Raw genomic sequence first — 457,078 nt, forward strand, 5'->3', positions numbered from 1 at the left:
GGCGCTGGGCGGGCTGGTTCATGTCGTCGCGGGCAGCCTCGGCATCTCCGCGATCATCCTTGCCAGCGCGGAGCTGTTTGCCGCTGTAAAATTCATCGGCGCGCTCTATCTGGTCTGGCTCGGCATCAAGACTTTCCGCAGCGCCGGCCGCGCGCTCTCGCTGGAGAGCGAGCCCATCGGCGACAGGCGCGCATTCCGCGACGGCGTGCTGGTCGAGGCGCTGAACCCGAAGACCGCCGCATTCTTCCTCGCCTTCATTCCGCAGTTCCTCGATCCCGCGGGATCGAGCCCCACGCTGCAATTCATCTTGCTCGGCGCGATCTCGGTGATCCTGAACACGCTCGCCGATGTCGTCGTCGTGCTGATGGCAACTGCAACGCGCACGCAGCTGATTGGCAGGCCGCATCTGATGCGGCGTCTCACGCAGGGCTCGGGCGTCTTCATCGCCGGCCTTGGCCTCTCGCTCGCGCTGGCGCGGCGGCCGGCGCAGAGCTAGCTCGCGTCATTCCCGACGGGCATCCACCGAAAAAAGAAAGGGGCCGAAGCCCCTTTCTCAGATTTCACCAGTGGTGCCAATGATGCCAGCGGTGCCAGCGAGCCCAATGATGCCAGCGCCAGCCGTCACCCCAATGATGGTGCCAGCCGTAACCACCCCAGTAGTGCGGATGGTAGTAGCCTCCATGGTAGTGGCGTTGCCAGCAATGGCCCCATTCATTGCAGACATAGCCGGTCGGCACCTCGATCGGTGCTGCTGACGCAGCCCCGCTCGACAGCGTGACCCCGCCAAGCGCGGCAAGGCCGACAAACGCAGATACAAGTTTCATGATGTTCACCTCCTAACATCCGTTGGAGGCGACGAGTGCGTCCTGCGTTCGGCGCCTTACGCAGGTTTAATACCGATGAACGATTTCGATGAGGCCGATCCGCTCGCGATGACGGCGTGCGCGCAACATTGTCGCCATCGACCCGAAACACTTTCCGACCCGTAATGACCAAGATGTAACGCGTGGAATTCGAACGACCCATCGCTCGCGGCTCACCCATGGTTGTTGCGATGGAGAGTTCGATGAGGATGATGTCCTGGTCGCGTTATCGCCTCCTGACAAGATCGTTGTCGCGCACCGCGCGTCGCTGTCACGACGCGAAGATGCGCAAGACCCGGCAGCGCCGACGCGCCATGCGCCGCCTAGCCGGCACGAGCTCGCCGCCGAAGCGCCCGTGACCTGCGGCTTGCTTGTGGAATGGCCGGCAGCAGGCTACTCCAGTCGTGCTGTTATCTCGTCCGGCATTTCGAAGGATCGGCGCCCGATGCTTGCCCCGCAAAGTCGCACTTACGAGTCACACGGCCTGCGGCTGCACTATGCCGATTGGGGCAATCACGGCGCGCCTGTCGCCATCCTGGTCCATGGCGGCCGCGATCATTGTCGGAGCTGGGACGCCATCGCCCGCTCGCTTCAGCCGCATTTTCACGTGCTCGCGCCCGATCTGCGCGGTCATGGCGATTCCGACTGGACCAAGGGCGGCAGCTACGCGCTGACCGAGTATGTCTACGATCTCGCCCAGCTCATTCGCAGCATCGCAGCGCCTCAAGTGACTCTCATCGGTCATTCCATGGGCGGCATGGTGAGCCTGATCTTTTCAGGGTCGTTTCCCGAGCTGGTCACGAAGCTCGTCGTCCTCGACGGCGTCACCATGTTGCCGGACACCCCCAAAGCGCCGACGCATGAGCGCATCAGCAAATGGGTCAGCCAGCTCGACAGACTGCACGACCGCACGCCGCGCCGCTATTCGACCCTCGAAGACGCGGCCGCGCAGATGGTGCTTCACAACAAGCGCCTCGCCCGCGACCTCGCGCTGCATCTTGCAACGCACGGCTCGCGGCGGAATGAGGACGGCACCTATAGCTGGAAGTTCGATCCCTACCAGCGCGCCTCTGCGCCGCACCGGCTCTGGCCAGACGATCACGTCGCGCTGTGGTCGCGCATCACCAGTCCGACGCTGCTGCTGAATGCCGGAGAAAGCTTTCTCGCGGGCGCCAGGGCCGCCGGCCTGGAGCGCTATTTCCCGCAGGCGCGTGTCGAGACCATCGCCGGCGCGGGGCACTGGCTGCAGCATGACAAGCCGCAAGAGGTACTGGGTGAGATCCGGCGGTTTCTCGGGCTGGCCGAAGACGGCGGCTAGCTCCACTGCCGTAGCGTGGGCAAAGGCGCAAAGCGCCGTGCCCACCACGCAGCCAGATTGCGAGAATAAGTTTGGTGGGCACGCTTCGCTTTGCCCACCCTACGGCAGAATCGTAGCCCGGAAAAACCTAGCTCAACGTCCCCGCATGCACCCACCAGCCGGGGTGGTCGCGCCGGATCTTTTCCGCGGCGGCATGCGCCTCGTTCGCTGCGCCGTAGATCGCAAAGCACGTCGCGCCGGAGCCGGACATGCGGGCAAGCTTGACGCCGGCGGAGTCACGCAAAGCTTCCAGCACCTCGCCGATCACAGGCTCGATCCGCAACGCAGGGGCTTCGAGATCGTTGGCCACGGTTTCGAGAACGTCGACCCAATCGGCAATGGAGGCGCCCTCGTCCGGCCAGGCCGGCGCGTCGAGGACGGAAGTGGCGCCCACCAGCAATTCGCCGTTGCGCAGGCCCAGCGCCTGGAACACGTCCTTGGTGGCGACCGGCACGCGCGGATTGACCATCACGCAGGGCATGCTCGGCAGCGCGAGCGGCAGCAGCTGCTCGCCGACGCCGGTCATGTCGCAGGCGCGCGAGACCAGGCACACCGGCACGTCGGCGCCGGTCGCGAGCGCGACTTTCTGCAAGCGCGGATCATCGAGCGGCAGATTGTTGAGACGCGCTAGCAGCCGCAGCGCCGCCGCGGCATCGGCCGAGCCGCCGCCGATGCCGGCCGCGACGGGAAGCACCTTGTCGAGCGCGAAGGCGCCCAGCTTCAGGTTCGGCACGGCCTCGGCCAGGAGCCTGGCCGCCTTGACCACGAGATTGTCCGCGGTATCGCCGCAGGCCGCGGCCAGCGGCCCGGTGGTGACGAGCTTCAGCTCGCCGCCCGGCTCCAGCGTCAGCTGGTCCGCGCAGTCGGCAAACGCGACCACGCTTTCGAGATCATGATAGCCGTCGGCACGACGGCCGACGACGCGAAGGCTCAGATTGACCTTCGCGCGCCCTTCTTCAATCAACGCCGACATTGGCGATCAGCCCCCAAACGCACTCTTAGCCGCCCTTGCCGTCGTCCTTCTTCTTGTCCGCCCGCGCGGCCGAAGAGTTCGAATCGTCGGTCATACCGTTGGCGATCTTGGCCTCGATCTTCGGAAGCTCCTCCGGCTCGGGCTTGAGATCGCGGGCATGGGCCCACTGGAATTTTGCTTCCAGCGTACGGCCGACGCGCCAATAGGCATCGCCGAGGTGATCGTTGATGGTGGGATCCTCGGGCTTGAGGTCGATGGCGCGCTCGAGGTTCTTCACCGCCTCTTCGTAATTGCCGATGCGGTAATAGGCCCAGCCGAGGGAGTCGACGATGTAGCCATCGTCGGGACGCTGCTCGACGGCGCGCTTGATCATCTTCATGCCTTCGTCGAGATTCACGCCCTGGTCGATCCAGGAATAGCCGAGATAGTTGAGGACATGCGGCTGGTCGGGCTGGAGCTCGAGCGCCTTCTTCATGTCGGCTTCGGCCTTGCTCCACTCCTTGGAGCGCTCCTCGCAAATGCCGCGATAATAATACCAGACGCTGTTGGCCTTGTCGTTGCCGGCCGGCAGCACGTCGATGCCCCGCGAATAGGTCGCGCCGCAATCGCCGAACTTCTTGCGACCGCGCTCGATGTTGCCGAGCGCCATGATGGCTTCGAGATCCTTGGAATCGTCCGATGTGACGCCCTTGAGGATCTTGATCGCCTCGTCGGTGCGGTCGGCGGAATCCAGATCGATCGCGAGCTGGATCTGCGCGTTGCGCTTCAACGGCGAGGTCGCGGGCACCCGCTCATAAACCTTGATCGCCATCTGCGGCCGCTTCACCGATTCATAGAGATCGGCGAGCGAGAGCAGCGCCAGCGGATGGGTCGGCTGGAGATAGAGCGAGAGCTGGAGATAAACCAGCGCCAGATCCTCGCCGCCGCGGCGGGTCAGCGTGGCGCCGATGCCGTAGAGCGCTTCGGCGGCACCAGCTTGCGCGGAGTCGGCCAGCGGCGGCATCTTCTTGCCGGCCTTGGTGTCGCGCAGGCCTTCCACGATCAGCGGATGGCGGGCGAGCTTCTTGTCGAAAGCCAGGTAGACGGTGGTCGCGGCCGCGGAATCCTTGTTGCGCGACAGCCAGCGCGCATAGGCCTCGGTGACGCGCAGCATGGAATCATCGAGCTTGTAGGCGCGCTCGAAGCGGACGCCGGCGTCCTTCTCCTTGCCGGAGAGCTCGAGGATCATGCCGGCATGGAGGTCCTTGAACAGCGGATACCATTCCGGACCGGCGAGCTTGTCGATGGTGGCGACGCCGCCCTTGGCATCGCCCGCGCCATAGGCGGCCCAGCCCGACAGCAGCGTGGCGACGAGATCGGTGATCGGACCGCGGATCGACTGGTTGATGTTGGTTTGCGCGGTCGCATATTTCTTCATCTTGAGATCGTGCACCCCGACGACGAGACGCGCGACGCGGTTGGTCTTGTCGATGGTCAGGACGCGCTCGGCGAGCTTGACCGCCTCGTCGATGTCACCGTCGGCAACCGACGAGATGAAGGCGCGATCGAGCAGCTCATTGTTTTTGGGATCGGTGCGGAGCGCCGAGCGGTAGAAGGCGGCGGCCGAGGCCGCATCGCGCTCGACGCTGGCGTGGCGGGCAGCGAGATAGCTGCCGGAGGTCGTCAGCGACTTCAGATCGTTCCGGGTCGGAAATTGCGCCGCCGTGTCGGACGGATGGTCCGGCGTCTGCGCCAGGACCGCGCCGGGGACCGTCGCAATCGCGGTGCCCATGAGGGCGATGGCGGCAACAGTCCAGCGGTTGAAACGATTTGAGAACATCAGGGGCTCGCCTTGAGTTGTAGTGCCTGGGTTTGCAGCAGTAGGCCGTATCGCATGCGAACGCGGCCGGTGGCATGGGGACCCGGAACCGTCGGGCCGACAATGCCGCTTTTGGCGCTTCACCGCAAGGATTCGGGCATGCGATCCCCTCCGCACGCCCCAAATCGGCCGACTACGCCCCAAGACGCTGCCAGTATGGCCTTATCGTGGCCGCGGACCGCTACCCCGGGCCGGTTCTCACGCGAACGTGCGTCACAATGCCGGGGGCACGTCACATTGGCCCCGGCCTGATCGCTTTGGTCCAATGATCCCGGCTTACATGGCCTAGCTTACATGGCCTAGCTTACATGGCCTCGTAGTTCGGACCGCCGCCGCCCTCCGGGGGAACCCAGGTGATGTTGCCGTTGGGGTCCTTCACGTCGCAGGTTTTGCAGTGGACGCAGTTCTGGGCATTGATCTGGAAGCGCGGGCTCGCGCCTTCCTCGACCCACTCATAGACCCCGGCCGGGCAATAGCGATTCGAGGGACCGGCGAAGACGTCGTGCTCCGAGGTCTTCTGCAGGTTCATGTCGGCGACCTTGAGATGGACCGGCTGGTCCTCCTCATGATTGGTGTTGGACAGGAACACCGACGAGAGCTTGTCGAACGAGATCTTGCCGTCCGGCTTCGGGTAGTTCTTCGGCGCGTGGCTCTTCGCCGGATCAAGCGTGGCGCGATCGGGCTTCGCATGCGACTGCGTGCCGAACAGCGAGCCACCGAACAGCGTGTTGCACCACATGTCGAAGCCGCCGAGCGCGACGCCGAGCACGGTGCCGAACTTCGACCATAGCGGCTTGACGTTGCGGACCAGGAACAGATCCTTGCCGACCGCCGAGGACCGCCAGGCGTTCTCGTAGTCGACGATCTCGTCATTGGCGCGATCGGCAGCGAGCGCCGCCGCGACATGCTCTGCGGCGAGCATGCCGGTGCCCATCGCATTGTGCACGCCCTTGATGCGGGGCACGTTGACGAAGCCCGCCGCACAGCCGACCAGCGCGCCGCCGGGGAAGCTCAGCTTCGGCACCGACTGATAGCCGCCTTCGGTGATGGCGCGCGCACCATAGGCGAGCCGCTTGGCGCCTTCGAAGGTACCGCGGATCGAGGGATGGGTCTTGAAGCGCTGGAACTCGTCGAACGGCGACAGATACGGATCGTCGTAGTTGAGATGCACGACGAAGCCGACGGCGACGAGATTGTCGTCGTAATGATAGAGGAACGAGCCGCCGCCGGTCTTCAGGTCGAGCGGCCAGCCGAACGAATGCTGGATCATGCCCTTCTGGTGCTTGGCGGGATCGATCTGCCAGACTTCCTTGAGGCCGATGCCGAACTTCGGCGGCTCGCTCTTCGAATCGAGTGCGAACTTCGCGATCAGCTGCTTGGTCAGGCTGCCGCGGGCGCCTTCCGCAAACAGCGTGTACTTGCCGAGCAATTCCATGCCACGGGTAAAGGAGTCCTTCGGCTTGCCATCGCGGCCGATGCCCATGTCGCCGGTGGCGATGCCCTTCACCGCGCCCTGCTCGTCATAGAGCACTTCGGCTGCGGCAAAGCCCGGATAGATCTCGACGCCAAGCGCCTCGGCCTTGCGCGCCAGCCAGCGGCAGACATTGCCGAGCGAGCCGATATAGCAGTGATGATTGTCCATCAGCGGCGGCATGATGAAGTTCGGCAGCTTGATCGCGCCGCCTCCCGTCATCCAGTAGAAGCGGTCGTCCTTCACCTGCGTCTTCAGCGGACAGTCGGAATCCCCGCGCCAGTCCGGGATCAGCTTGTCGAGCCCGGCCGGATCGATCACGGCGCCGGAGAGAATGTGCGCACCGACCTCGGAGCCCTTCTCCACCACGACGACGTTGAGATCAGCGTTGAGCTGCTTCAGCCGGATCGCAGCCGCCAGGCCAGAGGGGCCGGCGCCGACGATGACGACGTCGAATTCCATGGATTCGCGCGGGGGAAGTTCTTCGGTGCTCATCTGATCTCAGCCCTTGAGACGGTTCCTCGTCATTTGCGCCCCCTTGTTTCCGATTTTTCCGGGTAGGACAACCACGGAAATGCGTTCCACTGGGATGCAAGGCACCCCAAACTGATATAGTAAAAGTCTGACTTTCCAAATGATCCCCGAACCCGCACCCACCGTCCGAGAGCTTCTCGCCTTCTATCTGGAGGCCGGGGTCGATTGCGCGCTCGCGGAGGAACCTGTCGACCGCCTGGCGGAATTGGATGCTCCGCCGCCGGCCCCGCGCGCCGCACCTCCGGTCGAGGCACCACGGCCTGTTGCCGCGCCCGCGGTGATGCGCGGCGAGGCCGCACCCGCGCCGGACATTGCGATCGCCTCCGCGCGCGAGGCCGCGCGTACCGCGCCGACGCTCGAGGCACTGCGCGAGCTGATGCAGAATTTTGAAGGCTGCGCGCTGAAGCACACCGCGACGCGGCTGGTGTTCGCCGACGGCAATCCGCAGGCGCGCATCATGTTCGTCGGCGAGGCGCCGGGCCGCGACGAGGACATCGAGGGGCTGCCCTTCGTCGGGCGCAGCGGCAAGCTGCTCGACCTCATGATCGGCGCGATCGGGCTCAACCGCACCACCGCCTACATCGCCAACGTGATTCCCTGGCGGCCGCCCGGCAACCGCACGCCGACGCCGCAGGAAACGCAGATCTGCCTGCCGTTCATCCAACGCCAGATCGAGCTGGTGAATCCCGACGTGCTGGTGACGCTCGGCAATCCCTCGACGCAGACGCTGCTGTCGACGCGCGAAGGCATCATGCGCACCCGCGGCCGCTGGTTCGACTACGAGACGGGTGGGCGCACCATCCGCGCGCTGCCGACGTTCCACCCGGCGTATCTGCTTCGCTCGCCGTCGTACAAGCGGCTGGCCTGGCAGGATCTGCGCACGATCGCGAAGGTGCTGGCGGGATAGCGAGCTCTCGTAGGGTGGGCAAAGCGAAGCGTGCCCACCATCTCTAGGTCGACGACGGATAGACTTGACGGTGGGCACGGCGCTTTGCGCCTTTGCCCACCCTACGATTTCAGCGTTTGTCGCTACGTCCCCTTCGGCCGCACGATGGCCCAGCCGATGCGCAAGAGCTGCTGGCGGCCGGTCACCAGCCATTCGAAGGCGCGCGGCACTTCCGGAACGATGCCGGGAAAGCGCGCGAGGATTTCCGGCGGCGGGGTGCCGGCGGTGTCGGAGGCGCGCCAGACCACGACGCCGCCGGTCTCGCTGAACTTGGCCTGATTGATCCACGGCGTACGCGCGGGCTGGGCATCGATGAAGAGATGCGGCCGGCCGGAATGCAGCGTGATCAGGCTCGCGAGCTGGGTCTCGCCGGCGACCGCGCGCAGGCGATGATTGGTGCGGCGGGCAAAGCTCTCGTCGAAGAAATCCGAGATCGCGCGCGCCGGCATCGAGGTCGCAATCTCGTTGGCGCCGGTCAAGGGCAGGAACAGCACGGCGAGCACGACGCCGGCTGCGGGCGCCACGACGGCGGCAGCCCACACCGTCCGCAGCACGCGCGCGCGGCGCATCGCGATGAGGTCGCCGGCCGTCACGACCACGGCAAGTCCCGACATGACCAGCACGACGCCGGCGCCGCCGACGACGGCATCGAGCCCGAGCAGGCCGGAGATCAGGACCGCGCCGAGCGCAGGCGCCAGCGCGAAGAAATAGACGAAGTTGTGCGCGAGCGGCTCGACCGGCGGCCGGTAGATGATCGGCGCTTCCTCGCCCTTGGCGACGAACAGGCCGCTATTGAGAAAGGTCAGCGCCGGGATCGCCGCCGCGCCGAGCACGAGCCCGCCGAGCAGCCAGGCCGCGTGCAGCGCGCGGGCGTTCAGCGCGGCGACTTCAGGCAGGGTCGGCATGACAAGCGTCTCGGCGCGCATCAGCCAGACCGCATAGGGCAGCGCCAGCACGGCGACGACGATCAGCGCGAACAGCGGATCGAGCGCGCGTAGCGTCCGGCGTCCGCCGGCGGTCGAGATCGCGAACACGACGAGCAGGAGGAGAAGGAAGATCGCCGCGGGCGTCGTCAGCAGCAAGAGGCCCGCCTCGATCGACCAGGCGAACCAGGCATTGCCGCGGCGCTGGCCGATGATCTGCCAGGAATGCAGCAGCAGCAGCGCCCAGAGCGGCCGCGCCAGCACCAGCGGGCCAAAGTCGAGCGCCGGCGAGGAGAAGGCCAGTACCGTCATGGTCAGCAGCACGGCGAGCACCGCCTGCTGTGAGCCGACCACGGCGCGGGAGAGATGATAGAGCGCGATGAAGGTCGCGACCTCGCAGAGCTGGGCGAGGACATAGACGCCGAACACGTGGCCGCCGGCGGCGCGATAGGCGATGTCGGCAAGCCAGACCGGCAAGGGCGGGCCCAGATCGGTACCGACCTGGTACTCGCGCCCGAACGCGAGCAGGGTCGCGAGCGTGCCGGGCGGGCTGCGGTAAAACACCAGCGCCACGAACAGCCACATCGCGGCCTGGAGCAGCACGGCGATCCACACGATCAGCCGCGGCCGGGCGCGAATGAGCTCGATGACCAGGGAGGTAAACCGCATGCAACGTCCGAAAGATGCAGCCAACCCGAACAGCCGGCCCTATTCGCTCACATCTGTTTTGATAAAGGGCGCTGCGCGTTGTGGCAACGACCGTCTGCCCTAGAGGCCCGCTGACGCATCAATTTCAACGCTCGCTTCCACCTGCACCTCGAGCTCAGTCACCGCGAACAAGTCCCGCACCGGCTCGACGGTCCAGGGCATGTGCTTGGCGCGGGCGGCGGCGACGGGGGCGAAGAAGCTACGGTGGTGGATGGTGGGACCGAGGCGGTCGAGCGCGTCGAGGTGCTCCGGGACGGCGTAGCCCTTGTGCTGCTCGAAGCCATAGCCGGGGCAGTCCTGCGCCAGCGCGCACATCAGCCGGTCGCGCGTCACCTTGGCGATGATCGAGGCTGCGGCGATCGACAGGACGATGCCGTCGCCGCCGATCACGGCCTCGCAGTCGCAGGCGGTGTCGAGCCGATCGCGGCCGTCGACAAACACATGACGCGGCGCGTCGGGCAACGCCACCACGGCGCGCTTCAGCGCCCACAGCGAGGCACGCAGGATGTTGTCGCGGTCGATCCGGGAGCGCGAGGCGACGGCGACCGAGACCTGCGCGGTGGCGCAGATCTTTTCGAAAAGCTTCTCGCGTTCCTCGGCCGTCAGGCGCTTGGAATCGTCGATGCCGCGGGGAATGCGGTCGGGATCGAGAATCACGGCGGCCGCGACCACGGGTCCGGCCAGCGGCCCGCGACCGGCCTCGTCGCAACCCGCGATCGGCCAGACACCGCGCTTGATCAGCGCGCGCTCGCGGCGGAAGCTCGCCTTGGCGGGCGCGGCCCTCTTTGGCGTTTCTTTGACTGTCTTCCTGGCGGACTTATCTCGAATCATGGCCGGGATCGTGCGCAAGCGGCTCGGCCCGCGCAACCGGGAACCCCGGACAATTCCCGTTATTCAGACCAGCCGCCTACTCGGCCAGATGCACCCGCCGGTCCTCTCCGACCTCGATGCCCGGCGCGACCACGACTTCCCAGGGATGGCCGTCGGGGTCGGCGAAATAGCCGGAATAACCGCCGTAGTCGGTCTCATGCGCCGCTTTCAGCAGCGCGGCGCCCTTGCCGACAGCGAAGGCCAGAACCGCATCGACCTCGTCGCGCGTGGCGCAGTTCCATGCGAGCGTGATACCGCGGAAGGTCGCTGGCCTCGGATTGTCCGGCAACTTGGCGTCGGCCGCGAGTTTGTCCCAGTGAAACAGGGCCAGCACCGGACCACCGGTATCATAGAAGGCGACGGCCTCGCCGGTCGCCTTCAGCCGACGCGCGAAGCCGAGCGCGTCATAGAAGGCGATGCTGAGACGAATGTCGTTCACACCCAGTGTGATGACGGTGAGCCGCGGCACCGGCGCGGTAAGTTCCTGGCTCATGCTACGCCTCTTCCGTTTCCCGATCAGAACAGGCTGAGCTGATCGCCGTTCCGCTTCGGCCTCGCAAAGTGATCCGTCGTCAGCTTGGAGCGCCGCTTGTTCAGCCCAAGCCTGTCGCAGGCGATCTCGAAGCGGCGGCCGATGGTCCAGGCCATCGGTCCGGTGCCCTTCATCCGCTCGCCCCATTTCGCATCGTAGTCGCGGCCGCCGCGCATGTCGCGGATCAGGGTGAAGACGTGGCGGTAGCGGTCCGGATAATTGGCCATCAGCCATTCGCGGAAGAGATCACGCACCTCCAGCGGCAGCCGCAGCAGCACATAGGAGGCTTCCTTGACGCCGGCATGGGCGGCGGCATCGAGAATGCGCTCGATCTCGGAATCGTTCAGCGCGGGGATCACGGGCGCGACCATCACGGTGGTCGGAATACCGGCCTCGGAGAGCTGCTTCAGCGCCTCCAGCCGCTTCGGCGGCGTCGCCGCGCGCGGCTCCATGGTGCGCGCGAGTTTTGGATCGAGCGAGGTGACCGAGATCGCGACCTTGGCGAGGTTGCGCTTGGCCATCCGCGCGAGAATGTCGATGTCGCGCACCACCAGCGCCGACTTGGTGACGATGCCGACGGGATGGCTGGCGCGCTCCAGCACTTCGAGAATGCCGCGCATGATTTTGCGCTCGCGCTCGATCGGCTGATACGGATCGGTGTTGGTCCCGATCGCGATCATCCGCGGCTCGTAGCCGGTCGCGGCCAGCTCCTTCTCGAGCAGCGCCGGCGCATCTGGCTTGGCGAACAGCTTTGACTCGAAGTCGAGCCCCGGCGACAGGCCGAGATAGGCGTGCGTCGGCCGCGCGAAACAATAGACGCAGCCGTGCTCGCAGCCGCGATAAGGATTGATCGAGCGGTCGAAGCCGATATCGGGGGATTCGTTGCGGGTGATCACCTTGCGCGAGGTGTCGACGCCAACGGTGGTCTTGAACGGCGGCAGCTCCTCCAGGCTCTGCCAGCCATCGTCGAAGGCGACGCGGGCCTCGGCCTCGAAGCGGCCGCTGGCATTGGACTGGGCGCCCCGCCCTCGCCGGCGCTGTTTGTCGATGGCGACCGCCAGTTCGGGAAAATCAGAGTCCGCACCCGCCGGCTCGGAGGGCGCCGTGACCGGCGGGTGCTTGAGAGCATGAGAGGATGCTGGACTCATGAAGCCAAGATAGCACGCCAAAGGAACAAATCAAGAACAAAAACAAAAAACTCGAAAACAACCCCATGCACAGTAGCCGCCCAAATTTCGGGCGCGGTCCTTTGACCTCACGCAACACATCCGGCGCGGCGATCCGGTTCGATGCCGGACAGGGATCAATCGCACCGGAACAAAGTTGGTGACGATCGCTAGGTGAAGGTCAGCAGGAACATGACAAATCAACGACAATCGGCCTCAGGGAGCAGCGAGCTCGATCTGCTCGATCGCTATTGGCGCGCCGCGAACTACCTCTCCGTCGGGCAAATCTATCTGCTCGACAATCCGCTGCTGCGCGAGCCGTTGCGGCCGGAGCACATCAAGCCGCGCTTGCTCGGCCATTGGGGCACGACGCCCGGTTTGAACTTCATCTACGCCCATCTCAACCGCGTCATCCGCGCGCTCGATGTCAGCGTGCTCTATATCTGCGGTCCCGGCCATGGCGGCCCGGGCATGGTGGCCAACACCTATCTCGAGGGCAGCTACAGCGAGATCTATCCTGACGTCGCGCGCGATACGGACGGATTGCGAAAACTTTTCAGGCAGTTCTCCTTCCCCGGCGGCATTCCGAGCCACGCGGCGCCGGAAACGCCGGGCTCGATCCACGAAGGCGGCGAGCTCGGCTACGCGCTGGTGCACGCCTATGGCGCCGCATTCGACAATCCCGACCTGATCGTCGCCTGCGTCGTCGGCGATGGCGAGGCCGAAACCGGCCCGCTCGCGGCGTCCTGGCACTCGAACAAGTTCCTCAATCCCGCCCATGACGGCGCTGTGCTGCCGATCCTGCACCTCAACGGCTACAAGATCGCGAACCCGACCGTGCTCGGACGGACGCGCGACGCGGAGATCCGCGACCTGTTCCGCGGGTTCGGCCACGAGCCGCTGTTCGTCGAGGGCGACGATCCCGAATTGATGCACCAGGCCATGGCGGACGCGCTCGACGTCGCGCTCGCCAGCATCCGCTCGATCCAGCAGCATGCCCGCGACGGCCGTAACAGCGTCGAGCGGCCGCGCTGGCCGATGATCGTGCTGCGCAGCCCGAAGGGCTGGACCGGCCCGAAGGAGGTCGACGGCAAGAAGGTCGAGGGCTTTTGGCGCGCGCATCAGGTTCCCGTTGCGAGCTGTCGCGAGAACCCGGCGCACTTGAAAATCCTCGAAGACTGGATGCGCAGCTACGAGCCCGAGAAGCTGTTCGACGGCAGCGGCGCGCTCATTCCCGAGCTCCAGGCTCTGGCGCCCGAAGGTAACAGGCGCATGGGCGCCAATCCGCACGCCAATGGCGGCCTGCTGAAGAAGGAGCTGAAGCTGCCGGACTTCCGCAATTTTGCGATCGACGTGCCGCAGCCCGGCGGCGTCACCGGCGAAGCAACGCGCGAGCTCGGCAAATTTTTGCGCGACGTCATCCGGCTCAACGCAGAAGCGCGCAACTTCCGCATCATGGGCCCGGACGAGACCGCGTCAAACCGGCTCGACGCCGTGTTCGAGGCGACCGAACGGGTCTGGATGGAGCCGACTGAGCCTTACGACGTGCATCTCGCCCAGGACGGCCGGGTGATGGAGGTTTTGAGCGAGCATCTCTGCCAGGGCTGGCTCGAGGGCTATCTGCTCACCGGACGGCACGGCTTGTTCTCCTGCTACGAGGCCTTCATCCACATCGTCGATTCCATGTTCAACCAGCACGCCAAATGGCTGAAGGTGACGCGGCATCTGCCCTGGCGGCGACCGATCGCCTCGCTGAACTATCTCCTGACTTCGCATGTCTGGCGGCAGGACCATAACGGCTTCAGCCATCAGGATCCCGGCTTCGTCGATCTCGTCGCCAACAAGAAGGCCGACATAGTCCGCATCTACTTCCCGCCCGACGCCAACACGCTGTTGTGGATCGCCGATCACTGCCTGCGCACCTATGACCGCATCAACGTCATCGTCGCCGGCAAGCAGCCGGCGCCGCAATGGCTGTCGATGCAGGACGCCGCCACGCATTGTGATGCCGGCATCGGCATCTGGACCTGGGTCGGCACGGAGGATGCGGATGGCGAGCCCGACGTCGTGATGGCCTGCGCCGGCGACGTGCCGACATTGGAGACGCTCGCCGCCGTCGATCTGCTGCGCAAGGCGCTGCCCGATCTGAAGATCCGCGTCGTCAACGTCGTCGACCTCATGACGCTGCAGCCGAAAGACCAGCACCCACACGGCCTATCCGACCGTGACTTCGACAGCCTGTTCACACCAGACAAGCCGGTGATCTTCGCCTATCACGGCTATCCCTATCTCATCCACCGTCTCACCTATAACCGCACCAACCATGCCGGAATGCATGTGCGCGGCTTTGCCGAGGAAGGCACCACGACGACGCCGTTCGACATGGTCGTGCTCAACGGGCTCGACCGCTATCACCTCGCGATCGAGGCGATCGCGCGCGTGCCGGGTCTGGCGACCAAGGCCGCGCAGGTGCAACAGCAGTTCCGCGACAGACTGATCGAACATTCGCACTATGTGCGCGAACACGGCGAGGACATGCCTGAAATTCGCGACTGGGTCTGGCCGGGCAAAGCGGGTTGACGTCATGACGGCGTCGGCCCTCGTGCTCAACTCGGGCTCGTCGAGCATCAAGTTCGGCCTGTTCGACATCGCGGCGGCCGAGCCTGCCCTGCTCTGCAAGGGCCTGCTCGACGAGCAAGAGGCGAAGCCGCGGCTCGTGGTGAAAAGCCCCGCGGGCGGAGACCTTTTCGAGACGCAGAGGGAAGCATCCGATGCGGACAGCGGCCATCTGTTCGCGGACGTGCTCGGCTTCATCGAGGAGCGTTTTGCCGACCACCGCCTGCGCGCCCTCGGTCACCGCATCGTTCATGGCGGGCCGGATTATTCGGGCCCGGTTGAGCTGACGGATGAGGTCGATGCGAAGCTGGAAGCGCGCGCCGCTTGCGCCGCTGCACCAGCCGCGGTGTCTGGCGCCGGTCCGTACTATCAGGGCAATGAAGCCCGACCTGACGCAAATCGCCTGCTTCGACACCGCCTTCCATCACAGCATGGCTCCGCCCGCGAGCCGCTTCGCCATTCCGCGGCGCCTCGAGGAACGCGGCATTCGGCGCTACGGCTTTCACGGACTCTCCTTTGAATCAGTCGCCGGCCGTCTCGTTGCGATCGCGCCGGAGCTTGCGGCGAAGCGCACCGTCATCGCGCATCTCGGCAATGGCGCCAGCCTGTGCGCCTTGCGCGATGGCCGCAGCGTCGACACCACGATGGGGCTGACGCCGCTCGATGGCCTCGTGATGGGCACCCGGAGCGGCACGATCGATCCCGGCGTGCTGCTCTATCTGCAACAGCACGAGAGGATGTCGGTCGAGGATGTGCAGCACCTGCTCTATCACGAGTCAGGCCTGCTCGGCGTCTCCGGCATCTCTGCCGACATGCGCACGCTTCTGGCAAGCGGCGAGGCTGCGGCGCGGGAAGCGGTCGACCTGTTCGTCTTCCGTGCGGCGCAGCAGGTCGCGGTGATGGCGACCACACTGGGCGGACTGGACTGTCTGGTCTTCACCGGCGGCATCGGCGAGCATGCGAAGGAAATCCGCGCCGCGATTGGTGAGCGGCTTGGGTGGCTCGGCGTGCATATTGACGCGGGTGCGAATGACGCGGCACGCGAGCGGATCAGCAGCAGTGGCAGCACCGTCAATGTGTTCGTCATTCCGACGAATGAGGAGCTGACGATCGCTCGGCATTGCGCGGCTGTGCTGCGAGCGAAATGAAAGCCCGGTCGACCGCTGCATCTTTCCCTTCTCCCCCGTGGGAGAATTTCAGCGGGCCATGAGTTGTCGGGCCATGACTTGTTGCAGCGCTGCTGCGCCACTGTCGAAATGACCATGGTGCGCAAAGCAAACGATTTCGCCAGCGCTTCGAGCACCATGGGCCAACTACGTCGCTCCGCTCAGTACGGAGAGTACCCGCCCGGGCAAACATAGTTTCCGTAAGCGTCATAGCCGCAGCCGCTGCGGTAGTAGGCCCCCGTCGCAGCTGCGCCGATCGCCGCGGCCCCCACTGCCGCCGCACCGACGCCGTAACGATATCCGCGATACCCTGCATAAGCGCCCCGATAGCCGTAACGCCCGCCGCGCACGGCGACAGCACCGCCCCGATATCCACGCGCCGCGACCGCGCCCCCGCGATAGCCTCCTGCCCGCACGGCACCGCCGTGGAAACCTCCTGCGCGCATGGCGCCGCCGCGACCGCCGCGGGCAGATGCGTCATCGGGAGTGAAGGCGACAAGCAGCATAGCTGCGGCTGCCGAAGCGATGAGAGCTTGACGCAACATCAGCGTACTCCTTCTTCGAGGGAGGAAGCCGCGGACAGCTGCACATCGCGTCGACCGCGGGTCCGATCGAAGTCTCGTGCGCTGGAGCTTCGTGCCTTTGATTTGGATCAACGTTCATCTACATGAACGACGGTTCCCCGCCCGCACAGTGGCGTGCAGGCCGATCTAATGCGTGCCCGACAGGATCTGGATGCACCCGATCACGACCTCGATCACGATCAGCACCACGACTGCGATTTCCAGACGTAGCGAGCGCTGGGTGTCGATGATGTCGGTCAGCGCGTTGGCGGTTTCCGAGACCGCGGTGAGCTTGCGCTCGAGCGTGTCGAGGCGCTCCTTCAATTCGTACTCGTCTTCGAGACGGGCATAGAGGCGATCGAGCTCGGGCTTCTCCCAGAGCACGTCCGGTTTCTCGGCCACCGCGACACGGCCGGCGACGCGCTGCTGGACCAGAAGCGCATTGCCGATCAGTTGCAGGATGTTCTTGCGCCGGGGCGGGGTGCGGCCCTGCTCGGCGAGCGCCCGCGCAAAGGGCTCGATCACGTCGAAAACCGCGGCGACGCGGCGCTCGTCGCGGGCGAGCGAGGTGCTCTTGGCGAGCGCGTCCGCAACGATCAGCAGCCGATCGTCGGAGAATTTGGCGAGGCAGATCGGCCCGCCGGGCTGAATCGCCTCGGCGTTCTCATCCTTGCAGAGCTGCGCCTGTGCGATCTCCTCTTCAAAAGGGCTGAATTCGCCGGTCACCCGCGGTTTCAGGCTGTCGATCAGCACCTTCTCCTCCGAAGGGAGGAGGCCGATCAGCACCACGACGCCGTAGCGGAAGATGACCACGAGCCCGGCATGGACGCGGAAGGCAGCAGGCGTCGAGGAGACAGGTGCGCCAAGCTCGAGCCCGGACGGATTGATGCGTTCGCCCAGCATCACGGCGCGGATCCGCAGGGTCGGCGCGGCCTCCGGCTTCGGCGATGTTGGCGTGGTGCCAACGGGAAGTTGATCGGCGTTCACTGGACTATCTCACTTTGCGCGGCGAGCGTTGCACGTTTTTCCCGTCACAAGGTTTGTGTCAGACTGCCGGTGCAGCCTTGCGGAACGTGCCGTCCTCGCCCCGATCATATCGGCAGAGAAAGCCCCCGTTTGAAGCTCACGGAAACGACATTCGCGGAAACATTCGGCAACAGGGCCACCCCGCGCACGACATATTCGGCTGCGATAGACCGGCGGCGATCTACCATCGCATGCCGGAACACCGGCGAAAAGTTGCACTCGGCGACGCCGCGTGTTTATGACACATTCATAACAAGCTACGCTTCTCCCGAAGTGCAGACATCGAAGCCTCAATCATGCTGAGCGTCATCATACCGACCGAAGGCGTCGAGCAGACGGCGGTCGCAACTCTGGCCGCGCTGGTACCCGGTGCCGCTGCGGGCATCATCCGCGAAGTGCTGCTGGTCGACGGCACCCGCAACGGCGTCATCGAGCGCGTGGCGGACGTTGCAGGCTGCCGTTTCATCGGCTTCGAGGGTTCTTCGCAGGGCGCGGCGCTTGCCGCCGGTGCGCTCCAGGCCCGTTCGCCCTGGCTGATGTTCCTCCCGGCCGGCGCGGTGCTGGAAACCGGCTGGATCGAGGAGACCACCCAGTTCATCCAAGCCGTCGCGACCAGCGGCCGGGATCGCGCGGCGGTGTTCCGCTACGCGCGCTCGCCCTACGCCGATACCGGATTCCGCGACATGCTCCGCGCGGTGGCGCGCAAGCTCGTCGGCCCCCTCGGCGATCAGGGACTTTTGATCGCGCGCGATCATTACGACCGGATCGGCGGTTACCCGCCCCAGGCCCGCCGTTCCGAGGCGCGGCTGCTCCGGCGGCTCGGCCGCTCGTCCCGGACCATGCTGCGCAGCCGGATCGTCATGGTCGGCTGAGGTCACTGATCTTATACTTGCCAAAGTCAAATAATTGTTTGACAGTGGCAAATATCGAGGTAACCCATGCCATCAGCCCTTTCGTCATCCAGCCCTTCGCCATCCGGCCCCGCTTCGACCGAACAGGTCGCTGACGACCAGGTCCAGGCGGTTCGCGCCTTCAACCGCTTCTACACCCAGAAGCTCGGCGTGCTCGACCAGCAGCTCCTGAAGAGCCCGTTCTCGCTGAGCGAGGCGCGCGTGCTCTACGAGCTGGCCCATGGTGGCGAGCAGTCGGCGAAGGAGATCGGCATCGCGCTCGGGCTCGACGCCGGCTATCTCAGCCGCATCGTGCAGAATTTCGACGAGAGCGGCCTGATCGCGCGCAAGCCGCTTCCGAGCGACCGCCGGCAGGTTCAGTTGAGCCTGACCGCGAAGGGCCGCCAGGCGTTCGCCAAGCTCGAACGCTCGTCCCAGGACGACGTCGCCGCGATGCTGCGGCCGCTGCCGGATGAGGAGCGCAGCAAGCTCACCGGTGCGATGGAGACGATCGAGCGGCTGCTCGCCATGCCGCGCAGGCCATCCCCGCGCGCGACCCTGCGCGAGCCCCTCCCGGGCGACATGGGCTGGGTGGTGCAGAGCCACGGCGCACTCTACGCCAGCGAATACGGTTTCGACTCCGGCTTCGAGGCGCTGGTCGCCGAGATCGTCGCCAAATACATGACCTCCTACGATGCCTCGCGCGAGCGCTGCTGGATCGCCGACATCGAGGGCCGGCCGGTCGGCTCGGTATTTCTGGTCAAGGCCAGCGACGACGTCGCCAAGCTGCGCCTGTTGCTGCTCGATCCGGCCGCACGCGGACAGGGGCTAGGCCAACGGCTGGTCGCCGAATGCGTCTCTTTCGCGCGCGCCTGCGGCTATCGGCGGATGACGCTGTGGACGCAGAGCAATTTGGTCGCCGCGCGAAAAATCTATCAGGATGCCGGCTTCAAGCTGACCGCCACCGAGCCGCATCGCAGTTTTGGCCAGAACCTCACCGGCGAAACCTGGGAGCGCGATCTCTGATGCGGGGGCACGCGCTCATCACGGGAGAGCTCGTCGATCTCTACAAGCGCCGCGCACGACGGCTGCACGCGGAGGCGTGCCGGACTATGTGGCGCATGGTGTGGAGCTCGCTGCGACGGAAGAGCTAGAGCGTTTTCCGATCACGTTGCGTCGTAACCAGCCGCGACGAGATAATTTTGACATTCCTCGGGTGAGAAGCGTTTGAGAGCGTTGGCGATTGCTTGCCAGAGATCGGGCATGGTGCGGGCTGCGGCGGTCCGCAACAGCGCTTTCAGTTTGGAGAAGGCCATTTCAATCGGGTTGAAGTCTGGACTGTAGGGCGGAAGATAGAGCAGGCTAGCTCCGACCGCCTGGATGGCCTCTCGAACGCCATGGACCTTGTGAGCGGGCAAGTTGTCCATGATAACGGTATCGCCCGGCCGCAGCGATGGGGCGAGCAATTGCTCGACGTAGGCCAGGAAAGCGTCGCCATCCATTGGACCGTCCAGAACAAGCGGCGCGATCAGACCGTCGGAGCGCAATCCAGCGGTGAACGTCGTCGTCTTCCAATGTCCGTGTGGGATAGCTGCACGACATCGCTCGCCGCGTGGCGAGCGCCCGTAACGCCGCGCCATTTTGGTGTTGGCGCTGGTTTCGTCGATGAAGACGAGACGCTCAGGGTCAAGGTCGATTTGCCCTTCGAACCACTCCTCACGTGCGGCATTTATATCGCCGCGCCGTTGCTCGGCGGCGTGCGCTGTCTTTTTTTAAGTGTGATCTTTCTGCGCTGGAAAAAACGCCAGAGCGACGCGATGCCAGTCGATATTCCACGACGTTTCAACAGTTCTCGCAACTCGGCAAGCGTGATATCCGGCCTCGCTGTCACCGCCTCCAGAATCAATTGCGAATGCGCTTCGATGCGCTGCGATTTGCGGTCACCGCCCTGGCGTTTAGGAACGATGTCGCCAACTTTCTTGAGGCGACCGCGCCAGCGGATTGCACTGGCCGCGCTGACACCAAAGCGCTCAGCAGCCTGTCGACAGGACATGCCACCGTCAATCGCGGCTACCACCCTTTGGCGAAGATCAACCGAAAGCGCCCTGGCCATACATGCTGGCCTCCCTCGCCAGCATGCAGCTTGAATCTGACTCGCGCCGTTTTGGGAATCTGGAGGGTTCTGTGAGGTCGCGCTCACGCGAGGGCGCGGCAGGCGCTTATGACGCGACCTCATTGAAGCCGGATTGAACGAAGGCGCGGGAGGCTATTCGCGGTTTTGCAGCTATGGGGATTGTTCGAGATCGCCATGCCCGATCTGCTGGCTCGGCGCGTGAGGCAGAGACACAGGAGTGCGCATCCTGGAAGAGTTGAGATCAGACGCGCTTCGCCTGAGATCGCGATAGGCCTTTTGCTGCATCGGACGGTTGTTGTCGCGCAGTGTGACAGCACGGATTCGACATCGTCCGCGATGATCGAGACGCTGGGAGCGAAATGACGAATGATGATCGTCGTGCACGACATGACTTGGCTCACGATGTGTCGCATCGGAACGGTGATGTTCGAGGGCTGGGGCGTCTGAAGCTATGTCGAAAGCGCTCAATGATGCGCATGACGCCACCACAATCGGGACAGGCAGGAACCTCGGCCCAGGTTTGAGCCTCCGAATCCACAGGCGACGGCTGGCCATCGTTTGGGGCTGTTCGCTCATGATCGAGAAGTTCGCGGCAAAGGGCGAGCTTGGCAGCGCGATGGCGGTTGGCCATGAAGCCGAAGTGGCGGATGCGGTGGAAGCCGTCAGGCGGCGTATGAAGCAGGAAACGGCGAATGAACTCATCGGGCTTGAGATTCATGATCTTTGTCGCGCTGTTTTGGCGATAGTCCTTCCATGAGAAGGCGACATGATCGTCGTCGAGTGCGACGAGCCGGCTGTTGGCGATCGCGACGCGATGGGTGTAGCGGCCGAGATAGGCCAGGACCTGTGCGGGTCCGCCGAAGGGCCGCTTGGCGTAAACAACCCAGTTGATGCGTCGCATGGCGTCGAGGTGGGCCGCAAAGGCAGCCGGCTCGGCCAGAGCTCCGAGATCGCCGAAGAAACGCAAGGCACCGGAGTTGAAGGCTGCCGACAGACGTTTGAGAAAAAGTGTGCGAAATAGTCTGGACAACGGTTTGACGGCCAGGAAGAAGTTCGGTCGGCAAGCGGTCCAGCGCGCGCCATCGGGCGAGAGGCCGCCACCCGGAACGACGCAATGGACGTGGGGATGATGCATCAGCGTCTGTCCCCAGGTGTGGAGGACGGCGACGCCGCCGATCGCACCGCCGAGCCGGCGTGGATTGGCGGCGAGCGTCGTCATCGCCTCGGCGGCAGCCTTGAACAGGATGGCATAGACGACGGCCTTGTTCTGGAAAGCGATCGCGGCGATCGGTGCGGGAAGTGTAAAGACGACGTGGAAATAGGGAACCGGAAGCAGGTCGGCTTGACGCGCGGCGAGCCACGCGGCTCGGGCTCTCCCCTGACACTTCGGACAGTGCCGATTGCGGCAGGAATTATAGGCAACGCGTGTCGTGCCGCAGTCGTCGCAAGCCTGCATGTGGCCGCCGAGCGCCTCGGTCCGGCACGCAACGATCGCGCTCATCACGCGCCGCTCGACCCGCCCCAGATGACCGGCATGTACACGGCGATAGGCGTCGCCATGCCGGCGCAGAATATCGGCAATCTCGATGGCGGGCCTGTTGGAGCGGATGTCGGAGCGGGTCATGACCCGCATCCCGCTGCGGGTCATCCAGGTGGCGTCACCTCCAGCGACAGGCGATCGAGCGGGCTCTGCGTCGCTCGGATCGTATCGGTGGCGACCTGCGTGTAGCGCGCTGTCGACGACAAATTATTGTGCCCGAGCAAGACCTGGATGATCCGGATATCGGTTCCGTTCTCGAGAAGATGTGTCGCGAAGCTGTGGCGCAGCGTGTGCAGCGTGACGCGCTTGGTCAGGCCCGCAGCCTTCACCGCCGACCGGCAGGCGGCATGCAGCACGGTCTGATCGATCGGATGATCTTCGTCACGACCAGGGAACAGATAAAGCCGCGGCCGGGCGAGCCGCCAGTAGGTGCGCAGGATGCCCAGCAGCTGGGGCGACAGCATCACGTTGCGATCCTTCGCGCCCTTGCCGTGGCGCACCTGGATGACGCCGCGGGCGCTGTCGATGTCTTCGATCCGCAGTCCCGCAACCTCCGAGGCCCTGAGCCCGGCCGCATAGGCGGTGGTGAGCGCGGCGCGGCTCTTCAGGCTCGATACCGCTTCAAGAAACTGAACCACTTCGTCGGCGCTGAGAACGACCGGCAGCTTGCGCGGTTCTCGCGCATAGGGAATGCGCTCTGGGATGAGCGCCTCGCCGAGCGTGACGCCGTAGAAAAACCGTAGCGCACAGACGATCTGGTTCAGCGCCGGCCATGAGATGCCGGTCGAGACCAAATGCACCTGGAAGGCGCGGACGTCTTCCAGCTCTAACCGGTCAGGCGATCGGCCAAAATAGCGGCTGAACTTCGAAACCGCGCTGATGTAGGATCTTTGCGTCGCCGGCGACAGATTGCGGACGGTCATGTCTTCGATCATGCGGCGGCGAAGAGGGCTCAAATCGGCCATCTCGATACTCCTGTCTGAGGGGGTGGGCTCCAACACCCACATCCTCTCAGCCAGGAGGCGATCTATGCCACCTTGCCCCCTACGCCGCGGCAGCGGCTTCGTTCAATCCCCACCCGATTCTTTCCGGTCGGAAAATGCTCTAGTCGCTATCACTGGCGCAGCGGGCGCGATGCGCATGATTGTGCCCTCGCCCCTTGCGGGAGAGGGCAGCGACGCCAGTAGATACGAACTCACTTGGGTGAGGGGTATGTCTCCGAGCGGTCCGTGCGGATGGATACCCCTCATCCGGCGCTTCGCGCCACCTTCCCCCACATCCGCCTTCGCCAAGGCTTCGGCGGACGTGAGGGGGGAAGGGAAGAAAAATCATCAGCGTCCGCACTTACACCGTCGCGCCCTGCGCCTTTGCCCTTCGCAGATGCTCGTCCAGGCGCGGCATGATCTCGACGAAATTGCAGGGACGCGTGCGGTAGTCGAGCTGGGCCGCGAGGATGCCGTCCCAGCCGTCGCGACAGGCGCCGGGCGAGCCCGGCAGGCAGAAGATGTAGGTGGCGCCGGCGACGCCGGCGGTGGCGCGGCTCTGGATCGTCGACGTGCCGATCTTGGCGTGGCTGAGCATGTGGAAGGCGATCGAGAAGCCGTCCATGCGCTTCTCGAACAGCGGCTCGATCGCCTCCGGCGTGACGTCGCGCCCCGTAAAACCGGTGCCGCCGGTGGTGATGACGACGTCGACGCCGGTATCCGCAATCCAGCGGCGGACGACGGCGCGGATCGCCTCGACATCGTCGGTGACGATCTCGCGCGCGGCGAGATGATGGCCCGCCGCGGTGAGGCGATCGGCCAGCGTCTGGCCGGACTTGTCGTCGGCGAGCGCGCGCGTGTCGGACACGGTGAGCACCGCGATGTTGAGCGGGATGAACTGTTTCGTTTCGTCGATGGAGGCCATTGGTCCTTCCTCTCGTGTCCCGGACGCGATGCAACGCGTCAGCGGTGCGTCGCAGAGCCGGGACCCAGAGCTGAGAGACCGGCATTGTGGGCCCCGGCTCTGCAGCGCACCGCTGAAGAAGCGCTGCGCTGCGTCCGGGGCACGAAGTCCTGGCGACTACGACCCGCTGCCGAACGTGTTGCAGGCCTGGACGGTGCCTTGCTGGTAGCCGGTCATGAACCACTGCTTGCGTTGCGCCGCCGAGCCGTGCGTGAAGGAATCGGGCACGACGCGTCCCGTGGCCTGGCGTTGCAGCGTGTCGTCACCGATCGCGCTCGCCGTGGTCAACGCGGCGTCGATGTCGCCGGGCTCGAGGAAGTTCGGACGCTTCTTCGACTCGCGATTGACCCAGACGCCGGACAGGCAATCGGCTTGCAATTCGACCTTCACCTGGAGCGCATTGGCCTCGGCCTTGCTGCCGGCCTGCTGCTGCAGCCGCGTCACGCGCGGAATGATGCCGAGCAGGTTCTGGATGTGATGGCCGGCCTCATGCGCGATGATGTAGGCGGTGGTGAAGTTGCAGGCGGACTTGCCGGAGCAGCCGCGGAAGCGCGTCTCGACCTCGCGGAAGAAACTGGTGTCGAGGAAGATGGTACGATCCGGCGGACAGTAGAACGGCCCCATCGCCGACTCTGCCCGGCCGCAGCGGCCGCCATTGGTGACGTTGCGGAACAGCACGACCTTCGGACCGGTGTAGGACTGGCCGCTGGCCTGGAAGATTTCGCTCCAGCGGTCGTCGATCTCGCCGAGGATGCCGGAGATCATGCTGCCCATCTCGTCGGTCGGCGCGCCGCGCTTGGCGGAGGTCGACTGACGATCGGTCTGGTAGGAAGGCGCCTGTCCGCCGCCGGTGAGGATCTCGGCGCCGCCGATCAGGATGCGCGGATCGATGCCGAAGGCATAACCGACCAGGCCGAGCACGATGATGGTGCCGATGCCTAGACCGCCGCCGCCCATCGGCAGGCCGAACCCGCCTCCGCCTCCGCCGCCGCCCATGCCGCCACCGCCGTCGCGGCGATCCTCAATGTCGTCGCTGCGGCGGAAATCATCATAACGCATGGCGGGTTTCCCTCAGTCCTCAATTGGCGTCATTTGGGCGCAAAAGCGCGAAAGCTCAACGCGCCACACACGTAAAATTTCCAATGCGTTAATCAATATCCCGCTCGGCAATTATTGCCTAGTGCGACAGCATGCCGATGCCAGCAATTTTTTCCGGGGTCGTGCAATTTTTTCCGAGAGAAATTTGGCGACCTGACTGCTCCCGCAGCGCGAAGAAATACGAAATACACTGGAAAACACGACGAATGCGCAGAGCGAAACGCGCGCCATGCGCGATGCGAGGGATGCTCACGAAAGCGGCGGGTTAAGTCGATTTTTACTTTGCCGCTCCATTGTAACGGTCAGTCGGTTGTTTGGTCCCGCGTCGCCGACAGCGTCGCCTGAGTCAGAGTTCTTGAGTCATGGTAGTGTCGCGTCGCGGGGCGTCTGCAAGGGCGCCCCGCACAAATTTTGAGTCCGCTTCGCACAGCATCATCCTCGGTGATTGCGTCGCCGAGATGTCGAAGCTTCAGGCCGGTTCGGTCGACCTCGTGTTCGCCGATCCGCCCTACAATCTCCAGCTCAAGGGCGATCTGAAGCGCCCCGACGAATCCCATGTCGATGCCGTCAACGACGACTGGGACAAGTTCGATTCGTTCTCCGCCTATGACGATTTCACCCGTGCCTGGCTGCTTGCCGCCCGCCGCGCGATGAAGCCGTCGGCGACGATCTGGGTGATCGGCTCCTATCACAACATTTTCCGCGTCGGCGCGATCATGCAGGATCTCGGCTTCTGGCTTCTAAACGACATCGTCTGGCGCAAGTCGAACCCGATGCCGAACTTCCGCGGCCGCCGCTTCACCAACGCGCACGAAACGATGATCTGGGCCGCGCGTGACGAAAAAGCCAAGGGCTACACGTTCAACTACGAGGCGCTGAAGGCGGCGAACGAGGACGTGCAGGCACGGTCCGACTGGCTGATCCCGCTCTGCACCGGCGAGGAGCGCCTCAAGGGCGCCGACGGCAAGAAAGTGCATCCGACGCAGAAGCCGGAAGGCCTGCTCGCGCGCGTGCTGCTGTCGTCGTCGAAACCCGGCGATCTCGTGATCGATCCCTTCAACGGCACCGGCACCACCGGCGCGGTCGCAAAACGTCTTGGCCGCTCCTATATCGGCTTCGAGCGCGACAAGACCTACGCGAAGGCCGCCGAAGCTCGCATCGCCGCGGTCGAGCCGCTGCCGGAAGAAAGCCTCGCTCCGTTCATGACCGCGCGCGAAGCGCCTCGGGTCGCGTTCTCCGAGCTGATCGAGCGCGGCATGATCATGCCCGGCACAAAGCTGTTCGACGCCAAGAAGAAGCTCGGAGCACTGGTGCGCGCCGACGGCGCCATCATGCTGGGCGACAAGGTCGGCTCGATCCACCGCATCGGCGCCGTGGCGCAAGGGGCGCAAGCCTGCAACGGCTGGACCTTCTGGCATGTCGAGACCAAGAAGGGTCTCAAGCTGATCGACGAGTTCCGCGCCGAGATCCGTGCGGGGATCGGGGCGGAGTAGTCACTTCCCGCGATCTCGTAGGGTGGGCAAAGGCGCCCTTGCGCCGTGCCCACCATCTCTCTCCCCGGGACGCAGATTTGGTGGGCACGCTTCGCTTTGCCCACCCTACGGCTCCTTGAATGCCGCCACAGCCAGGACTAGATTCGCCCGATCAGCCCCGTCCTGACCGGTCCGGCTCCCATGCGACGACAGTCCGAGACATTGCTGCTGGTGCCGCTGCTGCCGATCTTCCTGCTCGGCATGTTTCCTATGTTCCTGATCGCCCTGCTCGGCTTTTTCGGCCTCGCGATCTTCGGCGTGCTGATGGTCTGCGTCGGGCTCGCCAGCAGCAACGAGGCGCATGACAATTTCAATCACGACGTCATCGTACACGGCTACGCGCGCGGATCGGAGCGCAAGACGCGGGCCTCCAGCATGCACGCCGCAACGCGGCTCGCGATGCGGCTGGACGCTGTCGGCGCCGGGATGATCGTCATCGCCGTCGTCGGCCTGCTCTATTCCAGTTGAGCGTCGAGGCGCGGCCTCACGGCGCCAGACGAGCGATCAATCGATCGGAGGCATCCATGAGCGCCGCCGCGTAGGATCGCTCCGCAGACGAAGGGCTCGGCAGGATCGCCTCAGCCTTGTTGTTGAACATGACACCGCTGCGGCCGTTGAGATCAGGCGACACCAGGAGCGGCACCAGTCGCTCGGCATAGGCGTCCGGCTCGACCATCATGAAGCTGGTCAGCCAGTTGATCAGCGAGACGAGCGCACGCGACCCGAGCAGATTGGCGCGAATATCGGTCTTCACGAAGCCGGGATTGAGGCCGAACACATCGACATCGGCAAAGCGCCTGGCGGCCTCGAGGACGAGCACTTCGTTGCCCGCCACGGTGTTCGAGTGGGCCGCGAACCGCTTGTAGCTCCGTTCCGAATTCAGATCGGCGACATCGGCTCTCTGCTCCGTCCCGGGAAATCCCATGACGAATATCCGAGGCTTGAATGTGGCCGTGGCCCTGTCCCTTCCAAGACGAGAGGCGATCGCGTTCAGGATGACGAAGCGGCTCAGATAGCTGACAGCAAGATCGCGTTCGATGCCTTCCGCCGTCACCTCACGCCTGGGCCCCGCCATGATGCCGGTCGTGAAGACGACGATATCGAGCGTCTCGGCGGGAAGCTCACGGCCGATCCGCCTGGCTTCCCGCATCAGGCTCAGATCGGCCTGCATGAATGCGATGCCCGGCACGTTCTGATCGCGGAATGTCTGGCCGACGACGAGGACACGCGCCCCCTTGGCCGCCAATTGGCGGCTGAACGCCCGGCCAATGCCGCCGGTGCCGCCGATCACCGCCACATTCAATCCAGCGAGCCTGAGGCCTTCGAGCGCCGGCGGATTCACCTTCAGGTTCTTGTCGAGTTCTACGCGTTTCATGGATGGCTCGCCCTGCAATGTCAGCAAAGGGCAGATGGACCTTCCACTCAATGGAATAAATGCCGTAAATTGGAACTGATTGATCCATTGATGGAATAATGAAATGGCGTTGCTGAACGATATGGCGCTGTTCGTGGAGGTCGCGAAGGCCCGTAGCTTCCGTCGCGCCGCCAAGACCCTCGACATGCCCAATTCGACGCTGTCGCGCCGGATCGATCTGTTGGAGAAGGAGATCGGGCTTCGCCTGTTGAACCGGACGACCCGCAAGATCGAATTGACCGAAGCCGGCCAGATCTACTTCGAGCGCTGCAAGCGCATTGTGGACGAGGCGCGCCTGGCGCACGAGCAACTGGACGGGATGCTGGCGCAGCCGAGCGGCATGCTCCGCGTCTCGCTGCCGGTGGATTACGCGAACACCTACCTCGCACCGTTGATCTCCGAATTCGCGCAGCAATATCCCGACATCGATTTCGAATTCGACCTGACGCCGCGACGTGTCGATCTCGTATCGGAGCCGTTCGATCTGGCGATCCGCGTCGGAGAGTCAGAGCCGTCCCACATGATCGCGCGGCCGCTCGCCCGCATGCCGGGATATCTCTACGCCTCGCCGCGCTATCTCGGCATCAACGGCGAGCCGCATGAACCTGCGGACCTCACCCATCATCAATGCCTGTGCATGACGAAGGTGAGTGCGTGGACGTTACACAGGGGCACGCAGATGGAGCAGACCGACGTCGGCGGCCGTTTTCGGCTCAACAACGTGGGACTGATCCGCCGCCTCGCAACGCTCGACATGGGCATCGCCTTTCTGCCGCAAGAGATCGTGGCCGACGAAGTGGCGGATGGCCGGCTGCGTCGCATCATGCCGCAATGGCAGGGCTCGCCCGTCACCGTCTACGCAGTCACCGAGACGCGCCTGCTGCCAGCCAAGACGCAGCGCTTCATCGAATTCCTGCGGGAACGGCTCAGCCGGACTTGAACCGCCATTACGGCGGCGATCGGCCTTTGTTACGCTGGCTGATCTGCGTACCGCGCAGACACCGCCCGGCAAACTCGCCGGTTGCTCTCCCCGGCCATGTTCAGGCACAGAAGGCCGCGACGCCGCAATCATTCTCTAAAAAGGGAATTGGGGAGACAAACATGCTCAAGTTCTATTTCAACGGATCGCCGAACCCGACCAAGGTCGCGCTTTATCTCGAAGAGTCCGGCCTGGCCTTCGAGCCGGTCAAGATCGACACCCGCACGGGCGAACAGTTCGCGCCGGACTATCTGAAGATCAATCCGAACGGCAAGGTGCCGGCGATCGACGACAACGGCACCATCGTGTTCGACTCGAACGCCATCCTGCTCTACCTCGCCGAGAAGACGGGCAAATTCCTCCCCGCCGCCAACGTCCGCGGCGAGACGCTGTCATGGCTGATGTTCATTGCCACTGGCGTCGGGCCGTATTCGGGCCAGGCCGTGCACTTCAAGCATTTTGCGCCGAAGGACCAGAACCACGACTACGCCCATAACCGCTACCAGTACGAGACCGATCGTCACTACAAGATTCTCGACGGTCACCTCAAAGGCCGCAGCTATATGGTCGGCGACAGCTATTCGATCGTCGACATGGCGCTGTGGGGCTGGGCGCGGATGGTGCCGTTCAAGCTCGGCGACGATGCCTTTGCGCGCTACCCGAACGTGAAGCGGCTGGTCGACGAGATCTCGGCGCGGCCGGCGGCGGCGAGTGCGATCGCCCTGAAGGACAAGTTCACCTTCAAGGCCGAGATGGACGACGAGGCGCGCGCCAACATGTTCAAGCACATGACGACGAAGGTCGCCTGATCGCGCTTCGCAGCTTCTGGAGGCCACGCGCATGCGCGTGGCCTTTTGCGTTTGCTGCTCAGGCGGCGTGGACCGAGCTCAGGAATTTTGCGACTTCCTGCTTCAGCCGGTTGCTGTCTGAAAGACAGCGAGCGCGCCGCCGAGAGCACCTGCGAGGAGGCCGAGCCGGTCTCGGAGGCGCCGCGCTGCACGTCGCCGATATTGGTCGAGACGCGCTGCGTGCCGTGAGCGGCCTGCTGGACGTTGCGGGAGATTTCCTGTGTGGCAGCGCCCTGCTCTTCCACGGCCGCGGCGACCGTCGACGAGATCTCCGACAGCCGCTCGATGGTGCCGCTGATCTCCCGGATCGAGCCGACCGACTCCTCCGTCGCGGCCTGGATGCCGGAGACCTGCTGGGCGATCTCGCCGGTCGCCTTCGCCGTCTGCTCGGCCAGTGCCTTGACCTCGGAGGCGACCACGGCAAAGCCGCGACCGGCCTCGCCCGCACGCGCCGCCTCGATCGTCGCGTTCAGTGCCAGCAGATTGGTCTGGCCGGCAATCGTGCTGATCAGCTCGACCACGTCGCCGATGCGGGCGGCGGCCTTGGACAGCTCACCGACCCGTTCGTTGGTCCGCGTTGCCTGACCCACAGCCTCGCTGGCGATGCGGGCGGATTCCTGCACCTGACGGGCGATCTCCGAGACCGAGGAGGACAGCTCCTCGGTCGCCGAGGCAACGGCCTGCACATTGGCCGAGGCCTCCTGGGAGGCGCTGGCGACTTCCGTCGACAGATCCTGGGCGCGGCTGGCTGTCGTGGTCAGGGTGCCCGCGGAAGCCTCGAGCTCGTTCGATGCCGACGACACGGTGTCGACGATCTCGCCGACGGCTCGTTCGAACTGATTGGCCAGGTTTCGCATATCGGCCTTGCGGCTCTCCGCCTGCCGCGCCTCGACCTCGACCTGCTCGTGGCGCAGACGGTCGGTCTCGACCATGCTCTCCTTGAACACCTGGATCGCCTTGGCCATCTCGCCGATCTCGTCGCGATTTCCGCGGCCGGGGATCTCGACCTTGAGATCGCCACCGGCGAGGGCTCCCATCGCCCGGGTCATCGTGGTCAGCGGTCCGACGATGCTGCGCGCGATCAGGAAGGCGACGAGGCCGCCGAACAGGATCGCAAGGCCGCCGGCGACTTCCTGAATCCAGGTCGTGTTGGCAATGACGCCATCGGCGGCCGCGCGCGATTTCTGGTAGTCGGCCTTCAATCCGGTCTCCGCCACCTTGAGCTTGTCGACGCTATCGCTGATCAGAGGGGCGATCTCGTTGCGGTAGATTTCATCGGCCTGGAGGATTGCGGCGGATGTCGTCTCGAAAGCCCCCTTGTAGGTCGAAAGTGAACTCTTGATCGGCCCGAACGCGGCCTTGACCTCGTCCGGCAGACCGGCCCCCTCAAGTGACTTGAGTGCTTGCTGCGCCCGATCGACATTGGTCCTGAAGGTCGCCGGCCCCTTCGCGTCCCGGACGGCGAGGAAGCGCCAGTTTGAGACACGAACAAGGAGGATCTTGGATTCGAGATCGGCGACGGGGGCGGTCACGCTGGTGTCGCCGGTTGCACCCGCGGCCTCGACCAGCTTGCCGGTGTTAGCGGTGAGCTCGTCGCCGCCGGCGAGCAAAGTGGCCTTGCCTTTCGTCGTCTCGTTGACGGCAGCGCCCATGCGCTCGCGCAGGGACTTCATCTTGTCGACGTCGCCGACGAGGCCATTGTAGATCTTGAGCCGCTCCTCGGAGACCGTCGACTTGGCCGCGGCCCTCAACAGCTCCGCCGTCGCCGCCTCCCGCTCCGCTGCCTCCTTGAAGGCCGGCTCGTTGGCGTCATAGATGTAACGCAGATTGGCACGCCGCAGCGCCTGAAGGTTGATCGAGATTTCCTGAACGCGGGCGGTGTTGTCCGAGAGCGCGGAGAGCCGCGCCATCTGGCCCTGGACGGCCCACAAATTCCAGACCGCAACCGCGGCCATGATCAAACCAACGACCACGAGAACCGAAAATCCGGCGTAGAGACGCCCCCGAATTCTCAAACGCAAGCTCGGCATCACTGTCCACCCATTGCAGCAGAAAAGCAGAAGCAGCCGACGACCTTGGCGCGATTGCAACGACTGATCATTGCAGCCACGCCTGCGAGAATCGCGCTGCGCTGCCGTACAATGCGGAACAATTGTTAATTGCGGCTGTATTTTACCGGTGTCGAATACGGAGAAGCCGACGAAGACACCACCGTATTCCGGACATCAAGCGGTGGCGCGCGCGAGCGATGTCCTCATCCCACCACGCCGCCATGGCAGGTCCACGCGCATGCGCGTGGACCTTTGCTTTTGCGGGTCCGCGCCGGTCAGGCGGCGTGGACCGAGTTCAGGAACTTCGCGACTTCCTGCTTCAACCGGTTGCTGTCTGAAGACAGCGAGCGCGCCGCCGAGAGCACCTGCGAGGAGGCCGAGCCGGTCTCGGACGCGCCGCGCTGGACGTCGCCGATATTGATCGAGACGCGCTGCGTACCATGGGCGGCCTGCTGGACGTTGCGGGAGATGTCCTGCGTCGCAGCGCCCTGCTCTTCCACGGCGGCGGCAACCGCCGACGAGATTTCCGACAGCCGCTCGATCGTGCCGCTGATCTCCCGGATGGAGCCAACCGACTGCTCGGTCGCGGCCTGGATGCTCGAAATCTGCTGGCCGATCTCGCCGGTCGCCTTCGCGGTCTGCTCGGCCAGCGCCTTGACCTCGGAGGCGACCACCGCAAAGCCGCGGCCGGCCTCGCCGGCGCGCGCGGCCTCGATGGTGGCGTTCAGCGCCAGGAGGTTGGTCTGGCCGGCAATCGTGCTGATCAGCTCGACCACGTCGCCGATGCGGGCGGCCGCCTTGGACAGCTCGCCGACGCGCTCATTGGTCCTGCTTGCCTGCCCGACCGCCTCGTTGGCGATCCGGGCGGATTCCTGCACCTGGCGGGCGATCTCGGTGACCGAGGAGGACAGCTGCTCGGTCGCGGACGCCACCGCCTGCACATTGGCCGTGGCCTCCTGTGACGCCGAGGCCACCTCGGTCGACAGATTCTGCGCGCGCGTCGCGGTCGTCGTCAGCGTGCCAGCGGAAGCCTCCAACTCGTTCGATGCCGACGACACGGTGTCGACGATCTCGCCGACCGCCTGCTCGAACTGGTCGGCGAGCCGGACCATGTCGGCCTTGCGGCTCTCCGCCTGGCGCGCCTCGGTTTCGGTCTGCTCCGTGCGCAGCCGTTCGGTGTCAATCATGTTGGTCTTGAACACCTCGATCGCCTTGGCCATGTCGCCGATCTCGTCGGCCTTGCCGCGCCCGGGAATCTCGACCTCGAGATTGCCGCCGGCCAGCAGCCCCATCGCTCGCGTCATCGACGTCAGGGGACCGACGATGCTGCGGGCGATCAGGAAGGCGACGATCAATCCGAACAGGGTGGCGAGTCCGCCCGCGATCCCCTGTACCGTAGTCGTGCCGTCAATCACGGCTTCGGCCTGGCTGCGCGACTCCTTGTAGTCCTTCTTCAAGGCGGCTTCCGCGACCTTGAGCTTGGCGATGCTGTCGACGATGAGGGGCGCGAGGCTCTTGTGGTAGATCTCGTCGGCCTGGAGCATCGCGGCCGACGTCGTCTCGAACGCGGATTTGTAGATTCCGAGCGAGGTCTTCACCGGCGCGAGCGTCGTGCGCAGTTCGGTCGCCTGCGGGCTCTTTTCGAGCGCCGAGAGGCGCTGCGACGCCCTGCCCACATTGGTTCTGAAGTTGGCGGGCCCCTTGCTGTCGCGCAGGGCCAGGAAACGCCAGTTCGCGATCTGGACGAGAAGGAGCCTGGATTCGAGATCCGCAACGAGGGCCCCGGTGTCTTCGTCGACGGCTGCGCGCGCCACATCGACCAGCTTGCCCATCTTGACAGTCAGTTCGTCACCGCTCGGCAGCAGCGTCGCCTTGCCGGTCCGCGCCTCATTGACGGCGTCGCCGAGATTGTCACGCAGGCTTCGCATTTTCGCGATGTCGGCGATCAGATCGTTGTAGAGCTTCCGCCGCTCCTCGGAGAGCGTCCCCTGCGCCCCGACCTTCAACAGCTCGGTCGCCGCGGTCTCCCGCTCTGCGGCCTCCTTCATTGCGGGCTCGCTGGCGTCGTAGATGTAGCGCAGATTGGCGCGCTGGATCGCCTGAAGATGGGTCGAGACCTCCAGGACCCGCGCCGTGCTGTCCGAAAACGCCGAAGCCTTTGCGACCTGGTCCTGCACGGACCGCAAATTCCAGATGGCGACCACCGCCATCACGAGACCAACCGCCACCAAGGCCATGAAGCCTGCGTACAGGCGCCCCCTGATCCGCAAACGAAAGTTCGGCATTCCCACTGTCCACCCAAGTGCATGTGAATTCGGGCGGACGAACGACCCCGGCAATCGTCACGGCCACCCCCGGCAGCCGCGAGTCGCTTTTCGGCACCCACGCTGCACCGCGGTACAATGAGGGACACTCGTTAATTGAACCTTCCGATTTTTCGCGCATGTGTGCGCCGGCCGGCCCAAGATCTGCTGATTTTATCGGCAGTTGCGCAGGTTTCGGCGCAAAGCCCGCAGCCGCTTGCAGAGCGCTGCACGCGTCGCCGGGATGGATGTCTATTGAGCGACCGTCCCCTGCAACTTGCCGAGCGCGTTCTCGACGACTTCCAGCGTGTAGGGCTTCTGGACCACCGGCGCGGACGCTAGCTCTTCCGGGATCGGCGCACGCTCGCCATAGCCGGTCGCGAACATGAAGGGCACGCCGATCTCCTTCAGCTTCTCGGCCACCTTGATGCTGCTCTCGTTGCCGAGGTTGAGATCGAGCAGCGCAAAACCCGGACGCGTGCGCTCGATCGCGCGCAACGCCTGGTCGACGCTCGCCGCAGTATCGACATGGCGGGCACCGAGATCGAGCAGGATGACTTCCGCCGCCATGGCGATGATCAGATTGTCCTCGACGATCAGTGCCGTCTCGGAAATTCGCGGACGGGCGGGTTGCTGCTCCTCGACGCGCATGGCGGCTCCTGCGATTGATGCGACCAGTTCGACGAAATTGGGCGGGATGACGAATTTGGCCTGGACGCCCAGCAGGTCGAAGCGGATCTCGGCTTCGCCCTTGAGGTCGAACGGCACCGAGCGCTCGATGATGGTGGTGCCGAAGCCGCGGCGCGACGGCGGCTGCACCGGCGGCCCGCCGCTCTCCTTCCACTCGATCTCGAGGCTCGAATTCGGATCGAGCCGCCAGACCACCTCGACCTGGCCGGTGGAATCCGCGAGCGCGCCGTATTTGGCGGAATTGGTCATCATCTCGTGCACGACCAGCGCCAGCGTCGCGAACGCCTTGGGATCGAGCGCGACGTCGGGCCCGCCCATCTTCACGCGGCCGGCGCGCGCGCCGAGATAGGCGCCGGCCTCGGACTCGACCAGCGAGCGCAGCGCAACCGGCGCCCAGTTCAAATTGGTGATCTGGTCGTGGGCGCGGGCCAAGGCCTGGATGCGGCCACCGAGCACGCCGGCGAATTCCTCGACCGACGTGGCGGTGTCCTTGCTCTGCGCCACCAGCGCGCGGACAAGGCTCAAAATGTTGCGGACGCGGTGATTGAGCTCGGCGATCATCAGCTCCTGCCGCTCCTGCGCGCCGCGACGCTCGCGGGCCGCAAGGTCAGACAGTTGCAAGATCACTTCAAGCAGCGTGACGCGCAGGCTCTCGGCGATGCGGATGTCGGCCGTCGACCACGGTTTCGACTGGCCCGCCACCGTTTCCTGCCAGAGCTCAAAGCTCTTGCGCGGCGTCAGCCGCGGTCCGTTCGGACCCTCGTCATAGACCTTGTCGGGCGCGCCGGCCCAGTTCACCGAGCGCACGACCTCGCGCCGGAAGAAGATCAGGCGATCGCGCGGGGTCCGCGAGATCGGAATGGCAAGAAATCCCGCCGCTCGGTCGCGAAAGGACTGGCCGGCAGCATAGACCTTGGCGATCTCGGCACTGGCGAAAATCCGTCCCGGCGAGGTCCGGTTGATGAAGGCGACCAGCTCCTTCACCTCGTCCTCGGTCGGCGTCTGGCCCTGAAGCGTGATCTTGTTGTCGGACCATACCGCCACGCCGTCGCAATCGATCATCCCGCGATAGTCGCCGAGGAAGTCGACGATCGCGCGCCGGCTGTGCTCGTGCGAGGCCGCGGTCTCGATCAACCGCTCCTGCACCTGGTGAGCGCGCATCTCATAGGCGACATTGCCCTCACGCTCGCGCCCCTCCACGATCCAGGAGAACATCTGCCCGAACAGCTCGGACGCGGTGCGCTTCTCGAACGAGATGTAGCGCGGCGAATAATGATGGCAGGCGAACAGGCCCCACAGCTTGCCGTCACGCAGGATCGACACCGACATCGAGGCCCCGACGCCCATGTTGCGCAGATATTCGATGTGGATCGGCGAGACCGAGCGCAGCACGCTCATGGAGAGATTGAGCAGCCCCGCATTGTGCGTGGCCGTCGAAAACAACGCGGCTGGTTTCGAATTGATATCGGCGATGATGCGCAGCCAGTTGCGCTGATAAAGGATGCGCGCCTGCTTGGGGATGTCGGAGGCCGGATAGTGCAGTCCGAGGAACCGTTCGAGGCCGGATTCCGCAGCTTCAGCGATCACCTCGCCCGATCCGTCCGGATGAAACTGATAGACCATGACGCGGTCGAACCCGGTCAGGACCTTGAGCTGGCGCGCCGCCTCGCGGGCGAGCTCGGTCATGCCGCGCGTCTTGCGGATTCGCTCCAGCATCAGGCGGACGAGCTCGCCGGAATTGACGCCGGGCTCGCTGACGCTGGGCTCCGCCTCGATGACCAGATAGGCGCCGGAGAAGTGGATGGAGAGATCGTAAGGCGGTTTGCCGGGCTGGAGCTCGACACCGAACATGCGCTCGGTCGTATCGGGGCCGCTGAGATGATCGACGCGGCTGCGAATGGTCTCGACGGCGGCTTCCGAGATGACGCGCGACAACGGCTGCTGGAGCAGGTCGGCGACGTCAGTCCCGAGAAAGCTGTCGACATTGTCGGAGGCCATGCAGATCGTGAAATCCGACAGCACCGTGAGCAGGAAGCCGAACGGCTGGACACTGCCGGGGATGTGGATCGGCTCGCGATCGCAATTGGTGAGATTGACCGCCTCGTTCATGCGCGGTCCGCCGCCTGCTCGAAGGCCGCGAAGGCGAGACGTGCCGATTCGATCGTCTCGTCCGCGTCGCAATCCTCTTCGTTTTGAAGTTTCGCCAGAAAGCTCTGCCAGAGCCGTTTGCCTGCGCCATGGCTGAGATAGGCGGTGGCCTCGCCGATGCGCGGATCGCCCGCATCCGCGACCGCCTTCAGCAGAAACTTTGCGCCGAGCCGGGAGCCCTCCAGAACGTACAACGTGCCGAGCATGCCGCTGCGCGTCAGCGGCGGTACGGACACGGTGGATTGTGCGGCGCTGCCGAGCTGCGCGAGATCGGCCGCGATCGCGGCGCTACGCGCCCGCTCCAGCCAATCCGGAAACATCCTGGCGACGCCGGCCTGCACAAGCGCAGCTTCGAGCGGAAGAAGTGCACCGGCGCTGGCTTGCAGGAAGCGGCGGTAACCGGACAGGACTGTGAGGTCGAACGACGAAAGCTGCGCATCGAGCTCCCGGTGCGCATTCGCAGTCGCATCTCTCAATCGTTCGCGGAGTCCGGAAAAGCTGCGGCCCACCTGTGTTGAAACGTCCGAAACCCCAGCCAGCATGAAATTTCCCAAACGCGTGCAATGCCGGGGGCGCGATTGCCCCCGAACCGAGCAAACGCCCGGCGGAACCCGAAGGTTCCGCCGGCTACGATAAAATGGGAGGCAGGCGGCGCCTGGATCTCGTCCGTTCGTCTAACTCCGTCGCACCGGTCTCCTCAGTTCGTACGCGATCTCCGCCCGGGTCATGCCGCAGTCCTGAAGCTCCCGGTCGCTCATGGCGGCGAGCTGGTACCGGGCCCGGGACCGTTCGCGCCTGATACGAACGATCGCTGCAAGCCCGCGCCAGATCGACACGACCATCGCCGACCCGGGCCGACGACACTGGTCGGCGGACGAGATGGTCATCAATCCGGTCAGCTCGCGGCCCTCACGAGCGTCTGCGGAAACGGACCAAGCGCCCTCTCGGTCAGGGTCGAGTCGCAATATTCCCGGATCTCCTTGATCTTCCCGTCCTCGAGACGAAACACCAGGCAGTAGTCGTTGTCATAACGAACGCCCTCGGGCGTGACGTTGTCGCCCTTCGCTTCCACCACGACCACGTCGCCATCAGCGATGAAACGGTGAGCTACGGTGCGGGTCCGGTCGCGCAAGCGGGTGCGCACGTAACCGTGCAGATCGTTGAGGATCGCCTCCTTGCCGGTGAAGGTGCGCGACCAGGAATACTGGCCGGTCACGACCCATCTGGCATCGTCGGCAAGGCTTGCGACGAACAGGGCCCGGTCGCGCGCGGCCGGATCGGGATTGGCGGCGGCGGCAAAGATATCCTGCATCAGTTTCTTGTTGGCGCTCGCGCTCATGGCGGCATCTCCGTTTGGTGGCAACACGGAGATCATCCCGGCCGGAGAAGAATTCTTCAAATCGATAGTGGATATGATATCTATTCGCCTCATGAATTTGAATTCGCTTGACCTCAATCTCCTGACCGCGCTCGACGCGCTGCTGCGCGAGGCCAATGTCAGCCGGGCCGCGCTACGGATCGGGCTGTCGCAGCCGGCCGCGAGCCACGCGTTGCAACGCCTGCGCGACATCTTCGGCGATCCGCTGCTGGTGCGCACCGGCGCGCGCATGGAGCTGACGCCACGGGCGCAAGCGCTCCGTGCACCGCTGGCCCAGGCGCTCGACCAGGTGCGCGGGCTGTTCATACCCGACGACTTCGACGCCGCGCGCAGCGAGCGGCAATTCCGCCTGATGATGCCGGATCTCGCGGTCGAGCTGCTGATGCCGCCCTTGATGGAGAAGGTGACGCGGGCCGCACCCAACGTCCGCATCGACGTCGTACCGTGGCGGGGCCCTGCGATCTTTCACGCCGAGTTCGCCCGCACCATCGACCTCGTGATCTCGATCGGCAACGCCTTCAAGGGCTTTCACCGCCAGCTGCTCTACACCGACAGCGATGCGCTGGCGGTGCGGCGCGGCCATCCCATGGCTGCGAAGCTGAAGCGGCGCGAGACGTTCCTGGCGGCACGCCATGTCGGCGTGATCATCCGCGGCCAAGCGGAGGATCTCATCGACACCTGGCTGCGGACCAAGGGCATCGAGCGGCACATTTCGCTGGTGGTGTCAGGCTATCTCGAAGCGCTGCACGTCGCCGCCCGCACCGACCTCGTCGCCTTCGTGCCGCGCCGGCTGATCGCGGCGCTGTCGAAGCAGCTCGGCCTCGTCACGGTGACGCCGCCGCTCGATCCCGGGATCGACGAGCAGTTCATGTTCCATCCGACGCGGGCGCAGATGGACCCCGGCTCGATCTGGCTGCGGCGGCTGATGCTGGCGACGGGACGGGAATTGGAGAAGGAACGGCGTGCTGGGTAGGACGCAGCTTCAAAACAAATGGTGTCGTCCCGGACAAGCGCAGCGAAGCGGAGCGCCGATCCGGGATCCATAACCACAGGGCGCGGTTTGGCGAAGACTCGTGGTTGTCAGCTCGTGTCACAACTTCTCCCTGTGGTTATGGGTCCCGGGTCTGCGCTGACGCTTGCCCGGGACGCCAGGGGAATATGTAGCCGCCGTTCCTTACGCCTTCTGCGCGTCCATCACCTTGCGCACGGCGGGGCGGTCTGACATGCGCTTGAAGTGATCGGCGATCTTCGGCGTGGCATTGATGTCGACGCTGTCACCCTCGAGCCAGAGCGAGAGCGTGTGGAGGTAGGGATCGCAGATCGTGAACTGGTCGCCCATCACCCAGGGACCTTTGAACATCTTCTGCTCGATCAAGGAGAAGCAGGCGCCCATGCTCTTCGGCACCATCGCCTTCATGTCGGCGAACGAGCTCTCCTGCGTCGCCCAGCGCGCGCCGCGCATCTTGTGGGCATGGTTGATGTGCGCGGTCGAGCAGAGATAGGAATTGAACGACTGCACCTGGGCGAAGTCGAAGGGATCGTCGAGCGGGGCGAGCTTCGCCTTGGGGAAGGTCTGCGCGATGTAGGCCAGCATCGCAGGCGTCTCGGTCAGCACGCCGCGATCCGTCACCAGCGCCGGCACGCGGCCCTTCGGATTGATCGCGAGATAGTCCGGGCTGTTCTGCTGGTTATCCTTGAAGCTCAGCCGTTCAGCCGTGTAGTCGGCGCCGGCCTCCTCCAGGGTCATGTAGGTGGCGAGCGCGCAGGTGCCGGTGGCGTAGTAGAGCTTGAGCATGTCGGACCTCATGGGAAAATTGGAAACTAACGGCTGCGGGCCGCCAGGTCCATAGCACGACGTTCTCCGTGCTTTTGCTCTTCGCAGTTGCCCACCGCCGCCCGCCTGTGCCAAGACGCCTGCAATCGGAGGGGTTTTGTCATGACCGTACTCATCGCCGGTGGCGGCATCGGCGGGCTGGCGCTTGCGCTCAGCCTGCACGGAATCGGCGTTCCCGCAAAAGTGTTCGAGAGCGTCGCGGAACTGAAGCCGCTCGGGGTCGGCATCAACGTGCTGCCGCATGCGGTGCGCGAGCTGATCGAGCTCGGGCTGATGGACCGGCTGGACGAAAGCGGCGTGCGCACCCGCGAGCTCGCCTATTTCTCCAAGCACGGCAAGCCGATCTGGAGCGAGCCGCGCGGGCTGGAAGCCGGCTACAAATGGCCGCAATTCTCGATCCATCGCGGCACCCTCCAGCAGCTCCTGCTCGACACTGCGGTCGAGCGGCTCGGCCGCGACAACATTTTGACCAGCCATCATCTGACCGGCTGGACCGAGACGGCGGGCGGCGTCCGCGCCGACTTCATCGACAGGGCGAGCGGCAAGGCCGCCGGCACTTACGAGGGTGCGATCCTGATCGCCGCCGACGGCATCCATTCCGCCGTGCGAGAAAAGCTCTATCCGCAGGAGGGACCGCCGATCTGGAACGGCCGCATCCTCTGGCGCGGCGTCACGCCGTCAAAGGCCTTCCTCACCGGCCGCACCATGATCATGGCCGGGCACGAGATCCTGAAATTCGTCTGCTATCCGATTTCGAAGGCGCCGGATGCGGCGGGCAACCATCTGATCAACTGGGTTGCCGAGCGCCACATGCCGCCGACCTATCAGTGGCGGCGCGAGGACTATAACCGCACCGCGCGGCTCGAGGAGTTTCTGCCCTGGTTCGAGAGCTGGCAGTTCGACTGGCTCGACGTCCCCGGCCTGATCAAGAACTGCCCGCACGCCTACGAATATCCGCTGGTCGACCGCGATCCGGTGTCGCAATGGACCTTCGGCCGCGTCACGCTGATGGGCGACGCGGCGCATCCGATGTACCCGATCGGCTCGAACGGCGCCTCGCAGGCGATCCTCGATGCCCGCACCATCACGCGCGAGATCCTGGCGCATGGCCCAACGACCGCGGCGCTGCTCGCCTATGAGGCCGAGCGCAGGCCCGCGACCACCGACCTCGTCCTGCTCAACCGCAAGAACGGCCCCGAGCAGGTGATGCAGCTCGTCGAGGAGCGCGCGCCGGATGGCTTCAAGGTTGTCACAGACGTGCTGTCGCAAAAGGAGCTGGAAGACATCGCCGCCAACTACAAGCGCGTCGCCGGCTTCCAGGTCGAGGCGTTGAATGCGAAGCCGCCGATCGTGAGCGCTGGTGCGCGCGCGTGAGGGAGTGATGCTCTCGCTCAAAGCGAGATGCGCATAAATGCGCCCTCGCCCCTTGTGGGAGAGGGCAGCGACGCTGGCAGATGCGGGCTCACTTGGGTGAGGGGTCTGTCTCCACGAGTCCAATCCGCATTTGAATTCGCTGAGACATACCCCTCATCCGGCGCTTCGCGCCACCTTCTCCCGCAAGGGGAGAAGGGAAGAGGAATGCGCGGCTCGACTATTTCCCCACCACCCTCGCCGCCTCCAGCAGCCGCTCGCTGGCGCTCGCCGTCGCCAGCACCGTGCCGTCTTCCGCCATCAGCTTCGCCTCGACGAACGCAATCGTCTTGCCGAGCTGCGTCATCGTCGCCTCACCGATGATCGGGCCGGGCCTTGCGGGGCTGAGGAAATTCACGGTCATGCTGATCGTGGTGGTGTAGAGCCTGCCCTCGCTCATCACCAGCACGGCCGGTCCCATCGTGTCATCGAGCATGGCAGAGAGCATGCCGCCCTGGATGAAGCCCGCCGGATTGCAGAACTCGGGCTTGCCCTCGAAGGCGAGCCTGATCCAACCCTCCTCCGGACGGGCATCGAGCAGGCGCCATCCGAGCAGCTCGGCGCAGGGCGGCCTCTTGAAGTTGTCGAGTGCGGTCTTGACCATAGGCAGCCTCCGTATCGGGCGCTGATAGCGTAGCGCTGCTGCCAGCGTGCTGTCAGGAAGGTGGGGCCGTTGAAGGGGCCAGCGCGTGTGCGATGACCTTGCGCATGACGTTGGGCAGCGCCTCACCGGCAAGGGTCGCGATCGGCACCCAGCGCATGCCCTCGGGCGCACGCGTGCGCGCGTCGGCCTTCGCCGTGTAGACCACCAGCTCCAGCGGAAAATGCGTGAAGACGTGGGTGACGACGCCCACCTTGCGCTGCCAGCGCGACAGTCCCTTCAGGTCCGGCGCCTGCTGCTTCGCCGTGGCGTCTTCCTGGCCGGCCAGCCAGTCCGAGCCCGGCACCTCGGTCATGCCGCCAAGGAGGCCTTTTTCGGGCCTTGAGCGGACGAGCAGCTCGCCGCCGCGCGTCACGACGAAGGCAGCACCGCGCCGCAACGTTCCGCTCTTCTTCGGCGCCTTGCGCGGAAACGTTTCCTGCGTCGCCAGCGCACGCGCGGTGCAATCCTCATTGAGCGGACAGAGCGAGCAGGCCGGCTTCTTCGGCGTGCAGATCGAGGCGCCCAGATCCATCAGCGCCTGCGCGCTGTCGCCAGCGCGAGACGTCTCGTCGCCGGCGCGAGCGTCCGCGAGCAGCGTCGCCGCCAGTTGCTGGATCAGCGGCTTGGCCTGCGGCAGCTCCTCCTCGATGGCGAACAGGCGCGACACCACGCGCTCGATGTTGCCGTCAACAGGCATGGTGCGGCGGTCGAACGCGATCGCGGCGATCGCGGCTGCCGTATAGGGTCCGATCCCCGGCAGCGCGCGCAGCCCCTCTTCCGTGTCCGGAAACACACCGCCGTGCTCGCGCGTCACGGCCACCGCGCAGGCATGGAGATTGCGCGCGCGGGAGTAATAGCCGAGCCCGGCCCACATCCGCAGCACGTCATCCTGCGAGGCCCGGCCCAGCGCCGTGACATCAGGCCAGCGCGCGACGAATTTCTCGAAGTAAGGGCCGACCGCCTTCACCGTGGTCTGCTGGAGCATGATCTCCGACAGCCAGACCCGGTAAGGGTCCGAGGTCTCGCCGGGCATCGCGCGCCATGGCAGACGGCGGCGATGGCGGTCGTACCAGGCGAGCAACAGCGTTGGGCGAGCCGATGCCTCCGACTGAATTGGTTCCGACTTGGCCATTAGTGCCGATTTGGGGCTCATGCCCTCACTGTAGCGGCAACGCGCCGGCCTCTCCACGTCATGCCCGCGCTCGTCGCGGGCATCCACGTCTTTCTTCGCGGAACGCTCCCCAATGGTGAGGCCTGCCCTCCGAAGTGCTATAAGGGTCCATGTCCAAATTCCCTCCCCGACCCGGTCCCATCAGCGCCAAGCCGCTTTCGCTGCTGCTCAACGACGTCTTTGCCGAGGCCTATGCCAAGCAGGGTTTTGCCGCGCGCGAGCTGGTGACGCGGTGGGCGCAGATTGCCGGGCCGGAGATTGCGGCCCATGCCGAGCCTTTGAAGATGCAATGGCCGCGACCGGTCGAGGGCCAGCCGCAGGAGCCGGCGACCCTGGTGCTGCGGGTCGAGGGGCCGATGGCGCTGGAGATCCAGCACTCCGCCGACGTGATCCTGGAGCGGGTCAATCGCTTCTTCGGCTGGAGCGCGGTCGGCAAGCTCGCCTTCCGCCAGGCCCCCCTGTCGCGCGCCCGGCCGCCGGTCCGGCCCGGTCCGCCGGATGCCAAATCGGTGGCCAAGGTGGCGGAGAGCCTGGGGGACATCGAAGATGAAGAATTGAAGACAGCGCTGGCGCGGCTCGGGGCGGCCATCAAGCGAAATTGAGCCTCATTCCGCCGGTAATCTGGACCCGTCCCTGTCGCTCGCCATTGCCTCAAACTACGTTTCAAGCTAGCGACAGGCCGCCTGAACGGGAACTTCGGGCGAGACCACGCCAATTCGGGAGCCGACCTTGATCATCACCCGCCGCGCCTTCAACACGATGCTGTCGCTGACCGGTCTTGCCGCGCTCGCTGGGCTGTCGCCGCTGCGGTTCATCTCCGAGGCCATGGCGCAGTCGGCCGCCGATGTGGCCAAGCCCGTGTCGCTGCCCGACATGGCACTCGGCCCCAAGGACGCCCCGGTCACCATCACCGAATATGCCTCGATGACCTGCCCGCATTGCGCGGCGTTCAACGAGCAGGTGTTCCCCAAGATCAAGTCGGAATACATCGACACCGGCAAGGTGCGTTACGTCTTCCGCGAGTTCCCGCTCGACATCAAGGCCGCCGCCGGCTCGATGCTGTCGCGCTGCATCGCCAAGGACGACGCGTCGAAATATTTCGCGGTCACCGACATGCTGTTCCGCCAGCAGAACGACTGGGTGCTGAAGAACACCACCGAGACCCTGACGCGGATCGGCAAGCAGGCCGGCCTCACCCAGCAGCAGGTCGAGGCCTGCCTGAAGGACCAGGCGCTGCTCGACAAGATCGCCGCCGACCAGAAGTACGCCAGCGACGTTCTGAAGGTGGATTCGACGCCGACCTTCTTCATCAACGGCGAGAAGATCAAGGGCGAAGCCTCGTTCGATGAATTCGCCAAGAAGATCAATCCGCTGCTGAAGAGCTGATTTTCCCCGCTCAACGCCTGATTCGCATCTCGAAAGCCGTATCTTTCCCGGCATAAATCCCTTGGGAAAAGCGGTTTTCGCCGGTTGCCCTCGCGGCGCACCGCGGCCATTGTCCGACCGCATGAGGCGCCTCGCGCGACTCACCCAGAGAGTGACATTGCCTTCCATGGTATTGTCCCGGCAGGGGGATTCGCGCCTGCCAACAGAGATGCGTGCTTATGAAAATCACCCGCCTGCGCCTTCACGGCTTCAAGTCCTTCGTTGAGGCCACCGACTTCGTCATCGAGCCCGGCCTGACCGGCGTGGTCGGACCCAACGGCTGCGGCAAGTCGAATCTCGTCGAGGCGCTGCGCTGGGCGATGGGCGAAACCTCGTACAAGTCGCTGCGCGCGGCCGACATGGACGCGGTGATCTTCGCCGGCTCCGGCAACCGTCCTGCGCGCAACCACGCCGAAGTGACGATGACGATCGACAACACCGATCGCACCGCGCCGGCGGCGATGAACGACAGCCAGCTGCTCGAAATCTCCCGCCGCATCGAGCGCGAGGCCGGCTCGGTCTATCGCATCAACGGCCGCGACGTGCGTGCGCGCGACGTGCAGATCCTGTTCGCGGACGCCGCCACCGGCGCGCGTTCGCCCGCCCTCGTCCACCAGGGCAAGATCGGCGAGATCATCCAGGCCAAGCCCGAGCAGCGCCGCCGCGTGCTGGAAGATGCCGCCGGCGTCGCCGGCCTGCACGCCCGCCGCCACGAGGCCGAATTGCGGCTGAAGGCGGCCGAAACCAACCTTACCCGCGTCGAGGACGTGATCGGCCAGCTCGCCGGCCAGATGGAAGGCCTAAAGAAGCAGGCCCGTCAGGCCGTGCGCTATCGCGAAGTCGCGGCCAAGGTCCGCAAGGCCGAAGCCACGCTGTTCCACCTGCGCTGGATCGGCGCGCATGCCGATGTCAACGAATCCGGCCAGACCCATGATCTCGCGGTTCGCGAGATGGCCGAACGCACCCAGCACCAGGCCGAAGCCGCCCGCATCCAGGCGATCCGCGCCACCGAAATGCCGGCGCTGCGCGATGCCGAAGCGCGCGCCGCGGCCGGGCTGCAGCGCCTGACCAATGCCCGCGAGCTGCTCGACCGCGAGGAAGAGCGCGCCAAGGAGCGTGTCGCCGAGCTCGAGCGGCGCCTCGCCCAGTTCGAGGGCGACATCTCGCGCGCCCAGCAGCAGACCATGGACGCCGACGTCGCGCTCCAGCGGCTCGACACCGAAGACGCCGAGCTGAAGGAAGAGATCAAGTCGCGGGTCGAGAAGCGCTCAGGTGTCGACGAGCGCGTCGGCGAAGCCGAGGCGGTGCTGACCGAAACCGAGCACCAGTTCGCCGAGCTCACCACGGCGCTTGCCGACCTCACCGCCAAGCGCAACCAGCTCGAAGCCAATGTCCGCACCCATCGCGACAAGCTCGCCCGCCTCGACCAGGAGATTTCGAACGTCGCGGCCGAGGAGCAGAAGCTTGCCGACGAGACTGGCGGCTTCGGCGATCTCGACGAGCTGACCGCAACGGTCGAGAACGCGGAGCAGACCCTTGCTGCTTCGGAAGCTGCGGCCCAGGCCAGCGAAGCTGCGCATGTTGCCGCGCGCCAGACGCTGGAATCCTCACGCTCGCCGCTCGTCGAAGCCGACAAGCGCGTGCAGCGCCTCGATACCGAGGCGCGCACGATCTCCAAGATCGTCAATGGCGAGACCAAGAATCTGTGGCCGCCGATCATCGACGGCATCACCGTCGACAAGGGCTTTGAGAAGGCGATCGGTGCCGCGCTTGGCGACGATCTCGATGCGCCGGTCGATCCGTCCGCGCCGATGCGCTGGACCAATGCCGGCGTCACCGACGGCGATCCGGAGCTGCCCGAGGGCGTCGTGCCGCTCGCGAGCCACGTTCAGGCGCCCGCCGAGCTGGCGCGCCGCCTGGCGCAGATCGGCGTGGTGCCGCGCGAGCGCGGCGCCGAACTGGTCTCGCAGCTCAAGACCGGCCAGCGGCTGGTCTCGCCCGAAGGCGACGTCTGGCGCTGGGACGGCTTTGTCGCCGCGGCCCACGCTCCGACCGGTGCGGCACGGCGCCTCGCCGAGCGCGCCCGCCTCGTCGACATCGAGAACGAGCTGGAGCAGGCCCGCATCGACGCGCAGATCAAGCGTCAGGCGCTGGAGAACGCCGAGTCCGAGCTGCAGATGGCCGCCAGCACCGAAGGTGCGAGCCGCGAGGCCTGGCGCGCCGCCCAGCGCGAGGTGAACGTCGCGCGCGAGCGCCATGCCACCGCCGAGCGCGAGATCAGCCGCCGCGCCGCGCGCAAGGCGACGCTGTCGGAAGCCCATAGCCGTCTCGCCGCCGACCGCGCCGAGGCCGAGGCCGCGTACGAATATGCCGAGGCCGGCATCACCGAGCTGCCGTCGAGCGAGGACACCGAGACCCGTCTCGCCGCCGTCCGCAGCGACATCGAAGGCCATCGCCGCATGGCCGCCCAGGTCCGCGCCGAGGCGCAGGCGCTGGCGCGCGAAGCGGAGCTCGCCGACCGCCGCGTGCAGGCGATCCTCGCCGAGCGCACCGAGTGGCAGAACCGCAAGGAGAGCGCGGCCTCTCACATCGACACCATCCAGACCCGCATCACCGAGGTCTCGATCGAGCGCAGCGATCTCGAAAACGCGCCCGCCGTGTTCGCCGAGAAGCGCAGCGCGCTGATCACCGAGATCGAATACGCGGAAAACGACCGCCGCATGGCCGCCGACGCGCTCGCCTCGGCCGAGACCGCGATGGCCGAAACCGATCGCGTCGCCAAGCTGACACTCGAAGCGCTGTCGAGCTCCCGCGAGGCCACCGCGCGCGCCGAGGAACGCATGGAAGGCGCACGGCGCCGGCTCGAGGACATCGAGCGCGAGATCCGCGACATGCTGGAGGTCGAGCCGCAGGCCGTTGCCGGCCTCGCCGAGATCGAGCCCGGCGCCGAGCTGCCGCCGCTGCACGACATCGAGGAAGACCTCGAAAAGATGCGCCGCGACCGCGAGCGCCTCGGTGCTGTCAACCTGCGCGCCGAGGAAGAGCTGCGCGAGGTCGAGACCCAGCACACCGGCCTCGTCACCGAGCGCGATGACCTCGTCGAAGCCATCAAGCGGCTGCGCCAGGGCATCCAGAGCCTCAACAAGGAAGCGCGCGAGCGGCTCCTGACCTCGTTCGAGGTCGTCAACAACCACTTCAAGCGCCTGTTCGTCGAGCTGTTCGGCGGCGGCGAGGCCGCGCTGCACCTGATCGAGAGCGACGACCCGCTCGAAGCCGGTCTCGAGATCATCGCAAAGCCGCCGGGCAAGAAGCCGCAGACGCTGTCGCTGCTTTCGGGCGGCGAGCAGGCGCTGACCGCGATGGCGCTGATCTTCGCGGTGTTCCTCACCAACCCCTCGCCGATCTGCGTGCTGGACGAAGTCGACGCACCGCTCGACGACCACAACGTCGAGCGCTACTGCAACCTGCTGCACGAGATGACCGGCTCGACCGACACCCGCTTCATCATCATCACGCACAACCCGATCACGATGGCGCGGATGAACCGGCTGTTCGGCGTCACCATGGCCGAGCGCGGCGTCTCGCAACTGGTGTCGGTGAGCCTGTCAGAGGCGGTGGACATTCTCGACCAGAACGTGGCGTGAGCCTCCGGTCGTTCCACACCCATTGACGTCATCATCCGCCTTGTGCGCAAATTGCGCACTGGAGCGGATGATCCAGTACGCCGCGGCCTCTCGGTTCACGGCGCCGTCTCGGAATACTGGATGCCCCGCCTACGCGGGGCATGACGATGAGAAAATGATCTCACCCACCCTCCCCGCTGAGCTAAAAGCAGCCCTCGACGGCAAGCTCCAGGGCTTCTCCCGCACCGACGCCGCACAGCGCTCGCAAAAAATCTCGACCGCCTATCGCGCAGGCGGCACCTCCGGCACCATCAAGTCGGAGGCCGACGCGCTCGCCTATGCGCTGGCGCGGATGCCGGCAACCTATGCGGCCGTGGCGGCCAGCCTGAATGCGCTGACCGAGATGGCGCCGGATCTCGCCCCGGAAACCCTGCTCGACGTCGGCGCAGGCCCGGGCACCGCGAGCTGGGCCGCTGCTGAAGCCTTTCCGTCGCTGCAAGATTTCACCCTGCTCGACGCCAACGCCACCCTCAGCCGTCTCGCGCTCGAACTCGCGCATGACAGCACGCGGCTCGCTGATTGCCGCTATCTGCCGGGCGACGCCGGCACCAACCTCGCGGAAGCCTCGCAAGCCGATCTCGTCGTCGCGAGCTACGTCATCGGTGAGCTCAGTGAGACCGATCAGCGCAAGCTGGCGGAAACGATGTGGGCCAAGGCCCGCCACGCGCTGGTCGTGATCGAGCCCGGCACACCGGCCGGCTACGCGCGCATCCTCGCGCTGCGCCAGCAGCTGATCGCGCTAGGTGCCTACGTCGCCGCGCCCTGCCCGCACGAAAAGCCCTGCCCGCTCACGGCACCTGACTGGTGCCATTTCAGCCAGCGCCTCCCGCGCTCGCAAGCGCACCGGCAGATCAAGGGCGCCGACGTGCCGTTCGAGGACGAGCGCTTCATCTACATCGCCCTGACCCGGACAGCGCCCGCAACACGTGCCGCGCGCGTGCTGGCGCCGCCGGATGTCGGCAAAGCCGAGATCACCGCAAAGCTCTGCACGGACGGCGGCCTCGCCATCACCAAGGTCCCGCGGCGCGACAAGGCCGGCTATGCAAGCGCCCGGCGCTGGCGCTGGGGCGACGCGGTCATTGCCGAAAGTTAACTTCGTCGGACGCTTTTGCCTTGAACTCGGATGGTTCCCCATTCGACCAAGTCTTACCTTCCTCTGCGCCGGGCTCTCGTCCTGTGCCAATTTGGTCTAGGCTGCGCCCGCCTTCTTCCCCCTTCAGGAGTTCTCCATGTCGACCGGCTGGATCGTTCTCGGCGTCATCGTCGTCCTCGTGTTCCTGGCGTTCAGCGCCTACAACCGGCTGGTGGCGCTGGGCCAGCGCGTCGGCCAAGCGTTTGCCGATATCGACGTGCAGCTCAAGCAGCGCCACGATCTGATCCCGAACCTGGTCGAGACGGTGAAGGGCTATGCCTCGCATGAGCGTGGCACGCTCGACGACGTCATCAAGGCGCGCAACTCGGCGATGTCGGCGCAGGGGCCGGCACAGGTATCCGCCGCCGAGAACCAGCTCTCCGGCGCGCTCGGCCGGCTGATCGCGCTGTCCGAGGCCTATCCGGACCTCAAGGCCAACGCCAACTTCCAGCAGCTCGCCAGCGAGCTCTCCGACCTCGAGAACAAGATCGCGGCCAGCCGCCGCTTCTTCAACAACGCGGTCCAGGAATACAACACCGGCATCCAGCAAATGCCCGCCGCCCTGTTCGCCGGCATGTTCGGCTTCACCAAGAAGGACTTCTTCGATCTCGGCGCCAGCCGCACCGAAGTCGAAGCCACTCCGCAGGTGAAGTTCTGAGTTGAGCCGATAGGCCGGCAGGGCATCGCGTCATGGCCGCGTATGGTCTCTACACGCACATCGCCTCGAACAAGTTTCGTTCGATGCTGCTGCTCGCCGGCCTGTTCATGCTGGTCTACGTGCTGGTCTATGCCGGCGCGCTGGTCGCGGAAGTCGTCATCAACAGCAATGGCACTGTCGCCTACTATCTGAGCCGCGCTTTCCACGACCTCATCGTCGCCGCGCCGTTCGCCACGATCGCGGCGGCGGCCTGGATCGTCATCGCCTATTTCTTCCACCAGTCGATGATCGATGCCGTGACCGGCGGCCACGACGTCACCCGGCAGGAAGAGCCGCGGCTCTACAATCTGCTCGAGAACCTCTGCATCTCGCGCGGCATCACGATGCCGAAGCTGAAGATCATGGAGAGCCCGGCGCTGAACGCGTTCGCGACCGGCCTCAATCCGCGGCAATATTCGATCACCCTGACCACGGGTCTCCTCAATGCGCTTGATGACAAGGAGATCGAGGCGGTGCTGGGCCACGAGCTGACCCACATCAAGAACGGCGACGTCCAGCTGATGGTCGTCGCCGTCATCATCGCCGGCGTGGTCGGCTTCTTCGGCGAGTTGTTCTTCCGCCTGTTCACGAGCTTCAACTGGAGCTCCGGCTCCGGCGGCTCGTGGTCGTCGGGCTCGTCCTCATCGTCGCGATCATCCTCGTCATCGAGCGACAGCAAGAGCTCTGGCGGCGGCGCGGTGATCGTGATCATCATCGCGGTCGTGTTGATCGTGGTGGCGTGGCTGTTGTCGCAGGTGGTGAAGCTCGCGCTGTCGCGTTCGCGCGAATATCTCGCCGACGCAGGCTCCGTCGAGCTGACGAAAGATCCGGACGCCATGATCTCGGCGCTGCGCAAGATCGAGAACCGCGGCGAGCTGCCGGGCGCGACCTCGGCGGTGATGGAGCTCTGCGTCGACAATCCGCGCGAGGGCTTTGCCGATTTGTTCGCGACCCATCCCTCGGTGCAGTCCCGGGTCGACGCGCTGGTCAAGTTCGCCGGCGGCCATGATCCCGGCCCGCTGCCGCCGCCCGACGAGGCGGACGAGCCTGAGGCACAGGTTGAGCGGCAGGACGGCCCGCCGCCGTTGCGCCAGGGGCCTTGGGACGATGCAGGCGGCTCGGCCAGTCCGCCGCCCGTGCCCGCACCCTCCGGAACTGCAGCCGGCAATCCGATGGGTCCATGGGGCCGTCGTTAAGGGCGGGATTTTAAGCGACTTGCGAAGAGTTGCGTTGCGATTGGGAAAAACCTCGGAAATTGCCACAACCATAGGCCGAGGATTTGAATTCTCCCTTGTTTCTGCCATGTTCGCGCCCAACAGCAGACTTGGGACATCGATTTGGGGCCCGACCGATTGCAAGGCGCAATCGGAGGGCGCGTTAGGGGACAGCAATGGCAAAGCCGGCAGTGGTTGTGGTGGGCGCGGACAAGGGCGGGGTGGGCAAGACCACGGTGTCGCGCACCTTGCTCGATTATTTTTCCGCCAACAACGTACCGACGCGCGCCTTCGACACGGAGTCGCCGCGCGGAACCCTGAAGCGCTTTCACCCCGAGATCACCGAGATCGTCGACATGATGACGACCTCGGACCAGATGAAGATCTTCGACACGCTCAACGCGGCGAGCCCGTCGGTGACCGTGATCGACGTCCGCGCCGGCCTGCTCTCGCCGGCACTGGCCTCGCTGCGCGACATCGGCTTCCTCGACGCCGCCAAGGCCGGCCAGATCACCTTCGCGGTGTTCCACATCCTGGGCCCCTCGATCGCGTCGCTCGACGAAATCGCCGAGACCGCGGGCTTCATGGGGGGCGCAAAATATTTCCTGGTGAAGAACTTCATCAACGACACCCAGTTCTTCCAGTGGGACCAGGCGACCTACAATTCCTACTTCCACCGCATCAAGGACGCGACCGAGCTGACCATCCCCAAGCTCAACGAAATGGCCTATGAGCAGGTCGAAGTGTCCTCCGTCCCGTTCCTGAAATTCGTCGCCAACAAGGGCATCAACGACGAGGCGGCGAACTATTCCTTCGTGCTGCGCGGCTATGTCCGCCACTGGCTGGCGAATGTCTGGAGCGAATTCGACCGGATCCGGCTGACCGACATCGTCGGTTCGAAGCCCGCCACCCGCCACAGCGAAAAATAGTTGCAGAGCCCGGGCGGATACGGCTGGATTGGGCGGTGAGTTCGCCTGATATAGCTGTCGATGCCCGCGACGCCCCTTTACATCATCTGCTCGCCCCGCCCGCAGGTCGGCAAGACGCTGCTGGCGCGGCTTTTGAGCGAATTTTTGTTGCTCAAGAACGGCGACGTCGCGGCCTTGGACGTCAACCTGAAGGAGCCGTCGCTGCTCGACTATCTGCCGAAGGTCACCGAAACGGCTGATGTGATCGACACCTACGGCAAGATGCAGCTGATGGACCGCGTCATCGTCGATGACGGCATGGCCAAGGTGATCGACCTCGGCTTCCACGCCTTCGACGAGTTCTTCAAGATGAGCGACGAGATCGGCCTGTTGAAGGAGGCCGCGCGCCGCCACGTCGCGCCGATGATCCTGTTCGTGGCCGATACCGATCGCGTCTCGGCCCGCGCCCACGAGATGCTGCGCGGGCAGATCCCGCCGATAAACCTGATCACGGTGGACAATGAGCACATCGTGCGCGGCGAGCTGCCGGCCGCGATGGCGACCGGGCGGCTGTTCCGCCTGCCCGCGCTACCCGGCTTCCTCAAGACCTATATCGATCGGCTGAACTTCTCCTTCACCGGCTATCTGCGCCAGGAGAAGGACGCCTCCACCGAACTGCACCAGTGGACCCGGCGGAACTACCTCGCCTTCCGCGAGCTCGAGCTCAGCCTGATCCTGCAACGGTCCTGAGGCGATAATTTTACCCGGATAATATTGACTGCGTGCCCGACCAGGCCTATTGAGAGGCGGACATCGGTATCCCTCTCAGCAAGGTCCCACCCCCGTGAGCATCAACCGGAAGGCAGCCATCGCCGCCTACAAGGAGCGCAAGACCATTGCGGGCATCTACGTCGTCCGCTGTGCGGCATCGGGCGAGGCCTGGGTCGGCCAGGCGCCGAACCTACAGACCATCCAGAACCGCATCTGGTTCTCGCTCCGCCAGGGCAGCCACACCTGCCGTACCCTCCAGGCTGCCTGGAACACGCATGGCGAGGCGGGCCTGACGTTCGGCGAATGCGAGCGTCTGGAAGATGAGGAGACGGACTACGTCAGGAACGCGCTCCTGAAGGAGCGCATGCTGCATTGGCGGTCGGCATTGAAGGCCGAGGCGATCTGACGATCGCCGGGGGCGCCGACGGGGCTCAATGCCCTTCGAACGTCATTAGCGTGCGCACCGGCACGTCCATCGCGCGCAGCTTGGCGGCACCGCCGAGATCCGGGAGGTCGACGATGAAGCAGGCGGCGACGACATTGGCGCCGATTTGGCGGAGGAGCTTCACCGCGCCTTCCGCGGTGCCGCCGGTGGCGATGAGATCGTCGACCAGGATGACGCGCTCGCCGGGCTGGATCGCGTCGACATGCATCTCCATCTCGTCGATGCCGTATTCGAGCGAGTAGGCAATGCGCACGGTGGTGTGCGGCAGCTTGCCTTTTTTCCGGATCGGCACGAAGCCGGCCGAGAGCTGATGCGCCACCGCGCCGCCGATGATGAAGCCGCGCGCCTCCATGCCGGCGACCTTGTCGATCTTGTTGCCGGCCCAGGGATTGACCAGCTCGTCGACCGCGCGGCGGAACGCGCGCGCATCCGCGAGCAGCGTGGTGATGTCGCGGAACATGATCCCCGGCTTGGGATAGTCGACGATGGTGCGGACGCTTGCCTTCAGATCGTGGTCAAAGGTCATTGGTGCCTCTCAATCAACGCGCGCATCCAGCCGGAACGCATTCTCGACAATCCTCAGGCCCACCTCGCCGCTGAGCGACATCAGCGATTCCGGATGGAACTGCACGCCGGCAACCGGCAGCGTCTTGTGCTCGAGCGCCATCGCGACGCCGTCCTCGGTGCTGGCGGTGACATCAAGCACCTCGGGCATGCTGTCGCGCTCGACATAGAGCGAGTGATAGCGGCCGATGACGATCTCGTTCGGCAAATTGCGCATCAGGCGCCCGCCGCGCACCTGCACCCGCGAGGGCCGGCCGTGCGCGGGATGCGTGAGCTGACCGAGCGCGCCGCCGAAATATTCGCCGATCGCCTGCACGCCGAGGCAGACGCCGAACACCGGCAGCTTCTTCTCCAGCGCCGCATCGATGGTCCTCTTGATCCCGAAATCTTCGGGCCTGCCTGGTCCGGGCGACAGCACCAGCAAATCCCACCTCTTCCGCTTGAGCATGTCGAGCGCATGCACATGGCGGACCACGGTGACGTCGGCGCCGACCTGGCGGAAATAATCGGCCAGCATGTGCACGAAGCTGTCGTCGTGATCGATCAGCAGCACCTGCTTGCCCGAACCGGTCGCATCGGGCGCGAAGGCCGACAGCGGCTTTGGCGGATCGCCGCGCAGCGCCTGGAACAGGGCTGCGGCCTTGACCTGGCACTCGCGATCTTCGGCCGCGGGATCGGAATCGAACAGGCAGGTGGCACCGACGCGCACCTCGGCCAGACCATCCTTCATGCGGATGGTGCGGATGGTGAGGCCGGTGTTGATGCTGCCGTCGAAATTCACCGCGCCGATCGCGCCGGCATACCAGCGCCGCGGCGAACGCTCGTGATCCTCGACGAACTGCATCGCCCAGAGTTTTGGCGCGCCCGTCACCGTCACCGCCCAGGCATGGGTAAGGAAGGCATCGAGCGCGTCGAAGCCGGGACGCAGCATGCCTTCGACGTGATCGACGGTGTGGAACAGTTTTGAGTAGGTCTCGATCTGGCGGCGCGCCAAGACCTTGATCGTGCCGGGCACGCAGACGCGCGCCTTGTCGTTGCGGTCGACGTCGGTGCACATGTTGAGCTCGAACTCGTCCTTCTCCGAGTTCAGCAGCTGGCGGATCTGCTCGGCATCGCCGATCGCATCGGTGCCGCGCGCGATCGTGCCCGAGATCGGGCAGGTCTCGACGCGGCGCCCGTCGGAGCGCACGAACATTTCCGGCGAGGCGGAGACGAGAAACTCGCCCTCGCCGAGATTCATCAGCGCGCCGTAGGGCGACGGGTTGATGACGCAGAGGCGCTGGAACACTTCCGCCGGCGAGCGATCGCAGGGCTCGGCGAAGAGTTGTCCGGGCACCGCCTCGAACAGATCGCCGCGGGCAAACGCCGCGCGCGCGGTTTCGACGGTGGCCTGATATTCGCCGGGCGCGTGATCGGCAAAGCCCTGGCGCGGCGTCTTGAGGTACGGGCTCTCGACGGTCTCGCGCGGCAGGCCTTCGGTGGACTTGCCCTTCCACGCAAAATCGTAACTCAGCACAACGCCGCGGCCGGTGGCGCGGTCGTAGGCGAGCAGGCGATCGGGGACGTAGAGCACGATGTCGCGCTGGTCCTGCTCGCGTGCGCGCTTCTGCACGAGGTCCTCGATCTGGAACACGAGGTCGTAGGCGAAGGCGCCGAACAGGCCGAGCAGCCCGTCATCGTTGGCGGAGAAGGCGGCGACGAGATCACGCACCAGCGACATCACGCTGGCGCGCCGCGTGCGCTGGTCTTCCTCGACCGGCGCATCACCGCGGATGATGTGGCCGGCAAGCCGCGTGGCGGTCTTCTCGGAGATCACGACGCACGGCTCGCGCAGCACGTCTGCGAGGAAGGCGATCAGCACCTGGCCGCGTTCATTGAGCGCTTCCAGCTTGAAATTGACGCCAGTGGTCTCGAGCTTGAGCGGCGGATCGGAGAAGCCGAGGTCAAAGCTCTCGTAGCGGCCGGGCACGGTCGTGCCCGAGGACAGCACTACGCCGCGGCGGCGGTCGAGCAGGTTGATGAGATCGTCGAGCCTGTTGGCGCCGCCGGTGAACTGCTCCGCGACACGCGTGATCGCGAGACCGCCGCGGGTCACGTAGTCACTTCGGGCCGGGAGGGCAAAGACTGTCCTGTTCATGTCGTCCTCTTACGAAACTTGCCGAGGAAACGCCACACAGGACAAACGATCAGGCCGCCGCACTGCGTGGCGACCTTCGACGATTTTGAGAAATGAAATCGCACCGGCCACCTCTTTAGGAGGTGCGCCACCAAAGACGGGCTGGGCGGACGGCGGTGCTCATGGGGCGGATACTCACCATGGCTCGGGGACGGCGTCAAGGGCGGGCCCGATGCCGTCCGAGCTCCAGGCGATCAGCCGAGATGCTTCCTGAAAAACTCCGTCGCCCTGCCCCAGGCGAGCTCGGCGGCTTCGCGGTCGTGCACGGCCTGGCGCTGCTCGTTGACGAAAGCGTGCTCGGCATCATAGCGGAACAGCTCAAGCGACTTGCCGGCGGCCTTCATGCTGTTTTCAAAGGCATCGACCAGTTGCGGCGTGCACCAGTCGTCCTTGTTGGCGAAATGGGCCTGGAGCGGGATCTTGACGTCGGCGGGCTTGGCCGCCTGCTCGGGCGGGATGCCATAGAACACGACGCCGGCCGCGAGCTCCGGAATCTTGGTCGCCCCGATGATGGTGACGGCGCCGCCGAGGCAGAAGCCTGTTAGCCCGACCTTGGCGCCGTTGCGCGACAAATATTGCGTGGCGCCGCGCACGGTCTGCGTGGTGGCGTCCATGAAATCGAGCGAGTTCATCTCTTTGCCGGCGGCGTCCGCGTCGTGATACGGCACCACCTTGCCCTTGTAGAGATCGGGCGCCAGCGCATCAAAGCCGGCGAGCGCAAAGCGGTCGCACAGGCCCTTGATCTGGTCCGACAGGCCCCACCATTCCTGGATCACGACCACGCCCGGCGCGTTGCCGCGCGCGGCGTTGGCGAGATAGCCCGAGGCGTCCTTGCCGTCAGGGCGCTTGAAGGTGATGGCGGTTCCCATGGTGTCCTCCGATGAGTTTCTGGGGGAGCGGTTGAAGGTATTTTGGCCGCTGGGAGCGCGATAGGCAATCGCGCCAAACAACACACTCTCGTGCCCAACAAAAAAGCCCCCTTGCGGGGGCCTCTTCATTTTCGTCTCGATCCGCTCAGTGGGAGTCGGCCCAGACCTTTTTCTTCGTGAAGTACATCAGGCCCGCGAAGATGATCAGGAACACGAACACCTGGAAGCCGAGGCGCTTGCGCGCTTCCATGTGGGGTTCGGCGGTCCACATCAGGAACGTGGTGACGTCCTTGGAATATTGCGCGACCGTGGTCGGCGAGCCGTCGCCATAGGTTACCTGGCCGTCGCTGAGCGGCTTCGGCATCTTGATCGCGTGGCCCGGGAAGTACTTGTTGTAGTAGGAGCTTTCGGGGATGGTGACGCCTTCAGGCACCTTGTCCTCAAAGCCCTGGAGCACCGCCGCGACATAGTCCGGGCCCTGCTCCTGGTACTGGGTGAAGAAGTCGAAGATGAACCAGGGGAAGCCGCGGCCGTAGGAGCGCGCCTTGGTGATCAGCGACAAATCGGGCGGTGCCGCACCGCCGTTCGCCGCGCGGGCCGCCTGCTCGTTCGGGAATGGCGAGGGGAAATAGTCCGCCGGCCGGCCCGGGCGCTCGAACATGTCACCCGCATCGTTCGGGCCATCCTTGACCTTGTAGTCGGACGCAAACGCCGCTGCCTGCGCCACCGAATAGCCGGGGCCGCCGGCTTCCGCGAGGTTGCGGAAGGCGATGTAGGACAGGCCATGGCAGCTCGAGCAGACCTCCTTGTAGACCTGCAGGCCGCGCTGGAGCGCGCCGCGGTCGTACTTACCGAAAGGGCCGGAGAACGACCATTTGTTGCCCGGCGGCCTGTCGCTGCCTTCGGAGGCGCGAGCGTCCTGAAGGCTGCCGAGGAACAGCGCGCCGGCGGCAACGAGCGCGATGGCGACCGAGGCCACCGCCTTGCCGCCCTTGGCCAGGATCGCCTCCGAGATCGAGTTCGGCACCGGCCGCGGCGTCTCGATGCGCGAGAGCAGCGGCAGCACGATCAGGAAGTAGGCGAAGTAGCAGACCGTCAGGACCCGGCCGGCGATCACGTAGATGCCTTCCGGCGGCTGCGCGCCGAGATAGCCGAGCAGGATGCAGACCGCGACGAAGATCCAGAAGAACTGCTTGGCCAGCGGCCGGTACTTCGACGACCTGGTCTTGGCGGCATCGAGCCAGGGCAGGAAGCACAGGATGATGATCGCCGAGAACATCCCGATCACGCCCGCGAGCTTGTTCGGGATCGAACGCAGGATCGCGTAGAACGGCAGGTAATACCATTCCGGCACGATGTGCGGCGGCGTCACGCCCGGGTTCGCCGGGATGTAGTTGTCGGCGTCGCCGAGATAGTTCGGCATGTAGAAGATGAACCAGGCGTAGAGCAGCAGGAAGCAGGCGACACCGAACCCGTCCTTGATGGTCGCGTGCGGCGTGAACGGCACCGTGTCCTTTTCCGTCTTCGGCTCGACGCCGTCAGGATTGTTCTGGCCTGCGACGTGCAGCGCCCAGACGTGGAGCACGACGACGCCAGCGATCAGGAACGGCAGCAGATAGTGCAGCGAGAAGAAGCGGTTCAGCGTCGGGTTGCCGACCGAATAGCCGCCCCACAACAGCGTCACGATGCTCTCGCCAACATAGGGAATGGCGGAGAACAGATTGGTGATGACGGTGGCGCCCCAGAAGCTCATCTGGCCCCACGGCAGCACGTAGCCCATGAAGCCCGTCGCCATCATCAGGAGGTAGATGATGACGCCGAGGATCCACAACACCTCGCGCGGCTCCTTGTAGGAGCCGTAATAGAGGCCGCGCAGCATATGGACGTAGACCGCGAAGAAGAACATCGACGCGCCGCAGGCATGCATGTTGCGCAGCAGCCAGCCGTAATTGACGTCACGGACGATCAGCTCGACCGACTTGAAGGCGAGATCGGCGTGCGGCGTGTAGTGCATCGCCAGGACCACGCCCGTCAGGATCTGCATCCCCAGCATGAAGGAGAGGATGGCGCCGAAGGTCCACCAGTAGTTCAGGTTGCGCGGGGTGGGATAGACGACGAAGGAGGAATGGACGAGACCGATGATCGGCAGACGTCGCTCGATCCATTGCAGGGCCGGATTGCTCGGCTGGTAGTCGGATGGTCCGCTCATGATGCGATCCTGAGGAAATATAACGACGAGACGGCGCGAAGCTTCGGGCGAAGGCCCGAAGCTCAGCCGATCTGGATTTTGGTGTCGGAAACGAACTGGTACGGCGGCACCGGCAGGTTCGCGGGCGCGGGCCCCTGGCGGATGCGGCCGGACGAATCGTACTGCGAACCATGGCAGGGGCAGAAGAACCCGTCGTAATTGCCCTCATGAGCGATCGGGATGCAGCCGAGATGGGTGCAGATGCCGATCACGACCAGCCACTGCTCGTGGCCCGGCTTGACCCGGGCCTCGTCGGACTGCGGATCGGGCAGGCTCGCCACGTTGACGGCGCGCGCCTCGTCGATCTGCTTCTTGGTGCGGTGGCTGACGTAGATCGGCTTGCCGCGCCAGAACACCTTGATGTCCTGCCCCTCGGCGACCGGGCTGAGATCGACCTCGATCGGCGCACCGGCGGCGATGGTCGACGCATCAGGATTCATTTGAGAGATGAAGGGCCAGAGCGCAGCTGCGCCCCCTACTGCTGCAGCTGCCCCCGTTGCAACGAATAAGAAATCACGGCGTGTCGGATGGTCCGCCGAAGACGCTGTCGTCACGATTCCAACCCTTTCTTCTTATGCTGCCGACGGAACCGTTCCGGGAGCCCCCAAGGTCCCCAAAACAGTGTGCCGGCGCCCGCGGCCCCCCGCGGCGGCAGAACTTCACTTGTCCCCACCGAAACAAGGCGAAAACAGCAGTCCAGAATCGTTCTATTGGCACCCTTGCCGGGCGAGCGCAAGCCCGCTAACGGCGTGGGGGCGTGCAATGCACGAATTCCGCAGCCAGCGATGTTTTATTGAGACATTTCCGGCCCGCACCGACCCCGATACAGCCCATGCAGATCGCGCTTTTCCAACCCGACATCGCCCAGAACACCGGCACGATTCTCAGGCTCTGTGCCTGCCTGGGCATGGCCGCCCACATCATCGAGCCGGCGGGCTTCCCGTTCTCCGACCGCTTGTTCCGCCGGGCGGGAATGGACTACCTCGATCATGTCAGCGTGACCCGCCACGACTCCTGGTCGAAATTCGAGGACTGGCGTGCGACACAGGGCTACCGCCTGCTGCTGTTCACCACCAAGGCCGCCACCGATTACCGCGATTTTCATTACCAGACGGCGGACATCCTGCTATTCGGGCGCGAGAGCGCCGGCGTCACCGACGCGGTGGTCGAGGCTGCGGATGCGCGGCTGGTGATCCCGATCACGGTGGGGCTGCGGTCGCTCAATGTCGCCATGACCGCGGCGATGGCCGCAGGCGAGGCGCTGCGGCAGCTCCGGAACCCGCAAGTTTGAGATGTTGAGGAGAGACCATTGAGTTACGCGGTCAAGGAAATCTTCCTGACCCTGCAAGGCGAAGGCGCCCATGCCGGGCGCGCGTCGGTGTTCTGCCGTTTTGCCGGCTGCAACCTCTGGAGCGGCCGCGAGGCCGACCGTCAGGAAGCCACATGCAAATTCTGCGACACCGACTTCGTCGGCACCGACGGCACGCTCGGCGGCCGCTATGCCTCGGCCGCGGAACTCGCCGACACCATCGCCGCGCAATGGACGGCTACCGCCGACAGCAACCGTTACGTGGTGCTCACCGGCGGTGAGCCGCTGCTCCAGGTCGATGCCGCCCTGATCGACGCCCTCCACGCCCGCGGCTTCGAGATCGGCGTCGAGACCAACGGCACGATTGCGGCGCCTGAGGGGCTCGACTGGATCTGCGTCAGCCCCAAGGGCGGCAGCGAGCTCGTCCAGCGCCGCGGCCACGAGCTGAAGCTGGTCTATCCGCAGGTCCTCGCCGCGCCCGAGACCTTCGAGGGCCTCGCCTTCGAGCGCTTCTCGCTGCAGCCGATGGACGGACCCGAGGTTGCCCAAAACACCGTGCGTGCGATCGACTATTGCCTGCGCCATCCGCAATGGCGGCTGAGCGTGCAGACGCATAAATCGCTCGGCATCAGATAGGATTGGTTTTCGAACAGATGTGGGAATTGACGAAATCGTTCCGCTTCGAGGCGGCGCACTCATTGTCGGGAACGACCTTTGGCGCCGCGAGCGAGGAGATCCACGGCCACTCCTTCCGCGCCGAGGTGACGTTGCGCGGCACTCCGGACCCTGCGACCGGCATGGTGGTCGATCTCGGCCTCGTCCAGCGCGCGATCGAGGACGTACGGCTCACGCTGGACCACAAATACCTCAACAAGATCGAGGCGCTGGGCACACCGACGCTGGAAAACCTCTCGCGCTTCGTCTGGGAGCGGCTCCAGCATATTGGCAAGCTCACCCGCGTCAGCATTCACCGCGACAGTTGCAACGAGAGCTGCACCTATTACGGTCCGCAGGGGTGAAATTCGTAAGGTGGGCAAAGCGCAGCGTGCCCACCAATCAGGACGACAATGAAGATGGTGGGCACGGCGCAAGAGCGCCTTTGCCCACCCTACGAGACCGGTTTTGGAATTGGATATGGACATCTCGACAATCGAAGACCGCAAGACGCGCGCCCGCGCCTGGTTCGAAGCTTTGCGCGACGACATCTGCACGAGCTTCGAGCGGCTGGAGGATGACGCCCCCCAAAGCCTTTATCCGGGCGAGGCCGGGCGCTTCAAACGCACGCCCTGGCAGCGCACCGATCATACCGGCGCGCCCGGCGGTGGCGGCGTGATGTCGATGATGTCCGGCCGCCTGTTCGAGAAGGTCGGCGTGCACTGCTCGACGGTGCACGGCGAATTCGCGCCCGAGTTTCGCGCCCAGATCCCGGGCGCGGCAGACGACCCCAAATTCTGGGCCTCCGGCATCTCGCTGATCGCGCATCTGCGCAATCCGCACGTGCCCGCCGTGCACATGAACACCCGCTTCGTCGTCACCACAAAAGCCTGGTTCGGCGGCGGCGCCGATCTCACGCCGGTGCTCGACCGCCGGCGCACCCAGGACGATCCCGACACGCTCGCCTTCCACGCCGCGATGAAGGAGGCCTGCACGGGCCCGAACGGCGTTGCCGACTACGACAAGTACAAGAAATGGTGCGACGAGTATTTCTACCTGCCGCACCGCAAAGAGGCGCGCGGCATCGGCGGCATCTTCTACGACTGGCACGACAGCGGCGACTGGGACGCCGACCTCGCTTTCACGCAGGATGTCGGCCGCGCCTTCCAGAAAATCTACCCTGACATCGTCAGGCGCAATTTCGCGAGCGCCTGGACCGCGGAGGATCGCGAGGAGCAATTGATCCGGCGCGGACGCTATGTCGAGTTCAACCTGCTCTACGACCGCGGCACCATCTTCGGACTCAAGACCGGCGGCAACGTGGACTCCATCCTGTCGTCGCTGCCGCCGGAGGTGAAATGGCCATGAGCACCGCGATGCCTCCGCTGCCGCGCGCCATGCTGATCGACATGGACGACACCATCCTGTCGGCCTACGGCCGGCCCGAGATCGCCTGGAATACGATCGCAGAAGAATTTGCCGACGAGCTCGCGCCGCTGCCGCCGCAGCAGGTCGCGACCGCAGTTTTGGCCTTCGCACGAAACTTCTGGGCGAATGCGGAAGCCGCGTGGCGGATGAAGCTTGGCGAGGCGCGGCGGCTCACGGTGCGGGGCGGCTTCGCCGCGCTCGCCGCCGACGGCCACCGCGCCCTCTCCGACGATCTCGCCGATCGCCTCGCCAACCGCTTCACGACCTATCGCGAAGAAGCGATCTTCGTGTTCCCCGGTGCGCATGATGCGATCGACGCGTTCAAGGCACGCGGCGTCAAACTCGCGCTGGTCACCAACGGCGCCGCCGACATGCAGCGCGCCAAGGTCGAGCGCTTCGAGCTCACGCATCGCTTCGATCACATCCAGATCGAGGGCGAGCACGGTTTCGGCAAGCCGAGGAGCGCGCCTATCTGCACGCGATGGAGGCGCTCGGCGTCACCGCGAAAGACACCTGGATGATCGGCGACAATCTGGAATGGGAAGTCGTGACGCCGCAGCGCCTCGGCATCTACTCGATCTGGATCGACGTGCATGGCGACGGCCTGCCCGAAGGCTCGGCCGTCAAGCCCGACCGCATCATCCGCTCGCTGACCGAACTCGTGCCGGACCAGCCGTAACCCAGGCGAAAACAAAACATCGAAAACAACCCCATGCACAGTAGCCGGCTGCTGCAATTTCAACAGCTTGCCGCAAACGCAATCCATTGCTGATTTTACGAAATCATTTGACGCGTCGGGCAAAACAGGCGCATGATGCCATCATCGCCGCGCCTGGGACGGAATAGCCCCTGGTGACTCGAGCGATCCCCCACTCGAACCTCTGCCATCGACGTTTCGGCAGTCTGTGCAAGCCGGAGCAAATTCACGGGTCCCATAGCCCGTGATCGGCCTGTCATGACGGCTTGCTAGCCTCCCCTCTCGTCGATCAACCCCGAAAGGACCATCCATGGAACTGAAAACCGGCGACGTCGTGATGCTGAAATCCGGCGGCCAGCCGCTGACCGTCGCAGAGGTGAAAGGCGACGACATCCTCTGTCTCTGGATGGGCTCGGAAGGCGATCTGTTCCGCGAGACGCTGCCGCTGGCCGCGCTCGACCGCCTGGAAGTGGAAGACCACGACGAGGATGAGGACGACGAAGAAGAGGACGACGAGTAGGCAGCCTAGGCGACCTGCGATTGCGAGAAAGGGAGACCTGAAGCCTCCCTTTCTTCACGTCTTCAGATCCGCTGATCAGAAGCGATAGTTCACACCAACGCGGGCGATGTCGAAGCTCGGCTTGATATCGACGTGAGTCGCGATGACGCCCGTCAACCCGGCCGGCGATTGAAGCGAGCCGGTCAAGTTGTAGCCTTTCGTGCCGAAACCCATGTGCAGATACTCGCCCTTGACCGACCACCCTGCCCCCAGAGCATATTCGAATCCGCCGCCAACCGTGTAGCCGATCAGGACGGCGCTGTCAGAAGCGTTCATGGAGCCCAGCGGTCCCAGGGCTAATGGGAAGAGGCTGGTGACGATACTGCCCGTTGCACTCGCACCCAGCTTGGTTTCAGCCAACGCAATACCGCCGGTCGCGTAGAGCAACGCCGGCCCAAACGCATAACCCACTCGGCCACGGAAGGTCGCGTACCAATCGGTGCTGACGGACGTGCTGCCGCTGAAATTGCCGCCGATGGAGACGGGAACAGCAATAGCCGAGTTGCCGGTGCTGGCCTTTGAATTGAGATACTTCCAATCAGCCTCAATGCCGAGCACCGTCTGTTCAATCTGCCAGTTGTAGCCGGCCTGGATACCGGCGGTGACCCCATTGCCGTTGCCGGATACGGGGTTGAAGCCATAGATGCCCGAACCGCCATTCGAGTTCACGATTGTCCCGGTGGCGTTTGACGCACCGTAGCTGCCCCAGCCATAACCAACGTTGCCGCCGATATAGAATCCCGTCCAGTTGCCCACCTGAGCGGGAGCCTTCGACGACATACGGACCGGCGTCAGATCCGCAGCCTGGGCCGTGATCGGGCCGAGAGCAACTGTCGACAGCAATGCAAGTGTAAACTTCCTCATTTCAAACCCCCCTTATTGAGCCGCCCTTGCGGCCTGCCAATCATATGAAGCAAAACCAAAGCAGCATCAAAGCGCGATTGAATGCGCGAATCAGATCGCCCAATCGTTGCGCTCGGAGCCGGCGACGCCCTTCGCTGCTCGGGGCGGACAATGCGACGCCGTGTCTGCTCTGTTTGGTGAAGCGGACCTCGAGGGACTGCCTCTCGCTGGTCGGCTATGGGCCAAAAGCAGACATCGCCTCGACAGCCGCTTGTCTATCAGACAGTCCCAACACGGGAAGATATGTTAGAATTGCCCATCATCAGAATTGGGTCGATCTTTTGCGAGCACGACACGAGTGAGGATGTTGCAGGCTATGGCTGTGTCAGAAGACAGATTACCGACTGGCGGTTTTGCTCACTTGGTCCCTGAAATGGATGTGTTCGACCTCAAACAGAGCACGACCTTTTGGTGCGACCTCCTTGGTTTCCGTATCGCCTATCAGCGGCCTGAAAGTCGATTTGTGTACCTGGCGTTTCAGGGTGCGCAGGTCATGCTCAGACAGCACAGCGGCCATTGGCAAACTGGTGCTTTAGAACGACCACTGGGGCGCGGTATCAACTTCCAAATTTTTGTCGGCTCCGTCGCGCCACTTCTCGATGCTTTGGAAAAGGCACAATGGCCGCTCTTCAGGGAATGTCACGATGCTTGGTATCGGATCGCCGGTGAGGAGCGAGGCAACAGGCAGTTTTTGGTGCAGGACCCCGACGGCTACCTTCTGCGTTTCGCGCAAGACCTGGGAAAAAGATAGCTTTTCGACCCAGCAATCCCACTTGGAGATTGTCCGCTAAGGGTCACAAGCCGGCATCGGCCCAGAGCGCTGGAACGTCTGCTAACGGGCTAAAAGGCGACATGCGGCCTGTGGAGTCGGCACCGCTCCACGCCGGGTAGCGGCCAGCTCAAAGCTCGGAGACCAATTCCACCAAGATCTGACGCAGCCACGCATGAGATGGATCGTGATCGTAGGAAGCGTGCCAGAGCAGTGAAACAGCTACGTCCTGCAAATCCACCGGAGGCTGGCTCAGGCTAAGCTTGAGTTCTGTGGCGAACAACCGAGCCAGCCGCGCGTGCATTGTCACGACGACAGGTGCGCGTGCCACCAAGGCAGGGACAGTGAGGAAGCGAGGCGTCGTCAAGACAACCGTCCGCCGCAATCCCAGTTTCTCAAGGGCGTCGTCCACCACGCCGCGCACAGTCCGGCCCGGCCGCAGGCTCGTGAGAACATGAGGTAACCGCACATAATCTTCGAGCGAGATTTGGGCGTCGGTGATGCCCGTTATCTCCGCGTTGAACATGCACAGATAGCTCTCGTTGAACAGCAGACGCCGCTTGTGGTGAATCTGGCCCTGAGGAAAGACGTCATAGCCAATAGCGAGGTCCAGTTCGTCGGCATCGAGATCATCCAGAAGTCTCGACGAGTCGATGTTGTAGAGGCGCAGATGGACGCCAGGCGCAACCTTGCGCAGGCGTGCGAGGAGAGCGGGAAGGACCAGGATTTCCATGCTGTCTGGGAGTCCGAACCTGAAGGTCCGCTCTGCCGTCGCTGGATCGAATGCGTCGTCGCGTGAGACAATCGTTTGGATTTGAGACAGCGTAGCCCGCACCGGCTCTACCAGCATCACTGCACGAGGAGTGAGGCGCAAGCCGTCGGGCCCGCGCGTCAGAAGCTCGTCGCCGAACAGGTCACGCAGGCGGGCGAGATTGTGGCTCATCGCCGACTGACCAATGCCCACGCGGCCCGCAGCTCGCGTGACGCTACGTTCGCGAAGCAAGGCATCGAGGTGAACCAGTAGGTTTAGGTCGAGATGGCTTAGATTGACGGCATCGATACCCATCATCGATCCAATCTGTTTGATCAATGAGCATAGGCCGCCCATCTTATGTGGCAAGGGAACGGAGGGCGTGGCCCACCGCCCAGCTAAAGGAGATCAACATGTCAATCCGCAGTAGCCTTTTAGCCGCGACACTAGCCTTAGCCGCTTTTGGAACCGCTCATGCAGACAGCCTTAGGCCAATTCAGACAAAGAGCATCGATCTCGGCGAGGTGTCCGGCGTCGCCTACTACACCGTTGAGCGCGATGGGTTCCATGTCGTGACGACCCTTGCTCAGGGCAAGATGGGGACGCCGATCCGCATAGTCTCTGTTCTTGCGCCAGGCCAAAGCGTTGTTCTCTCAACGTCCCAGCAGCCACGTGCGCTTGAAATCAGCCGGGCAGGCAACGAAGTGTTGGTCCGCAAGGCGGCGCCCGTCACGAACTAAGGTTCGTGCCTGGCGGGCGCGGTAATTTTCGGCGCCCGCTCTAAACCCGGAAGGCGTCAGGCGGCCCTCACGCCGGCGATGGTGAAGCGCACCAGCAGGTGATAGCTCGCCAGCATCGGCGTCGGACCTGGTGGTGAGATCAGCCGAGAGTCTTGCGACGTTCCGCGTCGACTTGAGCCCGCCATTGCTTGACGAGATCGCGCCGGCGACGGGGATAGCGTTCCGTCCTGAGCTTGATCTTTTCTATCCGATCCGCCCGGAATGAGCGGAAGTCCTTTCTCATTTCGCACCAGCCGGCAATGATGCGTCGGGAATCGAAAAAGCCGACGCCAATTGGCCAGATGATCCGCGTGGTCTTCGCGCCTTGCGGGTCGCGATACACAATGGAAAGCTTGTGTTGGTCGCGCATGGCTTGCCGCACGACGCGAAGGTCGACGGCTTCGGGCTGCTTCGACCTGCGCCCCACGTGAAAGGCACTGTCGTCCAGCTGTGTTGCAGCTCCGAGGGAAGGACCGCGCCAATTTTAGCGAGCGCGTCACGCGCCGCCAGCGCGAACTCGTCATCGGTCTGGCGAGATACCCATTGGGCGCCCAGCGCCAAGGCTTGGATTTCCTGTTCCGAGAACATCAGGGGAGGAAGGAGGAAGCCGGGTTGCAAGACATAGCCAAAGCCAGGCTCACCGTCGATTTGTGCGCCCAAGCCCTGCAAGTCGGCGATGTCGCGATAAATCGTTCGCAACGACACACCCGCCTCAGCCGCAAGGTCGTTGCCCGACACCGGGGTGCGGTGCCGCCGCAAGATCTGCATGAGGTCGAATAATCGTTGGCTCTTCGACATAGACCAAGTCTAGCACGAATCCTGCCAAAAAATGGCAGTAGGCATCGCGGGCGACGGGCGGCGGGGCTTTACTGGCCCAGACGGCATTTACATCGCCACCAGAGCCTTTCCGGCGAGCTTGTGCCCGGCTTCAAGCGCCGCGATGAGCGGGATCGCATCGTTCAGACGCACGGTCTCAGCAACTGGCAAGCGCAGCTTTCCATTCGCCGAAGCGACGGCAAGGCCGTCAAGGATATCAGCCCGCGCGGTGCAGACGATCGGCTTGAGTTTCCGGTTGAAGATCGCACGGATGAACTTGATTGGCGCTGGATTGATATCGAGATACACGCCGCCTTCGCGAAGCAGGCCAACCCCGGCGCCAACTGCCATCGTCCCGCCGAGTCATACACTACGTCGAAGCGTTCACGGATCTTCGACAGATCGGTGGCCCGATAATCGAAGAGAGGCGGACGTCCAAGTCACGGGCTCGCTGCATCGCCTGCGCACTGCATGTCCCCGCGACGGTCGCCCCGAACATCTTTGCGAGCTGCACCGTGGCCTCGCCGACAGCGCCGGTGCAGCCGTTGATGAACACCTGGCTGCCGGATTTCAGGGCAGCCTTGTCCACGAGGCCGTTCCATGCGGTGACCCCCGGCGTAGCCAGGCAAGCCGCGTCCTCGAACGAGACTGAATCCGGCCTCCTGGCGACGAAGGTTTGGGGAGCGATGACGGCTTCGCCAAGCGCGCCGCCATGCTTTATCTGCGCCATGCCGAATACGGGATCGCCAATTTTGAAGCGCGTGACACCAGCACCGACAGCGGTCACGACGCCGGAAAAATCGCTGCCCATGGCGCGCGGAAATTTCTTCCCCGTCACCATTTTGAGATAGCCATTGCGCACCTTCCAATCGATGGGATTGATGGCGGCGAACTTGACCTTGACCGCGACTTCGCCGGTCCCCGGAGCCTTCAGCTCGAAGGCTTCGAGCTCCATCGTTTCAGGGCCGCCGTAGCTGTCATATTGAATCCGTTTCATGGTCGATCGTGCCTTAGTGCGGTTGGACGGTCGCCGTGTAGGCGGCGAACGGAGTCGCGTCGTAGATCACTTCGGTCGACGCGATCTTGCCGTTCTTCACCTTGAGGAGTTCCGCGACGACGGCGTTGGCAACCGGATGGGTGTCCGCGCTGTAAACGACGACAGCCTGATCATCGTCGCCGTAGACGGCGAGAACCGTGACCTTCTTGATCATGCGGGCGAAACCCTCGTGGAATTCGCGAAACTTCTGCATGCCGGCGATCCGCCCGCGTGGCGACGTGCAAACAACGTCGTCCGCCGACACGGAAGTAATCGTATCCACGCTCCTGCTGGCGATGGCCTCGATGTAGGTCTTGGCGATCTGCAGCGCCTGGCCGTTGCTCTGGGTTTTCATCGTCTTCCTTTCAGTAAAAAATGCCCTGAAAGAAGACCTAGCGCAGGCCAGTGACAGATTCTGGCAGTAGGAAATCGGCGCAGCCGAAGGCGCCTTCGCGCCGCGAGCGGCCTGCCTCCCCTGTCCTGTCCACTGCCCCGGACCTCGCGCTCCGCCAACCTTCATTTGAATGATGACGAGACAATTGGTCGCAACCACTTTCCACCGAAAGACCTGAATGAGGTCAGGAGAGATGAGTACCTGTCCAGCATGCGGCAGTGGATCAACTGCCAAACTGTTTGAAGTGACCGCAGATCAGGCCTCTCGATCCTTCGTCAGTCCGCGCCAGTATCCGGATCGCTCTCGAAAGTTAATAAGCCACCTGTCGCTGCTCTGGGGCCGCGACACCTGCGATATCCGCAAATGCGCGGATTGCGGATTTGGATTTGCGGATCCGTTCGTCGCGGGCGGCGCCGAGTTCTATAACCTGGCCGCGCCCCACCCTTCCTATCCAACCATGAAATGGGAGTATGAGAGGACGATCGAGGAGCTGAGCGGCCTCGGCACTGCCGGAAAAACGGCGATCGATGTCGGGGCCGGGTTTGGCTATTTTCTCGATCACATCAAGGACAAACTCTTTCGCGCGTCCGATATTTACGCGGTCGATTACAACGAAGCAGCGCAACGGGCCTTGCGATCGAAAGGCTACAAGACCTTTTCGGTCGACCTTCGGGAGGATGGCTTCACTCCGATGAAGGAGGCCTTCGACATCATCTTCATGTTTCAGGTGTTCGAGCACATGGACCGGGTGGATGACGTCTTCGCGCGATTGAAATACCTTCTCAAGGCGCAAGGCTCTGTCTTCATCGCCGTGCCGAATGATATCCGAACGCACTACATGGAGGGCCACGGATCGCTCATCGACATGCCGCCGAACCACATTGGCCGCTGGACGAAGGACGCGTTTGACGCGGTATGTCGACGACACGGCCTGCAATTGAGCATTTGCGAGCGGGAACCATTCAATCTCCTGAAGTTCCTCAGGGAAGACATCGTGGACAGCTTTTTGCGCGGGGCCGAGAAGCCGGGCAGCGTCAGTGAGTTCGTGCGCGGCCTGCCGCGAAGCCAAGCGCAGCGGATTGGGCAGGCTGCGATCGCACTTGCGCTTGCACCGTCACGCTTGCCTGCATGGGCCTACGCGGCCAGGAACTCATCGACGCTGGGCAGTGCGCTCTGGGTGAAGATCGACAAAGGCGCGTGACGAGCGGCCACGGTCGAACGGGCCGCTCGCCGCCGCAGCGCCTGCTGGCTCATCACCTGCTCTTCGGTCTGATGGCGTCAACAGTTCCCTGTATGAAGGCCTGGAGTTTGCCGACGCCCCCTTCCGTCAACTTGCCGCTGAAATCCGGCATGCCCTGGTCGCGGAATGGACCGTGGAAGAGGATATGCCTCAGATTGGTGATCTCTTCGGCGCTGGCGTAGCCGAGATTGATGATGTTGCCGCCGCGGCCGACGCCAGGCACGCCGTGGCAGGCGACGCAGGCTGCCGCGACATAGATCTCGCCGCCTTCCCTGATGTCCTTCGGATCGTACTTCACGCCCTGCAGCAGACCTTCGGTCTGATATTTGACGAACGCTGGCAGCTGCGCCGTGCCGCCGAGTGCGTAGGTGTAGATCGTTCCCGGGTTCTGGTACTCGGTCGCGCGGTGCGTCAGGCCGTAGGAGCCGCCCCAGCCGACCGCAATCGAGATGTATTGCCTGTCGTCGACCATGTAGGTCGCGGCGGCCGCCACCGCGCCGGTGCCGGTCGGCATTTCCCACAGCTTGGTTCCGTTTGCCGCATCATAAGCGACGAAGCGGCCATCCGCCGTCCCCTGGAAAACCAGGTTGCCGGCGGTGGTCAGCGTCCCGCCGTTCCACGGCGACACGTGCTCGACGCGCCAGACCTCCTTTTGATGCACCGGATCCCAGGCGAGCAGACGTCCGAATGGGGCCGACTTCGGAGGGTTGAAAACGAAACCGATATTCCCGCCCAGCAAGCCGCCGAGCTTGCCCGGCGCAGCAGCATTCTGCACGAACGACTTTTCCGGCGACAGATTGACCGGGATGTGCTGCGCCGGAAGGTAGACGAGGCCGGTCAGCGGATTGAACGACATCGGCTGCCAATTGTGAGCCCCGTCCGGTCCCGGAATCGACTCGTATTGATCTGCGTCGCGCGCCGCCGGAAGCTCGATCGGCCGGCCGTTGGCCGTCGTATCCCGTCGCCCAATTCACATCGACAAAATTCTTCGCCGAGATGAACTTGCCGTTGGTGCGATCGATGACGAAGAAGAAGCCGTTTTTCGGCGCGTGCAGGATCACCTTGCGCGGCACATCGTCGATCTTGATGTCGGCCAGGATCATCGGCTGGGTCGATGTATAGTCCCAATTGTCGCCGGGCGTCTCCTGATAGTGCCAGACATACCGGCCCGTGTCGGCGTTGAGCGCGACGATCGAGCCCAGATAGAGATTGTCGCCACCCGACGGACTGCGAAGCTTGCGATTCCAGGGACCGCCGTTTCCCGTGCCGACATAGACCATGTTCAGATCGGGATCGAACGTGATCGAGTCCCATGGCGCGCCACCGCCGCCGTTGATCCAATACTTCCCGGCTGGATCCCAGGTCTTCGCCGCGGCTTCCATCGAAGCGTCTTCAAATGGCTTCGATGGATCGCCGGGCACGGTGAACCAGCGCCAGAGTTGCTTGCCCGTCTCGCTGTCGTACGCCGTGACATAGCCGCGCACACCATACTCGGCACCGCTCTGGCCGATCACGACCTTGCCGTTGAAGACGCGCGGCGCGCCGGTGATCGTGTAGGAATGCTCGTGATCGATCAGCGTGTCCGTTTCCCAGAGCTTGGCTCCGGTCGCGGCATCGAGCGCGATCAGGCGTGCGTCGTAGGCGGCTTCGAAGACCTTGCCCTTGTAGAGCGCGAGGCCACGGCTGACGGCATCGCAGCAGCCGCGATAGGTCTTCGACCGGTCAACACCCGGATCGAACGACCAGATTTTTGTCCCGGTCCGCGCGTCAATGGCATGGACCACGTTCCAGGGTGCCGACTGATACATGATGCCGTCGACGACGAGGGGCGTTGCCTCGATGCCGCGCGATGATTCCAGATTGTAACTCCAGACGAGCCCGATATCCCTGACGTTGTCAGTGTTGATCTGATTGAGCTTGCTGAACCGCGTTTCGGCGTAGTCGAGGCCGACGGTCGGCCAATCCCTGGATCTCTTCGTATTGGCTTCAATGAAGGCACTGTCGACTCTCGAGATATTCGCCTTGATGCGGTCCGGCTTCGCGTCGGTCCCGGTCTGCGCCCATGCACTGGAAGGGAGGGAAAGACCCAGGAGAGCAGGAAAGAGAACAAGAACGGCACTGATTTCACGGAAGGCAATCTGAATCCTGGACCGATTGCGCGACTTTTTTTCAGGCCATTGGCACTCTGTGTTGGATCGTCCCATGCCTCACCTTCCTCCGTGCATGTCGAGACCACGATGCGTGCGCATGCCTGCGCCCGCTTCCGTTGATATGAAGTCTCAAACCTGCCTCGACGGTGCTACTGAAGCATTTCAGTCCTGACACGCCCGATTGCAGTTGTAAGAAAGCGTCTCCTGCTTGGCCCACCGGCCCACGGCCGTCATCGGCGGAAATCTTTCAACCCTCGGCAGTCGGGATCGGGCGTTTCGACTAGCATTTGGCGGCGTGCAAGCATCGGGACGGAATGTCCGTCCTTGAAAGGACATCGCGAACGCCAATCGGACCGGAGTCATCTATGCGATCAGCGACCTTGCCGCAGCCGAGATCATCACCAGCCCGCCGGTGATCACGGCGACGTCGAGGATCGCCGTGTGGATATGCACCGGCATGCGTTCGACGAAAGCTTTCGCGAGGAATGCGCCGGGGATGGCAATCGCGCCGATCAGCAGCGCGAAGGCGAGCACTTGCGCGGTGACGGCGCCGGCGAGGCCGAACACCGAGATCTTGATGAGGCCGGTGCCGAGCGAGATCATCGCATCGGTCGCGATCACGGCGGCGCCTTCGAGGCCCGCGGCCATCAAGAGCGAGAGCAGGATCACGCCGGAGCCGGAGGTGCCGCCGACCAGCACGCCGTAACCAACGGAGCCGGCGGCAAGGCCGGTGTCGCCGATCCTGACCTGGCGGCGGCGGAGCACGCGGCGCAGCGGCACGCTGAGGATCAGCATGGAGCCGATCACGAGCGCGGCGCCCGCATTGGTCAGCCGCGTGTAGCCGTAGGCGCCGAGCGCGGTCGTCAGCGCCGCACAGGCGAGCACGATCAGCGCGCGGCGGCGATCGGCATAGCGCAGATAGGCGAGCGCGCGGCTTGAATTGGTGAAGATCGCGGAGATCGCGATGATCGGCACCACGGGCTCGGCGCCGACCAGCGGCACCAGCACGAGCGGCATCAGCGCGCCGGTGCCGTAGCCGGCGAGACCACCGATGATCGAAGCAAACAACGCCATCAACGCGACCAGCAGGAGCTGAAGGATCGAGATGTCGGCGAAGCCTGAGACGATGGTCACGTTCTCTCATCGCGGCTGACGCGTGCCGCTGCTTGGTCGGCGATGGAAGCGAGCGCGGCTTCCTCTAGGGGAAAATCCGCCGCAAGCCAAGCGTCCTCGGCAAGCGTCAGCACATGCCCGAGCGCGGGTCCCTCCGCCATGCCGCGGGCGATGAAGTCGGCGGCGCGAAGCGGAAATTTCGGCGCAATCCAGCGCTGCGGCAGCTCGGCGAGCGCGCGCCAGCGCGACGATCCGACGTCGCCGCCGGCCCGCGCCCAGCCGAGCAACACGCGATCGTGATAGCGCTCCGCGCCGAGCCGGTAGAGCAACCGCCGCGCATTGGCCTCGTCCTTGGTGGCGAAGCGCCACCAGCGGTGCCCCATCGAATCCAGCGCCTTGCTTTCTACATTGGAGAGCCGCAAGCGCGTGGCGACGCGCTTGGCATCTTCGGTCACGGCGACCGTCAGCGCGGCGAGCCGCCGCGTCTTGCTTGCCGGCAAGCCAAGCGCGCCCTCGATCGCGATCATGGCCGACAGCGGCCCGGTATAGACGACGCCTCCGCTCAGCGCTTGCAGCAACCCGCCATCCGCCATCGCGACCGCAGCGTCAGAGGCACCGTGAGCGACCAGCAGCTTCAGCATCTCCATGCGCACCCGCTCGGCCGACAGGCTCGCAAGACCCGCGCGGCCGCGGATGCAGGCGAGATAGCCGTCGCGGTCGGGCTCGCCGGCCCCGAAGGCGGCGTGGATGCGGAAGAAGCGCAGGATGCGCAGGAAATCCTCGGCGATGCGCTGGTCGGGATCGCCGATGAAGCGCACGCGCCGCGCGGCCGCATCCGCGATCCCGCCGACATAGTCGTAGACGACGCCCATCGCATCGGCCGAAAGTCCATTCATGGTGAAGTCGCGGCGCTCGGCGTCCTTCACCCAGTCGCGGCCGAACGCGACCTTGGCCTTGCGGCCGAAGGTCTCGGTGTCCTCGCGCAGCGTCGTGACTTCGTAGGGTTGGCTGTCGATGACCAGCGTGATGGTGCCGTGGTCGATGCCGGTCGGCACGCTCTTGATGCCGGCAGCCTTGGCGCGCCGCATCACCTCGTCGGGCCGCGCCGTGGTCGCGATGTCGATGTCGCCGGGCACGAGACCGAGCAACGCATTGCGCACGGCGCCGCCGACCACGCGCGCTTCCTCGCCGTTGCCGTTGAGCAGCGTCAGGACGCGCGCCGTCCCGCCGGAGGTCAGCCAGGGCGCATTGGCGAGTAACGGCTCTGCGCTCATGGTCCAGCCCCTATTTTTCCACGCCCGGCACGAGCCTGCCGTTCTCGATATGGGCGGGAACGTAGGTCGAATCCGGTGCGGCGCCGGAGAAATGCGCGAAGCCGATCAGCCCCGCGATGACAAGCACGAGCGCGGCCAGGACCAGGCGCGCGACGACGGTGACCGGCCAGGACGATCGCGCGAACAGGCCGGAGCGGGTGGCGGCCAGGATCAGCGCATAGACGGCAAAGGGGATGAGGAAAATTCCGATCTCGGTCAGAACCGGCCGGATCATGATGAGTAGATCCGCTCATACAGCACACGCAACATTCCGGCCGTCGCACCCCAGATGTAGCGTTCCGCGAACGGCATCGCGTAGTAGAACCGCTCCATGCCGCGGAATTCCTTGCTGTGCACCTGATGGTTCACCGGGTTCATCAGGAAGGATAGCGGTACCTCGAAGGCATCATCAACCTCCGAATGGTTGATGATGAGCTCGAAGCCGGGCCGCACCTTGGCTACCGTCGGCAGGATGCGGAAGCCGAAAGCGGTGCCGTAAAGATCGAGATAGCCGATCGGCTCGACGAAGTCTCTGGACAGGCCGACCTCCTCCTCGGCCTCGCGCAAAGCCGCATCGAGCGGCGAGGCGTCGATCGCGTCGATCTTGCCGCCGGGGAAGGCGATCTGGCAGGCGTGGTCGTTGAGATGCGCCGAGCGCTGCGTCAGCAGGATGGTCGGCTCGGGACGGTCGACCACGGCGATCAGGACCGCAGCCGGCCGCACCGGCTGCTCGCGCGCGACGATCTCGAGCATCTTGTCGGTGCCGGGATCGCCCGAGGCGGGGATGACGTTCGGATCGTAGAGGCCGGGCGGCACGTCGAAGCCGAGCCTCGCCCGGGATCGGGTGAAGAAATCGGCCGCGCCGATCACGACCGGACCGCTCTTCAGGATAGGCTTGTTCAAAGTGCGGCCCTCACCTGCTCCGCGTCGGCCATGGCGAAGAATTCGCCGGCCGACTCGACGCCGAACATCGGCTGGCCATCGACCATCCGCTCCTCACCCATGTCAACCAGATCGTAGTAGAGCGCGCGGGTAACCTTGGCCCAGAGATCGGCGCGGACATGCAGGTATGGCGTCAGCCCGCCCTCCCTGGCCTGCTCGAAGCGCAGCCGGTGCGCGGCATCGCAGGTGACCCAGTCGTCGACATTGGTGCGGAAGCGGAGCACGCGATGGTTGTCCTCGCCGTCCTTCTGCATCTCGACCGCCATGAACGGCGCGTCGTCGACGCGGATGCCGACCTTCTCCACAGGCGTGACGAGGAAATGCTTGTCGCCCTCGCGCTTCAGGACGGTCGAGAACAGGCGGACCAGGGCGTGTCGTCCGATTGGCGTGCCCATGTAGAACCAAGTACCGTCGGACGCGATTCGGATGTCGAGATCGCCGCAAAACGGCGGATTCCACAGATGCACCGGCGGCAGGCCCTTCTTGGCGCCTTCGGCATTGGCGGCACTTTTGGCGGCGGCAGTCAGCCCCTCAAGACCTCGATCGGCGCTCTGCCCTTGGTTCGCCATGGTTTGCCCTGACTTTGTCTGTTGGCACGATTGGTGCAGGTTTTACGTTGTACCCGGGTGCGCGGTTCCACACCGGATTAACCCGGCGTGGAGGTCGCCACTTCGTGATGCCCTACATATCCCTAAGCCGATAAGGTGGGGATAGGTTAATTCAACGAATACATGGCCTTCCTGCAAGTCTAGCATAGGGCCCATGTGCGACTTGTGATGACTTGGCGACGCAAGCGGGCCGCGTGGCGGACTTAAGGAGCTGACGGATGGCGGAAAGTGTCGAGAAACTGGAAGACGGAATCGTCCGTTCGGCCGAGCAGGTGTCGAGCCAGATCCGCGCGGCGAAAGACGCAATCGCGTCCGTCATCTTCGGCCAGGATCGGGTGATCGAGAACACGCTCGTCACCATCCTCTCCGGCGGCCATGCATTGCTGATCGGCGTGCCCGGCCTCGCCAAGACCAAGCTGGTCGAGACGCTCGGCATCACGCTGGGTCTCGATGCCAAGCGCATCCAGTTCACGCCCGATTTGATGCCGTCGGACATTCTCGGCGCCGAAGTGCTCGACGAGAGCACTGCCGGCAAGCGCTCCTTCCGCTTCATCTCCGGTCCCGTGTTCGCGCAGCTGCTGATGGCCGACGAGATCAACCGCGCCAGCCCGCGCACGCAGTCGGCGCTGCTCCAGGCGATGCAGGAGCAGCACATCACCGTCGCCGGCGCACGTCACGACCTGCCGAAGCCGTTCCACGTGCTCGCCACGCAAAACCCGCTCGAGCAGGAAGGCACCTATCCGCTGCCGGAAGCCCAGCTCGACCGCTTCCTGATGGAGATCGACGTCGACTATCCCGATCGCGACGCCGAGCGCCGCATCCTGTTCGAGACCACGGGTGCCGAGGAGACGCTGGCGAAGGGATCGATGAACGCAGATGCGCTGATCACCGCGCAGCGGCTGATCCGCCGTCTGCCGGTCGGCGATTCCGTGGTGGAGGCGATCCTGTCGCTGGTCCGCTCGGCCCGTCCGGGCGAGGAGAGCGGCGAGACCGGCAAGTTCATCGCCTGGGGTCCCGGCCCGCGCGCCAGCCAATCCTTGATGCTCGCCGTGCGCGCACGCGCGCTGATCGACGGACGCCTGGCGCCCTCGATCGACGACGTGCTCGACCTTGCCGAGCCCATATTGAAGCACCGCATGGCGCTGACGTTCCAGGCGCGCGCCGAAGGCCGCACGATTCCGGACGTGATCAAACAATTGAAGGCTCGGATCGGTTGATGGCCGCAGACAACGGGCACACAGCGAAGGAGATCATCGCGATCCGACGTGCCGATGGCGAAAGCCGTACGCTCGCCGCTTCGCTGCCGCGCCTGGTGCTCGAAGCCCGCCGTATCGCCGCCAACGTCATCCACGGCCTGCACGGAAGGCGCCGCGCCGGTTCCGGTGAAAATTTCTGGCAATACCGCCGCTTCGTCTCCGGCGAGCCGGCGCAGAACGTCGACTGGCGCCGCTCGGCGCGTGACGACCATCTCTATGTGCGCGAGCTCGAATGGGAAGCCTCGCACACGGTCTGGATCTGGCCCGATCGCTCGCCCTCGATGGCGTTCGCCTCCAAGACCGCGCGCGAATCCAAGCTCGAGCGGACGCTGATCGTCGCCTTCGCGCTGGCCGAGCTGCTGGTCTCGGGCGGCGAACGCGTCGGCATTCCCGGACTGATGGCGCCGACCGCGAGCCGCAGCGTCATCGACAAGATGGCGCAGGCGATGCTGCATGACGATGCCGACCGGCTGAGCCTGCCGCCGTCCTTCGTGCCTTCCGCGCTCGCCGAGATCATCGTGCTGTCGGATTTCTGGTCGCCGATCGCGGAGATCAAATCCACGCTCGCGGGCCTGTCCGGCTCCGGCGCGCATGGCACGATGGTGCAGGTGGTCGATCCCGCCGAAGAGTCGTTCCCTTATTCCGGCCGCGTCGAGTTCGTCGAGCCCGAGGGCTTCGGCGTGATCACGGCGGGCCGCGCCGAGAGCTGGGCGCAGGACTACACCGCGCGGCTCGCGCTGCACCGCGACCAGATCCGCGCCGAGACCAGCAGACTCAACTGGCTGTTCACGACCCATGCGACCGACCGCTCCGCCGCCGAACTCTTGCTGTTCCTGCATGCCGGCATGCAGGTGAGCAAATCGGGCACCCGCACCACGACGATCAAGGTGGGGCCGGCCGCATGATGGGATTGCCGCTCGCCTTCACCGAACCGCTGCTCCTGATCGGCCTCGTCAGCCTGCCGGTGCTGTGGTGGCTGCTGCGCGTGATGCCGCCGCGGCCGCGCCGCATCGAGTTTCCGCCGACGCGCCTGCTGTTCGACATCGCGCCAAGGGAAGAGACGCCCTCGCGGACGCCGTGGTGGCTGACCGCGCTGCGGCTCCTGGCTGCGGCCCTCGTCATTTTCGCCGCCGCCGGCCCGATCTGGAATCCGCAAACGGGCGCCGCCGGCAGCAAGGCGCCGCTCATGATCATGTTCGATGACGGCTGGAGCGCCGCATCGCACTGGGATGTCAGGGTCAGGGCCGCCGACGAGCTGATCGCCAATGCCGACAACGACCGCCGAGCCATCGCGCTGGTGCCGCTGTCCGAGCCGAACCGCGACATCACTCTGATGCCGGCGGGTGCGGCGCGCGTCGCATTGCGCCAGCTCGCGCCAAAGCCCTACTCGATCGATCGCGTTGAAACCCTGACCGCCATCGACCGTTTCCTGAAGGCCACCGGCGACTGCGAGATCGCCTGGCTCTCGGATGGCGTCGATACCGGCCGTGGCGAGGATTTCGTGCAGGGCCTTGGCAAGACCATCGGAGATCGCAGCCTGACAGTGTTCGAAGGCGGCACGTCCTCCCCGCTGGCGCTCGTCGCCGCCGAGAACGCCGCCGCCAAGATGACGGTGAAGGTGCTGCGCACCGACAGCGGCATCGCCGTCGGCACCGTGCGCGCGCTGGACCAGAAGTCCTCGCCGATCGGCGAAGCGCGTTATTCGTTCGGCCCGCAGGACAAGGAGACCGAAGCCTCGTTCGACCTGCCGGTCGAGCTGCGCAACGACATCACGCGGCTCGAGATATCGGGCGAGCGTTCGGCCGGCGCGGTGCAACTGCTCGACAAGCGGTGGCGCCGCCGCGCCATCGGCATCGTCACCGGCACGACCAGCGAGACCGCGCAGCCGTTGCTGGCGCCGACCTTCTACCTGACCCGTGCGCTGGCGCCGTTCGCCGACGTGCGGCTCGCCGACCGGGGCTCGCCGCAGCAGGGCATCACCCAATTCCTCGACCAGAAGCTGCCGATGATCATCCTTGCCGATGTCGGCACCGTCGCTCCTGAAATCCGCGAGCGCCTCAACGCCTGGATCGACCAGGGCGGCGTGCTGGTGCGCTTCGCCGGTCCAAGGCTCGCGCAGGCCGAGGACGATCTCGTGCCGGTCAAGCTGCGCAAGGGCGGCCGCACGCTCGGCGGCAGCCTGACCTGGGAGAAGCCGCAGCATCTCGCCGCCTTCGCGGCGAACGGCCCGTTTGCCGGCGTCGCAGTCCCCAAGGACGTCACCGTGAACCGCCAGGTGCTGGCCGAGCCCGACGCGGTGCTCGCCACCAAGAGCTGGGCCTCGCTGGAAGACGGCACGCCGCTCGTCACCGGCGAGCATCGCGGCAAGGGCCTGGTCAGCCTGTTCCACGTCAGCGCCGACATGCGCTGGTCTGACCTGCCGATGTCGGGCACCTTCGTCGAAATGCTGCGCCGGGTCGTCGACATGTCCGGCTACACCGCCAAGCCCGGGCCCGGGGTCGCGGCCGAGGCGAGCACCGAGACGGTGGCGCCGCTGCACATCCTCGACGGCTTCGGCGCGTTCGGTCCGCCGCCGGCCACCGCAAAGCCGCTGCCCGCGGATTATCGCGACCGCGCTACGCCTGATCATCCGCCCGGCTTCTATGGTCCGGCAGAAGGACCGCTCGCCGTGAACACGCTCGCCGCTTCCGACCGCATCGCCGCGCTGAACACCGCAGGCCTGCGCGCCCGGCACGCGACCTACACCAATGCCGAGCCGCGCGACCTGCGCGGCTGGCTGCTGTCGACGGCGCTCGCACTGTTCCTGATCGACGCCATCATCGTCGCGGTGCTCGGCGGCGGGATCGCCGCGCTGCTGCGCCGGCGCGCCGCGACAGCCATGATCGTCGTCGGGCTGGCGCTTGCAGGCCTGGTGTCGCTTGCGCCCGCGCCGTCGCGCGCCGATGGCGCGTCCGACGAGTTCGCCATGAAGGCGGTGTCGCAAACCCGCCTCGCCTATGTCGTCACCGGCAATGCCGACGTCGATTCCATCGTCAAGGCCGGCATGTCCGGTCTGACGCAGTTCCTGGCGCAGCGCACCGCGCTGGAGGCCGGCGATCCCGTCGGCATCGATCCCGGACGCGACGAGCTCGCCTTCTTCCCGCTGATCTACTGGCCGATCGTGCCAGGCGCGCCCAAGCCGCCGCAGGATGCCATCAACAAGATCGACGCCTACATGAAGCAGGGTGGCACCGTGCTGTTCGACACCCGCGACGCGATCGAAGCGCCGCCCGGCGAGAACGGCGCCGCACAGACCCCGGGCATGCAGACGCTGCGCGAGATCCTGTCGTCGCTCGACGTGCCCGAGCTCGAACCGGTGCCGCGCGAGCACGTGCTGACCAAGACTTTTTATCTGTTGCGCGACTTCCCGGGCCGTTTCAGCACCGGCCAGACCTGGGTCGAGGCCTTGCCGCGCGATGAGGACGACGACAGCGCGCAGCGGCCGGCCCGCGGCGGCGACGGCGTCTCGCCCATCATCATCACCTCGAACGATCTGGCCGGCGCCTGGGCGCAGCGGCTCGACGGTCAGTTCATGCTGCCGATGTCCGGCGGCGACGCCCGCCAGCGCGAATTCGCCTACCGCGCCGGCGCTAACATCGTGATGTACACCCTGACCGGCAACTACAAGGCCGACCAGGTGCACGCGCCGGCCCTGATCGAACGGCTGGGGCAATAGGATCGACATGAATTACGGCATTGCGTTCACGCCGCTTGTTCCCACGATCGTCCTGTGGCTCGCGCTCGCCGCGATCGTCGTCGTTGCGCTCGTGCTGCTGGTGGCGCGTGCGCGCGGTGCAGCCGTGCGCGTCGCCGCGCTGGCGCTGTTCCTGCTGGCGCTCGCCAATCCCTCCTTCACCCGCGAGGACCGCGATCCCCTCACCTCGGTCGCCGCCGTCGTCGTCGACAAGAGCCCGAGCCAGAATTTCGGCAACCGCAATCGCGAGGCCGCGCAGGCGCAGGAAGCGCTGGTCGACAGCCTGAAGAAGATCAAGGGCCTCGAGGTCCGCGTCGTCGACGCCGGACAGGCCGATGGCGAGACCGACGGCACGAAACTGTTCGGGGCGCTGGCCACCGCGCTGTCGGACGTGCCGGTCGACCGTGTCGCCGGCGCGTTCCTGATCACCGACGGCCGGGTCCACGACATCCCGGCCAACACCGCCGGGCTCGGCTTCCAGGCGCCGGTGCACGCGCTGATCACCGGGCAGAAGGACGAGCGCGACCGCCGCATCGCGATCACGGCGGCGCCGCGCTTCGGCATCGTCGGACAGACCCAGACCATCACCTACCGCCTCGACGACCAGGGCGTCACCGGCGAGCGCGCCAAGGTCACGATCCGCAGGGACGGCGAGGTCCTGGGCGAGCGCACGCTATCGAGCGGCCAGAGCGCGAGTGTCGACGTCGACATCAAGCATGCCGGCCCCAACATCGTCGAGATCGAGGCCTCGCCGCTCGAGAAAGAGCTGACGCCGGTGAACAACCGCGCCGTCGTCGCCATCGACGGCGTGCGCGACAAGCTGCGCGTGCTGCTGGTCTCGGGCGAGCCGCATTCCGGCGAGCGCACCTGGCGCAACCTGCTGAAGTCCGACGCCAGCGTCGACCTCGTGCACTTCACCATTCTGCGTCCGCCGGAGAAGCAGGACGGCACGCCGATCAACGAGCTGTCGCTGATCGCGTTTCCGACCCGCGAGCTGTTCCAGCAGAAGATCAACGAATTCCAGCTGATCATCTTCGACCGCTATGCCCGCCAGGGCGTGCTGCCGATCGCCTATTTCGACAACATCGCGCGCTATGTCCGCGCGGGCGGCGCGGTGCTGGTCTCGGCCGGCCCCGACTATGCCTCCAACACCAGCATCTGGCGCACGCCGCTGGATTCGGTGCTGCCGGCTGAGCCGGTCGGCGTGACGGAAAAGCCGTTCTATGCGCATCTGTCGGAGATCGGAAAACGCCATCCGGTCACGCGCGGCCTCGAAGGCTCCGCGAGCGAACCGCCGCGCTGGAGCCGGTTCTTCCGCACCGTCGACACCCGCAATGCGGTCAACCCGCCGGTGATGACGGGCGTCGACGGCAAGCCGCTCCTGTTCCTCTCGCGCTTCGGCGAGGGCCGCGTCGCGCTCTTGCTCTCCGACCACATCTGGCTGTGGGCGCGCGGCTATGAAGGCGGCGGTCCGCATCTCGACCTGCTGCGGCGGATGTCGCACTGGCTGATGAAGCAGCCGGACCTCGATGAAGAGGCGCTACGCCTCCAGGTGCAGGGCAAGGACCTCGTCGTGGTGCGCCAGACCATGTCGGACAGTGTCCAGCCGGTCAGCGTGACCTCGCCGTCGGGCGTGTCGCAGGACCTGACGCTCGCGCCTGCCGATCCCGGCGAGTGGCGCGCCAGCCTGCCGGCCAGCGAGCTCGGCCTGTGGCAGGCGACCGACGGCACGCTGAAGGCGCTGATCAATGTCGGCCCGACCAATCCGAAGGAGTTCTCGGAAGTCACATCGACGACTGAAACCCTGAAGCCGCTGACGCAGGCGACCGGCGGCAATGCCGTGCGCGTGGTCGACGGCACCAGCGTCGAGCTGCCGCGCATCGTGCCGGTGCGTTCGGCGAGCGTCTTTGCCGGCGATGGCTGGATGGGCGTGCGGATGCGCGACGCCAGCGTCGTGAAGGGCGTCGGCGTGCTGCCGATCTTCGCCGGCCTGATCGGCCTGCTGCTGCTGCTCGGCGCGTTTGCCGCGACCTGGGTCCGCGAAGGGCGCTAGTTGCCTGAACGACACATCGCGCGGCCACCCGCGCGAGATCGTCTGACTTCCGTTGACATAAGCTGACCGTTCCTGCGATGTTACATTATAACATCGCAGGAAGCCGAGGGGATCGGCGCCTCGCGATGTGGGGTGGCTTTTCCAGATGAAGTGGTTCCGGTCGAATATCAGGCACGGCGCTCGGCTCGCGTTGTTCGCGATGCTGGTGCAGTTCGCGTTGACGTTCGGCCACAGCCATTGGTTCGCCCAAGCCGCTCCCCTCGCACAGTCCTCGCTCCAGCAGACCGACAGCGGCAAGAGCATCGCTTCGAATGACCGCGCCGCGGTCCAGAAGCAATCGCCCGCCGGCCCCGACCGGGAGCAGCCGGGCGAGGACAATTGCGCGATCTGCGCCGTGGTCGCGATGGCGGGTACCGTCGTATCCGCGACGCCGCCTGTGCTCCTGCTGCCGCAGGCGATCGAGCTGCTTCAGCTCACCACCGATGCCGAATTCGTCCATCTGAAATCGGCCGGCACGGCGTTCCAGCCCCGCGCCCCTCCCGCGTCCTGACTCCAGACATCACTTGATCACGCCCGGCTCGCCGCTTTCAGGCGAACGCACGGGAGAAGTTGAAGTCGAATTCCGTCGCGCTGCGACGGCAGGCCGCCTCCGATCAGCACCAAATCTTGCGGACGGCGCCTGACTGGAATCAGGACTATGTCATTTGAATTGCGACGCGCGCAGCGTCTGGGTGGAGCAAGCCTGCTCCTGCTCGGCGCCGCCGCCACATCGGCGCTCGCCCAAGAGCCGGTACAACAGCCTGCGCAAGATAAATCATCGACCGAGATCCCCGCCGTCACCGTGACGGCGCCGAGCCCGATCGTGCGCAGGGTGGTGCCGACCCGCAGCCCGGTCCATGTCGCGCGCACCGGACGGTCGCGCGGCCAGCAACGCACGGCGGAAGCTGCGCCGGCGGCGCCAGCGACGGGCGCCACGCCCCAGCAGGGCGTGCTGCCGATCGTCACCAACCAGTTCGCCACCGTCACCGTGGTGCCGAACGAGGAGATCCGCCGCGAGGGCGGCGGCCAGCTCGGCGATCTCCTGTTCTCCAAGCCCGGCATCACCGGCTCGAGCTTCGCACCCGGCGCCTCCAGCCGGCCGATCATCCGGGGTCTCGACGTCAACCGCGTCGGCATCGTCGAGAACGGCACCAATGCGAACGGCGCATCCGATCTCGGCGAGGATCACTTCGTCCCGATCGATACGCTCGCGACCAACCAGGTCGAGGTGGTGCGCGGGCCGGCCGCCTTGCGCTACGGCTCGACCTCGATCGGCGGCGTCGTCAGCGCGACCAACAACCGGATTCCGGACGCGCTGCCAACCTGCGGTGCCCAGCCGTTCCAGAGTTATGGCATGCCGGTGAAGGCGCCACTCGCAACCGCCGGGACATCGCCCTGCGTCACGGCCGAGACACGTTCCGCGTTCAGCTCGGTCGATCGCGGTGTCGAGAGCGGCGTGCTGCTCGACACCGGCGCCGGCAATTTCGCGTTCCATGCCGACGTCTACGGCCGCAACACGACGGATTACGGCATCCCGAGCTACCCCTATTTGACCGACCAGACCCGGACCATCACAAACGGGCGCCAGCCCAATTCGGCGTCGCGCACGGACGGCGCCTCGATCGGCGGCTCCTACTTCTTCCAGGGCGGCTATATCGGCGCGTCGATCACGCAGAACGACTCGCTCTACCATATCCCCGGCATCGACGGCGCCGACCACAACACGCGGATCGACGGTCACCAGACCAAGATCAACGTCAAGGGCGAGTACCGGCCCGATGCCGCCGCGATCGACACCATCCGCTTCTGGGCTGGCGCCACGGATTATCGACACAACGAGATCGGCCTTGCCGATCCCGCCGATCCCAACACCGACGGTGTGCGGCAGACCTTCACCAACAAGGAGCAGGAGATCCGCACCGAGGTGCAGTTGATGCCGTTCAACGCGCGCTTCGCCGAGGTGACGACGGCGCTGGGCTTTCAGGTCGGCCATCAGGAATTGACCGCGCCGAGCCCTGACAATCCCGGTACGCTGTTCAACGGCCTGTGGGACCCCAACAACAACACCCGCGTTGCCGCTTACGCCTTCAACGAGTTCAAGTTCACGGACGCGACGCGGGCCCAGATCGCCGGCCGCATCGAGCATGTCGAGCTGCACGGCACGACGCCGAACTTCCCGCCGGATTATCTACCCGACGGCACGCCGCAGGTGGGCATCGCACGCAATCCGTCCTTCACGCCGAAGAGCGGCAGCATCGGCCTGTTGCAGGACCTGCCGGGCGGCATGGTCGGCAGCATCACCGCACAATATGTCGAGCGCGCGCCGAAGCCGGCCGAACTGTTCTCGCGCGGTGCGCATGATGCGACCGCGACGTTCGACATCGGCAATCCGAACCTCACGATCGAGACCGCTGAGTCGGTCGAGGTTGGACTGCGCAAGGCGACGGGGCCGTTCCGGTTCGAGGCGACCGTCTACTACACGCATTTCGACAATTTCATCTTTCGCCGCCTCACCGGCGTGATGTGCGACGACAGTTTTGCGTCCTGCGGCACGCCGGGCGCCGAGTTGAACCAGGCCGTCTATTCGCAACGCAATGCCAATTTCCGCGGCGGCGAATTCCAGTCGCAGCTCGACGTCGGCGCATTCCAGGGCGGCATCTGGGGCATCGAGAACCAGTTCGACGTGGTGCGCGCCACCTTCACCGACGGCACCAACGTGCCGCGCATTCCGCCGCTGCGGATAGGCGGCGGCGTGTTCTGGCGCGACGACAACTGGCTGATGCGCGTCAACCTGTTGCACGCTTTCGCGCAGAACAACGTCGCCGTGATCGCGGAGACGCCGACGCCGGGCTACAATCTGCTGAAGGCCGAGGTCAGCTACAAGACCAAGCTCGATCCGCGTCTGTTCGGCGCGCGCGAGATGACGGCCGGCATCGTCGGCAACAATCTCCTCAACGAAAACATCCGCAACTCGGTGTCCTACACCAAGGACGAGGTTCTGATGCCCGGCATCGGCGTGCGGGCGTTCGCCAACTTCAAGTTCTAGCCGCGATTCAGTCGGGGCCTGCGGGCCCCGGCACACGCGCGTTGAGTGAGCCGTAGCCCGGATGGAGCGGAGCGAAATCCGGGCTACCGGCTGCGCGTCAGCCGCTTCTCGAAGCGCCATTGATCGACGGGGAACGGCCCGTTCGAGGTGTCCGTCATCATCACGAAGGTGCCGGCGTTGCGCCAACCGCTCTTCTCGTAGAACCGCGCAGCGCGCGCGTTGCCGACGGCGCAGGCGAGCCACGCCAGCTCCACGCCGCGCGCGGCAAGGCGGGCCTCTGCGTCGGAGATCAGCGCCGCGGCCACGCCCGCGCCGTGCGCCTTCGGCGATACGAAGAGCTGATACAATTCGTCAGCCCTGACGGCGCAGAAGCCGAGCGGCGCGCCGGCCGGGCCGACGACGCGGATGTCGGGAAGCATGACCGCCAGCCGATCGCGAAAATTCGGGAGCGTGCGGAGGCGGACCAGTTCTGGCGGCGCAAGCGAGGCATGCGACCCATGCCAGGCATCGTGCCATAGCTGAGCGAGATGATCGACTTCACCGGCATCAACGGGCCGCACCTGCATCATGGATACTCCGCAAGAGGTATCGTAGCCCGGATGGAACTCCCCTACCCCGCTCGCGCCTTGCTCCAGTCGGGCGTTACCTGCCCCGACACGCCCTCGAAAGCGCCGTCGACGAGCTCGAACACCAGCACGCGCGCGGCGTCGACCGGGCCCGGCATGGTGACGCGGCCCTTCGGCACCGGCTTGAAGCCGACGCGGCTGTAATAGGGCTCGTCGCCGACCAGCAGCACCAGACGGTGCCCCTTCTCCTTGGCGTCCTTCAGCGCGCGCTCCATCAGAAGACGGCCGATGCCGCGGTCGCGGAACGGCGGCTCGACGGTGAGCGGCCCGAGCAGCAGGGCCTGCGTCTCGCCGACCAGCACCGGCAATTGCCTGACCGAGCCGACCAGCAGCGTACCGATGCGGGCCGTGAAGGAAAGGTCGAGCAGATGGTCGACGTGCTCGCGAATGCGGTAAGCGCTGAGCACGAAACGGCCGGGGCCGAAGGTGCGCTCGTGCAGCCGTTCGATCAGCTGAGCGTCGCCGGCGGCTTCCGGAAGGATGGTGAGCGAGAGATCGGTCATGTCGGCATGCGTCTTCGAGCGAAGTGGTTTCAGGTTCGCGTCAGGAAAACGCGTCAATGCGAGATGCGGGATAACATCTCAGACGGCCGCGGTCCATCGGCCTCGTGGGCGATAAAACCCTGTGCCGGGCCGCGGCTGAGGACGGCCGCGAACAGCAGCGTCCAGAGCGACAGCATCAGGATCGGGATGACGTAGTACTGCGTGAAGACCGGATGCGTGGCAAAGAACGCCAGATTCAGCGCGAGATTGCCCGCCACCAGCAACGCGAGTTTTCTGACGCCGCCAGGGCCGGCGAAGCGCCACAACAGCGCGGTCCCGACGCAGGCGATCACGATCAACGGGAACTGCGTGTCGCGGAGATAGGCCAACAGCACGGCCGGGTCGAGGCTCCGCGGGGCCGTATCCTGGCCGCCATAGGCCGAGACCAGCGGATTGCCTGAGTTGACCAGGTTCGCCGCGAACACCGGCAACAGCCCGACGAGGAACGAAAGGCCGAGCGCGAGTCCTGAAACGAACGTCTCGCGGGTACGCCAGATCAGGAACGACAATCCGAAGAACAGGAAATAGCCGGCCGACAGAACCACGTTCGCGATCCGAAAGCTCGCGGACAGGCCGAGCAGCACGCCGACGGCAGCGACCATCAGCAGGCGGCGCCGGCCTTCATCGACGAACAGTCTTGCGGTGAACAGACCCGCCAGCGCGCAGACGACCATGGTCGGCGCCATCGAATAGCTCGCCTTGGTCGGATTGATCATGAAGTAGATCGAGAGCGCGCCGAGCAATGCGGCGAGCGTCAAGCCGACCTTCTCCTGCGCCCGCCACAACCCGAACAGCGCAAGGCCGGCGACGATCGCGTTGGCCAGCATATAGAGCGCAACGACCTGGACCCCCTCCGGGAACAGCGCCAGCACGAAGCCCGTGCCCGGCGGCGGCGTCATCACCCATTTGCTGCCGTCGGCAGTCTGGGTGTGGCAGGGTGCCCGCGTCGGTTCGTTCCAGTTCGGAAAATCGATACTGCGCAACTTGGCCGCGAGATAGCCGTCGGTTTCACGGGCGAGACTGGTGTCGAGCCCTTGCCAGCCGAAGCGCTGGAACAGGTGCGCCTGCCTGAGATAGCAGATGTCGTCATAGACGCCGCGGCTCTCGCTCCAATGCGAGATGAGCCTGATGTTGCTGGCCAGAATTGCCAGAAACACAATTGAAAAAAATACTTTAACAGCTCTCATCGGCATTCGCCGGGCGGCCCCACACAGCTTGAAATGGCCCGCCGCCTGTACATGAAAAGCACCGGCAAGTATAGCAAAGTGGGGATTCTGGAGGTGAGGCAGACGTGGCCGATATGGGACTGGGCTTGGGTTCAACTGACACGTGCCACAACGGTGCTGCCGCACCGCAGCAGGGCACGTCGCGAGTCCTCATCATCATTCCCTGCTTCAACGAGGAGGCCTCGGTCGGCGGCCTGCTGAGCGAGATCGCGGCGACCGGCCGCGGCTACCACACCCTGGTCGTCGACGACGGCTCGTCGGACGCGACGTCCGCGGTGGCAAGCTGCCGCTCGCCGGTCGCCCGCCTCGCGCAGAATCTCGGCATCGGCGGCGCCGTGCAGACCGGCATCAAATACGCGGCGCGTCAGGATTTTGATTTCTGCATCCAGATCGACGGCGACGGGCAGCATGATCCGCGCGCCATCGAGACGCTTCTGGAGGCCTATCGCAACGACCCGACCAACATCACCATCGGAAGCCGCTTCATCGACCATGCCGGTTTCTGCTCCACGCGCATGCGGCGCGCCGGCATCAGGCTGATCGTGCTCGCGCTCAACGGCCTGTTCAGCGGCGGCCGCATCACCGATCCGACCAGCGGCATGCGTTTGCTCGACCGTTCCGCCATCGCCTTCTTCGCAAAAGCCTATCCGACGGATTTTCCGGAGCCGATCTCGCTGGCCTGGGCCATGCGCGCAGGCCTCACGGTCAGCGAAGTTCCGGTCGAGATGCGGGCGCGCGAGACCGGCGTCAGCTCGATCGACGGATTGAAGTCGGCGAGTTACATGATCCGCGTGCTCGGTTATATCCTGCTCGCGCGCCTCGTGAGGGCGTCATGACGCCAAGCGTCCCCGTTCCGATTCGTGGTCTCATCATCTCGTCGAACATTCTGAGGAGGCAGCCGTGACAGATGCCCTTCCAAGTCCGGAGACGGTCGTCGTCGTCCCGCCTTTGCGCTGATCTACATGCTGGTGCTGCTGCGCAAGACGATGCAGGGCAAGTTCGATCTCTATGACTTCCTGATGCTGTCCATGGTGGCGATCATCCCCGCGGGCTTCACGCTGTTTCCAACACTGGCTTATCTCGTCAGCCATCTGACCGGCGTCGTGTTTCCGTTCGTCGTGATGTTCGGCGCCCTGTTCCTGGTGGTGTTCGCGTTCATGCACAACATGACCGCGCGACTGCACAGGCTGGAGCGGCAGAACTGCGCGCTGATCCAGGAACAGAGCCTGCTGGTGCTGGAGCTGCACGCGAAGCAGGGCCGTCAGGGCGTCGAGTCATGACCGCGTAGCCGAAGAAATCCAGCGTCGTCGCGAGGCAAAGACAGGGAGAGCGGGCATGCTGAAGAACGCGAAAGTGGCAACCCGGCTTCCAGCCAAAGACCTCGACCGCGCGCGGGCGTTCTATTCGGAAAAGCTCGGGCTCGAGCCGGTCGAACAGCGCGAGGGTGGGCTCCGTTACGTCTGTGCGGCCGGCGAGTTTGCGATATTCGTCTCGGCCGGCACGCAATCCGGCACGCACACGCAGATGGGGTGGGAAGTCGAGGATATCGAGGCAACCGTTCGCGAACTTCGCACACGCGGCGTCGCGTTCGAGGACTATGATTTGCCCGGCTTGAAGACCGTCGATGGAATTGCGGAGATCGCGGGAAACTATCCGAGCAAGGGTACTGGCGAGCGGGGCGCCTGGTTCCGCGACAGCGAAGGTAACTTGCTGGGGATCGGGCAGCCGGTTCGGGCTTGAGGATTCGCCAGGCCGCTTCGACGTCACATCGTTTCAACGTCACATCGCTAAAGTGGCAAATTCCTTTAACGCCACGTCGCGGTCGGCGTCTTGCCATCCAGCACTTCCGCGAGCCTTTGCCGCGTGCCGTGTGTGGTGCCCTCGGGCAGCGCATTGATCGCGAAGAATCCGCATTCGATGATCTCGTGGTTGGGCTCAGGGACGCGATCCTGCTTGAACTGCCTGACCACATAGACCGCGACGTGGTCGCGGCGGGAGACATGGCTGTTGAGGAAGATGCCGTGCAGCACCGCGTCACCGGTGAGATCGATGTCCCCCTCCTCCTTGAGCTCGCGCCGCATCGCCTGCTCCATGGTCTCGCCGAGATCGACGCCGCCGCCGGGCAGATACCAGCCGGTGATGTAGCTGTGCCTGACCAGGAACACCCGGTTCTCGGAATCCAGGACCACGGCGCGGACGCCGAGCGTCATGCCGCGGACAAGCAGGAAATAGGCGTGGAAGATTCGCCGCAGCAGCGGTTCGAATGTCCGTCGGACGCTGTTCAGACGATCCCCCATCAGGCTCCCAAAGAAACTCCCAAGAAAACTCCCAAGAAAACTGCCATGAGGCCCCGGTCCGGGCCCCGCTTGCACAGTCCTCGCGACCTTGCCATTACAGCGGACGAATAGCGAGGCAATCGCGCGCCATGGCCCCCTTCACGCTCGCCCATCTGTCCGACCCGCATCTGCCGCCGTTGCCGAAGCCGCGGCTGATCGAGCTCGCGGGCAAGCGCGCGCTCGGCTACGTCAACTGGACGCGCAACCGGCACAAGTACCAGCGCCGCGAGGTGCTCGACGCGCTCGTCGCCGACGTCCAGGCGCAGACGCCCGACCACATCGCGGTCACAGGCGATCTCGTCAATCTGGCACTGGAGGCGGAGTTCGCGCCGGCGCGCGCCTGGCTCGACGGCGTCGGTCCGCCCGACCGCGTCACCACCATTCCCGGCAATCACGATGCCTATGTCCGCGCCACCTCTCACCGCTTCGGCGAGACGTTTGCGCCTTATCTCACTGGCGATGACGGCAGCGTCGGCTTTCCGGGCGTACGCCGGCGCGGGCCGCTCGCGCTGATCAGCCTGTCCACGGCCGTGCCGACCCTGCCGCTGATGGCGACGGGCACGCTCGGCCGCGATCAGCTCGCGTCCCTCGAAGCGGTCCTCGACCGCCTCGCCGCCGAGGACGCTTTCCGCGTGCTGCTGGTACATCATCCCCTGAAGTCCGGCGCGCGCCAGAAACGGATGACCGATGCGGGTGCGCTGCTGGCACTGATCAAGCGTCACGGCGTCGAGTTGATCCTGCACGGGCACGACCACATTCATTCGACGATGTGGTTCGAGGGCCCCAACGGCAAGATCCCCGCGGTCGGCGTGCCGTCGGCCTCCGCGCTCGCCCACGGGCGCTACCCGGCGGCAGCGTATAACCTGTTCACGATCGAGAAAGACAATGCCGGCTGGCGCTGCGAGCAGACCGTGCGGGGCCTCGGATCCGGATTTCAGATCCGGCAGATCAAGCAGGCAAGGCTGATCTAGTTCGCCGTCATTGCGAGCCAACGGGTCCGCGCGAAGCGCGGCCCGATGACAGGCTCCGCGAAGCAATCCAGAGTCTCTCCGCGGAAAGATTCCTGGATTGCTTCGTTGCGCTCGCAATGACGGCGGAGGGCGTCTCACCAGCTCCGCAGGGCCGCCAGCACGGCGAGGCCGAACAAGGCCGCCGCGCCGAAAATGAATCCGAACACGAACGGCCAGAGGCGCGAGCGGCGCGGCGGCTCGGCGGCCGCGGGCTTCGGCTCTGATGGCACCACCATGGCGTGCTCGCGCTCGATCATGCGGCGGGCGACGTAGTCGGTCACGGCTTCGACGATCATTGCGGTGTCGTGCGATTCGGCGAGCACGATGCGGCCGAAGCGGGTGTCCTGGACAAAGCGGTACATCCGCTTGTCGCGCCCCATCATGATGTGTGCGACGACATCGATCCAGAGTCTGGGCGTATCGCCCTGGCTGATGCCGCGATCGAACAGGTCGATCTGGTCGGGCACCTGCGCGAACAGGGGATCGAGCGCATCGTTGAGGATCTCCAGCCGCGCCACCTCGGCATCGCGCAAATCGACGACCACACCGGTCCGGTCGGCGGCCTCGATCCGTGCGCGCAGCAGCGCGTCGCGCAGCCGCACCGGGCGCGGCTGGCTGGGATGGGTCCCGCTGGTCTCAGGCTCTGACATTGTCGGCCTCGTGCTCGACTTTACGCCATTAACCTATCAGCAACCAAACGGTCCGCAAAGGGCCCACAATTCCAGAGACTTACGGCGCCCACAGCCGATTGACCTGTACCAAAAACAGACGATCCCACCCGGCTTGCGCCGGATGGGACCCTCCGTCCTTGGACGTCTTCTTAATTAGTCAGGCAGCCGTCAGGCCGAGACCCGCGACGGCTCTTCCACGATCGAGAAGCGGACGCCGGCCTTGTGGCGGTTCTCTTCCGAGACCGAGCGCCAGGCATCCTCGGCTTCCTTGCGGGTCTTGAACGGACCCTGCACCTGGGCCGAGCCTTCCACGAGCTTGTGGAAGTTCATCGAACCGAACTCGCCGCCGATCACCCAGAAATTGCTGCCTTTGGTCATTGTCAGTCTCCTGTCGAATAGCGTGGTACGTTAGCCGAACTGGTTCATCGTATTGTGGGCGCCGCCCGCCTTCAGGGCAGCCTCGCCGGCGAAGTATTCCTTGTGGTCGTCGCCGATGTCGGAGCCGGCCATGTTCTGATGCTTGGCGCAGGCGATGCCCTGGCGGATTTCGGCGCGCTGCACGTTCTTCACGTAGCCGAGCATGCCCTGGTCGCCGAAATATTCCTTGGCCAGATTGTCGGTCGAGAGCGCTGCCGTGTGGTAGGTCGGCAACGTGATCAGGTGATGGAAGATGCCGGCACGCTTGGCTGAGTCGGCCTGGAAGGTGCGGATCCGCTCGTCGGCTTCCTTCGCCAGCGGCGTGTCGTCGTATTCCGGCTTCATCAGCTCAGCACGGTTGTACTTGCTGACGTCCTGGCCGGCTTCCTTCATTGCGTCGTAGACCTGCCAACGGAAGTTGAGGGTCCAGTTGAACGACGGCGAGTTGTTGTAGGCCAGCTTCGCGTTCGGAACCACCTTGCGGATCCGGTCGACCATCTTGGCGATCTGCTCGATATGCGGCTTCTCGGTCTCGATCCAGAGCAGGTCGGCGCCGTTCTGCAGCGAGGTGATGCTGTCGAGCACGCAGCGGTCTTCGCCAGTGCCGGGACGGAACTGGTAGAGGTTGCTGGGCAAGCGCTTCGGACGCATCATCTTGCCGTTACGGTTGATGATGACATCGCCGTTGCGGGCGTTCTCCGGCGTGATCTCCTCGCAATCGAGGAAGCTGTTGTACTGATCGCCGAGGTCGCCAGGCTTGTGGCTGACGGCGATCTGCTGCGTCAGGCCGGCGCCGAGCGAGTCGGTACGGGTCACGACGACACCGTCTTCGATGCCGAGCTCGAGGAAAGCATGGCGGCAGGCGCGGATCTTCGCCAGGAACACCTCGTGCGGCACGGTGACCTTGCCGTCCTGGTGACCGCACTGCTTTTCGTCCGAGACCTGGTTCTCGATCTGGAGCGCGCAGGCGCCCGCTTCGATCATCTTCTTGGCGAGCAGATAGGTCGCCTCCGCGTTGCCGAAGCCCGCGTCGATGTCGGCGATGACGGGCACGACATGGGTCTGGAAGTTGTCGATCTTCTCGATCAGCTCCTTCTCCCTGGTCTTGTCGCCTTCCTTGCGCGCCTTATCGAGGCTGCGGAAGATGTCGTTCAGCTCACGCGAGTCGGCCTGGCGCAGGAAGGTGTAGAGCTCTTCGATCAGCGCGGGCACCGAGGTCTTCTCGTGCATCGACTGGTCGGGCAGCGGGCCGAATTCGGAGCGCAGCGCCGCGATCATCCAGCCGGACAGGTACAGATAGGTGCGATCGGTCTTGCCGCCGAAGTGCTTCTTGACCGAGATCAGCTTCTGCTGGGCGATGAAACCGTGCCAGCAGCCCAGTGACTGCGTGTACTTGGTCGGATCGTTGTCATAGGCCGCCATGTCGGTCCGCATCAGCGCCGCGGTGTAGCGAGCGATGTCCAGACCGGTCTTGAAGCGGTTCTGCAGGCGCATGCGCGCGACGGCCTCGGCGGACACCCCGTTCCAGGTCGGCTGGGTCTTGAGGAGCGCCTGGGCTGCCTCGATCTCGCTCTGATACGAGGCCGGGCTCTGCAGGGCGTTGATGCCACGGGGCTGGTAATTCATCTGCTCGATCCTTTCGCTGATGACAACTCAACTTGTCATCGACATTTTTGACAGTGCATTGCGAAATGCGTGTCATGAGCTAAACGCCAGAAAGCGAAGTTCGTACAGAGGCCTTGTATTCGAATGGTGATGTCATGTAACATCAGAACATGTAATAGATGTTATTTTGTAAATCTTGTAAAGAATATGGGTCAGTAAGACTGTCCTTGATGTGCCTGTTATTCCGTTGGGAGATCTGAAAATGCCCGCCGTATCAGGGAAAAAACTGTTCGTCGGCCCGCGCTTCCGGCGGATCCGGCAGCAATTGGGGCTGTCGCAGACCCAGATCGCCGAGGGGCTCGGGATCTCGCCGAGCTATGTCAACCTGATCGAGCGCAACCAGCGCCCGGTGACGGCGCAGATCCTGCTGCGGCTGGCCGAGACCTATGATCTCGACCTGCGCGACCTCGCGACCGCCGACGAGGACCGCTTCTTCGCCGAGCTGAACGAGATCTTCTCCGATCCGCTGTTCCGCCAGATCGACGTTCCCAAGCAGGAACTGCGCGACCTTGCCGAGCTCTGTCCCGGCGTCACCCATGCGCTGCAACGGCTCTATGCCGCCTATGCCGAGGCCCGCCAGGGCGAGACCTTGGCCGCGGCGCACATGGCCGACCGCGACGTCGGCACGCGCTATGAGGCCAATCCCGTCGAGCGCGTGCGCGAGCTGATCGAGGCCAACCGCAATTATTTTCCGGAGCTGGAGCAGGCCGCGGAGACGCTTCGCGACGAACTGAACGTGCCGGCCGAAGGACTCTATGCCGCGCTATCCGCACGCCTGCGCGAAAAGCATTCGATCCAGACCCGCATCATGCCGGTCGACGTGATGCGCGAGACGCTCAGGCGTTTCGACCGCCATCGCCGCCAGCTCTTGATCTCCGAGCTGGTGGATCCGCCCGGCCGCGCGTTCCAGCTCGCCTTCCAGCTCGGCCTGGGCGAATGCGCGCAAGCCCTGGAGACCATCATCGGTCGCGCCGGCCCGCTCGACGACGCGCCGCGCCGCCTGTTCCGCATCACGCTCGCCAACTATTTTGCGGCGGCCGTGATGATGCCATACCCGGCCTTCCTCGCCGCGGCGGAGGCCTTGAACTACGACATCCACGTGCTGGCGCAGCGCTTCAATTCCGGCTTCGAGCAGGTCTGCCATCGCCTCACCACGCTGCAACGGCCGAACGCGCGCGGCATTCCGTTCTTCCTGCTGCGCGTCGACAATGCCGGCAACGTGTCGAAACGCTTCTCCTCCGGCACGTTCCCGTTCTCGAAATTCGGCGGCACCTGTCCGTTGTGGAACGTGCACTCGACCTTCGACACGCCGGATCGCCTGTTGAAGCAGGTGATCGAGCTGTCCGACGGCACGCGCTATTTCTCGATCGCGCAGATGGTGCGCCGCCCCGTTGCGCCGCATCCGCTGCCGCAGCCGCGCTTCGCCATCGGCCTCGGCTGCGAGATCCGTCACGCCGCCCGCCTCGTCTACGCCTCCGGCCTGGATTTGGAGAAAACGGAGGGCACGCCGATCGGCGTCAACTGTCGCCTCTGCGAACGCGAAAACTGCGCCCAGCGCGCCGAGCCGCCGATCACGCGCACGCTGATTTTGGACGAAACGACAAGACGGGTGTCGAGTTTCGCGTTCTCGAATGCACGGGAGTTGTGAGGGGCACGGCTACGCCTTTGGCGGAAGGCGCAAGCCACACCCACCGCTGTCATGCCCGCGACCCGGCTACGCCAAGGCTTCGCCGCGGCTGCGGTCCAGGGGCGCCGAAGCTTTAGCGTAGGCGGCAGGCGGGGCATCCAGTACGCCGCGGCTTATCGGTTCGATCACAGCCGTCTCGGGGTACTGGATCGCCCGGTCAAGCCGGGCGATGACAGTTGAGTGTGAGGCGAGAGCGATCCGTCCAACTACGCCAGCGTATGCACAATCACCGGCCCGGCTGCGGCGCTCGCATGCCCTGCAAGCAGCGGCCCCAGATCCTTCTCGATCCAGGCGATCGCGCGCCGGTTCGCCTCCTCCGCCTGCTCGAACTTGTCGAAGATGGAGATCGCGGTGACCGTGTCGTCGCCGGCATAGACGACGTAGTAGGCACGGAAACCCTCGACGTCGCTGATGATCGGAACGGCGCCGTCCTTGATGCGGCGCGCCAGCTCTTCGGCGCTCCCGCTTTTCGCCTTGGCCTGACGGATGGCGGCATACATGGCATCCTCCTCCGGCTATTGCTGTCGGGCATGTGCCCGGCTTCGATCCTACGCCGAAGCGCGCGACCAATCCACGCTTGGTTAACCCGGCACTAATCCATTCCCGCGATCTGCAACCAACGGTTAAGCACGCCTCAACATCGGTGCCTTAGTCTCGCCCCACTCACTTTTCGCAAACGGCGACGGCCTATTCTGCCGGGTGAAGTGACATCAGGGGGTTCATCATGCGCGTTGCGCTGCTGCTGACCGCGACCGTTGTGGGCGCGCTCTTCGCCAATCCATCCCATGCCGGATCGCTCGACGCGTCGGCCGGGGCAGCGCAGGCGCTGCCGCCGGGCTTCCAGAGCTACCGCGGCTACATGTTCGACCTGACGGAGAATTCCGAGCGCAAGGACGTCGACAAGCTCACCGACAATCTGAAGCAGCAGATCGACGTCGTCGAAGCTTCCGGCCTGTCGCCGCGCGTGCTGCGCTTCTTCCACACCGTTCCGATCGTCGCGAGCGAGCTCGCCTGCCTCGACGAAGGCGCCGCGACCGCATGCTACGGCCGGGTCACGCCGGACATCCAGCGCACCGCACCCCGGACGCTGACGGTCTGGGACCCCGACAAGCAGCGCTGGACCAATCCGAACGCCGTCGACCTCGCGGTCGATTCGGGCCTCGGCGTGATCATGCTGCGGCCGGACATGATGCGCTACGAGAAGGAAGCCGTGCTGCTGCACGAGTTGCTGCACGCCTATCACGCGCGGCTGTTGCCGGACGGCTACGCCAACAAGGGCGTGATCGGCTATTACGCCCTTGCCAAGTCCAAGGATATGTTACCCAAGGAATCCTATGCGATGAAGAATCCCATGGAATTCTTTGCCGTGACCGCCAGCATCTTCCTGGCCGGCAAGAGCGAATTCCACGACCCGAAGTCGCGCGAGGCGCTCAAGGAGAAGATGCCGGACTATTACAAATATCTGGTCGGCGTGTTCGGCTTCGACCCCGATCCGGCACCGGCGAGCGGACCGGTTGCCTCGCTGAAATAAGGCGTCTGCGCCAAGCCACCCCAGAAAGCCGCGCAAAAATGCGCGGCTTTTTTGGTTTGGTAACCGGAAGCTGCGGATGACGCACCGCCGGGAATTGCCAAGGCGGGGCCCGATCTGCATAGTCCCGCCCGCATCGATACCGTTTTAAGAGGATAGAACAACATGGCGGACGCCGACCTGGATGTCGTGATCCGGCAACTGGCCAGACAGCTGCATACGGGCCTTTTGACCCGCGCCAAGGAGCGCCGGGATCGCTTCAACGGCCTTGCGGCCAAGGCCAAGGGCAAGGAGACCGGCGACCGCTTCAAGATGATGGCCAAGGCCACGATGGAGCAGGCCACCGCCGCCGCCAAGCGCCTCCAGATGTCCGCCGACAACGTCGCCGACAGCTACGCCCGCTCGATGCGCCTCGTCGCCAGCACGCCGATCCCGGCGAAGGTGGAGAAGAAGGCGAAGGAGAAGCCGGTGAAGAAGGCCGCGAAGGCCAAGAAGGCCAAAGCCAAGAAGGCGAAGTAGTCGCCCTGCTTTCTTCCTTCTCCCCTTGCGGGAGAAGGTGGCGCGAAGCGCCGGATGAGGGGTTGTTTCCGCGCGCAACACTGTTCGTGAGGATAGATACCCCTCACCCGTCTCGCCGCTATCGCGGCGAGCCACCCTCTCCCGCAAGGGGAGAGGGTCGCAGCGGCGAATGCGGCTCTAGATATCTCTACCGCCTCGGCGCGGGGGCCTGGTTCGGCTCGGCGCTCGCGAGCTCGGCGAGCTTGGCGCGGGCCGCGTCGCGGGTGCGGCCGTCCTTGCCGGCCGGCAGCGCGAGAGCGGCTTCGAAATCGGCGCGGGCGTCGTCGGCCTGGCCGCGGGCGAGGAATGCAAGGCCACGGTCGAGGCGGGCCTGCGCATCCGACGGGTCGAGACGGACCGCCGTGTTGTAGCTCAGGATGGCGCGATCGAGATCCCCGGTGGCGGCGAGCGCCAGACCGCGCTGGTGATAGGGCGCGGCGTGCCTGGGATCATGTGCGATCGCCTCATCGTAATCCTCGATGGCAAGCTCCAGGTCGCCGTTCTGCCGGCGCGCCTGCGCCCGGTCGCGATACAGCGAGGCGCGGTTGGGATTGAGGTGGATGGCCTCGTCGAAATCCGCGATCGCCCGCCGCCAGTCGCCGTGGCGCAACGCGATCCGTCCGCGCCCTTCATAGGCGAACGCGATCAGCGATCCCCGCAGCGGCGAGAATCCGATCACCGCCGAGCAGATGTCGGGCTCGTCCTCGTCCCCGCAATTGACGACCGTGTGCGTGGACAGGCCAATGAGCACGCCCAGGACGATCAACAATGGTACCGCAGCTTTGGTCATCTTCGACCGTGGCAGGCAGAGGACCGGCCACGCATCCCCTTTCGAAGGAACAGTCTCGCCATGGTGTTAACACCGGCCGGGACCATCCGGTGTGCGCCAGGTCACAAAAGCTGGTCACAAAGCCGGGCGCGATTCCGGCCGGTTCCGCATCAGCCCCAAGGGCCACGGGAAGGACCAGGTGAAGGGCCGCGTGAGGACGACTGCCCCCACGGGCTCCGCGGCGGATAGTTTTCGTTGGCACCGACCGACGGAGATGCCTGCGCGCCGAGTTCGGCCGCGAGCTGCTGGAGCGCCGCGATACGGTTCTGCGTCGAAGGATGGGTGGCGAACAGATTGTCCACACCATGGCCCGACAGCGGGTTGATGATGAACATGTGCGCGGTCGCGGGGTTTCTCTCGGCATCGTAGTTCGGGACCTGATGCGCGGCGCCTTCGATCTTCAGCAGCGCCGACGCCAGCCACATCGGCTGGCCCGCAATGCGCGCGCCGAGATTGTCCGCGGCATATTCGCGGGTACGGCTGATCGCCATCTGCACCAGCATGGCGCCGATCGGGGCGAGGATCATCATCAGGATCGAGCCGACGATGCCGGGGCCGTTGTTGTCGCGATGGCCACCGAAGAACATGCCGAACTGCGCCAGCATCGAGATCGCGCCGGCAATGGTCGCGGTAACAGTCATCAGCAGCGTGTCGTGATGCTTGATATGTGCGAGCTCGTGCGCGATCACGCCGGCAAGTTCCTCGCGGCTGAGCTGATGCACAAGGCCGGTGGTGACGGCGACCGCGGCATTCTGCGGGTTGCGCCCGGTCGCGAACGCGTTGGGCTGCGCCTCGTCCATCACGAACACACGCGGCATCGGCAGCGAGGCGCGGCCCGCAAGCTCGGCGACGAGCCCGACCAGCTCCGGCGCGCTGGCGCGGTCGACCTCATGGGCGCCGTACATGCGGAGCACCATGCGGTCGGAGTTCCAGTAGGTGAAGAGATTGGTCGCGGCGGCAATGACGAGCGCGATCATGGCGCCGGCGGCGCCGCCGATCAGATAGCCGACGCCCATGAACAGGGCGGTGAGGCCGGCGAGCAGCATTGCGGTACGAAGATAGTTCATGGCCGTCTCCCAGGGCGGCCGCGGGCAAACCTCTGGCCGGCGCCATTCAGGTAGGGATGACCCCGGCCCGGGTGCAAGGTTTCAAGGTGCGTCGCGGGGCCGCGGCTATGCCCAACATTGCATTTCCGTCATGCCCGGGCTTGTCCCGCCTGCGCGGCCGAAGCCGCTTCGGCGCGGCGAAGGCCCGGGCATCCACGTTCTTCCTCTACACAAGCCCCGAAAGGCGTGGATGGCTGGGACAAGCCCGGCCATGACGAAGGGATGGTTTGAGGCGCTCAATTCACTTAAGCTTTAGCAAGATTCCACACGCGCCCTTCTCCCCGCCGGAAAGCTCATGCTCCAGACCCGATTTGCGATCGCGGCCGCCGCTCTGCTCGCCTTCGCCCTCCCCGCCTCCGCCCAGTTCGCGCCACCGCCCGCCAAGCCCATCGCGCCCAAAGCCACAACCCCGTCGCCGCGCGCGGCGTCGTGCCACAATGGCGCGAGCTTCGATCGTTTCCTGGCCGACGTGAAAAAGCAGGCCGTTACCGCCGGCGTGTCGCAGCGGACGATATCGGAAGCCTCGCCCTACCTCGTCTACGACCAGGGCATCGTCAATCGCGACCGCGGCCAGCGCGTGTTCGGCCAGCTCTTCACCGAATTTGCCGGCCGCATGGCCGCGCCCTATCGCATGCAGAACGGCCAGCAGCACATCAAGAGCCACGCGGCTGCGTTCGCGCGCGCCGAAAAGGAATACGGCGTGCCGCCGGCGGTGATCGCCGCGTTCTGGGGCCTCGAGAGCGATTTCGGCGTTAACATCGGCAATCTGCCGACGCTGAAATCGTTGGTGTCGCTGGCCTATGACTGCCGCCGCTCGGAGATGTTCGTGAACGAGACCATCGCCGCGCTGAAGATCATCGACCGTGGCGATCTCACACCCGACGAGATGGTCGGCTCCTGGGCCGGCGAGCTCGGGCAGACGCAATTCCTGCCCGTGCATTACGTCAACTACGCCGTCGACTATGACGGCGACGGCCGGCGCGATCTCTTGCGCAGCGAGGACGACGTGATCGGCTCGACCGCGAACTACATCGCCAACGGATTGAAGTGGCGGCGCGGCGAGCCGTGGCTCGAAGAGATCAAGGTGCCGCAGAACCTGCCCTGGGATCAGACCGACCTCACGGTGCAGCAGCCGCGCTCGAAATGGTCGCAGTTGGGAGTCACCTATCCCGACGGCCGTCCGCTGCCGAACGACAATCTCGCGTCGTCCGTGCTGCTGCCGATGGGGCGCAACGGACCTGCCTTCATGGCGTATGCGAATTTCGCGGCCTACACCGAGTGGAATAACTCGCTGATCTATTCGACCACCGCGGGCTATCTCGCCACCCGCATCGCGGGCGCGGCTCCGATGCGCAAGCCGGCCCAACCGGTCGCGCAACTGCCGTTCAACGAGCTCAAGCAATTGCAGCAGCTCCTGGTCCAGGCCGGCTTCAATGTCGGCAAGGTCGACGGCGTGCTGGGCCAGCAGAGCCGCGCCGCCGTGAAGGCGATGCAGATCAAATACGGCCTGCCCGCCGATTCCTGGCCGACCGCCGAGCTGCTCGCGCGGATGCGCGGCGGCACGGCCCAGGCGCAGCCGGCGGGGATGATCCGGTAGAATTTTCGCACCGCACAAGCCGCTCTCGCGATTGTAATTTTCCGTGATGCTCCCATGTGAGTGGCTCAGGTTTCTCCTGAGATTTCCCATTCACAAGCGAGCATCACATGTCCTTCCACGACGCCGTCGTCCCCGCGTACTTGCAAATGCTGAACAGCCTGACCGGCCTGCTCACCAAAGCCGAGGCGCATTGCGCGGCCAAAAAGATCGACCCGAGCGTCCTGCTCGGCTCGCGCCTCTTCCCGGACATGCTGCCGCTGTCGAAGCAGATCCAGCTCGCCAGCGATTTCGCCGCCAAGGGCTGCGCCAGGCTGACCCATAGCGAGGTGCCTTCGATGCCCGACACGGAAAAGACGTTTGAGGAGCTGAAGCAGCGGCTCGCCAAGACGATCGACTACGTGAAATCGTACAAGCCGGAGCAGTTCGAAGGCGCCGACACCAAGGACGTGACCTTCCCGGCGGGCCCGGACCGGACCATGACGCTCAAGGGCCAGCAGTTCTTCAGCGGGGTCTCGCTGCCGAACTTCTATTTCCACGCCACCACCGCTCACGGCATCATGCGTCATAACGGCATCGAGATCGGCAAGCGCGATTTCCTCGGCGCGAACTGAGGGATCGCAGGCCGTGGCAGCGCAAATCCGCTGTCATGGCCGGGATTGCACATGAATCATGCTATGCGGGCCAGGCCGCGTAGCTCGCCTGCACTTTCCGTATGGCTCCTCCCTTGCGCCTGATGTCGCGATGCACAAGTGTTCGTGATCTCTCACCGCCTGGAAGCATTCCCATGAGCCGCCCGACCAAATTGCTAGAGACCTACAAGCTCGGCCCGATCACGCTGGCAAACCGCCTCGTGATGGCGCCGCTGACGCGCAACCGCGCCGCGCCCGGCACGTTCGTGCCGAGCCCGTTTGCTGCCGATTATTACGGCCAGCGCGCCTCCGCAGGTCTCCTGGTCACCGAAGCGAGCCAGATCTCACAGCAGGGCCAGGGCTACCAGGACACGCCCGGCATCTACAGCAAGGACCAGGTCGCCGGCTGGCGCAAGGTCACCGACCGCGTGCATGAGCGCGGCGGCAAGATCTTCATCCAGCTCTGGCATGTCGGCCGCATCTCGCATGTCGATCTCCAGGCCAATGGCGCAGCCCCGGTGGCGCCGAGCGCGATCCGCGCCAAGGGCAAGACCTTCGTCAACGGTACCTTCGCCGACGTCTCCGAGCCCCGCGCGCTCGAGCTCTCCGAACTTCCCGGCATCATCGACGACTTCAAGCGCGCCACCAAGAATGCGCTCGAGGCCGGTTTCGACGGCGTCGAGATCCACGGCGCCAACGGCTATCTGCTCGACCAGTTCGCGAGGGACGGCGCCAACAAGCGCACCGATGCTTACGGCGGCTCCATCGAAAACCGCGCGCGGCTGATGCTCGAGGTCTCCAAGGCCGTTGCCGCCGAGGCCGGCGCCGACCGCACCGGCATCCGCATCTCGCCGGTGACGCCGGCCAACGACCTCTCCGACTCCAATCCGCAGGCCTTGTTCGATCACATCGTCGACGGTCTCAACGCACTCAAGCTCGTCTATCTGCACGTGGTCGAAGGCGCCACCGGCGGCGCGCGCGACATCGCCCCGTTCGACTATGCGGGCCTGCGCAAGCGCTTCACCGGCGCCTATATCGCCAACAACGGCTACGACTTCGATCTCGCCACCAAGGTGCTGGACGCGAACGCGGCCGATCTCATTGCGTTCGGCAAGCCGTTCATCTCCAACCCCGACCTGGTCGAGCGGCTGAAGACGGGCGCGACGCTGAACGATTGGGACAAGAACACGTTCTACGGCGGCGGCGCCAAGGGCTACACGGATTATCCGACGCTCGCGGCCGAGCCGGCGGAGTAATTTCCTCTCCACACATGACGCTGTCATGCCCCGCGAAGGCGGGGCATCCAGTACGCCGCGGCTCTTCGGTTCAATCACGACCGTCTCTGGAATACTGGATCGCCCGATCAAGTCGGGCGATGACAGCGAGTGTGTAGTCGGCACAATCGCCATTCTCGACATCCGCCAGAAAAAAGGCCGGGATCGCTCCCGGCCTTTCGTGTTTGATGACGCTATGCGCCGCTTACTTCGCTTCCGCGCGCTTGGGCGGGGACGCCGGCCACGACTTGATCAGCGTGTCGTAGTCGACCGTCTCGCCCTTCGGCTTCTCGTTGGCGAGCTTGCGCTGCGGCGCGATGGTGCCGTCCTTCTGGGCCTTGGCGTACCAGAACTCGGCGGTCTCCTTCTTGTGCAGCTTCGGACCGCAGGCGCCCTGCACGCCGGACTTCTCGAGACGCTCCATGACGGAGTCCTGGGCAGCCGCGAGTGCATCCATCGCGGCTTGCGGCGTCTTCGCACCGGACGACGCATCGCCGATGTTCTGCCACCAGAGCTGCGCGAGCTTCGGATAGTCAGGCACGTTGTTGCCGGTCGGGGTCCACTGCACGCGCGCGGGCGAACGGTAGAACTCGATCAGGCCGCCGAGCTTCGGCGCACGCTCGGTGAACGACTTGTCCCAGATGTCGGATTCACGGATGAAGGTGAGACCGACATGGCTCTTCTTCAGCGACACCGTCTTGGAGACGATGAACTGGAGATAGAGCCAGGCCGCCTTGCGGCGGTCAGCCGGGGTCGACTTCAACAGCGTGAGCGAGCCGGCGTCCTGGTAGCCGAGCTTCATGCCTTCCTTCCAGTACGAACCGTGCGGCGACGGAGCCATACGCCATTTCGGCGTACCGTCCGCGTTCATCACGGCGATGCCCGGCTTCACCATGTCGGCGGTGAAGGCGGTGTACCAGAACATCTGCTGGGCGATGTTGCCCTGAGCCGGCACCGGCCCCGACTCGGAGAAGGTCATGCCCTGGGCCTGCGGCGGGGCATACTTCTTCATCCACTCGAGGTACTTGGTGATCGAGTAGACCGCAGCCGGGCCGTTGGTGTCGCCACCACGCTCGACCGAGGAGCCGACCGGACGGCAGCCTTCCATGCGGATGCCCCATTCGTCGACCGGCAGACCGTTCGGGATGCCCTTGTCGCCGTTGCCGGCCATCGACAGCCAGGCGTCGGTGAAACGCCAGCCGAGCGAGGGATCCTTCTTGCCATAGTCCATATGGCCGTAGACCTTGACGCCGTTGACCTCCTTGATGTCGTTCGTGAAGAACTCGGCGATGTCTTCATAAGCGGACCAGTTCACGGGCACGCCGAGCTCGTAGCCATATTTTGCCTTGAACTTGGCTTTGTAGTCCGGGTTGGTGAACCAGTCGTAGCGGAACCAATAGAGGTTCGCGAACTGCTGGTCGGGCAGCTGATAGAGCTTGCCGTCCGGCGCGGTGCCGAACGACTTGCCGATGAAGTCGTTGACGTCGAGCTGGGGATCGGTGACGTCCTTGCCCTCGCCGGTCATGTAATCCGACAGTGCGATGGTCTGGCCGTAGCGGAAGTGCGTGCCGATCAGATCGGAATCGTTGATCCAGCCGTCATAGACGTTCTTGCCGGACTGCATCTGCGTCTGCAGCTTCTCGACGACGTCACCTTCCTGGATGATGTCGTGCTTGAGCTTGATGCCGGTGAGCTCGGAGAACGCCTTTGCCAGCGTCTGCGACTCGTATTCGTGGGTCGCGATGGTCTCGGAGACGACGTTGATCTCCATGCCCTTGAAGGGCTCGGCGGCCTTGGCAAACCACTCCAGCTCCTTCTTCTGCTCGTCCTTCGACAGCGTCGAGGGCTGGAATTCCGCAATCCACTTCTGGATCGCGGCGTCGTCGGCGGCGCGGACCGGCGCCGAGACGGCGAACGACACCGCCACGATGGCGGCGGCGCTGGACATGGTCAGAAAGCTATTCTTGGTCAATGGACCTTTCCTTCTCCTAAACTGTCGCATGTTGTTCCTCCGTTGCAGCGACAAAATTTTATACAGGCCCGGGTTGCCCCCGGATCTGGCCGTCCCTTCGCGAGCTTCAGACCGTGCGAAAAATGAGCACGGCCGTGGCCAGCGAAATTCCACTTGCGAGCCAGAGGCTCGAAATCTCAAAACCTTCCTCGCCGATCGGCAGGGTGGCGAGTGTATCGGTGCCGGCGAAGGCGATCCACAGAAGGTGGATGACGGCCGCCGTGATCAGGGAGATGAACAGGCGGTCGCCCCGCGTCGTCGGAATGCTGAGCACGCCGACGCGCTCGGCTTCGGGATAGACCGCGGCGAGGTACGTCATGACCGCGAGGGTGGAGGCGAGCGCCACGAAGAAGATCGCCGTCGGCAGCGTCCAGGCCATCCATGCAATAGATTCCATCGATGCCTCCCTACACCCGACCGAGCGCGAAACCGCTCGCGATGTAATTGCGGACGAACCAGATCACCAGCGCGCCCGGGATGATGGTAAGCACGCCGGCCGCGGCCAGCAGGCCCCAGTCCATGCCCGCAGCCGACACCGTACGCGTCATGATCGCCGCGATCGGTTTTGCCTGCACCGAGGTCAGCGTCCGCGCGAGCAGGAGCTCGACCCAGGAAAACATGAAGCAGAAGAAGGCGGCGACGCCGATGCCGCTCGCGATCAGCGGCACCAGGATCCTGATGAAGAAGCGCGGAAAGGAATAGCCGTCGAGGAAGGCGGTCTCGTCGATCTCGCGCGGCACGCCGGAGACGAAGCCTTCGAGGATCCACACCGCCAGCGGAACGTTGAAGATGCAATGCGCGAGCGCGACCGCCCAGGGCGTATCGAACAGCCCGATCGCCGAATAGAGGTTGAAGAACGGCAGCGCATAGACCGCCGCCGGAGCCATGCGGTTCGACAGCAGCCAAAAGAACAGGTGCTTGTCGCCGAGGAAGCGGTAGCGCGAGAACGCGTAGGCCGCGGGCAGCGCCACCGAGATCGAGATGATGGTGTTGAGGACGACGTATTTGAGCGAGTTGATGTAGCCGGAGTACCAGCTCTCGTCGGTGAAGATGCGCTTGTAATGCTGCAGCGTCGGGGAATGCGGCCACAGCGTCATCGTCGAGACGATTTCTGCGTTGGTCTTGAAGCTCATGTTGACGAGCCAGTAGATCGGCAACAACAGGAAGATCAGAAACAGCGCCATGATGACGCGGCGGCCGGGAATTGAGTGCATCAGGCCACTCCTTCCTTTGGCTTGAGTGCAGTCACGGGCTTGAGCACGGCCGAAGGCTTGGGCTCCGTTGCCGGCTCGGTCTCGGCCTGGACTTTGCGTTCGACGCCGGCATTGGTCATGACGGTATAGAAGATCCAGCAGACGATCAGGATGATCAGATTATAGACCAGCGAGAGCGCCGCGGCCTTGCCGAGGTCGAACTGGCCGAGCGCGATCTTGACGAGCTCGATCGACACGAAGGTCGTCGAGTTGCCGGGTCCGCCACCCGTCACCACGAACGGCTCGGTGTAGATCATGAACGAGTCCATGAAGCGCAGCAGCACGGCGATCAGGAGCACGCGGTTCATCTTCGGCAGCTGGATCGCCTTGAACACGGCCCAGCGCGAGGCGCCGTCGATCTGAGCTGCCTGGTAATAGGCCTCGGGGATCGACTTCAGGCCGGCGTAGCACAGCAGCGCGACCAGGCTGGTCCAGTGCCAGACGTCCATCACGATGACGGTAACCCAGGCATCGACGGCGTTGGAGACGTAGTTGTAGTCGATGCCGATCGCATTGAGCACATAGCCCATCAGACCGATGTCGGGCCGGCCGAAGATCTGCCAGATCGTGCCGACCACGTTCCACGGAATCAGCAGCGGCAGCGCGAGGATGACGAGGCAGGCCGCCACCGTCCAGCCCTGGCGCGGCATCGACAGCGCGATGACGATGCCGAGCGGCACCTCGATCGCGAGGATCACCATCGAGAAGAACAGATTGCGGCCGAGCGAGGCGAGGAATCGGCCGCCGAGATCGGTCGAGGGATCGAGCAGTTCCTTGAACCAGCCGACGCCGTTCCAGAAGAACTGGTTGTTGCCGAAGGTGTCCTGCATCGAATAGTTCACGACCGTCATCAGCGGCAGCACCGCCGAGAAGGCCACGACCAGGAACACCGGCAGCACCAGGAACCAGGCTTTTTGGTTGACCGTCTTGTCCATCAGGCGGCTCCCTCCACCAGAAGGCTGTCGGCATAGACGTGGACATGCGCCGGATCGAATTTCAGCCCGGCGCTGCCGTCCGCGCTGGTGAAGCCCGCCGGCGCGCGCGCCGCGATCTTGGCCTCGCCGATGCGGACGCGCGCGAAGCGGATGAGGCCGAGGTCGTCGATGCGGTCGATCTTCGCACTGAGCAATCCGGGTGCGGGCGCGACGGCGTCGACGAACTCCGGACGCACGCCGATCTCGATCTTGGCGCCGGCAGGCAGGCTGTCATAGCTGCGGTTGAGCGCGATGACATTCCCGCCGATGCGCGCCTCGCGCCCCTTCACCTCTGCCGGCAGGATGTTCATGCCGGGCGAGCCGATGAAATAGCCCACGAAGGTGTGCGCCGGCTTGTCGAACAGCTCGGCGGGCGTGCCGCTCTGCACCACGCGGCCGTCATGCATGACAACAACGGTGTCGGCGAAGGTCAGCGCCTCGGTCTGGTCGTGGGTGACGTAGATCATCGTCAGGTCGAGCTCGCGATGCAGCGCCTTCAGCTTGGAGCGGAGCTGCCATTTCAGCTCGGGATCGATCACGGTCAGCGGCTCGTCGAACAGCACGGCGGCGACGTCGGAGCGGACCAGGCCACGGCCGAGCGAGATTTTTTGCTTGGCATCCGCCGTGAGGCGCGTCGCCTTGCGATTGAGATAGGGCTCAAGATCAAGCAGGCGGCCGATCTCGGCGACGCGCTTGTCGATCTCGGCCTTCGGCACGCCGCGGTTCTTCAGCGGAAACGCCAGGTTCTGCCCCACCGTCATGGTGTCGTAGATCACCGGAAACTGGAACACCTGGGCGATGTTGCGCTTCTGGGTTGACAGCGGTGTGATGTCCTGGCCGTCGAACAGGATTTTCCCCCGCGACGGCGTGATGATGCCGGAGATGACGTTGAGCAGCGTGGTCTTGCCGCAACCGGACGGGCCGAGCAGCGCGTAAGCACCGCCCTGCCGCCAGGTCATGGTCACCGGCTTCAGCGCAAAGCTTTCCTGCGGCGCATCATTGCCGCCGTAAGAGTGGGCGAGATCGACGAGGTCAATGCGGGCCATGTCGCATCTCCCCCTTACGAGCTCGGCGCGGCGACCAGACGGTCGGCCGCGTCGAAGACGAAGATATCATTGGGATCGAGCACGGCATCGATGGTCTGGCCGGGCTCAAACTCGTGCACGCCGTGCAGCACTGCCACCCAGTTCGATCCGTCGCGGGTCAGGTGCACGAAACTCTCCGAACCGGTGATCTCGGTCACCGTCACCGTGGCGTGGAAGGCGTGGCGGTCGGTCTCGCCGTTGGCGAGGGCAAGCTGATGGGCGCGGAAACCGACGCGATAGGCGCCGTCGGCGAGCGATGAATAGAGCCCGGAGGCCGGCGCGGCGATGCCGCCCGCATATTGCACAGAGCCGTTCTTCTTCTCGATGCCGACGAGGTTGAGCGGCGGATCGGAGAACACCTGGGCGACCCGCAGCGTCTGCGGACGGCGGTAGACGTTCGGCGTCTCGCCGATCTGGAGCGCCTGCCCCTCCCACATGCAGACCGTGTTGCCGCCAAGCAGCAGTGCTTCGGTCGGCTCGGTGGTGGCATAGACGAAGATCGCGCCGGACGCCTCGAAGATGCGCGGCAGCTCGGTACGCAGCTCCTCGCGCAGCTTGTAGTCGAGATTGGCGAGCGGTTCGTCGAGCAGCACGAGATCGGCGCCCTTCACCAGCGCGCGCGCCATCGCGGTGCGCTGCTGCTGGCCGCCGGAGAGCTGGAGCGGCGTGCGTTTCAGGAACGGCTCGAGCCGGAGCAGCCGCGCGGCTTCCGCCACGCGCTTCTCGATCTCCTCGCGCGGCTTGCCCTGCACGCGCAGCGGCGAGGCGATGTTCTCGTAGACCGTCAGCGAGGGGTAGTTGATGAACTGCTGATAGACCATTGCGACCGAACGCTTGCGCACGTCGACGCCGGTGACGTCCTTGCCGTTGACCAGCACCTTGCCCGTCGTCGGCTTGTCGAGGCCGGCGAGCAGCCGCATGATCGAGGTCTTGCCTGACAGCGTCGGCCCAAGCAGCACGTTGAGCGTGCCGCTCTCGAGCGTCAGCGAGACGTCGCGGATGTGCGGTATCCCCTCGACGGTCCGGGTCACATGATCGAGCGTCACGGTCATGAGCGTCCTCCCGCTTCCAGCAGGGGACTTTGCGGCACAGCGTGGGTTGCAATCCAGTCGTTCAATGCAGCAACCTCGTCGGCAGATAGTCGCAGGCCAAGTTTGGAGCGGCGCCAGACGATGTCTTCCGCCGTGACCGCCCATTCATTGGCCATGAGGTAGCGGACCTCGCGTTCGGTCAGTGTCGCGCCGAAGGCCTCGCCGAGATCGGCGGCCGACTTGGCATCGCCAAGCAGCTTGATGGCGCGGGTACCATAGGCGCGCGCGAGGCGCCGGGCATGCTCATGGCTGAGGAAGGGATAGCCGCGCTGGAGCTCGGCGATCAGGCCGTCGACGTCGGACACGCCCATGTCCCCGCCGGGCAGCGGCCATTTGCCGGTCCAGCCTTCGCGCGCTTTCGCACTGCGAAGATAGGGCGCGAGCCGTTCCAGTGCCTCTTCGGCGAGCCGGCGGTAGGTCGTGATCTTGCCGCCATAGATCGAGAGCAGCGGCACGCCGCCGGGTGTGTCGAGCTCGAACACGTAGTCGCGCGTCGCCGCCTTGGCTTCGCTGGCGCCGTCGTCATAGAGCGGCCGCACGCCGGAATAGGTCCAGACCACGTCCGCTGAAGTCACCGGCTTGGCCAGATATTCGCTCGCGGCGGCGCAAAGGTACTCGATCTCTTCGGGCGTCGCCTTCACCTTGGCGGGATCGCCGTCATAATCGCGATCGGTGGTGCCGATCAGCGTGAAATCGTCCTGGTACGGAATCACGAAGATGATGCGGCCGTCCGCGTTCTGGAACATGTAGGCGCGGTCGTGGTCGTAGAGCTTTTTGACTACGATGTGCGACCCCTGCACCAGGCGCACCTTGGCCTTCGCGTTCACGCCGGCGCCGCGGCCGAGCACATCCTCGACCCAGGGGCCGCCGGCATTGACCACCGCGCGGGCCTGGATCGACGAACGCTCGCCGGTCAGCGTGTTGACCATGCTGACGGTCCAGATGCCGCCGGACTGCTTGATATCCGTCGCGCGGGTGCGGGTGCGGATCTCGGCGCCCTTGTCCGCGGCATCGCGCGCGTTGAGCACGACGAGACGGGCGTCGTCGACGAAGCAGTCGGAATATTCGAACGCGCGGCTGTAGCGGTTCGGGATCAGCGGACGGCCAACCTCGTCACGCCCAAGATCGACCGAACGCGTCGCCGGCAACAGGTGCCGGCCGCCGATATGGTCATAGAGAAAGAGGCCGAGGCGCAGCAGCCAGGCCGGACGCAGGCCCGCGTGATGCGGCAAAACGAAACGCAGGGGACGGATGATATGGGGCGCAATGCCCCAAAGGATCTCGCGCTCGATCAGCGCCTCGCGGACCAGGCGAAACTCGTAATATTCGAGATAGCGCAGGCCGCCATGCACCAGCTTGGTCGACCAGGACGAGGTCCCGCTCGCCAAATCGTTCATTTCACACAGGAAGACCGTGTTGCCCCGGCCCACCGCGTCGCGCGCGATGCCGCAGCCGTTAACACCGCCTCCGATAATGGCGAGGTCGAAAATACGCTCCAACAGACGCATCCCCCGGCGACCGCTCGTTCCTTCGAGCGACTACTTTCGTTTTTGATTAGATCACACCGAAAAACGAAAGCAAGATGAAAGAGAGGCGGAAGGAAGTGAAACAGGAACTTTCTGGTGGGCAATCAGCCGTGGAAATGGGCAGTTCGGACGCCAATCGAAACCGCAATACGATCTTGAATAGTCACGTAGAGCCAATATAGTCATAATAGTCACATTAGTTATATTCGGCATGACAGACCGCAGCACCGCCCCCGATTCGCCCCCGACTGACACGTGGACGCTCGCCAATGCCAAGGCGCGCCTTTCCGAGGTGGTCGATCGCGCCCAAACTGGCCCCCAGATCATCACCCGACACGGCAGACCCAATGCGGTTGTCGTTTCCGCGGATGAATGGGCGCGAAAGACGGCACGCAAAGGCACGCTGGCCGAATTCCTGCTGGCTTCGCCGCTGCGCGGTGCCGACCTCGAACTTGAACGGGTGCAGGACGAACCGCGCGACGAGATGCCGTGAACCTGCTCCTCGACACCAACGTGCTGTCGGAGGTTCAGCGGCCGGCGCCTTCCGCGAAAGTCCTGGCATGGCTCGATACGGTCGATGAGGATCGCGCGTTCATCAGCGTTGCCTCGATCGCCGAGCTTCGTCGCGGCATCGCCCTGCTGGACGATGGCCGTCGGCGCGCCGCGCTGGGCGCTTGGCTCGCCCATGACCTGCCGGCTCGGTTCGCGCAGCGCATCCTGCCGATCGACCACGCGGTCGCTGAGCGCTGGGGCGACCTGATGGCGCAGAGCCGTCGCAATGGCGTTGCGTTGTCCGTGATGGACGGCTTCTTTGCGGCCACCGCGCTCGCCAACGAGCTCACGCTCGTCACACGCAATGTGAAGGATTTTGCGGCCTTCGGCGTTCCGCTGCTTGACCCATGGAGCGACGCCTAAGCCGCTATCTCAGCCGGACCACCGGCGCGGCTTCGGGCGCGGCATCCTGCGCTTCGGCCTGCGCATCATCGATATCCGCCGCATCCTTCGGCATCGCCGCCATCACCTCGATGCCCTTGCTGTGGCAGATGGTGGCGAGGCGCTCGGGCAGTTCCTGGTCAGTCACGAAGGTCTGGATCTGGGTGATATGGGCGATGCGCACCGGCGCGCTGCGGCGCAGCTTGGTGGAGTCGGCAACCAGCATGACGCTGCGGGCATTGGCGATGATGGCTTGCGCCACCTGCACCTCGCGATAGTCGAAGTCGAGCAGCGCGCCCTCCTCGTCGATCGCGGACGCCCCGATGATGGCGTAGTCGACCTTGAACTGGCCGATGAGCTGCGTCGCGGTCGAGCCGACCACCGCGCCGTCGGCACGCCGCACCGTGCCGCCGGCGACCACCACCTCGATGCGGGGATGGCGGTAGAGCAGCATCGCGACGTTGAGATTGTTGGTGATGACGAGGAGGTCCTCGTGCGAGGTCAGCGCGCTCGCCACCTCCTCGGTCGTGGTGCCGATATTGATGAAGAGCGAGCAGCCGTTCGGGATCAGCGAGGCGGCCGCAGCCCCGATCGCCTTCTTTTCGTCGGCGGCGACGAACCGCCTCGCCTCATAGGCGAGGTTTTCGACGCCGGAGGCGATGATGGCGCCGCCGTGGATACGGGTCAGCGAGCGGCGCTCGCAGAGATCGTTGAGATCCTTGCGGATCGTCTGCGCCGAGACCTCGAACCGGCGCGCGAGCTCCTCGACCATGACGCGCCCCGAGGCGCGCGCGATGTTGAGGATTTCGGCTTGGCGATGGGTCAATCCGGTCACGGCGATGGCCTCACATCAGGAAGGCGCATGGTGCGGCGGTTCGCACGTTCGGTCAATGCGCTCGGCGATCACGGTTAACGGACAAAGCCTCTCACCATGCCATCGCGGCGGCGAGACGCGCGAGCAGTTCCGGATCGTCGAACGCGCTGGCGGAGGCAACCGCGCCGGCGCCAACAAGGTCGGCATGGCTGAGGCTCGTCCGGATGCCGATGGTCGGAATGCCGGCGGCCGTCGCCGACTGCACGCCGGAGCGGGAATCCTCGAACGCGATCGAAGCCGTCGCGCTGCCGCCGACGAAACGCAGCCCCTCCTGATAGGGCAGCGGGTGCGGCTTGCCGTGCGGCAGCTCGTCGCCGATCACAAGTGCCCTGAAGCGGTGCGTGATGCCGAGGCCCGAAAGCAGCAGCTCCGCGTTGAGGCGCGGCGCGTTGGTCACGGCGACCATGGGAATGCCGGCGGCATCCGCCCGGTCGAGCAGCGCCATCAGGCCCGGAAGCGGCTCGATCTGTCCGGCGACGAGTGTGCGGAAGACGACCTCCTTCTCTCCGAGGATCACGGCGCGCCGTTCCACGGTTTCGTCGGGCAGAAAACGCTCGCCGATCGACGCATTGGCGAAGCCTTGCAGCTCCCTGGAAAAGCGTGCGTGATCGAACACATGGCCGCGCGGCCCAAGCACCTGGTTGAACGCCTTGAGGTGCAGCGGGTCGGTGTTGGCCAGCGTGCCGTCGATGTCGAACAGCAGCGCCCTGCCCGTCACTTGCCCCTGCGCCTGCCCTTTGGCCTCGATCATTTCCGTACTTTCCCGAATGCACGATGCATCAATGCGAAACACGTATCAATGCAGCCCCGATCGCGCAATGACGCATCGACATGACCGCCACGCGACACTCGACAAAGTCGCGCGCGGCTGCAACACTCCGCGCAAGATCAAAAAGGAGGAAACGATGACGATCAACCGACGCGATCTGGCTCTCTCAACTCTGGCGGTCTCTGCGCTTGCTCTCACACCGGCGCTGGCCGCTTCGGCGGACGAGGAAGCCGTGGCGAAGAAGGTCGAGGCCTTCCGCCTTGCCCAGATCGCGGCCGATCCCAAGGCGCTCGGCGCGCTCTGCGCCGACGAGGTGAGCTACAGCCATTCCAACGGCAAGGTCGAGGACAAGGCGACCTTCGTCACCAACGCCACCGACGGCAAATCAAAATTCCTGTCGATCGAGTACAAGGACCCGACCATCAAGGTCGTCGGCCCCGCCGCGATCGTGCGCTTCCACTGGATGGGCGAACAGGAAATGGCGGCCGATGGGAAAAAAGTATCGACCAATCTTCACATCCTGATGAACTGGCAGAAGCAGGGCGACGATTGGAAGCTGCTGTCACGGGCCGCAACAAAGTTGTGATGGCGACTCTTACCCTCTCCCCCTGTGGGAGAGGGTGGCTCGCCGCGCAGCGGCGAGACGGGTGAGGGGTATGCTTCCGCGAGTAACTCTCTCGCTTCCGAATGCGCCGATAGAACCCCTCATCCGGCGCTTCGCGCCACCTTCTCCCACAAGGGGAGAAGGAAAAGGCAGCGGCATCAAGGGCTGCAAAAAATTCCGACCACGCTTTGCGCGTCAGAAATCGCGCCGCCTGGCGCAATGCAGCGTATTGCGACGACGATTGCGACCTGGCGCTCGACACAATCAAGTGCGGCTGCAACAGTGGGCGCAAGATCAAGGACGGAGGATATGATGACACTCAATCGCGACCATGCTGCCACGACGGACCACGAGGCGGTGGCAAAGAACGTCGAGGCATTTCGCCTCGCCCAGATCGCGGCCGATCCGAAGGCCCTCGGCGCGCTGTGCGCGGACGATCTGAGCTACAGCCATTCCAGCGGCTTCCTCGAGGATAAGGCGGCCTTTATCGCCAACGCCACCGACGGCAAGACCGAATTCCTGTCGATTACGTACAAGGATCCAACCATCAAGATCGTTGGTCCCGCCGCGATCGTGCGCTTCCACTGGTTGGCCGAGATGATGACCGGCGGACAGAAAGTGGCAAACAGCCTTCACATCCTGATGAACTGGCTGAAGCAAGGCGACGAGTGGAAGTTGTTGTCGCGCTCCGCGACCAAATTGTGATTGCGATTCTTTCCCTCTCCCCCTGCGGGAGAGGGTGGCTCGCCGCGCGGCGGCGAGACGGGTGAGGGGTATGCTTCCGCGAGCAACTCTCTCGCTTCCGAATGCGCCGATAGAACCCCTCATCCGGCGCTTCGCGCCACCTTCTCCCACATCCGCCTTCGCCAAGGCTTCGGCGGACATGAAGGGAGAAGGAAAAGGCAGCGGCATCAAGGGCTGCAAAAAATTCCGACCACGCTTTGCGCGTCAGAAATCACCAGCGGAAGGCGCCTACGCCGCTTCCTTCACATCGCCGTTAACCAGCTTGCGCGCGGCACGCTCGGCTTCGCGTGCGTTGCGGAAAAGCTGGCCTTCAAGGCGATTGAAGCGGTGGGACGAGGCGAAGAAACAATAGCCTCCCTGAGAACGAACGACGATACCTGCGGTTTGCGAGTCGACTTCGATAATGTAGCTGTCCGGCATGGTCCGTAGATTCCTCAGTGCGGGCAAATAACGGCAATCCTGCCCAAAGGTTCCTGAGCACTTGAGGCCGTTTCCACCCCGAATCGACACGCAATTGAGTACGCCGGGACCTCATCCATTTTATGACTTGTTCTTGGCGAAGCCGCGACGCGGTGACTCAGTCGCGCCGCGTTTGGCGTGCCGCAAGTTTGCGTGAGATGGGGCAGAGCGTCGCGCGCGATTACGTCGCGATCGGCGGATCGTTGCGCTGGATCGCTTGCGGACGGCCGTCATCATCGATCGAGACGTAGGTGAAATGACCGTCGGTGACGAGGATCGGCTGGAGCTCCCTGCGCCGTAGCGCCCAGGCTTCGAGATGCACGGTCATCGAGGTGCGGCCCACGCGGACGAGATTGGCATAGACCGAAACGAGATCGCCGACATAGACCGCTTTGCGAAAATTCATCGCCTCGATCGCCACGGTGACCGTACGCGACCTCGCGAGCTTCGATGCGAACACGCCGCCGCCGACATCCATCTGGCTGAGCAGCCAGCCGCCGAAGATGTCGCCGTTGGCGTTGGTGTCGGCGGGCATTGCCAGCGTGCGAATGCAGAGATCGCCGCGCGGCTCGGTGTCGGACTTTTCGGTCATGTCGGTCTCACCTAAAATTGTCCCAGCCCGGATCGGGCGCAAAGCGCCCGCCGAATCGCTCGGCCAGCGCGCGCAGGGTGGATACGACATTTTCCACGCCGCGCGTGCGCGCGTAGTTCAGCGGACCGCCGCGGAACGGTGCATATCCGGTGCCGAAGATCATGGCGCCGTCGACCGCATCGGCATCGTCGACGATACCTTCGCGGAGTGCCGCGACGCAGACATTGGACATCGGCAGCACCAGGCGGTCGATCATCGGGTCGGTGACGCGCGGGCCGGTCTCGGGCAACGGCGCCTTCTCCGCCTTGCCGTCCTTCCAGGTGTAGAATCCCTTGCCCGTCTTGCGGCCGAGCTCGCCCTTGGCGACCTTCTCGCGCAGCCAGGCCGGCGTCGGCGGGAGCAGATCGCCGAACTTGGTCCGCAGCATGTCACCGACGTCGAGGCAGATGTCGAGCCCGACCTGGTCGGCGAGCTCGATCGGCCCCATCGGCATGCCGAACTGCTCGGCAGCCGCGTCGATCAGGCGCTGGTCGATCCTCTCATCCAGCATCACCATCGCCTCCAGCATGTAGGGCGTCAGCGCACGGTTGACGAGGAAACCGGGCGAGCTCTTCACGGAGAGCGGCAGACGGTCGATCGCGCCGACGAAGGCGAGTGCCTCCTTCAGCACCTGCGCGTCGTTGCCGTCATGGCTGACGACTTCGACCAGCTGCAGCCGCGACACCGGGTTGAAGAAGTGCAGGCCGACGAGGCGCTCGGGCCGCGCCAGCGTGGTGCGCAGATCCTGGAGTGGAATGCTCGACGTGTTGGTCGCAAGGATCGCGCCCGGCTTCATTCGCGACTCGAGGCCCGCATAGACCTTCTGCTTCAGCTCGAGCTTTTCCGGCACCGCCTCGATGATGAGATCGGCATTGCGGACGCCCTCGCCGTCCATGTCGGGGATCAGACGATCCAGCGCATCGCGCACCTCGGTCGGCCTGCGGATGATCTTGCCGTAGAGCTCGGCCGCACGCTTCACCGCGCCGCCGATCGGCTCCGCCTTCATGTCCGCAAGCGAGACGCGCAGCCCCTGCCCCGCACACCAGGCCGCGATATCACCGCCCATGGCGCCCGCGCCGATGACGTGAACATGTTTGACCGCATTGCCGCTGCCCGCCGTCTTCTTCATCTGCTCGCGCAGGAAGAACACGCGGATCAAATTCTGCGCGGCCGGCGTCACCATCAGCCTGGCGAACGAGGCCTGCTCGGCCTTCAGCATCGCGGCCTTGCTGCCGCCATGGGTCTCCCAGAGATCGATCAGCGCGTAAGGCGCCGGATAATGCTCGCGGGGCGCGGCCTTCGCCGCCTCCGACCGCATGCGCCTGGCCAGCAGCCCGCGCACGGGACCGAAATTCGCTGCGTGAGTCAGAAGGCCCGGACGCGCCCGCTTCAAGCGGCCGAACAGCGCATCCTTCACCGCGTTACGGACGTGCCGCTCCTGCGTCACGGTATCGACGAGGCCGAGCGATCTGGCGCGGCGCGCATCGATGGTGCGGCCGGTCAGCATCAGCGCCATCGACTGCGTCGGGTTCACCAGCGCGGTGAAGCGCGCGGTGCCGCCGAGGCCGGGATGCAGGCCGAGCATCACCTCCGGGAAGCCGAAGCGCGCGCCATCGATCGCAATGCGCGACTGGCAGGCCAGCGCGACCTCCAGGCCGCCGCCGAGGCAGAAGCCGTGGATGACCGCGACCGTCGGCAACCTCAAGGCTTCCAGGTGATCGACCACCGCATGCGCCGCGCGGATGCGTGTCTCGACCATCTCGGGATCGCTGGCGCCGCGGAATTCGTTGACGTCGGCGCCCGCAATGAAGCCGGACGGCTTTGCCGAGCGGATCACAAGGCCTGCGGGACGTTCGGTCTCGATCGCCGCGAGCACGGCATCGAACTCCTCCATCACGTCCGCGGACAGCGTGTTGGCGCTAGCATCTGCGCGGTCGAACAGCAGCCAGGCGACGCCGTCGGCATCGCGCGTCAGCTTGAAGTGCTTGTAGGGGCTATCGGTCGCGGGCCTGGGCCCAAGCTCCAGCACGCGGTCGCCGAGCGCGGTCATGATCCTGGAATCCATGGTCACACCGCCTCGATCAGCATGGCGCCGCCGAGCCCGCCGCCGATGCATTCGGTCGCAACGCCGCGGCGCGTGCCGAGCCGTTTCATCGCATTGACGAGATGCAGCACGATGCGGTTGCCGGAGGTGCCGACGGGATGGCCGAGCGAGATGGCGCCGCCATCGACGTTGAGCCTGTCACGGTCGATCTCGCCGGCCGCGCCGTCGAGGCCCAAGATCTCGCGACAGAATTTGTCGTCGTTCCAGGCGGCGAGACAGCCGAGCACCTGCGTCGCAAAAGCCTCGTTCAGCTCCCAGGTTTCGACGTCCTTGACGGTGAGGTCGTTGCGTTGAAGCAGCGGCGTCGCCGACATCACGGGTCCAAGTCCCATGATGCTGGGATCGAGCGCGGCCCAGTGGCTGTCGACGATGACAGCCTTCGGCGTCAGTCTGTGCTTTGCGACCGCCGCGTCGGAGGCGAGGATCACCCAGGAGGCGCCGTCGGTGATCTGCGACGAATTGCCGGCGGTGACCTGGCCCCAGGGGCGTTCGAACACCGGCCGGAGCTTTGCAAGCGTCTCGGCCGTCGAGTCCGGCCGCACGCCGTCGTCATGGTCGAAGAATTTTCCGTCGCGGGAGAACGCGGTCTCGACCTCGCCCTTGAGGAAGCCTTCGGCCTGCGCATGCGCGAGCCTGCGATGGCTCTCGGCGGCATAGGCGTCGGACTGTGCCCGCGTGATGCCGAAGAGATGGCCGACGACCTCGGCGGTCTGGCCCATGTTCAAGTCGGTGATGGGATCGGTCAGACCGCGCTCGAGCCCGATGATCGGCTTGAGATAGCGCGGCCGCAGCTTGAAGGCGGCAGCGAGCTTCGCGGCCACGCCCTTGGCGGTGGCAAGGCCGGCGAACCAGCGCACACCGGAATTCGGCCAGACCAGCGGCGCGTGGCTCAGCGCCTCGGTGCCGCCGGCGAAGACCACGTCGGCATGACCCTCGCGGATGTAGCGGTAGGCCGTGTCGATCGACTGCATGCCGGAGCCGCAATTGATCTGCACGGTGAAGGCGACCATGTCCTCGCCCATGCCGAGCCGGAGGGCGGTGACGCGGGCCGGGTTCATCTCGTCTGCGATCACGTTGACGCAGCCGAGGATGACCTGATCGAAATCATCGGGCGAAAACGGCTGACGCGCCAGCAGCGGCCGGCCGCATTGCACGGCGAGATCGACCGGCGTGAACGGTCCCGGCCCCGAACGCGCTTTGAGAAACGGCGTCCGGCTGCCGTCGACGATGAAAACCGGTCGTGCCATCAGCTCGCCGCCCTCTGTTCACCGAGTTCCTGGAAGAACTGATGCACATCTCCGGTTTTCTTGTAAATCGGCGACAGCGCTTCGGGCGCAAAATCATCGACCTCGATCACTTTTGTGACGGCCTCGTGAGCGGCGGCAAGCTGCTCGCCTTCGGCCTGCGTGATCACGCCCTTGGTGACGGCATCCTTCCTGTCGCGGATGTGCGCGGCACGCATGCGCTTGGCGATCGCATCGGTGCCAGCGACCAGCTTGAACGCGCGCTCCAGCCGGGCAAAGCCGCCGTCGTCGTCGACATGGGCGAGATCCGGCGTGAGACGCTCGCGCGCGGCCGACGGCTCCAGCACGAGACTGGCGCATTGGTGCACGACACGGTCGGACGGGCCGAGCACCCGCGCGCCGAAGGGCTGGACCACGAGCTTGAGGATTAAAGCGACAAAACGGTTGGGCAGATTGGCGAGGATTTCGGCAAGCCGGTTCTCGATGGTTTTGAAGCCGGTCGCCATGCACCATTCCAGCGCAGCGAAGTCTTCCTTCTGCCGGCCCTCGTCCTGCCAGCGTTTCAGCGCGGCCGAGAGCAGATAGAGCTCGGAGAGGATGTCGCCAAAGCGCGCCGACAGCATCTCCTTGCGCTTGAGCGCGCCGCCAAGCGTGAGCAGCGCCATGTCGGCGCAGAGCGCAAAGGCCGCAGAGTAGCGCGCGAGCTGGCGGTAGAATGGCGTTGCATCGCCCGCATCCGGCGCAAGCGCGAAGGCGCCGAAGCTCCAGCTGCGGCCGAACGCACGCAACAGCGTCTGGAAGCTATGGCCGACATGTTTCCAGAACGCCTTGTCGAATGCGGCGAGCCCGCGATCGTGATTCGCGTCGGCAAGCGCGTTCATCTCGTCAAGCAGATAGGGATGCGCGCGGATGGCGCCCTGCCCGAACACGATGAGGTTGCGGGTCAGGATGTTGGCGCCCTCGACCGTGATACCGACAGGCACGGCGCGGTGCAGATTGCCGAGATAGTTTTGCGGACCGTCGATCACGGCCTTGCCGCCATGAATGTCCATGGCGTCGTCGACCGCGGTGCGCATCCGCTCGGTCGCGTGCAGCTTCATGATGCCGGAGATGACGGCGGGATGGATGCCGGCATTCAGCGCCGCGCAGGTCAGCCGCCGCGCCGCGTCGAGCTGATAGGCGGTCGCGACGATGCGCGCGAGCGGCTCCTCGACGCCCTCGAATTTGGAGATGGAGATGCCGAACTGCTCGCGGATGCGGGCATAGGCGCCGGTGGTGCGGGCGGCATAGGCGGCACCGGCCGCCGACAGCGACGGCAGCGAGATGCCGCGGCCGGCGGCAAGCGCCGTCATCAGCATCTTCCAGCCCTGCCCGAGTCTCTCCTTGCCGCCGATGACGTAGTCGAGCGGGATGAAGACGTCGTGGCCCCAGTTCGGGCCATTCTGGAACACCTGCATCGACGGCAGATGACGATGGCCGATCTTGACGCCGGGCAGATTGGTCGGGATCAGCGCGACGGTGATGCCGAGCTCTTCCTGGCTGCCCACGAGATGATCGGGATCGTAGGCCTTGAAGGCGAGGCCTAGCAGCGTCGCGACCGGGCCGAGCGTGATGTAGCGCTTGTGCCAGTTGAGCCTGAGGCCAATGACCTCGCGGCCCTCGAAATCGCCCTTGCAGATGATCCCGGTGTCGACCATCGAGGCGGCGTCGGAGCCGGCTTCGGGGCTGGTCAGGCCGAAGCAGGGAACGTCGCGGCCATCGGCGAGGCGCGGCAACCAGCGCTCCTGCTGCTCTTTCGTGCCGAAGCGCATCAGAAGCTCGCCGGGCCCGAGCGAGTTCGGCACCATCACGGTGACGGCGGCGGCGATCGAGCGGGTCGAGATCTTGCGCACCACTTCCGAATGGGCATAGGGCGAGAAGCCGAGACCACCGAATTCCTTCGGAATGATCATGCCGAAGAACTTTTCGCGCTTGACGAAGTGCCAGACGTCTGGCGGCAGGTCACGCCATTCCCAGAAGATCTTCCACTCGTCGAGCATGGCGCAGAGCGCGTCGACCGGGCCGTTGAGGAAGGCCTGCTCCTCGGGGGTGAGCGTCGCCTGAGGCACCTTCAGCAGCTTCGACCAATCCGGGTTGCCGGTGAAGAGATCGGCATCCCACCAGACGTCACCGGCCTCCAGCGCCTCGCGCTCGGTGTCGGACATCGCCGGCAGCACGCCGCGCGCCCAGGAGAAGATCGGCTTTGTGATGGTGTCGCGGCGGAAGCTCATGGCTGACCTCATGCATCGGCGCGGTTATCGGCATTTTAGCGGAAAGTGGCCGGGGTAAGTGAACACTTCGCGAGCAAAAAGACGCGAATTGACGCGGCCGGGCGGCCGCCCCGGGGACCATAACGGCCGGGGCGTGGGGGCAGTTCCGGGGAGGGGAATCGGGCTGAATGCCCCGTCGTCATTCCGGGGCGACGCGCAAGCGTCGAGCCCGGAATCCATAACCACCATCGGGAGTATGGATTCCGTGCTCGCGCCTAACGGCGCGCCCCGGAATGACGGCGGAGAGAGCGGTAGCCCGGATCAGTCCGGCCGCACCATCTCGAACATGTTTTCCGGCTTGATCTCGAAGTAGTCGCCGCGACGGCCGGCGCGGACGATGGGGCGGGCGGCGGCGGTCTGGTAGACGCCGTCCTTGATCATGGCCTTGTCGATATGGACGGCGACGACCTCGCCCAGCGTCAGCCAGGCATCGGCCTCCTTGCCGTCGGCACCCTTGAGGCGGACGATGTCGGACACCTTGCACTCGAAGGCAACCGGGCTCTCGGCCACGCGCGGCACGTTGACGAGCTTGCCGAGGACGGCGGTCAGCCCTGCGAGCTTGAACTCGTCGACCTCGGGGCCGACATGCGCGGCGGTCGCGTTCATGTGCTTGGCGAGATCCATGGTCGTCAGATTCCAGACGAACTCCCGGGTCTGCTCCATGTTCGACACCGTGTCCTTCCAGTTGGTGGAGGAAAACCCGATGATCGGCGGCACGTAGCAAAAGGCGTTGAAGAAGCTGTAGGGCGCGAGATTGACGTGGCCCTTGGTGTCGCGGGAAGAGATCCAGCCGATCGGCCGCGGCGCGATGATGGCGTTGAAGGGATCGTGCTTGAGGCCGTGGCCCTTGGAGGGCTCGTAGAAGTAGAGGTCTTTGTCGGTCACGGCGAGGTCTTCCCTGATCCTGGTAGCCCGGATGGAGCGAAGCGTAATCCGGGTCCGCCAGCGCGACGCTGAACCATCCCGGATTGCGCTTCGCTCCATCCGGGCTACGTCGGCCTGCTTATAGGGGAAATTCCAGCGCCCGTCAGTGGCGCGGCGACAGACCCGCGATGACGAAATCGATCATCTGGTCGATGGTCGGGCCCGGCTTGGTGGCGCACTGGGCGATCATCTGGGGGTGGAAGAAGCGCATCATCGCGGTGCAGGCGCACATCGAGGCCAGTTGCAGGTCCGGCGCTTCGAACTCGCCGGACGCGACCCCTTGCGCGATCACCAGGCCGATGACACCGGCAATGCACTCCATATGGGCGACGCAGACGTCCCAGTCCTCCTGCATCGCGATCTCGACCATCTCATGCAGCTTGTTATCGCCGACATAGCGCTCGGTGTTCATGCGATGGATGGTGGTCAGCAGCTCGCGGAAGCGCGGGAGCACCGGACCAGGCCTCGCCACGATCCGCTGCGCTTCGATCTCGACCTCGCCCATCAAGGCCCGCGCCACCGACTGGTGAATCGCCTTCTTCGATTCGAAGAAGCGATAGACATTGGCGGGGCTCATCCTGAGCTCCTTGGCGATGTCCCCGACCGTGGTCTTCTGGTACCCGATCTGGCGGAACAGCCGCTCAGCCACCTCGAGGATACGATCCCGGGTGTCGCCTTCGATATGTTCCGCAACCAGTGTCATGTGTCAGGACTCGTCCATCAGCAGTCTTCTCATTTATTCAGCCGCTTCAGCAAGCGGAATTGCGTGCTGGTCATCGCTCCCATGCTGCGGCGCGGCAGGCTGCTCGGGGGTGCCCGCCTCGTCCAGGCTCTTCCTGAACCACAGGGCGTAGAGGCCCGGCAGGTACAGCAGCGTCAGGAAGGTCGCGACGAACAGGCCTCCCATGATCGTGATCGCCATCGGGCCCCAGAAGGCCGAGCGCGACAACGGGATCATGGCCAGGATCGCGGCGAGCGCCGTCAGCACCACCGGCCGGGCGCGGCGGACAGTTGCCTCCACGATCGCCTCACGGCGGGTCAGGCCGTGGGAGACGTCGGTCTCGATCTGGTCGACCAGGATGACGGTGTTGCGCATGATCATGCCGGCGAGTGCGATCAGGCCAAGCAGCGCCACGAAGCCGAACGGGGCATTGGCGACGTTGAGGCCGAACGAGGCACCGACGATGCCGAGCGGCGCGGTGAGGAACACCAGGATCAGGCGCGAGAAGCTCTGCAGCTGGAACATCAGCAGCGTCAGCATCACCATGACCATCAGCGGGAAGAGGATGAAGATCGAGGCGTTGCCCTTGGCGGATTCCTCGAACGCCCCACCCGGCTCGATACGGTAGGCCGGCTCGAGATTGTCCTTGATCGCCTTCAGCTTCGGCGTGATCTGGCTGGTGACGTCGGGCGCCTGCACGCCGTCGACGACGTCGGAGCGCACGGTGATCGCCATGTCGCGGTTACGCCGCCACATGATCGGCTCCTCATGGGCATACTCAATCTTGGCGATCTGCTGGAGCGGCACGGCGACGCCGTTCTTCGAGGTGATGGTCAGATCGCCGACGCCGCCGAGATCGAGACGTTCGGACGGGACCGCACGAGCGACCACGGCCACCTTCTCGATGCCGTCGCGAATGGTCGTGACCTGCGCGCCCGAGATCAGCATGGACAGCGCCTGCGAGACGTCCTGCGGGGTCAGGCCCATGGCGCGGGCACGATCCTGGTCGACGACGAGCTTGAGGTAAGGCGACTGCTCGTTCCAGTCGAGCTGGACGTCCTTGACGCTCTTGTTCTGCCGCATGACGTCGCGGACCTGATAGGCGATCTCGCGCACCTTGTTGGCGTCGGGGCCGATCACGCGGAACTGGACGGGGAATCCGACCGGCGGACCGAAGTTGAAGCGGTCGACGCGCACGCGCGCTTCCGTCAGCATGCCCTCCGCAGCCGCGTTCTCGATCTTGGCCTTGATGCGCTCGCGCGCCTCGACGCCCTTGGCGACGATGACGATCTCGGCAAAGGCCTCGTTCGGAAGCTGCGGATTGAGGCCGAGCCAGAAGCGCGGCGAGCCCTGGCCGACATAGGACGTATAGGTCTCGATGTCCTTGTCGTCCTTGAGCAGCGTCTCGGCCTCCTTCACCGCCTTCTCGGTGACGTTGAAGGCGGTGCCCTCGGGCAGGCGGAGCTGGAGGAACAGCTCGGGCCGCTCCGACAGCGGGAAGAACTGCTGCTGGACATGGCCGAAGCCGACGATCGAGGCGATGAAGACGCCGACGGTCGCGGCCACCACGGTGATGCGGTGGTTGACGCACCATTGCACGATGGCGCGCAGGCCGCGGTACATGCGGGTCTCGTAGACCGCGTGCGGATCGTGATTGTGGTGCACCTTGATGTTGGGCAGCAGCATGACGCCGATATAGGGCGTGAAGATCACCGCCACGAACCAGGAGGCGACCAGCGCGATCGCCACGATCCAGAAGATGCTGCCGGCATATTCGCCGACCGCGGAATTGGCAAAGCCGATGGGGAGGAAGCCAGCGGCCGTGACCAGCGTTCCCGTGAGCATCGGAAACGCAGTGGATTCCCAGGCAAAGGAGGCCGCGCGGAAACGGTCCCAGCCCTGCTCCATCTTCACCACCATCATCTCGACCGCGATGATCGCGTCATCCACCAGCAGGCCGAGCGCGATGATCAGCGCACCGAGCGTGATGCGGTGCAGATCGAGCGACATCATGTTCATGACGACGAAGACGATACCGAGCACCAGCGGCACCGACAGCGCGACCACGATGCCGGTGCGCCAGCCGAGTGCCAGGAACGAGACGAACAGCACGATGACGAGGGCTTCCATGAAGGAGTGCACGAACTCGCCGACGGCGTGCTCGACCACCTTGGGCTGGTCGGCGATGAGCTTGACGTCGATGCCCTGCGGCACCGCCTTCATGAACTCGGCGGTGGCCTTCTCGACCTCCTTGCCGAGATCGAGGATGTTGGCGCCCTTGGCGGTAACGATACCGATGCCGATCGCGGCCTTGCCTTCCTGGCGCACGATGAAGCTCGGCGGGTCGACATAGCCGTGGGTGACGGTGGCGATATCACCTAAACGGAACACGCGGCCGTTGCTCTCGACCGGCGTCTCGGCGACGGCCTTGGCGCCATCGAGCGCGCCGGTGACGCGCAGCGGCACGCGCTGCGACGAGGTCTCGACCGTGCCGGCGGGCACGACGTTGTTCTGCTTGGCGAGCGAATCGAACAGGGCCTGCGGCGTGATGCCGAGGGTGGCGAGCTTGGCGTGCGAGAATTCGACGAAGATGCGCTCGTCCTGGTTGCCGTAGACGTCAACCTTGGTCACGCCCGGCACCTTCAACAGGCGCTGGCGGAAGCCTTCCGAGACCTTCTTGAGCTGGGCATAGTCGGCGCCGTCGCCGGTCATCATGTAGAGGATGGAATCGACGTCGGAGAACTCGTCGTTGACGACGGGTCCCAGAATGCCCGAAGGCAACTGGCCCTGCACGTCGGCGAGCTTCTTGCGCAAGAGATAGAAGAGATACGGCACGTCCTTCGGCGGCGTGGAATCGCGGAAGGTCACCTGGAGCGCGGTGAAGGCCGGCTTGGAATAGGTCTGCACCTTCTCGAAATAGGGCAGCTCCTGGATCTTCTTCTCGATGGGGTCGGCGACCTGCGTCTGCATCTCCTGCGCAGTCGCGCCCGGCCAGATCACGGAGACGTTGACCACCTTCACCGTGAAGAACGGATCCTCGGCCCGCCCGAGCTTCTGATAGGAGAAGAAGCCGGCGACGCCGAGTATGATCATCAGGAACAGGACCAGCGTCGGATGGCTGACGGCCCAGGCCGAAAGGTTGAAGCGCTTCATCGCACTCTCCAAAGATGGTCCAATTGCAAAAAAACCACAGCCACTCTGTTCAAACCGTCGTCGCGAGGCAGCGAAGCAATCCAGGGGGCTGGGCAGGTTCTGGATCGCTTCGCCGCTTCAGCCCCGGCATTTGCGCTTGGGCCGAAACTCACCTCACACGACGTGACTCGTAAACTCTAGAAGGACAGCGACGAGACGATCCGCACCCGCTGGCTTGGATCGAGCTTCTGCACGCCGAGGGCCACGATCTTGGCGCCCTCGTCGACACCGCTGGTGATGATGACGTCGTTGCTCTCGTAGGACTTCACCACGACCGGCTTGAGCGTGACGGCGCCATTGTCGTCGACGACGTAGAAGGAGGGCTTGCCGCCTTCGTTGAACAGCGCCGACAGCGGCAGCCGCGCGACGCGCTCGGTCGCGGCATCCGACAGCGTCAGCGTCGCGGTCATGCCGAGCGAAACCTTGTCGTCGGCCTCGGGCAGCGAGAATTTTGCTAGATAGGTGCGCGTCGACGGATCGGCCGTCGGCGCGATCTCGCGCAGCTTGGCCGCATACTTCTTGTCCGGCTCCGACCAAAGAGTGACGCTGGCGGCGCCCGACTTGGCACGTCCAACCAGCGTCTCAGGGATCGCGACGACCGCTTCCTTCTCGGCAAAGCGGGCGACACGGATCGAAGTCTGGCCTGCGGCAACCACCTGGCCGGGCTCGATCAGCGTCGCGGTGACGACGCCACGGGCGTCGGCGTTGAGCGTCGCGTAGGAAAGAGAATTCTTGGTCAGCTCGACTGAGCGCACGGCTCGGTCCAGACGCGCGCGGGCCTCATCGGCGGCGGCGCGGCTCGAATCCATCGCCGCATCCGTAGTCCAGCCCTTGGCCTTCAGATCCTTGGCGCGCTGCTCGGCCGCGGCGGCCTGGGCCAGCACGCCGGTCGCGGCGGTCTGCTCGGCGACGGACTGTTCAGCCTGGAGCTTCAGATCGACCTCGTCGAGGGTCGCGAGCGGCTGGCCGATTTCGACGGTCTGGCCGACCTCGACCAGGCGCTTGGCAACCTTGCCGGCCACGCGGAAACCGAGATCGCTCTCGATCCGGGGCCTGACGGTGCCGACGAAGCTGCGCTCCGGCGTCTCGGCATCATAATGGGCGGTCGCGACCAGAACCGGCCGCGGCGGCTCGGCCTTTTCAGCGACGGTGTCATTGCACCCGGCCAGCGCAGCGGCCATCAGGGCCAGCGACACACCCGCCAAGAGCTTGGAATAGCTGGACAAAACTGATCGAACGAACATCGGAGGACACTCCCGCGACTGCAATGACAGGAATGTCGACTAATCACTGATGACAGTCAATAATCGTCAGTCATCAGGAAAGCGTGATCGTTAAGGGGCGGTAAGGATTGGTGAGCCTTGTGCCGCTGGCAACGCGCACCATTTCTTGATAGGGTTACATGTAACCAACGGAAATACATATGAGCCCTTCAAAGCCCAAGCCGTCTCGTATGAAGGTGCAGGCCCACCGTGATCGATTGCGTGCACAAGGCCTGCGGCCGATCCAGATCTGGGTGCCGGATATCCGCTCGCCCTCCTTCCAATCGGAAGCCCATCGCCAATCGCTTGCGGTGGCAACGAGCTCACATGAATCCGAAGACCAAGGCTTCATTGATGCCGTATCCGATTGGACCGATGAATGAAGCGAGGTGAGGTCTGGACGGCGGCAGGCGGCAAGGACTATGCGGGCAAGCCGCGCCCCGTCGTCATCGTGCAGGACGACAGCTTTGACGCGACGAACTCCATCACTGTCTGCGCCTTCACGACCGACGAAACCGAGGCGCCACTTTTCCGGCTCAAGGTCGAGCCGAACGACGGCAACGGCCTTCGAGCTCCGTCTCGACTTATGGTCGACAAGATTACTACGGTGCCAAAAGCCAAGGTAGGAACGTTAGTGGGACGCCTAGACGATGACGACCTGCTGCGTCTCAATCGCGCTATTCTGGTGTTTCTCGGACTGGCTGGTTCGCAGAGAAGCGCCAGTGCAGATTAGCCCGGATGGAGCGGAGCGCAATCCGGGGGCCTGCGCTCCCGGATTTCGCTTCGCTCCATCCGGGCTACGCAGTGGGGAGTGCTGCTCTACCGCCCCTGCCCGGCGAACTCGTGCTTGCTCTCGTGGCCGCCGACAAACACTAGGATGCCGGCGATCAGGGGCAGGACGGCCAGCACCAGCAAGCCGGTCGAGGTCTGGCCGGTGGCTTCCTTGACCCAGCCGATCAGGTAGGGCCCGCCGAAGCCGGCGAGGTTGCCGATCGAGTTGATCAGCGCGATGGCGCCGGCCGCCGCCGTGCCGGAGAGCCAGGCGGTCGGCAGGGTCCAGAACACGCCGAAGCAGCAGAACACGCCGATCGCCGCGACGGTGAGCACCACCATCGTCATGGTGGGATCGGTGAGATAGGAGGAGACGGCAAGCGCAACGGCGGTGAGCAGCAGCGGCGCGCCGACATGCATCACGCGCTCGCGCGTCGCATCGGAATGCCGCGCCCACAGGATCATCGCGATGGTGCCGAACAGATACGGGATCGCGGTGACGAAGCCGGTCTGGGCGTTGGTGAGGCCGAACGCCTTGACGATCTGCGGCAGCCAGAACTGCATGCCATAGAGCGCGCCGACGAAGCCGAAATAGACCAGGCTCAGCATGATCACCTTCGGCGACGACAGCGCTTCGCCGAGCGACAGATGCTTCACCGCCTGCTTGGCCGCGATTTCCGAATCGAGCCTGGACTTGAGCCAGGCCTTCTGATCGGCCGAGAGCCAGTCCGCCTTCTCCGGCTTGTCGGTGAGATAGAACCAGGTGACGATGCCCAGCAGCACCGAGGGGATGCCCTCGATGATGAACAACCACTGCCAGCCCTTCAGCCCCATCGCGCCGTCGAGCCCGAGCAGCAGGCCCGAGACCGGCGCGCCGATCACGGTGGAGACCGGGACGGCGATGGCGAAGGCGGCGAGGAAGGGGCGCGATACTCGGCCGGGTACCAGTAGGTGAGATAGAGGATGATGCCGGGGAAGAAGCCGGCCTCGGCGACGCCGAGCAGGAAGCGCAGCACGTAGAAGCTCGTCGCCCCGCTGACCAGCGCCATCAGCGCCGAGATGATGCCCCAGGTCACCATGATGCGGGCGATCCAGCGGCTCGCGCCGAACTTCTCCAGCGCCAGATTGCTCGGCACCTCGAAAATGAAATAACCGATGAAGAAGATGCCGGCGCCCCAGGAGAAGATCAGCGGCGTGAACTTGAGCTCGGCGTTCATGGTCAGCGCGGCGAAGCCGAGATTGACGCGGTCGAGATAGGAGAAGAAGTAGGCCAGCACCAAGAACGGAATCAGGCGCCAGGAGATGGCGCGGATCGTCGAGGTCTCGATTTCCGACTTGGCTGAGCCGGCGGAACCGGCATAGGTCGTGGTCTGGCTCATGGCTTCCCCCCGGGGTTGTTGCTTTTATGGGCTGGTTGCGGTTTTGAGCATCGCGGGCAAAGAGTCAATGGAGCGAGCAATGCACGGGGTGCAACCGGATAAACCTGTTGCGCCGCTACAGACATCGCTGATCCGCGCCGGCCTTACCCTTGCGGTCATCGCCTGCGGGCTGTCGTTGCGCTGGTACGGCTTTCCGCTTGGCCTTCCCGCCTTCGTCGTGAAGTATGGCGGCTCGCTGCTGTGGGCGACGATGGTGTTTCTGCTGGTCGGGGTTTTGCTGCCGCGCCTAACTCGGAGCCGACTTGCAGCCATCGCCGTGGCGATCGCGATCGTCGTCGAGTTCTCCCGGCTGGTGCATGCGCCCTGGCTCGATGCGTTTCGGCTCACCACCGCGGGCGCGCTGCTGCTCGGCCGGATCTTCTCGCTGTGGAATCTGGTGGCTTATGCGGTCGGGATTGCGTTTGGCGTTTGGATTGATGGTCTTGTAGGGTGGGCAAAGGCGCGTTAGCGTCGTGCCCACCATTCTCCTTCGCGGACCACGATGGTGGGCACGCTTCCGCCTTCGCTCTTCGAGCTACGGCGGACAAGTCGCTTTGCCCACCCTACGAGACCGACGCCAAGTGGCCGGCCTTCACTCCGCCAATTGAAACCGCTCGAAGCGGTCGAGCTCCTCCTCGATCACGCGCTTCAGCTCCTTGCGCCCCGCCGTCTTCTTCCCCTGCCCGACCCAGGTCCATTTCTGCATCAACAGCTTTTTCGCCTGCCTATCGGTCTTGAGATCAAGCGCCGCGACGATCTCGTCGCCCACCAGCACGGGCAACGCGAAATAGCCGAGCTTGCGCTTGGCCTTCGGCACATAGGCTTCGAACAGGTGATTGTAGCCGAAGAAGAGATTGGTGCGCTTGCGCTGGATGATCAGGGGATCGAACGGCGAGAGGATGTGAACGAGATCGGGCGAGGCGCCCTCACCCGGCTCCAGCGCCGCAGGCGCGGCCCAATGCTCCTGCTTGCCCGCGCCCTCGATCGCAACGGCCACGAGCTCACCGCGGCGGATGCGTGAGGCGACCAGCTGAGCGATCGCCTTCTTGCTCGGCGCATCGAGGTGGCAGATCGAATCCAGACTGACCAAGCCCTGCGACCGCAGCGCGCGGTCGAGCAGATAGGCCGTGATGTCTCTCGCCGACGCCGGCTTCGGCAGCTTGTCCCAGCCGAAGTGCCGCGTCATCAGCTCATAGGTCTTGAGCATACCCTGACGCGCGCTGACGGTCGCGACGCCGGTGTAGAAGGCCAGCTGCAAAGCCCGCTTCGAGGGTTTTCGGCTCTGCCAGAGATGCTCCTTCTCGGTGAGCACGTCGTCCTCGATGTCGCGGATCGTCAGCGGACCGGCGCGCAGGAGCCGCATCACCTTGCGCGTATCGGCCGGCGTGACCGAGGCGTACCATTTGTGTCCTTCGCGCCGGTGCTCGCGCATCGCCGGCAGGAAGAAGCGAAAATCGTTCGCCGGCACATAGGACAGTGCATGGGTCCAGTATTCGAACACGCTCCTGTCGGCGCTCTGGGCCTGGCGCAGATCGGCACGCCGGTAGGACGGGATGCGGCTGAACAGGATGTGGTGGTGGCTGCGCTCGATCACGTTGATGGTGTCGATCTGCACATAACCGAGATGGGCGATCGCATCCGCCACCGCGGGCGCCCCCTCCCCGAACGGCGCGCGCTCGTCCAGCCGCTGGGCATGCAGCCAGATCTGCCGGGCCTGTGTCGTGGGGATCGGGAAGGGTTTGGGCGCGCGTGACATTGCAGGAGGCAATGTAGCCGGATTCGCGCCAGGAAAAAGAGAGACGCCAAAGAAGCTATCCCGTCTTATTCGTCAGAGGGCGCCTGAGAGGCTGGCGAGCGTGGTGTAAAGCGCTGATGCGGCGTAGGATTCGGTTGCAAAGCCAACCCCATCACCTTCAGCCGCGAACACCACGCCCGCCATGACCGACGATACGATTCTGCCCTTCTCGTTTCCAGCCGTTCACGCCAAGAAAGTCACAGCTGCCTTCGATGGCGGTCGGCTGACCTCGAACGGGGGCGTGATGCTTCTGGCGATGGCCGAGCGGCGTCTCGGCTTGGCCGACAATTTGGCCCGGGTGTTCCCGGATCGGCGCGATCCGACGCGGGTCGTGCACAGCCTGGTCGATATGTTCCGCGCGCGCATGTTCGCGATCTGCTGCGGCTACGAGGACGCCGACGACCTCGATCATCTGCGGTCCGATCCCGCATTCAAGCTGGCCTGCGGACGGCTGCCGGACACGGGTCGCGATCTGTGTTCCCAACCGACGCTGTCGCGTCTGGAGAATGCTCCGCGCCTGCGCGACGTGATCCGACTGACCTACACTTTGGTCGACGCATGGATGGATAGCTACCCGCGCGAGCCGGCATCCGTCACGCTCGACATCGATGATACCTGCGATGTCGTCCACGGCCATCAGCAGCTCTCGCTGTTCAACGCTCATTATGACGAACGCTGCTTCCTGCCGATCCACGTCTACGACACGGAGAAGAGCCGGCCCGTGGCGGTCGTGCTGCGGCCCGGCAAGACGCCGGGCGGCGTCGAGGTGCGTGCCCATCTGCGCCGCCTGGTACGGCATATCCGGACGCGGTGGCACAACACGCGAATTACGTTCCGTGGCGACGGGCACTATGCCCGGCCGGAGGCAATGGCGTGGTGCGAGACCAACGGCATCGACTACATCTTCGGTCTGTCCGGCACCAAGCCGCTCGCCAGAAAAGTCGACGCGGTCGCCGACGACATCCGCACGCGACGCGCCATCGAGAACCTGCCGGTTCTGCGCGGCTATACCGAGACGCGCCACAAGGCAAAGTCCTGGGATCGCGAACGACGCACCGTCGCCCGTATTGAGGCGACGATGCTCGGCCTCGACATCCGCTTCGTCGTCACCAGCCTCGATGTCGGCTCGGCCGAGTGGATCTACGACAGCCTGTATTGCGCGCGCGGCCAAGCCGAGAATCTGATCAAGCTGCATAAGACGCAGCTCGCCTCCGATCGCACCAGTTGCCGTTCGGCGCTCGCCAATCAAGTCCGCCTCGTTCTCCATACCGCCGCTTATTGGCTGATGCTGACCGTGCGCGACGCCATTCCCAAAGTCCGGGAATTGGCCACTGCCGAGTTCGCGACGCTGCGTCTTCGGCTCTTGAAAATCGCCGCCCGGGTTGTCGAGACCAAGAGCCGCATTCGCCTTGCGTTCGCCGCGGCATGTCCCGAAGCCGACCTGATCCGCAGCTTGCCCGGCGCGCTGCTGCCGCTCGGTCCTTGACCGGTGGGGCGTCCGCCCGCGTTCACCCAACCCATCCCTCAAGCGCGTTGCAAAGTACCGGTCGTCAGGCGGTGAAAAGCCGAAGGCAATCCTGTGCGCCTCGTCAGCGGAGGTGTGCGGATGCACCAGTCGGACCAAAATACCGCGCTCTCACGAATAGGGCGGGCTATCTCAAAAAAAGCCGCGCTGCCAACTGCTGACAGCGCGGCCGAACCGTGCGCGCCTCGCGCCTTACTTCATCGACATGGCCTTCTGCGCCTTCATTTAATGCATGCAGGCGCTCTTCATCTTGCCGTTGCTGATATCGGTGTTGGCCATGGCTGCGCTGCGAAGGTGAAAGGCCTCAATTGCCGTTCTTTTGCACCTTGGGCCGGTCACCAACGCTGCCTGTGGCGACATCGGGCTCGCAGGACGCTTTGCCACGCCCTTCCGCCTGGCAGCGATAGACGCTGCCGGTGAGGCGGTCGACCAGCCACATGTTCTCGTCGTTCGGACCGTCGAGGCCGACGTAACGGCTGCTCAGCCCGGTGATCAGCGTGGACAGCAGGATCGCCACCGCGATCATCGCCGCACCGATATAGATGGGCATTGAGCTCAGAAAGACTGTCCGATCCGGCGGGCCGCCACGATAGAACTGGTAATCACTCGGCCTGGGCACTGGACTGAACTCGGCTCCCTTCCTCGGCGGTTATTGAACGCGGAGTCCTGCTAGGCGCCCAACTGGCCGAATTCTTGTTCGCACGCAGGCCATCACGCGACGGCTTTGCGACGATCGGTGAGCAAGGGTTTCCGGAACAAATTGGCGGCCCGAACCGGGCCGCCTGTTGCTTGCCTGCCGGCTCAGCGGCGGCCGAACAACCCGCCCATCATACCGCCGAACAGACCGCCGGGGCCGCTTGGCGGACCGGCACCGCCACCGCCATAATGGCGCCGGCCGCCACCGCCGGAGGACCGGCGACGCGCCGGCTCGTCGTCTGCCTGTTCGGAGGAGGCCGCGCGGGTCGAGACAATCTCCGACAGCAGGGCCTTGTGCTGGAGCTTGTTGAGATAACCGGTCGCAGGATAGCCACGGGCAGCCTGCCACCGCCTCATCACGGAACGGGTCTCATCGTCGAACTTGCCCGTCGCCTTGACGTCGAAGCCGAGCCCGGTGAGGCGGCGCTGCACGTCGCGGCGCTGGTTCTTGTCCAGACCGATCTGGTCTTCAGACACCTGGTTGGCTTCTTCCGTAAAGGTCGCGGGATCGATCCCGGCCGAGAGGTTGCGGGTGGTGATGGATGGACCATCCTGCAACGCCGCGATGCGGGCGAGCGCGATCGACTTGAACGTGCCGTTGGGATAGCTGGTGAGATAGGCGTTGAGCTCCTCGACCTTGTTGGAGTCCCTGATCGAGCGCCAGAACTCGAGCTCGACGTCGGAGCCTTGCTTGCTCGCGGCCAACACCGGTGCGTTCGACGGATCGGTCGTGGCCGCAGCCGGCACGCCAACCGGATTGAGATAGACGTTGCCGGTGAGGTTGGTGTGCCCCCAGGGCAATTACCCCTTGCTGGTCTCGTCACTGACCTGGGCACGGACCTTGGTCATCGCCTGCTGGATCTCGATCCCGGGCTGGGCAATGTTGGCGACGAGCGCGCGGGTGAACGGGCTGTTGGTGCCGGCCTCGCCGTCGAGCGCGGTCTGGCCGGGGCCGGTGGCAAAGGCAATCAGCGTGCCCTCGCCCGACTTCATCTCGGCAAGACCGGTCTGGACGTTGACGGAGCGGGTGGCTTTGGCCGAGCGGATCTTTGCCGCGAACGGATTGTCGCGGCAGGCGTCGAGGAACACGAGCTTCACCTTCGCGTCCGACATGGTCTGATCGAGCGTGAGGTCGACATTGATCGCCGCGCCCAGCTTGACGTCCATCTCGGATTTCAGGTCTGCGTCGACCGGCAACAGATAGTTGACGCCGTTCACGGCGATCCCGTGACCGGCATAGAAGAACACCGCGACATCGGCGCCTTCGCTCTTCTTGCCGAACTCCAGGAGCTTCGCGGTCATGGCATCGCGGGTGAGGTTGGCGCCCTCGACGACGTCGAAGCCGACATTGCGCAGCACCCTGGCCATCGCCTTGGAATCGATCGCGGGGTTGGGAAGCTGCGGGACGTTCTTGTAGGCGGCATTGCCGACCACGAAGGCGACGCGCTTGTCCGCGAAGGCCGCGTTGCCGCTGACGAGAAATACTGCGATTGAAATTGCTGCGATCAAGAAGCGCATGATCATTCTCCCCTGATCCAAACTTCCTCGCTGCTCTCGGTTCGACCTGAGCCGATCCGATGAGAGCAATCTGATCCAGTTCACAACGACGCACTGTGATCTGGATCACTCGGGGATTTCTGCTGCTCGAACCGAGCTGAGAGTCGCTGCGACGGTCGCTTTTGGGCTGCTGACGCAGCGGGCAATACGGCTGGTGACGAACAATGGCCGAAAGATTGTACCTGCGCGGGCTGCGAGTCCAGCCGGTTCAGCAATCCGCTGTCGATGCCGAATGAGACGGCGCTTCTTCCCGGTGGCAGGGCACCGCCGCTGGCCCGACATGCCATGGATGCCGATCGGCGCCGGCGCTAGGATGCACGGGTCATTTCGGTCGTCTGGAATGTGACCCGCATCACATCGAGGCTGTTGAACCTTCCCTACGCTCGCAACATCAAATCGCCATCAGGCGTAACAGCGAGGATACGACAATGACCCGTTTTGATAAGTTTTTTGGACTGAAGGCGATTACCCTCACGGCCGCGCTGTCGATGACGGCGGGCCTGGCTTTCGCCGGCGATAACGTCTCCGCCAACCAGATCCTGGATGCGCTGAAGCCGAAGCCGGCGACCCGCGGCCTGTCCGTCAGTCCGCAGGTCGATCCGACCGCGCAGGCCAAGGAAGCGACGTTCCTGAACACGGTGCGCAACCGCTCGACCCGGTCGCTCTCGATGGGCGAGCGCGAGCAGATCGCCGAGCTCGCCGCGACCAAGCCGAAGATCGATCTGGAGATCCAGTTCGACTACAACTCGGCCGACATCGCCAAGACGTCGGTGCCGTCGGTGCAGGCGCTCGGCAAGGCGCTGTCCGATCCGTCGCTGAAGGGCTCGACCTTCGTGGTCGCCGGCCACACCGATGCGATCGGGGGCGAGGAGTACAATCAAGGCCTCTCCGAACGGCGCGCCGACACCATCAAGAAGTACCTGGTGCAGAACTATGGTCTCAACGGCACAGAGCTCGTCACCGTCGGCTATGGCAAGACCAAGCTGAAGGACACCGCCAATGGCGCCGACCCGATCAACCGCCGCGTCCAGGTCGTCAACATGGAAGCCAAGACGACGGCGTCCAAGTAGATTGTCCAAGTGAACTTCAAGTGAACTTCAAATCATCGCCGCGCGAAACACGCCGCCTGCCACGATCGTGACAGGCGGCGATTTCATATCCAGCTCTGGAACAGCATCAACCAGTTGAACGTCTGCATGGACGTGCCGATGAAGGCCGCCGAGATCGGCAGCATCACCGCAAAGCCGATCGCCGCGACCCCGACATAGGCCCACAACAGCCAGCGCGGCAGCCCCTCTCGTCGCAGCACATAGACCAGCGCAAGCGACGCCACGGCTGCGGCCGGCAGATAATAGTAGAGGAAGCCGAGCGTGCGCGGCAGCAAAGCCCAGGCGAGCCAGGAGCCGAAATAGAACGCCGCGATCAGGAACGCATCCCAGCGCCGCGCGACGATAAAGTCGCGCAGCACGACGGCGAGCGCGAGCAGCGCCGGCCACGCGACCAGCGGATTGCCGAGGAAGACGATCGCGGAGACATTGTTCTCCGAGGTCTTGTCGAACAGGAACCACACCGGGCGCGCGAGCAGCGGCCAGGATGGCCACGCGCTCATATAGGTATGGCCGGCGATCGCGGTCGTGGTGTTGTCGGCGAATATCCGGCGCTGCGCCTCGATCAGATCCGGTAGCGACGCTCCGTAGAGCGGCACGAAAGCGGCAAGATATGTCAGCGCCGGCAGCACGGCGAAGCAGAGCGCGACGTGCTGCACGCGAAGATCGGGCCAGAGATCGGGCCGATACCAGTCGCTCGGCTTCGCGTCGGCGAACAGCGTGCGCCAGCCCTGCATCAGCCGGATCACCGCAACCATCACGATGCAGATGCCGAGCGGAAACAGGCCGCTCCATTTGCAAGCTGCGGCGAGGCCAAACAACGCGCCCGCAAGCGCGAGCAACGCATGCGGGCGCTCTCTTCGAAAGCCGTGCATGAAGGCCGCAATCGCGAGCAGGCCGAACCCGAGCGCGTAGATGTCCAGCATGGCGATGCGCGCCTGCACGTAAAGCATCTGGTTGAAGCCCGCGATCGCCGCGGCGGCGATCGCGGGCCCTTGCGCGGAGAACAGCGCGAGCCCGCACAGATAGATCGCGACGATCGCGAGCGCGCCGAACAAGGTCGACGGATAGCGCCAGCCCAGCGCATTGTCGCCGAAGGCGGCGATCGATGCCGCGATCAGCTCCTTGGCCAGCGGCGGATGCATCGGGTTGAGCATCGGTTGTGATAGCGTGGGTGCCAGCATCTGCCGTGCCGCCGGCACGTAATGCACCTCGTCGAAGACGAACTTCTCCGGCGCCGTCAGGCCGATCAGCAGCGCAAGATGCGCGACCAGGAAAATCGCGACAGCGATCACTGCGCTCTGCGACACCTTCGGAACCGCGGGCAATTCGAACGGCTGCTGTGGGGCTATTTTGCGTGGCAAATCTGCTTCACCGCGGAGAAAAACAAAGACGGCACTTTTCATTGAACGCATTCTGCCGCAACTGTCACTAAGCATAACGCACGTCCAGCGCCGCTTGTGATAATTTCGCCACATCAGAAGCGCGCGCGATCCGGTACGATCAGGGACATATCGATCGGTTGCGAGATGAATTTGCGTTTCTGGCTCTTCCCCACCCTGCTGTCGGCCGCGTTGTGCGCGGCGCCTTGCGCGCAGGCGCAGACGCGCGTCGGCGAAGCCGTCGTGATCCAGAACAACGTGGTGCGCGTGGCCACGACCACGACGCCGATCAGTGTCGGCGACAGCATGTTGCGCGACGAGACCGTGCGCACCGGTGCCGACAGCGCCGCGCGCTTCGTCATGGCCGACAGCACCAACCTCTCGCTGGGCCCGAGCGCGACGCTGAAGCTCGACCGCACCGTCTTCAACGACGAGCACAGCTATCGCGACGTCGCGATCCGCATGACCACAGGCGCATTCCGTTTCGTCACCGGACATTCGGAAAAGACCGCCTACAAGATCACGACACCGCTCGCGACCATCGGCGTGCGTGGCACCACGCTCGACATCCTCTCCCAGCGCGGCCGCTCCGTCGTCGTGCTTCAGGATGGCGCCGCCAGCGTCTGCACGACGAGCTCCCAGTGCGTGCAGCTCACCCAGCCCGGCGACACCGCAATCATCACCTCGGCCGGCGGCAAGGTCAGCATCACCAAGACCAACACGCCGCCCTGGACCTTTGCCGCCAACTGCGCCGCAAGCGCCGGGCTGTGCTCGGTCAACCAGTATGCGGACGCCTCGCCGACCATCACGCCTGCCGTCCACGACGACGGCATGCTGTGCGGGCGGTGATGATGGCGAAACTCGACGTCAGGCGCTTCGTCCTCGCCGCCGCGCTGACCGCAACCGCTGCGTTTGCGTTCTTCGCGTTCAATGCGCGACCGGCGGCAGCGCAGGCGTCTTGCGAGTCCGGATGCGGTGGGCCGACGCCCTCTCCGTCGCCGACCTATTCACCGTCGCCGTCGCCGACACCCACACCGACCCCCTCCCCTTCGCCGAGCCCCTATCCGTCGTCCTCGCCGAGCCCGTATCCACCGCCTCCACCTTCGGGCGCGGACTCCAGCGGCAATTCGATCGGCGGCCTCGCCAACCAGCGCTTCAACCAGATGATCACCAACCGGGTGCTCGGCACGGTGCTGCTCGGCGTCAACGAGCAGGTCAATTGCAGCGACTGCATCAGCGCATTCGGCTCCGCCGGCTCGTTCTCGGCCGGCATTCACGGCCGCAAGGAGCTGACCAACAACCTGTCGCTGCTCGCCGGCATCGCCTACACGCAATACAGCGAGGGCGGCTACAACATCACCAGCGCGCCGATCGGCGCCTTCGCTCTGCGCTATGACTTCACCGACTGGGGCTCATCGCGCCCGTTCTTCGACGTCGGCACCATCCTGACGCCGTGGGAGAAGGCGCGCTACACCCGCAACTACAACACCAGCCTCGGGCCGGTGAGCGTCACGGGCTCGACCAACGCGTCGAACTACGCCGTCTATGGCCGTGCCGGCTGGATGAGCCGCGTGTCCCCGCGCGACGAATTCGCGGCCTCGATCGAAGTCTGGCAGCTTTGGCAACGCGTCTCCGGCTATTCGGACAGCGCCGTGGCGTTCAATCCGTTCGACGCCACCATTGCGACCGGCACCGATCGCACCAGCCTGGTCAAGATCGGCGGCCAGTGGACGCACCTCTTCGGCAGCAACATCGAGACCAACATCAATGGCGGCTGGGTGCAGTCCTTCGCCAGCCATGGCGGCATCGTCGCCACCGTGACCGGCGACGGCCTGGTGGTGCCGACGATGGGCAACCAGGGCTGGTTCGAATATGGCGGCCGCCTCGGCTTCCGCGTGCAGAAGGGCTGGATCGTCGACCTGTTCGCGAACGGCACGCTAGGCCCGCAGCCGGTGGGGAACACCATCCATGGCGGCGTGGGGCTGAGGATTAATTACTAGGGCGGGATCTCGCCCCAAATTCCGCTGGATGCCCCGGCTTGACCGGGGCATCCAGTACGCCGCGGCCTATCGATTGACCACTAGCGTCTCGGAGTACTGGATCGCCCGATCAAGTCGGGCGATGACAGTGAATATGTGGCCAGAGCATGCCACCTCACGCTGCCGACTTGCCCTCGAACGCCCGCCGCAGCACTTCCACATCGAGCTTCACCATCTTCATCATGGCTTGCATCGCGCGCGCAGCCGCAGCCTTGTCTGGGCTCGACAGGAATTCGAACATCACCTTCGGCACCACCTGCCAGGATACGCCCCAGCGATCGCTGATCCAGCCGCACTGCTGCTCCTTGCCGCCATGAGCAAGGAACGCGCTCCAGACGCTGTCGACCTGAGCCTGGTCGTCGCAATGGATCATCAGGGAGATTGCGTGGGTATATTCCACCTTCATGCCGCCGTTGAGCGCGACCAGGGGCTGCCCGGCCACCGTGAACTCGACGACGAGCACGGAGCCTGTCTTGCCGGACGGGCCGTCCGAAACGTTGCGCTGGACGTGCGTGATTTCCGAGTTCGGAACGAGCGACACGTAGAACTTCGCGGCTTCCTCGGCATCGCCGTTGAACCACATGCAGGGCACGAGCTTGGACATCGTGAATGCTCCTCTTCAGATGGTCGATGTTCGTTGGCTTCGGTCAGGCGTTCGCCATGTCGGACTGCGCGGCGAAGGCTGCCATGTCCATCCAGTTCACGCCCCACATATGACCATCCGGATCCTCGAAGCTGCGGCCGTACATAAAGCTGTATTCGTCCTTCGGGCTGGGATCGGCCACACCGCCCGCGGCCTCGGCCTTGCCGACGACGTCATCGACCTCGACGCGGCTGTCGGCCGAGAGGCAGAGCAGCACCTGGTTGGAGGTCTTGGCATCCGCGATCGGCTTCGGCGTGAACTTGCGGAATTTGTCGTGGGTCAGGAGCATGGCGAAGATGGTCTCGGAGAAGACCATGCAGCTCGCCGTCTCGTCGCTGAATTGCGGGTTCCTGACCGCACCGACCGCCTCGTAAAAGGCCGTCGCGCGCTTGAGGTCGGTCACCGGCAGATTGACGAAGATCATTTTGGGCATCGGAGGCTCCTTGGGCGGGGTTCTGCCCAAGGACGGATGGCCCGACGGCCATCCGACACGGCTTCCGAATATTTTTTGAAGGCTGTGCCCTGCGTGGTTCTGTCGCACAGAACCAGCAGGCTTTCAGGCCCTTACTTCTTCTCGTTGGGATCCCGGTGGACGGGGTCGATCCACAGCACGGTCTCGGGCTTCTCGACCGGCTCGATGTCGAGGTTGATCGCGACCGCCTCGCCGTCGCTGCGCACCAGCACGCATTCCAGCACCTCGTCCCGGCTGGCGTTGATCTCCTGATGCGGCACGTAAGGCGGGACGAAAATGAAATCGCCGGGGCCGGCCTCCGCCGTGAATTGCAGGCTCTCGCCCCAGCGCATCCGCGCCTTGCCCTTCACCACGTAGATGACGCTTTCGAGATGGCCGTGGTGATGCGCACCGGTCTTGGCGTCCGGCTTGATGCTGACCGTGCCCGCCCACAATTTCTGCGCGCCGACGCGCGCGAAATTGATCGCGGCCGCGCGGTCCATGCCGGCCGTCGACGGCACGTTGGTATCGAGCTGATTGCCGGGAATGACGCGCACGCCGTCATGTTTCCAGCGATCGTCGTGATCGTGGTCATGGTGGGAATGCGTGTGGTCATGGCCGGTCATGGGACTTGCTTTCTGTTGGTTCCGTGCGCAGCAAGCTAACCAAAGCGGGCCTATCAAGCCATACCCAAAATCGGAACTCTCGTAGTCGGCAGGCGTTGTTTTCGCGAGCCAACTGGAAGGAGAGTTTCATGGGTAGCACGAGCGACAAGATCAAGGGCACCGCCAACGAGGCCATCGGCAAGGCCAAGCAGGGCATCGGTGAAGCCACCGGTTCCGATCGCCTGAAGGGCGAAGGCGTGGTCCAGGAAGTGAAGGGCAAGGGCCAGCAGGCCATGGGCGACGCCAAGGACGCCGCGAAGGAAGCAATCGATCGCGCCGCGGCTGCGGCAAAGCGCGCGGCGGAGTGACGCGCGTCAATCTGAAAGCGAAAAGACCGGCCGCGAGGCCGGTCTTTTTGTTTCCGTGGGGACGTGCGGTTCACTTCACCGCGAGCAATTCCACGTCGAACATCAATGTCGCGTTCGGCGGGATCACGCCACCGGCGCCGCGGGCGCCGTAGCCGAGCTGCGGCGGGATGATCAGCGTGCGCTTGCCGCCGACCTTCATCGTGGCAACGCCCTCGTCCCAGCCGGCGATGACACGGCCCTTGCCGATCGGAAACTCGAACGGCTCGTTACGGTCGACCGACGAGTCGAATTTCTTGCCCTTCTGGCCGTTCTCGTAGAGCCAGCCGGTGTAGTGCATCACGCAGATCTGGCCGGGTTTCGGCGAGGCGCCGGTGCCGACAACGCTATCAATGGTCTGCAAGCCTGAAGCTGTGGTCATGGGTTTTCCTGCGGTCTGGGCCGAGGCCGTGGTGGAAACGAATGTCGACACGCCGGCGATCACGGTGATCGCGAGTGCCGACATGATGGCGAGGAGCGCGCGCTGGAAACGCTGCATAAGAGACCTTCCGTTTGAGGCGGAAGGTGTCTAGCGCAACGAAGCAATCGTTTCCAGCCCTCGGCCCTTAATAGCCCAGCGCGCAGCCGTCCTTGCGTGGATCGGAACCGCCGGTGAGCGTGCCCTTGTCCCAGTCGATCCAGATCGCCTGGGCGCCGCCGAGCGGGCCGACCACGCTGGTGGTCTTGTGGCCGAGCTTCTTCAGGCCTTCGACGATATCGGCAGGCACGCTGTCCTCGAGCTGGTACTGGCCCTCGTAGTGCAGACCGCGCGGCATGTCGATCGCCTCCTGCACGTCGCAGCCATAGTCGAGGATGTTGGTCACGACGTGGGTCTGGCCGACCGGCTGGTACTGTCCGCCCATCACCGCGAACGGCATCACGGAGCGGCCGCCCTTGGTGAGGAGGCTCGGCATGATCGTGTGAAGCGGGCGCTTGCCGCCGGCGATGCAATTGGGATGGCCGGGCTGGATGCGGAACCCACCGGCGCGATTCTGGAACAGCACGCCGGTCTTGTTCGAGACGATCGCCGAGCCGAAGGAATGCGCGATCGAATTGATGAACGAGCAGACGTTGCGATCCTTGTCCACGACCGTGATGTAGATGGTCGAGGGATTCATCGGCGGCGCGACGTTCGGCAGGTCGAGCATACCGTCCATGCGGATCTTGCTGATGTACTCGTCGGCAAAGCCCTTCGCGAGCATTTCGGCGACGTCGATCTTCATATGCTCGGGATCGGCGACATGCATCTCGCGATTCATGTAGGCGATGCGCGCGGCTTCGGCTTCGAGATGGAAGCGCTCGATGCTGAGCGGCGCGTACTTGGTCAGGTCGAACCGCGACAGGATGTTGAGCATCAAGAGCGCGGTGACGCCCGGGCCGTTCGGCGGGCACTGCCAGACGTCGTAACCCTTGTAGTCGGTACCGATCGGCGTCGTCGTCTCGGTGGTGTGGGCGGCGAAATCGTCGAGCGTGTGCAGGCCGCCGATCTCCCTGAGGGTCTCGACCATGTCCTCCGCGATCGCGCCCTTGTAGAACGCGTCGCGGCCGTCCTTGGCGATCGAGCGCAGCGTCTTGCCGAGTTCGGCCTGGCGGATAATGTCGCCGGCGACCGGCGGCTTGCCGCCCGGCAACAGGTAACGCACCGTGCTGGTGCCACCCTTCAGCTTCTCGAACTGGTTCTTCCAGTCGAAGGCGATGCGGGGCGCGACGACATAGCCTTCCTCCGCCGCCTTGATCGCGGGCTGGAGCAGGCGGTCGAAGCCGAACTTGCCGTGATCGCGCAGCACGGTCGCGAAGGCGTCGATCACGCCGGGGATCGAGACCGCATGCGCCGAGGTCAGCGGCACGGAATTGATCTTGCGCTCGAGATACCAGTCGGCGTTCGCCGCCTTCGGGGCCCGGCCGGAGCCGTTATAGGCGATGATCTTGCCCTCGCCGCGCGGCTGGATCAGCGCAAAGCAGTCGCCGCCGATGCCGGTCGATTGCGGCTCGATCACGCCGAGCAGCGCCGAACCCGCCACCGCCGCATCCACCGCCGTGCCGCCCTCGCGCAGCACCTCGATCGCGGCCAGGGAGGCCTGCGGATGCGAGGTCGCGACCATCGCGTTGGTGGCGTGGACCGTGGACCTGCCGGGGAAATGGAAGTTTCTCATCGAAGTTTTGCTCTCTCAGGGCTCTCTTGGGGGGCTCTCTTGGGCCGTCGGCGCGGAGGGCGCGCCGTCTCGGAAAAACCGGGCCTACATGACACATTCCAGCCCGCCGGGGCAATGCTGGCATACCAGCGAAATAGCTGCCATCCGCTGGGCGTATAGACCTTTTGCCGTCCGGGGCCATGCGGGTTTTCTGGGCGGCGGCCGCCTGCTAAACGAGCCGCCATGATCCACAAGGTCGCCGCCTTTTATCAATTCGCTGCCCTGCCCGATTACCGCGCGCTGCGCGAGCCGTTGCGCGCGTTCTGCGCGGGCCTCGCGCTCAAGGGCAGCGTGCTGCTCGCCCAGGAAGGTATCAACGGCACGATTGCGGGTGCGCCCGAGGCGATCGACGCCTTCGTCCACGAGCTAGCCCACGGCGCCCTGTTCGGCGGCCGGCTGAACAATCTCGAGCTGAAATTCTCGACCGCCGAGGCGATGCCGTTCGGCCGGCTCAAGGTGCGGCTGAAGAAGGAGATCGTCACGCTCGGCGACGAGGCCGCCGATCCGACGCGACAGGTCGGCACTTACGTCGCGGCCGCCGAATGGAACGCGCTGATCGCAGCACCCGACACGCTGGTGCTCGACACCCGCAACGCCTTCGAGGTGGCAATGGGCACGTTCGAGGGCGCGGTCGACCCCGATATCAAGAGCTTTGGCCAGTTCAAGGATTTTGCCGCCGAGCAGCTCGATCCGGCAAAGCATCGCAGGATCGCGATGTTCTGCACCGGCGGCATCCGCTGCGAGAAGGCGAGCGCGCATCTGCTCGCGCGCGGCTTTGCCGAGGTCTATCACCTCAAGGGCGGTATTCTCAAATATCTGTAAGAGGTGCCGGAGGCGCAGAGCCGCTGGCGCGGCGAATGTTTTGTATTCGACGAGCGCGTCGCACTCGGTCATGGCTTGCGCGAACGGGGCCTACGCGAACAGGAATTGGGGCACGACCGTGACGAGTGACATCAAGACGCTGGGCGACCGCATCGACACGCTGGAGACACGCATCGCCTATCAGGACGATACGATCGAGACGCTCAACCAGACGATCACCGCGCAATGGAAGCAGATCGACGCGCTGACGCGGAAGATCGCGGAGCTCGGCGAGCGACTTCAGGAAGCCGAGACGAATGCGCCGGGCCCCGCCAACGAGCCCCCGCCGCATTATTAAGGATGATGAGCTACAGCCCTGACGCCTTCGGCAGCAGGCTCGCCACCTCGACCGACATCATCAGGCGGTCGCGCCCACCCTGCTTCGCCGCATAGAGCGCCTGATCGGCAGCCTCGACGAGCGAGCCCACGCCGGCGGTGCGTTCCAGCGCGGGCCGGCAGGCCGCGCCGCCGAGCGAAGCGGTGACGCAGCCCGACGCGTGATTGGTGCTGTGGACGAGGCCCGCCTCGCGGATCGCCCGGCGGATCCGCTCGCCGATCCGGGCGCAGCCGGCGGCATCGGTGTTCGGCAGCAGCATGGCGAATTCCTCACCGCCGTAGCGCGCAGCCAGATCTCCGGCGCGCTGCATCTCTGCCGCGATGACCTTCGCCACCACGCGCAGACAGGCATCGCCTGCGGGGTGGCCGTATTCGTCGTTGTAGGCCTTGAAGTGGTCGACGTCGATCATCAGCAAAGCGAGGCTGGAGCGGTCGCGATAGGCGCGCGCCCATTCCTCCTTCAACCGTTCGTCGAAGCGGCGGCGGTTGGCGAGCCCGGTGAGGCTGTCCTCGATCGCGAGCGTCTCGAGCCTGGTCTCCAGCTTCTTCTGCTCGGTGATGTCGCGCGAGATCGCGACCACCCCGTCGACACCGCCGTTTTCCTTGCGCGTCACCCGCATGGTCGATTCGAGCCAGACTTCCGAGTTTTGCCGGTGCGCGTTGCGATAGGTGACGCGCGCCTCGTCCTTTTCGCCACGCTTCATGGCATCGACGAGCGCCTGGACCTGCGGCCGATCATCCGCATGGATGCCGGCGAGCGCCGGCGTTCCGATCAGCTGATTGGGCCGCCAGCCAACGACGCGGACCGACGACGGCGAGACATAGCGCAGCCGCTCGTCGAGCCCGATGCGGGTCACCATGTCGCTGGAGCCTTCCGCGAGCAGACGGAAATGCGCCTCTTTCTCGACTAGGGCCGCGGCCATGCGCTGGCCCCGCTGCAACTGCCGCACCAGCACCGCGCCGATGACCGCGATCAGCACGACCAGCGCGAGCACGTAGAGCATGCGAGAGATCGCCGCGGCGCGCCAGGGCGCCAGCAGCTCGGCCTTGTCGACCATGGCAAGCAGGACCAGCGGATAACGGCCAGAGCGCTTGAAGAAGCTGACGCGCTCGGCGCCGTCCAGCGGCGACCTGAAATGGTATGCGCCGCCCGGCTGCTGCAGGCTCGCGTCGCGAAATAGCGGGGTGTCGGCGACGCTGCGGCCGACGAACCTGTCGTTGCTTGGATTGCGCGCGATGACCATGCCGTCGCCATGCACGAGCGCCACGGAGCTGTTGCGGCCGAGCTCGAACTGCTCGTAGAAATGCGCGAGATAGTTCGCGCTGATGGTCGCAAGCACGACGCCGCCGAAGCTGCCGTCCTGCTTGTTGAAGCGGCGCGACAGGGTGACGACCCATTCGCCATCGAGCTGGCTCCGCACCGGATGGCCGACATGAGGCTCCCGTTTCGAGGAGAGCTGGTGATGACGGAAGAAAGCGTCGTCGCTGAGCGTCGAGCCGATCGTGCCCGGCGAGGTCAGCCAGTTGCCCTGGTCGTCGATGATGGCGAGGCTGTGAATACGCGCGATCGCCTTCTTGCGTGCCTCCAGCAAATTCCTGAGCTTGGCGATCGTGGCGGGTTCGGCGCCGTCCATCTCCAGCCGGCTGACGACGCCAACGACGCCGGAATCCAGCAGGTCGAGGCTGTCCTCCGCATGCTGCGTCAGCGAGCGCGCAACATTCGCCATCTCGGTCTCGGCGCCCTTGAGCACGGCATCGCGCGCGGCCCATTCACGCCAGCCGCTGACGCCGAGGATGGTCGCACAAGTGAGCACGACGAACGCCGCCGCGCGCAACGGCAGGCGGCTCCATCCGGCTCTTTGTGAGGCGACGGTCATGCGGCAGAAATCTCCGATCGCCGGAACTTCCACCGCTTCTGTTATTGAACCCTGAAACGCTTGCCGACATTCGCAGCGTTATGCGGGCTTTCCCGTACTCCTACGGACTGGAGCGTCGCTGGATCGCTAACAATGCGTTAGCGACGCTATCGGAAACCGGCGCCGCGGCGCTCGTTGAACGTCGGCCTTAGCTGAAGATCGACTTAACCTTGTCCCAGAGCGAGGGACTGTCGGCGTCCGCATCGGCCTTCGACGGTGTCGGCTGCGCAGCGCTGACCGGATCGGACGCAGGGAAACTGTCCTCCAGCCCGGCTTCAAGCTTGGTATGGCGATCGGCGGCCAGCGCCTTGCCAAGATCATCAGCGTGCTTGTCGTGCGGCGCGGGATTGAATGTCTCAGCCATGGAGTCCTCCTCGATTGGGAGGTCAACGCGGCGCATTTGCGCTGGTTCCACTGTTCCGCTCCGGCTTCCGGCAGTGTATCAGGTACCTCAATCTTGATAGGACCGTCCGTGCCCCAGTCTGCAACAAAGCCCTTCATCGACGTGCTCTCCGGCCAGCGCCAGGCTACCCCGCCCATGTGGATGATGCGGCAGGCCGGGCGTTATCTGCCGGAATACCGCGAGGTGCGGGCCAAGGCCGGCGGCTTCCTCGATCTCTGCTTCAACCCGGAGCTTGCCGCCGAAGTGACGCTGCAGCCGATCCGCAGGTTCGGCTTCGATGCGGCGATCATCTTCTCGGACATCCTGGTGATCCCCTATGCGCTCGGCCGTTCCGTGCGGTTCGAGGTTGGCGAGGGTCCGCGGCTGGAGCCGCTGGATGATCCCGCAAAAGTCGCGACGCTCGCCGCGCACGCCGACTTCAGCAAGCTCAAGCCGGTGTTCGAAGCGCTCAGGCTCGTGCGCGGTGCGCTCGATCCCAAGACCGCACTGATCGGCTTCTGCGGGGCGCCGTGGACGGTGGCGACCTACATGGTCGCCGGCCAGGGCACGCCCGACCAGGCGCCGGCGCGGATGATGGCCTACCGGCATCCGGAGGCGTTTGCGAAAATCATCGACGTGCTGGTCGAGAACTCGATCGAATATCTGCTGGCGCAGCTCGCGGCCGGTGCCGATGCGTTGCAGATCTTCGACACCTGGGCCGGCGTGCTGCCGCCGGCCGAGTTCGCGCGCTGGTCGGTCGAGCCGACCCGGCGCATCGTCGAAGGCGTGCGCGCAAAAGTGCCCGATGCGAAGATCATCGGCTTCCCGCGCGGGGCCGGCGCGCAATTGCCGGGTTATGTCGAAGCGACCGGCGTGAATGCCGTCAGCATCGACTGGACTGCCGAGCCCACCTTCATCCGCGAGCGCGTGCAGAGCCGCGTCGCCGTGCAGGGCAATCTCGATCCGCTGGTGCTGATCACGGGCGGTGCCGCGCTCGACCGCGCGGTGGACAACGTGCTGGCGAACTTTGCGCAAGGGCGCTTCATCTTCAATCTCGGCCACGGCATCCAGCCGGAAACGCCGATCGCCCATGTCGAGCAGATGCTGAAGCGCGTGCGGGGCTAATTTGTTGCGTCCCGGAGGGGAGCGGAAACAAAAACCGCGAAAACAACCCCATGCACAGTAGAGAGACCACGCCCGATCAATGACTTAGTGTCTGTTCCAAAACATGTTGAGTCGAATGAATCGGTTGTGATTCAAGGTGAGCGGCCTGATTCGATGGGGACGCGCCGCCAATGTGGACTACCGAGAACCGTGCACGCTACGACCGCAGCCGCCTGCGCTATCCGAGCGACTTGACCGACGAGGAGTGGGCGCTGATCGCGCCTCGCATCCCGCCGGCCAAGCGCGGCGGCAACAAGCGTACGGTGGACCTGCGCGAGATTGCCAACGGGCTGATGTACATCCTGAGCACAGGTTGCCAGTGGCGCGCGATCCCCAAGGACCTGCCGCCGCGCTCGACGCTGTATGGCTACTTCGATCTGTGGAGCTGGAACGGCACGCTCGATAAAATTCATCACGCCCTCTATGTCGAATGTCGCGAAAGGGCCGAGCGCGAGGCTTCTCCCACCGCCGCCATCATCGATAGCCAGAGCGTGAAAAGCGCTGAAAAAGGGGGCCTCATGATCTCCATGGCTACGACGCGGGCAAGAAGATCAAGGGCAAGAAGCGGCACATTCTCGTCGACACGCAAGGCCTCTTGATGCACGCCATCGTGCATGCGGCGGACATCCAGGATCGCGACGGCGGCGTGCTCCTGATGGCAACGTTGTTCGGCCTCTATCCCTTTCTTCTGAAGCTCTACGCCGACGGCGGATATCAAGGGCCACATTTCCAGAAGGGGCTGCGTAGCGCTCTGAAGCGCGTGAACCTCGAAATCGTCAAACGCTCCGATCAGGCTCACCGTTTCGTCGTCTTGCCCAAACGCTGGATCGTCGAGCGTACCTTTGCCTGGCTCGGGCGATGCCGAAGACTGTCCAAAGATTGGGAATGCTTCAATCACAGGGCGCTCGCCTTTCTCAAGCTGGCCTCCATCCGACTCATGCTGCGAAAGCTATGCAATCCAAGGTAATCTTTCCGGACAGACTCTTAGAGGGCACTGAAATCAGATGCGCGGTCATCGCACTAGATTGCGCCTACGTTTGACACGTCGGGCAAAACAGGAGCAGGCTGGCATCATCCCGCCGATTGCGATTTCACAGGCCAGCTAGCGCGGCCGGCTGCGCTCGATGATCTCGGCGGCGCCCTTCGCCAGCAGATCCAGTCCCACCGCACGGCCGAGCTCGCGCGGGCGGTTGGCGGGGCCCGTGTGCGAGGCTTCGATGATGGTGTTGCCGGAGAGGTCGAGCACGGACGCCGTCAGCGACATCTGATCGCCTACGATGGTCGAAAAACCCGCCACCGGCGAATTGCAATGGCCGTTGAGCACCCACAGCACCTCGCGCTCGGCATCGGCAGAAGCGTGCGCAGAGGGATCGTCGATCGATGCCAGGATCTGCCGCGTCTGCCAGTCCTGCGCGGCGCATTCCACGGCGACGATGCCCTGGCCTGCCGCGGGCAGCATCTCCGCCGCGGTGAATTCATAGGCGATACGGTGAGAGAGGCCGACGCGGTCGAGGCCGGAACGCGCCATGATCAACGCATCGGCGGGACCAACCGCGCCGCCATCCGGCAACTTCTGCTTCTCGCCATTGTCGAGTTTGCGCACGCGCGTGTCGGCGGCGCCGCGGAAGTGGATCACTTCGACATCAGGAAACAGCCGCCGCGCATAGGCGGCGCGACGCACGGCGTTGGTGCCGATCTTGAAACCCTTGCCACGGGACTGGCGCAGCGCTTCCAGCGTCGCCCCATCGCGCAGCACCAGTGCGTCACTCGGGGGATCGCGCGATAGCGTAGCGCCGATGACGAGGCCGGGCGTGTCCTCATTGCCGGGCATGTCCTTCAGCGAATGCATCGCGGCCTGCAATTCGCCGGAGAGCACGGCAGCGCGGATCTGCGCCACGAAGGCGCCGCCCTTGCCGCCATGCGGCAGCAGCTTGCTGGTCTGGTCGAGATCGCCCGTGGTGTCGAACTTGACGATCTCGACATCGAGATCGGGCATGGCGGCGGTCAGGCGGCGCGCAATCTCTTCCGTCTGTGCCAGCGCCATCGCGCTCTTGCGTGTGCCGATCTTCAGTCGCGTAGCCAAGTCGAATGTCCTTTCAGCGCAATGTTTATCGCGCATCCTCCAATATCATGTCGGAGGCCTTTTCGGCGATCATGATGATCGGCGCGTTGGTATTCCCCGACACGAGGTCCGGCATGATCGAAACGTCGACGATGCGAAGGCCTTCGAGCCCCCTCACCTTCAGCCGCTGATCCACCACCGCCAGCGCGTCATTGCCCATACGACAGGTCGAGGTCGGATGGTAGATGGTGCTGCCGCGCTCGCGGCAATAATCGAGCAGCTCTCCATCCGTGGATACCTTCGCGCCAGGATCGTACTCGCTGACCACGAACGGCTTCAGCGCCGGCGCATTCAGGATCTTGCGCAGGATCTTGAGACCTTCGACGTTGGTGGTACGATCGGTCTCGGTGGACATGTAGTTGATGCGGATCTCCGGCGGCACGGTCGGGTCCGCGCTTTTGATGCGCAAGGTCCCGCGGCTTTCGGGCCGGAGCTGGCAGACTGAGGCGGTGAAACCGGAAAAATCATGCAGCCTCTCGCCCATCTTGTCGGTCGAGAACGGCAGGAAATGCACTTGGATGTCCGGCGAGGCCAGACGCGGACTGGTCTTGAAGAAGGCGCCGGCCGTGCCGGCCGCGATCGTCAGCCAACCCTTCCGGAACAGCGCATAGCGCGCGCCGGCCAACGTGCGGCGGAACGGATTATTGACGGTGTCGTTGAGCGTGATCTTCTGCGAGCAACGCATCACAATGCGGACCTGCATGTGGTCCTGGAGATCGTGGCCGACGCCCGAGAGCTGAAGGAGCTGCGGCGAGTTGTAGGCGCCGCTCGACAGCACGACCTCCTTGCGCGCGCGGGCCCGGCGCACGGTTGTGCCTTGCCCATATTCGACGCCGACCGCGCGGCGTCCCTCGAACAGCACGCGCTGGCCGAGCGCCTCGGTCTCGACCTTGAGATTGCTGCGCGTCTTCGCGGGTCCGAGATAGGCCACCGCCGTCGAGGCACGGCGGCCGTTGCGCGTCGTGGTCTGGAACAGGCCGACGCCCTCCTGCGTGGCGCCGTTGAAATCGGGATTGTAGGGCAGACCGGTCTCGACCGCGGCATCCATGAAGGCCTTCGACAGCGGATCGGTCACGACCATGTTGGACACCGGCAGCGGGCCGCCGCTGCCGTGATATTGATCGGCGCCACGCGCCTGGTTCTCGGCTTTCTTGAAATAGGGCAGCACGTCGTCATAGCTCCAGCCGGCATTGCCGTGCTGGCGCCAGCGATCGTAATCCTCGTGCTGGCCGCGGACATAAAGCAGGCCGTTGATCGAGCTCGATCCGCCCAGCGTCTTGCCGCGCGGCTGGAACACCTGGCGCCCCTTCAGTTCGGGCTCCGGCTCGGTCTGGTACATCCAGTTGACGGTCTTCTCCTTGAACAGTTTTCCGTAGCCGAGCGGCACGTGGATCCAGATGTTGGAATCCTTAGGTCCCGCCTCGAGCAGCAGCACGCTGTGCTTGCCGTTCGCCGAGAGCCTGTTGGCGAGCACGCAGCCGGCAGAGCCGGCGCCGACGATGATGTAGTCGAACTCAGGATCGGACGGCGCGAGGGAGGAATTTGCGTTCATGCGCTACTGTTCTTCTTGTTGGTGGGCGTTTCCGGTTCGTCACTAGCACAATCATGCGCGCAGACGCAGCGCCTCGACCAGTGACTTGAACGCACGGGCATATTCCGCCCCTGCCCTTGCGATATCCGTGCGCCCGGCGCAGGCGACCGCCGCTTCCGTCACCGCGCCGAGCAGCAGCCGCGCCAGCGGCTCGACCGGCTGCTTTGCGATGAGGCCGGCCTCCATCGCCACCGACAGCGCGCGCGGCATCTTACCGCCAAAATGCTGCGCGTCGATCTCGCGCCAGCGCTCCCAGCCGAGCACGGCCGGGCCGTCGCGCAGGATTATCTGGCCTGTCGGGCCCTTGGCGGTCGCCGCAAAGTAATGCTGGGTGCCGGCGACCATCGCGGCGAGCACGTCCTTCTCGGCGCGCGCGGTGCGGTCGATCTCGGCGACGAGATCGCGCGAGACAGAATCGAACACCGCTTCGAACACCGCCTCCTTGGTCTTGAAGTGATGATAGACCGCGCCCTTGGCGACGCCCGCGGCCTCCGCGATGTCGTCCATGGTGGTCGCGGCAAAGCCCTGCGTCCCAAACAGGCGGCGCGCCGCCGTCAGGATCGCCTCCGACGTCGCCGCCCGCCGCTCCGCCTGCTTTGCCATGGCTCCCGTCTAGTCCAATTCGTCGCACCCGGCCAGTTGACTTTTCGACTACCGGTCGGTATTTACCGACTATCAGTCGGTTTTAATCTTGGGGTGATCCATGCCGAGCCGTGATGTCGTCGAAGCCTTTGCCAAGCGGCTGGAGAACGGGGAGTTTGTCGAAGCGATCGAGCAGTACTACACGCCCGATGCCGCGACCTATGAGAACAACGCCGCCCCGACGGTTGGCCGCGACAAGCTCGTCGCCAAGGAGCGCGGCGTGCTCGCGGCATCCAGGGAGGTCAAGGCCGTCCGCATCGGGCCGAGCCTGATCGAGGGCGATCACGTCGCGACACGCTGGCGGTTCAGCTTCACCAACGCCGAAGGCGCCATCCGAACGCTGGATGAGATCGCGTGGCAGACCTGGCAGGGCGATCAGCTGATCGAAGAACGGTTCTATTATGATCCGAAGCAGCTCGGGCGGTGACGTTCGGCACATTTGGCAACAGAGCGGGCTGGCAGCCTCCTCGCGGCCATCCTTCGAGACTGCCCGCCTTCAGCGAGCTCCTCAGGATGAGGTCTGCTCCGCGGCAACATCTTCGACCCTCATGGTGAGGAGCGCCGCCTTGCGGCGCGTCTCGAACCATGAAGGCCGAGCGCGTTCTGCGATCGGCCCACTGTTACAACCGTAACGCGGGGCGCCGCATTTGTATCGATTTGTTATCGATACCCTCGCTTGAACACGCAGAAGTGGCCATGGCGATCGTGGCCAGCGGGGATAATTCATATTTCGTCAAAGGTTTGCAGCGAATCCTCCTGATCGAGCCGGACAAACGGCCCATGCTGCTAGGCCCTGGAATGCGGACTCAAACGACCAGCTATTTCGCGCGGCTGTTCGCCGGCGATCTGTCGGCCTTTGGCGGTCCTGCAACCGACGAAGCCGTCGCCGGACATATCCGCGCCGATCAGATGTCACTGGTGCTCGGCTACTCCGTCGGCATCATGCTTGCCAATGCCTGCAACGCGGCCGTGCTCGCCATCGCGCTCTGGCATTCGCCGGACTGGACGTTTGCGTTGGCCTGGGCCGTGATCGTGGCCGGCGCCGCGATCGCGTTCGGCCTGCAATCCCACGCCTCGCGCCGGATCACAAAACCGCAATTCGTTTCGCGCCGGGCGATGCATCGGCTGGTGCGCAACGCCTTCGTGCTCGGCGTTGCCTGGGGCATCGTCCCGGTCGCCTTCTTCGCGAATGCCGCGACCGGCGGCCAGCTCGTCATCACCTGCCTTTGCTCGGGAATGCTGGCCGGCGGCGCGCTGGCCTTCGCCACGATCCCGATTGCAGCTATCGCCTTCACGAGCCCCATCTTCGTCGGCATCGCCATCTGCCTCGGCCGCGACGGCGATCCCGCCTATGTGCTGATGGCCATCCTGGTGGTGGTTTACGGCAGCGTGCTGCTGCGCGCGGTGTTCGTCAATTCATTCGCGTTCGCGCGGCGCGTGATCCGGCAGATCGAGGCCGAGCGCACGGTCCGGCAGGATCCCCTCACGCTGTTGCCCAACCGCTTCGCCTTCAATGAGACGCTCGAAGCCGCGCTGCGGCGGATGGCCCTGTCGGGCGAAGAATTCGCGGTGCTCCTGCTCGACCTCGACCGCTTCAAGGAGGTCAACGACAAGTTCGGCCACCCCGCCGGCGACGAATTCCTGGTCCAGGTCGCAAGCCGGCTGCAACGCTGCACGCGCGCCGCCGAGCACGTCGCGCGAATTGGCGGCGACGAGTTCGCGCTGGTGATGGCCAATCTGGCGCGGCCCGAAGATGCGCTCGAGATCGCCGAACGCTTCGTCGCGGCCTTCGACGAACCGTTCCAGATCGAGGGCCGCCAGATCGCCGGCGCGACCAGCGTCGGCATCGTGCTGGCGCCGCGCGACGGCACCACGCAGCTCGACATCATGAAGAATGCCGACGCCGCTTTGTATCGCGCCAAGAAGGCTGGTCCCGGCACGGTCTGCTTCTTCGAGGAAGCCGACGACAGGGTGTCACGCGATCGCAAGGCGCTGCAAGCGGACCTCGAAGGTGCCATCGCCAGGGACGAGCTGTTCCTGGTGTTCCAGCCGTTCCTCGATCTCGGCAAGAACCGCATCACCGGCTTCGAGGCGCTGCTGCGCTGGCAGCATCCCCGGCGCGGACTGGTACCGCCGAGCGAATTCATCCCGATCGCCGAGGAGACCGGGCTGATCCACGAGATCGGCGAATGGGTGATCCGGCGTGCCTGCGCGACGCTTTCGGACTGGCCGGAGGACATCAGGGTCGCCGTGAACTTCTCCGCCGCGCAGTTTCACAGCACCGGCATCCTCCAGACCATCGTGCAGGCGCTCGCAGACGCCAAGGTCGCCCCGCACCGGCTCGAGGTCGAGATCACGGAATCGATGCTGCTGTCGAAATACGGCTCCGCGGCGTCAGTCCTCAACGCGCTGCTCGAGCTCGGCACCACGGTGGCGCTGGACGATTTCGGCACCGGCTTCTCCTCGCTGACCTATCTGCGCAAGCTGCCGTTCAGCCGTATCAAGATCGACCAGTCCTTCATCCGCGACATGCTGGTGCAGCCCGACTGCGCCGCGATCGTGAAGTCGGTGGTCTCGCTGGCGCGCGACCTGCGCATCGGCGTGGTTGCGGAAGGCGTCGAAACCGCCGACCAGCTCGAGTTTCTGCGCCAGTTCGGTTGCGACGAAGCGCAGGGCTATCTGATCAGCCGGCCGGTGTCGGCCGACGGCGTTCTGGCGCTGCTGGACACGAAAAAGCTGCGGGCGACCTACGCGGCGTAGGGCAATACTCGCAAATGTGAGGCGGTCCGCTTCCAGGGGTGAAGCAGACTCGCGCAGGGCAGAATTTCTTCAAGCCACCCTTTGCAAATGAATCGCTGCCAGGCAGTTCTGCATCCCGCGCCAGTCTTCGCGGTCATAGGGTTGGTCTGCATCCCTGACCTAAGGCTGTCCGCTGTTTTGAGAGCGTTTCCGAGTGTTTCGGCGCGCTACCACTCTCAAGACGGCTTGCCGTGTCGGCCCCATTAAGCAACACTTGCCGCATTTCAGAGTAGATATTTTTAAGGGGCATCATCATGCCTGAGATATTTGAAGTCGTGCTGTGGTGTGCCGCGCTTGCGACATGGTTGATGCTTCTCTTCGCCCTCGTGAGCAAGACCCTGAAGCAGCTCTCAAAGAGCATCCGCCGCGCGATAGAGGAAGCTTTCAAGCCCGACTTGAAGTGATCTCGGCTACGATGCCCGATCGAAACTGAACCGGCCCGCCCCGGTGACGAAGATCAACATCGCGCCTCCCATGATCGAGACATTCTTCAAGAAGTGATTGTATTGACCGATCTGCTGCGCACCCGCGGGATACTCCCAGTAGCGGTGCGCAATAGCCGATGCCGCCAATACGAACACAAACGTCAGAATTGCGCAGTAGCGCGTACCGACGCCCAATATCAAACCGACGGATATCAATACTTCCAGTACGATGTTCGTCATCGTGAACAGCTCAGGTGCTGGAAGGTTCAGGGACCTGAAATAACCCACAGAGCCGCTGAAGTTGGATATTGCTCCATACGCGCTTCCGACGAATACCCACGCGAGGAGAATGCGGCCGATCAAAATCAGCGCGTCAGCTCGCCCTTTGGCGAACTCATCGACTGCCAGCGAGACAGAATTGGATTTCATGGCAGAACCTCCACCCTTGCTGTCCAAGACCGGCTGAACACTTTTACTACGAGAGCAAACCTATCATGATTGGTGGACCGCACGAAGCGCTCTTACCGGCCCGTTGGCGCTGCAAACGAAGCCCGCTCACCGCCCTTAGCTGCCTCGCCAGTACGACCTGCACCCATCTGCTCCCGAGAGGAGAGCGGATGCGCATGCCTCAGGCTGATCGCGTTTTCCGAGTACGCCTTCCAACCCCCGGTCAGATCGCGTCCGCCCTCAACAGCGTGTCCACGGTGATGGTGCCGCGGGCGCGGGAGACGCAGGCGCAGATCTTCTGATTGCTTTGCTTCTGGTGATCGCTGAAGAAGACGTCGCGATGATCGATCTCGCCGTCGACCTCGACCACGTCGATGGCGCACAGGCCGCATTCGCCGCGCTTGCAATCGTACATCACGTCGTGGCCGCTGGCATTGAGCACATCAAGCATCGAGCGCTCGCGCGGGATTTCGAGCTCGACATCGGTCCCCTTCAGGCGCACGCGAAACGTCTCGGTCGGCAGCGTGCCGCTGGAGCCGAAGGTCTCGTAGCGGAGATCGGGAAGCGGATGGCCGGCGCCGATCCAGGCGTGGCGCGCGGCATCCAGCATCCGCATCGGACCGCAGAACAGCGCCAGCGCACCTTGCGGCAATGATCCGAACAGCGCATCGAGGTCGAGCCGCCGGCCCTCGTCGCTCGCGTGAACGACTAGGCGTTCACCGAGCATTTTGGCGAGATCGTCGAGATAGGCGGCATCGGTGCGCGAGCGCACGGCATAATGCAGCGTGACATCAACGCCGCGACGCGCCAGCGCCTGTGCGGCGCCAAGGATCGGCGTGATACCGATGCCGCCAGCGATCAGGCGATAGTTTTCGCGCGTCCAGTCGACTGCGAGCAGCGAAGCCGGCCGGGTGATGTCGAGCCGAGCCCCGGGGGTGAGCTGCCACATGTAGCGCGAGCCGCCGCGGGAATCCTCGGCGCGGCGCACCGCGATCTTGAAACCGCGCGAGGACGCCTCGCCGACCAGCGAATAGGATCGCGTCTCCGGCAGGCCGTCGATGGTCACGCTGATATTGATGTGGCTGCCGACCGGATAGGCTGTGCCGTCGAACTGATCCGGCCGGATCAGGAATTCGCGGATGCCCGGCGCAAGATCGCGCGTCGTGACGAGCGTTGCCGGAATCCAGGTTTCGATGAAACGCATGGTGACTGCCCTAGTCGGTTGCGGTCTTGATCAGCGCGAGCGCCGGCAAGAGGTCGAGATGGGTTCGGTTGCGCAGCGCAAGCCGCAAGTTTCGCACCGCGAGGCGCGCGTGCTCGCGCATCACGGCTTCGGCGCGGGCACCTTCGCGGTTCTCGATCGCGTCGATCACGACGCGATGGTGCTCCTGCCCGATGATCAGAATCTGCTGCGCCTCGGGCAGCGCCGATTGCGCCATCACGAAACCGCTGGGCGAGGCGAACGGCAGCGCCGAAGCGCGGTCGATCTGCCGGATCAGCGGCGGGCTGCGCGACAATTCCGTGAGCAGTGCGTGGAAGCGCGCGTTCAGCGTGACATAGGATGAGAACGCGTCGACCGAGATCGGCACCTGGCGCAGCAATTCGTCAATTGCGGCAAGGCACTCCTTCAGCGGCTCGAGTTCGCGTGCTGAGACGCCGCGCTCGGCGGCGAAGCGCGCGGCGAGCCCTTCGAGCGTGCCGCGCAGCTCGATGGAATCGGAGATGTCGCGCTCGGAAAACGCCTTGACCATGAAGCCGCCGGAGGGAATCGCCTCCAGCAGGCCTTCCTCCTCCAGCCGCACCAGCGCCATGCGCACCGGCGTGCGCGAGGCGCCGGTCGTCTCCACCGCCTGCAGCTCGGAGATGCGCTCGCCGGGCCGTAAGCGACCCGACAGGATCTGGTCGCGCAGCGCGAGCTGCGCCTTTACGGTCTGCGAGACGGAGCGGTCGACCTCACGCTCGGGCGCTGCTTTCACCTGGCCTACTCCGCGGCCTGGAGCTGCTGCGGCGGGTTTTCCTTCGCCACCATCCTGTCGATCAGCTTGCGCGTCCACATCGCACCGGCGTCGATGTTGAGGTTGTAGAAGATGCGATCGGGGTTCTCGTCCATGGCGCGCTGCTGCGCCTCGAGGATCAGCTCGTCCTCGTGGAAGATCCCGGAGACGCCCTCGCGGATCTCGGTGGTGATGCGCTGCTCGCCGATCTGATAGTTGCGGACGAACGCCCAGAAATAGTGACAGGTCTTCTCGGTCTCCGGCGTGATGGTGTTGAGCACGAAACCGTTGACGCCCTGCGAGCGGTCGCCTTCCGGCGCGCCGGTGCCTGTCGGCGCCACGCCGACATCGATCGCGATCGTGCACGGGGCTTCGAAGCGGATGATCTGCCAGCGGTCGACGAGGCCGGGCTTGCCGAGCTGCTTGGCCCAGAACGGCGGCGCCTCGATGCCGCGCATCCAGCGCGTCACCGTCACCGTCTTCTCGCCATGGGTGACGTCGAACGGCGCTTCGGCCACCGCATCATTGCCGATCGAGGAGCCGTGCACAAAGGTCTCGTGGGTGAGGTCCATGAGATTGTCGAGCACGAGGCGGTAGTCGCAATTGACGCGGATGGTCTTGCCGTCGCCGGCCCAGGCCGGATCGTGATTCCAGTGCATGTCCGGCACCAGCGCGGGATCGGCCAGCGCGGGATCGCCCATCCAGAGCCAGATGTAACGATGACGCTCGACCACGGGATAGGCGCGGACGCAGGCCGACGGATTGATGGTCTCCTGCGAGGGCATGAAGGTGCAGCGCCCCTGCGCATTGTATTTCAAGCCGTGATAGCCGCAGACGACGGTGTCGCCTTCCAGGCGGCCCTTGGACAGCGGCACCAGGCGGTGCCAGCAGGCATCCTCCAGCGCCGCCACCGAGCCATCGGCCTTGCGGTACATCACGACATGCTTGCCGCAGATCGTCCGCGGCAATAGCGCCGGCTTGACGTCGGCGTCCCACGCCGCGGCGTACCAGGCGTTCATCGGGAAGGGTTTTGTCACGGGTCGCTCTCCCAAGGCTTATGTATGCGTTAAGTATACAATAGCGGAGGGATAGAATCGTTCAAGGCTAAATTTGGCGTACTTAAATACCTATTATCCTGATAGTGTATACAATTCTACCACATGTCATTCCCCGCGAAGACGGGGAATCCAGTACGCCGCGGCTCCTCCGCATCACGGCACGGCCGCGGCGTACTGGATCACCCGCTTTCGCGGGTGATGACAGCGGAGAATGCGGAAAGCACTTCCTCGGAGCAGCAACCGAAGAGTCGTCCTGGGCTCAGTGCCCTACGCCCCGAACACCCTCTTCAGGCCCGCCTGGGCCTCTTCCTGAATCCGCTTCAGGTGCTCGGTGCTGCGGAAGCTTTCCGCGTAGATCTTGTAGACGTCCTCGGTGCCCGACGGCCTTGCGGCGAACCAGCCGAAATCGGTTTCGACCTTGATGCCGCCGAACGGCTGGCCGTTGCCGGGCGCCTTGCTCAGCGTGGCGCGGACGGGATCGCCGGCGAGGTCCTTGAGACCGAGTTGCTCGGGCGTCACGGACTTGAGGATGTTCTTCTGGGGCGCGGTGGCGGCGACGTCGATGCGCGCATAGTGCGGCACGCCGAGCTCGGCGGTGAGGTCGTTGAAGAGCTGGCTGGGATCGCGGCCGGTCTTGGCCATGATCTCGGCTGCGAGCAGGCCGAGGATGATGCCGTCCTTGTCAGTGGTCCACACCCCGCCGTCGCGGCGCAGGAACGAGGCCCCTGCACTCTCCTCGCCGCCGAAGCCGAAGCCGCCCGTGAGGAGGCCGTCGACGAACCATTTGAAGCCGACCGGCGTTTCGACCAGCCTGCGGCCGAGCTTCTTGGCGACGCGGTCGATGATCGAGCTCGACACCACGGTCTTGCCGATCGCGGCATCCTTGCCCCAGTTCGGGCGGTGCGCGAACAAATAGGCGATCGCGGTCGCAAGGTAATGGTTCGGATTCATCAGGCCGCCGGTGCGCGTCACGATGCCGTGGCGGTCTGCATCGGTGTCGTTGGCAAAGGCGACGTCGAAGCGGTCGCGCATCGCGATCAGGCTCGCCATCGCGTAAGGCGAGGAGCAATCCATGCGGATCTTGCCGTCCCAGTCGACGGTCATGAAGCGGAAGGTCGGATCGATCGCCTCGTTCACGACGGTCGCCTTCAGGCCGTAGCGCTCAATGATCGGATGCCAATAATGCACGGCGGCGCCGCCGAGCGGATCGATCCCGATATTGATTCCGGCGGATTTGACGAGATCGAGATCGACGACATTGCCGAGATCGGCGACGTAGGGCGTGATGAAGTCGTAGGCGTGCACATTCGCGGATTTGCGCGGCTTGGCGTAGTCGATGCGCTTCACGCCCTTCAGGCCGTCGGCGAGATAAGCGTTGGCGCGCTTCTCGATGACAGAGGTCGCGTCGGTGTCGGCCGGCCCGCCATGCGGCGGATTGTATTTGTAGCCGCCGTCCTCGGGGGGATTGTGCGAGGGCGTGACGACGACGCCGTCGGCAACGCCGCTAGTGCGGCCCTTGTTGTAGGTCAGGATCGCGTGCGAGATGACAGGCGTCGGGCTGTAGCCGCCGTCCTTGTCGATCATGATGTCGACGCCGTTGGCGGCGAACACCTCGACGGCGCTGACCAGCGCCGGCTCGGCCAGCGCATGGGTGTCGATGCCGATGAAGAGTGGGCCGGTCAGGCCCTTTTCTGTTCTGTAGTCACAAATCGCCTGCGTGGTCGCGAGGATGTGGCCCTCGTTGAAGCTGTTCTTGAACGACGTGCCGCGATGGCCGGAGGTTCCGAACGCCACCCGCTGCGCGGGATCGCCGACATCGGGCTTGCCGGCGAAATAGGCCGTCACCAGCCGCGGAACGTTGGTGAGCGCGTCCGGCGAGACCAGCTTGCCCGCCGCGGGATGAACATCAGCCACTGAAATATCCTCGTCCTGTCGTGCAGAGTTTGCGGAATACCATAGCATCGGCCGGACCCCCGCCAAGGGCACAACACGCGCGGCGGGCTGGCCGTTCCCGAGATCATGCTATGGTCTTTCAAATCGGGGCTTTTTCGAGTCGGGGCATGACGCTGTTTCACAGGCTCTTGGTTGTTCTGGTGGCCTGGCTTGCGACGGCTGGCGTCGTGCCCAATGCGATGGCCTCGGAGTTCTACACGGAAGACCTGCGCATTCCGATGACGGAGGCCGGGCCGCAGGGGCTGGAGGCCTTTCTGGTCCGGCCGGCCGGAACGAAGCGCTATCCGCTCGCGCTGCTCAGCCACGGCTCGCCGCGCAGTTTCGACGACCGCGCGACCATGTCGGCGCACAAATATTACGGGATCGCGCTCGAATACGCCCGGCGCGGCTTTGCCGCGCTGATCGTGATGCGGCGCGGCTACGGCACCTCGCCCGGCGGGCGCGTCGACAGCGTCGGCGGCTGCGCCAATGCCGCCTATCTGCCGGCGGCGGCGGTTGCGGTCGCGGATTTGCGCGCCGCGATCGATGCGATGGGGCGCAGGGCCGACGTCACGACATCGGGCATGATCGCGGCCGGCCATTCCGCCGGCGGGCTCGCCACCGTCGCGCTGACCGCGCAGGCGCCGCCGGGTCTGATCGCCGCGATCAGCTTTGCCGGCGGCCGCGGCTCGCGCGATGACGACGACGTCTGCAACGAGGATGGGCTGGCGCGGGCCTTCGCCATGTTCGGCAAGACCTCGCGCGTGCCGATGCTGTGGGTCTATGCGGCCAACGATTCGTTCTTCGGCCCCGATCTCGCGCGCCGCCTCTATGACGGATTTCGCGGCAATGGCGGTCACGCGAAATTCATTGCCGCGCCGCCTTACGGCGACGACGGTCACTATCTCTATTCGGTGGTGGGCCGCCCGCAATGGACGCCCTATCTCGACGCCTTCCTGCGCGAGCGCGGGCTCGGCCATGACATCCTGAGCCTTCCCGATCCGCTGCCGCCGCCGGGCCAGCTCAACGAGGCCGCGCGCGCCGAATTCTCGCGCTATCTCGCCAGCACCATGCCACATAAGGCTTTTGCGGTGTCGCCGAACGGCGGTTACGGCTGGCGTTCGGGCCGCACGACCGCCGACGACGCCCGGCGCGATTCGCTTAGCGCCTGCATGAAATGGTCGCCGACCTGCACGCTGTATGCGGTCGATGACCAGCTGGCCGGGGCGGCGCAAAGGACATCGACGGACCAGAGCGCCCGCGCGCGATAGGCGCGAGGGCGATCGGATCTTTCGACGGATGAGGGCTAGAGCCGCTCGCTGAGCGCGAGCTTGTAGCCGACGCCGGTGACGGTCGCGATCACGGGCGTGCCGCTGCCGACGAGCTTGCGCCGCAGCCGCGCCACCAGCGCATCGACCGTGCGGATATCGACCTCGGCCTGGCGGTTGCTGACGACCTCGATCAGATAGTCGCGGCTGAGCGGCCGGCCGTCGGCGCCGACCAGCGCCGCGAGCAGGTCGAATTCGGCGCGCGTCAACGCGACCGGCTTGCCGTCGCTGCCGAGCAGCTCGCGCCGGGTCAGGTCGATGATCCAGTCGCCGAAGGCGATCGAATTGTGGTTGCGCGCCGCCTTGCGATCGATCGAACGCCGCCGCAGCACGCTGCGCGCACGCGCGAGCAGGTCGCGCAGATTGATCGGCTTGGTGACGTAATGGTCGCCGGCGATCTCGAGCCCGAGGATGCGATCGACGTCGGTGTCGCGGCGCGTCACAAAGATGATGCCGGCGTTACTGGTCGCCTGGATCTCCTTGGCGAGCTCGAAGCCGTCGCCGTCAGGCAACTGCACGTCGAGGAAGACGAGATCGGTGCGCGAGCGCAGCGCCTGGCGGCATTCCGCGCAGGAGCCGGCGCCGATCACGTCGAAATTGTTCTCGCTGAAATAGCCAACCAGCATCGTCCGCGTCACGGGATCGTCTTCGACGACGATCAGCCGTTCGCGACCGGCAGGCCTCAATTCCTGACGTGCGGAATCAACCACGTTGTTGGATGTCCTGTGTGCTTGTGGCGCGGCTTGAAAGTTCAAGTCGTCGCGCAGCGCACTGTCCTGTGAACGAACATTCACGACTTATTCGAGCCCCCGAAATTTGCCTGCTGGAATACTAGGCGTGTTGTGCTGCCCGAACAATATTGGTCATGGTATTGGCGTATTAAGTATGAATTGCCCCACGATTCTCATCGCGCGCATCATCATGCCGGCGTGGCTCGTGCGAGCGACGACCAGCCTCCTCGACACCGCCGATCCCGTACATTCGGCATCGGACTCAACCGCTGGTTAACGTAAAGAAAGGCTTCGGCTTCGAAACAGCCGGCCGCGCCTCTATGGTCTCCGCTTGCAGATGCGAAACCACGGAGCAGGCGTGATGCAGGGGCAGGCCCGGTTGGCCGCCGAACGAACCGAGCAAGGTGCAACGCCTTTCGGCCGTTCTCACACGCTCGACGTCCTGCGCGGCCTCGCCATCGTCGGCGTGATGGCGATCCACGTTTCACAATCTTTTCCCTCAAATATCCACGCCGTCGACTTCGCCTTCATGTGCGGCTGGACCGGCGTCAACGTGTTCTACTTCGTCAGCGCCATGACGATGTGCCTGATGTGGACGCAGCGCACCGAAACCGACCCGACGCGCAAATTCTACATCCGGCGCTTCCTGCGCATCGCGCCGCTGTTCTGGCTCGCGATCCCGCTCTACCTGCTCGTCAATGGCACGGGTCCCAGCTACAACGCACCCAACGGCATCGGGCCGCACCAGGTGATCCTGACCGCGACGTTCCTGCACGGCTTCTGGCCGGACAGCGTCAACAGCGTCGTGCCGGGCGACTGGTCGATCGCCGCGGAAATGACGTTCTATCTCGTGTTCCCCTTCGTGATCACGGCCTTCGGATCGCGCCGCCATCTCTATCTCGCGCTCGCGATCGCGCTGCATCTCGTCAATGTCTGCCTGTTCAAGCCGTGGGCGTTCGCGCTGTTCTCGGCCTATTATGGTCCCGGCCACGAAGCGTTCGTGTGGAACGCATTGCACATCAGCTTCCTGAACCAGCTTCCGGTCTTCCTCACCGGCTGCGCACTGTTCTTCTCGCTGCGCGACGGCTTTGCGAAGTCGGACGCCGCGATCTTCGCCGCCTTCATCGCGCTGTCCTTCATCGCCGACCGCGCCACCGGCTCGCATGAATTCAACTATTTGATGATCAACCTCGTGCTCGGCGCGCTGGTTGCAGGTTGCATCCGCCTCGCGATCCGCTGCCGGCCGATCGAGGCGCTCGGCCGCAACTCCTATTCGATGTACCTGTCGCACTTCGCGGTGATCTACGGCCTGCGCCAGATCTGGCCGCTTGCGGACGGACTGGTCTCGCTGCTGATCGCCTATGCCGTCACCGCCGCGCTCAGCTATCTCGTCGCACGCGCGACCTGGCATCTGGTCGAGCGGCGCGCGCAGGATTTTGCGCATCGCCTGACGTCCGCGGGATCGGGCCGCTCGACGATCCGGCCAACCATTGCGGCCACTGTGGCCGGTCTGCACTGACGCGCGACTTGTCTAGCTGACGCCTTCGAATCTACAGTACGCCACGAAAGATCTTCAGACACGCCGGGGCGGCGTGATCAGGTCGACCGGCTTCACGCTGGAGTAGGCGCCATGGAAGTCATACTGCTCGGCACCGGCGGCCCACGCCCGGACCCGCGCCGCATGGCGACGACCACGCTGATCAGGCTCGGCGAGGAGAATATCCTGTTCGACGCGGGCCGCGGCGTCATGGTGCAGCTCCACAAAGCCGGCGTGCCGCTCGGCGCCATCAACACGGTCTTTCTCACCCATCACCACTTCGACCACATCGGCGACCTCTATGATGTGATGCTGAATTCGTGGATGCATGGGCGCAAGGACGATCTGCGCATCTACGGTCCGCCCGATACCGAACGGCTCGTCAACACGCTGATCACACAGGTCTACGACAAGGACATCGCCTGGCGGGATCAGGGCGAGCCGACCTTTGGCGGCTGGAAGCCGGTCGTCGCGACGGACATCATTCCCGGCCATGTCCTCGACACCGGTCGCTGGAAGATCAGCGCCGAGCTCGTCTCACATGGCGACGGTCTCGACATGTCGCCGGCGTTTCTCGCGCGCTGGATGTGCCTCGGCTTCCGCTTCGAAGCCGAGGGCAAGGTCATTGCGATCTCCGGCGACACGGTGCCCTGCCCCGGTCTCGAGCGGCTGGCTGAAGGAGCCGACCTACTGGTGCAGTGCTGCTTTCTCGCAACGCCTGAAATCAACAACGACCATCTCCGCCGGCTCGCGAAATACACGATCGCCTGCGGCGATACGGTCGGCAAGATCGCAGCCAAGGCCGGCGTTAAGAAGCTTGCGCTGACCCATCACCGTCCGCGCACCGACGATGCCATGCTGGATGCGTTGCTCGCGGACGTCAGGAAGGACTATTCGGGTCCCGTCGTGCTCGGCGAGGATCTCACGCGGATCGAGGTCTGACGGCTGCGCGATGCGCCGTCCGGTCTCAGGACGATCCGACCTCGATCCGGTACGACAGTTCTTCGTTCGCGCCGGCCGCGATGTGCATCAGACCCGGCTTGTCGCTGAACTCGCCTTCGAAACCGACGGGACTGGCATAGCCGCGCCAGGGCTCGATGCAGAGGAACGGCGCGCCTGTCGGTTTCGACCAGACGCCGAGCTCGCGAAAGCCGCGCCATGACATTTTGAGCCAGGGCCCGGCCCCCTGCCCGGCCGCATAGCGGACCGCATGGCTGTTGACGGGGTCGAGGATGACGGCGTCATTGGTGAACAGGGACTCCGACAAAGGAAGCACGGTGCCTCTGACGGGGCTCGGATCCGTTGCCGCGAGCAGGAGTCCGCCCTCGACACGGCGAACCGGAGACGGCTCCTCGTTCGTGAACGTCAGCGCGTAGCTCTCCTTCGACATTCCAGGCTGAAGCGGCCAGTTGAAGGCGGGATGGCCACCGAGCGACACCGGCAATGTCTCCTTGCCAGTGTTCACGACCGTGAGCGAGAGATCGAGACCAGCGTCGTCGATCGCATAGGTGGCCGTCAGGCGAAATGCGAACGGATAGTGCGCGCGCGTTGTCTCGCTGTCTTCGAGCGCCAGCGTGCAACGGTTCTCGCCGCGCTCTACCCACGCGAACCGGCTGTCGCGCGCAAAACCGTGCTGGGTCATCCGGTAGGTCTTGCCCCGGTGCCGCATTTCGTCATTGGCGAGACGCCCGACGATCGGAAACAGCAGCGGCGCGTGGCGTGGCCAGGCCGGCCCCGCCTGCCAGACAAATTCGACACCGCTGCCGTCCTTCAACGAGCACAGCTCGGCGCCGTGTGCCTTGATGGTCGCGGTGAGCCCGCCACTGCGGATCGTGTGCGTGTCGTCGGTCATGACAATCTCCATCGCGGCAACGCGGCCAAACGCGGCGACCTGATGCGGCCGGATCATATCGCATCAGAAACGATTTCGCCCGCCCCAGGATGAGGCGGGCGAAGCCGAACTTCAAACGACTGGCTTTAAGCCTGGGACGATCGCCCGATGCTCTCGTAGGTGAAGCCGGCGGCTTGCATCTCTTCGGGCGGGTAGATGTTGCGGAGATCGACGACGACGGGCTGGGTCATGGCCGCCTTCAGCCGGCCGAGATCGAGCGCGCGGAACTGCACCCATTCGGTGACGATGACGAGCGCATCGGCGCCTTGCGCGCAGGAATAGGCGTCCTCGCAATAGGTGATGTTCGGCAGCTCGCCCTTGGCCTGCTCCATGCCGACGGGATCGAAAGCCTTGACCGTCGCGCCCATGTCGATCAGGCCGGTGACGAGCGGGATCGACGGCGCATCGCGCATATCGTCGGTGTCGGGCTTGAAGGTGAGGCCGAGCACGGCGATGGTCTTGCCGCGCAAGCTACCGCCAAGCGCCTGGCTGACCTTGCGCGCCATCGCGCGCTTGCGGTTCTCATTGACGGCCAGCACGGATTCGACGATGCGCAGGCTCACGTCATAGTCCTGCGCGATCTTGATCAGCGCCTTGGTGTCCTTCGGGAAGCAGGAGCCGCCGAAGCCGGGCCCCGCATGCAGGAACTTGGTGCCGATGCGGTTGTCGAGGCCGATGCCGCGCGCGACCTCCTGCACGTTGGCCCCGACCTTTTCCGAGAGATCGGCGATCTCGTTGATGAAGGTGATCTTGGTCGCAAGGAACGCGTTCGCAGCGTATTTGATCATCTCGGCGGTGCGGCGCGCCGTGAACATCAGCGGGGCCTGGTTCAGCGACAGCGGGCGATAGACGTCGCCCATCACCTTGCGGCCGCGCTCGTCGGAGGTGCCGACGACGACGCGATCGGGATACTTGAAGTCGCGGATCGCCGCGCCCTCGCGCAGGAATTCGGGGTTGGAGGCGACGACGACGTCGGCCGCAGGGTTGGTCTCGCGGATGATCCGCTCGACCTCGTCGCCGGTGCCGACCGGGACGGTCGACTTGGTCACGACGACGGTGAAGCCGCTGAGCGACTGCGCGATCTCGCGCGCGGCGGCGTAGACATAGGACAGATCGGCGTGACCGTCGCCGCGGCGCGAGGGCGTGCCGACCGCGATGAAGACGGCATCGGCGTCCGCGACCGGCTTCGACAAATCGGTGGTGAAGTCGAGCCGCTTGGCCTTCACATTGGTCGCGACCAGCTCGTCGAGGCCGGGCTCGTAGATCGGAATCTCGCCGCGATGAAGCGCCGCGATCTTCTTCTCGTCCTTGTCGACGCAGGTGACGTCGTGACCGAAATCCGCAAAGCAGGCTCCGGACACCAGTCCCACATAGCCCGTTCCGATCATCGCGATTCGCATGAAAAACTCTTTCCGTTGAAGACGGATGTTCCACTGAACACCCTAGACCATTTCTGTATCCGGCCGCACGCCCAACATTAGGGCAGGTTGCTTCGCGAACCGAATAAACCTTAACCGCCGCGCGTGACAGGTGTTGCGGTCATCTCCTGAAATACGCGACATGCATTGGTTGCATTCTACGTATGCGACAGATACGCCGCGTAAGCGCGCCTCACGCCGTCCTCGAGCGAGGTCGTCGCGCGCCAGCCGAGCTTTGCAAGACGACTGACGTCAAGCAATTTGCGCGGCGTGCCGTCGGGACGCGAGGTGTCGAAACTGATCTCGCCGCCGTAGCCGACGATGGCGGCCACGACGCGCGCGAACTCGGCGATGGTGATATCCTCGCCGGTGCCGATGTTGACCAGCTCCGCGCTCGAATAGGTCTTCATCAGGTGCACGCAGGCATCCGCCATGTCGTCGACATAGAGGAACTCGCGCCGCGGCGTGCCGGTGCCCCACACGATGACGCTCTTTGCGCCTGCGACTTTTGCCTCATGGAAGCGGCGGATCAGGGCGGCGACGACGTGGCTCAATTCGGGGTGATAATTGTCGCCGGGGCCGTACAGATTGGTCGGCATCACGCTGATGAAGTCGCTGCCATACTGGCTGCGATAGGCCTCCGCCATCTTGATGCCGGCGATCTTGGCAATCGCATAGGGCTCGTTGGTCGGCTCAAGCGGGCCTGACAGCACCGAGTCCTCGCGCAGCGGCTGCGGCGCCAGCTTCGGATAGATGCAGGACGAGCCCAGGAACATCAGCTTCTCGGCGCCGTTTTGATGCGCGGCCTGGATCACGTTCGCGGCAATCGCGATGTTGTCGTAGATGAACTCGGCGCGCAGCGTGTCGTTGGCGACGATGCCGCCGACCTTGGCCGCGGCGAGGAAGATCACTTGCGGCCGCGCTTTCGCGAACCAGTCGAACACGGCGGCCTGGTTGCAGAGATCGACCTCGCGCCGGTCGACCGTGACGAGCTGCACGTCCTCCCGCGCCAGCCGGCGCACCAGTGCGGCTCCGACCATGCCGCGATGGCCGGCGACATAGACGCTCTTGCCCTTCAGCTCAAACGGTGCGTTTGCCACTGGCCGCATCCCGTTTTGCCTCCGCCAGGTCGCTTGCCATCATCTCCTCGACGAGCTGGGCAAAGCTCCGCTTCGGCGTCCAGCCGAGCACCTCGCGCGCCTTGCTGGCGTCGCCGACGAGGAGATCGACCTCGGTCGGACGGAAATAGGTCGGATCGATCTTCACCACGGTCTTGCCGCTCGTCTCATCGACGCCGGTCTCCTCGACGCCCTTGCCGCGCCAGGCGATGCGGCGGCCGACATGGGCAAAGGACAGCTCGACCATCTCGCGCACCGAGCGCATCTCGCCGGTCGCGAGCACGAAGTCGTCGGGCTTGTCGGCCTGCAGGATCCTGTGCATGCCCTCGACATAGTCCCTGGCATGGCCCCAGTCGCGCTTGGCTTCGAGATTGCCGAGATAGAGCGTCTGTTCCAGCCCGACCTCGATACGCGCGACGCCGCGGGTGATCTTGCGGGTCACGAAGGTCTCGCCGCGGATCGGGCTCTCATGGTTGAACAGGATGCCGTTCGACGCGAACATGCCGTAGGCTTCGCGGTAGTTCACCGTGATCCAGTAGCCGTAGAGTTTTGCAACGCCGTAGGGCGAGCGCGGATAGAACGGCGTCGTCTCCTTCTGCGGGATCTCCTGCACCAGGCCGTAGAGCTCGGAGGTCGAGGCCTGGTAGAACCGCGTCTTCTTCTCCATGCCGAGGATGCGGATCGCTTCCAGCAGGCGCAGTACGCCGATCGCGTCGGCGTTGGCGGTGTATTCCGGGCTCTCGAAGCTGACGGCGACGTGGCTTTGAGCTGCGAGATTGTAGATCTCGGTCGGCCGGATCTGCTGCACCAGGCGGATCAAATTGGTCGAATCCGTCATGTCGCCATAGTGCATCAGGAACGGCACGTTGCCGACATGCGGGTCCTGGTAGAGGTGATCGACGCGCGCGGTGTTGAACGAGGACGAGCGCCGCTTGATGCCGTGCACGACATAGCCGAGCGACAGCAAATATTCGGCGAGATAGGCGCCGTCCTGACCGGTCACGCCGGTGATGAGAGCGATCCGCTCAGCCATGGGCCCGCGCCTGGTTCGGGGTCAAAGAGGTTCAGAGGGACGGGATAACCACCGTTCGCGCCCGCTGACAAGGCCGCCGGCGGTCAAAAGCGCAAGAACCAGCGCAAGAACCGGCTTAAGAGCCGGCATTCCCGGGCGACACGCAGGTGCCGTCGCCCGCGGGATCAGACGCCGTGGTACTTCCGATACCATTCGACGAAGCGGCCGAGGCCATCCGCGATCGACGTGGACGGCGAGAAGCCGACGTCGCGCTGGAGCGCGGAAATGTCGGCGCGCGTCTCCAGGACGTCGCCGGCCTGCATCGGCAACAGCTGGCGGATCGCCGGCTTGCCGATGATCTTCTCGAGCGTCTCGACGAACTCCATCAGGTTGACCGACCTGTTGTTGCCGATGTTGTAGACGCGATACGGCGCATAGCTCGACGAATTTTCCGGCCGCTCGGCATTCCACGCGGGATTCGGCGCCGCAGGCCGATCGAGGGTGCGGATCACCCCTTCGACGATGTCGTCGACATAGGTGAAGTCGCGCCACATGTCGCCTTTATTGAAAATCCTGATCGGCTCATTCGCGAAGATCGCGCGCGTGAACAGATAGGCGGCCATGTCGGGCCGGCCCCACGGGCCGTAGACGGTGAAGAAGCGAAGCCCGGTCACCGGCAGCTTGTGAACATGCGCGAACGTATGCGCCATCAGTTCGTTAGCCTTCTTGCTTGCGGCGTAAAGGCTGACCGGATGGTTCACCGAATGCTCGGTCGAATACGGCAAGGTGCGGTTGGCGCCATACACCGAACTCGACGAGGCGTAGACGAGATGCGCCAGACCATGGCGCCGGCCGGCTTCGAGCACGGTGACAAAGCCGTCACAATTGGCCCGGATGCTGGTGATGGGATCGTCGATCGACGCGCGCACGCCGGGCTGCGCCGCCAGATGCACGACGCGATCGGGCGAGACCTCGTCGAAGACGCGCGTCACTGCGGCGAAGTCTGCGAGATCGATCTTGTGGAATTTGAACCCTGGATGGTGTTCGAGCGTTGCGAGACGCGCACGCTTCAGCGCGGGATCGTAATACGGAGTGATTGCATCGATGCCGACGACCTGCTCGCCACGTGCCAACAGCCGTTCACAAACATGCATTCCGATAAAGCCGGCAGCGCCGGTAACGATCACTGGCCGCAAAGTTGTCATCTCGTTCATTCCGCGGAGCATTGCCAGACCAGGACATGAGAGGCAAGGTTTGGACAGTCACGACAATCATCAAATCAGTCGGCCCATGTAAGCGCATCGAAATGTGTAGGAAACATGATGGCGTCATGCACCATCGCATGCTATCCGCCTGCAAGGATGCTCGGACGATAGCGCCACATGTGCTAGACGTCATAGGACGTATATTCGGCGCCTGATGCTCAGTCTTCGGGCATTGTTCGCGCAAGAACCCGCAAAGAAAAAGATCGACTTTGAAACTCTCCATCAACGGCAGGTTCCTGTCACAATCGCTCACGGGCGTGCAGCGCTACGCCGCCGAGATCGTCAAGGCGATGGACCGCTTGCTCGCGAGCGGAGAGGCTCCGCAGCAACTGCTGGATGCAGAGTGGCAAATCCTTGCGCCGCCGAATGCGCAGACGCTTCCAGGTCTTCGCCGCATCGCCATCAAGCAGATCGGATCTTTGCAGGGGCACGCGTGGGACCAGATCGATCTGGCGCGCGCCGCGGCCGGCACCCGTCTCGTCAGTCTCGCCAATTCCGGCCCCGTACTCCACCGCGCCATCTCGTCGTGATTCACGACGCGCAGGTTTTCCGGCGGCCGGACTTCTTCAGCTGGCGCTACCTCGCCCTACACCGGACGCTCGGCCATCTGCTGGCGCGCACGGCAACGATCGCAACAGTTTCGGCGTTTTCACGCAACGAACTTGCCGAGGTGCTGTCGCTGGATCCGGCTTCGATCCCCGTCATTGCGAACAGCGCGGAACATTTTGCGACCGTCGCGCCCGACTTCTCGATCATCGACAAGCTACGTCTTGCGCCCCATCAATTCTTCCTCTTCGTCGGCTCGATGACGAAGAACAAGAATGTCGATACGGCCATTCGCGCCGCCGAGCAGCTTGGCCGCGCCGATTTTCCGCTGGTCGTGGTCGGTGGCGATAACAACAAGGTGTTCGGGGGCGCGGCCGCGGAATCGAGGGCCGGCGTCGTCATCGCCGGGCGCCTGAAGGACGAGGAGATTGCCGCGCTGTTCTCCCGGGCCGCCGCATTCGTGTTTCCGAGCCTTTATGAGGGATTCGGCGTGCCTCCCCTGGAGGCGATGTTCTTCGCCTGTCCGGTGATCGCGAGTTCCGCCGATGCCGTGCGCGAGACCTGCAACGATGCCGCCGTCTATTTCGATCCGCTCAACGCGGATCAGCTGTCGGCACGAATGCGCGAAAGAATTGAACTCGGCAGGATCTCGCCGGTGGAACAGGAGAAGCAGCGGCAGCGCCTTATGACATATTCCTGGGCCAAGTCCGCCGCAGCGATGCTCGAATTCCTCGCCAAGCCGGCATCCCGATCCACATCCGACCGTGCGAAACAATGACGCGGCCCGATTATTGCTGCTTAGCGAGGTTAGACGTGCGTCTGCAAGATCCGGCGTCTCCAGTATCTGGCGCCTTCAAGACAAGGAAGGAATGACCGTTGTCCAGCGGCCTGAAGATTCTGCATGTCGCCGAAACGGTCCGTGGCGGCATCGCGACCTACCTCAACGAGCTGCATCCGCACCAGAGCGCGAGCTTCGGCCCCGGCAACGTCAACTATGTCGTTCCCTCCGACCATCGCAGCGACCTGGTGAACATCGAGGACGACGCGGTCACCACGTTTCCGCGCGACGGACGCAACGCGGTCGGCCTGTTTCGCATGCTGTTTGCAACCATGCGCGCGGTCCGGCAGCTTCGTCCTGACGTCATCCACCTGCACTCGTCGTTCGCCGGGCTCGTGGTGCGCCCGGTGCTCTGGCTCACCTATCGGCGCTCGCGCATCGTCTATTGCCCGCACGGCTGGGCCTTCGGCCGCGAAACCGGCCGCCTCAGCCGCGAGGTGACGAAGTTCACCGAGCTCGTGCTGTCGAAATTCACCCATCGCATCGTCTGCATCTCGGAAAGCGAGCAGGCCGACGCCAAGCAGGTCGGAATCGCGGCGAATCGCCTGGTTCTTGTGCACAACGGGATTTCCAAGCAGCGTCCTGCGCTCGACAAGGGCGCAGCGCAATGGCGGTCGGAGAAGATCAAGGTCCTCTTCATCGGGCGCCTCGACCGTCAGAAGGGCTACGATCTCCTGATCGAGGCGGCGCGCGCGCTCGGAGACAAGCTCGACGTGCGCCTGATCGGCGCCTCGGTCGTCAGCAAATTCCGCAGAAGCGATCTGCCCGCCAACGTCTCTTTTCTGGGCTGGATGAACCGCAACCAGATCGAGGCCGAGCTCGACCAGGCCGACATGGTCGCGATTCCCTCGCGCTGGGAGGCGTTTGGCCTGGTCGCCATCGAGGCGATGCGGGCGGCCAAGCCGATCATTGCCTTCCGCATCGGAGCCCTGCCGGAAATCGTCGAAGACAATGCGACGGGCGTGCTGTGCGACGAAGTCTCGGCCGAAAAGCTGGTTGAAGGTTTTCAACGCGCAACCAGGCTCGACCTGGCTGCGGTCGGCCGTGCCGGATATGAGCGTTTCACCCGCCTCTACGACATCGAGCAGACCCACCGCACGCTCAGTCAGGTTTATGCCGACGTCGTGCATGTGCGGATGAGCGAATCCGGGCAGCAAGCGAAGTTGCAGTCCGATTTCCCGAACAATCTGCGATCGTAGCGACCGGCTGATCAGGCCAGCCGGCGGGCATCGCCCTGCGCGAACTCGCCGTCATTCACGCGTTTATCGGAGAACGACCACGCAATGGCCGATGCGACGATCATCGCGCAGGTGAGAAAGCCGGCCGCGAACAGCAGTGATCCGGTGTGCAACATCGTCTTCGCCTTCCTTTTGTTTGGCCGACCACTAGCCGGATCAGGATTAGGAAGACCTTACGGACGCCAGCGTGACGCCAGCTTCCAAATCTAAGCGTTAACGGAGGTGGAATCCCGTCGCAGAAACATTGGTCCGATGACCCGGCGAGAACGTCCGCTCTGGCGCCATGCCCGCCGCAGGACGACGAAAACACAACGCAGGATCACTCAGGACGGGATCCAACACTTGAAGTTCATGGCGATGTCATCTCGCGACAATGCCGTCGCATCTGCATGTCCGTCGCCGCGCGCTGCTCATTGGTTCGATCGCAGTCTCAATCGTGACATCGATCTGACACGTGTATGTATGGTTTGCGAACTGCTTATTTAAGAGGATGTTCCGCACAAATTTTGGACAGAGATCTCGGCGTGTATCCACGTTCACAAGTGGCAGCAAGGTCACAGCCACAAGTGCTTTACCATAAAGTCGAAGACGTAGCAGTGACTCCGCAGCACGGGATTTGTACGGTGATTCCGATTTTAGATGAGTGCGAGGGAATAGTGGTGGCTAAGACCGAACGTTTTGATTTTGATTTCGGTATTAGCCGAATCCTGGCCGCTGCTGCGATCAGCTTCTCCTTGACGGGTTGCGGTAGCTTCATTCCGTTAGACGCTCCTGATGCCGTCGCGACGCAAACAAATGCAGCGCTGATCACCGAGCCGACCGCGCCGCTCGCCTATGCCCTGATGCCGGTCAATCCGGCGATCCTGCAGGCGACCAACGCGTTCACGGACTCCGCCGGAATGGTGTTCTCCCGCCTCCCCGGCGGCAACTATCGCGACGTCACCATCGGCATCGGCGACATCGTCACCGTGACCGTTTATGAAGCGCAGGCAGGCGGCCTGTTCATTCCGCGCGAAGCAGGCGTGCGGCCGGGCAACTTCGTGGACATTCCGCGCCAGCAGGTCGACCAGTCCGGCAACATCAACATCCCCTACGCCGGATCGATCAAGGTCGCAGGGCTGACGCCGCGCGCCGTTTCGAACATCATCCGCGAGCGTCTCAAGGACCGCGCCATCGATCCGCAGGCCGTCGTGAGCGTGGCCGAACAGCGCGGCAACCAGATCAGCGTGCTCGGCGAAGTCAACTCGCCGCTCCGCTTCCCGGTCGATCCGGGCGGGATTCGCCTGATGGGCGCGATCGCGCGCGCCGGCGGCCCGAAATATCCGTCCTACGAGAGCACGATCACGATCAAGCGCGAGGGCCGCACCTACAGCGAGACGATGTCCTCGGTCGTGCACAACCCCAACGAGGACGCGCTGCTCGCTCCAGGCGACGTCGTCTTCCTGACCCGCATTCCGCGCGTCTACATGGTGTTCGGTTCGACGCCGTCTCCGGGATCGATCGGCGGCACCAACAACCGTCGTTTCACATTCGAGAACGACAACATGTCGCTGGCTGAAGCCATCGCGAAGGCAGGCGGTCTCGACGGCGCCCGTGCGGACTCCAAGTCCATCTACGTCTACCGTTTCGAGCCCAAGCCGCTGCTGGAGAAGATCGGCATCGCCGTATCCCAGTTCCCGACCAAGTCGGTCCCTGCCGTCTACAAGTTCGACATGAGCAAGCCGGACGGCTGGTTCCAGGCGGATACGTTCAGGATGCGCGATCACGACGTGATCTCGGTGGCGGAATCGCCGTCGATCGAATTCATCAAGCTCATGGCCCCGCTGAACGCGGCAACCGCCAACGCGGACAACATCAGCTCGGTGGTCGTGAACTCCAAATAGCCCAACTCAGCGCGCTCAATGACGAGCGTGCGGACAAGGCGGCCCCACCCCATTGGGGCCACAGAAGAGTATTAGCCTTGTCGGGTTGACGCGAGCAGGAGTGGACACGAGCGTGACCGAGCAAAACAGGAAACGCGCCCTGCGTCGTTTCCGGATGTTGATGTGCGGGCTCTGCGTCGCGGCCGGCCTCTCATATCCTGCAGACGCACAGAATGCGCAGCCGCTCGATCAGCGCTTCCTGCTGGGCGTCGGCACGCACCAGGGCCTCGGCGGCGTCACCAGCGCCCGCGGCTATGTGCCCGCGACCGCCATCAAGCAGATGAAGGAGCTGGGGGTCACCTCGTTCCGCGACGACTTCCCCTGGTCGGATTTCGAGCTGCCCGGCAAGCGGCTCGGCTTCAATGCCCTGAACGGCCGCCTCGAGACCCAGATCAGGTCCGGCGTCGGAATCCCGCTGCTCATTCTCGGGACCGGGCATCATCTCGTCCCGAATTCCGATCCGCCGACGACCGACGAAGCGCGCCAAAGATTCGTCACCTATGCCGCGACAGCCGCGCAAGCGGTCGCATCACGGCAGCCGATCTTCGAATTGTGGAACGAGTACAATCTCAGAGCGCGCGCGGAGCCGCTGTTCACCGTCGAAAATTATGTGACGCTCGCCCGATCGGTGCAGCCCGCGGTCAAGCAGGCGGCGCCGTCCGCGCCCTTCGTGGTCGGAGCACTGGGCGACGATCCCGGCTGGAAATGGACCGACGCCCTGCTGAAGACCGACCTGCTTCGTATCGCGGACGGGATGTCCATTCACATCTACAACCATTGCTTACCACCGGCCGGGCGGACCGCAGCCGAGGCGATCGAACGGCTGCAAAATCTTCATCAACGCGTCGCACAGGCGACCGGCAATCCCGACTATCCGATCTATCTGACCGAAACGGGCTGGCCGACACCAAGCGCGAAATGCGGCGTGACCGAGCAGCTTGCCGCCGACAATATGGCGCAGATCATCCTCTGGGCATCGACCGCCGGACCCTGGCTCAAGGGGATATGGCTCTATGAGCTGAAGGACAGTGGGACGAAGCCTGGTGAACTGGAGGACAATTTCGGCATTTATCATTTCGACAATTCGCCGAAGCCTGCCGTGTGTTCCATTCGCGAAAGCTGGGCCTTCATCCGCACCAGCCTGAAGTCAACGCGAACCACGCCGGCGACCGGCGTCGTGCAGATCCGCAGTGACAGTGGATCGGAAACGAAACTCGCGCTTTGGTCGGAGACTGCGTCGAAGCGCTTCGAAGTTCGATTAAAAAATGCGGAACCTAATGCCGAGATCAGATATGTATGTCAGCAAGCGCCGGGCCCTGCCGCCGGCGCCTGGACGGCGTTATCGACAACGCCGTTGCTTGTCAGCGTCAAGGGCACGGCCGTGCCGGATTTCGAGATCCGGCCATCGAACTGACGCTGCGGCGGGCTGCTAATCCGAGGCTATCCTTGAAAATACTGATCGTTAACACGCTCTATCCGCCCGAGATCATCGGGGGCGCCGAAGTGTCTGTGTCGCTGCTCGCGGAGGCGTTCGTCCAGCGCGGCCATCAGGTGTCGGTGGTCTGCCTTCAGAACAAGCAGGAACGTACGATCGACGAACTCAAGGGCGTGCGCGTATACCGCGTGCCGATGGACAACGATTACTGGCCGTTCGGCAACGACAGGAAGCCCTCCTCGGTCCAGCGCCTGAAGTGGCATCTCAAGGACACATGGAATCGCAAATCCGCGGCGCGGTTCGCCGAAATTCTCGACATCGAGAAGCCCGACGTCGTCCACACCAACAACCTCACGGGCTTCTCGGTCTCGCTGTGGTCGGAAGCCAGGCGGCGCAACATCAGGATCGTGCACACCCTGCGCGACTATTCCCTGCTCTGCAAACGCTCGACGCTGTTTCGGGGCGATGCGACATGCGCACAGCGCTGCACCGTCTGCGCCGCCATGACGTCGCCTTATCTGCTAGCCTCGCGTATGGTCGATGCGGTGGTCTCGAACAGCCAATTCGTGCTCGACCAGCACACCAGGCTGAAATATTTCCCCGGCACCGATGGCCGCGTCATCTTCAACATCGCCGATCCAAGCTCCGTGGTGCCGTCACCAGCTTCGAGCTCGGATGATCTGATATTCGGGTTCATCGGGCGGCTCGAGGCTGAAAAAGGTATTGAGGTAGTCCTCAAGGCGGCCGAGCAGCTTCCCGACCAGGGCTGGCAACTGAAAATCGCCGGAAAGGGGCTTGAGGATTACGTGCGGGGGCTAAAAAGCCGCAGCGGAAAGAAGGTCGAATGGCTTGGCTTTGCCAAGGCAGCCGAATTCTATGCCAGCATCGACGTCTGCCTGGTGAGTTCGGTCTGGCCGGAGCCGCTGCCGCGCACGTTGATCGAAAGCATCAACGCAGGCCGAGCGACGATTTGCTCGACGGCCGGCGGGATTCCCGAGATCGCGGGGTTTTCCAATATGGTTGGGTCCTACGAGCCCAGCGATCATAGGCGACTGGGAGAATTGATGCTGAAGGCCGTCAACGAAAGGTCACACTGGAAAGTCTCGCGGCCTCCGCAGCCAGGATTTGCCGAGAGGTTTTCAGCGGATTCAGTGACAGGACAATATTTGGACGTCTATTTGAACAACAATCGAACCAACCGGCAATAAGCCGAAACGGAGATTTCAGCAAAGCCATTTGGCAGGATAGCTGGACAGACCTTTTCGATGAAGATCCTTATCACGTCATCCCTCTATCCAACGCCATTGGCACCGAAGGTGGTCGGTGGCGCGGAAACGTTCGTCCGCCGCCTCGCCGAGACCCTGGTCGGGCAGAACGACGGCGTGGAAGTGATACGTGCCGCGTCCGCATCGAACCAGCAGATGGAGACCTGCAACGGCATCGACGTGTATTCGGCGCCCGTACACAACATCTATTTCCCTTTCGCCAAGCAGCACAGCTCGCCGGTGCGCGGCATCTGGCACGCGATCGAGGACTGGCAGACAATGTCGGAGCTCGTTGCGGCGCGCATCAAGGCCTTCAAGCCTGACATCCTGCACTCGAACAATCTCTCCGGCCTGACGACCGCGGTGTGGCGGACCGCCGCCGAGCTCGGCATTCCGGTCCTGCACACGCTTCACGACTATTATCTCACCTGCCCGCGCTGCTCGCGCTTCTCGGACGGACATGCCTGCGAGTCGAGCTGCATGAGCTGTCAGCTCCTGACCCTTCGCCGTCGCGGGGCGACGCGACATCTGGACGCCGTCGTCGGCGTCAGCCAGCGCATTCTCGACATCCATACGCAGCTCGGCCTGTTCACGCAGACACCGCTGAAGATCGTCATTCGAAACGCCTCGACCGCCGACGTCGGCAACGCAGACGCCGCGATGGTCGACGGCACCGTCACGTTCGGCTTCATCGGACGCCTGACCGAAGAGAAGGGCATCTACAATCTCGTCCGCGCCATCGCGACGATTCCGCCTGACCGGTTTCGGCTCGTCATCGCAGGCCACACAACCGAGAGCCAGCAGAAGCAGCTCAAGGCGCTCGCTCCGAATGCACGGATCGAATTTCTCGGCTTCGTACAGCCGAAGCAGTTTTACGAACAGGTGAACGTCGTGGTCGTACCCTCGGTCTGGGAAGATCCCTGCCCGCTCGTCGTCGCCGACGCGCAGGCCGCCTGCAAACCCCTGCTCGGCACGCCGTTCGGCGGCATTCAGGAAGCAATCAAGCCCGGCGTGACCGGCTGGCTGACGTCGCCCGATCCCGCCTCGATCGCCAAGAGCATTTCGGCGATCATCGAAGCGCCGCAGCAGATCGTGGAGATGAGCGAGCGATTGAAGTCCGGCATCGACAAATGGGTTTTTGACGACGTCGTCGCCGGCTATCGCAACGTCTACGACGAGCTCACGCGCGGCCGCGGCACGCCTCGCACATAGCCGAGTCTGACGCAGATGCCGCCAATGGCCCCCAACCATCCCGCCATGTTCTTTCTCACGCATTGCCAGACATGATCAGCCTGCTCGCATTCGGCAGCTATATCTACCAGAGTGCGTCCGCGATCATTCTGATCTTCGCCGTCAGCCATATCCTCTCGCCGGCCCAGTACACCTCGTTCTCGCTGGCGCTGGCGACGAGCCAGTTGTTCTGCGTCTTCGTGTTCGAATGGCTGCAGCTGGCCGGCGTTCGTTTCCTCGCCGCAGCTTCCGGAGAAGAGGCCGCGCGCCTGCGGTTCTCGCTGTTCAGCGCCGGGCTGCTCAGCGCGCTGGTGCTGCTGCTCGTCGGCGGTGTGGCGGGACTGCTGGGCACGCTCGAGACGAGCGTCGTCGCCCTCGCGCTGGCGATGGCCGTGCTGCAAGGCGCCACCGACCTCTATTTCATGATCGTCCGCGTGTCCGATCGACTGGGGACCGCGTCCGTCCTCCTGATCCTGCGTGCCAGCGTGCTTCTGGCCGGCGCCGTCGCGGGCGCGCTGCTCCACGGCACGGCTGCAGCGACGCTGTGCGGCATGGCCGCGAGCTACGGCGCGGTGCTTCTCCTGAGCCTGGTCGTGCATCGCACCTCGCTACGGCGCGCGTCGCGACACGCCATGCTGACCGACTGGGGCAATTTCTGCCGCTACGGCATCATGGCTGCGGCCGCCTCCGTCATTCATCTCTCCGTACCCGTCACCTTGCGCCTGATCGTGATCGCCACGCTCGGCCGGGCGTCGACCGGAGCGGCCGGCTTCTCGATGGCGATCGACCTTCTGCAACGACCGTTCTCGGTCCTGGTGGCCGCCATTCACACCGTCTGCTATCCCAATGTCGTAGTCCAGTTCGAGCGCGGCGTCGACGGCGAAGCGCGCAGGGCAACCGCCCGCATGCTCGAATTCATCCTCTGCGCGACGATCGTGATGCTGGGCGGGCTGATCGGCCTCCTGCCCGACGCGGCGCATCTGTTCGTGCCCGCCGATCTGCTGGTCGATTTCCTCAACGCGGCGCCGGTCGCGGCGATCTTCTACTTCCTCCACACCCACCTTCAGGCCACGCTCGCGATCGTGCCGCATCTGACCAAATCGGCGACGAGGCTGGTGGTCGTCGCGGCGTGCCAGCTGGTGCTGGTGTCGGCGGCGTCCTCGATCGGCGCGTTGCTGCACATATCGGTGGCGGGACAGATCGCGAGCGCGGCATTGGCCTCCGCCCTCATCATCCTCTTCGCCAGCGGTCCGCTGATCCGGTTCAGGGCGGCGCCAAAGGCGCTGCTGATCCTGGAAGCTACCGTCGCGGCCGCCGCGATCGCGATGCTCGCGGCAGCTCCGTCGGTCTCCCTGACCTGGCTCGCGGGAAAGATCGTCTTTGCCGGCCTCGCCGTCGTTCTGGTGACGTGGCGAGGCGATCTGCTGGCCTCGGCACGCAGCTAAGATCAGGCCTTCACCGCGTGAGCCAGCGGGTTGCCGCTGGTATCGCCGGTCAAACCGTAGATCCTGAGGGTCTCGTCGACCATCGGCCCGACACCGAAATATTGCTGCGCACGCGCAAGAGCATTGCGCGACAGCGCGGCGCGCATCGCGGGGTCGGCCACCTTCTCGAGCGCACCGACGAGCGCGTCGACGTCCTCGAATGGCACGATGAAGCCGGTCTGGTCCTGGATGATCTGATCAGTCGCGCCGCCCGCCGGAGTCCGGACCGGAACGAGGCCCGTCGCCATGGCCTCGGCAACGCCGAGCGGAAATCCCTCGAACCGGCTCGGCAGCGCGAACACGTCGGCGGCCCAGAGGATTTCGCGGACGTCGCCCATGAACCCGAGGAACTTGAAGGTGTCCTTGTCCTTCTCGCCGGCATAAGCGAACGACTTGATTTCCTTCTCGCGCTCGGCTCCACCGCTGCCGACAAAGTAGCATTTGATGTCGATCGGCGGAGAACTGGCGCCGTCGCGAATCTTGCGCGCCGCCTTGATGAGGAGGTCGTGGCCCTTCACCCAGGCGAGACGGGCCGCCAACAGGCACATGAACTCACCGTCGGCAACGCCGAATTTCGCGCGCGCATCGCGGCGCTCGGCATCCGAGGGCGGCCGGAAATGAACCGTGTCGACGCCGCCATAGACCTTGGCGATCCGGTTCTTGCCGAACAGCACGTAGCGGCGCAGATGCCGGAGCGATTCCTCCGACATCAGAATGAGGGTGTGGGGAAAGAAGAGGTTGAAGAACAGGACCTGGACCGGGCTGAAGGTCGATTGCGGCGCATTCTGCACCTTCTCGATGTTCCCGAGCACCGAGGGATGATAGGTCGCAACACAGCGCGCGCCGGTCAGCAGCGCGAGCAGCCGGCCCCACATCAGCATGCCCAGCCCGTGGACGTTGATCACGGTGATGTTGTTCTTCCGGATCAGTTTCAACAGCTGCATGAAGATCGACAGCGAGGGCAACTTCCGAAGTCCCGGAATGACGTTCCATTCCTTGACGGCCGCCGCCAGCTTCTGACGCTTGTATTCGGACTTCTCGTCCGAGCGAACGGCACCGGAGACCAGGTGGATCTGCACGCCCCGGCCATGCAATCCCGTGGCCAGGGTCTCGCAATAGGATGCAATCCCGTCATTGCAATTCACGACCTCAACCAGAAACATGACATTCGGGGCGGGATCTTGCATGGGAATGGCCTTACTCCGTTCAATCGACGACATTTCGGTCAGTGCTTAGCGGCAAATTCCATGCCGTGCCAGCGGTTTGCCCGCAACAGTATTGCGCGCCTAACATATTGACGTTGCGGATCTGCGACACTCCGCCCCGGCACTGCAGACGACGTCCGAAGTCCGCTTCTCGGGTTCGGCGCCTTGCGCCCGAAGTCGGCGTTCCCTTCAAATTCCGCAAGCAACGCCCGGTTGAAACGTCCCTCGGCCCCTTGCCCGCCGGGTCCACGACCGATTGTCCCGCCGTCGACGCACCGATCGCCGCACCTCGTGCACACAGATTGGACCTCTCATCTGGTCGGCGTCGTTCGTTCGACTGGCCCTGCACATCAACGAGGCGTTTCTTCATCGGCCAAAGACAGACTCGATATCCTTCTGCATTGACGTCGACACGAATGTCGCAGCGACCAGGAGAGAAAACAAAACTCCGGTGGCGAGTTCCATAGATTTACTTTCTCGCTTCCCGACTGCACGCGGGAAAATTCGGAAGCGCGCTGCAAGCCTTCAACGCCCGAACAACTGTCACATTCGAAATTCGATCGATATTTTTTGCGGTCGTGACTCTCAGGCAACTCGATCCGCCCACGCCACAGGCTTAACAGCGCTTAACACAATAGATTCGAAGCAAGGCTGCTCGCGCGACAAGCAAATGCGTTTCGATTAGGCACCGGCACAACATCGATCGAACATCGTCGTTGCATCGCCATTCGAACGTCACGCTGCAAGCACATTGCCGTGGTCTTCATCGATCAATCTCAGTCCACGCAGATTCGTGCGCTGTGGGCGTCGCGCAGGAAGCGTCGGTGAGAAAATCTCCGGGTGCTTCCATTTTTACCGATCTCACCAACTCGAAAAACAGAGATTGGCCGATACGACAGACGCAGGCGGCACCGAACTCTCGCGTTTCAGAAAAGGCTCCGAAATCCCGATGACTACCGCATCACCAGATCAGACGATCCTGTCGGCGAGCACCTTTGTCAATTCCATCGGCGTCAATGTTCACGTTGGATATTCCTGGGGCGCCTACGACAACCTCGCCCTCGTCGAGGACAATCTCAAATATCTCGGGGTGACGAAACTGCGGGGCGGACTCGCCACGAGCCCGGAAGCGCAACCGATCGTCGAGGGACTTGCGAAGGACGGTTACAAATTCGACCTCGTGGTTCCGTCGGGCGTTCCGGCCGGCGGCGCGGCGGCGCTCCAGTCTTATCTGGAATCCGTCAAGGAGTTCGCGGCCAGCCATCCCGGCAGCGTCATCGCGCTGGAAGGCCTCAACGAGGTCAACATCCAGGGCTTCAGCTATAATGGGAGCTCGAGCGTCTCGGCCGCAGCGCAGTTCCAGGCTGTCTATTACAGCGCCATCAAGGCGGACGCCGCGCTCAAGGACATCCCCGTCTACAACCTGTCGATCGGCTACAATGACTCGGCCGACTACGCCAATCTCGGAAACATGTCGGGGTCGACCGACTACGCCAACTCTCACGCCTATGTCAGCACCGGCCTGACACCCGAAACCGCCCTTGAGCAATTGCTCGGTAACGCCACGTCGGTCACCGGCGGCAAACCGGTCGTGATCACCGAGACCGGCTATACGACCAAGAGCGATACCCCGTATGTCGGCGCCAGCGAGAACGTACAGGCGAAATCGATCCTGAACACGCTGGTCGATGCCTACAAGGACGGCGTCAGCACCACCTATCTCTATCAATTGCTGGACGCCTCGGCGAGCAACGACCCTACGGATCCCGAATCGCACTGGGGCCTGTTCAACGCCGACGGAACCCCGAAGCTCGCGGCGACCGCCGTCCACAATCTGACGTCGATCCTGGCCGACGACGGCGAGGGCGGCCACACGCCGACTGCCTCGCTGAACTATACGCTCGACAACATGCCGGCGAGCGGGAACAGCATGGTTCTCGGCAAGAGCAACGGCGCCTATGAACTCGTGGTCTGGGCGGAACCCAAGGTCTGGAACGACGCTACCGACACCGAGATCGCGAATCCGACGACGTCGGTTACCGTCAACCTGGGCAGCGTCCACCACCTGATCAACGTCTATGACCCGCTGAAGGGCAGCTCGCCGATCGCGACCTACACCGACGTCAGCCAGATTGTGGTTCCGATCACGGACCACCCGCTCATCATCGAGATCGACGCTCCGGCAGGAGGCGGCACTGCACCGCCCGCCGTGACCGACGTCAGCGGAACCGCCGCCGACATCGTGTCGCAGATGTCCGACCTGAACGCCTCGGGTTCGCTTAAGACCATCACGCTCACCGACACCCACGTGCTTCCGGTCGCCTCCGATGCCACCATGGCGTACATGATCTCGCATTACGGGAAGGCGCTCGCAGCCATCCAGGGCTGCTACCAGTTCTCCATCACCAACTCGACCGACACCTGGAGCGTCACCAGGGTCTACGACTCCTCCGCAAAGCTTCTGTCGACCAGCACGTCCAACTTCACCGACGGCGTCATCACCAGCAAGGTGACGCTCAATACCGACGGCTCGTCGGAGAACATCGCCTATACCGGCGGCAAGATGGTGCGTGACGTCACCGTCTCGGCGATCGGCGACAAGGACACCAAGACCTACGATACGAGCGGCAATTTCATCGCGGATCTCGTCCAGAACAAGGATGGCTCGTCCTCGAACACGCTCTATTCGAACGGCGTCAAGACCAAGGTCTACGTCACCAATGCCGACCGCACCCACGACAACTACTATTACAACATCACCGGCCAGTCCTATACCACCGAGCACGACCAGCTCGATGCGGGCGGGAGGCTTCTATCAGTCGTCCGGATGCATGCCGACGGCTCCATGGCCTACAGCCAGGTCTACAACAGCGACGGCAGCAAGGTTACGACCCAGTACGACGCCACGGGCCACAAGACCTCTGTCGTCACCGTGACATCGACGGCGACCAGCACCGATTTCTACACCACAGCCGGCGTTCTCAAGCAGACCGTCGTGCAGACGACCTCCGGCAACGTGACCACCACGAACTACAATGGTTCGCTGCTGGTGTCCGTCTACGTCGTCAACGCCGACGGCTCGAAGGACTCCAAGCTGTACGACGCCAAGGGCGTCATCGCGAGCGACGTGGTCCAGAACGCGGACGGCTCGTCGTCGACCACGCTCTATGCGGCAGGCGTCAAGACCAAGGCCTACGTCACCAACGCGGACGGCAGCCGCGATAACTATTATTTCAACATCACCGGCCAGTCCTATACCGGCGAGCACGATCACCTCGACGCGAGCGGCAAGCTGCTGTCGGTCAGCCGCACCCATGCGGACGGCACCATGGCCTACAGCCAGGTGTTCAACAGCGACGGCAGCAAGGTCACGACCCAGTACGACTCGACCGGTCACAAGACCTCGGCCGTCACGATAACGTCGACGGCCACCACGACTAACTTCTATACGACCGCGGGCACGCTCAAGCAGCAGGTCGTGCAGACGACCTCCGGCAACGTGACCACGACCAACTACAACGGCTCGCTGCTGGCGTCGGTCTACGTGGTCAACGCCGACGGGTCGAAGGAGTCGAAGCTGTACGATTCCAACGGCATCATCGCGAGCGACCTGATCCAGAACAAGGACGGCTCGTCCTCGAACACGCTCTACACGGCCGGCGTCAAGACCAAGGTCTATGGCACCAATGCCGACGGCAGCCACGACAACTACTATTACAACATCACCGGCCAGTCCTATACCAACGAGCACGACCACATCGATCCGAGCGGAAAGCTGCTTCTGGTCAGCCGTACCCATGCCGACGGCTCGATGGCCTATAGCCAGGTGGTCAACAGCGACGGCAGCAAGGTCACGACCCAGTACGATTCCACAGGCCACAAGATCTCGGTCATCACCGTCACGTCGTCGGGTACGACGACCGACATCTACGATGCATCGACCGGCGCATTGAAGCAGGAGGTCTCCAAGACGAGCTCCGGCGACACCACGACGACGAACTACAACGGCGCAAAGCTGGCGTCGGTCTACGTGGTCAACGCCGACGGGTCAAAGGACACCAAGCTGTACGATTCCAGCGGGATCATCGCCAGCGACCTCATCCAGAACAAGGACGGTTCGTCCTCGAACACGGTCTACTCCGCCGGCGTCAAGACGAAGCTCTATGTCACCCATGCCGACGGCAGCCATGACAACACCTTCTACAACATCACGGGCCAGAGCTATACGACCGAGATCCAACACCTCACCGCCGCCGGCGCGCTTACGGCCCTGACCCGCCTTCATGCCGATGATACGCTTGCCTACAAGCAGGTGATCAAGAGCGACGGCAGCAAGGTCACCGACCTCTACGACAGCACCGGCCACAAGATGAGCGAGATCCTGAATGCCGCCGATGGATCGACCACGACGGACACGTACAACTCGTCGGGAGCTCTGGTCCAGGACGTTCACAAGACGGCGGGCGGCGACGTGACGACGACGAACTACGCGAACGGATTGAACTCGTCGATCTACGTCGTCAACGCCGACGGCACCAAGGAAACGAAGCTGTTCGACGGCAGCGGCAGTCTCACCAGCGACTACGTGCTGAACAAGGACGGCTCAAACTCGACCACCGTGTTCACGTCGGGCGTCAAGACCGCGGTCTACGCCAACAACGCCGACGGCTCGCACGACAACACGATCTACAACATCACCGGCAAGAGCTACGTCACGGAGCAGCAGCACATCGACGCCGCGGGCAAGATGACCTCGATCACCCGGTCGCACGCGGACGGTACGCTCGATTACACGCAGGTGGTCAAGGCGGACGGCAGCAAGGTCTCCGATGTCTACGACAGCACCGGGGTCAAGACGACCGAAACCATCAACAACGCCGATGGAACGTCCGACGTCTTCAAGTTCAAGGTCGCCGGCCTGCCGGGCGCCGTCGAGCACGACAGCTACAATACCAGCGGCTCGCTGCTCTCGATCGACGTCCTCAACACCGATGGGACCCACGCTGTCACGGCGGTGACTGCGGGACTGACACTGGCCGGCGGCAGCGGCAACGACGTCTTCTCCGCGGCGCCGGGCACGACCACCGTCATGTTCGACGGCGGCAACGACCAGATCAAGAGCTTCCACGCCGGAGCCGCGGCGAACCACGATACGATCGAAATCCTGAAATCACTGGTGGCCGACTACAGCCACCTGCAGATTTCGCAATCAGGTTCCGACACGCTGATCCAGCTCACCTCGGCCGATTCCATCCTGTTGAAGAATGTGAATTCGGCCAACCTGGATCACGGCAACTTCCTGTTCGTCTGACGCCGAACCAGCTGGCAGGTCCCCCTGCCAGCTGAACGGGGACGACGGGGGAAGCAAGGTCAGTGCGGCCGCGCGGGTGTGGCCGCACCGATGAAGATGATATCCTCGGCCAGCAGCGGAAGCCGCCGCAGCAGCATCGACTTCAGCTTTCCGGCGCGCATGAAGGTGGCCATCTTCACCTCGACCGGCGCATAGCCGGCGTCGATTGCGACCTTGGCGATGGTATAGGGCGTGAAGAAGAACCGGTGATCGCTGTTGATCGTCTCGACGTTCTTCAAGATGCCCTTGATGTTGCCACCCCTGAAGGCGTTCGGAACGGTGATCACGATCTGATCGACGACGTCGCCGTAATTCTCCCTGAAGCGCGACAGGAACGAGACCGGATTCGGAATGTGCTCGACGACTTCGCCAAACACGGCGATGTCGAACTTCCGGCCGGATATTGCATCGATCTTCTGGCCGGACGTCACGTCGCCCGCGACCATGTTGTCGAGCCCGGAAATCCGCGACGCCTCCCGCACCGCATCCGCATCGATGTCGACGCCGACGGTGTATTCGGAACACTCGGTGATCAGGCCGTGCAGCCAGTCCCGGTTGTCGATCTTTCGTTTGATGAGCGGCAGATGATCACAGCATCCGACATGCAGGACGCGCTTGCCCCGACAGATGTCCACGAGGACGTCGCATCTGTATTTGACGTCGCCATCGCCCCGATATTGTACGACGATGGTGTCTTTGAACTTCGAGCCGTCGAGATAGGGATAGACCTGCGAAAAATCGGTAATGATCGACGACATGGGCTTGCTTCCTGTGTCCGAGACGTTTCCGGACACAACTATACATGGCAAGCAATCAGAATTGTGACCGGGTTGAACCGGCGGACCAAACGCGGATCGCCGGGAACCTCGCCGTCGGTTCGCGGGCCGTCAGGCGCGCAGGCGACCTGGTGCTTCCGAGCGCACGATCCGCGCAGGTGCTCCCGCGGCGACGGAATGCGGCGGGACGTCACGCGTCACGACCGCGTTGGCGGCAACGTTTGCTCCCGCACCAATCGAAGTCGGGCCAACGATCACGGCACCGGTGTAGATGACGGCACCGTCGCCGATGGTCGGGCAACCCGGTTCATCCCAGGCACGCCGGCCGAGCGTGACGTTGTGATAAAGCATCACGGAGCGACCGATCCGCGCCCCCTCGCCGATCACGACGCCGGTCGGATGCGGCAAGATCAGCCCTGGACCGATCTCCGCGAGAACCGAGATGTAGCAGCCGCGCCGCATCAGCGCCCGCACGAGCAGCCAGGTGATCTGATGTCCCCAGCGGGTCTGGAATCGCAGCATCTTGGCGATGCGCCAGGTCGTGATCACGGCAAAGCCCGGGCTCGTCAGCATGGCGACGAAAGCGGCAGCCACACCGGACCTGCCGGTGTTTGCCATCAGGTCCTCGCGCCACGGAATTCCCGCTTGGGACTTGCCGCTCATTCCCCCAACTGATGACATCAAACGATCTCTACTAACCTGCCGAGGAAACATTCGCCTGGATCGACGGAACCGAGCCGCCGAGCAGCGATTGCATGCTGTTCCAGATGCGACGCCTGAATATCACGTAGCTGCCAAGCACGATCAGCGCATAGACGGCCGTCGCCAACAGCCAATGTGACAGGCTTGCGACGTCTGCCTTCGTGGCGACGAGTGCACACAATGCGCCGAGTGCGGTGGCGACGGTGGCCGGCATCAGGGCGCCCAACAAAGAGGCATAGGAGATCGCGCAGTTGCGGGCTCCAATCATCAGCATCAGGACGCAAACGAGGATCGATACGATCAGGTACACGACCGCCACGGCCGTGAGCCCGAACGGCAACGCCACGACAAAGGCGAGGATCATGCTGGCACTGTTGGCGGTGCTCACCCAGAACTGGAGCCGGGCCTTGTTGTGAGCGAGCAGAATCGGTCCGGCATAGGCCGCAATCGACTGCGCCGCGCCTGCCGGCGCAAGGATGGCAATCAGCGGCAGGACTTCCTGCCAATGCGGCGAGAGGAACGTCGCAACGGGATATTTCAGCCCGAACGTCAGGTAGATCATTGCCGGGAATGTGATCATCGCGGTCATGCCGAGCACCGCGCAGATCGCCGCCCTGCGCCGTTCCTGTTCCCGCTCGCCGTTCATCCGGCTCAGGGTGGCCATCAGAACGCCGCCGCCAGGCCACGACAGGATCATCAGCGGAAGCGTCATGAACTGGAAGGCGAGACCGAACAGACCGACCGCCGCTGCGCCCAGCTTGGCGCCGATCATGAGATTGCCGACGTTTCTCGCAGTGAAGTTGAGGACGTTCGAGGCCAGCACCCAACCGCCGAACGACAGCATCAGCGCGACGCCGCGCCATTTGAAGGACAGATGGATATGGCGCCTGGTGTTCACATAGAAGGCGACGGCGCGCACCGCCTGCATCAGGACATAGTATGCGATCAGCGCCCAGATCCCCCATCCGAGCAGGGCTCCGGCCACGCCCACCGTCGCGGAAGCCAGAGCCGCGCCGGCTTCGATCAAGGCGATGGTCTGATATTGCAGGGAGCGCTCCAGGACCGCGCGCGGCCCCATCGCGGAAATGGACAAGACGACCGAACCGGAGAGAGCGGCGAGCACGGATGGCAGCCCCTGCATGTCGACGGCAGCCCCCAGCGGCTTCGAGGCGGCGGCCAGCACCAGGGCACAACCAATCCCGATCGCGACCATCAGAGTCGTCGCCGCGCCGGCTTCCTCCCTGGTGAGCGACGTCCGCTGGATCATCGCGCTCGACAGCCCAAGGTCGGTCAGCATGGAGATGAAGGCGATGAAGGGCAGCGAAAACGCCACGAGCCCGAATTCCGTGGGCGTCACGAAATAGGTGATCAGCAGCGTGATGAGGAACTGAACGGCCGACTTCACGACGTTCACGCTCGACATCGAGAGCAGGTTCTTGATGATCATGACGTCTCTCGTACGTGATCCGGCTGAAACGATTGCGAAAGGACGCGCTCAGGCGACATAGCGAGCTTCACGGCGCACTCCAAACAACAGGCCCCGCAGCGCCGGATCGAGCAAGCGGCGGAGTCTCACTTCGATCAGCTCGTAACTGACAGTTCCCGCTATCAGTGCGGCAATCAGGCCGAGGCCCGCGAACCCGGCCCAGAGGAGCCAGAGATTGACGCCATGCGCGGCCAGCTTCACTCCGATGACCTGCAACGGAAATAGCGCAAAAGGGTGGACCAAATAGAGGCTATAGCTGATCTTTCCGAGGAACTGCAGGAATTTGCCGCTCAAAGCGACGGCAATACCGGAGTCCGGAGCAAGGACCATTCCAAACAGCAGCGCGCCCGGCAGCAGCCCGACCAGCGGATGCGCATATTCGATCGACACGTACATCGCGATCCCGCAAAGGATGCCCGCCAGCAATCCGGGCCAGCCGACGACGCGGATCCGCAAATCGATCAGGCTGAACAACAGCCCGACCAGAAAGAACGCGGCGATCGGCCGAAAGGCGATGCCCGCGAGACCGAGCAGGATGAACGGCGCCGCCAGCAGCCAGTTCCTCCGCCGCACCAACATCACGAAGATCACAGCGAACAGAATGTAGAACGCCCATTCGTAGCTCAGCGTCCACGCATTCTGCTGGCCGATCGGCAATCCCAGCGCGTCCGGCAGGAACGCCAGATTGACGAAGAACAGCTTGAGATAGGTCGGCAGGTCGATCCCCTTGAAGAACTTGTAGCCAACCAGAGGGCCTGCCGTGAACAGGATCAGGTGCAGGATCACGAACACCGGCAGGATTCGCAGGGCGCGATCGAGAAAGAACTTCCCAACACTGCGGTGACGCATCAGGCTCGCCGGAATCAGGAAGCCGCTGATCATGAAGAACAGCTGGACCCCGTGCCCGCCCATGTTGACCGTCGCTTCCAGCCACGGCCAGATCGGAGGCAGGAAGCCCGCCAGAAGCGGCATGTCCTGAAGATGGACGATCAGCACGGTGAGCGCGGCGACGCCGCGCAGCCCCTGGATCGCCTCCACGAAATTCTTGCTGTCTGCGCTCACCGCCGCGATCCGATATCAAGACGAAGGAAAGTTGCGGACCAGAGCCCGTGCTGCGCATTGCAGCTCATTGCGTACGGCAACATCGCAATCATGCCGGCCGAGAGACCAGATCGTCGACGTCAGGCGCGAGCGGCACCGCGTCCGCGACGGTCTCGTCACGTCTCTCTCGGGCGAAGACTTCGCTGAAGGCGACGCCGAGCATGATCAAGCCGCTTGCCGGACCATAGGCCAGCACGGTGATGGTGAAGAGGTTCATGGCGACCGCGAAAGACAGCTTGTAGATGTCCCTGGTCCTTGCGACCGCGAGGATGACCATGACCATGAACAACACGAAGATCGGCCCGAACATCAGGTAGGTGCCGAGGTAGAAATTATCCACCGGAACGTAATAGCTGAGCTTGTTCGAGAACAGCAGCTGCGGATAGTTGAAGCAACCGAGGCCGCAGCCGGTGAAGAAGCCGACCGGCATGAGCTCAGCCATGTAGACGAACGGCAACTGCCAGCTGTTGTTGACGCGGTCCTGCAGGCTGAACAGACCGCGCGACATGCTGACAAGCCCGTTGCCCGAGAACAGGGCGATCAGCACCGCAGGCACGAGGATCGACAGGAACGACAGCAGCGCCATGCGCCGGAGCATGGGAAACTTCTCACGCTCGGGAACGAGGCGAACGATGATCAGGCAAGCGACGTAGATCACCATCACGCCGAGCGAGGTCTTGTTCGTGGTCAATTTGATGGCGTAGAGACCGATGGGGGCCCAGAACAGGCACCACAGCAGGCTCCGGCGCACCGAGCTGATCGTGAACGAAATGAACACGAAGAATGCGGCCATCGTGCTGTCGGCGGCAAGTCCGGCGAGGCGCATCTCGGACGCCGACCACCACAGCCGCGTCGCCTGCCGCGTCGTGCCGAAAGTCTCGTAGGCATATCCCACCCAGGGCAACTGCATGCGGGACGACAATGTGATCCCGACGATCGTCAGGTAGAAGATCGGGTGAAGCCACCGCAGCAGTCGATCGTAGTCGCCGAAATTGCGCCCGCAGAAGCAGAAGCCGACGAACACCGGCGCGATCATCTTGAACGACGACATCATGCCGCTGAAATATCCCAGGAACACGTATCCGAGGTAAAGCGCAAAGCAGATGTAGAACAGCGTGAGGATCGCGACGAGGTTACGCCCCATCAGGACGTAGCGCTGAACGAAGGCAAAAATGCAGACCAGCGCGAAAATGTCAGGCAGGAACCACAGCGGGCTGATCTTGAGAACGGCCAGATAATAGCGCAGCGCGCCTGCGAGCGCATCGCGGTAGAAATAAAGCAAGAGCGCGATAGCCTCGAGACTGAAGAATGCACTGCCCTCCTGCTGGTGGTGCCGGGGCAAGGCCACCGGATCGACCATGCGCCAGTCCGACCTCGGTAGAGCCGAAGAGCTGCTGGACATGCCCGTCACTCCCGCGACCACAGCGGGAACGGCGCGGCGATTGAAAAGCCGAAGCACGAACCGCGACCCCGGCATCTCGACCCAGAGGTAGGTGAGGTTGGAGAGCACGAGCACGGTGGCCACGAAGACGGCGAGCAGCAGCGAGGCTGCTAGTCCGGGAAGAATGTTGTCCACGATTTGCAGGCGCCCGGTGCCGACGCCACGCGCGAAGTACTGGATGAGGACAAGTATCAGCGCATGCGTCATGTAGATCGAATAGGAGCGCTTGCCCAGCCAGACCAGCGGACGAACGGACAGCAGCTTCGGCAGGAGCCGCTCCGGAAACGCCATCAGCGAGCCCAGCAGAGCGCCGAAAACGATCGGCGCCACGAAGCTGAGCCGTTCGTCGAAGCCGACGACTGAAACCAGCACGATGGCGACGACGGCCACGCCGATCTGGCAGGCCGACTGAACGAAGGGGCTCACTGAACGACCTTTTCCCGAGACGAAACGAAGCGTGAGCACGCCGACGAAGAAGCCCAGGAAGCATCGGATGAAGGCGTTGGTCTGGAAGTCGAGCGTTTCATTCTTGAGCACGAAGATAATGAGAGCCGCGCCCATCACGGCCAGCACGGCGCTGAAAACATAGACGAGCTTGATGTAGCCAAGGCGCTGCGACAGGACGACGACGGCGCCAAACACGAGATAGGTGTAGAACTCCGCGCTGATGCTCCAGCTCGGGCCGTTCCAGCTCAGATAGTCGAGCACGCCCATAGCATGGAGTAAGAACACATTCGCGACAAACGAGTACACATTGTTAACCTGGAGATCCGCCGTCTCGTTGGTCGAGAAGTGCAGCAGGTCCAGTTCGGTGAGCGTGAGCCGCATCAGGCGAAACGCCAGAAACGCGAACAGCATGACGATGTGCAGCGGATAGATGCGCGCGATACGGCGCAAGGTGAAGGTCCGGAAGTCGAACGCGCGGAATTCCGACTGCACATAGCTCATCGAGATCACGATGCCGCTCAACACGAAGAACAAGTCGACGAAGAGCCAGGAATTGTGAAAAAACGCGACGTCGATCCAAGCGCGATGAGGCAGCGCAGCGGCGAGCGGATCCGATCCGACGAAGTGATGGACGACCACGCAGAGGGCGGCGAGGCCACGAACGCTGTCCAGCGGAACGTAGTGCGCCTTTGTTTGATGAGCTAGCACTTGATAGAGGCTCTACGATTCGACCAAAGCGAAATGCTGCGGTGCAATATAATGCCTCCACCGGGTGGTTTATTCAACTGAAAAGAGCCGCGAAGCGCCGATCTCGACCAGGACGGTGCACGACAGATGCGGCAGCAAGACGCCGGCCGGCATCTTTGCTCCGACGACATGCTCATAGACTTCAATTCAGCTTTCGTGAGGCAACGGGCATTGCGTTTGGAACAGATCAGGGCTGCACGCGCGAGCTGCGGCCTTGTTTGCAATGTTGCGAATGGCCATCAACGACCTAGCCTCGCATTAACTTGATCTCGCGCGAAGTTCTGATAGCTCCATCGAGGCTGAGTTGAATGACAGAGGGGCCTTTGGGCGCGATATCGCGATTTTTCGCCACAGCCGTGTTTGTGCTGGCGCCACTTCCGCTCGGATCCCTCGACCTCGCGTGGATTTGCTTCTGGAATTTTCTGCTCGTCTGCAGCCTGCTGACCGCCGATCTTTCGGCCGTGAGCCGTCGCAATGCCATGTTGCTCATTCCATTGGCAGTGGCGATCGCCGCGGTGGTTGTCATCGTGGCGTTGCAAACGTGGAGCGATCCGTCCAGTGAATCAGCAGCGGCCTGGGAACTGCCGCGGCGTTTTTTCGGCCTCGTGTTGCCTGACCGTCTCTCGGTCACCGCGCGCGGAACGTGGCTGGCGTTCGGATCGGTCTTGCTGCTGTCGCTCGCCTTCACGCGCGCCGTGATTCTTGCAAGCGATGCGGGAGCCGCACGCTCGCTGCTACGCATACTGGCATGGGCGGGATGCCTGTATGCATTGTACGGAATTCTGGCGGAGCTGATCGCACCGGACATGGTGCTGTTCAGGCAGAAAGAAGCCTACCTGGGCTTTGCCACAGGGACCTTCGTCAATCGAAACACGGCGGCGACGTTCTGGGGCAGCTGCGCCCTGCTGTTTCTGGTGCCGCTTCTGCGCACCATGCACCGCCAGGAAGGCGGGCCGCCGGAACAACCGGATTGGCGATCGCGGCTCGAGCAAATCCTCTCCGCGCCGGTGGCGCTCGGTGCGGGATTCGCGATCTGCACGATCGCGCTTGCCATGACCGGATCGCGGGCGGGTCTGCTGCTGTCGGTTGGCACGTTCGTGCTGGCCATCATCCTTTATCTCGTGCCGCTCGAGCTCGGCAGATCGCGGAAGTGGCTGGTCCTCGGCGGCTCAGCGGCAGCAGGGCTCGTGCTCTTGCAGCTCGTAGGCGGCCTCGTGGCGGGGCGAATCGTCGAACACGGGCTGATCGATCCGCAGCGGCTTGCTGCGTACCAGGCATCATTGGGGATCATCGCTGATCATCGGCTGCTCGGTGTCGGGCTGGGCAATTTCGAAGCTGTTTTTCCCGCCATCAGACCCGCAACGCTCGGCAGTCTCGGCATCTGGGACCGCGCTCACAGCACGCCGCTGGAAATTGCCGTCGAATTAGGCATCCCCGCCTTCGCCGTCATCGCGCTGGCCTGCCTCTGGTATCTTTACCATCTGTTTACCGGAAGCTTGCGCCGAAAACGCGACCGCTACATACCCGTGATCGGCGCCAGCGTCGCTGTATTGGGAGTTGCACATAGCTGCATCGATTTCTCGTTGCAGATACCCGGTTACGGCGTGTTTTTCGCAGCCATCGTCGGGTGCAGCCTCGCGCAATCGCTACCATCACAGATGCGAAAAGAACGTGGCAAATCCGTGCAAGTCGAGCTAAAGTCAAATTAATTGAAGTTTAAAGCCAAATTGATTGAAGTGGGCAGGGCAATGAGCTGGAATTCTGGTAGGCGCTTCACCGTGATCGTCGGAGCGCTGGCAATTTTCGCCGGAATGCCGGCAGCATTCGGCGCAACGGGCGTCAGCTCGGGCTGCGTTGCCAACACGGGCGTTGTTTCAGCCGAGCGCGCCACCGACTTTCTGGCCAATCCCGGCGGGCTGCTCGACCAGTTCAAGGACGGACAAGGCGGCCTCGCCTCGGCTGTGCGCGACCTCCTGACCGCGCGTCCCGAGACAGTCGATGGCATTGTCTCGCTGGCGAAGGCCAGCAGCACCGATCAAAAGCCGCGCCATCGGCGCTGGTCTCGGCACCGCCGCTTCGGTTTGCGTCCTGTCGCAGCCCGGCGTTGCCCAGCTGATCCAGGAGGCGGTTCTCAAGACCGAGAATCCCGACCTGATCCAATCGTTCACCAGCATCACCGGCGATATCCCGACCGAAGCGACCAACGGCGCCGATCCGACGGGCGAGACCACAGCCGGCGGCGGACCTGGTTCGACCGCGGCGGAGGCACGCGGTGGCGGAGCAAGCTCGACCGCACCCACGGTCGTGAACCAGAGCGGGCCCGGTGCGGCGTCACAGACGCAGACGCTGTTTGCGGCGACGTCGACCGCCGTTCTGACCTCGGTAAGCCCGTCGCGCTGACGGCTGGAACCGTTAACCACCCCTCCCAGGCCGGTCCCGTGACCGGCCTATTTAGCTACAATTGTAAATTTCCGCGGAACCAAAGCTCAAATCGTTTGTGAGATACCCGTAGCGTCAAAAAAGAAAACGCGAGACGGGGATGTCATGAGCTGGATTATCAAATCGCTGGTCGGGATCGCGTCGACCGGCACCGCCGCCAAGGCCGAGATGTTGAACGACAGTTCGCTCAATCAGGCGAAGAGCGCGTTCATCCGCGAGTACGACAATGCGCTCGCGCCGCTGCAATTCGTCAAGTTCTGCATGAACAACGACGGCGAATGCGCGAGCGACGCCGCCGACCGGACACTGCCTTCGGGCGACCGGGCGATGAGCATGCTGCGCGAGGTGAACAGCTCGGTCAACGCGTCGATCACACCGATGCAGAAATCGACCAATCCGACGGTGGCGCGCTGGAGCCTTTCGCCGTCCGCCGGCGATTGCAACGACTACGCGGTCACCAAGCGTCATCAACTGATCGAGATGGGCTGGCCCAAGTCGGCACTGCGCCTCGCAGTGGTCCTGACAAATGGCGGCCAGGGCCATCTCGTGCTGGTGGCGCGACTTGCCGACGGCGACTTCGTCCTGGACAATCTTTCCGCTTCGGTGCGCCCCTGGAACGCCGCGGATTACGAGTGGATCTCAATGCAGTCCGGCGGAAATCCGCGCTTCTGGGTCGCGATCGGCGAGCATGGCGAGCGCCTGCGCGCCACGCGTCTCGCGATGTTGCGGACCTCCGAATAGACCGCGCGAAGTTTCGCTCTACCGCCCTCAATCGCAGGTTGCGACAGGCGCGAGGCGATGGTCTGCCAGACCGTCCCTCGCGCCTTTGCCTTGGCATGGTGCTTGCCTAAAATTCGTGCTTATCGCATACGAGCGCGCGCAACCATTCGCCGAATCCGCGCCTTGATCGCAGCAAGAATTTCGTTCATGCGAAACGGGGATGCAGAGCGGGCAAGGATGGCAATTTGGTCCGTACTGGTTTATATTTTGCGCCGCACAAGAATTTGACATAGTTTTGGGTCATCAAGGACCTAGGGCCTAAATCCATACGTCATCGCTAGTTTGCAACGAGATATGAGCGCGATCCTAATCAAACTCGATAGCTTGTTGCGTGGCTCCCTGCCGGTTTTACGGATCGCGGCAGTGATCGCCGTTGCCGTGTCTGCGACGCTGTCGGCGCCGGCACAGGCTCAATGCGTCGATCGCGCCGAACGAGCGCCGTCGTCCGCGGTCAGCGCATTCGTCTCGGACCCCTCGGTTTTGTTGCGACAGTCGAAGAACGACAGGGACAAGCTTTCGGGCCGGCTCACCGGATTGCTGGTGACCGACATAGCCGCGCTCGATCCGGTTCGGGACATGCTGCGCCAGGCGAGCCAGGCCGACCGTGTCGCAATCGGCGCCGGGCTTCACCGTGCCGAAGAGCGCTGCATCGCGACCAAGCCCGACGTCGCGCGCCGGATCAGCGAATTCGTTGCCAAGCTGCACGACGGGTCCGTCCTCAAAGGATATCTCACGGATGAGGACGCAGCGGCTGCGCCCGTTCCGGGAAGCCCGGCTCCCGCCACGGCCAGCAATGCACCGGCGGGTCCGGGTGCAAGCGCCGGTCTGATGTCGGGTGAGTGGAAGACCGAACTCGCCGACCCGTTCAAACCCGTTCCCCTTCCCGAGTGACAACCTCAAGATTCCCAGAGATGTTTCAGCCACGAGATCAGTTTCCGCAACGCCCGAGATATGCCATCGAGGTCGGTGGCACGACGCTCAGCGCCGAGCGCGCTCTGGACATCGTACGCCGCCAATGGCCGCTAATCGTCGCCATCGTGGCCGGTACGCTCGCGATCGTTCTCGTCTACCTGATCGTGGCAACGCCGATGTACACGGCAAATGCGCGCATCCTGATGGACACGCGTCAAACCCAGGTGCTGGACAAGGACAGCGGAACCGCCAACGCGCTGATCGACCCGGGCTTCGTCGACAGCCAGGTCGAGATTCTCCAGTCTGACGACCTCCTCCTGTCGATCGTCCGTCGCCTGAAGCTCACCGAGGATCCGGAGTTCAACGGCTCGGATCCCGGGTTGATTCCGCTGGTCATCGGCAAGGTCATCTCGATGTTTGGGGCGGACGGTCCTCCGAGCAAAGAGCGGGTCGAGCGCGGTGCGGTCGAGCTTCTCCAGAAGAACCTTAAGGTCGAGCGCGTGCTGACGACCTATGTCCTCTCGATGAACTACCGTTCGATCGATCCGAACAAGGCTGCGCAGATCGCCAACGCGATTGCGGACGCCTACATCGTAGGCGCGCTGGAGGCGAAATATCAGTCGACCAAGCGCGCCGGCGAGTGGCTTCAGCAACGCAGCGCCGAGTTGCGTGAACAGGCGACGGCGAGCGACCGCGCCGTGCAGACGTTCAAGGCGCAAAACAACATCGTGGGCACCAGCCGGGGCCTGATGAGCGAGCAACAGCTTGCGGACGTCAACTCTCAGCTTATTGCCGCTCATGCCGCGACCGCCGAGGCCAAGGCCCGCCTCGACCGGATCGAGGCGCTGCTCGACAAGGATCTCGTGCAGCCGACCGTGACGGACGCACTCAACAACACGGTGATCACGCGCCTGCGCGCCCAATATCTCGACCTGGCGGCGCAATATGCCGACTGGTCGAGCCGTTACGGCAAGACCCACCAGGCGGCCGTCAACCTCGCCAACCGAATGGAAGAGCTGCGCAAGGCGATCGCGGACGAGGTCCGTCGTATCGCGGACGCATATCGCAGCGAGTACGAGATCGCCAAGAGCCGCGAGACGGCGCTTGAGGAGAATCTCAAGAATCTCGTATCCCAGGCCGGCAGCACGAGTCAGGCGCAGGTCAAGCTGCGCGACCTCGAAAGCGCGGCGGATACTTATCGTAACCTCTACAACAACTTCCTAGAGAAGCTGCAGAACGCGACGCAGAACCAGAGCTTCCCGATCAGCGAAGCGCGCATCATCGGCACGGCCGTCAAACCCGACAAGAAGAGCTCGCCCAAGACGCTGCTGGCGCTGGTCGGCGGCCTGCTCGGCGGTCTCTGTTTCGGCTTCGGGGCAGCCTTCACGAAGGAACTGATGAGCGACGTGCTGCGATCTCCGAGCGACGTCGAGGATCAGCTCGGGGTGAAATGCCTCGGCGTTCTTCCCGACATCCGCGCGGCGAGGGCTTCGGCAGATCATCCGGAAGGAAACATATCCAGCTACGTCGTCGAGCACCCGTTCTCGCGGTTCGCGGAGACGCTGCGGAACATCAAGGTGTCGATCGACGTCGCGCGCCTCTCGCGCGAGGTCAAGATCATTGGAATCCTGTCGTCCTTGCCGAAAGAGGGAAAAACGACGGTTGCCGCCAATTTCGGTCATCTGACCGCGTTGACCGGACATCGCACGCTACTGATCGATGGCGACCTCCATACCCGCTCGCTGACGAGGGCGCTGGCCCCCCATTCCAAGACCGGCCTGGTCGAAGCCCTCAAGGATCCGCGCTCGTTCGGCTATCATATCCAGCGCAGCAAGGAGAGCGGGCTCGACTTCCTGCCCTCCGTCGTCGCATCGCGCATGGTGAACTCGGCGGACGTCATCGCCTCCAAGTCGATGGCTGACCTGCTTGCAGTGGTGCGCGAGGAATACGAATACATCGTCATCGATCTGGCGCCGGTGATGCCGGTCACCGACGCCAAGGCTGTCAGCCATCTCGTCGATGCGATGGTTTACGTCATCGAGTGGGGCCGTACGACCCGCAACGCGCTCCAGGAGTCGATGGCGAGTTCCGAAGGCATTCAGAAGAAGCTTCTGGGCGCCGTGCTCAATCGCGCCAATCCGAAGATGCTCAAGAGGATCGAGGCGTATAAGGGCTCGCACTACAACAGCTACTATGTCGAGGGAGCCTAGCGCCACCGAGCCGGCGGCACAGGCAACGGGGATCGCCTATCGCTGGCTTCTGCGCGGCTCGACCATCGCGCTTGCCGCAGCCGCGCTGGGGTGGATCGCGGCTATCGCCCCGGATGTGACCAATCCCGCGGTTCCGCAGATTGCAGGACGTGTCGCGCGCGGCGAGCGATATGAAGTCGATCGCCTGAGACGGATCGTATCGGACAATTTGCCATCCGCCCGTCGCCTGTGCAGCGCCAAGACGCTGCGCGAACTCCTGCTGCTCCAGCTCGCAATCGCCGACGAATCGACACGCGCAGGCGACCTGAAGCAGGCCGACCTCGATGCAGACGCCGTCGCGTCGACGAGCCGTGCCTTGCTGGCGTGCGCGCCGACTGAAGGACTGGGCTGGTTCGGCAGCTACTGGGCCGAAATTCGCCAGGCCGGCTTTGGGCCGCGAACGGCAGAACTGCTGGGTCTTTCCTATCGCTTCGCGCCACACGAGGCCTGGCTCCAGCTCATCCGCGCGCCACTGGCGCTTCGCGCCTTCAATGCGGCCTCGCCCGAGCTCAGGGATTACGCCACCCAGGACTTCGCGGATATCTTCCAGGCCCGCCTGTTCCCAAGCGCAGTTACGTTCTATCAGGCGGCAGGCACTGAGGCGCGCGCCGCGCTGCTCGAACGTACCTGCACCGCGCCGGAAGCCGATCGGGAACTGTTCTCGCATTTCGTCGCGGAGAAAGGCCTGCGAATTCGCCATCGCTGTTATCCAGCCGATGGCGATGGCTTTCGCATGAGCCGCTAGAGCGTTTTCCGATCACGTTGCGTCGTAACCAGCCGCGACGAGATAATTTTGACATTCCTCGGGTGAGAAGCGTTTGAGAGCGTTGGCGATTGCTTGCCAGAGATCGGGCATGGTGCGGGCTGCGGCGGCCCGCAACAGCGCTTTCAGTTTGGAGAAGGCCATTTCAATCGGGTTGAAGTCTGGACTGTAGGGCGGAAGATAGAGCAGGCTAGCTCCGACCGCCTGGATGGCCTCTCGAACGCCATGGACCTTGTGAGCGGGCAAGTTGTCCATGATAACGGTATCGCCCGGCCGCAGCGATGGGGCGAGCAATTGCTCGACGTAGGCCAGGAAAGCGTCGCCATCCATTGGACCGTCCAGAACAAGCGGCGCGATCAGACCGTCGGAGCGCAATCCAGCGGTGAATGCATGTTTCGCGGGATCGTGAGCACGGATTTCAGGGGATCGTGAGCAGAGATTTCAGACGATCGTGAGCACGGATTTCGCGGGATCGTGAGCAGCTTTTCAGCAACTCAGCCCGCTTCGGCCGACAACTCAACCGGCTTAGGAACTGCCTCGTCAGTGAACGAGGAAGGCCGATGCCCACCCAGAGATTGTCGATGCGCCGGATCAAAGAGGTTCTCCGCTTAAAACATGTTCAAGGCTTGCCGGAGCGAGCCATCGCGCGCACCTTGGGCATCAGCAACGGCGCCGTGCACAGCTATCTACGCCGAGCCGGGGCTGCCGGGCTGAAGTGGCCGTTGCCGGCCGGAATGAGCGACGAGGACCTGGAGCTGCTGCTTTTCCCGGCGCCGAGGCCTGCGTCGCAGAGCCCCCAGCGGGCCGTTCCCGACTGGGGCTATGTCGACAAGGAGCTGCGCCGACGCAACGTGACCCGTCGGCTGCTGTGGGACGAGTATCGCGCCACCCATCCCGATGGCTTCGGCTACACCTGGTTCTGCACGACGTACGAGGCCTGGAAGGGGCGAGCCCGGCCTTCGATGCGGCAGACGCATCTGGGCGGCGAGAAGGTTTTCGTGGATTTCGCCGGCGACACCATCGACGTCATCGATCCCTCAAACGGGGAAGTGCAGTCGATGAAGCTGTTCGTCGCGGCGATGGGCGCCTCCAACTATACCTATGCCGAGGCCTGTCCAAGCGAGGGGCTCGCCGACTGGATCCGGGTCCACATCAATCTTTTCGCCTTCCTCGGCGGCGTGCCGACATTCGTAGTCTGCGACAATCTCAAGGCCGCCGTCACCAATCCCGACCGCCACGATCCCGGCCTCAACCGAACCTATGCCGAGATGGCGAGCCATTACGGCACGGCCATTCTCGCAGCCCGGCCGCGGCGCCCAAAAGATAAGGCAAAGGTCGAAGTTGCGGTGCAAGTCGCCCAGCGATGGATTCTGGCGCGGCTGCGCAACCAACGCTTCTTTTCGTTGGCGGAGCTGAACGCAGCCATCAAAACACTCGTCGTCGAACTCAATGCAAGGCAGATGCGCGACTTTGGCGCCAGTCGCGCCGAACTGTTCGCCGAGCTCGACAAGCCCAAGCTTACAAAGCTGCCGGACCAGGCTTACGCTTTCGCACGCTGGAAGCGATGCCGGATCGGCCCCGACTATCATATCGAGATCGATGGACACTGGTATTCCGCGCCGTATCGGCTCATCCGTGAGCTTGTCGACGCACGCATCGATGACAGAACGGTCGAGATCTTCCACAACGGCCGCAGGATCGCCAGCCACGCCCGCGCGCCCAACCGGCGGGGCCACACCACCATCGCCGACCATATGCCCAGCGCCCATCGGCGCTACGGTCAATGGACGCCCGCCGGAGTGATCGTCGCCGGCGAGCGGATCGGTCCGTCGACCGCCGCCTTCTTCCAGGCCGTGATCGCGGCCCGGCCGCATCCCGAGCAAGGCTTTCGCACCTGCCTCGGCATTCTGTCACTGGTCAAAAGCTACAGCGCGGAGCGCGTCGAAGCGGCCTGCCGGCGCGGCATTCTGATCAAGGCGCGATCCGTCGCCTCGATCCGCTCCATCCTCCAGAACGGTCTGGATCGTACCTTTCTCGACGAGCCCTCCGAACACCAACCCCTGCGCCACGGCAACATCCGCGGCCGCGATTATTTTCACTGAAGCCAAGGAGACCTGTATGCTCAACCATCCCACCCACGAACGCCTGATCGAGCTCGGCTTGAGCGGCATGGCCAAGGCCTTCGAGGAGCAGCGACGATCGCCTGATCTCGAAGCCTTGCCGTTCGAAGATCGCATCGGCCTGCTGGTCGACCGGGAAGCGGCGGAACGCGACACCAGGCGGCTCACCACGCGCCTCAAGCTGGCCTCGCTCCGCCAGAATGCCTGCGTGGAGGACGTCGATTTGCGCACGCCGCGGGGTATCGACCGGGCCGTCTTCGCCAAGCTCGCCAGCGGCGACTGGATCGATCGCCACGAGAATTTGCTCATAACCGGGGCGACCGGATTGGGCAAAAGTTGGTTAGCCTGTGCCCTCGGCCACAAGGCCTGCCGAGATAATCGCTCGGTCCTCTATCACCGCGTCCCAAGATTGTTCGAAGCGTTGGGGCTCGCGCGGGGCGATGGACGTTATGCCCGCTTGCTCAAAACCCTTGGCCGCGCCCAGGTTCTGATTTTGGATGATTGGGGATTGTCGGTGCTCACCGCTGCCGAGCGGCGCGATCTACTGGAAATCCTTGACGATCGCCATGGCCGCTCCTCCACCATCGTAACCAGCCAACTCCCTGTGGACACATGGCACGAAGTTATCGGAGATCCCACGCTAGGCGACGCGATTCTGGATCGCCTCGTCCACAACGCTCACCGCCTCCAGCTTGCTGGCGAAAGCATGCGAAAACGCAACGCCAAAACCATCACCCTTGACGAGCAGCCAGAACGCTGACCCTATCACCGCCTCGGCCGGAGCGAGGCTGCTCACGATCGTCTGAATTCGGCGCTCATGATCGCGCGAAATCGCTGCTCACGATCACTGAAATATGCAGTGAACGTCGTCGTCTTCCAATGTCCGTGTGGGATAGCTGCACGACATCGCTCGCCGCGTGGCGAGCGGCCGTAAAGCCGCGCCATTTTGGTGTTGGCGCTGGTTTCGTCGATGAAGACGAGACGCTCAGGGTCAAGGTCGATTTGCCCTTCGAACCACTCCTCACGTGCGGCATTTATATCGCCGCGCCGTTGCTCGGCGGCGTGCGCTGTCTTTTTTTAAGTGTGATCTTTCTGCGCTGGAAAAAACGCCAGAGCGACGCGATGCCAGTCGATATTCCACGACGTTTCAACAGTTCTCGCAACTCGGCAAGCGTGATATCCGGCCTCGCTGTCACCGCCTCCAGAATCAATTGCGAATGCGCTTCGATGCGCTGCGATTTGCGGTCACCGCCCTGGCGTTTAGGAACGATGTCGCCAACTTTCTTGAGGCGACCGCGCCAGCGGATTGCACTGGCCGCGCTGACACCAAAGCGCTCAGCAGCCTGTCGACAGGACATGCCACCGTCAATCGCGGCTACCACCCTTTGGCGAAGATCAACCGAAAGCGCCCTGGCCATACATGCTGGCCTCCCTCGCCAGCATGCAGCTTGAATCTGACTCGCGCCGTTTTGGGATCTGGAGGGTTCTGTGAGGTCGCGCTCACGCGAGGGCGCGGCAGGCGCTTATGACGCGACCTCATTGAAGCCGGATTGAACGAAGGCGCGGGAGGCTATTCGCGGTTTTGCAGCTATGGGGATTGTTCGAGATCGCCATGCCCGATCTGCTGGCTCGGCGCGTGAGGCAGAGACACAGGAGTGCGCATCCTGGAAGAGTTGAGATCAGACGCGCTTCGCCTGAGATCGCGATAGGCCTTTTGCTGCATCGGACGGTTGTTGTCGCGCAGTGTGACAGCACGGATTCGACATCGTCCGCGATGATCGAGACGCTGGGAGCGAAATGACGAATGATGATCGTCGTGCACGACATGACTTGGCTCACGATGTGTCGCATCGGAACGGTGATGTTCGAGGGCTGGGGCGTCTGAAGCTATGTCGAAAGCGCTCAATGATGCGCATGACGCCACCACAATCGGGACAGGCAGGAACCTCGGCCCAGGTTTGAGCCTCCGAATCACAGGCGACGGCTGGCCATCGTTTGGGGCTGTTCGCTCATGATCGAGAAGTTCGCGGCAAAGGGCGAGCTTGGCAGCGCGATGGCGGTTGGCCATGAAGCCGAAGTGGCGGATGCGGTGGAAGCCGTCAGGCGGCGTATGAAGCAGGAAACGGCGAATGAACTCATCGGGCTTGAGATTCATGATCTTTGTCGCGCTGTTTTGGCGATAGTCCTTCCATGAGAAGGCGACATGATCGTCGTCGAGTGCGACGAGCCGGCTGTTGGCGATCGCGACGCGATGGGTGTAGCGGCCGAGATAGGCCAGGACCTGTGCGGGTCCGCCGAAGGGCCGCTTGGCGTAAACAACCCAGTTGATGCGTCGCATGGCGTCGAGGTGGGCCGCAAAGGCAGCCGGCTCGGCCAGAGCTCCGAGATCGCCGAAGAAACGCAAGGCACCGGAGTTGAAGGCTGCCGACAGACGTTTGAGAAAAAGTGTGCGAAATAGTCTGGACAACGGTTTGACGGCCAGGAAGAAGTTCGGTCGGCAAGCGGTCCAGCGCGCGCCATCGGGCGAGAGGCCGCCACCCGGAACGACGCAATGGACGTGGGGATGATGCATCAGCGTCTGTCCCCAGGTGTGGAGGACGGCGACGCCGCCGATCGCACCGCCGAGCCGGCGTGGATTGGCGGCGAGCGTCGTCATCGCCTCGGCGGCAGCCTTGAACAGGATGGCATAGACGACGGCCTTGTTCTGGAAAGCGATCGCGGCGATCGGTGCGGGAAGTGTAAAGACGACGTGGAAATAGGGAACCGGAAGCAGGTCGGCTTGACGCGCGGCGAGCCACGCGGCTCGGGCTCTCCCCTGACACTTCGGACAGTGCCGATTGCGGCAGGAATTATAGGCAACGCGTGTCGTGCCGCAGTCGTCGCAAGCCTGCATGTGGCCGCCGAGCGCCTCGGTCCGGCACGCAACGATCGCGCTCATCACGCGCCGCTCGACCCGCCCCAGATGACCGGCATGTACACGGCGATAGGCGTCGCCATGCCGGCGCAGAATATCGGCAATCTCGATGGCGGGCCTGTTGGAGCGGATGTCGGAGCGGGTCATGACCCGCATCCCGCTGCGGGTCATCCAGGTGGCGTCACCTCCAGCGACAGGCGATCGAGCGGGCTCTGCGTCGCTCGGATCGTATCGGTGGCGACCTGCGTGTAGCGCGCTGTCGACGACAAATTATTGTGCCCGAGCAAGACCTGGATGATCCGGATATCGGTTCCGTTCTCGAGAAGATGTGTCGCGAAGCTGTGGCGCAGCGTGTGCAGCGTGACGCGCTTGGTCAGGCCCGCAGCCTTCACCGCCGACCGGCAGGCGGCATGCAGCACGGTCTGATCGATCGGATGATCTTCGTCACGACCAGGGAACAGATAAAGCCGCGGCCGGGCGAGCCGCCAGTAGGTGCGCAGGATGCCCAGCAGCTGGGGCGACAGCATCACGTTGCGATCCTTCGCGCCCTTGCCGTGGCGCACCTGGATGACGCCGCGGGCGCTGTCGATGTCTTCGATCCGCAGTCCCGCAACCTCCGAGGCCCTGAGCCCGGCCGCATAGGCGGTGGTGAGCGCGGCGCGGCTCTTCAGGCTCGATACCGCTTCAAGAAACTGAACCACTTCGTCGGCGCTGAGAACGACCGGCAGCTTGCGCGGTTCTCGCGCATAGGGAATGCGCTCTGGGATGAGCGCCTCGCCGAGCGTGACGCCGTAGAAAAACCGTAGCGCACAGACGATCTGGTTCAGCGCCGGCCATGAGATGCCGGTCGAGACCAAATGCACCTGGAAGGCGCGGACGTCTTCCAGCTCTAACCGGTCAGGCGATCGGCCAAAATAGCGGCTGAACTTCGAAACCGCGCTGATGTAGGATCTTTGCGTCGCCGGCGACAGATTGCGGACGGTCATGTCTTCGATCATGCGGCGGCGAAGAGGGCTCAAATCGGCCATCTCGATACTCCTGTCTGAGGGGGTGGGCTCCAACACCCACATCCTCTCAGCCAGGAGGCGATCTATGCCACCTTGCCCCCTACGCCGCGGCAGCGGCTTCGTTCAATCCCCACCCGATTCTTTCCGGTCGGAAAATGCTCTAGGCTAGCTATTTCAGCTCGGTCCGCGGCACGCCCTGCGAGGGATTCTCGGGCAGGTATTGCAGGAAGAATTTGGTCAGGCCGCGACGGCTGCGCAGGATCGGCGATTCGAAGTACTTCCAGGACACATGCGCGACACCGTAGGAGATCACGAAACCGATGGCTGCGCCCGCGGTGATCTTCACGCTCTCGGGCACCGACATCCCGCCATAGAGCGTCAGCGCCTTGCCGAGCGGGTTCGGGATGAAGTTGTGAACGAGATAGAAGCCGTAGCTGATCTTCCCGAGATGCTCGAGCGGCTTCCACTCCAGCGCCTGAACAAAGGCACTGTCCTGGTTGGCGCGCACCCACCAGACCAGCGCCACCAGGCAAAGCCCGATCGCAATGTCGATCGCGGGGGAAAGATACGAAGGGGCGTCGTAAATCACGCCGTTCGAGCACAGCATGAACCCGACGATGAGAAGGCAGACGAACGTGCCGTTGCCGTTCGGAGCCCATTCCCGTCTCTGGAGATGCAAGATCGTCAGCGCGCCGCCGAACGCGATGAGGCTGAAATTCCACGGCGACAGGGTATGGATGGCCGTGTGATTGAAGCCCGACGAATACATCAGGAAATGGCTGATCACACCGAGAACGACGACGCTCATGCAGGTGACGAAATGGCGCTCCAGCGGAAGCAGGATGAACAGGAAGGGCGCGATCACGTAGAACTGCTGCTCGACCGAGAGCGTCCAGAGCACGCCGAAGGGACCAGCGGTCCCGCCGATGACGCTGCCGATCCAGTAGTTGGACAGGTACACGACGTGATAGCGGAAGCCGAGATCGGGCCCCGCGTGCTGAAAATAGGACCGGGTCAGGAACAGGATGGCGAGAAGCGCATAATATGCGGGAAAGATGCGCGTCGCCCGCTTGACCCAGAAGGTGACGATTTCCGCCGCGGGCCGGGATGCGGCCGTCCCGACCTTGCCTCGCTGCCTGTTGAGCTCGCCGATGATCAGGAAGCCGCTCAGGATGAAGAATATCCAGACGCCGACGCTGCCCGAGTAGAACTGCAGTCCGCACTTGTGATTGAGATAGACCAGGACGACCGAGAGACCGCGCAGCCCGTTGAATCCCAAGATGCTGCCCGACTTCTCGGTGTTGACGCGCTCAGATCCAGGTAAAGGCATTGCAGGTTCTTTTCTTCGCACGGAGACCGAAAGCTACAGTCCCCTGGTTCTCAACTCAGTCGATTCTTCAGCCGACAGGCGGCCGCCGGCAAATTCCGAAAGAAGGAAGAGCGCAACCTTGGGCCTGTCGATCTCGTACATCAGACCAAACCTGTTCTCCGGCGGCTTCTTCTGCGGCTCGTCGAACAGCTCGTAGACCATCACGCTCTCGATCTCGACGTCTTTCTGGTTCTTCAGATACTGGAAGGTGTCCCGCAGCGACCGGAGGCATTGCTCCGTCAGGGGATCGCCGGGCCGATTTCCATAGGCCGGCTTGTAGATCTCGGCGCAATTGACCTCGTTGAACGTCACCGGGCGGTGATAGGACGCCAGCTTCTTGAAGAGGTCGAAGGGCGGATTGCGTCCATTCCAGTGCCGATGCGGGTTCTGCCCCGCCACCTCGTAATAGTGGTAGGAGATCACGTCGTATTTCACGCCGCGGGACTCCATGAAGTCGAGGAAGCCCAGCATCGTCGACGTCGTGTTCAGCACCTTGCGCAGACGACTTCCGGTCTCGCGGTTGATCTGGTCGATGGCATCGGATGCGCCGTGCAACACCTGGGCCCAGTCTTCCATCACCGGCATTTCGAAGTCCGCCGCGGTCATCCCGCGCCCGAACAGCTTCTTCCCGTCGGAATCGACCGCGAGCAGGTTGATCTCGTTCTCAAGCTCCCAGTCGGACACATCGTCCTTGAATTGCCGGACGAACGCGTAGGTGCGGTCGTAGCCCTGCCTGTAGAGCGCGTCCCGGTCTCCCTTGGGGTACCGCCCCTTGTCGGTGCGGTCACCGTAGCGGAAGGGGAAGTTGATCAGAGGATGAAGCGTGATCGAATATTTTCTGGCGAGCGCAATGGTTTGCCGGAACATCGCGGCTTCGCCCGGCTCGGCATCTTGCGTCAGATTGAGACCGGTCCTGTATTGCGTGAGCCCGCGCTCCCTCATGAGCTGAAAGATCGGCGCGAGATCCCTGCGCTTTTGCGGCGGTCCGCCGACCCCCCACTCCAACGCGTTCGCATGAGAACAGGCGGCAGCGATCGCCCAGGTGACGAGCAACGGCAAGGCGACGAACTTGGCGAGGCGATGGCTCAATCTGCAAGGCTCGGCGTTTTTTGGGGGGGGCAAATCGTCAAAGGGGCAGCAACGAATCACATGCTGCAAAATGCAGGCCGTTTCCCCCCTGCACGGGCGGCGTGCGGGTCGGGCGCGGCAACGCGCGCCCGACGTCGGCCGGGCTCAGTAGGCTTCCTGATGGATCAGCGCCAGCGCGGTCTTCAGGATGATCCTGATGTCGAGCCAGATGCTCCAATTGCTGACGTACCAGATGTCGTATTCGACCCGCTTTTCCATCAGATCGATGGTCGGCGTCTCGCCGCGGAAGCCGTTGACCTGGGCCCAACCGGTCAGGCCCGGCTTCATGTGATGCCGGTACACGTAGTTGCTGATGATCGGATCGTAGTAATTGTCGTGCGCGAGCGCATGCGGGCGCGGCCCGACCAGCGACATCTCGCCGCGCAGAACGTTCCAGAGCTGCGGCAGTTCGTCGATGCTGGTCCGCCGCAGCGCACGGCCGACACGGGTCACCCGCGCGTCGCTCTTCGTCGCCTGCGTGACCACATGACCGTTCTCCGCCACCGTCATCGAGCGGAACTTCCAGATATCGAATTGCTTGCCGTTGAAGCCGCGCCGGGCCTGCTTGAAGATCACTTTGCCCTTGGAATCGAGCTTGATCATGATCGCAGCCGTGATCAGCAGCGGCGCCAGCAGCAGAAGCGCGAACGAGGCAAGGCCGATGTCGAGGCAGCGCTTCTGCGCCTGCTCGAACACGCTGAGCGGCGCGCGCTGGATCTCGATCGCGACCGTGCCGCTGACGGGCTGGAACGGACGCGAGACCAGATCGGCGATCGGGAAATCTGGCAGAAGGCGGATCGGCTGGGGGACAACGCGCAGATGCTGGCTCAGCTTCTGGAGAAGCGGCATCTCGTCCCAGTCGATGACCAGGAGATATTCTTCCACATCCGCCGTGCGCGCCTGACGGGTGATGTCGCGAATCTCGTGATCCCAGCCCGCGCCCTCTTCAGACGGATCGAGCACGAAATGTCGCACGACGTTGAAGCCGTGCTTGCGCAGATCCTTGAACCGGGTCGAGGTGAAATCGATAGGCTTGAGGCTGAGCAGCACGACCTTGCGGTCCACGAGACGGCCCTTGGCGTAGCTCGAGGTCAGCGCCAGACGCCACAGCACGCGCAGACCGCCCAAGGCGACGCCGCCGGTGGCGGCAAACAGAAGCGTGGTTCCGCGCGACAGGTCCGCGGACGATTTGAGCAGGAACGCCTCGACGGCGAGAATGGTCAGCGAGATCAGCCAGACCGCCAGGGCCTTGCGCAGCTGCCAGACCGTGTTCAGCAGACGATGGTGATCGTAGACGCCCTGGAAGTAAGCGATGGTCACGAACACCGCGCCGACGACCAGGCCTGCTCCGACGGATGAGTCCTGCTCGATCACGAGCACGCGATAAAGGCCGCTCGCCACGAAATAGCTGAGCAGTACGGCGACGAAGTCTCCGGCGATCAAAGCCACTTGCAGGGGTCTTTGGAGGGCACCGCGTCGGTTCGAGATAACCGAATAATAGTTTTCCGAACCGTAAGTTGCTACAGCCATCCGAACCTCGCTGCCTCGTCACCACTCGCAATCAGAATTGCGAGCAAATCGATCTAATTTTTTCGATGTGCGCCGAAGTATATCTTAACTAAACAAAGCGACATTGCGGCAGTGCACCGAAAAAATCAAATCGATTTTCATGCAATGCAGCGTCGCAGCAAAACAATGCTCAAACTACTGTGTCGTCCGTTAAGAATCCGAATTGAGCGGGATGGGACATGTGAACGTGCGCCATATCCGGATCAGGAACAGGTCCAAGAAATCTCTCAGCCAGGCGAGGATGCGGCGGAAGTTGTGGCCTACGGCGGAGAGGACGACGTTGGCGGCGTCTCCTGCGCGGCCTTTGAGGTAGCAGCGCCCGAGGTGACCTTCGGCCTTCAGGTGTCCGATGATGGGCTCGATGGCGGATCGGCGGCGCAACTCGCGCTTGATGATCCCGAAGACGCCGCGCTTCTGGCCGGAGATGAAGACGCGACGTGGATTTTGAGCGTCGTGGCCGCGATACCCCTTGTCGACATAGGCCCGCTCGATCGGACAGCCGGTGAGTGCCTCGGTGCGGTCGATGACGTCGCGCAGGGTGTGACCGTCATACGGATTATCGGGCAGCGCCCTGACGTGTAGCACGAACAGACCGCCGGGAGCTCGGCGGTTGTTGGTGACGATGGAAGCCTTGACGCCGAACTCGTACGGCGCGGAGGCCTTGCCCTTGCCGATGCACTCCACCTCCGGGGCATGGAAAGAATAAAGCTTCCAGCCGCGTTGGCGCTGCTGCTGCGAGCGGATCTGGCTGGCCCGGCCAAGCGGAAGGGCGAACGCCTCCTCCAGGGCTGGCTGGCCGTCGATCTTGCGGCGGATATCGCGGATGATCCGGCCGAGCCTTGAGCGCAGGATACGCAACTGCCGCTGATGCCGCCTGAATTGTTTGGCATGGGCGTAGCGGCCCGCCATCATCGCGGCGGCCTTGGCGATCCGAGAATAGGACTGCCGCAGCCTGACGCCGTGCCTTCTCGCCAGGCGATTGAGCCCCTTGATGGCCGCATGCAGCAGCTTGGCGTCGGTCGGAAAGGTGATGGCCTTTGGCTGCACCGTGGTATCGACCGTGACCCGCTTGAGGTCCTGGCCGCGTAACGCGCCGGCCTCGTGCGCCACCCGCAGGCTCTCGGCCAGCAGCAGTTCCAGCTTGTCGCCGAGCCGCTTGCGCCAATGGCTCAGGTCCGATCGCTCGTGCGGGAAGGCGTGCTGGAAGAACTCTTCGCCGGTGAAGTACTGGAAATACGGGTCGTGGACCCAGCGCTCGCAAATCCCCTCATCGGACAGCCCGTAAATCTGCTTGAGCAACAGCAGCCCGATCATGAAGCGGGTCTCGATCCCCGGCCGGCCGTTCTCGCTGTAGAGCGGCGCGATCTCGCCGTCGATCCAGTCCCAATCGATCTTGCCGGCCAACAGAACCAGCTCGTGCTTCAGATTGATGATCTGGTCCAGCCGCGCCCGGAACAGGTCGTTCGATCCCGTCGTCTTGTGCTTCTTCGGTCGCATCGTCCCCTCCGATGCAACACAGAATCATGGTCCGCTGCGAAAGGGAATCTGGAGGGTTCTGTGAGGTCGCGCTCACGCGAGGGCGCGGCAGGCGCTTATGACGCGACCTCATTGAAGCCGGATTGAACGAAGGCGCGGGAGGCTATTCGCGGTTTTGCAGCTATGGGGATTGTTCGAGATCGCCATGCCCGATCTGCTGGCTCGGCGCGTGAGGCAGAGACACAGGAGTGCGCATCCTGGAAGAGTTGAGATCAGACGCGCTTCGCCTGAGATCGCGATAGGCCTTTTGCTGCATCGGACGGTTGTTGTCGCGCAGTGTGACAGCACGGATTCGACATCGTCCGCGATGATCGAGACGCTGGGAGCGAAATGACGAATGATGATCGTCGTGCACGACATGACTTGGCTCACGATGTGTCGCATCGGAACGGTGATGTTCGAGGGCTGGGGCGTCTGAAGCTATGTCGAAAGCGCTCAATGATGCGCATGACGCCACCACAATCGGGACAGGCAGGAACCTCGGCCCAGGTTTGAGCCTCCGAATCCACAGGCGACGGCTGGCCATCGTTTGGGGCTGTTCGCTCATGATCGAGAAGTTCGCGGCAAAGGGCGAGCTTGGCAGCGCGATGGCGGTTGGCCATGAAGCCGAAGTGGCGGATGCGGTGGAAGCCGTCAGGCGGCGTATGAAGCAGGAAACGGCGAATGAACTCATCGGGCTTGAGATTCATGATCTTTGTCGCGCTGTTTTGGCGATAGTCCTTCCATGAGAAGGCGACATGATCGTCGTCGAGTGCGACGAGCCGGCTGTTGGCGATCGCGACGCGATGGGTGTAGCGGCCGAGATAGGCCAGGACCTGTGCGGGTCCGCCGAAGGGCCGCTTGGCGTAAACAACCCAGTTGATGCGTCGCATGGCGTCGAGGTGGGCCGCAAAGGCAGCCGGCTCGGCCAGAGCTCCGAGATCGCCGAAGAAACGCAAGGCACCGGAGTTGAAGGCTGCCGACAGACGTTTGAGAAAAAGTGTGCGAAATAGTCTGGACAACGGTTTGACGGCCAGGAAGAAGTTCGGTCGGCAAGCGGTCCAGCGCGCGCCATCGGGCGAGAGGCCGCCACCCGGAACGACGCAATGGACGTGGGGATGATGCATCAGCGTCTGTCCCCAGGTGTGGAGGACGGCGACGCCGCCGATCGCACCGCCGAGCCGGCGTGGATTGGCGGCGAGCGTCGTCATCGCCTCGGCGGCAGCCTTGAACAGGATGGCATAGACGACGGCCTTGTTCTGGAAAGCGATCGCGGCGATCGGTGCGGGAAGTGTAAAGACGACGTGGAAATAGGGAACCGGAAGCAGGTCGGCTTGACGCGCGGCGAGCCACGCGGCTCGGGCTCTCCCCTGACACTTCGGACAGTGCCGATTGCGGCAGGAATTATAGGCAACGCGTGTCGTGCCGCAGTCGTCGCAAGCCTGCATGTGGCCGCCGAGCGCCTCGGTCCGGCACGCAACGATCGCGCTCATCACGCGCCGCTCGACCCGCCCCAGATGACCGGCATGTACACGGCGATAGGCGTCGCCATGCCGGCGCAGAATATCGGCAATCTCGATGGCGGGCCTGTTGGAGCGGATGTCGGAGCGGGTCATGACCCGCATCCCGCTGCGGGTCATCCAGGTGGCGTCACCTCCAGCGACAGGCGATCGAGCGGGCTCTGCGTCGCTCGGATCGTATCGGTGGCGACCTGCGTGTAGCGCGCTGTCGACGACAAATTATTGTGCCCGAGCAAGACCTGGATGATCCGGATATCGGTTCCGTTCTCGAGAAGATGTGTCGCGAAGCTGTGGCGCAGCGTGTGCAGCGTGACGCGCTTGGTCAGGCCCGCAGCCTTCACCGCCGACCGGCAGGCGGCATGCAGCACGGTCTGATCGATCGGATGATCTTCGTCACGACCAGGGAACAGATAAAGCCGCGGCCGGGCGAGCCGCCAGTAGGTGCGCAGGATGCCCAGCAGCTGGGGCGACAGCATCACGTTGCGATCCTTCGCGCCCTTGCCGTGGCGCACCTGGATGACGCCGCGGGCGCTGTCGATGTCTTCGATCCGCAGTCCCGCAACCTCCGAGGCCCTGAGCCCGGCCGCATAGGCGGTGGTGAGCGCGGCGCGGCTCTTCAGGCTCGATACCGCTTCAAGAAACTGAACCACTTCGTCGGCGCTGAGAACGACCGGCAGCTTGCGCGGTTCTCGCGCATAGGGAATGCGCTCTGGGATGAGCGCCTCGCCGAGCGTGACGCCGTAGAAAAACCGTAGCGCACAGACGATCTGGTTCAGCGCCGGCCATGAGATGCCGGTCGAGACCAAATGCACCTGGAAGGCGCGGACGTCTTCCAGCTCTAACCGGTCAGGCGATCGGCCAAAATAGCGGCTGAACTTCGAAACCGCGCTGATGTAGGATCTTTGCGTCGCCGGCGACAGATTGCGGACGGTCATGTCTTCGATCATGCGGCGGCGAAGAGGGCTCAAATCGGCCATCTCGATACTCCTGTCTGAGGGGGTGGGCTCCAACACCCACATCCTCTCAGCCAGGAGGCGATCTATGCCACCTTGCCCCCTACGCCGCGGCAGCGGCTTCGTTCAATCCACAATCGAATTTGCAGGCTTTGGCGGTCTTTACCTCCCAATCCCTGCAATCTCAAACCGTCTCAAATCCGAAAAACAGACTCTCGCTCAATCGCTTAGTGTCTGTTCCAAAACATGTTGAGTCGAATGAATCGGTTGTGATTCAAGGTGAGCGGCCTGATTCGATGGGGACGCGCCGCCAATGTGGACTACCGAGAACCGTGCACGCTACGACCGCAGCCGCCTGCGCTATCCGAGCGACTTGACCGACGAGGAGTGGGCGCTGATCGCGCCTCGCATCCCGCCGGCCAAGCGCGGCGGCAACAAGCGTACGGTGGACCTGCGCGAGATTGCCAACGGGCTGATGTACATCCTGAGCACAGGTTGCCAGTGGCGCGCGATCCCCAAGGACCTGCCGCCGCGCTCGACGCTGTATGGCTACTTCGATCTGTGGAGCTGGAACGGCACGCTCGATAAAATTCATCACGCCCTCTATGTCGAATGTCGCGAAAGGGCCGAGCGCGAGGCTTCTCCCACCGCCGCCATCATCGATAGCCAGAGCGTGAAAAGCGCTGAAAAAGGGGGCCTCATGATCTCCATGGCTACGACGCGGGCAAGAAGATCAAGGGCAAGAAGCGGCACATTCTCGTCGACACGCAAGGCCTCTTGATGCACGCCATCGTGCATGCGGCGGACATCCAGGATCGCGACGGCGGCGTGCTCCTGATGGCAACGTTGTTCGGCCTCTATCCCTTTCTTCTGAAGCTCTACGCCGACGGCGGATATCAAGGGCCACATTTCCAGAAGGGGCTGCGTAGCGCTCTGAAGCGCGTGAACCTCGAAATCGTCAAACGCTCCGATCAGGCTCACCGTTTCGTCGTCTTGCCCAAACGCTGGATCGTCGAGCGTACCTTTGCCTGGCTCGGGCGATGCCGAAGACTGTCCAAAGATTGGGAATGCTTCAATCACAGGGCGCTCGCCTTTCTCAAGCTGGCCTCCATCCGACTCATGCTGCGAAAGCTATGCAATCCAAGGTAATCTTTCCGGACAGACTCTTAGAGCCTTGTTCACGGACGACTAGCCCGCCCTATTCGTGAGAGCGCGGTATTTTGGTCCGACTGGTGCATCCGCACACCTCCGCTGACGAGGCGCACAGGATTGCCTTCGGCTTTTCACCGCCTGACGACCGGTACTTTGCAACGCGCTTGAGGGATGGGTTGGGTGAACGCGGGCGGACGCCCCACCGGTCAAGGACCGAGCGGCAGCAGCGCGCCGGGCAAGCTGCGGATCAGGTCGGCTTCGGGACATGCCGCGGCGAACGCAAGGCGAATGCGGCTCTTGGTCTCGACAACCCGGGCGGCGATTTTCAAGAGCCGAAGACGCAGCGTCGCGAACTCGGCAGTGGCCAATTCCCGGACTTTGGGAATGGCGTCGCGCACGGTCAGCATCAGCCAATAAGCGGCGGTATGGAGAACGAGGCGGACTTGATTGGCGAGCGCCGAACGGCAACTGGTGCGATCGGAGGCGAGCTGCGTCTTATGCAGCTTGATCAGATTCTCGGCTTGGCCGCGCGCGCAATACAGGCTGTCGTAGATCCACTCGGCCGAGCCGACATCGAGGCTGGTGACGACGAAGCGGATGTCGAGGCCGAGCATCGTCGCCTCAATACGGGCGACGGTGCGTCGTTCGCGATCCCAGGACTTTGCCTTGTGGCGCGTCTCGGTATAGCCGCGCAGAACCGGCAGGTTCTCGATGGCGCGTCGCGTGCGGATGTCGTCGGCGACCGCGTCGACTTTTCTGGCGAGCGGCTTGGTGCCGGACAGACCGAAGATGTAGTCGATGCCGTTGGTCTCGCACCACGCCATTGCCTCCGGCCGGGCATAGTGCCCGTCGCCACGGAACGTAATTCGCGTGTTGTGCCACCGCGTCCGGATATGCCGTACCAGGCGGCGCAGATGGGCACGCACCTCGACGCCGCCCGGCGTCTTGCCGGGCCGCAGCACGACCGCCACGGGCCGGCTCTTCTCCGTGTCGTAGACGTGGATCGGCAGGAAGCAGCGTTCGTCATAATGAGCGTTGAACAGCGAGAGCTGCTGATGGCCGTGGACGACATCGCAGGTATCATCGATGTCGAGCGTGACGGATGCCGGCTCGCGCGGGTAGCTATCCATCCATGCGTCGACCAAAGTGTAGGTCAGTCGGATCACGTCGCGCAGGCGCGGAGCATTCTCCAGACGCGACAGCGTCGGTTGGGAACACAGATCGCGACCCGTGTCCGGCAGCCGTCCGCAGGCCAGCTTGAATGCGGGATCGGACCGCAGATGATCGAGGTCGTCGGCGTCCTCGTAGCCGCAGCAGATCGCGAACATGCGCGCGCGGAACATATCGACCAGGCTGTGCACGACCCGCGTCGGATCGCGCCGATCCGGGAACACCCGGGCCAAATTGTCGGCCAAGCCGAGACGCCGCTCGGCCATCGCCAGAAGCATCACGCCCCCGTTCGAGGTCAGCCGACCGCCATCGAAGGCAGCTGTGACTTTCTTGGCGTGAACGGCTGGAAACGAGAAGGGCAGAATCGTATCGTCGGTCATGGCGGGCGTGGTGTTCGCGGCTGAAGGTGATGGGGTTGGCTTTGCAACCGAATCCTACGCCGCATCAGCGCTTTACACCACGCTCGCCAGCCTCTCAGGCGCCCTCTGACGAATAAGACGGGCTAGCTACTCGGCCGCATCCAGGATGGGCGCGACGGTTGCCTTGAACTCCTGCACCGGCACCATGCTCCGGGAGCGGTAGATCAGGCAGGAGCAGCGCAGCAGCGACGCCAAATTATTGACCTCGCCGTGATGGTCGAGCACCTCGTTGTAGAGCGTGGTCAGGAACTTGCCGACGCTCATGCTCTCCTTGGCCGCGATCTCCTCCAGCGTGTCCCAGAACGCCATTTCCAGCCGGATCGATGTGCAGTGCCCGCCGATCCGCAACGAGCGGGTCTGGGATTCGTAGTTGCGTTGGGGCTGGTGCGCGAAGAAATTGCACATGGCGTCCTCCCGTCCTGTTGCCATTTTTTCACAATGCTACACCGCTGCCCGTGCCCCCACAATCAGGACGGCAGGCAGAACGATCGCTCCGTCCCGGTTGCGCGATTTTCTCGAACGTCCAATCTCTTCAATGTGATAGGCATCCCTTTTCCCCAGGCCGCCACACGGCTGTTGCCCAACACATGCTTTTGACGCAACACGGCCTAGAATAGCGCCGTTAGCGAATCCAGATCGAAAGCCCCATGCCCGTCCGCCAACTGCCAGAGCAAATCGTCAACCGCATCGCCGCCGGCGAGGTGGTCGAACGTCCGGCAAGCGTGGTCAAGGAACTGGTCGAGAACGCCATCGATGCCGGCGCGAGCCGGATCGACGTCTTCACCGATGGCGGCGGGCGGCGGCGGATCGGCATCACCGATGACGGTGGCGGCATGACCGCGAAGGACCTCGCGCTCGCGGTCGAACGCCACGCCACCTCCAAGCTCGACGACGAGGACCTGCTCCAGATCCGCACGCTCGGGTTCCGCGGCGAGGCGCTGCCTTCGATCGGCTCCGTCGCGCGTCTCTCCATCACGACGCGGCACGCGAGCGAACCACATGCCTGGGCGCTGTCAGTCGAGGGCGGCGACAAGTCCGAGATCATGCCGGCGGCGCTGGCCCACGGCACGCGCGTCGAGGTCAACGACCTCTTCTATGCAACGCCCGCGCGGCTGAAATTCCTGAAGACTGACCGCACCGAGGCGGAGGCGATCCGCGAGGTGGTCAGGCGCCTCGCCATGGCGCGGCCCGACGTCGCCTTCACGCTCGCGGGCGAAGAGCGCGCGCCGGTGACCTGGACCGCCGCGCTGCCCGGCGCCGCCGGACGGCTGACGCGGCTCGGCGACATTCTGGGCGCGGAGTTCCGCAGCCACGCCATCGAGGTCCATGCCGAGCGCGAGGGCGTCGTGGTCGCCGGCTATGCTGCGGCGCCCGCGCTGACCAAGGCGAATGCGCTCGGGCAATATCTCTTCGTCAACGGCCGTCCCGTGCGCGACAAGCTGATCCTCGGCGCCGTGCGCGGGGCCTATGCCGACTATCTGCCGCGCGACCGCCATCCGGTGCTGGCGTTGTTCGTCGCGCTCGATCCGCGCGAGGTCGACGCCAACGTGCATCCGGCCAAGACCGAGGTGCGGTTCCGCAATGCCGGCCTCGTGCGCGCGCTGATCGTTCACGGATTGAAGGACGCGCTCGCGCGCGAGGGCCGACGCACGGCCGCCAACAGTGGCGAGAGCGCGTTGTCCTCGTTCCGACCCGCTTTCACGCCGCGGCCTGCGAGCTGGGACTGGCGCGCCTCGCCATCCGCCCCGGTCGCACCGATGCCGTCGTTCGACGGATCGGCTGCGCCCGTCTTCGCCGAGCGCGCACAGGCGGCGTTCGATGTCGGCGCGCCCAGTGCGGACGTGCGGATCGAGACCCAACCCGTCAGCGACCTCGTCGACCGCCCGCTCGGCGCGGCGCGCACGCAGATCCACGAGACCTACATCGTCTCGCAAACCCGCGACGGCCTGATCATCGTCGACCAACACGCCGCGCATGAGCGCATCGTCTATGAGCGGCTGAAGGCCTCGCTCGCCGCCAACGGCGTGCAACGGCAGATCCTTCTGATCCCCGAGATCGTCGAGATGGACGAGGCCACGGTGGAGCGCCTGCTGGAGCGCAGCGAAGAGCTCGCATCGTTTGGCCTCGCCATCGAGTCCTTCGGCCCCGGCGCGGTCGCGGTGCGCGAGACGCCGTCGCTGCTCGGCAAGACCAATGCAGGCGGGCTGCTGCGCGATCTCTCCGAGCATATGGCCGAATGGGACGAGGCGCTGCCGCTGGAGCGCCGCCTGATGCACGTCGCCGCGACCATGGCCTGCCACGGCTCGGTGCGTGCCGGCCGCCGGCTGCGGCCCGAGGAGATGAACGCCCTGCTCCGCGAGATGGAGGACACCCCGAACTCCGGCCAGTGCAATCACGGCCGCCCGACCTATGTCGAGCTGAAGCTGAGCGATGTGGAGAAGCTGTTCGGGCGGCGGTAGCCCGGTGTCGTAGGGTGGGCAAAGGCGCAACGCGCCGTGCCCACCATCTCTTCATGATCGCGATAGAAGCGGTGGGCACGCTACGCTTTGCCCACCCTACGGCAGCGAGACTACGGCTTCCTCAAAAACACGAACTCCGTGTCGTCGTACGCCCGCCGCTCCAATTCCTCGAAACCTTCCGGCGTCACGAACTGCGCGGCCTTCGCCTCTTCCACCACGAGCAGCGCACCCGGTGTGAGCCAGCCACCGTCGCGCAAGCTCACAAGCGCCTTCTCCGCAAATCCTTGGCCATAGGGCGGATCGAGGAACACCAGCGAGAACGGCTCGACGGGATGCGCAGGGCCAAGATCCGTCGCATCGCGGCGATAGACCTTGGTCACGCCGCCAAGGCCGAGCGTCTCGACGTTGTTACGCAGCAGCGCGCGGGCCTCGGCGCCGTTGTCGACGAACAGCGTGAACTTTGCGCCGCGCGAGGACGCCTCGATGCCGAGCGCACCGGTGCCGGCGAAGAGATCGAGCACGCGCGCATCCTGGATCGGATCGTCATAGGCGTGCACGAGGATATTGAACACGGACTCGCGCAAGCGGTCCGCCGTGGGGCGGATGTCGCGCGAGGACGGTGAGGCGAGATTGCGCCCCTTCAAACGACCGCCGACGACGCGCAATCAGTCCTCCCGCGGCGTCAGATCGCGCTTGCCGTGATAACCGCGCTTGGGGCGGCGCGGCGGGCCGTAGCCGTTGGCCTCGGACTCGTTGCGCTCGCGCGCCTCCTCGCTGCCGGTGCGCTGTACCAGCACGCGGCGGCCCTTGCGATCGTTGATCACGTCACGCTTGCTGGCAGGCTTCTTCTCGCGCGGCGCTTCGCCGTCGGGTGAAGAAGATTTCTTCGGCACGTCGAACTGCGCGCCCGACTTCTCGATGACCTTGTCGCCGAGCTGATCACGCAGCACGCGTGACTTGATCTCCTCGACCTGGCCTTCGGGAACCTCGCCGAGCTGGAACGGTCCATAGGACACGCGGATCAGCCGGTTCACCTCGAGCCCGAGATGGGCGCAGACGTTGCGCACCTCGCGGTTCTTGCCTTCGCGGATCGCGAACACCAGCCAGACATTGGCGCCCTGGTCGCGCTCCAGCGTCGCCTCGATCGGACCGTATTTGACGCCCTCGACCTCGATGCCGTTCTTCAATTCGTCGAGCTGCGCCTGGGTGACGTCGCCATGGGCGCGGACGCGGTAGCGGCGCAGCCAGCCGGTGTCCGGCAGCTCGAGCGTACGCGCGAGCCCGCCGTCGTTGGTGAGCAGCAGCAGGCCTTCGGTGTTGAAGTCGAGGCGGCCGATCGAGATCAGCCGCGGCAGGCCTTCGGGCAGATTGTCAAACACGGTCGGACGGCCCTCGGGGTCGTCATGCGTGGTCATCAGCCCGCGCGGCTTGTGATAGAGGAACAGCCGCGTGCGCTCGCGCTCCGGCAACGGCTTGCCGTCGACGGTGACGACATCGTTCGAGGTGATGTCGAGCGCGGGCGAATTGATGACGCGGCCGTTGACGGCGACGCGGCCCTGCGTGACCATCTCCTCGGCGTCGCGGCGCGAGGCGAGGCCCGCACGCGACAGCACTTTTGCGATACGCTCGCCGGCCTTCTTCGGCTTCGGTGCTTCGTCACGGCGCGGACGGCCCTCGAAATCCCGATCACGGTCACGATAGGCACCGCGACCACCGAAGGCGGGGCGCTTCTCGAAGATCCTGCTCTCATCCTCGTTTTCACGGCGCGGACGGTCGCCGAAGCGGCCTTCGCTGCGCGGATGCTCGTGCCAGTCGGAGCGGCCTTCGCTGCGCTCGCGCGGACGATTGAATTTGGGACGGTCACCGCCGCGTTCGCCATCGCCATCACGACGGGGCCGATCGAATTTCGGACGATCGTCGCGCGGCCGATCGAACTTGGGTCGATCGAATTTGGGCCGCTCGCGGAACGGACGATCGCCGGACGCGCGATCGTCGCGCGAACGCGAGAAACGCGGACGGTCATCGCCGCCACCCTGCCGATCCTCGCGCTTCTGCCAGGGCTTGTCTTCGCTGCGGTCGCGGCCGCCGAAATCCTTGCGCGGACCCTTGCTGAAGTCCTTGCGCGGCGGACGATCGCCACGCGGACCCGCGTCGCGCTTCTGCCACGGCTTTGAATCGCTGCGCTCGCCACGATCGCGCGGGCGGTCACCGAAGTCACGCGGACGGTCGCTGCGATCCCCACGGTCGCGCTCGCGATCCGGTGCGCCGCGCGAAAACTTCCGCTCGCCGTCGAACTTGCGTTCCGGACGGTCGCCACGTGGCGCGTAGGGCCGCTTGTCGCCGAACTTCTTGTCACCGAACCGGCCGGCGGGACGGGAATCGTCGCGATCCCGGCTCCGCGGCGGACGTTCGTCTCGGCCATAGGACGGTCGATCACCACGCGGCTTGAATGGCCGCTTCTCGCCATCGCGCGCGCCGCGATCGGAGAACGGGCGGTCGCCGCGCGGCTTGAAGCTGCGCTCGCCGCGCTCCTCACCACCACGGTCGTCGCGCTTGAATTTCGGACGGTCGCTGAAATCGCGGCGCGGGGCATCGCCCTCCTCGCGGCGGCGGAACGGACGATCCCCGCGGTCGACGCGAGGCGGACGGCTGTCGCGGTCGCCACGGGGCGGGCGGGCGTCGCCCCTGCCCTCAGGGCCGCGCTTGGCGAATTTCTTCTCAGGGCCACGCGGCTTGCCGGACCGGCCCTTGGGCGGGCCTCCCCTTGCCGGGCCTCGCCGGCCGCGGGAATCGTTGTCTTTGTCGCTGTCGCGAGGCATGAATAATCTCACTTGGGGGTGGCCAGAAAGCAGTGTGCGCGCTCGCTTCGAGCCGCATGCTCAGGCAAATCCGGTATTCACTCTTGCTGAAGGCGGAGCTACTAGCAGGTTTCTGGCGATGATACGAGGCTTGAAAGCCCCCTCTTTCATGGATTTGGCGCTCAAAACGGCCGAAAATGCCGGAAAGGCGGGCGAAGTTCCGATCGGATGCGTCGTGGTCCGCAATTACGAGGTCATCGCGACAGCGGCGAACCGGACGCTGACCGATTACGACCCGACCGCCCATGCCGAGATCATCGCGCTGCGCGAGGCTGCCAAGAAGATCGGCAGCGAGCGCCTGGTCGACTGCGACCTCTACGTGACGCTGGAGCCTTGCACCATGTGTGCGGGCGCGATCTCCTTTGCAAGGGTGAGGCGGCTCTATTACGGCGCCGCCGATCCCAAGGGTGGCGCCGTCGAGTCCGGCGTGCGGTTCTTTGCGTCCCCAACCTGCCATCATGCGCCGGATGTCTATTCCGGGGTCGGCGAGAGCGAGGCGGCGCGGCTGCTCAAGGACTTCTTTCGGGAGCGGCGTTAAGGCGCGAGGAGGAACTCGCGCAGCGCCTTTGCGGTGACGTCCGGGTTCTCCTCGGTGAGGAAATGGCCGGAGTCCACCGGCATGCCGTCGACGTTGGTCGCCCATTGCTTCCAGGTATCGAGCGGCGTGGCGGCGGCCTGGGCGATGCCTGCGCCACCCCACAGGGCCAGCATGGGCACCGTGATCTTCTTGCCGGCCTCGAAATCGACCTTGTCGAGGTCGTAATCGAAATAGGCGCCGGCGCGGTAGTCCTCGCACATCGCATGCACGCGGGCGGGATCGCGGAACGGGGCGATGTAATGTTCGAGCGCACGCGCGTCGATGGCGTCCAGCGTCTTCGACTTGGTCTGGCTCGCCATCTTGAAGCGCAGGAAGAACTCGCCATTGCCCGAGATCAGCGTCTCCGGCAGCGGCGCCGGCTGGGCGAGGAAGGTCCAGTGATAGATCTTCAGCGCGTAGGCGCGGTTCATCCGCTCCCAGTAATTATAGGTCGGCAGGATATCGAGCACGGCGAGCTTCGACAGCCGGCCGGGATGGTCGAGCGCCAGCCGATACGACACCCGGCCGCCGCGGTCGTGGCCTGCAAGCGCGAAGTGGACGTGGCCGAGCTGCTCCATCGCCTCGACCATGGCCTTGGCCATCGCGCGCTTGCTGTAGGGGATGTGCTGCGCATCGCTCTCGGGCATGTCGGACCAGCCATAGCCCGGCAGATCGGCGATGATCAGCGTGAACTTGTCGGCGAGCTGCGGCGCCACGCGGTGCCACATCACGTTGGTCTCGGAGAAGCCGTGCAGCAACAGCAGCGGCGGCCCCTTGCCGCCAACGCGGGCGAAGATGCGGCCGGAGGAGGTGTTGACCCACTCGGAGGCGAAGCCGGGGTAGAGGTCGGCGAGATCGGACATCTTCGGCATCCTTATCTGGTCAGTCCTGTCTGATCAGTCCTGGGCCGCCTCGAACAAAAATGTCGAAAACAACCCCATGCACAGTAGCACGGTGATCACCTGTGAGGGTTGCTAACCCCAACAGGCGATTGCGCAATTTTGGAATGTCGATCTGGCGGGGCGGAGGCACACGGCAATCTTGATGCCGGCATGCGTGTATTCCGGAAAAAAGCCTGTCAGCCCCGGGCCTTCTCGGCTTCCACCGCCTGCCAGCCGATGTCGCGGCGGCAGAAGCCTTCCGGCCAGTTGATGCGGTCGACGGCCTGATAGGCACGCGCCTGCGCTTCCGTCACGGTCTTGCCGAGCGCGCAGACATTGAGCACGCGGCCGCCATTGGCGAGCATCGCGCCGTCCTTCTCAACCGTGCCCGCATGGAAGATCTCGGCGGTCTCGACCTTGGCGGCGTCATCGAGGCCTTCGATGCGCGTGCCCTTCTGATAGTCGCCGGGATAGCCCTTCGCCGCCATCACCACCGTGAGCGCGGAGTCCGGATGCCAGCGCAGGTCGAAGTGCTTAAGCTCCCCGTCGCAGGAGGCGAGGAACGCCGGCACGATGTCGGATATCATCCGCAGCATCAGCACCTGACACTCGGGATCGCCGAAGCGAACGTTGAACTCGAACAGCTTTGGGCCATGGGTGGTCAGCATGATCCCGGCGTAAAGGATGCCGCGGAACGGCGTGCCGCGCTGCTTCATGCCGGCGACCGTCGGCAAAATGATCTTTGCCATGATCGCATCGTGGATCGCGGGCGTGACCAGCGGCGTCGGCGAATAGGCGCCCATGCCGCCGGTGTTCGGGCCGACGTCGTGGTCGAACACGCGCTTGTGGTCCTGCGCGGAAGCCAGCGGAATGGCGGTCTCGCCGTCGCACAGCGCGAAGAAGCTGATCTCGCGGCCCGGCAGAAATTCCTCGATCACGACCTCGGCGCCGGCGTCGCCAAAGGCGCCCTCGAACATCATGGCGATGGCGTCCTCGGCCTCGCGCACGGTCTTGGCGACCACGACGCCCTTGCCGGCGGCAAGGCCGTCGGCCTTGACCACGATCGGCGCACCCTGGCTCTGGACATAGGCACGCGCATCATTGGCGTTGGTGAAGCGCTTGTAGGCGCCGGTCGGAATGCCGAATTCGGTGCAGAGCGCCTTGGTGAACCCCTTGGAGCTCTCGAGCTGCGCCGCCACCCCGCTCGGCCCGAACGCCTTGATGCCGGCGGCGGTGAGGTCGTCGACGATGCCGGCGGCCAGCGGCGTCTCCGGGCCGACCACCACGAGCTCGACCGCATTCGTCTTGCAGAAGTCGATCACCGCGGCATGGTCGGCGACATCGAGCGCCACGCATTCCGCCTCCCGCGCGATGCCGGCATTGCCGGGCGCGCACCAGAACTTGGTCACCAGGGGGGAGGCTGCGATTTTCCACGCCAGGGCATGTTCGCGGCCGCCGGAACCGAGCAGGAGAATGTGCATCGAGGGCTCAGAATAAGGGGTTTGCTGGGGGCGGAGGTCGCACGAATCGCGGCGGGTCTCAAGGGGAAACGCCCCGAACTCCCCGTCATTCCGGGGCGCAGCGAACAGCCAATCTTACCCTCCCCTGGAGGGGGAGGGTCGGCACACATTGAGCCCAGCGAAATGTGAGACGGGGTGGGGTGACGGTCTCTCCGCAATGAACACTGGCCGTGTTGAGAGATCACCCCACCCCGCTCGCGCTGCGCGCGATCGACCCTCCCCCTCCAGGGAAGGGTAAGAGTCGCGCCAGCTTCAAACGATCAAACCTGCTTCCCCGCGATGATCTCCTGCAACGTCGCCACATGCCGCGCGAAGGCGCCACGGCCAGCGGCGGTGGCGGTGACTGTGGTCTGCGGCTTCTTGCCGACGAAGGCCTTGTCGACCGAGACGTAGCCCGCCTTCGCCAGCGTCTCGATGTGTGCGCCGAGATTGCCGTCGGTGGCGCCGGTGAGCTTTTTCAGCCTCGAAAATTCCAGACCTGCAGTCGCAGGCAGCGCGTTCAATGCCGCCATGATCTTGAGCCGCAGCGGCTGGTGGATGATGTCGTCGAGCTCGGCCATGCGCTAGATCCGCCGCATCCAGAGTCCGCCGAGGATCAGTCCGCCGCCATTGACGAAGGCCATCCAGAGCGGGAACGCCTCGCCGATGTAGAAGAAGCCGAACAACGTCAGTGCAGCGATGCCAAGACCGATCGCGACGAAGGCGTAGCCGAACCAGAGACCCGCCAGCGTATAGAACAGCATGAAGTAGAGCGGCCAGAACGCGCCGAGCTGGCGTGGGCCGAAATGGCCGACGACGTTGGTGCAGAGATAGCCGAAGGCGAAGAACAGCACGAAGACCAGAACGAGCCTGACATCGAAGGCGGCACCATGCGGACGGGGCGATGGATTGAGCAACCGGAGTCCGACCAGACCGCCGACGCCCAGAATGTCCACGGCAACCCAGGCGTGGACCGCGTAGACCGGCCAGAGCCAGGTCACGAGATTGCCTGCGAACACCAGGACTCCCCACCAGACCGCTGCGAGGCTTGCGAGTTCGTAGAGCTGCGATTGCTTGACGCGCTGGACGATGTCGTCGATGTCGGCCAGCGCTGCGGACGCCTCCTTGCTGTCGATCATGACTGCCCTGCCCCGCGCGTTGCCACGTCCTCAGCGATCGCATTGACCGCCTTCGGATTGGTGACCATGCCCATGTGATTGACGCCGTCGATCATCTTGACGTCGACCGACGGCTTCACCGCCTGCACGGTTTCGGCATATTTGTCCGAGATCATCATCTCATCGTCGGCGCCGCCGAAAATCGTCATCGGGTGTGTCACCCCGGGCAGATCAAGGCGATAGCCGCGCGTCGCAAAATTGCGCATCAGGCGGTCGGAATAGGTGGAGGTGAGGTACTTGGCCGAATTCGCCGGCACGGCGAAGGCGAGCACCGGAAGCTGCGCACAGCATTCGATGCCGAGCTTGCGCAGCGCCGCCAGCCCGAAGTAGCGCGGAAGGTCAGCATTGGCCCAACCGCCGGCGTGCGGTTTGTTGGTCGGCGCGTCGTAGCCGAGATAGGGCGCAATCAGGACGGTGCGGACGAACAGGTCCTGCATGATCGGCGTCGCGGCAACGCGCAGCGAGAAGCCGGCGCCGGCGGAATGGCCGATCAAGGTCAGTGGCAAATCGGGCGCGCTCTTGCGGACATGGGCGACGAAGTCGACCAGATCGTCCTCGAGCTGGCCGACATAGCCGATATCACCGCGCGTGCCGGAGGCGCCGTGGCCGCGCGTATCGAGTGCCCAGGTCTCGACGCCGTGCGCGGCGAATGCTGCCGTCAGGGCATGGTTCACGGTGCCGGAGGAACCGGACGATCCATGGATGAAGATGGCGCCGCGGTCGGTGGCCGTCCCCTTCGGCGCGTAGTGCCGGAAGCCAAGCCAGGTACCGTCGCGGGCCTGGAAGCGCTCCAGCGGCGGGAGGGTGGACCAGTCGATCCCCTTGGCGGAATCCGAGACCGAGCGCATCTCCGCAGGCCGCTCCAGCGGCGTCGCGATCAGGGCGGTGAGCAGCAGCGCGACTGCGCCAACCGCGCACAGGCCCCATTTCAACAGGCTTAGAGAACCCCGCAGCAACCGCATCGCCATCGCAAACTCCCTCGAACTGATCATTTATAGAGAACTCTATAATACAGAGTACTCTCCATATCAATCCCAGGATTGGCGCCGCGCGGCGAAAATCCTTAACGTCGGGTCTGACCCCAAAATGCCGAATCGTTTGCCGATGCCGCCTGCGGAACCACTGCTCAACGCCCCCGAATTCACCGTCTCCGAGCTCTCGCAGTCCCTGAAGCGGACGGTCGAGGACGCCTTTGGCCATGTCCGGGTCCGTGGCGAGATCTCAGGCTTCCGCGGCGCCCACTCCTCCGGCCACTGCTATTTCGCGCTCAAGGACGAGAGCGCCAAGATCGAGGCAGTGATCTGGAAGGGCGTGCACGGGCGGATGCGCTTCAAGCCCCAGGAAGGGCTCGAGGTCATCGCCACCGGCAAGCTCACGACCTATCCGGGCTCCTCAAAATACCAGATCGTGATCGAGGCGCTGGAGCCGGCCGGCATCGGCGCGCTGATGGCGCTGATGGAGGAGCGCAAGAAGAAGCTCGCCGCCGAGGGCCTGTTCGACGAGGCGCGCAAGCAGTTGCTGCCCTGGCTGCCGGAGGTGATCGGCGTGGTGACCTCGCCGACCGGCGCCGTCATCCGCGACATCCTGCATCGGCTGGAGGATCGCTTTCCCCGCCACGTGCTGGTGTGGCCGGTCAAGGTGCAGGGTGAAGGCTCGGCCGAGCAGGTCGCAGCCGCAATCCGCGGCTTCAACGCGCTGCCGGAAGGCGGCAAGATTCCGCGGCCCGACGTGCTGATCGTGGCACGCGGCGGCGGCTCGCTGGAGGATCTCTGGTCGTTCAACGAGGAGATCGTGGTGCGGGCGGCAGCCGAGAGCATGATCCCGCTGATCTCGGCGGTCGGGCACGAGACCGACATCACGCTGATCGACTTCGTCGCCGACAAGCGCGCGCCGACGCCGACGGCAGCGGCCGAGATGGCGGTGCCGGTGCGCAGCGATCTCTTCGTCGAGGTCGCCGATCTCGCGCGGCGCACCCGCGCCTATTGGCAGCGTGCCCATGAGAGCCGCCGAAGCGAGCTGCGCGCCGCCGCGCGCGCACTGCCCGCGGCAGGCGATCTGCTCGCGATCCCGCGGCAGCGGCTGGATTCGGCGGGCGCGTCGCTACCCCGCGGCCTCAAGGCCAACACGCACGCGCATTTCCGCCGGTTTACCGCGGCGAGCGCAAAGCTGACGCTGCGGGTGCTGCACGGGCAGATTTCGCAGGCCGATCACCGCCTCACCGTGTGCGGCGAGCGGCTCGGCCTGTCCGCGCGCTCGCTGCTGCGGCAACGGCGCGACCGTTTCGCCGGGCTGGAGGTGCGCTTGCGCGCCTCGAAACTTTCGAATGCGCAGGCGCAGCGCAACGCAATTGCCCGCCAGCGCGAGCGCACGCATCGTCTGGCCGAGCGCGCGGGCCGCGCGCTTGTCACGCTGTTGCAGCGGCTGGATGCCCGCATCGAGAACAGCGGCAAGCTGCTCTCCGCTTTGTCGTATCGCGGCGTGCTCGCACGCGGTTTTGCCTTGGTGCGGGATGAAGCCGGCCATCCCCTGCATGCGGCGGACGCGATTGGTCCCGGCGCGCGCGTCGAGATCGAGTTTGCGGACGGCCGTGTCGGTGCGACGGCGGATGCGGATCGTGCAGTTCCGACGGCAAAGCGTGCGTTGGCGCAAGCAAAGCCGGCCGCGCAAGACGCAAAGCCCGCGCCGAAGCGCGCGGGCAAGCCGGTGGATCAGGGCAATTTGTTCTGAGCGCCACGGCGGCGTTCCGCCCACGCTGTCATTCCCCGCGAAAGCGGGGAATCCAGTACGCCGCGGCGTCTCGGTGAATCACAGCTGCCTCGGCGTACTGGATCGCCCGGTCAAGCCGGGCGATGACAGTGAGTGCGGGGGACGCGTGTCGCCACAACCTCGTCATTGCGAGCGCAGCCCGCCTACCGGCAGGACAATCCCGCGTCGATCGTGGTCCAGAAGCCGCAATGTTCCGGCGCGATCATCGGCGCGCCGGCGTGGGCTTCGAACAGGAAGATCGCGACGGTGAAGACGATCAGTGCGGATGAGAACAGGACGAAGCGGTTGCGCATGAGGACTGCGTTTAATCGACATCGTGGTCGAACTAAGGCGCCGTCACCTGCTGAAACCGCCGCGACACGCGATACGTAGATTCACGGTCGGCCATACTCCGTGCAGGGCGGTGGTCGATGCGGGGCTGTCCGCCAGATTTGTTCCTCGGGCGGCCCCGCTTCCGCCTTCGCTCTATCGAGCTACGGCGGGACAAGCCCGCTCCATCCGAGCTACAGGACCGCCCTCACCGCGCCAGCCACTCCGCGACTTCCTTCTGCGACTCCGCGCGCGCCTCTGCGTCCGTGCCGAGATGGCCGTGCTCGGGCGCGGCCGCGTCGGTGGTGCCGGCAGCTGCGTGCAGCGGCGTATTGGCACGGTCGAAATCGTGATAGGCGCCGGGATAGACCACGATGCGCGTGAGCGCGCTGCGGCCGCGCGCGCCGTCGACCATCTGGCGGCAGGCCGGCGGCGACGAGACGTCGTCATTGGCGCCGATCAGCAGCAGGGTCGGCACCCGCGCGCTCCAGCCGAGGCCGGCGGAGATCCGGCAATCCGGATAGAACGCGATCGCCGCGCGAAAATCCGGCCCGGCTTCGCGCGCAGCGCTCTGCGGACGCACCGCCCAGAGCAGTGCGCTGGCACCGTTGGCCCAGCCGATCAGGCTGACGCGGTCGCGCGCGACCCAAGTCTGCTTCATCAGCCAGGCGCGCGAGGCCGCGATGTCGGCGACGCGCTCGCGACGGGCCTTGACGTGCATCTCCTTGACGCGGCATTGCGGCCCGAGCTCGCGCGAGCCGTAGCTGTCGGGCAGCAGCACGGCGTTACCGGCCTTCAGCAGTTGCAGCGCCCAGTCGCGATAGCGCGGCAGCACCGATTCTGAATGATTGCCGAGGCCGCCGCAGCCGTGCAGCGCGATCACGGTCGGAAACGGCCCCTCGCCTTCGGGCTTGTAGAGCTGCGCATGCAGGATTCCGGACGACAGCGGAATGTCGACCTGCTGCGGCGCCGGCGCGGCGTGCGCGGCCGACATCAGCAACATCAGGAACAGGGCGGTCAGTCGAAGGCGCATCGGATTCTGCCGTGGAAGATGCCGGAACCGGCCATCCCTCGCGCGAAGCACTATCATGCGGAAACGGCGGCAAAACATCACAAACCGGTGGGTTTACCGGGCGGACAAGCCACCCTATCTATGCTAAATCCCGTCCAACACATCGTGCCCTCCAGGGTTTTCCGCGGAGAGGCCTTCCACGGAGACTTTCGACCGTGCTGAACAAGTTCGGCCCCTCGGGCCATGGCGAAGCGCAGGTGCAATATCTCGACGGCGATTTCCGCGTGATCTCGCCGGGGACCTTCGTGCGCTGCGCGATCACCGACACGCGGATACCGCTCGACGAATTGAAGTACTGGAGCGTGGACCTGCAAGAGGCCTACGCCACGCCCGCCGCCGTGCTGCAGCGGCATTTCCCCGGCGCGCTGAAGCCGCAGCCGTGATCTCGTAGGGTGGGCAAAGGCGCGACGCGCCGTGCCCGCCATCTCTCTACGACCGCAACGAACAACGTAGGCCGGCTTCCGCCTTCGCTCGCTCAGCTTCGGCGGACAAGTCGCCTTGCCCGCCCAACGGTACCGAGTTCGTGGCATCGCACGGCTATTGCGGCTCGGGACCATCCGCGCCCACACAGGTCTTGATGAAAGTCTTCCTGGTCTCACCGACGACTTTCTGATCGATCGCCTGCTTCAGACAATCGACCCGTGCCTGCGCCATGCAGAGCTGCATCTGGTCGCGCTTGTCCTGGCCCTTCAGGCTTTGCGTCGTCGCAAGACACGTGACGCGCTTGGTCGCGGGGACTGGCACCGTGCCGGTTGGAGCAGCTGGAGCCGTCGTCGGCGCCGTCTGCGCAAACACGGGCGCAATGATCAGACACAGAAGACTGGCAGCGACGGATGGCAGTTTCATCGGATTCTCCTGATCGTCTGGAACCGATAGGCGTCTAGCGATGAATGTTGCCTGAATGGCAGGCTGCTACAGGGTGAGCAAAGTGTAACTCTCCTGCCGGCGTCGCACGAGCGGCACAGCCTTTCGCGCAGCATGAGGATGGAGACGATGTTCGCGCGTACCTGGGCTGCGCGCCTCACCGCCGAAATGTTCTCCGTCGCGCCGATTCGCGTTGCATCGAATCGCGCTTGCACTCCGTGGTAAGTCACTTCGCGCTGTGGTTGGATTTTTCGTTGCGGTTCGGCGCCCTTAAGTTGTTTGACGAAGTTCTGGTGAAACAGAGCGCTGCTAGAGTGCGCGTTAGGTAATTAGCCCTGCTGCTTTGTCGCACAGACCATCAAGTCAACCAAACGACCATTGAGCTTTGGAATTGATGCAGTCTGTGAACGGGCTCACATCGGAAGAGCCATCTGACGGGCTACGATCACCTCGAAAATTCGCGGTGGATACTTTTTAAATCGAAAGTCAACGATGGGGGTGATCATGCCCACCATACTAGACATGCTCTATCGTGAATATTGCCGCGCCCGCCTCGCTGAAATGCGGAAACAGCTTCTGATCATAGCTCAACGCTCTGAAGCTTCCGAAGCGCATCATCATCTTGCGGATCAGGGTGACGATGAGAGGACGGACGCACAACGCAAGACCGGTCGCGGCGTGCCGCATTGAAGCGGCCCGAGACCGGCGAACTCTCCCGCGTAGCAGTGACCAAGCAATTGGCGGCAGTTTGGGAGCAAGCGATGAATACACCCGAATGCTATACTGTCATGGTGGCCTGCGTCTCGTGCCTGACCATCATCGGAATGATGGCTGTTGGAGCCTGGTGAGGGGACTGACCGCTGAGCCGGGCTTGCACGCCCTTGACGGGTCCGCTGGCAAGCACGTTCAGTCGGACCTGTGGCGCCGGACACAGCACGCGCCCTCCCGCATCGTCCGTCGATGAACGCCGGAAGGCCTTCGCCTCGCCTCAGCGCGCAGACCTGCTTTTTGCTGTGAGGTAAGCGTTGCCGCCGCCTGATACGATTGCGGCGGCCTCGCTTGAGATCCGGATGTCAGCCTCCGGGCGGACTATACGAAGAGCGCAGCTTCGCCGCGTTCTGGCGGACCTGCTTGATCTCGTCCTGCGTGAACAGCCGGGTCAGTTTCACGTTCTGCAGGGTGCCGACCGTGACGGTCAGACCGGAGATGGCGGGAGCCGTGCTCGGATCAGGCACATCGAAAATCACCAGAACGCCCGGACCGTCGGCAGCAACGCTGTACATCGAAATCAGCTTGCCGCCGGCCGCTTCAATGAGTTTTGTCGCCGCCTCCTGGCGATTGATCGTGGGGTTTTCCAAAATGGCGTTGAGAGCGCGTGGTGTATATTGTCCAGTGAGGCAAAAATGCATGGCATGTTCTCCTCTGAGCTTTTGGCAATAACTCTCCGGCCGTTCCGAACTGATCGTAACGGTCTCGCATCTGAAATGATGATGGTACGTTGCCCGCCGTGGGCATAAACGCCGCCGATGATTGCCGGGAGTTCGGCACGTCCCGGTGACGGCTCTCATGCGAGGCTACATCAACTCCCGAACGTGCGGAAGACAATTCATCCGCCGCGACATGTCGCATATCGCAAGGCGCGCGGTGTTGGGCTACGGCGGAGCGCTTTGCCCACGCCAAGAAATCATCAGGAAATCATCAAGACATCATCGCCTGCCGAACCGCCGCTCGCGCGCCTTGTAGAGATGATCGCTGATCAATTGCCGGAGCGCTGCCGGATCATCGAATTCGAGCTGCACCGCGAACGGCACGATGCCGTCGGGCACGCCTTCGCGGCCGCGCAGGCGCGCAAGATCCTTTTCCGTCGTCACCAGCGTGAGCTGCTCGCGCTGCGCCTCCGCTGCGAGCGCCGCAATCTCGTTCTGCGAAAACATGTGGTGATCGGCGAAGGGGCGCGTGCGCGCGACCTCGATGCCGCAGGCACGCAAGCTGCGGAAGAAACGCGCGGGATCGCCGATGCCGGCGAACGCAAAGACTCGTTTGCCGAGGAGTTGCGCGACCGAGGCCGCATCCGGCTTCAGGCGCGCGCGCAGCTCCGGCTTGTTGCGCTTCGCAAGCTCCGCCGCGACATCGTTGGCGGCATGGCCATTGCCGATCAGCACCAGCGCATCGGTGCGCGCGAGCTGCGCCTTCAGCGGCGCGCGCAAGGGACCGGCCGGAAACACCTTGCCGTTGCCGAGGCCGCGCTCGCTGTCGATCACGATCAGGGAGGCGTCCTTCAGCAGGCGCGGGTTCTGGAAACCGTCGTCCATCAGGATCACGGTCGCGCCCAGCGACTTCGCGAGCGCAACGCCTTCGAGACGGTCGTGCGCGACCACGACAGGAACGTCGCGCACCATCATCAGCGGCTCGTCGCCGATGTCGGAAGCGGTGTGGCGCTCGCGGTCGACCATGACCGGACCCTTGAGGCGCCCGCCATAACCGCGGCTGAGCACCACCGGCGTCTCGCCGAGCTCGCGCAACAGCTTCGTCAGCGCGAGCACGGTCGGCGTCTTGCCGGCGCCGCCGACATGGTAGTTGCCGACGCAGATCACGGGGATGCCGGCGTCAAAGCCCTGGCGCAGCATGCGCCGTTCGGTGATCGCGCCATACAGCAGACCCAACGGCCGTAACGCATGAGACTTGAAGGAACGCGGCCGGTACCAGAAGGCCGGCTCACGCATTGGCGGCCCCCATCTCGATGGTAAGCTGCAACAGATAGGGCTCGAGCGCAGTCATGGTGCGATTGAGTGCACCGCCGAGATCCTCGACCACGCCTGAGCCTGCGCGCTGCATCCCGTCGCGCACCATGGGATCGGCCAGCAACTGGCCGAGCTGCTTAACCAGCGTCTCCTGCGTGTCGGCCTGGCGCGCGCCGCCGCTGCTGTCGAGTGCCTCGTAGACATCGGCGAAGTTGAAGACGTGCGGACCATGGACGATCGCGGCGCCGAGCTTGATCGCCTCGATCGGATTCTGGCCGCCATGACGGATCAGCGATCCGCCCATGAACACGACCGGCGAGAGGCGGTAGAACAGGCCGAGCTCGCCCATGGTGTCGGCGACATAGACGTCGGTCGCGGCCGTCGGCAATTCCTCGCGCGAGCGCAACGCCGGCTTCAGGCCCGACGCCGTGATCAAGCCCGCGATCGAGGCGCCGCGATCCGGATGCCGCGGCACGATCACCGTCAGAAGCTGCGGGAAGAAACCGACGAGACTGCGATGCGCCGCGACCAGCATCTCGTCCTCGCCCGGATGGGTCGAGGCCGCGACGATGATCGGGCGGCCACGCGTCATCGCCGCCAGCCGCTCGAGCTTGGCGGGATCGGCCGGCGGCGCGGCCACGTCGAGCTTGAGATTACCTGTCGTGACGACGTCGCGGCCGCCGAGCGCCGAGAAGCGCTCCGCATCGGTCTTCGACTGCGCCAGGCAGATGTCGAACCGCGACAGGAGCGCCGAGATGGTGCCGTACATCCGCCGCCAGCGCGGAAAGGAGCGCGGCGACATCCGCCCGTTGATCAGCACCATCGGCAGGCGGCGCGCGGCGCCCGCCAGGATCAGGTTCGGCCACAAATCGGATTCGATGAACAGCGCCAGCGACGGCTTCCAGTGATCGAGGAAGCGCGCGACATAGCGCGGGGAATCATACGGCACGTATTGATGGATGACGTCGGGCGGAAACCGCTTTGCGACGACGGCGGCGGAGGTGACGGTGCCCGAGGTGAGCAGGATGCGCAGATTGAGGTCGCGCAGGCGCTCGATCAGCGCGGCTGCGGCGAGCACCTCGCCGACGCTGGCGCCGTGAATCCAGACCAGGGGGCCGTGCGGACGCACGTCCCGGGACAGGCCTCGCCGCTCGCCGACGCGGGCGGGATCCTCCTTGCCCTGCTTCAGCCGCCGCTTGATCAGCGCCGGCGCAAGCGGCACCAGGCCCGAGGCCAGGCGCCGGTACATCCGCAGCGTTATCGGCAGCGAGTTAGCCATCTTGGGGCCCCGGACGGCCGAGTTGCGCATAGGCGCGGCGGGTCGCCTCGTTCAAGGTCTCTTCCAGCTCCAGCCGCAGCGCTTCCATGGTGGCGGCGTCGGCATCCGGCGGCACGTGGATTTCCTTGATGCCGACCAATGCGCCCCGCCCGAACGGCAGGTTGATGGTGGTGCGGTCCCAGTTCTTGAGCCGGATGAAGCGGCTGGTCGCCATCGCGAAAGGCATGATCGGCCGCCCCGATTCCCGTGCCAGCATGATGATGCCGAGCCCGGCCACGCGCGAGCGCTTGGGGACATCGGCGGTCAGCGCGACATTACAACCGTCCTGGAGCGTGTGCACCATTTCCCTGAACGCGCCCACCCCGCCCTTGCGGTGGAAGGCGCCGCCGTGGTCACCGGAACCACGGATGAGGCCGATGCCGAGCCGCTCGACGGCGATCGCGTTGAACTCGCCGTCGCGATGCCGCGAGATCAGGACCTTGGCCCGGTAGGACTCCTTGGTCTTGATGAAGGGCGTGAGGAAATGCTGGCCGTGCCAGAAGGCGAAGATCGCGGGGATCTGCGGCTCGACGATGTCATAGACGTCAGGCGGATCGAACGTGAATTTGTTGGTCCGCCAGACCAGACGCAGATATTCGGCCGCCAGAACCCCGACGGCACGCTGAAACCAGCTGCTTCGCAGCGTATTGCGAAGCAGTTTTTTCAACGCGCCGGTTCTTGATTCGGGTCGAGCAGCCGATGGAGATGGACGATGAAATAGCGCATCTGCGCGTTGTCGACCGTGCTCTGCGCCTTGGCGCGCCAGGCGACGTGGGCGGACGCATAGTTCGGATAGAGGCCGACGATCTCGACGTCATCGAGGTTCTTGAAGGTGTTGTGCTCGAGATCGAGCAGCTCGCCGCCGATGACGAGATGCAGCAATTGTTGCGGGGCACTATCTGGCATGGGTTCTGTTCCTAACGGGCTGCCCGGCAAAGCAGTGTTCGAGAAGCACGGCGGACGCACTCAGGGCAAGGGCCGATTTCGAAAATGCGCGACGATGCCCGCATGACGATCGCGACCCGCTGCCACCAGCACCCCGTGCGTGACTTCCCGGCGGTTATAGAGGATGGGATCTCCGGAGAGGTCGCTCATCCTACCATCCGCTTCCTGCACGATCAAATCGGCCGCCGCAAGGTCCCAATCATGGCTGTTGCCCGCGGCAAAAGCCGCATCCAGCACGCCATCGGCGACCCGGCACAGGCGCAACGCGAGCGAACCGATTCGTGGATGCAGCTTGATGTCGCCGCCGGCAGTATTGAGCCGCTCGACCATCGGCTTCGGGCCGGCGACGCGGGAGAAGTCGAGCGCGGATCCGGACGCCGCCCGCACGGCTTTGCCGTTGAGCGTCGTGCCCTGCCCGCGGGCCGCGAAGAAGAACTCGTCGGTTGCGGGCGCGAACACCGCAGCCAGCACCGGCGAGGCATCCTCGACCAGCGCGACGCTGACGCACCATTCGTCATGGCCACCGAGATAATTGCGGGTGCCGTCGATGGGATCGACCACCCAGGTCCGCCGCCGCGACAGCCGCACCTCATCGTCGGCGCTCTCCTCGGACAGCCAGCCATAATCGGGCGTCGCCGAGCGCAGGCGCGCTTCGAGCAGGTCGTTGACGGCAATGTCGGCTTCCGACACCGGCGAGGACGCGCCCTTGGTCCACGTCCTCAATTCGGTGCGGAACATCGACTGCGCGAGGCTGCCTGCCTCCCGCACCGCGTCTTGCAGCAGCGCCGCGTCGCGCGTCGGGATGGTTTCGTCGGTTGAATGCGCGTCAGCGTCCGCCAAGCGTCAAACCCTCGATGCGCACCGTCGGCGCATTGATGCCGTAGCGGAACTCGAGATTGTTCGCCGGCTGCATCGACTTGAAGATCTCGAACAGATGGCCTGCGATCGTCACTTCGCTGACGGGATAGGTCAGCTCGCCATTCTCGATCCAGAAGCCGGAGGCGCCGCGGCTGTAATCGCCGGTGACGCCGTTGACGCCGGAGCCGATCAGGTCGGTGACGTAGAAGCCCTGCTTGATGTCGGCGATCAGCTCGGCCGGGGTCGGCGTGCCCGGTTCGAGATGCAGATTGTACGGCCCCGGCGACGGCGAGGACGAGACGCCGCGATGGGCGTGGCCGGTGGTGGTGAGGCCGAGCTCGCGCGCGGTCGCGCAGTCGAGCAGCCAGGTCGTCAGCACGCCCTCGTCGATCAGCGCGATCTTCTTCACCGCGACGCCTTCGGCATCGAAGGTCTGCGAGCGCAGGCCGCGCTTGCGCAGGGGATCGTCGATGATGCGGATGTTCTTGGCGAACAGCTGCTGGCCGAGCTTGTCCTTCAGGAAGCTGGTCTTGCGTGCGATCGAGGCGCCGTTGATGGCACCGACGACATGGCCGACCAGCGAGCCCGCAACGCGCGGATCGAACACGACCGGCACCTTGCAGGTCTCGACCTTGCGCGGATTGGAACGCGCCACGGTGCGCTCGCCGGCGGAACGGCCGACGACTTCCGGCGACAGGAGATCCGCGCCGTGCGGCGCCGAGGTGAAGTCGTAATCACGCTCCATGCCGGTGCCTTCGCCCGATATCGCGGTCGCCGAAATGCCCTGGCTGGAACGCAAATAAGAACCATGGAAGCCGGTGCTGGTGACGAGCACCATGCCGCCCATGCCGGCGGAGGCGGAGGCGCCGCCGGATTTGGTCACGCCCTTCACGGCAAGCGCGGCAGCCTCGGCTTCGAGCGCACGGCGCTCGAGCTCGGAGGTCGCGGGCACGTCGGGATCGAGCAGATCGAGATCAGGGAAGTCGCGCGCGAGCAGCGCGGGATCGGCGAGGCCGACATATTTGTCGTCGGGCGCGACGCGCGCCATCGCAACCGCGCGCTCGGCAAGCTTGGTCACGGCATCGCCGCTGACGTCGTTGGTCGAGACCACCGCCTGGCGCTGGCCGACCAGCACGCGCAGGCCGACATCGTCGCCCTCGGAGCGTTCGGATTCCTCGACGCGCCCGTCTCGCACCTCGACGCCCTGCGAGACGCCGCGCACGGCGACCGCATCGGCCGCATCCGCACCGGCGCGCTTGGCCGCCTCGACCAGCCGCTGCGCGAGATCGGAGAGAGCGGTCTGATCGAACAGGTCGCGATTGGCTTTGGACGAATCCTGGGGCGAAAGCGTCGAGCTTGGTGAAGGGTTCACAAACGAAATCCTGTTGCGGCGGGAGGTTTCGGGCGATACCGGCCCTGAACACCAGATGTGCCCAATTGGTACGGACTTCAAGCGTTTTCAGCCCGCAAAAAGCTCAGATTCGCAAGTCCAGCGCAACGTCTCGTCAATCATGCGTGCCAAGGTCTTGTCAATCATGAGCGGCGGTGACGCTGGATTAACCAGCCTTTTTAAGTGGTTTCGGAACGGCGCGCGCTAAGGTCCTCGCATCGACCGGGAACATAATCCCGGCGGGGAGAACTAAAGCCGTGAGGCGTCAAACAGCAACAAGCGGGATCGCTCCCGCCGGGTCGGGCCGCAGCTTGCGGCTCGACCCTCTTTCCCTTCCGGTCCGCTTCGATGCGCACGATCCGCGCGCCGACGGATACACCAGACAGATCGAGCTTCATCGCGAGCGTGTCGTGCTGCGCCGTGCCGTCCGCGGCATGCAGATGGCGATCAACGTCCGCGTCAGCGACTTCATCGGCGTTGCGTTGCGCGGCAATGACGAGGCGCAGACCCTCGTCCTCGTGCATCGCGATCCCTCGCTGTCCGTTCCGCTGCTGGTCAGCACCGATGGCGACGAACTCGCCGAGGCCTGGGCGATCTGGAGCGAGCTATTCGCGCTTCCGCAGCTCGACGAAGGTGCCCGCAAGCCCACGCCGCGCCGTCGCCGCGCCAACGCGATCCGCGCCCGCCGTCCGAAATTCTTGATGCGCCGGCGCACCGCCATGACGCGCGAGCTGTCGGTTCATCAGGGCGAACGCGAGATCATCGCAAGGAATTGAACGGCACGCACAGTGCCGTAGGGTGGGCAAAGCGAAAGCGTGCCCACCTTTTTTATCTCAATCCCGGGAAGATGGCGGGCACGGCGCAAGAGCGCCTTTGCCCACCCTACGGGCTACGCCGCCCGCATCACCGCGTCGACCAGCAATCCCGCAAACAGCAGGAAGCCCGCATACTTGTTCGAGAAGAACAGGCGCTTGCAGAGCAAGGGGTCGCTGATATCCAGCCGCACGATCTGCGAGGCCAGATGCACGGCGAACGCCGCAAGCCCGAGCCAGGCCGGCCAGCGCGCATCGCCTGAGGCCAGCGCGACGCCGATCAGCATCACCGCAAGCCCGTAGAACAGGATCAGCGCCTGGTGCGTGTGCGCGCCGAACAGCCGCGCGGTGGACTTGATGCCGATCAGCGCGTCGTCCTCGGCGTCCTGGTGCGCATAGATCGTGTCATAGCCGATCACCCACGAAATCGATCCCGCATAGAGCACCAGCGCGGTCAATTCGATGCGGCCGAAGGTGACGGCAAATCCCATCAGCGCGCCCCAGGAGAAGGCGAGGCCGAGCACGATCTGCGGCCACCAGGTGATGCGCTTCATGAAGGGATAGATCGCGACGATCAAAAGCGAGGCGATGCCGGTCAGGACCGCGAAGCGGTTGAATTGCAGCAGCACCACGAGACCGGTCAGCGCCTGCGCGACCATGAAGGCCAGCGCCTGCCTGGTCGTCACCTGGCCCGACGGCAACGGCCGCGAGCGGGTGCGCTCGACCTTGTCGTCGAGATCGCGGTCGGTGATGTCGTTCCAGGTGCAGCCTGCCCCGCGCATGACGAAGGCGCCGATGAAGAACAGCACGATGGTGAGCGGCAGGCCGCGGACGTCGTGCGCCATGCCGGCGGCGAGCGCCGCCGACCACCAGCACGGCATCAACAGGAGCCAGGAGCCGATCGGACGATCGAAGCGCGAAAGGCGCAAATAAGGCCGCGCCCATTGCGGCGCGAGCGTATCGACCCAGTTGCCGGTGGAATCGGCAACGCGGGCGGATGTGTCACTCATCGGGTGAGGACGTTGCCGTTGAGCGTGTCGAAGGTGCTGCCACCCTTCTTGCCGGCATTGGCCTCAGGCGCCGAGCCAGAACCCAACACCTCGCTCAGCGACGGACCGGCCGGACCGCGCGGCTGGTTCTGCATCTGCTGCGCGACGTTGCAGACCTTCGTCGCCATGGCCTCGGTGTTCTTGTGGCCGTCCTTCATCTGCGCGCTGACCTGCGCCGGAATCCCGCACTTCGAGGCGTTGGCCTCGATGTACTTGATCATCTTGGTCTCAGCCTGGCTGAAATTGCGTATCAGCTTGCAGGCTTCTTCCGGCGCGGCGTGACGATCACTCGCGGCCTTGATCAGCTTGCCGCGCTTCTCGGCTTCCTCGCGCAGCGGCATGAAGGTTTTCATGCAGTCCTCGCCGGGACCGCCTTGCGTCGGCGGGGCGGCGCTGAAGGCACCTGCGCCACCGACGGGCGCGGCGCCGTTGACGGGAAACGATCCTTGGGGCGCTGTACCGACCGAAGCGGTCGGCGCCGAGCCGTTCACGGGCGGAAACGCGGAACTGGTTGGGGCCTGGCCAGGCAGCGGCGCAGGGAAGCCCTGCGCGTGGGCACCCGCGGCGCCCAAGGTGACCATGGCGGCAGTGATCGGAACCATCAAACGACGGATCATCAAGGCAGTCTCTCCGGCAGGAGCTTACGGGGTCCGGCGTCTTCCCAATTGAAGCGCAACCAGCGTGCTCGCGATTTTACGATTCCCGCCGGCCCTTAACAACCCGTCGAATAGGGCAAGAGCGCGGCGCGCCGACGCACCGATTTGGCAATATTTACCCCCGAAATGGCGGCTTTCGGTTAATAACGGCGGCGAATTGGACCTTTGAACGATGCCCTCCCACGATTTTCGTGCCCCCCGCCTGTTTGTCGACGTCCCCCTTGCCCAGGACGCCAGGGTTCCGCTCGACCGCGACCAGAGCAATTACCTCGGCAATGTGCTGCGGCTTGCCGCCGGGGCCGAGGTTTTGGCGTTCAACGGCCGCGACGGCGAGTGGCAGGCCGCGATCGAAGGCCGCAAGCGGCCGGACGGCCTCGTCATCCTCCAGCAGGCCCGGCCCCAGGACCGGCTGGCCGACCTCACTTACGTCTTCGCGCCGCTCAAGCATGCCCGGCTCGACTACATGGTCCAGAAGGCCATCGAGATGGGCGCCGCCGCGCTTCAGCCGGTCCTGACCCGCTTCACCCAGGCCTCCCGGGTCAACACCGAGCGAATGCGGGCCAATGTGGTCGAGGCCGCCGAGCAATGCGGCATCCTCAGCATCGCCACGGTGGCCGAGCCAGTGCCGCTGGACCGGTATCTCAGCCAGCGCCCTGCCGACCGGCTGCTCATCTTCTGCGACGAGGCGGCGGAGGTCCAAAACCCCATTCAGAGCCTGCAAGACGCGCGCGAAGCCGGACATGACCAAGGCAGCGTTGGCATCGACGTGCTGATCGGCCCCGAAGGCGGCTTTGCCGAGGAGGAGCGCGCCCTGCTGCTGCGGCAGCCGAAAATCCTGCGGCTGGCGCTGGGACCCCGGATCATGCGGGCCGACACGGCCGCGGTGGCGGCGCTGGCGCTGGTGCAGGCAGTGCTGGGCGATTGGGACGGCACCTAACCTAACCAAGCGAACCTAACGTCGATTCGCGCGCGGCGGCTCTACAGGTTCGCGCTTTAGATGACCTCTCGCTTAGACCGATGCAGGGTCTCGGACGGCAGCTCTCCGAAAGCCGCCCTGTAGCTCGCTGCGAACTCGCTCAGATGCCAGAAGCCATGGCCGATTGCGCAGGCCTTCACACTGCGACGAGCCGGGCCGGTGCGCAGCTGCTTTCGTACCGACCAGAGGCGCAAGACCCGGCTGTAGCGATGAGGGCTCATGCCGCAGATGGCCTGCGTCGCACTCTGGAGGGTCCGAACGGACACGCCCACCCGCTCTGCCAGTTCGGTCGTCTTGTGCCAGATCGCGAGATCGTGGCGGATCAATCGTTCCATCTCTGCGACGATCCGCTGATAGCTGTCCGTCGTGGAGTGCATGGGCCCGCGCTTCACGTTGGACCGAATGGCAGCATCCATTGCGGCGAACAGGGATTGTTCGACCGCCGTTCGCGACGTCGGCTCGTTCAGGAAGTCTGGATCATGTGCCGCGGTTTCAAGCGTCGTGGAAATCGAGCCATGCAGGGAGGCAAGTAGGTCCGATGCCGGACTCAGCAAATGATAGCCGTCATCCAGCTGAGACCAGGGCTCGCGCTCGGGCGGGCTGAAATAGGCGACAGCCCACAAACGCCCCGCCGGCTCATAGACCAGGCAATCGGATCTCCCCTTGAGAACGAGTATGGAGCTGCCAATTGATTGCCCGTTGATGCGGGTGGAGGTCACATGGTCCATCGGCACCGCCACCGCGATGGCGTGCGCCAGATCATAACCGCGGATGATCCGCGGGAAGGTCTTCACCAGAGACAGCGTCAGGATCGGCAGGCTGAGCCGGGCGCGCTTGATTGCAGTCGCCCCGGCCGACAGCGGCATGCTGGATGCGCCGACATATCTCTCACTCTCTCCGAAATGATCGATGTCGTACGATCGGAGCTCGAGAGCCGCGGATGGCTTGAGACCCTGGAACGACAGCAAGCCGTCTAATGCTGTTCTTTGCGTTCCATCGCGAGCAGTATCGAGAAGGCTTTGATCCATATCCTGCCGCTTACTTCGCCTTCCTTGTCGATGCAGCGCCCTTGGGGGCACGCAGATCATCCGGCCCGTTGATGCCGGCGCGCTTGAGATCGCGAAGCAGTTTTGTGAGCAGCAGCATATTAGTCTTCTGCAGTTCGTGATTGTTTCCAAACCTGAATGCGTTCTGCTCGGTCACGATGAGCCCGGCCTTGGTTTCGGCGAGAATCTTTCGTCTCTTAAGTCCCGTCACGCGACGGCGAACCGTCTCGAGCGGCAGGCTGAGGAAGCGAGAGAGCGCCGCGCGGGACACCCCTTGCTTGATCGCATCCGGCTCGACCGCGTGAATGCTGGAAAATCTCTCGTCCAGCGACGGATCGTTCATCACATTGATGACGTTCGCGTTGAGAATCGCATGAACGATCAGTAGGTCCAGCGGATCGAATTCGTCGTAGTGCCGGAACAGCTCGCTGATCGAAAACAGCATATAGGCCAGCGTGTGCCGCGAGACCGTCCGGATAGCATCTGATGCATTGCGCATGAATCGAAACCAACATTCACATTGTAAGCGAAGGCAGAGGCGAACGGGTCATCCGCCATACCCAATATGAGTATGCGACGACTTGCCTGTCCTCCTCAATTTCTCAATGTGACGTTGAGCTTGCGGTTGCTGCATTGAGTCGCATGCCCGGACAGGAATCAGCGACGGGCAATGAGGCTGTCGCGCAGGACGACATGGCCAAGGACGACGATGTTGCATCGGACAGGCGGCGACGCGAAGAACTCGGGCTCATCAAGGCATTTCTCGGCATAAGGGACCCGAGCAGGAGGCAGAATTCTCGAGCTTGCCGAGGAGCTCGCAGATCACGCCGCGTCCGAAACCGCAGGGCTTGCCTTCGCCTCGACCGATGCATCGCTTGGCGATGCGCCCAGAGATCTCCCTGGCCAGACTGAGTGAAAACCAAGCCCCTCCCGCTCTAGGTATTAAAATACCTAAAATACCTTCTGACAGATCGCTGCGTCCCGCCTCCAAAGCCGTTAAGCGATTGATCCTTTGGAGGTCGAAACCGCTTTCGGGCCATGCTAAGGCCTGCGCCAATTCGCCTCCCTTTCGCCCTGCCCGGTTCCACCGGGACGATGGACCCCTGTTATGACCGCGACTGCCACCTCAAATGCTGCCGGCTCCGCCGCCTGGGCGGATACGCTGCTCTTGTCGTTCGCGCAGGCCGGCTATGTCAGGGCCGAGCCCGCGATCCTGCAACCGGCCGAGCCGTTCCTGGACCTCTCCGGCGAGGACATCCGCAAGAGCCTGTATCTGACGACAGACCTGTCCGGCGAGGAGCTTTGCCTGCGCCCGGACCTGACCATTCCCGTCGCTCGCGACTACCTCGCCTCGAACCGCGCCGGCCAGCCGGCCGGGTTCAGCTATCTCGGCCCGGTGTTCCGCTACCGCAGCGGCCAGGCCAGCGAGTTTCTGCAGGCCGGCATCGAATCGTTCGGCCGCCAGGACCGCGCCGCAGCCGACGCCGAGATGCTGGCGCTGGCGCTGAAAGCGACCGCCGCCTTCGGCGTCCGCGATGTCGAGATCCGCACCGGCGACGTGGCGCTGTTCAACGCCCTGCTCGATGCGCTCGACCTCTACCCGGTCTGGCGCCGCCGCCTGGTCAAGGATTTCAACCGCAAGATCAGCCTGGAAAAAGATCTGGAGAAGCTGGCGGCCGCGACCACCGCGACCCGCAGCGAATATGAGGGTGTGCTCGCCGCGCTCGCCGGCTCCGACCGCAAGGCGGCGCTCGCCTTCGTCACCGATCTGATGTCGATCGCGGGCACCACCAATGTCGGGGGCCGCACCACGGCCGAGATCGCCGACCGTTTCCTCGAGCAGTCGACGCTGAAGGGCGGCGCGTTGCCGCGCGAGGCGATCGCCGTGCTCAAGCGCTTCCTGTCGATCGCAGGCAATCCCGACGATGCCGTCGCCGAGCTCCGCGCGCTCACCACGGACGCGAAGCTCGACCTTAGCGCTGCCGTCGACCAGTTCGAAAGCCGGGTCGGCTTCATGGCCGCGCGCGGCATCGACGTGAAGCAGACGCGCTTTTCGACCGCGTTCGGACGCGGCCTCGACTATTACACCGGCTTCGAATTCGAGCTGCATCACAGGGGCAACGGCGCCGAGCCGCTGGTCGCCGGCGGCCGCTATGACGGGCTGATGACCCAGCTCGGATCGGCCGAGCCGATCCCCGCGGTCGGCTTCTCGGTCTGGGTCGACGCGCTGACCCGGATCTGCCGCAAGGTGGGAGCTTAAGTCATGAGCGCGCCATTCGTCCTGGCCGTTCCCTCCAAGGGCCGCCTGCAGGAAAACACCGAGGCGTTCTTCGCCCGCGCCGGGCTCAAGCTGTCGAAGGCCGGCGGCGCGCGCGACTATCGCGGCACGCTCGCGGGCCTCGACAATGTCGAGGTCGCCTATCTCTCGGCGAGCGAAATCGCTTCGCAATTGTCGCGCGGCTTTGCGCATCTCGGCGTCACCGGCGAAGACCTGGTGCGCGAGAACATGGCGGATGCCGACAAGCGCGTCTCCCTGATCGACGGGCTCGGCTTCGGCTATGCCGACGTCGTCGTCGCGGTGCCGCAGGCGTGGATCGACGTCCGCACCATGGCCGACCTCGACGACGTCACCACCGGCTTCCGCGAGCAGCATCACATGCGGATGCGGGTCGCGACCAAGTTCATCAACCTCACCCGCACCTTCTTTCAGAGCCACGGCATCACCGATTACCGCATCGTCGAAAGCGCGGGCGCGACCGAAGGCGCGCCGGCGGCCGGCAGCGCTGAGCTGATCGTCGACATCACCACGACCGGCGCGACGCTCGCCGCCAATGGCTTGCGGGTGCTCGACGACGGCGTGATCCTGCGCAGCCAAGCCAATCTGGTCGCCTCTAGGGATGCCGACTGGTCGCCGCAGGCGCGGGAGACCGCGCGCGTCATCCTCGATCACATCGCAGCAAGGGCGCGGGCCAACAAATACCGCGAGGTCCGCACCCGCTTCCAGCAATGCGACGCCGCCCTGCTCGGCGAAGCCCACGAGCGCTTCGGCGTCGAAGCCCCGTTCGGCGGGCCGACCTCGTCGGGCATGCTGACGCTGCACTGTCCGCCGGGTCAGCTCTATGCGCTGGCGAGCTTCCTGCGCGAGCATGGCGCCGAGACCGTCTCGGTGGTTTCGCTCGACTATGTGTTCGACCGGGAGAACCCGCTGTTCGCCAAGCTCGAGGCGTTCCTGCGGCAGTGAGCCTCAGGTTCGTTCAGCGTAGCGACAGCAAACGGCAGCTACCATATGCTGTTGAGAACCATGGACGCCTCTGGAACCTTGATCAATGACGCTGGGCTCTGACGTTTCCGGCATGACGACCACCGCGGCCAGTGCCGCCGCGAAGGGGCTGTCGATTGTCGTCCCCGTCTACAACGAGGCGGCGGGCCTCGCCGCCCTGCACCAGCGCATTTGCGATCTCGCCAAGACCTTGCAGCAGCGCTATCGCTTGCGTTGCGAAGTCGTCTATGTCGACGACGGCAGCGCGGACGCGACGCTCTCGATCGCCCGGTCGCTGCCGGCCGACGCGGTCGACGTCCAGGTGGTGTCGCTGTCGCGCAATTTCGGCAAGGAGGCGGCGCTGATGGCCGGCCTCGACCATGCCCGGCTCGGCGCCGTGATGTTCATGGACGGCGACGGTCAGCATCCGCCGGCCCTGGTCGAGCAGCTGGTGCGGCACTGGATCGAGGACGGCTATGACGTCGTCTATACCGCCAAGGCGCATCGCGACAACGAGCCCTTCCTGCGCCGCGTCGCCGTGCGCGGGTTCTATTCGCTGATCAATTGGGGCGCGCGCCAGAAGATCCCTGAAGACGCCGGCGACTTCCGCCTGCTGTCGCCGCGCGCGGTCGCAGCGCTCAGGCAGCTGCCGGAGCGCAACCGCTTCTTCAAAGGCCTCGCGAGCTGGATCGGCTTCCGCCAGATCCGCGTCGATTACGAGCCCGCGCCGCGCACCCATGGTGTGACGACCTTCAGCGCCGCGCGTCTGCTCGGTCTTTCGATCGAAGGGGTGACCTCGTTCTCGGTGGCACCGCTGCGCTTCGCCAGCCTGCTCGGCGTCATCCTCGCCGGCGGCGCCTTCCTGTTCGGCCTCTCGATCCTCTGGGAAGTCTGGACCACGGGCAAGCAGGTGCCCGGCTATCCCTCGCTCGTGATCGGCCTGATGACCATCGGCGGCGTGCAGCTCATCATGATCGGCATCGTCGGCGAATATATCGGCAAGATCCTGTCCGAGCTGAAGGCGCGCCCGATCTACTTCGTCGCCGAGCACAGCGAAAAGCATTTCGAGACCGGGAAGGCCGACGACGCCTCGAAGAGGACGGCCGCCGAATGAGCGCGGCCGCGGGCCTGCGGCGGATCTGGCTCTGCGCCGACGATTACGGCATCAGCCCGGGCGTCAATCGCGCCATCCGCGACCTGATCGAACGCGGCCGTCTCAATGCTACCTCTGTGATGATGGTGGGACCGGCGATCGAGCGCGGCGAGATCGAGGCGCTCCAGACGGCGGCGAAAGCGAGCCCGCGCTGCGCGATCGGCCTGCATGTGACATTGTCGGCGCCGTTCCGGCCGCTCACCATGCATTTCCGACCGCTGGACGGCGACATGTTCATGCCGTTCCCGAAGCTGCTGCGCGCCGGCCTTGCGCGCCGGCTCGACCGCGAATTCTTTCGCAATGAGGTCAAGGCGCAGTTGGCGGCGTTCGCGGAAGCGTTCGGGCGCGCGCCTGACTTCGTCGACGGCCACCAGCATGTGCAGCTCTATCCGCAGGTGCGCGACGGCTTTGTCGATGCGGTCAGCGAAGCCGCGCCGAAAGCCTGGGTCCGCCAGGGCGGGCGCGACCTGCCGCTCGTGCAGCGGCTGGCCTCACCAAAAGCCATGGTGCTCGATATCCTGAGCGCACAGTTCCGCCGCCGCGCCGCCAGCGCCGGCCTCAGCTTCAATCCCGGCTTTGCCGGCGCCTATGATTTTACGCGCGAGGCCGATTTCGGCGCCTTGATGCGGCAATTTCTGGACGGCCTCCCCGATGGTGGCCTCGTGATGTGCCACCCCGGCTTCGTCGACGACATCCTCGCCGGCCTCGATCCGATGACGGACGTCCGCGAACGCGAGCATGCTTATCTCTCAGGCGATGCGTTTGCGCGCCTGCTGGCCGACAGCAGCGTCACGCTGGGGTGAAACCGGCGGAAAGCAAGCCGCTGGGCAGCTTGCCGCATACCGAAATTTAATCCGGCCGGCACTGTTGGGGCCACAATGGAACCCTACATCTGCCTCGCGCTTGGTTTGAGCGAGGGAGACTGATCATGACGCCGCAGGAACGCCAGCTCGTCGACGAGCTTTTCGACCGGCTTTCGAAACTGGAAAATGCACCGCGCGATCCCGACGCGATCGCCGCGATCTCCGATGGCCTGCGCAAGGCCCCCGGCGCCGTCTACGCGCTGGTGCAGACCACGCTGTTGCAGGACGAAGCGCTGAAGCGCGCCCATAACCGCATCCAGGAGCTGGAAGCGGCCCATGCGCCCGAGCAGGCGCAGTCCGGCGGCTTCCTCGATACCATGCGCGACTCGCTGTTCGGCGGAGGCCCCTCGCGCGGCTCGGTTCCGAACGTGCCGCCGCGTGACTCGCGGCCAGTCTGGAACACCGGTCAGGCGATGCCGCAGACGCAGCCCGGTTACGGCGCGCCGCCTCCTTATGGACAGGCCTACGGCCAAGGCCCAGGTCAAGGTCCCGGTCAAGCTCCGGGTCAGGGCTATGGCGCTCCGCCGATGGGCGGTGGCGGCGGCTCGTTCCTCGGCACCGCGGCGGCAGCCGCGGCCGGCGTCGTCGGCGGCTCGCTGCTGCTCTCCAGCATCCGCGGCATGATGGGCGGATCGCACCAGCAGGCGTTCGGCGACACCAACGCGCTCGGCGACCGCAGCGCTGGTGGAAGTCCATGGGGCGGCAGCGACCAGTCCGGCGGCTCGCTCGCGCGCGATGCCGGTCTCAACGACATCGGCTCCAACCGCGACCGCGACGACGGTTCCCGCCAGGGCTTCACCGACCAGGCGTCGAACGACCGGGACAACAACAACAACGATCAGAACTACGACGACAACGACCACGACAACGGCAATATGGACGTAGCCGACGACGACAGCGATTTCGGCGGCGGAGACGATGGCGGCAGCGACTACGCGTGAGGCTGCCCGATCAGCGCGACAAACAAAAACGGCCGCCCGGAAGGCGGCCGTTTTCATGTCGAACGTCAGGCGCTCACATCACCACGACCTTGGTGCCGACATTGACGCGGCCATAGAGGTCGATGACGTCCTCGTTGCGCATGCGGATGCAGCCTGAGGAGACGTTGGTGCCGATGGTCCAGGGCTCGTTGGAGCCGTGGATGCGGTAGAGCGTCGAGCCCAGATACATCGCGCGCGCGCCGAGCGGGTTTTCCGGGCCGCCTTCCATGTGCCGCGGCAGGTCGGGCCGGCGCGCGATCATTTCCGCCGGCGGCGTCCAGTCCGGCCATTCGCGCTTGGCCGTGATCGACTTCACACCGGACCAGGTGAAGCCGGGACGGCCGACGCCGATGCCGTAGCGCATCGCCCGGCCGTTGCCCTCGACCAGATAGAGGAACTTGTTCGGCGTATCGACCACGATGGTGCCGGCAGTTTCCTTGCCGCTATAGTCGACGGATTGCTTCTCGAATCTCGGATCGAACGGACGCTGGCGCGGATCGACCGCCTCCTGCTGGAGACCTGCGCCTTGCTGATATCCACCCTGCATCTGCGGCTCGCCCATCGGTGGCAGGCGGCGCTGGTCGTAATAGCCGGGCTGCTGCTGATAAACCGGCTGCTGCGGCGCGTAGGCCGGGCCGCGGCCGGGACTGTCACCGAACAGGAACTCGATGAAGCCGCCGCCCATATTCGCATTGGAGGCGACACGCACCGGCGCCGGCTGCACCTGCGGCTGGTAGAGCACCGCGGGCGGATCGTTCGGCACACTATTGTCGAAGGCGCTGGCGCTGTTCGCGCCGGCAATGAAGGTGCAAGCGCTGCCAAGCAGCGCGACAGACATTTTCTTGAACATCGACGTACTCTGTACTGTTTCGTCTAGATCACATGCGTCGTGCAGAGCCGATGGCTGACCGGCGACCGCGACGTGGTCAATAAAGAGCAAAAGCCGTTTTGTTTGGTAAACGTATCAGCCGATTCGATTCACCACGTCGCGAGCGAGGGTGCAATTTGGCGATCAGCGTTTATTTTCGATGAACGCCGCAGGCCCATGGTTAATCGCTTCTTTTCGCGCCGTCGCGTGCGGCCGCGCAACAGTTCCCGCTGTGAACCTCGTGTTAAATTGCTTCTGTCTACAAAGACGCGTGAGTGAGGTGGGGGGAGTTCCTGATGGCTATTCACCGCAAACGTTTTCGTGTCGAGGAGGCTATTGTCGGCGAGATGCCCAGCCCCGAAATGATTGAGGAGGCTGCGCCGATGCATAACGAGATCATGGCGGAGCTGCGTGCGATCCGCGCACAGATGGCGAAGGGCACCGTGCCCTTGTCCGGCAGCGCGGCCATGGCGGCGATCGACGCCTCCACCGCCCACGAGCTCTCTGAAGCTCGTACCATGCTCGATACCTACCGGGCACAGATCGAGCAGTGCGAGAAGCTGAAGGTCGAGCTCGACCTCATCCACGACGCCATCGATCGCACCAAGCGCGAGATCGCGACGCTGCACGGCAAGAGCTTCGACGGCGGCGAGATGGCCAAGGTCAATGGCGAGCTCGGCGCGGTCGTCGGCGGCACCGAGCAGGCGACCCAGCAGATCCTCGAAGCCGCCGAGTCGATCGACCAGGCGGCCAGCGCGATGTCCAAGGTGCAATCGGCCGACCAGCAGAAGCGGCTCGCCGACGACATCCAGGAACGCGTCATCTCGATCTTCGAAGCCTGCAACTTCCAGGACCTGACCGGCCAGCGCATCAGCAAGGTCATGACCACGATGAAGTTCATCGAGCAGCACATCAATGCGATGATGGAGATCTGGGGCGGCGTCGACGCGATCAAGGCCCATGTGCCCGCGCCGGCCGACACCCGCAGCGACGACGAAAAGCTCCTCAACGGCCCCAAGCTCGCCGGCGACGTCGGCCGCGCCTCGCAGGACGACATCGACGCGCTGTTCGACTGATCGGGCGCGGCACTACGGAAAAACAAAACGCCGGCGAGAGCCGGCGTTTTTTTGTTTTGGAGCCATCCCCTTCACTGTCATCGCCCGGCTTGACCGGGCGATCCAGTATTCCAGAGGCGGCGGTGATTGAGCCGAGAGGCCGCGGCGTACTGGATGCCCCGGTCAAGCCGGGGCATGACGAAGGAGAGACTACGCCCGCGGCGCGCAGCGGACGTAGACCATGTTGCCGTAGCGGGTGGCGGCGTCCTTGTCGATGAACCGGGTGATCAGGACGCGGCCGTCGAAGGAGACGATCTCGCGGTCCTGCTCGCCGGGGGTGGGACCCGCCGGGCCGATGTAGTTCTTGCCGCTGGGCGAGCCCTTCAGCCGCAGCTCCTGCGGCGTCGCCTGGTCGGCGAGATGCATGATCACGCCGCCGGAGGAACCGGCGGTGATCACGTAGGGATTCTTGCACTGCGCCCGGGCCGCGGCCTCGGTGCGGGCGCGGTCGGCCGGATTCTGGAACGAGGCGAGACCCCAGCGGCCGACGATCTCGTCGGCGCGGATGCTCGCCGGCATTTCCGGGCCGGTGCCGGGCTCGGCCTCGGGCGGCGGCGAAGACGACGAGAACGACGGCAGGCTCATACCGCCGCCGCAGGCGCCAAGCAGCAGCGCCAGGCAGGAGGCGGCCGTCAGATTGGCAACCGTGCGTGCGTGAGCTGAACTGATCATGACATTCCCCCGAGCAAACCGTCCCCCAAATGAGACCCCGACCGCATCCCTCCCGCAGCCAAGCGCAAAACCGCTGTCGGAGCAATGACGTCCTTTATACGCCAGCGCGACCAATAAGTTTCTCTAGACACGATCCTATATCCGCCTCACCAATCGCTTAACCACCCTTGCTTGACAGGATCGCGGCCAAGCCATATTTCCGGGCGCACTATTAGCACTCGGAAAGCCCGATTGCTAAGCGCGCCGTTCGATCCTCGGCAAGAGGGTGGACGGACGCCGCCCCTATCCACTTCCATTCCTTCCGAAGCGAGCCTCCAAAGGGAAACGTCATGGCTAAATCCAAATTTCGTCCGCTGCATGACCGTGTCGTGGTCAAACGTATCGACGCCGAGGAAAAGACCAAGGGCGGCATCATCATTCCGGACACCGCCAAGGAAAAGCCGTCCCAGGGCGAGGTCGTCGCCGTCGGCCCCGGCGGCCGTGACGAGGCCGGCAAGCTGATCCCGATCGACCTCAAGGTCGGCGACCGCGTGCTGTTCGGCAAGTGGTCGGGCACCGAGGTCAAGATCGACAACGAAGAGCTCCTGATCATGAAGGAGTCGGACATCATGGGCGTCATGGCCTAAGGCCGTCAGCCTGAACAGCCGCTGAATGTCATGCCCGGATCGCGCGATCCGGGCATTCGGTCATTCCGCAAGCGGCGGACACATCACGAAACACGAGGGATTGAAGAAATGGCTGCCAAAGACGTCAAGTTTTCCGGAGACGCGCGCGAACGCATGCTGCGCGGCGTCGACATTCTCGCCAACGCCGTCAAGGTGACGCTCGGTCCGAAGGGCCGCAACGTCGTCATCGAGAAGAGCTTCGGCGCGCCCCGCATCACCAAGGACGGCGTCACCGTCGCCAAGGAGATCGAGCTCGAGGACAAGTTCGAGAACATGGGCGCGCAGATGCTGCGCGAAGTCGCCTCCAAGACCAACGACACCGCCGGCGACGGCACCACCACCGCGACCGTGCTGGCCCAGGCCATCGTGCGCGAAGGCGCCAAGGCGGTTGCCGCCGGCATGAACCCGATGGACCTCAAGCGCGGCATCGACACCGCGGTTACGGCTGTCATCAAGGACATCGAGAAGCGCGCCAAGCCGGTCGCCGCCTCCTCCGAGGTCGCCCAGGTCGGCACCATCTCGGCCAACGGCGATGCCGCCATCGGCAAGATGATCGCCCAGGCGATGCAGAAGGTCGGCAACGAGGGCGTCATCACCGTCGAGGAGAACAAGTCGCTCGACACCGAGGTCGACATCGTCGAGGGCATGAAGTTCGACCGCGGCTATCTGTCGCCCTACTTCGTCACCAACCCCGAGAAGATGACCGCCGAGTTCGAGGACGCCTACATCCTCCTGCACGAGAAGAAGCTGTCCGGCCTGCAGGCCATGCTGCCGGTGCTGGAAGCCGTGGTGCAGTCGGGCAAGCCGCTCGTCATCATCGCCGAGGACGTCGAGGGCGAGGCGCTGGCCACCCTGGTCGTCAACCGCCTGCGTGGCGGCCTGAAGGTCGCCGCCGTCAAGGCGCCGGGCTTCGGCGACCGCCGCAAGGCCATGCTCGAGGACCTCGCGATCCTCACCGGCGGCCAGCTCATCTCCGAGGACCTCGGCATGAAGCTCGAGAACGTCACGGTGAAGATGCTCGGCCGCGCCGGCAAGGTCGTGATCGACAAGGAGAACACCACGATCGTCAAGGGTGCCGGCAAGAAGCCGGAGATCGAGGCCCGCGTCGGCCAGATCAAGGCCCAGATCGAGGAGACCACCTCGGACTACGACCGTGAGAAGCTCCAGGAGCGTCTCGCCAAGCTCGCCGGCGGCGTCGCGGTGATCCGCGTCGGCGGCGCGACCGAGATCGAGGTCAAGGAGAAGAAGGACCGCGTCGAGGACGCGCTCAACGCCACCCGCGCCGCGGTGCAGGAAGGCATCGTCCCCGGCGGCGGCGTCGCGCTGCTGCGGGCCAAGAAGGCGGTGGGCCGTCTCACCAACGCCAATGCCGACGTCCAGGCCGGCATCAACATCGTGCTGAAGGCGCTGGAAGCCCCGATCCGCCAGATCTCCGAGAACGCGGGCGTGGAAGGCTCGATCGTGGTCGGCAAGATCCTGGAGAACAAGTCCGAGACCTTCGGCTTCGACGCCCAGAACGAGGATTATGTCGACATGGTCGAGAAGGGCATCATCGATCCCGCCAAGGTGGTCCGCACCGCGCTGCAGGACGCCTCGTCCGTGGCCGGCCTGCTGGTGACCACCGAGGCCATGGTCGCCGAAACGCCGAAGAAGGAAGCTCCGCCCGCCATGCCGGGCGGCGGCGGCATGGGCGGCTTCTAAGCCTCCGTTCCGTTACAATGTTGCGAAGGCCGCCTCCGGGCGGCCTTCTTTTTTGCCGACCCTGCCCCTTCTGCTTTCCAATTCAACCGGCGGCCAAAACCCACTACGGTGGCGCGCCGATTCGATTGCGCGAGGATTCATCGATGCGTGCGCTTCTGGTTTGTTCGACAGCCCTTTTGGCGGCCCTGCTTGCCGTCTCGCCCGATGTCGCATCGGCCCAGATGAAGCTGTCGCCGAAGGCCGCGGCGCCGGGCGGGACGGAGACCCGCTATTTCACCTCGATCGACGGCCTGATGGACGGCAATGCCGACGTGATCCTGAAGGAGACGCGGCAGGGCAAGACGGTGACGGCGGCCGTGCTCGACGTCTGCTATCCCGTCGCAAAGAATTCCGACCGCAAGGACCGCTTCGTCGTCAATCTCCAGGTCGCGGGCCAGAACCTGACGGGCACGACGCAGAGCCTCGGCGAGAAGGCGCCCGTCACCGTCAAGCTGCTGCGCAAACAGCCCGGCGACACGTTCGAGTTCCGCGGCCAGATCGCGATCGGCCAGGCCGTGACCGAGGTCACCTCGCCCGACAATTCCGATCTCAGCGAGAAGGAATTTCAGGACAACCAGACTTCCGACGACGGCATCACGCCGCAGCCGAAGGATTTCACCGACGTCTCGCCGGAAGCGATCGCGGTCAAGGTCAAGCTGGATGCGGCGACCGAGTTCCTGAAGAGCCTGAAGGGCCAGGACGTCGAGGTGACGCTGGCGAGCCTGACCGTCGGCTGCGACGCGTTGCGTGCCGGCGAGCAGACCATCAACATGTCGGTCGATCCGGAACGCGCCGGCGCGCTGCTGGCGAAGTTCAAGGCGATGCCCGGCGTCACCGCGGCGGGCTGGACCGCGGGCATGACCGAGATGGACCGCACCATCCGCTTTCCCGCGGCCGATTGGCGCGACGGCGACAAGATCAGCCGTGACAAGCTCGCCTCAGCCGTCGCCGGCGTGCTGGGCCGGACGCTTGCGGCAAAGCAGGTCTCGCACAGCTTCAACCCGGCCACCGGCAAGCTCAAGCTCGTCTTCAAGCGGCCGAACCAGGATTTTCCGGCACTCGAGCTCACCGACACGATCGAGGTTGCAGGCCTCATCTCGCCCGACAAGCCGGGCACGACCGACAAACTGATGCTCTGGATCGGCAGCCCCTCGACGACGACCGCCGATGAGAGCAGCGGCGCCAAGCTCAACCTCTCGGATGACGCGTCGGCCGACGAGGAAGGCGATCAGCCCGACGACAACGGCTCAGTCGAGGCGCTCGTGAAAGAGCTGAAGGGCCAGCGCTGGGACGCCGACAAGTCGGTGTGGAAGTAGGCGCAGACACCCACTCTCGCCGTCATCGCCCGGCTTGACCGGGCGATCCAGTACTCCGAGACAGTTGTGGTTGAATCGAGAGGCCGCGGCGTACTGGGTGCCCCGGTCAAGCCGGGGCACGACAGCGATCGCGCCTCAATTCCCCGTCGTGCGAAAGCGCAGCGGCTTGGGACCGATCAGTGTCAGTACGTCGCCCTGACGCTTCCAGGTCTCGACGCTGCTCAGCGACGCGACGAGTTCGTCGTCGGCCTGCGCCCTGGCCGGCGGGCAGGAACGGTCCTGGATCTGGCCGGGGACGAAGATCACGGTGTTGCCTGCGACCGAGAACTGGCCCTTGCCGCCCTTGCACCAGAGCTCCAGCACGACTTCGCCATTGTCGCCGATCTCGATGTTCGGAATCCGCTTCGAGCCCGGCTGCGGCAGGGCCTCCAGCGTCATCTCGGTACCGAACGGAAAACCGTCCTCTGCACGCGCGAGCGTGGACATCGCGAGCATTGCAACTGCCAAACACGCCATCTGCTTGAGCGAAACCATGAGACCTCTCGACCGACCTGATTTGCGGCACCTTCTATAAGACGGCGGCGCCGTTGAGAAGGTTCGCGGACGCTAAAGCGCGATGAGATTGGGACGAATCGTCATCGCGCTTCAGGTTGTTGTTTGAGCATGATCTTTTCGGAAGACCGCTTCGCACTTTTCCGGATAGTGCTTTAGATGCAAAAATCCCCGCAAGGCGGCGAAGCCCTGCGGGGATTTGCGTTGAGGCGAGGCGTGGCCTGCTACTTCAGCACCATCGCCGTGAACGGCCAGACATAGGCCTGCAACGTCACGAACAGGCCGACCAGAGAGGCCAGCACGATCGAGTGCCAGAACACGAAGCGCAGGATCGTGCCCTCATGGCCGTACCAGTTGGTGGCAGTGGAGGCGACCACGATCGATTGCGCGTCGATCATCTTGCCCATCACGCCGCCGGACGAGTTGGCCGCGGCCATCAGGATCGGCGACAGGCCGAGCTGCTCGGACGTGATCTTCTGGAGGTTTCCGAACAGCACGTTGGAGGCAGTGTCCGATCCCGTCAGCGCCACGCCGAGCCAGCCGAGCAGCGTGCCGAAGAAGGGATAGAGCACGCCGGTTGCGGCAAAGGCGAGGCCGAGCGTTGCGTCGACGCCGGAGAGCCGCGTCAGCGTGCCGATTGCGAGCATCGCCGAGATCGTGATCAGCGAGATCGCGCAGAGCCGTATGGTGCGGCCGTATTGGATCAGCAGCCTGCCGGGACCGACACCCATCAGGAAGCCTGAGATAATCGCCGCGATCAGCATGCCCGTGCCGGTGAAGGACAGGTAGGTGAAGCCGAACACCGCGCTCTCTTTGGTCGGCCCTGGCGCGACCGGCGGCATCTTGTTGATCATCTGATGCAGCTCGGGAACGGGATAGTTCCAGGTGAAGATCGAGTTCGCCCAGGTCTTGAAGCCGCCATTGCCCCAGACCAGCATCACGATGCAGACGATGATCCACGGCAGCAGCGCGCTGAACAGCTCGCTCTGCGTCAGCGGCGTCTTGTCGAGCGGCTTGGCCGCGGCCATGGTGGAGGCCGATTCATCGTTCCCGCGCAGCGCCGGCGACAACCAGAGCTGCCTGGGTTGCCAGACCTTCAGGAACAGGATCAGCGCGCCCATCGAGATCAGCGACGCCCCGATGTCGACGATCCAGGGATTGATGAAGTTCGAGATCACGAATTGCGGGACCGCGAACGACACGCCGGTGACGAGGATCGCCGGCCAGACGTCCTTCATGCCCTTCCAACCCGCAAACGCCCACACCACCCAGAACGGCACGATCAGAGAGAAGATCGGCAACTGCCGTCCGACCATCGCGCCGAGGATGTAGGGATCAAGCCCGGTGACCGAGGCAAGACCCTGGATCGGCGTGCCCAGCGCGCCAAAAGCGACCGGCGCGGTATTGGCGATCAGCGACAGGCCGGAGGCCGCGAGCGGCGAGAAGCCGAGCCCGATCAGCACGGCGCCCGTGATGGCGACCGGCGTGCCGAAGCCCGAGGCTCCCTCGAAGAACGCGCCGAAGGAGAACGCGATCAGCAGCAATTGCAGCCGCCGGTCCTCGGTGACGCCGCCGACCGCGCGCTTGAGCAGCTCGAAGCGCCCGGTGGTGACCGTCACCTGGTAGAGGAAGATGACGTTGAGAACGATCCAGCCGATCGGGAAGAAGCCGGTCACGATGCCGAGGATCGAGGCGCGGATCGACATGTTCGCCGGCATGGTGAACACGAAGATCGTGATCAGGTTGGCCACGATCACGGCGATGATTGCAGCAATATGGGCCTGGACGCGACCGCTCGCGATCAGGATCAGCAGCGTGACGACGGGTATTGCCGCCGCGATCGTCGACAGCACCGGGCTGTGCAGCGGGTCATAGACTTGATTCCACATGGTCTTCCTCCCCCACGCCTGTTGCGGCAGGCGGCCCGCGTGGACAGCCGAACCTGCTTGACGCTGGAAGCGATAACCCCCGAGCTGGACGCGAATTCCTCGCGGGTGCGGCGGTTCCCGTCCGCTCACAAGCCCGCGAAGTCCCGGAGGCCCCCGCCCCGCGCCGTTGTACCCATGCTAGGGTTGCAGGCTGCGACAAGCCAACGCAAATTGCTGAACTTGCGACTTTAGTCTAAGCGCTTTCTGCCGTTGCCACAGCCATTTGGCCTATGGGCGTTGTGCACATCCCCTCAGGAGACAGAGCTCTGTGAAGAACATCAGCGCCACGCTCGCGATCGTCTGGCGAATCGCCGCCCCCTATTTCCGATCGGAGGACAAGTGGGTCGGCCGCGGCCTGCTCGCCGCCGTGATCGCGATCGAGCTGGCGCTGGTCGCGATCGACGTGCTGGTGAACCAGTGGCAGAACCGGTTCTACAGCGCGCTCCAGAACAGCGACTGGGACGCCTTCGTCACGCAGATCTGGATCTTCATCGGCCTCGCCTTCACGGCGATCGCGCTGGCGGTCTACAAGCTGTACCTGAACCAGTGGCTCCAGATCCGCTGGCGGCAGTGGCTCACCCAACACTATCTCCGCGAATGGCTCGACGGCTCGACGCATTACCGCATGCAGCTCAAGGGCGATGCGGCCGACAACCCGGACCAGCGCATCACCGACGACGTCAAGAACTTCGTCGAGCAGACCCTGACGATCGGACTGGGCCTGCTCTCGTCGATCGTGACGCTGTTCTCCTTCGTGATCATCCTCTGGGGCCTGTCCAACGCCGCGCCGCTGCACCTGTTCGGCACCGATCTCATGATCCCCGGCTACCTGTGCTGGGGCGCGCTGATCTACGCGATCTTCGGCACCGCGTTGACGCACTGGATCGGCGCCCCGCTGGTCAATCTCAATTTCGAGCAACAGCGCTATGAGGCCGACTTCCGCTTCAACCTCGTCCGCGTCCGCGAGAATTCCGAGCAGATCGCGCTGCTCAAGGGCGAGGGTGCCGAACGCGGCGGTCTCTTCCGTCGCTTTGGCTTCGTGATCGGCAACTGGTACGCCATCATGAGCCGGACCAAGCGCCTCACCGCGTTCACGGCGAGCTATCAGCAGGCTGCCGTGATCTTTCCCTACGTGCTGGTGGCGCCAGCCTTCTTCGCCAAGAAGATCCAGCTCGGCGACATGATGCAGACGGCATCGGCCTTCTCGAGCGTCCAGGGTGCGCTGTCGTTCTTCGTGGTGGCCTACCGGGCGCTGGCGGAATGGCGCGCGATCGTCGCCCGTCTCGACGGCTTCGAGATGTCGGTGGCCTCGGCCGCACACCCACCGACGCATGAGCCGACCATCGGCCTTGCACCATCCGGCATCACGACGGCGATTGCGCTCAAGCAGCTGCTCGTGAAGCTACCGAACGGTGCGCCTCTGGTCGCAGCCGATGCCTTCACGATCCAACCGGCGGAGCGGGTCTTGGTGACCGGGCCGTCGGGCTCCGGCAAGTCGACGCTTTTCCGGGCCATCGCCGGCGTCTGGCCGTTCGGCACCGGCACCATCGCCATACCCGGGAAATCGAAGCTGATGATGCTACCGCAGCGCCCCTACTTCCCGATCGGCCCGCTAGGCGACGCGGTCATCTACCCGGCAGAACATGGCGCCGTCGCACCGGAGAAAATCCGGGACGCACTCATTGCGGTCGGCATGCCGAAGCTGGCCGAGCGACTCGACGAGGACGGTCATTGGAACAGGACGCTCTCGCTCGGCGAGCAGCAGCGCCTGGGGCTCGCGCGCGCCCTGCTGCACGTGCCGGATTATCTGTTCCTCGACGAGGCCACGGCGTCGCTGGACGAACCATCGGAAGCCCGGCTGTACCGGCTGCTGGCGGAGAAGCTGCCGCAGGCCACCATCGTCTCGATCGGCCACCGCTCGACGCTCGACGCCTTCCACACCCGCAAGGTGGCGTTGGTGAAGGACGGCGAGATCCACGTCCTCGGCAAGGACGGCGAGCCGGCCCAGGCGGAGCCGACCGCGGCGAGCTGAGGCGGCACAACCAAGCCTGAGGCTAGCCTCGACAGGACCTTCGTTGCAGCCATCCTTACGAGACGCCCGCCTCCGGCGGGCTCCTCAGGATGAGGCCTGTCTCGCGGCAAGATCCTAGACCCTCATGGTGGGGAGCGCCGCCCTTACGGCGCGTCTCGAACCAATGCAGGCCGAGCGCTCTCACAGACGACCCTACGCCCAAAGCAAAAGGGCGGCAGATTGCTCTGCCGCCCTCGTTAGGTCGTCTAGGGAAGAAACTTACTTCAGGTTGGTCATCGCCGTCAGGTCGACCGAGAGCTTGGCGACGCCGGCCGCGCTGCACCAGTTGGAGCCGAACGCCGTGGCCGCGTTCGCGCCGCCATTGATGGGCGTCACGAAACCGGGGCTGGAGTTGGTGGCCGAGAAGTCGCTGGTGAAGGCGTTGCAGTTACCCTTCGAGAGGTCGGTGTCGTAGTAGCGCAGATCGAGCGTGAACACCTTGTAGGTGAAGCCGACGCCGACGTTCCAGGTGTTGTAGCTCGGCTCCTTGATGCCGTTGGAATACAGCGGGTCGCCGGCGATGCCGTAGAAGATGTCGGACGTGCCGAGCCACTGACGGCCGAATTCACCCGACACATACATGCCGACGCCGCTGGCACCGAACGTGGTGCTCGGCGCGGTCCACTTGGCGGTGATCGAGGCGTAGTTGCCCCAGGCACCGAGGTTCAGGAAGTTCGGCGAATAGTACTCGTTGAAACCAACGACCCACTGGTCGTTGATGTTGAGATTCAGCTTGGCATAGACTTCGTAGAAGCTTGCGTCCTTCTTGGCGAAGTTGCCGTTGATCGGAAGGCCGATCGCGCCCTGCGAATTGTCGAGGCCGGTGCCGCAATTGCCCTGGGCGAGGGTGCCCTGCGAACCGAAGCAGCTTCCGCCCGGATAGAGGTAGCCCCAGATACCGAAGTCGAAGGCGAACATGCCGAAGGTCGGGCGGATACCGCCGTAGATGTCGACTTCAGCCGCGGCGCGGTTCGGGAACGAGATGCTCTCCGCGGACGCACCGACGTAGAGCTGGAGGTCCTTGTTGACGTTGTAGCGCGGCTCGAAATAGGCCGCGACCGACGGATTGTGGTTCGACTGAGTGACGCCGCGGAAGATGTAATCGCTCATGATGCCGGCGCCGAAGGCGACATCCCAGGGGTCAAAGGCGGGCGGCGGCGGGGCCTTCAGAGCCTTGACCGGCATGTCTGCCGCGAAAGCCGAACCCGTCACCATTGCCAGCGCCGTTGCCAACAAAGCCACTTTTTTCATTTCGATCCCCATCACCAGTTCTACCCAGTCGGTTTCCCGGAAGCCCCCCGGGCGTACGACGTGTCTGCAAAATTTCGTTACCGCGACAATCTGGATGGGAGGATGCGAACCGTGAAGCAAAAATCACGAGCATCTGCCGACTTTTTAGGCGTTCTGACGATTCTACAGAAGGTTGTCCGCCTGTGTTGCTTCTCGATCACATTATTTTCATTCCAAAGTGCACAGAGCCGCCCGGATTAATACGGGAGCCGCCGGTGCAGTGGTGCCTGTGCCACGAATCGGACTGACGCGAGAAACGACAACCGCCGAGACCATTGTGCCGATGCAAAAAGGCCGCAGCATCACCGCCGCGGCCTTCCTGTTGTCGGTCGTTGTCGTCGGGATGGACCCAGCCTTAGCCCTCACCTTGGACCTGACTTTGGGCCTCCCCTTGGACCCTACCTCGGGGCCTAACCTTGCTCCTCGGCCGGCGTCGGCTCCGCAGAAGACGAAGGCATCGCCCAGCTTGTCTCGGCGGCGGGCTCCGGAGCCGGAGCCGCCACCGGCGCTGAGGGCTTCGGCGCAGGAGCTGCCTTCGCCTTCTTCGGTGCCGCTTTCTTTGCGGCCTTCTTCGGTGCAGCCGGCTTGGCAGCCTTCTTGGCCGACTTCTTCGCAGCCTTCTTGGCGGCCTTCTTCGGGGCGGCCTTCCTGGCAGATTTCTTCGCAGACTTCTTGGCAGACTTTTTCGCGGACTTCTTGGCTGCCCTCTTCGCGGTCTTCTTCGCCGCTACAGCCTTCTTGGCCTTCTTGCTTTTTTTCTTCTTCGCTTTCGCCATCGTGGTCCTCCTGTTGCCGCCGAACAATGGTCGATCGGGCGTCTTCAGCCGTCACCTCCGGACGAAGGCTAGCTCGAGGCATTCAATGCCGGCCGCGACCCGCCCGTAGCCCAATCGAGAAGCTCAATCGTGTGTACGACCGGAACTGACGTGCCACTGGCAATCTGCACCATGCAGCCGATATTGCCCGCGGCAATCATGTCCGGCTTGACGCTTGCGATGTTGGCGACCTTGCGGTCGCGCAACCGGCCCGCAAGCTCGGGCTGGAGAATGTTGTAGGTCCCCGCCGAGCCGCAACACAAATGGCTCTCCGGCACATCTTTCACCACGAATCCATTCTTGGAAAGCAATTCTTTCGGAAGGCCCGTGATTTTCTGCCCGTGCTGCAACGAACACGCGGAGTGATAGGCGACGACGATGTTGTCCTGTCGCGTAGTGGTCGCGAGCTCGAGGCCGGCAACGAATTCGGTGATGTCCTTGGCGAGCGCGGACACCTGCGCTGCATCGGCGGCGAACGCCGTGTCCTCGCGCAGGAGATAGCCGTAGTCCTTGATCACCGTGCCGCAGCCGGAGGCCGTCACCAGGATGGCGTCGAGCCCCTCGCCGACCGCTTCCTTTCGCCACACCGCGACGTTGGCGCGGGCCCGCGCCAACGCATCCTGGTCGTTGCCCAGATGATGGGTCAGCGCGCCGCAGCACTGCTCGTCCCGGACCAGGACAACCTCGATGCCGTGGCGGGTGAGGAGGCTGATGGCGGCCTGGTTGATGCGCGGCGCCAGCACCTGCTGGGCACAGCCTTGCAGCAGCGCGACCCGGCCGCGCTTCTTGCCGAGTGCCGCGAACACGCTGCCGGGGAGCGGGCCCGGCGACGGCAGACGGTTCGGCGCCAGCGCCAGCATCGCCTTGAGGCGCTGGATCAGGCCGGGCGTCGCCGACGGCCGCGGCGTCGGCAGGAATACGGCAAGCGGACGGGCGAGCCGCGCCAGCCACATGCTGGTGCGGAAGAGCTGCGGATTCGGCAGGACAAAGGCCAGCACCTGGCGCAACAGCCGCTCGGTCAGCGGCCGCTGGTAGCGCTGTTCGATCCGGACCCGGGCCTGGTCGACGAGGTGCATGTAGTTCACCCCTGAGGGGCAGGTCGTCATGCAGGACAGACACGACAGGCAGCGGTCGATATGCTTGACCACCTCGGCCGTCGGGGCCTGGTCCTTCTCCAGCATCTCCTTGATCAGGTAGATGCGGCCGCGCGGGCTATCGAGCTCGTCGCCTAGCAGTACATAGGTCGGGCAGGTTGCAGTGCAGAAGCCGCAATGGACGCAGGCGCGCAGGATCTTGTCGGCTTCCGCGATGTCGGGGTCGGCGAGCTGCGCCAGTGAGAATTCGGTCTTCATGCCGCAGCGCCCCGCGTCAGCCGCCCCCGGTTGAGAATGGTTTTCGGATCGAAACTGGCGCGGACCCGATCGCTCAGCGCGGCAATGCCGGGCGCCTGCGGATGGAATACGTCGACACCGCGCCTGACGTCCTCGGCCGCCCGGATCAGCGTGGCGTGCCCGCCGACCGCATCGGCGCGCTGGCGCACGGCCGGGGCATGCGCATCGGCCTTAGGCGGCAGTGCGGCCCAGATCAGGCCGCCGCCCCAATCGTAGATGATGTCGCCGCCGGTCTCGCGCGCCAGCTGGGTCCCGAGCGCCGCGCCGGAAGCCGGCGGACAGACGATCCGCCACACCGGCCAGGCCCCAACTGCACCGCCGGCCGCGAACGGCAGGACGTCGCGGATCGTGGCCCACAATGCGGCAGACGCCGCATCCTCGACCAGCGTCGCGGTTCCGAACGGCGCCAGCAATTCGCGCAGCGAGCCGGCGCGGTGCGCGGCGGACGCCGTGATGCCCTCGAGCCGCAGCACGGTCAGCGCTTCGCCCTGGCTGGCGATGTCGCCCAGCCCGTCGGTCTTCGCCCGGAAGGCCGATTTCGGCAGATGCGCGGCGGCGGAGACGTCGAAGGGCGAGCCGAGCGCCGCGGTCATCGCCTTGTTGGCGACGGCATCGTCGAGCCCGCGCAGCAGCAGCGTCCGCTCCGCTTCGGGCTTCGGCATCACCTTGAGCGTCACCTCGGTCATCACCGACAGCGTGCCCCAGGACCCCGCCAGCAGCTTGCAGAGGTCGTAGCCGGTGACGTTCTTCACCACCTTGCCGCCGGTCTTGAAGCTGTCGCCGAAACCGGAGACGGCGTGCGCCCCGAGCAGGTGATCGCGCGCCCCGCCCGCCTTGATCCGCCGCGGACCGGCGAGACCGGCCGCGATCATGCCGCCGATGGTACCCAACGCGGGCGTGCCGAGCAGCGGCGCCGTATTCATCGGCTCGAAGGCGAATTGCTGGTTCTTGGCATCGATCAGCGACAGCACGTCGGCCAGCGGCGCGCCGGCCTGGAGCGTGACGATCAGCTCGTTGGGTTCGTAGGAGGTGACGGCATTCAGCGCGGAGAGGTCGAGCACGGCGTTGGTCGCCATCGTGTGGCCAATGCTGCGCTTGCTGCCATGACCGATGATCTCGAGCGGCTGCTCGTTGGCAATCGCCGCGCGCACCACCTCTTCGACGTCTTTGGCGTCTCTGACCCTGAGCGTATCCACGGGAAAAGGCGGTAGCGAAATTCGCCGCCAAAATCAAATGCGGCGTGACGCCGGCGATCAGCGCCGGTGCAGTCGGGGATCCCGCACGGGCGACCACAACGCTTCGATCATGATCGAAGCGTTCACGACATCGACACTTCGATCAGCGGCGAACCAAAGCCGGCAGCCCCTCGCTACAAGCTTGCGCCGATCGCGATCGAGGCCAACCGATGGAGACAAGCATGCGATCGACACATCAGCGGCTGGTGCCGCGCGTCCACGAAGCGTTCAGCCGCAGGTCGGTGATCCGGGCCTTCGGAGCCGTCCTGGCGATCTATCTCTCGCCATGGGCGGCGGCGTCATCTCAAGCCCAGCAGCAAGGAGCAAGGACCATGAACCACTATGCCACGCAGAAATCCCTCAGCGACGCCGTCGACGGCGGCGGCCTGCTCGTCGTCGCGCAATGGGAGACCAAGCCCGGCGAGGCCGACAAGGTCGCTCGACCGCTTCCTGCCGGAGGCGCAGCGCGAGGACGGCGTCAAGCTGTTCCTGATCTCGCGCGCCAAGGACAATCCGGCCCAGTTCCTGTTCTACGAGCTGTTCCGCGACGAGGCGGCTTTCAAGGCGCATCAGGAGAGCGCACATTTCAAGACCTGGATCGCCGGCGAAGCCCTGCCGCTGCTGGCGAAGCGGGAACGGGCTCAATACGCACTCATGTAAGCACCAGCTCGTACGCCGCGGTTCGATCCGGACCGCGGCATACGACTATATGATCGCGCGCAGCGGCGATCTGCGCAGGATCAGGGCCGAGACGGCCAAGCTGCCGATCGCGGCCAACATGGTCAGCAGGAGCGCCTTCGTGAGTGCGAAGAGCGGCAGTGCGTGCAGAAGCAGGGCAAAGCCGACCAGGATCGGCGGATGGATCAGGTAGACGCCGAAGGCGTTGTCCGAGAGCCATCTGGCGACCGGCCCTTGCGCGTCGAAATAGCGGCGGTAGACGGCCAGCATCAAGAGACCCATGCCGACGCAGACCAGCGCCTCCCACAGGCACTTCCCGGCACTGACGAAGTTGAAGCCGCCTGCATAGAGCGCGGTGTCACCCTGCAGGCCTCCCCCGAACAGCACGAGCGCTGCAAACAGCGGCACAGAGAGCGACAGCGCGAGCAGTCCCCAGCGGATACAGGAGCGCGCGGCAAGCCCAAGCATCCAATTGCCGCGATAGCCGACGGCGCCGGCTGCGAACATGAGAGCGTATTGCGGGAGATCGCCGGGGTGAACGTTGAGCACGGAGGTATCGGCGTGGATGGCAATGCGAACGGCGAAGGTGAGTGCCGCCATGGCCGCAACGAACAGAACAATCCCCGTGCCGCACAGCGCAACCTTGGGCTCCCGCCATCCAGTCTGGCGGATCAGGCCATAGAGGAGCGAGACCAGCAGCAGCACCGCGCAAAACCACATCGGTCCCGTCTCGGAAAGCCATTCGCCGTCCATCAGATGGGTCAGCCATTGATGGCCGAAACCGCCCTTGCCCCAAGTCCATGACAGAAAATACTGCGTCAGCGGGCCGATCACCAACATGTAGAGCAAAGTCGGCAAGCCGAGCCTGATCAGCCGATCACGCGCAAATTTCGAAAGTCCTTTCCGATCGAAGGCGCCGACGGCGAAATAGCCGGCGATGAAGAATAGCGCGGCCATGAAGAAGGCCTGGAGGAAGCTCTGATAGATGCCGAAGAAGAGGGCCGTGCCGAAGCCGGTCTCCCGCCGGTCGACATAGTACCAATTGCCGAACGGACTGTAGGTGTCGGCTGCGTGCATGCTCAGCACGAGAATGATCATCGACCAGCGGATGTTGTCGATGAACAGCAGGCGCGACTTCGCCAGCGGCCTGCCCGGCGCTTCTTTCGTCACACTGATCCGAACGTCCGCCATGTCGCCGCCATGCCGGGTATCCGACCGTCAGAACCGCGGAATGTCCGGGAATGCTACCTTGCCGGCATGCACATGCATGCGGCCGAGCTCGGCGCAGCGATGCAGGGTCGGAAACACCTTTCCGGGATTGAGCAGGCCCTGCGCGTCAAAAGCGCATTTCAGGCGCTGCTGCTGGTTGAGGTCGATCTCGGTGAACATCTCCGGCATCAGGTCGCGCTTCTCGATGCCGACGCCGTGCTCGCCGGTGAGCACGCCGCCGAACTCGACGCAGGCGCGCAGGATGTCGGCGCCGAAGGCTTCGGCGCGCTCGATCTCGCCGGGCTTGTTGGCATCGTAGAGGATCAGCGGATGCAGATTGCCGTCGCCGGCGTGGAACACGTTGGCGCAGCCGAGCTGGTATTTTTCCGACAGCTCGCGGATGCGCGCCAGCGCCTTCGGCAGCGCGCCGCGGGGAATCGTGCCGTCCATGCAGAGATAATCGGGCGAGATGCGGCCAACGGCCGGAAACGCGGCTTTGCGGCCGGCCCAGAACAAATTGCGCTCGGCTTCCGAGGTCGAGATCTGGCAGGTGGTCGAGCCGCAGGCATTCGCAATGGTCTCGACGCGCGTGATCAGCTCGTCGACCTCGATCTTGGGACCGTCGAGCTCGATGATGAGCAGCGCTTCGACATCGAGCGGATAGCCGGCATGAACGAAGGCCTCGGCGGCGTGGATCGCCGGCTTGTCCATCATCTCCATGCCGCCGGGAATGATGCCGGCGCCGATGATGCGCGCCACGCATTCGCCGGCCGCCTCGACCTGCGCGAAGCCGACCATCAGCGCCCGCGCCGTCTCCGGCTTTTGCAGGATGCGCACCGTGATTTCGGTGATGACCCCGAGCAGCCCTTCCGAGCCGGTGATGACGCCCATCAGGTCGTAGCCCGAATTCTCCGCCGACTTGCCGCCGATGCGCAGGATCTCGCCGCTCATCAGGACAATCTCGCAACCGAGCACGTTGTTGGTGGTCATGCCGTATTTCAGGCAGTGCACGCCGCCGGAATTCTCCGCGACATTGCCGCCGATCGAGCATGCGATCTGCGAGGACGGATCGGGGGCGTAGTAGAAGCCGGCATGCGCGACCGCCTGGCTGATGGCGAGATTGGTGACGCCGGGCTCGGTGACGACGACGCGGTTGTCGAAATCGATCTCGCGGATCCGCTTGAACTTGCCGAGGCCGAGCAGCACGCCATCTTCCAGCGGCAGCGCGCCCCCGGACAGCGAAGTGCCGGAGCCGCGCGGAACCACCTTGATCCCCTGCCCGGCACAATATTTCAGGACGAGCGAGACCTGCTCGGTGGTGTCGGGCAGCACCACGACCATCGGCGGTTGCCGATAGGCCGTCAGCCCGTCGGATTCGTAGGCCCGCATCTCGGAGGCGCTGTCGATCACGCCCTCGCCGGGCACGATTGCGCGCAATGCAGCCACGATCTCAGCGCGGCGCGCCAGCACGGTCTGGTCGCTCGCGGGCATCATGATGGCCATAACATATCCTTCCGACTCGTAGCCCACGATCAAATTGTCGCGGCAAATCAACCACGTCCGCGCCTGTTTGGGTAGGCCATCCGAAAGTCGGAGCGGCCATCTTCAGCGAGTTCGCTCTGGGACAAGTAGGGCAGCATGAAACCTGTCATGGTTTCGCGGCTTGTCCAAGCCGGGCGGGCCTGCCAAAACCGGCGGGTCCGTCGTTTGCCGACCAGGCAAGACCGACCAGCCTAGACCCACCAGGGAAGAGACGAAGAGCACCCGATGACAAAACTGACTTTTGGCGCACTGATGATCCTCACCGTGACTGCCACCGCACCCGCCGCGATGGCGCAGGATGTTGCGGCCGGCAAATCGTCGTTCAACAAATGCCTGGCCTGCCACGCCATCGGCGAAGGCGCCAAGAACAAGGTCGGCCCCGAGCTCAACGGCCTCAACGGCCGCAAGTCAGGCACCGCGCCGGACTACAATTATTCGGATGCGAACAAGAATTCCGGCATCACCTGGGATGAAGCCACGTTCAAGGAATACATCAAGGACCCCAAGGCCAAGATCCCCGGCACCAAGATGGCGTTCGCGGGCATCAAGAACGAGAACGAGATCAACAATCTCTGGGCCTTCGTCGCGCAGTTCGACAAGGACGGGAAAATCAAGCAGTAAGCGCGTCAACGGCGGCCGCCCGAGCTTCGGTTCTGATTGAGTCAGAACCGAAGCTCGGGCTTCTTGTTTTGACGCATTTTCTTCACGCGAACCGGTATCCACTTCGCTCTAAAACGCTTTAATCGGCGGCCGCCTGCGCCGGGGCGATTTTCCCGATCATCGTCTCGATCTCCGTCTTCACCAGATCCGGCACAGCGTTCTGCACCATGTGGCCGAGATCGGGCAGCACGATCAGCTTGGCACCCGGCACCATCGCGGCGAAGGGACGCGCGTGGATGGCGGTCTTCACCGTCTTGTCGGGCTCGCCAGCGATGATCGTGACCGGTGCCTTGATCTCGCCATAACGCGCAGCCTGCGCCGTCACCGCTTCCTTCAGCGTCACCAGGTCGTAGGCATTGGCGATAAACTCGCGCGGGCGCAGCAATAGCGGCGTCGCGGAGTCCTGCACGAAGCCGTCCGGCATGATTTGCGGCAGGAAGACGCTGCGCGCGCCGGCCTCGGCAACGAAATACCCCATCGGCAGCGTGATGGTGTAGGCGAGCAGCGGGCCGATCACCGGCGTTGCGACGATCTCGTTGTAGCGGCCGACGCCGCCGCGCCAGGGGTGGGTCACCGGCGCCAGCATGACGAGGCCGGCGACACGGCCGGGATGATCGAGCGCGATCCGCGCGCCGAGCGCACCGCTCCAGGAATGCACGACGAAGACCGCGCGATCGATCCCGAGCTTACGAAGCGCCTCGTCAATCATCCGGGCCTGGATCTGCGGCGTCGAATCCCGCCGCCGCATCCGCGGGCTCCAGCCGTGACCGGGACGGTCGATCAAAATGACGCGATGGTCTTTGGCCAGGAGGTCGCCGAGCGGACGCCGCATCGCTTCGAGATTGGAGCTCGCGCCATGCAGCATCACGATCGGCATGCCTGAACCGCGCGGACCGATATCGACGACATGAAGCACAGCGCCGTCGACCTCGACCATCCGGCCCTGAGGCGGAAAGGCGCGTTGCACGGCGAGGACGCCGGCCTGCGTGGCCAGCGCCAGCAGCACCAGCGCGGTCACGACTGACATCACGATCATGGAGAGAATCCGGACGATCCAGGGCACCTGGCAGTTACGAGACTAGCGGGCGGCAGTTTCGCTCCGTGGAACCCGGCGCTCCACTTGAAAAGCCGGGGCTGTGGATATGTGCATAATTCGAGTATGAAAAAAGGCAGCAAAATCAATGGCATTCCCCGCAGCGCGCAAGCCTCGGACCAGCTTCATGCAGTCGTCATCGCGGCTTCCATATAATCGCCACGGTCGGTTCCGCCATCTAGGCGCGGGTGGGCGCCGATCCTCCTCGCAAACTCCAAGGGGATGCGGGAAAGGCCGGCAGGATTTGTCCTGATTTGAACCGGAGAATGTCGATGAGCTTCAGATCCAAAGACACTGCGATCGACGAGATCGTGGCGAGCTGCAACGGTGACCTGCGCGGTGCAGTGCGGGCACTGCTTCTGATCAACGAGCATCTCGAGACGGAGCTTGCAAAGGCTTACGCCGCGGCCGCCGATCACGGCCTTGTCGAGCGCGCCGGTAGCGTCCTGCACTAAGTGCAGGCTAGTTCGTTCCGTCCTCGTCCTTTTCCTCGTCGGGTGTGACCGCAGGGCAGGCGCGGATCGTCGAACGGGCAAGCTTGGCATCGGCCCTGGACGTGTAGGGACCGTCGCCGAACCAGATGTCGCCGATGATCACGGGATTGCTGGTTACGATGTTGCATTTGCCGGTGGCGCGATTGCCGACCACCCAGAACAAGCCGTCGGCGAGGCTCATCGAGCCCGACGCGAGCAGCAATACACCTGCAAAGATCAAACGCTTCATGGCCGTGCTCCTGCCATGCAGGTAGGCCTGCGCGCGCTTCAACAATACCCCTGAGAACGCCGCACGTGTGATCGTGGTTAATCCGCGCACGCCGCAATCACTCGGGAAATGATCAACTTGTCCGCTAGATGTCGCGGCCTTCGACCTTCTCGGTCAGCGCCTTGACCTGCTCGGGGATCTTCTCGAGGTGCGGATTGACGGCCAGCGCCTTGCGGTAGGCCTCGAGCGCACGTTTCTCGTCACCGACCTCCTGCATGATCATGCCGAGGCCTGCGAGCGCGCCGAAATGGCGAGGCTCCCGGATCAGCACCTCGCGGATGTCGGCAAGCGAGCGGCCGTAGTCATTCTGCATGTAGTAGAGCGTGGCGCGCCGGTTCCAGGCCTCGATGTAGTCGGGCCTGAGCTTGATGACCGAATCCAGCAGCTTGATCGCGATGTCGATCTTCTGCGCGTCGACCGCAGTCTTGGCCCGCGCCATCAACAGCGATGCGGTGTCGCTCGGGGTCTGGATCCAGATCGCCCAGATCCGCGCCTCAACATGCTTGGCGCTGGCCTCGTCGGGCGCGGCCTTCAGCGCGCCGAACAGGAAATCGAGATTCTTGCTGCGGTCGACCTTGGGCAGCTTGGCCGGCGCCTCCGGCAGCTTCTTCTGTTCCTTGCCGGGAGGGGCAGGCAGCTCTTTCTGCGCCAGGGCTGGCGTAAGGCCAGTGGCGCCCAGCACAAGGGCCAGACACAGGGTGCGCGCGAAAGGGAAGCTCACTGCCAGGAATCTCACTGCCATGCGCAAAGTCTAAACGCGCAAAGCCGCCCTTGCAAAGCAAAGGCGGCGTCAAAGTCGTGTGAGCCGTGGTCTTGCGGGGCGCGCGTGAGGCGACCGCGAGGGCAATATCAGCCCTGGCGAGCCTTGAAGCGGCGCTGCACCTTGTTGATCACGTAGACCCGGCCCTTGCGGCGGACCAGGCGGTTGGCGCGATGGCGACCGCGCAGCGACTTCAACGAGTTACGGACCTTCATGGCAGAATCCTGAACGTTCGAAAGGCCGTGTTCGGCACTACCGTTTCGGCACGCGCGAATGTGGCAAAATGAGATCTTTCCCGCTGGCGGACCGACCGCCCGGGACGGGGCGGTTCTTAAGGCATGGGAGGACCGGATGTCAATGTTAACTGCCCGGTTCCGGACCAGCAAATTCTGGAAAACAACCCCATGCAAAGTAGAAAGCAAGTAGAAACGGCCGGATCGGCCCGATCTACGCATTTGTCGACATGGGGCTTCGCTTCGACGACGTGCCTTGCCAAATTCGTTATATCATATAATCAATTCGTCAACCCGTCGGGAGGAAACCAATGCCGAAGCTGAAGCTGCCCAACATCGACGATGTCGTCGCCATCGACATCCACACCCACGCCGAGGAGCCCTGCGGCACCCATCCCGACGACGGCTATGACGATTTCCAGGCGCAGATGGCGGACTATTTCAAGTCGCCGCACAAGCATCCGCCGACCGTGCCGGAGACCGCGGCCTACTACCGCTCCAAGAATATCGCCGCGGTGATCTTTCCGGTCGATGCCGAGCGCGAGACCGGCTTCCGCCGCTACAAAAATGAGGAGATGCTGGAGATCGCCTCCGACCATCTCGACGTCCTCATCCCCTTCGTCTCGATCGACCCGCACAAGGGCAAGCTCGGCGTGCGCGAGGCGCGCAAGCTGATCGAGGAATACGGCGTCCGCGGCTTCAAATTCCATCCGACCATGCAGGGCTTTTACGCCAACGACCGCATGGCCTATCCGCTCTACGAAGAGATCAACAATGGCGGCGCGATCGCGCTGTTCCACACCGGCCAGACCGGTGTCGGCTCGGGCATGCCCGGCGGGATGGGCATGCGGCTGAAATATTCCAACCCGATGTACATGGACGACGTCGCGGCTGACTTCCCCGACCTCAAGATCATCCTCGCCCACCCCTCCTTCCCCTGGCAGGAGGAAGCGCTGTCGGTCGCGACTCACAAGCCGAACGTCTACATTGACCTCTCGGGCTGGTCGCCAAAGTATTTCCCGCCGATCCTGGTGCGCTATATCAACTCGATCCTTCAGGACAAGATGCTGTTCGGCTCGGACTGGCCGGTGATCACGCCGGACCGCTGGCTGTCGGACTTCGCCAAGATCGAGATCCGCGACGAGATCCGGCCGAAGGTGCTGAAGGCCAACGCGCGCAGGCTGCTGGGGATCTAGCCGCGTACTCATCGCCACGGCGCATTGAGGGCTTCGACCGGTTGCCGAAGCCCTCACGCTCAAGCGCTCAAGGCCTCGCTGAGGCGGGCAAGGCGGCCCTAAAACTCCAGCTTGTCGCGTATAGCGTCGATTCCGGCCCTGGCGCAGGCTTCGTCAGCATCACCGCCGGGCGCCCCAGACACACCGACGGCTCCGACCAGCGAACCGCCCGCTTCGACAATCAATCCGCCACCTATAATGACCGTGCCGGGGAGATTGCGGATACCGGCCTGCATCATGCCAGGTTGGCTGACGGCATTCAGTTCGGTGGTGCTGGTACGGAATGTTGCTGCGGTCCACGCCTTGCCCGAGGCCGTTGAAACGGTGTGAGCACCTGCGAACCTGTCACGAAGGATCACCTGTGTCCCCCCGAAGCGATCGACGACCGCGACGGCGACCTGATACCCGCGTGATCGGCAGTCACCAAGCGATGCCCGGGCCAGATCAAGCGCCAGCTCGGGACTCAGGGATTTGTAGGTCGCGAGCGGCTCCTGCGCCATTGCCGGGTGCGCGAGCATCAACAGGACGGTGGCCGCAAGCAGGGTTCGAGCGAGCATGGTTTCTCCGACGTGAGCGGGTCGACGCCGATGTTAACCTAGTTCAGCGCACCGTATGTCAGGTCGTCGAATACGGTGACACTGTCGGCCTTGGTCCACAAGCCGATCATGCCGGCGTCCCTGATCGATTCGTCCTCGACCTCGAACATCGGCTTGCCGTCATACGTCACCTTGAATAGCTTTCCCGCGAATTCGCAACGTAGGGAATGCCATTGACCTGACGGCACCGATACCTTGACGCCATAGCCGCCCTTCCGGCCGACAATATCGAGCGCGCTGCGAACACCCTTGATCGTCTTGTAGAGCACAACATTGTCTTCAAGCGCGTTGGCCCGCACGACATAGTAATTGTCGGCATCCTTTACGCGCCAGACAATACCGGCCGCACGATCCTCGGAGCCTGCGATCGCCTTGAACTTGACCTCGACGAACCCGTCTAGGATGCTGGTGCCGCTCCTGAGCGCCACTGGAAACGTCGCCTGACCGGATTGTTTCAGGACGTTCGGCTTGCTTGGCGCCGTAGACTCCACCTCGACCGTCCATTTGGGCTGGCCACGACCCGTCATCGTCAGAGTCCAGCCTTCGGGCGCTGCGCCGGTTGCTGCGTTGTCAAAATTTACAGTTTCTGCCATCGCGTTTCCTTCCACCAACAATAGGAACAACGCCGCCCCCAAGAGCGCTACGCTCGTTTTTTGCACGGCTCTAAGCTTCCCGCCTGTATTGATCGTACAGTGTTGCAGCGTTGTCCCATTTGATCGCTTCCATATAGATGTCGACATATTTCGCGGCCGCGGCGCCATAATCCATGTGATAGGCGTGCTCATACATGTCGAGCACCAGTACTGGGCGTCCGCCGGCCAGCGTCGTCGTGTGGTCGGCGGCCCACTGATTGACCAGCCGCTTGTCGCGCGGCGAGTAAGAAAGAATCACCCAGCCGGAGCCGCCGCCTTCGGCCTTGCCCATGGCGGAGAACTCCGCGCGCCACCGCTCCGTGCTGCCGAAATCGCGCGCGATCGCGTCGGCAAGTGGTGTGCTCGGCTTGCCGGCACCGCCGAGCCCGTCGAAATAGATTTCGTGGAGGATCATCGAGTTTGACGCGACGAGTTCCTCGCGCTTCAGGCCGTTGATGACGAAGTTCGGAGCTTTCGCGAAGTCGAGCTCGGCGAGTTGCGTTCCGATTGCGTTGAGTCGCTTTACGGCACCGACATAGTTGTTCTCGTAGTGGCTGACGAGCACCTTCTCCGAGATGCCGGCAATGGATTTCGGATCGAACGGCATCGGCTTGGGCTGGTATGTCATTGGCCTGGCTCCTGTTGGCTGATTGGCTTGCGCAAGGGCTTGCGTCCCCGCGAGTATTGCGGTCGATGCCGCGGCGGCCCCCACGCCCCTGATGAAGTCTCGGCGGTCGGTATTCGTCGTCATGGAGTCCTCCACGTCATCGTCGTCCCCGACTCGCCCCGTGTGCTCGCTAGAGCATTTTCCGACCGGAAAGAATCGGGTGGGGATTGAACGAAGCCGCTGCCGCGGCGTAGGGGGCAAGGTGGCATAGATCGCCTCCTGGCTGAGAGGATGTGGGTGTTGGAGCCCACCCCCTCAGACAGGAGTATCGAGATGGCCGATTTGAGCCCTCTTCGCCGCCGCATGATCGAAGACATGACCGTCCGCAATCTGTCGCCGGCGACGCAAAGATCCTACATCAGCGCGGTTTCGAAGTTCAGCCGCTATTTTGGCCGATCGCCTGACCGGTTAGAGCTGGAAGACGTCCGCGCCTTCCAGGTGCATTTGGTCTCGACCGGCATCTCATGGCCGGCGCTGAACCAGATCGTCTGTGCGCTACGGTTTTTCTACGGCGTCACGCTCGGCGAGGCGCTCATCCCAGAGCGCATTCCCTATGCGCGAGAACCGCGCAAGCTGCCGGTCGTTCTCAGCGCCGACGAAGTGGTTCAGTTTCTTGAAGCGGTATCGAGCCTGAAGAGCCGCGCCGCGCTCACCACCGCCTATGCGGCCGGGCTCAGGGCCTCGGAGGTTGCGGGACTGCGGATCGAAGACATCGACAGCGCCCGCGGCGTCATCCAGGTGCGCCACGGCAAGGGCGCGAAGGATCGCAACGTGATGCTGTCGCCCCAGCTGCTGGGCATCCTGCGCACCTACTGGCGGCTCGCCCGGCCGCGGCTTTATCTGTTCCCTGGTCGTGACGAAGATCATCCGATCGATCAGACCGTGCTGCATGCCGCCTGCCGGTCGGCGGTGAAGGCTGCGGGCCTGACCAAGCGCGTCACGCTGCACACGCTGCGCCACAGCTTCGCGACACATCTTCTCGAGAACGGAACCGATATCCGGATCATCCAGGTCTTGCTCGGGCACAATAATTTGTCGTCGACAGCGCGCTACACGCAGGTCGCCACCGATACGATCCGAGCGACGCAGAGCCCGCTCGATCGCCTGTCGCTGGAGGTGACGCCACCTGGATGACCCGCAGCGGGATGCGGGTCATGACCCGCTCCGACATCCGCTCCAACAGGCCCGCCATCGAGATTGCCGATATTCTGCGCCGGCATGGCGACGCCTATCGCCGTGTACATGCCGGTCATCTGGGGCGGGTCGAGCGGCGCGTGATGAGCGCGATCGTTGCGTGCCGGACCGAGGCGCTCGGCGGCCACATGCAGGCTTGCGACGACTGCGGCACGACACGCGTTGCCTATAATTCCTGCCGCAATCGGCACTGTCCGAAGTGTCAGGGGAGAGCCCGAGCCGCGTGGCTCGCCGCGCGTCAAGCCGACCTGCTTCCGGTTCCCTATTTCCACGTCGTCTTTACACTTCCCGCACCGATCGCCGCGATCGCTTTCCAGAACAAGGCCGTCGTCTATGCCATCCTGTTCAAGGCTGCCGCCGAGGCGATGACGACGCTCGCCGCCAATCCACGCCGGCTCGGCGGTGCGATCGGCGGCGTCGCCGTCCTCCACACCTGGGGACAGACGCTGATGCATCATCCCCACGTCCATTGCGTCGTTCCGGGTGGCGGCCTCTCGCCCGATGGCGCGCGCTGGACCGCTTGCCGACCGAACTTCTTCCTGGCCGTCAAACCGTTGTCCAGACTATTTCGCACACTTTTTCTCAAACGTCTGTCGGCAGCCTTCAACTCCGGTGCCTTGCGTTTCTTCGGCGATCTCGGAGCTCTGGCCGAGCCGGCTGCCTTTGCGGCCCACCTCGACGCCATGCGACGCATCAACTGGGTTGTTTACGCCAAGCGGCCCTTCGGCGGACCCGCACAGGTCCTGGCCTATCTCGGCCGCTACACCCATCGCGTCGCGATCGCCAACAGCCGGCTCGTCGCACTCGACGACGATCATGTCGCCTTCTCATGGAAGGACTATCGCCAAAACAGCGCGACAAAGATCATGAATCTCAAGCCCGATGAGTTCATTCGCCGTTTCCTGCTTCATACGCCGCCTGACGGCTTCCACCGCATCCGCCACTTCGGCTTCATGGCCAACCGCCATCGCGCTGCCAAGCTCGCCCTTTGCCGCGAACTTCTCGATCATGAGCGAACAGCCCCAAACGATGGCCAGCCGTCGCCTGTGGATTCGGAGGCTCAAACCTGGGCCGAGGTTCCTGCCTGTCCCGATTGTGGTGGCGTCATGCGCATCATTGAGCGCTTTCGACATAGCTTCAGACGCCCCAGCCCTCGAACATCACCGTTCCGATGCGACACATCGTGAGCCAAGTCATGTCGTGCACGACGATCATCATTCGTCATTTCGCTCCCAGCGTCTCGATCATCGCGGACGATGTCGAATCCGTGCTGTCACACTGCGCGACAACAACCGTCCGATGCAGCAAAAGGCCTATCGCGATCTCAGGCGAAGCGCGTCTGATCTCAACTCTTCCAGGATGCGCACTCCTGTGTCTCTGCCTCACGCGCCGAGCCAGCAGATCGGGCATGGCGATCTCGAACAATCCCCATAGCTGCAAAACCGCGAATAGCCTCCCGCGCCTTCGTTCAATCCGGCTTCAATGAGGTCGCGTCATAAGCGCCTGCCGCGCCCTCGCGTGAGCGCGACCTCACAGAACCCTCCAGATTCCCAAAACGGCGCGAGTCAGATTCAAGCTGCATGCTGGCGAGGGAGGCCAGCATGTATGGCCAGGGCGCTTTCGGTTGATCTTCGCCAAAGGGTGGTAGCCGCGATTGACGGTGGCATGTCCTGTCGACAGGCTGCTGAGCGCTTTGGTGTCAGCGCGGCCAGTGCAATCCGCTGGCGCGGTCGCCTCAAGAAAGTTGGCGACATCGTTCCTAAACGCCAGGGCGGTGACCGCAAATCGCAGCGCATCGAAGCGCATTCGCAATTGATTCTGGAGGCGGTGACAGCGAGGCCGGATATCACGCTTGCCGAGTTGCGAGAACTGTTGAAACGTCGTGGAATATCGACTGGCATCGCGTCGCTCTGGCGTTTTTTCCAGCGCAGAAAGATCACACTTAAAAAAAGACAGCGCACGCCGCCGAGCAACGGCGCGGCGATATAAATGCCGCACGTGAGGAGTGGTTCGAAGGGCAAATCGACCTTGACCCTGAGCGTCTCGTCTTCATCGACGAAACCAGCGCCAACACCAAAATGGCGCGGCGTTACGGGCGCTCGCCACGCGGCGAGCGATGTCGTGCAGCTATCCCACACGGACATTGGAAGACGACGACGTTCACCGCTGGATTGCGCTCCGACGGTCTGATCGCGCCGCTTGTTCTGGACGGTCCAATGGATGGCGACGCTTTCCTGGCCTACGTCGAGCAATTGCTCGCCCCATCGCTGCGGCCGGGCGATACCGTTATCATGGACAACTTGCCCGCTCACAAGGTCCATGGCGTTCGAGAGGCCATCCAGGCGGTCGGAGCTAGCCTGCTCTATCTTCCGCCCTACAGTCCAGACTTCAACCCGATTGAAATGGCCTTCTCCAAACTGAAAGCGCTGTTGCGGACCGCCGCAGCCCGCACCATGCCCGATCTCTGGCAAGCAATCGCCAACGCTCTCAAACGCTTCTCACCCGAGGAATGTCAAAATTATCTCGTCGCGGCTGGTTACGACGCAACGTGATCGGAAAACGCTCTAGCTCTTGGTGCTCGCCGTCTTGTCGAGTGCGCAAATAGACCGCGCGGCCCTTGTCGATACGGACATCGACGAGGGTCGGCGCGCTGGCGGCACCAATTGACGGGACAATTTCTCTGATGAGATCGAGATGAAAGAAGACATGCGGCGTCCTTGGTGACCAGGACGCGATACTTGGGCATGTCGCCTCGCGGGGAGATCGCAAATCCCCGTACCCTGAATTAAACGCCTGCCGGCGGCAGTGTCAATCTGCTGCGCGAGGTCGACGGGGTGACGATTGTTTGAAGAAGGTTCCGACCTTGTCGAGTACCGGGCCGTTTCGGTATTGTCCGTGCGCCACCGCAAAGTCCCAAAGGAGCGAGCCATGAGCATCAAGGCCGTCGTCTTCGACGCTTACGGAACGCTGTACGACATCCAGTCGGTCGCAGAGATCACCGAGGATGCGTTTCCGGGCTATGGCGAGATCATCACCCAGGTCTGGCGGATCAAGCAGCTCGAATACACCTGGTTGCGCTCGCTGATGCGGCGCTACCAGGATTTTGCGACCGTCACGCGCGACTCGCTCGCCTATACGCTGCGCCTGCTCGGGCTCGCCTACGAAGGCGAAGCGTTCGAGCGGGTGATCGAGAAATACCTGGATCTCGATCTCTACCCCGATGCAGCCGCCGCGCTTGCCGCGCTGAAGCCGCGAAAGCTCGCCATCCTCTCGAATGGCAGTCCGGACATGCTGAATGCGCTCGTGCGCAATTCCGGGCTCGACCGTCTGCTCGATGCCACCATCAGCGTGGATGCGAAGAAGGTCTTCAAGCCGTCTCCAGAGGCCTACACGCTGATCGGCGAGGCGTTCGGCACCAGGCCGGATGAGGTTCTGTTCGTCTCGTCCAATCCCTGGGATGTCGCGGGCGCGAAGTCGTTCGGACTGAACGTCGCCTGGATCGAACGTGTGACGCCCGAGGCGATGGCGCTGGCTTGCGTCGAGAACGAACTCGTGGCACCGCTGACGATGTACAAGGCGATCCGGACCCAGATGGACGAGCTTGGGTTCGCGCCGGATCATCGTGTCCGCGCGCTCTCGGAACTGCCAACGATCGTTTAAGCATCGCCGCCCGCCCATGAGTTTGGAATGAGCCTTCAATCCGTTCGCGCCTTCTTCGCCGAGAAAGCCCCCGACATCTCTGTCATCGAATCCCCGATCAGCTCGGCCACGGTGCCGTTGGCCGCCGAAGCCTATGGCGTCGAGCCCGGCCGGATCGCCAAGACCCTGTCGTTGCGCATCGGCGAGCGTGTGATCCTGATCGTTGCCGCCGGCACCTCGCGGATGGACAACAAGAAGGTCAAGGCTGCGTTCGGCGGCAAGCCGAAGATGCTCGGGCTGGAGGAGGTCGCCGAGATCACCGGCCACGAGGTCGGCGGCGTCTGCCCGTTCGGACTGAAGTCGCCGTTGCCGATCTATTGCGATGTGTCGCTGAAGGCGTTCGACGTGGTGGTACCCGCCGCAGGCTCGACCCACAGCGCCGTGCGCATCACGCCCGAGCGGATGGCGGAGCTCACCGCGGCCGAATGGGTCGACGTCTGCGAGCACAGGCCTTAAGGCCGCTCCGGCCTGTGTTCATGAAGGGCGATCTCACGCCAGGTCGGTTTTGGCACCTGGCTGGCCGCAATTCGTTGCACGGTTAGGACGGTTTCGGGACTGGACGACCGGTCGTTGAACCGCGAGGGCGCCAAATGCGATGCCTGATGCAATTGCCGGTCAGGAAGGTTACCATATGGACCATGGCCGACGACAAGGTGAAACGACGATTGACGACCGTCCTGTGCGCTGACGTGCAGGGCTATTCTCGCCTCATGGAGGCAGACGAGACTGGAACGTTGGAGACGCTGCGCCGCTACCGCACTGCCTTTGCGGGACTGGTGGAGCGCCATGACGGCCGGATCGTGAATACCTGGGGCGATGCTGTGATCGCCGAGTTCGCCAGCGTCGTCGAGGCCGTGCAATGCGCGGTCGAAATTCAGCAGGAAATTTCCAACCAGGATTCGGACCCACCTCACGCGAACCCGATGCGGTTTCGCATCGGCATCAACCTCGGCGATGTGATGGTGGACGGGTCCGACATCTATGGCGACGGGGTCAATATCGCGTCACGGCTGCAAGAGCTCGCCGAACCCGGCGGCGTCGTGATCTCAAGCTCCGTCTACGATCAGGTGCACAACAAATTGTCCGTTGGCTTCGACTGTCTCGGCCAGCGACCAATGAAGAACGTTGCTCCCATGACCAGCTATCGCGTGGCCATGAGCGGCCAAAGCGCTGGGCGACGGAGCTTCCCGGTTGACGAAAGCCTCCCTCCCCAGGGGCGGGCAGTTGCAGATTCGGAAACTGGCGCGCGATGGATTGACAGCAGGCACGAGCCATCCACCTGGATGGGCTTCGTCTCGGATTGGCTGGCGAAGCTGCCCCGCCCGGTTGCAGTGGCCCTCACGGTTTCGGGCTTTCTGATTCTGATCAACGTTTTCACCGGCATGCACAAGATCTGGTTCCATTGGCCAGTCGCAGCATTGCTCTTCGGTGCCCTCTTGCGGACAGCGCTGCGACAGCGACCCGAGCCGAACAGCAAGCGGGAGCGCCAAACGAGTCGGGAGTGAGACGGTCGCTTCAGCTTATGACTTGAGCATGACCTCTTCGGAAAATCGCATCACACTTTTCCGGATCATGCTCTAGTCGTTGTCATCATCATAGGGACGTGGTGGCGCGGCGACAGGCGGCGGCGCATTGTTGTAGCGCGGCGGCGGCACAGACCGGCCGCGCGGGACCGGCTGCTGCGGCTGGGCCTGGTTGTTCGACTGGAACACCGCCCGGCATGCGCTCGAAAGCTGCGGCGTGTTCTGCTGCAGGCAGGTCACAATGCGGTTCGTGTCCGGAATCTGGTCGCTGCAAAGGCGCCAGACATCCGGCGTACACGCCATCTGCTGTTCCATTGTGCCGCGATAGTCCTGGGCTGACGCCGCGCCCTGCGCGACGATGCCGCTGACTGCAAGCGCCAGACCCAGCGCAATCCGCTCTGTTCGCATATCCCGATCCTTCTCGATTCCCTTGATTTGTCTTCAATCAATGAGACGCGGTCAGGTTCTGAACCAACAAAAAAATGTGAAAATGCGGCGGGAACCTATTCCACCTTGCCGATCTTCTTCACCGCCGCGATCAGCCGCGCGCTGTCCGTCGCCACGAATTGCGAGAATGCCGGCGCGTCCTGATAGGCGGCCAGACTGCCCGAGGCCTCGAAGCTCCTGAGCACATCCGGACTCGTCATCACCTTCGCCATCGCTTCGCGCAGGCGGCTCGCGACCGGCGCAGGAAGAGCGCTCTGTGCAAAGAGCCCGGCCCAGATGTACATCTCGACGTCCTTGTAGCCGAGCTCCTGAAAGGTCGGAACGTCGGGGAAGCTCGCGATGCGCTGAGCGCCGCAATTGCCGAGCACGCGCAGCTTGCCGTCGTCGACCTGCGGCTTCAGGGTACCGGGCGCGGCTGCTATCGCCTGCACGGTGCCGCTGAGCAGCGCGGTCAGCGCGGGGCCCGCGCCGCGGAACGGAACATGCAGCAACTTGATGTCGGCGCTGCTCGCGAACATCTCCATCGCGACATGCAGCGTCCCGTAAGGACCGGACGAGCCGTAAGTGATTTGGCCCGGCCGCTTCTTCGCATCCGCGACAAAATCCTGCGCCGTCTTCCACGGCGCCGAGGCCGGCACCGCGAGCAGCGTGGGATCGGCGAGGACGCGCGCGATCGGCATGAACTGCGAGACTTCGTACGCAACGGGTCGGTCGAACAGGCGATCGGCCTCGGGGAGCACCGCGAGCGAGGACAGCGTCATCAGCAGCGTGTAGCCGTCGGGCTCCGCGCGCGCCGCCGCAGCATTGCCGACCGATCCGCCGCCGCCGCCGGCGCGGTTGTCGACAATGACGGGCTTGCCGAGGACTCGCTCCAGCGCCATCGCGACCGGACGCGCGGCAAGATCGGCCTGACCGCCCGCCGGAAACGGCACGATCATGGTGATGTTGCGCACCGGATAGGCTTGCGCGAAGGCCTTGTCAGGTAAAGCAGCCCGCAACAACGGCAATGCCGCAGCGGCGCGCAAGAGATCACGTCGATCCATCATGGTCCCCTCGCCCCCGATTATCTTTGTTTCGCTGGCAGCCTAACCGGCCGAGCGGCAAGAACAAGGCGTTTACGAAGTATTGACCATGTTCGGTCCGGCCCGGAACGCTTCCCTGAACCCGCTGTTGCCCTCTTGAGGGAGTGGGTGATGCGGAATCTTGCGACCATCGACGTCGCCCTGGACGAGATGCTGGTGAATCTCGCAGCAATCGTCTTGCGGCTTTCAAAGCCCGAATTGACGCGAACGCCGGAAGCGCGGCGCGCCCTGGCGCAATCGGTCCATCAATACACCGCCTGCGCGGCACGCTCGAACGACCCGCGCGTTCACGAATTGAAGACGCAGCTGGAGGGGACGCTGAAGCCAGCCTTGCGCATTGTCGCGATCAACGGCGTGAAGGTGTCGTGATCGGAAGTCGTAATCTGAAATGGTGGGCGCGCTTCGCTTTGCCCACCCTACGATAGTTGTGCGGAGGATCGACGAGCGAGATCTCGTAGGGTGGGCAAAGGCGCGCTCTTCGCGCGCCGTGCCCACCATCATTCTCCGAACTGCCCCGCGATCTCCCGCATATCCCCTCCCCAATCCACGGGGAGAGTGCCTTGTTCGACGTAGCGATGGAAGCTGCTGAGGGACCAATCGCGCGCACGCGTGACGAGGCCATGCTTCACTGGATTGAAGTGGATGTAGTCGACGTGGCGCTCCAAGTCCGCGTCGTCTCGAATCGCGTGCTCCCAGTAGCGGCGCTGCCAAATGCCCTTCTCGCGCTTGAGTGACTTGCTTGCCGAGCGCTCCTGCGCTTCCAATCCTCGCGAGAAACCGCCCTTGATCAAATTCCAACGCGACGAAAAGTCGGAATCATTCTCCGGGAGCGACCAAATGGCATGGAGATGGTCGGGAAGGATACAGATCGCGACGGTCTCGAACGGTCGGCGCTGCTGAACGGTTTGGTAAATTCGTCTTAGGCGATCAACATGATCTGCGAGCAGAGTGCTTGAACGATCGGCGAGCACGACCGTGAAAAAGAACGTGCAGCCTTGTGCGCGCCGATATCGAGGCATCTGCGATCCCATCAGGCAAAGGCGTGGGCACGCTTCGCTTTGCCCACCCTACGATAGCCGTTTGCAGGATAGACTAGCGAGATCACGTAGGGTGGGCAAAGGCGCAACGCGCCGTGCCCACCAAGGGATCTACCCCGCTTTGTTGACACCTTTCTTCGGCCGCCGCTTGCACGTGCCTGGCAGCTTCGCCGCGAGAAAATCGCCGAGCGCCTCGACGCGTGCGGGGCGCGGGCCGCCGGGTGGCGTCACCAGATGCACGGCGCCTTCGGCCTGCTTCCAGTCTTTCAGGATCACCTCGACCTCGCCGGACGAAATCGCCTCGCCGACGATGAACTCGGGCAGCTCGGCGATGCCGAGGCCGGCGATCAGCGCCGGCATCACCGCTTCACCGTTGTTGACGCGAAGCTGTCCGCCCGGACGTACGCTGGCCTGCTCGCCTGCCGAATTGGTGTAGTTCCAGACATTGGGCGTGGAGAGATAAGCGTAGCTGAAGCATTTGTGTTCGGCGAGATGCATCGGATGCGTCGGCCGGCCATGTTTCTTGAGGTAGGACGGCGCGGCCACCGTGAAGCGCGGCATGGTGAAGAGCCTCCGCGCGATCAGCGAAGAGTCCGGCAGCCGCGCGATCCGCACCGCCATGTCAAAGCCCTCGCCGATCAGATCGATGGTCGCATCGCTCAGATGCAGATCGACCGAGACCTCCGGATAGGTCTCGAAGAACTCCGGCAGCAGCGGCGCCAGCGCCTCGTTCTCGGCCGCCTCGCCGTCGACGAGCAGGCGCGTGGCGCGTGGCGCGTTCGGCGAGCTTGTGCCCGGCATCGGTCAGCGCCAGCCGCCGCGAGGTGCGGTTGAACAGCCGGGCACCGAGCCGCTCCTCCAGCCGCGTGACCGCCTTGGACACCGTTGCCTTGGACATCGCGAGCTCGCTCGCGGCCCCTGCAAACGACCGTAATTCCGCGACTTTTGCGAAAATCGCGAGCGCCTCGAAATCGGGGAGTTTTGCCATGTGCGCCGGTCCAATTGGGGTATTTCAGGAAACAATGCGTTTCAACAGTTTCTATTTCTACACCACAGGCGGAGGCTTATCCAAGGGTCATCAGACATTCAGGACCGGAGAAATCCAATGACCAAGAAGCTCGCAGGCAAGGTTGCCCTCGTCACCGGCGGCTCGCGTGGCATCGGCGCGGCCTCGGCCCGCGCTCTCGCCGATGAAGGCGCGGATGTCGCCATCAGCTATGTCGCCTCGCCCGAAAAGGCCGAGGCGGTCGTCACCGAACTGAAGGCCCGCGGCGTCAAGGCCCGCGCTTTCAAGGCAGACCAAGCCTCGGCCAAGGACGTGACGCAGCTCGTCAATGACGTCGCCAAGGAATTCGGCCATCTCGACATCCTCGTCAACAATGCCGGCGTTGCCGCCGGCGGCGCGATCGACGATGCGAAGGCTGACACGGCCGCGCTTGAACGTCAGGATTCCATCAACGTACACGGCGTGATCGCCGCGATCCGCGCTGCCTCGCAATTGATGGGCGAAGGCGGCCGCATCGTCACCGTCGGCTCCATGCTCGCCGACCGCGCCTCGTTCCCGGGGCTTGCCGACTGCGTCGCCACCAAGGCAGCCGTCGTCGGCTACACCAAGGGCGCGGCACGCGACCTCGGCCCGCGCGGCATCACCGTGAACGTGGTGCAGCCCGGCTCGATCGACACCGACATGAACCCGAAGGACGGCGGCGAGTTCGCCGAGACGCAGCGCAAGCAGCACGCGCTGCAGCGCTTCGGCCGCCCCGAGGAAGTCGCCGCCGGCGTCGTGTTCCTCGCAAGCCCGGAAGCCTCCTTCGTCACCGGCACGGTGCTCAACGTCGACGGCGGGTTCGGCGCCTGATCAAGGCGCCAGCCGTTCACCCCAAAGGATCACACAAAGGAATTACCCAGATGATCGAACTCAGACCTTTCGCAAAGCTCGGCGGCGCCGATCACGGCTGGCTCAAGGCCAAGCACCATTTCTCCTTCGCGAGTCACTACGATCCGAACAACATGGGTCATGGCGCCCTGCGGGTGTGGAACGACGACGAGATCGCGCCGAACACCGGCTTTCCCGCCCATCCTCACGCCAACATGGAAATCATCACCTATGTGCGCGAGGGCGCGATCACCCATCAGGACAGCCTCGGCAACGAGGGCCGCACTGAAGCGGGCGACGTGCAGGTGATGAGCGCCGGCAGCGGTGTTCGCCACTCCGAATACAATCTCGAGCCGACCAAGACCCGGATCTTCCAGATCTGGATCGAACCGACCGCGCGTGGCGGCCAGCCGACCTGGGGCTCGAAGCCGTTTCCGAAGGCGGACCGCACCGGCAAGCTCGTCACCATCGCCAGCGGCGACGAGAACGACAAGGACGCCTTGCCGATCCGCGCCGATGCGCGGGTGCTGGCGACCACACTGAAGGCCGGCGAAACGGCTGAGTATTCAGCTCAGAAGTCGCGCCACCTTTATCTCGTGCCGGCGGCAGGCGCGGTCGAAATCAACGGCGTGCGCGTCAACGCCCGCGACGGCGCCGCGATCCGCGACGAGGACAAGCTGAAGATCACGGCGCTGGAAGATTCCGAGCTCGTGCTCGTCGACGCGGCTTAAGCGCTATCCGTCATGGCCGGGCTTGTCCCGGCCATCCACGCCCCTCCATGGGCGCACAAGAACGTGGATGCCCGGGAAATCTAGCGCGAAGACGCGCTTCGCGCTTCTGCCCGGGCATGACGACCCCCAACAACATTCAACATCGATCCCAACGGAGACCACCATGACCAAAGTTCTCGTCCTCTATTATTCCGCCTATGGCCACATCGAAGCGATGGCCAACGCTGTTGCCGAAGGCGCGCGCGAGGCCGGCGCCACCGTCGACATCAAGCGCGTGCCCGAGCTGGTGCCGGCCGAAGTCGCCAAGGCGTCCTATTACAAGGTCGATCAGGCAGCACCCGTCGCCAAGATTGAGGACCTCGTCAATTACGACGCAATCATCGTCGGCACCGGCACCCGTTTCGGCCGCATGGCCTCGCAGATGGCGAACTTTTTGGACCAGGCCGGTGGACTCTGGGCCAAGGGCGCTCTGCACGGCAAGGTCGGCGGCGCCTTCACCGCGAGCGCGACCCAGCATGGCGGCCAGGAGACGACGCTGTTCTCGATCATCACCAATTTGCTGCATTTCGGCATGGTCGTGGTCGGTCTGAACTATGGCTTTGCCGGTCAGATGAAGCTCGACGAGGTCACCGGCGGCGCCCCCTACGGCGCCACCACGATCACCGGCGGCGACGGCAGCCGCCAGCCCAGCGCCAACGAGCTCGCCGGCGCACGCTACCAAGGCCGCCAGATCGCGGAGACCGCCAAGAAACTTCGTGGCTGAACTTCATGGCTGAGCGCAGTTAGGCTTTACGCACGGACGACTGCATGGCTGATGCGACGCGGGCGGCGTTCTCATTCGGGAACGCCGCCCCATCTACGTGGTGAGGATATTTGACCAAAAGCGATACGAATGGCTTTCGAACTCTTGTTGATCGCGCAGATGATCCGCAGGCCTGCGCAGGCATTGGCGCGGCGCTGGTATTGCCGCAGCTTGTTCCGCGCCTCGCGCGGCCGGCTGCATTGCGCTGGGTGCGCGAAATCGTAGGGCGTGAACGATCCGTCACGCCTGCGTGAGGTCGGCGTGGGGCTTGATTGAAACCGTCGGGACGAGCGCCGCAGCCGTCGAAAGCCACCAGCCCTCACCGGCAAACCAGCACGTCTCGTCCGGAGCGCCCTCTCGGCGCAGCGACTGCACGCTCTCCCATCCTTTCGCGAACGCGTCGGCCAATCGCCGGCCGGCATCCGCGTCTTGCAGTCCCGCGCAGCCGATGAACTGGGCTCGACTCAAGAATTTCGCCGGCCAGACCGCGCCCTCGTCCGGGCGCGTGATCATCAACATGCCACGAGCATGCCCTCCGGCGCCAACGGAAACACCAGCCGGCCGCCGGGCCGCAGTGCATCGAGCCATTGCGTGGCCGGCTGCGCCGCGCCCGCACAGACATAGATCACATCCGCGCCCGGTAAATCGGACGCGATGCCCGAGCGATCTTCCAGCTCGACATGCGGGATGTCCTTCAGATTTTCGCGCGCGAATGCCGCCAGGCGTTCGTCGATCTCATAGGCATGGACACGGCCCGAAGGTCCCGCGAGCTCGGCGAGAATGGCGGTGTAGTAGCCGCTGCCGGCACCGATCTGGATCACCGTCTCACCTTCCCGCACGCCGCAGCCGCTGAGCCAATAGGCGTGCGCGCCCGGCATCCCGATATTGAGGCCGCGCGCCGGGTCCAGCGCCAGAAGCGTGTTCTGATAGAGGAAGGCGGGGTCGTCGTCGGGCGTCACGACATAGGGATGACCACCGACGGAGATCGACCATGGTCCGGGTCCGGCGAAGGGTTCGCGTCTGACCGTGCGAAAGGCCTGTTCGATACGGGGATCCGTCGTCTTGGCCGCGGCGCAGATCAACTGCGCATAGAATGCGCGATATTTCGCCGAACGATCTTCCATGTCGCCTCCGGAAAGCGGAGACGACGATAGCACAACGCGCGCGATCATCGAAGCTCGGCGCGATCGAAGGCTTTGTGACAGCCCGGTGACGTGTCGATCGCGCGGGCCACGCCTCAACCGCGTTCGGTCTTCTTCCTGATGAGGTCTTTACCGATCGGTCGCGCCGGCTCGCTCCGCAGCACGAGCGAGGTCGTCACAGCGCCGAAGCCGGCGATACGATCCACGATCGTCTCCAGATCTTCCGGCGCCGGAACCAGCACCTTGAGCACGAAGCAATCATCGCCGGTCACGCGATGGACTTCGACGATGTGCGGAATCTCGCTGAACCGTTTGAGGCAGGTCTTGATGTGCTCATGCGAGGTGCGCAGGCGGACCAGCGCCATCAGGCCGAGCCCTAGCGCGCGCGGATTGATGCGGGCGCCGTAGCCTTCGATAATCCCGGCTTCCTCGAGCCGCTTCACGCGCTCGGAGATGGCCGGCTGAGACAGCCCGACGGAACGGCCGAGCTCGGACAGCGGCACGCGCGCATTGGCCTGCAATGCCTCCAGGATCTTCAGATCCTTGGTGTCAATGCTTCCGAAGCGATCCAAGACAATTCTCCATTCCACCTTGAGATCATCGGCAGATGATCTCTTTCTCCGATGACATGCCATGTGACGCAGCACCAAGACCGGCCACACTGCACGTGCATCTCAGATATCACGGGACGATCATGCACGACATCATCACGTTGCCCGGCCTCAGCGGCTCCGCAGAGACTCATTGGCAGACACTCTGGGAGCGCAACGATACACGTTTCACGCGGTTTCAGCCGGCGAGCTGGGACCGGCCGGAGCTCGCCGATTGGGAGCAATCCCTGGAGCAGGCGGTCGGGCGCTGCGCGAAGCCGCCGGTGCTGGTCGCACACAGCCTCGCTTGCCTGCTGGTGGCGCACTGGGCCACGCGCTTCCCATCCACGATCGCGGGTGCTTTTCTGGTCGCGGTGCCCGATCCCGATGGTGCCAATTTTCCCGCAGAGGCGGCTGCGTTCAAGCCGGTGCCGGACCGTACGCTGCGCTTCCCCTCGCTCATCATCGCCAGCACCGACGATCCCTTTGGCAGGCTCGATAAGACGCAGCAGCGGGCGCGTGCCTGGAAGTCCGGTCTGATCGTGCTGGGCGCCCTTGGCCACATCAATGCGTCGAGCGGGCTCGGCGACTGGCCGCAGGGTCGCGCGCTGCTGGACGCCTTCAGTGCCGGCCTTTCGAGATGACGCGGCCTCCATCACCGCATCTTGCGTATCGCCCGGCTGGCGACGGCGGCAAGCCTGGGATAGCGACGCAGGTTCTGCGCGGCATGGTCGCGCCATGCATAGGGAGCGCCGCGCCAGGACAGTGCGATGCTGACATCGGTCAATGCGACCTTCGCGGCGCCGAAGCGGCGCTTGTAGTCCTGGTTGCCGATGCTCAGATCGAAACGGCGCACGCCCTCTACATGCAGCGCCGCCATGGTACGCTCCGTGACGAGCAGCCCCGGCGAGCAGTTCGACCATGAATCGCCGGCGTGGCTGATGCGCAGAAGGAAATAGCTCGCACCAGACCTGACACCGAACGTGGTGGCGACGACGGCCTCGTCGCAGACCAGCGCCGAGATGACGGCATAGCCTTCCGCGATACCCTGGCGGGCGACCTCGCGATAGAATCGGGCATGAGCGTCGTCGTTGAGTACGAAGCGCGAGCCGAGCTTTCGCATGCGGGCCTGCTGCTGGACATCCATCACGTCCAGCAGCTCGCGCGCACGCGCGACATCCGTGGCGATCTCGAGCCGCGCGCCGGCATGACGGCTGAAGACCCGCCAGCAGCGCGGCATCTGCATGCGCTTGATCGAGGCCCGGTAGGCTTCATAGTCGTCGCCCATCAGCACGAGATTGCCGTTGAGCGAGCAGGATCCGATCCGTCCGAGCGACGCCAGCGGGTTCGGCTTGCCGCCGACATGGGCCGGCATCTTCTTCAGCCGCAGCAGATCGAAGCGGTCGGGCAAGGCGCGCAACGCGTCGACCAGCGCCTTGCCGATCGCATCCGTCGCCGCAGCGTCCAACGCGGCATCGAGCGCCAGGATCGGCGCGTTGTTGTCGGAGACGCCGAGGTCGGCGAATTCGACGATGCGGATGCCGCGCCTGATGTGGCCGATCATCGGCACCACCGCGATGTCCTTGCCGGTCGCGGCATCGGAGATCAATGCGATCAGCGGCGCAAAGTCGTGAAACGCCTCGTACCATGCGCCAAGCCAGTAACCGTGCTGGAATGCGGCGCGATGCCCCGCGCTCAGGCGCGATGCGGCCTGCCGCCAGTCACGCACGAAATCGACAGCGATTCCCGACGTGCTGGACACAAGACCATCTGGTTGCTCGACGCTGAGAAACGTCATCCGCGGGACATGCGATTACTGAATGTTTCCAGATAGATTATGTTTGTCGCAGACCACAAGTGACGTAACGGCTTATCGTTAAGCCAACATCACTATCGCTCCGGCTGCGACAAGCTGTCAGCGCTCCGGTTCCGTCTGTTCGACGCATTGGAACCTGGCGAGGAAATGCAGGCCAGCCACTGCAAGCGCGAACATGAACCAGATCGGATTCTGCCGTTCGAGCAGGAACGTCTCGGTGGCCCCGTAATACAGGCCGAACAGCCATATGGTGAGGAACAATTTTGCCAGCGCGCGGCTACGGTTGTGAGCCTGGGCCGACTGGAAATTGCCGAGCGGTGCGAGCACGAAGACGAGAATCACCAGCATCAGCCCCGGCAGGCCGATGGTGACCGCGAGGTCGAGATAGCTGTTGTGGCTGTGCGCCGCGGACGTCGCCCATTCGGACCCCTGAGCGGTCTGCCGCGCGGTCACGTCGTCCCAGAACGCCGCATAGCCGTGACCGATGATCGGCTTCTCGGCGACGGCCGCGAGCGCGAATTCCCAGATGGCGGACCGCCCGGTGAAGGTGGGATCGAGCGGAAGCAGCCGCGTCAGCGCCCCGAGCGCCGGGCTCAAGACGCTGCCGACCGTCAGCAGGTTCATCACGATCAGCGGCACGAAGCAGATGAGCCGCTTCAGCCACAGGCCTGGCGTGACATAGACCAGCGAGGCGAGCGCGTAGATCGCAAGGCACAGCACCGTCGACGTCTTGCCGCCGGTGAAGATCAGGAAGATGCCGGCGAGCGCGGCGATCGCCGGCCCCATCACGAACGACCCGACGCCGCAGAGATAAATGCCGACATAGACCAGGATAGTCATCACCGGCGAGGCGATGTTCTTGTGGCCGAAGCTGCCGCGCCAGTCGCCGGCAAGCTGCGGCTCGGTGAGGTCGAGCGCGGTGTGCATCGAATATTGCGGCGCGAGGAAGACGCCGAGATAGCACAGCACCAGCAGCACGAGCGCGGCGCCGCCTAGGCACAAGTTGAAAGTCCGCTGTGTCGGCGGCAGCAATGGCAACAGCATGGCGAGCGACGTCACGCTGACCGCCAGCACGAAGCGCTGGATCGAAACGCCGCGACTCTCGGAGAAGGCGATGTTGATCAACAGCCAGCCGACGAGGCAAAGATGCAGCGGCGTCACCAGGCTCTTCAGCGCGGGCGTATCGGTGGCGGCGACGAACAACATCGCGACCGCCGCCAGCAGACCCCAGGAGATATAGGTGAGCGCCATGCGCCCGCCGACGACCGTGGTCACATCCTCGTTGCGAAGGTCAGGAAACGGATCGAGCGTGATCAGCACCAGCAGCAACGCCGCAACCGCGACGAGGCAGCGCGCCGCTTGTGCGGCATTCAGCCCCGCGAGCCCATCGTGCAGCGCGTGGCCCAGCGTTCGGGTCTCGACGTCGGTCATGTCAGCGGCGCTGCGATCCATGCTTCGATCCATGGCTCAAGGCAGGTGGTGAAGCCGCGGAAGCTTTGGGTCTAGCCCATCCTTGTTAAGCATCCGTCAACCAATAGGGCCGAGGCCTGCGTTGCCGCCTGCGGCCGCACGATGCTGCGCGCGATCTCGTAATATTGCAGCGCCCGCTGCTCCAGCGTGAGATTGTCGAGCACGAAGCCGCGCGGATCGAACGCATCAGCGGTGCAGCCGGCCCAGAAACTGTCCCAGCCCGCCTCGAACCCCGCGATGTCGATGAACTTGGCACCGCAGCGGTCGTCCCAATACGGCACCGACGATACCGGCGCGAACTGGACGCGGTGCGGATAATAATCCGGGTCGCGCCACGGGCCGCCGGGATCCCAGGCGAACACCGGCACGCCGCAGGACAGAGCCTGCTGATAGGCGATGCCCTGGCTCTCGTTCTGGCACAGGAAGATCATCGCGCGCGAGCGCGCCAGCGCGGCCTGATAGTCTTCTTCCTTGTAGCTGCCGTAGCGCAGTTCCGTGAACGAGCGGCCCTCCTTGAGGAGGCGGGCACGGACGGGCTCGATCAGCTCCGGCGCGTAGCGCTCGCGGTCCCAATGGACCTTGTCGTAGATCAGGACGTCGACGGTCTTTTGCGACGGCGCCGATGGCGCCCAGAGATCCGTGTCGATGCCGATCGGCCAGGCCTCCGTGTCGGGCCAGTACGGCCGGTACATGTCGACGTACCAAGGGCCGGGCACCACGACCTTCTTCACCGGCAGCCGCTTGAACAGATCGGGATCGTCCAGCGGATGATTGTGGGCGGCGACACCGAGCAGGATTGGATTCTTCCACGCGAACTTGTCGAGCAGGAAGGTGCGGCCGATGATGCAGGCGAGTTCGTCGGGATGCTGCGCGATGTAGCCGTAGTCGTTGACGCGGTAGCGGATGCCGAGCCGGTCGAGCCCTGCGCAGAGATTGAGGAACACGCGAAGCTGCCCGCTCATGCGCGGCTCGCCGAGCAGCATCCGGCGCGCCATGCGCCGCAGATGCCGGTCGCCGGGAAACCAGCGATCATCCTTGTCCTCGTAGAAGAGGTTGAGGACCATGGCATCGGGGTCGTGTTCGAACGTCTTTGCGGGCACTAGATCCATCCGCGGCAAACAGGTCCGCATTCTCGCATGGGACCCGCTGTCGCACTCTTCCAAATTTGCGACAGGCTTAATGCCCGCGGCTTAACGCTAATCTACGAAACCAGAAACACGCAGGCCTTCGCGACAACGATTTGGCCGTAATGCGAGTATCATTCGCGGCGGGCCAATGTCGCGATTGATCGCAATGCCAGTCGGCAGATGCGCCCTGGTTAACAGACCCTTAAAGGCGAGCCGTGGCCCTGATCACCGCCGAAGATGTTCTCGATTTGCCGGCTACCTCGCGCGTCGTTCCGGCGCCGCGTCTCCCGCTGCCGGCCGGCTCAACCACATCGGTGTCCGTCGTCATTCCCGCCAAGAACGTTGCGGCCTATATCGGCGAAACCCTCGCCAGCGCGCTGGCGCAAGGCGAGATCACCGAAGTGATCGTCGTCGATGACGGCTCGAGCGACACCACCACGGCCATCGTCCGCGCCATTCGTGACCCGCGGTTGCGCCTGATGACCAACGACTCCGCCGGCGTATCCGCCGCGCGCAATCTCGGAGCACGATATGCGAGCGGCGAATGGCTGCTCTTCCTCGATGCCGACGACCGCCTGCGCCCCGGTGCGGTCGCGGCGCTGCTGGCGGCAGCCCGCAATGCTCCGCGCGCGGTTCTCGTCTACGGCGACTACAACACGATCGACAGCGAGGGACGGCAGATCGGCCGCCGGGGCCTGCTGAAGGGACGCCGCAAGCCGTCCGGCGACGTGCTGGCGCGGCTCGCGGCCGGCAATTTCATCGTCAATGGCGGCATCGCGCTCGCACGTGCGGAGGCCTTCCGCGCCATCGGCGGCTTCGACACGTCCCTCAGATATTGCGAGGACTGGCATTGCTGGTGCCGCCTCGCCGCTATCGGCGAGTTCGAGTTCGCACCAAAGCTCCTGCTCGACTATCGCCTGCACACCGCCAACACCATGAATGCGGCCGTGCGGACGCCGAAGGACTTCTTCCCTGCGATCGCGCGGGTGTTCGACGATGGGCTGATCCTGGCGAGACTGCCCGAGGGTACGGCGGCCGGGCTGCGCCAGGCCGCCGAGGTCCATCTCGTCACCTATTCGGCGATGCAGGCGGTCCGCTTCGGCAGATATCGCGACGCCTTGGCTTATCTCGGGATGGTCGGCCGGCGCTCGCTCAAATCGCTGCCCCGCGCCGCGGTCAGGGTCGCCCTCGCCCGTTTGGGCATCTAACCCGCGTCACGACACGATTTTCGAGGCTTCATAGGGCTTCGGTGCGAAGCCGAACGCCGCGAGCATGGAGCCGAGCGCGACCAGCGCCGGATGCATGGCGACGACGGCCTTCGATGTCGCGAGCAGACGAGCGGAACGCACCAGCGACAGCGGCAGCCGTCCGAGCATCTGCGCGAACACTCGCGCCCGCGCGGGCGCGCTTGGTGCGGCTTTGTACTGCACGCGATAATTGATGGCGCCAATACGCAGGCCACGCTTGGCGATCCAGCCGAGGCTGGTGCGGCTTTGCGGCACGGTCTCGGTGATGACCGCCTCCGCCGTCCAGTGGAAGATCATGCCGGCATCGCGGCACCGCACGAAGAAATCGCAATCGCCGCCACCGAGGAAATTGAAGCGCAGGTCGAAGGCGGGACGATCGAACCGCTCGAACGCCGCACGCGTGATCAGGCAGTTGCCACAGCCATAGATCAGCGGCACCGCGCCGCTGTAGTCATAGGCGGGGCAGAAGGCGGGATGACGTGCCAGCCAGGGCTTGCTGTCGTCGTCGAAGACCGGCAGCACCGGCCCGCCGACCACGTCGGCGCCGGTCGCCTCCGCGGTGCGAACCATCAGCTCGAGCCAGTCGGGCGAAGCGATCTCGTCGTCGTCGATCATCAGGAAGCGGGTCGCGGCGGGAAACAGCGCCTGTGCCGTCTCGAAGGCGGCGTTGATCGCCTGGCAATTGCCCTGCCGCTTCTCGACCAGGCAAACGCCCTGGAGCCGGCCGTCGGCCAGATACTCCGCGGCAACCGGCGCGCTTTCGCGCCCCGCCGCGTCGTTCTCGACCATGACCACCGCGAAGGAGCGCAGAGTGCGCTGGCTCGCGAGCGAGTCCAGCGTCAGCCGCAGATGGTGCGGGCGGCGGAAGCAGGGAATGCAGACGACGATGCCGACCGACAGGTCGATGACGCGGGAGCTGGCCGCGATCTCCCGGTTGGGATCGCGCACGGCATCCGAGATCCGGCTGGCGGAAAGATCTGTCGGGATCAGCGTCATGGCATCCTAGATGTCCGATATGTATTGAAAAAGCCCTGCATCAATCGCGCAGGAATCGGCGCTGTCCTGCGACCGCACATCGCCGCGGGACAGATCAGCCCCAAAATAAACGGCGGGCCCGAGGCTCGCGACGGCGCTACGCCGCCGATCTCCCGCCATCCATACGCTTAACTGCTTTTGCGCGTTTCTCCTGCAAGTCCCTGCATACGTGATAGTGCAATTCGCAGTCCATCACGCGCACAACAGCGCAACATGGACAATGCCGTAGTTAACGCCTGCCCGCATTAACCCGACCGTAAGCACCGCGACCGGTGAAGCGGCGCGGCACCGGATTTGCTCTTCGGGCATGCGAGATTTTTCCTGTAAATTTGAGTCGAACAAGCGCGGTCAGAAAAAATGAACAAGCCAGCCTCGATCGATTTCGCGACAGCCACGGCGATCCAAATCCCAGCGGCCACTGCACGCACCCAGGCGCTGCACGATCTGGTCCCCGGCGAAGCCCGCGACAGCCTGCTCGCCGTCCACGACGTGCTGCGCCGCGAACTACCGCAGGGCCAGTTCGCCACCTATGAGGCCGGCGGCGGCTCGTGCAGCGTTCTGCCACCGGAGCTGCTCAACCGCAGCAAGGTCACCGTCGTCGACATCGACGAGGACCAGGTCCGCAACAACACCTACGCGGACGAGGCGATCCTCGGCGACGTGCAGACTTACAGCTTTGGACGCGAAACCTTCGATCTGGTGATCTGCTACAACGTGATCGAGCATCTGCCCCAAGTCGATGCCGCGCTCCTGAATTTCCGCGACGCGCTCAAGCCCGGCGGAATGATCCTGATCGGCGCACCCAATCCGCGCTCGCTGTCGGGCGTCGTCACCAAATACTCACCGCACTGGTTTCACGTCTGGTTCTACCGGAATATCCGCGGCATCAAGGATGCCGGCCTGCCTGGCGAGCCGCCGTTCCCGACCTTCTTCCATCCGCTGGTGACGCTGCCGCGGCTCGAAGCATTCGCCGCATCCAACGGCCTCGAGATGATCTACCGCCGCGAGGTCGAGAGTCCGCGCTATCCCGAGATGCGCCGGCGCAAGCCGCTGTTCGCCGCTCTGGTCGATGCCGCCGCCGCCGTGATGAACGCCGTGCTGCCGGGCAGGATCGACGTTCGCCGCGGTGATTACCACGTCATTCTGCGGAAGCGCTGACGATCATGGCACGCGGGCGGTCCATCGCGGGACGAGCGAAGCCTTGCGGCATCGCTGCGCGCGGTAACGAACCGTTAATTCCTTGGGGACCTCAGCGTCATCGCGACGCGTCGAAGAGTGGCATGCGCTTAAACGCTTTGTTTGCCATTTCGGTGAATAGTCCCTCAATGAGTATGGTTAATTTTCCCTGTTGCGTGGATTGGGCACCTATATCCCGGGTGCGTGGCGTAAAGCGAAGAGTAACCCCTCAGCCCGCGGTCGTTGGAATGAAAGCTGGGGACTATGCTTGACTACAACCAGCCGATAGATCGGGCCGGACCGGAGGCCCCGCAGCAGAGGCCTCAGACCGGTTTCAACGTGCTGGAGCTCGTCAATCTGCTCTGGCGGCGGAAGATCGCGATTGCCGCAGCCGCGCTCCTCGGCGCGACGCTTGCCGTCACCGCGGGCAAGAGCGTGACGCCCCGCTACACCGCCACCGCCCAGCTCTATGTCGACCCGCGCGAGCTTCAGCTCGTCGATCGCGAGCTCACGCCGCGCGCCCAGGACGGCTCCGGCATGGCCATGGTGGTGGAGAGCCAGGCGCGCCTGATTACCTCGAACAGCGTGCTGCTCCAGGTGATCCAGCAGGCCAATCTGGACAAGGATCCCGAATTCGGCGGCGGCGGTGATGCCAGGAGCCTGATGTCGTCGCTGCTCGGCCTGATCGGCCTTCAGCCCCGTGCGCCCTCCGCCGCGGAGACGAAGGAAGTACAGCTCGCAGCACTCGACGCGCTGAACAGGCACATCACGGTCCGCAAGACCGAGAAGAGCTTCATCGTCGACATCGAGGTCTGGTCGACCGATCCGGCGAAAGCGGCGATGCTCGCCAACACGCTGACAAATGCCTACCTTGCCGAATCCCGCAACTCGCAGGCTTCGGCCGCGCGACGCGCCACCAACGATCTCTCCGGCCGCCTCAAGGAGCTGCGCGAGCGGCTGCGCAGTGCCGAGACCGCGCTCGCCACCTACAAGGCCCAGAACAATTTCGTCGGCACCCAGGACGCGCTGATCAGCGACCAGCAGCTCTCCTCCAGCAACCAGCGGCTTTCCGCGGCCCGCGCGGCGACGATGGACGCACAGGCGCGGCTCGACCAGATCGAGGCGAGCCGGCGCACCGCTGCCGATGCCGGCGCGAATTCGGAGGCGCTGCAATCGCCGACCATCGCGAACCTGCGCGCGCAATATGCCGACGCCCGCAAGAAATATGCCGAGCAGGCCGGCGAGCTCGGCCCGCGGCATCCGACGCTGCGCCAGACCGAGAAGCAGGTCGAGGATCTCAAGCGCACCATCAACGAAGAGATCGATCGCTTCGCGCAGTCCGCCAAAAATGATCTGACGCGCGCCCGCGACTTTGAAGCCTCGCTCAACCGGGCGCTGGAAGCGCAGAAGCGGCAGAGCGTCCAGCTCAGCCAGGCCGCCGTGCGCCTGCGCGAGCTCGAGCGCGAGGCCGATGCCAGCCGCGACGTCTATCAGTCCTTCCTCAAGCGCTCGCGCGAGACCGAGGAGCAGGAGACCCTGAACACCTCGGCGGCCCGCGTCATCGGCGAAGCGACCGTGCCGCAGCGGCGCTCGTTCCCGCCCGCGATGAGCATGTTTGCCATGATCGGCTTCATCTTCGGTGCGCTCGCTGCTGCAAGCTGGTTCGTCGCGGCCGAGCTGCTGTCCGCCGGTGCGACCGCGCCGGCAGCGCCCACACCGGCCCGTCGTGAGCGCACGCCGGCACCGCGGGCTCCGCGAGCGCCGGAGGTTTCGCGGACACCGGAAGCAGCCCAGCCGCAGCCGGCTCCGCGAGCTCCGGAAATTGCGCAATCTCTACCGGAGCTAGCCGCGCCATCGCTGCAGCCGGAGATGGACGAAAATACGCTGATCGGAAAGCCGCTGATCGCGCGCCTCCAGGAGGCCGACGTCATTCACACGCTCGGCGCCATCCTCGCCACCGGCGGCGGCGTCGATCTGACCCGGCTGGGCTGGCCGACGCTGCGCCCCGGCTTTCCGCTGACGACGCTGCTCAACGCCTGGCGCGACATGCGCACTGCTGTGGCCCGGCGCGCCGGCGGCAAGGCCATGCCGGTCATCGCGCTCGTCGGCGCGGGCGAGACCACCGGGCGCAGCGTGACCGCGCTGAATTTCGCGCTCGCGGCCGCGCGCGACGGCGCCCGCGTGCTGATGATCGATGCCGACCATCAGGCGCACTCGCTCTCCAACAAGGTGAGCCGCCCCGGCAAGAGCGAGCCGAGCCGGCTCGGCTGGCTCTCGATCGGCAGCAAGGCCTCGCGCGAGATCAAGACGGTCAACGGCATCTCGGTGCTGCCCGCCGCTGACGGCGATGCCGGCAAGGCGACTGAAGCCATGCGCAAGGCCATCGAGCAGGCGCGCGCCGCCGGCGGCTACGATCTCGTGATCCTCGACGGCCCCGTGACGCCGCTTGGTGCGGCCAGCCGCAAGCTGCTCGACGACGCCGACGCGCTGGTGGCAGTGCTGCCGACCAGCCTCGACATCAACGACGGCCTGGAAGAAATCCTGAACACGCTCGGCCGCGCCGAGCGCAAGCTCGTCGGCGTCGTGCTCGACGAGCTCACCCCCGCAACTCAAGCGCGCCAGCGAGGCAGACAATATGCTTGAGCGCCGCGTCAATCTGGACGGCCGGGCCGCAACCGCCGACGTGCCGCGGATCACTATCGGCGGCCTTCGCATGGCCGCGCTCGACCTGGAAGCGACTGCCGATTTCATGATCGAGGCGACCGATCCCGACAATCGCATCGGCCGTCCGCTGCACCTGACCTCGGCCAATGGCGAGGTGCTGGCGCGCTGCTCGACCGAACCGGAGACCGAACGCCTGTTCCGCGGCGCCGACCTCATCAACGCCGATGGCCAGCCCCTGGTCGCGGCGTCAAAGCTGCAATCCTGGTTTCCGCTGCCGGAGCGCGTCGCCACCACCGATTTGTTCCACGTGGTCGCGCGCAAGGCCGAAGCCGTCGGCCGCACTTTCTACATGTTCGGTGCCAGCGAGGAAGAAAACGCCGCGGCGGTCGCGAATGTCCAGCAGCTGTATCCAAACCTCAAGGTCGTCGGGTACAGCCACGGCTATCTGCGCGGCGACGCCCTGCGCGCGAAAGTCGAGGAGATCAACGCGCTCGCCCCGGATTATCTCTGGGTCGCGCTCGGCGTGCCCAATGAGCAGGCATTCGTCGAGCAATACACGCCGCTGCTGACCAATGTTGGCGTTATCAAGACATCAGGCGGCTTGTTCAACTTTTTATCGGGCAGCCGGTCCCGCGCGCCGCAATGGATGCAGAAGATCGGACTCGAATGGGCCTGGCGCACATGGCTCGAGCCGCGCCGCCTGCTCTGGCGCTATTTGACCACCAACCCTCGCGCGCTCTATCTTCTCTTCAGCCGCAAACGGCCTTCCAATCGCTGAGAGAAGAGTAGAAGACGACATGACCGACCGACCGACCGTCCTCGTCACCGGGGGCGCGGGCTATATTGGCTCGCATGCCTGCCGCGCACTGTCTGCCGCCGGCTATCAGCCCGTCGTTTATGACAATCTCTCGACAGGTCATCGCAGCTTCGTCGCCGGCCCGCTGGTGACAGGCGACCTGCTCGACGGCGCCGCGCTGGCGCGCGCCTTCGCCGACCACAAGGTCACGGCGGTGATGCATTTCGCGGCGGCAAGCCTCGTCGGCGAGTCCATGACCGACCCGCAGAAATACTACATCAACAACGTCCAGGGCACGCTGTCGCTGCTGCAGGCGATGCGCAACGCGGGCTGCCAGCGTATCGTGTTCTCCTCGACCGGCGCCGTCTACGGCAACGCCGATTCCAAGGAGCTGCCGGAGGACTTCCCCTGCGCACCGATCAATCCCTACGGCGCGTCGAAATGGATGATCGAGCGCATGCTCGCTGATTATCGCGCAGCCTATGGCTTCGGCGCGTTCTGCCTGCGCTATTTCAACGCCAGCGGCGCCGACCCGGCCGGCGGCATCGGCGAATTGCGTGACAACGAAACGCATCTCATTCCGCGCGCCATGATGGCGCTCCAGGGCCATGTCGACTTCGCCGTGTTCGGCGACGATTACGACACGCCCGACGGCACCGCGATCCGCGACTACATCCACGTCACCGACCTCGCCGCGGCGCATGTCGCAGCACTGAAGCTCCTGGAAACGGGACATGCCGGCGGCAGCTTCAATCTGGGCACCGGCTTCGGCTTTTCGGTCCGCGAGATCCTGAACGCCATCAGGCAGGAGACCGGGCGCGAGGTGCCGCACACCATGAAGCCGCGTCGCGCCGGCGATCCCACCTATCTGGTCGCCGATGCCTCCGCCGCGCGAAAAGTGCTGAACTTCGTGCCGCGCCATTCCGATCTAGCGACCGTGATCCGGACTGCCTGGGCCTGGCACCAGACAGCGCATCCGCTCAGGACGCGCTAGACACCCGTATTACGGCTTGCCGGTCGGGCCCCCGAGCGGCTAAAGAGATTGTCACAGCCGGCGGCGGCGCATGTCCCGACCGCCGCATGTTGCTCTTATGGCCGCCAATGGAAGCGGCATGTGAGGCTCCGCCAATAGCGCGAGCCTGTTCTTCACAGCGAAGGCTACGATCGAGTCCGGGCATCGGCCTGCTTTCAGGCGCGGCCCAGGGAGCACGGAGCGAATGCATCAGGCCGCAAGCCTGCAATTCGAGCGCGTGATGGACGAGCTCGTCCTATGGCACGCCGTGCCGGAGGACGAACGCTCGCCCGCACCGGCCTGGTGGTGGGGACCGGCGATGGCGGTGGTCGACGCGCACGAGCCGATGCGACAGGTGTGGTGTTGTGAGCTGGGCCTCGGCGACGGCTCGAGCTTTGCCGAAGGGGCGCATGCCCTCCTTGAGCTGTTCGCCGAGCAAACCTCGCAGCCCTGGCCGGATGATTTTCCGCGCAAAGCGGATATCAAGCAAGACAACGTCCGCGAGCTGCACCCACAGCCGTCAGATGACAGCGCGTTTCAGCCGTAACGCCGCGGCTTCGGTCGCAGCGAGGTCAGGCTCCGGCTGGAGCGGCGGCGCGACAGGCAGCTCCATCGGCCGCAGCAGCTCGGCCATCTGCCGCGCCGGCACCGGCTTGGAGATGAGGAAGCCCTGCATCTCGTCGCAGCCATGGGCGCGCAGGAACGCTTCCTGCTCGGCGTTCTCGACGCCTTCGGCGACCACGGTCATGCCGAGCGCCTTGCCCATGCTGATGATCGCCTGCGCGATCGCCTGGTCCTCCGAATCCTGCGGCAGGTCGCGCACGAAGGAGCGGTCGATCTTGATGGTGTCGATCGGGAAATGCTTCATCAGCGACATCGACGAATAGCCGGTGCCGAAATCGTCGATGGCGAGGCGGATGCCGCGGCTCTGGATGGCGTCGAGCACCTTCAGCGCACGACCGACATTGCGCATCATCATGCTCTCGGTGACCTCGAGCTGGAGCAGCACCGGCGACATGCCGGAGGCCGCCAGCGCCTCGTCGACGTCCTGCAACAGATGTTCGTCGACAAACTGCCGCGGCGACAGGTTGACCGCCATAGACACCGGCAACAGGCCACGACGCTGCCAGGCCATGGCCTGCGCGCAGGCCTCTTTCACCACCCAGCGGCCGATCGGCACGATCAGCCCGGTCTCTTCCGCAAGCGGAATGAATTGGGCCGGCGAGATGCTGCCGAGATCCGGGTGCGTCCAGCGCAGCAGCGCTTCCACGCCGGTGATCTGGCCGGTCTCCATGTCCACCTTGGGCTGGTAGTTCAGCGAGAACTGCTCGCGCTCCAGCGCCCGGCGCAGCGCGCTCTCGAGCGACAGCCGCTCGATCGACTGCGTCTTCACCTCCTTGGAGAAGAAGCGGTAGCCGTTCTTGCCGTCTTCCTTGGCGAGATACATCGCCATGTCGGCGTTCTTGGTCAGCGTCTGAACGTCGGAGCCGTTGGCCGGATACATCGCGATGCCGATCGAGGCCGTGGTGTGGCACTCGTGGCCGGCCAGCTCCATGGGCTCGGCGAGCGCCACGAGCAGCCCGGTCGCGATGCGCTGGACATCGTCGATCTCACCGCACTGGTCGAGGATCACCACGAACTCATCGCCGCCAAGGCGTGCGACAACGTCGGTTTCCCGCAGCGCGCCGCGCAGCCGGCTCCCCACTTCGAGCAGGAGCAGATCGCCGGCCTCATGGCCGAGCGAATCGTTGATGACCTTGAAGCGGTCGAGATCGATGAACAACACCGCGAAACGGTGATCGTGGCGCTGAGCTTCGTCGATCGCCTCCCGCAACAGCCCGTTGAAGGTCTCGCGGTTCGGCAGGTCGGTCAGGCTGTCATGCGAGGCGAGGTATTCGATCCGCTCGTCGGCCTCGTTCTTCTCGTCGGCGCGATCGAAATTCTCCATCGCGAAGGAGACGTTGTCGGCGAGGCGCTGCAGCAGCTCGACGAACTCGGCCGTGAAGGTCTCCTGCTCGGTCGACATGTAGATCATGACGCCGACGGGCTGGCCGTGCGTGATCAGCGGGAACGCCGCGCCCGAGCGCGCGCCGTCGCCTTGCAGGACGGCATGGAAAGCGCTCACACGGCTGTCGTTGACATAGTCGTTGCTGACACAGGGCTGCCGGGTGCGGAACGCGGTTCCGCTCATGCCGCGCCCCTCGGGCCGGTCGGCGTCGATGGAGAGACGAACGTTCCTCGTGGTCTCGGCGGACGGCCCTGCGGCCGCGACGATCGCGAGCTGGTCGCTGTCGGCCTTGGCGAGCGCAATGGTCGTCGAGGTAAACTTGCCGCCGGTGGATGCGGCCTGACACACCAGCTCGAACAGCTCGGTGCGCGACTTGGCCCGCACGATCGCCTCATTGGTGGCGCTCATCGCGGCGAACATGCGCGTCAGGCGCTCCTTCTGCGCCTCGGCCCGTGACCGCTCCTCGGCCCGGGCGAAATTGTCGAGCGCAAAAGAGACGTTCTCCGCAAGGCGCCCCAGCAACTGGATGAGGTCAGGCGTGAAGGTGCCTTCGTCCGGCGAAAGGAACAGAAGGACGCCGACGGCATCGGTGCCGTTCTTCAGCAGCGGGAAGCAGCCGCCGGATTTCGTCCCTTGACCCCGCGCGATTCGACGCCAGTGCGTCGCACGAACGTCCGTGAGGAGCTCGTTCGCGACGCAGGGTGCCTTGGTGCGAAATGCAGTGCCGGCGAGCCCCCGTCCCTCGGGCTCATCGGCGGACGTCGCGAACCGCCAGTTCTCGACGTGACTGCGGCACTCGCCTTTGGTGACGACGATGTCGAGATAGCGCCCCGTCGGATCGACCATGGCGATGGTGGCAGACGTGAACGTGCCGCCGAGCACGGCGGCCTCGCACACGGCTTCGAACAACTCGGCGCGGGACTTCACGCGCATGATCGCTTCGTTGGTCGCGCTCAGCGCCTCCAACATGCCCCGAAGACGGTTGCGCTGCATCTCGGCCTTCGCCTTCTCGTCGGCGCGATCGAAGTTCTCGAGCGCGAAGGCGACATTGGCCTGGAGCCGTTGCAGGAGCTCGACGAATTCGGGCGTGAACGTGCCGCGTTCCGGCGAGTTGAAGAGGAAGACGCCTTCGACCCTGTCACCATTGAACAACGGCAGCGCCGCGGAGGATCCGATCCCGTTGCGGCGGGCGTTGGCCGGCCAAGGCGCGATCCGGTCGTCGGACTGCACATCATTGCTGATGCAAGGCTGGCGCGTGCGGAAAGCGGTTCCCGTCAGCCCTCGGCCTTCAGGCACCTGGTCGGACGTGGAGAATTTGAAATTTCGGACCATATCCGCGTTCGGCCCGTAGCAAGCAACGACGCGAAGCAGCTCGGCGTCGTGATCGACGAGCGCGATGTTGGCCGAGGTGAACTTGGCGCCTTTCGCCGTCGCTTCGCAAACGAGGTCGAAGAGCTCGGCCCGCGAGCGTGCGCGCAGGATCGCCTCGTTGGTCGCGCTCAGTGCCGCGTACATGCGCGCCAGGCGGTCTTCCTCCTCGGCGATCCGCGCCTTCTCGGCCTCACGGTCGAAATTGTCGATCGCGAAGCAGACGTTCTCGGCGATGCGCAGCATGAGTGCGACGACCCCCTCGTCCTTCGCCCAGGACTTGCTGAGGAAGGACAGGATGACGCCGATGCTCTCGCCGTTCCGGATCAGGGGGGCCGCGATGCAGGCGGCAACACCCGTGTTGAGATTGGCCTGCTCCCACGGCGTTCCCCTGGTGCGACGCGCGAGATCGCGTTCGACATGGGGCTTCTGGGTTCGAAACACCTCGCCGGAAATGCCGCGACCATAGGGATTCTCGGGGTCGACGGAGTAGTGGGTCCGGGCCACGATCTCCAGATTCTCGCCGGTGCCGGCGACAGGCTTCAGCCAATGCGAGTCCGGCTCCTTCAGCAGAACGAAGGTCGCCAGCGACTTGCCGCCGTGTACCGAGGCGTCGCACACGAGCTGATACAATTCCCGCTCGGTCTTCGCACGCAGGATGGCTTCGTTGGTCGCGCTGAGCGCGCCAAACATGCGGTTGAGCCGCCGCGTCGCGAGCTCACTGGTCTGCCGCGCGGTCTCGCGCGCAAAATTGTCCAGCGCATAGGAGATGTTGGCCGACATCCGCTCGAACAGCGACACCATCTGCTCGTTCAGCGAGCCGGCTTCCCTGCGGGTCACATACAGCACTCCGACGCTCTTACCGCTGCAGAGCAACGGCAGCGCAGCCGCCGCGCCGATGTGGGCCTTGGCTGCGCCCTCGCGCCACGCCAGCGAGCGAGGATCATTCAGGTAGTCGTTGCTGATGCTCAGCTTCTGATTGCGAAAGGCTTCGCCGCCGACACCCGCTCCCTCGGGCGTGCCGGAGTCGGTCGTGATCTCGAGCGAACGCAGCCGCGCAACGTCATCGCCGCAACCGGCCGCAAAGCACAGCCGCCGGCCATCCGGCCCCACCAGGAAAACCGCAACGGCCAAAAAGTCTCCGCTCGAAAACCCGGCGTCGCAGACCTTCTGGTACAGCTCGTCCGGCGATTTCGCGTAAAGGATCGCTTCGTTGATGGCGCTCAACGCTGCAAAGGTGCGCGCGAGGGTCGTCTGCACGGTCTCAGCTCCCGGGCATTTCTGCCTAATTCTCCCGGGTGCTTTATGAACGGCGACGGCCTAAGTGGTCGTTATTGCGCGCTGCAAACCCGCGATCAAAGTGAACGAGCTGCGAACGGCCGGCGCCAAACTGTCGGGAATGCCGCCGCACGGGAGGATTATTCGGCCAAAGGCGCGCGCTCGTCACGAATTTGCAGCCCTGTATTGGTTTACGGGAGATTGATATCGCTCCCACGCTTTGAGACGATGGCTCCCAACAAGCAGCCCGTTAAGGGCACAATGCCGAGGGAACGCCATGCCCGTCGTCAAGACCGACCGCCTCACGCTCATCAGCGCCGCGCTGCTCCGCGCCGCCGGAGCTTCCGACGAAGAGGCCGATGCGGTGCCACAGGCTGCGTCAACGCCAACCTCGCCGGTCACGACTCCCACGGTGTGATCGCGGTTCCGACCTACATCGACCGCATCAAGGCCGGCCACATCGTGCCCGGCGCCAAATGGACCATCGTCCAGGAATCGCCGACCACGACGGTGATCGACGGCCAGTGGGGGTTCGGCTTCCACGTCAACGCCAAGGCGATGGCGCTGACGATCGAGAAGGCGAAGACGGCGAACGTTGCCGCCTGCACCGTATTCCGGCAAAGCCATGTCGGTCGCCTCGCCGCCTATCCGTTGATGGCGATGCGCGAAGGCATGATCGGGATTGCGACGGCGGATTCCGGCCGCTCGCCAAAGCACGTGGCGCCGTTCGGGGGCAAGGAGGCTAGGCTCGGCACCAACCCGATCTCGATCGCGGTGCCGTCCGATCTCGACGCGCCGTTCTATCTCGACATGGCGACCTCGGCGGTTGCGGCCGGCAAGATCCAACTCGCGGTCGCCCGCGGCGAGGAAATTCCGACGGGGTGGATCATCGATGCCGAGGGGCGGCACACCACCGACCCCACGCAATATCGCAAGGGCGGCGCGCTGCTGCCGCTCGGCGGCACCGAGGGCTACAAGGGCAGCGGCCTCGCCGCGATGGTCGAGGTGCTGTGCGGCCTGCTCACCGGCCTCGGCTTCGGTGTCGAACCGACCGGACGTCACAATGACGGATGCTTCATGGCGGTGTTCAACGTCGCAGCGTTCCGCCCGCTGAAGGATTTCAAGCGCGAGGTCGCCGAATTCGCGCACTATCTGAAATCGACGCCACCTTCTGAAGGCAGCAAGGGCGTGTACTATCCCGGCGAGATCGAGGGGTTGCGCGAGCAGCAACGCCTGCGCGACGGCATCGAGATCGAGGATGCGACCTGGGAAAAACTGCGCGCGCTGGCGGGCGAGTACCGGCTCGACACGGTCCTCGATCTGGCCTGACGGAATTTGGGAGAACAGCATGACGCGGCAGATGGTACTGGTCGGCTTCCTCCAGGCGCAGAACTGCACGAATTTGCCGAGCTCGTGGCGGCATCCGGACTCGCGCGACGATTCGATGTCGGCGGACTATTATCAAGAGATCGCGAAAATCCTCGAAGCCGGCAAGTTCCACATGGCGTTCTTCGACGATCGGCTGGCGATGCCGGACCGCTACGGCAATGACCACGCCCACACCGTCGAATACGGCATCCGCTGCGTGAAGATGGATCCGCTGATCGTGCTGACCACGATGGGCCTGGTCACCGACAAGCTCGGCCTCGGCGCCACTTGCTCGACCACCTATTACGAGCCCTTCGACGTCGCGCGCCGCTTCGCGACCCTCGATTTGATGTCCGGCGGGCGCGCGGGCTGGAACGTCGTGACCTCGCTCAATGACGGCGAGGCCCTCAACATGGGCCGCGACTCCCATCCCGAACATGATTCGCGCTACGACCGCGCCGACGAATTCATGGAGGTCGTGCTCGGGCATTGGGACACCTGGGAAGACGGCGCGCTCATCATGGACAAGAAGAGCGGCCGCTTTGCCGATCCGGCCAAGGTGAAGCGGCTCGATCACAAGGGCGCGGCCTTCAAGTCCCGCGGACCCTTCACCGTGCCGCGCTCGGACCAGGGCCATCCCGTCATCATCCAGGCCGGCGCATCCGGCCGCGGCCAGCGCTTTGCCGGCCATTGGGGCGAGGTGATCTTCACGGCTGCGCGCAATCTCGCCGGTGCCAAGGAAGGTTATGCCGCCGTCCGAAACGAGGCAGCCAAGGCTGGCCGCGATCCCGATCAGATGCGCCTTTGCAATTTGACGACGCCGGTCTGCGCCGCGACCAAGGCCGAGGCTGAGGACAAGATGGCGCTGATCAACAAGCTGCCGCTCGAGATCGACGCGCTGTCGCTGCTGGCTGAAGCGCTCAATTACGATTTCGCCTCCAAGGACCTCGACGAGCCGTTGACGACGGACGATCTGAAGAGCATGCAGGGTATTCTGGGCCTCCGCGACGGCGTGCTGAAGAATTCCGGCAAGAGCAATCCGAGCGCGCGCGACTTCGTCACCTTCTCGGGCCGCGGCCAGGTCCACGACGCCATGGTCGGCGGTCCCAAGGAGATCGCGGACAGACTGGAAGAGATGTTCGTCGAGCGTGGCTGCGACGGCTTTGTCATCGCCGCGACCTATGTGCCCGGCTCCTATGCGGACTTTGTGCAACACGTCGTGCCGGAGCTGCAACGGCGCGGCTTGTTCCAGAAGGAGTATCGGGGCAAGACACTCCGCGAAAATCTCGGGCTGAAGCGGCCCACGGCCGGCGCCTGGAAGGTGCAGCCGCGCGATGCCGCGGAATAACAACGAGGACAGAGCATGCGCTGGCTGAAATTCACTGCCTCGGACAAGACCTCCTGGGGAATTGTCGAGGGCGACCAGGTGATCGCGGTCGACGGCGATCCCTTTGGCGAATGGCAGCGCACCTCGCGCACGCATCCGCTGGCGCAGGTTCGGATCGAGCTGCCGCTGATCCCGCGCACCTTCTATTGCGTCGGCTTGAACTATCTGAAGCACCTGAAGGAAGCCGCCGACAAGCGCGGCGAGGTGCCGGCCGTCCCTGATAGACCCGAGATCGGCTACCGCGCCCAGAACGCGCTGATCGCGCATGACGAGGACGTCGTGATCCCGTCCTTTGCGACGGACAAGATCCACTATGAAGGCGAGCTCGTCGTCGTGATCGGCAAGAAGGTGAAGCATCTCACCAAGCAAAATGCGATGGATTGCGTGTTCGGCTACACCATCGGCAACGACGTCAGCGAACGCAGCTGGCAGAAGGCCGATCGCAGCCTGTGGCGCTCGAAGAACGCCGACACGTTCAAGCCGATGGGCCCGTGGATCGAAACCGAGGCCAATCTGGCGAAAATGGAAACCGTCGTCCGGGTCAACGGCAAGGAGACCAACCGCTTCTACACCAACGACATGATCTTCGGCGTGGTGCCGTTCCTGGTCGAGCTGACGAAGTACTTCACGCTGTGGCCCGGCGACGTGATCTGGATGGGCACGGACGGCGCCTCGCCTGACATCGGGCACGGCGACGTGGTGGAGATCGACATCACCGGCGTGGGGACATTGCGGAACAGGTTTGTGCGGGAGCAGCGGTAGTCCTCATCCTGAGGAGCCGTAGGGTGGGCAAAGCGAAGCGTGCCCACCGCATTCGTAATGGAGGCGAGATGGCGGGCACGGCGCAAGCGCGCCTTTGCCCACCCTACGGCACCACGGCACTTCCCACGCAATCAAAACGGCAGCGCCACACTCGTCTTGATCTCCTTCAGCACCACGTTGCTGCGGACGTAGCGGATGCCGGGAATGCGGAACATGAACTCGTCGAGGAATCTGTTGTAGGCCGCCATGTCCTGCACGACGACGCGCAAATGATAGTCGGCGTCGCCCGTGGTCGCGAAACACTCCAGCACTTCGCGCCGCGTGGTCACCCGCGCGACGAACTCGTCGACGAATTTGGCATCGTGCCGCTCCAGCGAGACATGCAGGATGGCCGACATCGCAAAGCCCGCCTGCTCGCGCGCGATCAGCGCGGCATACCCTGGATGACGCCGGCCTCCTCCAGCGCACGCACCCGGCGCCAGCACGCCGAGGTGGACATGCCGACCTCGTCGGCGAGCTGCTGGTTGGTGGCGCGGCCGTCCGTCTGGAGATGGGCGAGAATCCGCGCGTCCTGCTCTTCAATCATGGAAGCCCCCGATTCGGTAACTTCTACCGAATTATGCCATACTCCGCAAAATTTTACCGAATTATCGATCAAGACAGGGTGAATAGGCAAGACCTACCAGCCTCCCCGGCATACCCTCCCGTCATCCGGCAGGATGCCGCACGAGGTCCGCCATGGACGCCGTTCCATCACTCGACAGCTACGAGCTCTCAGACCGCTACGATCGCGAAGAGGGCCGTGTCTTCCTCACTGGCACGCAGGCCATCGTCCGCATTGCGCTCGATCAGGCGCGGCGCGACCGCGCCGCCGGGCTGAACACCGCCGGCTTCATCTCCGGCTATCGTGGCTCGCCGCTCGGCGGCGTCGATCTCGAGCTCTGGCGCATCCAGGAGCGGCTCAAGCGGGATCGCATCGAATTTCTCCCCGCGGTGAACGAGGACCTCGCGGCAACCGCGGTGCTCGGCTCGCAGCAGGTCGAGACGCAGGCAGATCGCGAAGTCGATGGCGTGTTCGGGCTCTGGTACGGCAAGGGCCCAGGCGTCGATCGCTCCGGCGACGCCCTCAAGCACGGCAACGCCTACGGCTCTTCCCCGCATGGCGGCGTGCTGGTCGTCGCCGGCGACGACCATGGCTGCGTCTCCTCCTCGATGCCGCACCAGTCCGATGTCGCCTTCATGAGCTGGTTCATGCCGACGCTGCACCCCGCAAGCGTCAGCGAATATCTCGAGTTCGGCGAATACGGCTACGCGCTGAGCCGCTTCTCCGGCATGTGGGTCGGCTTCAAGGCGATCTCGGAAATCGTGGAGTCAGGTGCATCCGTCGCGCTGCACCCGCCGCGCGCCTTCCAGACGCCTGACTTCACGCCGCCGCCGGGCGGACTGCACTATCGCTGGCCCGACCTGCCGGGCCCCCAGATCGAGGAGCGGCTGGAGGCGAAGAAGCACGCGGTTTACGCCTTTGCAAAAGCCAATCCGATCGATCGCCACATCTACGATATTCCCAATGCCACTTACGGCATCGTCACGACGGGCAAGGCGCATCTCGACCTGATGGAGGCCCTGCGGTTGATGGGCCTCAATGAAGCGGCCTGCCGCGACATCGGCATCGACGTCTACAAGGTCGGCATGGTCTGGCCGCTGGCGCTGCATGACGCGATGGACTTCGTGAAGGGCAAGCGCGAGATCCTCGTCGTCGAGGAAAAGCGCGGCATCATCGAGAGCCAGTTCAAGGAATATTTTTACGACTATCCAGGCTCAAAGCCCGAGCGCGTGGTCGGCAAGCACGACGAGCGAGGGGCGCGGCTGATCTCCTGGATCGGCGAATTGTCGCCGCGTGCGCTTGCTGGCGTGCTCGCACGCCGGCTCGACCCGATGTTCCCAGGCCTCAATCTCGCCGCGCGCGCGGCCGCCTTGATGCCCGAGGCCGCGCGCACGATCAACGTCAGCGGTGCGACGCGCACGCCGTATTTCTGCTCCGGATGTCCGCACAACACGTCGACGAAGGTGCCGGAAGGCTCCAAGGCGCTGGCCGGCATCGGCTGCCATTTCATGGCGAGCTGGATGGACCGCGAGACCTCCTCGCTGATCCAGATGGGCGGCGAAGGCGTCAACTGGGCGGCGTCGTCACGCTTCACCGGCCACAAGCACGTGTTCCAGAATCTCGGCGAAGGCACCTACTACCACTCCGGCTCGATGGCGATCCGGCAGGCGATCGCCGCCAGGGCCAACATCACCTACAAGATCCTGTTCAACGATGCCGTGGCGATGACCGGCGGCCAGCCGGTCGACGGTCCCATCAGCGTGCATGCCATCGCCCACAGCGTTCGCGCCGAAGGCGTGGGACGCATCGCGCTGGTGTCGGACGATCCCGCGCAATTCTTGCCGGCAGACCTGCCGATCGGTGTGACGATCCATCCGCGCGAGGAGATGGACGCCGTGCAGCGCGAGCTGCGAGACATTTCCGGCGTCTCCGTCCTGATTTATCAGCAGACCTGCGCCACCGAGAAGCGTCGCCGGCGCAAACGCGGACAGATGGCCGACCCAAAGCGCTTTGCCTATATCAACGATCTCGTTTGCGAAGGCTGCGGCGACTGCTCGGTCGAATCCAACTGCCTCAGCGTCGAGCCAAGGGAGACGCCGTTCGGTCGCAAGCGCCAGATCAACCTCTCGTCCTGCAACAAGGATTTTTCCTGCCTCAACGGCTTCTGCCCGAGCTTTGTCACCGTCGAAGGCGCGACGCGCCGGAAGAAGAGTGCGAGCGAGATCGACGTAGTCGGTCGCGCGGCTACGCTTCCCCTGCCCGCTCCCGCCACGCTCGATCGTCCCTACGATTTGCTCGTGACCGGCGTCGGCGGCACCGGCGTGATCACGGTCGGCCCGCTGATCGGCATGGCCGCGCATCTCGAGCGGCGTGGCGTCTCCGTGCTGGATTTCACCGGCTTTGCACAGAAATTTGGTCCCGTGCTGAGCTTCATCCGCCTTGCATCAAGTCCGGACGAGCTGCATCAGGTCCGCATCGACCAGGGCGCGGCCGACGCGCTGATCGGCTGCGACCTCGTCGTCAGTTCCTCACCTAAGGCGTCCGGCACCTATCGCCGCGGCATGCGCGCCGCGGTCAACACCGCGGAGATGCCGACCGGCGACGTCGTCCGCTTCCGCGACGCCGATCTCGCCTCGCCTGCCCGCCTGCGCGCGATCCGACAAGTCATTGGCAACGACAATCTCGACACCATCAACGCCAACGCGCTCGCCGAGCGGCTGCTCGGCGATGCAGTCTATGCCAACATCATCATGCTCGGTTTCGCCTGGCAACGCGGGCTTATTCCTGTCGCGCTGCAAGCGCTGTTGCGCGCGATCGAGCTCAACGGCGTCGCGGTCGAGCGGAACAAGCAGGCCTTTGCCTGGGGCCGGATCGCCGCGGCCGATCCGGAGTTTTTGCCGGGGAGTGACGAAGCGCCCGAAGCCGAGACGCTCGATCAGATCATCGATCGCCGCGCCGATTTCCTCGCCGCCTATCAAGACGCCGCCTATGCGATGCGCTATCGGGCGACCGTCGCGAGGGTCCGCCGGGCCGAAGCCGCTCTGAGCAGTGAGGTGCTGACCGAGGCGGTCGCGCGCGCCCTGTTCAAGCTGATGGCCTACAAGGACGAATACGAGGTGGCGCGTCTGCACATGCAGAGCGGTTTCCTCGGCGAGCTGAAGCGCGAGTTCGAGGACGGTTTTCGCGTCCAATATCACCTTGCGCCACCGTTCCTGCCGTCAAAACCTGACGCACGCGGCCGTCCGCGCAAGCGCGCTTTCGGCCAGTGGATCCAGATGCCGCTCGCGATGCTGGCGCGGTTGAAGGGATTGCGCGGAACGCCGTTCGATCCGTTCGGCTACACGGATGAGCGGCGCACTGAACGGGAATTGATCGCCTGGTATGAAGGCCTGATCGAACGCATGCTCGGCCAGCTCGACGCAGCGCACCTACCCAACCTCGTCGCCGTCGCAAAAGCGCCGATGGAGATCCGCGGCTACGGACCAGTGAAGGACACCGCGATCGCCAAGGTGAAGCCCGAGGTCGAGCGGCTGCTCACGAATTTGACGACGTCGGTAACGCAAAAGATGCACGCCCACGGTTGACGCAGCACCAGTGAGGCCTCAGCCTCCGGACTTTAGGTGGCCCCCTGTTGGCGCCCCTGCAATCGGATGACGCATCATGGATTTCGACCAGTTGACTCTGAGTCAGGCCGTCGCCGACCTGCGCGCCGGAAAAGTCACGAGCACCGCACTCACGACGGAAGCACTGAGCCGCGCCAAAGCCCATGCCGAGCTCAATGCCTTCGTCACGCTGGACGAGGCCGGCGCCCTGAAAGCCGCTGCCGCATTCGACGCGACGGGCGACAGGACAAAGCCGCTCGGCGGCGTGCCCATCGTGATCAAGGACAACATCGAGGTCGCGGGACTGCCCTGTAGCGCAGGCACACCGGCACTGAAGGGCTACGTTCCGGAGGCCGACGCGCCCGTAGTCGCGAAGCTGCGGGCCGCAGGCGCCGTCATCATCGGCAAGACCAGCATGCATGAGCTCGCCTTCGGCATCTCCGGCTACAACACCGCGTTCAAGACCGGCGCGGAGTTCGGCGTGCGCAACGCCTATGACCGCACGCTGATCGCCGGCGGCTCCTCGTCCGGCACGGGCGCCGCGCTCGGCGCGCGAATCGTCACGGGCGGGCTCGGAACCGACACCGGCGGATCGGTCCGTGTCCCCGCCGCGCTGAACGGATGCGCCGCGTTGCGCCCGACGGTCGGGCGCTATCCGCAAGAGGGTATTGCGCCGATCTCGCACACCCGCGACACCGCGGGGCCCATGGCCGCGACGATGGCGGATGTCGCGCTGCTCGATCGCGTGATCGCCGGCGGCGACGAGGTTGCGCCGGCTGATCTGAAGCAGGTGCGGATCGGCATCGCGAAGGCGATGCTGACCAATCTCGACGCCGATACAGAAGCCGCGTTCCACACGGCGATCACAAAAGCGAAGGCGAAGGGCGTCACGGTCGTCGAGATCGAGATGCCTGAGCTCGCCGAGCTCAACGGCCAGGTCAGCTTTCCCGTCGCGCTGTATGAGGCCTATGACGACATGGTCGCCTATCTCAAGCGCACCGGGACCGGCCTCAGCATCGAGGCGCTGGCAGAGAAGATCTCCAGCGCCGACGTGAAAGGCATCTATGACGGCATGGTGATCCCGCGCAAACTGCCCGGCCCCGACAACGCGCTGTTCGACGCGAGGCCGATCTATGACGCCGCGATCAAGACCGCGCGCCCCGCGCTTCAGGCGCTCTACAGCAATACGTTTGCCGCCAACAAGCTCGACGCCGTCGCCTTCCCGACCACGCCGCGCGTTGCAATTGCCTCCAACCCGGACGCCAGCAGTCTCGAGAATTTCGGCCTGATCATCCAGAACACCGATCCCGGCAGCAATGCCGGCATTCCCGGCGTCCAGATTCCGATAGCGCTTGGTGCGGCAAGCAAATTGCCGATCGGACTTGAGCTGGATGGCCCGGCGGGCAGCGATCGCCGCTTGCTCGCGATCGGCGTGGCGCTCGACAGCGTGTTCGGACGACTGCCCGCACCGCGTTGACGCTCTCGTAGGGTGGGCAAAGCGAAGCGTGCCCACCTCCTTTCGCTATCATTGATGGGTGGTGGGCACGGCGCTTCGCGCCTTTGCCCACCCTACGGCTCTGCCGCTTGAGGCGAACATATATCTATCTCCTCACTCTGAGGAGCTAGCGAAGCAAGCGTCTCGAAGGGCGAGGCCACTGGCCTTCATCCTTCGAGACGCGCGTTCCGCGCTCCTCAGGATGAGGAACGACGACGTCTCACGCATACGGATTGATCAGCTTCTGCTGCTCGGCGCTGTGCTGGACGAGCATGTCGATGAAGGTCCTGACCTTCGCCGACAGATGATGCCGATGCGGATAGACCGCGTTCATCGACATCTCGACCGGCCGGTACTCCGGCAGGAGGCGCACCAGCCGGCCCGCATCGAGGTCCTCACCCACCAGAAAGCCGGCCGCAAGACTGATGCCGGCGCCCTGCAACGCGGCCTCGCGCAGCGCTTCGCCGCTGTTGGTGATCAGGTTGCCGGAGACGCGCACCGAGGCCGGCGTGCCCTTGCGATCGAAGAAGCGCCACTCGTCGAAGGGATAGTTGATGTGGCGCACGCAATTGTGCCCGGCGAGTTCCTCGAGCGTCTGCACGCGCCCATGCGCCTCGATATAGCCGTGCGAGCAGCAAAGCACGTGTCGCCAGGTCGCCAGGCTCCGCACGATCAGGCTGGAGTCCGGCGGCGCGACCATGCGCAGCGCGAGATCAAAGCCCTCCTCGATCAGGTCGACATTGGTCTCGCCCATGCGCAGATCGACCTTGACCTCCGGATAGGTCGCGAGGAATTCGGCCATCACGGGCGCGACGAACGGCACCATGTGGGTGGCGGTGTGAATGCGCAGCGTGCCGCGGGGCGTCGATTGCAGCGCGCCGGCGATGTCATCAGCTTGTTCCAGATCGGCGAGGATCTGCGTCGAGCGGTCGTAATAGGCCTTGCCGATTTCGGTGAGGCTCACTTTTCGCGTGGTGCGGTTCAGGAGCCGAACCCCGAGCCGGTCCTCCAGCGCCTGGACGTGGTTGCTCACCATGGTCGTGGACATGTTGAGCCGGCGGGCGGCGGCGGAGAAGCCGCCATTTTCAACCACCCGGACGAAGGCGGTGAGACTGGTGAAGCGGTCCATCGGTCTGGCTCCGGATTATCCGCTATGGGTGGATAATGCTTCCATTTCTTCCGGGATTATCACAAGCGGGAAGACAGCGCATCTTGCCGGCACCAACGGCGCACCGTTCGGACCGGGGCGGTTGGGAATTCCGAGGATGCCATGTCGAACGCTTCTTATGCTACTGAAACCAATCAGAAAATCAGCTTTCGTCCATCCCGGCAGGCGATCAGGCGGGCGGCCATCGGCTTGGCACTGGCCCTCGGAATCGCCGCGGCCGGCGACTTCGGCTACAACTACCTGAGCACCGGCCGTTATCTCGAATCCACCGACGACGCCTATGTGAAGGCGGATTCCACCATCATCGCCCCCAAGGTTTCCGGCTACATCGCGAAGGTGCTGGTTGGCGACAACGAGAAGGTCCGGGCCGGCCAGCTCCTCGCCAAGATCGACGACCGCGACTTCAAGGCCGCGCTCGACCAGGCCCGCGCCGACGTCGCCGCCGGCGAAGCCTCGGTGCGCAACATCGACGCCCAGCTCGAGCTGCAGCAGCCGATCATCGAGCAGAGCACGGCCGACGTGGCCGCGGACGACGCCAATCTGAAATTCGCCCAGGAAGAACGCGCCCGATACGACGACCTGATGAAGTCGGGCTCCGGCACGATCCAGCGTGCGCAGCAGACCGATGCAGCACTGCGCGCCAGCAACGCGCAATTGCAGCACGCCAAGTCGGGCCTCGTGGCCGCGCAGCGCAAGGTCGACGTGCTCACCACCCAGCGCGCCCAGGCCACGGCGCAGCTCGACCGCGCCCGCGCGGTCGCACAGCAGGCAGAGCTGAACCTGTCCTATACCGAGATCACCGCACCGGTGGACGGTACGGTCGGCGCACGCTCATTGCGCGTCGGCCAGTATGTGCAGGCCGGCACGCAATTGATGGCGGTGGTGCCGCTCGATGCGGTCTATGTCGTCGCCAACTTCAAGGAGACGCAGCTCACGCATGTGCGTGCGGGCCAGCCGGTCGAGCTGCACGTCGACAGTTTTCGCAATCGCACGCTTCGCGGTCACGTCGACAGCCTTTCGCCGGCCAGCGGACTTGAATTCGCGCTGCTGCCACCCGATAATGCCACCGGAAATTTCACCAAGATCGTGCAACGCGTGCCGGTGAAGATCGTGCTCGACGACCACAGCCTGACCGGCCTGCTCAGGCCCGGCATGTCGGCGGTGCCGACCATCGACACCAAGGCGACGGTGCTGGCCGAGCGCGAGACGGCCAAGCGGCTCGCCGACAACGCACCGCGCCCGAACGGCGGCTGAAGCCGGGAAGGCCGGCAGGATTATCAAGTCCTGCCGGATGATCCTTCCCGCGCTTCCTCGATTATCGAAACCAACCGCCTAATGCATCCTGTCTCCGTGACCGAGACGAGGCTTCCATGAGCACGCTCCAACCGACCGCCGACGCCGCCTCCGCTGCCGGCATTCCCGCCCCTGCTGCGCCCGCCACGCCGGCGGTTTCCGCAAAAACCTGGATCGCGGTGATCGGCGCGACCCTCGGCGCCTTCATGGCGGTGCTGAACATCCAGATCGTCAACGCTTCGCTCGCCGACATCCAGGGCGCGATCGGCGCCGGCATCGACGATGGCGGCTGGATCTCGACCTCCTATCTGATCGCCGAGATCGTGGTAATCCCGCTCTCCGGCTGGCTTGCGCAGGTGTTCTCGATCCGCATCTATCTGCTCACCAATGCGGTCCTGTTCCTGCTGCTGTCGGCGGCCTGCGCGCTGGCGCAGGACCTGCCGCAAATGATCGTGCTGCGCGCGGTGCAGGGTTTCACCGGCGGCGTGCTGATCCCGATGGCGTTCACGCTCATCATCACGCTGTTGCCTCGGGCGAAGCAGCCCGTCGGCCTTGCGCTGTTCGCGCTGTCGGCGACGTTCGCACCGGCGATCGGCCCGACCATCGGCGGCTATCTCACCGAGAATTTCGGCTGGCAGTACATCTTCTACGTCAACCTCGTGCCCGGCGCGATCATGGTCGGCATGCTCTGGTACGCGCTCGACGCCAAGCCCATGAAGCTTGCGCTGCTGCGCGAGGGCGATTGGGCCGGCATCATCACCATGGCGATCGGACTGTCGGCGCTTCAGACCGTGCTGGAGGAAGGTAACGAGGACGACTGGTTCGGCTCGCCTTTCATCGTCAAGCTGTCGGTCATCGCGGCCACCGCGCTGACCGCCTTCCTGATCATCGAGCTCACTGCGAAGAAGCCGCTGCTCAATTTGCGCCTGCTGGTGCGCCGCAATTTCGGTTTCGGCATGCTCGCGAACTTCCTGCTCGGTGTCGCGCTCTACGGCTCGGTGTTCATCCTGCCGCAATATCTGGCGCGCATCCAGGGCTACAATGCCGAGCAGATCGGCATGGTGCTGGCCTGGACCGGACTGCCGCAACTCGTGCTGATCCCGCTGGTGCCGCGCCTGATGCAGAAGTTCGACGCGCGGATCATCATCGGCGTCGGCTTCGTCCTGTTCGCGGCCTCGAACTTCCTGAACATTTATATGACCAACGATTACGCTGCCGACCAGCTGTTGTGGCCCAATGTCGTCCGTGCGATCGGCCAAGCGCTCGTGATGGCCCCGTTGTCGGCTGTGGCGACCGCCGGCATCGAAGCGGAGAATGCGGGCTCGGCCTCGGGCCTGTTCAACATGATGCGTAATCTCGGCGGCGCCGTCGGCATCGCCCTGCTCCAGACCCTGCTGACCAAGCGCGAGCAATATCACTCCAACGTGCTGATGCAGTCGGTCTCGGTGTTCGAGCAGGCGACGCGGACGCGGCTCGAGCAGCTCACCCAGTATTTCATCAATCACGGCGTGCTCGACCGCGCCGACGCCGCGCATCGCGCCTATGTCGCGATCGGCCACACCGTGCAGAAGCAGGCTTACATCTTCGCCTTCAGCGACACCTTCTATCTGCTCGGCATGGCACTGATCGTGGCCCTGATCGCCGTATTCTTCCTGAAGAAACCCGGCCAGACCTCGGCCGGTGGAGCTCACTGAGATCAACCCAAGAGACTAACTCAAGCAAAGGAGAACGACTATGAAGCCCCGCATGAACTTCTACCAGGCCGCCCCCGACACGATGAAGGCGCTGATGGCGCTGGAGGAGCAGATCCAGTCCACGGGCCTCGAGAAATCGCTGATCGAGCTCGTCAAGATCCGGGCGTCGCAGATCAACGGCTGCGCCTTCTGCATCAACATGCACACCGAGGACGCCCGCAAGCGCGGCGAGACCGAACAGCGCATCTATCTGCTCAACGCCTGGCGCGAATCCCCGCTCTATACCGATCGCGAGCGGGCCGCGCTGGCCTGGACGGAATCAGTGACGCTGATCTCCGAGACCCACGCGCCGGACGACGTCTACGAGCAGGTCCGCGCGCAATTCTCCGATGCGGAGACGGTGAACCTGACGATGCTGATCGGGGCGATCAATGCCTGGAACCGAATCGCGATCGCGTTCCGCGCGGTGCATCCGGTGAAGGTGAAGGCGTCGGTGGCGTAGGACGGCGCTTCCTCTCGGGCAAATCTCGTAGGGTGGGCAAAGGCGCACTTGCGCCGTGCCCACGTCTTCTGACGCCTTCGCTGAAGGAATGGTGGGCACGCTTCGCCTTGCCCACCCTACGATAGCGGAGTTTGCGGCCTAAACCGCCGTCGCCTTGGCGAACTCGATATAGATCTCCCGCAGCCGCGTGGCCATCGGACCGGGCTTGCCATCGGCGACCTTCTTGCCGTCGATCGCAACCACCGGCTGGACGAACAGCGACGCCGAGGTGGCGAAGGCTTCCTTGGCGGCGAGCGCCTCGGCGACCGTGAAGGAACGTTCCTCGACGCGAAGCTGACGCTCTTCGGCGAGCGCCACCACGGCCTTGCGGGTGCAGCCCGGCAGGATCGCGTTGGAGTTCTTGCGGGTCACGATGACGTCGTCCTTGGTCAGGATGAACGCCGAGGACGAACCGCCCTCGGTGACGTAGCCGTCTTCCAGCATCCAGGCCTCGCCGGCGCCGGCTTCGGCCGCGGCCTGCTTCGCCAGAACCTGCGCGAGCAGTGCCACGCTCTTGATGTCGCGCCGTTCCCAGCGGATGTCGGGCACGGTGATCACGTTGATGCCGGTCTTGGCCGAGGCGGCGTTGATGATGTCCTTCTCGGAGGTGAACATCACCAGGCTCGACTTGACGTCGCCCTTGGGAAAGGCGAAGTCGCGGCCCTTGTCGGCGCCGCGCGTGACCTGGAGATAGACGAGGCCGTTCTCGACCTTGTTGCGCGCGATCAGCTCCTTCTGGAGCTCGGTGATGCGCTCGACCGTCTCCGGCAGCTTCAGCTTGATCTCGCCGACCGAGCGCTCCAGCCGCGTCAGGTGCGAAGCGTTGTCGACCAGCTTGCCGTCGAGCACGGCCGAGACCTCGTAGATGCCGTCGGCGAACAGGAAGCCGCGATCGAGGACCGAGATTCTGGCGTCCGAGAGCGGGACGAATGAGCCGTTGACGTAGGCGATCGAGTCCAAGGCAGGTCTCCTGGGGAGGGAAAGGGGGATTTGCCTGCCCGTATACGGGATTTGTTGGGGTCACGAAACCCTCAACCCGTCATTCCGGGGCGGCGCGAAGCGACGAGCCCGGAATCCATAACCCCGGCCGGTGGTTATGGATTCCGGGCCCGCGCCAAGAGGCGCGTCCCGGAACGACAGCAGAGGTTAATGCGACAGAATCTTCGACAGAAACTTCTGCGCGCGGTCGCTGCGCGGCTTGCCGAAGAAGTCCTCCTTCGCCGCGTCCTCGACGATCTCGCCGCGGTCCATGAAGATGACGCGGTTAGCGACCTTGCGGGCAAAACCCATCTCGTGGGTGACGACCATCATGGTCATGCCTTCGCGGGCGAGATCGACCATGACGTCGAGCACCTCGCTCACCATCTCGGGGTCGAGCGCCGAGGTCGGCTCATCGAACAGCATGACGATCGGGTCCATGGCAAGCGCGCGGGCGATCGCGACGCGCTGCTGCTGGCCGCCGGAGAGCTGCGCCGGAAATTTCTGCGCCTGCTCCTTCAAGCCGACGCGGTCCAGGAGCTGCATACCCTTTGCCACAGCCGTGTCGGACGACCGTCCTAGCACCTTCTGCTGCGCGAGGCAGAGGTTGTCGATGATCTTCAGATGCGGGAACAGCTCGAAGTGCTGGAACACCATGCCGACGCGCGAACGCAGTTTCGGCAAATTGGTCTTGGGGTCATTGACCTTGGTGCCGTCGACGCTGATGTCGCCCTCCTGGAACGGCTCCAGCGCATTGACGCATTTGATCAGCGTCGACTTGCCCGAGCCCGAGGGGCCGCAGACCACGACGACCTCGCCCTTGGTCACGCTGGTGGTGCAGTCGGTCAGCACCTGGAAGGTCGGGGTGTACCATTTGTTGACGTGGCTGATTTCGATCATGACCGATGCGCTCTATCGAATGATGGCGATGCGCGACTGGAGGCGGCGAACGCCGAAAGACGCGATGCAGGAAATGGTGAAGTAGACGACGGCGGCAAACAGATACATCTCGACCAGACGGCCATCGCGCTGCGCGACCTTGCTGGCCGCGCCGAGGAAGTCCGGGATCGACAGCACATAGACCAGCGAGGTGTCCTGGAACAGCACGATGGTCTGCGTCAGCAACACCGGCAGCATGTTGCGGAACGCCTGCGGCAGCACGACGTAGCGCATGGTCTGCGCGTAAGTCAGGCCGAGCGCGTTGGCGGCGGCCGGCTGGCCGCGCGAGATCGACTGGATCCCGGCGCGCATGATCTCGGAGAAGTACGCCGCCTCGAACATGATGAAGGTGATGAGCGAGGATGCGAACGCGCCGACGCTGATCGGACGCGAGGCGCCGGTCACCCACTGCCCGATATAGGGCACCAGGAAATAGAACCAGAAGATCACCAGCACCAGCGGCAGCGAGCGCATGAAGTCGACATAGACACCCGCGATGCGCCCGAGTGTCTTGTAGCCGGACAGCCGCATCAGGGCGATCGCCGTGCCGAAGATCAGGCCGCCGAGGGCGGCGAGCGCCGTCAGCGTCACCGTGAAGGTCATGCCCTCGTAGAACAGATAGGGCAGCGAGCGGCGGATGACCTCGAAATCGAGATTGCTGAACATGGTGCTATTTCCCCGTGATGTAGCCGGGGATCGCGACCCAGCGCTCGAGGAAGCGCATCGCGGTCACGACAATGGCGTTGACAAGGAGATAGAGCAAGGTCGCGGCCGTGAAAGCCTCGAACACCTGGAACGAGAATTCCTGCATCGAGCGCGCCTGACCAGTCAACTCGATCAGGCCGATCGTGATGGCGACAGCCGTGTTCTTGATGGTGTTGAGGAACTCGGAGGTCAGCGGCGGCAGGATGATGCGGAACGCCATCGGCAGCAGCACGTAGCGATAGCCTTGCACGGTGGTCAGCCCGAGCGCGGTCGCCGCCATTTTTTGGCCGCGCGGCAGCGAGCCGATACCGGCCTGCAATTGTATCGCGACGCGGGCCGACATGAAGAAGCCGATGCCGATCGCGGCCGTCCAGAACGGCGCGTTCGGCAGCTGCTTCAGCCAGAGGCCGGCGGCCTTTGGCAGCAATTCCGGCAGCACGAAGAACCACAGGAACAGCTGCACCAGCAGCGGCATGTTGCGGAAGAACTCGACCCAGCAGAAGCCGAACCAGTAGGCGCCCTTGGACGGCAGCGTGCGCATGACGCCGACGAGCGAGCCGAAGATCAGCGCGATGATCCAGGCGAGCGCCGCCGTCTTGAGGGTCAACACCAGTCCCGACAGCAGCATATCGAGATAGGTGCCGGTCCCCATCGGGTTCGGCTCGAAGAAGATTCCCCAGTTCCAGTGGTAGTTCACGTGTCCCCCGCGCGAACGCGCCAGCTATGGATGTCCCGGCGCCTATGCAAATGTCCGGCCACTCTGGTGTCAAGAGTGGCCGGACATCATCCCGATCCGGAGACCGAGGTTATATCTTACTTGTAGTCGTCCGGGTTCGGCGAGTCCGAAGGTTTCGCGAACTCGTTCTTCAGCTCGGCCGAGATCGGGGTGTTGAGGTTGAGGCCCTTCGGCGGGATCTTGGCCGTGAACCACTTATCGTAGATTTTCAGGCCCTCGCCGGAGGTGTAGAGCGCAGCGGTTGCTCCATCGACCACCTTCTTGAACGGCGCGTCGTCCTTGCGCAGCATGATGCCGTAGGGCTCAGGCTTGGAGAACGCGTCCTTGGAGATGACATAGTCGTCCGGCGTCTTCGAGCCGGCAACGAGGCTCGCGAGCAGAACGTCGTCCATCACGAAGGCGACCGCGCGGTCGGTCTCGACCATCAGGAAGGCCTCGGCATGGTCTTTGGCCGGGATGATATTGGCACCCAGGCTCTTCGCGACATTGGCCTCGGTGAGCTGCTTGATGTTGGTGGTGCCGGCGGTGGAGACCACCGTCTTGCCCTTGAGATCGTCGATCGACTTAAGGCCGCTCGACTTCTTGAAGACGTAGCGGCTGGCAGTCAGATAGTGCGTGTTGGTGAAGGCCACCTGCTTCTGGCGGTCGGCATTGTTGGTGGTCGAGCCGCATTCGAGGTCGATCGTGCCGTTGGCCATCAGCGGAATACGGGTCGCCGAAGTCACCGGATTGAGCTTGACCTCGAGCTTGTCGAGCTTGAGCTCCTTCTTCACGGCGTCGACGATCTTGTAGCAGATGTCCATCGCGAACCCGACGGGCTTCTGGTTGTCGTCGAGATAGGAGAACGGGATCGAGGAATCACGGAAGCCGAGCGTGATGGCGCCGGTGTCCTTGATGTTCTTCAGCGTGCCGGTCAGCTCCTGGGCCCCGGCCTGGCTGACGGCGAAGGTCGCGGCGAGCGCGAGGCCGATGCTACGGAAATGTCTCACTTTTTTATTCCCCTTTCAGGATGATGCGGCCCGGATGCAAGCACAGATTGGGCCGGATTAGAATGTGACTTTCGGCTGGATTGCGGCTCAGGTTAATGGCTCAGCTTAATGGCTTGGGCAATTCCCCGAGATCCCAGAACAGCCCGGCCATCACCGTCAAGGCCTCTTCGGTCAATGGCAGCAGGATGTGCTCATTGGGCGCATGCTGGGAGCAGCCGGGATAGGAGTGCGGGACCCAGATCGTCGGCAGGCCCAGGATCTCGGAAAACACGTCGTTGGGCAGCGAGCCGCCGAAATTCGGCAAAACGGCCGGCGCCTTGCCGGTGGTCTCTTTCACCGAATCCGCCGCCCATGTGATCCAGGGGCTGTCGAAATCGGTGCGCGACGCCGCAAAGCTCTGGGCGGCCCGCACCTCGACCATCGGAAAGCCCTTTTGCACCAGATGCGCGCGGACGGCATCGATCAGGCCGTCGACCTTGGTGCCGACCACGAAACGCAGTTGCAGCACGGCATTGGCGTGGCCGGGGATGGCATTCGCGGGCTTCTCGATATTTCCGGACGACATCGCCAGCACTTCGAGCGTGTTCCAGGCATAGAGCCGCTCGGCGGCCGACAGCCCTTCCTCGCCCCAGTTCTCCGCGAGCGCCGGCTCGTCCTCGGTCGGCACCACCTGCACGTCGGCGAGATAGCTGCGGATCTGGTTGGTGAGCCGCGGCGGCTTCAGCGCATCGAGTTGAAGCCGGCCATGGCCGTCAACCAGCGTCGAGATCGCGTTGACGAGAATGGTCGCGGGGTTGGCGAGCACGCCGCCCCAATTGCCGGAATGATGGCCGCCATCGCGCAGATTGACGTCGAGATGAATGCGGATGCCGCCACGGCAGCCCAGGAACAAGGTCGGCCGGTCGGCCGACAGGCGCGGTCCGTCGGAGGCCATGAACAGATTGGCCTTGAGCGCATCGCGATTGAGGTCGCAGACCTTGCCGAGATCGGGCGAGCCGATTTCCTCGCCCATTTCGACGATGAATTTTGCGTTGAAGCCGAGCTTGCCGCCGCGGGCCTCGCGCACCGCGCGGAGTGCCGCCATGTTGATGCTGTGCTGGCCCTTGTTGTCGGCGGTGCCACGGCCATAGAGCCGCGTGCCCGCAACCGTCGTGCGCCAGGGATCGCGGCCGTCGCGCCACTCCCCCTCCATGCCGTCGACGACGTCACCATGGCCGTAGATCAGCACGGTTGGCGCTGACGCGCTCTCATGATGCTCGGCGAACAGGAACGGCGCCTTGCCGCTCGGGGATTCGACGATGCGGCTGGTAAAGTCGAGCGCAGCAAAGGAGGGCATCATCTCCTGTTCCAGATAGCCGCGCAGCTCGGCGCCGCGCGACGGGTTCTGGCTTTCGGTCTTGAAGGCCACACGGCGGTCGAGCTCGGTGAGGAACGCACCGGATTTGAAATCGTCACGGGCGCGGGCGATGGCGTCGGCTCTTGTCATGGCTGGTTTTTCGAGGCGTTGGGACGAAGGACCTTACCCGAGACAGGTAGCCCTTCGAAAGTGGCGGGGACTTGGACAGTTCTTGTAGTTCTCTTGCGATTTCGTTCTTGCTCTCTTGAGATTGGCTTGCCAAGAGCGGGAGCGCCGCTGATCTTGGCCTTGCCAAGCGCAAGCCTTTCTATTCTTGGCCCTTGCCAAGGGCCAAGAATATGCAAGAACTTCGCCAAGTTGAGGCGCACGTTTATCATTCGAAGAGCGCTCGGTACAGGGCGCCGGGGGATCATCATGGCCAAGCAGATCAGGCTCAACGCCTTTGCGATGAATTGCGTCGCGCATCAATCACCCGGGCTGTGGACCCATCCGCGCGATCGCACCGCCGAATATAACCGCCTGCCTTACTGGATCGACCTTGCCAAAACGCTGGAACGCGGCCGCTTCGACGGGTTGTTCCTGGCCGACGTGCTCGGGGTCTATGACGTCTATGGCAGCAGCCCTGACGCGGCCTTGCGCAACGCAGCGCAGACGCCGTCGAACGAGCCGCTGCTGCTGCTCTCGGCGATGGCAGCGGTGACGCAGAATCTCGGCTTCGGCGTCACCAGCAATCTGTCCTTCGAGCCGCCCTACCCGTTCGCGCGGCGGATGTCGACGCTCGACCATCTCACCGAGGGACGGATCGGCTGGAACGTCGTCACCGGCTATCTCGACAGCGCCGCGCGCGGCGCCGGCAAGGACAAGCAGACCGGGCATGACGACCGCTACGACATCGCCGACGAATATATGGAGGTGGTCTACAAGCTATGGGAAGGCAGCTGGGAGGACGACGCCGTGCGGCGCGACCGCAAGCGCGGCATCTTCACCGATCCGAGCAAGGTTCACCGTATCAATCACGAGAGCGCGAACTACCGCATCAACAACACCATCCACCTCAGCGAGCCGTCGCCGCAGCGAACGCCCGTGCTGTACCAGGCCGGCACCTCGCCGCGCGGCCGGCAGTTTGCGGCGAAACACGCCGAATGCGTGTTCATGTCGGGACCATCGGCCAAGATCATTGCGCCGCGCGTCTCCGCGATCCGCCAGGAAGCCGCCGCGCTCGGCCGCAACCCGGCGGAGATCCTGATGTTCAACATGATGACGATCATCCTCGGCAACACGGAAGCCGAAGCGGCGGCGAAATATGCCGACTACCGGTCGCATATCAGTCCGGAAGGCGCGCTGGCCCTGATGTCGGGATGGACCGGCATCGACTTCTCCGGCTACGAGCTCGACCAGCAGGTGCGTCACGTCCAGAACGATGCCGGCCGCAGCGCACTCGACAACGTCACCCGCGGCGACCCCGACCGCGTCTGGACCGTCCGCGACGTCATCGAGCATGTCGGTATCGGCGGCGCCGGTCCGGTCGTGGTCGGCACGCCGGAGAGCGTCGCTGACAAGATCGAGGATTGGTTCGAGAAGACTGACGTCGACGGGCTGAATGTCGCGTTCGCGATCTCGCCCGGCGATTTCGAGGATATCGCCGACATGCTGGTGCCGGAGCTGACCAAGCGCGGCCGCTACAAGCCGGAATACGCAAAGGGCACATTGCGGGAGAAGCTGTTCGGCGACGGCCGTGCGAGGCTCGGTGCACCGCATCCGGCGGCGGGGTATCGGGTGGGGAAGAAGGGGTAGAAGCCGCTAGGTACGCTGTCATGCCCCGGCTTGCCGCCTTCGCCAAATGGCTTCGGCGGCCGAGCACCCTTGTTGCCCCGGCGTAGCCTTGGCGGAGCCGGGACCGGGGCATCCAGTACGCCGCGGCCTATCGAGGAATCACAGCCGTCTCTGGAATACTGGATCGCCCGATCAAGTCGGGCGATGACAGCTGAGAACATGGCGAGCACCGACGCGATGGCGCGCTGCCCTACACCTTCCCGTCCACCATCACCTCGATCAGCTTCGTTCCGGGGCGGTTGAACGCCGACGACAGCGTCGCCTTCAGCTCACGGGGATCACTCACCTTGATCGCCTCGCAGCCGAGCGCCTTCGCGATCCCTGCGAAATCCACCGGCGGATCGACAAAATCCATGCCGACGTAATTGTCGTCGCCATGGAAGGCGAGCAGGCGCTGCTTGATGATGCGGTAGCCGCCATTGTTGGCGATGACGACGTTGAGCGGCAGCTTGTGATGCGCCGCCGTCCACAGCGACTGGATCGAATACATCGCGCTGCCGTCGCCGGAGAAGCAAACCACCGGGCGATCCGGATTGGCGATGCTGGCGCCGACGGAGGCCGGCAGGCCCCAGCCGATGCCGCCGGAGGCAAGCCCATGATAGCCGAAGCGGTCGCGGTGCGGACGCAGCGCCGTGATCTGGCGGCTCGAGGTGAGCCCTTCGTCGACGAGGATCGCATGATCGGGCATGGCCTCGACCATTTGCAGCACCAGGAAGTCGGGATCGATGGGGCTGCGGCCGGCGCTCTTGCCGATCTGCTCGACCAGCGCGGCACGCCGCGCGGTCCAGTTCTTCGGCGCGAGTTCGACGAGGCGCTGCTTTGCACGGCTTGCCAGCGCGGCGCCGCCCATCTCCTTCAGCACCGGGATCAGCGCCCGCAGCGTTTCCTTCAGATCCGCCTTCAGCGCGATTTCGGCCCCGTAGTTCTTGGCGATCTCCCAATCGACGAGGCCGATCTGCACGATGCCGAGTCCGTCGGGCAGCGCATCGACCTCGCTATAGACCGACATCCGCAGGGGATCGCCGCCGAGTGCGATCAGGAGGTCATACGGCGCAAGCGTGTCGCGCGCGACCTTCTGCACGCGGGCCAGCGTGCCGAGGAAGCTCGGGCTTTCCGAGAGGAAATGCGAGCCATAGGGCGTCGAGGACTGATAGGCGGCCGCACCAAGCAGCTCGGCGAGTTCGGCGGCCTCCTTCAGCGCATCGCTCTTGACCACCTCGTCCATGGTGACGATGACGGGACGTTCGGCCTTGAGCAGCCGCGCGGCAAACGCCTTCAGTGCCTCGTCCGACGGCTTTACGCGGGCATCGATCCGGGTGGAGCGGCCGAGATCGATGCCGGCCTCGCTGTTGAGGATATCGCCGGGCAGCGAGATAAACACCGGCCCGGTCGGCGGCGTCACCTCGACCGCCCATTTCACCAGCGGCTCGGCCATCCGCACCAGCGGGCCATAAAGCACCGGCTCCATCAGGCCGTGGCCCTGCTCCTGCTGGCCGGCGGTCAGGATCATCGGCGTGCCCGTGAACTGGGCGTTGTAGAGCGAGCCCATTGCGTTGCCGAGCCCCGGCGCGACATGGACGTTGCAGGCGACGAGCTTACCGGAGGCGCGGCTGTAGCCATCCGCGATCGCCACCACCAGGCTCTCCTGCATTGCCATCACATAGGTGAGATCAGGATGGTCCTTCAGCGCATGCATGATCGGCAGCTCGGTGGTGCCGGGATTGCCGAACAGATGGGTGATGCCCTCGTCCTTGAGCAGCGCGAGAAAAGCGGAGCGGCCGGTAATCTTGTTCTTCATGTTTCCTCCAGGCCCCGCGGGCGCTGCCGCAAGGTGAGGCATGATGGCCGAACTTGGCCGAGGCACGCAAGGAAGCGCCGTCATGGCAGACTTGCGTCGGCGCGGGCAAGCTGGGAACATGCTCGGGCGTAAACCTGCACGGGGAGACGCGATGGCCTATGACGAGAACACCGCGGCGCGGGTGCGCAAATTGCTGGCGGGTCAGCGAGACGTCGCGGAAAAGAAGATGATGGGCGGCCTCTGCTTCATGGTGAACAACACCATGTGCTGCACCGTAAGCGGGCGCGGCGGCATGCTGATCCGTGTCGGCCCGGACGCGCACGCCCGCATGCTGCAGGAGCCGCACACCAGCCCGATGGAAATGCGCGGGCGCATCATGACCGGCTTTGTGCGCGTCGCGCCGGACGGCTATCAGAGCGATGCCGATCTGAAAAAATGGGTCAAGCGCGGGCTCGACTTCGTGGCGACGAATACCGCGGGACGCAAAGCGGCGCCGCGGAAGGCTGCTGCGGCGAAGACCAAGGTCGCCGCCAGGGCTAAAGCACCTCCTCGCGACCGAGCTCGAAAGGGTCTTCGCCGCTAGCGCGCTTCTTCTTTTTCGAGCGCTGCCAGACCACGCCGGGAAAACCCTTCAGCGGCACCAGCGGCTCGCCGGTATAGGCCCATTCCTGAAGCTCTTCGATCGCGATGTGATAGAGCGGCTGGCGGCCGGTGCGCTCGTTGAACAGTGCGCGGGGGATGTTGACCATGTGCGGTCCGCGCGGCCGCTCGTACGCGATCGGCGTGCCGCAATGGGCGCAGAAGCTGCGCGCGGTCCTGCTCGCCTTGTCCTCGTAGCGGGCGAGCGCGGCTTTCCCCGAGGTGATGCGAAAGCGCTTCTTCCAGCTTCCGACATAGGTCGCATAGGCCGCGCCGTGGGCGCGGCGGCTACTGGCAGAATGGTCATGCCAAGCCCAACGCGCGGGGACGTCGATCTCGAAGGTGACCTTACCGCAGAGGCATTGGCCGGTGGCGGTTCCTGCGGCGACTGCGGCTTTGGCCATGGTAGGTCCTTCCGTCGTCATTGCGAGCGCAGCGAAGCAATCCAGACTGCCTCTGCGGAAAGACTCTGGATTGCTTCGCTACGCTCGCAATGACGGAGTTTGTGGGCTCGTCGGAGCTACGAATATAGACCTGTAGCCCGGATGGAGCGAAGCGCAATCCGGGGAAGTCTATCGGCGAGGTGAGAAACCCGGATTTCGCTGCGCTCCATCCGGGCTACGAAGGTCTCTACGCCGTCGCGAGCTCGTCATACACCGGGTAATCCGTATACCCCTTCTCCTCGCCGCCGTAGAACGTCGCGCGGTTATATGGCGTGATCGGATAGTCGTGCCGAAGGCGGCGCGGCAAATCGGGATTGGAGATGAAGATGCGGCCGAAGGCGATGATGTCGGCGTGGCCGTCGGCGATCGCCGCATTCGCGGTCTCGCCGGTGAAGCCGCCGGCGGTCATCAGCACGCCGCTGTAGAGCGGGCGGAACAGTACCATCGCCGACGGCACGTTCTCCCAGTGGACATCGGCACGGCCGGCGCCGCTGGAGCGCGGCTCGATGAAGTGAAGATAGGCAAGGCCGAGCTTGTCGATCGCCTTCACGACGTGCGTGTAAAGCGGCATCGGATCGGGCTCACCGGAATCATTGGCGATGCCGTGGGGCGACAGCCGCACGCCGACGCGGTTCGCGCCCCAGACGTCGATGGCGGCCTGCGTGACTTCGAGCAGAAGCCGCGCGCGGTTCTCGATTCCGCCGCCATACTGATCGGTGCGCTGGTTGCTGCGCGACTGCAAAAACTGCTCGAGCAGGTAGCCGTTGGCGCCGTGGATCTCGACGCCGTCGAAGCCGGCGGCGAGCGCGTTCTTGGCGCCCTGCCGGAAGGCCTCGACGATGCCCTTGACCTCGTCGGTCTCCAGCGCGCGCGGGGTCTCGTAATCAGAAATCTTGCCGTCGGCGGTCATCGCCTTCATGCCTTCGGCCTTGATCGCAATCGTCGAAGCCGAGACCGGCAGCTCACCGCCGTGGAAGGACGAATGCGAGACGCGGCCGACATGCCAGAGCTGGAGGAAGATGATGCCGCCCTTGGCGTGCACGGCATCCGTCACCTTGCGCCAGCCGGCGATCTGCGCCTCCGAATAGATGCCGGGCGTCGCGGGGTTGCCGCGGCCATGCGAGAGCACGGGGGACGCTTCAGCGATGATCAAGCCGCCTTGCGTGGCGCGCTGGCCGTAATATTCGGCGTTGAGCGGCCGCGGCGAAAAACTCTCGCGCTCGGCGCGCATGCGCGTCAGCGGCGCCAACGCGACGCGATGCGCGAGCTTGTACGGACCGACCTGCAACGGTTTGAACAACGCCTCGAATTTCATGTGGGCCTCAGTGTCTGTTCCAAAACATGTTGAGTCGAATGAATCGGTTGTGATTCAAGGTGAGCGGCCTGATTCGATGGGGACGCGCCGCCAATGTGGACTACCGAGAACCGTGCACGCTACGACCGCAGCCGCCTGCGCTATCCGAGCGACTTGACCGACGAGGAGTGGGCGCTGATCGCGCCTCGCATCCCGCCGGCCAAGCGCGGCGGCAACAAGCGTACGGTGGACCTGCGCGAGATTGCCAACGGGCTGATGTACATCCTGAGCACAGGTTGCCAGTGGCGCGCGATCCCCAAGGACCTGCCGCCGCGCTCGACGCTGTATGGCTACTTCGATCTGTGGAGCTGGAACGGCACGCTCGATAAAATTCATCACGCCCTCTATGTCGAATGTCGCGAAAGGGCCGAGCGCGAGGCTTCTCCCACCGCCGCCATCATCGATAGCCAGAGCGTGAAAAGCGCTGAAAAAGGGGGCCTCATGATCTCCATGGCTACGACGCGGGCAAGAAGATCAAGGGCAAGAAGCGGCACATTCTCGTCGACACGCAAGGCCTCTTGATGCACGCCATCGTGCATGCGGCGGACATCCAGGATCGCGACGGCGGCGTGCTCCTGATGGCAACGTTGTTCGGCCTCTATCCCTTTCTTCTGAAGCTCTACGCCGACGGCGGATATCAAGGGCCACATTTCCAGAAGGGGCTGCGTAGCGCTCTGAAGCGCGTGAACCTCGAAATCGTCAAACGCTCCGATCAGGCTCACCGTTTCGTCGTCTTGCCCAAACGCTGGATCGTCGAGCGTACCTTTGCCTGGCTCGGGCGATGCCGAAGACTGTCCAAAGATTGGGAATGCTTCAATCACAGGGCGCTCGCCTTTCTCAAGCTGGCCTCCATCCGACTCATGCTGCGAAAGCTATGCAATCCAAGGTAATCTTTCCGGACAGACTCTCAGACGGCTATGGAAGGATGCGGATCATATAGCGAGGGGCGGCCCCTGGAAAAGGCGCCGCCCCATTAAAAGCAGATATTCCCTCTCGCGGAACGCCGGAGAGAGCAGGCCCTACGCCGTCTTGATCCAGACGGCCTTCACGTTGAGATATTCCTCGACGTGCTGCTTGCCGGATTCGCGGCCGTAGCCGCTCATCTTGTAGCCGCCGAAGGGCACGGCCGGGTCCATCGCCTGGTAGCAGTTCACCCACACCGAGCCGGCGCGCAAGCTCTTCGCCACCGCATGGGCCTTGCTGACGTCGCGCGTCCACAGGCCCGAGCCGAGGCCGAACGTGGTGTTGTTGGCGCGCTTGACCAGTTCGTCCATGTCCTTGAACGCGATCGCGGAGATGACGGGACCAAAAATCTCCTCCTGCGCGATGCGCATGTTGTCCTGCACGCCCGCGAACACCGTCGGCGAGACGAAGAAGCCCTTCGACAGCGCGCCTTCGGTGACGCGACCGCCGCCGGCGAGCGCACGCGCGCCTTCCTTCTGGCCGATGTCGAGATAGCCGGTGACGCGCTTGAGTTGCTCCTCGGACACGAGCGGGCCGATCTGCACATTGGGATCGAGGCCGTTGCCGACCTGCAGCTTCTTGCCGAACTCGGCGACGCGGCCGACGAACTCTTCGTAGACCGACTGCTCGACGAACAGGCGTGTGCCGGCGCTGCAGATCTGGCCGGAATTGGCGAAAACCGCCATCGCAGCGCCGGGGACGGCGGCATCGAGATCGGCATCGGCGAACACGATGTCCGGCGACTTGCCGCCGAGCTCGAGCGAGACGCGCTTGAGGTTGCCGGCCGAGGCGCGGATGATCGATTGTCCCGTGACATGCGAGCCGGTGAAGGCGACCTTGTCGACATCATGATGCGAGGCAAGCGCAGCGCCCGCGGTCTCGCCATAGCCGGGCACGACGTTGATGACGCCGGGCGGAATGCCGGCTTCCATCGCCAGCTCGGCGATGCGCAGCGAGGTGAGCGGCGCCTCTTCGGCAGGCTTCAGCACCACGGTGCAGCCGGTCGCGATCGCCGGACCGATCTTCCAGATCGTCGCGGTGAGCGGGCCGTTCCAGGGAATGATGGCACCGACGACGCCGATCGGCTCCTTCAGCGTGTAGGAGAAGATTTCGCCGGGCAGCGAGTTCTCGATGGTCTCGCCATGGATCGCGGTGGTCTGGCCGGCGTAATAGCGCAACATGCCGACGGCGCGCAGACGATAGGCGCGGGTGCGGCTGAGGGGCGCGCCCATGTCGAGCGTGTCGAGCTGCGACAATTCGTCGAAATTCTTCTCGACGAGGTCGGCGAGCTTGAGCAGCAGGTTCTGCCGCTCGAACGGTTTTACTTTGCTCCAGGGGCCTTCGAAGGCACGGCGAGCGGCGGCGACCGCACGGTCGATGTCTTCCTTGTCGCCCTCGGCGACCGTCGCCAGCAATTCGCCAGTGGCGGGGTTGTGGGTCTCGAAGCGCTTGCCTGAGGCAGCATCGACCCACTTCCCGCCGATCAGCATCTGCTTGTAGGACCCGTTGGCGAACGGATGGCGCGTGATCGGAATAGCCTGCGACACAGCCATGGCTGCACTCCCTGTCAAATGATTGATTGGTTCGATCTGGGCGGGATCGTTAGGTCGAATAGAATACAGCGCCGCCGGAAAGGCGTAAAGGCGGCGTGGAACGAAGACCTCCCATGCCGACTTGTGCAGGGTCGCGCGAGTGCCATGTTATAGCTCGACCGAGCCCTTCCCCGGAGACCAACCATGCCACATTCCGCCATCGTCAAAGACAATGTCGCCGTGATCACGGGCGGCGCATCCGGCATCGGATTGGCTGCCGCGCTGGCCTTCGCGCGCGCCGGCTTGAAGGTGTGCATCGCAGATGTGGATCAGGCGCGGCTGGCGGAAGCTGCAACAAAACTGTCATCCGTCACGCCTGCCACACATGTGATGACGTTCGCGGTCGACGTCAGCAAGGCCGAGAGCGTGACGGAACTGGAACGCGCCGTGCGCGAGCGCTTCGGCAGCACCGACATCCTCATGAACAATGCCGGCATCCAGCCGGGCAGCACGCTGTTCGGCGAGCCCGATAACTGGCAGCGGATCATCGGCGTCAACATGTGGGGCATCATCAACGGCTCGCGCATCTTCGCGCCCGGCATGATCGCGCGCGGCAGGCGCGGCCTCATCATCAACACCGGCTCGAAGCAGGGCATCACCACGCCGCCCGGCGATCCCGCCTACAACGTCTCCAAGGCCGGCGTGAAGGCTTTTACGGAAGCGCTCCAGCACGAGCTGCGCAACACGAAGGACTGCCGCATCACCGCGCATCTGCTGATCCCCGGCTTCGTCTTCACCGGCCTGACCGCGAAGGGCCGCACCGAGAAGCCGGCCGGAGCCTGGACGGCTGAGCAGACCGTGGATTTCATGCTGGCGCGGCTGGAGGCCGGCGACTTCTACATCCTGTGTCCGGACAACGACGTGCCGCGCGCGCTCGACGAGAAGCGGATGCTGTGGGCGGCGGGAGACATCGTCGAGAACCGCCCGCCGCTGTCGCGCTGGCACCCGGACTATGCCGACGCGTTCGCGAAGTTCGTGAAGGGGGAGTGACTATCAGACCCTCATGGTGAGGAGCGCGGAACGCGCGTCTCGAACCATGAAGGCCCCGCTGCGACAGCTCGGCCTCTATCCTTCGAGACGCCCGCTTTCAGCGGGCTCCTCAGGACGAGGAGTTAGAGCCTCGCGGCGCAGCAATACCGCGCAAGCGCCCTACAGCGTTTCCTGCTGATGCCCGCAATTCTTGCAGGCGAACTTGACCCGGCTCTGGCCCTTTTCCGCCTGCACCCGGTTCGGCGCGCCGCACTTGCCGCAGACGGCCTCGATGCGGGTCGAGCCCTGCTTGACGACGATGGTCTTCTTTTCCATCGATTCGCGGATCAGGCGCTCGGCCTCCTCACGCAGGGATTGTTTCGACAAAGCTCATCTCCGCCTCTGGAAAGCGCGAGAGCCATAACGCACCTGCGTTCGAATCTCAATCGGCAATGCCGGCTCAGACCTCGACAATCACATAGCTGTCTTCGACATGCACCGGAAACGTCTCGGCGACATACGGGCCCTTCTGCAACTCTTCGCCACGTTCCACCGCGACCGGATAGGACCGGATCTTGACCCGTTTCGGATCGAACCAGGACTGGCCGTTGCGCATGTCGAATTCCCAGCCGTGCCAGGGACAGCGCAGCATCTCGCCGACGCGCGAGCGCTCATAGATTCCGGGCTCGGGCGAGGTCAGCCGCGCTACGCATGCCGCCTTCTCCAGCGGGGCGCCCTCATGCGGGCAGCGGTTCAACAGCGCGAAGAACTCGCCGTTAACGTGGAACACGACGATGTCGCGGCCCGCGATATCGACGACCTTGTTGCCGCCGGGCGGGATCTCCGAGGTGCGCGCGACGATGTGACGGGCCATATCCGTTCAGAACCTCTTTGCTCAGAACTTGTAGACCGCGCGGGCATTGGTGCTGAAGATCTTCTTCCGCTCGGCTTCAGAGAGCGGCGTCTTGAAGGCGAAGCGCGGATCGTCGAAATCCCAGTGCGGATAGTCCGACGAAAACAGAAGACGGTCGATGCCGACCCATTCGATCAGCGAACGCAGATGCCGCGCCTCGTCGGGCTCGTCGATCGGCTGCGTCGTGAACCAGAAATGCTCGCGCACATATTCGGACGGCTTGCGCTTGAGATGAGGCACCTCGCTGCGGAACCGCTCGAAATGCTGGTCCATTCGCCACACCGCCGACGGGATCCAGCCGAAGCCGCCCTCGATGAAGACGATCTTCAGCTTTGGAAACCGCTCCGGCACGCCTTCGATCACGAGGCTCGCGAGCTGCGCCGCGATGGTGTGCGCGTTGGACTGGTGCTCCTCGACATAATAGGACGGCCAGCCACCACCGGTCGGCGCATGGCCGCCATAGCCGCCAACATGGATGCCGAGCGGCAGGTCCAGCGCCTCGGCACGCTCGTAGATCGGCCAGTAGCGACGGCGGCCGAGCTGCTCGTTGGCGCGCGGCGAGACGTTGATCTGGATGTATTCACCGATTTTGGCGCAGCGCTCGATCTCGGCGATGGCGAGATCCACGCCGTCCTGCCCGACCAGGATCGACGCCTTCAGGCGCGGATCGCGATGCGACCAGAACGCAAGCTGCCAGTCATTGACGGCGCGCTGGATCGCGGCGCCGAATTCCAAATTCTGCTGCGAGAAGATGAAAAGATCGAGCACCTGCAAGATCCCGAACTCGACGTCGAGCGGGTCGAGATGCTGCTTCTGCATGAAAGCGAGATCGGAGCCGGGCGGCCCGCCGGTCGGCGGCCAGGCATCGCGTCGCGCGATCAGTGGCGAGGAGCGCGGATAGGGCGTGGTAAAGAGATAAGGCGTGCGCAAATGGCTGCCATATTCCTTCAGATGCTGCTGCCAGCGTTTCGGCAGGAACTCGTTGAGATCGTCGGTCGAGCGCAGGCTCGGATGCACGTCGCAATCGACGATGCGCAACCGCGAGGTGGCGGGCTTTTCTTCGTCGAGCAGCGGGCGGTCGATGACGTCACTCATGCGATCCTCCAAACTTTTTGTTTGCGCATGATCTTATCGGGAAACCGGTACCCACTTTGCCGGATCATGCGTCAGTTGATCGACAACCGCGGGAACGTCTCCAGCGGATTGTCGACGCACATTTTTGCGATGATGCTCTTCGGCAGGTTCGGCGGGATCGGATCGTCGCCGTCGAACTGCCAGTGCGGATAGTCGGACGCGAACAGGAACATCTTTTCCGAGCCGATCTGGTCGATGATCTCCTCGACGCTCTTGGCGTCGCCGGGCGCGTCGAACGGCTGCATGGTGACGCGAAAATTATCGCGGATGATCGCGGCCGGCTCGCGCTCGACCCAGGGCACCTCGACGCGCACGCCGCGCCAGGTCTTGTTGGCGCGCCACATGAAGGCCGGCAGCCAGCTCACGCCGGATTCCATCAGCACGACCTTGAGATCAGGAAATTTGCCGAACACGCCCTCATAGATCAGGCTCAAAATCTGCGCCTGCATCGCCTGCGCCTCGACGAAGTAATATTCGTAGCGATGCGACGGCCAGCCGGCCGAGCTCGGTGCCTGGCGATATTGCGTGCCGGCATGGATCGCCAGCGGCAGCTTGTACTTTTCGGCGAGACGGTAGACCGACCAGAAATGCCGCCGTCCCAGCAGCGTCTCGCCCTGCGCTAGCACCAGGATGGAGACGAAACGGTTGTCGCCGGCGCGGCGCTCGATCTCCTCGATCGCGAGATCCGGATCCTGCATCGGCACCACGATGGAAGCCCGCAGGCGGGGATCGCGCGACAGCCATTCGGCGGCGATCCAGTCGTTGATGGCCTTGCAGAAGTCCGCGGCCATATAGGCGTCGAACACGGCCTGCGCGCCATAGAGCACGTTGAGGATGGCGTGGCTCGCACCCAGCTGCTCGAACGCGCCCTTCTGCACCATGGCAAGGTCGGAGCCGGGCTTGGCGCCATTGGCCGGCCACCAGTCGGCACGGCCGGTCAGCGGCATGCTCGGCGGATAGGACGTGAGATCGAGCCCGTCGATGGCGCGGCTCACGACCTGCTCTTTCCAGTGATCGCTGAGATAGGGAAGCAGCGTCGTGCGCGTGCCACCAACCGCCGGGTGGATATCGCAGTCGATCCGCGTCACCGCCATGAAGCTTCCTCGCGCAATCTTATTGGCGGCGTTCTTGTGCGCCGCTTGCGCAGAGTGCCCCTGCCCGCGCTTGCGCGCAAGGTCGCCCGCCCGCGCGATCCGTCATGGCTCGGTTGCATTTCGCAGGCGCGATACGAAGCTCCGCGATCGCCGCACGGGGCGACCGCTCGAGGATGGATGGTCTCACGGCGCGAGCGGTGGATGCGACGGCATCCTCCGCTCCATATTGCAGGTAGCTTTGCGCTTATATGCGCTCTCGCCTCAAGCCGCCTTGGAGACTTCCATCAGCAGGCGCTCGGCCTTGGCATCCTCGATCCGGTTCACCAGCCGGCTGCTCTCGTGATTGTCGCGCACCGTCTTGGTCAGGGTGATGCAGGTCTGGATCAGCATCACGATGCCCATGGTGAGATAGCCCTTCATCCAGAGATCAATCGGCAGGAAGAAGATGCCGATGGCGACGAGGAACGCGGAGGCTGCGAAGGACGCGTAAGTGAAGGTCACCCAGGCGCTGCTGTGGGGCTGGCCGTTCTGGTTCATGATGGTCTCCTATCGGTTCGAATGATGATCGGGTTTGAGTTCAGGCAGTCGGCATGCGCTTGGACTTCAACCGCGCCAGCACGTCGTCCGCGGTCGTCTTGAGCCGGGGGCCGAAGCCCTGCTCGGCAAGTCGTTCGGCAGTGGCGAGCGGACCGGAGGCCGCATCGAGCTCGACCAGCGCGTCGTCAGCGGCCTGGGCTTCCATTTGCCGGTCGCGCAGGCGCCTCAAGGTGCTCTCCGCTTCCGGCAGCGTGGATTCGTAAGGACGTGCCGCCTCGATGCCGCTGCGGCGAAGCGAGCGCACCGCTTCCGAGGCACGGGCGACACGACGGCCGCGATCGAGCTCGGTGATGCGGGCCTGCGCGCTTGCGACGTGGCGCTTCAGCCTGATGATCTCGATCGCGAACAATGCGCGTGCGGTCATCGCCGCATCGCGATCGGCCTCCAAGCCTGCGATGGCTTCGGCGGCATCCTTGGCGAGGTCCTCGCGGCCACCGTCAAGCGCCGCAACCGCGCGGGTCTCGAGGTCGGCTATGCGGGCGACGGTCGCCTCGAGCTTGCGGCCTTCCTGCTGGTCCTGGGCGATCGCCAGCGCCAGCGTCCGCTTGCTGCGCTCGACGGCGGCGGCCGCGTCGCGCATCTGCTGGTCGAGGATCAGAAGGGCCGTACGGTCTTCCAGTTCCTCGCCCGCGGCCGCCACGCTGCCGCGGAAAAGTGTCACTACGGTCTTGAACATTTGCTGCTCCCTGTTATGAGCGTTGCTCACAGATGGTTTGTAGCAGAGACCTTGAACATCGTTCAATAAATATTTGAGCGTCGCTCAAGAATTTGATTAAAAAATGACTAAAGCCTTGGAACGTCGAGAGAAATTGCGGGCCGACCTGATCCAGGCGGCCGAGCGGATGATCGCTGAGCGCGGGTTGGCGGGTCTCAAAACCCGCGATCTCGCCCGCGCGATCGGCTGCGCCAATGGCGCGGTCTACAATCTCGTCGCCGACGTGGACGAGTTGGTCCTGCGCGTCGGCTCGCGCACGTTACTCCGGCTCGACAAGGTGCTCAGCGCGGCGGTGAGCGCGGGCAATCCGTCGCCGCAGGAGACGCTGGTCCGCATCGCGATCGCCTATTGCGATTTCGCCGCAGAAAATCTCGAGCTCTGGCGCGCAATGTTCGAGCATCGCATGGCGCCCGGCAAGGAAGTCCCCGACTGGTCCGTCGACGACCAGTTGCAGCTGTTCCGCCACATCTACGCGCCACTGGCAGCGTTGTTTCCAGACAGAGGGACAGAGGAGCTCGGCATCACCGCGCGCAGCCTGTTCTCGGCCGTGCATGGCATGGTGGCGCTGGGGCTCGAGCAGAGGCTGGTCGCCGTGCCGCTGCCGGCGCTGCGGAAGGAAATTGCGGGCCTGGTGCGGGCGATGATCGACGGCTTGATCGCGCGAGCGGCGTAGAAGCCGGGAGAGCGCAGCAAGACTGGCGGCGACGCCTGATTAAAATTTCGCCTGTCGCATCGCTGGCAGCACGCTTAGCTTTCGCCGCGTCTCGTCCTCTCTCCGGAGTCTCCCATGCCCCTCCTCATCCGCGGCGGCACCGTCGTCAATCATGATCATTCTCGCCGTGCGGACGTGCTGATCGACGGCGAGACCATCGTCGCGATCGGAACATCGCTCGATGCACCGACGGGCGCGGAGATCGTCGATGCCGGCGGCGCCTATGTCATCCCGGGCGGGATCGATCCGCACACCCATCTCGACATGCCGTTCATGGGCACGGTGACCGCCGACGATTTCGAATCCGGGACGAAGGCGGCGCTGACCGGCGGCACCACCATGGTGGTGGATTTCTGCCTGCCCGATCCCGGCCAGTCGATGCTCGCGGCCTATCAGGAGTGGCGGCACAAATCCGAGAAGGCGGCGACCGACTACGGCTTCCACATGGCGGTGACGTCGTGGTCGAAGCAGATCTATGACGAGATGGAGACCGTGGTCAAAACCTACGGCATCAACACCTTCAAGCACTTCATGGCCTACAAGGGCGCGCTGATGGTGAACGACGACGAACTCTACAACTCGTTCGCGCGTTGCGCCCATCTCGGCGCCATGCCTGTTGTCCATGCGGAAAACGGCGACGTCGTCGCCTTGATGCAGGAAGCGCTGATCGCGCGCGGAGTCACCGGTCCCGAGGGCCACGCCTATTCACGACCGCCGGAGGTCGAGGGCGAAGCCACCAACCGCGCCATCATGATCGCCGACATGACGGGCACGCCGGTCTATATCGTGCACACGAGCTGCCGCGAAGCGCATGAGGCGATTGCCCGCGCACGGGCTGCTGGGAAACGCGTCTATGGCGAGCCGCTGATCCAGCATCTGCTGCTGGATGCCGGCGAGTACCAGAACAGGGATTGGGATCATTCCGCGCAGCGCGTGATGTCGCCGCCGTTCCGCGACAGATCGCATCAGGACAGTCTTTGGGCCGGCCTGCAATCAGGCTCGCTCCAGGTAGTCGCCACCGACCATTGCGCCTTCACCACGGAGCAGAAGCGGTTCGGGCTCGGCGATTTCAGGAAGATCCCGAACGGCACCGGCGGCCTCGAAGATCGGCTCGCACTGTTGTGGACCGCGGGCGTCGCCACGGGACGGCTTACGAAGGAAGAATTCGTCGCGGTGACCTCGGCGAACATCGCGCGCATCCTCAACATCTACCCGCGCAAGGGCGCCGTCGCCGTCGGTTCGGATGCCGATGTCGTGGTGTGGGACCCCAGGGCGAGCAAGACCATCAGCGCGAAGCGGCAGATGAGCCGGATCGATTACAACGTGTTCGAAGGCTTTGCCTGCACCGGCGGACCCGCCGCGACGCTCTCGCGTGGCCGCGTCGTCTGGAAGGCTGGCGATCTGCGCGCCGAGGCCGGCGACGGCCACTACATCGAACGTCCGGCGTTCTCGCCGGTGCACGTCGCCAACTCGACGTGGAAGCAACTGACCGCCCCGCGCGCGGTCACACGCGGAGCGGTCACGCCGTAGGGTTACCTCAAACCTGCGTAATACCGCCATCGGCCGCGAGATCGATGCCCGTGCTGTAGCTGCTGTCGTCCGAGGCCAGAAATAAAATGGCGGAGGCCATTTCCTCCGGGCGACCAATCCGACCTAGCGGGGTAATCGAAGCGAAGAACGCGCGGGCACCTTCGGCCTCCTCAGAGGTCTTGAACTGGCCGTCGATGATCGGCGTATCGATGGCGCCCGGTGACAACGTGTTCACGCGGATGCCGCGATCCTTCAGCTCCATCGCCCAGGTCCGTGAGAATGAGCGCAGCGCGGCCTTAGTCGCGGCGTAGGTGCCGTGCTCGGGAAGGCCTTTCAGGTGCAGGCCAGACGACACCAGCACGATCGAGCCACCCTTGCGCATCAGCGGCAGCGCCTTCTGTACCGTGAAATAGGCACCACGCGCATTGATACCGAATGTCGTGTCGAAATGCGCCGGAGTAACGTCCACCGTGAGCTTGCGCTCGACGAACGCGGCACTGGCGACGATGATATCGAGCGCACCCTTTTCATCCTTCACCCGGGCGTAGAGCAGGTCGAGATCGTCAAGATTGGCGACGTCGGCCTGGATCGCGGAGACATTGCGCCCGATCTCGGCCTTGGCCTTGTCGAGCTCGCCCTGACGCCGTCCAACGATGAAAACATAAGCGCCTTCGGTCACAAAGGTCTTCGCTGCAGCGAGACCGATACCACTGGAGCCGCCAGTGATGATGGCAATCTTTCCTTCGAGCTTTGACATGACACCGTCCTTTGGTTTGGGCGTGCGCGGGCGTTCGGCACGCGCACGCCGTTGACCATTTGAGGGAGAGAGATTGGCCGGCCCGTGAGCCGGCCGGTTCTTGATCAGGCCGCCTTGCCGGCCCGCAACCGGTCGAGCACCGGCAACAGTTCGGACGGATCGGGGCGATGCGTGTAGTCCGGGTTCACCTCCGCATAGGCGATGATGCCGTCGCGGCCGATGACGTAGCGCGCGGGCATCGGCAGCACCCAGGCCGGATTGTCGTTGAACGTCGGCAGGTCGTTCTTGAAGGACTTGTAGAGCGCGACGAGGTCGGCCGGCAGCGCGAAGCGGATGCCGAAGGCGTCGGCGAGGCCGCTCGCGACGTCGCTCAGGATCGGGAACGACAGCTTGTTCTCGCGCTCCGACTTGCGGCTGTTCGGCGCGGTCTGCGGCGAGATCGCAACGAGGCTCGCACCGCGCGCGGCGATCTCCGGCAGCGCCTCCTGGAGCGCCTGGAGCTCGAGGTTGCAATACGGGCACCAGACGCCGCGATAGAACGACACGACCAGCGGTCCCTTCGCGAGCAGGTCGCGCGAGGCGACCTGCTTGCCGTCGGGATCCCTGAGGATGAATTCCGGCGCGGCGTCGCCGGCCTTCTTGGCGCGCTGCGCCTGGCCGCTCGCGATCAGTTCGGCGGTGGCGCGGTGCATGGTGTCGAGCGCCTCCTTGCTGGGCTTGAGCGGGAAGCGGCCACCTTCGAAGTCGGCTTTGAAGGCGTCGAGTTTGTCTTGCAGGGCCATGGGTAGCTCCATCTTTTGCTGTTGGCCCGCTCTATCTGGATCATTTGAGAATGAAGGGGTATACGGTCGATACGGACAACATTTATCCGGATTTCAAATGAGCGACCGGCTCCAGGAATTGGCCGTTTTCGTCCGTGCGGCCGAGAGCGGCAGCTTTTCGAAGGCGGCACGCGAGCTCGGCCTGTCGCAGCCCTCGGTGTCCCGCATCATCGGCGAGCTGGAGGCCCGGCTGGGCGTCAAGCTGCTGCTGCGAACCACGCGCAGCATCGCGGTCACGGACGCTGGCGCACTGTTCCTGACGCGTGCGCGCGAAGTGCTGGCTGACATCGAGGACGCCGAGGACGCCGCGCGCGGCGTCGATTCCTTGCGTGGAACGCTGCGCATCACGATGCCGATCGTCTACGGCACGCGAAACATCATTCCGCGCCTGCCGAAATTCCTTAAGGCCCATCCGCTCTTGCGCGTCGAGCTGTCCGTCGCCGACGAACGGCAGAACCTCGTTGTGGAAGGCACCGACGTCGCCATTCGCCTCGGCCCCCTCGACGATTCCGGCTTCGGCGCACGCAAGCTTGCGACCGTGTCGCGCTTTCTCGTCGCCGCGCCATCCTATCTTGCCGAGCGCGGCACCCCGAAGACGCCGGCCGATCTCGCCTCGCACGACTGCATCTTCGGCCCCGGCCTGTTCGGCCGTACCACCTGGTCGTTCACCCGCAACGGCGCGGAGACCTCCGTCGATGTCCGCGGCCGCATCACCACCGATTCCGGTCCCGGCGTGTTCGCGAGCGTGCTGGCGGGGCTCGGCATCGCGATGACGTCGCCGGTGATGGCCGGCCCCGAGATCGAGGCGAGCGCATTGGTGCCGGTGTTGAAGAGCTACAAGCTTGCACCTGTCGATGTGTACGCCGTGTTCCCGGCGGGTCCGCGCCCCTCGACCAAGGTGCGCACGCTGGTCGACTTCCTGGCGGAGGAGTTGAGATAGGCGCGGATGCGACGCCATGAAGCGCCGCTGATGGCATGCGCCTTGCCTCTTTACATTGCAGATCTCCCGCAAAAGAGGCACCGATGAGTTCATCACCTTTCGACATCAGCCGCCGCGATTTGGTGCTCGGCGGCCTTGGCGCGGCCGGACTGACGGCGATCACGCCCTCCTTCGCCAGGGCGCAGGGGCGTGCCGAGACGCTGCTGGTGGTGCAGGAGCTTGGGCCGAACTCGCTCGACATGCAGGGCGTCGGCTCCAACCAGACCGTGAACGGCCTGTCCTGGAACTGCTACGACCGCCTGCTGACCTACGCCTCCAAGACGTTGCCCGACGGGACCGCGTCCTATGATCGCGAGAAGCTCGCGCCCGAACTCGCCGAGAGCTGGGAGGTCGCCGCCGACGGCATGTCCTGCACCTTCAAGCTTCGCAAGGACGCGAAATTCCACGACGGCACGCCTGTTACCGCCAAGGACGTCAAATGGTCGTTCGACCGCGCCGTGAAGGTCGGCGGCTTTCCGACCTTCCAGATGTCGGCGGGTTCGCTGGAGAAGCCCGAGCAGTTCGTGGTGGTCGACGATCACACCTTCCGCATCGACTATGTCCGCAAGGACAAGATGCTGCTGTTCAACGTCGCCGTCGTCGTGCCCTTCATCATCAATTCCGAGCTCGCGAAGAAGAACGCGATGGCGGAAGATCCCTGGGCGCTGGCCTGGCTCCGGACCAACGAGGCCGGTGGCGGCCCCTACAGGATCGAAAGCTGGAAGCCAGGAAGCGAGACGGTGCTGGCCCGCTACGACGACTGGAAGAGCGGACCGCTGCCCAAGATCAGGCGCGTGATCGCGCGCGACGTCCCCTCCGCCGGCACGCGCCGCGCGATGCTGGAACGGGGCGATGCGGATATTTCCAGCGGCTTTGCACCGCGCGATTTCGAGCAGATCATTCGGGAGGGCAAGGTCAAGGTATCAGGCGTGCCGATCCCGAATGCGCTCTGGTACATCGCACTCAACACAGCGAAGCCGCCGTTCGACAATGTGAAGCTACGGCAGGCCATCGCGTGGGCGATGCCGTATGAGCAGATCCAGAGCAGCGCGTTCTTCGGCCGCGCCGTTCCTATGTATGGCGGAGCGGCGGACGTCTCAAAACCGGTGTGGCCACAGCCCTCTCCCTATGTCACCGATCTCGACAAGGCCAAGGCGCTGATGAAGGAAGCAGGCTTTGAGTCCGGCCTGGAGACGACCCTGTCGCTCGACACGGGCACTGCGACCGTCGGCGAGCCGACGGTCATCCTGATCCAGGAAAGTCTCGCCAAGATCGGCATCAAGGTGTCGATTGAAAAAATCCCCGGCGCGAACTGGCGCACGACGCTGAACAAGAAGGAGCTGCCGCTCGCGCTCAACCGCTTCAGCGGTTGGCTCGATTATCCCGAGTACTATTTCTACTGGAATTTCCACGGCAACAATTCGATCTTCAACATCTCGTCATACCAGAACAAGGCGATGGACGCGCTGATCGACAAGGCGCGCTTCACGGCGGATGCGGCGGAATACGACCGGTGCGTGAAGGATTTCATCGCGCTCTGCATGCGCGACGTTCCCGTCATTCCGCTCAACCAGCCGATCCACGACGTCGCAATGCAGAAGGCCATCACCGGCTACGAGTTCTGGTTTCACCGCGAGCCGGACTACCGCCAGTTCGCGAAGGGCTGATGCCGCTCGACAACGCGGACGACGTTTGAGGCGGCTCGCGCCCGCTCGGTCGGGAAGCCCTGCGCCAACCGTGCCGCGCTGGTGCGCAGCATCGCGGCGTCGAGCTTGCCCTGCCGCGCCCCATCCAGCGCGCAGGCGAAGACCCGGTAGAATTGCGCGCCGTCATAGGCAACCAGCAGCAGATCGACGCCGGCGTTGATCGCCTCGACCACGGCTTTGCAGACGTCGTGCTGGTAGATCGCACCCATCACGAGGTCGTCGGTCATCACCATGCCCTGGTAACCCCACTTGTCGCGGATGATGCCATCAATAACGCGTTTCGAATGCGAGGCGGCGCGATCGGGATCGACGGTCGTGAGCGTCACGTGCCCAACCATGAGCGCGCTGCGCGAATGCGACAACACCTCGCGGAACGGCAGCCAGTCGGTGGCTTCGAGCTCTTTTACCGGCGTATCGAGCTTGGCGCTGAAATGATGCGTGTCGGCGCGGACGCGGCCGATGCCGGGAAAATGCTTCAGCGTAGCGCCGACACCTGACTCTTCCAGCCCGCGCACATAGGCGCTCGCGATCGTGCTGACGACGGCAGGATCGGTCGCAATCGCGCGCTGGCCGATCAGCGTGTGAAAATCGAGGCGATTGCGCCGGACCGGCGGCTTGAGGTCGAGCACCGGCGCGAGGTTGAGGTTGACGCCGAGCCCGGCGAGCTCGCGGCCGTGGATGCGGCCGAACTCTTCGGCCTTGGCCTGTTGTTCGTCGGGAGCGAGCCCGCTGAGCGTCGCCAGCGCCGGTAGCTTCGTCAGCGGCGGCGCGAGATGTCCGACGATGCCGCCCTCCTGGTCTGCCGCAACGACCAGCGGCGGCAGGCCGGCGGCGCGCCGCTTGCCCTGGAGCGCCGCGATCTCGGTGCGCAACGTCTCGACGGTCCGGCCGCGGATGTTGCGCCGGGTCACGTAGACGCCGCCGATCAAGCCCTGCTCGGCAAGGCGCGCAACCTCGGGAAAGGAGGAATAGCCAACCATGAAGTGAGGTCCGAGCTGACGCGCCTCGGTGGCGCTCGCGGCAAGCACGTCGTGCTTGCGCAGCTCGAACTTCAGATGCGCCGCCGACATCAGGACCGGCGGCAGGCACCAGAGCACGACGAGCAGCTTGCCCGCGACGGTACGCCAACGCCCTCTGCGGAGCAGGAGGATGACGATCGCGAGGCTTGCTACGACAAGCGCGAGGTTTCCCGCGCCGCGCAGCGGGACCAGATAGGGATCGTTCTTGTTGGCGGCCGCGAATGCGACGAGAGGCGCGGCCAGCCAGAGCAGGACGAGACCGATACGACCGAGGAATTGCATGATGCGTCACACGCTATGAGTGGCGAATGCTTCGCACCTATCAAAGCGAATCACGCTGTGCGAGAGGCGAACGCGCGCCTGCACGAAAACTGCAAAAGACTCCTGAAACCGTGCAGACGATGGTCCCGCCTTCTGCACAAGCGCCGTTCAGACTTCGTGATGCCACCCATCACGAAAGGTCATTTGGACATGACGAGCCTGGCTTCGACGATAGCAGCGGAAATCCAGCCGATCAGGCATTCCTCGATCCCGGCCAAGGTCGGCCTCGCGCTGGTGCTGGCCGCGCTCGCCGACTGGCTGTTCTACGGCCCGCGGATCGGGCTGTCGCTGACGCTCTTTGCGGTCGCGATGGCCTGCGTGTCGGTGCTCTTCAATCATGCGGCCCTGGATCTGCGGCGCGCCATGATCGGCACGGCCGTTCTCGTCGCCGGCCTCGTTCCGGCCGTCGAGGAGCTGAACATGCTGTCCTTCCTGATCCTCACCATGGCGCTGGCCATTGCGCTTCTGATCGCGACCAATCCGGAAACGACCGGGTTCGCTGAGCGAGCCCGCGCGCTTCGCAACTTTGTCCTGTTCGGGCCCTTCAGGTTCTTCCTCGAGGCGCTCCAGATCTTCAACATGTCGGCGTTCACCCGCGGCCTCGCGCTCTGGCTGATGCCTGCCGTGCTGAGCACCGTCTTCATCGCGCTGTTCGCTGCGGCCAATCCGGTGATCGAGCAATGGGTGTCCCTGCTCAATCCGAAACTCATCCTCGAATATATCAGCATCCCGCGCCTGCTGTTCTGGGCCATGATGCTGGCGCTGGTTTGGCCGTTCATCCATGTGCGCTGGCGGCGCAGGACGATTGTCACCACCGCCGTTGCCGACGGCCCCGTGCCGCCCCCGCTCCCGCCCTTGGTCTCGGCCGAATTTCTGAACCCCTCCACCATTCTGCGTTCGCTGATCCTGTTCAACCTGCTGTTCGCGGCGCAGTCCATCCTCGACGGCATCTATCTCTGGGGCCATGTGGCGCTGCCCGACAATTTGACCTATGCGGCCTACGCCCATCGCGGCGCCTATCCGCTGAGCGTGACCGCGCTGCTCGCCGCTGCCTTCGTGCTGGTCGCGATGCGCCCGGGCGGGGCGGCCGAGAAATCGAAGGTGATCCGGCCGCTGGTCTATCTCTGGGTCGGGCAGAACGTGCTGCTCGTCGCATCCTCCATCCTCCGCCTCGATCTCTACGTCGATATCTACATGCTGACCTATTGGCGCATCGCGGCCTTCATCTGGATGGGGCTGGTGGCGCTCGGGCTGGTCCTGATCGTGGCGCGCATCGCGCTCAACCGGTCCAACCAGTGGCTCGTCGGTGCCAATCTGATCGCGCTGACGATCGTGCTCTATAGCTGCTCGCTCGTGAACTTCGATGCGTTCATTGCCGACTACAATGTCGCCCACAGCCGGGAAGCATCGGGCAAGGGCGTGCTGATCGACATCAACTATCTCCTGACGCTCGGGCCGCAGGCGCTGCCTGCCATCGACAAGGCCATCTTGCTCCGGCCCGGCGCCCCCGAGAGCTGCCTTGTGTCGCGCCGCGACCGCCTTGTAGAACAGCAGCGCCAGGATCTGGCCTGGCGGAGCTGGGGCTTTCGGAGCTGGCGGCTCCAGCGCAGGCTGGACGCACAGGCGAAGGATCAGCAGGCAGGCTGAGGAAGCGGAGAGGTTCTTGGCGCATCGCATTCTCATCGTCGACGACGAGGGCCACATCCGCGAGGTCATCCGCGTCGCCCTGAAGAAGGCCGGCATGGACGTCATCGAGGCGCGCGACGGCAAGGAGGCACTCGCCCGCTTTGCCGCCGACAAGCCCGACCTGATCGTGCTTGACATCGGCATGCCCGAGTTCGACGGCCTCGACGTCTGCCGCGAGATCCGCAAGACCTCCGACGTGCCGATCCTGTTCCTGTCGGCGCGCGACGAGGAGATCGACCGCATCCTCGGCCTCGAGATCGGCGGCGACGATTACGTGACGAAGCCGTTCAGCCCGCGCGAGCTGGTGGCGCGGGTCAACGTCATCCTGCGCCGCCTCAGCCCGCGCAATGGCGAGGCCAAGGCCGGGCCGGGCGCGCTGTCGCAAGGCGGCCTCCTGATCGATCCCGAGCAGCATGTCGCATCCTTTGCCGGCACGCCGCTGAAGCTGACCGCGATCGAGTTCGGCATTTTGCGCGCTTTCCTGACCCGGCCGACCTCGGTGTTCAACCGCGAGCAGCTGATGCGGGCGGCCTATCAGCTCAACATCCAGGTCTCCGATCGCACCATCGACAGCCACATCCGCAACATCCGCGCCAAGCTCGCGGCGCACAATTGCGAGAACGTGATCGAGACCATCCACGGTGTCGGCTTCAAGCTCGGCCGCTGCGAGAAAGAGGCATGAGCGCAGCGCCCGACAAATGGCGGCCGTCGCTCACCCTCGTGATCTTCACGGTGCTGGCGACCGTCGGTGTGCTGCCGCTGGTCGGCCTGTTCTTCTTCCGCCTCTACGACAACCAGCTGATCCGCCAGACCCAGGCCGAGCTGATTGCGCAGAGCCGCGTGCTCGCGACGATCTATGCGCAGGAGGTCACGGCGCGGCTCGACAGCGGCCTGACACTCGGCGCCGAGGTGCCGCCCAACGTGCTGCCCGACCCCGGCGACCAGGTCACCCCGATCCGTCCCGCGCTCGACCTCACCGCTAACGATCTCTTGCGGCGGCGGCCGGATGCGCAAGCAGCGCCCCAGCCGGCGCAGCCAGCCTATGTCGAGATCGGCGCAAAGCTGACGCCGATCATCCGCGAGACCCAGAAGGTGACGCTGGCGGGCTTTCGCATCCTCGACCCGCAGGGCGTGGTGATCGCCGGGCGCTACGAGGTCGGGCAATCGCTCGCCCATATCGAGGAGGTCGCGGACGCGCTGCACGGGCAATACCGCGCCACCCTGCGCAACCGCGTCCCGGATCGGCCGCCGCCGCCGATCTATTCCTTCAGCCGCGGCCTCGGCGTGCATGTGTTCTCGGCAATGCCCGTCATCGTCAACAATCGCGTCGCCGGGGTGATCTACACCACGCGGACGCCGAGCAACATCTTTGACCATCTCTACCAGGAGCGGGCCAAGTTCGTGCTGGCGGGGCTCGCCGTGATCCTGGGCACGATCGCGATCGGCCTCGTATTCTCGCGCACCATCACGCTGCCGATGCGCGAGCTAATCGACCGCGCCGCGCGGATCGGCCGCGGCGATCGCGAGGCGTTCAGGCCGCTCCGGCATTACGGCACGCGCGAGTTCGCCCAGCTCTCGCACAGTTTTCTCGGCATGGCCGAGCAGCTGGCGCGGCGCTCGGACTATATCGCGACGTTCTCGGCCCACCTCACCCACGAGCTGAAATCGCCGCTGACCTCGATCAAGGGCGCGGCCGAGCTGCTGCAGGATTCGTTTCAAGGAAAGCCGGAAGGCCTGACGCCGGCCGAGCCGAACCGCGACAGGATATTTGATGCGTTCTTCACCACCCGCCGCGACCAGGGCGGCACCGGGATGGGGCTGGCGATCGCGCGCGCGGTGATGGCGAGCCATGGCGGCTCGATCAAGCTGAAGCCGACCGACGAGGGCGCGGCCTTCGAGCTCCAGTTTCCGATAGCCTAGATCGCGAATACCCAGGCGGCGACGATGGTGCCGATGGTGACCAGACCGGCGATGGTCCAGCCGGCGGCATATTCCAGCTCAGGATGACCGGTCGCCCGCATGATCTCTGCCGGATCGGCGGTATGCTTCTCTGCCATGACAGCCTCGCACGTTTTTCTCCGTGTCCTATGTAAGTCGCTTCAGCCGCCAATAGGTTCCATCACGGAAATGCGAGGAATGACGCAGCTAGGTCTATTCGCCGAACCGCAAGCCGGTCCTGCCGGGCTTCGCTATACCGATGACTTCGTCGAGGCCGCCGTCGAGCAGGACTTGATCGGCCGCATCGCAGCATTGCCGCTGCAGCGCTTCCAGTTCGGCGCCTTCGAGGGCAACCGCCGGGTGGCCTCGTTCGGCTATCGCTATGACTATTCGCTGCAACGGCTGGCCGAGGCCGAGCCGATCCCGGACTGGGTCCTGCCCGTCGCGCGGCAGGTCGAGGCCTGGGCGGGCCTCGCCGCCGGCAGCGTCCGGCAGGTGCTCTGCACCGAATATGACACCGGCGTCGGCATCGGCTGGCACCGCGACAAGCCGCATTTCAAGGAGATCCTCGGCCTGTCGCTGGGCTCACCGTGCAAATTCCGCTTCCGCCGCCGTAGCGGCGACAAATGGGAGCGCCACGCGCTCGAAGCCCTGCCGCGCTCGCTCTACCTGATGGACGGCGAGGCGCGGTCACAATGGGAGCACAGCATCCCGCCGGTTGAGGCACGCCGCTATTCGATCACCTTCCGGACGATGAAGCAGGCGTGACCGGCCCCCCCCAAAACAAAAACTGCGAAAACAACCCCATGCACAGTAGAACGCGCGGCCGGCATGCGGCCGCGGTCGCGCGCCCCAAATGTTTGACACGTCGGACCAAAACAGCCGCGCCGCGCAATCGTCGCGCGGTTCGCGGATTTTCCCTTCAATTGCGGGCCAGGGGCAAGATTTCGGGGGGAAGAGAAGCCGCCACTCGACTCTCCGCAAGATTGTAAGTTAGTCTCGCTTCTATCGACCGGTCCATTTTTAACCGATTTTGCAGCATTTCAGGGCGCGGCACGGCGCCGTCCCGGCAGAAGACATTTTCAAGGGAAGCTCGCGATGCGTTCGCTGTTTGCGCGGCTGCACCGGCGTTACGGGCCCAGGATTTCGGGGGCGGAGCGCCAACGGCGGGTCAAGGACAAGCTCGCCCTTCAACCCACCCCACCCACGATCCGTTCACCCACCGCGCTCCGCGCGCTGGCGGTGCGACGCCCGAAAGTCGCGATCATCGGCGGCGGCTTCGCCGGCCTGATGGCGGCCTCCGAGCTCGTCGCGCATTGCGAGGTGACGCTGTTCGAGGCCCGCGACCGCTTCGGCGGCCGGGTTCTCAGCAAGAAGAAGCCGAGCGGGATCGTCGAGGCCGGCGGCGAGCTGATCGGCTACAACCATCCGCTCTGGCTGAAATATGCCAAGCGGTTCGAGCTCGGCCTCTCCGTCATCACCTCGGACACCAATTTCGACGCGCTCGAGCTCGACATGCCGGTGTTTCTCGACGGCCACAAGCTCTCCGACGGCCAGATGAAGCTGGTCTATCACGAGATGGACGATGCTTTCGGCAAGCTCAGTCGGTGGGCCGGCAGGGTCAAGCCTGACAAGCCCTGGCGCGCCAAGGGCGCAAGGAAACTCGACGCCAGGACGATTGCGGAGTGGATCGCCAGCCTCGACTGCTCGAAGCTCACCAAGCACGCCATGGACGAGCAGTTCTCCAACGACGCCGGCCAGCCGACCACCAAGCAGAGCCTTCTTGCTAATCTGGCCGTCGTCGCGGGCGGACGGATGAAGGACCAGATCGACGCCTTCTTCACCCAGACCGAGACTTTGCGCTGCTCGGAAGGCAATCAGGAGCTCGCCATTCGTCTCGCGCAGGACATCGAGGACAAGGGCGCCAGCACCCACCTGTCGACGCCGGTGCGCGCCATCCGCATCGACAGCGAAGGCGTGACCCTGGAATTCAGCCCCTCCGGCAACGGAACGGCACGCGCGCCCTTCGCCGCCGACTATGCCGTGCTCGCGATACCCCCGAGCCTGTGGCCGGACTCACCCAACGCCAAGATCACGATCACGCCCCACCTGCCGCACGACTACTACGTCACGATGGGGACGGCTGTGAAATATCTCAGCCCGCTCAAGAAGCGCTTCTGGATCGGCGAGGGCCTCGCCCCGACTGCCATCTCGAACCAGTTCGGTGTCACCTGGGAAGGGACGGACAACCAGATCGCCCCGCCGGATCATCCGGTCGAGCTCAGCCTGTTTGCCGGCGCCGACGTCGCGGCGGAAGCTCTCAAGCACTACCAGCCCGGTGACCAGACGCAGGTCGACGCGTTCTACGCGCAGCAGATCGGCAGCGTCTACAAGGGTTATGTCGCGCATCTGGCCGATCAACCGGAGTTCATGGCTTGGCCGCGCGACGAATGGACCGCCGCCGGCTATTCCTGTCCCGCCCCGGGCGAGGTCTGCCGCGCCGGTCCGCTGCTGGCCAAGGGCTTCGAGGACCGCCTGTTCTTTGCCGGTGAGCACACCTGCTTTGCCTATTTCGGTTACATGGAAGGCGCTCTCCAGTCCGGCCAGACGGCGGCGGCTGCGATCATCAAGGCCATCGACAAGCAGCCTGAAGCGCATGGCTCTGCCCGGACTAGCAATTCTGTCATAGGTTCGGGGCGCCTTGCGGCGGCGAAGCCGTGACCGGAGAGGAAGCGACGCGAATGACATTCACGACAAGGGCCCGATCCAGGATTTGGGCCCGCATCATCTCCGCGCTCGCTTTTGCCGGCGCCTTCAACGCCGCCGGAGCCTCGGGGGCGACGCCTGCGAAAGTCTCGGGCTCGACGGCGCTGGCGCTCGCGGGCGTGATCGCGCCGCTGTCGCCGGACCTGACCGGCGCCGAGAGGAAGGCGGTGGCGATGCTGTTCGCCGCCAATGCCGAGATTCCCTACAAGAAGCCGATCGTGGTGACTGTGGACAGAATCGTCTGCCGCACCGGCAATGTCGACATCACGTTACGCAATTGCGAGCTGACCTTCGGCAAGAAGAGCAGGACCGTGAACGGTTCGACGGCCAATGAAATTTTCGCGACAGAAGCGCTCGCCGGCATTCCGCCCGATGGTGCGGCGGGATCGAACTTCGAGAGCCTGAGCAAGCTGAGCTGCACGATCGACCCCAATGCCATCCGCCGCAAGGACGGGAGCGGGGCCGACTGCACGTTCCAGCCGGGGAATTGAACCGCGCATGGGCAAGAACATGGGCAAGAAACCGGGTGCCGTGAAATCGCCTCAAGACGAACTAACTAATAAGGCGAATTGAAAAGACGGGCCAAATGCGCGAGCCCATATCGGGCACGCAGGGCCGGCACCAACATACCAACATGAAGAATTATCTCGCTTTCTTCCTCATCCTGGGCATGACGGCAGCCTCCGCACGCGGTCCGTTGCCCGCGCGGCTCACGGGGCCGTCCAATCTCGTCCGGGTGGGCCTCACCGACAACGACACGACCGCCGGTGGCACTGCGCGGCTGTGCGAGCAGATCTCCTTCTCGCGGGGGCTGCGCTACGGCGAGAGCGAGGCCAATGTGCTCGACGTCGCCACCAGCAGCGAGACCAAGGCGGATACGCCCCGGCCCGTGCTGGTGTTCGTGGGGGGCGACACCTTCACCGGCGATCGCGGCGCGCCGGACCTGTCACGCGAGGTCCAGGACCAGGCGATGTGCTTTGCCGCGCGCAACGGCATGATCGGCGTGCGCGTCAACTATCGCTTTGCGCCTGCGGCGACCTGGCCGATGGGTGCAACCGACGTCGCGGCGGCGCTATCCTGGGTCCACGGCAATATCGACCTGTTCAATGGCGATGCCCGCGAGATCGTCGCGGTCGGCTACGGCGCCGGCGCCTTCCATGTCGCCACCTTGCTGGCGCATCCCGAGTTCCAGACCGACCGCGCCGATGTCGCCGCCGTCGTGCTGGTGTCCGGGATCTACCGCGCGGGCAAGGACGCGAGCGACAGCGAGAAGGCCTATCTTGGCACTGACCCCACCCAATACGACAAGCGGTCGGTCTTCCCCGGCATCCTCAACGTCGACGCGCCGATCGTGCTGGCCTGGGCCGCGAACGATCCCGCGAACCTCGTGGCGCAGGGCGAGACCTTGAAGAAGACCCTCTGCGGCGCCGGCCACTGCCCGCGCAGCACGCTGCTGCGCAGCCGCGACGGCATCGCCGCCGCCTTCGGCCTCGACGGCTCCGGCGACAGCCTCGCCGAACCGACGCTGCTCCTGGTGCATCAGCTCGAGGCGCGGGAGCTGCCGTAGCGGCGCGTTGCGGGCGGCGCGACGACTTTCACCTTTTGCTGGGCCACCCCTCTCCCCCGCCCTCCCCCGCAATGGGGGAGGGAGCGCAGCGGAGCACGTGGCCACGCTGTGCCCTCATCGCCGACGCGCTAATGAATGGAGTCACTCGCCAAACGAAAGATGCGTTCCCTCCCCCCTTGCGGGGGAGGGTTAGGGAGAGGGGTGCCACACGGCACGCTCTGTCGATTGATGGCCCGTCAACACGGCTGTCGTTTCGTTCGCGATGCGTCGCCTTGAAGCGGGCGATCAAGCCACAGCTTTGACAAACGCTTGACGTAGATCAAGCGGACTTGGTGCGGATTGAGCCGACCTCTTGGAGGGGCCAATATCAAAGTATCGAGCATGCGCGTCATCGGCAGGATGCTGTTCGTTTCGATGATCGCTATCGCGTCGCTTGGCGCGATGTCCCAGCAACACGCCGAACAACCCGCGAGCGGCGATGAAATCCGCATCGGCAATGTCATGCCGTATTCGGGACCGCTCTCGGAATTCGGCGCCATCGGCCAGGCGGAGGCCGCCTATTTCGACATGATCAACGCGCGCGGCGGCATCAACGGCCGCAAGATCCGCTTCATCACGCGCGACGACAATTCCGATCCGGCCACCGCGCTGGAGCTGACGCGCAACCTGGTCGAGAAGGACGACGTGCACCTGATGTTCGGCTCGTTCGGCACGCCCGGCAATATCGCCACGCGCTGGTACCTGAACGAGAAGAGAATCCCGCAGCTGTTCGTCGCCTCCGGCGACGAGGAGCTGAGCCAGGCCAAGGCGTTTCCCTGGACCATGGGCTGGCAGCCGTCGTTCCGGTCGGAGGGGCGCATCTATGCCAACTATATCCAGGCCTATTACCCCAAGAAGAAGATCGTGGTGCTCTGGCAGAACGACCAGTTCGGACGCATGCTCTACAGGGGCATCCAGGAAGGTCTTGGCGACCTGAACCGCCTTGTCCTCGTCGACATCGCCTTCGACATTGCCGATGAGCATCTCGAAGGGCATGTCTCGATCCTCAAGCGCGCGGGCGCGGACATCTTCGTCTTTCTCGGCGTGCCGTCGACGGCGTCCAAGGTGATCAAGCTGGCGGCGTCGCTCAAATGGCGCCCGGTCATCATCGTCAACGACGCCTCCGCCTCGATCGCCAACGCGATGGCGCCCGCGGGCCTGGAGAATTCGTCCGGCGTGATCTCGGCGGCCTTCCTGAAGGATCCGAGCGACCCCGCATGGAAGAACGACCCCGCCATGAAGGACTGGTTCGCCTTCATGGACAAGTACCATCACGTCGAAAGCACCAACAACAGCGCCGCGGTCTACGGCTACGGCGCAGCCGAGGCGCTGACACAGGTGCTGAAGCAATGCGGCGACGACCTGTCGCGCGAGAACATCATGCGTCAGGCGGCTTCGCTGAGGGATCAGCAGCCCTCCGTTGCGTTGCCCAACATCAGGATGAGCACCTCGCCCAACAGCTATCTGCCGATCAAGCAGATGCGGCTTGTGCAGTTCGACGGCCGTTCCTGGCAGCCTTTTGGCGATGTGATCGAGACCGCGTTCACGGAAGGGGCGGCGCGGTAAGCCGACTCGGACGCACCTTTTCCTGGGCCACCCCTCTCCCCCGCCCTCCCCCGCAAGGGGGGAGGGAGCACAGTGTGCCGCGTGGCGAGAGCTGGGCTCACAGCTCAATGAGTTCACAAAACCAAAGCCAATTGTCGTCACCTTGACGCAGCCACACGCGCAACTGCGTTCCCTCCCCCCTTGCGGGGGAGGGTTAGGGAGAGGGGTGCCACACGGCGCACTCTCGAGAGGAGTCACGCAAGTCTGCGCGCACCCTCACGCCGGCTTCAGCGCGGCCAGCGCGTTTTCCAGCAGCGAGCGGACGCGTGCTGCATCGCCTGACTTCACCATGGCGGGGTCGAGATACAGCTCGAGGCCGGGCGCGCGCTCGGTGATGACACCGCTCTTCTCCGCCGCCGCGTCGTTGAGCGCGTCGACCGAATAGGGAATGATTTCGCGGCTGATGCCCTTCATCGTGATCGCGGGCAGCGCGTGGGCGCGGACGATGTCGCTGACCAGCGCAAAGGTCTCGTAGCTCAGCACGATGCCGCCGGGCTCGGCGATCGATTGCAGGCGCGCGGCGAGGTTCGCTTCGGCGCCGATGATCGTATAATCCATGCGGTCGCTGCTGCCGAAATTGCCGACATTGCAATAGCCGGAATTGATGCCCATCCGCGAGCGGAACGGCTGCTCGATCCCGGAGGCGCGCCACTTCGCATTGAGCTCGGCAAGACGCTGCTGCATCCGCCTGGCCATCTGGAGGCAGGCCTCAGCGTCCGCACGGTCGCCCCTGGTCTCGGGGTCGCCGAAGAAGATCAGCATGGCATCGCCGATGAACTTGTCGATGGTGCCGCCATATTCATGGGCGATCGCCGACATCTCGGTGAAATATTCGTTGAGGAGCTGGGTCAGCAGCTCCGGCTGCAGCCGCTCGGCTGTCGCCGTGAAGTTCTGGATGTCGGAGAAGAAGATCGTCAGCTTCTTGCGCTCGGTGTGGATGGTGACGTCCTTCTGGCCGCTGAAGATGCTCTTGTAGACCTGCGGCGGGATGTAGCGCGAGATCTTCATCGACAACGAAGCCAGGAAGTCGTTGGCGGATTCGAGCTCCTTGTTCATGCCCTTGATGCGGCCGGCCTGGCGGCGCTGGAGCGAGAGGAACGACAGGCCGCAGCCGGCGGCGATCAGGAAATAGGCCAGCAGGAACTTGAACGAGAAGATGTTGGCGGCGATCGGCTGCGCAATGATCACCTCCTGGATACCTCTGATGTCGCCGACCTTCCAGTCCTTCTTCGGGCTCTCGGGGTGGCTGTTGTGGCAGCTGACGCAGGCCGGGCCCATCGTGACGGGCGCGACCAGGCGAACCTTGTCGGAGAACAGCGAGGTCTCGGTCTCGACGATCTTCTGCTCGGGATCCCTCCGAAGCGCGTCGAGCGCGTCCTTCTCGAACTTGTCGAGCTGGTGCGCGGCGCGGTTCTGGAACGGGAAATCCGAGACGAAGCGGTAGGTGATGTTCTCCTGCTGCGCGCCGATCACCCGTCCGAGCTCCAGCGACAGCGTCGCCGGGATCGGGATCGCACCGGGGACGGATTCGTAATTGTGCACGACCCTGGTGGTGCCATTCGGATTGGCCAGGATGCGGCCGACGACGTTGGACGCATAGTAGCTGCGCACGCTCGTGATCACCGAGTTGAGGTCGGCGGCCTGCCGGCGCAGCGCGGTCTTGCTGAGGTCGGTCAGGTCCAGCCACACCGCGACCGGCAAAGCGAGCAGGAGCAAGGCGATCACGGCCCCCGTGAGGATGCCGCTCTTGCGCTGTTCTTCGGAGATCTCTTGTTTCACCCTGTGGCTCCGTCGTGTGCGATCTTGTCGCAAATCCCGGGAATTCGCGGCAAGAGCTTGCGGCGGCACAGAGCCCGCAAATGCGAGGCCGCGCAACCCCATTTCATGGTGGGTCGCAGCAAATGGCTTTTCGTTTCATGGCGAATGTTTAAGATCGGTATTAACCTGCATTCACTCCGCCGGGAGATCCTCCATATGACCGAGACTATCCGCATCAGGCGCTTCAATGCGCGCCCCGTGATCGTGCCGATGAATTTGCCGCTCAAGACCTCGACCGGCGCGGTCGCAAAGGCGCCGCTGGTGCTGATCGACTGCGAGACCGACCAGGGCGCGGTGGGGCATGCCTATCTGTTCTCGATCACGCCGTCGGCCTTGAAGCCGCTGACGGCGATGGTCACGGAAATGTCGGAGCTTGTCGCCGGCGACGAGCTGCTGCCGTTCGAGATCGAGCGCAAGCTGACCCAGCGCTTCACTCTGCTCGGCCTCGCCGGCCTGCAGCGGCTGGCGCAATCCGGCATCGACATGGCGGCATGGGACGCGCTGGCGCGTAGCAAAGGCTTGCCGCTGGCGCGCCTGCTCGGCGGTGCGCCGAAGCCGGTCAGGGCCTACAATTCGATGGGGCTCGGCATCATGCCGGCGGCCGCCGCGGTGGACGAAGCCCACAAGCTGCTGGCCGAAGGTTTTCACGCCGCAAAGATCCGCGTCGGCCGGCCCGATGCGCGGGAGGATCTCGCCGTGGTGCGCGCGGTGCGCAAGGCCGTCGGCGATCAGGTCACGCTGATGTGCGACTACAACCAGGCGCTGACGGTGACCGAGGCCATCCGCCGCGGCGAGATGCTCGACGACGAGGGGCTGACCTGGATCGAGGAGCCGATCCGCCACGACGATTACGCTGGTAACGCGCGCATTGCGGATGCGCTCCGCACGCCGGTCCAGATCGGCGAGAATTTTGACAGCGCCTTCTCGATGCAATCAGCGCTGTCCGCGGAGGCCTGCGACTACGTGATGCCCGACGTGCAGCGCATCGGCGGCGTCACCGGGTGGCTCCGCGCCGCCGCGCTCGCACATGCCGCCGGCATCGAGATGTCGACGCACCTGTTCTCGGAGGTCAGCGCGCACCTGCTCTGCGTGACGCCGACCGCGCATTGGCTCGAATATGTCGACTGGGCCGACGCGGTGCTGGCGACACGGCTGAAGATCAAGGACGGCTTTGCCCTGCCGGGCGAGGAGCCGGGCAACGGGATCGCGTGGGACGAGGCGGCGGTGAAGAAATATCTCGTCTGATAAGACCGCTTCTTACGACCGAACAGCGGCAATCATACTCAGCTCGACGGGAGCGCCCCGCGGCAACTCGGCGACGCCGACAGACGTGCGCGTGTGACGACCGCGATCGCCCAAGCGCTCGATCAGCCGGTCGGAGGCCCCATTCATGACTTGCGACTGCTCGGTAAATCCAAGCGCTGAAGCAATGTATCCAACGAGCTGCAGGACCTGGACGATCCTGTCCTCTCCGCCTGTTGCGTGGTTGATGGCTGAAATGCAGAGATCGGCGCAGAGAGCAGCGGCCTCCTGCGCGGCTGCGATATCGACATTTGCGCCGACCTTGCCCGCATACAGCAGATCCTCACCGCGACGCGGCAGCTGACCACTGACATACGCAATTCCACCATGGATGATCACCGGCAGATAGTTGCCGCCGGGCTTGTTCACGCTGTTCATCTCGAAAACCTGCCTTCTCGTCACGTCCGGCGAAGCGACACGTTTCGCCGAACGCCGCAAATTGTATCTCACCAGGCTCGTCGCCGTCATGGATGACCGGACAATGGCAGGCGGCGAGTCACGGATCAAGGCTGCGAAGCATTTGCATGCCGAAGGCAGTGCGGATCAAGCCCGACAAGGCCTCGCCACCGCACATTGCGCAGCGGCGGCGGGCACGATAACGATGCCCCCATGTCCACGTGGCGGCCCCACCCTCACATCCGCGTCGTCGCGCTCGGCCTGCACTGGCGGGACGGGCGCCTGCTGGCGGCCGAGGTGCGCGACGATGCGGGGCGGATCAAGGGCGTGCGCCCGCTCGGCGGCGAGATCGAGTTCGGCGAGAGCTGGCGGGCGGCACTCATGCGGGAATTTTGCGAAGAGCTCGGCGTGGACATCACCATCACGGGCGCGCCGCTGATGATGGAGAACATTTTTGTGCACGAGGGATCGACCGGGCACGAGGTGATGTTCATTGCGGAGGTCGCGCTTCCAGACGGCGCGTTCAGCGGCCAGGATCGCATCGACTTCCGCGAGGATAACGGCGAAGAGATCGTCGCACGCTGGTTCGATCTTGCGGAGCTCGACGTCGAGGGCGGGCCGGGCCTTTATCCGAACGGGTTGAAGGATGTGCTGCTCCGACGGAAGCGCCAGTCCGCCTGACGGGCGCCTGACTACCAAACCTCCGCACCGGGGATCTTCTTGCGCACCGCGATGCGCTGGATCCAGATGCAGCGACGGACGGACCTGTTGGAGCGGCCGACGGCGGATATCCCCTCGCCGGCCTGAAGCAGCGGCGCGATGTTCGCGCGCAGCGCCCGGCAGCGCTGGAGCTCGGCCTGCCAGTCGATCACCGCTGCATCCGCGCATGACGCCATCAGCGCCAGCACAGCCATTGCAACACAGGTCGCCCGCATCGTTCGCATTCCTTTCACTGTGATCCCCCCGCGTCGCGCCGGTAGCGGAAGTCGCAATGGCTCGCGCGCCTTGCATGATGGTCTGCGCCCGCGTCAGCTTGACGTCGGGGCCGGACCCTTCCGCAGTCGCGAAGTCGGAAGTGCAGACAAAGGAGAAAAGCCGAGCTCCGGCTCGCCCAGCTGTGGCGGCCCCAACAAGGCTGAGCCAACGCAGACGTGATTCAGCGGTTACCGCGGGTCGCCAGATCCTGAAGAGCCGACGGCGCAGTCAGTGATATTATCCCCATCATACCACATTCTGCGCGGGCTTCCCTAAGAACCAGCCAACGTCAAGGAGAACTCGAGTGCCGTTGTGGAAAGTCTATCACCCCGTCGGGGCCTACTCGGCTCATGACAAGAAGGAATTCGCAGAGAAGGTCACCGCAATGTACGCGAGGATTCCCATCCCGAAATTCTACGCCGTGATGATCTTCGAGGAAGTCGCCGCAGGTTCGGTCTATGTCGGCGGAGCTTCGCACGAGAAATTCGTCCGCTTCAAGATCGACCACATGGCGAGGACGATGCCCGGCCCCGTCATCAGGGAATGGTGGGTGAAAGCAGTCGACAAGTTGATCGCGCCCTACGTCAAGGACCGGGGATACGACTGGGAGGTCACCATCGACGAGCTACCGGCCGACCTTTGGTCGATTCAGGGGCAAATTCCGCCGCCATTCGAATCCCACGCCGAAAAAAGATGGGTCAAGGAGAACCGGCCGAGTTCGTATGACCTCCAGGAAAAGCTGCCGGTCGGAGCCCTGTTCAAGCCGGGCGTGTCCGCCGGCTGAGGCGACGCCCGCAGGACTGTCGATCGACGCAAGACGCCGCTCCGCAGGGCGGACCGAGCCTCTATCCGACAGGACTGAAGGACCTGCTGCTCCGGCAGAAGAGCCAGTCCACCTGACGGGCGCCTGCTACCACGCCTCCGCGCCGGGGATTTTCTTGCGCACCGCCATGCGCTGGATCCAGATGCAGCGACGGACGGATCTGTTGGAGCGGCCGACGGCGGATATTCCCTCGCCGGCCTGAAGCAGCGGCGCCACGTTCTGCCGCAGCACGCGGCAGCGCTGGAGCTCGGCCTGCCAGTCGATGATCGCCGCATCGGCGCGTGATGCCATCAGCGCCAGCGCAGCCATGGCAAGGCAGCTTGCCCGCATCATTTGCATTCCCTTCACCGTGATCCCCCGGCATCGCGCCGGTAGCGAAAATCGCAATGGCTGGCGCCTTGCATGATGGTCTGCGTGCGCGTGAGCCTGACGTCGGGACCAAACCCTTCCGCGGTCGCGAAATCGGCGGTGCAGACCAGAAGGAAGCCGAGCTCCGGTTCGCCCAGCGCCTTGTAGAACTCGGCATAGGCGCATCGCGTCACGTCGAACGCGAAGGTGTCAGCCGTCTGCTCGACGATGTCATAGGCGAGCGCGTCGTCGCGGGCATAGGTCTTGAACGCCGACGAGACGGCCTTGCCGAGATCGGTCTTGTTCTCGGTCTCGTTCTTCGTTTTCCAGAACTCCTCGCCGAAGCCGCGATAGAGATCGCCGAGCGCCTTACGCACCAGCGCGTTGGCGCGCGCCTCGCCGAGCTCGGCCTGCAATGCCTTGACCAGCGGCACCAGCACCTGCGCCTGGATTTTTGCTTGCTCGATGACGGAAACACTCATGGGCAGCCTCGCTCGTTTCTCGTTGCTGCGACTCTTTGGCCTTGTGACCTGGACCACATTTGCGACCATCTTAAGGTTGTATGATAGTCCAGCATAACCGAAGCCGGCCAGGCGCCCGACATCCATTTTGATGATCTCATTTTCGAGCACGGAGAAGGAAGCAATGCTTCGCTCAGTTCGCAGGGCTCGGCTATTTCCCGACCGCACATTTGCCCGAACCGCAAGTTGAAAATCACGATCGATTCACGCAGATCCGTTCAGTATCCGGCCCGGCCGACAACGTAGGGCCGATCGATGTTCGTAGTCGGCACGCGCGCATGAGCGCGTGTGAACGATGTTGTCATGCCCGGCATCGGGCGGATCACGAGACGCGATCGGGATCACGAGGCGCAGTAGCGCAGGACTCACCTGCCCGGACAGCCGGCCCGGGGAAATGCCGGCATCGACAGTTGCAGCATCGCGAGGAATCACCATGGACGAGCCCAAACCACTCACCAGTGCATTCACCAAGACCGCGAATTTCTCCATCCACGAGGTCGACGAGGTGTTCAGGGACGCTGCGCTGCCCGCCGCGGGAGCCGCCGCCCGAGCTGCGCATCCGCCGGTCACCTTGCCGCCCATCCTCGGTCCGCTGTCGGCCTTCACGGGCACCTTCACCGGACAGGGGTTCAACACGATCTTCCGGCCCGACAGCAAGATCACGCCGACGCCGATGCCGGGGCCGATCAGCACCACCGACCCCGACGACAACGTGCTGGAGCTGAATCTCACCGACGAGACGATGTCGTTCTCGAACAATCTCGGCTCGATTCCCAATCGCGGCTCGCTGCAGCAGGCGGATGCATTCCTCAACGGCGTGCCGTACCTCCAGACCATCAACGACATCACCACGGGAACGCCCGTGGGCATTCACTTCGAACCCGGCATCTGGCTGGCGGTGCCGGCCACCACCATTCCGCACGAGCCGTTCACCGTTGCGCGCATGGCGTCGATCCCGCACGGCACGACGATCGTCGCGCAAGGCACCGCGCTGCCTCCGGTCGCCGGTAAGCCAACCATCGCGGCCATCGACATCACACCGTTCATCGGCGGCAATCCGGGCAACAAGATCACATTCCAGAACCAGACCGCGACCAACAAGACGACTCGCAGGCTACCTCAGGATCTGACCGCACTGATGGCTTCCGGCAAGCTCACCCAGGCGATGATCACCGACCCGAACACGGTGCTGCGCAATCAGATCGCGCATCAGACCATCACGCAGACCATCGTCATCGAGACATCCACGAAGCCCGGCACGCCGCTGTCCGGCGGCCCCTTGCCGGCCATCCCCTCGCCCGGCCCGCATCCGCAGGCGCCGAGCTTTGCCGGCGGCGCCGCGAACATCGCGTTCCTTCAGGGCTTGCCCGTTCCGACGCCGGGCGGCAATGGCTCGAACGCCAACGCCTTCCAGATGGACGCAGTGTTCTGGATCGAGACGGTGGTTTACGACATCGATGTGCCGGCCCTGCCGCCGGGAACGCCGCCGGTGATCCTGCAACCGCGCCAGAGGAGCAACGTGCCGCTGGTTCCGAGCTTCGTCGCCGCGATCCCGTTCGTGCCCAACAAGGGATTCAAGGGCGGCCACGTCAGGGTGGCGACGACGCAGATCCAGTATTCACAGAAGGTCATGCTGGATTTCGCCGGGCTGACCTGGCCGCACGTCTCGGTCGCATCGCTCGTGCCGGCAGCACCCGTGCCGATCCCGGATCATCTGTTGCCGCTGACGTGAGGCGGATGGCGGTGTGACGACGATGCGCCACGTCCGCGGCATCGGACGTGGCGTGAACCAACGCATCCGTGATGCGACGGTGACCGCCGCTCGCGCGATCCTGAAAGGCCGGCGCGGCGATCAATGGTATGATCATTGTCATCCAAAAGAGAGGCGATCATGCCCCCTTCCAAGATGTCCCGCGGCTCCATCAGGCTACGACGATTTGCACGGCGCGGTCATGTTGCGGCAATTGCTGCAGCGTTGTTTCTCGCGGCGACCGCCTGCTCGGCCGGGCCGGCGCTTGCCGCGGCAGATGATGCGCAGGCGCGAACCATCTTCGAAAAGTTCATTGCCGCGCAGAATGCGCACAACGCGGACGATGTGAAGGCCATGCTGTGGAATTCGCCCGGCACGCTGTTGTTTGCGAGAGGCATCGAAACCAGAGGCCGTGATGCGGTCGCGGACCGCTTCAAGGGCTACTACGAGGGCACCTGGCACCTCGAACCCGATATGTCGAAATTCCACGTCGCCGTGATCTCGAACGAGGTCATGCAGGTCCTCGTTCCCATCGTCTTCACGCGTGGCCTTCCCGGCAAGCCACCCCAACAGAATACGTTTCTGATCAGCCAGACCTACGTGCGGGATGCGAACGGTTGGTCCGTCGCCTCCGTCCTGCCGGTCGCGAACACGGAACTGAAATAGCGGCGATCCAGAATCGTAGCCCGGATGGAGCGCAGCGTAATCCGGGACAACGTCGGAGAGGATACACCCCGGATTGCGTTTCGCTCCATCCGGGCTACACGCACGCTTCGCAATGGCAGGTTGTTTGGGCTTGCCTGGCCGAAGCTCGCGGCGGGCAGCCCGCCTGCGCCCTTTGGGCTTCGGCGTGGCATCCTTCTCTCGCTATCGCGAGCGGAGGATGGTGGGCGCGACAGGGATCGAACCTGTGACCCCTACCATGTCAAGGTAGTGCTCTCCCGCTGAGCTACGCGCCCTAGATGTCTCTAGATCGGGTCGGGTCCCTATAACGGCTCAGGGGAGCCGGTGCAAGGACCGAAGGGGGCCGATTTAGGCCGCCAGCATCTTGTTCACTTCGCTGACCAATTCGCGCAGATGCACGGGCTTGGACAGCACCTTGGCGTTCTTGGGGGCGTCCGAATCCGAGTTCAGGGCGACCGCGGCGAAGCCGGTGATGAACATGATCTTGATGTCGGAGTCGAGTTCCGAGGCCCGGCGGGCGAGCTCGATGCCGTCCATCTCCGGCATCACGATGTCGGTCAGCAGCATCTCGAACGGCTCTTCCCGGAGCCGCTGATAGGCGGCCATGCCGTTGTCATGGGACGAGACCTGAAAACCAGCGTTTTCCAGCGCCTTGACCAGGAAACGGCGCATGTCGTTGTCGTCTTCGGCGAGCAGGATTTTGGGCATGGCAGGAAACGTCAAATCCCCAGAGGATATCAGCAGAGGTTACTAAGCCCGACAGAGGGTAAATTTGGGGTGAAAATCTTTACCCTGGGCTGGCTGCGCTGCCGGTCCCTTGTGAACCCGAATGCGGCACGAATCAATCGAGCCGCGCCGGCGCATCCCCGCTTCCCTGCCCACACGGTTAAGACATGTTCCAGCGCAGATCACATCTTTTCGCTTGGCAGAATGGTTGCGATTCCAGACAATGACGACACATAAGAGCCGCTCCACCGGCCGAATCAATTCGATCCGAGACCCGGATCCCGCGGCGCGAAGGGACGAAGCCTGAGAAGATGACCCGGTTTGACGGCGACGTGTCGCCCGCCTTCGAGATCGTGGAGCCCGCGCAATGGCGCGCGCCTGTCATCTTCAACTCGCCCCATTCCGGGTCGACCTATCCGGACGAATTCCTCAGCGCCTCCAGGATCGACCTGACGACGCTGCGGCGGTCCGAAGATTCCTTCATGGACGAGCTGATCGGCCATTTGAGCGAGCGCGGCTTTCCGACCGTGCGGGTCAACTTTCCCCGCTCCTATGTCGACGTCAATCGCGAGCCCTATGAGCTCGATCCCCGCATGTTCACCGGACGGCTGCCGAGCTTTGCCAATACCCGCTCGATGCGGGTCGCCGGCGGGTTAGGCACCATCCCGCGCGTGGTCGGCGACGGCCAGGAGATCTACCGCGAACGCATCCTGGTCGACGATGCGCTGGCGCGGATCGAGACGCTGTACAAGCCCTATCATCGCGCGCTGCGCCGGCTGATCAACAAGGTGCACCAGATGTTCGGCACCGTGGTGCTGGTCGATTGCCACTCGATGCCCTCGGTCGGCGTCAGCAGGGACGAGCCGCGGCGGCCCGACATCGTGATCGGCGACCGCTACGGCACGAGCTGCACGCCGCTGCTTCCGGACAGGGTCGAGGAGACCATGGGCGGGCTCGGTTATTCGATCGGCCGCAACAAGCCCTATGCCGGCGGCTTCATCACCGAGCATTACGGCAACCCCGCAAGCGGTCTGCACGCGGTGCAGCTCGAGCTCAACCGCGCGATCTACATGGACGAGCGGCGGCGCGAGCGCAGTCCGCGCTTTGCGCAAGTGGCAAGCGACTTCGGCGTGCTCGCCGACGTGCTGGCGACGACGATCCCGTTCGGCGATCTCGGCCCGTTCCAGGCCGCGGCGGAATAATAGCGAGCCGTCGCCGCGCGATCGCGTCGCCGATCAAACATCAGATCAAGCTGCCAGCGTATCGTGCGCCGAATCTTCGCTTCGCGTTTTCGCGCGCTCGAAGTGAAGATCGAGGCTCAAAGAAAAAAGGGCCGCTTCTGATGAAGAAGCGGCCCAAGTCTAGGGAGGAAACGCCCAAGGAGGGCAGCGGTAACGCAGAGCGCTACCGCACCGCAACAATATGCGGCCGCGACGCACAAAGTGCAAGGGCTTTTGAGCCGTTTCCCATGCAATATGCACATGGCTCAATTGCTTATAGCGAAACCCAGATTCAGTTTCTTTGATAAGGAAATTCAATGGGTTGATAACCGTTTGCATACGAACAAGGCATACTCGGAACTAAGTTTTCAACTCTATGATCGATATTTGGCCAGCATATGACTGGGATGGGGCAGCCGGTTGCGGCATCCAAAATACGGAGCAAACCAACTCAGCGCTGCACGCGAGAAGCGAATTGAGCTAGGCAGGAGCGAGCTTCACCCGACTTTCGTTTTGAGGATGCGCCGTGACGGTGATCGACTTCTCAGCCTTCATCGGACGGCTCGCCACCGCCTCCGGCGAAACCATCCTGCCGTTCTTCCGCACCTCGCTGTCGATCGACGACAAGAGCAAGACCAAGGATTTCGACCCCGTGACGGAGGCCGACCGCGCCGCGGAGGCGGTGATGCGCCGGCTGATCAAGGCGAGCTTCCCCCAGCACGGCATCGTCGGCGAGGAATTCGGCAATGAGCGCGAGGACGCCGATTATGTCTGGGTGCTCGACCCCATCGACGGCACGAAATCCTTCATCGGCGGCTTTCCGATCTGGGGCACGCTGATCGCGCTGCTGCACAAGGGCGCGCCGGTGTACGGCATGATGCACCAGCCCTTCATCGGCGAGCGCTTCTCCGGCGACAACGGCTCGGCCACGTATAAAGGCCCGTCCGGCGAGCGCCGGCTCCAGGTCCGCCGCTGCGCCTCGCTATCGGAAGCAACGAGCTATACCACCAGCCCGCTGCTGATGAACGAACGCGACCGCGCCATTTTCAGCCGCATCGAACAGGGCGCGCGGCTGTCGCGCTATGGCGGCGACTGCTACTCCTATTGCATGCTGGCGGCCGGTCACGTCGATCTCGTGGTCGAGACCGAGCTGAAGCCTTACGACATCGCAGCCCTGATCCCGATCGTGACCGGCGCCGGCGGCGTCGTCACCACCTGGGAAGGCAAGCCGGCCCAGGGCGGCGGCCGCATCATCGCGGCCGGCGACGCCAGAGTTCACGAAGAAGCACTGAAACTGCTCAACGGATAAGCGCCCCAAGGAGCGTGCATGAAAAGAGCCTGCATGAACAACTGGCCTAAGCTCCTCCTCGCATTCCTGCTCCTGTTTCCCGCCCTCGCCTCCGCGCAGAATTTCCCCGCGAAACCGATCGAGCTGATCGTGCCGTTCCCGGCCGGCGGTCCCAACGACATCATTGCCCGGGTGATCGGCCAGCGCATGTCGGAGCTGTCAGGGCAGCCGGTGCTGATCGACAATCGCGGCGGCCAGGGCGGCGTGCTCGGCACCGACGCGGTCTCCAAGGCCGCGCCCGACGGCTACACCATCGCCATCTCCTCAGCCGGCGCGCTCGCGATCAGCCCGAGCATGGAGCGGGTCGCCTACGACACGGCGAGCGACCTCACGCCGGTGACGCTGGTTGCGACCGTGCCGGAAATGCTGGTGGTTGCCACCAACGTGCCCGCAAAGGACATCGGCGAGCTGATCGCGCTCGCCAGGGCCCAGCCCGGAAAGCTCAATTTCGCCTCCTCCGGCCCCGGCAGCCTGCCGCACCTCGCCGGCGAATTGTTCAAGCTGACGGCCAAGATCGACATCGTCCACGTGCCCTATCGCGGCGCGGCGCCCGCGGTGAACGATCTCCTGGGCCAGCAGGTGCAGATGACGTTCCTGGATCTCCCCGTGCTGCTGCCGCAGGTCAAGGCGGGCGCGTTGAAGCCCATCGCGGTCGGCTCGGCCGAGCGCTCCGCGACCGCGCCCGACGTGCCGACCACCGCGGAAGCGGGCTTTGCCGATCTTCGCATCGAGAACTGGTACGGCATGGTGGCGCCGAAGGGCACGCCGAAGGAGATCGTCACCGCGCTGCATGGCCTGGCGACGAAGGCCATGGCGGATCCGGCCGTAAAGGAAAAGCTCGCCGCCCAGGGCGCGACGCTGGTTGGCGACGAGCCGGAGCATTTTCGCGGCTTCATCGCGGACGAGACGAAGAAGTGGGCGAAGGTGATCAAGGACGCCGGCGTCGAGACGGCGAAGTAGCGCTGTCTTACCCTCCCCTGGAGGGTAAGCCCTCACACCGCCGCCGCCCGCAAATGCTCCACCAGCATCTTGGCCGGCCTTGGCAGCGCCTTGAAGCTGCGGGCGCAGATCACGAGCTTGCGGTTGGCGAAAGCATCGCGCAGGCGGACCATGGCCAGCGGCATCAGCTTGGCGCAGCGGCGGGCGGCGGATATCGGCACCAGGGCGATGCCGACGTCAGCGGCGACCATCTGGCAGATCGCGTCGAAATCGCGCAGACGCGCACGGTAATGCGGACGCATGCCGAGCCGGGCGGCGTGCTTCGAAATGTGCATCTGGAGCGCAGTGGCGCTGGTGAGCCCGACGAATTCGCAATCCCTCGCCTCCTGGAAATCGATCTGGCGGCGGCCGGCGAACGGACCGCGCCTGGACGTCACCAGCGTCAGGTGGTCCTCGCTGAAGACGAAGCGCTCGATATGATCAGGGAGCGCGTGCTCGGCGGCAAAGCCGAGATCGGCGGCACCGGCGGTGATTGCTGCCGCGATATCGGTGCTCTCGCGCTCCTCGATGTCGATGGCGACGTCGCGATGCTCGCGCAGGAAGCCCGCCAGCGCCTTCGGCAGATGCTCCGACAGCCCCGAGGTGTTGACGAGAAAATGCACGCTCGCGCGCACGCCGCTGGCAAAGCCGGCGAGATCGCCGCGCATGGCGTCGACCTGGTGCATCACGACCCGTGCATGATCGAGCAGGCTCTCGCCCGCCGCAGTCAGCTCGACACCGCGCCGCCCGCGCTTGAGCAGCGCGACGCCGAGCGCGTCATCGAGCCCCTTTATGCGCGCGCTGGCAGAGGCCAAGGCGAGATTCGATCGCTCGGCACCGCGCGTGATGCTGCGCTGGTCGGCTACCGCGATGAAGAGCTGGAGGTCGACGAGGTCGAAGCGCATGGCTGGATTCTCCTCAGCCTCCGCCGAGAACGAAGGCTGTCTCCGTAACCTCCAGATTGTGCCCGCGCGCGGCTTCGGTCAATGTGCAAGATATGATTGACCCGCTCCTCATCCTCATCGCCGCCGTCTTCCTGATCGCCGGATTCGTCAAGGGCGTGGTCGGGCTCGGCCTGCCGACCGTGTCCATGGGCCTGCTCGCGGTGAACATGGCGCCGAGCCGCGCGATCGCCATCGTGATCGTACCCGCCATCGTCACCAATATCTGGCAGACCTTCGCCGGCCCCTATCTGCGCGACGTCCTGAGGCGGCTGTGGCCGCTGATGATCGGCACCGTGATCGGATGCTGGCTCAATGCCGGCGCGCTGACCGGCCCGCATGCCCGTTACGGCACGATCGTGCTCGGAATCCTGCTCGTGATCTACGCGATCATCGGGCTCAGCAAATTCAAGTTCCACGTCGCGCCGCAGAACGAGAAATGGGTCGGCGGCGTGGTCGGCGTGATCACCGGCGTGATCTCGGCCTCGACAGGCGTGCAGGTGATCCCCTCGATGCCGTTCATGCAGGCGATCGGCATGGAGAAGGACGAACTGGTGCAGGCGCTCGGCGTGTTCTTCACAACGGCGACGCTGGCGCTCGCCTTCAACCTCACCGCCGGTGGATTGCTGACGCCGGCGAACGCCGTGCCGGGCGCCGTGGGCATGGCCATGGCCTTTGCCGGCATGTTCGTCGGCCAGTCGGTGCGGGCGCGGATGCCGGCGGAAGCGTTTCGCCGCTGGTTCCTGATCGCGATGATCCTGCTCGGCGTTTATCTCGCGGGCAGCGCGCTGCTGAAGGAGTTCGCCTGAGGCCTACGATTTGGGTTCGTATCCAGGCACCCATTTTTCGTGCTGGGGCAGATCGTCCTGAATCGTCCACCACGGTGCGCGCGACGAGGTGAAGACGTGGAGGCGGGGCCTGACATCGGGATCGTCATCGAGCAGGCCGGCGGGAATGCTGACGGTCGGCAGATAACTCGCCTTGCCCGGCGTCAGGCAGCCGCAGGTCTTGCAGCGATGGCGGAAGCTCCCCGGCGCGGATTCGTAAGCCACCGTCATGTCCTCGCCGGCAACAAAGCGAAACTTGTCGGAATCGACATGGGCGTAGGTGGCGAAGGCGGCACCGGTCAGCTTGCGACAATTGGCGCAATGGCAATGCGTCAGCGCACGCACCTGATCGATCTCGAAACGCACGGCTCCGCATAGGCAGCTTCCACGAACCATCGAAACCTCCCCGCGCGGCCTCTATCGGGCCGACTGCATGCCGGACCAGTCATTCGTTCGAATGAGTTATCGCGTCTCCAGCATGGCGACGCGGATGCCGAGATAGATGAAGAGGCCGCCGAGCGCGCGGTTGACCCAGGCGATCGCGCCCTCAGACTTGCGCAGCCGGTGGGCCGCCCTTGCCGCGAACGCCGCCAGCACGAGGCACCACAACGTTCCCGTAAAGATGAAGATCAGGCCGAGCGTCAGGAAGGCGAGTGGCTTGTGCGGGGAATCGGCTGCGACGAATTGCGGCAGGAAGGCCAGGAAGAACAGCGCGACCTTGGGATTGAGCGCGTTGGTGAAGACGCCCTGGAGGAAGACCCGCCGCAGCGGGCTCCGCTCCGGCTCGTCGATGGCTGCGGCCAGCGCCGGGCGCGACCACAGCATCTGAAGTCCTGTCACGACGAGATAGGCCGCGCCGACCAGCTTCAGGATCGAGAAGGCGGTCGATGAGGCCATCAGCAGCGCCGAAAGGCCGATTGCTGCGCCCGCAACGTGGAAAAAGCAGCCAAAACTGATGCCGAGCGCGGCCGCGGCGCCGCCCCGCCAGCCCATCTGCATGCTGCGGCCGATCACGTAGACCGAGTCCGGGCCAGGCGTGATGTTGAGCAATATGCCCGACAGGATGAAGAGCCAGATCTCGTGAATGCCCAGCATGTGAGGTGCCCCCGTCAGTCCTGAAAGGCGGGCTTATTCGGTTCGGCCGCCGCCGTCCACCGCCAGGATTGCGGAGAATTTACCTCAAATTTGCAATGCGGATGATGCTTTCGCTCGGCCTTATCTGCTCTATAAAGGCGGGGTTCTTGGAAGTGCGGGATTCGAGGCGACTGCCACGCGGGGGCCGGTCATCGATCCCTTGGAGCTCCGGATTATGGAAAGACGTCTGGCCGCCATCGTCTGCGCCGATGTCGCCGGCTATTCGCGCATGATGGGCAGCGACGAGGCCGGCACCCATGCCGCCTTCAAGGCCCATCGCAGCGCGATCCATCCCATCATCCTCAACCATGGCGGCCGCGTCGTCAAAAACACCGGCGACGGCTTCCTGTTGGAGTTCCCGAGCATCGTCGGCGCCGTCGAGGCCGCGATCGCGATGCAGACGCTGATGGCGGAGCGCAACCATCACCTGCCTGCCGAGCGCGCCATGCAGTTTCGCCTCGGCATCCACATGGGCGACGTCATCGCCGACGAGGACGAGGTATTCGGTGACGACGTCAACATTGCCGTCCGCCTCGAAGCGGTGGCGAGCCCCGGCGGCTTCGCCATCTCGGCCAAGGCCTACCGGGAGGCGAGCAAGCACCTGACCGCGCTGCTGGTCGATGCCGGCAACCATCGCTTCAAGAACATCAAGGACCCGATCGGGGTCTGGACCTGGATGCCCGAGGGTGCGCCAGCGCTCGCGCCCGAGCTCCGGGAGGCGTCGGTGCTGTCGCAGCAGTACCGCACAGCGATCGTCGGTGTGCTGCCCTTCGCCAATCTCAGCGACGCCCAGGACGAATATTTCTCCGACGGCCTCACCGAGGATCTGATCCACGCGCTGTCGCTGCAATCCTTCTATCGCGTGCTGAGCCGCAACTCGACCTTCGCGTTCAAGGGCAAGAACACCAGCACCCGCCTGATCGCGCGCGAGATCGATGCCACCTATCTGATCCAGGGCTCGGTGCGGCGCGCCGGAGCCAAGATCCGCGTCACCGCCGAGCTGGTCGCGCCGGAGACCGGCGAGCAGCTCTGGACCGGCCGCTACGACCGCGACATCGGCGAACTGTTCGCGATGCAGGACGAGATCACCACCAATCTGTCCGCCGCCATCGCCACCGAGATCGTCCGGGCGGAGGCCTCGGCGCCGGCGCGGCTCTCCACCGACGTGACCGCCTGGGACCGCTTCCTCAAGGGGCTGTCGCACTACTACCGGCAGACCAAGGAGGACCTGGCCACCGCCGTCGACCTGTTCCGCGAAGCCATCAGCCTCGACCCCAAACTGTCGATCGCGCACGCCTATCTCGCCACGATCCAGATCCAGAGCATCCAGTTCGGGTGGGTCAAGGGCACACGCGAGATGTGGGCCGAGGCGATGGCCCTCGCCGAGACCAGCGTCCGGCTCGACCCGCGCTCCTCCTTCGCCTTCTCGATCCTGTCCTGGGCGCATGCCATGGAGGCGCATTACGAGGCCGCGATGGACGCCGCCAAGCGCGCGGTCGCGCTCAACCCCTACGACAACGGCGCACGCGGCGTGCTCGGCATCTGCCATTTCGTCATCGGCGAGCACCGCGAGGCGATCGAGCTGTTTTCGATGGCCGCGCAGCGCGACAATAGCGACCCGCGCTACCAATGGGCCGCGCTGAACGCCTTCAGCCATTATCTGCTGGGGCAATACGACGCGACCCTGTCCTGGGCCCGCGAGCAGCTCTACATCAACCCGAACCACATGCAGGCGCTGGCGATCCGTGCCGCGGCGCTGGCACAGTTGGGCCGGGACGATGAAGCGGGCGAGGCCGTCGGCGTGCTGATGCGCAACTACCCGACGCTGAATGTTGATCGTCACTTGCGCAATTTCCACTGGAAGCGGCCCGAGGACCTTGCCCATTACCGCGAGGGGCTTCTGAACGCGGGCGTGCCGCTCAGCAAGCTGACCCTGGTGCAAAGCGACGTCAAACGCGCGGCCGAGTCCTGACAGGCGGGCCTTCTCGGTCCCGACCCAGCCCCTTCGCAAAACGCGGGCCGGCTTTTATTGACAGGACCGTGAATTCAGCCACACTTCTTTACACGCTGAAGTAGTATAAGCTGCTGTCGGTTTGTTAGGACTTTCCGCGCTCTATCGGCGCGTCTTCATTTCACGATTCGCCGTTTTCAGGATTTTGGGCCATGAACGACCCCGCCTCGAAGCCTCCCTTCGATCCCTCGATCCAGGTCTCGCCAGACAATCCCTGCCCCTTCCTGCGCGGCCTGGTCGGCGAAGGCTTCGTCGACGGCGGGACCGTCCCGATCGGCAAGCTATCGCAGACGATCGCGAATGCGAGCGGCGACAAGGGGCTGATGAAGACGGTGGCCCGCGTCGAGACCCGCGGCATCGCGCTGATCGCCAACGGCTTCGGTCACATCCTGAAGAGCATCTTTTCGGGCGCACAGCTCGATGCGCTGCGCGGCGGCCCCCTGGACAAGCGCGGCGCCGGTTCGCGCATCCTCGGCGTCGACGGCAAGGTCAATGAGGATCAGATCGCCCGCCTGGCCAGCTTCGGCAGGGACTATACCGATCCCAACGGCGGCGGCACCGAGCCCGGCATCAACGCGTCGGAAATACAGACCTACATGCGCGACAATCTCAAGCGCGCCGGGAGCGCTGCGCGCTGGTATTACCGGATCTTGATGCAATTCGAATGGCCCATCCTGCTGAAGATCATGGGCAAGGGCGAAGGCGAGAACCGCTACCTCGGCATCGCCGACGTGCGTACGCTGTTCAACGAGCGCAAATTCCCGGAGAGGATCACACAGCGGGTCGTCAGCCAGCCGGTCAAACCGCCCTCGCTCATATTGCGTGTTGCCGGCGGACTCGTCGCTGCGCTGCTCGTCTTTGGCGTCGTGGCGCTGCGCTTTCCCGATCAATTCCAGCCGATGCTGCCCGGCATCCTCGGTGACCTCGTGGCGCCGCCATTGCCGAAGCTTGTCGAACCCCAGGCGGCGTACTGGCTCGAGCAAAACTGGGCGCTGGAGGACCGGCACTGGTTTCATCACGCCAGCCAGGGCACCGCGACCTTCCCGGTGCCCTACAGCTGGTTCATGGCGCTCGAGCAGCCGCGGCTTCATTTCTTCGCAAAGCCCGGGATGCTGCATGACAGCGACCATCTCCAGCGCTTCGGCTTCATCCCGAGCCCGCAGACGATCAACACCGACGACGCCACGCTGCGCCGGTTCGGCTACGCCAATGTCTACGACAAGACGAAGCCGGTGCCGGCGCGGCTTTGGGATCCGCCGGTTGACTGGGGCGCCCAGGCTGAAAACGTCGACGGCCTGCCCGTCGGCTTTGCTCGCATGACCGGCGTACCCGATCCTGCGACCGGCCAGGTCGGCGACGACCGGATCGGCCTGACCTGCGCCGCCTGCCACACCGGCCAGATTCACTACAAAGGCATCGACATCCGTTTCGACGGCGGCCCGGCGATGACCGACCTGAGGAAGCTCGAGATCACGACGGGTCTGTCGATCGCCTACACGCTCCTCGTGCCGGGTCGCTTTACCCGCTTCGCCGACCGTGTGCTCGGCCCCTCCGCCAGCGGTGCGGATCGCGATGCGCTGAAGCAGAAGCTGCGCACGATCAGCACGTTCCTGATCGACTGGGAGAAGACCTACGCGAAAACCATCGACGGCAAGACGAGGTTCAACGAGAAGACGAAGCGGGAAGAGAAGCAGCAGGACACCGAGGAAGGATACGGCCGTCTCGACGCGCTCAACCGCATCGGCAATCAGGTCTTCGCCCAGGACATGACGCTCAGCGGCCTCAGCGGCTTCGAAAAGAATCTGCATGCCAAGGATGCGCCGGTCAGCTTCCCGCCGATCTGGACCGTGCCCTGGCTCAAATTCGCGCAATATGACGCGTCCATCGAACAACCGCTGATCCGCAACGCCGGCGAAGCGCTGGGCGTGACGGCGCTGCTCAATCTGTCCGACAATACCCCCAAGGACACGCTGTTCCGCTCGTCGATGGATATCAAGAACCTGAACTGGATCGAGGATCTGCTGAAGGGGTCGGCGCCCTATCCGAAAAAGCAGCTCTCCGGACTGACATCACCGAAATGGCCGTCCGATATCTTCGGCGACAATGCCTGGAAGATCGATGGCGAGCGCGTCAAGAACGGCCGCAAGCTCTACGCGCAGATCTGCGTCGAATGCCATCTCGGGCCGGTCAACGATCCCGTGTTCGACACCGAGTTTCCGGACCAGAGCATCTGGTCCTCGTCGCGCTGGGAGACCATCGGCAAAGACAAATTCCTGAACGAGGTCCAGAAAAGCGTCAAAGGCATGGGCACCGATCCCGCTCAGGCCAGTGTGCTGGCGACGCGGACGGTTCAGGTACCGGGCTTTCTCGAGCTCGATCCCACGCAGAAGCTCAATGCCTGGTGGAGCTGCAATCTGCCGGCTATCTCCTCGACCGACATGCCGTACTCGGTCGGGCTGATGGTGCTCGTCGACATCGTCAGCCGCAAGGCGATGGACGATGCGAAGATCGACCCGAAGGTCCAGCAGGCCTGGTGGGGCGAGCGCAAGAACTGCCCGAATCCCGGTCCGCAGCCGGCCGAGGCGAAGGAGCCGCCGCCCTGGTATCGCGCGCGCCCGCTCAACGGCGTCTGGGCCACCGCGCCTTACCTGCACAACGGATCGGTGCCCTCGCTCTACTGGATGCTGAGCCCCGCGGCCGAGCGCCCCAAATCGTTCTGCATGGGTGGTGGTCGCGACTACGATCCGAAGCAGGTCGGCTTCGCGGTCGTCGACGGCGAGAGCTGCAAGACCGGGCAGTCGCGCTTCTCGACGCGAGCGTCTGATGGCACCGAGACCTTCGGCAACAGCAATGCCGGCCACTCGTTCGATGGCACGCCGGGCCCCGGCAAGGACGGCACCATCGGCCGCGTGCTCAAGGAGCAAGAGCGCTACGACCTGATCGAGTATCTGAAGACGCTGTGAGGCTGAGAAGGTTCATCGTCATGGCCGGGCTTGTCCCGGCCATCCACGTTCTTTGATCGCGCAGCAACGTGGATGCCCGGGACAAGCCCGGGCATGACGGAGATTGTGGAACGATCAGCCGTCCTCAGGAAGTTTCCGTCACCTCACTTGAACAGCGGCGTGCCCGGCACGAAGGCGTCGAAGGCGGCCCAGAACTGGGAGCGGTAGCGGTCCTGCTCCTGGAGGATCTCGTGCTTGGCGCCGGCAATCACGAGATGGGAGCCGGCGCGCAAATGATAGGCGAACTCCTCGATCGCCGCGGTCGAGACCACGGTGTCGCTGGAGGCCGCCAGCATCAGGATCGGCTGGCGGATTTGGGACGGGTAGTTCTTGCCCTTGAAGGTGTTCATGGCGTGGAAGGCGGTATCGGCCCAGGCGACCGTCGGTGACGCGAGCCCGAGCGTCGGATCCTCCTCCAGGATCGCGGCATTGCGCGCATAGCGCACGGGATCGCTGGTCAGCGGATTGTTGATGAAGGGATTGAGCCCGGTGATGTGGTCGCTGCCGCCGGGGACATAGCGACCGCCCATCCCCATCAGGCGCATCGTCTTCAGCAGCGCCCGCGCCGGAAACGAGGTGGCGCGGCCGGGCAGGTCGATCATCGGCGCCGACAGCACCATGCGGTCGAACCAGCGCTTGCCCGCATGCGCCACCCGCAGCATCACCGTGCCGCCCATGGAATGGGCGAGCGCGAAGAAGGGCGGCGGGCAATCCGGCAGCACCACCTGCTGCACGAAGGTCTCGACGTCGATCTCGAAATCGGAGAAGTCGCGCACATAGCCCTTGCGCGGATCGCGCAGGCGGCGCGAGGAGTGGCCCTGCCCGCGCCAGTCGATCATCGCCACCGCAAAGCCGCGGTCGCGCAGGTCGCGCACGGTCTCGAAATATTTCTCGATCTGCTCGCTGCGTCCGGTGAAGACGCAGACCGTGCCCTTGCGGTTCGCCGGCGGCGCCCAGCGCGCAAAGCGCAGCTCGGCGCCATCGGGCGTCTTGATGGTGCCGCTGACGACGTCTTCGGGAACGGGATTGGACGGAATCGAGATCAGCGTCATTGGGCGAGAAATGCTGCAAATCAAGGGGCTGGAGCGCCGAAAAGGCGCAACTTGCCGCCCTCTTGAACGCCGTTCCCCTGAACCCATATCACCATGGTGCAGGCCGCTACCAGTGTTTCGGAACCGGAACATCAGGCTGCACACAGACTAAAGCCCGGCCCGATTGGCGGGCGGGTTATCAACAGTCGCTCAATGGAGGACTAGACCATGCGTAGCTACGACCTGACTCCGTTTTACCGTTCCACCGTCGGCTTCGACCGCCTCTTCAGCCTGCTCGACCAAGCTGGTTCGGACGGCAGCCCCGGTTATCCCCCCTACAACATCGAGCGTACCGGCGAGAACACCTACCGCATCACGGTTGCGGTGTCCGGCTTCGCCAAGGACGAGCTCTCCCTCGTCGCGAAGGAAAACACGCTGACGATCAAGGGCGAGAAAGTCGCCAACGAGAACTCAAAATCCGAAGTGCTGTACCGCGGCATCGCCGCGCGTGCCTTCGAGCGCGCCTTCCAGCTTGCCGACTTCGTGCAGGTGAAGGACGCCTCGCTCGAGAACGGGCTGCTTCACGTCGACCTCGTGCGCGAGATTCCCGAAGCCAAGAAGCCGCGCCAGATCGCCATCAACGCGGCCGCGCCGAAGGCGCAGGTGATCGAGAGCTCGGTCGCCGCCTAAGCACGTCGACAACCGCCAAGTTGCGAAAACGCCCCGGTGCCCCGGGGCGTTTTTTCGTTTTGCATTGCATCACAGAACGGTGAGGACACGTAACGCCGCGACCACGCGCTCCGTCCTTTGGGCATCGCAGCAAAAACACTACGGAGCACGATCATGTCACTTTGGCGCAGCCTTTTCGTCGCAGCGAGCCTGCTGGCGGCCCCCATCGGCCTTGCTCACGCGCAGACGCCGCAGACGGTGAAGGCGAAGAACGTCGTGCTGGTGCACGGCGCCTGGGCCGACGGATCGAGCTGGTCGGAGGAGATCCCGATCCTCCAGGCCGCGGGCCTGCACGTCACTGCCGTGCAAAATCCGCTGTCGTCGCTTGCGGACTCCGTCGAGGCGACCAAACGCGCGCTGGCCGAACAGGATGGTCCGACGGTGCTGGTCGCGCATTCCTGGGGCGGCACTGTCATCAGCCAGGTCGGCAACGACCCGAAGGTCACCGGCCTCGTCTACGTCGCCGCACGCGCGCCAGATGCGAACGAAGACTTCGTCGCGCTGTCGAAGCAGTTTCCGGCAGGCCCGGCCCGCGCCGGCATCGTCGAACGCGACGGCTATACAAAGCTCTCGGAAGACGCCTTCCTGAAGTATTTTGCCAATGGCGTGAAGCCGGAGCAGGCCAGGGAGCTCTACGCCGTGCAATGGCCGACGGCCGCCTCGATCTTCGCCGGCCGCACCACGGAAGCTGCATGGCACACCAAGCCGAGCTGGTACGCGGTGTCGAAGAACGACGGCACCATCAATCCGGATTTCGAACGCTTCCTCGCCAAGCGCATGAACGCAACGACGATCGAGCTCGATGCCGGCCACCTCTCGCTGGTGTCGCATCCGAAGGAGGTGGCGAATCTGATCCTGGAAGCCGCGGGGTATCCGCGCAGCTGAGCGCGCGATCGCCGCAATGAAAAAGCGCCCGAGAATCTCGGGCGCTTTTGTTTTGCTCAGGCCTCTCCCCGATGTCGTCCCTGCGAACGCAGGGGACCCATAACCCCAGGGAGAGGTTTGGCGAAGACTCGTCGTTCGGGACTCGCACCTCATCCCCGTCGATAGATCACGCGGTATGGGTCCCTGCGTTCGCAGGGACGACACCGAATCTGTAACCCGCACCGTCGCGTCAAATCAGCAACGCGCTAGTCCAGCCCCTGCGCCGCCGGCATCTCCTGCGTCGGCATGATCGTCGGAGCCAGCTTGGCCTGACCGACGGTTGGCGCGGCGGTTTGCGGTGCGGCCTCGGCGGGCTTCGCCTGCACCGCAGCGGTCTGTTGTGCAGGCTGCGCCTGCGGCGCTTCTGCCTGCTGCGCAGCTGGCGCGGCCGGCTTGGCGGCGGCGACAGGCGCCTCGCCGCGGCGCGGGGCAGCCTTCGGCAGCGGCACGTTGCGGCTGGCGACATGCGGGATCGAGGCCAGCGGACGCGGCGGACCGCTGCGGACCATGGTCGGCGGCGGCAGCGCGCTTTGCGGACGGTAAGGTGCAACCGTCGGCACCTCATCGCTGGGCGCCATGCCGAAGGCGTCGGCGGCCGGCTTGAAGCGCAAAATTCGCCCGTCGCGGGCATCGATCACCAGCCGGCCGTCGTCGCCGCGGCGGTCGATCGCCGCGATGGTGTAGACGCCGCCGCGCAGGCGCGGGATGCCAAGCGGCGAGAAGCCGTTGTCGCGCAGCACGGCGTAGACCTCGGTCGGCGGCAGCAGCGCCGGTGCCGGACCGCGCTCCTCGTAGCCATAGCCGTAACCGTAACGCGGCGGCGGTGGCGGCGCGGCTTCCGGCGGCCCATAGGGTCCGTCGAAATCCGAGACCACGATATAGGCGCCCCGCGCAGCGCCGTTGGCCGGAACTTGTGCCTCGGCGGCCGTTGCCACCAGCGCCAGCGTGGCAGCGGCCACACATCCTGTGAAAAACTTCATGGTCGACACGCTCCTGTCAGGCCCCCGAATGTCTCGCGCTCTTTCGCTTCTTGCGGCGTGGCGCGCCTTTCGAAGGGCTGATCCGAAGCTTCATTCGGGATTTCGGCGTCGGCAGGGCCGGATCAGGGCGCGTTTGCTTCAAAACCGGGGCCGCGTGCCATGCGGAAAGCGCTGATTGACACTCTGGGAATCGGGACTTCCGCGCGCTTGTGTGATAGACAAAAATTTGGCAAGGTGATGGTTAGGACAGGAAGACTGTCTCAATTTTGCTTGCAGTTCCGGCATACGGATTGCAACGAAAGTCGGTGCTTTCGAGCGCCAGGAAGGCAACAGGCAAAGCCGTTCTCGGGGACGAAGAACGCCTAGGCCTGAATTTAAGAAAATGCGGCTCGCAGCGGACGAGCGGTGACCCAGAGGCGGGTGCCGCGGAACGCCCAAGGTGCGCCGAAGATAGCGGTGAGGCAGCTTGCCGCATGGAGAGGATTGGAACAATGAACGGGTCGCAATTCGAGCGCGCAAACATCGTGGCAGAAGAACTGTCGGCGACGGTCGCCTCGAAAACGACTGATCCGATTCAGGAACACAATTCGCGCCCGCCGGCTGTAGGTCTGTACGATCCGAGCCTGGAGAAGGATTCCTGCGGCGTCGGCTTCATCGCCAACATCAAGGGCAAGAAGTCCCACGAGATCGTCGCGGACGCGCTCAGCATCCTCTGCAACCTCGAGCATCGCGGCGCCGTCGGCGCCGACCCGCGCGCCGGTGACGGCGCCGGCATCCTGGTGCAGATCCCGCACGCCTTCTTCAGCCGCAAGGCCAAGGAGCTCGGCTTCACGTTGCCGGCTCCGGGCGAATACGCCATCGGCGCGCTGTTCATGCCGCGCGACACCGCCTGGCGCAACGTCATCAAGAGCATCATCGCCGACCAGATCAAGGAAGAGGGCCTGACCCTGCTCGGCTGGCGCGACGTGCCGACCGACAATTCCTCGCTCGGCGTCACCGTGAAGCCGACCGAGCCCGCCTGCATGCAGGTGTTCATCGGCCGCAACGGCACCGCAAAGACCGAGGACGATTTCGAGCGCCGGCTCTACATCCTGCGCAAGTCGATCTCGCAGGCGATCTACCAGCGCCGCGATCGCGGCCTTGCGGGCTATTACCCCTGCTCGATGTCGTGCCGCACCGTGATCTACAAGGGCATGTTCCTCGCCGACCAGCTCGGCAAGTACTATCCCGACCTACATGAGACGGACTTCGAGAGCGCGCTGGCGCTGGTGCATCAGCGCTTCTCGACCAACACTTTCCCGGCCTGGTCGCTGGCGCATCCCTACCGCATGATCGCGCATAACGGCGAGATCAACACGCTACGCGGCAACACCAACTGGATGGCGGCGCGCCAGGCTTCCGTGAGCTCCGAGCTCTACGGCAAGGACATCAACCGGCTCTGGCCGATCTCCTACGAAGGACAGTCGGACACCGCCTGCTTCGACAACGCGCTCGAATTCCTGGTGCAGGGCGGCTACTCGCTGCCGCACGCCGTCATGATGATGATTCCGGAGGCGTGGGCCGGCAATCCCCTGATGGATGAGAAGCGCCGCGCCTTCTACGAATATCATGCCGCGCTGATGGAGCCGTGGGACGGCCCCGCCGCGATCGCCTTCACCGACGGCCGCCAGATCGGCGCCACGCTCGACCGCAACGGATTGCGGCCGGCGCGCTATCTCGTGACCAAAGACGACCGCATCGTGATGGCGTCCGAGATGGGCGTGCTGACGATCCCCGAGGACCAGATCATCACCAAGTGGCGGCTGCAGCCCGGCAAGATGCTGCTGGTCGACCTCGAGCAGGGCCGCCTGATCCCGGACGACGAGATCAAGGCCGAGCTCGCCCGGAGCCATCCCTACAAGGAGTGGCTGGAGCGGACCCAGATCGTGCTGGAAGAGCTGCCGAAGGTGCCGACCACCGGCGTGCGCTCCAACCTGTCGCTGCTCGATCGCCAGCAGGCGTTCGGCTACAGCCAGGAAGACATCTCCATCCTGATGACGCCGATGGCCTCCACCGGCGAGGAAGCCGCGGGCTCGATGGGCAACGACACGCCGATCTCGGCGCTGTCGGACAAGGCCAAGCCGCTGTTCACCTATTTCAAGCAGAACTTCGCGCAGGTCACCAACCCACCGATCGACCCGATCCGCGAGGAGCTGGTGATGAGCCTCGTCTCCATCATCGGACCGCGGCCCAACCTGTTCGACCTGCAAGGCCTCGCCACCACCAAGCGCCTCGAAGCGCGCCAGCCGATCCTGACCGATGCGGATCTCGAAAAGATCCGCTCGATCTCCGATGTGGCCGAGTCGCACTTCAAGTCGCGCACGCTCGACACCACCTTCCACGCCGGTCTCGGTGCCGCCGGCATGGACCAGGTGCTCGACGAGCTTTGCGCGCGTGCGGAAGCCGCCGTCCGCGAGGGCGTCAACATCATCATCCTGTCCGACCGCATGGTCGGCAGCGACCGGGTGCCGATCCCGGCACTGCTGGCCTGCGCCGCCGTGCATCATCATCTGATCCGCGTCGGACTGCGTACCTCGGTCGGCCTCGTCGTCGAATCCGGCGAGCCGCGCGAAGTGCATCACTTCGCCTGCCTGGCCGGCTACGGCGCCGAAGCGATCAATCCCTATCTGGCGTTCGAAACCATCATCGCGATGAAGGACCGCCTGCCCGGCTCGCTCGACGATTACGAGATCGTCAAGCGCTACATCAAGTCGATCGGCAAGGGCCTGCTCAAGGTGATGTCCAAGATGGGCATCTCGACCTACCAATCCTATTGCGGCGCGCAGATCTTCGACGCCGTCGGCCTCAAGGCGGACTTCGTCGGCAAGTTCTTCGCCGGCACCCACACTCGTGTCGAGGGCGTCGGCCTTGCCGAGATCGCGGAAGAAGCGGTGCGCCGTCATGCCGACGCGTTCGGCGAGGCGCAGGTCTACAAGACCGCGCTCGATGTCGGCGGCGAATATGCCTATCGCAGCCGCGGCGAGGACCATGCATGGACCGCGGAGTCGGTCGGGCTGCTCCAGCACGCCGCCCGCGGCAATTCGCTGGAACGCTACCGCGCCTTCGCCAAGATCCTGAACGAGCAGTCGGAGCGGCTGTTGACGCTGCGCGGCCTGTTCCGGATCAAGAACGCGGACGAGGAGAAGCGCAAGCCGATCCCGATCGACCAGGTCGAGCCGGCCAAGGACATCGTCAAGCGCTTCGCCACCGGTGCGATGAGCTTCGGCTCGATCTCGCGCGAGGCGCACACCACGCTCGCGATCGCCATGAACCGGATCGGCGGCAAGTCGAACACCGGCGAAGGCGGCGAGGAAGCCGACCGCTTCAAGCCGATGCCGAACGGCGATTCCATGCGTTCGGCGATCAAGCAGGTCGCCTCGGGCCGCTTCGGCGTCACCACGGAGTATCTCGTCAACTCCGACATGATGCAGATCAAGATGGCGCAGGGTGCCAAGCCCGGCGAAGGCGGCCAGCTGCCCGGCCACAAGGTCGACGCGACCATCGCCAAGGTCCGTCACTCGACGCCGGGCGTCGGCCTGATTTCGCCGCCGCCGCATCACGACATCTACTCGATCGAGGATCTGGCGCAGCTCATCTACGACCTCAAGAACGTCAACCCGACGGGCGACGTCTCGGTCAAACTGGTCTCCGAGATCGGCGTCGGCACGGTCGCCGCCGGCGTTGCCAAGGCACGCGCCGACCATGTCACCATCGCGGGCTTCGAGGGCGGCACCGGCGCTTCGCCGCTGACCTCGATCAAGCATGCCGGCTCGCCGTGGGAGATCGGCCTTGCCGAAACCCACCAGACCTTGGTGCGCGAGCGGCTGCGCAGCCGCATCGTGGTCCAGGTCGACGGCGGCTTCCGCACCGGCCGTGACGTCGTCATCGGCGCGCTGTTAGGGGCCGACGAGTTCGGCTTCGCCACCGCGCCGCTGATCGCGGCCGGCTGCATCATGATGCGCAAGTGCCACCTCAACACCTGCCCGGTCGGCGTCGCGACCCAGGACCCCGTCCTGCGCAAGCGCTTCACCGGCCAGCCCGAGCACGTGATCAACTACTTCTTCTTCGTCGCCGAGGAAGTCCGCGAGATCATGGCATCGCTCGGCTTCCGCACCTTCAACGAGATGATCGGCCAGGTTCAGCTGCTCGACCAGACCAGGCTGGTCGCGCACTGGAAGGCCAAGGGCCTCGATTTCTCGAAGCTGTTCGTCAAGCAGAAGGAAGAGAAGGGCCAGAAGATCTATCACTCCGAGCGCCAGAACCATCATTTGGAAGCGGTGCTCGACCGCACGCTGATCGAGAAGGCGACGCCTGCGCTCGACCGCGGCGCGCCGGTGAAGATCGAGGCCAGGATCAACAGCACCAACCGCTCCGCGGGTGCGATGCTGTCGGGCGCGGTCGCCAAGATCTACGGTCATGCCGGCCTGCCGCACGACACGATCCATGTCGGCCTCAAGGGCACCGCCGGCCAGGCGTTCGGCGCGTGGCTGGCGCAAGGCGTCACCTTCGAGCTCGAAGGCGAAGCCAACGACTATGTCGGCAAGGGCCTCTCGGGCGGCAAGATCATCGTCAAGCCCCCCGCCAACAGCGGCATCGTGCCGGAAGAGAGCATCATCGTCGGCAACACGGTGATGTATGGCGCCATCCAGGGCGAGTGCTACTTCCGCGGCGTCGCCGGCGAGCGTTTCGCCGTGCGCAACTCGGGTGCGGTGGCGGTCGTCGAAGGCGCCGGCGATCATTGCTGTGAATACATGACCGGCGGCATCGTGGTCGTGCTCGGCAAGACCGGGCGCAACTTCGCGGCCGGCATGTCCGGCGGCATCGCCTATGTGCTCGACGAGACCGGCGACTTCGACAAGCTTTGCAACATGTCGATGGTCGAGCTCGAGCCGGTGCTGTCGGAAGAGCTGATCAACGCCGGCACCTATAACCACTCGGGTGACCTCGAGGCGCACGGCCGGGTCGACGTGTTCAAGAACCTGCTCGACTCCGACGTCGAGCGCCTGCACGTCCTGATCTCGCGCCATGCCAAAGCGACCGGCTCCAAGCGCGCCGCCGACATCCTTGCCAACTGGAAGGACTGGCTGCCCAAATTCCGCAAGGTGATGCCGGTCGAATACCGGCGCGCGCTGCGCGAAATGGCCGCCAACGCGGACGCCGAGCCGAAAATCGCGATCGGCGCGTAGAGCGATAAGCCCTCATGGTGAGGAGCGCGATAGCTGCGTCTCGAACCATGAGGTCACCAGCGGGGCCTTTCATCCTTCGCGACGCGGCGCCAGTGCGCCGCTCCTCAGGATGAGGGTCCGGCTAGAGAGAAGACGAATTTAAGCGGCAGGGACTTCGGGTTTAATGGGCAAGATCACGGGTTTTCTCGAAATCGAACGGCATGACCGCAAGTACACCCCGGTCGCCGAGCGCGTGAAGCATTACAACGAGTTTGTCGTTCCCTTGACCGAGAAGGAAACGCGCGACCAGGCCGCGCGCTGCATGAATTGCGGCATCCCCTATTGCCACGGCACGGGCTCGGTGGCGCCCGGCACGCCCGGCTGCCCGGTCAACAACCAGATCCCCGACTTCAACGACCTCGTCTATCAGGGCAATTGGGAAGAGGCCTCGCGCAACCTGCACTCGACCAACAATTTCCCGGAGTTCACCGGGCGCATCTGCCCGGCGCCGTGCGAAGCGTCCTGCACGCTCAACATCGACGACAACCCCGTCACCATCAAGACCATCGAATGCGCGATCGTCGACCGCGCCTGGGACAATGGCTGGCTGAAGCCGGAAGTGGCGGCCGTCCAGACCGGCAAGAAGGTCGCGGTGATCGGCTCGGGTCCGGCCGGGATGGCCTGCGCGCAGCAGCTCGCGCGCGCCGGCCACGACGTGCATCTGTTCGAGAAGTTCGCCAAGGCCGGCGGCCTGCTGCGCTACGGCATCCCCGACTTCAAGATGGAGAAGGGCGTCATCGACCGCCGCGTCAAGCAGATGGAAGGCGAAGGCGTCACCTTCCACTACAACAGCCATGTCGGCGCTGACGGCAATGTCGACCCGCGCGAGATGCTCAACGATTACGATGCCGTCGCGCTGACCGGCGGCGCAGAAGCCCCGCGCGACCTGCCGATCCCCGGCCGCGACCTCCAAGGCATCCACTACGCCATGGACTTCCTGCCGCAGCAGAACCGCCGCGTCTCCGAGGAGCCGCTCGGCGGCGTCCAGGAGATCCTGGCCGGCGGCAAGCATGTCGTCGTCATCGGCGGCGGCGACACCGGCTCTGACTGCATCGGCACCTCGCTGCGCCAGGGTGCGCTCTCGGTCACCCAGCTCGAGATCATGCCCGCCCCGCCCGAGCGCGAGAACAAGGGCCTGACCTGGCCGAACTGGCCCTTGAAGATGCGCACCTCGTCGAGCCAGGCCGAAGGCGCGATCCGCGAATACGCCGTGCTGACGCAGAAGTTTTCCGGCGAGAACGGCCAAGTCAAGAAGCTGCACTGCGTGCGCGTCGACGACAAGTTCAAGCCGATTGCCGGCACCGAGTTCGAGCTCGATGCCGAGCTCATCCTGCTCGCGATGGGTTTCGTGCATCCCGTGCACGAGGGCCTGCTCAAGCTGCTCTCGGTCGATCTCGACCCGCGCGGCAACGTCAAGGCCAACACGCTCGACTACCAGACCTCGCGCCCGAACGTGTTCACCGCCGGCGACATGCGCCGCGGCCAGTCGCTGGTGGTGTGGGCGATCCGCGAGGGCCGGCTGTGTGCGCGGTCGATCGACACGTTCCTGATGGGGAAGACGGATCTGCCGCGGTAACCGCGGCGCGCTCCGCGGCCGGATTTACGAAAGGTGTCATCGCCCGCGAAAGCGGGCGATCCAGTATTCCGAGACAGCTGTCGCCTACTGAGAGGCCGCGGCGTACTGGATGCCCCGGTCAAGCCGGGGCATGACTGTTGAGCAAGCGGCAAGATGGCGCGTCAATCCACGTGCTCACCGCCTCTAGTTCTGCAACCTCACCCCCACCAACATCACCGTCCCCTGCGAGCTCGAGCCCGGCTGGTTCGAGTTCAGGATGTCGTGGCGCAGCGTGCCCTTGATCCAGATGTTGCGGTTGAGCTTGTAGATCAGATTGCCTTCGAGCGAGTAGGTTTTGTCGTTGCGATTCTGGTTCTGGTAGTCGTAGGTGCCGTAGGTGAACTTGCCGACGGCGGTGAGCCAGCGGCGGAAGTCGTGATCGACCTCGATCCCGTAGGTGTGCACCAGCACGCCGGAGGAGCCGGGGACCGTGGACTCCGCGATCTGCGTGTCGGTGGCGAATTTCACCGTGGTCAGGCCGCTCGCATTCCAGATCAGCGAGCCCGCGGTGAGGAAGCCCGCGAGCTGGCTGAGGCGCGGGTCGACATAGTTGCGCGCGGTATAGCCGACCGAGATCTCACCGATCAGGATGCGCGAGAACTCGAAGCTCGAGCCGACCTTGGCGTAGCCACCCGATGAATCGCGGAAATAGCCGTTGCGGTCGGCGGGCTGGTCGTGCACGCGACTGTCGCCTTCGATCTCGACGAACGGCTTCAGCCCCGGCTTGAGGTCGTAGGAGAAACGACCGATGCCGCCATACTGGTTGAAGTCGCGGTCGTTGTTGCTGAAGGTCGAGCCGTCGGTCAGCTTGGAATCGGTGTAGGCGGTGCGATCGACGGTGGCGCCGGCGGCCACCTGGAAGCGATTGAAGGTCTGGTCGAAGCCGAAGGTGCCGCCATAGCTGGCGTAGATCGGATATTTCTGCAGGCCAGCCTGCACGTTCGGGCTGCCGGGATTGTCGGTGGCGACCCGCAGGCGGAGCTGCGAGGTCAGCTTGAAATCGCGGTCGACGTCGAGGCGGCCGTCGACATGGCCGGTGAAATCGGGGCGGTCGATCTCGACCGGCGACGGCGAGGCAAAGCCGTCGATCGTCGCCGGCATGTTGTTGGTGTAGCCGGAGAACGAGCCGCGCAGATCGGCGACCAGCGCGTGGCGCTCCCAGTCGGACATCACGAGAAGATCGGGCGCGACGACATAGGCCGGCGAGCCGACCGGCTTGTTCAGGCGCGCCGGATTGGTGTCGTAGCCGGCGGAGAGCTCGAGCCCGCCCTTGATCAGGAAGCTGCCGGCATAGTCGCCGACCGCGCCGAACGCGTCGTCATCGACCTTAAGGCGACGGCGCAGCGGCTGGCCCGGCACGTTGCCGGCCATCGCCGGCGGCACCGGCACCTTGTGCGCAGTCTCGGACGGCGGCGGTGCGATGCGCGGCGGCCCGAGCGTCCTGTCCGGCGTTGCTGGCGGCACCGGCGAGCCGGGTCCGACCGGGCGCTTCGGCTTCGGCTGCCCGGGATAGAGCTTTGGCTGCTGCCGCTTGCGGTTGAGCGAGTCGTAGCCGGAGCCGCTGGCGCCGTTGGCGGCCGGCAGGCCGTAGGTCGGCACCTGGCCGACGCGCGAGGTCGCCGGCGCCTGCTGGCGCTTGCGCGGATCGGCATTGGGATCGGGCAGCGCCGGGAGCGCATCCAACGGCGCCTGCGGCACGCCCGCCGTGCGGCGCGTCGGCAGCGTGTCGGGCGCGGCAAAGCCGCCGCGATTGGGATTGAACAGGTCGGGCGTGAGGCTCTGGGCGGCCGCCGGCGCGCTTCCGAGGGCGGTCGCCAGGCACGGCAAAGCCGCACGCAGGAAATGCCCGCGTTTGCTCCGGCTCGTGCCTGGAGGCGCCCCCACGATGTAAGAACTCCAACGAAATCAAAGACTTCCACGACGACCTCCGCCAGCGGGCGGGAACCATCGTTAATGGAGTTAAAACAATTATGGTTAATGACCCGTTTCGGGGCCTGGCGCTCTCGTCGCCTCGCCGGTCTGGCCATGCTAAGCAGGCGCCAACGGGCGAGCGCCCCTCCTCCCTGGACCTGAACATGTCGAGCTCGAAACCGCTGATGACCCCATCATCCGGCCCTACTCCCGACAGCGTCGAATCCGCGCTCCGCACGCTGGAGACGGAGAGCGGCGGCATCAACGCGCTCGCCGCCGCCCTGCGTGGTCCGCTGGGCGCGACCTTCGCCAAGGCGGTCGACCTGATCCGCAACGCCAAGGGCCGCGTCATCGTCACCGGCCTCGGCAAGTCCGGCCACATGGCGCGCAAGATCGCGGCGACGCTGGCCTCGACCGGCACGCCGGCCTTCTTCGTCCACACCGCGGAAGCCGCCCATGGCGACCTCGGCATGATCACCACCGACGACGTCATCATGGCGCTGTCCTGGTCCGGCGAGCAGCCGGAGATGAAGACCCTCGTGAACTATTCGGCGCGCTTCGCGATCCCGATGATCGCGGTGACGTCGAACGCGGCGTCCTCGCTGGGCCAGGCCGCCGACATCGTGATCGAGCTGCCGAAGGTGCGCGAGGCCTGCCCGCACAATCTGGCGCCGACCACCTCGACGCTGATGCAGGCTGCATCGGCGATGCCATTGCGATCGCGCTGCTCGAAGGCCGCGGTTTTACCGCGCTGGAGTTCGCGCATTTCCACCCGGGCGGCAAGCTGGGCGCGATGCTGAAATTCGTCCGCGACTACATGCGCACCGGCGCGGAGATCCCGGTGAAACCTGAAGGCACCAAGATGTCGGATTTGGTGATGGAGATGTCGGCCAAGGGCCTGGGGTGCGTCTGCATCGTCGACGATGCCGGCGGAATCGCGGGCATCATCACCGACGGCGATCTGCGCCGTCACATGCGGCCGGACCTGCTGACGGTGTCGGTCGACGACATCATGACCAGGCAGCCGAAGACCGTGCCGCCCTCGATGCTCGCCAGCGAGATGATCGAGGTGCTGAACACAAGCAAGATCACCACGCTGGTGGTGACCGAAGCCGACAAGGTGGTGGGCATCGTGCACCTGCACGATCTGCTGCGGGCGGGCGTGGCGTAGGGCCGCTGTCTTGACCCTCACCCTGAGGAGCGCGCCAACAGCGCGCGTCTCGAAGGGCGAGGCCACCGGCCGGGCCTTCATCCTTCGAGACGGCGCTTCGCGCCTCCTCAGGATGAGGAACTAAGAGCGGCACTGCTACGCTCGCAATGACGGCGGTTAGACCACCGGAAACCGCGCAACCTTCTCCTCCAGCGGCAGCTTCAGCCCGTTCGCCAGATACGACACCGTGCGGTAGAAGCCGCACAGCAGCATGATCTCCAGGATCTGGGTCTCGTCGTAATGCGCCGACAGCGCGGCGAATTCGGCGTCGTCCAACGTCGCGCGGTGATGCAGCGCATCGACCGCCGCGATTAGCGCCTGCTCCGCCGGCGACCAGCACGGTGACGTCGCATCGCCCCGCGCGGTCGCGTGCACCTCCTCCTCGCTGAGCCGCGCCGGCCCGGCGAAGATCGCGACATGCACGCCCCATTCATATTCGCATCCGGTCAGCGCGCAGGTGCGGTCGATCACGATCTCGCGCTGGCGCAATGACAGCGGACCGGGATCGAGCAGGCCGCCGGCGCGGAACTTGTCCCAGGCGCGGGCGTGGCCCGCCATCAGCCGGAACAGCAGCAGCGGCGGCGCGCCGCGCATGATGCGGTCGAACTGCGCCTGGATCTCCGGGGGATAAGGCGGGACGAGCGGCGCGATCCGCGGCGTGGCCTGGGACATCAGCTGTCTCCGTTGCTACAATTATCGTAGCAACACGCAAGAGGCCGGGATGGCGAAACAGGCAGCATCAGGGAGCCGCAACGTCCGCGGCTCGCGCACCGGCCGGCCGATCATGGCGCTGCTCGACCTCCTCGGCCGACGCTGGAGCCTGCGGATCTTGTGGGAATTGCGCGACCAAGCCCTCACCTCCCGCGCGTTGCGCACCGCCTGCGACGAGGCCTCGCCGACGGTGCTGCAGGCGCGGCTGACGGAGCTGCGCGACGCAGGGTTCGTGGAGCTGGGCGACGGTGGCGGTTACGGGTTGACGGCACTGGGGCGGGAGCTGTGCGAGACGTTCATGCCGCTGCACCGGTTTGCGGAGAGGTGGAAGAGGTAGAATCTGGACGCAGCCGCGCGCTCCAATCTTCCTTCTCCCCCTGTGGGAGAAGGTGGCGCGAAGCGCCGGATGAGGGGTTGCTTCCGCGAATTCAGAAGCAAGAGATTCACTCGCGGAGAGATACCCCTCACCCGTCTCGCCGCTCTGCGGCGAGCCACCCTCCCCCACAAGGGGGGAGGGAAACAAACTACGCCGCGGCCACCGTCAGATTCGCACCGTCCACCTGCACCACCTTCACCCGCGTCCCGGCCGGCGTATCCGGCCCGGCCACGCGCCACACCGTGTCGCCGAGGCGCACGGTGCCGTTGCCGTCGATGATCGGCTTCTCCAGCGTGAACTCGCGGCCGAGCAATGCCTCGCTGCGCTTGTTCAGGAAGGGGCTGGTGCTTGCGTCCAGCTTCGGCCGCGCGAGCCGGCGCCACACCGGCACGGCGGCGGCAGCGAAGATTGCGAACATCACGAGCTGGATCTGCCACGATACGGCGACAGCAAAGGAGATCAGGCCGACCAGCAACGCGGCGAGCCCGAGCCAGAACAGGAATACGCCCGGCGCCAGCACCTCCAGCGCCATCAGGATGAAGCCGAAGATCAGCCAATTCCAGGTGCCGAGCGATACGAACATGTCGGTCATGACGCGACCTCTTTATGCTGGCGTCTGCCCTGATCGGAAAACCGGTCCCCACTTTTCCGGGGCATGCGCTTTAAATTGCCGCATGCACTTTTCGAAAGTGCATGCGCTTTGATTACCCCTGCCGCGGCGGCAAAGCCGGCGGCGTGGGGCCGGTCGTCGGCACCGAGCCGCCGCGGCGGGCGGCAGCGGCCGCGGACGCCGCGCTTTCGCCGAACGTTGCCTTGGCGATTTCGCCGATGCCGGCGAGCGAGCCCAGCATACTCATCGCTTCGACCGGAAGCATGATGACCTTCTGGTTCGGCGAGTCCGCCAGCTGCCCGAACGCCTTGATATACTTGTCGGCGATGAAATAGTTCAGCGCGGCGACATCACCCTTGGAAATCGCATCGCTGACCATCTGGGTTGCCTTGGCCTCGGCCTCCGCAGAACGTTCGCGGGCCTCGGCGTCGCGGAACGCAGCTTCCTTGCGGCCCTCGGCCTGGAGGATCTGCCCCTGCTTGGCGCCCTCGGCGCGCAGGATCTCGGACTGGCGCTGGCCTTCGGCGGCCAGAATGTCGGCGCGCTTGACGCGCTCGGCCTTCATCTGCCGGCCCATGGCTTCGACGAGGTCGGCGGGCGGCACGATGTCCTTGATCTCGATGCGGTTGACCTTGAGGCCCCAGGGCGAGACCGCGGCGTCGACGACGCGGAGCAGGCGCTCGTTGATCTCGTCGCGATGCGACAGCACCTGGTCGAGATCCATCGCTCCCATCACCGAACGGATGTTGGTCATGGTCAGGACCGTGATGGCCTGGGTCAGGTTGGAGACCTCGTAGCTCGCCTTGGCGGCATCGAACACCTGGTAGAAGGCGACGCCGTCCACCGTCACGGTGGCGTTGTCCTTGGTGATGACCTCCTGCTCGGGAATGTCGATCACCTGCTCCATCATGTTGATCTTGCGTCCGACGCGATCGAAATAGGGCACGATCAGGTTGAGCCCGGGACTCAGCGTCTGGGTGTATTTGCCGAACCGCTCGATGGTCCAGTCATAGCCCTGCGGCACCGTCTTCACGCCGGCGACCAGCGTGACGATGACGAGCAACACCAGAACAATCGCGAAAACATCGAAACCGCTCATACTTCCTCCAAGGCGGGAAAGCCCCTTCCCGCGCTGTCATTGGTCGGGAACGTGACCTTACCGGTTCAGCGGTCACCATTTACGTCGGCGCGGGGCGACATTTCCACAAGAAGTACGGAGGCGGAACGATCGCCGATAAGTATTGTGAGAAAGCCCTTGAAAGGGCACGGAGGCAACCTAGCAACGGCCGGTGTCCTAGTTGGACCATGTAAAATTCACCGGCTTCAGCGCGGCGAGCTCGGGCCGCTCCTTGCGCAGCTTCGCCAGTTGGACGGCCGTCGGCCTTGTCTCGAAGCTGCGTTGCTGCCCCGGAAAGACGGTCGCAACGTAATACAGTCCGGGGGCGGGAAGATCGATCTTGGGCGTATGCACCGGCACGAATCCCATCGACGCGCCATTCGGGAGATAGGTGCCCGGGCGACCCGTCGTCGTATAGTTTTGCAGCTCAAGCCCCGTCGTTCCGACAGCGACCGGAATCGCAACAAAGCCGTCCGGAGCAAGGCTGATCCCTCGCGCATTGATCGCGGGAAAACCGTTGTGAACGAACTGAAGATAGTTGATCGTCTCGCTGCCGCCGTTTGCGACCAGGACAATGGCCGTATCGCTCTTGACGGCACCGCCGGCCCGCACCGCTTCCGGATACATGGTCGACGCTACGTCCCCAGTCGTGTTGCAGCCAGCGAGTCCGCAGGCCACGACAGCCAAAAGCAACAATCCCCGCATGTAATCGCGCCCGCCCCGTTCGAGCCGCATCGCTCGCGGCAACATCCCCACCGTCATTCTGCCCCAGGAATTCCGGAATCACCAGTCGAAGGTAGCACCGGCGCCCCTATTCAACCACGGTGTTGGCGAGCGCAAGCAGCGAGGGCGACATGGTCAGCCCCAGCGCCCTCGCCGTCTTCAGGTTGATCGCGAGCTCGAATTTGGTGGGGTTCTGGACCGGCAGGTCGGCTGCCTGCGCGCCCTTCAGGATGCGATCGATGTAGTTGGCGGCGCGGCGAAGCTGCTCGGCGCTGTCGGTGCTGTAGGACATCAGCCCGCCCTCGTCGACGAAGGTGCGGCTCCAGAACACCGCCGGCACGCGGGCTTCACCGATTGCAGCCAGGAGCTGGGCGCGATTGGCCATGGTGAAGAAGTCAGGCAGCACCAGCAGGCCGCCGTCCTTCCGCGAAGCCAGCGCGGCGATCGAGCCGGAGTCATGGACCGGCGCCGCCTCGACCGTCACGTGAAGTGTCCGCGCGGCTTCCTCGATCGTGCGCAGCATCAGGGGCGCGAACGGCGCGGTGGCTGGATTGTAGACGACGAAGACGCGGGACACTTTTGGCGTGACCTGCGTCAGCATCTCCAGCCATTTGCCGGCGAGCGGGCCGTCGTAATCGGTGAAGCCGGTGATGTTGCCGCCGGGATGAGCGAGGTTTTTGACAAAGCCCTGGCTGACGGGATCGGTGACGACGGCGAACACGATCGGAATCGCCGTGGTGCGCTGGCGTAGCTCCTCGACCGAGGGCGTGCCGACCGCGAGCAGGATGTCCGGCTTGAGCGCCACGAGTTCGTCGGCGAGGCGCGCGATGCGTGCCCGATCGCCGGCGCCGCTGCGCCAATCGATCCTGAGGTTGTCGTGCTCCTTCCAGCCATGGGCGGCGAGCGTCTCGACCAGGATCGTGCTGCGGGCCTGCCCGATCGCGTCATCGGCGGCCGTGACCGAGAGCACGCCGAGCCGCCGCGTCGCGTTCGGCTGCTGCGCCAGCACCGAGGCCGGCAGCGCGGCAATCGTCCCAAGAAGCGCCAAAGTCTGGCGGCGGTTCATGGGACACGCCATCAGATCCAGCCCTGAAGCTCGCGCAGCACCAGGGTGCGGATCACGTCCATGCCGGGATCGCTGTCGTTGAGGCAGGGGATCGCGGAAAACTGCTCGCCGCCACTATGCTTGAAGATCTCGGCATTCTCCTGCGCGATCTCCTCCAGCGTCTCCAGGCAGTCGGCGGCGAAGCCCGGCGTCACCACCGCGATGCGGCGCACGCCTTCCTTGGCCAGGCGCTCCATGGTCTTGTCGGTGTAGGGCTGGAGCCACTCGTCATTGCCGAAGCGCGACTGGAAGGTCAGCAGCAGTTTCGTCTCGTCCATGCCGAGCCGGCGGCGCAGCGCATCCGTCGTGGCGACGCAGTGGGACTGATAGGGATCGCCCTTGTCGACATAGGATTTCGGCATGCCGTGGAAGGATGCCACGATCAGCCCCGGCGTGAACGGCAGCGTCGCCAGATGCGTCTCGATCGAGATCGCGAGCGCCTCGATATAGGCCTCGTCCTCGTAATAAGGCGGCGTCACCCGCAGCGTCGGCTGGTTCCGCAAGCGGGCGAGCACGCGGAACACTTCGTCGCAGACCGTCGCCGAGGTCGAGGCGGAATATTGCGGATAGAGCGGCACGGCGAGGATGCGGTCGCACCCCTTCGCGATCAGCGCATCGATGCCCGACTTGATCGAGGGATTGCCGTAGCGCATCGCCCAGTCCACGACGACGTGGTCGCTGTCAGACAGTGCGGCCGCAAGCTTGTCGGCTTGCGAGCGCGTGATGGTCTTCAGCGGCGACTCGTTCCGCTCATTGTTCCAGATCTTCTGATAGTCCAGCGCCTTGGTGCGGGGACGGCTGCGCAGGATGATGCCGTTGAGCACGAACTGCCAGACCAGCCCCTGGTCCTCGATGACGCGGGCGTCCGAGAGGAATTCCTTGAGATAGACCCGCACGCCGGGCGCATCGGCCGTATCGGGCGTGCCGAGATTGACCAGGAGCACGCCGACGCGCCGCAGGCCGGACCGGACGGCGGGCTTTTGCGCTGCGATGGGGGCAATTGTCGTCATGATCAGTTGCGTCGCGCGTTGCTCCGAACTTGTCAAGATGAGGTCGATTTCGCTAGGGTCGCGCCCAAGCGGGGAGGGGCTGATGACACTCGCGGAATTCTGCGTATTGGGAGCGCTGCTGCTTTATCTGGCGACGATCGTCTCGATCAAATGGACGCGGTTTCGCATCTTCGACAATTCCCGGCCGCGCGACCCCGCCTTCTTCGAGGATGCGCTGGCGCAGCGCGCGCTTGGTGCCCACCAGAACGGCATCGAGACCTTTCCGTTCTTCGCCTTCGCGGTGCTGCTTGCCGAATTCCGGGATTCGCCGCAGCGGCTGATCGACGAGCTCGCCGTGCTCTTCCTGATCGTGCGGATCGCCTACGTGCTGACCTATCTCGGCAACCGCCCGACGCTGCGCTCCATCCTCTGGAGCATCGGTTTTGCGATCAATCTCGGGATCTTCTTCATGCCGGCGCTGAAGCGGTTTTTGCCGGTGTGATCTTTCTTCCTTCTCCCCTTGTGGGAGAAGGTGGCGCGCATAGCGCGACGGATGAGGGGTATCTCTCCGCACGATTCAATCGTGAGAGGTTTGCTCGCGGAGAGATACCCCTCACCCGTCTCGCCGCTACGCGGCGAGCCACCCTCCCCCACAAGGGGGGAGGGAAAGAGCAACCTTAAAAACACGTCGTCCGTTCGGCGGCGATGTAGCCGAACAGCAGGCCCGCGCCGAACAGCAGTACGAGGCCGGCGGCGCCGAATTCGATGCCGCGCATGAACAGCGCGCCGCCGCCGTCGCGCCCGGCGCTGAGGCGGGCGGCGATGTCCTTGGCGGAGACGGCGACGACGGCGATGGCCGCGACCGTAATGGCGGTGCCGAGCCCCATCAGCAAGGTCGCGGCGATGCCGGCCCAGAACAGGCCCTGCGCGAGCGCGAACACCAGTACCAGGATCGCACCCGAGCAGGGCCGAATGCCGACGGTCAGGATCGCAGCGAACCCGCGCCGCCAGCCGCCGGGGCCGGCGAGCTCGCTCGGCGTCGGACCGTGGGAATGGCCGCAATGCTCGTCATGGACGTGGTCATGCGCATGGTGGTGATGGGCGTGGGCGTGACCATGGTCGTGATGATGGTGATCATGACCGTGATCGTGGTCATGATGGTCATGGGCATCATGGTGATGGCCGTGATCATGATGGTCGTGCGGCACGCCGGCGATCGCCGGCACCGGCTGGACCGCCTGCAGCGCGCGGATGAAGGTGCGGCCCTTGACCCAGACCAGCCGCAGGCCGAACAGCGCGATCAGGCCATAGCTCGCGATCTCGATTGCGCCCTCCGCCTTGCACATGGTCTTGGCGGTCGCGTTCAGCACCCAGGCCGAGATGCCGACGATCAGGATCGCCACCAGCGACTGCATCAGCGCCGAGGCAAACGACAGCGCGATGCCGCGCCGCGCGGTCTCGCGGTTGGCGACGAGATAGGAGGCGATCACCGCCTTGCCGTGGCCGGGGCCGGCAGCGTGGAAGATGCCATAGGCAAAGGAGATGAAGAGCAGCGTCCACACCGCCGAGCCGTCGGACTTGGCGGCGCGGATGGTCGCCGACATCTGGCGATAGAACTCCGACTGCTTTGCCAACAGCCAGCCAATGACGCCGCTGGCCTCGGGCTCCGCGGCCTGCGCCGGGCGTGGTGCACCGAACGGATTTTGCGCGAGGAGATCGTGAAGCGCGGCGTCCGCCACACCCAGCACGACGACAGCCGCAGCGCAGGCAAGCAGCCCGCGTGCGAACGGGGAGAGTTGCGGCTTCAAGGGCAATCCACCGTGATCTTGTTGGCGAACATCATGCCGAAATTCGAGTTCTCACCGTTCAGGAAGGTCTGCTCGTTGAGCTTCTGCGCGGCGGCGGAGCCGTCGCTGGGCCGATCGAGCTTCATCTGGCAGCCGGCGGGCGCGCCGACCAGCTTGACCGGATTGTCCTTGGCCATCTGGAAGTCGATGAAATAGGAGCGGTCGAACACTTCGAGCACCAGCTGCTTGGGCTTGACCGGGTTCTTCAGCGGCAGCGTGAAGTGCAGGGTCAGCACGGTATCCTTGTAGTCGAGGAAGTAGTCGACCGGCTCGTTAAAACGCTCCTTCTTGCCGTCGCCTCGCGCGAAGGTGAAGTAGGCGTATTCCTTCAGCGACTCGACATTGGTCTGCGCCAGCGGCCCGAGCTCCTCGCGCGTATAGGCGCCCTTGGTCTTGCTCTCGAGCCCCTGCAGGGCATAGGCCGAGAACATGTCATCAAAGGTCCAGGCGTGGCGGACGCCGGTGATCGAGCCGTCGGCGGCGTAGAGCAGCTCGCTGGTCGCGGTGATCCAGACATGCGGATGCGCCCGCGCCGCGCCGGCTGCGAACGTCATCGCAGCGGCGAGCAACAGGCCGAACAGGGCACGCATGCCCATCAGGCTGCCTTTGCGCCATCGAGCAGGCCGCGCCGGCGGAGCAGCGCGTCGGGCTCCGGCGGGCGGCCGCGGAAGGCTTCATAGGCGGCCTCGGGATCGACCGATCCACCCGAGGAGTAGATGTCGTCGTGCAGGCGCTTTGCCACTGCAGGATCGAAGATGTCGCCGGCCTCCTCGAAGGCGCCGAAGGCGTCGGCGTCCATCACCTCCGACCACATGTAGCTGTAGTAACCGGAGGCATAATGGTCGCCGGAGAAGATGTGGCCGAACTGGGGGGGGCGGTGGCGCAGCGAGATCTCCTCGGGCATGCCGATCTTCTCCAGCTCCTTCTTCTCGAAGGCGCGGACATCCTGCGCGGCGGAAGCCGGCTGGGTGTGGAATTCGAGATCGACCAGCGCCGAGGAGACGAACTCGACCGTGGCAAAGCCCTGGTTGAACTTTCGTGCGGCGAGGAAGCGCTGGAGCAGATCGTCCGGCAGCGGCTCGCCGGTCTGGTAGTGGCGGGCGAACTGCTGCAGCACCTCGGGCCGCTCCTGCCAGTGCTCGTAGAGCTGGGACGGCAGCTCGACGAAGTCGGTGAACACCGCGGTGCCCGAGAGTGACGGATAGGTCACATTGGAGAGCATGCCGTGCAGGCCGTGGCCGAACTCATGGAACAGGGTCCGGGCATCGTCGGGCGACAGCAGCGAGGGCTCGCCGTTCGCGCCCTTGGCGAAGTTGCAGACATTGATGACGAGCGGCGCGATCTCGCCGTCGAGCTTCTGCTGGTCGCGCAGCGAGGTCATCCAGGCGCCGGAGCGCTTCGACGGCCGGGCATAGTAGTCGCCGTAGAACAGCGCCTTGTGCTTGCCGTCCGGCCCCTTTACCTCCCAGACCCTTACATCCGGGTGCCAGGCCGGCACGTCCTTGCGCTCCTCGAAGGTGATGCCGAACAGGCGGGTGGCGCAGTCGAAGGCGGCGGCGATCATGTGATCGAGCGTAAGATACGGCTTGATCGCGGCGTCGTCGAAATTGGCGCGCTGGAGGCGGAGTTTTTCGGCATAGAAGCGCCAGTCCCAGGGCGCGAGCTTGAAATTGCCGCCCTCTTCCGTGATCAGCGCCTGCATCTCGTCGCGGTCGGAGAGCGCACGCGCACGCGCCGGCTTCCAGACCCGCTCCAGCAGGCCGCGCACCGCATCCGGCGTCTTGGCCATGGAATCCTCGAGCCGGTAGGCGGCGAAGGTCGGATAGCCCAGAAGCTTGGCGCTCTCCTCGCGCAGTTGCAGGATCTCGACGATGGTGCCGTTGTTGTCGTTGGCATTGCCGTTGTCGCCGCGCGCCGTGAAGGCCTTGTAGACCTTCTCGCGCAGGTCGCGGCGGGCCGAGCTCTTCAGGAACGGCTCGGTCGAGGAGCGCGACAGCGTGACGATGGCCTTGCCGTCCATGCCGCGCTCTTCCGCCGCAGCCTTGGCGGCTGCGACGAAGCTCTCCGGCAGGCCCTCGCGGTCGGCCTCCCCCAACTCCATGAACCACTCCTGCTCGTCGCCAAGCAGGTGGTGGCTGAAGCCGGTGCCGAGTTGGGCGAGCTTCTCGTTGATCTCCGCCATCCGCGCCTTCGCCTCTTCGGAGAGGCCGGCACCGGAACGGTGGAACCGGGTGTAGGTGCGCTCCAGCAGCCGGAGCTGCTCGGGCGAAAGACCAAGAGCGGCGCGGTTCTCGTGCAGATGGGCGATGCGACCAAACAGCACGGCGTTCATCATGATCGGATTCCAGTGCCGCGCCATCCGCAAGGAGACCTCCTTGTCGATCTCCAGGATGGCCGGGTTGGAATGCGCCGAGACGAGGTCGTAGAAGACCGCCGCGACCTTGGTGAGGAGCTTGCCGGAGCGCTCCAGCGCCGTGATGGTGTTGGCGAAGTCGGCGGCCGCCGGATCGTTGGTGATCGCCGCGATCTCCGCGGAGTGATCGGCGAAGGCCTGCTCGAAGGCCGGCAGAAAGTGCTCGGGCTTGACCTCGTCGAAGGGCGGGGTCGCAAACGGCGTCACCCAGGCCTTCAGCAGCGGGTTGGTCTCGGGGTCCGTGGTTTGGCGGGGGTCTGACATCGCAAGTCCCGGTTTTTGTGGCTCGATTGTTGGGGTCAGCTATAGCACGCGATGGGGCTTTTTTGGGCCATTTGCCCTTGCTCCCGGCCGCCTTTTCGGGGAGATTGCGGCCCTCGAAGCCACGGACCCCAGAGCTCATGAACGCGCCTGCCTCCTCTTCCCGTCAGATCGTCTGGCCAAGCGTCATCACTGTCGTCAGCGCGGCCATACTGATCGGCGCCGAAGTATTCGGCGCCGCGTTCGCCGGCGGCTGGGCGCTCGCGATCCTGTTCGGGCTCGGCGATCAGGGCACGCACATCCTCCAGGCTGTGCTGTTCGCGCTCGGCGTGCTCGTGATGACCGCGTTCATCCGCGCGGCTCAGCGCGTCGAGCCGTTCACGAAGCGCCGCTGACGCTTCCTCGCGCGCGCAAGACGCGCGCACGGCTGAGAAAACTTAACGCGCGTTCATCTTCCGCGTCGCTCGCGCAACACTGCGCAAGCAGATGTTAGGCAATTCTGTCCTCAGCCTAAAAAAATTCTTGCGAAGCTGAGTCAAAACGCTTATGTGCGCTCTTGCCCAATTTCGCACGTGCCTGTGGTCGTGTGTCAGTCGGTAGGTATCCGGACAAGAGGCCGGACAGCCGCCAAGGGGTGAAGAAGCCGAGGGGCTCTTCGGAAGTGCGGAAGTCGCGAGACCGAAAGGTCGGACGAGGAAGCAACCCGGAGCGTCCAGCATCTCTCTCAAAGAGATGCCTAGTCGAAGGTGACTTCACTTTTTGCAACCGTGACTGGCAGCCGGAGGCGAACCGGCGCACCCCGCTCTCAACGGGGGACGCGACTTAAAGCAACGACGGATCGGGCTTTTTTGGTCTCTACCGGCAGTCCAACGCCGGCGCGGGCTACTGAAAAGGCTTGTCCTTCATTGCCAGGTGTGCGGGCGGGAAATTCCCAACCAATCCACGGCAGCACAGTCTGATGTGAGTCTTTGGCTCGTCACGCCTCCATCGCGTGATCTGGCCGGAGCGCTCTTATCCGACGACATTTTTTGAACGGATCCCCGTCGCTGGGCCGTTTGGGAGAGTGCTATGACCGAACGTATTCAGGAATTCCTGCGCAACCGCCGCAGCGAGGGCCGGGACACCGAGCCTTGCCTCGTGGTCGACCTCGAGGTCGTGCGCGACAACTACCAGACCTTTGCCAAGGCGCTGCCCGACAGCCGCGTGTTCTATGCCGTCAAGGCGAACCCGGCGCCGGAAGTGCTCTCGCTGCTGGCGTCCATGGGCTCCTGCTTCGACACCGCGACGGTCGCCGAGATCGAAATGGCGCTGGCCGCGGGTGCGACGCCCGACCGCATCTCCTTCGGCAACACGATCAAGAAGGAGCGCGACATCGCGCGCGCCTTCGCGCTCGGCATCCGGCTGTTCGCGGTCGACTGCGTTCCTGAGGTCGAGAAGGTCGCCCGTGCCGCTCCCGGCGCGAAGGTGTTCTGCCGCATCCTCTATGACTGCGCCGGCGCCGAATGGCCGCTGTCGCGCAAGTTCGGCTGCGACCCGGAAATGGCTGTCGACGTGCTCGACGTTGCCAAGCGCCTGGGCCTGGAGCCGTGCGGCATCTCCTTCCATGTCGGCTCGCAGCAGCGCAAGGTGAAGGCGTGGGACCGTGCGCTGGCGATGGCCTCGCAGGTGTTCCGCGACTGCGCCGAGCGCGGCATCAACCTCTCCATGGTCAACATGGGCGGCGGCTTCCCGACCAAGTACCTGAAGGACGTGCCGCCGGTGGTCACCTACGGCCGCTCGATCTTCCGCGCGCTGCGCAAGCACTTCGGCAACCAGATTCCGGAGACCATCATCGAGCCGGGTCGTGGCATGGTGGGCAATGCCGGCATCATCGAATCCGAAGTCGTGCTCATCTCGAAGAAGAGCGACGATGACGAGGTACGCTGGGTCTATCTCGACATCGGCAAGTTCGGCGGTCTCGCCGAGACCATGGACGAGTCGATCCGTTACGCCATCCGCACCCCGCATGACGGTGCGGACATGACGCCGTGCGTGCTCGCAGGCCCGACCTGCGACAGCGCCGACGTGCTGTACGAGAAGAGCCCGTATCCGCTCCCCGTCACGCTCGAGATCGGCGACAAGCTGCTGATCGAAGGCACCGGGGCCTATACGTCGACCTACTCGGCGGTGGCGTTCAACGGCATCCCACCGCTGAAGACGTACCACATCTGATTTGCCGCATCTGATCCGCCTCTCGTTTTGAGGCCTGACGAACCCGGGAGCCGGTCCGCCGGCTCCCTTCCTGACATTGCCATTCTGACGACGTCTTGAGCCGGCGTGCTTCTCGCACGCGGGTTCAAGCGGGGACTGACGCGCCATGACTGCTTTTCGGAAGCCACAAGTCGCCCTCACTTCGAAAGCCGCTCCGTTCGCGATCCGTGCGGAACGTGCTGCCGACGTCGCCGCCCGTGAAGCGCTGCTGGATGCCTGCTTTGGCGAGAACCGCCATGACCGCACCTGCCAGCGCCTGCGCGACGGACGTGCACCTGCCGCAGGCCTTGCCCTGTCGGCTGTGCGCGAGGGGACACTCGTGGGAACCGTGCGGCTGTGGCACGTCAGCGCCGGAGGCAGGCCCGCTTTGGTCCTCGGACCGCTGGCGGTGGACCCTGCCTTCCGCGAGCTCGGGATCGGCGCCGCGCTGATGCAACAAGCGCTGGCCGCCGCCCGGGCACGGGGGCATGCCGCCGTGATCCTGCTCGGCGATGCCCCCTATTACGCCCGCTTCGGCTTCTCGCCCGAGAAGACCGGCGCATTGATGCTGCCCGGCCCGTTCGAGCGCGATCGCCTGCTGGCGATCGAATTCCAGGCCGGTGCGCTGGATGGCGTTGAGGGGATGATCGTCCCGACCGGCGCGGCCCTGCCCAAACGGAGGGTAGTTCGCGCCCTCCAGGCGCACGCGGCCTAAGGGATTGCCATGATGGCAACGACCTAAGCCGCGTTCCGCGGCGATGCTCGCGCGTGCCCGTTCCTTTGGGGTTGCGCGGGCCTGAGAAACGCCCTTTAACCCGCCAAACACCCCCTTCAGTCGAGGCCCACGACCATGTCCCGTCGCCTGATCTCCACCGGCTCTCCCCTCGAGAAGACCGTCGGCTACAGCCGCGCCGTGATCGACGGCGAGTTCGCCTTCGTCGCCGGAACCACCGGCTATGACTACACGACGATGACGATGCCATCAGATGTCACGAGCCAGTCACGCAACTGCTTCAAGACCATCGAAGCCGCCCTGAAGGAGGGCGGATTCGAGATGGCCGATATCGTCCGTGCGACCTACTACGTCACCGACGCCAGCTACATCGATGCCCACTTCGCCGTCTGCGGCGAGGTTCTCGGCGACATAAGGCCGGCTGCGACACTGCTTGTCGTCAGCGCGCTCGCCAAGCCCGAGATGAAGGTCGAGATCGAAGTCACCGCCAAGCGCCGCAGCGCCTGATCCACCCACCCTTTGTCTGCCAGCACGTTCCGGAGAAACCATCCCATGAGCCACCCCTCGCAGATCTACGCGAAGATCACTGGTCCCATCGTCATGGTCGGCTTCGGCTCCATCGGCAAAGGCACGCTGCCGATGATCGAGCGACATCTCGATTACGACAAGTCGCGCGTCACCGTGATCGATCCCAAGGACGAGGGCCGCAAGGCGCATTGCGAGAAGCAGAACGTCCGCTTCATCCAGAAGGCCGTGACCCGGGACAATTATCGCGAGTTGCTGACCCCGCTGCTCACCGAAGGCGGCGGCCAGGGCTTCTGCGTCAATCTCTCGGTCGATACCGGCTCCACCGACATCATGGAGCTCTGCAACGAGCTCGGCGCGCTCTACATCGACACCGTCAACGAGCCCTGGCTCGGCTTCTATTTCGATTCCTCGAAGGGCCCGGAAGCGCGCTCCAACTACGCCCTTCGCGAAGTGACGCTGGCCGCAAAGAAGGCGCGCCCGGCGGGCTCGACGACGGCCGTGTCCTGCTGTGGCGCCAATCCCGGCATGGTCTCCTTTTTCGTCAAGCAGGCGCTGCTCAATGTCGCCGCTGATCTGAAGCTCAATGCCCCCAAGCCGAAGACCAAGGCCGAGTGGGCCGATTTGATGCGGCAGGCCGGCATCAAGGGCATCCACATCGCCGAACGCGACACCCAGCGCTCCAAGTCGCCGAAGGAGCCTGACGTCTTCGTCAACACCTGGTCGGTGGAAGGTTTCCTGTCCGAAGGCGTGCAGCCGTCCGAACTCGGCTGGGGCACCCATGAAAAATGGATGCCCGAGAATGCGCGCACCCACGAAGCCGGCTGCGGCGCGGCCATCTATCTGATGCAGCCCGGCGCCAACACGCGCGTGCGCACCTGGTGCCCGACCCGCGGCGCGCAGTACGGATTCCTGGTCACCCACAACGAGTCGATCTCGATCTCCGATTACTTCACGGTGCGCGACGCATCGGGCACGGCGGTCTACCGGCCGACCTGCCACTACGCCTACCATCCGGCCGACGATGCCGTGCTGTCGCTGCACGAAATGTTCGGCCGCGCCGCGAAGATGCAGGAAAAGCACCACATCCTCGACGAGAACGAGATCGTCGACGGCATCGACGAGCTCGGCGTGCTGCTGTTCGGCCATGACAACAACGCCTATTGGTACGGCTCGCAGCTCTCCATCGAGGAGACCCGCCAACTCGCGCCCTATCAGAACGCCACCGGCCTGCAGGTGACCTCCGCCGTGCTCGGCGGCATGGTGTGGGCGCTGGAAAACCCGAACGAAGGCATCGTCGAAGCCGACGAGATGGATTTCGATCGTCTGCTGGAGATCCAGCTGCCGTATCTCGGCCCGGTGAAGGGTTTCTACACCGACTGGACGCCGCTGACGGATCGTCCGGGACTGTTCCCGGAAGACATCGACACGAGCGATCCCTGGCAGTTCCGGAATGTCCTGGTGCGTTGATCGCGCACCACGCCTGATCGATCATGATGCCCGGCCTCGCGCCGGGCATCTCGTTTCGCGGCCTATCACTTGGCCAAGTTACTTGGCCAAGTAATCGAACGCCACGCTGCCGAGCCCGAGCGTCAGGTCCGCTTTGAAATGCAGCGCGGAGACCACCTCGCGCACCGGCAGGCGGGCGACGTCGCAGAGTGCGTGGGGAAACAGGCCGAGCGCGGCAGGGCCGGTCCAAGCTTCCTTCAGCACGACGTCATCGAGATGAAACCGCACCAGCTCGCAGATCCGCGGGCTGCCGTCGACATGCGGGATGATCTTCAGGATGAAGTTCGGCGACGCCAGCGACTTCAGCACTGTGTCGTGGTCGACCTTGCGGTGCTTGTAACCCATCGTGGCCGAGGCGCAGAGGACCGAGCCGTAATGCAGCGAGCCGACCAGGACGTCGCTCTCGATCTCGATCTTGGGCCTTGCGAGCTTCTTCGGAAAGCCCCACAGCTCGCGGCCGCCGGCGATCGGGGCCTCGTCGTCCAGATACATCGCGTGGGTGTAGCCGCCCTCCTCGCCCTTGAAGCGGACCGGGATCACCTGCCCGGTTTCGGTGTAGTCGCCGAATCCGGTCGAGTCGGGCATGCGGATGAACTCGTATTTCACCACCGGCTCCGCCACCTCGAGCGGCTCGGGCACGATGGCGGCGAGGGCTTCGGGATCGGTCCTGTAGGTGATGATGAAATATTCGCGGTCGAAGAAGCGATATGGCCCCGGCGGGAATGACGGGTTGGTGAGCGGCATCGAATAAGCGGTGCGGCGGACGTCTTCGATCTTCATGGGAGGCCCCATCTGTCGTTGGCGCGACAGATTATGGAACGGGCCGTCTGCCGAGGCGAGATCAAATGCGCGTCACAATACGCCGGCCGCCGGGCTACTTCTCCTTGATCGGGGGCGCGATCTTCTCCGCGGGCGCCGCCGGCAGTGCCGGCTTGGTCGCCGCACCCTGCGTCTGCGGATCGGGGCGCGCGGGCTCGGGGGCCGGCGTGGTCGGCCGGTCGCCACCGGGCTTGGCCTGCGCGGGCGTCTTGTCCTGATCGCTGGACGGCGTGCCCTGGAGCGGTTGCGTCGCCTGCGCCGTCTGCGTCCGGCTTTCGGCCCGGATCTGCGCCAGCGATAGACCTGACACCACGACGCCTGCTGCGAACAGCGAGCAGGCGATCATCAGGTCGCGTTTCAGTCTGCGCTTGTCATTTGGGCCGGGCATGTCGATCACCGCCTTTGTCCGCGGGACCAACGAACTTGCCCGACTGCGGTTCCATGGCGGACGAGGCGGGAACCGTGCCTTCGCGCGCCAAAACGCCACGCTCAGTCGGAGGTGTTGACTTCCCAGGTGGCGTGGCGGACGCCCGGCAGGTGCTGGAGATCGGTCGCCACCGCGTTCAGCTCGTTCGGATCGACTGCGGTCGCAACCAGCTTTGCGACAATCTCGATCAGGTCATCCCCAGTCTCAACCACGTCGATATCGGCCACCGGATATTTCGCGGCTTCCAACTTGTCGACGAGACGGTCGCGCATGTCGGGCAGGGCGTCGGCCGCGACGGCGAGCTTGAAGTAGTAGGTCGCCTCCGAGGTCTTCTCGTTCAGCGGAATGCGGTTGATGGCGTTGACCAGCGGGCGCAGCATGGTGTTGCCGGCGATGACGAACACGGTCAGCGCGGCCGCCTGCGCGACCATGTCGGCGCCGGCACAGGAGCCGACCGCGGCGGAGGCCCACAGCGTCGCCGCGGTGTTGAGCCCGCGCACATCCATGCCCTGCTTCATGATGACGCCGGCGCCGAGGAAGCCGATGCCCGAGACGACATAGGAGATCACGCGGACCGCGCCGTCGGCGCCGGTCAGATGCATGGCGAGATCGACGAAGGCGGCGGCACCGATCGCGACCAGCACGTTGGTGCGCAGGCCCGCGGTGCGCTGGCGGTACTGCCGCTCGGCGCCGATCAGCGTGCCCAGCACGAAGGCCGTAAACAGGCTGACCAGCGTGTCCGCGAAGTCAGCAATCTGGAAGGTCGTCAAAAACCGCATGGTCCCTCGCACGGGTTGGCAAACGATCTATGCGAGAGTGCCGACGAGGTCAATTTGAACGGGCACCGGCTGTGGAAGCCGATGCCCGGTCGTCTTGTTTTCTCCGCCTTAATGAGCGGCCGCGAGCAACGTCTGCTGGGGCGGCGTGTAGTTCAGCACGGTGCCGCCGTTGCCGTCGGAGGCGAGCGCGAAGGACGAGGCCGAGTATTGCGCCAGCAGAGCCCAGGAGTAGCTCTAGCCGCCGTCGGTCGTGACCGTCAGATTGTTCGCGCCGTCGACATCGAGGCTGCTGATCACGGTGTTGCGGAAGTCGATGGTGTCATCGGCGCCGAAATTGGCGATCGAGCCGGCCAGGCCCGCCGGCGTATCCAGCACCAGCGTCGAACCCGCCGAGCCGCCGAAATCGACGTTCTGGAGCAGGCCGCCAGCGTAGACATGCTCGCTGCCGCCATCCAGATGCGCATTCGAGACGTTGCCGCCCGCCCCCACATCCTGCTCGCCACCGCCGCTGACCGTCGTTGCGATCGCAGCGCCTGCGACGAACTGATAGCCGCCATTGATCGTCGCGCCGCCGTCAGTGGCGCCAGCGTCCACGTATTGGAAGCCGCCGGCTGCGATCGTCGTGCCCGTTGTCGCGCCACCGGAGCCGACATATTGCCGCCCACCGGCATTGATGACGGTGCCGGCAGCGTGGCCATTGCCGAGCACCTGCTGATTGCCGTCGAGCACGGTGTCGGTGACGGTACCTTGATAAACATCCTGGTAGCCACCCGCCGCAACCGTCGTTCCGGCGGCGCTACCGCCCTGATAGACGTGCTGGGCGCCGCCGCTCGCGACGAGGACGCCATTCGCCGTGCCGTAGTCGTATTGATTGCCGCCGGCGCCCACCGTCGTGCCCGTCGCCGTCCCGCTCAGATATTGCGTTCCGCCGTCGATCGTCGTGTTGACGTCGCGGCCGCCGGCGGCAACCGACTGTTGTCCGCCTGCCCTGATCGTGGTGTGGGCCGAGGTGCCGTTGGCGTAGACCTGCCCGAAACCGTACAACAGGGTATCTGTCGCACGCCCACCGGCGCGGATGTCCTGATAGCCGCCGGCTTCGATCGTCGCGCCGGTCGTGCCGGTGCCAAAAACATGCTGCTGGCCGCCGTTCTTGACCACCGATCCGGTCGAGATGCCGTAGTCTTCTTCGATTCCGTTGCGCAAGACGGTCGCCCCGACCGAGGTGCCGCGGACGACAAGGCTCGGGTTGAAGGATGAGGAGGCCGCCGCGACGATCGCGTTCTCAAGTGAGGCGCCGCTCGCCAGCGTGTAGCCAAAGGCGAGAGGGATCGATTGCGACACGCCGGTATTGCCGGCGGCGTCGCGCAGACGGGCCGTCACATAGGAAAGTCCGGTTGCCGGAGACAGATTGTCCAGCCGCCAGGTGCCGTCGGCGGCGCTAGTGACTGCGTGATCCGTTGGACCAAACGACAAGGTGAGCGCGGAGGTCGCGTCAGCCAGGTCGAGCGTGCCCCGGACGGTGATCGAAAAGGGCGTTGCATCGGAATTTTCGATGCTCGTGATCGCGAGGACGGGGGCGGTCGCATCGACCGTAAAGGTGAATGCGGGCCCGGGGTTGCTATGGTTGCCCAGGCTATCCGTGGCGGTCGCGGCGTAGCTGTAGGTCGAGCCGTCCTGGAGGCCGGACACGCCGAGGCTCCAGCTGCCGTCGCTGCCAACCGTGGTGACGCCAACGACGGAATTGTCGCCGGCATTCGTGACCGTGACGGTGTCTCCGGCATTGCCGGAGCCGGACAGGGTCGTCATCCCGCCATGGAAGTGCGCCGCGTTGATGTAATTGTTGCCGTCCGCACCCGGCGTCACGTCCGCATCGACGATCGTCAGGGCCGGAGGCGTGCGGCTGATCGTATATTGCGTGGTGGTCGAATTCGGCGCGGTGAGGAAAACATCCTCGCCGGTCGAGGAGTTGCTCGTTGTCCACTCCACCACCACGTCGGCTTTTCCGTCTCCATTGAGGTCACCGACGGTGATTCCGTTGGCGCCCGAAGCGAGCGGCAACGTCACCGCCGGGCCGAACGTGCCGTCACCGCGACTGTAGAAGGTCGAAAGCGTATTGTTGCTGCTAGCGACCACGGCGAGGTCCGTTTTACCGTCGCCATTGAAGTCCGCGGCCGCCAAGTTCCAGATGGGCGCCGGTGTCAGGAAGGTCTGTGGCGACGCGAAGGTGCCGTCGCCGTTGCCGAGCAGGATCGCAATCGAGTTGTTGGTTCCGAGTGCAAGATCAAGCTTGCCGTCGCCGCTGATCGTTCTGGATGAGGTGCCGGCCGTGATCGGGGATTGGAACGTGCCATCCCCGTTGCCAAGCCGCACGGCAACCGGCGAACTTGACGAGTCCTGCACAAGCAGATCGATCTTTCCATCGCCGTTGAAATCTCCGCTCGCGAAGGCGTTGGAGGCATTCGTGGCAATGGGCGATCCGAAAGAACCATCGCCGTTACCGAGCAGCAGCGACGTGCCGATGTTGTTCGACATGATCACGTCGGCCCTGCCGTCGCCGTTGAAGTCGGCAAACGCCCTGATATTGCCGCCAGTGCTGCCACCCGTCGCATACTTCGTCGCCGCCGCGAACGTGCCGTCGCCATTGCCCAGCCTGACGTCCAGGGTCCCGGTGAAGATGTTGCCCATCAGGACGTCCAGCTTGCCGTCGCCGTTGACGTCGCCGAGTCGAATCGACGATTCCAGCTCCGAGGCGCCGGTCAGCGAGGTTTGCGTGAACTGGCCCGTGCCGTCATTGGTCCTGACATCAAGAAAGTATGCGGAAGCGCTGACGGTTCGGATGTACACCATATCCTGCTTGCCATCGCCGTTGGCGTCGCCGACCGCCGCCGTGTTGATGATGCTGAAGCGCGGACCGCTCATCTGCGTTTCGGACTGGAACGGCCCGACATAATAGCCGCTGGAATCGTGCACATTGGTGCCGGTCAGTTGCAGCCCCAGCGAACCGCTGCCCGAGCCGGTGTTGACCGTGACCGTGTAGCTCGCGCCGTTGCTGCCAGCCACCGGCGTGATGTCCGTGATGCCGGCACCATTGATGCTCCCCGTCGTGGCGAGGGTGAACTGATCGACCGTGACGCCGGACACCGGCTTCGAAAAGGTGACGGTGTAGTGCACGACGGACGCGTCGGTCGACGACGGATCGGTGCCTGTGATGCTGACGAGCGTCGGAAGAACGGGGATGAGTGGCATGGGATTCCCTGGCGTGGCGCTTGATGCGAGGATTCGAATTGCACGCCGGCTCCGGACAGGCCGACGCCAAGCGCAACTGATCGCGCGGCAGCAATTCGAAATTGCACGCCGTGCTCTCTACATCTGCGACCCTACAGGGACTGCTTGTCGGTTATGTTACACATTAACGATAAACAACATAACGCAGGGAGCCTGTGCCTCGCAGAAACCGGTCCCTCGCAAGATCGACAGACGATCCATGCGAGAGTTGCGCCGCGGTCAATTTGAACGGGCATCGGCGCTATGGAAGCCAATGCCCGTCCGTCTTGGTTTTGCCTGCCTTAGTGAGCGGCCGCGAGCAAGGTCTGCTGTGGCGGCACATAGCTCAGCATCGTTCCGCCGTTGCCGTCGGCCGCGAGCACGAAGGACGAAGCTGCGTACTGCGCCAGCAGCGCCCAGGAGTAGCTCTGGCCGCCGTCGGTCGTGACCGTCAGATTGTTCGCGCTGTCGACATCGACACTACTGACCACCGTGTTGCGGAAGTCGATGGTGTCGTCAGCGCCGAAATTGGCGATCGCGCCAGACAGGCCCGTCGGCGCGTCGAGCACCAGCGTTGCGCCGTTCGAGCCGCCGAAATCGACGTTCTGGAGCAGGCCCCCGGCGTAGACATGCTCGCTACCGCCGTCGAGATGCGAATTCGCAGCGATGCCGGTTGCGCCGACATCCTGCTCGCCGCCGCCGCTGACGGTGGCGCCGGTCGCCGTGCCCGCCACGAACTGGTAGCCGCCGCTGATCGTGGCACTGCCGTCGGTGGCGCCGGAGTCCACATACTGGAAGCCGCCGGTCTCGATGGTCGTGGCGGTGGTTGCGCCGCCCGAACCGACATATTGCCGCCCGCCGGCATTGATGGTGGTGCCGGTGGCATGGCCGTCCGTGAGCACCTGCTGCTCACCGTCGAGCACGGTGTTGGTGACTGTCCCCTGGGAAACGTCCTGATAGCCGCCCGCCGCAACGGTCGTGCCATCCGCACTGCCGCCCTGATAGACATGCTGGATGCCGCCGCTCTCGACAAGAACCGCGATAGACGTCCCGTAGTCGTACTGAACGCCGCCTGCGCCAACGGTCGCGCTCGTCGTTGACCCGACGATGTACTGCCGGCCACCAGCGATGGTCGCACCGCTGTCGGTGGCGCCGGCGTCGACATACTGGAAGCCGCCGATCGCGATGGTCGTATTGGTGGTCGCGCCACCGGAGCCGACATATTGCCGGCCACCGGCATTGATGACGGTGCCGGCAGCCTGGCCACCGGCAAGCACCTGCTGATTGCCGGCGAGCACGGTGTTGGTGGCCGTCCCCTGGTAGACGTCCTGATAGCCGCCCGCAGCAACGGTGGTGCCGCTGGCACTGCCGCCCTGATAGACGTGTTGGGAGCCGCCGCTCTGGACCATTGCGCCGGTCGCTGTGCCGTAATCGTATTGATTGCCACCCGAGCCGATCGTGGCATTCGCGCTGCTGCCCGTCACATATTGCGTACCGAAGACAGTCGCATCGTGGTCGGCGCCGGCCGTGCTTTGGGTGCCAAGAGCCTCGATGACGGTGCCGTAGGTGCTGCCGTTGACGTAGATGTTCTGGAGTCCGCCCGACTTGATCGTGGTGTGGATCGCCGTGTTGCCGACCGTTTGCGTGCCATAAAGCACCGTGTCCTTGGCGGTCCCCTGGAAGCTCACGAGCTGAGTGGCGCCAGCCTGCACCAGGGTCCCGGTCGCCGTGCCGTATTCGAGCCCTTGGCTCCCACCATTGTATATCGTTGCCCCGGTCGAGGTCCCGCGGACGATTTCGCCCGCGCCAGAGAGAACGATCGCGCCGGTCTCCGCGGCGTTGGAATCCACGGTGAAGAAACTGTCGACAACCACCGCGTTGGCGAGCTGCGTGCTGGAGACAAGCGTATAGTTGCCCCTGATGAGCGTATAGGTCGGCGAGGCGCCGACATTGCCTGCGGCATCCGAGAATCTAGCCACGATCGTCGTCAATCCGTATGCCACGACCTGGCTATTGAACTGCCACGATCCGGTCGCGCTGGAGACGAGCACGTCGGTCGTCCCCTGCAGGGTGACCTTCGGGTTTGACACCGACGAGTCGGCCGACAAATTGATGCCCGTGATCCCGAGCGATGCGGTCGCATCGACCGTGAAGGTGAACGCCGGGCCGACGCTGCTGTTGCCGTGGGAGTCGGTCGCAGCCGCGACATAGCTGTAAGTGGCGCCGTCCTGCAGGCCGGACACGCCGAGGCTCCACGTGCCGTTCTGGCCGACCGTGGCCGTGCCGACGACTGCGTGAGTCATGGCGTCGGTGACCGAGATGGTGTCGCCGGCATTGCCGGTGCCGGCCAACGTCGTCGCCCCACCATGGAAATGCGCCGCGTTGATGTAATTGTTGCCGTCGGCGCCGAGGGTGACGTCCCCGTCGGTGATGGTCAGAGCCGGCGACGTCCGTACGATCGTGTACGCCGGTCCCGTCTCGCTGGATGAACCGGTCAGCAGGATATCGGTGCCCGAACTTTGAGTGAAAGGATTGGTGCCGAATTGATATCCGACCAGAACGTCGGCCTTGCCGTCGCCGTTCAGGTCACCGGCGCCGATCTGCCCGGCGGTCTTGTCGAGCGGCGAGATCCTCACTTGCCCGAACGTGCCGTCGCCGTGACCGAAGAAGGTCGAGAGCGTGTTGTTGGTTCCGACGACCACGAGATCAGCCACGCCATCGCCGTTGATGTCGGCGACCGCGCCGGATCCGATCGTACCCGCCGCCTGAAGAGTCGTCCCGGACGAGGTGAAAGTGCCGTCGCCGTTGCCGAGCAGGATCGAGATTGTGGCGCTGCTGACGGCCGCCATGTCGAGCTTGCCGTCACCGTTGAAGTCGCCGGTGAGGACAGATGTCGCCGTCCCGACCGGGGACGACGGAGCCTGGAACGTGCCGTCACCATTGCCGAAGCTCAGCGCTATTGCCAGATTGGTCGAATTCCTCGTCACGAGGTCGAGCTTGCCGTCTCTATTGAAGTCGCCATAGGCGATGGAGCCGACGCCGAGATTCGTGGTGATGGCAGTCCCAAACGTACCGTTGCCATTTCCTGGCAGGACCGTGCTGCCGACGACGATGTCGAGCACGCCATCGCCGGTCACGTCGATCACTTTAGGTGTTTGATAGACGCCGCTGCCGGCGGAATAGCTCGTGTTGGCCCCGAACGTGCCGTTACCGTTGCCGAGACGAACAGTCACGGTACCGTCGAGGGTGACCTGTGCGATGTCCAGCTTGCCGTCGCCATTCAGATCGGCAAGCGCCAGCAAGGGCAATAGGCCTGGGCTCGAGGTGTTCGAGGCTGAGGAGAAGTGACCGGTGCCGTCGTTCAGCGCCACGCTGACGTAGCTCGGGTTGACGAAAAAGTTTGTCCCCATCACAACGTCCAGCTTCCCGTCTCCGTTGACGTCGCCGATCGCGAAGGACGTCGGGCTGTTTACGGTCAGCTTCGATTCGGATTGGTACGGTCCGACATAGTAACCATTGGTATCGTGGACGTTGCTTCCCGTGAACTGGAGCGCCACCGAGCCGGAGCCGAATCCGGTATTCACCGTGACCGTATAGCTCGAAAGGTTGCTGCCGGCGACCGGTGTCACGTCGGTGATGCCCGCGCCGCCGATGCTGCCACTCGTTGCAAGGCTGAACTGATCAATCGTGACGCCAAGAACAGGCTTCGAGAACGTGACGGTGTAGTGCACCGTTCCGGCGTCGGTCTGGGTCGGATCGGTCGCTGTGATGCTGGTGATGGTCGGAAGATCGGGGATGACGGGCATCTGAATTCCCTGCGGTAGCGCGTGTTGATGCGAGGATTCGAAATGCACACTGGCCCCGGACAAACCGGCGCCAGGCACATTCGATCGCGCGGCAGCAATTCGAAATTGCACGCCGTGCTCTCTACATCTGCGACCCTACAGAGGCTGCTTGTCGGTTATGTTACACGATAACAAAAATAACATAACAGGGAGAGGCTGTGGATAGTCGGCCTCATAGCTCCAGTAGACCGCCGTCCCCATTTTCGTCGGCAAAGGCCAGCAGCGTGCCCTTGGCGTTCCAGGCAATCGCGGCGACCGGAGGCGTGCCATTGCGGCGAACGAGGATCTCGGCGCCGTCCTCGAGCCGCACCATCAGCACGGTGCCATCGCTGTAGCCGGCGGCGAGGATGTCGTTCTTCGGATGGCAGGCGACCACGGACACGCGCGCCTGCAGCGGCGCGAGCATCGCGGGCTCCTTGCCCATCGGGCCGTCCTTGCTGCCGAACGGCCAGATGATGACTGTGTCGGCACCCGAAGTCGCCAATCCTTTGCCGCCCGCGCTCCATGACATCGAGCGGACGCGGCCGGGATAGCCGGTCATGCGCATGTGCCTGTTGTCGGCAAGCCGCCAGCCGTGCAGCGCCGCCTCGTGCATCGTGGTGACCAGGAACTTGTTGTCCGGGCTGAAGGTGACGCCGAGATGCGAGCCGGCCCAGGGCAGGAATTCGGCCGATCCTTCCATGTTCGGAAACCACAGCGTCGCGCCGTTGTAATGGGCGATCGCGAGCCGCAGGCCCTTTGGCGCGAAGGCGAGGCCGCCGACGGTCGAGGGCACCTCGAGCGACTTCTCCTCGGACTTGCCGCTCTTGACGGTGGCCGTCTTGCCGGCCGACCAGGCATAGGCACCGTCGGGATGCAGCGCCACCGCGTCGATCCAGCGCCGCTTGGGGTCGGTGGCGAGCAGCGTCACCTCACCCTTGGCGTCGAGCGACACGACCTTGCCGTCGTCGCCGCCCATGATGAGGCGCTTGCCGTCGGAGGCGGTCGACAGAATGCCGCCGCCATGCACGGCGACCGTCGTGATCTCGCCCTTGGCGTCGACGAACGCGACATTCTCCTCGCCACCGACGAAGGCGGCGCGGGGCCCAAGGAAATACACCGAGTTCACGCCCATGCCGAGCGTAACAGGCTTGACGCGATCGGTGACGGAGACGATCGAGGCGGAATCGGGGGCCGGCGTAAACTCTTTCATCACGAGACGATGCAGCTCTCAAAACCCTCGCGAATGGCCTTTTCCGGCAATTCGCGACCGATGAAGACGAGGCGGCTCTCGCGCGGCTCGCCGTCCTTCCACTTCCGCTGGTGGTTGCCCTCCAGCATCATGTGGACGCCCTGGAAGACATAGCGGTCATCATCGTCGTGGAAGGCGAGGATGCCCTTGGAGCGCAGGATCTTGCCGCCCTCCACCTGCACCAGGTTCTGGAGCCAGGGCATGAACACGTTCGGATCGAGCGGCTTGTCGGTCTTGAGCGACAGCGACTGCATGTCCTCGTCGTGATAGTGCTTCAGGCCGTGGCCGTGATCATGGTGGTGATGGTCGTGGCCATGGTGGTGATGATCATGGTCGTGGTCATGATCATTGGCCTCCAGGAAATCCGGCTCGATGTCGAGGATGCGGTCGAGGTCGAAGGCGCCGCGGTCGAGCACGTCCGCCAGGGCGACCGAGCAGCGCTCGGTGCGATGCAGCTTGGCATAGGGGTTGATGGCGCGGATGCGAGCCTCGACCTCGGCAAGCTCCGGCTTGGTGACGAGATCGGTCTTGTTCAGCACGATGACGTCGGCGAACGCGATCTGGTTCTTGGCCTCGGGCGCGTCCTTGAGCCGGTCCGACAGCCATTTGGCGTCGGCGACCGTGACGACCGCGTCGAGCCGCGCGTTCTTCTGCACGTCTTCGTCGACGAAGAAGGTCTGGGCCACGGGCGCGGGATCGGCAAGGCCGGTAGTCTCGACGATGATGGCGTCGAACTTGCCCTTGCGCTTCATCAGGCCGTCCATGATGCGCACGAGGTCGCCGCGCACGGTGCAGCAGATGCAGCCGTTGTTCATCTCGAACACTTCCTCATCGGCGCCGATGATGAGGTCATTGTCGATGCCGATCTCGCCGAATTCATTGACGATGACGGCGTATTTCTTGCCGTGGTTTTCCGACAGGATGCGGTTCAGCAGCGTGGTCTTGCCGGCGCCGAGATAGCCGGTCAGCACGGTCACGGGAATTTTTTGGGACGCTTCAGACATGACAACTCCGGGTCGGGCTTTTCCGCGCGACGCGAGGCGGGGTGGCCCCCTGCCCTAGTGGTCAAGCGCGCTGGTCAGGGCCTTTATATTGTGCCTGACCATATCAATGTAAGTGGGTGCAAGCCCCTTTTCGCCGGTCAAACCGTCCGAAATCAGGGTCCCGCCGACCTTGGCCCCGGTCTCGGCCGCGATCCGCCGGATCAGGCGGTCATCGCTGATGTTTTCCAGGAACACGGCCGGGATCTTTTGGGCCTTGATCTGGCCGATGATGGCGGCGATGTCCCGCGCGCTGGGCTCGGTCTCCGTGGAGACCCCCAAGGGGGCCACGAACTGGACACCGTATTCGGCGGCGAAATAGCCGAAGGCGTCGTGGGTGGAGATCACCTTGCGCCGCTCCGGCGGGATTTTCGCCACGGCCTCCCGCACCTCGCGGTCGAGCGCTTCGAGCTTGTCCAGATAGGCCTTTGCCCGGGCGCGGAAGAACTCGGCGTCGTCAGGGTCGGTCGCGGCCAACGCATTGGCGATGTCGCTCACATAGATCCTGGCGTTGGGGACGGACTGCCAGGCATGCGGATCCGCGGCCGAGCCGAGCTTCAGCGGTACGATGCCGGCACTCACGGTGACCACCTGCGCCTTGCTTCCTGCGGACTGCACCAGACGGGGCAGCCAGCCTTCGAGGCCGAGCCCGTTGACGATGACGAGCTTTGCATCCGCAATCCGCTTCGCGTCGCTTGGCGCGGGCGTGTAGACGTGGACGTCGCTGTCGGGGCCGACCAGCGTCGTGACGTCGACCCGATCGCCGCCAACGTTCCGGACGAAATCGCCGAGGATCGAGAAGCTCGCGACGACGTTGAGCCGCTCGGCCGCATGCAGCGGCGAGGCGATCAGCAGGAGCACACAAAGCAGGAGACGCCGCATCGTCACGCTTCCAGATGCCGGCCGGGAAACATCTGCCGGACGATACCACCGACGCGGCCGAACAGGACCGAGACGATGTAAAGCACCGTCGCCACCAGAATGATCGCAGGACCCGACGGCACGCGGGTCTGAAACGATAGCACGAGGCCCGCATAGCCTGAGACGGCGGCAGCGACGACGGCGATGCAGATCATGACCGTGAGATCGCGCGACCAGAACCGGGCAATCCCGGCCGGCAAGATCATCAGGCCCACCGCCAGCAAGGTGCCGAGCGCCTGAAAGCCGTTGACGAGATTGATCACGACGAGCGCGAGGAAGGCGAGATGCGCGGGGCCGCCGGCACGGCTGACGGTGCGCAGGAACAGGGGATCGACGCTCTCGATCACCAGCGGGCGATAGATCACCGCGAGCACCAGCAGCGTCACCGTGGCGTTGAAGGCCACCACCAGCAGGGTCTGGTCGTCCATCGCGAGGATGTTGCCGAACAGCACGTGTAGGAGGTCGATATTGGTGCCCTTGATCGAGACGATGGTCACACCCAGCGCCAGCGAGGCCAGATAGAAGGTCGCAAGCGAGGCGTCCTCCTTCAGCCCGGTCGAACGCGCGACCACGCCGGCGAGGATCGCAACCGCAAAGCCTGCAACCAGGCCGCCGGCCGTCATCGCGAACAAATTGAGGCCGGAGAGCAGGAAGCCGACGGCCGCGCCAGGCAGGATCGCATGTGCCATGGCATCGCCGACGAGGCTCATCCGCCGCAGCATCAGGAACACGCCGATCGGTGCGCCCGCCAGCGACAGCGCGATCACGGCGGCAAGCGCGCGCCGCATGAACTCGAATTCGGTGAACGGGCCGATCAGCGCGTCATAGATCATCTGCGATCACGCCGCCCGCGAGTGTCCGTCCTCGGCGCAAGCCGTGGCACTATCGTCAAAAGCCTCGCACATCCGCATCGCGACCAGCAGGTTTTCCGGCGTCAGCACCTCCGCCGTCGGTCCCCAGGCCACGGGGCCGCGCGCCAGCACCAGCGTTTCGGTGAAATGGTTGCGCACCATTTCCATGTCGTGCAGCGCGGCGAGCACGGTGCGGCCTTCGCCGTGCCAGTGCTTCACCAGCGCGAGCAGATCGGCCGTGGTCTTGCTGTCGATCGCGTTGAAGGGCTCGTCGAGCACGATCAGGCGCGCGTCCTGGAGCAGCACGCGCGCGAACAGGATGCGCTGCATCTGCCCGCCCGAGAGCGTTCCGATGGGGCGGTTCTCGAAGCCGTTGAGGCCGACGGAAGCGATCGCGCGCAGGATCTTCTCCCGCGCAGCCTTGCCGATGCCCCCGAACAGGCCCGCGTCGCGCCACAGCCCGGTGCCGACGAAGTCGAACACCGAGATCGGGAAGCTGCGGTCGATCTCCGCGCTCTGCGGCAGATAGGCGATATCGCGGCTATCGAGCCCGCCGAGATGGATGCTGCCGTCGAGCGGCCGGAGGATGCCGACGATGCCGCGCAACAGCGTCGACTTGCCGGCGCCGTTCGGGCCGATCACGGCGACCAGCTCACCGGAGGCGACCTCGCCGTTGAGATGATGCACGGCCGGATGCCGGTCGTAGCCGAGCGTGACATTATGGAAGTGCACGGCCGCCATGGTCACCTCATCGCCAGGAAGACCACGCCCCAGAGCACGGCGCAGACGGCAAGCGCGGCCGCGAGGCGGCCGGCCATGGTCATGCGCAGGATCGACCAGGGCGCGTCCTGGGCCGGATGGGGCGAGGCCGCATCATGGACATGGGCGTGGGTGTGGTCGTGCCCATGCGAATGCCCGTCGCCATGAGAATGGTCATGGGACTGGCCATGAACGTGGTCGTGGTGATGAGCGTGGGACGCGGCGGGAACCATGCCAGCGACGTTATATTATAACATCACCCCTGTCCACGGCCGGCTCAGGGCTTGCCGATCACCATCGCGATGGCGGCGGCTACGAACGGGAACGGCACCGACACCGCGCAGCGGAACCAGACGAACCGGGCCGGCATGAACGGGATTTCCCACAGAATCACCCGTTGGAAGGCGAACAGGGCCCAGGCGACGACATAGGCGACCACCTGCGGCACCCCACCGCCCGACTTCAGCGCCACCGTGCCGATGGAGAAGCCGATCACGGGTCCGCCGGGCGTGGCGGCGCCGGCGACCACGGCCGTCGCAACCCCGAGCCAGCCGCTGTCCGGCCCGAGCCAGCCGGTAATCACCTCCTGCGGGATGATGGCGGCGATGTAGCCGGAGCCGATCACCCCGAGCGCGATGCGCGGCACGATGTTGATGAAGTCCATGGAGCCTTCGCGGAGCGAGGCCTTGAACACCGGTGGGCCGCGGCGGAAGGCGATCAGGCCGACGCCGAACACCGAGCCCCACAGCAGGATGTCGATCAGAAGCGCGGCGCTCAAGTCTCGTCGTCCTTCGCGGCCGGCTGCGGATAAAGCCGGACATAGACGAAGCGGCCGAGCGCGCCGGCGAGCACCGGCAGCGGCAGCGAAATCAGGATCCGCCACAGCGTGAAGTCGGTGCCCATGATCGGGATTTCCCAGGCCACCGCGCGGCCGTACCCGATCAGGGTCCAGCTCACGACCATGGCGATGGTGGCGCCGAAATCGGCGCCGACGGCGAGCAGCGCGCTCGCCACCGGATAGGCGGTGAAGGGTCCGCCCGGCAGGATCGCGCCGAAGGCGGTGCCGATCAAAAGGCCCATCAGGCCGGATTTCGGCCCGAGCGAGCGCGAGACTTTTTCGTGCGGCAGGATCTCGGAGATGAAGGCCCCGAGCAGGCAGCCGGCCAGCACGCGCGGCAGGATGCCGCCGAACAGCGAGAGGTCGTGCGTGAGAATCTCCAGGACACCGTCTGTGCCATCACGCCGCCAGACCAGGCCCGCGCTCACCGCCACCAGCACCGCGATGATGATGGTCGACCAGCCGATCGGCTTGCGCACACGCCCCGGCCGCGGCTCGGACTCCGCGTCCTCGGCAGGCGCCGGATTGCTCGGGGAAGGCTCTGACAACGGGCTCGGTGGGCTCGAGGGTGATGCCCATCCTGATTAAGGGCGCCGCCCACGCGATGCAAACAGTACGATGGCGGGAAGCGATGCGCACCTCGCGCAGGCCCATGCGAAGCAGCAACCGAATTCCGCACAGCAAAAAGGCGGCCGCGCATGCGACCGCCTTTTCGAGTTCGTCATCCCGGAGCGGCGATGCCGCACCCGGAAAGTGTGATGGCTCAGGCCTTGTCGAACAGGGACTCGACGTATTCCCAGTTCACGAGGTTCTCGACGAACGCCTTCAGATAGTCCGGACGGCGATTGCGATAGTCGATGTAGTAGGAGTGCTCCCAGACGTCCACGCCGAGGATCGGGGTGGCGCCATGCACCAGCGGATTCTCGCCGTTCGGGGTCTTGGAGATTTCGAGCTTGCCGTTCTTGACCTGCAGCCAGGCCCAGCCGGAGCCGAACTGGCCGACGCCGGCCGCCTGGAAGTCCGTCTTGAACTTCTCGAAGCCGCCGAGGTCCTCGTTGATCTTCTTCTCGAGCTTGCCCGGCAGCTTGGTGCCGCCGCCATTGGGCTTCATCCAGCTCCAGAAGTGGATGTGGTTGTAGTGCTGGCCGGCATTGTTGAACACGGCCGGGTTCTTGCCGAACGAGCCCTTGACGATCTCCTCAAGGGACTTGCCTTCCCATTCGGTGCCCTTAAGCGCGTTGTTGCCGTTGGTGACGTAGGCCTGATGATGCTTGTCGTGGTGGAATTCCAGCGTCTCCTTCGACATGAACTGGCCGAGGGCGTCATAGGCGTAAGGGAGTGGGGGCAGCGTAAAGGTCATGGGTTGTTGTCCGCGACTGATGGGGAACTGGCTTAACGGGGACTCTTATAGAAGGTTCCACCGCCGTTAAATACCGCCAATTTGCGAAATTGCGTGATGCGGCCGATTGGCCGGATTGCATAAAATCGACGCATCGTGGGGCGCGCTTCGACAGGCTGTAAAATATCATTGCCTTTGAGGCGCTTATGGCAGAACGAACGCACCACGGCGCGGAGATGCGGAAGAGAGAGCGATGAGCATCGAAATCGACATTCTGAACGGCGACGCCTCGTGGCCGATCGCAAAGCCGCTGCTCAGCGCGGTCTGGGGCCAAGACGCCGCGGAGAAGCCGTCGTGGAGCCACGTTAAATGGGCCAATGCCGACCTTCGCGTGCTGATCGAGACGCCCGAGGACGGCCTCGTCTGCCACGTCGGCATCTACTTCCGTACCGTCACCTGGAATGGACAGAAGGTTCACATCGGCGGCATCGGCGGGGTCTGCACCCGCGAGGACCGGCGCGGCCGCGGCTACGCGACCATGGCGATCGACGCAGCCATCCACACCATGCGCGCCAACGAGGCGGTCCGTTTCGGGCTGCTGTTCTCCGAATCGAACAATTTTGCGTTCTACGAAGCCCGCAGCTGGCTGCCCTTCAAGGGCGAGGTCTATTGCGAGCAGCCGGAGGGTCGGATCCGCTTCGACTACATGGCGCCGTACGTCTTCAACATCGTCCGCGCGCCGACGCTGGGCACCATCGACCTATGCGGCCTGCCCTGGTGAGCCCTGCGTGAGGGGAGGACTGGCGCGAAGATGCTGCGCCCGATAAGATGTCGATCGTCATCCAATATTCCGCCCGGTGAACATGACGATCGACGCCTCCGCAGACGCCGCGCCGCCACATGCACCGGTCGCTTCCATTGCGAGCCTGCTGACGGCGCCGATCCTGCCGACCCTGCTGCGGCTCGCGATCCCCAACATGATCGCGATGGTCGGCAGCACGCTGGTTGCGATTGCCGAGACCTCCTATATCGGCCGGCTCGGCACCATTCCGCTGGCGGCGATCGCGCTGGTGTTTCCGTTCGCGATGCTGACGCAGATGATGAGCGCGGGCGCGATGGGCGGCGGCGTTTCGTCCGCGATCAGCCGCGCGCTCGGCGCAGGCGATCTGACCGCGCCGCGACGCTGGCGCTGCACGCCGCCATCATCGGCCTCTGCGGCGGACTGTTCTTCACGGTGATGATGCTCGCCTTCGGCCGCAGCTTCTTCACGCTGCTCGGCGGACGCGAGCGCGTGCTCGAGGAAGCCAGCGGCTATTCACAAATGCTGTTCTCCGGCGCGGTCGCGATCTGGCTCGTCAACACGCTGGCCTCGGTGATCCGCGGCACCGGCGACATGCGCCTGCCTTCGATGATTCTGATCGGGGCGAGCGCGCTCCAGATCGCGCTCGGCGGCACGCTGGGGCTCGGCCTGTTCGGCGTGAAGCAATTCGGCATGCCCGGTGTCGCCGCCGGCCAGTTGATCGCTTTCACCTGCGCGGCGATCTTCTTCCTCTGGTATCTGCTGTCCGGCCGCAGCCGGCTGCCGCTGAAGGTCCGCGCCTTCCATTTCGAACGCGCGATGTTCCTGGACATCCTCAAGGTCGGCGCGGTCGCCTGCCTGTCGCCGCTCCAGACCGTGCTCACGATTCTGATCTTCACAAAAATCCTCGCGACCTTCGGCACCGAGATGCTGGCCGGCTACGGCATCGGCTCGCGGCTGGAATTCCTGCTGATCCCGATCACCTTCGCCTTCGGCATCGCCTCGGTGCCGATGGTCGGCATGGCGATGGACGCCGGACATGTGAAACGCGCGCGGCGTGTCGCCTGGACCGCAGCCGCGGCTTCGGGATTGACCGTCGGATTGATCGGCCTCGTCATCGCGCTTGATCCGGCGTTGTGGGTATCGCTCTTCACCGGGGATCCCGGCGTCACCGCGGCGGCGCACAGCTATTTCCACTGGGCAGGTCCGGCCTTCGCGTTCTTCGGCATGGGCGTGTCGCTGTACTTCTCTTCGCAAGGCGCGGCGCGCGTCGGCGGTCCGGTGCTCGCCTCCACCGCCCGGCTTCTGATCGTCGCGATCGGCGGCGTCGGCCTGATGATGGCGCAGGCGCCGGCCTGGACGTTGTTCGCGCTGGTCGGCGGCGCCATGGTCGTGTTCGGGCTTTCGACCGCGGCCTCGGTCGCCTTCGCACGCTGGGGCAAATGAGCGCAGGCAAATAAGCGCGGGAATGTGATTCCGTCCAGCGTTGCACTATCCTGCCGGACTGCTATGGAGGCGCCTCCATTTTCGGGGGCACTTTCCATGTTCGGCAGATTCGCCATCCTTTCCATCATCCTGACTGCACTGTTTGGTGCGACCGCCGCCCACGCGCAGAGCGCCGATGGGACCTGGCTGACGCAGGCCGGCGATGCGCGCGTCAAGATCAGCAAATGCGGCGGCGGCATCTGCGGCCATATCGTCTGGCTGCGCGAGCCCTAAGACACCGCGACCGGCCAGCCTGCGACCGACAGCAAGAATCCCAATCCAGCGCTCGCCAAACGCGCGATGATCGGGCTGCCGCTGTTCAGCGGCATGGAGCCCTCAGGGCCGAACAAGTGGTCGGGCCAGATCTACAATGCCGATGACGGCAGCACCTATGCGAGCAACGTCTCCGTGACTGGTGCGGATTCGCTGCGGGTCGAAGGTTGCGTCGGCGCGCTCTGCGGCGGCGAGACCTGGACGCGCGCCGGACGCTAGCTCGCGCCCGCCATCATCGCCTTCAACGCCGTCGCCGCCGACGCGTAGCCGCCGCGCGCGCCGTCGATGAAGTGGACGTGGTCGCTGCGCAGCGCCGACGGCGTGAAACAGGTCATCATCGCGGCGTCCTGTGGGTAGAGGCCGTAGCGCACGATGCCGTCGCGCGCCGCAGCCACGAGACGGTCGCTCAACGCGCGCTCAAGCTGCGGGGTGCAGTCGAGGATCATGCGCAGGCCGTCGTCATATTTGCGGAAGTCCGAGTTCTCGACCACCTGGCGCTTGTAGACGTTTGGCACGAAGCCGCCGACGTTGAGGTCGAAGCGCATAATCAGATAGACGAACAGCGTGTAGGCCAGCACGCGGGCGCGGCGTGCGACCAGCGGACCTCCGCGTTTGGTGCGGGCTTCGAATTCCAGCCCCTGCGGCGGCCATTTCAGCGGCGGTCCCTGCGGCGGCACCGGGCGGCCGCCATCAGGGCTGCGCTCGACGAGATGGATGATGTCCTCGATCACCTTGCGGAAGGCTTGCGGATCGCCACCGCGCGCCGGCATCACCAGCACCGACAGGATCAGGCCGCGCGCGGCCGGCATCACCTCGAAGCGGCAGGACAGGCCGGAAAGATCGGGCTGCGTGCCGGCGGGCGCCTCGGCGACCGCGAATTCGCCGCGCTTCATGGCGGCGTCGGCCCAGGCGAGCCCGCCGCCGGAAAACATCGCATAGGACAAATTGGCCGACGGACCGAAGCGTGCGACGCGCACGTCGAGCCCTTGCGCGCGGATCGCACTCACCGGCACCAGCGCGACGCGCATCTTCAGATCGAGATCTTCCCGCACCCAGGTCGCGGTCGCGGCCAGCGCCTCGCGGGCGCGTTCGACATCGGAAGGCGCGACCGCAAAGCTCGCGCCGTCGCCGCCGAACACGAAGGGGAATTCGCGCCCCTCCAATGCGTTCGTCACCGCCGCGATCACGGCCGCACCGGCCATGTTGACCGCCTTATAGCGCTGCGCCGCAATCGCCTTGGTGGAATCGACGATATCGGCGACGCCGATGTTCCAATCATCCGGCAGCGGCGCATAGAGCGCGGGGTCCATCAGGCTGGTGAAGCCGCGAAAGACAGGAATGCTGCCGTAGAAGGATTCGCCTGATGTCATCGGGTGATGCCGGATGGTTGGGAGTGCGTCCGAGGAAGATACGAGGCGGGATCGATCCGGGTTCGCCGCCCGACGTCCCCTCTTTCGATTCCCGATCATTGGCCGAAATGCACCCGGACAACAAGATCGCGCCACGCTGCAAATGCCGCAGTCCGTCATTGATCGGCGTCAAAGAGCCGGCCGGAAGAGCGGCTATGGTAGGGGCATCTCCAGATATTACATGGGATGATCGAAGTGCCCGACTTCGGCAACAAGGACTCGACCGCTCCGGTGCGCCGGCGCACGGGGCTCGATCCGCTCAGCGCGGTGAAGATGCCGGAAGCACTGACCGCGGCCGTCGACGCCTGGGCTGAAGCTCATCACTTGTCGCGTTCGGCTGCGATCTGCAAGCTGGTCGAACTGGGCCTGAAGGTCGCGCCCCCGGAATTCTCGTCGGCCCAGCCGGTCGCATCCGACGCCACCAGGATCGAGGCGCTGGCCGTGCACGAGATCGAGCGGCTGCTCGACCCCGCATTGCCAACGGACGAACGCGAACGCCGCATACGCCGCCTGACCGAAGGGCCGCCGGAATTTTCACGCGAGCGGATTGACCTGCCGAAGTGAACGCCTAGTGCAGCTTTTCGTCCTCGCGCTTGCGCAGGGCGTCGAGAGAGAGATCGTGGCAGCCGACCAGGCGCACGAATTGCTGCGGATACATTTCATGACCGTGTCCGCCGGAATTCTGATGCGTCATCGGGGGGCAATGGACATCGTCCGGCTTCGCGCGAGGCTCCTCGATCCGGGCTTGATTTGAAGCGGTCATGTTTGAAGTGGCCATCGACTGCTCCCTCTCGATTAGGGCAGATCGATTGACGTAAGCCAATCGATTGCGGGGCATCTTACGACCAAATCCGGCTCGATGTCATTGCGTCGGATCAACTCAATTGTCGCGGCGGAGTTCCGCTTACGCCGTGTTCCCCGCATCGATCGTGAATACGGTGCCGGTGACGTTGCGGCCGCCCTCGCCGAGCAGATATTCCACCATGCGCGCGACATCGTCGGTCTCCGGCAGGCGACGTAGCGCGCTGCGGCCGGCGATGCGCTTGCGTCCTTCGTCGGAGAGATTGTGGGTCAGCTCGGTGTCGATGAAACCAGGCGCGATCGCGTTCACGGTGATGCCGAGCTTGCCGACCTCGCGCGCGAGCGAGCGGGTGAAGCCGGTGGCGGCGGCCTTGGTCGCGCCGTAGACGGAGAGGCCGTTGTAGCCCGTGGTCGCGATGATCGAGGACATATTGATGATGCGGCCGGCGCCGTCGGCCATCATCTGGCGCGCGACATATTTGGAGAGGATGATCTGCGACAGCACGTTGAGCTGCACCAGCGCCTCGATCTCGGAATTGTGCATGGTGGCGAGTAGGCCTTCGGTGCCGAGGCCGGCATTGTTGACGAGGCCGTAGATCGGGCCGAACTCGTCGCGAATAAGCTTCGCGAACGCCGGGATCGCGTCGATCACGGCGAGGTCGCAGGCGCGGAAATGCAGGCGCCCTTCGGAGAGGCCGATCGCCGCCCTGAGCTCGTCGCTCTCGCGCCGTGCCGCCGCAATCACGTTATAGCCGGCATCAGCCAGCCGCCTTCCGATCGCAAGGCCGATGCCGCGGCTGCCGCCGGTGACGAGGACATTATGCATCGGTGCGCGCCAGTTTTCCGGCCGGGGTGACGTCGAGCGCATCGACGAAGCGGATCACCGCCGGCACCTTGTGGGACGCAAGCTGCGCACGGCACTGATCCAGGATCTGGTCGCGGATCTCCTTCACCCGCGCCTGATCCGTGCCGTCGGCGAGGATCACGTCGGCGACGACGATGCCGCCGGTGATCGGGCTGCGGCGCGATTTCGCCCGCGACATCCGCACGTCGGCATGGCGGTTGATGACCGCCTCGATCTCCTCGGGATGAACCTTCAGCCCGCCGATATTGATGATGCCGCCGCGGCGGCCGATGAAATAATAGCGGTCGCCGCGCAACTCGACGATGTCGCCGCTGTCGACGAACCCGTCGTCATCGGTCAACGCGGCCGCATTGCGGCCGATGTAAGCATGCGCCGTGCGCGTCGAGCGGATGCGCAGCGAGCCGTCGACGACCTTCATCTCGACGCCGTTGCGGTTACCGAGATAATCGGCCGGAAAGCCCTCCAGCCCGTCATTGACGGCAAAGCCGACGCCCGCCTCGGTCGAGGCATAGGCGTGACCGACGGAGGAATTGGGGAACGCGGCCTTCAGGCCATCCAGCACCGCCTGGTCGGCGATCTCGCCGGACAGACGGACGTATCCCGGCGCGAACTGTGCAGCCGAGCCACTCATCAAGAGCTTGCGCCAGTGCGATGGCGTGCCGGAGATATGGGTGACGCCGCGCGCATTCAGCCGCGCGACGTGGTCGCCGAGCGCTTCATGCGGATCGGACAGCACCATCGAGCCGCCGGAGAGAACCGCGCGCAGGAAGATCTGCAGGCCGCCATAGCGGCGAATGTCGTAGAATGTCGCCCAGACCGGCGCTGGTCCGCGCGCAGGGCCTTCAGCGACGATGGCGCCCGTCAATGCTTCCAGCGTATGGCCGGCGATTTTCGGTACGCCCGACGTGCCGGACGTCAGCATCAGCCATTCCGTGGCGCGTTCGGTCCTGGCCGGCGTGGCGGCCAGAAGCGGCAATTGCGCGGTGACGACGAGCGCGACCGCCTTTGCAGCCCATTGCGCAGGCTCGTCCGTAACGACGGCATCGATCTCGGCGTCCGCGATCAGCGCATCGAGATGCGCCGGATTGAGATCGGGCGGGCACAGCAGAATGCGCCGCGCGACACCATCGAGCTCAATCATGGCGAGGCCGGATTTGAGCTGGTCCGACAGCTTCAGCAGGACAGAGCGGCCCGCCAGCTCGCGCAGGCGCCCGCCCAGAACCGTATGCGGCAGCACATCCGTCAGCGACACCACATGATGGGCGTCCGAGATCGTACGGCCCTTGAGCTCCGGGCTCAGATAGTCGCGAAGCGCGAAGATCTCACGCGGGGACATTTTCGTAGGCCCGCACGAAATCGCCCACGGTGGCGGGGAACGCTACGTCCTCGGAAATAGTGAAGGGATCGACGCCGGTCTCGTCCTCGAGGCGCGCCACCAAAATTGCGAAGGCGAGGGAATCGAAACCCGTCTCGTGCAGGGACAGATCGTCCGAGAGTGCAGGAAGCGTAACGTGCTGCTCCTTGGCGATCTGCTGGATCGCTTCGATGACCTTAGAGTCTGTCCGGAAAGATTACCTTGGATTGCATAGCTTTCGCAGCATGAGTCGGATGGAGGCCAGCTTGAGAAAGGCGAGCGCCCTGTGATTGAAGCATTCCCAATCTTTGGACAGTCTTCGGCATCGCCCGAGCCAGGCAAAGGTACGCTCGACGATCCAGCGTTTGGGCAAGACGACGAAACGGTGAGCCTGATCGGAGCGTTTGACGATTTCGAGGTTCACGCGCTTCAGAGCGCTACGCAGCCCCTTCTGGAAATGTGGCCCTTGATATCCGCCGTCGGCGTAGAGCTTCAGAAGAAAGGGATAGAGGCCGAACAACGTTGCCATCAGGAGCACGCCGCCGTCGCGATCCTGGATGTCCGCCGCATGCACGATGGCGTGCATCAAGAGGCCTTGCGTGTCGACGAGAATGTGCCGCTTCTTGCCCTTGATCTTCTTGCCCGCGTCGTAGCCATGGAGATCATGAGGCCCCCTTTTTCAGCGCTTTTCACGCTCTGGCTATCGATGATGGCGGCGGTGGGAGAAGCCTCGCGCTCGGCCCTTTCGCGACATTCGACATAGAGGGCGTGATGAATTTTATCGAGCGTGCCGTTCCAGCTCCACAGATCGAAGTAGCCATACAGCGTCGAGCGCGGCGGCAGGTCCTTGGGGATCGCGCGCCACTGGCAACCTGTGCTCAGGATGTACATCAGCCCGTTGGCAATCTCGCGCAGGTCCACCGTACGCTTGTTGCCGCCGCGCTTGGCCGGCGGGATGCGAGGCGCGATCAGCGCCCACTCCTCGTCGGTCAAGTCGCTCGGATAGCGCAGGCGGCTGCGGTCGTAGCGTGCACGGTTCTCGGTAGTCCACATTGGCGGCGCGTCCCCATCGAATCAGGCCGCTCACCTTGAATCACAACCGATTCATTCGACTCAACATGTTTTGGAACAGACACTTAGACCTTACCGACATGGCTGGCTCACTCTTGTTATTGATGGTTCGTGTTGCAGCGGCTCTTGATGGCCGCCTCCCCAAGGCCCGTGTTGTTTACCGGACAGAAGTAAATGGCTTCTTGGACAATTCAGATAAAATTGGACCTATCTGGCGGGTTTTCGTGCGGCTAGAGCCTGATCGCGCCATCGATGATCCCTGCGTGCACGTCCGCGTCCAAGGCAACATAGGCGCCGGATTTCGGGTCGAGCATGAACAGCGGCTCGCCCATCAGCCCCGGATCAAAGCCCTCCCGGGCCAGCTCGCCTTTCTTCTGCTTGAACGTCTCGGTCGCATCGAGCTCGCGGGCGATGCGAATGAAGACGGGGCGGGCGTAAACCGGCAAGCGCTGCGCCAGATGCGCAGGCAGCGCTTCGATATTAAACCCCTCGTTGACGACGATGGCGCTCATGCCGGCGCGGCCGTCGGTGCCGGGGATGCTGACGCCATAGGTGGTGGCATCGATCACGCCGGTGAAATCGCGCACGGCGTCGTTGACTTCCGATGTCGCGACGTTCTCACCCTTCCAACGAAAGGTGTCGCCGATGCGGTCGACGAAATGGAAGAAACCCTTGTCGTCGAGCCGCATCAGATCGCCGGTGCGGAACCAGGCATCGCCCTTGGCAAAGACATCGCGCAGGATTTTCTTCTCGGTTTCGCCCGCGTCGGTATAGCCCTCGAAACGGCCGCCGCCTTCATCCGCGGTGCCGATGCGGCCGATGGCTTCGCCAGCCTCGCCCCTGGCGCAGGCAACGCAAAAGCCCTCTTCGTTGCGCAAGGGTGCACCACTATCAGGATCGAGCTTGACGAGCCCCGCCGGAAAGCGATGCGCGAGCAATGGCGGAACGCGGCCGATCGCACCCGGCTGGCCCTCGAGGTTGAACAGCGAGAAATTGCCTTCCGTCGCTGCATAGAATTCGAGGATGCGCGGAATGGCGAAGCGGTTCTGGAAATCCTCCCAGATGTCGCCGCGCAGGCCGTTGCCGCAGACGAGCCGCAGGCGGTGACGGTTCTCGTATTCGGACGGCGCCGCCTTCAGAAGATAGCGGCAGAGCTCGCCGATGTACTGGAACAGCGTGCAATCGTGCCGCACGATGTCGGGCCAGAAGTTCGAGGCCGAGAATTTTTCCGCGATCACCACGGAGCCGCCGGCGGCGAGCATGCTGCACGGCGCGACGATGCCGCCGACCGAGTGGAACAGCGGCAGGCAATCATAGAGCCGGTCCTGCGGCGTGGCGCCGGTGAGGCCGGCGAACCAGAAGCCCCAGTTGAGGATGCGTCGGTGGCTGATGCTCGCCGCCTTCGGCAGGCCGGTGGTCCCTGAGGTGTAGATCAGCAGGGCACGGTCGTTGATCGTCACGTCGCCATGCTCGTCCGGCGAGAGCGGCCCGTCTTCGAGCGCGGCAAGCGCGACGTCGATCGCGCGCTCGCTGCGGACATCGCCATGGGTCCAGACTTTTGCGTCTGTCTTCAGGTGCGGCGACGCGCCGTCCAAGGCTTCCATGAGCTCGTGCGCGACGATGACGTGCGACGGCCTGGCTACATCGACGCAATGCGCGAGCGACTGGCCGACGAGCTTGGTGTTGATCAGCGCGACCACGCCGCCGACCCGGCTGATGCCGAGCCACGCGGCAACATAGTCGATGCCGTTCGGCATGATCAGCGCGACTGCATCACCCTTGGCCACGCCGGCCGAGCGCGCCCAGCGCGCATAGCGGTTGATGCGCTTCGAGAGGCCTGCGTAGTCGATCGTTGTCTCATCTGCGACCAGCGCGGTGCGAGCGGGCTGGCGCTGCGCCCAATCGTCGACGACGTCGGCGAACAGCCGGCCCGGCAGCGTCTCGATGCGCGCGGTGAGCTCGATCGCCTTCAGCCAGATCTTTGAAGCCGAAGGTGCGCGCGCGACTTTCGGTTGCTCGATGACGCTGGTGCTCATGCCGTCCATTCTCTCGGAACGTATCTGCTGTTTCCTCAAGCTTAGCTCGAACGCCCTGCCCAGGTGTTAAGAGACAAGGTAAAGCCAGGTTAGTACGTGATTAACTCTGGCCATCCGACGCGGGCGAGTTCGGCGGCATGCAGACAACGAAGACCGAGCGCTGGCGCAAGGTGGTCGAGTTGTCGGGGATCAGGAAGGCGTAACGATCCGGCCTCGCCGAGGCTAGGCGACCCCTGGTAAACGGGCTAAACTTCCTACCCTGCGTTGTCCGGACTACGAAAGGGAGACGACTCGTGGCTCTCGATCCGTCAGAGTTTCCCGTCAAGGCCGCGCCGTTCGCGCAGCCCCTGACGAATTTCGCCCGCCGCGTGAAGGGTGGGCAGGCCAGGGTAGTTGCGATCGGCTCGTCGACCACGGCGGGCGAAGGAGGCATCGCTCCGTATCCGCAGCGGCTGCTGGCGGATCTTCGGATACGATTTCCAAATGTCGCGGTCGAAGTGATCAACCGGGGTGTCGGCGGCGAAGAGGCCCGTGCTGAGCTCAAGCGGTTCGACCATGACGTCTTCGATCTGAATCCCGATCTCGTCATCTGGCAGGTCGGCACCAATTCGGTGTGGCAAGCCGGCGGCCCCTCGTTCGCGGACACCACGAAGGCCATCCGCGAAGGTGTCGACCGGCTGCTCGACGCCGAGCGGATCGACGTGATCCTGATGGACCTTCAATATGTGCCGGCGCTGCTGACACCGGCCAAGCGCAAAAAGACGGAGGCCATGGTCGAGGCGATCAGCGAGATCGCGGATGTGAAGGGCGTCAACGTCTTTCGTCGCTTCGGGCTGATGAAGGGCTGGTACGATGTCGCGAGGATTTCGTTCGACCGCATGGTCGACCCGGGCGATGATGACAGGCTGCACGCCAGCGACTGGACCACGGACAAGATGACGTGGCAATTGACCGACGCGATCGTCGCCGCTGCCAACTAGGCGCCTCACGGCACCTAGTTCTGCATGCTCCGCCGGATTCGCAGCTGAACGGGTGGTGGGCGCTAGCCGCTTCGCCTGTAGCGTGGGCGCGGCGGCGCAACGTTGACCGGATAATACGGATTGAGATCACAGGTCGCGGCGCGGCCCGACGCCGTGGCGCGGCACTGCGGCAGCGAGATGAAGGAGCAATCGTACCACTCCCCGCCGCCGCCGTTCGCTCCGGAATAGACGTGCATGCAGACGGGATAGCTGGGATCGAAGGTCTGCGCATGCGACGGCGCGGCCATGAGCAATGCACCGACGAACGTGATCAGGCCGAATGAGCGAAGCATGAAAAATGTCCCCGAAATCGCAATCGCTAGTGCGACTTCTTATGACGCCGCCGCGGGGGCGGCGGCGGTTCGTCGAAAGCATAGTAGGGATTGACATCGCAGCTCGCCGCGCGGCCCGACGCCGTGGCCCGGCACTGCGGGATCGAGGTGAAGGAGCAGTCGTAATAGTCGCCGCCACCGCCCCGGCCGCCCGAAGTATAGACGTGCATGCACACCGGATAGCGCGGGTCATAGGTCTGGGCGTCGGCATCTGCCGACACGAACAGCGCGGCAATCGCGGTGAGGGTCAGGAGAGGCAGGCGCATGGAGACGTCCTCGAATCGATGGCGGCGTCGAATCTCGTGCCGACGTCCTCCTATGGCATAACACCACGCCGGAGGCGACTGTTCCTCCGGCGGATGACGGCAAGGTGAGCGGGGTGCGCTGCGCGCGCTACCCGCCCAGCCCCTGCAGGACCAGCCGGTTCAGCCTTGCCGCAAACGCGGCGGGGTCTTCGGGCAATTCGCCGTCCAGGATCTGCGCCTGTTCGAACAGGAGCAGGCTGAGATCGTCGACCGCCCTGGAGCCGGCCTGCGCCCTGGTGATCGCCGTCACCAGCGGATGGCGCAGATTGATCTCGAGGATCGGCTTGGTGCGCATGCCGCGGTTCTGCTGCGACAGGATGCGCTCGAGCTCGCGGCTCGGGCCCTGGCTGTCGGCGACGAGGCAGGAGGCGGAGCTGGTGAGGCGCGTCGAGACCTTGACGTCGCTGACGCGCTCGCCGAGCGCGGCCTTGATCACCGCGATGGTGGCGGCCTCGTCTGCGGCCGGCTCGTCCTGCTTCGCCTCGTCGGCCTCGTCGGTGCGCGGGATCAGATCGAGATTGAGATCGCCCTGGCTCAGCGATTTCAGCGGCTTGCCGTCGAACTCCGATGGCATCGAGGTCCAGAAGGCGTCGACCGGATCCGACAGCAGCAGCACCTCGATGCCACGCGCGGTCGCGGCTTCCAGCCTCGGATTGGACTTCAGCCGCTCGATGCTGTCGCCGACGAGATAGTAGATCTCGGTCTGGTTCGGCTTGAAACCGGCGATGACGTCCTTCAGCGAACGCCTCTCGCCCGAGGTGGTGGTGAAGCGCGACAAGGACAGCAGCTTTTCGCGCCGCTCGAAATCCTCGTAGATGCCTTCTTTCAGCACCGCGCCGAAGGCGTCCCAGATCCTGGCAAAATTCTCCGGGTCCTTGTCGGCAAGGCTTTCCAGCTCGGACACGACTCGGGTCGCCACGGCTTTCCGGATCTGCGCGAGCTGCGGATTGTTCTGGAGCATCTCGCGCGAGATGTTGAGCGGGAGATCTTCGCTGTCGACCACGCCGCGGATGAAGCGGAGATAGCCGGGCAGCAGATCGGCATCGTCGGTGATGAAGACGCGGCGGACGTAAAGCTTCACCCGGCCCTTGCGGTTCGGCTCGAACAGGTCGAACGGCTTCGTCGACGGCGCGAACAGCAGCACGGCGTAGGAATAGCGGCCTTCCGCGCGGTAGTGCAGCGTCATCGCGGGATCGTCGAAGGCGGAGGCGATCTGCTGATAGGCCTTCTTGTAATCCTCGGCCGTCAGCTCGGACTTGGAGCGCTGCCACAGCGCGCTCGCCGAGTTGATCTGGCGCGGCTCACCCTCTTCCGGCACCAGCTCGATGGGGAACAGGATGTTGTCGGAATAGGCACTGACGATGCGCTCGATCTCGTAGGTCTCGAGATACTTCTTGGCGTCGTCCTTCAGGTGCAGGACGATCTCGGTGCCGCGTGCCACGCGCGCCACTTCCTCATCGCTTGCGTGCGCGATCTCGAAGCCGGAGCCGCCGGAGGACGTCCAGCTCCACACGTCGCTCTCGCCGGCACGCCGGCTGACGACGACGATCTTCTCGGCGACCATGAAGGCGGAATAGAAGCCGACCCCGAACTGGCCGATCAGGCCGAGGCCGTCCTTGGCCTCCTTCAGCTTCGAGACGAACGCCTTGGTGCCGGAGCGGGCAATGGTGCCGAGATGGTCGATCAGCTCCTGGCGCTCCATGCCGATGCCGTTGTCGGCGATCGTGAGCGTTCCGGCCGTCTTGTTGGGGATGATCCGGATCTTGAGCGCGTCGCCCTCGCCCAGCAGCGCCGGGCTGGCGATGGCTTCATAGCGCAGTTTGTCGCAGGCGTCCGATGCGTTGGAGACGAGCTCGCGCAGGAAGATGTCGGTCTCGGAATAGACGGAGTGCACCATGAGGTGCAAAAGCTCGGAAACCTCGGCCTGGAAAGGCTGCGTATGCGCGGCCGTATCTGACGTCGTCATGCGTTTACCCGGTCAATCAAAGGGGAAAGAAACCCGGGATATAACGCGATGGGATAGGGGATCAAGTGGACGTGAACTATCGCCCTCCCGGCGGGAAGGCGATTTGTCCGTGGCGGCCAAGGGCGGCGAAGACGAATCAGGTCACACAGCGGCCGGGCTGGAGCAGCTTTGCGACCTCAGTCAGGGAGCTGACCATCGGCTCGCAGGCAATCGTCGGCCTCTTGGGACCCTGCTTCCGGTTCTGGAGCAGCACCGGCGGCTTGGCGTTGCCGGTCTCGATGACCGCGCGGACCCGCAGCAGCACCGACGTCTCGGCCAGATCGTTCAGCCGCATCGACACGGTGCGGGTGGGAACCGGGGCCTGCTTGACGTCGGCGAACCGGTCGGCCTTGCCGGAACGGTTGACGTTGTGACCCGCATCTTGCGTGGGCCTGTCGGCGACCGCCTGCCAGCGGTCGGCCAGATCATGGCCGGAGGCCAGCTGGACGGCACCGACCTGGACGGCACCAAGCGTCGCGGCAATCGCGACAACACCCAAAAATACCTTTTGCATCTGCAACATGGCTGTCAATCCCTCGCCCCATGGCGATCGCGGGAACAACGCGATGGGAGGACCGGCAGTTCTCAGCCGTTAAGATCACTTAACCGTGTGCGAAATTCACGGCAGGGCGCATAAAAAGGCCGCACAAAAAAATTTTCACCCGCCTGGAACGACTCTCAGGCCCGAGAGTCGTCTCAACAGCCGGCTATTCCCCCCTGCCCCATAAGCCGGCGACGTAGGGCGCGACTGTGGTGATGCCAGTCGCGCCTTACTTTTGTCTCGGGAGGGTCGGCTCGCGAGCCCGAGTGGACCTACGGAGTTTTGCCGCTTGGAGACGGATCGGGCCGGCTCAGATCCGGCGGAGGATAGCTCGGAGCAAACAGGCAATCCTGCATCCAGGGCTCATCATATCCAGCCGGGCCGTCAGGGTCATATTTCCAGAGGCGACTAGCTCGCGGTGGGCCCAAATCACCGAAAGATATCTGGGGGTTCGTGTTCCAGTGGGCGGCGGCCTCAACGTTGGCTAGGCTTTCCGGGTCGGGACACTTCGACCCAGCATAGCCAGTGTAGCAACTCGCGACCGGTTTGAGTTCGCCATTGGTCACGACGCTGACAAGCCGTCGCTCGGTCGTGTGACCACTCGTCCACTCCTCCCCCACGCTACAGATGCGATCCTTATGCTGGCGATGCGTGGCAATCCAGCAGACATACTCCCAATGACCGTAGCGCGGAGGCATGAATCCGCAGGGACCTTCATAGCCAGCAAACGGACCGCCGCTTTCTTTAGACGCGATTTTCCGCTGTTGCTCCATCGTGCAAATCGGCTCGTTTCCCTTCAGAAAATTGAGGCGGTCCTTGGTGATCTTCAACAGCACCTTGCGGTCGTCAGGCTCCTCGTCTTCCTCCCCATCGATTCTCGGAACGCCGCGTGAACGTGCCTCGATCCATCGTCGCTGACTGCGTATGAGCGCTTGGTGAAAGTCCGGGTCAGTCGTCCGCCGCAACAAGGCGAAATAGGCGGCGGTCATCGCGTCGTCGGCCTTCTTCGCCTCCGGAGAAGCACAGATGAACTTCTCCGCCTCCAGAGATGCCTTGGCACAGTCAAGCGCATGGACGGCTGAGGGAGAAATGACGGCGCAAGCGGCCAACGCCAGAACGGAAACCAGTTTCATTGCCATTTCCAGAAGATGATCTCGAGCCGCCAAGACCTTACTTCTGCCTGCTCCTCACTTGCCCTTCCCCGCGAGCCAGTCCCGCCCCTCGCCATAGAGCTTCTCGACCTCGGTGCCGATCAGGCCCGGCATGTCGCGCTTGACCTTGTAGCCGATCAATTCCTGCATGTAGGCGAGGTGGCGGTAGCCTTCGGGCAGTGCGGCGAGCGCTTTTTGGTCGAGTTGAAGCGTTGCGGCAGGATCGACCGGATCGATCCGGTCCTTCTCGTAGATCGGCTGGCGGCGGACGATGCCCCATTGGCCAATACCTGATTGGTCATGCCGCTTCTCCAGGAAATCGTAGAAGCGCCCGGTGCAGACGACGTCGCAGAGCACGTCGTGCACCGTGGCACGCTGCGAGATCGTCATCTTGGTTTGCGCAATGGCGCGCGCGCCTGCGAGATCAATGCTGGTGCCGCCGAGGAAATGCAGGATGCGCACGCCCTTTGCAAACCCCTCCTGACTGACCCGCGTGAAATCCCGCGCGGGCCCCTGAAACCAGGTGGCGGACATCCAGCCCTCGTCATGCCAGACCGTGGCGAAACGCTCCCAGTCGCCGGCGTCGCGCCACACCGCCCAGTTCTCGACGAGGTCGCGGATGGCGAGGCGGTCGAGGAGTTGCTGGTCCATGATGAAAAATCCCCTGGCGGCTCGAGGTCGCGACTGATGTCATCGACCCGACGTATGAACGAGGCAATTTGGCCGCCGTCAAGCGGGCTTCCCGGCCCTTCGAATTGCCCACAGCCGCGTGAACGCGATACGGGTAGCGAGCCTTGCAATCAACCTGACCGCGATTAGTATCCGCACCGATGCAGATGAAATTCCCCTTGTTGGCCGCGCTTCTCGGATGGTTGGCGGTTTTCCCCATACACGCACAGACAGATGTGCAAACCGAACGCGCGACGGCCTGGAAGGCGAGGCTGTCGGCCCACATAGCCAGCTACAGGCAATTTCCGGCTGAAGCACTAGGGCAAACCGGCGAAGCCAGGGTCACATTCGTCATCGACCGGTCTGGCAGGTTGATCTCGCAGGCTCTGGCCGTGAGCACCGGCTCTCGGCCGCTCGACGTTGCCGCGCTGCAGATCGTCGCCCGTGCCCAACCCTTTCCGGCGCCGCCTTCGGAGCTCAAGGATGAGTCATTCACGTTGACAGTGCCGATTGTCTTCGACCGCCGTCAATTCCTGATGCAGCCTTCCGGGTTAGTGCTAAGGCCGAGTCCCGTGCTCACGGATGACGATGCCATGGCCGCTTGGCGCAAGGCGGCCACTGAACATGTCTGGCGCCACAGGGTGCTTCCTCCGGAGGCGATGGGTCAGATAGGCAATGCCGGCGTCACATTCGTGATCAATCGCTCAGGCCAATTGATCTCGCACGCTTTGGTGGAAAGCACAGGCTCCCCGCCCCTGGATGCGGCAGCTCTCAAAATGGTGGAGCGAAGCGAACCATTTCCGAAGCCGCCTTCCGAGGCCAAGGACGACCTCCAGCGGATGACCATCTTCATGACTCTCGACGGAGTGCAACGCTTGGTCGAGCCATGGGCGGACGAACCCAAGTTGAAGGCCAAGCTCAACAGCATCTGCCGAGGTTGTTGAGCAGGGGTGGGCGAACGAAAAAATGGCGCGCTTTGCGGCGCGCCATTTTCCGTTCCAATGGAAGCTTGCTTACGCCGCCGGCGCCTTCGGCGCGCGGTTGCGTGAGTTGCGCTGAAAGAACAGCGCCTGGCTCGCCACCGCCGACACCATCGCGGGCTGGAACGGCTTTGAGATCAGGAACGCCGGCTCGGGGCGCTCGCCGGTCAGGAAGCGCTCCGGATAGGCGGTGATGAACACCACCGGCACCTCGAAGGTCCGGAGCAGCTCGTTGACGGCGTCCAGGCCCGACGAGCCGTCGGCGAGCTGGATGTCGGCGAGAATCAGGCCCGGCCGCTTGTTCTTGGCCAGCGCCACCGCATCGGCATGGGTGCGCGCGACGCCGACGACATTGTGACCGAGATTCTTCACCAGGCTCTCGAGGTCCATGGCGATGAAGGTCTCGTCCTCGATGATCAGCACGTCGGTCGCGATCTCGGCCGCCATCTCGCGTCCCGCGGCATCAGCAAGCCGCCGCGTCTCGGCGACGTCGGTGCCGAGGATGTAGCCGACTTCCTCTTCCGAGAATCCTTCGAGTGAGAGCAGCAGGAACGCCTGCCGCGGCAGCGGCGTGATGTTCGACAGCCGCCGCTCCGGCGGCATCGGCAAGGTCGTCACCTCGGCATCGTCGTTGACAGAGACCGAATTCCATATCTGGGTGAACAGCCGGAACAGGCCGGCGCGCGGACCATGGCTCTCGTCGAGCACGGACGGATCTCCGAGCATCGCTTCCAACATGGCTGCGACATAGGCGTCACCGGAGGCCTGGCTGCCCGTCAGGGCGCGCGCGTACCGGCGCAACAACGGCAAGTGTTCAGCAACAAGCTGCGAACGGGACATCCCCACTCCATTCATCTTCGGGCCGACCTTGACGAACCACGCAACAAGCGGGGAGGCCCGGGTTCCCCTGCTGGGTTGTCTACGCCTCACGCCAAGAAAAGTTCCGCTTATCTGGGAACTTTTTGTCGAACCTGGAATTGTGCCTATTCAGGGAACGGCTCCCGGTTGAGAGAACTTCTCTATTTTACAGTTACTTAACTCGGGGAAACGTGGAACAGGTCATGAAAGATCTCAAGTCTCAAGCCAGCAAAAGCACGACCCCCGGCAAGGGAGGCCTCACTCCGGAGATTCAGTCCCGGATCGGCCACCAGCTGCGCGCCATGTACGACGACGTGGTGCGGCAGGGGGTTCCGGACCGGTTCGCGGAACTGATCAAGAAGCTTGATGCGCCCGGAGGCGCACCCCAAGTGGAACCTGACAGGGGCTCCAACGACAACAATGGGAGGGATTAATGCCTCTCACGGACTCCCTTCGTGACGACATCCTCGCGGCCGTGCCAAGTCTGCGCGCGTTCGCGATCTCGCTGAGCGGCAATGCCGACCGCGCCGACGATCTGGTGCAGGAAACGCTTCTGCGTGCGCTCGCCAACATCGACTCGTTCCAGCCCGGCTCCAACCTGCCGGCGTGGCTGTTCACGATCCTTCGCAATCTGTTCCGCTCCGACTATCGCAAGCGGCGGCGGGAGGTGGAGGATGCCGAGGGCAACTATGCCAAGACGCTGAAGACGCAGCCGTCGCAGAACGCGCATCTCGAGTTCGAGGAGTTCCGCGGCGCGCTCGAGAAGCTTCCGCAGGACCAGCGCGAGGCCTTGATCCTGGTCGGCGCCTCCGGCTTCTCCTATGAGGACGCAGCTTCGATCTGCGGCTGTGCCGTCGGCACGATCAAGAGCCGCGTCAATCGCGCGCGCTCGAAGCTCGCTGCGCTGCTTTATGTCGATGGTGCCGAGGACTTCGGGCCCGACGAGACCGTGCGCGCCGTGATCGGCGGATAACGGCCGCGTCAATCGGACCGCGACGAATGTGAAGGCGGCCGTTTCTGCGGCCGCCTTTGCGCGTGTGTGAAAGCCGGATGGCGCGCGCGAAACGGGATCATTCGTCCGCGAACGTGGCGGTGTCGGCGACGCTCGCGCGCGAGGTGCGGTAGCTGTTGACCTTGTGGGCGTCGTCGGCATAGCCGAACGAGATGCCGCAGACGACGCGGCGGTCGTCGGGCAGATTGAAGTGGCGGCGGATCAGCCCGGAATGGCGCGCGAGCGCCGCCTGCGGAATGGTGCCGAGCCCGAGCGCCTGCGCGGCCAGCATGAAATTCGAGACATAGGCGCCGCAATCGATCGCGCCGTAGATGCCGAGCGGCTCGTTGGTGTGGATGATCGCGACATGGGGCGCGCCGAAGAAATTGTAGTTCTCCAGCGCCTGTTTTGCGTAGGCGCTTCTGTCGCCGCGGGTGATGCCGAGCGTGTTGTAGAGCTGAAACCCGCTCTCGCGGCGGCGCTCGAGATAGACGCCGGCATATTCGCGAGGCGGTGTGAAGTCGTAATCGTCACCCAATCCACCTGACGCTTCCTTGTAGATCAGCTGGCGAAAACGCTCCTTGGCCGCGCCACTGGCGATGATGACCTGCCAGGGCTGGCTGTTGCACCAGGACGCAGTGCGCTGCGCGGTGGCGAGCACATGCTCGATCGTCGCGCGGTCGACTTGCTTGGGCAGGAAGGCGCGGACGGAGTAACGCTCGTTGAGGAGCTCCTCGAGCACGCCGATGCGGTCTTGGGTCTGGCTCACTTTTGCATCCATGAATTAGCTCGCGCTCCTCGTAGGGTGGGCAAAGGCGCGATAGTGCCGTGCCCACCGACAGGCTTACCCCGGTGCATCTGCATATGGTGGGCACGCTTCGCTTTGCCCACCCTACGCGATACAGCGAGAGGCTGGATCACCGACCCTTCGTCGGGATCTTGTTATACGGCACGTCCTTGTCGACGCGAATGTCGCCCGGCAATCCCAGCACGCGCTCGGCGATGATGTTGCGCAAGATCTCGTCGGTGCCGCCGGCGATGCGCATCGAGGGTGAGGACAGCAGCATCTGCTGGAACTGGCCCTGCACCGTCTCCTCGTCGGCGCCGGTGAGAGCACCGGCCGCGCCCTGGAGGTCCATCGCGTAGGTCGCGATGTCCTGGAGCATCATGCCCGAGACGAGCTTGCCGATCGAATTCTCAGGCCCCGGCCGATCGCCTTTCGAGAGCGCCGAGATCGCGCGGTAGCTGGTGTATTTCAGCCCGCTCGACTTCACCACCCAGCTCGCGAGTTTCGAGCGCACGGCGGGATCGTCGATGGCGAGCCCGTCCTCAAGCATCAGATTGGAGCAGAACTCGAACATTTCAGGGACGCCGGTCGCAAGCCGCGAGCCGATCGACATCCGCTCGTTCATCAGCGTCGTCAGCGACACGCTCCAGCCCTCGCCGACGGCGCCGAGGCGCTGGCTGTCTGATATCACCACGTCGGTGAAATAGACCTCGTTGAACTCCTGCATGCCGTTGGCCTGCTTGATCGGGCGGACCTCGACGCCCGGGCTCTTCATGTCCAGGAAGAACATGGTGAGGCCCTTATGCTTGGGCACATTCGGATCGGTCCGCGCGATCAACAGACCGAAGTCGGAATAATGCGCGCCCGAGGTCCAGATCTTCTGGCCGTTGACGACCCAATTGTCGCCCTTCTTCTCCGCGCGCGTGCGCAGGCCCGCGACGTCGGAGCCGGCGGACGGTTCGGAGAACAGCTGGCACCAGATCTCTTCGCCGGAGGCGAGCTTCGGCAGGTGGCGGCGCTTGGCGTCCTCGCTGCCAAAAGCCATCACGGTCGGACCGCACATGCCCTCGCCGATCTGGAACGGTTGCGTCAGCTTGCCGTAGACGCCCTCTTCCTGCTGCCAGATCACCTTCTCAATCGGCGTGGCGTCGCGGCCGCCATATTCCTTCGGCCAGTGCAGGCAGGCCCAATTGCCCTCGAACTTCTTCTTCTGCCAAGCCTTGCCGACATCGACGATGTCATGATTGGCCAGCCGGATGCGTCCGAGCGAGGATTTTGACAGCTCGGCATGCAACTCCCTAGGTGCATTGGCCTCGACCCATTTGCGCGCGGTCTCGCGGAAAGCGGCTTCCTGCGGGGTGTCGTCGAAATTCATGGCGAACCTCTCAATTCTTGCTCGGTGCGTAGGGTGGGCAAAGCGAAGCGTGCCGACCACCTTCCCTCGTTCTCGACAGAATTGGTGGGCACGGCGCTACGCGCCTTTGCCCACCCTACGATTCTAACCTCTTCCCTTCGTCGGGATCTTGTTGAACGGCACGTCCTTGTCGACCCGGATATCGCCGGGCAGGCCCAGCACCCGCTCGGCGATGATGTTGCGCATGATCTCGTCGGTGCCGCCTTCGACGCGCGTGCCGGGCGCGCGCAAGAGCATCGCCTGGAAACGGCCGGCGAGTTCGGCATCCTCGCCGCTGACCACGCCCGCGGCACCCTGCAGGTCCAGCGCGTAGGTCGCGACGTCCTGGATCATCGAGCCTGCGACCAGCTTGCCGATCGAGTTCTCCGGCCCCGGCCGCTCGCCCTTCGACAGCGCCGAGATCGCGCGCATGCTGGTGTACTTCAGCCCGCTCGCCTTCGCCGCCCAGTTCGCAAGCTTCGAGCGCACTGCGCGGTCCTCGATCGCCGGGCCATCGTCGAGCATCAGGCTGGAGCAATACTCGAACAGCTCCGGGAAACCGGTCGAGACGGCCGCGCCGATCGCGCTGCGCTCGTTCATCAGCGTGGTCAGCGAGACGTTCCAGCCGTCACCGACCTCGCCGAGACGCTGATGATCGGGAATGCGGACGTTTGTGAAATAGACCTCGTTGAAGTCGGATGCGCCGCTCGCCTGCTTGATCGGCCGCACCTCGACGCCCGGGCTCTTCATGTCCAGGAAGAACATGGTGAGACCCTTGTGCTTGGGCACGGTCGGATCGGTGCGGGTCAGCAGGATGCCGTAGTCGGAATAATGCGCCCCCGAGGTCCAGATCTTCTGGCCGTTGATGACCCAGTCGTCGCCGTCCCTTTCCGCGCGCGTGCGCAGGCCCGCGACGTCGGAGCCGCCAGCAGGCTCGGAGAACAGCTGGCACCAGACCTTTTCGCCGGAGGCGAGCGGCGGCAGATAGGTGCGCTTATGCTCCTCGCGCGCGAACGCCATCATGGTCGGCCCGCACATGCCGTGACCGATGATGAACATGCGGGAGAGTTGGCCGAACGGCCCTTCTTCCTGCTGCCAGATCACCCGCTCGATCGGCGACGAGCCGCGCCCGCCATACTCCTTCGGCCAGTGCAGGCAGGCCCAGCCGGCATCGGCCTTCTTCTTCTGCCAGGCCTTGGCGACCTCGAGAATATTGGCGTTCTTGAGCTGGGTGCGGCCGAGCGAGGATTTGCGCAGATCCTCCTCGTATTGCCTGGGCGCGTTCGCGCCGATCCAGGCGCGGGCCACGCTGCGGAATTCGGCTTCCTGCGGGGTGTCGTCGAAATTCATGGTCTGTCATCCTTCGCCGGCGTCGTAGGATGGGTAGAGCGAAGCGAAACCCATCTGTCAGACCACCCGCGTCATAATGGGTTTCGCTACGCTCTACCCATCCTACAAATCACCTGTCGTTACGCCGCGTTCTTCTTCCGCATGCGGTCGATCAATTGGTCTTCCCAATAGGACAGGCTGCCGAGCCCCAGCGCCATGGCGTTGGCGCGGCGGTAGTACATGTGGCAGTCGAACTCCCAGGTGAAGCCCATGCCGCCGTGAACCTGGATGTTGTTCTTGGCGCAGTGCTGGAACGCCTGCGTCGCGCTGATGCGCGCGGCGGCGGCGGCTTCCGGCAGCTCGGCCGCGTTGGTCGAGAGCGCCCAGGCGCCGTAATAGCTGTTGGAGCGCGCCAGCGTCGCCGACACATACATGTCCGCGAGCATATGCTTGACCGCCTGGAACGAGCCGATCTGGCGGCCAAAGGCGATGCGGTCGAGCGCGTAGTCGCGGCCCATCTCCAGCGCGCGGTCGGAGCCACCGACCTGCTCGAAAGCGCACAGCACCGCGGCGCGGTCGAGCACTTGGGTCAAAATGCTCCAGCCTTCGCCGGCAGCTCCCAGCGGCTCGGCCTTGCAGTCTTTGAAGGTGATCTCGGCCTGCCCGCGGGTCGGATCGAGATTGGTGAGGCTTTTCACCTCGACGCCACCGGCCTTGAGGTCGACGAGGAACAGCGAGATGTCGCCGTCGCGACCGCTCGATCCCGCGCGTGCGGCGACGACAGCGAAGTCGGCAATCGCACCGTCAGCGACCGGCTTCTTGACGCCGTTGAGCACGCCGTTCGCAGCCGTGAGCTTGACGTTCCTCGGCGACGGATTGCCCTTGCCCTCGAACAGCGCCAGCGTGCCGATCGCCTCGCCCGAGGCGATCGCCGGCAGCCATTTTTTCTTCTGCGCGTCGCTGCCTGCGATCAGCAGCGCTTCGGCGGCGAGGTACACGGTCGAGGAAAACGGCACCGGTGCATTCGCCCGGCCCATCTCCTCCGCGATCACGCAAAGCTCGAGATGGCCCGCGCCAGCGCCGCCAAACTCCTCGGGGATCGCGACGCCGAGAAAGCCCATCTCGGCGAGGCCCTTCCACAGCTCCTTGTCGTAAGGAGCCTTGCCGTCGAGCACGACGCGCACCGCCTTCGGCGAGCATTTTTCGGTGAGGAATTTGCGCGCCTGGTCGCGGAGCTGTTTCTGGTCGTCGGAGAAATCAAAGTTCATGGCGGGCTACCTCTGCTTATTCGTTGTCATTTGTCTGCGCCGTCATTCCGGGGCGCGCGGCCCGCGAGCCCGGAATCCATATCCACCAGCCGGGGTTATGGATTCCGGGCCTGGCCCTTCGGGCCATCCCGGAATGACGAGTTGAGAGAGTTGCGCATTCATCGCAGCACGATCACGTCCTGATCCGGCTTGTCGGCATAAAGCCGCTCCACCAGCGCCGCGCGGCGTTCCAGGCCGGCGCGCTGGTTGATGTAGCCCTTGTCGGTGAGCTCATTGCCGTCGATGGAGGGCGGCTCGGCCATCAGCATTGCGCGCGCGATAGCGCGGCTGCTGGCGCCGCCACACTCCGCGTTGTGTGCTTCGAGGCCGCGTTTGAAGCAGGCGATCACCTCAGGATGCTTCACGGCATCCTCGAAGCTCAGCTCGGGATTGCCGACCAGCTGGCGACAGGCGTGCAGGTTCGGCCATGCCAGCAGACCGATCGAGCATTGATCCTGCCCGGCAACCAGCGCGTCATGCACAACGGGCGTCGCCGCCGCGATCGCATCGGTGCGCAGCGAGCCGACATGCACGAAGGTCCCGGTGGTGAGCTTGAAGTCCTCCACGACGCGGCCGGCGAAGATGATGCCCTTCACCGGATCGGCATCGTCAACAAAAATGCCGGCATCGCCGATACAGTAAAAGCCTTCCTCGTCGAACATCTTTTTGGTGAGATCAGGCTGGCCAAAATAGCCGGGCGTGACGTTGACGCCGCGCAGGCGCAATTCGTATTTCGGGCCGCACGGCACCATCTTCAATTCGACGCCGGGGAACGGCAGGCCGATCAGGCCGACGCGCTCGGTGTCCCAATAGGTGCCGGTCGAGGTCGGCGCCGTCTCGGTCGAGCCCCAGCCGGTGTAGAACACGATGCGCTCGCCGGTCGTCTTCACCGCGAGCGCCTGCATGCGCTCATAGAGATCGTCGGGCAGCCGCGCGCCGCCATAGGCCATGATCGACAGGTTCTTGAAGAACGAGCGGCACAGCGCATCGTCCTTCTCCATCGCCGCCGCGAGCGCGGCATAGCCGGCCGGCACGTTGGCGTAATAGGTCGGCGAGATCTCGCGCAGATTCCGCAGCGTCTCCTCGAACTGGCCCGGCATCGGCCGGCCGTCATCGATATAGAGCGTGCCACCGTCGACCAGCACCGGGTGAAACGCCGCATTGCCGCCCATGGTGTGGTTCCATGGCATCCAGTCCAGCATGGTCGAGATCGGACCGCCGGGATCGCGCGGCCGCACCTGCATCATCATCGCCGCATTGGCGCACATCATCTCCTGCGTGTTGATGACCGCCTTGGGCATGCCGGTCGAACCGGAGGTGAACAACAGCTTGCCGACGGTCTGCGGCGTGATCTTCGCGATCGATGCTTCGACGTCGGCGGTCACGGACGTTGCTGCGATCTCGGCAAAGCTGACGCTCTTGATGCCGTCGCAGGGACGCACGACGTGAACGACGGTGACGCCGGTGAGGTCGAGTGCGTTCAGCGCCTTCTCGAAGGTCGGGCCGTCCTGAACCATCACCACGGCCGGCTTGATCAGGTCGAACAGATATTTCAGCTTGACGTGATCATGGCTCATCAAGGAGTAGGCCGGCGACACCGGGGCCGCCGGCGAGCGCGCCTGCATCGCGGCCTGCGTCATCAGCGCGTGCTCGATCGAATTGCCGGAGAGGATCGTGACCGGGCGTCCCTCGAGCTTGAGATTGAGCAGCGCCTGTGTCAGCGCATCCACAGTGTGCTTGGCTTCGCCATAGGAGACCTTGCGCCATTCGCGGTTCGCTCCGCCGCGCTGCGCGAGCCAGATGCGCTCGGGCGCTTGCCTGGCCCATTTCGCCAGCGAGGCCGGAAGATGCGTCTCGTAGGCTTGCAGCGGAATGCGCGACTTCAGCACCACCGTGCCGTCGTCGCGCCGCTCGACGTCGATGTCGCGCGCGAGCCACTCGACCTTGCGAAAGGCGGGCTTCGTCATCACGGCCGCCGCACTTCCACTCATTTTGCGTCTCCCGGAATTATCGTCCTTTGCGGATCGTTCTCGTTTCAGCGCCTGATATAGACAGGCTTTCGCTTCTCAAGGAAGGCCCTGATGCCTTCCGAAAATTCCTCGGAGCGACTGCACAGGACCTGGTTGCGGTCCTCTATCGCGATCACGGTTTCCAGCGATCCCGCATCGACGCTCATGTTGAGACATTCTTTTGACAGGCGCAGCCCCACGGGCGAGGCCGTCATCATCGCATCGACGTAAGGTTCAGCGGCTTCGTCGAGCTTGTCTTCGTCGACGACTTCCGAGACGAGCCCGACCGCGAGCGCACGCTCGGCACCGATGAAACGTCCGGTCAGGATCAGCTCGGATGCGACCGAGACGCCGACGAGCCGCGGCAGAAAGTAGCTGGTGCCGATATCGCAGCCGCCAAGGCCGAGCTTGATGAAGGCGCAGTTCATGCGCGCCGACTTGGTCGCGATGCGGATGTCGGAGGCAAGCGCCAGCGCAAAGCCGCCGCCGGCCGCCGCGCCCTGCACCAGAGCGATGATCGGCTGCGGACAACGCCGCATCAACATCACGATGTCGGCGATGCGGCGCTGCGAGTCGAGCGACTCAGTGACGCCGGGCGGCTCCTGCTGCCCGGCGCGGCGGGCCATCGCCGCCTTGAGGTCGAGGCCGGCGCAAAAATTCTTGCCGGCGCCTTTCAGCACGACGACGCGCGTGTCGCGGTTGCGCTGGAGGCCCTGGAAGTAGGTATTGAGTGCATCAATCAGCGCAGGATCGAGCGCGTTGAGGTATTCGGGCCGATTGAGCGTCACCGTATCGACGCCGTCGTTGTGCTCGATCAGCAGCGGTTGGGACATGGGGCGCTCCTGCATCCGCTCTTTGAGTGGCGGCTATTGCGCCCTCTCCCCTTGTGGGAGAGGGCATGTACGTCGCGGACCAAGAACTCGCTTGGGTGAGGGGTCTGTCTCCGCGGAGAGAACCCCTCATCCGGCGCCATAGCCGATGCGAAGCATCGGCGTCCTTTTAAGGACGGCGGCCACAGGCCGCCTATGCCACCTTCTCCCACAAGGGGAGAAGGACGGCAGCGGAGTACGCCTCTACTACCGCGGCGCCATGCGAATTGCGCCGTCGAGACGGATGGTCTCGCCGTTGAGCATCGCGTTCTCGACGATGTGCACCGCGAGCGAGCCGTATTCCTTGGCATCGCCGAGGCGCGAGGGATGCGGCACCTGGGCGCCGAGGCTCTTGCGGGCTTCTTCATTCAGACCCATCAACAACGGCGTGAAGAACAGGCCGGGCGCAATGGTGTTGACGCGGATCTTCTGGCTTGCGAGGTCGCGCGCGGCCGGCAGCGTGAGGCCGACGACGCCGCCCTTCGAGGCCGAATAGGCGATCTGGCCGATCTGGCCTTCATAGGCGGCCACCGAGGCAGTGTTGATGATGACGCCGCGCTCTTCTCCGACGGGCTCGATCGTGACGAGGCGCTCGGCGAACAGACGCAGGCAGTTGAAGGTGCCGATCAGATTGACGTTGATGATGCGCGCAAACTTTTCGAGCGGATAGATGCCGTCGCGGCCGACGATGCGCTGCGAGCCGCCGATGCCGGCGCAGTTCATCAGCACGCGCGCGACGCCGTGTGCGGCTTCCGCCTTCGCGATTGCTGCCTTGATCTGCTCTTCGCTGGTGACGTCGGCATGAAGCGCGACGCCCTTCACTTCGGCAGCGACCTTCTCTGCATTGTCCTTGTTCTGATCGATCACACCAATCTTGGCGCCCTTGGCGGCCATGGCGCGCGCGGTCGCTTCACCAAGACCCGAACCACCACCGGTGATGAGAACGGCTACGTCTTTCAATTCCATGACAGGCTACCTTTCCTTGGGCGTTTCTTCTCTAGACTTGTACGTCTCGGCCGGATTATCCGGCCGCGGCAGCTTCCTCGGCTTGCGTGAGGATGCCACCGCAGATCAGCGTTTCCATGTGCTTGATGTATTGCCGGCAGACGTCATCGGTGACCGGACCGACGCCGGTCGCGCGAGACATCGCGTGCCGGCCAAAGAACAGGTGATCGCAGGCGCCGATCAGGCTGGTGTAGAACAGCACCGGATCGGTGGCACGGAACTCGCCGCGGCTGACGCCCTCAGTGAGCAGGCGCCGGTGGAAGTCCAGCAGCGGCGCGACGAAGAATTTTGAGACTTCGTCGGCAGAGCCTGCATTGGTCTCATGCAGCAGATAGTGAATCAGCCGGTTCATGTAGGGGAACCGGTAATAGGCGCGGATGATGCCGGCGATATGCAGCTTCAGCTTCGCCGTCGATGTGATCGGTTGCGCCAGCAGATATTCCAGGTTGGACATCTCGGTCGCGGCATCGCGCGCGAGCAGCGCCAGCAACAGGCCGTCCTTGTTGCCGAAATGATATTTGACCAGCGCGGCATTGGCGCCCGACTTCTGGGCGATGTCAGAGAGCGAGATCTCGATCGACGAGCGTTCGATCATCAGGTCGCTCGCGGCCACGAGCAATTTCTCTGCCGTGGAATTCTTTCCGCTGGGGAGCCTGTTCGGTACGCTGGTAGTCACGGAGTTCCCTGTTCTCGCCGCTTGAAGCGGCCGCAGATAAGCCGAAGCAGCGCCTCATCACAAGAGTTAATTGATCGATTGACTAAACGATATCGCGCCCATTAAATCCGCGCCGACAATCCAAACTCGATAGAGAACAATCCAGGGAGAGACCGACATGGCCGAGGCTTACATCGTCGCCGCTGCGCGTACCGCGGGCGGGCGCAAGGGGGGCCGCCTCGCCGGCTGGCATCCGGCCGATCTCGCCGCGAAGGTGCTGGACGAACTGGTCGATCGCACCAAGGTCGATCCTGCCCTGGTCGAGGACGTGATCATGGGCTGCGTGATGCAGGTCGGTGAGCAGTCCAACAACGTCGCGCGCAACGCGATCATGGCCTCGAAGCTGCCGGAGAGCGTTCCGGGCACCTCGATCGACCGGCAGTGCGGCTCCTCGCAGCAGGCGCTGCACTTCGCGGCGCAAGCCGTGATGTCCGGCACGATGGACGTGGTGATCGCCGCCGGCGTGGAATCGATGACGCGCGTACCGATGGGCTTGTCCTCGCAGCTTCCGGCCAAAAACGGCTTTGGCAATTACAAGAGCCCGGGCATCGAGGCGAAATATCCGAACATCGTGTTCAGCCAGTTCACCGGTGCCGAGATGATGGCCGAGAAGTACGGCCTCTCGAAGGATGACCTCGACGAATACTCCTACAACAGCCATCAGCGCGCGATCGCGGCAACGCAAGCCGGCCACTTCAAGAAGGAGATCGTGCCGCTCGAGATCACCCGCGCCGATGGCAGCAAGGACACCCACCACATCGACGAGGGCATCCGCTTCGACGCCACGCTCGACGGCATCAAGGGCGTCAAGCTGATTGCCGAGAACGGCAAGCTCACCGCGGCCAGCGCCAGCCAGATCTGCGACGGCGCATCCGGCATCATGGTCGTGAACGAGCGCGGCCTCAAGCAGCTCGGCCTCACACCGCTGGCGCGCATCCACCACATGACCATGACCGGCGGCGATCCCGTCATCATGCTCGACGCCCCGCTGCACGCGACCAAGCGTGCGCTGGAGAAGGCCGGCATGAAGATCGACGACATCGATCTGTTCGAAGTCAACGAGGCCTTCGC

At 64.4% G+C, this 457,078-nt stretch carries 404 protein-coding genes, 1 tRNA gene and 22 pseudogenes (2 of these 427 running past the window's edge); 182 read left to right on the forward strand and 245 right to left on the reverse strand.

Annotated elements, in window-relative coordinates; all coding sequences use genetic code 11:
- Positions 1–496 carry the 3' portion of a LysE family translocator gene (locus HAP41_RS35870; RefSeq protein WP_166086071.1) on the forward strand. Its footprint begins 137 nt before the window's first position, so 496 of the gene's 633 nt are visible here — the last part of the coding sequence; the start codon falls outside the window, past its left edge; it ends in the stop codon at positions 494–496.
- Between the two features lie 64 nt (positions 497–560).
- Here HAP41_RS35870 and HAP41_RS35875 read toward each other — a convergent pair whose 3' ends face one another.
- On the reverse strand, positions 561–824 hold the full coding sequence (locus tag HAP41_RS35875) for a hypothetical protein (RefSeq protein WP_085402592.1): 264 nt from the start codon (positions 822–824) through the stop codon (positions 561–563).
- 484 nt (positions 825–1,308) lie between these two features.
- On the opposite strand from HAP41_RS35875, the gene HAP41_RS35880 reads away from it, so the two are divergent.
- The gene (locus HAP41_RS35880) at positions 1,309–2,181 is read left to right on the forward strand and encodes an alpha/beta fold hydrolase (RefSeq protein WP_166086066.1); all 873 of its coding nucleotides are present in this window, start codon (positions 1,309–1,311) and stop codon (positions 2,179–2,181) included.
- Between the two features lie 127 nt (positions 2,182–2,308).
- Here HAP41_RS35880 and HAP41_RS35885 read toward each other — a convergent pair whose 3' ends face one another.
- From HAP41_RS35885 to HAP41_RS35895, 3 genes are all read right to left on the reverse strand, one after another.
- Positions 2,309–3,193, reverse strand: coding sequence for a 4-(cytidine 5'-diphospho)-2-C-methyl-D-erythritol kinase (locus HAP41_RS35885; protein ID WP_166086056.1), 885 nt, complete (start codon positions 3,191–3,193; stop codon positions 2,309–2,311).
- 25 nt (positions 3,194–3,218) lie between these two features.
- Positions 3,219–5,012 carry a tetratricopeptide repeat protein gene (locus HAP41_RS35890; protein ID WP_175618027.1) on the reverse strand — a complete coding sequence of 598 codons (1,794 nt, stop codon included), beginning with the start codon at positions 5,010–5,012 and terminating at the stop codon, positions 3,219–3,221.
- A gap of 343 nt (positions 5,013–5,355) precedes the next feature.
- Positions 5,356–7,017, reverse strand: coding sequence for an electron transfer flavoprotein-ubiquinone oxidoreductase (locus tag HAP41_RS35895; protein WP_166086028.1), 1,662 nt, complete (start codon positions 7,015–7,017; stop codon positions 5,356–5,358).
- Between the two features lie 139 nt (positions 7,018–7,156).
- On the opposite strand from HAP41_RS35895, the gene HAP41_RS35900 reads away from it, so the two are divergent.
- Positions 7,157–7,963 carry a uracil-DNA glycosylase gene (locus HAP41_RS35900; protein WP_166086005.1) on the forward strand — a complete coding sequence of 269 codons (807 nt, stop codon included), beginning with the start codon at positions 7,157–7,159 and terminating at the stop codon, positions 7,961–7,963.
- Positions 7,964–8,085: 122 nt separating this feature from the next.
- On the opposite strand, the gene HAP41_RS35905 is transcribed toward HAP41_RS35900, so the two are convergent.
- The 4 genes from HAP41_RS35905 to HAP41_RS35920 all read right to left on the reverse strand — a co-directional run bounded on the left by HAP41_RS35905 (position 8,086) and on the right by HAP41_RS35920 (position 12,183).
- Positions 8,086–9,594, reverse strand: a complete 1,509-nt coding sequence (locus HAP41_RS35905; protein WP_166085995.1) for a glycosyltransferase family 39 protein — start codon at positions 9,592–9,594, stop codon at positions 8,086–8,088.
- 99 nt (positions 9,595–9,693) lie between these two features.
- The gene (locus tag HAP41_RS35910; RefSeq protein WP_166085979.1) at positions 9,694–10,464 is read right to left on the reverse strand and encodes a ribonuclease HII; all 771 of its coding nucleotides are present in this window, start codon (positions 10,462–10,464) and stop codon (positions 9,694–9,696) included.
- Positions 10,465–10,540: 76 nt separating this feature from the next.
- Positions 10,541–10,996 carry a VOC family protein gene (locus tag HAP41_RS35915; RefSeq protein ID WP_166085970.1) on the reverse strand — a complete coding sequence of 152 codons (456 nt, stop codon included), beginning with the start codon at positions 10,994–10,996 and terminating at the stop codon, positions 10,541–10,543.
- 23 nt (positions 10,997–11,019) lie between these two features.
- Positions 11,020–12,183, reverse strand: a complete 1,164-nt coding sequence (locus HAP41_RS35920) for a PA0069 family radical SAM protein (RefSeq protein ID WP_071916145.1) — start codon at positions 12,181–12,183, stop codon at positions 11,020–11,022.
- Between the two features lie 210 nt (positions 12,184–12,393).
- Between HAP41_RS35920 and HAP41_RS35925 the strand changes: the two genes are divergently transcribed.
- A complete protein-coding gene (locus HAP41_RS35925) occupies positions 12,394–14,781 on the forward strand; it encodes a phosphoketolase family protein (protein ID WP_166085965.1) in 2,388 nt (795 codons plus the stop codon).
- A gap of 4 nt (positions 14,782–14,785) precedes the next feature.
- Positions 14,786–15,965, forward strand: a pseudogene (locus tag HAP41_RS35930) (acetate/propionate family kinase).
- A 179-nt stretch (positions 15,966–16,144) separates the two neighbouring features.
- On the opposite strand, the gene HAP41_RS35935 reads toward HAP41_RS35930, so the two are convergent.
- Both HAP41_RS35935 and HAP41_RS35940 read right to left on the reverse strand, forming a co-directional pair.
- Positions 16,145–16,528: a hypothetical protein gene (locus HAP41_RS35935; RefSeq protein ID WP_071916148.1), complete on the reverse strand. Its 384-nt coding sequence runs from the start codon at positions 16,526–16,528 to the stop codon at positions 16,145–16,147.
- Between the two features lie 165 nt (positions 16,529–16,693).
- Positions 16,694–17,533 carry an RMD1 family protein gene (locus HAP41_RS35940; protein ID WP_166085911.1) on the reverse strand — a complete coding sequence of 280 codons (840 nt, stop codon included), beginning with the start codon at positions 17,531–17,533 and terminating at the stop codon, positions 16,694–16,696.
- Between the two features lie 335 nt (positions 17,534–17,868).
- Here HAP41_RS35940 and HAP41_RS35945 point away from each other — a divergent pair, with 335 nt between their 5' ends.
- Together HAP41_RS35945 and HAP41_RS35950 are read left to right on the forward strand one after the other, a co-directional pair.
- Positions 17,869–18,444 (forward strand): glycosyltransferase family protein, encoded by a 576-nt coding sequence (locus HAP41_RS35945; protein ID WP_166085894.1) that lies wholly within the window; start codon positions 17,869–17,871, stop codon positions 18,442–18,444.
- Positions 18,445–18,510: 66 nt separating this feature from the next.
- Complete coding sequence (locus tag HAP41_RS35950) at positions 18,511–19,488, forward strand: bifunctional helix-turn-helix transcriptional regulator/GNAT family N-acetyltransferase (protein WP_166085889.1); 978 nt, start codon at positions 18,511–18,513, stop codon at positions 19,486–19,488.
- A gap of 140 nt (positions 19,489–19,628) precedes the next feature.
- Here HAP41_RS35950 and HAP41_RS35955 read toward each other — a convergent pair.
- The 5 genes from HAP41_RS35955 to ypfJ form a co-directional block, all read right to left on the reverse strand.
- A protein-coding gene (locus HAP41_RS35955; RefSeq protein ID WP_166063836.1) for an IS630 family transposase occupies positions 19,629–20,575 on the reverse strand; the annotation gives its coding sequence in 2 pieces (ribosomal slippage) (positions 19,629–20,236 and positions 20,236–20,575; 948 coding nt in all).
- 418 nt (positions 20,576–20,993) lie between these two features.
- Positions 20,994–22,220, reverse strand: a complete 1,227-nt coding sequence (locus tag HAP41_RS35960; RefSeq protein WP_166053869.1) for an IS91 family transposase — start codon at positions 22,218–22,220, stop codon at positions 20,994–20,996.
- Positions 22,221–22,240: 20 nt separating this feature from the next.
- On the reverse strand, positions 22,241–23,101 hold the full coding sequence (locus HAP41_RS35965; protein ID WP_029085027.1) for a tyrosine-type recombinase/integrase: 861 nt from the start codon (positions 23,099–23,101) through the stop codon (positions 22,241–22,243).
- A gap of 379 nt (positions 23,102–23,480) precedes the next feature.
- Positions 23,481–24,044, reverse strand: coding sequence for a molybdenum cofactor biosynthesis protein B (moaB, locus tag HAP41_RS35970; RefSeq protein WP_071916152.1), 564 nt, complete (start codon positions 24,042–24,044; stop codon positions 23,481–23,483).
- A 156-nt stretch (positions 24,045–24,200) separates the two neighbouring features.
- Positions 24,201–25,142, reverse strand: coding sequence for a KPN_02809 family neutral zinc metallopeptidase (ypfJ, locus tag HAP41_RS35975; protein WP_166085824.1), 942 nt, complete (start codon positions 25,140–25,142; stop codon positions 24,201–24,203).
- A 401-nt stretch (positions 25,143–25,543) separates the two neighbouring features.
- Here ypfJ and HAP41_RS35980 point away from each other — a divergent pair, with 401 nt between their 5' ends.
- The gene (locus HAP41_RS35980) at positions 25,544–26,674 is read left to right on the forward strand and encodes a site-specific DNA-methyltransferase (RefSeq protein ID WP_071916153.1); all 1,131 of its coding nucleotides are present in this window, start codon (positions 25,544–25,546) and stop codon (positions 26,672–26,674) included.
- A gap of 180 nt (positions 26,675–26,854) precedes the next feature.
- Positions 26,855–27,181, forward strand: a complete 327-nt coding sequence (locus tag HAP41_RS35985) for a hypothetical protein (protein ID WP_071916154.1) — start codon at positions 26,855–26,857, stop codon at positions 27,179–27,181.
- Positions 27,182–27,197: 16 nt separating this feature from the next.
- Here HAP41_RS35985 and HAP41_RS35990 read toward each other — a convergent pair whose 3' ends face one another.
- Complete coding sequence (locus HAP41_RS35990) at positions 27,198–28,088, reverse strand: SDR family NAD(P)-dependent oxidoreductase (RefSeq protein ID WP_166085767.1); 891 nt, start codon at positions 28,086–28,088, stop codon at positions 27,198–27,200.
- A gap of 103 nt (positions 28,089–28,191) precedes the next feature.
- On the opposite strand from HAP41_RS35990, the gene HAP41_RS35995 reads away from it, so the two are divergent.
- Entirely contained in the window at positions 28,192–29,067 is an 876-nt protein-coding gene (locus HAP41_RS35995; RefSeq protein WP_166085751.1) for a LysR family transcriptional regulator, read from the forward strand.
- A gap of 161 nt (positions 29,068–29,228) precedes the next feature.
- Positions 29,229–29,915 (forward strand): glutathione S-transferase family protein, encoded by a 687-nt coding sequence (locus HAP41_RS36000; RefSeq protein ID WP_166085739.1) that lies wholly within the window; start codon positions 29,229–29,231, stop codon positions 29,913–29,915.
- Positions 29,916–29,973: 58 nt separating this feature from the next.
- Here HAP41_RS36000 and HAP41_RS36005 read toward each other — a convergent pair.
- The 6 genes and pseudogenes from HAP41_RS36005 to HAP41_RS36025 all read right to left on the reverse strand — a co-directional run bounded on the left by HAP41_RS36005 (position 29,974) and on the right by HAP41_RS36025 (position 38,485).
- A pseudogene (locus HAP41_RS36005) lies at positions 29,974–31,984 on the reverse strand (methyl-accepting chemotaxis protein).
- Positions 31,985–32,280: 296 nt separating this feature from the next.
- Positions 32,281–34,290 (reverse strand): HAMP domain-containing methyl-accepting chemotaxis protein, encoded by a 2,010-nt coding sequence (locus HAP41_RS36010; RefSeq protein ID WP_166085728.1) that lies wholly within the window; start codon positions 34,288–34,290, stop codon positions 32,281–32,283.
- 270 nt (positions 34,291–34,560) lie between these two features.
- Positions 34,561–37,107, reverse strand: coding sequence for an HWE histidine kinase domain-containing protein (locus HAP41_RS36015; protein ID WP_166085693.1), 2,547 nt, complete (start codon positions 37,105–37,107; stop codon positions 34,561–34,563).
- On the reverse strand, positions 37,104–37,688 hold the full coding sequence (locus HAP41_RS36020; RefSeq protein ID WP_166085635.1) for a biliverdin-producing heme oxygenase: 585 nt from the start codon (positions 37,686–37,688) through the stop codon (positions 37,104–37,106). Before HAP41_RS36020 ends, HAP41_RS36015 begins: the two co-directional genes overlap by 4 nt.
- Before the next feature lie 132 nt (positions 37,689–37,820).
- Positions 37,821–38,033 carry a YjiS-like domain-containing protein gene (locus HAP41_RS50565; protein WP_349770479.1) on the reverse strand — a complete coding sequence of 71 codons (213 nt, stop codon included), beginning with the start codon at positions 38,031–38,033 and terminating at the stop codon, positions 37,821–37,823.
- Positions 38,034–38,041: 8 nt separating this feature from the next.
- Complete coding sequence (locus tag HAP41_RS36025) at positions 38,042–38,485, reverse strand: nuclear transport factor 2 family protein (protein ID WP_166085627.1); 444 nt, start codon at positions 38,483–38,485, stop codon at positions 38,042–38,044.
- A 91-nt stretch (positions 38,486–38,576) separates the two neighbouring features.
- Here HAP41_RS36025 and HAP41_RS36030 point away from each other — a divergent pair, with 91 nt between their 5' ends.
- Complete coding sequence (locus HAP41_RS36030) at positions 38,577–39,497, forward strand: LysR family transcriptional regulator (RefSeq protein ID WP_166085624.1); 921 nt, start codon at positions 38,577–38,579, stop codon at positions 39,495–39,497.
- Between the two features lie 201 nt (positions 39,498–39,698).
- Here the strand turns inward: HAP41_RS36030 and HAP41_RS36035 are convergent, their stop codons facing one another.
- Positions 39,699–40,319 carry a glutathione S-transferase family protein gene (locus HAP41_RS36035; protein WP_071917660.1) on the reverse strand — a complete coding sequence of 207 codons (621 nt, stop codon included), beginning with the start codon at positions 40,317–40,319 and terminating at the stop codon, positions 39,699–39,701.
- 141 nt (positions 40,320–40,460) lie between these two features.
- Here HAP41_RS36035 and HAP41_RS36040 point away from each other — a divergent pair, with 141 nt between their 5' ends.
- Positions 40,461–41,732 carry a flavin-dependent oxidoreductase gene (locus HAP41_RS36040; RefSeq protein WP_166085568.1) on the forward strand — a complete coding sequence of 424 codons (1,272 nt, stop codon included), beginning with the start codon at positions 40,461–40,463 and terminating at the stop codon, positions 41,730–41,732.
- A gap of 217 nt (positions 41,733–41,949) precedes the next feature.
- Here HAP41_RS36040 and HAP41_RS36045 read toward each other — a convergent pair whose 3' ends face one another.
- Positions 41,950–42,372: a PaaI family thioesterase gene (locus tag HAP41_RS36045; RefSeq protein ID WP_166085547.1), complete on the reverse strand. Its 423-nt coding sequence runs from the start codon at positions 42,370–42,372 to the stop codon at positions 41,950–41,952.
- Between the two features lie 52 nt (positions 42,373–42,424).
- Positions 42,425–43,564, reverse strand: coding sequence for an A/G-specific adenine glycosylase (mutY, locus tag HAP41_RS36050; protein WP_166105581.1), 1,140 nt, complete (start codon positions 43,562–43,564; stop codon positions 42,425–42,427).
- A gap of 128 nt (positions 43,565–43,692) precedes the next feature.
- Between mutY and HAP41_RS36055 the strand changes: the two genes are divergently transcribed.
- The 9 genes from HAP41_RS36055 to HAP41_RS36095 all read left to right on the forward strand — a co-directional run bounded on the left by HAP41_RS36055 (position 43,693) and on the right by HAP41_RS36095 (position 53,818).
- On the forward strand, positions 43,693–44,184 hold the full coding sequence (locus HAP41_RS36055; protein WP_166085527.1) for a DUF721 domain-containing protein: 492 nt from the start codon (positions 43,693–43,695) through the stop codon (positions 44,182–44,184).
- Between the two features lie 127 nt (positions 44,185–44,311).
- Entirely contained in the window at positions 44,312–44,968 is a 657-nt protein-coding gene (locus HAP41_RS36060; RefSeq protein WP_166085470.1) for a DsbA family protein, read from the forward strand.
- Positions 44,969–45,186: 218 nt separating this feature from the next.
- Positions 45,187–48,651 (forward strand): chromosome segregation protein SMC, encoded by a 3,465-nt coding sequence (gene smc, locus HAP41_RS36065; protein WP_166085454.1) that lies wholly within the window; start codon positions 45,187–45,189, stop codon positions 48,649–48,651.
- A 154-nt stretch (positions 48,652–48,805) separates the two neighbouring features.
- Positions 48,806–49,783: a small ribosomal subunit Rsm22 family protein gene (locus tag HAP41_RS36070; protein WP_166085438.1), complete on the forward strand. Its 978-nt coding sequence runs from the start codon at positions 48,806–48,808 to the stop codon at positions 49,781–49,783.
- A 136-nt stretch (positions 49,784–49,919) separates the two neighbouring features.
- Positions 49,920–50,480, forward strand: coding sequence for a LemA family protein (locus tag HAP41_RS36075; RefSeq protein ID WP_014497379.1), 561 nt, complete (start codon positions 49,920–49,922; stop codon positions 50,478–50,480).
- A gap of 32 nt (positions 50,481–50,512) precedes the next feature.
- A complete protein-coding gene (locus HAP41_RS36080; RefSeq protein WP_166085422.1) occupies positions 50,513–51,715 on the forward strand; it encodes a M48 family metallopeptidase in 1,203 nt (400 codons plus the stop codon).
- Positions 51,716–51,909: 194 nt separating this feature from the next.
- Positions 51,910–52,662, forward strand: a complete 753-nt coding sequence (locus HAP41_RS36085; protein WP_071916170.1) for a P-loop NTPase family protein — start codon at positions 51,910–51,912, stop codon at positions 52,660–52,662.
- A 60-nt stretch (positions 52,663–52,722) separates the two neighbouring features.
- Entirely contained in the window at positions 52,723–53,391 is a 669-nt protein-coding gene (locus HAP41_RS36090; protein ID WP_166085401.1) for a hypothetical protein, read from the forward strand.
- 94 nt (positions 53,392–53,485) lie between these two features.
- Complete coding sequence (locus tag HAP41_RS36095) at positions 53,486–53,818, forward strand: GIY-YIG nuclease family protein (RefSeq protein ID WP_166085385.1); 333 nt, start codon at positions 53,486–53,488, stop codon at positions 53,816–53,818.
- Positions 53,819–53,843: 25 nt separating this feature from the next.
- Here HAP41_RS36095 and HAP41_RS36100 read toward each other — a convergent pair whose 3' ends face one another.
- The 5 genes from HAP41_RS36100 to petA all read right to left on the reverse strand — a co-directional run bounded on the left by HAP41_RS36100 (position 53,844) and on the right by petA (position 60,268).
- Positions 53,844–54,383 (reverse strand): adenine phosphoribosyltransferase, encoded by a 540-nt coding sequence (locus HAP41_RS36100; RefSeq protein ID WP_038943444.1) that lies wholly within the window; start codon positions 54,381–54,383, stop codon positions 53,844–53,846.
- 9 nt (positions 54,384–54,392) lie between these two features.
- On the reverse strand, positions 54,393–56,558 hold the full coding sequence (locus tag HAP41_RS36105) for an anthranilate synthase component I (RefSeq protein WP_166085324.1): 2,166 nt from the start codon (positions 56,556–56,558) through the stop codon (positions 54,393–54,395).
- Between the two features lie 233 nt (positions 56,559–56,791).
- On the reverse strand, positions 56,792–57,466 hold the full coding sequence (locus HAP41_RS36110; protein WP_166085320.1) for a dienelactone hydrolase family protein: 675 nt from the start codon (positions 57,464–57,466) through the stop codon (positions 56,792–56,794).
- Between the two features lie 145 nt (positions 57,467–57,611).
- Entirely contained in the window at positions 57,612–59,675 is a 2,064-nt protein-coding gene (fbcH, locus tag HAP41_RS36115) for a cytochrome b/c1 (RefSeq protein WP_166085313.1), read from the reverse strand.
- Positions 59,676–59,737: 62 nt separating this feature from the next.
- A complete protein-coding gene (gene petA / locus HAP41_RS36120; RefSeq protein WP_063985148.1) occupies positions 59,738–60,268 on the reverse strand; it encodes a ubiquinol-cytochrome c reductase iron-sulfur subunit in 531 nt (176 codons plus the stop codon).
- Positions 60,269–60,546: 278 nt separating this feature from the next.
- Here petA and HAP41_RS36125 point away from each other — a divergent pair, with 278 nt between their 5' ends.
- From HAP41_RS36125 to HAP41_RS36150, 6 genes and pseudogenes are all read left to right on the forward strand, one after another.
- Positions 60,547–61,005 carry a tRNA (cytidine(34)-2'-O)-methyltransferase gene (locus HAP41_RS36125; protein WP_166085273.1) on the forward strand — a complete coding sequence of 153 codons (459 nt, stop codon included), beginning with the start codon at positions 60,547–60,549 and terminating at the stop codon, positions 61,003–61,005.
- Between the two features lie 18 nt (positions 61,006–61,023).
- Positions 61,024–61,659, forward strand: a complete 636-nt coding sequence (queE, locus tag HAP41_RS36130) for a 7-carboxy-7-deazaguanine synthase (protein ID WP_166085249.1) — start codon at positions 61,024–61,026, stop codon at positions 61,657–61,659.
- A gap of 17 nt (positions 61,660–61,676) precedes the next feature.
- Complete coding sequence (locus tag HAP41_RS36135) at positions 61,677–62,042, forward strand: 6-pyruvoyl trahydropterin synthase family protein (RefSeq protein WP_028153666.1); 366 nt, start codon at positions 61,677–61,679, stop codon at positions 62,040–62,042.
- 115 nt (positions 62,043–62,157) lie between these two features.
- Positions 62,158–63,045 carry an oxygen-dependent coproporphyrinogen oxidase gene (gene hemF, locus HAP41_RS36140; protein ID WP_166085231.1) on the forward strand — a complete coding sequence of 296 codons (888 nt, stop codon included), beginning with the start codon at positions 62,158–62,160 and terminating at the stop codon, positions 63,043–63,045.
- A pseudogene (locus tag HAP41_RS36145) lies at positions 63,036–63,784 on the forward strand (HAD family hydrolase). Before hemF ends, HAP41_RS36145 begins: the two are co-directional and overlap by 10 nt.
- A 328-nt stretch (positions 63,785–64,112) precedes the next feature.
- Positions 64,113–64,322, forward strand: a complete 210-nt coding sequence (locus HAP41_RS36150) for a YodC family protein (RefSeq protein WP_166085197.1) — start codon at positions 64,113–64,115, stop codon at positions 64,320–64,322.
- A 75-nt stretch (positions 64,323–64,397) separates the two neighbouring features.
- Here HAP41_RS36150 and HAP41_RS36155 read toward each other — a convergent pair whose 3' ends face one another.
- Positions 64,398–65,225, reverse strand: coding sequence for an outer membrane protein (locus tag HAP41_RS36155; protein WP_166085192.1), 828 nt, complete (start codon positions 65,223–65,225; stop codon positions 64,398–64,400).
- 343 nt (positions 65,226–65,568) lie between these two features.
- Here HAP41_RS36155 and HAP41_RS36160 point away from each other — a divergent pair, with 343 nt between their 5' ends.
- A complete protein-coding gene (locus HAP41_RS36160) occupies positions 65,569–66,015 on the forward strand; it encodes a bleomycin resistance protein (RefSeq protein ID WP_224580650.1) in 447 nt (148 codons plus the stop codon).
- 148 nt (positions 66,016–66,163) lie between these two features.
- On the opposite strand, the gene HAP41_RS36165 is transcribed toward HAP41_RS36160, so the two are convergent.
- Complete coding sequence (locus HAP41_RS36165; protein WP_135216926.1) at positions 66,164–67,099, reverse strand: LysR family transcriptional regulator; 936 nt, start codon at positions 67,097–67,099, stop codon at positions 66,164–66,166.
- Positions 67,100–67,197: 98 nt separating this feature from the next.
- Here HAP41_RS36165 and HAP41_RS36170 point away from each other — a divergent pair, with 98 nt between their 5' ends.
- Complete coding sequence (locus tag HAP41_RS36170; protein ID WP_166085162.1) at positions 67,198–67,524, forward strand: hypothetical protein; 327 nt, start codon at positions 67,198–67,200, stop codon at positions 67,522–67,524.
- A 139-nt stretch (positions 67,525–67,663) separates the two neighbouring features.
- Here HAP41_RS36170 and HAP41_RS36175 read toward each other — a convergent pair.
- The 3 genes and pseudogenes from HAP41_RS36175 to HAP41_RS36185 all read right to left on the reverse strand — a co-directional run bounded on the left by HAP41_RS36175 (position 67,664) and on the right by HAP41_RS36185 (position 69,770).
- A pseudogene (locus HAP41_RS36175) lies at positions 67,664–68,361 on the reverse strand (helix-turn-helix transcriptional regulator).
- Positions 68,362–68,448: 87 nt separating this feature from the next.
- Positions 68,449–69,376, reverse strand: a pseudogene (locus HAP41_RS36180) (NAD(P)-dependent alcohol dehydrogenase).
- Between the two features lie 13 nt (positions 69,377–69,389).
- Positions 69,390–69,770 (reverse strand): nuclear transport factor 2 family protein, encoded by a 381-nt coding sequence (locus tag HAP41_RS36185; RefSeq protein WP_085402511.1) that lies wholly within the window; start codon positions 69,768–69,770, stop codon positions 69,390–69,392.
- 283 nt (positions 69,771–70,053) lie between these two features.
- Here HAP41_RS36185 and HAP41_RS36190 point away from each other — a divergent pair, with 283 nt between their 5' ends.
- A complete protein-coding gene (locus tag HAP41_RS36190) occupies positions 70,054–71,010 on the forward strand; it encodes a class I SAM-dependent methyltransferase (protein WP_166085147.1) in 957 nt (318 codons plus the stop codon).
- A 52-nt stretch (positions 71,011–71,062) separates the two neighbouring features.
- Here the strand turns inward: HAP41_RS36190 and HAP41_RS36195 are convergent.
- The 6 genes and pseudogenes from HAP41_RS36195 to HAP41_RS36220 all read right to left on the reverse strand — a co-directional run bounded on the left by HAP41_RS36195 (position 71,063) and on the right by HAP41_RS36220 (position 77,136).
- Positions 71,063–73,253: pseudogene (locus tag HAP41_RS36195) on the reverse strand (PQQ-dependent dehydrogenase, methanol/ethanol family).
- 309 nt (positions 73,254–73,562) lie between these two features.
- Positions 73,563–74,333: a sulfite exporter TauE/SafE family protein gene (locus HAP41_RS36200; RefSeq protein ID WP_028158256.1), complete on the reverse strand. Its 771-nt coding sequence runs from the start codon at positions 74,331–74,333 to the stop codon at positions 73,563–73,565.
- The gene (locus HAP41_RS36205) at positions 74,330–75,586 is read right to left on the reverse strand and encodes a CCA tRNA nucleotidyltransferase (protein ID WP_166085115.1); all 1,257 of its coding nucleotides are present in this window, start codon (positions 75,584–75,586) and stop codon (positions 74,330–74,332) included. The genes HAP41_RS36200 and HAP41_RS36205 overlap by 4 nt, the downstream gene beginning before the upstream one ends.
- A gap of 10 nt (positions 75,587–75,596) precedes the next feature.
- Positions 75,597–75,860, reverse strand: coding sequence for a DUF6111 family protein (locus HAP41_RS36210; protein ID WP_166085107.1), 264 nt, complete (start codon positions 75,858–75,860; stop codon positions 75,597–75,599).
- Positions 75,857–76,528, reverse strand: a complete 672-nt coding sequence (locus HAP41_RS36215; protein ID WP_166085105.1) for a CoA pyrophosphatase — start codon at positions 76,526–76,528, stop codon at positions 75,857–75,859. The genes HAP41_RS36210 and HAP41_RS36215 overlap by 4 nt, the downstream gene beginning before the upstream one ends.
- Positions 76,525–77,136 carry a DUF1285 domain-containing protein gene (locus HAP41_RS36220; RefSeq protein ID WP_166085083.1) on the reverse strand — a complete coding sequence of 204 codons (612 nt, stop codon included), beginning with the start codon at positions 77,134–77,136 and terminating at the stop codon, positions 76,525–76,527. The genes HAP41_RS36215 and HAP41_RS36220 overlap by 4 nt, the downstream gene beginning before the upstream one ends.
- A 257-nt stretch (positions 77,137–77,393) precedes the next feature.
- Between HAP41_RS36220 and HAP41_RS36225 the strand changes: the two genes are divergently transcribed.
- From HAP41_RS36225 to HAP41_RS36250, 6 genes are all read left to right on the forward strand, one after another.
- Positions 77,394–78,392, forward strand: coding sequence for an AAA family ATPase (locus HAP41_RS36225; RefSeq protein ID WP_071916189.1), 999 nt, complete (start codon positions 77,394–77,396; stop codon positions 78,390–78,392).
- Complete coding sequence (locus tag HAP41_RS36230) at positions 78,392–79,336, forward strand: DUF58 domain-containing protein (RefSeq protein WP_063985164.1); 945 nt, start codon at positions 78,392–78,394, stop codon at positions 79,334–79,336. The genes HAP41_RS36225 and HAP41_RS36230 overlap by 1 nt, the downstream gene beginning before the upstream one ends.
- Positions 79,333–82,146 (forward strand): DUF4159 domain-containing protein, encoded by a 2,814-nt coding sequence (locus HAP41_RS36235; RefSeq protein WP_166085001.1) that lies wholly within the window; start codon positions 79,333–79,335, stop codon positions 82,144–82,146. The genes HAP41_RS36230 and HAP41_RS36235 overlap by 4 nt, the downstream gene beginning before the upstream one ends.
- 7 nt (positions 82,147–82,153) lie before the next feature.
- Positions 82,154–84,217 (forward strand): hypothetical protein, encoded by a 2,064-nt coding sequence (locus HAP41_RS36240; RefSeq protein WP_166084977.1) that lies wholly within the window; start codon positions 82,154–82,156, stop codon positions 84,215–84,217.
- Between the two features lie 145 nt (positions 84,218–84,362).
- Positions 84,363–84,767 carry a DUF2946 domain-containing protein gene (locus HAP41_RS36245; protein WP_135216913.1) on the forward strand — a complete coding sequence of 135 codons (405 nt, stop codon included), beginning with the start codon at positions 84,363–84,365 and terminating at the stop codon, positions 84,765–84,767.
- A gap of 147 nt (positions 84,768–84,914) precedes the next feature.
- Positions 84,915–87,302 (forward strand): TonB-dependent receptor, encoded by a 2,388-nt coding sequence (locus HAP41_RS36250; RefSeq protein ID WP_166084914.1) that lies wholly within the window; start codon positions 84,915–84,917, stop codon positions 87,300–87,302.
- Positions 87,303–87,385: 83 nt separating this feature from the next.
- Here HAP41_RS36250 and HAP41_RS36255 read toward each other — a convergent pair whose 3' ends face one another.
- From HAP41_RS36255 to HAP41_RS36265, 3 genes are read right to left on the reverse strand one after another with little or no spacing between them, the layout of a single operon-like run.
- Positions 87,386–87,868: a GNAT family N-acetyltransferase gene (locus HAP41_RS36255; RefSeq protein WP_028170422.1), complete on the reverse strand. Its 483-nt coding sequence runs from the start codon at positions 87,866–87,868 to the stop codon at positions 87,386–87,388.
- Between the two features lie 44 nt (positions 87,869–87,912).
- On the reverse strand, positions 87,913–88,431 hold the full coding sequence (locus HAP41_RS36260; protein ID WP_166084891.1) for a GNAT family N-acetyltransferase: 519 nt from the start codon (positions 88,429–88,431) through the stop codon (positions 87,913–87,915).
- A gap of 53 nt (positions 88,432–88,484) precedes the next feature.
- Positions 88,485–89,627, reverse strand: a complete 1,143-nt coding sequence (locus HAP41_RS36265) for a hypothetical protein (RefSeq protein ID WP_135216924.1) — start codon at positions 89,625–89,627, stop codon at positions 88,485–88,487.
- Between the two features lie 155 nt (positions 89,628–89,782).
- Here HAP41_RS36265 and HAP41_RS36270 point away from each other — a divergent pair, with 155 nt between their 5' ends.
- The 3 genes from HAP41_RS36270 (at position 89,783) to HAP41_RS36280 (ending at position 91,436) form a co-directional block, all read left to right on the forward strand.
- Entirely contained in the window at positions 89,783–90,532 is a 750-nt protein-coding gene (locus tag HAP41_RS36270; RefSeq protein ID WP_224580649.1) for a glycosyltransferase family 2 protein, read from the forward strand.
- A 126-nt stretch (positions 90,533–90,658) separates the two neighbouring features.
- A complete protein-coding gene (locus tag HAP41_RS36275; protein WP_248577141.1) occupies positions 90,659–90,976 on the forward strand; it encodes a DUF2304 domain-containing protein in 318 nt (105 codons plus the stop codon).
- A gap of 55 nt (positions 90,977–91,031) precedes the next feature.
- Positions 91,032–91,436, forward strand: a complete 405-nt coding sequence (locus HAP41_RS36280; RefSeq protein ID WP_135216908.1) for a VOC family protein — start codon at positions 91,032–91,034, stop codon at positions 91,434–91,436.
- Between the two features lie 65 nt (positions 91,437–91,501).
- Here HAP41_RS36280 and HAP41_RS36285 read toward each other — a convergent pair whose 3' ends face one another.
- Positions 91,502–91,993: an NUDIX domain-containing protein gene (locus HAP41_RS36285; RefSeq protein WP_135216907.1), complete on the reverse strand. Its 492-nt coding sequence runs from the start codon at positions 91,991–91,993 to the stop codon at positions 91,502–91,504.
- A gap of 128 nt (positions 91,994–92,121) precedes the next feature.
- Between HAP41_RS36285 and HAP41_RS36290 the strand changes: the two genes are divergently transcribed.
- Positions 92,122–93,003 (forward strand): metallophosphoesterase family protein, encoded by an 882-nt coding sequence (locus HAP41_RS36290; RefSeq protein ID WP_135216906.1) that lies wholly within the window; start codon positions 92,122–92,124, stop codon positions 93,001–93,003.
- 134 nt (positions 93,004–93,137) lie between these two features.
- On the opposite strand, the gene HAP41_RS36295 is transcribed toward HAP41_RS36290, so the two are convergent.
- The 3 genes from HAP41_RS36295 to HAP41_RS36305 all read right to left on the reverse strand — a co-directional run bounded on the left by HAP41_RS36295 (position 93,138) and on the right by HAP41_RS36305 (position 95,756).
- A complete protein-coding gene (locus HAP41_RS36295; protein ID WP_028148626.1) occupies positions 93,138–93,692 on the reverse strand; it encodes a hypothetical protein in 555 nt (184 codons plus the stop codon).
- Between the two features lie 189 nt (positions 93,693–93,881).
- Positions 93,882–94,091: a DUF4170 domain-containing protein gene (locus HAP41_RS36300; protein ID WP_008137787.1), complete on the reverse strand. Its 210-nt coding sequence runs from the start codon at positions 94,089–94,091 to the stop codon at positions 93,882–93,884.
- A gap of 30 nt (positions 94,092–94,121) precedes the next feature.
- A complete protein-coding gene (locus tag HAP41_RS36305) occupies positions 94,122–95,756 on the reverse strand; it encodes an isocitrate lyase (protein WP_085402495.1) in 1,635 nt (544 codons plus the stop codon).
- A 241-nt stretch (positions 95,757–95,997) separates the two neighbouring features.
- On the opposite strand from HAP41_RS36305, the gene HAP41_RS36310 reads away from it, so the two are divergent.
- Entirely contained in the window at positions 95,998–97,443 is a 1,446-nt protein-coding gene (locus tag HAP41_RS36310) for a helix-turn-helix domain-containing protein (RefSeq protein ID WP_063985175.1), read from the forward strand.
- Positions 97,444–97,688: 245 nt separating this feature from the next.
- Here HAP41_RS36310 and HAP41_RS36315 read toward each other — a convergent pair whose 3' ends face one another.
- Complete coding sequence (locus tag HAP41_RS36315) at positions 97,689–97,982, reverse strand: antibiotic biosynthesis monooxygenase (RefSeq protein WP_166084869.1); 294 nt, start codon at positions 97,980–97,982, stop codon at positions 97,689–97,691.
- 224 nt (positions 97,983–98,206) lie between these two features.
- On the opposite strand from HAP41_RS36315, the gene HAP41_RS36320 reads away from it, so the two are divergent.
- Both HAP41_RS36320 and HAP41_RS36325 read left to right on the forward strand, forming a co-directional pair.
- On the forward strand, positions 98,207–99,013 hold the full coding sequence (locus HAP41_RS36320) for a hypothetical protein (RefSeq protein ID WP_085402494.1): 807 nt from the start codon (positions 98,207–98,209) through the stop codon (positions 99,011–99,013).
- A 162-nt stretch (positions 99,014–99,175) separates the two neighbouring features.
- Positions 99,176–99,529, forward strand: coding sequence for a hypothetical protein (locus HAP41_RS36325; protein ID WP_071916202.1), 354 nt, complete (start codon positions 99,176–99,178; stop codon positions 99,527–99,529).
- 187 nt (positions 99,530–99,716) lie between these two features.
- On the opposite strand, the gene HAP41_RS36330 is transcribed toward HAP41_RS36325, so the two are convergent.
- Both HAP41_RS36330 and htpX read right to left on the reverse strand, forming a co-directional pair.
- Positions 99,717–100,358, reverse strand: a complete 642-nt coding sequence (locus HAP41_RS36330) for a tetratricopeptide repeat protein (RefSeq protein WP_028158277.1) — start codon at positions 100,356–100,358, stop codon at positions 99,717–99,719.
- A 149-nt stretch (positions 100,359–100,507) separates the two neighbouring features.
- On the reverse strand, positions 100,508–101,464 hold the full coding sequence (gene htpX / locus HAP41_RS36335) for a zinc metalloprotease HtpX (protein WP_085398222.1): 957 nt from the start codon (positions 101,462–101,464) through the stop codon (positions 100,508–100,510).
- A gap of 334 nt (positions 101,465–101,798) precedes the next feature.
- Between htpX and HAP41_RS36340 the strand changes: the two genes are divergently transcribed.
- From HAP41_RS36340 to HAP41_RS36350, 3 genes are all read left to right on the forward strand, one after another.
- Complete coding sequence (locus tag HAP41_RS36340) at positions 101,799–103,100, forward strand: lytic murein transglycosylase (RefSeq protein ID WP_166084862.1); 1,302 nt, start codon at positions 101,799–101,801, stop codon at positions 103,098–103,100.
- A 107-nt stretch (positions 103,101–103,207) separates the two neighbouring features.
- Entirely contained in the window at positions 103,208–103,711 is a 504-nt protein-coding gene (locus HAP41_RS36345; protein WP_135216344.1) for a DUF1993 domain-containing protein, read from the forward strand.
- A gap of 173 nt (positions 103,712–103,884) precedes the next feature.
- Complete coding sequence (locus tag HAP41_RS36350; protein WP_166084850.1) at positions 103,885–104,985, forward strand: alkene reductase; 1,101 nt, start codon at positions 103,885–103,887, stop codon at positions 104,983–104,985.
- A gap of 223 nt (positions 104,986–105,208) precedes the next feature.
- Here HAP41_RS36350 and HAP41_RS36355 read toward each other — a convergent pair whose 3' ends face one another.
- From HAP41_RS36355 to glpD, 7 genes are all read right to left on the reverse strand, one after another.
- Positions 105,209–106,951, reverse strand: a complete 1,743-nt coding sequence (locus HAP41_RS36355; RefSeq protein ID WP_166105572.1) for an ABC transporter substrate-binding protein — start codon at positions 106,949–106,951, stop codon at positions 105,209–105,211.
- Positions 106,952–107,081: 130 nt separating this feature from the next.
- The gene (locus HAP41_RS36360) at positions 107,082–107,411 is read right to left on the reverse strand and encodes a DUF2160 domain-containing protein (protein WP_135216342.1); all 330 of its coding nucleotides are present in this window, start codon (positions 107,409–107,411) and stop codon (positions 107,082–107,084) included.
- Positions 107,412–107,421: 10 nt separating this feature from the next.
- Entirely contained in the window at positions 107,422–108,228 is an 807-nt protein-coding gene (locus HAP41_RS36365) for a carbohydrate ABC transporter permease (RefSeq protein WP_085398529.1), read from the reverse strand.
- On the reverse strand, positions 108,228–109,202 hold the full coding sequence (locus HAP41_RS36370; protein WP_063985186.1) for a carbohydrate ABC transporter permease: 975 nt from the start codon (positions 109,200–109,202) through the stop codon (positions 108,228–108,230). The genes HAP41_RS36365 and HAP41_RS36370 overlap by 1 nt, the downstream gene beginning before the upstream one ends.
- Positions 109,202–110,287 carry an ABC transporter ATP-binding protein gene (locus tag HAP41_RS36375; RefSeq protein ID WP_166084837.1) on the reverse strand — a complete coding sequence of 362 codons (1,086 nt, stop codon included), beginning with the start codon at positions 110,285–110,287 and terminating at the stop codon, positions 109,202–109,204. The genes HAP41_RS36370 and HAP41_RS36375 overlap by 1 nt, the downstream gene beginning before the upstream one ends.
- Positions 110,288–110,301: 14 nt before the next feature.
- Positions 110,302–111,378: an ABC transporter ATP-binding protein gene (locus HAP41_RS36380; RefSeq protein WP_063985188.1), complete on the reverse strand. Its 1,077-nt coding sequence runs from the start codon at positions 111,376–111,378 to the stop codon at positions 110,302–110,304.
- Positions 111,375–112,925, reverse strand: a complete 1,551-nt coding sequence (gene glpD, locus HAP41_RS36385) for a glycerol-3-phosphate dehydrogenase (RefSeq protein ID WP_166084835.1) — start codon at positions 112,923–112,925, stop codon at positions 111,375–111,377. The genes HAP41_RS36380 and glpD overlap by 4 nt, the downstream gene beginning before the upstream one ends.
- Before the next feature lie 229 nt (positions 112,926–113,154).
- Between glpD and HAP41_RS36390 the strand changes: the two genes are divergently transcribed.
- Both HAP41_RS36390 and HAP41_RS36395 read left to right on the forward strand, forming a co-directional pair.
- Positions 113,155–113,436, forward strand: a complete 282-nt coding sequence (locus HAP41_RS36390) for a type II toxin-antitoxin system Phd/YefM family antitoxin (protein WP_028148610.1) — start codon at positions 113,155–113,157, stop codon at positions 113,434–113,436.
- Positions 113,433–113,858: a type II toxin-antitoxin system VapC family toxin gene (locus HAP41_RS36395; protein ID WP_166084831.1), complete on the forward strand. Its 426-nt coding sequence runs from the start codon at positions 113,433–113,435 to the stop codon at positions 113,856–113,858. The genes HAP41_RS36390 and HAP41_RS36395 overlap by 4 nt, the downstream gene beginning before the upstream one ends.
- Before the next feature lie 4 nt (positions 113,859–113,862).
- Here the strand turns inward: HAP41_RS36395 and HAP41_RS36400 are convergent, their stop codons facing one another.
- Both HAP41_RS36400 and HAP41_RS36405 read right to left on the reverse strand, forming a co-directional pair.
- A complete protein-coding gene (locus HAP41_RS36400) occupies positions 113,863–114,711 on the reverse strand; it encodes a DeoR/GlpR family DNA-binding transcription regulator (protein ID WP_063985191.1) in 849 nt (282 codons plus the stop codon).
- A gap of 91 nt (positions 114,712–114,802) precedes the next feature.
- Entirely contained in the window at positions 114,803–115,501 is a 699-nt protein-coding gene (locus tag HAP41_RS36405) for an HAD family hydrolase (protein ID WP_039146404.1), read from the reverse strand.
- A 154-nt stretch (positions 115,502–115,655) separates the two neighbouring features.
- On the opposite strand from HAP41_RS36405, the gene HAP41_RS36410 reads away from it, so the two are divergent.
- Complete coding sequence (locus HAP41_RS36410) at positions 115,656–116,105, forward strand: nuclear transport factor 2 family protein (RefSeq protein WP_166084819.1); 450 nt, start codon at positions 115,656–115,658, stop codon at positions 116,103–116,105.
- A gap of 327 nt (positions 116,106–116,432) precedes the next feature.
- Positions 116,433–116,828: a nuclear transport factor 2 family protein gene (locus tag HAP41_RS36415; RefSeq protein ID WP_155795382.1), complete on the forward strand. Its 396-nt coding sequence runs from the start codon at positions 116,433–116,435 to the stop codon at positions 116,826–116,828.
- Positions 116,829–117,095: 267 nt separating this feature from the next.
- Here the strand turns inward: HAP41_RS36415 and HAP41_RS36420 are convergent, their stop codons facing one another.
- From HAP41_RS36420 to HAP41_RS36460, 9 genes are all read right to left on the reverse strand, one after another.
- Positions 117,096–117,287 (reverse strand): hypothetical protein, encoded by a 192-nt coding sequence (locus HAP41_RS36420; RefSeq protein WP_028134810.1) that lies wholly within the window; start codon positions 117,285–117,287, stop codon positions 117,096–117,098.
- 220 nt (positions 117,288–117,507) lie between these two features.
- Complete coding sequence (locus tag HAP41_RS36425; protein ID WP_063985193.1) at positions 117,508–117,918, reverse strand: acyl-CoA thioesterase; 411 nt, start codon at positions 117,916–117,918, stop codon at positions 117,508–117,510.
- Positions 117,919–117,925: 7 nt separating this feature from the next.
- Entirely contained in the window at positions 117,926–120,022 is a 2,097-nt protein-coding gene (locus HAP41_RS36430) for a 3-hydroxyacyl-CoA dehydrogenase NAD-binding domain-containing protein (RefSeq protein WP_166084813.1), read from the reverse strand.
- Positions 120,023–120,024: 2 nt separating this feature from the next.
- Complete coding sequence (locus tag HAP41_RS36435) at positions 120,025–121,308, reverse strand: acetyl-CoA C-acetyltransferase (protein ID WP_166084795.1); 1,284 nt, start codon at positions 121,306–121,308, stop codon at positions 120,025–120,027.
- Positions 121,308–123,575 carry an acyl-CoA dehydrogenase gene (locus HAP41_RS36440; protein ID WP_166084785.1) on the reverse strand — a complete coding sequence of 756 codons (2,268 nt, stop codon included), beginning with the start codon at positions 123,573–123,575 and terminating at the stop codon, positions 121,308–121,310. Before HAP41_RS36440 ends, HAP41_RS36435 begins: the two co-directional genes overlap by 1 nt.
- Positions 123,576–123,875: 300 nt before the next feature.
- Complete coding sequence (locus tag HAP41_RS36445) at positions 123,876–124,499, reverse strand: flavin reductase family protein (RefSeq protein ID WP_166084782.1); 624 nt, start codon at positions 124,497–124,499, stop codon at positions 123,876–123,878.
- Positions 124,500–124,641: 142 nt separating this feature from the next.
- Positions 124,642–125,241, reverse strand: a complete 600-nt coding sequence (locus HAP41_RS36450) for a TetR/AcrR family transcriptional regulator (protein ID WP_071916222.1) — start codon at positions 125,239–125,241, stop codon at positions 124,642–124,644.
- Positions 125,242–125,274: 33 nt separating this feature from the next.
- Positions 125,275–128,412 (reverse strand): efflux RND transporter permease subunit, encoded by a 3,138-nt coding sequence (locus HAP41_RS36455; RefSeq protein ID WP_166084763.1) that lies wholly within the window; start codon positions 128,410–128,412, stop codon positions 125,275–125,277.
- A gap of 176 nt (positions 128,413–128,588) precedes the next feature.
- On the reverse strand, positions 128,589–129,695 hold the full coding sequence (locus HAP41_RS36460; RefSeq protein WP_135216330.1) for an efflux RND transporter periplasmic adaptor subunit: 1,107 nt from the start codon (positions 129,693–129,695) through the stop codon (positions 128,589–128,591).
- Positions 129,696–129,874: 179 nt separating this feature from the next.
- Between HAP41_RS36460 and HAP41_RS36465 the strand changes: the two genes are divergently transcribed.
- Together HAP41_RS36465 and HAP41_RS36470 are read left to right on the forward strand one after the other, a co-directional pair.
- Positions 129,875–130,096: an antitoxin MazE family protein gene (locus HAP41_RS36465; RefSeq protein ID WP_063985199.1), complete on the forward strand. Its 222-nt coding sequence runs from the start codon at positions 129,875–129,877 to the stop codon at positions 130,094–130,096.
- Positions 130,093–130,446, forward strand: coding sequence for a type II toxin-antitoxin system PemK/MazF family toxin (locus HAP41_RS36470; RefSeq protein WP_166084753.1), 354 nt, complete (start codon positions 130,093–130,095; stop codon positions 130,444–130,446). Before HAP41_RS36465 ends, HAP41_RS36470 begins: the two co-directional genes overlap by 4 nt.
- Positions 130,447–130,532: 86 nt before the next feature.
- On the opposite strand, the pseudogene HAP41_RS36475 reads toward HAP41_RS36470, so the two are convergent.
- Positions 130,533–131,863 (reverse strand): annotated as a pseudogene (locus tag HAP41_RS36475) (MFS transporter).
- 79 nt (positions 131,864–131,942) lie between these two features.
- Between HAP41_RS36475 and HAP41_RS36480 the strand changes: the two are divergent.
- The gene (locus HAP41_RS36480) at positions 131,943–132,371 is read left to right on the forward strand and encodes a ribosomal maturation YjgA family protein (protein ID WP_166084740.1); all 429 of its coding nucleotides are present in this window, start codon (positions 131,943–131,945) and stop codon (positions 132,369–132,371) included.
- 123 nt (positions 132,372–132,494) lie between these two features.
- Here the strand turns inward: HAP41_RS36480 and HAP41_RS36485 are convergent, their stop codons facing one another.
- The gene (locus HAP41_RS36485; protein WP_166084738.1) at positions 132,495–133,658 is read right to left on the reverse strand and encodes a winged helix-turn-helix domain-containing protein; all 1,164 of its coding nucleotides are present in this window, start codon (positions 133,656–133,658) and stop codon (positions 132,495–132,497) included.
- Between the two features lie 181 nt (positions 133,659–133,839).
- Here HAP41_RS36485 and HAP41_RS36490 point away from each other — a divergent pair, with 181 nt between their 5' ends.
- Positions 133,840–135,183: an IS1380 family transposase gene (locus tag HAP41_RS36490; RefSeq protein WP_166053720.1), complete on the forward strand. Its 1,344-nt coding sequence runs from the start codon at positions 133,840–133,842 to the stop codon at positions 135,181–135,183.
- 343 nt (positions 135,184–135,526) lie between these two features.
- On the opposite strand, the gene HAP41_RS36495 is transcribed toward HAP41_RS36490, so the two are convergent.
- Entirely contained in the window at positions 135,527–135,772 is a 246-nt protein-coding gene (locus tag HAP41_RS36495) for a hypothetical protein (RefSeq protein WP_166084715.1), read from the reverse strand.
- Between the two features lie 251 nt (positions 135,773–136,023).
- Positions 136,024–137,436: pseudogene (locus tag HAP41_RS36500) on the reverse strand (caspase family protein).
- Between the two features lie 467 nt (positions 137,437–137,903).
- Here HAP41_RS36500 and HAP41_RS36505 point away from each other — a divergent pair.
- Positions 137,904–138,545: an OmpA family protein gene (locus HAP41_RS36505; RefSeq protein ID WP_166084709.1), complete on the forward strand. Its 642-nt coding sequence runs from the start codon at positions 137,904–137,906 to the stop codon at positions 138,543–138,545.
- An 83-nt stretch (positions 138,546–138,628) separates the two neighbouring features.
- Here the strand turns inward: HAP41_RS36505 and HAP41_RS36510 are convergent, their stop codons facing one another.
- The gene (locus HAP41_RS36510) at positions 138,629–140,059 is read right to left on the reverse strand and encodes a phospholipid carrier-dependent glycosyltransferase (protein ID WP_175618022.1); all 1,431 of its coding nucleotides are present in this window, start codon (positions 140,057–140,059) and stop codon (positions 138,629–138,631) included.
- 51 nt (positions 140,060–140,110) lie between these two features.
- Here HAP41_RS36510 and HAP41_RS36515 point away from each other — a divergent pair, with 51 nt between their 5' ends.
- Together HAP41_RS36515 and HAP41_RS36520 are read left to right on the forward strand one after the other, a co-directional pair.
- On the forward strand, positions 140,111–140,812 hold the full coding sequence (locus HAP41_RS36515; RefSeq protein ID WP_166084657.1) for a FecR family protein: 702 nt from the start codon (positions 140,111–140,113) through the stop codon (positions 140,810–140,812).
- A gap of 2 nt (positions 140,813–140,814) precedes the next feature.
- A complete protein-coding gene (locus tag HAP41_RS36520) occupies positions 140,815–141,963 on the forward strand; it encodes a hypothetical protein (protein WP_166084651.1) in 1,149 nt (382 codons plus the stop codon).
- 154 nt (positions 141,964–142,117) lie between these two features.
- Here the strand turns inward: HAP41_RS36520 and HAP41_RS36525 are convergent, their stop codons facing one another.
- The 3 genes from HAP41_RS36525 to HAP41_RS36535 form a co-directional block, all read right to left on the reverse strand.
- Complete coding sequence (locus HAP41_RS36525) at positions 142,118–142,606, reverse strand: VOC family protein (protein ID WP_071916231.1); 489 nt, start codon at positions 142,604–142,606, stop codon at positions 142,118–142,120.
- A 43-nt stretch (positions 142,607–142,649) separates the two neighbouring features.
- On the reverse strand, positions 142,650–143,078 hold the full coding sequence (locus tag HAP41_RS36530; RefSeq protein ID WP_085399112.1) for a VOC family protein: 429 nt from the start codon (positions 143,076–143,078) through the stop codon (positions 142,650–142,652).
- Positions 143,079–143,209: 131 nt separating this feature from the next.
- Positions 143,210–143,722 (reverse strand): cupin domain-containing protein, encoded by a 513-nt coding sequence (locus HAP41_RS36535; protein WP_028148584.1) that lies wholly within the window; start codon positions 143,720–143,722, stop codon positions 143,210–143,212.
- A gap of 128 nt (positions 143,723–143,850) precedes the next feature.
- Here HAP41_RS36535 and HAP41_RS36540 point away from each other — a divergent pair, with 128 nt between their 5' ends.
- The gene (locus HAP41_RS36540; protein WP_028148583.1) at positions 143,851–144,069 is read left to right on the forward strand and encodes a CsbD family protein; all 219 of its coding nucleotides are present in this window, start codon (positions 143,851–143,853) and stop codon (positions 144,067–144,069) included.
- A 70-nt stretch (positions 144,070–144,139) separates the two neighbouring features.
- On the opposite strand, the gene HAP41_RS36545 is transcribed toward HAP41_RS36540, so the two are convergent.
- Together HAP41_RS36545 and ggt are read right to left on the reverse strand one after the other, a co-directional pair.
- Complete coding sequence (locus HAP41_RS36545) at positions 144,140–144,604, reverse strand: FKBP-type peptidyl-prolyl cis-trans isomerase (RefSeq protein WP_166084644.1); 465 nt, start codon at positions 144,602–144,604, stop codon at positions 144,140–144,142.
- Between the two features lie 67 nt (positions 144,605–144,671).
- Positions 144,672–146,258, reverse strand: coding sequence for a gamma-glutamyltransferase (gene ggt / locus HAP41_RS36550; protein WP_166084636.1), 1,587 nt, complete (start codon positions 146,256–146,258; stop codon positions 144,672–144,674).
- Between the two features lie 222 nt (positions 146,259–146,480).
- Between ggt and trhO the strand changes: the two are divergent.
- Together trhO and HAP41_RS36560 are read left to right on the forward strand one after the other, a co-directional pair.
- A pseudogene (trhO, locus tag HAP41_RS36555) lies at positions 146,481–147,248 on the forward strand (oxygen-dependent tRNA uridine(34) hydroxylase TrhO).
- Entirely contained in the window at positions 147,238–147,456 is a 219-nt protein-coding gene (locus HAP41_RS36560; RefSeq protein ID WP_166084628.1) for a SlyX family protein, read from the forward strand. The pseudogene trhO and the gene HAP41_RS36560 overlap by 11 nt, the downstream one beginning before the upstream one ends.
- Positions 147,457–147,466: 10 nt before the next feature.
- Here HAP41_RS36560 and HAP41_RS36565 read toward each other — a convergent pair whose 3' ends face one another.
- Positions 147,467–149,371, reverse strand: coding sequence for a diguanylate cyclase domain-containing protein (locus tag HAP41_RS36565; RefSeq protein ID WP_166084625.1), 1,905 nt, complete (start codon positions 149,369–149,371; stop codon positions 147,467–147,469).
- A gap of 187 nt (positions 149,372–149,558) precedes the next feature.
- On the reverse strand, positions 149,559–149,774 hold the full coding sequence (locus tag HAP41_RS36570) for a hypothetical protein (protein WP_014497480.1): 216 nt from the start codon (positions 149,772–149,774) through the stop codon (positions 149,559–149,561).
- Between the two features lie 108 nt (positions 149,775–149,882).
- Here HAP41_RS36570 and hemE point away from each other — a divergent pair, with 108 nt between their 5' ends.
- Both hemE and HAP41_RS36580 read left to right on the forward strand, forming a co-directional pair.
- The gene (gene hemE / locus HAP41_RS36575; RefSeq protein WP_166084569.1) at positions 149,883–150,917 is read left to right on the forward strand and encodes a uroporphyrinogen decarboxylase; all 1,035 of its coding nucleotides are present in this window, start codon (positions 149,883–149,885) and stop codon (positions 150,915–150,917) included.
- A gap of 170 nt (positions 150,918–151,087) precedes the next feature.
- Positions 151,088–151,923 (forward strand): annotated as a pseudogene (locus HAP41_RS36580) (IS5 family transposase).
- 135 nt (positions 151,924–152,058) lie between these two features.
- On the opposite strand, the gene hemC reads toward HAP41_RS36580, so the two are convergent.
- The 3 genes from hemC to HAP41_RS36595 are packed head-to-tail and all read right to left on the reverse strand — an operon-like array spanning position 152,059 to position 155,272.
- Entirely contained in the window at positions 152,059–153,039 is a 981-nt protein-coding gene (gene hemC, locus HAP41_RS36585; protein WP_166084553.1) for a hydroxymethylbilane synthase, read from the reverse strand.
- A 25-nt stretch (positions 153,040–153,064) separates the two neighbouring features.
- The gene (locus HAP41_RS36590; RefSeq protein ID WP_166084523.1) at positions 153,065–154,630 is read right to left on the reverse strand and encodes a GMC family oxidoreductase; all 1,566 of its coding nucleotides are present in this window, start codon (positions 154,628–154,630) and stop codon (positions 153,065–153,067) included.
- A 51-nt stretch (positions 154,631–154,681) separates the two neighbouring features.
- A complete protein-coding gene (locus HAP41_RS36595; protein ID WP_166084515.1) occupies positions 154,682–155,272 on the reverse strand; it encodes a TetR/AcrR family transcriptional regulator in 591 nt (196 codons plus the stop codon).
- A gap of 100 nt (positions 155,273–155,372) precedes the next feature.
- Here HAP41_RS36595 and HAP41_RS36600 point away from each other — a divergent pair, with 100 nt between their 5' ends.
- The 3 genes from HAP41_RS36600 (at position 155,373) to HAP41_RS36610 (ending at position 158,514) form a co-directional block, all read left to right on the forward strand.
- Positions 155,373–155,738 (forward strand): nuclear transport factor 2 family protein, encoded by a 366-nt coding sequence (locus HAP41_RS36600; protein WP_166084513.1) that lies wholly within the window; start codon positions 155,373–155,375, stop codon positions 155,736–155,738.
- A 371-nt stretch (positions 155,739–156,109) separates the two neighbouring features.
- Positions 156,110–158,071: a putative bifunctional diguanylate cyclase/phosphodiesterase gene (locus tag HAP41_RS36605; protein WP_166084506.1), complete on the forward strand. Its 1,962-nt coding sequence runs from the start codon at positions 156,110–156,112 to the stop codon at positions 158,069–158,071.
- A gap of 293 nt (positions 158,072–158,364) precedes the next feature.
- On the forward strand, positions 158,365–158,514 hold the full coding sequence (locus HAP41_RS36610) for a hypothetical protein (RefSeq protein WP_166084486.1): 150 nt from the start codon (positions 158,365–158,367) through the stop codon (positions 158,512–158,514).
- A gap of 6 nt (positions 158,515–158,520) precedes the next feature.
- Here HAP41_RS36610 and HAP41_RS36615 read toward each other — a convergent pair whose 3' ends face one another.
- The 5 genes from HAP41_RS36615 to pgm all read right to left on the reverse strand — a co-directional run bounded on the left by HAP41_RS36615 (position 158,521) and on the right by pgm (position 163,948).
- Positions 158,521–158,964, reverse strand: coding sequence for a DoxX family protein (locus tag HAP41_RS36615; RefSeq protein ID WP_166084470.1), 444 nt, complete (start codon positions 158,962–158,964; stop codon positions 158,521–158,523).
- Between the two features lie 241 nt (positions 158,965–159,205).
- A complete protein-coding gene (locus HAP41_RS36620; protein ID WP_166084440.1) occupies positions 159,206–160,186 on the reverse strand; it encodes a PDR/VanB family oxidoreductase in 981 nt (326 codons plus the stop codon).
- A 10-nt stretch (positions 160,187–160,196) separates the two neighbouring features.
- Positions 160,197–160,958 (reverse strand): GntR family transcriptional regulator, encoded by a 762-nt coding sequence (locus HAP41_RS36625; protein ID WP_166084425.1) that lies wholly within the window; start codon positions 160,956–160,958, stop codon positions 160,197–160,199.
- Between the two features lie 5 nt (positions 160,959–160,963).
- Positions 160,964–162,013 carry an aromatic ring-hydroxylating dioxygenase subunit alpha gene (locus HAP41_RS36630; RefSeq protein WP_166084406.1) on the reverse strand — a complete coding sequence of 350 codons (1,050 nt, stop codon included), beginning with the start codon at positions 162,011–162,013 and terminating at the stop codon, positions 160,964–160,966.
- 288 nt (positions 162,014–162,301) lie between these two features.
- Positions 162,302–163,948 carry a phosphoglucomutase (alpha-D-glucose-1,6-bisphosphate-dependent) gene (gene pgm / locus HAP41_RS36635; RefSeq protein WP_166084404.1) on the reverse strand — a complete coding sequence of 549 codons (1,647 nt, stop codon included), beginning with the start codon at positions 163,946–163,948 and terminating at the stop codon, positions 162,302–162,304.
- Between the two features lie 146 nt (positions 163,949–164,094).
- On the opposite strand from pgm, the gene HAP41_RS36640 reads away from it, so the two are divergent.
- The gene (locus HAP41_RS36640) at positions 164,095–165,237 is read left to right on the forward strand and encodes an alpha/beta hydrolase family protein (protein ID WP_166084393.1); all 1,143 of its coding nucleotides are present in this window, start codon (positions 164,095–164,097) and stop codon (positions 165,235–165,237) included.
- Between the two features lie 35 nt (positions 165,238–165,272).
- Here HAP41_RS36640 and HAP41_RS36645 read toward each other — a convergent pair whose 3' ends face one another.
- Complete coding sequence (locus HAP41_RS36645) at positions 165,273–166,088, reverse strand: response regulator transcription factor (RefSeq protein WP_166084371.1); 816 nt, start codon at positions 166,086–166,088, stop codon at positions 165,273–165,275.
- Between the two features lie 298 nt (positions 166,089–166,386).
- On the opposite strand from HAP41_RS36645, the gene HAP41_RS36650 reads away from it, so the two are divergent.
- Both HAP41_RS36650 and HAP41_RS36655 read left to right on the forward strand, forming a co-directional pair.
- Entirely contained in the window at positions 166,387–167,544 is a 1,158-nt protein-coding gene (locus HAP41_RS36650) for an acyltransferase family protein (RefSeq protein WP_166084369.1), read from the forward strand.
- Positions 167,545–167,655: 111 nt separating this feature from the next.
- On the forward strand, positions 167,656–168,504 hold the full coding sequence (locus HAP41_RS36655; RefSeq protein ID WP_166084360.1) for an MBL fold metallo-hydrolase: 849 nt from the start codon (positions 167,656–167,658) through the stop codon (positions 168,502–168,504).
- A gap of 25 nt (positions 168,505–168,529) precedes the next feature.
- Here HAP41_RS36655 and HAP41_RS36660 read toward each other — a convergent pair whose 3' ends face one another.
- The 5 genes from HAP41_RS36660 to HAP41_RS36680 form a co-directional block, all read right to left on the reverse strand.
- Positions 168,530–169,414: an aldose 1-epimerase family protein gene (locus HAP41_RS36660; RefSeq protein ID WP_166084334.1), complete on the reverse strand. Its 885-nt coding sequence runs from the start codon at positions 169,412–169,414 to the stop codon at positions 168,530–168,532.
- Positions 169,415–169,539: 125 nt separating this feature from the next.
- The gene (locus HAP41_RS36665; RefSeq protein ID WP_166084326.1) at positions 169,540–170,853 is read right to left on the reverse strand and encodes a UDP-glucose dehydrogenase family protein; all 1,314 of its coding nucleotides are present in this window, start codon (positions 170,851–170,853) and stop codon (positions 169,540–169,542) included.
- Between the two features lie 176 nt (positions 170,854–171,029).
- On the reverse strand, positions 171,030–171,980 hold the full coding sequence (fcl, locus tag HAP41_RS36670; protein ID WP_166084324.1) for a GDP-L-fucose synthase: 951 nt from the start codon (positions 171,978–171,980) through the stop codon (positions 171,030–171,032).
- Positions 171,952–173,022: a GDP-mannose 4,6-dehydratase gene (gene gmd, locus HAP41_RS36675; RefSeq protein ID WP_166084292.1), complete on the reverse strand. Its 1,071-nt coding sequence runs from the start codon at positions 173,020–173,022 to the stop codon at positions 171,952–171,954. The genes fcl and gmd overlap by 29 nt, the downstream gene beginning before the upstream one ends.
- A gap of 164 nt (positions 173,023–173,186) precedes the next feature.
- Positions 173,187–174,206, reverse strand: coding sequence for an NAD-dependent epimerase (locus HAP41_RS36680; protein ID WP_038960118.1), 1,020 nt, complete (start codon positions 174,204–174,206; stop codon positions 173,187–173,189).
- Positions 174,207–174,523: 317 nt separating this feature from the next.
- On the opposite strand from HAP41_RS36680, the gene HAP41_RS36685 reads away from it, so the two are divergent.
- The 3 genes from HAP41_RS36685 to HAP41_RS36695 all read left to right on the forward strand — a co-directional run bounded on the left by HAP41_RS36685 (position 174,524) and on the right by HAP41_RS36695 (position 176,849).
- Positions 174,524–174,796, forward strand: a complete 273-nt coding sequence (locus tag HAP41_RS36685) for a hypothetical protein (RefSeq protein ID WP_248577142.1) — start codon at positions 174,524–174,526, stop codon at positions 174,794–174,796.
- On the forward strand, positions 174,700–175,590 hold the full coding sequence (locus HAP41_RS36690; protein ID WP_248577143.1) for a glycosyltransferase family 4 protein: 891 nt from the start codon (positions 174,700–174,702) through the stop codon (positions 175,588–175,590). The genes HAP41_RS36685 and HAP41_RS36690 overlap by 97 nt, the downstream gene beginning before the upstream one ends.
- 98 nt (positions 175,591–175,688) lie before the next feature.
- Positions 175,689–176,849: a glycosyltransferase gene (locus HAP41_RS36695; protein WP_081369340.1), complete on the forward strand. Its 1,161-nt coding sequence runs from the start codon at positions 175,689–175,691 to the stop codon at positions 176,847–176,849.
- A gap of 11 nt (positions 176,850–176,860) precedes the next feature.
- Here the strand turns inward: HAP41_RS36695 and HAP41_RS36700 are convergent, their stop codons facing one another.
- Positions 176,861–177,004 (reverse strand): hypothetical protein, encoded by a 144-nt coding sequence (locus HAP41_RS36700; RefSeq protein ID WP_166084269.1) that lies wholly within the window; start codon positions 177,002–177,004, stop codon positions 176,861–176,863.
- Between the two features lie 408 nt (positions 177,005–177,412).
- Between HAP41_RS36700 and HAP41_RS36705 the strand changes: the two genes are divergently transcribed.
- The 5 genes from HAP41_RS36705 to HAP41_RS36725 all read left to right on the forward strand — a co-directional run bounded on the left by HAP41_RS36705 (position 177,413) and on the right by HAP41_RS36725 (position 184,185).
- A complete protein-coding gene (locus tag HAP41_RS36705) occupies positions 177,413–178,771 on the forward strand; it encodes a polysaccharide biosynthesis/export family protein (RefSeq protein ID WP_225048340.1) in 1,359 nt (452 codons plus the stop codon).
- Between the two features lie 160 nt (positions 178,772–178,931).
- Complete coding sequence (locus HAP41_RS36710) at positions 178,932–180,224, forward strand: glycoside hydrolase 5 family protein (RefSeq protein WP_166105570.1); 1,293 nt, start codon at positions 178,932–178,934, stop codon at positions 180,222–180,224.
- A 32-nt stretch (positions 180,225–180,256) separates the two neighbouring features.
- Positions 180,257–181,453, forward strand: a complete 1,197-nt coding sequence (locus HAP41_RS36715; protein ID WP_166084268.1) for a glycosyltransferase family 4 protein — start codon at positions 180,257–180,259, stop codon at positions 181,451–181,453.
- 57 nt (positions 181,454–181,510) lie between these two features.
- A complete protein-coding gene (locus HAP41_RS36720; RefSeq protein WP_166084264.1) occupies positions 181,511–182,722 on the forward strand; it encodes a glycosyltransferase family 4 protein in 1,212 nt (403 codons plus the stop codon).
- 71 nt (positions 182,723–182,793) lie between these two features.
- A complete protein-coding gene (locus HAP41_RS36725) occupies positions 182,794–184,185 on the forward strand; it encodes a polysaccharide biosynthesis protein (RefSeq protein ID WP_166084245.1) in 1,392 nt (463 codons plus the stop codon).
- A 2-nt stretch (positions 184,186–184,187) separates the two neighbouring features.
- Here HAP41_RS36725 and HAP41_RS36730 read toward each other — a convergent pair whose 3' ends face one another.
- Positions 184,188–185,411: a glycosyltransferase family 4 protein gene (locus HAP41_RS36730; protein ID WP_166084232.1), complete on the reverse strand. Its 1,224-nt coding sequence runs from the start codon at positions 185,409–185,411 to the stop codon at positions 184,188–184,190.
- A 967-nt stretch (positions 185,412–186,378) separates the two neighbouring features.
- On the opposite strand from HAP41_RS36730, the gene HAP41_RS36735 reads away from it, so the two are divergent.
- Positions 186,379–190,740 carry a lipocalin/fatty acid-binding family protein gene (locus HAP41_RS36735; protein WP_166084228.1) on the forward strand — a complete coding sequence of 1,454 codons (4,362 nt, stop codon included), beginning with the start codon at positions 186,379–186,381 and terminating at the stop codon, positions 190,738–190,740.
- 59 nt (positions 190,741–190,799) lie between these two features.
- Here HAP41_RS36735 and HAP41_RS36740 read toward each other — a convergent pair whose 3' ends face one another.
- From HAP41_RS36740 to HAP41_RS36760, 5 genes are all read right to left on the reverse strand, one after another.
- The gene (locus tag HAP41_RS36740) at positions 190,800–191,537 is read right to left on the reverse strand and encodes a class I SAM-dependent methyltransferase (protein ID WP_071916254.1); all 738 of its coding nucleotides are present in this window, start codon (positions 191,535–191,537) and stop codon (positions 190,800–190,802) included.
- 129 nt (positions 191,538–191,666) lie between these two features.
- Positions 191,667–192,173 carry a serine O-acetyltransferase gene (locus HAP41_RS36745; RefSeq protein ID WP_224580647.1) on the reverse strand — a complete coding sequence of 169 codons (507 nt, stop codon included), beginning with the start codon at positions 192,171–192,173 and terminating at the stop codon, positions 191,667–191,669.
- Between the two features lie 76 nt (positions 192,174–192,249).
- Positions 192,250–193,704, reverse strand: coding sequence for a lipopolysaccharide biosynthesis protein (locus tag HAP41_RS36750; protein WP_166084206.1), 1,455 nt, complete (start codon positions 193,702–193,704; stop codon positions 192,250–192,252).
- 48 nt (positions 193,705–193,752) lie between these two features.
- Positions 193,753–194,805, reverse strand: a complete 1,053-nt coding sequence (locus tag HAP41_RS36755) for an acyltransferase family protein (RefSeq protein WP_166084193.1) — start codon at positions 194,803–194,805, stop codon at positions 193,753–193,755.
- 88 nt (positions 194,806–194,893) lie between these two features.
- Positions 194,894–197,440: an acyltransferase family protein gene (locus HAP41_RS36760; RefSeq protein WP_248577144.1), complete on the reverse strand. Its 2,547-nt coding sequence runs from the start codon at positions 197,438–197,440 to the stop codon at positions 194,894–194,896.
- A gap of 347 nt (positions 197,441–197,787) precedes the next feature.
- Here HAP41_RS36760 and HAP41_RS36765 point away from each other — a divergent pair, with 347 nt between their 5' ends.
- Positions 197,788–199,188, forward strand: coding sequence for an O-antigen ligase family protein (locus HAP41_RS36765; protein ID WP_224580646.1), 1,401 nt, complete (start codon positions 197,788–197,790; stop codon positions 199,186–199,188).
- Here the strand turns inward: HAP41_RS36765 and HAP41_RS36770 are convergent.
- Complete coding sequence (locus tag HAP41_RS36770) at positions 199,185–199,385, reverse strand: hypothetical protein (RefSeq protein ID WP_224580645.1); 201 nt, start codon at positions 199,383–199,385, stop codon at positions 199,185–199,187. The two genes, HAP41_RS36765 and HAP41_RS36770, sit on opposite strands and share 4 nt — an antisense overlap.
- A gap of 92 nt (positions 199,386–199,477) precedes the next feature.
- Between HAP41_RS36770 and HAP41_RS36775 the strand changes: the two genes are divergently transcribed.
- The 5 genes from HAP41_RS36775 (at position 199,478) to HAP41_RS36795 (ending at position 204,604) form a co-directional block, all read left to right on the forward strand.
- A complete protein-coding gene (locus HAP41_RS36775) occupies positions 199,478–199,879 on the forward strand; it encodes a hypothetical protein (RefSeq protein WP_224580644.1) in 402 nt (133 codons plus the stop codon).
- A 144-nt stretch (positions 199,880–200,023) separates the two neighbouring features.
- Positions 200,024–200,659, forward strand: coding sequence for a transglutaminase-like cysteine peptidase (locus tag HAP41_RS36780; protein WP_166084171.1), 636 nt, complete (start codon positions 200,024–200,026; stop codon positions 200,657–200,659).
- A gap of 366 nt (positions 200,660–201,025) precedes the next feature.
- Complete coding sequence (locus HAP41_RS36785) at positions 201,026–201,589, forward strand: hypothetical protein (protein WP_224580643.1); 564 nt, start codon at positions 201,026–201,028, stop codon at positions 201,587–201,589.
- A gap of 20 nt (positions 201,590–201,609) precedes the next feature.
- Complete coding sequence (locus HAP41_RS36790; protein WP_166084152.1) at positions 201,610–203,820, forward strand: GNVR domain-containing protein; 2,211 nt, start codon at positions 201,610–201,612, stop codon at positions 203,818–203,820.
- Complete coding sequence (locus HAP41_RS36795) at positions 203,804–204,604, forward strand: hypothetical protein (protein WP_166084124.1); 801 nt, start codon at positions 203,804–203,806, stop codon at positions 204,602–204,604. Before HAP41_RS36790 ends, HAP41_RS36795 begins: the two co-directional genes overlap by 17 nt.
- Before the next feature lie 12 nt (positions 204,605–204,616).
- On the opposite strand, the pseudogene HAP41_RS36800 reads toward HAP41_RS36795, so the two are convergent.
- Positions 204,617–205,006, reverse strand: a pseudogene (locus tag HAP41_RS36800) (transposase); the annotation flags it as partial.
- A gap of 176 nt (positions 205,007–205,182) precedes the next feature.
- On the opposite strand from HAP41_RS36800, the gene istA reads away from it, so the two are divergent.
- Together istA and istB are read left to right on the forward strand one after the other, a co-directional pair.
- Positions 205,183–206,724: an IS21 family transposase gene (gene istA, locus HAP41_RS36805; protein ID WP_166063394.1), complete on the forward strand. Its 1,542-nt coding sequence runs from the start codon at positions 205,183–205,185 to the stop codon at positions 206,722–206,724.
- 16 nt (positions 206,725–206,740) lie between these two features.
- Entirely contained in the window at positions 206,741–207,502 is a 762-nt protein-coding gene (gene istB / locus HAP41_RS36810; protein ID WP_166063422.1) for an IS21-like element helper ATPase IstB, read from the forward strand.
- Positions 207,503–207,597: 95 nt separating this feature from the next.
- Here the strand turns inward: istB and HAP41_RS36815 are convergent.
- From HAP41_RS36815 to HAP41_RS36855, 9 genes and pseudogenes are all read right to left on the reverse strand, one after another.
- Positions 207,598–208,160 (reverse strand): annotated as a pseudogene (locus tag HAP41_RS36815) (IS630 family transposase); the annotation flags it as partial.
- 417 nt (positions 208,161–208,577) lie between these two features.
- Positions 208,578–209,803: pseudogene (locus tag HAP41_RS36820) on the reverse strand (IS91 family transposase).
- Between the two features lie 20 nt (positions 209,804–209,823).
- Positions 209,824–210,684 carry a tyrosine-type recombinase/integrase gene (locus tag HAP41_RS36825; protein WP_029085027.1) on the reverse strand — a complete coding sequence of 287 codons (861 nt, stop codon included), beginning with the start codon at positions 210,682–210,684 and terminating at the stop codon, positions 209,824–209,826.
- Between the two features lie 148 nt (positions 210,685–210,832).
- Complete coding sequence (locus tag HAP41_RS36830) at positions 210,833–211,993, reverse strand: acyltransferase family protein (RefSeq protein WP_166084081.1); 1,161 nt, start codon at positions 211,991–211,993, stop codon at positions 210,833–210,835.
- A gap of 33 nt (positions 211,994–212,026) precedes the next feature.
- Positions 212,027–213,121, reverse strand: a complete 1,095-nt coding sequence (locus HAP41_RS36835) for a glycoside hydrolase family protein (protein WP_166084079.1) — start codon at positions 213,119–213,121, stop codon at positions 212,027–212,029.
- 144 nt (positions 213,122–213,265) lie between these two features.
- The gene (locus HAP41_RS36840) at positions 213,266–214,690 is read right to left on the reverse strand and encodes an undecaprenyl-phosphate glucose phosphotransferase (RefSeq protein WP_166084077.1); all 1,425 of its coding nucleotides are present in this window, start codon (positions 214,688–214,690) and stop codon (positions 213,266–213,268) included.
- Positions 214,691–214,879: 189 nt separating this feature from the next.
- Complete coding sequence (locus HAP41_RS36845) at positions 214,880–216,226, reverse strand: IS5 family transposase (protein WP_166053956.1); 1,347 nt, start codon at positions 216,224–216,226, stop codon at positions 214,880–214,882.
- A 407-nt stretch (positions 216,227–216,633) separates the two neighbouring features.
- The gene (locus HAP41_RS36850; protein WP_166053869.1) at positions 216,634–217,860 is read right to left on the reverse strand and encodes an IS91 family transposase; all 1,227 of its coding nucleotides are present in this window, start codon (positions 217,858–217,860) and stop codon (positions 216,634–216,636) included.
- 20 nt (positions 217,861–217,880) lie between these two features.
- Entirely contained in the window at positions 217,881–218,741 is an 861-nt protein-coding gene (locus HAP41_RS36855; RefSeq protein WP_029085027.1) for a tyrosine-type recombinase/integrase, read from the reverse strand.
- 289 nt (positions 218,742–219,030) lie between these two features.
- Here HAP41_RS36855 and HAP41_RS36860 point away from each other — a divergent pair.
- Positions 219,031–219,866, forward strand: a pseudogene (locus HAP41_RS36860) (IS5 family transposase).
- Between the two features lie 209 nt (positions 219,867–220,075).
- On the opposite strand, the gene HAP41_RS36865 reads toward HAP41_RS36860, so the two are convergent.
- A complete protein-coding gene (locus tag HAP41_RS36865) occupies positions 220,076–221,419 on the reverse strand; it encodes an IS1380 family transposase (protein WP_166053720.1) in 1,344 nt (447 codons plus the stop codon).
- Between the two features lie 126 nt (positions 221,420–221,545).
- Complete coding sequence (locus tag HAP41_RS36870; protein ID WP_166084038.1) at positions 221,546–221,863, reverse strand: ribbon-helix-helix domain-containing protein; 318 nt, start codon at positions 221,861–221,863, stop codon at positions 221,546–221,548.
- Between the two features lie 242 nt (positions 221,864–222,105).
- On the opposite strand from HAP41_RS36870, the gene mutL reads away from it, so the two are divergent.
- Positions 222,106–223,917: a DNA mismatch repair endonuclease MutL gene (mutL, locus tag HAP41_RS36875; protein ID WP_166084028.1), complete on the forward strand. Its 1,812-nt coding sequence runs from the start codon at positions 222,106–222,108 to the stop codon at positions 223,915–223,917.
- A 110-nt stretch (positions 223,918–224,027) separates the two neighbouring features.
- On the opposite strand, the gene rsmD is transcribed toward mutL, so the two are convergent.
- Together rsmD and HAP41_RS36885 are read right to left on the reverse strand one after the other, a co-directional pair.
- A complete protein-coding gene (rsmD, locus tag HAP41_RS36880; protein ID WP_166084009.1) occupies positions 224,028–224,582 on the reverse strand; it encodes a 16S rRNA (guanine(966)-N(2))-methyltransferase RsmD in 555 nt (184 codons plus the stop codon).
- On the reverse strand, positions 224,583–226,736 hold the full coding sequence (locus HAP41_RS36885) for a pseudouridine synthase (protein WP_166083995.1): 2,154 nt from the start codon (positions 226,734–226,736) through the stop codon (positions 224,583–224,585).
- A gap of 118 nt (positions 226,737–226,854) precedes the next feature.
- Here HAP41_RS36885 and HAP41_RS36890 point away from each other — a divergent pair, with 118 nt between their 5' ends.
- A complete protein-coding gene (locus HAP41_RS36890; protein WP_071909524.1) occupies positions 226,855–227,313 on the forward strand; it encodes a nucleoside deaminase in 459 nt (152 codons plus the stop codon).
- Here the strand turns inward: HAP41_RS36890 and HAP41_RS36895 are convergent.
- From HAP41_RS36895 to HAP41_RS36915, 5 genes are all read right to left on the reverse strand, one after another.
- A complete protein-coding gene (locus HAP41_RS36895; protein WP_166083983.1) occupies positions 227,310–228,215 on the reverse strand; it encodes an alpha/beta fold hydrolase in 906 nt (301 codons plus the stop codon). The two genes, HAP41_RS36890 and HAP41_RS36895, sit on opposite strands and share 4 nt — an antisense overlap.
- Positions 228,216–228,430: 215 nt before the next feature.
- Positions 228,431–229,714 carry a phosphoribosylamine--glycine ligase gene (gene purD / locus HAP41_RS36900; RefSeq protein WP_166083977.1) on the reverse strand — a complete coding sequence of 428 codons (1,284 nt, stop codon included), beginning with the start codon at positions 229,712–229,714 and terminating at the stop codon, positions 228,431–228,433.
- 299 nt (positions 229,715–230,013) lie between these two features.
- Complete coding sequence (locus tag HAP41_RS36905) at positions 230,014–230,313, reverse strand: winged helix-turn-helix domain-containing protein (protein ID WP_063985603.1); 300 nt, start codon at positions 230,311–230,313, stop codon at positions 230,014–230,016.
- Between the two features lie 3 nt (positions 230,314–230,316).
- Positions 230,317–230,871 carry a hypothetical protein gene (locus HAP41_RS36910; RefSeq protein ID WP_166083966.1) on the reverse strand — a complete coding sequence of 185 codons (555 nt, stop codon included), beginning with the start codon at positions 230,869–230,871 and terminating at the stop codon, positions 230,317–230,319.
- Entirely contained in the window at positions 230,868–231,878 is a 1,011-nt protein-coding gene (locus HAP41_RS36915; protein ID WP_071909519.1) for an alpha/beta hydrolase, read from the reverse strand. Before HAP41_RS36915 ends, HAP41_RS36910 begins: the two co-directional genes overlap by 4 nt.
- Positions 231,879–231,996: 118 nt before the next feature.
- On the opposite strand from HAP41_RS36915, the gene xseA reads away from it, so the two are divergent.
- Complete coding sequence (gene xseA / locus HAP41_RS36920) at positions 231,997–233,637, forward strand: exodeoxyribonuclease VII large subunit (protein ID WP_166083957.1); 1,641 nt, start codon at positions 231,997–231,999, stop codon at positions 233,635–233,637.
- Between the two features lie 182 nt (positions 233,638–233,819).
- On the opposite strand, the gene HAP41_RS36925 is transcribed toward xseA, so the two are convergent.
- The gene (locus tag HAP41_RS36925) at positions 233,820–233,969 is read right to left on the reverse strand and encodes a hypothetical protein (RefSeq protein ID WP_008130160.1); all 150 of its coding nucleotides are present in this window, start codon (positions 233,967–233,969) and stop codon (positions 233,820–233,822) included.
- 224 nt (positions 233,970–234,193) lie between these two features.
- Complete coding sequence (locus HAP41_RS36930) at positions 234,194–235,018, reverse strand: dienelactone hydrolase family protein (protein ID WP_166083918.1); 825 nt, start codon at positions 235,016–235,018, stop codon at positions 234,194–234,196.
- 194 nt (positions 235,019–235,212) lie between these two features.
- Between HAP41_RS36930 and HAP41_RS36935 the strand changes: the two genes are divergently transcribed.
- Positions 235,213–235,440, forward strand: coding sequence for a DUF2093 domain-containing protein (locus tag HAP41_RS36935; RefSeq protein WP_014491939.1), 228 nt, complete (start codon positions 235,213–235,215; stop codon positions 235,438–235,440).
- Positions 235,441–235,594: 154 nt separating this feature from the next.
- Here the strand turns inward: HAP41_RS36935 and HAP41_RS36940 are convergent, their stop codons facing one another.
- The 9 genes from HAP41_RS36940 to HAP41_RS36980 all read right to left on the reverse strand — a co-directional run bounded on the left by HAP41_RS36940 (position 235,595) and on the right by HAP41_RS36980 (position 243,155).
- A complete protein-coding gene (locus HAP41_RS36940) occupies positions 235,595–235,903 on the reverse strand; it encodes a hypothetical protein (protein WP_166083905.1) in 309 nt (102 codons plus the stop codon).
- 534 nt (positions 235,904–236,437) lie between these two features.
- Positions 236,438–236,608, reverse strand: a complete 171-nt coding sequence (locus HAP41_RS36945; protein WP_166083903.1) for a hypothetical protein — start codon at positions 236,606–236,608, stop codon at positions 236,438–236,440.
- A 386-nt stretch (positions 236,609–236,994) separates the two neighbouring features.
- Entirely contained in the window at positions 236,995–237,330 is a 336-nt protein-coding gene (locus HAP41_RS36950) for a GYD domain-containing protein (RefSeq protein WP_063985608.1), read from the reverse strand.
- A gap of 297 nt (positions 237,331–237,627) precedes the next feature.
- Positions 237,628–238,644, reverse strand: coding sequence for a tetraacyldisaccharide 4'-kinase (gene lpxK, locus HAP41_RS36955; protein ID WP_166083886.1), 1,017 nt, complete (start codon positions 238,642–238,644; stop codon positions 237,628–237,630).
- Entirely contained in the window at positions 238,637–239,971 is a 1,335-nt protein-coding gene (locus HAP41_RS36960; protein WP_175618018.1) for a 3-deoxy-D-manno-octulosonic acid transferase, read from the reverse strand. The genes lpxK and HAP41_RS36960 overlap by 8 nt, the downstream gene beginning before the upstream one ends.
- Entirely contained in the window at positions 239,934–240,647 is a 714-nt protein-coding gene (locus HAP41_RS36965) for a lysophospholipid acyltransferase family protein (RefSeq protein WP_063985611.1), read from the reverse strand. Before HAP41_RS36965 ends, HAP41_RS36960 begins: the two co-directional genes overlap by 38 nt.
- Complete coding sequence (locus tag HAP41_RS36970) at positions 240,644–240,886, reverse strand: DUF4170 domain-containing protein (RefSeq protein ID WP_014491932.1); 243 nt, start codon at positions 240,884–240,886, stop codon at positions 240,644–240,646. The genes HAP41_RS36965 and HAP41_RS36970 overlap by 4 nt, the downstream gene beginning before the upstream one ends.
- 60 nt (positions 240,887–240,946) lie before the next feature.
- Complete coding sequence (locus tag HAP41_RS36975) at positions 240,947–241,765, reverse strand: 3'(2'),5'-bisphosphate nucleotidase CysQ (RefSeq protein ID WP_166083872.1); 819 nt, start codon at positions 241,763–241,765, stop codon at positions 240,947–240,949.
- Positions 241,752–243,155, reverse strand: coding sequence for a TldD/PmbA family protein (locus HAP41_RS36980; RefSeq protein WP_071909514.1), 1,404 nt, complete (start codon positions 243,153–243,155; stop codon positions 241,752–241,754). Before HAP41_RS36980 ends, HAP41_RS36975 begins: the two co-directional genes overlap by 14 nt.
- A 275-nt stretch (positions 243,156–243,430) precedes the next feature.
- Here HAP41_RS36980 and HAP41_RS36985 point away from each other — a divergent pair, with 275 nt between their 5' ends.
- Positions 243,431–243,949, forward strand: coding sequence for a DUF6101 family protein (locus HAP41_RS36985; protein WP_071909513.1), 519 nt, complete (start codon positions 243,431–243,433; stop codon positions 243,947–243,949).
- A gap of 113 nt (positions 243,950–244,062) precedes the next feature.
- Here HAP41_RS36985 and ubiA read toward each other — a convergent pair whose 3' ends face one another.
- Both ubiA and HAP41_RS36995 read right to left on the reverse strand, forming a co-directional pair.
- Positions 244,063–244,995, reverse strand: a complete 933-nt coding sequence (gene ubiA / locus HAP41_RS36990; protein ID WP_166083823.1) for a 4-hydroxybenzoate octaprenyltransferase — start codon at positions 244,993–244,995, stop codon at positions 244,063–244,065.
- Complete coding sequence (locus HAP41_RS36995) at positions 244,992–245,651, reverse strand: hypothetical protein (RefSeq protein WP_166083821.1); 660 nt, start codon at positions 245,649–245,651, stop codon at positions 244,992–244,994. The genes ubiA and HAP41_RS36995 overlap by 4 nt, the downstream gene beginning before the upstream one ends.
- 211 nt (positions 245,652–245,862) lie before the next feature.
- On the opposite strand from HAP41_RS36995, the gene HAP41_RS37000 reads away from it, so the two are divergent.
- The gene (locus tag HAP41_RS37000; RefSeq protein WP_166083810.1) at positions 245,863–246,627 is read left to right on the forward strand and encodes a 16S rRNA (uracil(1498)-N(3))-methyltransferase; all 765 of its coding nucleotides are present in this window, start codon (positions 245,863–245,865) and stop codon (positions 246,625–246,627) included.
- Between the two features lie 56 nt (positions 246,628–246,683).
- Here HAP41_RS37000 and HAP41_RS37005 read toward each other — a convergent pair whose 3' ends face one another.
- Together HAP41_RS37005 and HAP41_RS37010 are read right to left on the reverse strand one after the other, a co-directional pair.
- On the reverse strand, positions 246,684–247,694 hold the full coding sequence (locus tag HAP41_RS37005; protein ID WP_166083799.1) for a helix-turn-helix domain-containing protein: 1,011 nt from the start codon (positions 247,692–247,694) through the stop codon (positions 246,684–246,686).
- A 10-nt stretch (positions 247,695–247,704) separates the two neighbouring features.
- A complete protein-coding gene (locus tag HAP41_RS37010) occupies positions 247,705–248,211 on the reverse strand; it encodes a hypothetical protein (protein ID WP_063985619.1) in 507 nt (168 codons plus the stop codon).
- 609 nt (positions 248,212–248,820) lie between these two features.
- Here HAP41_RS37010 and HAP41_RS37015 point away from each other — a divergent pair.
- The 5 genes from HAP41_RS37015 (at position 248,821) to HAP41_RS37035 (ending at position 253,928) form a co-directional block, all read left to right on the forward strand.
- Complete coding sequence (locus tag HAP41_RS37015; RefSeq protein ID WP_166083775.1) at positions 248,821–249,972, forward strand: ATP phosphoribosyltransferase regulatory subunit; 1,152 nt, start codon at positions 248,821–248,823, stop codon at positions 249,970–249,972.
- Between the two features lie 3 nt (positions 249,973–249,975).
- Complete coding sequence (hisG, locus tag HAP41_RS37020) at positions 249,976–250,953, forward strand: ATP phosphoribosyltransferase (RefSeq protein WP_166083768.1); 978 nt, start codon at positions 249,976–249,978, stop codon at positions 250,951–250,953.
- 85 nt (positions 250,954–251,038) lie between these two features.
- Entirely contained in the window at positions 251,039–252,085 is a 1,047-nt protein-coding gene (locus tag HAP41_RS37025; protein WP_063985621.1) for a glycosyltransferase family 2 protein, read from the forward strand.
- Complete coding sequence (locus HAP41_RS37030) at positions 252,082–252,927, forward strand: ChbG/HpnK family deacetylase (protein WP_166083748.1); 846 nt, start codon at positions 252,082–252,084, stop codon at positions 252,925–252,927. The genes HAP41_RS37025 and HAP41_RS37030 overlap by 4 nt, the downstream gene beginning before the upstream one ends.
- Before the next feature lie 125 nt (positions 252,928–253,052).
- On the forward strand, positions 253,053–253,928 hold the full coding sequence (locus HAP41_RS37035; protein WP_166083738.1) for a DUF2076 domain-containing protein: 876 nt from the start codon (positions 253,053–253,055) through the stop codon (positions 253,926–253,928).
- 73 nt (positions 253,929–254,001) lie between these two features.
- Here HAP41_RS37035 and HAP41_RS37040 read toward each other — a convergent pair whose 3' ends face one another.
- Positions 254,002–254,817 (reverse strand): L,D-transpeptidase, encoded by an 816-nt coding sequence (locus tag HAP41_RS37040; protein WP_166083736.1) that lies wholly within the window; start codon positions 254,815–254,817, stop codon positions 254,002–254,004.
- 314 nt (positions 254,818–255,131) lie between these two features.
- On the opposite strand from HAP41_RS37040, the gene HAP41_RS37045 reads away from it, so the two are divergent.
- Positions 255,132–255,911 carry a protein phosphatase CheZ gene (locus tag HAP41_RS37045; protein ID WP_166083724.1) on the forward strand — a complete coding sequence of 260 codons (780 nt, stop codon included), beginning with the start codon at positions 255,132–255,134 and terminating at the stop codon, positions 255,909–255,911.
- A 189-nt stretch (positions 255,912–256,100) separates the two neighbouring features.
- On the opposite strand, the gene HAP41_RS37050 is transcribed toward HAP41_RS37045, so the two are convergent.
- Positions 256,101–256,622: a hypothetical protein gene (locus tag HAP41_RS37050; RefSeq protein WP_166083719.1), complete on the reverse strand. Its 522-nt coding sequence runs from the start codon at positions 256,620–256,622 to the stop codon at positions 256,101–256,103.
- Positions 256,623–256,951: 329 nt separating this feature from the next.
- Between HAP41_RS37050 and HAP41_RS37055 the strand changes: the two genes are divergently transcribed.
- The 3 genes from HAP41_RS37055 (at position 256,952) to HAP41_RS37065 (ending at position 260,343) form a co-directional block, all read left to right on the forward strand.
- A complete protein-coding gene (locus tag HAP41_RS37055; RefSeq protein ID WP_014491914.1) occupies positions 256,952–257,248 on the forward strand; it encodes a co-chaperone GroES in 297 nt (98 codons plus the stop codon).
- A 108-nt stretch (positions 257,249–257,356) separates the two neighbouring features.
- Complete coding sequence (groL, locus tag HAP41_RS37060) at positions 257,357–258,988, forward strand: chaperonin GroEL (RefSeq protein ID WP_071909505.1); 1,632 nt, start codon at positions 257,357–257,359, stop codon at positions 258,986–258,988.
- A 143-nt stretch (positions 258,989–259,131) separates the two neighbouring features.
- Positions 259,132–260,343, forward strand: coding sequence for a hypothetical protein (locus tag HAP41_RS37065; RefSeq protein WP_166083705.1), 1,212 nt, complete (start codon positions 259,132–259,134; stop codon positions 260,341–260,343).
- A gap of 135 nt (positions 260,344–260,478) precedes the next feature.
- On the opposite strand, the gene HAP41_RS37070 is transcribed toward HAP41_RS37065, so the two are convergent.
- Both HAP41_RS37070 and HAP41_RS37075 read right to left on the reverse strand, forming a co-directional pair.
- A complete protein-coding gene (locus tag HAP41_RS37070) occupies positions 260,479–260,877 on the reverse strand; it encodes an META domain-containing protein (protein WP_063985629.1) in 399 nt (132 codons plus the stop codon).
- A gap of 242 nt (positions 260,878–261,119) precedes the next feature.
- Complete coding sequence (locus HAP41_RS37075; RefSeq protein WP_135214805.1) at positions 261,120–262,784, reverse strand: L-lactate permease; 1,665 nt, start codon at positions 262,782–262,784, stop codon at positions 261,120–261,122.
- Positions 262,785–263,091: 307 nt separating this feature from the next.
- Between HAP41_RS37075 and HAP41_RS37080 the strand changes: the two genes are divergently transcribed.
- Positions 263,092–264,855 carry an ABC transporter ATP-binding protein/permease gene (locus tag HAP41_RS37080; RefSeq protein ID WP_166083700.1) on the forward strand — a complete coding sequence of 588 codons (1,764 nt, stop codon included), beginning with the start codon at positions 263,092–263,094 and terminating at the stop codon, positions 264,853–264,855.
- Between the two features lie 258 nt (positions 264,856–265,113).
- On the opposite strand, the gene HAP41_RS37085 is transcribed toward HAP41_RS37080, so the two are convergent.
- The 4 genes from HAP41_RS37085 to HAP41_RS37100 form a co-directional block, all read right to left on the reverse strand.
- Entirely contained in the window at positions 265,114–266,145 is a 1,032-nt protein-coding gene (locus tag HAP41_RS37085; protein WP_071909500.1) for a TorF family putative porin, read from the reverse strand.
- Between the two features lie 449 nt (positions 266,146–266,594).
- Positions 266,595–266,960 carry a histone gene (locus HAP41_RS37090; RefSeq protein WP_166083682.1) on the reverse strand — a complete coding sequence of 122 codons (366 nt, stop codon included), beginning with the start codon at positions 266,958–266,960 and terminating at the stop codon, positions 266,595–266,597.
- Positions 266,961–267,028: 68 nt separating this feature from the next.
- Positions 267,029–268,351 carry a glycolate oxidase subunit GlcF gene (gene glcF, locus HAP41_RS37095; protein ID WP_166083672.1) on the reverse strand — a complete coding sequence of 441 codons (1,323 nt, stop codon included), beginning with the start codon at positions 268,349–268,351 and terminating at the stop codon, positions 267,029–267,031.
- Positions 268,348–269,586: an FAD-binding protein gene (locus HAP41_RS37100; protein WP_166083665.1), complete on the reverse strand. Its 1,239-nt coding sequence runs from the start codon at positions 269,584–269,586 to the stop codon at positions 268,348–268,350. The genes glcF and HAP41_RS37100 overlap by 4 nt, the downstream gene beginning before the upstream one ends.
- A gap of 381 nt (positions 269,587–269,967) precedes the next feature.
- Here HAP41_RS37100 and HAP41_RS37105 point away from each other — a divergent pair, with 381 nt between their 5' ends.
- Positions 269,968–270,285, forward strand: coding sequence for a putative quinol monooxygenase (locus tag HAP41_RS37105; RefSeq protein ID WP_224580641.1), 318 nt, complete (start codon positions 269,968–269,970; stop codon positions 270,283–270,285).
- A gap of 45 nt (positions 270,286–270,330) precedes the next feature.
- Here HAP41_RS37105 and HAP41_RS37110 read toward each other — a convergent pair whose 3' ends face one another.
- Positions 270,331–271,494 (reverse strand): acyltransferase family protein, encoded by a 1,164-nt coding sequence (locus HAP41_RS37110; protein ID WP_166083651.1) that lies wholly within the window; start codon positions 271,492–271,494, stop codon positions 270,331–270,333.
- 27 nt (positions 271,495–271,521) lie between these two features.
- The gene (locus HAP41_RS37115; RefSeq protein WP_166083642.1) at positions 271,522–273,015 is read right to left on the reverse strand and encodes an FAD-linked oxidase C-terminal domain-containing protein; all 1,494 of its coding nucleotides are present in this window, start codon (positions 273,013–273,015) and stop codon (positions 271,522–271,524) included.
- Positions 273,016–273,279: 264 nt separating this feature from the next.
- Between HAP41_RS37115 and cycA the strand changes: the two genes are divergently transcribed.
- Positions 273,280–273,675, forward strand: a complete 396-nt coding sequence (cycA, locus tag HAP41_RS37120) for a cytochrome c-550 CycA (RefSeq protein ID WP_014491900.1) — start codon at positions 273,280–273,282, stop codon at positions 273,673–273,675.
- A gap of 118 nt (positions 273,676–273,793) precedes the next feature.
- On the opposite strand, the gene HAP41_RS37125 is transcribed toward cycA, so the two are convergent.
- Positions 273,794–274,750: an alpha/beta fold hydrolase gene (locus HAP41_RS37125; protein ID WP_166083634.1), complete on the reverse strand. Its 957-nt coding sequence runs from the start codon at positions 274,748–274,750 to the stop codon at positions 273,794–273,796.
- Positions 274,751–275,079: 329 nt separating this feature from the next.
- On the opposite strand from HAP41_RS37125, the gene HAP41_RS37130 reads away from it, so the two are divergent.
- Entirely contained in the window at positions 275,080–275,262 is a 183-nt protein-coding gene (locus HAP41_RS37130) for a hypothetical protein (protein WP_063986707.1), read from the forward strand.
- Positions 275,263–275,269: 7 nt separating this feature from the next.
- Here HAP41_RS37130 and HAP41_RS37135 read toward each other — a convergent pair whose 3' ends face one another.
- The 3 genes from HAP41_RS37135 to ykgO form a co-directional block, all read right to left on the reverse strand.
- Positions 275,270–275,530 carry a hypothetical protein gene (locus tag HAP41_RS37135; protein ID WP_063986708.1) on the reverse strand — a complete coding sequence of 87 codons (261 nt, stop codon included), beginning with the start codon at positions 275,528–275,530 and terminating at the stop codon, positions 275,270–275,272.
- 124 nt (positions 275,531–275,654) lie between these two features.
- Positions 275,655–276,311, reverse strand: a complete 657-nt coding sequence (locus HAP41_RS37140) for a tetratricopeptide repeat protein (protein WP_094184308.1) — start codon at positions 276,309–276,311, stop codon at positions 275,655–275,657.
- A 107-nt stretch (positions 276,312–276,418) separates the two neighbouring features.
- Positions 276,419–276,544, reverse strand: coding sequence for a type B 50S ribosomal protein L36 (gene ykgO / locus HAP41_RS37145; protein ID WP_006611362.1), 126 nt, complete (start codon positions 276,542–276,544; stop codon positions 276,419–276,421).
- 329 nt (positions 276,545–276,873) lie between these two features.
- On the opposite strand from ykgO, the gene HAP41_RS37150 reads away from it, so the two are divergent.
- Positions 276,874–277,758 (forward strand): amidohydrolase family protein, encoded by an 885-nt coding sequence (locus tag HAP41_RS37150; protein ID WP_028147972.1) that lies wholly within the window; start codon positions 276,874–276,876, stop codon positions 277,756–277,758.
- Between the two features lie 98 nt (positions 277,759–277,856).
- Here the strand turns inward: HAP41_RS37150 and HAP41_RS37155 are convergent, their stop codons facing one another.
- The 3 genes from HAP41_RS37155 to HAP41_RS37165 are packed head-to-tail and all read right to left on the reverse strand — an operon-like array spanning position 277,857 to position 279,653.
- On the reverse strand, positions 277,857–278,354 hold the full coding sequence (locus HAP41_RS37155; protein ID WP_071909493.1) for a GlcG/HbpS family heme-binding protein: 498 nt from the start codon (positions 278,352–278,354) through the stop codon (positions 277,857–277,859).
- A 38-nt stretch (positions 278,355–278,392) separates the two neighbouring features.
- Positions 278,393–279,052: a hypothetical protein gene (locus HAP41_RS37160; RefSeq protein ID WP_166083615.1), complete on the reverse strand. Its 660-nt coding sequence runs from the start codon at positions 279,050–279,052 to the stop codon at positions 278,393–278,395.
- A gap of 4 nt (positions 279,053–279,056) precedes the next feature.
- Positions 279,057–279,653 (reverse strand): superoxide dismutase, encoded by a 597-nt coding sequence (locus tag HAP41_RS37165; protein WP_166083605.1) that lies wholly within the window; start codon positions 279,651–279,653, stop codon positions 279,057–279,059.
- 312 nt (positions 279,654–279,965) lie between these two features.
- On the opposite strand from HAP41_RS37165, the gene HAP41_RS37170 reads away from it, so the two are divergent.
- From HAP41_RS37170 to HAP41_RS37195, 6 genes are all read left to right on the forward strand, one after another.
- Positions 279,966–280,826, forward strand: coding sequence for a tyrosine-type recombinase/integrase (locus tag HAP41_RS37170; RefSeq protein WP_029085027.1), 861 nt, complete (start codon positions 279,966–279,968; stop codon positions 280,824–280,826).
- A gap of 20 nt (positions 280,827–280,846) precedes the next feature.
- Complete coding sequence (locus HAP41_RS37175; RefSeq protein ID WP_166053869.1) at positions 280,847–282,073, forward strand: IS91 family transposase; 1,227 nt, start codon at positions 280,847–280,849, stop codon at positions 282,071–282,073.
- A 418-nt stretch (positions 282,074–282,491) separates the two neighbouring features.
- Positions 282,492–283,438, forward strand: a protein-coding gene (locus HAP41_RS37180; RefSeq protein WP_166063836.1) for an IS630 family transposase whose coding sequence is annotated in 2 segments (ribosomal slippage) — positions 282,492–282,831 and positions 282,831–283,438 — 948 coding nt in all. Because the reading frame shifts where the segments join, the coding sequence is not laid out codon by codon here.
- A gap of 376 nt (positions 283,439–283,814) precedes the next feature.
- Entirely contained in the window at positions 283,815–284,546 is a 732-nt protein-coding gene (locus HAP41_RS37185; RefSeq protein WP_166083596.1) for a haloacid dehalogenase type II, read from the forward strand.
- 27 nt (positions 284,547–284,573) lie between these two features.
- Positions 284,574–285,041 (forward strand): YbaK/EbsC family protein, encoded by a 468-nt coding sequence (locus HAP41_RS37190; RefSeq protein ID WP_014491890.1) that lies wholly within the window; start codon positions 284,574–284,576, stop codon positions 285,039–285,041.
- 182 nt (positions 285,042–285,223) lie between these two features.
- Positions 285,224–286,090: an adenylate/guanylate cyclase domain-containing protein gene (locus tag HAP41_RS37195; RefSeq protein ID WP_166083595.1), complete on the forward strand. Its 867-nt coding sequence runs from the start codon at positions 285,224–285,226 to the stop codon at positions 286,088–286,090.
- A gap of 72 nt (positions 286,091–286,162) precedes the next feature.
- Here HAP41_RS37195 and HAP41_RS37200 read toward each other — a convergent pair whose 3' ends face one another.
- Positions 286,163–286,516: a hypothetical protein gene (locus HAP41_RS37200; protein ID WP_166083594.1), complete on the reverse strand. Its 354-nt coding sequence runs from the start codon at positions 286,514–286,516 to the stop codon at positions 286,163–286,165.
- Positions 286,517–286,611: 95 nt separating this feature from the next.
- Positions 286,612–287,598, reverse strand: a complete 987-nt coding sequence (locus HAP41_RS37205; RefSeq protein ID WP_166105563.1) for a tripartite tricarboxylate transporter substrate binding protein — start codon at positions 287,596–287,598, stop codon at positions 286,612–286,614.
- 150 nt (positions 287,599–287,748) lie between these two features.
- On the opposite strand from HAP41_RS37205, the gene HAP41_RS37210 reads away from it, so the two are divergent.
- On the forward strand, positions 287,749–288,006 hold the full coding sequence (locus HAP41_RS37210) for a hypothetical protein (RefSeq protein WP_166083593.1): 258 nt from the start codon (positions 287,749–287,751) through the stop codon (positions 288,004–288,006).
- Between the two features lie 128 nt (positions 288,007–288,134).
- Here HAP41_RS37210 and HAP41_RS37215 read toward each other — a convergent pair whose 3' ends face one another.
- Entirely contained in the window at positions 288,135–288,656 is a 522-nt protein-coding gene (locus tag HAP41_RS37215) for an REP-associated tyrosine transposase (protein ID WP_166083592.1), read from the reverse strand.
- A gap of 129 nt (positions 288,657–288,785) precedes the next feature.
- Positions 288,786–289,662 (reverse strand): annotated as a pseudogene (locus HAP41_RS37220) (LysR family transcriptional regulator).
- A gap of 117 nt (positions 289,663–289,779) precedes the next feature.
- Here HAP41_RS37220 and HAP41_RS37225 point away from each other — a divergent pair.
- The 4 genes from HAP41_RS37225 to HAP41_RS37240 all read left to right on the forward strand — a co-directional run bounded on the left by HAP41_RS37225 (position 289,780) and on the right by HAP41_RS37240 (position 292,337).
- Positions 289,780–290,532, forward strand: a complete 753-nt coding sequence (locus HAP41_RS37225) for an SDR family NAD(P)-dependent oxidoreductase (RefSeq protein WP_166083591.1) — start codon at positions 289,780–289,782, stop codon at positions 290,530–290,532.
- A 50-nt stretch (positions 290,533–290,582) separates the two neighbouring features.
- Positions 290,583–291,281, forward strand: coding sequence for a pirin family protein (locus HAP41_RS37230; protein WP_166083590.1), 699 nt, complete (start codon positions 290,583–290,585; stop codon positions 291,279–291,281).
- A gap of 163 nt (positions 291,282–291,444) precedes the next feature.
- Complete coding sequence (gene wrbA, locus HAP41_RS37235) at positions 291,445–292,044, forward strand: NAD(P)H:quinone oxidoreductase (protein ID WP_166083589.1); 600 nt, start codon at positions 291,445–291,447, stop codon at positions 292,042–292,044.
- 110 nt (positions 292,045–292,154) lie between these two features.
- Positions 292,155–292,337 (forward strand): hypothetical protein, encoded by a 183-nt coding sequence (locus HAP41_RS37240; RefSeq protein WP_166083588.1) that lies wholly within the window; start codon positions 292,155–292,157, stop codon positions 292,335–292,337.
- On the opposite strand, the pseudogene HAP41_RS37245 reads toward HAP41_RS37240, so the two are convergent.
- Positions 292,324–293,207, reverse strand: a pseudogene (locus tag HAP41_RS37245) (protein-L-isoaspartate O-methyltransferase family protein). The gene HAP41_RS37240 and the pseudogene HAP41_RS37245 sit on opposite strands and share 14 nt — an antisense overlap.
- Before the next feature lie 113 nt (positions 293,208–293,320).
- Positions 293,321–293,797: an Lrp/AsnC family transcriptional regulator gene (locus HAP41_RS37250; RefSeq protein WP_014491880.1), complete on the reverse strand. Its 477-nt coding sequence runs from the start codon at positions 293,795–293,797 to the stop codon at positions 293,321–293,323.
- A 122-nt stretch (positions 293,798–293,919) separates the two neighbouring features.
- Here HAP41_RS37250 and HAP41_RS37255 point away from each other — a divergent pair, with 122 nt between their 5' ends.
- Positions 293,920–294,459: an RBBP9/YdeN family alpha/beta hydrolase gene (locus HAP41_RS37255; RefSeq protein ID WP_166083586.1), complete on the forward strand. Its 540-nt coding sequence runs from the start codon at positions 293,920–293,922 to the stop codon at positions 294,457–294,459.
- An 11-nt stretch (positions 294,460–294,470) separates the two neighbouring features.
- Here the strand turns inward: HAP41_RS37255 and HAP41_RS37260 are convergent, their stop codons facing one another.
- The 3 genes from HAP41_RS37260 to HAP41_RS37270 form a co-directional block, all read right to left on the reverse strand.
- A complete protein-coding gene (locus tag HAP41_RS37260) occupies positions 294,471–295,613 on the reverse strand; it encodes a GNAT family N-acetyltransferase (RefSeq protein ID WP_166083585.1) in 1,143 nt (380 codons plus the stop codon).
- Between the two features lie 117 nt (positions 295,614–295,730).
- Positions 295,731–297,083: an O-antigen ligase family protein gene (locus tag HAP41_RS37265; RefSeq protein ID WP_166083584.1), complete on the reverse strand. Its 1,353-nt coding sequence runs from the start codon at positions 297,081–297,083 to the stop codon at positions 295,731–295,733.
- A gap of 50 nt (positions 297,084–297,133) precedes the next feature.
- Complete coding sequence (locus tag HAP41_RS37270; RefSeq protein ID WP_166083583.1) at positions 297,134–298,201, reverse strand: glycosyltransferase; 1,068 nt, start codon at positions 298,199–298,201, stop codon at positions 297,134–297,136.
- A gap of 248 nt (positions 298,202–298,449) precedes the next feature.
- On the opposite strand from HAP41_RS37270, the gene HAP41_RS37275 reads away from it, so the two are divergent.
- Positions 298,450–299,436: a glycosyltransferase gene (locus tag HAP41_RS37275; protein WP_166105561.1), complete on the forward strand. Its 987-nt coding sequence runs from the start codon at positions 298,450–298,452 to the stop codon at positions 299,434–299,436.
- 6 nt (positions 299,437–299,442) lie between these two features.
- Here HAP41_RS37275 and HAP41_RS37280 read toward each other — a convergent pair whose 3' ends face one another.
- Positions 299,443–300,471, reverse strand: coding sequence for a glycosyltransferase family 2 protein (locus HAP41_RS37280; RefSeq protein WP_166083582.1), 1,029 nt, complete (start codon positions 300,469–300,471; stop codon positions 299,443–299,445).
- A 396-nt stretch (positions 300,472–300,867) separates the two neighbouring features.
- Here HAP41_RS37280 and HAP41_RS37285 point away from each other — a divergent pair, with 396 nt between their 5' ends.
- From HAP41_RS37285 to HAP41_RS37305, 5 genes are all read left to right on the forward strand, one after another.
- Entirely contained in the window at positions 300,868–301,668 is an 801-nt protein-coding gene (locus HAP41_RS37285) for a class I SAM-dependent methyltransferase (protein ID WP_166083581.1), read from the forward strand.
- Between the two features lie 282 nt (positions 301,669–301,950).
- A complete protein-coding gene (locus tag HAP41_RS37290) occupies positions 301,951–304,329 on the forward strand; it encodes an exopolysaccharide transport family protein (RefSeq protein WP_166083580.1) in 2,379 nt (792 codons plus the stop codon).
- Entirely contained in the window at positions 304,322–305,128 is an 807-nt protein-coding gene (locus tag HAP41_RS37295; RefSeq protein ID WP_166083579.1) for a WecB/TagA/CpsF family glycosyltransferase, read from the forward strand. Before HAP41_RS37290 ends, HAP41_RS37295 begins: the two co-directional genes overlap by 8 nt.
- Positions 305,129–305,147: 19 nt before the next feature.
- Positions 305,148–306,140, forward strand: coding sequence for a UDP-glucose 4-epimerase GalE (gene galE, locus HAP41_RS37300; RefSeq protein ID WP_166083578.1), 993 nt, complete (start codon positions 305,148–305,150; stop codon positions 306,138–306,140).
- Positions 306,141–306,363: 223 nt separating this feature from the next.
- Positions 306,364–306,705, forward strand: a complete 342-nt coding sequence (locus tag HAP41_RS37305; RefSeq protein WP_063985656.1) for a hypothetical protein — start codon at positions 306,364–306,366, stop codon at positions 306,703–306,705.
- Here HAP41_RS37305 and HAP41_RS37310 read toward each other — a convergent pair.
- A complete protein-coding gene (locus HAP41_RS37310) occupies positions 306,679–310,794 on the reverse strand; it encodes a bifunctional diguanylate cyclase/phosphodiesterase (protein WP_166083577.1) in 4,116 nt (1,371 codons plus the stop codon). The genes HAP41_RS37305 and HAP41_RS37310 overlap by 27 nt on opposite strands.
- Before the next feature lie 295 nt (positions 310,795–311,089).
- On the opposite strand from HAP41_RS37310, the gene HAP41_RS51030 reads away from it, so the two are divergent.
- From HAP41_RS51030 to HAP41_RS37330, 4 genes are read left to right on the forward strand one after another with little or no spacing between them, the layout of a single operon-like run.
- Positions 311,090–311,230, forward strand: coding sequence for a hypothetical protein (locus tag HAP41_RS51030; RefSeq protein WP_224580640.1), 141 nt, complete (start codon positions 311,090–311,092; stop codon positions 311,228–311,230).
- Positions 311,227–312,141 carry an Ldh family oxidoreductase gene (locus HAP41_RS37320; protein WP_224580639.1) on the forward strand — a complete coding sequence of 305 codons (915 nt, stop codon included), beginning with the start codon at positions 311,227–311,229 and terminating at the stop codon, positions 312,139–312,141. The genes HAP41_RS51030 and HAP41_RS37320 overlap by 4 nt, the downstream gene beginning before the upstream one ends.
- A gap of 19 nt (positions 312,142–312,160) precedes the next feature.
- Positions 312,161–313,528: an LLM class flavin-dependent oxidoreductase gene (locus tag HAP41_RS37325; RefSeq protein ID WP_166083576.1), complete on the forward strand. Its 1,368-nt coding sequence runs from the start codon at positions 312,161–312,163 to the stop codon at positions 313,526–313,528.
- Between the two features lie 15 nt (positions 313,529–313,543).
- The gene (locus HAP41_RS37330; RefSeq protein WP_166083575.1) at positions 313,544–314,329 is read left to right on the forward strand and encodes a fumarylacetoacetate hydrolase family protein; all 786 of its coding nucleotides are present in this window, start codon (positions 313,544–313,546) and stop codon (positions 314,327–314,329) included.
- Positions 314,330–314,460: 131 nt separating this feature from the next.
- Here HAP41_RS37330 and HAP41_RS37335 read toward each other — a convergent pair.
- A pseudogene (locus HAP41_RS37335) lies at positions 314,461–314,915 on the reverse strand (Lrp/AsnC family transcriptional regulator).
- A 152-nt stretch (positions 314,916–315,067) separates the two neighbouring features.
- On the opposite strand from HAP41_RS37335, the gene HAP41_RS37340 reads away from it, so the two are divergent.
- Positions 315,068–318,517: an indolepyruvate ferredoxin oxidoreductase family protein gene (locus HAP41_RS37340; RefSeq protein WP_166083574.1), complete on the forward strand. Its 3,450-nt coding sequence runs from the start codon at positions 315,068–315,070 to the stop codon at positions 318,515–318,517.
- A gap of 76 nt (positions 318,518–318,593) precedes the next feature.
- Positions 318,594–320,012: an indoleacetamide hydrolase gene (iaaH, locus tag HAP41_RS37345; RefSeq protein WP_166083573.1), complete on the forward strand. Its 1,419-nt coding sequence runs from the start codon at positions 318,594–318,596 to the stop codon at positions 320,010–320,012.
- Positions 320,013–320,250: 238 nt separating this feature from the next.
- On the opposite strand, the gene HAP41_RS37350 is transcribed toward iaaH, so the two are convergent.
- Positions 320,251–321,159 (reverse strand): LysR family transcriptional regulator, encoded by a 909-nt coding sequence (locus tag HAP41_RS37350; RefSeq protein WP_166083572.1) that lies wholly within the window; start codon positions 321,157–321,159, stop codon positions 320,251–320,253.
- A gap of 141 nt (positions 321,160–321,300) precedes the next feature.
- Between HAP41_RS37350 and HAP41_RS37355 the strand changes: the two genes are divergently transcribed.
- From HAP41_RS37355 to HAP41_RS37365, 3 genes are all read left to right on the forward strand, one after another.
- Positions 321,301–322,452, forward strand: a complete 1,152-nt coding sequence (locus tag HAP41_RS37355) for an HlyD family secretion protein (protein ID WP_166083571.1) — start codon at positions 321,301–321,303, stop codon at positions 322,450–322,452.
- 116 nt (positions 322,453–322,568) lie between these two features.
- Complete coding sequence (locus HAP41_RS37360; protein ID WP_166083570.1) at positions 322,569–324,185, forward strand: MDR family MFS transporter; 1,617 nt, start codon at positions 322,569–322,571, stop codon at positions 324,183–324,185.
- Between the two features lie 40 nt (positions 324,186–324,225).
- The gene (locus tag HAP41_RS37365) at positions 324,226–324,687 is read left to right on the forward strand and encodes a carboxymuconolactone decarboxylase family protein (RefSeq protein WP_007615070.1); all 462 of its coding nucleotides are present in this window, start codon (positions 324,226–324,228) and stop codon (positions 324,685–324,687) included.
- A gap of 138 nt (positions 324,688–324,825) precedes the next feature.
- Here the strand turns inward: HAP41_RS37365 and HAP41_RS37370 are convergent, their stop codons facing one another.
- The 6 genes from HAP41_RS37370 to HAP41_RS37395 form a co-directional block, all read right to left on the reverse strand.
- Positions 324,826–325,686 carry a D-amino-acid transaminase gene (locus HAP41_RS37370; RefSeq protein WP_166083569.1) on the reverse strand — a complete coding sequence of 287 codons (861 nt, stop codon included), beginning with the start codon at positions 325,684–325,686 and terminating at the stop codon, positions 324,826–324,828.
- A gap of 186 nt (positions 325,687–325,872) precedes the next feature.
- Positions 325,873–326,604 carry an amino acid ABC transporter ATP-binding protein gene (locus tag HAP41_RS37375; RefSeq protein WP_014491857.1) on the reverse strand — a complete coding sequence of 244 codons (732 nt, stop codon included), beginning with the start codon at positions 326,602–326,604 and terminating at the stop codon, positions 325,873–325,875.
- 12 nt (positions 326,605–326,616) lie between these two features.
- Positions 326,617–327,309, reverse strand: a complete 693-nt coding sequence (locus HAP41_RS37380) for an amino acid ABC transporter permease (protein ID WP_166083568.1) — start codon at positions 327,307–327,309, stop codon at positions 326,617–326,619.
- Between the two features lie 4 nt (positions 327,310–327,313).
- A complete protein-coding gene (locus HAP41_RS37385) occupies positions 327,314–328,045 on the reverse strand; it encodes an amino acid ABC transporter permease (protein WP_063985667.1) in 732 nt (243 codons plus the stop codon).
- Between the two features lie 116 nt (positions 328,046–328,161).
- On the reverse strand, positions 328,162–329,073 hold the full coding sequence (locus HAP41_RS37390; protein WP_166083567.1) for an amino acid ABC transporter substrate-binding protein: 912 nt from the start codon (positions 329,071–329,073) through the stop codon (positions 328,162–328,164).
- 100 nt (positions 329,074–329,173) lie between these two features.
- Positions 329,174–330,559, reverse strand: coding sequence for a M20 family metallopeptidase (locus HAP41_RS37395; protein WP_166083566.1), 1,386 nt, complete (start codon positions 330,557–330,559; stop codon positions 329,174–329,176).
- Positions 330,560–330,844: 285 nt separating this feature from the next.
- Here HAP41_RS37395 and HAP41_RS37400 point away from each other — a divergent pair, with 285 nt between their 5' ends.
- The gene (locus HAP41_RS37400) at positions 330,845–332,224 is read left to right on the forward strand and encodes an LLM class flavin-dependent oxidoreductase (protein WP_166083565.1); all 1,380 of its coding nucleotides are present in this window, start codon (positions 330,845–330,847) and stop codon (positions 332,222–332,224) included.
- A 229-nt stretch (positions 332,225–332,453) separates the two neighbouring features.
- Here HAP41_RS37400 and HAP41_RS37405 read toward each other — a convergent pair whose 3' ends face one another.
- A complete protein-coding gene (locus HAP41_RS37405) occupies positions 332,454–334,061 on the reverse strand; it encodes a thiamine pyrophosphate-binding protein (RefSeq protein ID WP_166083564.1) in 1,608 nt (535 codons plus the stop codon).
- Between the two features lie 40 nt (positions 334,062–334,101).
- On the opposite strand from HAP41_RS37405, the gene HAP41_RS37410 reads away from it, so the two are divergent.
- A complete protein-coding gene (locus HAP41_RS37410; protein ID WP_224580638.1) occupies positions 334,102–334,644 on the forward strand; it encodes a TfoX/Sxy family protein in 543 nt (180 codons plus the stop codon).
- Here the strand turns inward: HAP41_RS37410 and HAP41_RS37415 are convergent.
- Complete coding sequence (locus HAP41_RS37415) at positions 334,598–335,104, reverse strand: GFA family protein (RefSeq protein WP_071909458.1); 507 nt, start codon at positions 335,102–335,104, stop codon at positions 334,598–334,600. The two genes, HAP41_RS37410 and HAP41_RS37415, sit on opposite strands and share 47 nt — an antisense overlap.
- A 226-nt stretch (positions 335,105–335,330) precedes the next feature.
- On the reverse strand, positions 335,331–336,458 hold the full coding sequence (locus tag HAP41_RS37420) for an alkene reductase (RefSeq protein ID WP_166083563.1): 1,128 nt from the start codon (positions 336,456–336,458) through the stop codon (positions 335,331–335,333).
- A gap of 93 nt (positions 336,459–336,551) precedes the next feature.
- Between HAP41_RS37420 and HAP41_RS37425 the strand changes: the two are divergent.
- A pseudogene (locus tag HAP41_RS37425) lies at positions 336,552–337,387 on the forward strand (IS5 family transposase).
- 129 nt (positions 337,388–337,516) lie between these two features.
- Here the strand turns inward: HAP41_RS37425 and HAP41_RS37430 are convergent.
- The gene (locus tag HAP41_RS37430) at positions 337,517–339,013 is read right to left on the reverse strand and encodes an aldehyde dehydrogenase family protein (RefSeq protein ID WP_166083562.1); all 1,497 of its coding nucleotides are present in this window, start codon (positions 339,011–339,013) and stop codon (positions 337,517–337,519) included.
- A gap of 183 nt (positions 339,014–339,196) precedes the next feature.
- On the opposite strand from HAP41_RS37430, the gene HAP41_RS37435 reads away from it, so the two are divergent.
- Positions 339,197–340,042, forward strand: coding sequence for an SDR family NAD(P)-dependent oxidoreductase (locus HAP41_RS37435; protein WP_166083544.1), 846 nt, complete (start codon positions 339,197–339,199; stop codon positions 340,040–340,042).
- Between the two features lie 159 nt (positions 340,043–340,201).
- Here HAP41_RS37435 and HAP41_RS37440 read toward each other — a convergent pair whose 3' ends face one another.
- From HAP41_RS37440 to HAP41_RS37465, 6 genes are all read right to left on the reverse strand, one after another.
- Positions 340,202–340,408: a hypothetical protein gene (locus tag HAP41_RS37440; protein WP_014491844.1), complete on the reverse strand. Its 207-nt coding sequence runs from the start codon at positions 340,406–340,408 to the stop codon at positions 340,202–340,204.
- A 73-nt stretch (positions 340,409–340,481) separates the two neighbouring features.
- On the reverse strand, positions 340,482–340,895 hold the full coding sequence (locus tag HAP41_RS37445) for a Rieske (2Fe-2S) protein (protein WP_014491843.1): 414 nt from the start codon (positions 340,893–340,895) through the stop codon (positions 340,482–340,484).
- Between the two features lie 21 nt (positions 340,896–340,916).
- Positions 340,917–342,029, reverse strand: coding sequence for an amidohydrolase family protein (locus HAP41_RS37450; protein ID WP_166083535.1), 1,113 nt, complete (start codon positions 342,027–342,029; stop codon positions 340,917–340,919).
- Positions 342,030–342,100: 71 nt separating this feature from the next.
- Positions 342,101–343,162 carry an amidohydrolase family protein gene (locus HAP41_RS37455; protein WP_166083533.1) on the reverse strand — a complete coding sequence of 354 codons (1,062 nt, stop codon included), beginning with the start codon at positions 343,160–343,162 and terminating at the stop codon, positions 342,101–342,103.
- 261 nt (positions 343,163–343,423) lie between these two features.
- Positions 343,424–343,699, reverse strand: a complete 276-nt coding sequence (locus HAP41_RS37460; RefSeq protein WP_014491840.1) for a YiaA/YiaB family inner membrane protein — start codon at positions 343,697–343,699, stop codon at positions 343,424–343,426.
- Positions 343,700–343,739: 40 nt separating this feature from the next.
- Positions 343,740–344,435: a PspA/IM30 family protein gene (locus tag HAP41_RS37465; protein WP_166083520.1), complete on the reverse strand. Its 696-nt coding sequence runs from the start codon at positions 344,433–344,435 to the stop codon at positions 343,740–343,742.
- A 103-nt stretch (positions 344,436–344,538) separates the two neighbouring features.
- On the opposite strand from HAP41_RS37465, the gene HAP41_RS37470 reads away from it, so the two are divergent.
- Positions 344,539–345,147 carry a TetR/AcrR family transcriptional regulator gene (locus tag HAP41_RS37470; RefSeq protein ID WP_166083508.1) on the forward strand — a complete coding sequence of 203 codons (609 nt, stop codon included), beginning with the start codon at positions 344,539–344,541 and terminating at the stop codon, positions 345,145–345,147.
- A 114-nt stretch (positions 345,148–345,261) separates the two neighbouring features.
- Complete coding sequence (gene hydA, locus HAP41_RS37475; RefSeq protein ID WP_166083488.1) at positions 345,262–346,716, forward strand: dihydropyrimidinase; 1,455 nt, start codon at positions 345,262–345,264, stop codon at positions 346,714–346,716.
- A 7-nt stretch (positions 346,717–346,723) separates the two neighbouring features.
- Here hydA and HAP41_RS37480 read toward each other — a convergent pair whose 3' ends face one another.
- Both HAP41_RS37480 and HAP41_RS37485 read right to left on the reverse strand, forming a co-directional pair.
- Positions 346,724–347,473 carry an SDR family NAD(P)-dependent oxidoreductase gene (locus HAP41_RS37480; RefSeq protein ID WP_166083453.1) on the reverse strand — a complete coding sequence of 250 codons (750 nt, stop codon included), beginning with the start codon at positions 347,471–347,473 and terminating at the stop codon, positions 346,724–346,726.
- Between the two features lie 104 nt (positions 347,474–347,577).
- On the reverse strand, positions 347,578–348,255 hold the full coding sequence (locus HAP41_RS37485) for a peroxiredoxin-like family protein (RefSeq protein WP_166083444.1): 678 nt from the start codon (positions 348,253–348,255) through the stop codon (positions 347,578–347,580).
- A 97-nt stretch (positions 348,256–348,352) separates the two neighbouring features.
- Here HAP41_RS37485 and HAP41_RS37490 point away from each other — a divergent pair, with 97 nt between their 5' ends.
- Positions 348,353–349,234 (forward strand): LysR family transcriptional regulator, encoded by an 882-nt coding sequence (locus HAP41_RS37490; RefSeq protein WP_166083421.1) that lies wholly within the window; start codon positions 348,353–348,355, stop codon positions 349,232–349,234.
- An 83-nt stretch (positions 349,235–349,317) separates the two neighbouring features.
- Positions 349,318–350,940, forward strand: a complete 1,623-nt coding sequence (locus HAP41_RS37495; protein WP_166083407.1) for an ABC transporter substrate-binding protein — start codon at positions 349,318–349,320, stop codon at positions 350,938–350,940.
- Here the strand turns inward: HAP41_RS37495 and HAP41_RS37500 are convergent.
- On the reverse strand, positions 350,916–352,280 hold the full coding sequence (locus tag HAP41_RS37500; RefSeq protein ID WP_166083385.1) for a glycoside hydrolase family 3 protein: 1,365 nt from the start codon (positions 352,278–352,280) through the stop codon (positions 350,916–350,918). The two genes, HAP41_RS37495 and HAP41_RS37500, sit on opposite strands and share 25 nt — an antisense overlap.
- A 189-nt stretch (positions 352,281–352,469) precedes the next feature.
- Here HAP41_RS37500 and HAP41_RS37505 point away from each other — a divergent pair, with 189 nt between their 5' ends.
- The 3 genes from HAP41_RS37505 to HAP41_RS37515 are packed head-to-tail and all read left to right on the forward strand — an operon-like array spanning position 352,470 to position 355,925.
- Positions 352,470–353,966 (forward strand): DUF4153 domain-containing protein, encoded by a 1,497-nt coding sequence (locus HAP41_RS37505; protein ID WP_166083373.1) that lies wholly within the window; start codon positions 352,470–352,472, stop codon positions 353,964–353,966.
- Positions 353,967–353,982: 16 nt separating this feature from the next.
- On the forward strand, positions 353,983–354,687 hold the full coding sequence (locus HAP41_RS37510) for a response regulator (RefSeq protein ID WP_166083363.1): 705 nt from the start codon (positions 353,983–353,985) through the stop codon (positions 354,685–354,687).
- On the forward strand, positions 354,684–355,925 hold the full coding sequence (locus tag HAP41_RS37515) for an ATP-binding protein (protein WP_166083351.1): 1,242 nt from the start codon (positions 354,684–354,686) through the stop codon (positions 355,923–355,925). Before HAP41_RS37510 ends, HAP41_RS37515 begins: the two co-directional genes overlap by 4 nt.
- Here the strand turns inward: HAP41_RS37515 and HAP41_RS37520 are convergent.
- Positions 355,922–356,062, reverse strand: a complete 141-nt coding sequence (locus HAP41_RS37520) for a hypothetical protein (RefSeq protein ID WP_007597071.1) — start codon at positions 356,060–356,062, stop codon at positions 355,922–355,924. The genes HAP41_RS37515 and HAP41_RS37520 overlap by 4 nt on opposite strands.
- A 79-nt stretch (positions 356,063–356,141) precedes the next feature.
- Between HAP41_RS37520 and HAP41_RS37525 the strand changes: the two genes are divergently transcribed.
- From HAP41_RS37525 to HAP41_RS37545, 5 genes are all read left to right on the forward strand, one after another.
- Positions 356,142–356,711, forward strand: coding sequence for an alpha-ketoglutarate-dependent dioxygenase AlkB (locus tag HAP41_RS37525; RefSeq protein ID WP_166083323.1), 570 nt, complete (start codon positions 356,142–356,144; stop codon positions 356,709–356,711).
- Between the two features lie 330 nt (positions 356,712–357,041).
- On the forward strand, positions 357,042–358,664 hold the full coding sequence (locus HAP41_RS37530; RefSeq protein WP_166083320.1) for a flavin monoamine oxidase family protein: 1,623 nt from the start codon (positions 357,042–357,044) through the stop codon (positions 358,662–358,664).
- A 20-nt stretch (positions 358,665–358,684) separates the two neighbouring features.
- Positions 358,685–359,200, forward strand: a complete 516-nt coding sequence (locus HAP41_RS37535) for a hypothetical protein (RefSeq protein ID WP_175618015.1) — start codon at positions 358,685–358,687, stop codon at positions 359,198–359,200.
- 143 nt (positions 359,201–359,343) lie between these two features.
- The gene (locus tag HAP41_RS37540) at positions 359,344–360,276 is read left to right on the forward strand and encodes an alpha/beta hydrolase (protein ID WP_166105555.1); all 933 of its coding nucleotides are present in this window, start codon (positions 359,344–359,346) and stop codon (positions 360,274–360,276) included.
- Between the two features lie 414 nt (positions 360,277–360,690).
- Positions 360,691–361,881: an ABC transporter substrate-binding protein gene (locus tag HAP41_RS37545; protein WP_224580636.1), complete on the forward strand. Its 1,191-nt coding sequence runs from the start codon at positions 360,691–360,693 to the stop codon at positions 361,879–361,881.
- A gap of 255 nt (positions 361,882–362,136) precedes the next feature.
- Here HAP41_RS37545 and HAP41_RS37550 read toward each other — a convergent pair whose 3' ends face one another.
- Entirely contained in the window at positions 362,137–363,699 is a 1,563-nt protein-coding gene (locus HAP41_RS37550) for an adenylate/guanylate cyclase domain-containing protein (RefSeq protein WP_166083299.1), read from the reverse strand.
- A 195-nt stretch (positions 363,700–363,894) separates the two neighbouring features.
- Between HAP41_RS37550 and HAP41_RS37555 the strand changes: the two genes are divergently transcribed.
- Positions 363,895–364,983 (forward strand): enolase C-terminal domain-like protein, encoded by a 1,089-nt coding sequence (locus HAP41_RS37555; protein ID WP_166083295.1) that lies wholly within the window; start codon positions 363,895–363,897, stop codon positions 364,981–364,983.
- 12 nt (positions 364,984–364,995) lie between these two features.
- Here HAP41_RS37555 and HAP41_RS37560 read toward each other — a convergent pair whose 3' ends face one another.
- Positions 364,996–365,418: a RidA family protein gene (locus tag HAP41_RS37560; protein WP_166083288.1), complete on the reverse strand. Its 423-nt coding sequence runs from the start codon at positions 365,416–365,418 to the stop codon at positions 364,996–364,998.
- A 231-nt stretch (positions 365,419–365,649) separates the two neighbouring features.
- Here HAP41_RS37560 and HAP41_RS37565 point away from each other — a divergent pair, with 231 nt between their 5' ends.
- The gene (locus HAP41_RS37565; protein ID WP_166083281.1) at positions 365,650–366,117 is read left to right on the forward strand and encodes an NUDIX hydrolase; all 468 of its coding nucleotides are present in this window, start codon (positions 365,650–365,652) and stop codon (positions 366,115–366,117) included.
- Positions 366,118–366,128: 11 nt separating this feature from the next.
- Here the strand turns inward: HAP41_RS37565 and HAP41_RS37570 are convergent, their stop codons facing one another.
- Positions 366,129–366,371, reverse strand: a complete 243-nt coding sequence (locus HAP41_RS37570; RefSeq protein ID WP_166083277.1) for a hypothetical protein — start codon at positions 366,369–366,371, stop codon at positions 366,129–366,131.
- 344 nt (positions 366,372–366,715) lie between these two features.
- Between HAP41_RS37570 and HAP41_RS37580 the strand changes: the two genes are divergently transcribed.
- Complete coding sequence (locus HAP41_RS37580) at positions 366,716–367,195, forward strand: tautomerase family protein (protein ID WP_071909434.1); 480 nt, start codon at positions 366,716–366,718, stop codon at positions 367,193–367,195.
- 126 nt (positions 367,196–367,321) lie between these two features.
- Here the strand turns inward: HAP41_RS37580 and HAP41_RS37585 are convergent, their stop codons facing one another.
- Complete coding sequence (locus HAP41_RS37585) at positions 367,322–367,567, reverse strand: hypothetical protein (RefSeq protein ID WP_085398770.1); 246 nt, start codon at positions 367,565–367,567, stop codon at positions 367,322–367,324.
- Positions 367,568–367,578: 11 nt separating this feature from the next.
- Complete coding sequence (locus HAP41_RS37590) at positions 367,579–368,064, reverse strand: L-2-amino-thiazoline-4-carboxylic acid hydrolase (RefSeq protein WP_166083238.1); 486 nt, start codon at positions 368,062–368,064, stop codon at positions 367,579–367,581.
- 472 nt (positions 368,065–368,536) lie between these two features.
- On the opposite strand from HAP41_RS37590, the gene HAP41_RS37595 reads away from it, so the two are divergent.
- The gene (locus HAP41_RS37595; protein WP_166083228.1) at positions 368,537–369,835 is read left to right on the forward strand and encodes a heme-binding protein; all 1,299 of its coding nucleotides are present in this window, start codon (positions 368,537–368,539) and stop codon (positions 369,833–369,835) included.
- Between the two features lie 243 nt (positions 369,836–370,078).
- Positions 370,079–370,519, forward strand: coding sequence for a Cif family virulence factor (locus HAP41_RS37600; protein ID WP_224580635.1), 441 nt, complete (start codon positions 370,079–370,081; stop codon positions 370,517–370,519).
- Between the two features lie 218 nt (positions 370,520–370,737).
- On the opposite strand, the gene HAP41_RS37605 is transcribed toward HAP41_RS37600, so the two are convergent.
- Positions 370,738–370,812: transfer RNA gene (locus tag HAP41_RS37605), tRNA-Val, on the reverse strand.
- A 73-nt stretch (positions 370,813–370,885) separates the two neighbouring features.
- On the reverse strand, positions 370,886–371,245 hold the full coding sequence (cpdR, locus tag HAP41_RS37610; RefSeq protein ID WP_166083209.1) for a cell cycle two-component system response regulator CpdR: 360 nt from the start codon (positions 371,243–371,245) through the stop codon (positions 370,886–370,888).
- Between the two features lie 329 nt (positions 371,246–371,574).
- On the opposite strand from cpdR, the gene HAP41_RS37615 reads away from it, so the two are divergent.
- The 3 genes from HAP41_RS37615 (at position 371,575) to HAP41_RS37625 (ending at position 374,791) form a co-directional block, all read left to right on the forward strand.
- Positions 371,575–372,465, forward strand: coding sequence for an N-formylglutamate amidohydrolase (locus tag HAP41_RS37615; protein ID WP_014491809.1), 891 nt, complete (start codon positions 371,575–371,577; stop codon positions 372,463–372,465).
- A 544-nt stretch (positions 372,466–373,009) separates the two neighbouring features.
- Complete coding sequence (gene hisN, locus HAP41_RS37620; RefSeq protein ID WP_014491808.1) at positions 373,010–373,792, forward strand: histidinol-phosphatase; 783 nt, start codon at positions 373,010–373,012, stop codon at positions 373,790–373,792.
- Between the two features lie 33 nt (positions 373,793–373,825).
- On the forward strand, positions 373,826–374,791 hold the full coding sequence (locus HAP41_RS37625) for a Bug family tripartite tricarboxylate transporter substrate binding protein (RefSeq protein ID WP_166083202.1): 966 nt from the start codon (positions 373,826–373,828) through the stop codon (positions 374,789–374,791).
- A 32-nt stretch (positions 374,792–374,823) separates the two neighbouring features.
- Here HAP41_RS37625 and HAP41_RS37630 read toward each other — a convergent pair whose 3' ends face one another.
- On the reverse strand, positions 374,824–375,714 hold the full coding sequence (locus HAP41_RS37630) for a LysR substrate-binding domain-containing protein (RefSeq protein ID WP_166083182.1): 891 nt from the start codon (positions 375,712–375,714) through the stop codon (positions 374,824–374,826).
- A 92-nt stretch (positions 375,715–375,806) separates the two neighbouring features.
- Between HAP41_RS37630 and HAP41_RS37635 the strand changes: the two genes are divergently transcribed.
- Complete coding sequence (locus HAP41_RS37635) at positions 375,807–376,559, forward strand: sulfite exporter TauE/SafE family protein (RefSeq protein ID WP_166083168.1); 753 nt, start codon at positions 375,807–375,809, stop codon at positions 376,557–376,559.
- Positions 376,560–376,562: 3 nt separating this feature from the next.
- Here HAP41_RS37635 and HAP41_RS37640 read toward each other — a convergent pair whose 3' ends face one another.
- The gene (locus HAP41_RS37640; RefSeq protein WP_166083153.1) at positions 376,563–376,973 is read right to left on the reverse strand and encodes a GFA family protein; all 411 of its coding nucleotides are present in this window, start codon (positions 376,971–376,973) and stop codon (positions 376,563–376,565) included.
- A gap of 66 nt (positions 376,974–377,039) precedes the next feature.
- On the reverse strand, positions 377,040–377,672 hold the full coding sequence (locus HAP41_RS37645) for a LysE family translocator (RefSeq protein ID WP_071909427.1): 633 nt from the start codon (positions 377,670–377,672) through the stop codon (positions 377,040–377,042).
- 214 nt (positions 377,673–377,886) lie between these two features.
- On the opposite strand from HAP41_RS37645, the gene HAP41_RS37650 reads away from it, so the two are divergent.
- Both HAP41_RS37650 and HAP41_RS37655 read left to right on the forward strand, forming a co-directional pair.
- Entirely contained in the window at positions 377,887–379,683 is a 1,797-nt protein-coding gene (locus HAP41_RS37650; RefSeq protein ID WP_063985696.1) for an adenylate/guanylate cyclase domain-containing protein, read from the forward strand.
- A 191-nt stretch (positions 379,684–379,874) separates the two neighbouring features.
- Positions 379,875–382,685, forward strand: a complete 2,811-nt coding sequence (locus tag HAP41_RS37655; RefSeq protein WP_166083142.1) for a di-heme-cytochrome C peroxidase — start codon at positions 379,875–379,877, stop codon at positions 382,683–382,685.
- A 143-nt stretch (positions 382,686–382,828) separates the two neighbouring features.
- Here HAP41_RS37655 and HAP41_RS37660 read toward each other — a convergent pair whose 3' ends face one another.
- Positions 382,829–383,776, reverse strand: coding sequence for an alpha/beta fold hydrolase (locus HAP41_RS37660; RefSeq protein ID WP_028148092.1), 948 nt, complete (start codon positions 383,774–383,776; stop codon positions 382,829–382,831).
- Positions 383,777–383,983: 207 nt separating this feature from the next.
- Between HAP41_RS37660 and HAP41_RS37665 the strand changes: the two genes are divergently transcribed.
- Entirely contained in the window at positions 383,984–384,445 is a 462-nt protein-coding gene (locus HAP41_RS37665) for an Hsp20 family protein (protein WP_166083131.1), read from the forward strand.
- 153 nt (positions 384,446–384,598) lie between these two features.
- Complete coding sequence (locus HAP41_RS37670) at positions 384,599–385,369, forward strand: alpha/beta fold hydrolase (protein ID WP_166083118.1); 771 nt, start codon at positions 384,599–384,601, stop codon at positions 385,367–385,369.
- A gap of 245 nt (positions 385,370–385,614) precedes the next feature.
- On the opposite strand, the gene HAP41_RS37675 is transcribed toward HAP41_RS37670, so the two are convergent.
- Complete coding sequence (locus tag HAP41_RS37675) at positions 385,615–386,388, reverse strand: hypothetical protein (RefSeq protein ID WP_166083115.1); 774 nt, start codon at positions 386,386–386,388, stop codon at positions 385,615–385,617.
- A gap of 491 nt (positions 386,389–386,879) precedes the next feature.
- Between HAP41_RS37675 and gltB the strand changes: the two genes are divergently transcribed.
- The gene (gene gltB, locus HAP41_RS37680) at positions 386,880–391,613 is read left to right on the forward strand and encodes a glutamate synthase large subunit (RefSeq protein ID WP_166083096.1); all 4,734 of its coding nucleotides are present in this window, start codon (positions 386,880–386,882) and stop codon (positions 391,611–391,613) included.
- Positions 391,614–391,776: 163 nt separating this feature from the next.
- Complete coding sequence (locus tag HAP41_RS37685; protein ID WP_071909421.1) at positions 391,777–393,228, forward strand: glutamate synthase subunit beta; 1,452 nt, start codon at positions 391,777–391,779, stop codon at positions 393,226–393,228.
- 183 nt (positions 393,229–393,411) lie between these two features.
- On the opposite strand, the gene HAP41_RS37690 is transcribed toward HAP41_RS37685, so the two are convergent.
- Positions 393,412–395,151: an outer membrane beta-barrel protein gene (locus HAP41_RS37690; protein WP_166083069.1), complete on the reverse strand. Its 1,740-nt coding sequence runs from the start codon at positions 395,149–395,151 to the stop codon at positions 393,412–393,414.
- A 191-nt stretch (positions 395,152–395,342) separates the two neighbouring features.
- On the opposite strand from HAP41_RS37690, the pseudogene HAP41_RS37695 reads away from it, so the two are divergent.
- Positions 395,343–396,349 (forward strand): annotated as a pseudogene (locus HAP41_RS37695) (KpsF/GutQ family sugar-phosphate isomerase).
- A 156-nt stretch (positions 396,350–396,505) separates the two neighbouring features.
- Here the strand turns inward: HAP41_RS37695 and HAP41_RS37700 are convergent.
- Positions 396,506–397,060, reverse strand: coding sequence for a carboxymuconolactone decarboxylase family protein (locus HAP41_RS37700; protein ID WP_166083054.1), 555 nt, complete (start codon positions 397,058–397,060; stop codon positions 396,506–396,508).
- 49 nt (positions 397,061–397,109) lie between these two features.
- Between HAP41_RS37700 and HAP41_RS37705 the strand changes: the two genes are divergently transcribed.
- On the forward strand, positions 397,110–397,436 hold the full coding sequence (locus HAP41_RS37705; RefSeq protein WP_085398396.1) for a winged helix-turn-helix transcriptional regulator: 327 nt from the start codon (positions 397,110–397,112) through the stop codon (positions 397,434–397,436).
- Positions 397,437–397,623: 187 nt separating this feature from the next.
- On the opposite strand, the gene HAP41_RS37710 is transcribed toward HAP41_RS37705, so the two are convergent.
- The 5 genes from HAP41_RS37710 to hemH form a co-directional block, all read right to left on the reverse strand.
- Positions 397,624–398,067, reverse strand: coding sequence for an NfeD family protein (locus tag HAP41_RS37710; RefSeq protein WP_028148102.1), 444 nt, complete (start codon positions 398,065–398,067; stop codon positions 397,624–397,626).
- Between the two features lie 112 nt (positions 398,068–398,179).
- On the reverse strand, positions 398,180–399,184 hold the full coding sequence (locus HAP41_RS37715) for an SPFH domain-containing protein (protein WP_166082990.1): 1,005 nt from the start codon (positions 399,182–399,184) through the stop codon (positions 398,180–398,182).
- Positions 399,185–399,379: 195 nt separating this feature from the next.
- Positions 399,380–399,964 carry a hypothetical protein gene (locus HAP41_RS37720; RefSeq protein ID WP_224580634.1) on the reverse strand — a complete coding sequence of 195 codons (585 nt, stop codon included), beginning with the start codon at positions 399,962–399,964 and terminating at the stop codon, positions 399,380–399,382.
- Between the two features lie 49 nt (positions 399,965–400,013).
- Positions 400,014–400,991, reverse strand: coding sequence for an ABC transporter substrate-binding protein (locus HAP41_RS37725; protein WP_166082967.1), 978 nt, complete (start codon positions 400,989–400,991; stop codon positions 400,014–400,016).
- Positions 400,992–401,002: 11 nt separating this feature from the next.
- Complete coding sequence (gene hemH / locus HAP41_RS37730; RefSeq protein WP_166082951.1) at positions 401,003–402,040, reverse strand: ferrochelatase; 1,038 nt, start codon at positions 402,038–402,040, stop codon at positions 401,003–401,005.
- 82 nt (positions 402,041–402,122) lie between these two features.
- Here hemH and HAP41_RS37735 point away from each other — a divergent pair, with 82 nt between their 5' ends.
- The gene (locus HAP41_RS37735; RefSeq protein ID WP_063985710.1) at positions 402,123–402,521 is read left to right on the forward strand and encodes an MAPEG family protein; all 399 of its coding nucleotides are present in this window, start codon (positions 402,123–402,125) and stop codon (positions 402,519–402,521) included.
- 175 nt (positions 402,522–402,696) lie between these two features.
- Here HAP41_RS37735 and HAP41_RS37740 read toward each other — a convergent pair whose 3' ends face one another.
- From HAP41_RS37740 to HAP41_RS37750, 3 genes are read right to left on the reverse strand one after another with little or no spacing between them, the layout of a single operon-like run.
- On the reverse strand, positions 402,697–403,827 hold the full coding sequence (locus HAP41_RS37740) for a nickel/cobalt transporter (RefSeq protein ID WP_175618013.1): 1,131 nt from the start codon (positions 403,825–403,827) through the stop codon (positions 402,697–402,699).
- Positions 403,824–404,462, reverse strand: coding sequence for a DUF1007 family protein (locus HAP41_RS37745; protein ID WP_166082909.1), 639 nt, complete (start codon positions 404,460–404,462; stop codon positions 403,824–403,826). The genes HAP41_RS37740 and HAP41_RS37745 overlap by 4 nt, the downstream gene beginning before the upstream one ends.
- On the reverse strand, positions 404,462–406,543 hold the full coding sequence (locus tag HAP41_RS37750) for a M3 family metallopeptidase (RefSeq protein ID WP_166082900.1): 2,082 nt from the start codon (positions 406,541–406,543) through the stop codon (positions 404,462–404,464). Before HAP41_RS37750 ends, HAP41_RS37745 begins: the two co-directional genes overlap by 1 nt.
- Before the next feature lie 137 nt (positions 406,544–406,680).
- On the opposite strand from HAP41_RS37750, the gene HAP41_RS37755 reads away from it, so the two are divergent.
- The 5 genes from HAP41_RS37755 to HAP41_RS37775 all read left to right on the forward strand — a co-directional run bounded on the left by HAP41_RS37755 (position 406,681) and on the right by HAP41_RS37775 (position 411,497).
- The gene (locus tag HAP41_RS37755; RefSeq protein WP_041954176.1) at positions 406,681–406,935 is read left to right on the forward strand and encodes a hypothetical protein; all 255 of its coding nucleotides are present in this window, start codon (positions 406,681–406,683) and stop codon (positions 406,933–406,935) included.
- 673 nt (positions 406,936–407,608) lie between these two features.
- A complete protein-coding gene (locus HAP41_RS37760) occupies positions 407,609–408,751 on the forward strand; it encodes a type III PLP-dependent enzyme (RefSeq protein WP_166082870.1) in 1,143 nt (380 codons plus the stop codon).
- A 145-nt stretch (positions 408,752–408,896) separates the two neighbouring features.
- A complete protein-coding gene (locus HAP41_RS37765; protein ID WP_166082868.1) occupies positions 408,897–409,484 on the forward strand; it encodes a GNAT family N-acetyltransferase in 588 nt (195 codons plus the stop codon).
- Between the two features lie 135 nt (positions 409,485–409,619).
- Positions 409,620–410,009: a RidA family protein gene (locus tag HAP41_RS37770; protein ID WP_028148114.1), complete on the forward strand. Its 390-nt coding sequence runs from the start codon at positions 409,620–409,622 to the stop codon at positions 410,007–410,009.
- A gap of 45 nt (positions 410,010–410,054) precedes the next feature.
- Complete coding sequence (locus HAP41_RS37775) at positions 410,055–411,497, forward strand: homospermidine synthase (protein WP_166082845.1); 1,443 nt, start codon at positions 410,055–410,057, stop codon at positions 411,495–411,497.
- Between the two features lie 78 nt (positions 411,498–411,575).
- Here HAP41_RS37775 and HAP41_RS37780 read toward each other — a convergent pair whose 3' ends face one another.
- The 14 genes from HAP41_RS37780 to HAP41_RS37845 form a co-directional block, all read right to left on the reverse strand.
- Entirely contained in the window at positions 411,576–412,316 is a 741-nt protein-coding gene (locus HAP41_RS37780; RefSeq protein ID WP_166082837.1) for an acetoacetate decarboxylase, read from the reverse strand.
- Between the two features lie 94 nt (positions 412,317–412,410).
- Positions 412,411–412,743, reverse strand: a complete 333-nt coding sequence (locus tag HAP41_RS37785; protein ID WP_063986723.1) for a hypothetical protein — start codon at positions 412,741–412,743, stop codon at positions 412,411–412,413.
- Positions 412,744–412,844: 101 nt separating this feature from the next.
- Complete coding sequence (locus HAP41_RS37790) at positions 412,845–413,561, reverse strand: MgtC/SapB family protein (protein ID WP_166082822.1); 717 nt, start codon at positions 413,559–413,561, stop codon at positions 412,845–412,847.
- Between the two features lie 234 nt (positions 413,562–413,795).
- Positions 413,796–416,807 carry an FG-GAP-like repeat-containing protein gene (locus HAP41_RS37795; RefSeq protein ID WP_166082819.1) on the reverse strand — a complete coding sequence of 1,004 codons (3,012 nt, stop codon included), beginning with the start codon at positions 416,805–416,807 and terminating at the stop codon, positions 413,796–413,798.
- A gap of 320 nt (positions 416,808–417,127) precedes the next feature.
- Complete coding sequence (locus HAP41_RS37800) at positions 417,128–420,631, reverse strand: FG-GAP-like repeat-containing protein (protein WP_166082815.1); 3,504 nt, start codon at positions 420,629–420,631, stop codon at positions 417,128–417,130.
- 211 nt (positions 420,632–420,842) lie between these two features.
- Entirely contained in the window at positions 420,843–421,862 is a 1,020-nt protein-coding gene (locus tag HAP41_RS37805; RefSeq protein WP_166082812.1) for a WD40 repeat domain-containing protein, read from the reverse strand.
- The gene (locus tag HAP41_RS37810; protein WP_166082804.1) at positions 421,862–422,905 is read right to left on the reverse strand and encodes a CobW family GTP-binding protein; all 1,044 of its coding nucleotides are present in this window, start codon (positions 422,903–422,905) and stop codon (positions 421,862–421,864) included. The genes HAP41_RS37805 and HAP41_RS37810 overlap by 1 nt, the downstream gene beginning before the upstream one ends.
- Positions 422,906–422,959: 54 nt before the next feature.
- Positions 422,960–423,823 (reverse strand): metal ABC transporter substrate-binding protein, encoded by an 864-nt coding sequence (locus HAP41_RS37815; protein WP_166082796.1) that lies wholly within the window; start codon positions 423,821–423,823, stop codon positions 422,960–422,962.
- 2 nt (positions 423,824–423,825) lie between these two features.
- A complete protein-coding gene (locus HAP41_RS37820) occupies positions 423,826–424,695 on the reverse strand; it encodes a metal ABC transporter permease (RefSeq protein WP_063985726.1) in 870 nt (289 codons plus the stop codon).
- A 6-nt stretch (positions 424,696–424,701) separates the two neighbouring features.
- Entirely contained in the window at positions 424,702–425,454 is a 753-nt protein-coding gene (locus HAP41_RS37825) for a metal ABC transporter ATP-binding protein (RefSeq protein ID WP_166082779.1), read from the reverse strand.
- A gap of 2 nt (positions 425,455–425,456) precedes the next feature.
- Complete coding sequence (locus tag HAP41_RS37830) at positions 425,457–425,705, reverse strand: hypothetical protein (RefSeq protein ID WP_063985728.1); 249 nt, start codon at positions 425,703–425,705, stop codon at positions 425,457–425,459.
- 44 nt (positions 425,706–425,749) lie between these two features.
- On the reverse strand, positions 425,750–426,250 hold the full coding sequence (locus HAP41_RS37835) for a hypothetical protein (RefSeq protein ID WP_008138982.1): 501 nt from the start codon (positions 426,248–426,250) through the stop codon (positions 425,750–425,752).
- Positions 426,247–426,858, reverse strand: a complete 612-nt coding sequence (locus HAP41_RS37840; protein WP_166082772.1) for a permease — start codon at positions 426,856–426,858, stop codon at positions 426,247–426,249. The genes HAP41_RS37835 and HAP41_RS37840 overlap by 4 nt, the downstream gene beginning before the upstream one ends.
- 215 nt (positions 426,859–427,073) lie before the next feature.
- Positions 427,074–427,670, reverse strand: a complete 597-nt coding sequence (locus tag HAP41_RS37845; protein WP_166082753.1) for a superoxide dismutase — start codon at positions 427,668–427,670, stop codon at positions 427,074–427,076.
- A gap of 232 nt (positions 427,671–427,902) precedes the next feature.
- Between HAP41_RS37845 and HAP41_RS37850 the strand changes: the two genes are divergently transcribed.
- The 3 genes and pseudogenes from HAP41_RS37850 to HAP41_RS37860 all read left to right on the forward strand — a co-directional run bounded on the left by HAP41_RS37850 (position 427,903) and on the right by HAP41_RS37860 (position 430,425).
- On the forward strand, positions 427,903–428,430 hold the full coding sequence (locus HAP41_RS37850; protein ID WP_166082717.1) for a GNAT family N-acetyltransferase: 528 nt from the start codon (positions 427,903–427,905) through the stop codon (positions 428,428–428,430).
- An 82-nt stretch (positions 428,431–428,512) separates the two neighbouring features.
- Positions 428,513–429,894 (forward strand): annotated as a pseudogene (locus HAP41_RS37855) (MATE family efflux transporter).
- A gap of 96 nt (positions 429,895–429,990) precedes the next feature.
- A pseudogene (locus HAP41_RS37860) lies at positions 429,991–430,425 on the forward strand (DUF2147 domain-containing protein).
- Here the strand turns inward: HAP41_RS37860 and HAP41_RS37865 are convergent.
- Positions 430,422–431,576 (reverse strand): DUF3095 domain-containing protein, encoded by a 1,155-nt coding sequence (locus HAP41_RS37865; RefSeq protein ID WP_166082715.1) that lies wholly within the window; start codon positions 431,574–431,576, stop codon positions 430,422–430,424. The pseudogene HAP41_RS37860 and the gene HAP41_RS37865 sit on opposite strands and share 4 nt — an antisense overlap.
- A 225-nt stretch (positions 431,577–431,801) precedes the next feature.
- Here HAP41_RS37865 and HAP41_RS37870 point away from each other — a divergent pair, with 225 nt between their 5' ends.
- Entirely contained in the window at positions 431,802–432,179 is a 378-nt protein-coding gene (locus HAP41_RS37870) for a hypothetical protein (RefSeq protein ID WP_166082712.1), read from the forward strand.
- Positions 432,180–432,183: 4 nt separating this feature from the next.
- Here the strand turns inward: HAP41_RS37870 and HAP41_RS37875 are convergent, their stop codons facing one another.
- The 6 genes and pseudogenes from HAP41_RS37875 to HAP41_RS37900 all read right to left on the reverse strand — a co-directional run bounded on the left by HAP41_RS37875 (position 432,184) and on the right by HAP41_RS37900 (position 437,751).
- Positions 432,184–432,393, reverse strand: a complete 210-nt coding sequence (locus tag HAP41_RS37875) for a hypothetical protein (protein WP_155794867.1) — start codon at positions 432,391–432,393, stop codon at positions 432,184–432,186.
- Between the two features lie 126 nt (positions 432,394–432,519).
- Positions 432,520–433,242 (reverse strand): SDR family NAD(P)-dependent oxidoreductase, encoded by a 723-nt coding sequence (locus tag HAP41_RS37880; protein ID WP_166082704.1) that lies wholly within the window; start codon positions 433,240–433,242, stop codon positions 432,520–432,522.
- Entirely contained in the window at positions 433,235–434,617 is a 1,383-nt protein-coding gene (locus HAP41_RS37885) for a class I adenylate-forming enzyme family protein (RefSeq protein WP_166082675.1), read from the reverse strand. Before HAP41_RS37885 ends, HAP41_RS37880 begins: the two co-directional genes overlap by 8 nt.
- Positions 434,604–434,819, reverse strand: a complete 216-nt coding sequence (locus HAP41_RS37890; RefSeq protein WP_166105552.1) for an acyl carrier protein — start codon at positions 434,817–434,819, stop codon at positions 434,604–434,606. Before HAP41_RS37890 ends, HAP41_RS37885 begins: the two co-directional genes overlap by 14 nt.
- Positions 434,820–434,852: 33 nt before the next feature.
- Positions 434,853–435,688: pseudogene (locus HAP41_RS37895) on the reverse strand (IS5 family transposase).
- Positions 435,689–435,936: 248 nt separating this feature from the next.
- Positions 435,937–437,751 carry a long-chain-acyl-CoA synthetase gene (locus HAP41_RS37900; RefSeq protein WP_166082659.1) on the reverse strand — a complete coding sequence of 605 codons (1,815 nt, stop codon included), beginning with the start codon at positions 437,749–437,751 and terminating at the stop codon, positions 435,937–435,939.
- A gap of 284 nt (positions 437,752–438,035) precedes the next feature.
- Between HAP41_RS37900 and HAP41_RS37905 the strand changes: the two genes are divergently transcribed.
- On the forward strand, positions 438,036–438,722 hold the full coding sequence (locus HAP41_RS37905) for an SGNH/GDSL hydrolase family protein (protein WP_166082645.1): 687 nt from the start codon (positions 438,036–438,038) through the stop codon (positions 438,720–438,722).
- 62 nt (positions 438,723–438,784) lie between these two features.
- Here the strand turns inward: HAP41_RS37905 and HAP41_RS37910 are convergent, their stop codons facing one another.
- The 6 genes from HAP41_RS37910 to HAP41_RS37935 all read right to left on the reverse strand — a co-directional run bounded on the left by HAP41_RS37910 (position 438,785) and on the right by HAP41_RS37935 (position 443,746).
- Positions 438,785–439,054, reverse strand: coding sequence for a DUF3551 domain-containing protein (locus HAP41_RS37910; protein ID WP_166082635.1), 270 nt, complete (start codon positions 439,052–439,054; stop codon positions 438,785–438,787).
- Between the two features lie 26 nt (positions 439,055–439,080).
- Entirely contained in the window at positions 439,081–439,359 is a 279-nt protein-coding gene (locus HAP41_RS37915) for a DUF3551 domain-containing protein (RefSeq protein ID WP_166082625.1), read from the reverse strand.
- A gap of 127 nt (positions 439,360–439,486) precedes the next feature.
- Complete coding sequence (htpG, locus tag HAP41_RS37920; RefSeq protein ID WP_166082596.1) at positions 439,487–441,364, reverse strand: molecular chaperone HtpG; 1,878 nt, start codon at positions 441,362–441,364, stop codon at positions 439,487–439,489.
- A gap of 136 nt (positions 441,365–441,500) precedes the next feature.
- Positions 441,501–441,926 (reverse strand): hypothetical protein, encoded by a 426-nt coding sequence (locus tag HAP41_RS37925; RefSeq protein ID WP_071909388.1) that lies wholly within the window; start codon positions 441,924–441,926, stop codon positions 441,501–441,503.
- A gap of 290 nt (positions 441,927–442,216) precedes the next feature.
- The gene (locus HAP41_RS37930; RefSeq protein ID WP_166082566.1) at positions 442,217–443,077 is read right to left on the reverse strand and encodes a lysozyme inhibitor LprI family protein; all 861 of its coding nucleotides are present in this window, start codon (positions 443,075–443,077) and stop codon (positions 442,217–442,219) included.
- A 54-nt stretch (positions 443,078–443,131) separates the two neighbouring features.
- Positions 443,132–443,746 carry a nuclear transport factor 2 family protein gene (locus HAP41_RS37935; protein WP_166082544.1) on the reverse strand — a complete coding sequence of 205 codons (615 nt, stop codon included), beginning with the start codon at positions 443,744–443,746 and terminating at the stop codon, positions 443,132–443,134.
- A 179-nt stretch (positions 443,747–443,925) separates the two neighbouring features.
- Here HAP41_RS37935 and HAP41_RS37940 point away from each other — a divergent pair, with 179 nt between their 5' ends.
- Positions 443,926–444,708: an energy transducer TonB family protein gene (locus HAP41_RS37940; RefSeq protein WP_071909373.1), complete on the forward strand. Its 783-nt coding sequence runs from the start codon at positions 443,926–443,928 to the stop codon at positions 444,706–444,708.
- A gap of 69 nt (positions 444,709–444,777) precedes the next feature.
- Here the strand turns inward: HAP41_RS37940 and HAP41_RS37945 are convergent, their stop codons facing one another.
- Entirely contained in the window at positions 444,778–445,584 is an 807-nt protein-coding gene (locus tag HAP41_RS37945; RefSeq protein ID WP_014491706.1) for a response regulator, read from the reverse strand.
- A 221-nt stretch (positions 445,585–445,805) separates the two neighbouring features.
- Between HAP41_RS37945 and HAP41_RS37950 the strand changes: the two genes are divergently transcribed.
- On the forward strand, positions 445,806–446,036 hold the full coding sequence (locus HAP41_RS37950) for a NepR family anti-sigma factor (RefSeq protein WP_063986724.1): 231 nt from the start codon (positions 445,806–445,808) through the stop codon (positions 446,034–446,036).
- Positions 446,036–446,575 carry a sigma-70 family RNA polymerase sigma factor gene (locus HAP41_RS37955; RefSeq protein WP_166082491.1) on the forward strand — a complete coding sequence of 180 codons (540 nt, stop codon included), beginning with the start codon at positions 446,036–446,038 and terminating at the stop codon, positions 446,573–446,575. Before HAP41_RS37950 ends, HAP41_RS37955 begins: the two co-directional genes overlap by 1 nt.
- A 97-nt stretch (positions 446,576–446,672) precedes the next feature.
- Here HAP41_RS37955 and HAP41_RS37960 read toward each other — a convergent pair whose 3' ends face one another.
- From HAP41_RS37960 to HAP41_RS37995, 8 genes are all read right to left on the reverse strand, one after another.
- Positions 446,673–447,374 carry a nitroreductase gene (locus HAP41_RS37960; protein WP_166082459.1) on the reverse strand — a complete coding sequence of 234 codons (702 nt, stop codon included), beginning with the start codon at positions 447,372–447,374 and terminating at the stop codon, positions 446,673–446,675.
- A 136-nt stretch (positions 447,375–447,510) separates the two neighbouring features.
- Positions 447,511–448,755, reverse strand: a complete 1,245-nt coding sequence (locus HAP41_RS37965) for an acyl-CoA dehydrogenase (RefSeq protein WP_166082432.1) — start codon at positions 448,753–448,755, stop codon at positions 447,511–447,513.
- Between the two features lie 123 nt (positions 448,756–448,878).
- Positions 448,879–450,123, reverse strand: coding sequence for an acyl-CoA dehydrogenase (locus HAP41_RS37970; protein ID WP_166082430.1), 1,245 nt, complete (start codon positions 450,121–450,123; stop codon positions 448,879–448,881).
- 119 nt (positions 450,124–450,242) lie between these two features.
- Positions 450,243–451,370 carry an acyl-CoA dehydrogenase family protein gene (locus HAP41_RS37975; protein WP_166082428.1) on the reverse strand — a complete coding sequence of 376 codons (1,128 nt, stop codon included), beginning with the start codon at positions 451,368–451,370 and terminating at the stop codon, positions 450,243–450,245.
- Between the two features lie 158 nt (positions 451,371–451,528).
- A complete protein-coding gene (locus tag HAP41_RS37980; protein WP_166082415.1) occupies positions 451,529–453,400 on the reverse strand; it encodes an AMP-binding protein in 1,872 nt (623 codons plus the stop codon).
- A gap of 44 nt (positions 453,401–453,444) precedes the next feature.
- On the reverse strand, positions 453,445–454,251 hold the full coding sequence (locus HAP41_RS37985) for an enoyl-CoA hydratase/isomerase family protein (protein ID WP_166082406.1): 807 nt from the start codon (positions 454,249–454,251) through the stop codon (positions 453,445–453,447).
- Between the two features lie 243 nt (positions 454,252–454,494).
- Positions 454,495–455,253, reverse strand: a complete 759-nt coding sequence (locus HAP41_RS37990; protein WP_166082383.1) for an SDR family NAD(P)-dependent oxidoreductase — start codon at positions 455,251–455,253, stop codon at positions 454,495–454,497.
- A 55-nt stretch (positions 455,254–455,308) separates the two neighbouring features.
- Entirely contained in the window at positions 455,309–455,911 is a 603-nt protein-coding gene (locus tag HAP41_RS37995; RefSeq protein ID WP_166082377.1) for a TetR family transcriptional regulator, read from the reverse strand.
- A gap of 214 nt (positions 455,912–456,125) precedes the next feature.
- On the opposite strand from HAP41_RS37995, the gene HAP41_RS38000 reads away from it, so the two are divergent.
- Positions 456,126–457,078 carry the 5' portion of an acetyl-CoA C-acetyltransferase gene (locus tag HAP41_RS38000; RefSeq protein ID WP_166082374.1) on the forward strand. The gene runs 220 nt beyond the window's last position, so only the first 953 of its 1,173 coding nucleotides appear in the window; its start codon is at positions 456,126–456,128; its stop codon lies beyond the right edge, outside the window.

Origin of the sequence: Bradyrhizobium barranii subsp. apii (assembly GCF_011516635.5) — a bacterium.
GTDB classification, from domain to species: domain Bacteria; phylum Pseudomonadota; class Alphaproteobacteria; order Rhizobiales; family Xanthobacteraceae; genus Bradyrhizobium; species Bradyrhizobium barranii.

Bases quoted from the DNA above. Each gene is read 5' to 3' on its own strand.
- HAP41_RS35875 (WP_085402592.1), bottom strand. From the start codon at position 824: ATGAAACTTGTATCTGCGTTTGTCGGCCTTGCCGCGCTTGGCGGGGTC.
- HAP41_RS35880 (WP_166086066.1), top strand. From the start codon at position 1,309: ATGCTTGCCCCGCAAAGTCGCACTTACGAGTCACACGGCCTGCGGCTG.
- HAP41_RS35885 (WP_166086056.1), bottom strand. From the start codon at position 3,193: ATGTCGGCGTTGATTGAAGAAGGGCGCGCGAAGGTCAATCTGAGCCTT.
- HAP41_RS35890 (WP_175618027.1), bottom strand. From the start codon at position 5,012: ATGTTCTCAAATCGTTTCAACCGCTGGACTGTTGCCGCCATCGCCCTC.
- HAP41_RS35895 (WP_166086028.1), bottom strand. From the start codon at position 7,017: ATGAGCACCGAAGAACTTCCCCCGCGCGAATCCATGGAATTCGACGTC.
- HAP41_RS35900 (WP_166086005.1), top strand. From the start codon at position 7,157: ATGATCCCCGAACCCGCACCCACCGTCCGAGAGCTTCTCGCCTTCTAT.
- HAP41_RS35905 (WP_166085995.1), bottom strand. From the start codon at position 9,594: ATGCGGTTTACCTCCCTGGTCATCGAGCTCATTCGCGCCCGGCCGCGG.
- HAP41_RS35910 (WP_166085979.1), bottom strand. From the start codon at position 10,464: ATGATTCGAGATAAGTCCGCCAGGAAGACAGTCAAAGAAACGCCAAAG.
- HAP41_RS35915 (WP_166085970.1), bottom strand. From the start codon at position 10,996: ATGAGCCAGGAACTTACCGCGCCGGTGCCGCGGCTCACCGTCATCACA.
- HAP41_RS35920 (WP_071916145.1), bottom strand. From the start codon at position 12,183: ATGAGTCCAGCATCCTCTCATGCTCTCAAGCACCCGCCGGTCACGGCG.
- HAP41_RS35925 (WP_166085965.1), top strand. From the start codon at position 12,394: ATGACAAATCAACGACAATCGGCCTCAGGGAGCAGCGAGCTCGATCTG.
- HAP41_RS35935 (WP_071916148.1), bottom strand. From the start codon at position 16,528: ATGTTGCGTCAAGCTCTCATCGCTTCGGCAGCCGCAGCTATGCTGCTT.
- HAP41_RS35945 (WP_166085894.1), top strand. From the start codon at position 17,869: ATGCTGAGCGTCATCATACCGACCGAAGGCGTCGAGCAGACGGCGGTC.
- HAP41_RS35950 (WP_166085889.1), top strand. From the start codon at position 18,511: ATGCCATCAGCCCTTTCGTCATCCAGCCCTTCGCCATCCGGCCCCGCT.
- HAP41_RS35960 (WP_166053869.1), bottom strand. From the start codon at position 22,220: ATGACCCGCTCCGACATCCGCTCCAACAGGCCCGCCATCGAGATTGCC.
- HAP41_RS35965 (WP_029085027.1), bottom strand. From the start codon at position 23,101: ATGGCCGATTTGAGCCCTCTTCGCCGCCGCATGATCGAAGACATGACC.
- moaB (WP_071916152.1), bottom strand. From the start codon at position 24,044: ATGGCCTCCATCGACGAAACGAAACAGTTCATCCCGCTCAACATCGCG.
- ypfJ (WP_166085824.1), bottom strand. From the start codon at position 25,142: ATGCGTTATGATGATTTCCGCCGCAGCGACGACATTGAGGATCGCCGC.
- HAP41_RS35980 (WP_071916153.1), top strand. From the start codon at position 25,544: ATGGTAGTGTCGCGTCGCGGGGCGTCTGCAAGGGCGCCCCGCACAAAT.
- HAP41_RS35985 (WP_071916154.1), top strand. From the start codon at position 26,855: ATGCGACGACAGTCCGAGACATTGCTGCTGGTGCCGCTGCTGCCGATC.
- HAP41_RS35990 (WP_166085767.1), bottom strand. From the start codon at position 28,088: ATGAAACGCGTAGAACTCGACAAGAACCTGAAGGTGAATCCGCCGGCG.
- HAP41_RS35995 (WP_166085751.1), top strand. From the start codon at position 28,192: ATGGCGTTGCTGAACGATATGGCGCTGTTCGTGGAGGTCGCGAAGGCC.
- HAP41_RS36000 (WP_166085739.1), top strand. From the start codon at position 29,229: ATGCTCAAGTTCTATTTCAACGGATCGCCGAACCCGACCAAGGTCGCG.
- HAP41_RS36010 (WP_166085728.1), bottom strand. From the start codon at position 34,290: ATGCCGAACTTTCGTTTGCGGATCAGGGGGCGCCTGTACGCAGGCTTC.
- HAP41_RS36015 (WP_166085693.1), bottom strand. From the start codon at position 37,107: ATGAACGAGGCGGTCAATCTCACCAATTGCGATCGCGAGCCGATCCAC.
- HAP41_RS36020 (WP_166085635.1), bottom strand. From the start codon at position 37,688: ATGCTGGCTGGGGTTTCGGACGTTTCAACACAGGTGGGCCGCAGCTTT.
- HAP41_RS50565 (WP_349770479.1), bottom strand. From the start codon at position 38,033: ATGACCATCTCGTCCGCCGACCAGTGTCGTCGGCCCGGGTCGGCGATG.
- HAP41_RS36025 (WP_166085627.1), bottom strand. From the start codon at position 38,485: ATGAGCGCGAGCGCCAACAAGAAACTGATGCAGGATATCTTTGCCGCC.
- HAP41_RS36030 (WP_166085624.1), top strand. From the start codon at position 38,577: ATGAATTTGAATTCGCTTGACCTCAATCTCCTGACCGCGCTCGACGCG.
- HAP41_RS36035 (WP_071917660.1), bottom strand. From the start codon at position 40,319: ATGCTCAAGCTCTACTACGCCACCGGCACCTGCGCGCTCGCCACCTAC.
- HAP41_RS36040 (WP_166085568.1), top strand. From the start codon at position 40,461: ATGACCGTACTCATCGCCGGTGGCGGCATCGGCGGGCTGGCGCTTGCG.
- HAP41_RS36045 (WP_166085547.1), bottom strand. From the start codon at position 42,372: ATGGTCAAGACCGCACTCGACAACTTCAAGAGGCCGCCCTGCGCCGAG.
- mutY (WP_166105581.1), bottom strand. From the start codon at position 43,564: ATGAGCCCCAAATCGGCACTAATGGCCAAGTCGGAACCAATTCAGTCG.
- HAP41_RS36055 (WP_166085527.1), top strand. From the start codon at position 43,693: ATGTCCAAATTCCCTCCCCGACCCGGTCCCATCAGCGCCAAGCCGCTT.
- smc (WP_166085454.1), top strand. From the start codon at position 45,187: ATGAAAATCACCCGCCTGCGCCTTCACGGCTTCAAGTCCTTCGTTGAG.
- HAP41_RS36070 (WP_166085438.1), top strand. From the start codon at position 48,806: ATGATCTCACCCACCCTCCCCGCTGAGCTAAAAGCAGCCCTCGACGGC.
- HAP41_RS36075 (WP_014497379.1), top strand. From the start codon at position 49,920: ATGTCGACCGGCTGGATCGTTCTCGGCGTCATCGTCGTCCTCGTGTTC.
- HAP41_RS36080 (WP_166085422.1), top strand. From the start codon at position 50,513: ATGGCCGCGTATGGTCTCTACACGCACATCGCCTCGAACAAGTTTCGT.
- HAP41_RS36085 (WP_071916170.1), top strand. From the start codon at position 51,910: ATGGCAAAGCCGGCAGTGGTTGTGGTGGGCGCGGACAAGGGCGGGGTG.
- HAP41_RS36090 (WP_166085401.1), top strand. From the start codon at position 52,723: ATGCCCGCGACGCCCCTTTACATCATCTGCTCGCCCCGCCCGCAGGTC.
- HAP41_RS36100 (WP_038943444.1), bottom strand. From the start codon at position 54,383: ATGACCTTTGACCACGATCTGAAGGCAAGCGTCCGCACCATCGTCGAC.
- HAP41_RS36105 (WP_166085324.1), bottom strand. From the start codon at position 56,558: ATGAACAGGACAGTCTTTGCCCTCCCGGCCCGAAGTGACTACGTGACC.
- HAP41_RS36110 (WP_166085320.1), bottom strand. From the start codon at position 57,466: ATGGGAACCGCCATCACCTTCAAGCGCCCTGACGGCAAGGACGCCTCG.
- fbcH (WP_166085313.1), bottom strand. From the start codon at position 59,675: ATGAGCGGACCATCCGACTACCAGCCGAGCAATCCGGCCCTGCAATGG.
- HAP41_RS36125 (WP_166085273.1), top strand. From the start codon at position 60,547: ATGCAGATCGCGCTTTTCCAACCCGACATCGCCCAGAACACCGGCACG.
- HAP41_RS36135 (WP_028153666.1), top strand. From the start codon at position 61,677: ATGTGGGAATTGACGAAATCGTTCCGCTTCGAGGCGGCGCACTCATTG.
- hemF (WP_166085231.1), top strand. From the start codon at position 62,158: ATGGACATCTCGACAATCGAAGACCGCAAGACGCGCGCCCGCGCCTGG.
- HAP41_RS36150 (WP_166085197.1), top strand. From the start codon at position 64,113: ATGGAACTGAAAACCGGCGACGTCGTGATGCTGAAATCCGGCGGCCAG.
- HAP41_RS36155 (WP_166085192.1), bottom strand. From the start codon at position 65,225: ATGAGGAAGTTTACACTTGCATTGCTGTCGACAGTTGCTCTCGGCCCG.
- HAP41_RS36160 (WP_224580650.1), top strand. From the start codon at position 65,569: ATGTTGCAGGCTATGGCTGTGTCAGAAGACAGATTACCGACTGGCGGT.
- HAP41_RS36165 (WP_135216926.1), bottom strand. From the start codon at position 67,099: ATGGGTATCGATGCCGTCAATCTAAGCCATCTCGACCTAAACCTACTG.
- HAP41_RS36170 (WP_166085162.1), top strand. From the start codon at position 67,198: ATGTCAATCCGCAGTAGCCTTTTAGCCGCGACACTAGCCTTAGCCGCT.
- HAP41_RS36185 (WP_085402511.1), bottom strand. From the start codon at position 69,770: ATGAAAACCCAGAGCAACGGCCAGGCGCTGCAGATCGCCAAGACCTAC.
- HAP41_RS36205 (WP_166085115.1), bottom strand. From the start codon at position 75,586: ATGAGCGCAGAGCCGTTACTCGCCAATGCGCCCTGGCTGACCTCCGGC.
- HAP41_RS36210 (WP_166085107.1), bottom strand. From the start codon at position 75,860: ATGATCCGGCCGGTTCTGACCGAGATCGGAATTTTCCTCATCCCCTTT.
- HAP41_RS36220 (WP_166085083.1), bottom strand. From the start codon at position 77,136: ATGGCGAACCAAGGGCAGAGCGCCGATCGAGGTCTTGAGGGGCTGACT.
- HAP41_RS36225 (WP_071916189.1), top strand. From the start codon at position 77,394: ATGGCGGAAAGTGTCGAGAAACTGGAAGACGGAATCGTCCGTTCGGCC.
- HAP41_RS36230 (WP_063985164.1), top strand. From the start codon at position 78,392: ATGGCCGCAGACAACGGGCACACAGCGAAGGAGATCATCGCGATCCGA.
- HAP41_RS36235 (WP_166085001.1), top strand. From the start codon at position 79,333: ATGATGGGATTGCCGCTCGCCTTCACCGAACCGCTGCTCCTGATCGGC.
- HAP41_RS36240 (WP_166084977.1), top strand. From the start codon at position 82,154: ATGAATTACGGCATTGCGTTCACGCCGCTTGTTCCCACGATCGTCCTG.
- HAP41_RS36245 (WP_135216913.1), top strand. From the start codon at position 84,363: ATGAAGTGGTTCCGGTCGAATATCAGGCACGGCGCTCGGCTCGCGTTG.
- HAP41_RS36250 (WP_166084914.1), top strand. From the start codon at position 84,915: ATGTCATTTGAATTGCGACGCGCGCAGCGTCTGGGTGGAGCAAGCCTG.
- HAP41_RS36255 (WP_028170422.1), bottom strand. From the start codon at position 87,868: ATGCAGGTGCGGCCCGTTGATGCCGGTGAAGTCGATCATCTCGCTCAG.
- HAP41_RS36260 (WP_166084891.1), bottom strand. From the start codon at position 88,431: ATGACCGATCTCTCGCTCACCATCCTTCCGGAAGCCGCCGGCGACGCT.
- HAP41_RS36275 (WP_248577141.1), top strand. From the start codon at position 90,659: ATGCTGGTGCTGCTGCGCAAGACGATGCAGGGCAAGTTCGATCTCTAT.
- HAP41_RS36280 (WP_135216908.1), top strand. From the start codon at position 91,032: ATGCTGAAGAACGCGAAAGTGGCAACCCGGCTTCCAGCCAAAGACCTC.
- HAP41_RS36285 (WP_135216907.1), bottom strand. From the start codon at position 91,993: ATGGGGGATCGTCTGAACAGCGTCCGACGGACATTCGAACCGCTGCTG.
- HAP41_RS36290 (WP_135216906.1), top strand. From the start codon at position 92,122: ATGGCCCCCTTCACGCTCGCCCATCTGTCCGACCCGCATCTGCCGCCG.
- HAP41_RS36295 (WP_028148626.1), bottom strand. From the start codon at position 93,692: ATGTCAGAGCCTGAGACCAGCGGGACCCATCCCAGCCAGCCGCGCCCG.
- HAP41_RS36300 (WP_008137787.1), bottom strand. From the start codon at position 94,091: ATGACCAAAGGCAGCAATTTCTGGGTGATCGGCGGCGAGTTCGGTTCG.
- HAP41_RS36305 (WP_085402495.1), bottom strand. From the start codon at position 95,756: ATGAATTACCAGCCCCGTGGCATCAACGCCCTGCAGAGCCCGGCCTCG.
- HAP41_RS36310 (WP_063985175.1), top strand. From the start codon at position 95,998: ATGCCCGCCGTATCAGGGAAAAAACTGTTCGTCGGCCCGCGCTTCCGG.
- HAP41_RS36315 (WP_166084869.1), bottom strand. From the start codon at position 97,982: ATGTATGCCGCCATCCGTCAGGCCAAGGCGAAAAGCGGGAGCGCCGAA.
- HAP41_RS36320 (WP_085402494.1), top strand. From the start codon at position 98,207: ATGCGCGTTGCGCTGCTGCTGACCGCGACCGTTGTGGGCGCGCTCTTC.
- HAP41_RS36325 (WP_071916202.1), top strand. From the start codon at position 99,176: ATGGCGGACGCCGACCTGGATGTCGTGATCCGGCAACTGGCCAGACAG.
- HAP41_RS36330 (WP_028158277.1), bottom strand. From the start codon at position 100,358: ATGACCAAAGCTGCGGTACCATTGTTGATCGTCCTGGGCGTGCTCATT.
- htpX (WP_085398222.1), bottom strand. From the start codon at position 101,464: ATGAACTATCTTCGTACCGCAATGCTGCTCGCCGGCCTCACCGCCCTG.
- HAP41_RS36340 (WP_166084862.1), top strand. From the start codon at position 101,799: ATGCTCCAGACCCGATTTGCGATCGCGGCCGCCGCTCTGCTCGCCTTC.
- HAP41_RS36345 (WP_135216344.1), top strand. From the start codon at position 103,208: ATGTCCTTCCACGACGCCGTCGTCCCCGCGTACTTGCAAATGCTGAAC.
- HAP41_RS36350 (WP_166084850.1), top strand. From the start codon at position 103,885: ATGAGCCGCCCGACCAAATTGCTAGAGACCTACAAGCTCGGCCCGATC.
- HAP41_RS36355 (WP_166105572.1), bottom strand. From the start codon at position 106,951: ATGTCCAGCGCCGCCGCCATCGTGGCGGTGTCGTTCGCCGTCTCGGCG.
- HAP41_RS36360 (WP_135216342.1), bottom strand. From the start codon at position 107,411: ATGGAATCTATTGCATGGATGGCCTGGACGCTGCCGACGGCGATCTTC.
- HAP41_RS36365 (WP_085398529.1), bottom strand. From the start codon at position 108,228: ATGCACTCAATTCCCGGCCGCCGCGTCATCATGGCGCTGTTTCTGATC.
- HAP41_RS36370 (WP_063985186.1), bottom strand. From the start codon at position 109,202: ATGGACAAGACGGTCAACCAAAAAGCCTGGTTCCTGGTGCTGCCGGTG.
- HAP41_RS36375 (WP_166084837.1), bottom strand. From the start codon at position 110,287: ATGGCCCGCATTGACCTCGTCGATCTCGCCCACTCTTACGGCGGCAAT.
- HAP41_RS36380 (WP_063985188.1), bottom strand. From the start codon at position 111,378: ATGACCGTGACGCTCGATCATGTGACCCGGACCGTCGAGGGGATACCG.
- glpD (WP_166084835.1), bottom strand. From the start codon at position 112,925: ATGCGTCTGTTGGAGCGTATTTTCGACCTCGCCATTATCGGAGGCGGT.
- HAP41_RS36390 (WP_028148610.1), top strand. From the start codon at position 113,155: ATGACAGACCGCAGCACCGCCCCCGATTCGCCCCCGACTGACACGTGG.
- HAP41_RS36405 (WP_039146404.1), bottom strand. From the start codon at position 115,501: ATGATCGAGGCCAAAGGGCAGGCGCAGGGGCAAGTGACGGGCAGGGCG.
- HAP41_RS36410 (WP_166084819.1), top strand. From the start codon at position 115,656: ATGACGATCAACCGACGCGATCTGGCTCTCTCAACTCTGGCGGTCTCT.
- HAP41_RS36415 (WP_155795382.1), top strand. From the start codon at position 116,433: ATGATGACACTCAATCGCGACCATGCTGCCACGACGGACCACGAGGCG.
- HAP41_RS36420 (WP_028134810.1), bottom strand. From the start codon at position 117,287: ATGCCGGACAGCTACATTATCGAAGTCGACTCGCAAACCGCAGGTATC.
- HAP41_RS36425 (WP_063985193.1), bottom strand. From the start codon at position 117,918: ATGACCGAAAAGTCCGACACCGAGCCGCGCGGCGATCTCTGCATTCGC.
- HAP41_RS36430 (WP_166084813.1), bottom strand. From the start codon at position 120,022: ATGGATTCCAGGATCATGACCGCGCTCGGCGACCGCGTGCTGGAGCTT.
- HAP41_RS36435 (WP_166084795.1), bottom strand. From the start codon at position 121,308: ATGGCACGACCGGTTTTCATCGTCGACGGCAGCCGGACGCCGTTTCTC.
- HAP41_RS36440 (WP_166084785.1), bottom strand. From the start codon at position 123,575: ATGAGCTTCCGCCGCGACACCATCACAAAGCCGATCTTCTCCTGGGCG.
- HAP41_RS36450 (WP_071916222.1), bottom strand. From the start codon at position 125,241: ATGACACTGGTTGCGGAACATATCGAAGGCGACACCCGGGATCGTATC.
- HAP41_RS36455 (WP_166084763.1), bottom strand. From the start codon at position 128,412: ATGAAGCGCTTCAACCTTTCGGCCTGGGCCGTCAGCCATCCGACGCTG.
- HAP41_RS36460 (WP_135216330.1), bottom strand. From the start codon at position 129,695: ATGTTCGTTCGATCAGTTTTGTCCAGCTATTCCAAGCTCTTGGCGGGT.
- HAP41_RS36465 (WP_063985199.1), top strand. From the start codon at position 129,875: ATGAGCCCTTCAAAGCCCAAGCCGTCTCGTATGAAGGTGCAGGCCCAC.
- HAP41_RS36470 (WP_166084753.1), top strand. From the start codon at position 130,093: ATGAAGCGAGGTGAGGTCTGGACGGCGGCAGGCGGCAAGGACTATGCG.
- HAP41_RS36480 (WP_166084740.1), top strand. From the start codon at position 131,943: ATGCACGGGGTGCAACCGGATAAACCTGTTGCGCCGCTACAGACATCG.
- HAP41_RS36485 (WP_166084738.1), bottom strand. From the start codon at position 133,658: ATGTCACGCGCGCCCAAACCCTTCCCGATCCCCACGACACAGGCCCGG.
- HAP41_RS36490 (WP_166053720.1), top strand. From the start codon at position 133,840: ATGACCGACGATACGATTCTGCCCTTCTCGTTTCCAGCCGTTCACGCC.
- HAP41_RS36495 (WP_166084715.1), bottom strand. From the start codon at position 135,772: ATGCCCATCTATATCGGTGCGGCGATGATCGCGGTGGCGATCCTGCTG.
- HAP41_RS36505 (WP_166084709.1), top strand. From the start codon at position 137,904: ATGACCCGTTTTGATAAGTTTTTTGGACTGAAGGCGATTACCCTCACG.
- HAP41_RS36510 (WP_175618022.1), bottom strand. From the start codon at position 140,059: ATGTGGCGAAATTATCACAAGCGGCGCTGGACGTGCGTTATGCTTAGT.
- HAP41_RS36515 (WP_166084657.1), top strand. From the start codon at position 140,111: ATGAATTTGCGTTTCTGGCTCTTCCCCACCCTGCTGTCGGCCGCGTTG.
- HAP41_RS36520 (WP_166084651.1), top strand. From the start codon at position 140,815: ATGGCGAAACTCGACGTCAGGCGCTTCGTCCTCGCCGCCGCGCTGACC.
- HAP41_RS36525 (WP_071916231.1), bottom strand. From the start codon at position 142,606: ATGTCCAAGCTCGTGCCCTGCATGTGGTTCAACGGCGATGCCGAGGAA.
- HAP41_RS36530 (WP_085399112.1), bottom strand. From the start codon at position 143,078: ATGCCCAAAATGATCTTCGTCAATCTGCCGGTGACCGACCTCAAGCGC.
- HAP41_RS36535 (WP_028148584.1), bottom strand. From the start codon at position 143,722: ATGACCGGCCATGACCACACGCATTCCCACCATGACCACGATCACGAC.
- HAP41_RS36540 (WP_028148583.1), top strand. From the start codon at position 143,851: ATGGGTAGCACGAGCGACAAGATCAAGGGCACCGCCAACGAGGCCATC.
- HAP41_RS36545 (WP_166084644.1), bottom strand. From the start codon at position 144,604: ATGCAGCGTTTCCAGCGCGCGCTCCTCGCCATCATGTCGGCACTCGCG.
- ggt (WP_166084636.1), bottom strand. From the start codon at position 146,258: ATGAGAAACTTCCATTTCCCCGGCAGGTCCACGGTCCACGCCACCAAC.
- HAP41_RS36565 (WP_166084625.1), bottom strand. From the start codon at position 149,371: ATGACCGTCGCCTCACAAAGAGCCGGATGGAGCCGCCTGCCGTTGCGC.
- HAP41_RS36570 (WP_014497480.1), bottom strand. From the start codon at position 149,774: ATGGCTGAGACATTCAATCCCGCGCCGCACGACAAGCACGCTGATGAT.
- HAP41_RS36590 (WP_166084523.1), bottom strand. From the start codon at position 154,630: ATGAACGCAAATTCCTCCCTCGCGCCGTCCGATCCTGAGTTCGACTAC.
- HAP41_RS36595 (WP_166084515.1), bottom strand. From the start codon at position 155,272: ATGGCAAAGCAGGCGGAGCGGCGGGCGGCGACGTCGGAGGCGATCCTG.
- HAP41_RS36600 (WP_166084513.1), top strand. From the start codon at position 155,373: ATGCCGAGCCGTGATGTCGTCGAAGCCTTTGCCAAGCGGCTGGAGAAC.
- HAP41_RS36605 (WP_166084506.1), top strand. From the start codon at position 156,110: ATGCGGACTCAAACGACCAGCTATTTCGCGCGGCTGTTCGCCGGCGAT.
- HAP41_RS36610 (WP_166084486.1), top strand. From the start codon at position 158,365: ATGCCTGAGATATTTGAAGTCGTGCTGTGGTGTGCCGCGCTTGCGACA.
- HAP41_RS36615 (WP_166084470.1), bottom strand. From the start codon at position 158,964: ATGAAATCCAATTCTGTCTCGCTGGCAGTCGATGAGTTCGCCAAAGGG.
- HAP41_RS36620 (WP_166084440.1), bottom strand. From the start codon at position 160,186: ATGCGTTTCATCGAAACCTGGATTCCGGCAACGCTCGTCACGACGCGC.
- HAP41_RS36640 (WP_166084393.1), top strand. From the start codon at position 164,095: ATGACGCTGTTTCACAGGCTCTTGGTTGTTCTGGTGGCCTGGCTTGCG.
- HAP41_RS36650 (WP_166084369.1), top strand. From the start codon at position 166,387: ATGCAGGGGCAGGCCCGGTTGGCCGCCGAACGAACCGAGCAAGGTGCA.
- HAP41_RS36655 (WP_166084360.1), top strand. From the start codon at position 167,656: ATGGAAGTCATACTGCTCGGCACCGGCGGCCCACGCCCGGACCCGCGC.
- HAP41_RS36660 (WP_166084334.1), bottom strand. From the start codon at position 169,414: ATGACCGACGACACGCACACGATCCGCAGTGGCGGGCTCACCGCGACC.
- HAP41_RS36665 (WP_166084326.1), bottom strand. From the start codon at position 170,853: ATGCGAATCGCGATGATCGGAACGGGCTATGTGGGACTGGTGTCCGGA.
- fcl (WP_166084324.1), bottom strand. From the start codon at position 171,980: ATGCGGCCAGTGGCAAACGCACCGTTTGAGCTGAAGGGCAAGAGCGTC.
- gmd (WP_166084292.1), bottom strand. From the start codon at position 173,022: ATGGCTGAGCGGATCGCTCTCATCACCGGCGTGACCGGTCAGGACGGC.
- HAP41_RS36680 (WP_038960118.1), bottom strand. From the start codon at position 174,206: ATGACAACTTTGCGGCCAGTGATCGTTACCGGCGCTGCCGGCTTTATC.
- HAP41_RS36700 (WP_166084269.1), bottom strand. From the start codon at position 177,004: ATGTTGCACACCGGATCACTGCTGTTCGCGGCCGGCTTTCTCACCTGC.
- HAP41_RS36710 (WP_166105570.1), top strand. From the start codon at position 178,932: ATGTGCGGGCTCTGCGTCGCGGCCGGCCTCTCATATCCTGCAGACGCA.
- HAP41_RS36720 (WP_166084264.1), top strand. From the start codon at position 181,511: ATGAAGATCCTTATCACGTCATCCCTCTATCCAACGCCATTGGCACCG.
- HAP41_RS36725 (WP_166084245.1), top strand. From the start codon at position 182,794: ATGATCAGCCTGCTCGCATTCGGCAGCTATATCTACCAGAGTGCGTCC.
- HAP41_RS36730 (WP_166084232.1), bottom strand. From the start codon at position 185,411: ATGCAAGATCCCGCCCCGAATGTCATGTTTCTGGTTGAGGTCGTGAAT.
- HAP41_RS36735 (WP_166084228.1), top strand. From the start codon at position 186,379: ATGACTACCGCATCACCAGATCAGACGATCCTGTCGGCGAGCACCTTT.
- HAP41_RS36740 (WP_071916254.1), bottom strand. From the start codon at position 191,537: ATGTCGTCGATCATTACCGATTTTTCGCAGGTCTATCCCTATCTCGAC.
- HAP41_RS36745 (WP_224580647.1), bottom strand. From the start codon at position 192,173: ATGGCAAACACCGGCAGGTCCGGTGTGGCTGCCGCTTTCGTCGCCATG.
- HAP41_RS36750 (WP_166084206.1), bottom strand. From the start codon at position 193,704: ATGATCATCAAGAACCTGCTCTCGATGTCGAGCGTGAACGTCGTGAAG.
- HAP41_RS36765 (WP_224580646.1), top strand. From the start codon at position 197,788: ATGACAGAGGGGCCTTTGGGCGCGATATCGCGATTTTTCGCCACAGCC.
- HAP41_RS36775 (WP_224580644.1), top strand. From the start codon at position 199,478: ATGGCATTGTCTCGCTGGCGAAGGCCAGCAGCACCGATCAAAAGCCGC.
- HAP41_RS36780 (WP_166084171.1), top strand. From the start codon at position 200,024: ATGAGCTGGATTATCAAATCGCTGGTCGGGATCGCGTCGACCGGCACC.
- HAP41_RS36790 (WP_166084152.1), top strand. From the start codon at position 201,610: ATGTTTCAGCCACGAGATCAGTTTCCGCAACGCCCGAGATATGCCATC.
- HAP41_RS36795 (WP_166084124.1), top strand. From the start codon at position 203,804: ATGTCGAGGGAGCCTAGCGCCACCGAGCCGGCGGCACAGGCAACGGGG.
- istA (WP_166063394.1), top strand. From the start codon at position 205,183: ATGCCCACCCAGAGATTGTCGATGCGCCGGATCAAAGAGGTTCTCCGC.
- istB (WP_166063422.1), top strand. From the start codon at position 206,741: ATGCTCAACCATCCCACCCACGAACGCCTGATCGAGCTCGGCTTGAGC.
- HAP41_RS36825 (WP_029085027.1), bottom strand. From the start codon at position 210,684: ATGGCCGATTTGAGCCCTCTTCGCCGCCGCATGATCGAAGACATGACC.
- HAP41_RS36830 (WP_166084081.1), bottom strand. From the start codon at position 211,993: ATGCCTTTACCTGGATCTGAGCGCGTCAACACCGAGAAGTCGGGCAGC.
- HAP41_RS36840 (WP_166084077.1), bottom strand. From the start codon at position 214,690: ATGGCTGTAGCAACTTACGGTTCGGAAAACTATTATTCGGTTATCTCG.
- HAP41_RS36845 (WP_166053956.1), bottom strand. From the start codon at position 216,226: ATGCGACCGAAGAAGCACAAGACGACGGGATCGAACGACCTGTTCCGG.
- HAP41_RS36850 (WP_166053869.1), bottom strand. From the start codon at position 217,860: ATGACCCGCTCCGACATCCGCTCCAACAGGCCCGCCATCGAGATTGCC.
- HAP41_RS36855 (WP_029085027.1), bottom strand. From the start codon at position 218,741: ATGGCCGATTTGAGCCCTCTTCGCCGCCGCATGATCGAAGACATGACC.
- HAP41_RS36865 (WP_166053720.1), bottom strand. From the start codon at position 221,419: ATGACCGACGATACGATTCTGCCCTTCTCGTTTCCAGCCGTTCACGCC.
- HAP41_RS36870 (WP_166084038.1), bottom strand. From the start codon at position 221,863: ATGTGCAATTTCTTCGCGCACCAGCCCCAACGCAACTACGAATCCCAG.
- mutL (WP_166084028.1), top strand. From the start codon at position 222,106: ATGCCCGTCCGCCAACTGCCAGAGCAAATCGTCAACCGCATCGCCGCC.
- HAP41_RS36885 (WP_166083995.1), bottom strand. From the start codon at position 226,736: ATGCCTCGCGACAGCGACAAAGACAACGATTCCCGCGGCCGGCGAGGC.
- HAP41_RS36890 (WP_071909524.1), top strand. From the start codon at position 226,855: ATGATACGAGGCTTGAAAGCCCCCTCTTTCATGGATTTGGCGCTCAAA.
- HAP41_RS36895 (WP_166083983.1), bottom strand. From the start codon at position 228,215: ATGTCCGATCTCGCCGACCTCTACCCCGGCTTCGCCTCCGAGTGGGTC.
- purD (WP_166083977.1), bottom strand. From the start codon at position 229,714: ATGCACATTCTCCTGCTCGGTTCCGGCGGCCGCGAACATGCCCTGGCG.
- HAP41_RS36905 (WP_063985603.1), bottom strand. From the start codon at position 230,313: ATGGCCGAGCTCGACGACATCATCCACCAGCCGCTGCGGCTCAAGATC.
- HAP41_RS36910 (WP_166083966.1), bottom strand. From the start codon at position 230,871: ATGATCGACAGCAAGGAGGCGTCCGCAGCGCTGGCCGACATCGACGAC.
- HAP41_RS36915 (WP_071909519.1), bottom strand. From the start codon at position 231,878: ATGGCGATGCGGTTGCTGCGGGGTTCTCTAAGCCTGTTGAAATGGGGC.
- xseA (WP_166083957.1), top strand. From the start codon at position 231,997: ATGCCGAATCGTTTGCCGATGCCGCCTGCGGAACCACTGCTCAACGCC.
- HAP41_RS36925 (WP_008130160.1), bottom strand. From the start codon at position 233,969: ATGCGCAACCGCTTCGTCCTGTTCTCATCCGCACTGATCGTCTTCACC.
- HAP41_RS36930 (WP_166083918.1), bottom strand. From the start codon at position 235,018: ATGCGCCTTCGACTGACCGCCCTGTTCCTGATGTTGCTGATGTCGGCC.
- HAP41_RS36940 (WP_166083905.1), bottom strand. From the start codon at position 235,903: ATGAAACTGCCATCCGTCGCTGCCAGTCTTCTGTGTCTGATCATTGCG.
- HAP41_RS36945 (WP_166083903.1), bottom strand. From the start codon at position 236,608: ATGCGGCACGCCGCGACCGGTCTTGCGTTGTGCGTCCGTCCTCTCATC.
- HAP41_RS36950 (WP_063985608.1), bottom strand. From the start codon at position 237,330: ATGCATTTTTGCCTCACTGGACAATATACACCACGCGCTCTCAACGCC.
- lpxK (WP_166083886.1), bottom strand. From the start codon at position 238,644: ATGCGTGAGCCGGCCTTCTGGTACCGGCCGCGTTCCTTCAAGTCTCAT.
- HAP41_RS36960 (WP_175618018.1), bottom strand. From the start codon at position 239,971: ATGCGCAACTCGGCCGTCCGGGGCCCCAAGATGGCTAACTCGCTGCCG.
- HAP41_RS36970 (WP_014491932.1), bottom strand. From the start codon at position 240,886: ATGCCAGATAGTGCCCCGCAACAATTGCTGCATCTCGTCATCGGCGGC.
- ubiA (WP_166083823.1), bottom strand. From the start codon at position 244,995: ATGAGTGACACATCCGCCCGCGTTGCCGATTCCACCGGCAACTGGGTC.
- HAP41_RS36995 (WP_166083821.1), bottom strand. From the start codon at position 245,651: ATGATCCGTCGTTTGATGGTTCCGATCACTGCCGCCATGGTCACCTTG.
- HAP41_RS37000 (WP_166083810.1), top strand. From the start codon at position 245,863: ATGCCCTCCCACGATTTTCGTGCCCCCCGCCTGTTTGTCGACGTCCCC.
- HAP41_RS37005 (WP_166083799.1), bottom strand. From the start codon at position 247,694: ATGGATCAAAGCCTTCTCGATACTGCTCGCGATGGAACGCAAAGAACA.
- HAP41_RS37010 (WP_063985619.1), bottom strand. From the start codon at position 248,211: ATGCGCAATGCATCAGATGCTATCCGGACGGTCTCGCGGCACACGCTG.
- HAP41_RS37015 (WP_166083775.1), top strand. From the start codon at position 248,821: ATGACCGCGACTGCCACCTCAAATGCTGCCGGCTCCGCCGCCTGGGCG.
- hisG (WP_166083768.1), top strand. From the start codon at position 249,976: ATGAGCGCGCCATTCGTCCTGGCCGTTCCCTCCAAGGGCCGCCTGCAG.
- HAP41_RS37025 (WP_063985621.1), top strand. From the start codon at position 251,039: ATGACGCTGGGCTCTGACGTTTCCGGCATGACGACCACCGCGGCCAGT.
- HAP41_RS37030 (WP_166083748.1), top strand. From the start codon at position 252,082: ATGAGCGCGGCCGCGGGCCTGCGGCGGATCTGGCTCTGCGCCGACGAT.
- HAP41_RS37035 (WP_166083738.1), top strand. From the start codon at position 253,053: ATGACGCCGCAGGAACGCCAGCTCGTCGACGAGCTTTTCGACCGGCTT.
- HAP41_RS37040 (WP_166083736.1), bottom strand. From the start codon at position 254,817: ATGTTCAAGAAAATGTCTGTCGCGCTGCTTGGCAGCGCTTGCACCTTC.
- HAP41_RS37045 (WP_166083724.1), top strand. From the start codon at position 255,132: ATGGCTATTCACCGCAAACGTTTTCGTGTCGAGGAGGCTATTGTCGGC.
- HAP41_RS37050 (WP_166083719.1), bottom strand. From the start codon at position 256,622: ATGATCAGTTCAGCTCACGCACGCACGGTTGCCAATCTGACGGCCGCC.
- HAP41_RS37055 (WP_014491914.1), top strand. From the start codon at position 256,952: ATGGCTAAATCCAAATTTCGTCCGCTGCATGACCGTGTCGTGGTCAAA.
- groL (WP_071909505.1), top strand. From the start codon at position 257,357: ATGGCTGCCAAAGACGTCAAGTTTTCCGGAGACGCGCGCGAACGCATG.
- HAP41_RS37065 (WP_166083705.1), top strand. From the start codon at position 259,132: ATGCGTGCGCTTCTGGTTTGTTCGACAGCCCTTTTGGCGGCCCTGCTT.
- HAP41_RS37070 (WP_063985629.1), bottom strand. From the start codon at position 260,877: ATGGTTTCGCTCAAGCAGATGGCGTGTTTGGCAGTTGCAATGCTCGCG.
- HAP41_RS37075 (WP_135214805.1), bottom strand. From the start codon at position 262,784: ATGTGGAATCAAGTCTATGACCCGCTGCACAGCCCGGTGCTGTCGACG.
- HAP41_RS37085 (WP_071909500.1), bottom strand. From the start codon at position 266,145: ATGAAAAAAGTGGCTTTGTTGGCAACGGCGCTGGCAATGGTGACGGGT.
- HAP41_RS37090 (WP_166083682.1), bottom strand. From the start codon at position 266,960: ATGGCGAAAGCGAAGAAGAAAAAAAGCAAGAAGGCCAAGAAGGCTGTA.
- glcF (WP_166083672.1), bottom strand. From the start codon at position 268,351: ATGAAGACCGAATTCTCACTGGCGCAGCTCGCCGACCCCGACATCGCG.
- HAP41_RS37105 (WP_224580641.1), top strand. From the start codon at position 269,968: ATGCCACGCAGAAATCCCTCAGCGACGCCGTCGACGGCGGCGGCCTGC.
- HAP41_RS37110 (WP_166083651.1), bottom strand. From the start codon at position 271,494: ATGGCGGACGTTCGGATCAGTGTGACGAAAGAAGCGCCGGGCAGGCCG.
- HAP41_RS37115 (WP_166083642.1), bottom strand. From the start codon at position 273,015: ATGGCCATCATGATGCCCGCGAGCGACCAGACCGTGCTGGCGCGCCGC.
- cycA (WP_014491900.1), top strand. From the start codon at position 273,280: ATGACAAAACTGACTTTTGGCGCACTGATGATCCTCACCGTGACTGCC.
- HAP41_RS37125 (WP_166083634.1), bottom strand. From the start codon at position 274,750: ATGATCGTGATGTCAGTCGTGACCGCGCTGGTGCTGCTGGCGCTGGCC.
- HAP41_RS37130 (WP_063986707.1), top strand. From the start codon at position 275,080: ATGAGCTTCAGATCCAAAGACACTGCGATCGACGAGATCGTGGCGAGC.
- HAP41_RS37135 (WP_063986708.1), bottom strand. From the start codon at position 275,530: ATGAAGCGTTTGATCTTTGCAGGTGTATTGCTGCTCGCGTCGGGCTCG.
- HAP41_RS37140 (WP_094184308.1), bottom strand. From the start codon at position 276,311: ATGGCAGTGAGATTCCTGGCAGTGAGCTTCCCTTTCGCGCGCACCCTG.
- ykgO (WP_006611362.1), bottom strand. From the start codon at position 276,544: ATGAAGGTCCGTAACTCGTTGAAGTCGCTGCGCGGTCGCCATCGCGCC.
- HAP41_RS37150 (WP_028147972.1), top strand. From the start codon at position 276,874: ATGCCGAAGCTGAAGCTGCCCAACATCGACGATGTCGTCGCCATCGAC.
- HAP41_RS37155 (WP_071909493.1), bottom strand. From the start codon at position 278,354: ATGCTCGCTCGAACCCTGCTTGCGGCCACCGTCCTGTTGATGCTCGCG.
- HAP41_RS37165 (WP_166083605.1), bottom strand. From the start codon at position 279,653: ATGACATACCAGCCCAAGCCGATGCCGTTCGATCCGAAATCCATTGCC.
- HAP41_RS37170 (WP_029085027.1), top strand. From the start codon at position 279,966: ATGGCCGATTTGAGCCCTCTTCGCCGCCGCATGATCGAAGACATGACC.
- HAP41_RS37175 (WP_166053869.1), top strand. From the start codon at position 280,847: ATGACCCGCTCCGACATCCGCTCCAACAGGCCCGCCATCGAGATTGCC.
- HAP41_RS37185 (WP_166083596.1), top strand. From the start codon at position 283,815: ATGAGCATCAAGGCCGTCGTCTTCGACGCTTACGGAACGCTGTACGAC.
- HAP41_RS37190 (WP_014491890.1), top strand. From the start codon at position 284,574: ATGAGCCTTCAATCCGTTCGCGCCTTCTTCGCCGAGAAAGCCCCCGAC.
- HAP41_RS37195 (WP_166083595.1), top strand. From the start codon at position 285,224: ATGGCCGACGACAAGGTGAAACGACGATTGACGACCGTCCTGTGCGCT.
- HAP41_RS37200 (WP_166083594.1), bottom strand. From the start codon at position 286,516: ATGCGAACAGAGCGGATTGCGCTGGGTCTGGCGCTTGCAGTCAGCGGC.
- HAP41_RS37205 (WP_166105563.1), bottom strand. From the start codon at position 287,598: ATGGATCGACGTGATCTCTTGCGCGCCGCTGCGGCATTGCCGTTGTTG.
- HAP41_RS37210 (WP_166083593.1), top strand. From the start codon at position 287,749: ATGCGGAATCTTGCGACCATCGACGTCGCCCTGGACGAGATGCTGGTG.
- HAP41_RS37215 (WP_166083592.1), bottom strand. From the start codon at position 288,656: ATGCCTCGATATCGGCGCGCACAAGGCTGCACGTTCTTTTTCACGGTC.
- HAP41_RS37225 (WP_166083591.1), top strand. From the start codon at position 289,780: ATGACCAAGAAGCTCGCAGGCAAGGTTGCCCTCGTCACCGGCGGCTCG.
- HAP41_RS37230 (WP_166083590.1), top strand. From the start codon at position 290,583: ATGATCGAACTCAGACCTTTCGCAAAGCTCGGCGGCGCCGATCACGGC.
- wrbA (WP_166083589.1), top strand. From the start codon at position 291,445: ATGACCAAAGTTCTCGTCCTCTATTATTCCGCCTATGGCCACATCGAA.
- HAP41_RS37255 (WP_166083586.1), top strand. From the start codon at position 293,920: ATGCACGACATCATCACGTTGCCCGGCCTCAGCGGCTCCGCAGAGACT.
- HAP41_RS37260 (WP_166083585.1), bottom strand. From the start codon at position 295,613: ATGACGTTTCTCAGCGTCGAGCAACCAGATGGTCTTGTGTCCAGCACG.
- HAP41_RS37265 (WP_166083584.1), bottom strand. From the start codon at position 297,083: ATGGATCGCAGCGCCGCTGACATGACCGACGTCGAGACCCGAACGCTG.
- HAP41_RS37280 (WP_166083582.1), bottom strand. From the start codon at position 300,471: ATGACGCTGATCCCGACAGATCTTTCCGCCAGCCGGATCTCGGATGCC.
- HAP41_RS37285 (WP_166083581.1), top strand. From the start codon at position 300,868: ATGAACAAGCCAGCCTCGATCGATTTCGCGACAGCCACGGCGATCCAA.
- HAP41_RS37290 (WP_166083580.1), top strand. From the start codon at position 301,951: ATGCTTGACTACAACCAGCCGATAGATCGGGCCGGACCGGAGGCCCCG.
- HAP41_RS37295 (WP_166083579.1), top strand. From the start codon at position 304,322: ATGCTTGAGCGCCGCGTCAATCTGGACGGCCGGGCCGCAACCGCCGAC.
- galE (WP_166083578.1), top strand. From the start codon at position 305,148: ATGACCGACCGACCGACCGTCCTCGTCACCGGGGGCGCGGGCTATATT.
- HAP41_RS37305 (WP_063985656.1), top strand. From the start codon at position 306,364: ATGCATCAGGCCGCAAGCCTGCAATTCGAGCGCGTGATGGACGAGCTC.
- HAP41_RS51030 (WP_224580640.1), top strand. From the start codon at position 311,090: ATGCCCGTCGTCAAGACCGACCGCCTCACGCTCATCAGCGCCGCGCTG.
- HAP41_RS37325 (WP_166083576.1), top strand. From the start codon at position 312,161: ATGACGCGGCAGATGGTACTGGTCGGCTTCCTCCAGGCGCAGAACTGC.
- HAP41_RS37330 (WP_166083575.1), top strand. From the start codon at position 313,544: ATGCGCTGGCTGAAATTCACTGCCTCGGACAAGACCTCCTGGGGAATT.
- HAP41_RS37340 (WP_166083574.1), top strand. From the start codon at position 315,068: ATGGACGCCGTTCCATCACTCGACAGCTACGAGCTCTCAGACCGCTAC.
- iaaH (WP_166083573.1), top strand. From the start codon at position 318,594: ATGGATTTCGACCAGTTGACTCTGAGTCAGGCCGTCGCCGACCTGCGC.
- HAP41_RS37350 (WP_166083572.1), bottom strand. From the start codon at position 321,159: ATGGACCGCTTCACCAGTCTCACCGCCTTCGTCCGGGTGGTTGAAAAT.
- HAP41_RS37355 (WP_166083571.1), top strand. From the start codon at position 321,301: ATGTCGAACGCTTCTTATGCTACTGAAACCAATCAGAAAATCAGCTTT.
- HAP41_RS37360 (WP_166083570.1), top strand. From the start codon at position 322,569: ATGAGCACGCTCCAACCGACCGCCGACGCCGCCTCCGCTGCCGGCATT.
- HAP41_RS37365 (WP_007615070.1), top strand. From the start codon at position 324,226: ATGAAGCCCCGCATGAACTTCTACCAGGCCGCCCCCGACACGATGAAG.
- HAP41_RS37375 (WP_014491857.1), bottom strand. From the start codon at position 326,604: ATGATCGAAATCAGCCACGTCAACAAATGGTACACCCCGACCTTCCAG.
- HAP41_RS37380 (WP_166083568.1), bottom strand. From the start codon at position 327,309: ATGTTCAGCAATCTCGATTTCGAGGTCATCCGCCGCTCGCTGCCCTAT.
- HAP41_RS37395 (WP_166083566.1), bottom strand. From the start codon at position 330,559: ATGACAAGAGCCGACGCCATCGCCCGCGCCCGTGACGATTTCAAATCC.
- HAP41_RS37400 (WP_166083565.1), top strand. From the start codon at position 330,845: ATGGCCAAGCAGATCAGGCTCAACGCCTTTGCGATGAATTGCGTCGCG.
- HAP41_RS37405 (WP_166083564.1), bottom strand. From the start codon at position 334,061: ATGAAGAACAAGATTACCGGCCGCTCCGCTTTTCTCGCGCTGCTCAAG.
- HAP41_RS37410 (WP_224580638.1), top strand. From the start codon at position 334,102: ATGATGGCCGAACTTGGCCGAGGCACGCAAGGAAGCGCCGTCATGGCA.
- HAP41_RS37415 (WP_071909458.1), bottom strand. From the start codon at position 335,104: ATGGCCAAAGCCGCAGTCGCCGCAGGAACCGCCACCGGCCAATGCCTC.
- HAP41_RS37420 (WP_166083563.1), bottom strand. From the start codon at position 336,458: ATGAAATTCGAGGCGTTGTTCAAACCGTTGCAGGTCGGTCCGTACAAG.
- HAP41_RS37430 (WP_166083562.1), bottom strand. From the start codon at position 339,013: ATGGCTGTGTCGCAGGCTATTCCGATCACGCGCCATCCGTTCGCCAAC.
- HAP41_RS37435 (WP_166083544.1), top strand. From the start codon at position 339,197: ATGCCACATTCCGCCATCGTCAAAGACAATGTCGCCGTGATCACGGGC.
- HAP41_RS37445 (WP_014491843.1), bottom strand. From the start codon at position 340,895: ATGGCCCGTCACATCGTCGCGCGCACCTCGGAGATCCCGCCCGGCGGC.
- HAP41_RS37450 (WP_166083535.1), bottom strand. From the start codon at position 342,029: ATGAGTGACGTCATCGACCGCCCGCTGCTCGACGAAGAAAAGCCCGCC.
- HAP41_RS37455 (WP_166083533.1), bottom strand. From the start codon at position 343,162: ATGGCGGTGACGCGGATCGACTGCGATATCCACCCGGCGGTTGGTGGC.
- HAP41_RS37460 (WP_014491840.1), bottom strand. From the start codon at position 343,699: ATGAACCAGAACGGCCAGCCCCACAGCAGCGCCTGGGTGACCTTCACT.
- HAP41_RS37465 (WP_166083520.1), bottom strand. From the start codon at position 344,435: ATGTTCAAGACCGTAGTGACACTTTTCCGCGGCAGCGTGGCGGCCGCG.
- HAP41_RS37470 (WP_166083508.1), top strand. From the start codon at position 344,539: ATGACTAAAGCCTTGGAACGTCGAGAGAAATTGCGGGCCGACCTGATC.
- hydA (WP_166083488.1), top strand. From the start codon at position 345,262: ATGCCCCTCCTCATCCGCGGCGGCACCGTCGTCAATCATGATCATTCT.
- HAP41_RS37480 (WP_166083453.1), bottom strand. From the start codon at position 347,473: ATGTCAAAGCTCGAAGGAAAGATTGCCATCATCACTGGCGGCTCCAGT.
- HAP41_RS37485 (WP_166083444.1), bottom strand. From the start codon at position 348,255: ATGGCCCTGCAAGACAAACTCGACGCCTTCAAAGCCGACTTCGAAGGT.
- HAP41_RS37490 (WP_166083421.1), top strand. From the start codon at position 348,353: ATGAGCGACCGGCTCCAGGAATTGGCCGTTTTCGTCCGTGCGGCCGAG.
- HAP41_RS37495 (WP_166083407.1), top strand. From the start codon at position 349,318: ATGAGTTCATCACCTTTCGACATCAGCCGCCGCGATTTGGTGCTCGGC.
- HAP41_RS37500 (WP_166083385.1), bottom strand. From the start codon at position 352,280: ATGCAATTCCTCGGTCGTATCGGTCTCGTCCTGCTCTGGCTGGCCGCG.
- HAP41_RS37505 (WP_166083373.1), top strand. From the start codon at position 352,470: ATGACGAGCCTGGCTTCGACGATAGCAGCGGAAATCCAGCCGATCAGG.
- HAP41_RS37515 (WP_166083351.1), top strand. From the start codon at position 354,684: ATGAGCGCAGCGCCCGACAAATGGCGGCCGTCGCTCACCCTCGTGATC.
- HAP41_RS37520 (WP_007597071.1), bottom strand. From the start codon at position 356,062: ATGGCAGAGAAGCATACCGCCGATCCGGCAGAGATCATGCGGGCGACC.
- HAP41_RS37525 (WP_166083323.1), top strand. From the start codon at position 356,142: ATGACGCAGCTAGGTCTATTCGCCGAACCGCAAGCCGGTCCTGCCGGG.
- HAP41_RS37530 (WP_166083320.1), top strand. From the start codon at position 357,042: ATGCGTTCGCTGTTTGCGCGGCTGCACCGGCGTTACGGGCCCAGGATT.
- HAP41_RS37535 (WP_175618015.1), top strand. From the start codon at position 358,685: ATGACATTCACGACAAGGGCCCGATCCAGGATTTGGGCCCGCATCATC.
- HAP41_RS37540 (WP_166105555.1), top strand. From the start codon at position 359,344: ATGAAGAATTATCTCGCTTTCTTCCTCATCCTGGGCATGACGGCAGCC.
- HAP41_RS37545 (WP_224580636.1), top strand. From the start codon at position 360,691: ATGATCGCTATCGCGTCGCTTGGCGCGATGTCCCAGCAACACGCCGAA.
- HAP41_RS37555 (WP_166083295.1), top strand. From the start codon at position 363,895: ATGACCGAGACTATCCGCATCAGGCGCTTCAATGCGCGCCCCGTGATC.
- HAP41_RS37560 (WP_166083288.1), bottom strand. From the start codon at position 365,418: ATGAACAGCGTGAACAAGCCCGGCGGCAACTATCTGCCGGTGATCATC.
- HAP41_RS37565 (WP_166083281.1), top strand. From the start codon at position 365,650: ATGTCCACGTGGCGGCCCCACCCTCACATCCGCGTCGTCGCGCTCGGC.
- HAP41_RS37570 (WP_166083277.1), bottom strand. From the start codon at position 366,371: ATGCGGGCGACCTGTGTTGCAATGGCTGTGCTGGCGCTGATGGCGTCA.
- HAP41_RS37585 (WP_085398770.1), bottom strand. From the start codon at position 367,567: ATGATGCGGGCAAGCTGCCTTGCCATGGCTGCGCTGGCGCTGATGGCA.
- HAP41_RS37590 (WP_166083238.1), bottom strand. From the start codon at position 368,064: ATGAGTGTTTCCGTCATCGAGCAAGCAAAAATCCAGGCGCAGGTGCTG.
- HAP41_RS37595 (WP_166083228.1), top strand. From the start codon at position 368,537: ATGGACGAGCCCAAACCACTCACCAGTGCATTCACCAAGACCGCGAAT.
- cpdR (WP_166083209.1), bottom strand. From the start codon at position 371,245: ATGCCCAAAATCCTGCTCGCCGAAGACGACAACGACATGCGCCGTTTC.
- HAP41_RS37615 (WP_014491809.1), top strand. From the start codon at position 371,575: ATGACCCGGTTTGACGGCGACGTGTCGCCCGCCTTCGAGATCGTGGAG.
- HAP41_RS37625 (WP_166083202.1), top strand. From the start codon at position 373,826: ATGAACAACTGGCCTAAGCTCCTCCTCGCATTCCTGCTCCTGTTTCCC.
- HAP41_RS37630 (WP_166083182.1), bottom strand. From the start codon at position 375,714: ATGCGCTTCGACCTCGTCGACCTCCAGCTCTTCATCGCGGTAGCCGAC.
- HAP41_RS37635 (WP_166083168.1), top strand. From the start codon at position 375,807: ATGATTGACCCGCTCCTCATCCTCATCGCCGCCGTCTTCCTGATCGCC.
- HAP41_RS37640 (WP_166083153.1), bottom strand. From the start codon at position 376,973: ATGGTTCGTGGAAGCTGCCTATGCGGAGCCGTGCGTTTCGAGATCGAT.
- HAP41_RS37645 (WP_071909427.1), bottom strand. From the start codon at position 377,672: ATGCTGGGCATTCACGAGATCTGGCTCTTCATCCTGTCGGGCATATTG.
- HAP41_RS37650 (WP_063985696.1), top strand. From the start codon at position 377,887: ATGGAAAGACGTCTGGCCGCCATCGTCTGCGCCGATGTCGCCGGCTAT.
- HAP41_RS37655 (WP_166083142.1), top strand. From the start codon at position 379,875: ATGAACGACCCCGCCTCGAAGCCTCCCTTCGATCCCTCGATCCAGGTC.
- HAP41_RS37660 (WP_028148092.1), bottom strand. From the start codon at position 383,776: ATGACGCTGATCTCGATTCCGTCCAATCCCGTTCCCGAAGACGTCGTC.
- HAP41_RS37665 (WP_166083131.1), top strand. From the start codon at position 383,984: ATGCGTAGCTACGACCTGACTCCGTTTTACCGTTCCACCGTCGGCTTC.
- HAP41_RS37670 (WP_166083118.1), top strand. From the start codon at position 384,599: ATGTCACTTTGGCGCAGCCTTTTCGTCGCAGCGAGCCTGCTGGCGGCC.
- HAP41_RS37675 (WP_166083115.1), bottom strand. From the start codon at position 386,388: ATGAAGTTTTTCACAGGATGTGTGGCCGCTGCCACGCTGGCGCTGGTG.
- gltB (WP_166083096.1), top strand. From the start codon at position 386,880: ATGAACGGGTCGCAATTCGAGCGCGCAAACATCGTGGCAGAAGAACTG.
- HAP41_RS37685 (WP_071909421.1), top strand. From the start codon at position 391,777: ATGGGCAAGATCACGGGTTTTCTCGAAATCGAACGGCATGACCGCAAG.
- HAP41_RS37700 (WP_166083054.1), bottom strand. From the start codon at position 397,060: ATGTCCCAGGCCACGCCGCGGATCGCGCCGCTCGTCCCGCCTTATCCC.
- HAP41_RS37705 (WP_085398396.1), top strand. From the start codon at position 397,110: ATGGCGAAACAGGCAGCATCAGGGAGCCGCAACGTCCGCGGCTCGCGC.
- HAP41_RS37710 (WP_028148102.1), bottom strand. From the start codon at position 398,067: ATGACCGACATGTTCGTATCGCTCGGCACCTGGAATTGGCTGATCTTC.
- HAP41_RS37715 (WP_166082990.1), bottom strand. From the start codon at position 399,184: ATGAGCGGTTTCGATGTTTTCGCGATTGTTCTGGTGTTGCTCGTCATC.
- HAP41_RS37720 (WP_224580634.1), bottom strand. From the start codon at position 399,964: ATGACGGTGGGGATGTTGCCGCGAGCGATGCGGCTCGAACGGGGCGGG.
- HAP41_RS37725 (WP_166082967.1), bottom strand. From the start codon at position 400,991: ATGAACCGCCGCCAGACTTTGGCGCTTCTTGGGACGATTGCCGCGCTG.
- hemH (WP_166082951.1), bottom strand. From the start codon at position 402,040: ATGACGACAATTGCCCCCATCGCAGCGCAAAAGCCCGCCGTCCGGTCC.
- HAP41_RS37735 (WP_063985710.1), top strand. From the start codon at position 402,123: ATGACACTCGCGGAATTCTGCGTATTGGGAGCGCTGCTGCTTTATCTG.
- HAP41_RS37745 (WP_166082909.1), bottom strand. From the start codon at position 404,462: ATGGGCATGCGTGCCCTGTTCGGCCTGTTGCTCGCCGCTGCGATGACG.
- HAP41_RS37750 (WP_166082900.1), bottom strand. From the start codon at position 406,543: ATGTCAGACCCCCGCCAAACCACGGACCCCGAGACCAACCCGCTGCTG.
- HAP41_RS37755 (WP_041954176.1), top strand. From the start codon at position 406,681: ATGAACGCGCCTGCCTCCTCTTCCCGTCAGATCGTCTGGCCAAGCGTC.
- HAP41_RS37760 (WP_166082870.1), top strand. From the start codon at position 407,609: ATGACCGAACGTATTCAGGAATTCCTGCGCAACCGCCGCAGCGAGGGC.
- HAP41_RS37765 (WP_166082868.1), top strand. From the start codon at position 408,897: ATGACTGCTTTTCGGAAGCCACAAGTCGCCCTCACTTCGAAAGCCGCT.
- HAP41_RS37770 (WP_028148114.1), top strand. From the start codon at position 409,620: ATGTCCCGTCGCCTGATCTCCACCGGCTCTCCCCTCGAGAAGACCGTC.
- HAP41_RS37775 (WP_166082845.1), top strand. From the start codon at position 410,055: ATGAGCCACCCCTCGCAGATCTACGCGAAGATCACTGGTCCCATCGTC.
- HAP41_RS37780 (WP_166082837.1), bottom strand. From the start codon at position 412,316: ATGAAGATCGAAGACGTCCGCCGCACCGCTTATTCGATGCCGCTCACC.
- HAP41_RS37785 (WP_063986723.1), bottom strand. From the start codon at position 412,743: ATGCCCGGCCCAAATGACAAGCGCAGACTGAAACGCGACCTGATGATC.
- HAP41_RS37790 (WP_166082822.1), bottom strand. From the start codon at position 413,561: ATGCGGTTTTTGACGACCTTCCAGATTGCTGACTTCGCGGACACGCTG.
- HAP41_RS37795 (WP_166082819.1), bottom strand. From the start codon at position 416,807: ATGCCACTCATCCCCGTTCTTCCGACGCTCGTCAGCATCACAGGCACC.
- HAP41_RS37800 (WP_166082815.1), bottom strand. From the start codon at position 420,631: ATGCCCGTCATCCCCGATCTTCCGACCATCACCAGCATCACAGCGACC.
- HAP41_RS37805 (WP_166082812.1), bottom strand. From the start codon at position 421,862: ATGAAAGAGTTTACGCCGGCCCCCGATTCCGCCTCGATCGTCTCCGTC.
- HAP41_RS37810 (WP_166082804.1), bottom strand. From the start codon at position 422,905: ATGTCTGAAGCGTCCCAAAAAATTCCCGTGACCGTGCTGACCGGCTAT.
- HAP41_RS37815 (WP_166082796.1), bottom strand. From the start codon at position 423,823: ATGCGGCGTCTCCTGCTTTGTGTGCTCCTGCTGATCGCCTCGCCGCTG.
- HAP41_RS37820 (WP_063985726.1), bottom strand. From the start codon at position 424,695: ATGATCTATGACGCGCTGATCGGCCCGTTCACCGAATTCGAGTTCATG.
- HAP41_RS37825 (WP_166082779.1), bottom strand. From the start codon at position 425,454: ATGGCGGCCGTGCACTTCCATAATGTCACGCTCGGCTACGACCGGCAT.
- HAP41_RS37830 (WP_063985728.1), bottom strand. From the start codon at position 425,705: ATGGTTCCCGCCGCGTCCCACGCTCATCACCACGACCACGTTCATGGC.
- HAP41_RS37845 (WP_166082753.1), bottom strand. From the start codon at position 427,670: ATGACCTTTACGCTGCCCCCACTCCCTTACGCCTATGACGCCCTCGGC.
- HAP41_RS37850 (WP_166082717.1), top strand. From the start codon at position 427,903: ATGAGCATCGAAATCGACATTCTGAACGGCGACGCCTCGTGGCCGATC.
- HAP41_RS37865 (WP_166082715.1), bottom strand. From the start codon at position 431,576: ATGACATCAGGCGAATCCTTCTACGGCAGCATTCCTGTCTTTCGCGGC.
- HAP41_RS37870 (WP_166082712.1), top strand. From the start codon at position 431,802: ATGATCGAAGTGCCCGACTTCGGCAACAAGGACTCGACCGCTCCGGTG.
- HAP41_RS37875 (WP_155794867.1), bottom strand. From the start codon at position 432,393: ATGGCCACTTCAAACATGACCGCTTCAAATCAAGCCCGGATCGAGGAG.
- HAP41_RS37880 (WP_166082704.1), bottom strand. From the start codon at position 433,242: ATGCATAATGTCCTCGTCACCGGCGGCAGCCGCGGCATCGGCCTTGCG.
- HAP41_RS37885 (WP_166082675.1), bottom strand. From the start codon at position 434,617: ATGTCCCCGCGTGAGATCTTCGCGCTTCGCGACTATCTGAGCCCGGAG.
- HAP41_RS37900 (WP_166082659.1), bottom strand. From the start codon at position 437,751: ATGGACGGCATGAGCACCAGCGTCATCGAGCAACCGAAAGTCGCGCGC.
- HAP41_RS37910 (WP_166082635.1), bottom strand. From the start codon at position 439,054: ATGCTTCGCTCATTCGGCCTGATCACGTTCGTCGGTGCATTGCTCATG.
- HAP41_RS37915 (WP_166082625.1), bottom strand. From the start codon at position 439,359: ATGCGCCTGCCTCTCCTGACCCTCACCGCGATTGCCGCGCTGTTCGTG.
- htpG (WP_166082596.1), bottom strand. From the start codon at position 441,364: ATGACGACGTCAGATACGGCCGCGCATACGCAGCCTTTCCAGGCCGAG.
- HAP41_RS37925 (WP_071909388.1), bottom strand. From the start codon at position 441,926: ATGTTGCAGATGCAAAAGGTATTTTTGGGTGTTGTCGCGATTGCCGCG.
- HAP41_RS37930 (WP_166082566.1), bottom strand. From the start codon at position 443,077: ATGAAACTGGTTTCCGTTCTGGCGTTGGCCGCTTGCGCCGTCATTTCT.
- HAP41_RS37935 (WP_166082544.1), bottom strand. From the start codon at position 443,746: ATGGACCAGCAACTCCTCGACCGCCTCGCCATCCGCGACCTCGTCGAG.
- HAP41_RS37940 (WP_071909373.1), top strand. From the start codon at position 443,926: ATGCAGATGAAATTCCCCTTGTTGGCCGCGCTTCTCGGATGGTTGGCG.
- HAP41_RS37945 (WP_014491706.1), bottom strand. From the start codon at position 445,584: ATGTCCCGTTCGCAGCTTGTTGCTGAACACTTGCCGTTGTTGCGCCGG.
- HAP41_RS37950 (WP_063986724.1), top strand. From the start codon at position 445,806: ATGAAAGATCTCAAGTCTCAAGCCAGCAAAAGCACGACCCCCGGCAAG.
- HAP41_RS37955 (WP_166082491.1), top strand. From the start codon at position 446,036: ATGCCTCTCACGGACTCCCTTCGTGACGACATCCTCGCGGCCGTGCCA.
- HAP41_RS37960 (WP_166082459.1), bottom strand. From the start codon at position 447,374: ATGGATGCAAAAGTGAGCCAGACCCAAGACCGCATCGGCGTGCTCGAG.
- HAP41_RS37965 (WP_166082432.1), bottom strand. From the start codon at position 448,755: ATGAATTTCGACGACACCCCGCAGGAAGCCGCTTTCCGCGAGACCGCG.
- HAP41_RS37970 (WP_166082430.1), bottom strand. From the start codon at position 450,123: ATGAATTTCGACGACACCCCGCAGGAAGCCGAATTCCGCAGCGTGGCC.
- HAP41_RS37975 (WP_166082428.1), bottom strand. From the start codon at position 451,370: ATGAACTTTGATTTCTCCGACGACCAGAAACAGCTCCGCGACCAGGCG.
- HAP41_RS37980 (WP_166082415.1), bottom strand. From the start codon at position 453,400: ATGAGTGGAAGTGCGGCGGCCGTGATGACGAAGCCCGCCTTTCGCAAG.
- HAP41_RS37985 (WP_166082406.1), bottom strand. From the start codon at position 454,251: ATGTCCCAACCGCTGCTGATCGAGCACAACGACGGCGTCGATACGGTG.
- HAP41_RS37990 (WP_166082383.1), bottom strand. From the start codon at position 455,253: ATGGAATTGAAAGACGTAGCCGTTCTCATCACCGGTGGTGGTTCGGGT.